The following is a 434,241-nucleotide window of genomic DNA, read 5'->3' on the forward strand; positions in this document are numbered from 1 at the left end:
TTCTGCTCTTCCTGCTCAGGCTCTTTGCTTTCGCCTTTGCGGTCGGTAATTCTGATCTCGCCGGCTTCTTTATCAAAGTCGACTACCATCACGTCACCATCTACCAGTTCACCTTTCAGGATTTCTTCGGCAATCGGGTCTTCGAGGTATTTCTGGATGGCACGTTTTAACGGACGCGCACCAAATTGCGAATCGTAACCTTTTTCGGCAATGAACTCTTTGGCTGCTTCGGTAAGCTCAATTTTGAAGCCTAAACCATTTACGCGGCTAAACAAGGCTGCCAGTTCGATATCGATGATCTTGAAGATCTCTTCTTTACCTAACGAGTTAAACACGATCACATCATCAATACGGTTCAGGAACTCAGGAGCGAAAGCGCGTTTCAAAGCGTTCTCGATCACACCGCGCGAGTGGCTTTCGGCCTGTAATGATTTGGCGCTGGTAGTGAAACCTACACCCTGACCGAAATCTTTCAACTGGCGGGCACCGATATTCGATGTCATGATGATGATGGTATTCCTGAAGTCAACTTTTCTACCTAATGAATCAGTCAGTTGACCTTCATCCAACACCTGTAACAGGATGTTGAACACATCAGGGTGAGCTTTCTCAATCTCATCCAGCAATACTACCGCGTATGGTTTTCTGCGAACCTTCTCAGTTAGCTGACCGCCTTCTTCGTAACCTACGTAGCCCGGAGGCGCACCAACTAAACGAGACACCGCGAATTTCTCCATGTACTCGCTCATATCAATCTGGATCAGCGCGTCTTCGGTATCAAACATAAAACGGGCAAGCTCTTTAGCCAACTCAGTTTTACCAACACCTGTAGGGCCTAAGAAAATGAATGAACCGATTGGTTTTTTAGGATCTTTCAAACCGGCACGGGTACGCTGAATAGCACGGGTTAGCTTTTTGATCGCATCATCCTGACCAATGATCTTGCCTGCCACGGTTTCAGTCATGTGTAACAGTTTCTGGCTGTCGGCCTGGCCTACACGCTGTACAGGGATGCCGGTCATCATTGATACTACTTCGGCAACATTATCTTCGGTTACGGTGTAACGTTTCGATTTTGTTTCGGCTTCCCAAACTGCTTTAGCCTGGTCAAGCTCAACCAAAAGGTTTTTCTCGGTATCGCGAAGCTGTGCTGCTTCTTCGTATTTCTGGCTGCGAACAACCTTGTTTTTCTCAATCTTAATCTGTTCGATCTTTTGCTCAATATCCAGAATGTTTTGAGGCACATGGATATTGGTTAAGTGAACACGTGAACCAGCTTCGTCAAGCGCGTCAATAGCTTTGTCAGGTAAAAACCTGTCGGTAATGTAACGGGTAGTTAAGTTAACGCAGGCGTTGATCGCTTCGGGAGTGTAGGTAACACCGTGGTGCTCTTCATATTTTTCCTTAATGCGGTTCAGGATCTCCACAGTTTCAGATGGACTGGCCGGTTCAACCATTACCTTTTGGAAACGACGATCAAGAGCGCCATCCTTCTCGATGTATTGGCGGTACTCATCTAAGGTAGTAGCGCCGATGCATTGTATCTCGCCCCTGGCCAAAGCCGGTTTAAACATGTTTGATGCATCAAGCGAACCTGAAGCGCCACCAGCGCCTACAATAGTATGGATCTCGTCGATAAATAAAATTACATCAGGTGATTTTTCCAGTTCGTTCATCACAGCCTTCATACGCTCTTCAAACTGGCCGCGGTATTTGGTACCGGCAACCAACGAGGCTAAATCAAGCGTAACAACACGCTTATTGAATAAAACACGTGATACTTTGCGCTGTACGATGCGTAAGGCAAGTCCTTCAGCTATGGCCGATTTACCTACACCCGGCTCACCGATCAGGATAGGGTTGTTCTTTTTACGGCGCGATAAAATTTGTGATACCCTTTCAATCTCCTTTTCACGACCAACAATCGGGTCAAGTTTGCCGTCTTCGGCGGCGCGGGTTAAATCGCGGCCAAAGTTATCAAGCACCGGTGTTTTTGATTTAATGTCGGATACTTTTTTAGGCTGGCTGAACGATTCCTCTTCTTTAAAATCGTCATCGCCGCCTGTAGGCGAACCCGGCATCTCATCAGTAACATCATTTTTGTGCGATTCAACTTCGCCTTTAAATACCTCGTAGTTTACATTAAACTGTACCAGGATCTGTGAGGCGATGTTGTCTTCATCGCGAAGTATCGACAGCAGCAGGTGCTCTGTACCAATCACATCGCTTTTAAATATTTTGGCTTCCAGATAAGTTATCTTCAATACCTTCTCGGCCTGTTTTGTTAGCGGGATGCTGCCGATATGTACGTTTGTTCCGATAGTTCCCTTTACTGCATCCTCAACGGCGCGGCGAAGTTTTGCGGTATCAACGTTCAATCCCTTGAGCAATTTAATTGCTACACCATCTCCATCGCGGATAAGCCCGAGTAACAGATGTTCAGTACCTATATAGTCATGCCCAAGACGTAAAGCCTCTTCCCTGCTATATTGAATAACATCTTTTACCCTTGGCGAAAATTTAGCTTCCATATATACCTTTCTTATTATTGAACGCCTTCGTTATTAATTGTAGATTTTAAAAACGTAAACGTCTGTTTAAACTGTCATCAACAATATTGCCAACATTTTGAGCTTTGCAGAAACAGACATTGTTATGATACGCAATGTATCAAAGTTTGGTATCAATCAATAGTTTTTATCTAAAAAGCACGCTAACAATCTATTTTTTTACAATATACGAACGAAAGACACCTGTTTGATATAAAAATGCTAAAAAAGTTTAAACATTTTTCGGATATTTTATAACATTTCCACCGTTTACGGCATTTCGTCATAAACATGACAATTAGGCACGGCGCCTGTAATTATCGTCATATAACTTATATACGTTAAAATATGCCGGATAGTTGTGTGGTTTTGTTTATTGGCCGTTTAAAGTAAATTAACATTATAACTCATTTCCTTTTAAAAAATTATTAACCTTTAAACATTGTGATAGTTGCGTTTTTCGGTTGCATAGATGAGAAATTTCCACACGAATTTTTACGAATTATCGAATTACACGAATTCTCAAAAATAGAAAAATAACCATTCGTGTAAATTAGATTAATTGTGTACAACCAGAAGGTAATTCGTGTAAAAATTTCTCCTCCAGATATCTTCAATCAGTTCTGATTATTTAATTTATACATCGCCAAACGATGGCTGTTCCAGCTATTTTATCCATATTTGAATTTCTATTTATTGATCAATTATAATGGCAGACGAAAAGATAATTTTTTCAATGGCCGGGGTTAGCAAGATTTATCCCCCGCAAAAAACAGTATTAAAAAACATCTACCTCTCGTTTTTTTACGGCGCTAAAATCGGGGTTATCGGTCTTAACGGTTCCGGTAAGTCATCGCTGTTGAAGATCATTGCAGGTATCGATAAAACTAATATAGGCGAGGTTGTTTTTTCGCCGGGCTATACCGTAGGTTACCTGAGCCAGGAGCCGGAGCTCGATCCAGAAAAAACAGTACGCGAAATAGTTGAGGAAGGCGTTGCCGAAACCACCGCTTTACTGAAAGAATACGAAGAGATCAACGAAAAATTCGGTCTACCTGAATATTACGAGGATGCCGACGCCATGGATAAACTGATGAACCGCCAGGGCGAATTGCAGGACAAAATTGACGCGGTAAACGCATGGGAGCTGGATAGCAAACTGGAACGCGCCATGGATGCCCTGCGCTGCCCTGAGCCGGATACCAAAATATCGGTACTATCGGGTGGTGAGCGCCGCCGTGTGGCCTTATGCCGTTTGTTGTTAAAAGAACCGGATGTATTGCTGTTAGATGAGCCTACCAACCACCTGGATGCCGAATCTATTGATTGGCTGGAGCAACACTTACAACAATATAAAGGTACCGTCATAGCCGTAACGCACGACAGGTACTTCCTTGACAATGTTGCAGGCTGGATCCTTGAACTTGACCGTGGAGAAGGTATCCCATGGAAAGGCAATTATTCTTCATGGCTGGATCAGAAAGCGAAGCGCTTAGCCCAGGAAGAGAAAAGCGAAAGCAAACGCCAGAAAACCCTGGAGCGCGAGCTGGAGTGGGTACGCATGGGCCCGAAAGGTCGTCACGCCAAATCAAAGGCCCGCTTAGGCAACTACGAAAAACTGGCATCCGAAGAAACCAAAGAACGTGAAGAAAAACTGGAACTGTTTATCCCGCCGGGCCCGCGTTTAGGCAATGTGGTGATCGAAGCCAACAACGTAAGCAAATCATACGGCGATAAACTATTGTTCGATAACCTGAGCTTTTCGTTACCTCCGGCAGGCATCGTGGGAATCATCGGCCCTAACGGCGCAGGTAAAACCACACTATTCCGCTTAATTACCGGGCAGGAGCAGCCAGATGCCGGAACTTTCCGCGTAGGTGAAACGGTTGCTTTAGGTTATGTTGACCAGATGCATGACGACCTTGACCCTAACAAATCTGTTTGGGAAAACGTTACCGGCGGTTTGGAAACCATTATGGTGGGCAACCGTCCGCTAAACTCAAGGGCCTATGTGTCTCGCTTTAACTTTAATGGTGCCGATCAGCAGAAAAAAGTTGGGGTGCTATCGGGCGGTGAACGTAACCGTGTACACTTATCCATAACGCTAAAAAAAGGATCGAACGTATTGCTGCTGGATGAGCCTACCAACGATATCGACGTAAACACCCTACGTGCCCTGGAAGAAGCTTTAGAAAACTTTGGCGGCTGCGCCGTAGTGATCAGCCACGACCGCTGGTTCCTCGACCGCATCTGCACCCACATCCTGGCCTTTGAAGGCAACTCGCAAGTTTACTTTTTTGAAGGAAACTACTCGGATTACGAAGAGAACAGGAAGAAACGCCTGGGCGATGTTGGGCCGAAAAGGATTAAGTATAAGAAGTTGACGGCGTAAGCTGTTTCCCTATTTATTGCAGCAAGTTGCTTTGGCAACTTGCTGCAATTCTTTGTTAAACTCAATTACCTAAACCTTGACAAAGATCAAAGAAATTTTAGAACGCCTCGGTATCACCGCTCAAAACACCCTTTTCACATTAGCTTTTTTTACGGGAACTATCTTCACTTATTTTGAGATTGACCTGTACAGACTGACTTTTATCCCTATTTACATTCCGCTTTTAATATGGACATTTTCAGGACTGGCTTTCACTCCTGTTTTTCGCAAAAAATTGCCTAAGTATCTAATCACTCATATTAAAAAAGGACACCTCTTTTATCAATTTATATTCAATACGTTGGCATGGGGCGGTATTGTGCTTTACCTGTTTATGTGGTTAAATTTTCATTTTGCTGGCAGGCAACAATTTAAAGCAGAATTAAGAAGCATTGAAGATGGCAACTATTGGGAAAGGCATGAGCGAGACCCATATCCATATAGGGTAGTTAATTATAAAGGCATTAACAAAACTCTGATATTCTCGCAGGATACTTTTGCGTATGAGCTATACACGGTAACCGTTGTACTACGTAAAGGCTTGTTCGGTTTTGATATTATTGAAAGTAAAACTCTATCTAAATAGCATGGAAGAACTTGAACACTTACTAACCAAGTATGAATTTAAGAAAAGAGTAACACCTTTAAAGGAGGGTATTATTGATTCCTTGCGGTTTCAATTACCTCAGGATTATAGATTTTACCTCGAAAACTACGAGCCGTTCGCAGAATTCATTAAGGTAAATTTTGTGCGGCTATGGCCAGGTGAAGAACTTGCAGAAGCAAATGATGGTTATGAATTTCCAGAATACAGACCTGGTATATTAGGCATTGGCACCAATGGTGGAGGCGAATTCATTGGCATCCAATTCAGAAAAGATGGAACTCATCGTATCATTCTTTCAGATTTTCTTAATGACAATAAAGAGTATTTTATTGAGATAGGAACTTCCTTTTTTGATATGCTTGTTCGGTTGGATAATGGCAGAGAATGGTTTGAATAAAATATTTAAATACAAAGCCCCCCTGTTTTGAGTGGCTTTGGTATAATATCAAACTACTTTATCCCGTAATGATCATTCATCAATTTCTCAAACAAGCCACCCGGCAAAATAGCTTTCAATGTTGGCACAATGGTTTGGCCTACCTGCCCAACCAGATAACGATGCTTAGGGCTTGACGAACCTACTATCGAAACCAGCTTATTAGCTAACGATTCCGGGCTTGGGGCGATGCTTTCGTCTTTTTCCATGGCGGCGACCGCGGCATTGTATTCGGCTTCCAGCTTATCGTTTTTGATTGGGAACTTTACTTTAGCGCGGTTCTGGCTAAAGTCTGATTTAAAGTCGCCGGGATTTAGCAGGGTCACCTTTACGCCCGTATTGCGCAGCTCCATCCTTAAGCTTTGCGAGTATCCTTCAATAGCATATTTGGATGCACTGTACATACCCTGGTAAGGCAGGCCGAACAAACCGGCCAGTGAACTGATGTTTACAATAAGTCCCTGACCTTTTTCGATCATACTAGGCAATACAGCCGAACTAACGCGGATCACACCAAAAAAGTTAACTTCAAACTGCTGTTTGGCGCTCTCAACCGGCATTGCATACGCCGGACCGGTTACCCCGTTACCGGCATTATTCACCAGCACATCAATTTTACCTTCGGCTTTAACAATGGTATCGATGGCGGCTTTTACCGAGGCATCGTCGGTAACATCAAGCTGAACAGGTTTAAATGCAACTGATGTCATGCGGCTTAAATCGCGCGATGAGCCGTAAACCGTGTGTCCGGCGGCGTGCAGGGCGTTGGCGCAGGCCAGGCCGATACCGGAAGATGCTCCTGTTACTAATATTACCTTTTTCATTGTTTGCAAGGGTGAGTTTGTTTAATTGTTTTGTTGGTTTAATTAAGCCGATTGGGGCAACGTAAAGATGTGAATTTATCATGCAGCAAAACAAGGGGATAGCTTAAAAATAATGCTGATTATATAAAAACTTAATGGAGTGCTAAGGGGTAAAATTTAAAATAAAAATTTCACATGGCACCTCGTCCCTACGCGAATCCGCCCTGCTCTATCAAATTGACACAAATTGTTTGGTAAGGCGTCCTCATTTACGCTTCCTTTACTTCGTCGGGAGCGTGGATCTGCTTCAACGTCAAGGGGATCAGCTTCTTAGTTTTAAGATAAGTGATCCCAACAATCAGCATGGTCATACTGCCGCCGAAAATTACCGACGGCACGGTGCCCAGCAGTTGCGCCGCCGTACCCGATTCAAAAGCGCCAATCTCGTTGGATGAACCAATAAACATCTGGTTTACTGCCGACACCCGGCCACGCATATGATCGGGGGTTAAAAATTGCATGAGGGTTCCGCGAATGATTACGCTAATGCTATCAAAAGCGCCTTCGGTAAAAATGAATACCAGCGAGAGATAGAAATTAGTTGATAAGCCAAAACATAAAATCGACAATCCAAAACCCGTTACCGCGATCAGCAAGTTTCGCCACGGTTTACCCATGGGCGAAAAGCGGGTCATGACCAGCATGGTGAGTACCGCCCCTAACGATGACATGGCTCTCATGATACCTAAGCCTTCGGCCCCCACTTTCAATATCTCGTTGGCGAACACCGGAAGCAAAGCTACCGCGCCGCCAAAAAACACCGAAAACAAGTCGAGACTCATCGCCCCGATCATCATCTTATTCCCAAACACAAAGCTAATCCCTTCCGAAAGGCTTTTCCAGATACTTTCTTTAGGAACATATTGCGCGGGATATTTACGGAGCATAAAAACGAGGAGTAACGACACAAGCAGCAGAAATAAAATGCAGCCGAAAACCGTCGTTATACCCGTTAAACCCGGAATCACCTTACCGGCATAGCCGTAAAGCAAACCACCAGCCGCCGGACCTAAAATAGAGGCCACCTGCCAACTGCTGCTGCTCCAGGTACTTCCGTTAGGATATAACTCTTTGGGAATACTGTTGGCATAGATAGTAAACGTAGCAGGGCCATAAAAAGCGCGGGCAATACCATTACAAAATATCATGGTATACATGATGGGTACTATCCAGGTTTTGTGTATAATGCCGCTCATACCTTTAAGCGTAACCGTAAACATCACTAATGAAGTCAGTAACACGCCGCTAAAAATGAGCAAAAGCATTTTCCGCTTTTCCGATTTATCAGCAATATAACCACCATACAGCGCGATACCGATGGCAGGAATAGCCTCGCAGAGGCCAATATAGCCAAGCGCTATTTTGCTATGGGTAATGCTGTAAATGTAAAAGCCGAGTACTACGGCCTGCATAGAATATGCAAAGGTGAAACAAAAACGCATGCCTACGTACGATCTGAAATCTTTATAGCGCAATGCGGCAAACGAATCTGCTTTTTGGGGTTTACTATCGCCTTCTCCGGTCACTATGGGTAGTTTTGATGATGTGCCGCAAAGGTAGCAAAAAGAAAAGAACCATGATTAATAAGCCGTCTGAATCAGAATTTACAGAATTTGAGAGTTAACAGAATAATCCATCAATTCTGAAAATTTTAAAATTCTGCAAATTCTGATTCAGACAACCTATGGCTTACAAGCCGTGCTGATCAATCAGGTAAATCAACGCCGCCATTCCCGCGGCACCTAACTCCAGTTCGCGCTTGTTTACATTTTCAAAAACATCTTTCGCGGTATGGTGCAGATCAAAATACCGCTGCGAATCCGGGCGGAAGCCAATCAATACTACGCCCGGTAAGGTTTCCTTCATGGGTTCAATATCAGTACCCGCACCGCCAATAGTTAACTTATCAACGTCATAGGGCTCTAAAACAGCTTTGTATTTATTGTTGATGCTTTTGATAAAATCCTCTGACACATCGGCAAAGCTAAAACCACGCGGGGTGAAACCACCTTCGTCAGTTTCAATAGCCGCAATATGCTGTTCTTTGTTTTGCGCGGCCAGTTCGGCATATTTAAGTCCGCCTTTGTGGCCGTTTTCTTCATTCATAAAAAATACGGCGCGTACCGAATTTTTGGGGTGATAACCCACCGCTTTGAAAATCCGCAGCACCTCGGCCGATTGCATTACGCCCGTGCCATCATCATGCGCGCCTTCGGCCAGATCCCACGAATCCAGGTGGCCGCCCACAGTGATAAATTTATTCGGATTTTCGGTACCGGTAAGCTCGCCTATTACATTGTACGATTTTACATCCGGCAGTAACCGGCAATTTTGTTTAAAGTAAAACTTAGCCGCCGGGAACTTACGCAGTTTTAACATGGCGCTTAATTTATTAGCCGCTTTGGTTGAGATAGCCGCTGCCGGGATCATTTTGCTGCCGGGGTCGGCCAATGTAGCGCCTGTATGCGGGTAATCGTCAATTATTTCGGTAAGCGAGCGCACAATCACACCGGCCGCGCCCAACTTGGCAGCCACGGCGGGCCCCATAAAGCGTTGATCGCCGGCGGTGCCGTAGGCCATCCCGGTTTCAATAAAACGCGGATCGAAGGCCCGGTTAAAGAACACTATTTTTCCTTTTACAACACTTTCTCCAAGGCTTTCCAGTTCTTTAATGCTTTGCACTTCAATAACATTGGCGGTAATGCCATTTTTCGGTGTAGCTATGCTCATCCCCAGGGCAACTATAGGCACCGGGATACGTGTTTGGCCATCAATAATAGCAGCTTCCTCTTTGGCCCCTCGTACCCAATGCGGCACCATTACCTCCTGCAGGTATACCTTGTCAAAGCCATAGCCCTCCATTAATTTTTTACTCCAATCCACAGCCTTCTGCGCGCCTTCCGATCCGCTGATCCGCTGACCTATATTTTTGCACAGGTAGTGCAAATTTTGGTAGCATTGGCCGTTCACAAGGGCTTCGTCGTATATTTTTCGGATTGTTAATGAGTCCTGTGCTTTAACTTGCGTGCACAGTAAAGCCGCAGAAAACAGGAGGGTAAATTTCTTCATGTGGATAACAAGATCAGTTTCACCAAATATAGTGTTTGGAAGGGAAAATACATCAAAAATAACGTCATCGGCACATACGAAGCAATCCCAAGCTAAACAGATGAATTTGCACAACATCTTTGCTTGCGTCCGATTGCTTCATACCTCAATGACCGGTGGTAAAAGCACGGAAGAATAAAAAATTGATTGACATCTTACGATATCTTATCCCAGCTCAAGCCCGTACCCTTCGTTTCAAAAGCATGGTGCAGCACCTGGTTTTCGGGATGGGCCAGTTGCGGGTCTTTTTCAAAAACGGTTTCTACAAACTTTCGCACTTTAAACAGTAACTCCTGGTCGGTTGCCAGGTTGGCGACTTTCAGGTCAACCACTCCGCTTTGTTGCGTGCCCTCAATATTGCCGGGGCCGCGTAATTGCAGGTCAATCTCCGAAATTTCGAAGCCATTATTGGTTTTCACCATTGTATCCAGCCTGATCTTACCATCGCGGCTTAACTTGTGGCTACTCATTAAAATACAGTATGATTGCTCGGCCCCGCGCCCTACCCTGCCCCGCAACTGGTGCAACTGCGACAGACCAAAACGCTCGGCATTTTCAATAATCATTACAGATGCATTAGGCACGTTAACCCCCACTTCAATTACGGTAGTGGCTACCATAATCTGTGTTTGCCCCTTAATAAAACGCTGCATCTCAAAATCCTTTTCGGCAGGTTTCATTTTGCCATGCACAATGCTCAAATTGTAATGGGGCGGCGGAAACTCACGTGACATGGCCTCAATACCATCCTGCAGATTTTTAAGGTCGAGTTTTTCACTTTCCTGTATCAGCGGATAAACCACATAAACCTGCCTGCCCAAAGCAATCTCCCGCTTCATAAAGCCAAACATGCGCAGCCGTTGACTTTCATAAAAATGCACGGTTTGAATTGGTTTACGTCCCGCGGGTAACTGATCAATTACCGATACATCCAGATCGCCATACAAGGTCATCGCCAGTGTTCGCGGTATAGGTGTAGCCGTCATTACCAATATGTGCGGGGGGATTATATTTTTGCGCCAAAGTTTGGCGCGTTGTTCAACACCGAAGCGGTGCTGCTCATCAATTACCACAAAACCAAGGTTTTTAAACTGTACCTTATCTTCAATAAGCGCATGGGTGCCTACCAGTATTTTCAGTTCGCCATCTTCCAGTTTCTGGTGCAATATGCGGCGGGCCTTCGCCGTGGTTGATCCGGTGAGCAGGGCCACCTCAATAAAATCATCCCCTACCAGGCTTTTAATGGTTTGATAATGCTGATTAGCCAAAATCTCCGTTGGCGCCATCATACAGGTTTGAAAACCATTGTCAACAGCAATCAGCATACTCATCAGCGCCACAACGGTTTTTCCGCTGCCTACATCGCCCTGCAGCAAACGGTTCATCTGGATGCCGCGCTGAGTATCCTGCCTGATCTCCTTCAACACCCGCTTCTGCGGATCGGTTAAAGTAAATGGCAGTTTATGATGATAAAATTCGTTAAAATAAGGCCCGACAGTGTTAAAAATATTACCCTTAAACTTTTGCGCATGCAACAACTTATTTTTAAGCAATTTGAGTTGCAAAAAAAACAACTCTTCAAACTTTAACCGGTAAAGGGCTTCATTAAGCAAAGTGGCATCGGCCGGGAAATGAATATTAAGGTAAGCATCGGCCCGGTTTAGCAGCTTGAATTGGTTGATGATATACAACGGCAGATTTTCGCGGATATCTTTAGCATGCAAACCGAGCAATACGCCCGTAAGTTTTTGAATACCTTTACTATCCAGTTGAAACTGCTTTAGCTTCTCTGTCGAATTATAAACAGGCTGCAAGGCCAGGTTACCCTGTTTTTGCGCACCCGGAACATACGGTTCCATTTCAGGGTGCGCCATTTGCGGCATCATGTTAAAAAAGCCTGGCTTGCCAAATAAAATATAAACATTGCCGGGGATAATGGTTTTCTCAATCCAGTTAATCCCCTTAAACCATACCAGTTCAATAACACCGGTATCATCCTTAGCTTTAATCACCAGGCGGCGGCTTTGCTTTTCGCCAATAATCTCCTTGCTTACTATCCTGGCCAACACCTGCACGTAGGGCAAATCTTCCTGTATTTCGCGCACCTTATAAAAGCGGGTACGGTCAATATACCTAAACGGAAAATGGCGCAGCAAATCCTCAAAGGTATGCAGTCCAAGCTCCTTCTTCAGCACTTCGGCCCTCGACTGGCCTACACCTTTTAAGTAAACAAGCGGTGTTTGAAAAGGATCCATGGGTGTATGAACCAGAATGTAAAGAATTTGGGATTACCAGAATGACGCCTGGCCGGAAATTAAAGGATTAACAGAATATTATCAGAACCGGAATTGAACGAATTAAGGAATTATCAGAATGCTTATCAAATTCAAAAAATTCTAACAATTCGTTTAATTACGGTTCAGACAAAATAAATCCAAAATCGAACATCCGAAGTCCGAAATCAAAAAATATTATTTAGCCGCTATAACCGAAATCTCCACATTTACCCCTTTAGGTAAACCTGCAACCTGTACGGTTTCGCGGGCCGGGAAATCGGCAGTAAAATAGGTACCGTACACCTCGTTAACTTGTGCAAAGTTTTGCATATCAGTTAAAAAAATGCTGGTTTTAACAATGTTATCAAAGCCTAAACCAGCTTCGGTTAAAATGGCCTTAAGGTTTTCCATTACCTGGGTAGCTTCGGCTTTAATATCGCTGCTGATAATTTCGCCGCTCAGCGGGTCCATCGGGATCTGGCCCGATACAAATAAAAATCCGCCGGCCAGGGTGGCCTGGTTATATGGCCCTATAGGGGCAGGTGCATTGTTAGTATTGATAATTGTTTTCATTTTTTTAGTATAAATGCCTGTACAAGCTTCCAGATAATGCCTGCTAAAAACATGATGATAGCCAGTGCATTAATAAAATGCATCACCCTCAAATTAAAATTATCGGGCCTGTTCGGGTCTTTCTTTCTGAAAAAATACATTATACAAACTTACATATTTTTTTTTGCCCCAAAACTGTGGCCATATATAAGGTATAGGTTTTAAATCAAAAAGCTTTAAAAATAAAGAAGGCTCCGGGTTATCCGGAGCCTTCGCAAATAATAATTAATTAGCTATTATTTCTTTTTGAATTGTACGCGACGGTTAAGTACACGACCTTCTTCAGTTGAGTTATCAGCAATTGGGTTAGTTTCACCGTAACCTTTTACTTTAACTTTTTTAGCATCAACACCAGAGTTAACCAAGTAAGTTTTTACTGAGTTAGCACGGTCTTTTGATAAAGATAAGTTGTGAGCAGCAGTACCTTCAGATGAAGCGTAACCGTCAACTTCTACAGCAGCACCAGTAGCACGCAAATCAGCAGAAGTAGCATCTAACACAGGGTAAGATGAAGTACGTAATACTGAACTGTCAAATTCAAACTGGATGTTTGAGTAAGCAGTACCTGTAACAACTGAATCAGCTTGTTTAGGGAATACAATAACACAACCAGAACCATCAACTACGCTACCTGCAGCAGTACCTGGGCATTTGTCAAACTGATCCGCAACACCGTCACCGTCAGAATCTTTTTTCAGGTCGTTAACAGCAGTTTCAACGTTAGCAACACGGCCTTTCAAAGCTTCAACTTCCTGACGTAAGGCTGCGTCATACAGCTCGTCATACATCATAGCTACCGGGTTTACCCACTCCAATACTGGTTTTGATTTTGAACCTAAAGTGAAGTCTAAACCAGCGTAACCGTATGAGTAGTGGTCTTTAGTTGGATAAGCTCTGTTGAAACCATCTAAGTTATCACCGTCGATGTAGTTTTGAGTGTAACCCAAATCTAAAGCAACAACGTCACTTAAGCGGAATTTAACACCTGCACCTACAGGGATTACCAATTCTTTCACGTAGTGAGAATCGCTGGTACCTGGGTTTTTGAAATGATCGGTAGTCATGGTACCACCTACGCTACGAGTGACAGTCGGATCATAGATAGCCAAACCACCACCTGCTTTGAAGTAGAAGTTAACAGCATTTTTACGACGGATGAAATCGATAGTAGCAACGTTAACAACCGCGCTTAAGCTTGCCTGCCAGAATTTGGTATCGTAGCTAACATAAGTATCACGGTAAGTACCTGCTGATGATACAGGGTTTTCACCTTTAATTTTACCGCCGTTCAGGTCTAACTGTAAAGCAAATGAGTGAGCTAACTGCTCTTTCATCGAAATACCATAACCAAGGCTCAATTTTTTGTTTTGGAAGTCGGTTGAACCACCGGTAGCCAACGATTGTGAGGTAACACCACCGTTAACACCAATGCTAAATTTCCTGTACTGACCTAAACCGCCAAACACTTTGGCTGTTGTGGTTTCAGATGACGTTGTAGTTGCTGTCTTGGTTGAATCCGACTGAGCCTGAGCCAGACCGGCAACCATTAAAGAAGCAAATGACAATGCGACTGTTTTCTTTAATGTAGAATAATTCATAGTTTTTAAGATTAAACGATTTTAATTGTGATTTTTTTCAAATTTAGTAATTATGTTTGAAACCATGACCAAACATTGTTCCAAAAATTGTAATAGTTACACAAATAACTAAAAAAAATTGATTTAAGAAAATAATCGAGTATAAAATATGAAATATCTTCCGATAAAAAATAGCTTATTTACAAATAATAGAAAAAATTTCGCCTCGCGAACAAAACCCAACTCAATTGCCATTTTTCATGCCAGTGACGAGTATCCGCGCAGTGGGGATCAGGCTTTTATGTTCAAGCAGAATTCCGACTTTTTTTACCTTACAGGTATCGACCAGGAGCAAAGCATCCTTGTTTTGTACCCCGATTGTCCTAATAAGACATACAGGGAAGTACTTTTTTTAAGACAAACCAACGAACACATTGCTATTTGGGAAGGACACAAGTACACCAAAGAGGAAGCAAGGGCGGCATCGGGTATTGAAAATATTTTCTGGCTGAGCGAATATGACAACATATTGCACAGCATCATCAACTACGCAGAAAACATTTATATCAATGCCAACGAGAACGACCGGTACGTACACACTGTACCCTACCGTGATTACCGGATGTACGAGGCGCTTAAATTAAAATACCCCCTGCATAATTATACCCGCTCGGCTCCCATTATGCGCGACCTGCGGGTTGTAAAATCAGACATCGAAATTGAGCTTACCCAAAAGGCATGCGATATTACCAACGATGCATTCAGGCGTGTTTTGCAGTTCACTAAGCCAGGCGTAACCGAGTACGAAATAGAAGCTGAAATCATCCATGAATTTATCCGCCAGCGGGCTACGGGGCATGCCTACAACCCAATTATCGCCTCTGGCGCCAACGCTATAGTGCTTCATTACAATGATAACAACCAGGTGTGCAGGGACGGCGATGTGATCCTGCTTGATTTTGGCGCTGAATATGGCAATTACAACGCCGATATGACACGCTCTATACCGGTAAACGGACGCTTCAGCGCCCGCCAACGCCAGGTTTACAATGCTGTTTTAACCGTAATGCGCGAAGCCACCAAACTGCTGGTTGACGGTACCGTATGGAATGACTATCATGACGAAGTTGGCAAAATAATGACCGGCCAATTGATTGACCTCGGGCTGCTTGACAGGCACGACGTTGAAAAACAGGATAAAAACGCGCCGTTATATAAAAAGTACTTTATGCACGGCACCTCGCATCACCTTGGCCTGGATGTGCACGATTATGCCAGCAGGTATAAGCCATTCGAGGTTGGCAATATACTAACCTGTGAGCCAGGCATATACATTCCGGAAGAAGGTTTAGGCGTCAGGCTTGAAAATAACATCCTGATAACAAAAGAAGGCAATATCGATTTAATGGCAGAGATCCCTGTTGAAGCTGACCACATCGAAGAGATCATGAACAGTTAAGAGCATATAAACAAAACGACCCAATATTTATTTTGTTTACATGATACCAATTAACTATACATAGGTATCTACAAAACTATACAGATTAAACTTTTCACTATACAAAGCTTCGGCAATATCCTGCCGAAGCTTTTTTTTATCAATACTTTTCATTTTTTTTTGCTGGATAAGCCTGTATGCTTTTTCGGTCATCAATAAGTTTCGCCGGATATTTTCTGTTAAACCTACTTCTTTTATTTCCGCGGCGAGCTCATGTATACCTTCGCTTTGCGCGGCACTGGTTTTTAACACCGGCGGGTGCGTACCGCTTTTAGCGCCTATCATCTTTTCGAGATTATTGGCGAAAGTACCGGCCCCCGGCCGATCAGCCTTGTTAACTACAAAAATATCGGCAATCTCCATCAGGCCCGATTTAAGGTGCTGAATCTCGTCGCCCGCTTCAGGAACCAATATTACCACGGTAACATCCGCCAGGCCGGCTATTTCCACTTCGCTTTGCCCAACGCCTACAGTTTCTATTAACACATAATCAAACCCGGCAGCCCGCAGCACATCCGTCATTTCGATGGTTTTGGCCGAGAGGCCGCCAAGCGCCCCACGCGTAGCCAGCGACCTGATAAAAACATCGGGATTATTAAAATGGGCGGCCATCCTGATCCTGTCGCCCAGCAATGAGCCAAAATTAAAAGGAGATGTAGGATCAATAGCCAATACGGCAACTTTCTTACCGTCGGTTAACAACTCATTAACGAGGGCGCTTACCAACGTGCTTTTACCGGCACCCGGCGGCCCGGTAATGCCAATAACGCGGCATTTATTATCAAACTCCATGCTTTTCAGCAGTTCTTCGCTTCCGCTTAGCTCATTTTCAACTAATGTCAGCGCGCGCGCAATTGAGCGAAAGTTTAAACTGGCTGAATTCAAATCCATTACGGTTAAAGTATTATTTATTATACGATATAAAGTTGTTTATATTTACCAACATTGGTAATGCCAGTAAAGAACCTATCTTATCTTTATGAAAAAAATCATTTTATTCGCATCCTGTATCTTCATCTTATTTGGATGTTACAAAAACAACAACACCGGCCTAAAATCAGAAACTGAGCAAACTAATTAAACAGCGTTGCTAAAAATACTGAATCGAAACCAGATAGCAGTACACATAAAACAGACAGCGCAACAAATGCCAAAAGATTGGCAGTACAAAATGTCTCATGCGCTTACTCAAAAACGTATTCCTCTCCTTTTACTTCAAGCTATTATACTGTAATTGCCCGTTTTCCTGCTGCTGGCGCAGCTTGCTGGTGATGGCGGTGTAAGCTTTGTTTACTAACAAGTTAGCGATCTAACAATAAAATAAATAAACTGGTATTATTATACAAAAAACGTATTGCCAAATATTTGGCAATACGTTTTTTTATGTGTTCAATAAAACATACAAAATTGCGTTAAGTGTTAAGCAGATTTAATCTTATCATTGCAAAAATGTGTGTAGCGTTTTATCAAGGCGTTACGTAATTATTTAATACAAATGCCCGATATCTACCAGATAAAAACACCCCGTATATTAATTAGCCGAGTGGATGCTATTGGCGATGTGGTACTTACACTGCCAATGGCAGCCTATATTAAACAATTGCTTCCCGATGCTAAAGTTTCGTTTTTAGGGCGCACTTATACCCAGCCGGTAATTGACACCATAGCTTCGGTAGATGAGTTTATTAATTATGATGAGTTAAAAAAACTATCCGGACCGGAGCAGATAAACTATCTGAAGCAACAACAGATAGATGCTATTATACATGTGTTGCCCAATAAACACATAGCCCAAATAGCAAGGCAGGCAGGCATAACGCTTCGCATCGGCACTACCAACAGGATATTCCATTGGTACACCTGCAATAAACTGGTAAAACTGAGCCGAAAAAAGTCTGATCTGCACGAGGCACAACTCAACATTATATTATTAAAACCTTTAGGCCTTACGCAGGTTCCTTCGTTACAGGATATCATCGCCCAAAATGATTTCGGCAATAAAACGGAGTTAACTCCATATTTAAACGCTGCGCTTATTAAAGATAAATTTAACCTTATCATCCATCCCAAATCGCATGGCAGTGGTATGGAATGGGGGCTGAAAAATTTTCAGGAACTTATCAACATACTTCCTGCCGATAAGTTCAACGTTATCATCACCGGTTCAGAAAAAGAAAAAGCGCTACTTGAAAACTGGATAAGCGATCTTCCGGAAACGGTAATTGACCTGACCGGAAAGATGGCCTTGAACCAGTTGATAGCATTTATCAGCAAATCAGATGGACTGATCGCGTCGGGCACCGGTCCGCTGCATGTAGCAGCTCTTACCGGGATAAACACACTTGGACTGTTTCCCTCATTACGGCCAATACACCCCGGCAGATGGGCGCCAATTGGACCGAAAGCTACTTATATAGAAAGCGGAACAAACAATTTAGATACAGTTACACCGTTAATGGTGGCAGAAAAAATTAAAACATGGCTTTGAAGAAACCTCATGTACTTGTAACCTTCGATTCGATGCAATATCCTAACACCGGCCTGTTTTATTTTGGCAGGAGCCTTGGCAAAGCATTAATCAAAGAAAATAAAACCTTCGATCTGAACTTCTTTTTATCCGATGTTACAACCGATTTTGATAATGATGATGTAAAACGCTCATATCGTAAAAAATACCACAAGCTTTTTTTTCTCAACACCAAAAATATTAAGCTATTTCACTTTACCGACCAGTTTGCGCGGCTGAAACCAAAAAAGGTAAGCGATAAGTATAAAAAGATCATGACCATTCATGATATAAACCAGATACATGAAAATATTGGCAAAGAAAAATTAAATCATCACTTACATAAACTGGCTGAGCGGATTAACAAATGCCACAGGATAGTGACCATTTCAAAATTCGCCGCAAATGATATCTTAACCCACTTTCCACAGGTAGCCAATAAGTTAACAGTAATTTATAATGGTGCCGATAAGCTTAATTTGCCCGAAGGCCATAAACCAGTTTACCAACCTGGCCAAGCATTTCTGTTTACTATCGGGATAGTTTCTGCTAAAAAGAACTTTCATGTTTTGCCTGCGCTTTTGGCGAATAATGATCTTGAACTTGTTATAGCGGGGATAAGAACTTCTTACGAAAAAGAAGTAATGACCGAGGCAAAAAAATATGGCGTTGAAAAAAGAGTGAAAATTATAGGAACAATAAGCGATGAAGACAAGGCATGGTATTATAAAAACTGCAAGGCATTTGTTTTTCCTTCAATAGCCGAGGGCTTTGGGTTACCCGTTATCGAGGCTATGCATTATGGCAAACCGGTGTTCGTATCAACCCGTACGTCGCTGCCTGAAATAGCAGGCGACTGCGCTTATTATTTCCAGACCTTTGAAGGAACCGAAATGCAAAAGGCTTTTAATGACGGCATGCAGCATTTTAATGAAACCAATCCGGTTGAGAAGATTAAAGCACATGCCCAAAAATACAATTGGGATGATACTGCAAGGCAGTATTTAAGGCTTTATCAGGAAGTGCTTGACGAAAAGTGACCTGTTACATAATTAATGGCGTTATCAAATTTTTGCAGCACTTTTTCCCACGTATAATTTTCGGCTACGTAGGCTTTTGCCTTTGCACTTAAAGCTTCGATATCCGTATCGGCGCTAAAAGCTTTTTCGATAGCGCTGTTGAAAGTTTCCTGATCGGTATATAAAAATCCCGCCCCACTTTTATCAATATGATCTCTAATAACGGCACACTGTTCATTGGCTATAACAGGAACACCGTAAGCCATACTTTCGAGCGTTACTAATGACAGGCTTTCTAACACAGAAGGTATAATTAATGCCCGGGCATTTTTTAATAAATTGAATTTGACATCTTCATCAACAAAACCTGTGTAAATTATTGATGGGTGTTGCGTAATAGGCATAAACGCCTGACCAACAAAAACAAGCTTAACGTTGTTGTTTGTATCTTTTTTAAACTTAACAAATCTTTGCATCAAATCGTCGCAGGCCTTGGCCACCTCAATACGGCCTATGTAAATAATAAAATTATCCGCCTGCTTTATCAACTCATCGGCAAAATTGTTGGGTATTAGCGGTGGCAGATCTATCCCTACACCTACAATGTCCGAATAAATACCGCTGTTATTAAAAAGCGAATTAACAAAACGCTTTTCGCTTTGGGTATTGTACAAGATTGCTTTAGGTTGAAGAAAAAACGATTTGAAAAAATTGAGATAAATAGGCGGCTCATCGTGAGCAGTAGGTATCAAGATTGATTTTTGAGGCGCAACCGAAATGCCTACAGCAGTAGGATAATATAAATAGGTAAAAAATATCAGCGCGTCGTATTTATCGTGATTGGTATTTAAAAAGCCGATAAGTTGTGGCAGATATGGGCCCTGTTCTTCTATCCAACTCATTTCGTTTTGCGCACGCGACGGTATCTTTGCCATTTTCTCGAAGTTTTCTAATTGTCCGAAAAAATGAAGCAACTTTTGGTGCAATTTGCGTTTTCTTTGGCGTAGGCGGCGTCCGGCCCGCTTAAAACGGTCCATGTCTCGTGGATGTTCAACTTCAAACCGCTTTACTTTAACGCCGTTTATTAATTCAGAACCGGGAGTATATGCGTTTGCCCACGACATATAATCTTGGGCGCATGATGTTAAAACTTCAACATCAAACAAGCCGTTCAACTTCTCTGCCACCACGCGGCAATGATACTCGGCCCCACCGTTTACTTCAACACCATACCGTTGAACGATAAAAGCTATTTTTTTCACTAAAGGTTTATAAATTAATCAGGACTGCAATGTATCATAAAAATTGTTCTGTTGCTCCTGTTTTTCAAGAGTTTTTATGTGCATTAAGCAATAGTTTTGATTTTTTCGTGGCAGATAATAGTTTTTTTCAAATCCATAAAGTTCTTCGTGCACTTTGTATTTCCACTTTATCTTTCCGTTTAGTTTAAGTATCCTAAATTGATAATCCGGAAAATTGACCCTATTCAATTCATCAACGGTCCATTTCCATTTTTGGATGTGCGCTTCTGTAAGTCCGTTAACTATATTAACTCTCGGCACCAAAAAACAATCATAATCACTTTTTTGATATAAGCGCTTTTTAATACGTTTAAGGAGGGATTTACAGGGCAACTCATCGGCATCTATCTGAAACAGATAGGCGCATGTCGCATTTTTTATCAGGTTATTTTTAAAAGTTGCAAAATCATTATTAAGCTTTGCCTTTATGTGTTTTACACGCTCTTTATACCTTTCAATTACTGCATTAGTTTTCGGATCATCTTTGGTAATATCCTGTAATAAAATTACTTCATCGTTTTGATCGATATACTTAAACAAATGCATAAGCAAATCATTTAACTCCTCGTGTTCATTACAAACCGTTATACCGTAAGAGATACTTACTTTATTTTTATAATAACTATAAAACATTATTTTCTTTTGATGAGTTGATGTTGATAAGTGACCAAATTGATAATCTTTATGGTGAAGATATTTTTTTTGTACCCCGTACGCTTCATCCCTAATAACTTATAAATGATACCTGGCCCTTTATTCACCTTATCGTTGATTATCGTTGCCAGGTTTTCTAAAATACCCAACGAGCACCCATTGAATTTGGTGCCATCAAAATAAACAAGGATGTCGTTTTCCTTTTTCTCATGATATCCTTTTATCCTGCTGGTTAAAATAAAAGTGGTATTTGGCTGTTCCTTTTCAATATATCCATTATAGCCATTATCGATATAAACAGTACTACAAAGTGGTTCAACTTTTTCAAGCAACTCGTTATTGCTATTTTTTATCACCAGGCCGATATTGTACTTAAACCTTACAGGTGATGAATTGCTGAAACCCCATTTCCGGAAAAAATTGCGGTTTGAGTTCCGTTCAATTTGTTGTGTACGGTACTGGTATTCGGCCGAGAACCTGGAAGTTTTACTCACAAAGTGATAACAAAGCGCATTGACGGTAACATAGCCTTTTAACCCTAAAAGCCCCAGCCTGATGATCATGTCATCGTCTTCGCAAAACATCGGGTTAAATAAAGGGTCAAAGCCGCCAATATCAACCAGCGTTTGCCTTAACATGCTGAAGAAAAACGTAGTGGCATTATTTTCGGCATCTGGCCGCTTTTCGTTTTGAACAGCAGAGCCGAAACTATAAAACCCCTCAATATTAAAATCAGCTATATCAGCACCAAAGTCTTTCACAATTTTTCCCGGTCTTTCATCATCGGCAAAAACAGGTGGCTCAACAGTTGTAAATTTAGTTACGTTTTGCGGCGATACACTTTGCTGCAGGTTTTCAATAAAACCGGGGGCGAGCACCACATCATTATGCAACAACGCTACGTATGGCTTAGTGGCTATCTCAATACATTTGTTATAGGTATCAGAAAAAGTTTTGGTATCAGCCGAATAGTAATATTTTACATTGTTATCATTTAAACTATCCAGCCATTGGTGGGTTCCATCCGTACTACCATAACTTACAAAAACAATTTCAACATCAGGATAAAGCGATCGGGTGGTGGAATAAAAGTGCTTACTGTAATCAATATTATTTTTTAACCCAACCAGTAACGAAATATTATTATCCATCATTTTACGTTGATATACCGGATACGCTAAAGCGTATGCTTTATAAGTTAGGGCAAAAGTAAACAGTTTTTTTTAGAGCGCTGTTATTCGTTACAGATACCGATAAAGTGATTTGGGTGCGCGTTACATTTTCCTCCCAATAAATTAGCTAATTACTATTAGCTTTGCACATTTATAAAATTATTTAATGAAGATCTATTTCAGGTTACTTTCATTTGCACGCCCTTTGGGCAAGTTTGCAGTTCCGTATGCCATTTGTACCATATTTACCGTAATATTCAGCACACTTAACCTGGCGCTGCTTGCGCCATTGCTTTCAACTTTATTTGATCAAAAAGCAGCAACAGCCGCGCTGGTAAAACCAGAGCACTTTTTAGACCTGAAAGCAAATTTTGATTATTACGCCATGCTTGCCAATCAAAATTACGGGCAAAACGGAGCGTTAAAATTTGTATGCGCTATTATAGTAACTTCAGTACTGCTAAGTAATATATTCAGGTATATCTCCCAGCGGATTATGGAAAATCTCCGTATCCATACTTTGTTAAATTTACGAAAAACGGTATTTAATAACGTAATGGACCTGCATACCGGCTATTTTAGCAATGAGCGCAAAGGCGATATCATAGCCAAAATATCTGCCGATGTACAGGTGGTACAATTTTCAGTTACCGGGACATTACAGGTAGTATTTAAAGAACCCTTGCAACTCATCGCCTACCTGGCAACCTTGTTCTGGATATCGTATAAACTTACCCTGTTTTCCATGCTGGTAATCCCGGTTTCCGCTTTTATCATATCCAGAATAGTTAAAAAACTGAAGGAACAAGCCATTGCCTCGCAAAAATCATACAGTAACATGATCAGTTATCTGGATGAGGCCCTATCAGGCGTAAAAATTGTAAAGGCTTTTAATGCTACCGATTTTATCAAGAAACGGTTCGATGACGAAAACGTAAATTACTCCAACATTACCAAGAGCATGGCGCGGCGCCAGCAACTGGCATCACCGGTATCTGAGTTTATGGGTGTACTCATGGTGGCTTGTATTGTTTTGTATGGCGGATCGCTCATCCTAAGTCATCAAAGTTCGTTAACAGCCGCTGCATTTGTGGGCTATATTGCCCTGTTTTCGCAGGTGATGCGCCCGGCTAAAGCTATTTCTGATTCGTTCAGCAACATCCACTCGGGTATTGCAGCCGGCGAAAGGGTGCTGAGCCTGATTGATGAAAAGCCGCTGATTGTTGACAAACCTAACGCTACCGAGCTTTCAGGCTTTAAAAACAAGATCAAGTTTGAGCATGTTTCTTTTGCTTATACCATTAAGCCCGATGCCAAAGAAGATACAGACCCGGACAAACCGCTGCCGCTGATTGAAAAATATGTACTGCACGATTTAAACCTTGAGATACCTAAAGGCAAAACCGTAGCCCTGGTTGGCCCCTCGGGTGGCGGTAAGTCAACCCTTATGGACCTGTTGCCGAGATTTATAGAGGCGCAACAGGGGGTAATTTCTATAGATGGACATAACATTCAAGATGTTACTTCAAATTCATTACGATCATTAATGGGCATTGTTAACCAGGAATCGATCTTGTTTAATGATACCATTTTTAACAACATCGCCTTTGGTAAAACCGGCGTAAGCCAGGCCGAGGTTGAAGCCGCGGCCCGCATAGCCAACGCCCATAACTTTATTATGGAAACACCTAACGGCTATCAAACCAATACCGGCGACAGGGGCACCAAGTTATCTGGCGGACAGCGCCAGCGCATCTGTATTGCGCGGGCTGTCTTGAACAACCCACCGATCATGCTGCTGGATGAGGCGACATCAGCGTTGGATACCGAATCGGAAAAACTGGTACAGGAAGCATTGAACAACTTGATGAAAAACCGCACATCGCTCATTATCGCACACCGTTTAAGCACTATTCAAAATGCCGATCTTATTATTGTACTGGAAAACGGAGGCGTAGTTGAACAAGGTTCACATGCACAACTTATGCAAAACAACGGCCTTTACAGAAAGCTGATTGATATGCAGGCGTTTAATAATGGAGAGGAAGAGTAAGAGGGAAGTTTTTAGTCTGTAGTTCGAAGTTTAAAGTCGTAAGTAATTAAAAGTTAAACTGAAGACATTGGACTTCAGACTTAATACTCCCCTACTGACAACATTACCAGCGTACAGGCATATTCGGTTTCAATACCCTGTTCATTAGCTTTGAGCCTCAGTTCGGTATTTTCGGTACCGGGATTAAAAATGATGCGTTTGGGATTGGTCTTCAAAATATAATCGTACAACGGCGGCTGATTTTGAGGGCCAATATACAGCGTTATGGTATCGATATCATGGTGAATGGTTTCCGGCTTTTCGATAGGTACGCCTGCCACTTCGCCGGTTTTAATACCAACGTTTACTATGGTGTGGCCGGCACCGGCAAGCCTGTGAGCTGCAAAGTTAGCATACCGGCTGGTATCGGGGGTAGCGCCTAATATGAGTGTTTTTTTATTAGCCATTGATCATCCTGTTTAATAACGCTATCTGGGCCGAATGGTAAATATAATGCTGTATCAACCCGGTTACCTGGTACTCATAAGTTTGGCCGGGGTCCTTACCTTCCACGGTTTCACCCCATTTTTCTTCGGGGAAATCCTGGATAAAACCTGCCAGGTTTACGTTAACCAGTTTAATGTCTTCAACAATCCATTTCCATTTTTGTTCGTCGGGAAGGCCAGGTTCGGGCCAGTCGCCGCGCACGGGTAACTGGGCTTTCATGCCGTTCATGCGGTCCATCACCTCTTCGGCCCAGCCTGTCATGTGCAGGATGATACCCGCGATGGAATGGACAGATCCGGCAGGCTTTTCATAAGCGGCCTCGAAGCTGATCCTGTCAAGAATGGTATAAACAGGGTCGCCGTACCATGGCTCGCCGTTTAAAACTTCCTGTAACTGGTTATACAATTTTTCGGATATGGTCATGAAAATATTTTTTTAACTGCTAAAGCACAATTAATGCCATCTATCGCTGCCGAGATTATTCCGCCCGCGTACCCGGCGCCCTCTCCGCAGGGAAACAAACCGGTAACCTGCGGGTGCTGCAAAGTTTCCTTATCACGCGGAACTTTTACGGGAGAAGAAGTACGCGATTCTACACCAACCAAAATAGCCTCGTTGGTATAGTACCCTTTCATTTTTTTGCCGAATACGGGTAATGCCTTGCGCAAACGTTCATTAACCCGATGCGGCAAAACATCTTTCAGTTCTACACTTTTGGTACCGGGAAGATAGGAGTTAACGGGCAAATCGGTTGATAACCTGTTCTGCACAAAATCAACCATTCGCTGGCCGGGCGCAACCAGATTACCCCCGCCCGCAGCAAATGCCGCACGTTCTATATCGCGCTGAAAATTGAGCATCTTAAAAGGATCGGTATCACTGCCTGGGATATCTTCCATATTGATTTGAACAACCGTACCTGAATTGGCGAAAGGATTGTTACGTTTAGACGGGCTCCAGCCATTCACTACAATTTCACCGGGTTCGGTAGCGCAGGGGGCAATAATACCGCCGGGACACATACAAAAGGAAAATACCCCACGATCATCAACCTGTTCAACCAGGCTGTAATACGATGGCGGCAGATACGGCCCACGAACATCGCAATGGTATTGGGCTTTATCAATGATTTCCTGCGGATGTTCAATCCGCACACCTAAAGCAAAAGGTTTAGCTTCTATCAGGATACTTTGCCGGTGCAGCATCTCAAACACATCCCGCGCCGAGTGCCCGGTAGCCAGGATCACGGCATCAGCCATTATTTTTTCGCCCGATGATTCTTTTATACCTTTTATCTTTCCAAAATCTACCAGCAGTTCGGTCACTTTGGTATCGAACAAGATCTCGCCGCCGGCGTTCAAAACCGTTTCGCGCATGGCGGTGATAATTTGAGGTAATTTATTGGTGCCTATATGCGGGCGGGCATCAACCAATATATCTTCATCAGCGCCATGGGCAACAAACACTTTAAGCACCTGGTTTACATCGCCGCGCTTGGTTGATCGCGTGTATAATTTACCGTCTGAATAAGTACCCGCCCCGCCCTCGCCAAAGCAATAGTTTGATTCGGGATTAACCAAGCCCTGTTTGTTGATATTGGCCAGATCGCGGCGGCGCTGTTTTACATCTTTACCACGCTCAATAACTATGGGTTTTAAACCCAGTTCAATACACTGCAACGCGGCAAACAAACCGGCCGGGCCCGCCCCTACAATAATCACCGGTCGGCCAAACTTTACATCGGGATAATTAACGGTGAATATTTCGGGTTGATAGGCTTCCTGCAAAAATACGCGCACCTGCATACGGTACAATACCTTACGCCCCCGCGCATCTATCGAGCGTTTTAATATTTTGAGCGCGGTTATGTTTTTTAAGGGAACTTTTAAGGCTGACGCCGCCAGCTGTTTTAAAACGGCTTCATCTTCGTGCTGCCCGGGCGGACAAACTATTTCGGTTTCTTTTGTCATAACGATGGCCGGGTTTTTATCCCGGATGGTGCAAAGGTAAAAAAAATGCGCCGCCCCCCAGCCTCCTGAATGGGGAGTTTTTAATTAGTATGTTTAACTGTTCGCCAATCCATCAAAACCGTCCGGCATTGCACAATGACCGTACGGTATCGAACAGTTTTAAAACCGATCAAAAAATACTTAACTCAAAATCAACAACTTACAAAATGGCATTGAGATTGGCATGGCCTTCATGTATTTAAACATTAAAACAATGACTACCGCCGACGAACGCTTACACACAATTTGGGATGGATGCCTGCAAAACGACAGAAAGTGCCAGGAGCAATTATATAGGCTATTAGCCCCGCGCATGCTGGCCGTTTGCATGCGTTACGCTACCGATAAAGACGAGGCACAAGATATACTACAGGAAGGTTTTATCAAAATGTTCCGCAATATGAACAACTACCGGGGCGAAGGCAGTTTGGAAGGATGGATTCGCCGCATTATGGTACATTGTGCCATATCGCGTTACCGTAAATTAAAACCAATGGTTTTGGTTGATGACTTTGCCGGCGAAGAAGCCGCCGCCATACCTGTAAATAAAGCCTATAATGATAATGGCCTTGAGGCTAAAGACCTGATGAAACTGGTGCAGAAATTGCCAAAAACCTATCGCTCGGTGTTTAACATGTACGCCATTGAAGGTTATTCGCACCAGGAAATCGGCTCATCATTAGGTATGAGCGAGCTGTTATCACGCACCACCCTGCACCGCGCCCGCGCTTTATTAAAAGATATGGTAGCCAAACTTACCATCCGCGAAGAACATTGCCTGGCAGGATAACCGGTACTGGCCAATCCAGGATTTCCTTATTACATCTACACTACAGCCCCCCATGGGGCTTTCTGCATTTATACCGATATTTTCATATCCCACGCCTCAAATGTCATATCTGCTTCTCCATCTCCATAAAAATCCGTACCTTGACACGTTGACATCATAACAGCCGTTTTGTAACAACGGTATGCTATTTGCACTCTAACGCTAAACATCACAAAAACAAAGAAAAACAAATGAAAAAGTTACTTTCGGTAATCTTAGTTATAGTAGCGGCCATGTCATTAAGTTCTTGCAGCTACAACAGCATGGTTAAGCTTGATGAAAATGTGAAAGCCAAATGGGGGGCCGTGCAAAGCGACTACCAACGCCGCAGCGATTTGATCCCAAACCTGGTGAATACCGTAAAAGGTGCCGCAAATTTTGAAAAAAGCACGTTAACCGCTGTGGTTGAGGCCCGCGCCAAAGCAACATCGGTACAGGTTGACCCAACCAAACTAACACCCGAATCCATCAAGGCCTTCCAGGCATCTCAGGGTGAGCTTTCCGCGGCATTGGGGAAACTGATCTCTATAACAGAAAATTATCCCGACCTCAAATCAAATTCAAATTTCCAAAACCTGCAGGTACAGTTGGAAGGTACAGAAAACAGAATCAATGTGTCACGTAAGGATTTTAACGACGCCGTACAGGAATATAACAGCAAAATACGCTCGTTCCCTGCCAATTTAACAGCCAAAATGTTCGGTTTCTCCGCCAAGGGATATTTTACCGCCGAACCAGGCTCAGATAAAGCACCTAAGGTAGAATTTAATTAGTGATTTATTGAGGCTTGAATTAGTGAATTACAAATGCAGATTCACTAATTCGGCTTTCTGATAAACTACCTTATTCACTAATTCAATAATTCAAATCTAAACAGATGGCTGTATTTAACGAAGAAGAACAGCAACGCATTCGCCGGGGTATTGAGCAGGCAGAGAGCCGCTCATCGGGCGAGATCAGGGTTTGTATCGAAAAACGCTGCAGCGAAAATGTTCTTGACCGCGCTGCCAAATATTTCCAGCAGCTTAATATGCATAAAACCCGGCTGCGCCATGGCGTGCTCATTTATGTAGCCACGGTTGACCGGAAATTTGCCATTATAGGTGATGCCGGTATCAATGCTGTTGTACCCGAAAACTTTTGGGATAGTACCCGCGACGAGATGCTGCAGCATTTTAAATACGGCGATATTGTTGAAGGCATTATTACCGGGCTAAACATTGCAGGCCTGCAGCTGCAAAAATATTTTCCACACCAAAACGGCGACCAAAACGAGCTGCCCGATGATATCGCTTTTATGGATGGCGACTAAAAATAAAAAACATGTTTAAAAAGATCATATTTTCCCTGGGATTGGTGCTATGCACTTTGCTGGCATTTGCCCAGGACTTCCCGGAACGATCAAACACGCTTGTTACCGATTATACCAATACGCTTAGCCCGGGCGATAAACAACAACTGGAAAGCAAACTAGTAGCGTATAATGATTCTACTTCTACCCAAATAGCGGTTGTGATCATGAAATCGACCGGTAATTATGATATTAATGATTATGCACAGCAACTGCTGCGTAAATGGGGTATCGGCCAGAAAGAAAAAAACAACGGTATCCTGGTGCTGGTAGCTCTTGCCGATCGTAAGGTATCCATCCAGACGGGTTACGGCGCCGAAGGCGCTGTTCCGGATATCCTTACTCAGCAAATTATACAAAACGATTTTAAGCCTCACTTTAAACAGGGCGATTATTACGGCGGGCTTGATGCCGGTACTACCAACCTCATGAAAGCCATGAAGGGAGAGTACAAAGCCGAGAAAAAAGCCCAAAAGGATAATAATGGCGGCGCGTCGGGCTTTATTTTCCTGATCATTATTGTGGTGGTACTTATTGTGGTATTCCGCAGTCGCGGCGGTGGTGGCGGCGGGCAGATTATTGGCCGCCGTGGCGGTGCGAGCCCGTTCTGGTGGTTTATGGCCGGCAATATGCTTGGAGGCGGTAATCGCGGCGGCGGAGACTGGGGCGGCTTTTCCGGCGGCGGCGGCGGTGGTGGTTTCGGCGGTTTTGGCGGCGGCAGTGGCGGTGGTGGCGGTTCAAGCGGCAGCTGGTAACCATTTGATCACTATTTGCTATTAACCTAAACCCATGCTTTATGCAAAAAGATTTTATCATAAACGAAGTTGAAAGGATCGCTTATGCCACAACCAGGCTTGCGGGCTTTAAAAACACGGTAAACCCTGAAGCATTTGATCGGTATGCAGATCAGATGCTTCAGGATGAACATGATATCACTCTTCCGGCCTTGCTTCAACTAAGCGATGACGAATTTGAGGATTTACTTAACCGCCGCAACTATTCGCCCGATAAACTGGATGCTCTCGCGCAATTGCTATATTTGTACTACCAGCCATTTGTGGTTACCAATGAAACATTAGCGGGTTTACGAAAGATCGTTGCTATCTTTAACCTGTTGGAGCAAAAGCACCATCGCGCCTCGTTAGAGAATATGAATAAACGCGATACCATCTATCAGTTCCTCAAAGAAAACTATGAATAAAGAACTCACCTGGAAATTACTTTCATCATCATACATACACAAAGGTCCCTGGGCTACCTTACGCATTGATAAATGCGAAATGCCGAGTGGTAAAATAGTTGAAGATTACTACGTATTAGAGTATCCAAACTGGGTTAACGCCGTAGCCATAACCGAAGACAATAAAGTACTGATGGTAAAACAATACCGCCACGCCGCAGGCGTGGTCTCGCTCGAAATTCCGGGCGGTGTTGTTGACCCAGGCGAAGACGCTGTACATGCCATCCGTCGCGAATTGCTGGAAGAGACCGGTTACCAGTTTGATGAATTTGAATTGATATGTACGGTGTATGGCAACCCTTCAACAGCCAACAACCAAACCTTTACCTACTTTACCAAAGGCGGCAAAAAAGTGCAGGGCCAGCACCTTGATGAACACGAAGAGCTGATTGTTGAAGAATATACCGTTGATGAGGTTAAGCAGTTATTACTTAACAATGAGATAAAGCAGGCCATGCACTGTGCAGGTTTGTTTTATGGGATGATAAAATTGGGGGCGTTGTAAACCACCCGCAAAACTGCATTGACTGGTTCTTGCATTTAAGTAAATATGAATATGCCACAGGTTGATTATAAAAAACTTATTGAGGTTGATGCCGAAGTGAGATTTGGAAAACCCGTAATTAAGGGTACGCGTATTACCGTGTATGATGTACTGCAATTACTTGCCCAGGGTGTTACACATGAGGAAATCATCAAAGACTTCCCGCAGTTAAATGAAGAACAAATATTAGCTTGCCTGGCCTATGCAGCTAATAAGAAAAGAATAATAAAGGTTGCATGATACGCTTAATTGCCGACGATAATATTTCGTACCGTTTAAAAGAAATGCTCCCGGCCTGGAAAGTGCTGCCCGTAAACGAAATTAAACATCGTGAGCGTTTAACCGATTTCAGGATCTGGCAATATGCCCGCGTAAATCAATACCTGATATTAACCTTAGATGAGGATTTTTGGGACCTCCAGAATTTAAACTCCTTTCCGCCTAAAATTATATGGTTACGAACAGTTAATACCAACACAGAAGCAATTGCCGGTTTGTTATTGAAATTTGAAGATTCGATTAAGCAATTTATTAGCGATGCCTCTACAGGGATACTTGAACTGTATTTATAATCTTCAAACAGGCAAGATGTACTCTAACTTATAAGAGTAAACCCATAGAGCGAATTATAATGTTCATTTATTAAGAGAATACGTAGATATCGCAACACATTGACGCTATCCGTTTTTTTAATTATTTTAGCATAAGATGAAAAACATTTTAGATATACCAAAAACGGCGATGGAGGTTTTCAATCTGCTTCCGGAGGGTACAAGGTGTGAAGTAATCAACAATACGCTTTACATGTCGCCCTCGCCTACTACCGATCACCAACGCATCTTATTTGACCTTGCTTATCAATTGAGATTTGCAATAAAAGACACTGATTTAGGAGAAGTATTTATAGCGCCCTGCGATGTTTACCTTGATGCGGCGCAAAGCGTTGTGCAACCGGATATTGTATTCGTAAAAAATAACCGCCGCAACATTGTTCAAAAAAAAGGAATCTACGGTTCACCGGATCTGGTAATCGAGATTCTTTCTTCCAATAAGAATTACGATAAAAAGAAAAAGTTTGAACTTTATGAGCGCAATGGCATTGAAGAATACATTATTGTAGATACCGACACCAAAGATGTACTGCATTACCTGTTGATTAACAGTAAATATGAGCTGCAAACAACATCAGCGGTCGGCAAATTAATAATCAGGCAGTTGGAGTTAGCAATTACCTTTTGATCATTCCGGGCAATTATCCTTACGCCTTGTATCAACTATATAAATAATCTTCCAGCCCTCTTTAGTTTTCATCAGTTGAAAAACATCCACGCCGCAGTGACTGTACTTGTCGTCTAAATAAAACTTATACGGCGCCCAAACGCTCGCCAGCGGACCATCAATTTTAATATCGCCGAAAGTTACCCGCTCATCGTAAACGCCTTTGTGCGGGCTACCCACCATTTTTACAAAATCATCCGCGTTTTTCAATTCCCAAAGCTGCGGAGCCATCTTTATTATTAGCGATACTATGAAAAGCTATGCCTTTGGCAAAGGTTGAGCGCAGCATAGTGCTATCGCCTTTGCGCATCGCCGTAAACATGGTATTGATGGTTTGCTTAATGGCGTCCTGGTCGGTTTGCTGTGCTAAGGATTTTAGGGATAGCAGAACGAGGGCGACAGCAATCAGTTTTTTCATGATTAAAGATAATTGGTTTATAATTAAAACCGATGTGTTATAATTTACTGGCCGGTGCCAGTTCATTAAATTTTTTGATTACAGATATCCAATCGTCGCCAAATTTTAGAGGTAACATTTTGCCGTCGGGCGATATAATTATTTTTGAGGGATAACCCGAAATAGCATACTGTTTTTCGATGTTTCCATCAGACATTAGCGCGGACAAATTAAAGTTATTGGCCGCGAAATACGATTTGACGTTGGTTTCGCTATCCCGGCAGGCTATGCTCATAAAAGCTATTCCCTGATGTTTACCATCGTTAATTTCCTGATTAAAGGTATTAATATCGGGCATTTCGGCACGGCAGGGGCCGCACCAGGTACCCCAAAAATCAATAACGAGCCATTTGTTTTTAAAATCGGCCAGGGAGTGGCTTTTACCGTCTATCCCTTTCAGGGTGAAAGCGGGCGCGGGTTGCCAGGCGGTAAGCACATCGGCTTTAAAAAAATCAGGGAAGCTTTTGCCGGGTACGTGCTGCTGGTAAATTTTTTGCATTTCGCTAAGGTTCACCGGTTCGGCGTTAATTTGCTCGGCAAAAACCTGTAAAGCCTGCTGCTCGTCGCCGCTGTTAAAAAGGCATTCCATAAATTCATCCCGGTATCCTTCTTTCGAGTGCAGGAACACCCTGTCATAAAAACTCGCGTAAGCTTTTTCCTTATTGTTACGGGGTGAGTAACGGGCTGCCTTTGCCAAGTAACGCAAAGCCTTTACAGAATCGGTTACTTTAGCCGCCTTGTAATGCAGGTAATAAGCATAAGCCAGTAAATTCTGATCGGCGAAGCGGTTGGCATTTAGTGTATCCGCAGTGTAACGCTCCAAATTGCCAATAATTTTTGAAAGCAAGGCATCGGCAGCTTTTTGTTTTTGAGCACTTATAAGCATTTTATAAGTTAACAACGCGTATCTGCCGCCATTCCCCTGTTTCATGTAAGCATCATCCATCCGCATAAAGGCCGTGGCTGCTTTGCCCAAAGCATCGAGATCGTTAACAGAATTTTTCGCATCAACCCACAAATAAAGCGCATTGATTTTTTGATGCATCAATTGGTCATGATCATTATGTAAAAATTCAAGGAGTTGCCTCGCCTTGCTTTTACTATCTCGCTGCTTTTCATTCTTTTCGGCAACCATCTTCTTCATATCCTCCAAACCAATATTTTTTTCCTTTACATAGTTTTTGAAATCATCTTCTTTCATCATATCCTCTATATCATAACTCAAAAAGCTTTGCGCGTATGAATGCTGAATCAATTCATTAAAATCGGGAGATTTATACATGTACCGAGCAACCTCGTAGGCCGAATCGGCAGATATTTCAATTAAACTGTTAAATTTATTATACAGGTGCGTATCGTTATCTTTTAAAAAGCGGGTTGGTGTTTTCAGCAACTGGTTGGTATATTCGATATACCTGCCCGAACCCTGTAACAACCCAAGTTTGGCAACAGCGTAATATGGATCGGCGGCAAAGGCAGCATCATGCGATTTAAAATAGGCCTTTGATTTCACCGAATCTACTTCCATATTTATCTTAAACGCTTTGCTGAACCCGGTATTCATTTTGATGGCCATATTAAACCAGGCGGTATCCGGTGAGTGTTTTTCCGTGCCATAACGTACGGTTTGCTTACGTTTAAATACGGGTACCATAAGTTTTTTGTTATTGCCTGCAATTTTAGTGGCATCTTCAATTTCAAACTCCTCGGCTAAACCTGTTACATCATTAAAAACAGCGCTACCTTTAATCCCATCCTTTGTTTTGTTATCAGGCGCGCTGCTGTTTGATAGGGTAACATATAACAAAGCACCATTTATAGCTATAACTTTATAATTCCTGCCGGTATTTACCCACTCGCTTTTATAAGCTATTCGCTGCGGCGGCAAAGGCAGAAACAAACTTTCAATAGCTTCTTTTGGAAAAGCTTTGCCGTTGTTTATTAACTGACCAGCAATATCATCTTTCAACTCCCAACGGGTTATGGCAGTTTGCAATGCCTCATCAAAACCTGTAATTGTCACAAGCTCGCCACGCGGCCCTATGGTAAGTTTTAGTGGCTGCTGCAACATGGCCAGGGGTAGCAATGCACCTGTAGAGTTAAAACGGCACTTGCGGATGCTATCGGTATTTAAATTGCTGTTAGCAAAGCTGTATTTGGTAAATCCTTCAAATGTAACGGCCTTAACCAGCATACAATCGAGCAGGGTATTAGCGCCTTCACGGCCGCTTACCTTAAACCTGAAAGTGTAATTATAGTCGTTTTGATTATCAGCGCTGTTTATTATGGTATGTGAATTTATTTCAAATTCCTTGCCCTTTTCAATTAAGACAGATTGCGCGTACGAATTGGAAAAACACAAAAACTGGAGCAGGAAAAATATAAGGTTTAGTTTTTTCATTTAAGGTTTAGTTGTATTGTGATTTTAAAGTTACAATTAAAACCTTTGATAAACAAAAAGGCCGATTGTTACAACCGGCCTTACAGGTATTTATCGCTGAGCTATATCTTAGCTCATCTTCAATTTTTTCTGAATATCGGCAACATACCCTTTAAATTTCTTATCAGTATCAATCAAATCCTCTACAGTCTGGCAGGCATAAATTACGGTTGAGTGATCGCGGCCGCCAAAGAAGTGGCCGATTGATTTGAGCGAACTTTTGGTATGCGCTTTAGCCAGGTACATCGAAATTTGACGGGCCTGCACAATTTCGCGTTTGCGGGTTTGTGATTTCACCATTTCAATAGGCACTTCAAAGTATTCGCAAACCAGGCTCTGGATGTATTCCATCGAAATTTCCTTCGACGAGTTTTTCACAAAGTTTTTCAACATTTGTTTGGCCAGGTTCAAATCTATCTCTTTACGGTTAAGGGTTGATTGCGCCAGCAGGGATACCATAGCACCTTCCAGTTCGCGTACGTTATTATCAATGTTGTGGGCTACGTATTCAACCACATCGTTTGATAGTTCGATACCGTCCTGGTAAATTTTGTTTTTCAGGATAGCCATACGGGTTTCCAGGTCAGGGATCTGCAAATCGGCAGAGAGGCCCCATTTAAACCTCGAAAGTAAGCGTTCCTCCAAACCGGCTAAATCCTTCGGCGCTTTATCTGATGTGATGATCAGCTGTTTGCCCGATTGGTGCAGATGGTTAAAGATGTGGAAGAAGAAATCCTGTGTTTTTTCCTTACCGGCAAAGTTATGCACATCATCCATAATCAGTACATCAATGGCCTGGTAAAAGTTCACAAAATCATTGATGTTATTATGCTTCAGGGCATCAACAAACTGCTGGGTAAACTTCTCGCACGATACATACAACACCAGCTTATCGGGCAGGGTGCGCTTAATTTCGTTACCTATAGCTTGCGCCAGGTGGGTTTTGCCTAATCCTACGCCCCCGTAAATCATCAGAGGGTTAAATGAGGTACCGCCCGGTTTTGCCGCCACCGCGTAACCGGCCGAACGGGCCAGGCGGTTACAATCACCCTCAACAAAATTTTCGAAGGTGTAATTACGGTTAAGCTGAGGATCAACGTTCAACTTTTTTAGCCCCGGTATCACAAAAGGATTTTTGATATCCTTATTAATAGAAATAGGTATTGGCATACTCTGATTTTTTGAATCAGCGCCGTTTCCGTTTGAAGGCATATTAGTAGTGTACGGTTTTGTTGATGATTGCTCAACAACTATATTATACTCTAAACGCCCTTCATCGCCCAATTGTTTCTTAATTGTTTTGCGCAGTAACCCTACATAGTGCTCTTCAAGCCACTCGTAAAAAAATAAACTTGGTACCTGTATGGTTAATACGCTTCCTTCCATCCTTAAAGCCTTAATAGGCTCGAACCAGGTTTTAAAACTCTGGGCCGGTATGTTGTCTTTAATGATCTGAAGGCAGCTATTCCAAACGTTCGTACAAGTTTTTTCCATATTAATAAAAGTAAAATATTGATTTCCAACCCCCAGCGAAACAACTTTTGGCCCTGCTACGGAACATCGAATATTGCCAAAAAAACCTTATAAAAAAATTAAATTTCAACTTTTTTAACATTTGGTTTTTTATCAACAATTTGGTTTTTTCGATGAAAAATCCGTATACGCGACTGCGACAGCATTAAAAAAAGCACAATGCAGTTACCCTGTAATTAAATTATTTTCCTTTTGAAATTTCCAAAAAAATCCGGCAAAAAATGATCGCATCAACGCTTATTTATACGCCAAAATGAGGCCAATTGTTGGGCCGCTGCGGGTACAAATCACAAACCAAAAAGTAACCCGTTGGTTTTATGATCTATAACTTTTTATTTGATTTTTTTCTGATTGGCAGCTCCTAACCCCGCAATGTTCCTGCCGCCACAACATGATGCTAATACTCCCCGAATACGTTGCGTAAAACGTCGGCAATTTCTCCTAAAGTAGCGTAGCTTTCTACCGAAGTTACAATAAAAGGCATTAAGTTTTCAGTGCCGGAGGCCGCTTTTTGCAAAAGATCCAAGTTATTTTTTACGACGAAATTATTGCGCTCTTTTTTCAATGTGGATATCTTTTCAGATTGTGAATAACGAATGGCATCGTTAACCCTGAATACATTTTGGGGGGAGCTCTCCTGCTGGGTAAATTTGTTAACACCTACAATCACTTTCTCGCCGGTTTCTATTTCCTGCTGATAGCGATAGGCAGAGGCCGCAATTTCCTGCTGTATGTAGTCCTGCTCAACAGCTTTTACCGCGCCTCCCATGGCATCTATCTTATCTATATACATCCATGCGGCAGCTTCCACCTCGTTGGTTAGGGCTTCTATAAAATACGAACCGGCCAGCGGATCAACCGTATCAGTAACACCACTTTCAAATGCGATGATCTGTTGTGTACGCAGGGCTATTTTAGCGGCAGCTTCGGTTGGCAATGAAAGCGCTTCATCATAACCGTTGGTATGTAACGATTGCGTACCGCCCAGCACGGCGGCCATAGCCTGGTTGCTAACACGTATAATATTATTGAGCGGTTGCTGCGCGGTTAGTGTTGAGCCGGCCGTTTGTGTATGGAAACGGAGCTTTTGCGCGCCCGTGTCTGTTGCGCCTAAATTTTGGGTGATATGCGCCCACATACGCCGCGCGGCCCTAAATTTGGCTATCTCTTCAAAAAAATTACTATGGCAGTTAAAAAAAAAGGAAATGCGCTTGGCAAATACGTTAATATCCAATCCTTTTTCCATCGCCGCCTTTAAATAGGCTTTGCCATTAGCCAGGGTAAAGGCCAGCTCCTGCACCGCGGTAGCGCCTGCCTCGCGGATATGGTAGCCGGAGACCGATATAGTGTTCCACTTAGGTACTTCTGCGCTGCAATACTCAAACACATCGGTAATAAGCCGCATAGACGGCGCGGGCGGATAAATATAAGTGCCGCGGGCAGCGTACTCCTTTAATATATCATTCTGGATAGTGCCGGAGAGCTGTTTAAGATCAGCACCCTGTTTTTTTGCCAACGCGATATACATCGCCAGCAAAATAGGCGCGGTAGCATTGATGGTCATGGAGGTGGTGATATCCTGAAGCCTGATCCCATCAAAAAGCGCCTCCATATCTTTTAATGAATCTATCGCCACGCCCACCTTACCTACTTCGCCCTCGGCCAGGGCATGGTCTGAGTCATAGCCTATTTGGGTTGGCAGATCAAAAGCCACCGAAAGGCCGTTGGTTCCCTGGCTTAACAGGTAATGATAGCGTTTATTGGATTCTTCGGCAGTTGAAAAGCCAGCATACTGGCGCATGGTCCACGGTTTGCCGCGGTACATATCCTTCTGAATTCCCCGGGTAAAGGGAAATTCGCCGGGCAACTCGTTCATATCGGATGGTTCGGTATAAACCTCCTTTATTTCGATGCCCGATGTGGTGCTGATCTTTTTACAGGCCATAGGCTTAATATAATTCTTCCATATCCCGCCTGATCAGGCTTAAAGCAACATCATAAGGGTTATCTTCCAGTTTGCTGAGGTGTACCAGGATAGTTTTACTTAAATCAAGCGCCGAGGTGCCGGGCGGCAAAGCCTGCACAGCGCCGTTGATCATGTTAATGGTATCGTCCTTTACCCTTTTAACAACAGCCCATACCTGCGCGCTTACATAAATTTGCTGCGTAATGTTATGTTGAAACTCATTACGCACCTCGTTAATAATGATAGCCTGCAATTCGGCAGCCGTATCGGCCGAGCCGTTTAACCTGATCAGCAAACTGGCCGGGTTTACCCGCTCAATAAAAAGCACCACCCTTTCATAGGCCTGCAGGCGCAAAGGAAGAGTTTGGTTACTGATTGTGCGCTTTAACTCCAATAACTGAATGCTTTCAGATTTATCGAGGTAGGGTTTAAAAAGGTAAAAAGCGATGTAAACTACACCTAAACCGGAAACGGTATATTTTAAAATATCAAATAAAAAAGGCAGAGCGGGCATATTATCAGTGTTATGCGGAGGTCATAAAATCATGACATTAACAAAAATCTGCATTTTACGTTATATTTGTGTAGAATAAATTAAAATAAGATGAGTATAGCTGTTGAAACTGCACCTGTTAGCTTTACCCCCGGAGCTGTAAAAGAACTTTTTAAATTACGCGACCAACAGGAAATAAGCGATGAATTTGGCTTACGCGTTGGTGTTGAAGGCGGTGGTTGTTCGGGCATGAACTATATTTTAGGCTTCGATATGAAAAAAGACGGCGACCAGGAATATTACATTGAAGGAATCAAAGTGTTTATGCATAAAGCACACGGCATGTACCTGGCCGGCATGCAAATTGACTACCAGGATGGATTAAACGCGCGTGGTTTTACTTTTAATAACCCTAACGCCGCGAGTACCTGTGGCTGTGGCTCTTCATTCTCGGTTTAAGCAGGTTTGCTTTTAAATATTAAAGCCGTGTCATTGTTGATAATGATACGGCTTTTTTTTCAACTCACTTCAAACCCTCATTGATAGTCTTCCGCATCCAATAGGGCGAGTTAGGGGCAAAGCCAACCGAATGAAAAGCCACTTTACCTTCCTTATCCAATATTACATTGGTTGGGTAAAGCCCAACCTTATAACCATCGGCTATATAGCGCCCGTTATCAATAATATCATAATTGAAAGCGGTTGTTTTCAGGAACTTTTTAATTTCCCAGCTATAGTCGAGCGCTATGGCCAAAAACACAACACTGGGATTGTTTTTATAATCATCAACCAGTTTGTTCAGCTCCGGAATTTCCTGCATACAAGCAGGGCAACCTATAAACCAAAAGTTAAGTACAACAACTTTGCCGCGTAGTTCCTTCAGTTTTATCTTATTGTTGTTAAGATCGCGCGTACTGAAAGGTTCAATTGTTTCGCCGGTGGTAAAATATGCCGACTCCCGCGGTTTTGGTAACGAAGCCAGGTATTGCTCCCTGATCTCTTCGGCCGATGGCTGCTTTTGCTGGGGGGCGGTCTCAGCCGCGGCAGGCTCCGTGGGTATGTAACGCACCTCTTTATAGCCTTTTTTTCTGACTACGAAAGAAGGGTTAGGGTCATCTAAATTTTCAGGAAATAATACATACTGCCTTGTACGCATCAATACATTCCATTCTTTAAACGTAAGCCTCTTGCCTGTCGAATCTTTCACCACCGAATTTTGATCGATACTAAAACTTCTCGTTTTGGTGACCGGCATTGAGGTATCCTGCGCGTAAACACTTAAACTAAGCGAAGCGAGCATAATCAAAATACAGATATATTTCATGATATCAGGTTAGATTAATTCAAATATAATATATGCAACGCATATTAAGCGTAACAAATAAGCAAGATAATTACCTGTAACTAAACCTTAACTACAAAAATTAAGTTAACCGGCGATGTAACAAACCCGCCCATAGCTTAGTCAAACCACCAAGTTTTTTATATTTATACCATGCCGGTAAAAACCTCCTACAAAGAAAACATTTCGATAGCCCTGCAATCTATAGCCGGAAACCGGCTGCGTACAGCGCTCACCGCACTGATCATAGCCATTGGTATTATGGCATTGGTAGGAATTTTAACGGCCATTGAAGGGATCAGACAGTTTACCAACGATGCCTTTTCAGATTTAGGCGCCAATACCTTCACCCTGCAAAACCGAGGCGAAGGCCTTAACTTTGGCAATGGCGGGCACCGTAAGGTTTACCCGGCTATTACTTACGACCAGGCAGTTCGCTTTAAAAATAACTTTAAACTGCCGGTAATTACAGCTATTAATTTGGATGTGGTTGGTAATACGGTGGCCAAGTACGGCAATCAGAAAACAAACCCCAATATCTCTATCACCGGTTCTAACGAAAACTACCTGGCCACAACGGGCAAAAAACTTTCTTTCGGGCGCAATTTCTCTGCTTCCGAACTGGAACACGGATCAAATGTGGTGATTATAGGCGACGAGATCAAAAAGAAATTATTTAAAACTGAAGACCCGATCAATAAACAAATTTACCTGGGCAGTAATAAATTCAGGATTGTTGGGGTACTGGCATCAAAAGGCTCAAGCTCATTTGGGGGCGATAAGTTTTGTGTGATTCCCGTGTTAAAGGCCAAACAAATTGACAGCACCAAAAACGCCTCATTTACCGTTACCATAAAGGTAACAAGCCCCGCTGCCCTGGATGCTACCATTGGCGAGGCTACCTCTCTTTTCAGGAATGTACGCGGATTAAATGTGGTTAACCAGGACAACTTTGAAATTAGCCGGAGCGACTCGATCCAGAAAGAACTGGCAGGCCAGCTTGCCGGGATCACTGTTGCCGGTTTTGCCATTGGTATTATTACCTTAATAGGCGCAGCCATCGGTTTAATGAATATTATGCTGGTATCAGTTACAGAGCGTACCCGCGAAATTGGCGTACGTAAAGCCATAGGCGCAACACCCGCTATCATCCGTAAGCAATTTTTAATTGAGGCCATAGTCATTTGCCTTATTGGCGGTGCGGCGGGTATGATACTGGGCATGGCGGTTGGCAACCTGATAGCCGTAAATATCAGCGGCGCTTTTGTAGTGCCATGGGGATGGCTGCTGTTTGCCGTGATCCTCTGTACTTTTATAGGATTGATTTCCGGATATTACCCGGCTAAGAAAGCAGCCAGGCTTGACCCGGTAGAGGCTTTAAGGTATGAATAAGGACTTCTGAAAAGACACACCACTATCAATAAACAGGGCGCTCCCCCCCTTGTTCCGATAAGAATAAACATAAAAGGCTGTATCACATTTTAATAATGATACAGCCTTTTATAATTTAATTTGTTCCCTTAAAAGAACATTTTATTTTTCAACGGATAATCGGTAAGTAAGCGCTCCATGTAGCTTGTATACAGGGCATCCTCAAAAGCTGCCGCGTGGCGCAGGTGGTGCATATCGCTCGATATATAATCGATCAAGTTATTATCGATCAGCAATTCGGCCATTTTTTTAATTTCCTTGCCGTAATAACCGGTAAGTGATATGGTATTGAGCTGAAAATCCATTCCCCAGCTATGCAGGTTTTTTAAATCTTCGATATCAAGATATTGGTAACGCTCGGGGTGGGCCAGGATAGGCTTATACCCTTTATCATTCAATTTCTGAACAACCGGGTAAACGTTAGGGGGCTTATTGATGAACGAAAATTCAAACAACACAAAGTTACCACCCATGGTCATGAGGGGCCCATTATCAACACGGGCTTCAAAAGTTTCATCAAAGTAGTGTTCGGCGGCAGCCTCTACAGGCACATCAATGCCTTGTTTATCCAGTTCGGCTTTAAGCAGGGTAAGCGCATTGCCTATGGTTTCGGGCGTATTACGATAATAATCAATCATAATGTGAGGCGTAGCAATAAACTTCTTTATCCCCACTCCCATCATTTTTTTGATTAACTCTACCGATTCTTCGGGCGTTTTGGCTCCGTCATCTATCCCTGGTAAAATATGCGAGTGCATATCAACCATGATGCCTTCATAGTTAAGCTTCGTATCCCTTACCTCTTTTTTCTTCTTTTTAAAAAGCCCGAACATTTTTATCTCCCGTTATACTGGTCGTTATAATATTGCTGGTAATGGCCCGATGTTACATCGTTCAGCCACTCCTCATTGGCCAGGTACCAGTCAACCGTTTTTTCCAGTCCCTCTTCAAAAGTAATGCCCGGCACCCAACCCAACTCGTTTTTAAGTTTGGTGGCATCGATAGCATATCTTAGATCATGACCGGCACGGTCTGTTACAAAAGTGATCAGTTTTGCCGATTCACCTTCCGCCCTGCCCAATTTTTTGTCCAATATACTGCAAAGCAATTTAATAAGGTCAATATTTTTCCATTCGTTATGCCCGCCGATATTATAGGTAGTTCCGGGCTTAGCCGTATGAAATATCACATCAATGGCGCGGGCATGATCTTCTACCCATAACCAATCGCGTATATTTTCGCCCTTACCATACACGGGCACGGGTTTGTTTTGTTTGATGTTATTGATAGCCAGGGGTATCAACTTTTCAGGAAAATGAAATGAGCCGTAATTGTTAGAACAGTTAGAAATAACAGTGTTCATGCCATAGGTATCCTGGTAAGCGCGTACAAAATGATCAGAACTTGCTTTAGAAGCCGAATAAGGCGAATGCGGATCGTAAGCCGTCTCCTCCGTAAACATACCATCTTCACCCAATGTACCATAAACCTCATCGGTTGATATATGATAAAACCGGGTTTCATCGTACTTGCCCTTCCAGTTCTGGCGGGCTGCATTCAGCAGGTTTACAGTGCCAACCACGTTGGTCATCACAAACTCAAGCGGGTTGGTGATCGAACGGTCAACATGCGATTCTGCAGCGAGGTGAATCACAGCGTCCGGGTTTTCTGCAGCAAAAAGTTCTTCGATAAAACCAATGTCAACAATATCACCTTTTACAAACTTGTAATTGGGCTCATGTTCAATATCTTTCAGGTTGGCCAGGTTGCCGGCGTAGGTCAGCTTATCTAAATTGATGATCGAATAATCGGGGTAGTTTTTTACAAACCTTCGTACCACGTGCGACCCGATAAAGCCCGCGCCGCCTGTTATGATGATCTTTTTCATTCCGTATCTGTACTGCTGGTATAATTAAAAAGGATTCGCTGCTATATATTTTTCCCATTCCCAGGCCGATGACATCATTTCGCCAATGCCCAGTTCGGCTTTCCAGCCCAGTTTGGTTGATGATTTGGTAACATCGCCCCAAACCTGCTCCACATCGCCTTCACGGCGCGGGCCAATTTCGTAGTTAACCTTTACGCCTGTTGAGCTTTCAAAAGCGTGGATCACTTCCAGCACCGATGTACCATTACCTGTACCCAGGTTAAATACATCATAACCTTCAAAACTATCCTGCTCGGCAAGTTTGAGTGCCGCTACGTGAGCTTTGGCCAGATCAACCACATGAATGTAATCGCGTACGCAGCTGCCATCAGGCGTATTGTAGTCATCGCCAAATACCGTGATCTTTTCGCGTTTGCCGATAGCGGTTTGCGTAATAAATGGCACGAGGTTTTGCGGCACGCCGATAGGCAGTTCGCCAATCAATGCTGATTCATGCGCCCCTACCGGGTTAAAATATCTTAATGAGATCACTTTATAGCTGCTACCCGAGTTCACCATATCAACCAAAATTTCTTCGGCAATTTGCTTGGTGTTGCCATAAGGCGATTGCGCAGGCTGTACCGGTGCGTTCTCAGTAACCGGCAAAACTTCCGGCTGACCGTAAACGGTGCAGCTTGAAGAGAACACGAAGTTTACCGGCTTACCGTTATAGGCTTCCAACAGGTTAATTAACGAATAAAAATTGTTGCGATAATATTTCATCGGCTTTTTAACCGATTCGCCTACTGCTTTAAATGCCGCGAAGTGAATAATACCGCCAACTTCGGGTTCGGCGGCGGCCAAAGCCAATACCGCGGCTTCATCGCAAAGATCAACTTTGCGGAAGGCTGGGGTAAAACCTAAAATTTTGGTCAGCTGATCCAGTATTTTAGGATCTGAGTTTGAAAGGTCGTCAACAATAATTGGGTCGTAGCCGGCATTTACCAGTTCAACAACGGTATGCGAACCTATAAAGCCCATGCCGCCTGTTACTAAAATTTTCATAGTGATAATGTGTGTATAAAGCAAATCCCCTTTTTGCAAAAAAAGGGGACAAGTGCTTATTTGTTATAATAAGTGAAATCTTTGTGGTTTATTTCTTTTTCGGGCAATGATTTAAAGTACTCGTAAGTGATCTTCAAACCCTCACTCCTTGATACCTTCGGCTCCCAGCCTAAAATGGCTTTAGCCTTGGTGATATCCGGTCGGCGCTGTTTCGGATCGTCGGTCGGTAAGGGCAGGCTGATCAGTTGCTGGTTGGTACCGGTTAGCTTGATAATCTCTTCGCCAAACTCCCGGATAGTGATCTCATCAGGGTTACCGATGTTTACAGGCTGCGCGTAATCGCTGTGCAACAGGCGGTAAATACCCTCTATCAAATCATCTACATAACAAAAAGACCGGGTTTGCGAGCCATCACCAAACATAGTAAGCGGCTCGCCCCTCAACGCCTGGCCTATAAATGCAGGCAATACACGGCCGTCATTTAGTCGCATCCTGGGGCCGTAAGTATTAAAGATCCTCACAATACGGGTTTCCAGACCGTGGAAGGTATGGTAAGCCATGGTAATGGCTTCCTGAAAACGCTTAGCCTCATCATACACCCCGCGCGGCCCAACCGGGTTCACATTGCCCCAATATTCTTCGGGCTGCGGGTTTATGTTAGGGTCACCATATACTTCAGATGTTGAAGCGATGAGCATCCTCGCTTTTTTGGCACGAGCCAAACCTAACAGGTTATGTGTACCTAATGATCCTACCTTAAGCGTTTGGATCGGAATCTTCAGATAATCAATCGGGCTTGCAGGCGATGCAAAATGCAAAATGTAATGCAGATCGCCCGGTACATGCACAAACTTCGAAACATCATGGTTGTAAAATTCAAAGTTTTCAAGTCGAAAAAGGTGCTCGATATTCCGCAGGTCGCCGGTTATCAGGTTATCCATACCAATAACGTGGTAATCCTCTTTAATAAACCTGTCGCAAAGATGCGAGCCTAAAAACCCGGCGGCTCCGGTTATTAATATTCTTTTACGTTCTGCCATTACTTAGCTAACTATTTTACGACCGATACTGTTGTAATAAAAGCCGTGTTCTTTCATCCTGTCGAGATCATAAAGGTTCCGGCCATCAAATATAACAGGCGTGTTCAATTTTTCCTTCATAAAATCAAAATCAGGTGTGCGAAATACCGGCCATTCGGTAACAATCAACAGTGCATCGGCGGCATCAAGCGCCGAATACCTGTCTTTAGCATAAGAAATTTTATCGCCCAACAGTTTTTTAACGTTTGGCATGCCTTCCGGGTCGTAAGCGGTTACGGTTGCCCCGGAAGCTAACAACTCATCAATAATGTATAAAGCAGGCGCTTCGCGGATATCGTCGGTCTCCGGTTTGAAGGCCAATCCCCAAAGGGCAAAGTGTTTGCCTTTGAGGCCGTCTGCACCGTAATACTCACGCATTTTAACTACTAAACGTTTCTTTTGAGTTTCATTAACTTCCATCACGGAGTTAAGAATCTTAAAGTCGTATTTATTTTCTTCTGCAGCCTTTGAAAGTGCCTGAACATCTTTAGGGAAACAGCTGCCACCGTACCCGACACCCGGAAACAGGAAGCGTTTACCGATACGGGCATCGGCGCCAACCCCTTTGCGCACCATATCCACATCGGCCCCAACCAGCTCGCACATATTAGCAATCTCGTTCATAAAGGTGATCTTGGTAGCGAGGAACGAATTGGCCGCGTATTTGGTAAGTTCTGATGAGCGCTCATCCATATACAAAATCGGGTTACCCTGGCGCACATATGGGGCATACAGATCACCCATAATAGCCCTTGCTTTCTCATCCATTGTACCAATAACCACCCTATCTGGTTTCATAAAGTCCTCGACAGCTACGCCCTCGCGTAAAAACTCGGGGTTTGATACTACAGCGAAAGGCACATCGGTGTTAGCTTTAAGCACGGCAGTAACCTTATCCGCAGTACCAACCGGCACTGTCGATTTGGTTACGATCACTTTATATTCTGTTATTAATTTGGCTATATCTTTAGCTGCTCCAAGCACATAGCTTAAATCGGCGGCGCCATCGGCTCCCGGAGGTGTTGGAAGGGCCAGGAAGATCACTTTTGCAGGCGCAATGGCCTCTGCAAGGTCCGTTGTAAAGGTTAATCGCTCTTGTTTAATATTACGGTGAAATAACTGATCAAGCCCCGGTTCATATATAGGCATTTCACCGTTACGCATTTTGTTAACCTTTTCTTCAACTATATCTACGCAGGTTACCTCGTTGCCAGTTTCGGCCAAACAAGTTCCGGTAACCAATCCAACATAGCCTGTACCAATTACAGCAATTTTCATAGTTTTAAGTATTTTAATTTAAAATCAAGCGATTTAAGTAAGATTAAGCATATTTATGATTACTGCGCCCGGAGAGTTGTTAAATTACAATTGTAATTATTGTTATTACTTTTATGCCCGGCTAAGGTAATCATTCATACAAATAAATTAATGTTATTATTATACAATATAGGTATCAAATTATATTCCCTTTTTGTGCTTGTTGCTTCATTATTTAACAATAAAGCAAAACTTTGGATTCAGGGACGTAAAAACATAGCTTTTATACGGGTTGATAGGGGTATTTGGTTTCACTTTGCTTCACTTGGCGAATTTGAGCAGGGCCGCCCTATACTGGAGGCGATGAGGAATTTACACCCCACAAAAAAAATAGTAGTTACCTTTTTTTCTCCCTCGGGATATGAGATCAGGAAAAATACCCCACTGGCCGATTATGTTTACTACCTGCCGTTAGATACTGCGGCGAACGCCCGGAAATTTATTGATGCTATAAATCCTGAAATAGCCGTTTTTACCAAGTATGAATACTGGTACCATTTTTTTAAAGAGGCACATAAGCGCCATATACCTTTGTACATTGTATCGGGCATTTTCAGGCCGGGGCAGGTATTTTTTAAATGGTACGGAGCATTTAACCGGAGGATTTTAAAGCTGGTATCACATTTTTTTGTGCAGGATGAGGCTTCAAAGCAGTTACTGCAGGGTATCGGGTTAACTAACGCCACTGTAAGCGGCGATACCCGTTTTGACCGCGTATGGGCCAACGCCCAAAACCCGAAGACGCTGCCATTAATTGAGGCTTTTAAAAACGGGCAAAAGCTGTTTATTGCCGGCAGCACCTGGCCGCAGGATGAAGCGCTGCTGACCAAACTGGTAACTGATTACCCGGACTGGAAATTTATTTTCGCCCCGCACGAAATTCCGGAAGAAAAGGTGAACGCTTTGGTGAATCTATTACCGGAAGGAACGGCTATCCGTTTTTCGGAGCTATCGGAGCTTTTGGAGGCAAAAGGCGAAAGGCAAAAGGCGAAAGGAGAGAAAGACCATGGACCATGGACCATAGACCATCGACAAAATTTACAATCTCTCATCATAGACAACATTGGCATGCTCTCATCCTTGTACGCCTATGGCGATATCGCTTACATAGGCGGCGGCTTTGGTGTTGGTATCCATAATACTTTAGAGGCGGCTGCCTTTGGATTACCGGTTATTTTCGGGCCTAATTATCACAAATTTAATGAGGCTAAGCAGTTGATAGCGCTCAAAGCGGGCTTTAGTATCAGTAGCGAAGCCGAATTAAAGGGCATTGTTGAAACGTTGGTTACTGATGAGGCGTTTTATAGCTTCACCCGAAAAAGGATATTGGCTTATGTGCAGGAAAACGTGGGCGCTACGGAAACTATTATGAAGTACATTGACCAATAAAGAATAAATCAGCCACACAACAGTCGCTCTACTCCAGCGGGGGAGATTGGGGATAAATAAAAAGTGCCCGTGAGGAAACGAGCACCAGGAAAAATATTTTAACCGCCAGAGAAACTCCCCCTTCAGGGGGCCGGGGGGCTAACCATTTTTGCCAAAGCCTCAATAAACTTAGGCGAATCATTCAAACTCTCCACCAACTGCACATGTTCGCCGCCTAAGGCTTTGAATTCATCGCCATACTCGGTGGTAACCTCATGAACGGTTTCCAGGCAGTCGGCAACAAAGGCCGGGCAAAATACCAGCAGGCGTTTTTTACCTTCGGCGGCCAGTTTAGCTATAATCTCGCTGGTATAAGGTTGTACCCATGGGTCGTTACCCAGGCGCGACTGGAAGCAAATGGTGTATCTCTCTTTAGGGATATTCAGTTTTTCGGCAATAAGTTTAGCCGTATGGTGCGATTGCGCCGAGTAACAAAACCTGTTGGCATCGGTAAGCGTTTCGCAGCAGCCTGACAATTTTAGGCAATGGTTATGGGTATGATCAGCTTTAACCAGCTGGCGTTGCGGTAAGCCGTGGAAACTGAACAATACGTGATCAAAACTCTCCGGATTATATTTCAGGGCGTTATCCGCGAAGGTTTCGATCATCAGCTCATTATCATGAAATGAATTGATAAAACTGATGTTCGGCGATGTTGGCCATTTACCAACCAGGTCCATAATTTTTTCATATACCGAACCGGTGCTTGCTGAGGCGTATTGCGGAAACATGGGAATTACCTGGATGTCTTCAACCAAAGCTGCTTTTAAACGCTCCAAAGCCGATTCGATAGATGGTTTCTGATAACGCATGGCCAGTTCAACCATGTACCCGTCGCCAAGGCGTTCCTGCAAACCTTTTTGTTGTAAAAGGCTGTAGTGCAAAAGCGGCGAGCCTGTTTTATCATCCCAAATGGCCTTGTACAATTTAGCTGATTTTGGCGCCCTGAACGGTACGATAATCCCTTTAACCAAAAGCGTTCGTGCTATCGGGTTGATATCAATAACCCGTGGGTCCATCAAAAATTCGTCGAGATAACGCTTAACATCTGCTGTCGAAGGGCTGTCAGGTGTGCCCAGGTTAACCAGTAAAATTCCTTTTTTAGCCATAACTGTCGGCAACAAAAGTAGTAAAAAACAGGTGGTGATTTGTAACAGCGGTCACAAATTACAAAAATGTGAATGAACTTTAGTTTGCCGGGTTGGGGAATTGTCTGAACCGGGATTTGGGGAATTTTTAGGATTAATGGGAGTTACTTTTAAAAATTTAACTTCTTGCGCTCATCTGTGATGAGTGCTTAACCTGGTTTAGCATCTGCGATGCATGACGCGCGATACAATCGCGCACCCACCTTAAGCACTCGTTTTGGAAACGAGCGCAAGAAGATTGCGATTCTTTGGTTCGCCTTGTATTCTGTTTATTCTCAAATTCTGTAAATTCTGATTCAGACATTTCGCTACTTCTTGCGCTCATCTGTGATGAGTGCTTAACCTGTTTTCGCATCTGTGATGCGTGACACGCGATACAATTGCGCACCCACCTTAAGCACTCGTTTTGGAAACGAGCGCAAAAAGAAAGACAAGCTAATTCAAACCTTTCTCCATAATTTCCACCAGGGCACACCCGGCGCGTCATGGTGTTCGTAATGATACCCAAAAAAATAGCAGCTCAAAAAAGCCACTAAATGATTGCGCTTTTGGCTCCGGGCAAAATGCCTGTTATCATGCTCGCCCTTATGGGGCTGATAGGTGCCGAAATAAAACAACTGCAAAGTGCTGAGCAGGGACGGAACCACCCAAAACATAATGAGGTTTTGCTGAGGTACCCAAAGTTTCAGGATATTGAATATAATAGCCATCGACACAATTTGCCATATGGAAAGATAATTGCGGATAAACTGCACATACCAGCGCCAAAACCCGCTATCGTGATAGTCAGGATCGTCGGCGGTATGCACATGGCTGTGGTGCAGGTGATGTTTGCTATATAATTGAGGATACCAGAACGACGCATACAGAAACGTACAAAGGTATCCAACAAAATTATTCAAACCTTTTACCGGCGATACGGTACCATGCATAGCATCGTGAGCGGTGATGAACAAACCTGTGTACAGGTGCATTTGCACCAACACCAGCAAATAAACCAGCGGATTGGTAAAACTGAATTGCCACCTCATTAATAAAATGATACTCGTAGCCCAACAGCCTATAACCAGCAGGGCCACTAAGAAACCGGTATGTGAGGGGCTTTTTTGCATCATGTTAGTTAAACAGCAAAAAGCGTGCTGTTAAAAATTTTCGAGGGCGGCTTTCACTTCCTGCATCAGCCACATAGGGGTAGAGGTAGCGCCGGCGATACCGACAGTATCATTGGGCGAAAACAGGTTTTTATCCAGTTCATCAACCGATGATATAAAGTAAGTATCCGGGTTATGTTTGCGGCAAACCTCGTACAGTACCTTGCCATTTGACGATTTTTTGCCCGATACAAAAACTATCTTATTAAAGCGGGTAGCAAATTTAGGCAGGTCTTTATCGCGGTTGCTTACCTGTCGGCAAATGGTATCGTTGGCTTTCAGGTCGTACCCGCGGGCAATCAGTTCATCCTTTACCGAGTAGAATTTCTCCATGCTCTTGGTAGTCTGGCTGTAGAGGGTGATATTGTGCGGAAGCTCAATATTATCCAATTCGGCGATATCCTGAAAAACAATAGCCTCGTTGTTGGTTTGTCCTTCCAGGCCTATTACCTCTGCATGGCCGTGCTTGCCGAAGATGAGTATATTCTCGTTGGCATCGTAGGATGTTTTGATACGGTTTTGCAGTTTCAGCACTACCGGGCAAGATGCATCAATCAGGGTGATGTTATTCTCTAAAGCGGTTCGGTAGGTATCCGGCGCTTCACCATGGGCGCGGATCAATACTTTTTCGTTGTGGAGATCTTTAAGGGCTGCATGCTCAATAATGCGAAGGCCTTTAGCCTTCAGTCGCTCAACTTCTTCGTCGTTATGAACAATATCGCCGAGGCAATACAGGTAGCCATCCTCTTCCAAAATCTCTTCGGCCATATCAATGGCATAAACCACCCCGAAGCAAAAGCCCGAATCCTGATCGATAGTAACCTTTAACTGATAATCTCCCATGGTGTCGCAAATTTACAGCATTTTAAATTGATGGTGATAATTTACAGGTTGATTTAATCAATTGAAATTAGCTTTTTTTAATAAATCCAGCAGGTGGTCGGTGTTTTCACCGTACCACATGATTTAGAAGTAGTCTCAATAATTGAAAAGGCATCTACAATCGTAAAAGTGGTACGGTGAAAACACCGATCCCAGGCTAAATCGTAAATAGTTGGATTGGATTTCTTCTGATCTACTATTACAGTTTTTATAAAATTATTCCCTGCGTTACTTTAAATAGGTATTCTATTTTTTCCTTCATGGCGAATTTCATACTCCCATCTTCAATGGCTTTCCAGGCATCATATTTAGCCCAATTATCAAGAGGGGCCTGTATTTTTTCATAAAAAGGCCACCATAAATTCGACCGCAAGGAATTATTCCTAATTAGCTGTAATTCTTCAATTAAATATAAAGGTATTGGTGTCATATTGGGGTCCTGTTTTGCAACTACACCGTATATGAAATCTCTATTCTTTGACCAAAATTGAAAACCGAAATTCACATGTTTCCATTCATCCTTCCAAAACCAAAAGCCAGTATAGTTTCCTTTGAAGTCGACGTTATTATCATAATTTAGTCCCAATTCTTTAGCGATAGTAATAAGTTCAGTATCCAATTTATCAATCAACTTTGTTAAGGATTGTTTAAGATTGTCCGCAATTATAAATGAGGACTCGAGGTTAGATACTAATAATGTATAGAGTTCTTCGGCCATGGTGTCATTAAGAGTTTGATTGGTTAGGTATTTTATCAAGTTTAAGTATTGAGTGATTGATTCCCTAATAATCGGGAGCATCACTACTTCCTTTCTACAGAGTTCAAGCCACTCTGCTATATGATAAGCATAAGAATAACATTTAAAATCGATATCAATATGCAACTCGTTTTTGCTTAGATCACTCGGTTCATTGCCTTCTAAGGTCAAATAAATCAAATCAGCCTTAGGCGAATATTTATGGTAACGATACAATTGGTTAGCCTGATCGCCCGCGTAGATTTTATTTTCAATTATTATTTGGTGATTGTATTTGTCTGTTATAACAATATCAATTCTACCACCTTCTGTACCATCTTCACTGATAAAGCCGGTGTGCTTTTCAATTTCTACCTTACAGCTTTCAGGATCTATAGTATTATTTTTGAAGCAAAAAGATTTTAAGAAAAGCTTTAAAAAAGTACCTTTTTGTCCATGGCTACCGTTAGGATTCAGCAATTCAGCCAAAAAAGCCGAGTGCATCCGTACTTCGGATGATTCGAGTTTAAGAATCCTGAAAACATTAAAATTTTCGCCGGTGAGTTCATTGATCTTTTTATATCGGTCATTCAGCGCTTTAACCTGATCAAGTAAATATTTGAGTTTAATTGTTTCCATTGTGATGGCTTGGGTAAGCAAGTAAGCCTAATTGGATGACAATTGCAATAGGTGTTTTAACCTATTATTATAGAAGGTAGCCATCAATACACCAAATTTAACACCGCGAAAAATACAAACTGCGTTATCAGCAAAACCGTAGCGACAATGCTTTGCCGCTTAAACTCAAATTTTTCAAAAACAAAAAGCAACACGCCGCTCACCAAAAACCAGCATACGTAGTTTTTGATCGGGATCATTCCACCCGCCCAATGCCAGTAATCAAAACGGATGGCGATGGGTTCTATCAAAACGTCGAGCAGGGTTAAAATAGCGGCTCCTGTTATCACCCTTAGATATTTATTGCCTATCCGGCTCCGTTTTAACGTAACCCCGGCCGAGTAAACCAGCAGGAACCAGTTTACACCTATCAGCAAGGGCACCTCAAACAGTTTCCAACCCAAAGTGCCGCCATAGTTATAATTACCGAACAACCAACCGGTATGCACACCAATCAATTCGGCAATAATTCCCGCACATGCCGTGATTAACGCGAATACAGCAAATTTTTTATTCAAGCTATCATGACTGTATATAACCACCGCCAGCATCAGCAACAAATGCCAGTGCACCAATGCCATAAACAGCACATTTAACGAAGGAAGAATAAAACCGATAAGCCCTACGAAATGAAACAACAGAATGATAGTAATACATAGCCACTTTTTATCCGATAGCATTACATTCATATTTTGCGCCCCTTCCAGGTGGTGGTTTTAGTAAGGTATTTTTGAACAGATACAACCGCAACCACCAGCAAGTTAAACATTTGAACAGGGTGCAGTACAATATTATACCCGGCTTTTTGCCCTGCCGAAAGCGAGATCATGATCCGCGTTAGCAAAATCAACCCCACAGTAAATAGGATCAGCGGCAGGTTAAGCGTTGTTAAAATAAACAACGGCCCGCCAATAATGAGGGTAATGTATATTAAAAAGCCTATAATACTGTAATTAAACGCGGCCAGGAAGTTTTTGCTGAAACCGTTGATGGCTTCGTTATACCCATGGTACATGCGGCAACTGATCATGCCATTGGCCAGCAGGGCCTCGCCGTTATAATTTTCGGCTTTGATGAGGCGCATGATTTCCACATCTTCAACAACTTTATTTTTAACTGCTTTGTGCCATTGCTGTTGATGATACACGTCGGCGTCAAACAGCATAAACTGCCCGCTGGCAGCCGCTACCGAGGCGTTTTTTACCAGGTATACCAAACGTAACGGCAGCAGGTTGAGCAGTATATAGTGCATGAGGGGTACTACGGCATTCTCACCTAAAGTTAACATGGTTTGGTTGGTAAACAGGCTCAGTAAGCTTAAGCTGTGCAGGTGCATGCGGTGTACCGCGCTGTTAATCAGTTTTACATACACCTGTTCGTCGGCATCCAGAAACAGCAGGTATTTGCCATCGGCCAGTTGGGCTAACTGGTGGCAGGCATGGTTTTTTCCTATCCAGCCTTCGGGTAGCGTGGTGCCTTTAATAACTTTAAACCGGGGGTGGGCTGCGGCGAAATCCGAGCAAACTTTATAGGTATCGTCGGTCGAGTCATCATCGTAAATAATTACCTCGTAGTTTTGATAATCCTGCTGATGGATGGACTGCAACAGCGGCAGGATATTGGCCGCTTCATTACGGGCCGGTATCAGGATAGATACTTTATCTGTATAATGTTTGCTGATATGCGGCAGTTTGGGGTTGGAGATATAATTGAACAGCGTAACTGCAAACCGCAGAATGATGAAAAACAGGGTTATTAAGATGGCTATTGTCACGCTTTATATATCAAATTCGGTTTGAAGTGCTTTTGATGTTTCAAAATGCTGCTGGTAAGCCTGTTGCAATGCGGTTACCTCCTTTCCCGAATAATATCCGGTGTCGTTTTTAAGATAAACTGTTGCCGTAGGCTTTTTTTGTTTAAAGTACTGAATAAAAGTTGAGGCGAAAAGCAATTGGAAATTTCCCTGCGCTTTTTCAATGATCCGCATAACGCCCTTTTCAAATTTTATGTTGGTAACAAAGTTAGCATATAACTTGCCTTGCGGAAACATCAAAACCAAATTTGCCGGCGCGGCAAGCAACTCCGCCGCGTAATCAAGCGATTGCAGGATGCTTTTTGAATCTTTCTTTACCGAAAACGCACCCACATATTTCAAAAAATTCTCTTTGCGGGCAGTTTCCTCAAGTATCATTACATGCAATTTTTTCTTCAGCAACAGGTCATTAACACAGTACAGGATCAATCCGTCCCAAAAGCTAAAGTGATTGGCAATGAGCAATATCGATTTGTCTTGATCAACCGTTATCTCATTAAACAACAGTTCATGAAACTCCTGTTTCACTATCCGTTTAATATAATAGTGAACTATGCGGTTCAGAAAGTAGTTGCTTTGATTACGGATCATATTTTGACACGAATGTATGGCATGGCTTTGGGAATTTAATCGAATTTCACGAATTAAAAAGCTTCATTTATTGGATTGAATCGGTGTCCATTCGATAGTTCGTCAAAAGTCGTGTGTGAAATGATTTTGACACGATTGTATTGCATGGCGACAAAAATTTATTCGAATTTCACGAATTAAATTGAGATCTATCGGATTGAATTCGCGCAAATTCGGCAATTCGCTAAAATTCGTGTAAAATTATCAGCTAAGCTTAGTGCTCCATATTGATCTGATTTTTCAAGGCCTGCTGATGGGCTGCGTTGATGTTCTCCTTTAGTTGATCAAAGGTAAGTTCATTAGCTATACCCAAATCAAACAAGTGTACGTATGCCCTCGGTTTCAAACTCTCAAAATAATCTATCAATATGCAATGATACACCACCTGGCAGGGCCCTTTAACCTGCTGCATCAGCTTGTACACGCCTTTTTCAACATGCACATGTGTTTCGTGGTTAGAAAACAGTTCGCCCTGCGGAAAGATCACGATCAGGTTATCCGGCTGATCCAGGATACGCGCCGAGTAGGTGAGCGAATCCAGCATCGCCCTTGATCCTTTTTGTATAGAATAAGCGCCTATATATCGCAGATAGCTCCGTTGATCGAACTGATCCTGCTGCATCATTACATAGTATTGCTTTTTGAGGTTGAAAACCGCCGTCCAGTTGGCGATAAAGCCGTCCCACCAGCTAAAATGGTTGCTCAGCAGCAATATCGAATGACCGGGGCGCGGTTCAAATGGCTGTACATTAACCTCTTTAAAATTGCGGCTGATCCACCACCGTACATAAGTGATATATAATTTACTCCAGAATTTCTTTTTACGCGACGGAACCATTTTTCTATTTAACTAAATACTCATCCAATGCCCGGGTAACCAGCCAGTGCCCGAGCGCTACCTCATGCACTTCAGCATCATCCAGCATCCTTAAAAAAGGCATCGCTGCTGATTTGGGGAACAACAAATCGTGTTTGCCAAATATCAGCATGCATTTTATTTTATGCCGATTAATTTGCTGCGCGATGTGCTTAACATCCGGTTTCAGCTGGCGGATCAAATTTAGGGTATAATAAGTATCCAACCGTTTTTGTTCGGTATCAATTTCATTATAGGCTATATGGTAAAGGCTTTCGTCAATAAAGCGCAGTTTTTTTAAACTTTTAATGATGAAAGGCGCCAGCCATTTACTTTTGGTTGCCGTACGGAATATTCCGCGGCCAAGCTTATTGTGCAGTATAAATTGGAAGCCTTTAAAAACAGCCAGGCCATCGGGCGCCATCAGGATCACTTCATCAATCAACTCTGCATATTCTTCAACCAAAATTAAAGCGATGTTGGCACCGATAGAATAACCCATTACCGAAAACCGCTGCCTGCCGTAAAGCTTAAACCATTCTTCTGTATAGCTGCGTACCATGGTTTTGGGCATACCTGCCAGGATCTGCTGCTCTGTCCAGCCGTCAAGTTTACTCTCTCCGTGAAAAAAATGATCGAAACCGTAAATATGGTATTGTGGGATGATAGATTGCTCAAGCACATGAAACTGCTTACCCGTCATTCCGTAACCATGAAAGGCCAGCATGGGTTTCTGTCCCGTACCATATTCATGAAAATGCGCTTTGCCCAGGCCGGGCAGATGTAAATAACCCATTAAGGCAATATTAATAATTTATGTTTGGTAGCAGCAATTAAATTATTGATGCTGATAATGGCTGCCCTACTGCATAAGAAAATATCGGTATCATCCAACCATTTCACTAACAATTTTCGCCGATAACAAGCAAAGCGGGATTCCCCCACCAGGGTGCACACTTCCCCCGCAAAAATATAAGCCTTTAATTTTTGATGATTTGTTGGCATGCCTCAAAAATGCCGCGAACTGATTATTTGAACTGGTGCCATAAAGCGAACCCTGGTACGATGAAGTGCGGCTTTCGATACTTCGCGGATCGAGGATGCTTTCGTCAACTATCAAACCACTAATATCTTCACCCAATAACCTGCTTAACTTAGCTAATATATTTTTTCGCGCGGTAGCTATCAATGCATCCCAATCCTGACCTATATTAGCCGGAACATTGATCATCACAAACCAGTTTTCACAACCTTTGGGGGCATCATCGTTTTGATACTTCGAACTGATGTTTAAATATACTGTAGGATCGTGATAGATACTCTTATCCTGCCAGATGGCATCAAACTCCGCCTTATAATCGGCACTAAAGAATATATTATGCAGATCGAGTTGCTTAAACTGTTTTTTGATCCCCCAATAAAATATCAACGCGGAACTACTTCGCTCCTGGCTCAATATTTTTTGGGGTTTTAGCTGAGGAGATTTTTTGAGCAGGTGATGATAAGTAAACCATACGTCCATGTTGGATATTACCATGTCGGTTTCAACCACCTCGTTTTTAATTTTGATACCTTTTACGGCTTTTTCATTCAATACTATTTCATCAACCCTGGTATCATAATGAAATTTCACACCTAACAATCCGGCCAGTTTCACTAAACTATCGGTGATACTATACATCCCTCCTTCGGGAAAATACGCGCCAAAATGCTGCTCCAGATGTGGGATCACATTTAAGGTAGCTGGTGCCTGATAAGGGTTAGAACCGTTATAGGTTGCATACCTGTCAAACAGCTGTACCATCCGGACATCCTTAAAATAGCTTTGATTAGCCTGGTGCATGGTACGGAACGGATCAATCTTGCCAAACCTCAGTATCGATTTAAAAGTATCCCAACGCAAATAGGTTTTGAGCAAATGAAGCGAGCGCTCCAAAAAAACATGATTGGTGATCTTATAAATTAAGGCGCTGTTTTTTAAATACCTTTCGACAGAGGTAGACAGTTCTTTAGTTTTTTCACTTACCTCGCTTGCAAACCTGTCGGCATCGGCGTAAGCCGTTAACCGGGTACCATCTTCATAAAAATAACGGCAAATCTCATCCAGTTTCTGGTACCTGAAATATTGCGACGGCTCTTTACCTGCCAGTTTAAAAAGTTCATCCACATATTGCGGCATGGTAAACAGGCTTGGTCCGGCATCAAAGCGGTAACCATCCTGGCTAAACTGGCTTAACTTCCCTCCGGGATAACTGTTGGCTTCGTAAACTTCAACCTGGTAACCCTTAACTGCCAGCCTGATGGCTGTCGCGATACCTGCTATTCCGGCGCCGATAATTAAAGCTTTTTTTTGTTGAGGCATGAGGTAAATATAAACCTTGATTTGTAGATTTAAGGATCACGGTTAAATATTAACATCAGGCAATCGTTAAACGCTACAAATCAAGGTACTTTATTATTCCTGATGTATGCCCTCACCTATCTCTTCAATAACTTTTTGGTTAAATGCTTCCAGATCATCCGGGCGGCGACTGGTTACCAGGCCATGATCAACTACAACTTCTTCATCTACCCAATCTGCCCCGGCATTCTTTAAATCGGTTTGCAGGGATGGGTATGAGGTTAAACGCTTGCCATCCAACAAACCGGTTTCTATTAACAGCTGCGGGCCATGACAAATAGCCGCTACGGGTTTACCATCTTCCAAAAACGAAGACGCGAACGCTACCGCTTCGGCATTTTGTCTTAATTTATCGGGGTTAAGAACGCCGCCTGGTAATACCAGCGCGTCGTAATCGTCGGCGCTTACATCGCTCAGGTTACGGTCTACCTCAACTTCAATTCCCCAGTCGGTGTTATTCCAGGCTTTGATGCGGCCGCTTTGGGGTGATATAATATGTACTGTGGCACCCGCCTTTTCCAAAGCCTCTTTAGGGCTTGTTAACTCTACCTGCTCAAACCCCTCTTCGGTAAGCATAGCCACCTTACGGTTACTTAAATTTGCCATAATTACATTATTTAATTAATGATTATTAAAGTTAATTACAATATAACTACAGGCAGAAATGGGGATAGTTTTTGGAATTTGAAAAAGAAATGGGAGATTATCGCTAAAGTTTCGCAGCGGCTGGCAATTTTTCGAGCCTCAATATTTCTACAAAAAATCCGTTGGTTTTCACGATTTGCCTGCCTAACTATCTCTACTTATCCACAAAAACCAGTATGTCTTCGCACAACCTACCTTCCGCTGATATGCTGTGCCGCGAAACTGATAAAATTGCTCGTCAACCCGTAATCCTCTGTACCTTTACGGCGAATGAAAAAGAAATCGCGTGTAATTTTAAGACCTTCAATAGGTACCTCAACCAGGTCGCCTTCGGCCAGTTGCCGGATGATGGATGGGCGCGGCATAAAGCCAAGGCATTGATCGGCCAGGAGGAAGTTTTTTAGCGCTTCTGTACCACCTAAACGAATTTTTACTGATAGATCCGCCGGTTTAATATGTAAAACGGATAGAGCTTTCAGTACAGCGTTCAAAGTACCTGAACCACGCTCGCGCACGGCCAGCGGTGTTTTAACAAGCTGTTTCAAGGTAAGTGATTTACCTGCCAGCGGGCTTTTGGCCGAACATACCGGGATCACCTCATCGCTCATAAATGGTGTGTACGATACCGTGGTAAGTTTATTATCAACCTCAATAATACCTATATCCACCTCGTGGTTAAGCAGCGCGTTTAAAATGTACTCGCTGTTACGGTTCACCAGCTGCACATCCACATTGGCATATTCACGCTGAAAGCCTGAAAGTATCGGCGGTAAAATATACAAAGCAATGGTAGTGCTGGCGCCCAAACGTAAATGCCCTGCAGCCTGCGAAAGGTTGCTCAACACCGAAAGGTCGTACTCTATTTTCCGCTCAATTTCGGTAGCTTGCTGCAGGTATTCGTTTAGTTTATTACCGGCTTCGGTAAGTAAAATGCTGTTGGCCTTACGCTCAAACAAGGGTACTTTGTATTGATCCTCTAAAGCTTTTACGTGCTTGCTGATGGCCGGCTGCGTAATAAAAAGCACCTGTGCGGCCTTGCTGAAACTCAGGTTGGCGGCAACTTCCATAAATACGCGATGGGCAAATGAGATCATGGGGCAAAGTTAATTTTTTACCCGTTCAAAATACTTACCGGTAAATTTATACACGATATAATCGCGGGTAACCTGTCGTTTCGCGTTAACTAAAGGACTGTGGATGGTTTGTGTTTTAGTATCGTAATAAATAGTGGGGATCACCTTCATATTCACCACCGAGAGGAAGTTATAATCAAAATAAATTTTACTGTGTAAACCCGTTGGGGTTTTAACGAGTAAAACCGCTCCGTTCAGTTTCCCGTTTTCTATTGCGAAAAACTGTACGCCCTGCGTTGCGTCTGTGCTTGACCGCACCGAATTATAAGCTGCAAGGTAGTAGGTTTTACTGCCTGCGTTCAGGGTGTAAATTTTCGAATACCAAAAAACCGGGTTGTGTTTCTTCCCCACCGAATCCATTTTGAGCGATGACAATACTTTACCGTTGGTTTTAAACTGCAGCACATTATCAAAATCATACCCGGCCGAACCTAACCTCGTATCCCACGAATAAGTACGGAACAAACCATCAGCAGATGTGGCTATAACCAATCGTTCTTTAACCAGTTCGGTAAATGGGTAATTAATAGTTTCGGGATATTTAGCGGTATAGTACTTAAGTTTAAAGCCGAAGATCTTGTTCATTTTCTCCAACGAATCAATCGCCTTCCACTCCTTTTTATGCGAGCCGTAGTAGTTTACCCGTTTAAAAATCCGGAGCAGATCGGCCTCGATTGCTTGCGGCGTTTGCGCAAACAAATTGGCTGAGTAAAAACAACAGCAGAAAACAATTATCAACTTAAAGGTTTTCATCGGTAAACAAGATACGCAAAAAAAACGGTTTAAGCAGATCTGTTGTGGCCCCAGTAGCCATTTGGCTGTTTTTTAGCTTTTTATTTTTTCAAAATACTGCCCGTTAAATTTGTAGTTGATCAGCTTTGAGGTTACCCGGCCTTTGTTATCAACCAAGGGGATGTGGATGGTTTGGGTAGCCTGATCTAAGGTTATGGTAGGGCGTTTTTCAATTGCGATATCTACTATCGATCCAAAATCACAATTGTAATAGATATGACAAAATCGGCATATCAAAATCAACCGGTGTAATCCACCAAAAATTATCCGCGTTTAAACTTCTCGGCCTTTACCCCGAACCTATTCAAAAAATCAACGCCTTCATCGCTTGGCAAGCCTTTATATTCAGCATACGATTTATCATAATAAACCTGGGTTATTCCTGCCGAGTAGATCAGCCTCGCACATGGAAGGCATGGCGAAAGTGTGGTATAAAGCGTGGCTCCTTCAAGCCTGGCCCCGTTTTTAACCGCGTACAATATGGCGTTTTCTTCGGCATGAAGCGCCAGCGAGCAACTGCCTTTCGAATCGCGTGCACAGCCGGTTTCCGGCCATTCTATATCACAGTTATGGGTATGCGCCGGCGGACCGTTATAGCCGATAGAAATAATCCGGGTATCGCGCGTAAGCACAGCCCCCACGTGGGCCTTAACACAATGCGACCGCTCGGCGAGATCTGTGGCCAGGTTCATAAAAATCTGATCGAAGCTGGGTTTGGTTGTCATTAGTGATTGGAGTTGATGATTATTGATTATTTCAATTTTCATTATAAAAGAAAAAAGGTTGGAGATAAAGGCCTAACCTTTAATCTCTAACCTCTAATCTCTGAAAAAAATATTAATGTCCGCCTGATACTTCTACGTGATCCATATCAATGCCCTGTTTGCGTAATATAGCGCCCGCTTTCCATGCAAAGAACGCCAGGTATGCAAATCCGATAACAGGCACAACGTATGATAAGTGGATACCACTGGTATCGGCCAGGATACCCTGTACCGGCGGAATAATTGAACCGCCCAAAATCATCATGATAAGAAAAGCTGAACCCTGGCTGGTGTATTTACCTAAACCGGTAACGGCCAGCGAAAAGATAGATGGCCACATTATTGAGCAGCACAAACCACCGCTGGTAAATGCAAATACAGCTACCATACCTGTTGTTAATAAACCGGCTACCATAAATATAATACCCAATATACCGAAAACAGCAAGTGTGCGTACCGGTTTTTGCTGCCCGTAAAGGAAACCAACAATAAGCACAACAATACATGGCGCGTAAGCATATAATTTGCTTACATCGGTACCACTTAAATGGTTAACCAACAATACTACACCAAACGCAACAAACGGAACTACTATGGTTAATAACGTTTTGGCTGTTTTTGATAACTTAAACGCGCCGATTGCACCTGTCCACCTTCCAATCATCAGGCTTCCCCAATACAATGAAATAAAAGGGGCAATGTTTGATGAATTATAACCGCCAAAATCCTTTGTCTCTAACAGGGCGCCCATATTACTTTGTATGGTTACCTCAACGCCAACGTAGGTAAATATGGCAAGCATGCCGTTTATCAATTGCGGGTATTGCATAGCGCCCCAGCCTGCTTTGTTTTTACCGCTTGCAGATACTGTTGAAATCAGCGTTAACAATATGATAAGCAGCGAAGTGTAAACAAAAATTGATTTGATAAAGTTAGCATGGCTTATAAAGTAGGTAAGCTGTTGCTTTAAATTATCATCCACCTGCAATTTGCTCACCTGCTCCAGAGTATTGCCGCCGTATTGTTTCAATACTTCCGGGCTTAGCACCACGCCGTTGTTTTTAGCCATAATACTTTCGATGTACATACTTGCCGGACCTGCAATCAGGATTAAAAGGAACGCGATGAATATGATGAACAACGGCATGTTGGCTTTGCTGCTCGCCTCTATTTTTTCGTCGCTGGTAACGCTTGGCAATTTTGATAACCAGAAGAAAATAGCTACGGCGATAAATAAGCCGGCCAGGATATAATAAAGATTATTTACCGATGAAATCTGCACATCTTCGGGCTTAATAAGTTTGCTTGCCGAGCCAAATAAAACAATACTTACAACTACGGGCCCCATAATACTGCCGAAATTGTTTACACCCCCGGGTAAAGTTTAAACGGTTGGAACCTGCTTCGGGAGGGCCAAGCGCTATAACAAACGGGTTTGCGGCTGTTTGCTGCAATGAAAAACCTAAGGCTATAATGAAAAAGGTAGCCAATATAAAGGCAAACGAACCTGAATTGATAGCCGGAACCATGATGAGGGCCCCAACAGCTGATATCAATAAGCCATAAATAATACCATTTTTATAACCGATTTTATTAAGGATATCTACCTTAGACGCGGCCGAAGCAAAGTATAATATCAACGATCCGATAAAGTATCCGCCATAAAAGGTAAAATCGATTAGTTGCGATTCAAATTGGGTTAAGCTGAAATGGGCTTTGCAAAACGGGATAAAGATACCGTTTGATGCAGCCAAAAAGCCCCAGAAGAAAAACACGGTTGCCAACGTATAAAGTGCCGACCCGTAATTTTTTTTGTCGTTTTGTTCCATTTTTAAATTAGGTTGTACAGATGATTTTTGAATTTCTAAACATAATTCAATTTTCGTAAAAGTTGCCACACTTTTTTAAATTAATTAAATCACAATTTTAACTTTGGTTGGTTATGTAATAAAATTGCATATTCGCAATGTTCAAAAAAGAACAAAGCTTAACTTAATGATAAAAGCCATCGTTTCGGGTGTCGGGTTTGGATTGGTGTTAACATTTATCACAGGCCCGGTTTTTTTTGCGCTCATCAAAACCAGTATTGAAAAAGGGTTCCATGCAGGGGTTTCACTCGCCTTAGGTGTGGTTTGCAGCGATGTTGTTTTTGTAGGCGCTATCCTTTTCGGTTCACAATATATTGATGTATCTGATCATACCAAGGTTATAGCCGGGGTTGTTGGCGCGGCCATTCTGTTTGCACTTGGCCTGTACTACATGTTTAAAAAAAGCGAGATCAATTACGAAAATAAAGTCCCCTCGGGTGCAGACCGATTTGGTTACGTGCTCAAAGGCTTCCTGATGTGCATATTTAACCCTACCCTCCTTTTCCATTGGACGGTGGTAATCGGCGCAGCCAGTACCACATTCATTGTGGGCACGCCGCACCGGTCATTACACATCGCCATCATGTTCCTCACCATATTGATTATTCAGTTTGGTATGGATACGCTTAAGGCTTTCTATGCCAATAAACTGCGGGATAAAATATCAGTCAAATTCATCCACCGGCTTAACGAAGTTGCCGGCATAGCGCTAATTATCGCGTCGCTTGTACTGATTGATAAACTGGTGACACATTTTGTGTTTTCAGCACCGGCGGGATCGTAAAATCGACACAATTCTCAGCTTACAGATCGTTATTCGAGGCTTACATTAAGAAGGCGATAACATGATTATTACCTTCCAAAACAAAAAAGGCGATGAAAAATTCATCGCCTTTTTATTTTGTTCCCCCTCAGGGGGTTAGGGAGCCTGGAATTACATGTAAGCCCTTTGGTTTTTACCTTCCATCCAGTTAACAAAGGCACGGTTAACTACCTTGTTACCACCAGGAGTTGGGTAGTCGCCGCTAAAGTACCAGTCGCCCAGGTTTTCAGGACAGGCAATGTGCAGGTTATCCAGGGTCTGGTAAATTACCTGTACCTCGCAGGTTACGTTTTTAGGGGTTATGATCTTAGCGATACGGTCGGAGATCTGCTGATCAGTGAACGGCGCGTAAATCGCTTTCACGTAATTCTCAACTTTCTCTTTAGGCAGTTTCTGGCTGTCTTTACATTTTTGATAAACCTCCAGGATGATATCTTCTTTGTTCTGCTCTTTTAACAGGCTGATTGCCGCCTCAAAAGCCACGAACTCGCCCATGCGCGACATATCGATACCGTAGCAATCCGGGTAACGGATTTGCGGAGCAGACGAAACCACAACCACCTTTTTGGGGCCGAGCCTGTCTAATATTTTAAGGATACTTTGCTTCAATGTGGTACCACGCACAATCGAGTCGTCCAAAACTACCAGCGTATCGGTGCCTTTTTTAATCAGGCCGTAAGTAGTATCATAAACGTGGGCTACCATTTCGCTACGGTCGGCATCCTGGGTAATAAAAGTGCGGAGCTTAACGTCTTTAATGGCTATCTTTTCAACACGTGGTGCTACCTGGAGTATTTCGGCTACCTTTTCTTCGGTAATATCGCTGCCAAGTTTCACCAGTTCTTCGTGCTGGTATTTCTTTACGTATTTATGCATCCCTTCAACCATGCCGTAAAAAGCAACTTCGGCGGTGTTAGGGATGTAAGAGAATACGGTGTTTTTTATATCGTGATCAACAAAATCCAAGATCTGCGGACAAAGCAGGCGGCCTAATTGTTTACGCTCGCGGTAAATAGCCGCATCGCTGCCGCGGGAAAAATAAATCCGCTCAAACGAGCAGGCTTTTCTTTCCTTAGGCTCACTGAACATGTCTTCAGTGATCTTGCCGTTCTTTTTAACGATTAAAGCATGGCCAGGGCGAATTTCCCTGATATTCTCCATCGGGATGTTAAAGGCAGTCTGGATAGCGGGGCGCTCTGAAGCCGCAACCACAATCTCATCGTTATAATAATAATAAGCAGGGCGGATACCAGCCGGGTCGCGCATAACAAAGGCGTCGCCATGGCCCAGAATCCCGGCAATGGTATAACCACCATCCCAGTTCTTGGCCGATTTGCGCAAAATCTTGGCCACATCCATATCATTGGCTATCAGCTTGCTGATTTCGCGGTTATCATCCAAACCTTCGCGTTTGTACTGATCAAACAGGCCCTGGTTTTCGGTATCGATAAAGTGGCCTATTTTTTCGAGCACGGTAACGGTATCGGCTTTTTCTTTAGGGTGCTGGCCCAGTGCATACAATTGCTCCAACAGTTCGTCAACATTGGTCATGTTGAAGTTACCGGCAATCACCAGGTTACGGGTCATCCAGTTGTTTTGCCTTAAAAAGGGGTGGCAGCTTTCAATGCTGTTTTTACCGTGAGTACCATAGCGCAGGTGGCCTAATAACACTTCGCCGGTAAAGCTAACATGTTCTTTAAGCCAGTCGGCATCAGCCAGTTTTTCGGGACTTTCTTTTTGAATTTCCGCGAATTTCTTCTGGATATATTCAAAAATATCAGCAACGGCGTTCGAGGCCATGGAACGGTGACGGCTGATGTACCTTTTGCCCGGTTCAATATCCAGTTTAATGGTAGCAACGCCGGCGCCGTCCTGGCCGCGGTTATGCTGTTTTTCCATTAAAAGGTAAAGTTTGTTCAGGCCGTACAGTGCAGTTCCGTACTTTTTCTGATAGTAGGATAGTGGCTTTAGTAAGCGGATAAATGCCACACCGCATTCATGTTTAATCTGATCGCTCATGATTCGGAATGAGGCTGCAAAGGTATCATTTTAAAATGAACTCACGGTATTATTAATTGTCATTAATTGGTAGTTTGTTTGTTGCAACGCCTAAACAGGTTAACCGGCGTAAAATGAACGCGTAACTTCAATATTTCCAACTATATGGTCGTTAAATTCTTCCAGTTCTTCGGCAGGCACCCATAGTTCATTGTGTAGAGCGCCACCCACATTTTGCACTTCAAATTTACTCAGGTAGCTCTCCGGAAGATTAAACTTAGTCACAAACCCTGAACCGGAGGCGGGCACATTCCAATCGCGCGCTATCTGGATGGCATATTCTTCGTTCATAACCGGGTAAAAAACAGGTTGCTCTGCCAGCCGCTTCGGGAACCGTTTAAAGCCCGATTCTTCAATCTTTTTAAGTTCCTTGGGGCCTACAGGCCGGTATAGTGTTATTAAGCCGTCTTTTTGCACAATACTAAGTTACTAAAAGAATCGTATCCCTTTGGCAAAATGTAACATAGTTAACCTATCAGCCTGAAAGTAATATTAATCCTCGGCCCCGGCTTTTTAGCTGTTTTGGGTACCTGGTGCAGCCAATGGTGTTGTGTTGCGCCCCGCATAATCAACAAATCACCGTTATGCAGTTCAACCGAAACTTTGGCATCCTTTTGTATTTTATGTTTAAACCGGAACACCCTCGACGCGCCGAATGAAACCGAAGCGATAACCGGGTTTGAGCCCAGCTCACTTTCATCATCGCTATGCCAGCCCATGCTATCGTTGCCATCCCGGTAGTAATTCAACAGGGCGGTGTTAAACCGGTACCCGCATTGTTGTTCGGCTGACTGTTTAATAGCATTCAATAAAGAACTAAACGGAACCGGCACATTTACAACGCCCGAGTATATATAAACTTCGTCGCTATCACCATACCATGCCGTCAACCTCGGAAACTCTACCTCTCTTCCGTAAATTTTCATTTTATCCTGTTTCCAGGGTGTTTCTTCAACCAGGCGCGCAAATACATCCTCCTTAAAAAAATAGGGATATATCAACGCTTCGCCGTCAAAAGGCAGCAGGTTTTTTCCCTGCCCAAACAGGTTCACCTCATCGTTATTGAACAAATCCATCGTTCAAATATCGGCAATATGGTCAAAACACAGGCTGATGTTCCAAACTATCAATCTGATAAAACCTATCATTTTGATAGTAAAATCTCGAATTGATAAATCATTTCTCAAATTGATAAATATTTATAAATCAATTAGTTTATGTAAATTACAATGCAGGCGGCATCATTTTTGACAAAGCGCTGTCATAATAATTTAATCAAAAAAACGATGATATCATTCAGGTTGTTGGCTGCCCGGTTTATTAAAACGGGTAAACTCATAGCACCAGCAACGAATCTTATCCCTTTCCCCCTTAATAACATATACAATTCATGAGTTCTCACAGTAAAAACCTCACTTTTGCAGGTATGATCGTTACGCTGGGTATCATTTTTGGCGATATCGGCACCTCTCCCCTCTACGTTTTCCAAACCCTGCTTGTTGAAGGCGGCAAGGTAAATCCCGATTTGGTTTTGGGCTCCATCTCCTGTATTTTCTGGACCCTTACCCTGCAAACCACTTTCAAATATATCGTTATCACCCTCCAGGCCGATAATAAAGGCGAGGGCGGTATTTTCTCGTTATTCGCGCTTGTAAGGCGCTATGGCAAATGGCTGGCTATTCCCGCTATTATAGGTGCAGGCACCTTACTGGCCGATGGTATTATTACCCCGCCCATATCAGTAACCTCGGCCATCGAAGGTTTGAACCTTGTACCGGCCTTTTCAAACATCATTGTGCCGGGTAATGACCTTATCCTGGGTATCGTAATCGGCATTATCCTGCTGCTGTTCTTTTTTCAGCAGTTTGGCACCAAGGTAGTAGGTTCGGCATTCGGCCCGATTATGCTGATGTGGTTTTTAATGCTGGGCGTGTTGGGCGCCATGCAGGTAGCACACTATCCTTCAATTTTTAAAGCCCTTAACCCTTACCATGGCATGCACCTGCTAATGACACACCCTAAAGGCTTCTGGCTGTTAGGCGCTGTGTTTTTGTGTACCACGGGTGCCGAAGCCTTATATTCAGACCTTGGCCATTGCGGCAGAAAAAACATCCAGGTAAGCTGGATATTTGTAAAAACCACCTTGATACTCAATTATCTTGGCCAGGGCGCGTGGGTATTATCGCAGGCACCGGGTAAAGATTTTACAGGTGTTAACCCTTTCTTTGAAATTGTTCCGCATAACTTGCTTTTACCGGCTGTTGCCCTGGCTACACTGGCTACCATTATTGCCAGCCAGGCCTTAATCAGCGGTTCGTTCACCTTAATCAGCGAGGCGGTGAGCATGAATTTCTGGCCAAGGATCACCATCAAATACCCATCAAACATCCGCGGACAAATATACATCCCGAGCATTAACTGGATGCTGTGTGCAGGCTGTATCCTGGTATCCATGTACTTCCGCACTTCGGCCGCCATGACTGCTGCCTATGGTTTCAGTATTACCATAGCCATGCTCAGCACCACCATTTTGATGTACTATTTTATGCGCTATGTAAAGCATTGGCCGGTATGGTTGGTTACCATTATTTTGTGCTTGTTTGTAACCGTAGAGTTTTCATTTTTTGTGGCCAATGCCGTTAAAATTTTAAAACGTTTGTTTTTTGTTGGATTTGAAGTTGGGTTGATCTTCACGATGTACACCTGGTTTAAGGCAAGAAAAATCAACAACCGCTTTCTTAATTTTATCGACATCAAAGAGAAACTCCCTTTGCTTAACGCTTTAAGTGCCGATACTACCGTAAACAAATATGCAACGCATCTTATCTATCTTACAAAAGCCAATAACAGCAAACAGATAGAAGAAAAGATCATCTACTCTATCATGAGCCGTCGCCCTAAACGTGCCGATACCTACTGGTTTGTACACATTGAACGTACCGACGAGCCTTATACCATGGAGTACAGCGTTGACCAGATAGAGCCGGGTAAGGTGATCCGCGTGGAGTTCCGTCTTGGTTTCAGGATCCAGCCACGGGTTAACGTTTTGTTCCGCAAGGTAGTGGAAGACATGGTGGGTCGCGGCGAGATCGACATCACCAGCAATTACCCTTCGTTAAAAGAATATGGTATGGCTGCCGATTTCAGGTTTGTAATTATGGAGAAATTCCTGTCGTACAATAATATTTTCAATGTATCTGAGGCATTTATCCTGAACAGCTATTTCGCCATTAAAAAACTGGCTCAGTCTGAAGCTAAAGCATTTGGTTTGGATACCAGCGAAACCCGGGTTGAAAAAATTCCGCTGGTGGTAAAACCGGTTAATAATATCCACATTAAGCGCATTGATGATCCGGCGGAAAGCCTGGTAGCCGAGTTGACAAAGTAAATATCAAAAAACAATCGCCGCTCGGCTCCAGCAGAGCGGCAATTACCACCAGGCCTCCGGCCTGTAACGACATGCACGATACAGCTACGGCGGCCAGAGGACACGAAGTAGTTGCCACTCGGCTGGAGCCTATAGCCGTTAACTAAAGCTGCTGTATGCAAATTTCCCAATGTGCCGTTAGGCGCTACCCGTTTGTAGGATAAAGATAAAAAGGCCCTTTGCCTGCATCTTCTACAAACAGGTATCTCCTACGGGGAATCTAAACACAGTAGGTCATTGGGAGTAAATCATACCTTTCTCCTTAACTTTTGGATGGCCTTTGTCCTTAAGTTAATGGCTATGGGCTCCTGCCGGGCGGCAACGGCGAAAAAATCATAAAACAAAAAATCCGGCCTTTTGGGCCGGAAATTTTCAGGTTAAGTTGATTGGTTTGAAAATACTATTACAATTTTTCGCCGTGCTGGCTTAAATCAAGACCTTGTTCCTCTTCCTCGGCCGATACCCGTAGCGGAGCGATCATGTCGGTGATCTTCAACAACAATAACGAACCGAAGAAGGCGAATATGGATACGCATACAAGCGCTACTAACTGAACAATAAACAAATGTGTTTCGCCAAAAAACAAACCGTTACCGGTACCATTGGCCGAATTTACGTGCTGGCTCGCAAAAACACCGGTTAACAGCATACCTACCATGCCGCCAACACCATGGCACGGAAAAACATCCAGCGTATCATCAATACTGGTGCGGGTGCGCCATTCAACCACAAGGTTACTCACTATAGCCGAAATAATGCCGATAGCCAGCGAGTGCGGCACTGAAACAAAACCCGCTGCAGGCGTAATGGCCACTAAACCTACTACCGCGCCGATACAGGTACCCATAGCCGATGGCTTGCGGCCAAGCAGCATATCAAAAAAGATCCAGGTAACACCCGCCGCTGCCGAAGCCGTTGTACTGGTTGCCAGGGCGGTAACCGCCAAAGCGTTAGCACCAAATGCCGACCCGGCATTAAAACCAAACCAGCCAAACCATAACAAACCGGTACCAATCATTACATAAGTAATACGGGCCGGGGAGTGGTTAGCTTCGTTACGGCGTTTTAAGTATAAGGCCGAAGCCAAAGCGGCCCATCCGGCCGACATGTGTACTACCGTACCGCCTGCAAAATCCAACACACCGTATTTGGCCAGGATGCCATCGGGATGCCAGGTGCAATGCGCCAGCGGTGAGAATATAAAAATGGAAAACAATACCAGGAAGATGATATAAGAGTTAAAACGGATGCGCTCGGCAAAGGCACCGGTAATCAGCGCCGGGGTAATGATAGCGAACTTTAACTGGTACATGGCAAAAAGTAACAGCGGTATAGTTGGCGCGGCCTTCCAGGTGGCGTTACCCAGCATGCCCTTCATCATAAAAAAGGTGGATGGATTGCCGATAATGCCGTGAAAACTTTCACCAAAAGCAAGGCTGAAGCCGAAGATACCCCACATCACCGTTATGATCACCATACAAACAATACTTTGCAGCATGGTTGAGATCACGTTCTTTTTATTAACCATACCGCCATAAAAAAACGCCAGACCAGGTGTCATGATCAAAACCAATGCCGTCGACATCAGCATCCACGCGATATCGCCGGTATTAAAGTTGGGATGCCCTTCGTTTTTAAAATCAACCGAAGGAAAAATAAAAGTAAGCGAAAGAATAACTAAGATCAGGAAAAAAGGGAAATACCTCTTCATGTATTACAAGAAAATATAATTTAAATCGTGTCGAAAGTTAACACTTTTCCCAAAAACAAAAGAAAATAAATGCTTTTTGTTTAAAAAAACGTCAGTAATAAAAAATTACAGATGTTTTATCAGCAAATCCGGGAATATTCCAAGCAAAACCAATAAAAAAACGATAATTATAGCCAAAACAAGCAGGTTATATGATTTTTGTTCGGCAACCTCAGCATTTTCTGTTCTTTTTAAAAACAAATACAAAGGTATTTTAAGATAATAAAAAAGCGATACAACGGTAGTTAAAGCACCTGTTATCATTAAAGCCAGCATCCAAACGCTGTGTGTTTGCTGATAAACGCTGTAAACTGCCGAAAACACGAATAATTTCCCGGTAAAGCCTGCCGTAACCGGTATCCCGGTTAAAGAAATAAGGATAATAACAAAACAAACGGATGCCAGGGGATATTTTAGGCCAAGCCCTGTATAACCTTCTACCGATTCGGCTTTAACAACATTACTGAAATATGATGCCAACGCCAACGCGCCGATATTGGCAAGCGCGTATACAGCGAGGTAATAGATGAGCGCGGATAAACCCTGGTTGCTAAAGGTTACAATAGCCATTAAGGCGAAGCCGGTATGCCCTATGCTGGAATAAGCCAGCATCCTCTTTACATTATTTTGCAGCACGGCCGCGAAGTTTCCGGCTACCATGGTGATGATGCCCACCGCCGATAAAACCTGGCCTATGTTTACACCTTTCCAGGTATTGGCAGATAAAAAGGGCGGCAGTATGTTGATCAGCAAGCCGAAAGCGGCAATTTTAGGTACGGTTGACAGGTAAGCGGTAACCGGTGTCGGCGCGCCTTCATATACGTCCGGCACCCAGAAATGCAGCGGGACGAATGATAATTTAAACCCGATGCCTATCAAAAGTAATAGCAGGGCCACCGAGGCGCTTGCCTCATTCACCCTGGATAATTGTAAAATACTGTTATCGAGCAACAGATCAAGCGAACCGCTGAAGCCATAGAGTAACGAGATACCATAAAGCATAATGGCCGACGAGGCCGCGCCGAACAGCACATACTTTAAACCGGCCTCAGAACTTAAGGCCGTTTCAGACCGGTAAGCTACCATCAGGTACGAAGCCAGCGACACCATTTCGATAGCCAGGTAAACCGATAATAAATTAATGGCCATGACCATTAAATGCAAACCCAGTACAGAGGCTATACTGATGGTATACAGATCAGACAAACCTTTAATATGGGCTTTCAGCTTATCATCCCAGGTAAAATACAGCAGCAAAACAAACGACAGCACATCTGTTATCAATTTGATATGCACAGATGCCCTGCTTAGCAGCAGCATGTTGCTAAACAGCGCGTAGGATGTACCCTGAACCACCGACAACTGCCCGATATCCTTTAGTATTACCACCAGCAAGCCGCCGCAAGCCAGTATTTTACAAAACTCGACCGAGCGTCGGCCTACGGCGAGGTCGGCAATCAGTACCGCCAAAAACAGCACGGTTAAATAAATTTCGGGCATAAAGTAAGGGATGCTGCCAAAAACATTATTTAACTGTGCTGGTATGTGGGGTAACAGATCGTGCATTTATGATGTTATTGTACTATTACTGATTGATCTTTAGGATACTTAACCTGGTATTTTAAACGCAGTTTTTTTCCTTCCTGCGAATTTAGCATGAAATTCCATGAAACCTTGCCCGTAGTTGCATCAACTTTACCTGCTGATACTTCCTGGGCCTCTACCTCAATATCCTTATTTTGCGATACGGGAAGCTGATCTTCCACCAATAAATTCACCTGCTGGTTTTTACGGTTTTTGATGTCGATCTGCCAGTCGCGGGTTTCCTTTTTGTTCGATCCGAACGATTGGCGCGCCGATAGTTCTTTAGCCAATGTTCGGGTTACAATGATATTTTTGTCCACGCCCAACGACAGGTTCAGGGTATCGGTAGTAGCATCGGTATTGATGAGCGATTTGCCGATATACGTTCCCTCAAAAAACAGACTTGCCTCCCCCGAAAGGAAACTATATTTATTCCAGTTGATGAGTTGCGCGGTTAGGAATACATCTGTACTCAGTTTAGGAGCAACATAGTATTGGTAGTTGGCCTCGATATCGTACTGGCTTATTTCTACCGCGTATTGTTTACCATCGCTTGGTACTGAATACGGGTTGGCAATGTTGAACTCGATGTTGGTTTGATTTTCGGCTTTAGTTACTTCGATAGGTTTGCTGGCCGTTCCCCGCAGTTTAATTCCTGATACAGCCCCTGTTAATTCTTTTCTCTCAGCAGTTCCGTAACCCACTACAACAACTTCATTCAATGCATTAGCAAATGGCTTCATGGAAACATTGATTAACGGCGTATTTGCAGATCTTTCGGCAGTTTCATACCCCACAAAACTGTAGCTTAAAACAGGATTACCACCCGGCACCTGGATACTATAATTTCCCGATACATCAGATACCGCACCTATTGAAGTTCCTTTTACTTTAACTGTTACACCAGGCAGTGGCGTACCGGCCTCATCAACAATAATACCGGCAACCCTGGTAATGGAAGCATCGCCGGCATAATACATATTACTGCCAACGTAATAAGGTGCAAGGGTTGGTTTGCTGCCGCTTACCGTAGGGTTACCAGTTGATAGGGTTAACTTCACGTTTTTCCAATCCTCACCGCTTTTTTGCGATACGTTGGCTTTGTAGGCGATAACGATAGGGCTGTTGGCATTTTTTGCGCGGATATCATAAGTTGGGAACCAGCTTGCGGTTTTAACTACATAATTAAGTGTAAATGTAGCCTGTAACGCTGTTTTTGATGATACGGTTACCAGGATATTACTGGTAGCATCCAGTCCGCGGTGCGATAGCGAAGCGATCTGTTTATCATATTTTGCCAATTCGGTATTCAGTTCCCTGATCTGGTTGTTGGCCGTTTGCTGGTTTAGTTTTATGGCTGTTAACCGCGCTGTTTGAAAATCAAGCGCCTGTTTGAGTTTAAGCACATCCAACCCGGTAGTTGAACTGCCAACCTGCTGATTTTTGCTTAGCATATCAGCTTCCTGCTGATAGATGCTGATCAAATCGGTTTGCAGGGCTATCTTGTCGCGCAGTTTGCGTTGCTGCTCGCGGATATCTTCAACCTGCTTTTGTTTCAGATCGTCTTTTAAAAAATCAAGTTCATGTTTTACCGAGAGGATGGTAAAATCGCCTGCGCCGTTAACCTGGATACTTTGCACATCAATATCGGGCGAGAGGCCATCAAATATTAACGTAGAGTTACCCGCGGCTACATTTACCTGCGCGGTGCGGTTTACCTGCGCGCCATTCAGAAACACGGTAACTTTTTGAACTTTCGAAGCCATCTTTTGTTCCTCATCGGCTTTGGCCAGTGGGGCTATAAAAAGCAGGATAGCTGTGGTTAGGGTTGTTAGTTTTTTCAACATCATTTTACGGGTTAGATACATGCTCGCTGTTTCCCGGCATTGTTCGCCCTGGGGCTGCCGGTAAACAAAAGATGCGGGAGCATGCTCTTTTCCATAAATTAATTTATGTTGAAACACTATTTATTTTATTTAGCCTGTAAAAATTGGATCAGCGCCAGTACCGAGTCATTGATTTTTCCAAACACCAGCGATGGCATCAGTCCCAAAGCCAATGCCGCTACAGCCAGCGGAACCAATGCCAGTTTTTCGCGGATGTTTATATCCGTCAATGCTATTTTCCAAACCTCGCCGCCTTTTAACGATACCTTACCGAAGAACATGCGCTGCAAAGTCCACAGGAAATAGGCTGCGCCGAGCAGTATCCCAACCGAGCCGCAAACGGCCATCCAATAAGGCAGCAAACCGTTTACCATTGGCGATTTAAATGTACCTGCAAGCGTAAAAGCTTCGGCTACAAATGCCGAAAAACCTGGTAAGCCCAACGAAGCGAAGAAAGCCACCATTACAAAGGCGGTGTATTGCGGCATCTGTGTACCCAGCCCGCGAAAATGATAAATATCCCTATCATGCACGCGGTTGTAAACCACACCCACCAAAAAGAATAACATCGACGATAAAAAGCCGTGGCTCACCATCTGCATCACGGAGCCGCTTACACCTTCGGCGGTTTGCGAGGCTATGCCCAACAGTACAAAACCCATGTGCGATACGGATGAGTAAGCAATCAAGCGTTTCAGATCGCGCTGGGCCAACGCGTTGCAGGCCCCGTATAAAATCGATACAACACCTATCAAACCAAGCCAGAAAGCGCCCGACGAGGCTATCTCCGGGAAAATACCTAAACAAATGCGAATGATGCCGTACCCGCCAATTTTAAGCAGCACACCAGCCAGGATGATTGATACCGGCGTAGGCGCCTCTACGTGTGCATCTGGCAGCCAGGTATGCAGGGGTACAACCGGTACTTTGATGGCAAAGGCAATAAACAATACCACGAAGCCAACAGTACGCGCGGGCATCCCCAAAATGGTTTGATGTGCAGCAGCAGAAAACACCGAGCCGGCGGTATAGTTGGCAGGGTTCATCATCTGGATAATATTGAACGTATGACTGCCGGTAGCAGGATCATTTACCGAAAGGTACAAGCCCACCATCACCAGCAACATAAATACCGAGCCGAACAAGGTGTAGAGGAAAAATTTGATGGCCGCGTATTCCCGGCGCACACCGCCCCACATACCTATCAAAAAGTATAGCGGCAACAGCATCAGCTCGTAAAAAAGGTAAAACAAAAAGAAATCAAGCGCACAGAAAACGCCCATCACAGCCATATCCAGCAACAGGAACAGCAGGAAAAAACCTTTAAGGTTACTTTTGATCTCCCACGAAGCAAGCGTAGCCACCACCATCACCAGCGCCGACATTACCAGCAGCGTTACCGAAATACCATCTATCCCCACAAAATAATCAATCTGCATTTTGCCCATATTGCCCAGGTCGAGCGCTATCCAGGGCAGTTTATGCACAAACTGAAACTGCCCTTCGTAGTTAATACCTGCCGATGCCGCCCCGGTTTTAAAGTTGAGATAAATATAAATGCTGATGCCTAACTGTATTAAAGTAGCCAGCAGGGTGATATATTTAAAGCTGCCCCGCCGCGATGATGGCAGCAGCACAATAACCAGCGCAAACAGTACGGGTATAAATATGAGCAGTGTTAACAAGTTCATTAAATTCAGATCAATATTTTTAAAACAAACAGTATCAATACTATCAGCAGCATACTGTACAGGTAATACTGTACTTTGCCGTTTTGAAATTTACGTGCAAAATTGCCAATGCTTTGCACCAACGCCGCTACCGCGTGCAAAAATCCATCAACGATATATTTATCGGTCCATGCGGTTAACGCCGCTATTTTACGGGTAATGTTATCCAAAAGATGAATAATACCATCGATGATGTTTCTATCAAACCAAAAACAAAACTTACCTAAACCAAGCACAGGTTTAATAACGGCATGTTTATAAAATTTATCCAGGTACCATTGGTTGTACGATAACCGGTATAAAAAGCCGGTTTGCGGAAATTGGAAAATTCTTTTTTCGGTATAGATAGCGTAGGCGAAATACATCACAAATACGCTCAGGATATTCACCCCTATCGGGATAATGCTGTGGTAGATATTTTCCCTCGCCAAAAAGTTGGCCGGTTTAAGGCTTTTGAACAACCAGGCATTTTCGTAAAAAAACGGATTAAGCGAAAACAGCGGGAACAGGCTGCAAACAGCCAGCAATATTAAGGGTACGCGGTATTGCCAACCGCCGTCACCAATGTGCATTTTAAGCTGGGGGTGATGTTTCAATAGCCTGAACTCACCAAAAAACACTTTGGCTATCAGCCTTGAAACATAAAAAGCGGTAAGCCAGCTGGTAAGCAAAGCGCCAACAGGTACCAGTTTAAGCCAGGCGCTCCGGCCATCGCTCCACTCGAAGGCCTGAATCAGGATACCGTCTTTAGAAAGATACCCGGAAGTTAACGGAATGCCGATCAGGGCCAGCGAACCCACGATAGCCGCAATAAAGGTAAGCGGCAGTTTTTTACGCAATCCACCCATTAACTGGATGTTCTGCGGATCGATATCGAGGTTATTTTCTTCCTTGATATGCTGCATTTCGTGGATCACTACACCGGCTACCAAAAACAGCAGGCATTTGAAAAAAGCATGGGTAACCAGGTGAAATAACGATGAGCCATAAGCGCCAACGCCCATAGCGAGGGTCATGTAACCTAACTGCGATATAGTTGAATAAGCCAGCACCTTTTTTAAATCGTTTTGGGTGAGGGCGATGCTTGCCGCCATAAAAGCGGTAAAACAACCTATAATAGCCAGTATGGTTAATTCGGCATCGGTAAAAAACGGATAAACCCTGCCCAATAAAAACACGCCTGCCGCAACCATGGTGGCCGCGTGAATGAGCGCGGAAACCGAAGTTGGACCTTCCATGGCGTCGGGCAACCAGGTGTGCAGCGGGAACTGGGCTGATTTGGCTGCTACCGCCATAAAAATACCTGCGCAGGCTACGTATTGCCAAATTACCGGCATTTGGTTAGCCTCGGAAATCCAAAGGCCATCTTTAATTATCGACTTAAACACCAACCCGCCATCGGCAAACAGCGTGGCTATATCAAATGTATGGAACTGCGCAAAAATGATGATGATAGCGCTAAGCAAACCAATATCCCCAATGCGGTTCATGATAAAGGCTTTTTTATTGGCCTGCACCGCTTTATCGCGCGTAAACCAGAAGCCGATAAGCAGGTAAGATGAAAAGCCTACCAGTTCCCAAAAAGCATAAAACAGCACCAGGCTATCAATAACCACTAAAGCCAGCATACTGAAACAGAAAAAGCTGAGGTAGGTAAAATAGCGGCCATACCTATCATCATGCTTCATATAAGCTGTCGAATAAATATGCACCGGCAAGGCAATGAGCGATACCAGCAGCAACATCAATACCGAAATATTATTGAGCAGGGTACCTGCGTATACCTTGGTCTGACCTATGGTAAACCAAAGGGTTTGCGTATGCAGGGGCTGTTGGTTCCATACTTTGGAGAAGACAATTGCCGATAGTACACAACCCATCACAATGGCCGCGGACGACACCCAGCCTGCAACTTTACTTTTTACAGGCAGGCAAAAGTTAATTAAAGCGGCAAGCAGCGGCAATGCTACAACTGCGAGGGTGTAGTTGATAATAGTTGAATCGGTATGTGGGAGCGCGACGTTCAATTATTTTAACTTATAGAAATTTAATCCCTTAAATTTTTAATCTCGTCCGGATCAATAGTTTTATACCTCCGGTAAACATTCAGGATAATGGCCAATGCTACCGCGGTAGTGGCGGCAGCCAATACAATAGCAAACAGCGCAAACACCTGCCCACTGTTTTTAAGCTTATCAAACCGGCCAAAGGCAACCAGGTTTAAAATGGCGGCGTTCAGCATCAACTCGATACCTATCAGCACCTGTATGGAGTTACGCTTGGATACGATCATGTATATACCGGTACTAAACAGCACCGCTCCCACCAGCAAAAAATCGGTTAGGGTGATCATGCGCTCCCCTCCTTCCTTGATAAATGCGCCGCGCCTACCAAAGCCATCAGCAATAAAATGGAAATAGCTTCAAACGGGAGCAGGTAGGTGGTCATGAGGTTAACACCAATGTTATCTATGGTTGATGATGTTGGTGTGATCACATTCTTCTGTGCGATAGCTTCTTTGATCCACGGCAGGTTATCGGCATCAGCTTTCAGTATCACGTTTACCAGCACCACTAAAAACAGTGCTGCCAAAATAAGGGCCGGTACTTTAGCCATGTTAATAAATGTACTTTTGCGTTGTTGAATTACATTTAAAGTTTCCCGCCGCGAAAGCATAAACGCGAACAGGATCAACACCAAAATACCGCCAACATAGATCACCACCTGCGTTACGGCCACAAAATCGGCCAGGGCCAGCACGTAAAGCCCCGCCAATGCGAACAGCGTTACAAAAAACACAAAAATACTGCGTACCAGGTTTTTGCTCAATGCGGCATATAAAGCCGAAGCTATAGCGATAAAGCTCATCACATAAAACATCAGGCGGATCATGCTCATGCCCCTCCCTCCTTTTGTTTCATGGCGGCTAATTTGGCCGCCTGTTTTTCGGCTTGTTGTTTATCAAATAAGGCGCGTTTTTCGGCGGCGTCTTCGGGCGACATATCCGAGAATTGGTAAACCAGGTCGCTTAACTGGAATACGGTTTTATCGTACTGGTTGGTCATGGTGATGCACTCGGTAGGGCACACAATAGTGCACAAGCCACAGTACATGCACTTAGCCATATCGATATCAAATTTGGCAGCATATAAACGTTTGGTAGTTCCGTCGGATGTTTGACCGATAGCCTCGGTAGCCTTGATCGATTCGATATCGATACAATTTACAGGGCAAACCTTGGCGCATAAGTCGCACACGATACAATCGTCCATCTCCACATCCAACTGGTAACGGCCAACCTCAGGCACAGGTAACTGCTGCTTTGGGTACTGAATGGTATTGGTACCTTTTTCCAGTTGCTTAAAATAATTGGTATCGCTCACGGTAAGCACCTCACGCTTTGTGTTACCCACAAAAAGGTGACGGATGGTAAGGCTTAAACCTTTCCATGCAGTTGTGAACGCCTTAATTACTTTCTGCACCATGATTTTTAGGATTTAGAATTGCCAGGATAAAGCCTGACAATGCACTAAGTATCCGATCATTTTTATTATGTCTTATCAATTATAAATCTCTATTCTTTTAATTCCGAAATCGAACATCCGAAATCCGAAATCAAAAATTCACATCAGCCACAAGCGCCACACGCCCGATATGAGCATGCAGGCAAAAGCCAGCGGGGTTAATACCTTCCAGCAGAGGTTCATCAGCTGGTCTACGCGCAAACGGGGCAGTGTCCACCTGATCCACATTTGTACGGCTACCAGGCCTAATGTTTTCAGTACTACCCAAAATATCCCCCAGGCTATGCCGGTTGTCCAGGTGGCCAGCTTTACGCTGCCTATGTTTGGCAGCGGGGTGTTCCAGGCACCTAAAAACAAAATCACCGCTATCATAGATACCAGGAACATCATCGAATATTCGGCCAAAAATACCAGGGCAAACCGGATCCCGGTAAACTCGGTATGAAAACCGGCTACCAACTCAGACTCAGCCTCCGGAATATCAAACGGGGCGCGGTTACTTTCGGCCAGCGATGCTATAAAATAGATCACAAAAGCGATCAGCAAATGCGGAGCACGGAATATATTCCAGCTCAACAAACCGCCAATATTGGTCACATCCCAAAACCCCGCGAATTTTATTTTTTCGGCAGCGAGGATACCCTGTTGATTAGAAATCACCTGCAGGTCCAACGTTTGGGCAATCATTACTACCGAGATAATGGCAAAGCCTGCCGGAATCTCATACGAGATGATCTGTGCTGCCGAACGCATGGCGCCCAGTATGGAGTATTTATTGTTCGATCCCCATCCTGCCATCAGGATCCCCAAAGTTTCGATAGAAATGATAGCGAAAATATAGTATAAGCCGATATTGGTTTTAGAAGGGATGAGCCCCGGAGCCCAGGGCAAAGCAGCGAAGCCCAGGTAAACCGCAATGAATATTACCGCCGGAGCCAGCATAAACAGCCATTTATCGGCAGCCGCAGGTACAATTAACTCCTTTTGCAGCATTTTTAAAATATCGGCAAAGGTTTGCAGCGTGCCGTACTTGCCGGTTTCGGTGGGGCCAAGCCTATCCTGTATAAAAGCCGATATTTTACGCTCGGCGTAAACACCGAATAATGCAAAAATGGCTGAGAAACTGAACAACCCGATTGCCGCGATAAAATATGTTATATAGTAGTTCAACAGGAATATTTACTTAAGGGTGCAAACTTAAGTAAATGTTACGTTATTTAGAATGATTGAATTATATATAAAGTTGATGGGGTTAGTTGGTTGTCTGAATCAGAATTTACAGAATTTTAGAATTAACAGAATAATTTACAAGCTATACTACGCATTTCGCGATGCGAAATGCGTAGTATTAGATAATAACTGCCGCGGGTTTAGCGCAGCGTAACCCGTGGTGTAAAACCACTTGAATCTCCGACTCAAGTAGAATTGCTATTAAAAAAAATATTCTGTTAATTCTAAAATTCTGTTAGTTCTGATTCAGACATAAACTACTCACTTACAGACAACCAAATCGTTAGCCGAAATAAAATTCGATTTTACCGGGGCCGAGAAAAACAGCGAGGCGTGGTGATCAAAGTCGGCAGTATCATCGGTGGTGGTATAAAATTTTGTGGTTCCGTTGCGGGTTATTTTCTGTTCTATCTCCGGGTGACGGTTCAAATAATCAACCAGGCTTTTAGCTACAATATCGCCCTGACCAATTACATTGATCCCTTCAGGTAAATGGGCCTTTATTTTATCCCGGATGATAGGGTAATGTGTACAGGCCAGTAAAATGGTATCGATATTTGCAGATTGCGACATAATCTGATCAAGGTATAACTGCACAAAAAAGTCGGCACCCGGTTTATCGTATTCACCGTTCTCTATCAGGGGTACCCAAAGCGGACAGGCCTGCTGGTAGACTTTAATATCCGGAAAAAAGTTATTGATCTCGAGCAGGTACGAACCGGATGTTACGGTGCCCTTGGTACCCAACACCCCGATCTCGCCGGTTTTAGAGTAATTGCCGATAACTTCTGCCGTTGGGCGGATCACACCTAATACCCTTTTTAACGGATCATCGATATGTTTCAGGTCCTGCTGCTGGATGGTTCGCAAAGCCTTTGCCGAAGCCGTGTTACAGGCCAGTATCACCAGCGGGCAACCCTGGCCAAACATCCATTGCACACACTCCCAGGTGTATTGATGTATGGTACTGAATGATCGGTTACCGTATGGCGCACGGGCGTTATCGCCTAAATAAATATAATCGTAGCCGGGCAGTTGCTCTATAATTGAACGAAACACGGTTAAGCCGCCAAAGCCCGAATCAAAAATACCGATAGGTTGGTTTAACATATACAAAAATAACAAAAGCGCCCCGCAGTACGGGGCGCTTTTGTATAAATTACTTAAAGGTGATTTTATTTTAAACCTAATTTCAATTTAACGGCAGCCATCATATCATCTCCCGGAGGCGATACAATTAAAGTCACCTGCGATGAATCAACCACGTAAGCGTAACCTTTTTCTTTAGCTACGGCCTGCACGGCAGCAGTTGCCTTATCAACAAGCGGTTTACCCAGCTCGTTCTTTTTAGCTTCTACCTGTTGCTGCGCGTTGTTCTGGTAATCATTCATACGTTTTTGTATGTCCTGCAGTTCAGCTTCTTTGGCAGTACGTACTGCATCGGTCATGGTTGCGCGGTTTTTTTGGTAATCTTCGCCTTTGGTTTGAAACTCGTTGTTCATGGTAGTGAGCTGATCAATAAATGTTTTTTGAAAAGCTTGCAATGATGCAGAAACAGTTTTGGTTTCGGGCATCTGGTCGATAACCTGGCTGAAGTTGATATAACCGATTTTGGTTTGTGCTTTAGCAAAGCTGGTGGCGAATAACATGCCCGCGGCAACTAAGGCAACTTTAAAAAACTTTTTCATTTTGTTTTGTCCTGTGTTTATTTGATGATCTTATTTTGTGTTATATCGGGAGCACTTCCCGCTGAAATTTAAGACTGCCTAAAGTTTGATGATGAACAGGAACATCCAAAACCTATAACCTATTTTAAGCAGCCATAAACGGTGCCCCGCAAACATAAAAAAAGCGTCCCGGATATACAGGGCGCTTTCTCATATTTTACATTTTGTTATTTTAAACCTAATTTTAATTTAGCAGCGGCCATCAAATCGTCGGCATCAGGCGCAACCAATAAGGTTATTTGTGAAGAATCCAGTACGTAAGCATAACCTTTTTCTTTTGCTATGGCCTGTACAGCTGCGGTAGCTTTATCAATAATCGGCTTACCTAATTCCTGCCTTTTGGCATCAACCTGCTGCTGGGCATTGTTTTGGTAATCGTTCATACGTTTCTGCATATCGGTCAGCTCGTTTTCCTTCGCAGTGCGTACAGCATCGGTCATGGTTGTTCTTTTATCGGTATACTCTTTAACCTTGGCCTGGTATTCATTGTTCATGGTGGTCATCTGATCAATGAATGTTTTTTGATATGCCTGTAATGAAGTAGAAACAGTTTTGGTTTCGGGCATCAAATCAATAAGCTGGTTAAAGTTAATATGACCAATTTTAGACTGTGCATTTGCAAAGCTGCCCACAAATAACATACCTACTGCAACTAAGGCAACTTTAAATAGTTTTTTCATTTGTCGTCTTGTTCTGAAATTAATAATAGTTCGAATTTATTTTTTTGTAATTACTTAGCAAATACTCCGGGTTTAAGGCCCAATTTTGTGATCACATCCGCGCTTTTATCATACCGCGGGTTTGCGTACAACATCATCACCTCGCTGTTTTTGTCAAATATCATATCCAGGTTATCGCCCTCGGCTACTGCTTGTACAGCTTTAGACACCCTATCCTGAATTGGTTTAATCAGCGCAGTGCTCTTTTGAGAAAGCTCACCGTCCGGGCCGAATTTCTGGCGTTGAAAATCCTTCGCGGCCTTTTCTTTTTCTACAATCTCGGCCTCACGGCGCTTCTTCATATCCGGGGTCATCAGCACCTGGTCGGCCTGGTAGGCCTTATAAAGGCGGTCAATTTCCTGGAAACGGCCGTCAACCTCTTTTTGCCATTGATCAGATAACGCGGCCAGTTGCTTTTGCGATGAAGCGTACTCGGGCATATGTTTTAATATATAGTCCGAATCTACATAAGCAAAACGCTGCGCGTACGCACCTGCAAAAGCAGTAAACGTTAAAAAAGCCAACAAAATTATCTTTTTCATATATCGTTACGCAAATTAATTAAATCCGCCGGATAAACTCTGAGAAATTGTAAAATGGAACTGGCCTTTGTTTGCATCAGGTTGTCCCGGTATTTTATCAAAGCCATAGCCATAATCCAAACCAAGTAAACCAAATATAGGTAAAAATATCCTTGCGCCAACACCTACCGAACGCCTTACGTTAAACGGATTAAACTGGCTGAACTGGTTCCAGGCATTACCACCCTCGGCAAAGGCCAGCAGGAATATGGTTGCCGACTGGCTGGCAATAACCGGGTGACGTAACTCTAAAGTGTACTTATTGTAAATAGCGCTACCGGTGTTGGTATTCTGCGTTTCGTTTGATCCTTCAGGTACGATAGAGAAGTTTTGGTAACCACGTAAGCCGATGATCTCGCTACCCTGTAAAAACTGGTAACTCTGCATACCGTCGCCACCTAATTTAAAGCGCTCGAACGGTGATGGGCCAACCTCATGGTTATACTGGCCAAGGAAACCGAACCTCACCTGCGACATCAATACAAACTTGCCAACCAGTTTCGAAAACCATTGCGCATCGTATTTAAACTTGTAGTACTCCACAAAATGATAACGATCTTCGGGTGTAGCGATTTTGTAGTTGATGTTGTTAAATAATGAATATGGCGGAGTAGCCTGGATAGTTAATTTGATGTTTGAGCCCGAAGTTGGGAAAATTGGCGCATCTATCGAGTTACGGCTTAGTTCCTGGGTTAACTTGATGTTGTATGAGGTACCGTTGGTGAACAGGTAACCGCCGTAGTTATCCAGGCTATAGTGGTCAAAGTTAAGCGAGTAGTTTAACTGGAAATAGTTATCAGGCCATTTTAAACGTTTACCCAAGGTAACACCGATACCGTTAATACGTAATTTATTATAACGAGGATCAGACTTAGCATAGTACTGGCCGGTTGAACTTCCCTGTGTATAAGCCGATAACGCAAAGTAGATAGGCTTTTTACCGCCTAACCATGGCTCGGAGAAAGTAAACGAGAAGTTTTGGTAAGTACGACCGCTTGACTGGCCGCGTAAGCTCAGTTTCTGGCCGTCACCTTTAGGCAACGGTTTGTAAGCTTTAAGGTTGAAAATATTTCTTAACGAGAAGTTGTTGAAAGTTAAGCCTAAAGTACCCACCAACTGGCCGCCGCCAAAACCACCTGAAAGTTCTATCTGGTCTGACGGTCTTTCAACCACGTTGTATACCAGGTCAACCGTACCATCCTGCGGATTGATATTGGTTGGCTTAGGCTCGGTTTTCTGCTCGTCGAAGTTACCTAACTGGCCAATTTCACGCGCGCTGCGGATCAGCAATTCCTTATTAAACTTTTGCCCCGGCTTGGTCTGGATCTCGCGCATTACTACTTTATCATTGGTAACATCGTTACCTTTAAGCATAACCCGGTTGATGGTATACTGCGGACCTTCATACACGCGGATGTCTACATCTACCGTATCATTATAAACACGGGTTTGTACCGGATCGGCGTTAAACGTAAGGTAACCATCATTTAAATACAGTGATGAAACATCGTCGTTGCCCGGAGTCGGGCCGCTCAAGCGCTTGGTTAACTCGTCTTCGCTAAACACATCCCCTTTTTTAATGTGGATGATCCTGTTCAATAAATCGGTGCTGTACTTGGCATTGCCAGACCATTTTACTTTACCAAAGTAATATTTAGGGCCTTCGTACACTTTAATTTTTACGTTTACAGTTTCGTCATCGTGCTTCCAAACCGAATCGCTCAGGATCTCGGCATCACGATAGCCCCTGCCCTGCATTTTTTCGATAAGGTTTTGTTTATCCTCTTCGTACTTATCCTGCTTAAATTTCTTCGAGCCAAAAATGTTATACCACTTACGTTTACGGGTTTTACTTAAAAAGCCACGCAAAGTACCTGTACTAAACGCCTTGTTACCTTCAAAAATAACATCGTTAATTTTAACCTTGGTCTTCTTATTAATAGCAACATCAAGTATTACGCTGTTTACATCGCCCTGGTCTTTACGTTGGGTTATGGTAACCGTAGTATTTAAGAAGCCTTTTTCGTTGAAATGTTTCTTGATGATAGCGGTGGTGGTACTGATGAGGTTTTCATTTACAATTTTACCAACCCGATCATTCAGTTTTTTCTGCACATCTTCAATTTCACCTTTGCGGATGCCGGTAATATGCATACGCGATAAACGGGGGCGCTCGGTAACCGCTATTTCAAGATAAACGGTATCCATATTTATTTTGGTGATGTTTAACTGCACATCATCAAACAAGCCCTGCGAATACAGGTTTTTCAACACCTCGGCGTTACGCTCGCCCGGCAGGTTGATCCTATCGCCTTTGGTTAATTTAGATAACTGTACTAAGATGTCTTTATCAAGGTATTTTGCGCCACTAACAGTAATACCACCAATGATATAATCTTTAGGATTAAGGTAACTTAAACTATCAGCCGGTATAGATTTTGACAGCGAAGGCCTCGGCCCATTGGATATCTGGGCGAATGCCGAAGTAGCCAAAACCGAGAAAAGAATAGCAAAAAGAAATTTATACATTCGAATATTTTAGTGGGCTAAAAATAATTTATACAGTTGTTAATTTTTGTTAAAAGTAAAAATTTAGTTCACCTGCTCGCTCGTCATCCCAAAGCGGCGTTCGCGTTTCTGGAAATCAAGCACGGCCTCATACAGGTCTTCCTTCCTGAAATCGGGCCACAGCTTGGTTGTAAAATACAACTCGGCATAAGCAATTTGCCACAATAAATAATTACTGATACGGTATTCTCCACTGGTTCGGATCAGCAGTTCGGGGTTCGGCATATCACCTGTAAACAGGTTTTGCTCAAAAACATCTTCATTGATATCGTTTACATCCAATTCGCCGTTTTTTACTTTAACAGCGATATTTTTAGCGGCCCGCACAATTTCGCGGCGCGAACTGTAGCTTAAAGCCAAGGTAAGTACCACACCGGTGTTACCTGCTGTGATCTCGATAGCGTTTTGCAGTTCATTGTAACATTTTTCGGGCAGCATATCCAAATCGCCAATGGCGTTCAGCTTAATGTTGTTTTTCATAAAGCCGGGCACTTCCTTATGGATAGTGCTCACCATAAGTTCCATGATAGCCATCACCTCCAGCTTGGGGCGGTTCCAGTTTTCGGACGAAAATGTATATAGTGTGATATATTTAATACCTAATTTATCGGCACCCTCAACAACATCCCTAACAGATGTTACCCCATTGTGATGCCCAAAGATCCTTAATTTGCCTTTGCCTTTAGCCCAACGCCCATTACCATCCATAATGATAGCTACGTGCTGTGGTATTTTCGACAAATTGATCTGATCCAAATAATCCATATTACTCATTATCAAAAGCCACCCGGCACAAGCACATTTGTGTAAAATTCCTCATCAATAATTAAACCTGTGATCTTCGGTTATTAGAAAAAGTTAATAAAATCAATCTCTTCCCGCCATTTTCAGCATCCAAATTGCCGGATTTTTCAGCGTACAAAGGTAAAACTTACTTTGTATTTTTTTAGTATCCCGCACTAAAAGAAAATGTTATTGCAAATAATGCATCAAAAACATTCAGTTAACTGTGTAAACCGCCATTTTTCATAATAATTGAATCAACTATAATAAAACAGAAAAGGCCTTGTGCAATCATTTATTGTTAAATGGTTGTACAAGGCTGGTAAAAAGCTGCCTGTAAATTACTTACAAAAGCGTTACATTATTATATACCTTTTTGTTTAAGGACTTCCACGTCGCCCGGTTCAATATTAACTATGGCATATTGCTGTATACCGGTAATAGCCATTTCGTCAAGCGTGCCCACCAAACTACTGTATTGCGATTTATCGCCGGGTTTAATAAGCACAATCATTGATTTGCCTGTTTTGTCGTGCACTTTTTTATTGGTTTCAATGATCGCTTTACGCAACCCATTGGCTGAAAAACCGGTTACCGATGGAGCAATAATTGGATTTTTGAGTTCGCCTAAAAAGTACATTGCCTGGTTATTTTTACCAAGCAAAACAGTGAGAGTGCGGCTGGCACCTACAAAATCATTTGGCCCATCAACCGGCATAGCCAGATCCATTGCTTTTGATTTAGCCAGCGTGGTGGTCATGATAAAAAAGGTAATGAGGAGAAATGCCAGATCAACCATTGCGGTCAAATCAACCCGGGTGCTCATTCGTTTACGTTTGTGTTTTCCGCCTGCGTTTGGAGATGAAGAATTTAATTCGGCCATGACTTTAAGGATTAAGGTTAAAATTTAAGCTCAGTACTTAATTACGATATTTAATAAATAAACAGAATTAAATACTGAATTATAATTTTATAACGAATTAAATTTTTAATTATTCTCCTAAGCGGCAGAATAATTTTGAACGAACGCAACTTAGCAGGTTCAGATTAACATTGTTTAATGTTTTAATAGTAACAGCGTGAGGTTACAAACGTAAAGGCGATGGTGAAATTGAGGAAAAAATAAGTATCGCGCGGTTTAAGATCACCACGTTGCGAACCCGCAGTACCGGTATAAATACCCGTTAATTCGCCCGATCTATCCGAAAGGGCTCTTGCTGTCGAATTGACAAATGAGTTTTTATCAGCATAAACCCCGCTTACATCATCAAGATAATCGGTAAAGGTATAACGGTATCCCATGTCGGCCATAATTGAAAACTTCCCCGAAAAATTATACTTAATGCCAACGCCATAAGGAATAACAAGAGTATTGTTACCATACGGCTTAGCCTGGCCTTCGGTTTTTAACTGGCGGAGACCAACCTCCCTCCCATCGAAATCCTGCGCCCGCGGCGCATAAGAGGTTATGCCTACACCAGCGAATATATAAGGTGTGTATTTATTAGGCCCTGCATCGGGTATATAGTTCATGAAGTTAAACTCCCCGATGATACTGGCTTCACGCAGCTGATCTTTAAAGTTGAGGTTACGTTCGCGAAATTGCGCGTTATCTGAACGGCTGTCATAGGCGGCGATATTACCTACAGCAAAATTTAATCTGGCCGAAAGATAACCGTTAAAGTTACGCTTGCCAAAGATACCGGCAGAAACCCCGCTTATCTTGACAGGGTTATTGGGATTAAGATCGCCGATATAGCCCGCCCCCCCTATCGAACCGCCAATTTCCCAGGTTTGCGCCTGTAACTGATAAGTGAAACAAAAAAAAGCTATGAAGAGTAAAATTTTAGACATCCGATAAATTTAGTAGTTACGGGCATCAAGGCCCCATAGCAATTTATTTCTTAACGTTGATAAGTAGCTTTCATTATTAAGGCGGATCAAATTAAGTTCGAAACCGGCCTTTTGTACATGAAACTTAACCGTTTGATCCAAAACCTCGGTGCGCGAATCGCAGGAAACAATATAGTTGGCGCTGCGGCTTTCCACCTCAAAGCAAAGCTTACTGGTATCAGGAATAACAATAGGTCGCACGTTAAGGTTATGGGGCGATACCGGCGTTACAACGATGGTGTTGGATTGCGGAAAAATGATCGGGCCGCCGCAGCTTAATGAATAGGCAGTTGATCCGGTTGAAGTGGAGATGATAATACCATCGCCCCAGTACGAGTTTAAAAACTCATCGTTTAAAAATACGTGGGTAATAATCATGGCCCCATCATCACGTTTATGGATAGTTACATCATTTAGCGCGAAGTTATTATCACCAAAAACATTATTGGGCGAATCAATCTTAAGCAGTTCGCGACAATCATAGGTAAACTGCCGGTTCACTACAGCATGAATGGCTGCGGTGATATCGTTTTTATTTACGCTGGCCAAAAAACCAAGACGCCCGAAGTTGATACCAATAACCGGAATGCCTGAATCGCGGATGACGGTTACCATATCAAGCAGGGTACCATCGCCGCCAAGGGTTATAAAAATATCAATAAAGCCTTTCAGGGTTTCGGCCGGGCGTAATACTTTATAATGTACCGTGCTGAGCTTATCCTGCAAATACTCGTGAAGTTGCTGATGAACGTAAATATCAACTCCATGATGGGCGAGGTTATCAAACACCTGCTGTATAAAAGGTAAAACAGACGGCTCGTTGAACGGCCTGCCGTAAACTGCTATTTTCATTTTTTAAAAAAGCGAATATCGAACTTTGAAAGTACATTAACGCAGCAATGCAAATAAATTAATATCCGCATAAGTTTAAAATCCCGATCGGCCTGAACCGGGCAAGCCTTGTCGCCAATCACTTGCATAAGCGCAATTCATCAATTAATGTTTGCATTTATTTTTAAAAAAACATCGTTTTGGTAACCAAAACAGTCAAATAACCTCAAGGTAAAATAATTAATTTTAACTATTTTTAGCTTCCTTACCCTTAAATCAGTTGCTTTTGTTTCATGGATCAGCATTTAGTACAAAAATTAAAACACATACAATTTATGGCCGATGAGCTTCCCGCGGCCCTGATCATTCATGAAGTTGAAAGCCTGCGAATAGTTTATATGAACCAACCGGGACTGGACATATTAGGCACTACGCTTGAAGAAATACAGGCTATAGGTTCAGAAACCTATCATGTAAAATATTTTAACGCCGAAGACAGCGACGAATATGTGCCTAAAATTCTGCACTTAATAAAAACCGGCGGGCGGCAGCAGGTATCATACTTTCAGCAGGTACGCGTTCCTGAAAAAACCGAATGGCAATTGTTTGTAAGCAACACCAAAGTTTTTGCCCGCAACGAGACCGGGGAGGTTACCCATCTGTTAACCATAGCCAGTATGCTTGATCCGACACACCACATTACCACCAAGGTAAACCGGCTGATGAACGAGGTGGCTTTTTTGCGCCAAAACAATCTTTTATTTTCAAGGCTCACCCGGCGCGAAAGGGAGATTTTGAAATATATAGCCATGGGCATGAGTTCGCCAGAGATAGCGGCCAAACTTTTTATCGCCGCGGCAACTGCCGAAACCCATCGAAAAAACATCAAAAACAAACTGGGTTTAAAAAACAATTACGACGCGGTGAAATTTGCGCAGGCGTATAATCTGGTGTGAGTTAAAGTTAGAAGTTCTAAGTCGAAAGTCTTAAGTTGTAAGTTCTAAGTCTTCAGTACTATATTATTTTAGGCCACGAATCAGGACTTGATACTTTAAACTCCGGACTTGCGACTACAAATTCAGGTAGTTCATCAGCGAATCATACCTGTCCCGCGCAGTATCATTAATATCGGTATGATTAAAAGAGGCTTTGATATCGTACTCGTAACGTAAAAAGCTGGCTATGATGGCCGAAATATCCTGTTTGTTTATCTTAAGGGTAACCTCCATCCGGGTGGAATCGGGATAGGCCTGCACATAAGAGCTCAGGATCTGGGCATTATCCGATTCAACAATCTGTGCCATATGCGCCAGCGAATTATTTTTATTACTGATCTCTAGTACAATAATGCCTCCGGGTTGCGATACTGAAGTAATCTTAGCGAAATATTCGGTAATAGCGTTTATGGATACCAGGCCGAGATAATTGTTTTTGGCATCAAGCACGGGCACCACCGTAAGCTGTTGTTCATAAAACAACCTGATCACATCATAAATATGCTGATCTTCCAACACATACGGATTTACCAGCGAAAGTGCCAGGGCGCCAATCTGCGTTTGATAGTTGCTTTCGGCAATCAGGTCGTCTTCGGCCAGCAAACCTAAAAACTGTTCTTCGTTTACAATAGGCAAATGCCTGAGGCGAAACTCAACCATACGGTCAAGCACTTTCTGTATGGTATCAGAAGTGTGTACCGGCGGTATCGAATCAGCTAACAGGTCGAGCGCTATCATTTATGCATTCACTTTGGCCTCTAATTTAGTTAAAAACTGTTTAAGCAAAGTATTAAATTCTTCCGGGTGCTCCATCATGGGGGCATGGCCGCATTTATCAATCCAGTGCAGTTCAGAATCGGGCAGCAGTTCGTTAAACTCTACCGCAACTTCGGGCGGGGTAATCTTATCATTACGGCCCCATATTAAAGATACCGGAAGGGTTAGCTTATGCAGTTCTTTTTTCATGTTATGCCTGATGGCCGATTTTGCCATGGCCAGCAACCTGATCACCTTGTGCCTGTCGTTAATAGTTTGATACACATCCTGTACAAGCTCATCTGTTGCTATTGCAGGATCGTAAAAAGTGAACTGTACTTTTTCGCGAACAAAATCAATACTCTCCCGGCGCGGAAACGAACCACCGAAAGCGTTTTCATATAAACCTGAGCTGCCGGTTAAAACAAGCGCCTTAACGTTTTCAGGATGCGCGGTTAAATAAACCAGTGCCACGTGCCCGCCAAGCGAATTACCCAGCATAATGATATTGCTCAGCTTTTTAAACTTGATAAACTTATGCACAAATTTGGAAAGGCTCTTAACGCCCGTGCTAATAAGAGGCATATCATAAATTGGCAGCATAGGTATAATTACCCTGTATTTTGATTTAAATTCGTTAACCACACCTTCCCAGTTGCTTAACGCGCCCATTAAACCATGCAGCAGTAACAGCACCTCACCTTCGCCCTCATCGATGTAACTAAAACCGTGTTCCTCTTTAAGCACGAGATCCATATAAACTATTAATAATAAAATGTTCAAATTAGCCTATACCAAAATCGCTTTCAGTATAAATTCCTGTTATTAAGGCGCAAAATTAGTTTATTGCAACCTACATTTAGCAAGTATAGCAATTATTTATCAATGTAATTATGTTAAGCTTTTATTAACAACAGTAACACTAACACAACATTGTTGTTTAAAAAGCTGTATGATAATTAAATGCCAAAAGCTTATCCCAATAGCTGCTTTACCACTTCTGATATGGTTTTACCATCGGCTTTGCCGGCAAGTTCTTTACTGGCCATACCCATTACACGGCCCATATCCTTTACCGATGTGGCGCCGATGCGGCCAATCAGATCTTCCAGGTAACCTTCAATTTCAAACCGGCTCATTTGCTGGGGCAAATACTCTTCAATAACCAGCATTTCGGCCATTTCAATCTGGTACAGATCGTCGCGGTTTTGGGTTTTATAAATATCGGCCGACTCCTTGCGTTGCTTCACCAGTTTTTGCAACACTTTAATTTCGGCGTCTTCGGTAAGTTCTTCAGCGGCGCCTTTTTCGGTTTTTGCTAAAAGCAGTGCCGATTTAATGGCTCGTAAGCCCTGCAAACGCCCGGCCTGCTTTGCCAGCATGGCCAGCTTAATATCCTGGTCTATTTGTGTTATTAATGACATGGTTTAATTTTAATTATTGAATTAGTGAGTTATTGAATTAGTGAATTTTGATGTGCAAAGTTCAGTTGTACAGATGTGCAAAATATCGCTCATCCCTATAAACATGCAACATGCTTTAAAAATCTGCACATCTGTAATCCGCACATCTGCACATCCAGCTTACCCCCTATATATCGTTCCGGCATTAGCCTGCGCAGTTGGCATAATCAGCAAATCGTTTATATTAACGTGTTTGGGGCGCGATGCTATAAACCATATAGTTTCGGCAATATCTTCGGCCCGTAAAGGTTCAAAACCTTCATACACCTTTTTGGCGCGCTCTTTATCACCTTTAAAACGCACTTCCGAAAATTCGGTTTCAACGGCACCGGGGTGTATGGCTGTAACCTTGATGCGATGCGGCAACAAATCGATCCGCATACCTTTATTTAAAGCATCTACCGCGTGTTTGGTAGCACAATATACGTTTCCGTTGGCGTAAACCTCTTTACCGGCTATCGAACCTAAATTAATAATATGGCCCGATCCGTTTTCAATCATCCAGTTGGATACCACGCGGCTTACATAAAGCAAACCTTTTACATTGGTATCAATCATGGTTTCCCAATCATCAATATTTCCTTTTTGTATCGGATCAAGCCCCTGGCTCAGGCCCGCGTTGTTTACCAGCACATCAACATTTTTCCAGTGTGCAGGCAGGCTTTCCAGGTTGCTGATGGTATCCTCACGGTTACGCACATCAAATGATGACACGGCTATTTCAACGCCATATTGTTCATTAAGCTGTGCGGCCAGTTTTTCCAAACGTTCCAAACGCCTGCCGGTTAAAATTAAATTGTATCCCTCGCGGGCAAAAACCTGCGCGCATGCCTCGCCAATGCCTGCGGTAGCCCCGGTAATTAAAGCGATCTTACTCATAGATTTTGTTTAAAGTAAGCAGCGAAATTAGGCTTTTTAGTTTAAAATATTGTCGGTTGTTGGTAAGGAGATGAATTTTAGCAGGCCTGTTGCGTTGCAAACGCAAACCCATGTTAAGCACTCATTATAAATGAGCGCATGGATTACGAGATTGGTGATTAGAGAACAGAGATTAGTTTTGAGCGTGCATGCTCAAAATTTTCTACACGCAATTGCTACTCAAAAATCAAGCTAAACATTAAAGTATGCAATCCTAACCTGCTGATGGGGCTTGAATAGGGCTGATTTTCGCGCAACAGAACATTATTAAAAGAATTGGAAATTTTAATCTCGGGCGAAAGCTTGAAAAATTCAAAATAGATATCGCAACCAATGCCTGCCTCGTACGATGCGAATCCACCCACGTTTTTTACCAGCTTTTCGGAAAGGTCAAGATTGGCATCCGTGTTTTTTTTTGAGCCGATGGCTTGGGTATATTTTACACCACCTATTACGTAAGCACGGAAGTCGCCCAACCTGTCTGATTTAAGTTTCAGCAACAGGGGTACATCTACCGATGTGGTTTGCACCTTTTTATCAACATCTTCTGTCGGATCAACATAGGAATAGTGCAAGGCGCGGTCGGCAAATATTAACGAAGGGGTGGTGCGTACCTCCAGGTGATCGGTAAGGCGGTAACGGGTTAAAAAGCCAACCCCAAAACCCGGCGTACTTTTGGAGCTGATACTGTTTAGCGGGCCTTTAACCCGTACACCATTACCATCAAAAAAGGCATCACGAAAGTTAGCCTGCTTATCAATTTTAAAATCGCTGGCAACATAACTGAAACTGAAGCCGAAACTCAGGTCCTGCTGATCGGCCCCGCCACCCCACGCGGGTACACGCTGCGCAAATAATGGCTTGCAACAAAATAACAGTACAAAAGCAACCAGGTAGCGGTTTATCATCAATTTATTTTATGCCAGTGTATATCGAACAGATACCAAACGCCAAAGGCCTGCATTTGGTATTTTTAAATCCTACTTTATCCATCAGGGCAACAAAATCCTTGCCATCCGGAAAAGCAGCCACTGATTCGGGCAGGTAACTGTAAGCCCTCGAATCTTTACTGAAAAGCTTACCTATACCCGGTGTAATATAATTAAAGTAAAAATTATACAATTGTTTTACCGGGAACCCTTTAGGTTTTGAAAACTCCAAAACCACCGCCTTACCCCCGGGTTTCAACACCCGGTTGATATCGGCCAGGCCCATTTCCAGGTTTTCGAAGTTGCGCACACCGTAAGCTACGGTTACAGCATCAAAGCCATTGGCTTCAAAAGGCAGTTTTTCCGAGTCGCCAAGTTTCACTTCAAACTTATCGCTCAAATGGCGTTTAATTATCTTTTGGTCTGCTATATCAAGCATGCCTCTTGAAATATCAACACCAATAATTTTTTCCGGTTTAAGGATTGAAAGCGCCTCGAAGGCAAAATCGCCGGTACCGGTAGCCACGTCCAATATCAGTTTAGGCTGATCCTTTTTCAACTCGTTAATCGCCTTTTTGCGCCAGATAATATCGATGCCCAGCGACATGAAATGATTCAGGAAATCGTATGTTTTGGAGATATTGTTAAACATATCGGCCACCTGCTCTTTTTTGGTAGCCTGCTCATTCTGGTACGGAGTTATGATTTTGCTCATTGCGGGGGCAAAGATAGTGATTGTAATTTTTAATGAGTTGTTACACCCATATTAAGTTGACATGATTATGTTAATTATTAACACAAATCTGTATTTTTAAAAACCAATCACAGCCGGCGTAAACCGGTAAATTACAAAACACCTTAGTTCAAGTATGAAAGAAGAACAACCATCCTCACGCCGTAGTTTTATTAAAAAACTAACAACAGCTACTGCGGCCGTTGCAGCCGGGTCAAGCCTTGTTGCTGCCGAAAGCCAGGCCAAATCATTCTCCATTATTAAACGCCTTGTTGGCAACAGCCCCAACGATCAGGTAAACATCGCCCTGATAGGTGCCGGCGGCATGGGTACGCAGGATACCATTACAGCCCTTCAAACACCCGGCATAAAACTGGTAGCCGCCTGCGATTTATATGACGGCCGCCTTAAAGATGCCAAAACCCGCTGGGGCGCCGACCTGTATACAACCCGCGTTTACAAAGAAATACTAAACCGTAAAGACATTGACGCCGTGATAGTTGGCACGCCCGATCACTGGCACCAGCAAATTTCGGTAGACGCTATGCATGCCGGCAAACACGTTTATTGCGAAAAGCCGATGGTACATGCCATAAGCGAAGGACCGGCAGTTATTAAAGCGCAAAAAGACACCGGCATGGTTTTCCAGGTAGGCAGCCAGGGCGTATCATCATTAGGTAATGAAAAAGCACACGAGTTGCTGAAAGCCGGGGCCATTGGCGAACTAAACTATGCCGAAGGCTTTTGGGCCCGCCGCAACCCGCTTGAGGTTTGGCAATACCCTATCCCGGAGGATGCCTCGCCCGAAACGGTGGATTGGGAAACTTATATCAGCAATACCAAAAAACGACCGTTCGATCAGAAACGTTTTTTCCGCTGGAGGAATTATACCGATTACGGTACGGGCATGGCAGGCGATTTATTTGTGCACCTGTTTTCGAGCCTGCATTTCATTACCGATTCGGTAGGGCCGAATAAAATTTACGCCTCGGGCGGGTTACGTTTCTGGAATGATGGCCGCGAAGTGCCTGATGTGCTGTTGGGCACTTTCGATTACCCTAAAACCCAGGCGCACCCGGCCTTCAACCTGTCGTTACGCTGCAACTTTGTGGATGGTACCAGCGGCACCACTTACCTTAAGCTGGTAGGCAGCGAAGGCTCGATGGATATTACCTGGGATAAAGTGACCCTGAAACGCAATAAAGTGATGGACTCTGACGATCCCTTCTACCTGGATAAACTTAAAAAAGCGGGAAGCGGCTACGCAGAACGTAAAAGAATGCTGCCGCCCGAAGAAATTACCTACGACGCCGAAAAAGGATACAAAGGCGGCCCTTACGATCATATGGTAAACTTTTTTACCGCCATCCGCAATAAAGGTAAAGTTACCGAAGATGCTGTTTTCGGCTATCGCGCGGCGGCCCCTGCCCTGCTATGTAACGATAGCTACTACAATAACAGCCCGATGTTTTGGGATCCTGAAAAAATGCAGCTGATTAAAAAATAGTAAACCGTCACACTGAATACGATAATGAAACAAAAATTAAAAAAGATAGGCCTGATCGTAATTGCAGCAGGCTTAACCTTAGGGCAAACCTCTGCCGCTCCAGTTCACAAACCCAAACCGGCTAAACAGGCCACCCCGGCAAAAGGTAAGTGGGTAAGCCTTTTTGATGGCAAAACTTTAAATGGCTGGCACGGCTTCAACAAAAAAGGCGAAGTTAAAAACTGGACCATAGTTGACGGTGCCCTTGTGTGCCTCGGCGCAGCACAGGGCGATACCGGCGGCGACATTGTAACCGATAAAGCCTACACCAACTTTGAGCTAAGCTGGGAATGGAAAATTGACAAAGGCAGCAACAGCGGTGTAATGTACCATGTAATTGAAGACCCCAAATACCACGCATCGTACGAAACAGGCCCGGAATACCAGATTATCGACGACCTGGGCTGGCCGGATAAACTGGAAGACTGGCAAAAAACCGGCTGCGATTATGCCATGTACCTGCCCAACTCACAGAAAAAGTTAGCCCCCGTTGGCACCTGGAACACCAGCAAAATTGTTTTCAATAACGGGCATGTAGAGCACTGGCTAAACGGCAAAAAAATATTAGCCTTCGAAGCCTGGACCGATGACTGGAAGCAAAAGAAAACTACCGGAAAATGGAAAGATTATCCTGATTACGGCACCGCCAAAACCGGTTTAATTGCCCTGCAGGATCATGGGCATAAAGCTTATTTCAGGGATATTAAGATTAAGGAGTTGTAGTCCGAACCGGGATTTGGGTAGATTGTTGGGATGAGCAGGATTTTGTCTGAACCGGAATTTTAAAGAATTTTGAAAATTTAGAAAATGCATAGCCTATTCTATAAATGCATTGATTCGATAAATTCTGGTTCAGACGAAAAAATTCGTCAAAACGCCCTCCACCAATCCCGGTTCTTACTCAACTGTAGCCAATAACCCTTCTAAATCCAGCCTCCGGGTAAACATGGTCAGTTTACCTTCATCATCTACGGGCCAGTCTTCTTTCGGCCTGTCACAGTACAGCTCAACGCCGTTACCATCAGGATCGTCCAGATAGATAGCTTCAGATACCCCATGGTCTGATGCACCTGTGATAGGGTATTTCGCCGCAATCAATCTTTTGAGCGCAACGGCCAGATCTTTCCTTTCGGGATACAAAATAGCGGTATGATATAAGCCCGGCGCATATTCAGGCGCTGGTGGCGCGCCTTTGCTATGCCAGGTATTTAAACCAATGTGATGATGGTACCCCCCTGCCGAAATAAAAGCGGCCTGACCACCATACATCAGCATTTTTTCAAAGCCAAGCAAACCACAGTAAAAATCGAGCGATTTCTGGAGGTCGCTCACTTTTAAGTGCACGTGGCCGATCCGGGTTTGGGCGGGTATTTTATATTCATTCATGTTTTTTGTTTGAATGTTGGAAAGTTGTAATGTTGTAAGGTTGAAAAGTTAGAAAGTTGTAAGGTTAAAAAGTTGAAATTATCAATATTTCAACTTTCTTTGCAAATAGTAACTATCACAAAGTTAAATGATTTAGAAGTCGAATTGTGTCCGGGCAAAGCAATAAATGTTTAAACATTTATTGCTTTGCTAATAACACTATCCTAAGTTCAACCTCACAATCTATTCAACTTTACAACATTACAACTTTCCAACCTTGCAACAACTCTCACACTTCAAAAACAAAACCCTACCTTTGCGGAATGATCGTAAAAACGGCCGAATTTATTTGCAGCAACAGCCAGGTAAGCAAGTTACCTCCACCGGTTAAAGCGGAATACGCGTTCATCGGGCGCTCAAATGTGGGTAAATCATCACTCATCAATACATTAACGGGCAAAAAGGGGTTGGCTAAAACGTCGCAAACGCCGGGCAAAACACAGCTCATTAACCATTTTTTGGTTAACGGCGATTGGTATATTGTAGATTTACCTGGCTATGGCTATGCCCGCGCATCAAAAACCGAAAAAGCCAAATGGGATAAGTTTATCCACACCTATCTGGATAAACGCGAAAGCCTGCAATGTGTAATGGTACTGATTGACAGCAGGCTGGAGCCTCAAAAAATCGACCTTGAATTTTGCAACTGGCTTGGCGAAAAAGGGCTTTCGTTTGTACTGGTATTTACCAAAGCCGATAAACAATCGAGCATTAAAACAGACCAAAGCATAGCCAAATTCAGAAAAGCCCTGATGACTACTTTTGAAGAAATGCCGCAGTATTTCATAACTTCATCTGAAACACAGCAAGGCAGGGAAGAGATACTGGAATTTATTGATGTAGTGAACCAAAATTTTGAGGTGCCAATTGTTCAAGCACCAGCTTTTCAAAGTTCCCCTCTTGAGAGGGGGCGCGAAGGATAGCGCGAGAGCAGGGGTGTGTTGTACGAGCGATAACCTCGCGCAGAATAACACACCCCTACACCCCTCTCAAGAGGGGAATCGCACAATCCACCGCTTTTAGTATTTTTTAGTAACTCACCATAAACAAATGCCTCGAACTATCATCCCCTATAATCCCCGGCTTAAAGAGTTGGCCCGAAGGTTAAGAAATGATAGCACATTAGGCGAAATATTGCTTTGGAAAGAGTTAAAAGGGAAGCAAGGTTATGGATATGATTTTCATCGCCAAAAGCCACTGTTAAATTATATTGTAGACTTTTATTGTTCCGAACTAAATTTGATAATTGAAATTGACGGTCAATATCACAATTATGAGGAAACTCATAAATTAGACCTGATACGGGAACAGGAACTTGAAAAATATAATTTAACAATTATTCGATTTACCGAATTAGAGGCAAGAAAAGATATGATCAATGTTTTACGAACGATTGAGCAACATATAGACAAGATTAATAAGAACAACGCAGAACACACCCCTTACCCCTCTAAAGAGGGGAGCTTAAGATCATGAAAAAATACTTATCCTTAGTAACCTTTGCCCATACTATTTTTGCCATGCCGTTTGCCTTTATCGGCTTCTTCCTGGCGGTAACCACGACACAATACCATTTCGACTGGCTTAAACTCGTATTGATGGTATTGTGTATGGTTTTTGCCCGTAACTCGGCCATGGCATTTAACCGTTACCTGGACAGGGATATCGATATTAAAAACCCGCGTACCAAACAGCGGGACATACCAGCCGGGCGCATCAGTCCGAAAGCGGCTTTAACGTTTGTTATCATTAACTGCTTGTTGTTTATCACTGCAACCTGGTTCATTAACAGGCTTTGCTTTTTCTTATCGCCGGTTGCCTTGTTTGTGGTGATGGGTTATAGCGCCACCAAACGCTTCACCGCGCTTTGCCATTTGGTTTTAGGGTTAGGTTTATCCCTCGCCCCTATTGGCGCTTACCTTGTTGTAACAGGCCAGTTTGCTATTACGCCTATATTTTTTTCATTAGCTGTGCTGTGCTGGGTAAGCGGTTTTGATATCATCTATGCCCTGCAGGACGAAGATTTTGACCGCAGCCAAAACCTGCATTCAATACCGGCTTATTTAGGTAAGGTGAACGCCTTAAGGTTATCAACCTTTTTACACGTTCTTTCGGCTATCTTTATCATCATGCCTGCTATTGAAACACATGTTGGCTTTTTGTACTACATCGGTATCGGGTTTTTCTGCGCTATGCTCATTTACCAGCATTTATTGGTAAAACCGAACGACCTGAGCCGGGTTAACTTCGCCTTTATGACAACCAATGGTATTGCCAGCGTAGTTTTCGCTGTTTTGTTTCTGTTAGACAGGTTATGGATTCACTAATCGCACTTAACAAGTTCAGGCAGTATTTTGAAAAGTTTGTTCCGCTTACTGACGGGGAATGGCACGCGCTATCGCAATATTTAACCGTCGATCATCTAAAAAAGAAAAAGTTTTATGTTGAAGCCGGAAAAATCTGCGACCAGATAGGTCTCGTAGTAAAAGGAGCCGTTAGATATTACCACGTTAAAGACGGAGAAGAAATTACCGGCTATTTCAGCTTTGAGAATGATATGTTAAGCTCCTATAAAAGCTTCCTCACCCTTACTCCCGCGGCAAATTATATCCAGGCACTGGAAGATTCGGTAATTGTTAATTTAAGCCATAAAAACCTGCAACAAGCCTGCCAGGAAGAACTGCTTGCCTTTAAAATGGAGCGATTTGGCAGGCTGATAGCCGAACATTACCTGATCTGTTATGATGATCGTGTAACATCCTTTATTACCCAATCGCCCGAAGAACGCTACAGTAAGCTCCTGGAAACCGGCGGCGAAGCTTTATACCGCATCCCCCAGCACTACATTGCCAATTTTTTAGGTATTACACCGGTATCGCTATCAAGGATCAGGAGGCGAATTATGAAGATCAGCGCCTGATTTGAGGTGAAGGGCGAAAGAAGGCGAAAAGCGAAAGGTGAAAGGCAAAAGGCGAAAGGTGAAAGGCAAAAGGTGAAATCTCCAACCGATCCAAAATCCCGCCAATCAAAATCGGTGTAATCAAAAACCAATAGGTGTAATCCCCAAAATAAATCCGAAATCGAACATCCGAAATCCGAATTCTCGCCGATTCCTTATCTTTTGTTAACGTTTTGATTTATAAAGGCCCTCTACCTTTGTAATACACAAAACAAGAAACACTATGCATACCATATTAGGAGCAGGCGGTCCGGTAGCGAACGTCCTCACCAATGAATTGATAGCCCACAACGAAACTATCCGCCTGGTTAGCCGCAAACCCGTTAACGTTGATTATGATAAAGCAACCTGGCAAAAAGCCGATCTGCTCAATTACAATGAAATATTGGCGGCCGCGCAAGGCTCAACCGTTATTTACCTCGTTGCAGGTTTGGTTTATGACAAAGATATCTGGCGCGCGCAATGGCCGGTAATTATGCAAAACGTGATTAACGTAACCAAAGCAACCGGTGCCCGTTTGATATTTTTTGACAACGTGTACATGTACGGGCTGGTAAACGGACCGATGACGGAAGATACGCCTTATCACCCCAGCAGCGTAAAAGGCGAAATTCGTGCGGGTATTGCCGAAATGCTGATGAACGAGGTTAAGGCCGGAAACATCCGGGCCACCATAGCCCGCGCCCCCGATTTTTATGGAACGCACTCCGCTAATAGTTTTATTGACATGATGGTGCTTAGCAACTACGCGAAAAAACAAAGCGCTAAATGGATTGGCAACCCGAACTGTAAGCACAACTTTATTTATGTGCCGGACGCAGGCAAAGCGGTGTTCATGCTGGGTCAGCACCCGGAAAGCGACAACCAGGTTTGGCACCTTCCTACCCCACCGGCAATTACGGGCAAGGAGTTTTTAAACATTGCAGCCCGGGTTTACCAGGTTGAACCGAAATATTCGCGAATCAATAAAGCTATGCTGTGGCTGGCGGGTTTGTTCAAAAAGGTGATTATGGGTACTGTTGAGATGTATTACCAGTACGATCATGATTATATTTTTGACAGCAGCAAGTTTGAAAAATCCTTCAACTTTAAACCGACGAGTTATGAGGATGGGATAACTGAAATCTTAAATTACATCCCGTAAGCGGCTGCTGTAGCCATTTTTGTGATGATTTGCGTAAGCAGCTACCATACAGTTTGAGTCCGAAATATACCTTAGCTTCAGGTATGGAGCGATGGTGCTGCGGTCATTGTCTGCCAGCCCAAGTATTAGGTCATATTTTAATTACAAACTTGAGAGGCTTATTCAGAGCGACTTTGACTATTGACTTTTAATGTTCAACTATCTATTCATTAAGCCGTACATTATTTAACAACTTCCAAAAGATCTATTACCCAAACAAGGCTTACGGAACCTTCTGGATAATCGGGCTGATTGCCGGCCAGCTCGGCCGGAAATACAAAGCAATATTTACTACCGGCATTCATCAGCCTGATGGCCTCCGCCAGTTTAGGTCCGATCTCAGACATATTGATTGTCTCCCCTTTATCATTGACCATCGCACCTTTGTATTGCTTACCCACAACAGTAGTTTTTCGGAAGTTGATCCTGACGTTATCCGTTGCAGAGGGCTTAGGTCCGCTACCAACCGACATTGCCTGGCATAATACCCCGCCGGGGGTGGTGAAAACGCCCGGACGTTTGGCAAAACCTGCCACAAACCTGGCTGCCTGCGCTTTCGCCTGCAACGGATCGTAAGGTGTCAGGTTCATCGCGAAATCCTTTTCTGTTACTTCATCTGTTGCTTCCGAACCCATGGAAGATGGCGTACCGGTGTTACGGGAAGGCTGGCTTACATTTGATGACGACCCGCCATTGTTGGTATTGTTTCTGGCCGGGTTCTGCACACCCAATATTTTCGCATAGGCATCAATCAACTTGTCGGTTGAAGAACGGTTATCTGTTTTTATACCCTTGCTGGTTTCGGGGTACACGTAGTTTGGATCGCCCGTTTTCAGGCGCGCAGCTTCCTCGGCATCATCTTCTGCCTTAGTGTAGATTTTGTAATTGGGGATACCATTATCGCACTTTCCAAAACTGGCATTGTCTGCCACGGCGATGGTGGTACATCTCGGTTGCCCATCCGGCCAAAACAGGAAACAAACCGCAAAAATCTGGATGTTTGGATTGCCCTCACCGAGCACTCCAAACGGGGAAGTGATTGATTCGCCAGGCTTCAGTATATAATGATATCCATAGGTATACTGATCCATAATTTCTTTGCGTTTTTCAGTAAGCGGGTTATAGGCCAGGTATTTGAATGAAACCTTTTTATTGTACTTGTTTTGAAACTCAATCATATAATTCCACTTATTGGTTGATTTATAAACGTTCAGTAGCTTTACTCTGAAGAAAAGCCCCTGATAACATTTTCCTTGCGTCCACGGCCCCCATTGGTAGTCTACTTGTGCGAAACAGAAGTTGATAGATAGTACAAATACGCCAAAGGCAATCAGCTTTTTCATTGCGAGGTTTTACAGTTGATAACCTAAGGTACAAACAATTACAAATAATATAAAGCTGATTTTCAAAACCGTTCTGCTACCAGCAACTGTCAGGCTGCTAACCGATGGAATTTTAACGGTGCAGCACTTTCAGGATCAAACAGGATTCTTACGGAGGAATAAAATTGCGGGAGAATAATCAAACTCAATTTTCCCGCAATTTTTATGCAAAAAAAATCCCCACTCGTCGGAGTGGGGATAAATTATTATTTTTCTGGCTCCTGAGGCTGGGCTCGAACCAGCGACCCTCTGATTAACAGTCAGATGCTCTAACCGGCTGAGCTACTCAGGAGTGTTTTCCGGTTTGGAGTGTGCAAAAGTATAACTTCCACCGATATTTCACAATTTTTATTCAAAAAAAATAAAGATATTTTAAATGCCTTTATTTTACCTTGATTATGTGCTATTTATGGTTTTATCATGCGTTCATGGTTGCTTAAATCTTTAACATAGCCCAACAAAACTGGTTTCCGGGTATTCTGAATTTTAAGAATCTTCTCCAATAAAGCCGCTTCCCTTAAAATTTGGATACCGAATTGAGCGCTGATGGCTATTAATCTGTTAATTTTCACAATATTTGCGCCTGAAAATATAAATATCTTTACATGAGTTTGTTAGTTATTGGCACTGTGGCCTTTGATGCCATTGAAACCCCTTTTGGAAAAACCGATAAAATAGTAGGCGGCTCAGCAACCTTCGCAAGTTTGGGAGCCTCTTACTTTTATGATAAAATAAAAATTGTTGCAGTAGTGGGCGATGATTTCCCTCAGCATGAAATTGAGGATCTCCAAAAACATCATGTAAACACCGAAGGGCTTCAAATAAAACAAGGGGAAAAATCTTTTTTCTGGAGTGGCCGTTATCACAACGACATGAACAGCCGCGATACCCTAGTAACCGAGCTTAACGTACTGGAAGCCTTCGATCCCATTATTCCTGATAGCTACCAGGATTGCGAATACCTGATGCTTGGCAACCTGTCGCCGCAGGTTCAGCAAACGGTTATAGCAAGGCTTAAAAACCGGCCTAAGCTGATTGTAATGGACACCATGAACTTTTGGATGGACATTGCCCTTGAGGAATTGATACAAACCATCAGCCTTGTGGATGTATTAACCATTAATGATGCAGAGGCGCGCCAGTTATCGGGCGAGTTTTCGCTGGTTAAGGCCGCTCGTAAAATCCTCACCATGGGCCCTAAATACCTGATCATCAAAAAAGGGGAGCATGGCGCATTACTGTTCCACGAAGATAAAATATTCAGCGCACCGGCACTTCCGCTTGCCGATGTATTTGATCCAACCGGCGCCGGCGACACCTTTGCCGGCGGTTTTATTGGCTACATGGCCAAAGTAGGTACTATTAGCTTCAATAATATGAAAAACGCCATCATCTTCGGTTCTGCGCTGGCTTCTTTCTGTGTAGAGAAGTTCGGGTCAGAAAAGTTAAGAAACCTGAGCCAGGAAGAAATTGCGGACCGTATACAGGAGTTTGTTGGCCTGGCTAAATTCGAGTTGTAAGCCTCACTCAACCCTCTCCTTCAAGAAAGGATCTTAAAATAAAGCCCCGGCGTAATCACTTTACGCGGGGCTTATTAGTTTTCCTATCTTTTTAAATTTTTCAAATACAGCTTCGGTATGCGGCGCATCGGCCAGTTCGGCGGTTAAATCCTGACCGGCCCAGTGTTCGTAGTGTTTGCCATTGCGCCACAGGCGGCTTTCGGTTACATCGTAAATATAGCCCTGGTAAGCCACCCAAATCAGGGGCTTATCCTGCCCGTTACGCAGGGCCAGTTGTGATTTGGTGTAAACCGGTAGTTCAGTCATCTGGCTAACTTCCTGCTTTTAAAATATTCAAAAAAACCAATATTCATCAGCAATAAAGCCATCATATAAAAATGGTCTTCTAAAGGGATGGTACCAACCCTGTGCCCAACGTTTTCAGCATTGTTATATAACACAACAGGTATTGAAGTAAGCAATCCGTTTACGGCATAAAACGGTATCAAGGCTACGGCATAAGCCATGTAAAACCGGTTAAGCCATTCGGTTTTAAAAACGTATTGAAGTAATAATACCAGCACCAGCAACAAACTGAATGTAACCGCTGTATACAGCCTGGCGTAAAAAAATATCAGCATCAGCAGGCTCAGTAACACCAGCATGCTGCTAATGATGCCGGTGAGCCGGTAAGGCATCAGCCACTTTACATAGTAATTTAAGCAGGCATAAATAAAAATACAGGCAAAAGGCACTGTTAAAAAAAATAATATTTCTTCAAGCGGTAACCCCAAAAAATTGATCCCGATAATGTACGCCGGGTTAAACGACCATACGCCTTTCAATGTAAATAACACATCCCAAAACAAAAAAACGAAACCGGTAACGGCCATGCCCGGCCATATAAATTTCCAGCTTTTATAAAATTGCACCCGCTTGTCAAAAGAAAGTACTACCGGAAAAAAAACCGTACACAGATTGATCAGGAGATAACTATATTTCACGTAAGTTCGGCTAAGTGTTTGTTTAATACTTCGTTTTGGGCAGGTGTACAGCGTTTGGAGTGGATAAGATATTTGATAATGGCGATAGCCATATCCTTATCGGCCGTGCCAAAGTTTTTTTTGTCCAACTGCGCTATAATATCTTCGCTATCGGCAACCAGCTCTTTATTAAAACCTAAAAACGAGGGTGCGCTATGCTCGATGGAGAAACGCATAAACCTCAGTTCGATATTGTGCGGATCAGCTGCTACGGCCTGCCTGAACAACTTTTCGGAATTTTTGATATATTTTAATTTGGAGTACGGGTTCCAGGCATGCTTGGCTTTAAGGGCCAGTAAGGCGGCAATGAAACCGTTTGTAATGCCGTTTTTTTCTTTAAGACTGTAAAGGCTTTTGTACAGCGAATCGGTGGTCTGGCTTTTTTCAACGGCAACCACCATTTGTTTGCGCAATATTTTTAAATCGGGCTGTTGTGCTTTAACCTGCGTACATAGTAAAGTAAAAGCCGCCATACCGGCAGCAACACATAATTTTCTGAACATTAAATAACATTTAATTTTTGCTGTAATACAGCCTTAACATACAAACTCATTTTACGCGCGTCAGATACCCTGATGCGTTTTTGCAGGATAACATTTGCCGGGGTATAGCTTATTTTTTTAAACAGCTGCAGGTAGTAAATATAAGCGATATAAACGCCCAGCCGCGTTCCTTTAGGCAGGCGCTTTATGCCTTCAAATGCATCGTCAAAATCGGCTTTTATTTCCGTTTCGATGTTTTTTTTATCCTGTTCGGTAAAGTTATTAAAATTCACACCCGGAAAATAGGTACGGCCACGTTCGGCATAATCAGCCTTGATATCCCTTAAAAAATTAATTTTTTGAAAGGCGGCGCCAAGGCTTCGTGCCTGCGGAAGCAAGGATTGGTATAAAGTGTCATCGCTGGTAAAAACCCGCAGGCACATCAAACCGATCACCTCGGCCGAGCCATAAATATAGGTTTTATACCCCTGATTATCATACACCTTGGTATCCAGGTCCATTTCCATTGATGTTAAAAAAGCCCTGATCAGTTCATGATCGATGCGATATTGGTTTACTACCTGCTGAAACGAGTGTATAACCGGGTTAGTGCTGATTCCCGTTGCGATAGCCTTGAAAGTTTCGTTACCAAAACTGGCTATAAGTTCCTGCTGGTTATAGTTATGAAAAGTATCAACAATTTCATCAGCATAACGCACAAAACCATAAATGGCGTATATGGGATAGCGGAAACTTTTATCAAAGGTTTTAATACCGAGACTAAATGACGTGCTATACTTCCGGGTTATCAGTTTACTGCATTCAAAACAGGCTTCGTCATATAGGTTAGTCATCGGCACAAGAAAAGGTGATTTCTCAAAAGTACAAATTCAAACCGGTATTGTTTTTTAATGTGTCCAAAACAATTTGCTTACCTTAGGCTCCACTTTAAACATGAGCAACACTAAGCATATCATCGTTATCGGTTCGGGCTTCGCTGGATTATCGGCGGCCTGTGTTTTGGCTAAAGAAGGCTACCAGGTTACCATACTGGAAAAAAACAACCAGACGGGTGGCCGCGCGCGGGTTTGGGAGCAGGACGGCTTCAGGTTTGATATGGGGCCGAGCTGGTACTGGATGCCCGACGTTTTTGAAAGCTTTTTCGCCTTATTTGGCAAAAAACCGGCTGATTATTACGAGCTAAAACGGCTGGATCCCGGCTACCGGATATATTATGGCAAAGATGATGTGCTTGATGTACCCGCCAATATGGCCCAACTGGAAGCCCTGTTTGAGCAGATTGAACCCGGCAGCAGCAAGGCGTTGAGAACGTTTATGAGCCAGGCCGAATATAAATACAAGGTTGGCATGGGCGAATACGTGTTTCGACCTTCGCATTCCATTACTGAATTTATTGATCTCAACCTGATAAGAAAAAGCTTCAGCATGCAATTGCTTACCAGCATGAGCAAACATGTGCGCGGGCTTTTTAAAAACCCTAAGCTGGTTAAATTGCTGGAGTTCCCGGTGCTGTTTTTAGGCGCCACGCCGCAAAACACCCCCGCCATGTACAGCATGATGAACTATGCCGACCTGGCTCTCGGTACCTGGTACCCCATGGGCGGCATGAACGAAATTATAAAAGCCATGGTAAGTGTTGCCACCGGGCTGGGCGTAACAATAAAGCTTGATACAGAAGTAACCAAAATTGAAGTACAAAATAAAAGCGCCACCACCATTCACACCAACAAAGGCAATTTTACGGGCGATGTAGTAATTGCAGGGGCCGATTATGAGCATGTTGACCAGCATTTACTTGATCAGCCGCACAGAAACTACAACGCTAAATATTGGGAGAGCAGAACCATGTCGCCCTCAAGCCTGTTATACTATATAGGCACCAACAAAAAAGTGGAGGGTATACAGCATCATAACTTATTTTTTGACGAGGATTTTGAATTGCATGCCAAAGAAATTTACACTTCGCCGCAATGGCCCAGCAACCCGCTGTTTTATGTTTGCTGCAGCTCAAAAACAGATGCTACCGTGGCGCCTGCAGATGGTGAAAACCTGTTTTTCCTGATGCCGATAGCTCCGGGACTGAACGACGATGAAAGCATTCGCGAAAAATATTTTGATTTAATGATGGATAGGTTCGCCCGGATTACCGGACAGGACATTCGTGATGCCATAGTTGTAAAACGGAGCTATGCGCTTAATGATTTTAAGGCCGACTATCACTCCTTCAAAGGGAATGCCTACGGCCTGGCAAATACGCTTGCTCAAACCGCCTTTTTTAAACCGGCCATGCGGGCAAAGCATGTTAATAACCTGCTGTATACGGGGCAGCTTACTGTACCCGGGCCGGGTGTGCCTCCGGCTATTATTTCGGGGCAGGTAGTTGCAGCCGAGGCGGTAAAGTTGTTGGCTAAACAGCTATAATTAGCCGGACATAAGCCATTGTCATAAATATGACGTAAACATGGCGGCAGGTTGTATCTTTATGGAGTTTTACTTTTGTTGAGCAAAATATAAAACTATGAAAACCTATAACCCCGGAAAAAAGATCAAGGAGTTGCGTACACGCAAAGGCTTAAGCTAGGAAGAATTAGCGGCGCAGGCCCTGCTAAGTTTACGAACCGTACAACGTATAGAGAATAACGAAACAGAGGCCAGGGGCGATACGCTTAAACGACTGGCAACCGCGCTGAGTGTAGATACCGAATTTTTGACGGAAATTCCGGAAGACCTGATTGAACAGATGCCTGATGATAACCGGAACTTTCTTACAACTATCACTTTATCAGCTCTGAGTTTTATCATATTTCCGCTGCTCGGCATCGTGATACCATTAGGTTTATGGCTATCAAACAGGCGAACGTTAAAGGGGATAGACAAGCCTTGTAAAAGGCTGATAAACTTTCAGATCTCGTGGTGCCTGTCTTTTATAATTTTTGTGGTTATGCTCTGCAATCATGAAATGTTCCATTTTCCTGCTGCTGTTTTGAATTTAGGCATGCCTGAATGGATACTATTAAGCATCCCGCTTTTTATGGCGTAAATATCATGTACATTATTTTCAACAGTATATTAGTGTACAACACCAGGAAGATATTTTATCAACCGGCTTTACCTTTTTTGAGATAGCCGTTGTCAACAATCCAATAAAAAACCCGCCTCAAAAGCGGGTTTTTAATTTTATAAAGGTATATGATGGAGTTTAATTATTCGTTTTCTGCATAAACGGGTTTGGCGATGCCGTTGTCGTAAGCTTTAAGGTTTTTCTTAAGCAGCTTACGCGCTACGTGGATGCGGGTTTTAACAGTACCGATCGGGATATCCAGGTGATCGGCAATTTCGTGGTATTTATGGCCTTCAAAATACATGGTAAAAGGCACATAATAATCTTCAGGCAGCCTGTCTAAAGCTTTTTTAATATCATCCATTACAAATTTAGCTTCACCCTGGTTTTTGGTTGAACTGAATACCAGGTTTGGTGATGAGATTTCATCGCTTTTGGTAACGAAGGTGCTCATTTTAACAAAACGGCGATAATTATTGATGAATGTATTTTTCATGATGGTGTATAACCACCCTTTTAAATTGGTGCCTTCCTTAAACTTGTTATAGTAAGTTATGGCCTTCAACATTGTATCCTGGACAAGGTCGTTAGCATCGTCTGCGTCGTGCGTAAAGTGTAAAGCGTATGATCTTAAAGAAGTCGCCTGACGTAGTACAAGGGTGTTAAACTCAATCTTTGTCATTTTGTTAAAGTTTTGTGTTAACAATTAGACAAGCATGATGCCACTAACCCAAAATGTTCGGCAAAAAGTTAGGTTTTCAATACAACCATAAAGCTCCACCACTGTGTACTTTTTACACTTACATTACAATAAAAACATTGAATAACACCTATTTAAAGCCAAAAAATGCAATATAAAACATTAAAACGACACCTGTATTTCCATTCAGATGTTTTTCAAGCCAAGCCAAAATTTACTTTAAATGAAAATTTTTAATTAATAATATTTACTTCACGTTGTAGTATAACGCCAAATTTAGTGTACACACTGTCTATGATTTGCGACGAAAAATCAAAAATCTCCTGACCGGTGGCACCGCCATGGTTCACCAGTACCAAAGCCTGGTTTTTCCAGGTGCCCGTATGGCCGATAGTTTTTCCCTTCCAGCCGCATTGCTCTATCAACCATCCCGCGGCAAGTTTTACACCGCCATCGGCAACCGGGTAATTTACAACTTCCGGAAAACCGGCTTGCAGCCTGTCAAATTCTTCGGCGCTAATCACCGGATTTTTGAAAAAGCTGCCCGCGTTACCAATGGTTGACGGATCGGGCAATTTAGATACCCGGATGTGCGCCACCACCTGCGATACATCTTTTATGGTAGGATTAGAAATCCCCCTGCTTTGCAGTTCCTGCGATATAGCCCCGTATCCGGTATTGATATTTGCCTTAAGCGATAATTGGAACTTAACCGATACTATAATATACTGTCCTTTCAATTCGGCTTTAAAAACACTTTCACGATAACCAAATTTACAATCCGCTTTACTAAACTCCCTGAAATTACCGCTTGCTATCTCAAAGGCCCGGCAGCTGTGAAATACATCTTTCAGTTCTACACCGTAAGCGCCTATATTTTGAATAGGAGAAGCGCCTACCGAACCGGGGATCAGGCTTAGGTTTTCCACGCCGGCATAACCATGATCAACGCAATAATTTACCAGGTCGTTCCATACTTCGCCTCCGCCCGCTTCCACATATACATCCTCATGACTGATGCGGTGCTCAATACCGCGAATGTTCATCCGTACAACCAATCCGTTAAAGTCATTAACCATCAGCATATTACTGCCGCCGCCGAGCACCAACAAGGGCAGCGCTTTCCACTGCGGATCAGCAAACAGTTCTTTAAGCTCCTCTTCGCGGGCTATTTCAACAAAATAGCGGGCAGTTACATCGATACCAAAAGTGTTAAAGTTTTTGAGGGATACGTTTTGTTGAATTTGAAGCATGGGTGTTGAGTTCGGATTTGAGATGTTCGATTTCGGATTTTTTTTGCAGAAACTCCTTGAAGACAAAAGTAACTAAAAGATGAGGATTGTCTGAACCGGGATTTGATGGGATTTTTGTCTGAACTCGAATTTATAGAATTAAGTGATTAACAGAATGTCAGGCATATTCGAAAAATTCCAATAATTCCGCCAAATTCGAGTTCAGACAACTCAATCAACCACTTACTCCCCCATAATCCGTTAAAATTTGTTAAAAAATTATAATCCTCTTGCAAATACGAAATCTGTCGTAGATATTTGTACGAAGAAATTCGTAATAGAGAAGACAGATGGAAATCAAACCAACAGAAAGCGAACTTGAAATTTTACAGGTAATTTGGAAAAAGGGCCAATGCACCGTACGTGAAGTTCATGATGAGCTTGCTAAAAACAAGGATGCCGGTTATACCACTACCTTAAAGTTAATGCAGATTATGCATGATAAGGGATTGGTTGAACGCGACACCACTTCAAAAACCCATGTTTACAAGGCTTTATTCACCATGGAGCAGGCACAAAGCAACGCTCTGGATAAAATCTTGTCTACTGTATTTAAAGGCTCCACTTCCAACTTGGTGATCCAGGCGCTTGGCCAGCACCGGGCATCAAAAGACGAGATTGACGCCATTAAAAACTTTTTGAACCAATTTGATCAGGACAAAAAATAAACGTGATGGAAAATTTATTCTATAATATAAGCCAGGTGCTGGGTATCACCGTTCTGCAATCGTTATGGCAGGGGTTGCTGGTATGGTTTGCCTTAAGGTTAGTGTTTATTTGCGCGCCGCGTTTATCGGCTATTAAAAAGCACAATTTGGCTATGGGCGCTATGCTGATGATCAGCGCCTGGTTTATATACACGTTTATCCATCAGTTCGGGCTGCATGAGTGGGTTAGTTATACATCTGCAAATGCGCCATCTTTATTACCACGTTTCTACCTGCCGCTGCGTGAAGTAGCCGCCCGCCCGCAAAACAATTATTACGAATACGTTATTAAAGGCTACCTGCCTTATATAACAGCCCTTTACCTTGCGGGCCTTGTGTTTAACCTGCTTAAGGTAAGCTTAAGCTGGCAGCGCATCAGCCTGATAAAACGGACCATGGTACCTGCCGACAGGCTGCAAACCTTTGCCGATGAGCTTTGCCAAAAGCTGGGCATCACCAAAAATGTGTGGGTAAACTTTAGCCGTATGGTTGATGCCCCCTGTATGATCGGCTTTTTTAGCCCGGTTATTCTACTGCCGATAACCCTTACTACTTATTTATCGGCAACCGAGGTTGAGGCCATTTTACTGCACGAATTATCGCACATTAAACGCAATGATTACCTGCTCAATTTATTGCAGCAATTTATTTCCATACTGTTATTCTTTAATCCCTTTGCCCAATTAATTAACAGAGTTATTAACCAGGAGCGCGAAAACAGTTGCGATGACCTGGTTGTGCATACTACGCAACAACCGCTCATTTACGCCCACGCGCTGCTTAAGCTGGAACAAACCAGGCAACAGCATTTACAGCTGGCCCTGGCTGCCAACGGCAAAAAATATCATTTATTAAACAGAATTGAACGCATCATGAAAACCAAGAAACCTATAGGCAATGTACGCCACCTGTTGGTGGCGCTTGCTATAACCGCTGCGGGCGTTAGCAGCGTAGCCTGGCTTAACCCAACTATTAAAGATGGTAAGCTAAGCGTTAAAAAAGTTACCGCACCCGCCGCTATACATAACTTATTTGTTGAGGATACCACCCGCAAAGCCGCGGCTAAAAACAAAAAGGCAATAGCAAAACACAAAGCCAATGTTATAAAAAACAAGCTGCGTCATGAGCATTTTGATTACAACGGTTTTAACGACGCCGAATTAGACAGGCTTACTGCCGAAGTAAGTAAACAGGGCGAGCTGATTGGCAAATACTACGCCAGCGAAGATTTTAAAAAGCAAACTGCGCTGTTGGAAGCTAAAAGCAAGGAGCTACAGGCTTACTACAATACCGATGCCATGGAAAAAATGAAGTTGCAAATGGAAAAAGCCGGCGAAGAATTTCAAAAGGAATACGGCGATAATTCCGAAGCGCAAAAACTGGGCGGCCAGATGGGCGAACTCGGTAATAAAATAGGAGCTTATTACAACAGCCCCGAATTTAAAAAGATGAACGAAGAGTTGGAAACCAAATACGGCATCCCGCACAATCGCGGCTATCATGGGTATAACGACGACAAAGACCCCAACTACAAAAAGTACCAGGATGAATTACAAAGCAAAATTCCGGCAGATGTAAAAGAGCAAACCGAGCAAATTAAAAAAATGGGCGAGAAAATGAAAGCTCGTTACCAATCGGCAGATTTTATTGCTAAACACGATAAAATGAAGGCTATGGGCGATAGCATGCGTATTGCCTACAATAATCCGGATATGAAAAACATTCAACGCGATATGCAGAAATTGGGCGAACAAATGCGCGCGTATCAAAACAGTCCGGAAATTAAAGCGGCCCAGGCACGCCTTAAACAAGCCACCAAAAAACTACAGGATTATATGAAAACGCCTGCCTTTAAACAAAAAATGAAGGAGTATCGGGATAAGATGGATGTGCAGCTTGATGATAAGTATGATACCAACGTTAAGGAAGCTTTAACTGATGCTGCCAGAGATTGAGGTGGAAGTCTTTAGTCGAAAGTTATAAGTTAAAAGTTTCAAACTCCGAACTTATGACTTTCGACTTAAGACTTAGAACTTCAGACTTGAGACTAAATATATTAGCATTAAAATTAACTACAAAAGAACCTTAATTTGTAATTTAGTGTCCTCAATAAAATGAGGACATTTTTTTATGCTTCAAAAGCTCACCATTAATAATTACGCGCTTATTGATAACCTGGAGATAGGTTTTGATAGCGGCCTGAACATATTAACCGGCGAAACCGGCGCGGGTAAATCAATCATACTGGGCGCCCTATCGCTCATTTTAGGGCAACGGGCCGAGAGCAGGTATTTTTTTAACCAGCAAAAAAAATGCGTTATCGAAGGCGTTTTCAAGATCAGCGGTTTTCACCTCGCCGATTTTTTTGAAGAGAACGACCTGGATTATGAAAGCGAAACGGTGTTGCGCCGGGAGATTTCGGCAGATGGCAAATCCCGCGCTTTTGTAAACGACACCCCGGTTAACCTCGCCGCGCTGAAACAACTGGGCGAAAAACTGATCGATATCCACTCGCAGCATGCCACTTTGGAGATTAACGATCCGGAATTTCAGCTGCTGGTGGTTGATTCGGTAGCCCGCCATGCCGATCTTTTGTTTGATTATCAAACGAAATTTAAAGCCTACAAAAAATCGTTAAGCAAGCTTAACCAGCTTATTGCCGAAAACGATAAAGCTAAGGCCGACCTGGATTATTTCCAGTTTCAGTTTGATGAACTGGAAAAGGGCAAGCTGGATGCCGATGAACAGGAACCTTTAGAGCAGGAACTTAACACGCTGAACAACGCCGAAGAAATAAAACGCGCGCTGCTTAATGCCAACTATCTTTTAAAGGATGGCGAAGCGGCCGTGCTTTTACAGCTAAAAGAAGCCGGCCAGGTATTAGGAGCTATTGAAAAATACAATCCCGCCATTGCCGAATTGCACCAACGCATCAACAGTACCATCATCGAACTGAAAGACGTTGCTGCCGAGGTTGACGGCATTGAACAGCATACTTTTGTGGATGAAGCCCGAGCCGGGGAAGTGAACAACCGCCTCAGCATGATTTATAACCTGCAAAAAAAACACCGGGTTAACACCAATGCCGAGCTATTGCAGATCCAGGAAGAACTATCTGAAAAAATTCAGCAAGCCCTGTTTGGCGATGAGGCCATCGAAAAGCTGCAAAAACAAATAGCTGCCGATAAAGCTGAGTTGGAAAAGCTGGCGGCTCAGCTCTCGGCCAACAGGCAAAAAGCTATCCCGGATATTGAGAAGCAGGTTTTAGAGACGCTGGCTGAAATGGGGATGGGGAATTCCATGTTGAAGATTGAACAAGTGCCCCCCCCGCCCCCTAAAGGGGGTGCTGATAGTCCTGCGGTTGTGCTTACGGCTACGGGGATTGATCATATTAAGTTTTTGTTTTCGGCCAATAAGGGGCATGCTTTGGCCGAAATGAGTAAGGTGGCTTCGGGTGGTGAGCTTTCGCGGTTGATGCTGAGCATTAAATCTATCGTGGCGCAGTATACAGCCTTGCCTACCATTATTTTTGATGAGATCGATACAGGTGTATCCGGCGAGGTAGCCAATAAAGTTGGGGTAATTATGGAGCGGTTGGCTAAAAACCTGCAGGTAATTACCATTACCCACCTACCTCAAATTGCCAGCAAAGGCCAAAGCCACTATTTTGTTTATAAGGATGATAGTGAGGCGGCTACTTTTACGCGCATAAAACAATTAAATAAAGATGAACGCGTTTTAGAAATTGCCAAGATGCTGAGTGGTGATAAGCCCGGTGAAAGCGCTTTACAAAACGCGAGGGAACTGCTGAGCCCCCTGACCCCCTGAAGGGGAAGTATGCTGACCATTCTTGAAAAATGTCATCGATAGAGCAGAGGGGGGAAAGAGTGGCGGAGCGAAAGAGAAATCCTGTACGCCATGCTAAACCACAATGCAATGCGTAATAGCAGGGCGTAGAATATTTCTCCTCACTCCACCACTCAGACCCTTCGCATGTACGTCGAAATGAAATCCGTTTTAATTAGCTATAAATACTAATCGTAGACTTATAACTCTATTTTCCTTAACTTTTAAATCACCAAAAACCCAAACTTATAAGCTAACTGATAAATCGTCAAATAATTATAACTTTGCTGCAATTATAAAAACTTAACAAATGGCTTATAATTTATTAAAAGGTAAAAAAGGCATCATTTTCGGTGCGCTAAATGAGCAATCAATAGCCTGGAAGGTAGCACAACGTGCCGTACAGGAAGGTGCTGAAATTGTATTATCAAACGCCCCTATCGCTTTGCGCATGGGCGAACTCAATAAACTGGCCGAAGAATGTAACGCGCCGGTTATTGGTGCCGATGTTACCAATGGCGATGACATCAACAACCTGTTCACCCAAACGCTTGAGCATTTTGGCGGCAAGGTTGATTTCATCCTGCACTCGATAGGTATGAGCGTTAACGTACGCAAAAATATCCCTTACTACGAAAATAACTACGAATTTACCCACAAAGGTTTCGATATATCCGCATTAAGCCTTCACCGCATTTTACAGGCGGCCATGAAACATGATGCCATAAATGAATGGGGGTCGGTAGTGGCTTTAAGCTATATTGCTGCCCAGCGTTACTTCCCCGGCTATAATGATATGGCAGATAACAAAGCTGTATTGGAAAGCATCGCCCGTAACTTTGGTTACGAGTATGGCATGGCTAAAAAAGTACGTGTTAACACCATTTCACAATCACCAACCCGCACTACGGCCGGTTCGGGCGTAAAAGGGTTTGACGGCTTTATTGAGTTTGCCGAAAAAATGAGCCCGCTGGGTAATGCCGATGCAGACCAGTGCGCTGATTATTGCGTAACCCTGTTCAGCGATCTGACTAAAATGGTTACCATGCAAAACCTGTTTCATGATGGCGGTTTCTCATTTACCGGCGTAACCCAGGCTGTTATTGACCAGATGGCTAAGTAATCATCTTAAAATATCTTTCAACAAAAAAGGAGCCTTGCAAATACAATGCTCCTTTTTTGTTTAAGGAAGATTGGATTACGGTACCAATACAATTTTAATTTTTAACGGAGGTGGAATGTTAGCACCAGTAGGTAAACTTCCATCGGCATTTTGAGCATCAATGTATAATTTACCTGTTTCATATGCAAAACGGTAACTAACACCGCCATAAACATTTGGTAATTGCTCAAGCGTACCATCGCTGTTATCTAAATACACCAAAACTGCACCATGATTATTGTAGTAATCAGTAAGTTCCGGCACATTCAAAGTTGTGGTATAACCGTGAATGCTTCCCTGACCATCCGCAAGCACAAACGCCGGCGTAGTATCAAAAATAGTGGTAGCGCTTGGAGCAGTAGTAACATACTCCTTTTTACATGATGTTGCAGCAAGTACTATAGTGCAGCAAATTAAAGTCAAGAATTTTTTCATAAAGTATTGCGTTAGTTATTATAACTGTTTGAACAAAGTTTTGTTCGAAGGTTTAAACGAAATTTTAATTATTTTAACGTGAGTTCGGATAAGAAAAAAACGATTCGGAAAGGATCTAAATATATAATCTATTGAATGTCAAAAAGTAAGCATAGATTTTTATATTTAAGTGTCGAATCTAAATGATAACAATCTATGCTTACTTCTGATAAAATTATTGAAATTTTCGTTAAAGTGGATGACTTCTGCAAAGAATCGACGAGTGCATGGTCAAACTCGATACACAAACCAAGGTCCCGTAACAAAGCTTGTCCGGTATTTGCTTAATCAAATACTTTGCATAGGGGCCACAAGCCGGGAGGCTTGTACTTGCAGCGGCCTGGACAGCCATTCAATTGCTTACCGAACGACACAACAACCGCTTACCTGCGGAACACCAACAAGGGAAGGGGTTATAGCGATTGCTGTAAGCTGGTTATTGTAGTTATTGCGGCCCAGATCGTTACAGAACTTTTTATCGGCACGGCCCTGCAGCGGCGTCCCGCAATCCAAACAAACTCTTTCCTGGTTCATGGTATAAAGGTAGGCAATAAATTATCCGTTTGCAAACGTTTACAAACGGATACTATCGACTATAAACGGTTAATAACCGGGTAATTTTTCCGCCCCACCCCACCTTTGTAGCGTTAACTCAAACGAATCAAAAAATATTTAAATAATAAAACGATGAACTCATTAAGAAACAGTGTACGCCTGGTAGGTAATTTAGGGATGGATCCTGAAGTAAAAGTTTACGACACCGATAAAAAAATGGTGCGCCTTTCCATAGCTACCAACGAAACTTATAAAAATGATAAAGGCGAAAAGGTTACCGATACCCAATGGCACAGTCTTGTTTTCTGGGGAATGCAGGCCAAACTTGCCGAAGACTTTTTAAAAAAAGGCGATGAGGTTGCTATTGAAGGAAAGCTGACTAACCGCAGCTATACTGATAAAGAAGGCATTAAGCGCTATGTATCTGAAGTGGTGGTAAATGAATTTTTGAAAATGGGTAGAAACTGAAGAACAGATGGGATGCAGCAAAAACCTGTTGGGCGATGGGGAGCCAAATCAATAAATAATGTTGGTATGGTTTCTCCAAAAGAGATGCCTCCAGCAACAGAAAATCAATAATATAACACAACATCGGTAACAGTGCAAACTATATACACGGCTTTGAACCTAAACCAGCTCTTATCACAAAGCTGTTGCCGGTGTTGTTGTTTAATCTTGTTATTAATTATCATTTGCAGAGACTAAACTTCATGGATTGTGCAAATAAAAAAAATGATAAATATTTATTGATAATCAATAAATATTTATCATTTTTGAACAAAATCACAAACATGAAAAACTTAGGAAAAAGATCTTTATCGGCAGTAATGGCTATTGCTGTTAATTTACTCTGGTGGGTAGAGTGGGTTGCTGGCGCTTTGGGTGCATTTATGGTATTGACGGCGGCACATATTCGTAAAGCATTTGCTTTGCAGGTGCCCATTACTTACACTCCCATGAGCATGGCACAGATTTATTCGGCGAAACAAAAGGGTGATTTCAGTATCCTCAATACAACTAACGGAACACTAAGCATTCATGTAGGCGCCGATTGGAAAACCATAGCAGCATTGCTTACAGGATACGGCGCAATTTTCGCCGCAATTGTGATCATTACCTACCAGGTAAAAAGAATTTTCGAGAGTTTTAAGCAAGACCAGCCATTTCAACAGGCGAATATATACAGGGTTAGAAACATCGCATTGGTACTGATAAGCTATTCGGTTGTACAGTGGTCGTCTGTAATTATGATCAATCAATTTTTGTTATCAAACTTTGTCTTCCATCATCTTGATCTCACTTATGAGTTCAATTACACTTGTTTGCTTATTGGGGTTGTGCTTTTGGCTGTAGAAGGAGTTTTCAAAACCGGCCTGGCTTTGGAAGAAGAAAAGCAACTAACAATTTAAGCTATGGCAATAATTATCAACCTTGATGTGATGATGGCCAGACGCAAAATGTCGCTCAATGTACTGTCGGAAAAAGTCGGCCTAACACTGGCTAACCTATCTATATTGAAACAAGGGAAGGCTAAAGCTATTCGGTTCAGCACCTTAGAAGCAATATGCCAGGCGCTCGATTGTCAGCCCGGAGATATTCTGGAATACCGGAATGACCATGTTGAAAGCTTTGTTATCGTGTAAACAATTCTTAGGCGAAATTATGTTTAAAAACAAAAAAAATAGAAAAGCCCTCTTTTTAAAAAAGGGCTTTTCTATTTTTATTCCGGTTCCTGCTGGCTCAGGCAGTGGAAACTGCCCAACCCCCAGATAATATCCGTGCTATCAATCCCCACAACCTTACGGTCAGGGAAGCATTTGGTTAGTATATCTAACGCCTTATCATCATTTTTTGAACGATAGGTAGGAACTATCACCGCCGAATTGGCGATATAAAAATTAGCATATGATGCGGGCAAACGGGTATCATCATAAATAACTGCGTCGGGCATGGGCAGTTCAACTACGTTTAACTGCTTGCCGTTCAATAGCCGCATAGTTTTCAGCGTATCGAGGTTTTCCTGCAACAGGTGATAGTTATCGTCATTCTTATCTTCCTCAACAACGGTAACCACAGTATCTTCGTTTACAAAACGGGTAATATCGTCAATATGGCCGTCGGTATCGTCGCCTACAATTCCATCACCCAGCCACAAAATTTGCTCCGCACCGTAATAGTTTTGCAGGTAACTTTCTATCTGCGCCTGGTTAAGGTGCGGGTTACGGTTTTTGTTAAGCAAACACGCTGTAGTAGTTAAAATGGTTCCTTTACCATTAAAATCAACCGAGCCGCCTTCCATTACAATACCCGGGTTAAATACCGGTAAGCCGAAATGGTTACCAATTTTGGTCGGGATGACATCATCCAGATCAAACGGCGGATATTTGCCTCCCCAGGCGTTGTAACCCCAGTCGACAATAGCCTTTTGTTTAGTGGTCTGATTGATCAAAAACGCCGGACCATGATCGCGGCACCACGCGTCGTTGGTAGGAAACTCGAAGATCTCGATCTTGTTCAAATCCACACCCGCGTTCTGTAATTGGAAAATTACCGATGCTTTCATATCGGCGTTGGCTACGTTGATGCGCACCAACTCGCCTTCGGTAACAACTTTTATAAATTCGATGTATGGTGCGTAGATCGTATCAATCTTACCTGGCCATGAAGCTTCTTTGTGAGGCCAGCTTAGCCATGTAGCCGTATGCTTTGCCCACTCTGCAGGGAAGGTGAAACCTTGCGCCAAAGGCGAGTCGGAAAGTCCGAAAGTCCGGAAGTCCGAAAGAGAACTATTTGATATATCTTTTGAGGACATTGATTTATTTTATTTAAGAGAGTTACGCAGTCCGTTCAACATTGCCAAAATCTCTTCACATTGTTGATATAATTTTGCAAAATTTTCGTCTGATATCAAATTTCGCTTTTGTGCTAAATACAAACACCCAACAACTTCAATATTTGATCTTAAAGCGTAGCCAACAAACTTATTGAATTCGGCGTTAGATTGTCCCGTTGATCCTTCAGCAATATTTAGCGAAATAGAATCGGCGGCCCGTTTTATTTGAGATGACAAAATAAACAATTCATCCTTTGGAAAAGTCCTAGTCAGATCATGAATATCCGATGATAGGTCGACTGCTTTTTTCCACACAACCAGCTTTTCAAACTTAAAACCCATATAACTGACTTTTTCTTTCGGACTTTCGGACTTCCCGACTTTCGGACTAAAATCAATCCTCGTCTAAAAGTCTTTTCGTTATCGGCTGATATGAGTCGATACGACGATCTCTCAGGAACGGCCAGTGGCTCCTATAGTAATCCGACTTATCTAAATCCAACTCCTGTACAATAACTTCTTCCTGATCGTGAGTGGTTTGATGGATAACAGCACCAAACGGATTGGCGAAGAATGAACCGCCCCAGAATTTCACACCTGCTTCTTCACCTACACGATTAACGCTTACCACGTGAATACCATTGGCAACTGCGTGCGAACGCTGGATAGTTTGCCATGCGTTGTATTGCTCAACGTTGGTAGCTTCGTCTTGTGTAGTAGCCCAGCCTATTGCGGTTGGGTAAAATAATATATCGGCACCCATCAACGCGGTGATACGGGCTGCTTCAGGATACCATTGATCCCAGCAGATCAGTACGCCGATGCGGGCATATTTGGTATTGAATACTTTGTAGCCAAGATCGCCGGGGGTGAAGTAAAATTTTTCGTAAAAGCCGGGATCATCGGGGATGTGCATTTTGCGGTATTTACCCAGGTAGCTGCCGTCGGCATCAAGTACTGCGGTAGTATTGTGATAAACACCTTGCGCACGCTTTTCAAATAATGAAGCGATGATTACCACGTTAAGTTCGGCGGCAACCTTCGATAGCTCGTCGGTTGATGGGCCGGGGATAGCTTCGGCCAGCTTAAAATTGTCGTAGTTTTCCTCATCGCAAAAATAAAGGGACGTAAAAAGTTCTTGTAAACAAACTACTTGCGCGCCTTTTTGGGCAGCTTCCCTTACTTTAACAATGGCTTTTTGCAGGTTCTGCTGTTTGTCAGCAGTACAGCTCATTTGCACTATACCAACTTTTACTTTACTCATCTCTTCAAAATTTGCGCAAAAGTAACACTTTGTTTGTTAGCATTTGGTCGATTTTATATTATCGTTTCACAGATTACCTTGCGATTACACTGTGTTAAAACCGGATTATTAAAAACCATCACTACAATAAACAATTGATTTACTGGTTTTAATGTTTGTGAAAACAAAATGAAGAATTTTTGTTAATTGACTATCGGGTACATCGAAATAAAAAAATAACATAGCTTTGCAGCCGAATGACACAAACAGACGATATTATTGACGAAGGTGCCGAACATAAAACCTGGAAAGGTAAACTTTGGGGCGTTGTAAAAGTAATCCTGATCATTGTAGTAACGGGCGGCCTCCTTTACTGGGTTTTTAGTAAAGTGCCTTTTGCTAAAATAAAATACCGCCTCGCCAATGCCGACAGGGCCTGGTTAACCGCCGCGATAGCCTGCTACATAGGCTCGATGTTTTTTTCATCATGGCGTTTATTAAGTTATTTTAAATCGATTGGCCTGCGGCTCGACTGGCGCTTTAACCTTCGCCTCTATTTTCTGGGGTTGTGCTATAATGTTTTATTGCCGGGCGGTATCGGCGGCGATGGTTACAAAATATACCTGTTGCATAAGCGCTACGGTTTACCTACCAAAAAAGTATTCTGGGCTATATTGTTTGACAGGTTGAGCGGCTTTTGGGCTATCGGCGCTATTGTGGTGGGGCTAATTATTTTAATACCCAATTTTCCATACCACCTGGCATGGCCGTTAAGCATAGTATCGGTTGGCACGGTGATTTATTATTTTGTAGCCCGTAAGTTTTTTAAAGATTATACCCACAACTTTGTTCAGGCACATTTAAAAGCCATAGGAGTGCAAAGCATGCAACTGCTTTGTATTGTTTGTTTACTGCTTGCGCAGGATTTTAACGGCAAATTTGCTCCTTACCTGCTGTCGTTCCTTTTCTCTTCCTTAGCGGCAATTATTCCGTTTAGTTTGGGCGGCGGCGGCATCCGCGATGCCCTTTTTCTTACACTTGCACGCCAGTTTAACCTGGCCGAAGATATGGCGGTTTACCTGAGCTTTGGGTTTTACCTCATCTCTATTATTGTGGCTTTATTCGGTGTATACTATGTACTTGCCCCTAAGCGCCTGGATGCGGGCATCAAAAAAGGCGAAGAACCAAAGTTGGAAAACCATCCGATAGAAGAATAATATTCGCCTAAAAAGCTTATTTCAGAATAATGATCTGAAACTTGCTTTGATGACAACCATCTGCTAAACTTGGCGTTATTATAGCATAAACCGCCAACAGCAATGAGCCATTTTAATGATTTTAATAATCCGCAGGTTGCGGCTTTGCCCGGTTATTTAAAGCAATTTATAGTCGACCAGCATTACGAACACTACACCCCTATCGATCATGCGGTATGGCGCTATGTGATGCGCCAAAACTATAGTTACCTGAAAGATGTAGCCTACTACCCATACATTCCCGGTTTGCAAAAAGCAGGCTTAACCATTGAACATATCCCTGATTTGCAGGAAATGAATGATGCCCTGGGCAAAATTGGCTGGGGGGCCGTTACGGTTGACGGCTTTATTCCGCCCGCTGCCTTTATGGAATACCAGGCTTACCGGGTGCTGGTTATTGCTGCAGATATCCGCCAGTTAAAGCATATCGAATACACCCCGGCTCCCGACATTATTCACGAATCGGCAGGACATGCGCCAATTATTGCGGATAAGGATTACCATGAGTATTTGAGCTATTTTGGGTCGATAGGCGCTAAAGCTATGTTTTCGGCACAGGATTTTGAACTGTATGAGGCTATCCGCGCATTATCTATATTGAAAGAAATGCCCGATGCCGATGAGGAGGCGATAATCAAAGCTGAAGCTTATGTTGAATATTGCCAGAACAACATGGGCCAACCATCAGAAATGGCCCTGTTAAGCCGCCTGCACTGGTGGACGGTAGAATATGGATTGATCGGCACCCTTGAGCAGCCCAAAATTTACGGGGCCGGACTGCTTTCATCTATCGGTGAAAGTTCAACCTGCATGCAAAAGGATGTAGAAAAACTTTGGTATACTATTGATGCCGTTAAATACCCGTACGATATTACGAAGCCCCAGCCACACCTGTTTGTAACGCCCGATTTCCAAAACCTGATTGATGTATTGGAGCAATTTGCAAATACGATGGCTTTCCGCAGGGGCGGCGCTTCGGGGTTGCAAAAAGCTGCCGACAGTAAAAATACCTGCACCGCAGTTTACAGTTCCGGATTACAGGTATCGGGCACTTTTACCGGTTTTGCGACTGATTTAGAGGGTGGGCCATACTTTATTAAAACTACCGGACCAACAGCGTTGGCCTTTGGCAATAAACAGCTAAAAGGGCACGGTAAAAGTTATCATAAAGATGGTTTCAGTTCGCCGGTAGGTAAACTCGGGGGTTTTACCAAAGCACTGGAAGATTTTTCGGGTGATGACTTGAAAGAGGCAGGTTTAGAAAAAGGCAAAATAACCCAACTGCGGTTTGAAAGCGGCATCAGCTTAACGGGAAGAGTAGTAAATATAATGGTTGAAGGCAATAAGATCATCCTGATCACTTTTGACGATGCAACCCTTACCGATAAAGATGGTTCCGTACTGTTTGACCCGGCCTGGGGAGTTTATGATATGGCTGTTGGCGCAGAGATCACCTCTGTATTTTGCGGCGCGGCCGATAAAGAATTATTTGATGAACTAATTTACAAATCGAAAACAGAAACCCATCACCCCGTTTACGATCAAAAAACCAAAGAGCTTCACAAGCTTTACCAACAGGTGCGCGATTGCCGCATCAATCGCGGCCCCTATGGCTTCCTGGGCAATGTATGGCACCAATTACAAAACAACCATCATGACGACTGGCTTTGCGCATTGGAGATCCTGGAAATACTTGTTCACGAAAACATCGAACCAACAATGGCAGATGAGATCCGCGCTTTCCTCGAACAGAAAACTGTGAACGAGCCGGAGTATAAAAAACTGATCAATGATGGTTTTTACCTGATCAGGCATCCGGTTGAGCAAAAATTGGTAGTTTAGCAATTCAAACACCTCGTCATTGCGGAGGAACGAAGCAATCCCCGATTAGCAGAGTAGCTATACAAGTCTCCCTGTAAAGTTCGCGATTGCTTCGTTCCTCGCAATGACGTGTGGTAATAAAATCCATTAACACAATCATTCCCCCTTTAGGGGGTTAGGGGGCTTATGAACATCATAATAACAGGCGCCAGCAGCGGCGTAGGTTTTGAAGCTGTAATTGAACTGATCCTATCGGGCAACCATAAAGTGATAGCCCTCGCCCGTTCGCAGGATAAACTGGAACGTTTGTTGGAAATTGCCCATGGCCTAAACCCCGATTGCCGGTTGTTTGCCCTTAAGTTTGATATTGTTCACGATGATTATGAAGGTCTGCAGCAGTTTATAACCGCCCAATTTGATAACCGGGTTGATATCCTGATCAACAACGCGGGCGTACTTATCAATAAGCCGTTTACACAACTTACCGAATCGGATTTTGTAGAAATGCTGCAGAGTAATTTCATCGGTCATGTGAGGGCCATTCAATCGCTACTTCCGCTAATGCCCTCGGGTTCCCACATTTTGAATATAGGCAGTATGGGCGGATTTCAGGGCAGCGCCAAATTTCCGGGGCTTGTGGCCTATTCGGCCAGCAAATCGGCATTACATACTTTAACAGAATGCCTGGCGCAGGAATTGGCAGAACAAAATATCAAAGTAAACTGCCTCGCCTTAGGTTCGGCACAAACCGAAATGCTGGAGCAGGCTTTTCCGGGCTATGAATCGCCTGTGATGGCTTTTGAGATGGGTAAATACATTGCTGATTTTGCCTTAACAGGCAGCAAATTCTTTAACGGAAAAATAATACCCGTAGCGGCTACAACACCGTAAAATATTTGCGTATTATCATAAACATATTTATAACTTAGTTATTATAAATATGTTAAGGTAACAGTGCATGGATAACCAGATCATATCACTATTTGCAAAGTCCAAAGATGTTTTCTTTGTAATGGATATGAATAATGTGGTGCTCCATACCAACGGCGCCTTCCGCGAAACCTTTAACTACACCGAGCAAGATCTTACCGGTTTAAATATCATCGATTTGCCACCCTGCTGATAAAGAACGTAATGAAGAAAACCTCATCACCCACCTTGATACCACTTCGCAGGAATTGGATGATGTGATACATTCTATAGTGGAGCGCACGGTTATATTAAGGCCAGTGGTACGGATGATTAAATCAGCCCTCCAGATTTTATGAATTTTATAACGAAAGAAAATCTGCAGCAACTCCTGGAGAAAACAAGTAATGCGCTACTTTCCATGGCACGGGATCATTGCTGGAATAAAATATCAGATAACAGTTTATATATAATTTCGGAAGACAGCGATACCGAGTTAAATTCGTTTGCGCGAAATAAGATCAGGAAATTAGTAAACGACAAAAAAACACCACAGCAATTATCGGCTTTAATGCCAAGACTAAATGATGTATATTCCGACACCTATGAGTTTAATCTTTACATTTACAAAGCCAAACGGGACAAAACAATAATTGAAATCACCTACCGTATTAAACGCTATTATGGTTACGATGCAGAATATAAGGAAATGATAAAAAACAGCCCTCCCTTACTCCATTGTAAAGTACCCATACCCTATTACGCACATATAATGCAAGGCAAGAATAAGCAATTCAATATCAATTGGGAGCTCTATCCTATCGACCATGTGTTAAGGCTGTTTTGGCATAGATTGAAATACAAATTTCATCGTTTTTTTTAACAAGCAATATATTCCGGGAAGTTAGTTACACATTATTTTTCTACATTATAATATTTTACCAACGCTAAAACTTATGCCGTCAAATCGCATGGCGTATACTTCAGGATCCTCTGTGAGAGCCCCAGAGGGGATGATTTCTTCCTCGCCCTTTCCTGCCTCCTGTATCTCATATTCCTGCCTCTCATCCCCTCCCCTCCTCTTTCACCGCCTTTATCCCCCACTTTACCGACATCTCCCCCAACATCGCCAACTATTGATTGACCGCCCTGTCCTGTTGCTGTAGTTTTGGGTAACATTAAAACTTAAAACAATGAACAACGATATAGCAACCCCTCAGGTAAATAACAAAAATGGCAAGGTCATGTTAGGGGTAATTTTATTAGCAGCAGGTGCTTTGTTACTGGTAGATCAGCTTGATGCTTTTCTTATTCCGGATTGGTTGTTCAGCTGGCCGATGTGGTTTATAGCCTGGGGTGCCATAATGGGCGCCAAACATAACTTCCGGAAACCATCATGGATTTTTATGATCCTGATAGGCATCATCTTTTTAATAAACGACAATGTTCATAATGCCGACAATATCACCTGGCCCATCGGTCTGATCGTGTTGGGTGCGTGGATAGCCCTGCGCCCCGCCAAACAAGCCGACCGCGATTTTTGGGAAAAGAACGAAAAAGCTAAACAGCATTTTGGCTTTGAAGAACCTAAAACCGAAGCATAAGCTCAACCAACCATCATATATATTGAAAAACCGGGGCATTTTTAAAAAGCCCCGTTTTTTTTTGCCTGATTACTAAATTTATCAGGTGTTCAATTTTTAAAAGTGTAAACAACTTCACATTATTTCAAAAAATCAAGTAACTAATAATCAATGAGTTAAATTTTAACAATTTCACTCTAAACAGCATCTTGAACACATATACATTGATAATCAACAGATTATAATTCAAGGTACAAAAAAGTTGAACACCCGTTTTTTAAAAATTGAACACCTGCTTTTTTAATAGCTAAACACCCTGTTTTTAGTTCTATCATATTTCGGTAACCCAATTTATCACCTTGAACCATCGTTACCGGCTAACAAAAAACCACTGCATTTTTAAAAGTCCAGGTTTTAAATTTACCTGCACAGTATCGCCAACTTTAACCTCGTTGTAAAGCGATTTATTAACCTCAACTTCTTCACTTTCGGCAGGCCCCCATTTGCTTAGGGTTAAGTTATACGAGGTATGTTTACCTGTTGATACCCTTTGATCAAGCACCCGGGCAGTGTAAGTTTTCGGCACGCCATAATCAAAATCACAATTAACCAGTACCGGCGCGGTAAAACCATATAACAAAACAAACAGCAACGCGCTAAGCCAGGTAGTTTTATTATTGCGTGCTTTTTCACGCGCGCTCAGCATTATAGCGGCAAAAATGGCGCTCAAAACAACTATCACAGTTGCCGCTGGCAAAAGTACATCAGTTAAGTGCATCAGCTTAAAATCAATAAAAACCCGTGCTAAAAGCGCGAAAGGCGGCAGAACGAGGGCCGTATTTAATGATGGGTATACAGCCTCTTTCTTTTTATCATTGGCGTTTAAAGTAACCACATCCCTTTTTAAATAAAATACAAATAATACCACCAATGGCCATATCAGGCCGGTTAAAATAACGTAATCGTAAGGCTGGGGATAGGCAAACATCCAGATACATATCGCTACGCCGACATAATTAAAATACGAGCAAAACTTTTTTAAACGCTTCAGCTCGGCCAGGCGCTCTTCACCGGTATAGCCATAGCTATCGTCATTTTGCACCTCTTCAATAGCCATTTGCTCCTGTTGGGCGTTAAGATCGGTGCAATAAAGGTTAAGCCAGGTTAATATTTCCCGGTAATCAGCATAATAAGTATAGTCGCCCAGGTGTATTCTTTTTTTCGATTTATCTATCGGGTCTATAAATAAAACATTGCGCTCCATACGGTAACCTTTAATATCACCAAGCAGCAGCTCCTTACTTCTGAAATAAGTAACGATTTTTATACCATCGCCCGAAATAATAATCCTGCCTACTTTTAGCTCGAGGTAAAGGTAAACGCCAAGCAACACCAGGCCCACGCCTAATAATGCCAGCCACAAGGTTTTATCGGTAATGGCCGCGTAAATGGAGTATGCGCCGCCAATAACCATGGCTGCTATCACGATGTAGAAAAATATTTTCCAACCGGTATGTAAGGTGTATTCCTTTTCAAACATCATGCCCCTGGCCGGGCCAAATTCCTGGTTCATTTTTTATATGATAAAGTTTAAGTACGTGGTTGTTTTACGATAAAAACCGTTGCAACTTACAAAATTTTATTTTTGCCGCATGTTAAATAATCCATCACAACTTTTTCACCGCTAAAATATCCCCACTCACCGAGAACTTGAAATATATCGCCAGTTTTTGTTTGGCTCAACTATAATGTTACCTTAGTTTTGGATATGATTTCAATTTGCAGATAATACAATGAACAACGATATAGAACATAAAGACCCTAACAAACGCAAAACCGTTGCAGGGATCATTTTACTTGCCGTAGGCGGCTTTTTGCTGCTGCAGCAATTCCGCATATTTTTCATACCCGATGGTCTTAAACTGTGGCCGGTATGGCTTCTTTTCTGGGGTTGGTATGTAGGTGCCAAACACAATTACAAAAAATCATCATGGATGTTACTGGTAGGCCTTGGCGTAGTGTTCCTGATAACCGAAAACATTCATGATTCGGGCAGGATCGTTGGTCCGCTGGCGGTGATTGGTTTTGGCATGTGGCTGATATTGAGGCGCAACAAACACTTTGATCCGCAAAACTGGAAAAACGAATTTAAAACAAACGATTGGGATAAATGGGGCAAAAAACAACCCTTCCAGTTTGACAAAAACGAGCCGGTAGTTGATTACACCGTAAAAGATGAAAACACCGATGTGCCCCCGGTTGATCCGTACACCCAAAAGCAGGACGACTTTAACTCCAAATACTCGGGCGATGATTATATCGATACCGTATCCATATTTGGCGGGGTTAACAAAGCCATCCTCTCTAAAAAATTCAGGGGCGGCGATATTGTAAACATTTTCGGTGGTGCCGAGCTCGATTTTACCCAGGCCGATATTAACGGCAGAGTAGTGATCGATATTACCCAGATTTTTGGCGGCACCAAAATAATTGTGCCATCAAACTGGCAGGTGGTATCAGATCTGGCGGCAGTTTTTGCCAGTGTAGACGATAAACGCATCCGCAGCACAGCCAGCGTAGGCAGCGAAAAGGTATTGGTACTTACAGGCGTATCCATATTTGCGGGGGTTGATATCCGCAGTTATTAATAAACTATTCAATACTACCTATTAACAATAACCAACATGAACTGGTACGTAGCAAAATTAGTTTTCAGGGTGATAAGCGGCAATGGAGACCACCAGGCGCAGTTTGATGAGCAATTGCGCCTGATCAGCGCCGATAGTGAACTGGTAGCATACGAGAAAGCTAACCGAATTGGCCATGCCAACCAGGATAGCTTTAAAAACATCGAGAAACAAACGGTAAAATGGCAGTTTATTGATGTTGCCGAGCTTAACCTGCTACCCGAATTGAAGGACGGCACCGAGCTGTATTATCACATCCACGAAACGCCCGATGCCGATCTTTATATTGCATGGGCACATCATAAATCGGCCTTGTTAGGCGTTAGGAACTAAACCTTAAACATTTATCAGTTTTGGAAATACCAAACATACAATCATCAAAACTATACGCGGCATTTGTTCTGTGCGGTTTGGCATGGGCTGCGTTGCAAACTTATATTATCCATAGTTTTGGGTTTGTTTGGTTTATTACCATAACCGATGGCTTACTTAGCGCCATATTATTATCGTGTGCCTGCTGGCTCATCAACAATAACCTGCGCTACTACCAACCGGGCAGGGGCAGTTACATTAACTTATTTATATGGTGTGTTGCCCTGGCGGGGATATGCGCAGCCGGCTGCCGTTACCTGTTGCCATTAATCAATACCGACCCGATCTATAACAACTTCCTGGCCCAATCATTAATGATCCGTTTCTTTACCGATTTTCTGGCCATAGGCTGGATGGCCATGATCAGTTTGTTATGGTACTCGCAACTGGATCAAAAAGAAACGTTGAAACGCAAAACCGAAGCCGAGCAGCTGGCCCGCGAAGCAGAGTTATATAACCTGAGGCAGCAATTGCAGCCCCACTTTCTATTCAACAGTCTTAATTCCATCAACGCCCTTATTGGTTTTAAACCGGATGAAGCGCGGCGGATGATTCACCAGTTATCTGACTTTTTACGCGGCACCCTGAAAAAAGACGACCAATTGCAGGTTACCCTAACCGAAGAACTGGCTCATCTTAACCTTTATCTTGATATCGAAAAAGTACGTTTTGGTCACCGGTTGCAAACCGAAATCAGCTGCGATGCTTTGTGCGGTACAGCAACTCTGCCATCCATGCTGTTACAGCCATTGGTTGAAAACGCCATTAAATTTGGCTTGTACGATACCGTTGGTGAAGTAACGGTAAGCATACGTGGCGAAATGGAAGATGGGTATTTAACGCTGATGGTTCAAAACCCGTACGATCCTCAAACATCAAAACCTAAAAAAGGTACAGGTTTTGGTTTGCGGGGTGTGCAACGGCGGTTATATTTGCTGTACGCGCGCAACGATTTGATGGAAACGCACGCGAGCGACGATCTGTACACAACCATTATAAAAATACCGCAACTATGAAGCGAGCTTTAATTATTGACGATGAACCTTTGGCCCGCATGGTAGTGAGGGAATACCTGCTTGATTTTAAAGAAGATATTGAACTGATACAGGAATGTAACGACGGCTTTGAAGGCCTCAAAGCTATTCAGCAACATCAGCCCGACCTGGTTTTCCTGGATATCCAGATGCCCAAAATTACCGGATTTGAAATGCTGGAGCTGGTTGAGCAACCGCCAGCCGTGATTTTTGCCACCGCCTTTGATGAGTACGCCATAAAAGCTTTTGAAGCCCACGCGGTTGATTACCTCTTAAAGCCCTTCAGCAAGGAACGCTTTAATAAAGCTGTAGAAAAGTTTTTGGCTACGGCCGCGCCGAAACCCGTAGCCAGGCAAACCGAAGAATTATTGGAAACTGCCGCCACACAATCGCCCGCACAACATGAACGCATAGTGGTAAAAACGGGTACCAAAGTAAAGATCATCCCTGTGGCCGATGTGGAGTACCTGCAGGCCGATGATGATTATGTAAGCGTGATCACCAAAGAAGGCTCATACCTTAAAAATAAAACCATGAGCTTTTTTGAGCAAACGCTCGATCCTAACCATTTTGTGCGCGTTCACCGCTCATATATTGTAGCGATACAACAAATTACCCGGATCGATCCGTATGAAAAAGATGCACATCTGGCCATATTGAAATCGGGAGCTAAAATCCCGGTGAGTAAAACGGGATACGTGAAGCTGAAACAGGTATTGGGGATATAAGCAGCCCCACCCAAACCCTCCCCGGAAGGGAGGGCTTTAGAATCACTAAATAAAAGTCTCCCCTTCCGGGGGAGATTTAGAGGGGGCTGGTTTATGCTTTTCCACTTCAAAGATCAATTTCCGCATCTGAGCACTTATTGGGACAAGTATCTCCCCCATCAAAAGCGCCTTGAAGTACCTGCAAAAACTATTTTACTGGAAGAAGGGAAAGTATCACAGCAATACATCTACATAGAAAAAGGTTGCGTGCGCGCGTTTTTTAATAATAACGGCGATGACAAAACCCTTCAGTTCTTTTTTGAAAACGAAGGGCTTACCTCCCTCCCAAGCTTTGTTAACGATACCCCGAGCGACATCACTATCGAAACTTTAGAGCCATCTGTAATTTACCTGCTCCCTAAAAAATACGTTAGCCAACTGATGGACGAGGTAAGCCACGAACCCGGCTTTTTGAAAATGATGCTGCAGATTTTCGCCCGCAGGCAAATGCATTACAGCAGCTTACTCATCTCCTTTATCCGCGATACACCAGAACAACGTTATCAAAACCTGCTTACCGAACGCCCGCATATTGTGCAGCGCATACCGCAGCATTACATCGCCTCCTACCTGGGTGTAAGCACTGTACACTTAAGCCGCATTAAAAGTAAACTGGCAAAAGGTAAACCCCATTTTTAAACTCGATAACATATGTTATCGTTACGCATAGCCGCCCCGCATAGTTTTGCTTCATCAAAAAAACAAATAAAACGATGAAAGCAGCAGTAATATATCAAAAAGGCGAAATGCCCCAATACACAGATTTTCCCGAGCCCGTTGTTGAAAACCCTGATGAAGTATTAGTAACCGTTAAAGCCGTAGCCATAAAACATTTTGATAAAGGCCGCGCGGCAGGCACACACTATTCAAGCGAAAAAAATCAAACAACCGGCCAGGTACCAGGCGGCGATGGCGTATGCCTGTTACCCGATGGTACACGCGTTTACGGCATGGGTGTAAGCGGCATGCTGGCCCAAAAAGCAACCATTAATAAAAACAGGATGGTTAAACTACCTGATGGGCTTAGCGACGCGGAGGCTGCCTCACTGCCCAACGCAATAATTGGCGCGGCCATGGGTTTAAGGTTTAAAGCCGAAATACAACCCGGCGATGTAGTATTAATAAACGGCGCGACAGGTTTTACCGGGCGGGTAGCGATACAAATTGCCAAACACTACGGTGCCGGCAAAGTGATTGCTACGGGCCGAAACCAGCAATCGCTTAATGAATTGTTAGCACTTGGCGCAGATGAGGTGATTTCCGTTTTACAGGATGATGAACAATTTACAACACAGATCAAAACCATCCACGCGCAAACCTCTATCGACATAGTAATTGATTATTTATGGGGGCATACCGCCGAAATGATATTAGCTTGTTTAAAGGGCGAGGGCTCATTCACCAACCGCACGAGGTATGTATCCGTTGGTAGTATGGGTGGTGATATTATCCAATTATCAGCCGCTAACCTGCGGAGTGTTGATTTGCAATTAAGCGGGTCCGGCCTTGGAGCTTGGTCAAAAAAACAAGTTGGTTTGGTTTTCAGTGAGATTTTGCCGGAGATGTTTCAGTTGGCTGTTGAGGGCAGGCTAAAGGTTGAGACAGTGAATGTTGAATTGGAAAACATAGCCGGATTATGGGATTTGGATGTGCCGGGAGGTAAGCGGTTGGTGGTGATGATATAGTACCTGCGCTTATAGTACCCTATGTCATTTCGACGAACGAGCGGGGAATTATGGGGTGGCGTGAGGAGAAATCTTGTACATCCTGCCTTAAAGTATGCAAAACCGCTGTGCAGGGAGTACAAGATTTCTCCATCGCCCCCATGCTCAACCCATTCCCGCTCAGTCAATGACATTTTTTTATTTTTACTGCTTACATAATCATTCCCCTGGTTTTCCGTTATCCATGGAAATCAATCACAATAAATGCCTAAACTCATTACCCTTCTGCTATCGTTACTGTTGATAGCGCCGCCTAAAACCGAAATTCCCGACAGCAAACGAGCCAGCGATGTACGCGAAAAAGTATGGCCCAAACTACAGCAGGAACTTAAAAACAAAGGTCTTGCAATTAACGGCGCGCCGGTTTATATCCGCATCATTAAAGATTTAAGCATCCTGGAACTTTGGGTAAAACAAGGTAACAGGTACAAGTTGTTTAAAACTTATGAGGTGTGTAGCTATTCAGGCGGCCTGGGCACCAAAACCCGCGATGGCGATGGTAAAAGCCCCGAAGGTTTTTATACCATCGAACCGAAACAACTTAACCCCGTAAGCAATTATTACCTCGCTATTAATGTTGGCTATCCTAATAAAGTGGAACAATTAAAGGGTTATACCGGCAGCGCCATTATGGTTCACGGACATTGTGAATCGATAGGCTGCTACGCCATGACCGATGCGCGGATTGAAGAAATTTACACCCTGGTTTATCAGGCCTTTGCTGGCGGACAGCAAAGAATAAGGGTTGATATTTTTCCTTTCCGTATGGAGGATGCACGGTTAAAAACCTATATCGCATACTACCCAAACCAGGTACCCTTTTGGCGAACTTTAAAACCCGGATATGATTTATTTGAAAAAAACAGGATTCCGGCCGATTATCACGTTAAGGGTAAAGATTACGCATTTTGACGGCTTACCATGAATACCATATTTGGGGCAACATTAACAACGATACTTTAATCGTATTAATACCTGAGTTTTTGAAAAACTAACAAATGAGAAAAGTGCTAACCGAGGCAGGAATATTTTTATTAAACCTTGCTACGATATTTATTTTCCAAATCTTATCTCCATTCGTAATATTCTTTTTGTACGGCGAAGGTGTTTCAGCAGATAAGCAGTACCAACGGTGGCCAATAATATTTGCGGCTATTCAAATATTGATTGTTGTTATCCTTTATGCAAATAAAGTCCTTTACAAAAGGAAACTCTCTTTAATTTTAAGCATAACAACTATCGTGGCCTTTTGCTTATACTTTATTTGTAATAGCATCTAACACGAGGTTTACTCTATCAGCAATACCATCAGTGCCTCTTCTACCTTATTAGCATCAAGCAATTGTTTGGCTTTTAAATGCAATTGTAACTCGCGGGTTTGGCTATCGCCAATGGTAGCATCCAGCACTTCTTTAATTTCGGGTGTAAGCGCAAAAGCTTCAACGGCTTCATCGGTAGGCATAAACTCCAGGTTACCCAATTGCCCCAGGTTATTACCGGTAAGCACCCTCGAGTTACGGATGGCGTAAGGCAGTGCATCAACACCGATACCTATTTTAATATTAGGTTTGGCTATCTTGAATAAACTCTCTGCAGTAACCCGGCAATACCAATCGCCGCCCAAACGGGCAACATGATCCATTTTGGTCTGATCTATTGTACCATCCGGATTCAAAACAGTATCGCTGATGTGGATCCGCTTAATTTCAGCAAGCACCAGGTTTCCGGCACCGGCATCTTCTCCCAAAGCAATCACTTCTTTCACCACGCATTCCAGTTGTACATAGGATTCGGCTACGCGCGGTGGTTTAACCAATTGGGACGGTACAGGTGTAAGGCCTGACTTTATAAACTCGTTCACCCCCTGCGCGTACTCCACGCTGGAAAGCGAGGTTTGCTGCACCATATCGTAATTAATAATATTGATCACGCATTCGGGTACTTCCCGGATATTTTCGAGGGTGTGCTTGGTGGTATTATCCCTTACCCTGCGCGATGGTGAGAAAATGCATATGGGTGGGTTTACGCTGAAAATATTAAAATAGCTAAAGGGGCTTAAGTTTACGTTGCCCGCCGTATCAATGGTAGATGCGAGGCAGATCGGTCGCGGGGCTACTATAAAGTTAAGATAACTTTGAAGCTGAATGGGTGATATATCGGATGGCGTGATGGTGGGCATGGGCTCTCTCTTAAAGACGTCATTGCGAGGCACGAAGCAATCGCAAACTTTACAGGGCGACCTGATTGGTTTCTCTGCCTATTGGCGATTGCTTCGTACCTCGCAATGACGATTGGTTGTATATCGTAAAGATTACTTTTTCAACTTCAATATCGAAAAATCACTATCAGCTTTTTTAATAATATTACCCAACATACCCAAACCGGTTACTTCCATTTCTACCAGATCGCCGGGCTGCAACCACTGTGGTTCGTAATCAGCATTATTAAGTACGCCGGTGCCGTTAAGCTCCAGGAAACAGCCGGTACCAACTGTGCCCGAGCCTATCACATCGCCGGGTAGCACATCGCAGCCATAGGCGGCGCGTTCAATAATTTCGGCGAAAGTCCAGTCCATATCGGCCATATTACCTGCCGATACCTGCTTGCCGTTTACTACGCATTTCATCTCTAAGTTATAGGCATTGCCTGTATGACCAGACTTTGCGGGCACTTTATATTGTTCCAGTTCATCGGGCGTTACCAGCCAGGGGCCAATCACTGTCGAAAAATCTTTACCCTTCGCCGGACCAAGATTCAGCAGCATTTCTTCCATTTGCAGGGTGCGGGCACTCATATCATTCATAATCATATACCCGGCAATAAAACTATCGGCTTCGGCAGCAGTAATGTTGCGCCCTTTTTTATTCAGTACAACCGCTACTTCCAGTTCAAAATCCAGCTTCTGAAAATGATCGGGCATACACTCAATTTCTCCCGGGCCTTGTATCGCGTTATGGTTGGTGAAATAAAATATAGGGTACCGGTCAAATTCGGGTATCATATCCAGCTTGCGGTTGCGGCGGGCTGAAGCCACGTGCTGACGGAAAGCGTATCCATCCCTGCACGATGTTGGGTGCGGTACCGGGGCCATCAACTCAAAAAACAACTCTTCTTTAGCTTCGATCTTTCCGGTTCGGATGTCTTCATTAACCCGCATAGCGTGATCCATCAGTTCGGCACCTCCCCATAAAAACTCGTTCATATTATCGGGAATCAGCTTATCGCAGGAATTGAGGTTGTAGATATGGCCATTAACAAAAACACCAAGGTGTTCACGGTCTTCAGTTTTATAGGATACTAATTTCATGAGGTCAGTTCATTGGTATGTGTCAAAGCTAATGAATTTGAGTGATTAGGTGAGTAGTTGTCTGAATCAGAATTTTCAGGATGTTAGAATGAAAGTGCACAATTTTAAATGAGTAAAGGCAATTATAATTTCAGATAGATCACCAATTATTGGTTTCTCTTGTTAGCTATCTCTTTACATATTATGGAAATTCTCACATTCTGAAAATTCTTGGTTATCCACTTGCTGCGGGCATCTGTTTTTTTTAAAGCGATTCATCAACGATGCTCCAGTCTTTTTCGATATAAATATTGGTCACTTTGTTTCGCTGATCCACATGATTAAGCGCCAGGGCGACATCGTCCTTGTTCATGCGGCATTTGTTCCGTGCGAGGTTACCAAAGCTGTGTTGTGCCCAATAATAAGTTATGCCGGATAATTCAGTATTCTTATTAACCATTTCCATTCCTGCCTTAATGGCCTGGTATAAAGCCTGTGGACGGCAAAAACGGGTATGAAGTTTGTTATGGTTAAGCGAACTTTTGCATGCGATGCCTACGGCTGAAAATTGGAATTTGGCCGATGTTTGAGTATTTCACCAGCCCCTAAAAGGTCGCAGGCATTTCGGCACGGCTACCTGGCACAACCTTGCTTTTTGTGGTGTTTGTGGATTTTAATACCTACAGTAGACGTAACATAATCTCTTTTGGCGAAAGAGGTAAAATAGTTTTGTGCACTATTTATGCCCTTTTTAGCGGGGTTAAACAAAAATTATGTAAAAGCTATCGGAACGGATCGTTCCTGAAAGTCGGCATTAGCCATTAGAATTGCCAAAATATATGAAAAAAGGCCATCTTCTTACTGAAGATGACCTTTTTCTTACTTGTGGTGGCTACTTTACAAATTTCGAACCATTTCCTATCTGATTTGCGTTTAATAGCCGATTTAGACTTAAATTGAAAAGGTTCAATAAAGAAAAATAGTTTGTTGTGTAAGTGTTTATCAAATCAAAACTTCAATATCTTTAAATAATCACAATCGATTATACTATCTTTAACATGCCGAAAAACCATATCCTTTTCTTATTTACATTAACAGTATTTCTTTGCGGATGTACGAATAATGCCAGAACCAACAGCGCAGTCACATCTCATATTGTTGTTAAAAATGTAGCAAAACCCGACAAGGTGAACGTTCTATTGACAGACAGCGCAAAACTATTAAAACATTTAGATAGCTTACCTAAGGCTACCTTTCCTCGTATTGTTTCTGATTGGAACAGAGGAGCGCCAAATATCAATCTCGCAGAATTCAAAACGAAAACCTTATTCAAATTATCATACAAACGCATTCCCAGAGCGATAGGTGGGGCAGGGATTGACGACGAAAGAATTGACTCTACCTTTAACCTTTGCGATACTAATTACAGAGCCAATTGGTTCTTAGTTGCTAAAACACCCAAATTCTTTGTTGTTGAGGTTGATGATAACTACTTATTATTAGTAACAATAGATTACAATTTAAACGTGATAGAGGCAATCCACATTGCTGCTGCTGATCCTTCAGGTAATAATCATTTCCACGGTGAACTTACTTCAACTATTTATAAAAACTTAAAAATTGTGTTGCATTATGCTTATTCACAGCAAGGTGGCGAAGAAGAGCATTACAGGACAGAAAATGAAGACGACATATGGCGGATTAATAAAAGTGGACACTTTAAGGCGATTAGGTATAGGCCCGATGGCGTAACAAACTTTTAATAGCCTACTGCAAAATAGCCTTGTTGAATAGCAGACGATAACATCACCTAATCATTCAGCGTGTGATATGTGTTTTTATCATCAAACAAAAAAGCCCTCAGAATTTAATCTGAAGGCTTATGAAACTTTTTGAATTAAAATCCCATATGGGATATTTTTGTGGTACCAACTGGGATCGAACCAGTGACACAAGGATTTTCAGTCCTTTCGACAATGTTTATATATTGTTGAATGTCAATTTGTTAGAAGTTTTCTTTGTCTCGCTGTAAAACATTTGTAAAACAAAGCACGGTCTCTCCAAACCGATGATCAAATATAACGAAATTTGGTTTCTTAAATTTAATATTGCGATAAATTGTCTGTTGGTTCGAGCCCAGTTAGGGAAGCAAGCTTATGGACCAATACCCATGTAGTATTTCTCCCTTTACTGGGCGGAATTCGAACAGTTTTTTAGATCAAATGCGTGTTTTAAACAATTAAGAACATTTTTCATGACCTCTAAGTCTATATTTTTCGAACCGTTCCTTTCAAGTTAGAGTACTGTCGGGTTTATTTATTAATTAGTCGTCCCTTAAAAAAGTATAATAATTTGATTATCAATAAATTATTAACAATAAACAGTATAGGTATTTGCAGGTTTTTGCTATATTAGTATCAAAAGCTTGCAGATATTTATGCTCAACAAACCTATAAATACTACTCAACTCAGTTTTTTGCAACCAGGCTTAAAGGAACAATTGTCGAACAAACATCCGCTGTACATTTTAGCAGATCATGTTAACTGGCAGCTGTTCGAGGATAGCTTTAAGAAGCATTATAAAGAGAACTTTGGCCGTCCGGCCAAACCGATCCGCCTGATGGTGGCACTTTTGATGCTCAAGCACATCCGTAACCTGAGTGACGAAAGCGTAGTAGAGCAATGGTCTGAGAATGCTTACTATCAATACTTTAGCGGAGAGCAGGTATTTACAGCCAAAGCTCCCTGTGAAGCATCTGAGTTGGTGCACTTCCGTAACCGGATCGGGGATGAAGGCGTAGAACTGATCCTGAAAGAGAGTATCCGTATCAATGGCAAAGGCGGCAAGGAAGATAAGGCCAGCATAGATACCACCGTCCAGGAGAAGAATATCACTTATCCTACCGATAGTAAGCTGCACCGGAAGATCATCAAAAAATGTATAGCGATAGCCGACAAAGAAGGCATAGAACTCCGGCAGCGTTATACCCGTACTTTGAAGAAGCCTGGTATCGAGCAGCGCTTCAGGAACCACCCTAAAAACGGGGCAAAAGCAAGGAAAGCCGATAAGAAAGTAAAAACGATAGCAGGCAGGCTGGTAAGGGAACTGCAAAGGAAATTACCGGCAGAAAGTTACAAAACCGATCTGGAGCTGTTTGTACGGGTGCTCCGTCAAAAACGGCAGGACAAGAACAAGGTTTATAGCCTTCATGAACCGGATGTAGCTTGCATCAGCAAAGGCAAAGAGCATAAAAAGTATGAGTTCGGCAGTAAAGTATCGATCACCGTCACCCAAAACAGTGGCGTGATTATCGGGGCATTGAACATCCCGGGGAACGATTACGACGGACATACGCTGGATGCAGCCCTGGAACAGCAGCAAAGGCTCACCGGACATAAACTCAAAGAAGCATTTGTTGACAGAGGCTACCGGGGAAGGAAAGAGGTACTGGGAACCACTATCCATACCCCAAAAACCTTCAGCAATAAACTAACGGCGTATCGAAAAAACAAATTAAAGGAAGGCTTCACCAAAAGAGCCGCCATCGAGCCTAAGATCGGCCATTTGAAAACAGATCACCGCCTGAGCCGTAACTTTTACAAAGGAATTAAAGGCGATAACATCAATGTGATGCTCGCCGCTGCTGCTATGAACTTCAAAAGAATGATGAATATCTGGAAAAACAATCTTTGGGCGCTTTTTTTTCACTTCGTTCAGATCTTCCAAAAAAATACACAACAACCAATTTATTATATCAATCCTCGATTATTGACTTTTTAAGGCTCGACTAATTACACGAGGTTTGTCTACATACAAAAAACTATTGGCGAGCATATAATTCAATTTTATATATTCGGGAAAGACACTGAACCACTAAAGACGATTGAAGCCATACTTATTCCATATCACCCTCTTTGACCTGGCTTTCCTGGTCGTGATCATCATTGGAATAAATTATGCCCTGCTTTTAGGATTTAGCAAGCACGTTAATATTCATCAACAAGATCGAATGACCTAACGGATAAGAAACAGACCATCATCAAGCAGGTCGAAATAGGCACCACGAGAATATTCTCAATATAAAATTAATTAAAACCTTCGTTGTAAACCTAAGGTCAGTTACCCTGACTGGTAGCTTTTACCACATTATAATACAATCTTTTTATCAACGGAACATTTTTGGTAATTACCAAAGCGGTAGCCTTTAAACCAGTCTTATATTGAATTTTTTGATTGAGATTTGTTTTTAGACTTTTTTCGAGTTGTACTGTAGCCAAATATCCGCTGTCTGTTGGAATATTTGATATATAATTTATGCTTCCTTTAAGGAAGCCAACTTCCTGATATGGATACGCGTCAAATCGGAGCTGTACTTCCATGCCGGTATCAACCTTTCCTAAATTCCTTTGTGGTAACACTAGTTGTGCGTAGAATTTACCATCATCAGGTTTTACGTAACCTAACAATTTACTCTGTTCGATATACTGATTTTGTTGCAGAGGTAAGGTAAAGAACAATGTGCCATCCATCGGTGCGGTTAAAATATAGCGTTTTTTCCAATCATCTACATTGCTTTTAAGTGTTTGAAGCGCTTGCTGGAAAAGAACCTTTTGCTGAGTCATATCATGTTCTAATTGCTCAAGTTCCCGTTTTTTGTGGAGTTGCTGATTTTCATTTGAGATAATATTCGAATTCATCTGTGGCATCCCCATTTGTTTATTAATAAGCCTGCTTTGTTGTTGCCGATACTCCTCCTTAGTAATCACATGTTGTTCATACAATTTTTCATTCATCTTATAGGTTTGATTAGCAACTTCATTATCTTTCTCAATTAACTGTTTTTGTTCATTCAACGCTTTGTCTGTATTTTCTATTGAAGCTACGTCATTTAAAATAAGCTTCTTTTGCTTTTCATAAAATCCATTTACAAGATAATCGTCGAACTTTTGAAGTTCTACTATATAAGTTTGATAATAAACTTGAATAGTACCGAGGTTTTGAAACTCTTCATGAAAAAGCATTGGCAATTTTTCTGATTTTCCAAGAGATAATAATTTGATACCGCTATCGAGTTGATGGGAAAGCTTCAGTACCTCATCAGGTCTTGCTGTACTCTCAATCCAACCTATCATATCATCCTGTCTCACTTTTTGCCCATTTTGAATGAATAGTTTAATAAGTCTTCCGGTTTGGATGGAGATAACCTCCTTGGGGGCATTATAGGCTGATAATGTTGCTTTCGTTTGAATTATATCCGGATATCTGATAAACCAGGTACCGGCAATCAAACAAAGTAATACAGCCAAAAAAATAACCAAAGCCCATTTTTCAAAAAAGGAAGGACGTCGATCGATGATTTCCTGAGCCAGGTCAGACCTGTTAGGAAGGTTATCAGGTAAGGTAGCTTTCTTTAAAAAAGTAGCATCTGCCTCCTGATGTACATTGCTTTCGTTATTTGACATGATTTTCAGGTGTAATTAATCTGTGATTAGCTTCCAAGTTCCAGTTGATTTTTTACAAGTTGGTAGTATTTACCTTTGGCAAAGGTGAGTTCTGCATGAGTACCTTCCTCTACTATTTCCCCCTTGTCCATAACAACAATTTTATCTGCATTCTTGACAGTACTTAGTCTGTGGGCAACCACAACTACTGTTTTTCCTTTGAAAAATGTTGATAGGTTTCCTACGATTTTACGTTCATTATTTGCGTCCAATGAATTCGTTGCTTCGTCAAAAAAAAGATACTCCGGATCCTTGTAAACCGCTCTGGCAATCAATAGCCTTTGTTTTTGTCCCTGGCTCAAACCTACACCTTCTGCCCCAAGTTGCGTATAAAAACCATTGGGGAGCGATTCGATGAACGAAAAAATATTTGACACCCGGCAGCTTTGGATTAAGCGTTCGTATACTATTTCTTCCTGGCCTACGGCAATGTTACGGGCGATCGTATCGTTAAATATATAGCCATCCTGCATAACCGCGCCACAAATACTTCGCCAGTAGGAATGACCAATATGATCAAATCTTAATCCCTCATTGTAATCATTTTCTGAGGCATCCTTTTGTTCTGCTCCGCCTATTCTTATAACACCGCTATATTGTTCATAAACCTTCAGCAGAATCTTGAGGAGCGTTGTCTTTCCGCTTCCGCTGGCACCAACAATGGCTGTGACCTTTCCTTCGGGTATGTGTAAAAAAAACCCCTTTAATACAGGCTCGTTCCCTGCCCCGGGATATGTGTAGGACAGATCGTTTATCGAAATGCTTTTTCCCGAAGAGAGTTTGGAGATATAAGACCTTTCAGGATTTTCCTCATCTGCTAACTGGTGTATCTCGTTCAAACGCTCCATACTGATCTTTGCATCCTGCAAGCCCTGAACAAGACTAACCCACTGGCTAATCGGGCCACTCAACTGGCCTATAATATATTGTATAGCCAACATTGCACCAAGCGTTAAACGTCCCTCTATAACAAGTTTAGCCACAAGATAACTGATTGCAATGTTCTGTACCTGATTAAACAGCGTGGCACCTGCAGATTGCAACTGATTGTAATTTAAAGATTTGAAGTTAAGCTTAAAAATGGATGCCTGTATATTTTCCCAATCCCAGCGTTTTTGTTTTTCCGCGTTGTTTAGCCTGATTTCCTGCATGCCCTGTATCAGTTCCAAAGTTGCGTTGTTTTCCTTTGCCGAGAGATGGAAAGTCTGGTAATTAACTTTCCGGCGCATGCGCATAAATAATTGCACCCATGAGAAATAAATTGCGCTTCCTATCATGAACACTAAAAATAATTCCAAATTATACATAACCAGTACAATCGCATAAGCCACGAAATTAAACGCGGAAAAAAGCGTATTCAAGGCCGTTCCTGTTAGAAAATCCTTAATAGTACTATGATCGTTTATGCGCTGGATAGTATCGCCGGTATGATGTACATCAAAATAAGCTACGGGGAGTTTGGTCAGCTTGATCCAAAAATCAGAAAGTATTTGCAGATTGAGAATATTTGAGATACGCAAAAGAAGGGTACTTCTTATAAACCCAACAACCGTTTGGCTAAATGTCAGCATAACTTGGGCAACAAGTATTATAACTACATATTGAAGGTTCTGCGTGTTAATGCCCGTGTCAACTATACTTTGCGTTAAAAATGGTACGATAAGTTGTAATAAAGATGTAATTACGAGCGCAATAAAAACCTGCAGGATTTGCAATTTGCTTTGTGCGAGATATCGAAACAATAAATGCCAGGTAATTTTATTTTCCCGTTCCCCTTCATTCTCAAAAAAACCAGGTGTGGGTTCCAATAAAAGCGCAATGCCGGTTTGCTGGTCATCCTGACTGGCTGAAGATAGCCAATGATCTAAAAACTCATCTTTTGAAAGGCTGGTCAAACCTCTCGCAGGATCAGCAATTTTTATTCTTTTTCTTGAAATATCCACAAGGACCACGAAGTGGTTCTGGTCCCAATGAAGGATCGCAGGCAATGTTACGGCCTCAAGCTGTTCAAACCTTATTTTAACACCCCTCGTTCTGAAACCTAATTTCTCTGCGGTTTCGCTTATACTTAATAACGAAACTCCCTGTTTGGCAAAACCGGTTTTCTGCCTGAGTGTATCAGCGTTATAGTGTCTGCCATAATGTTTAGCTACCATCCGTAAACACGTCGGTCCGCATTCCATAGCATTTAACTGTTTATAATAAGGAAAAGGCATTTGTATAAGCTAAATATAAAATTACGTGACGAAAGGTGAAAAATACTTATTTAACTCATTTTAAAAAATATCTTGATAAATAAAATCATTTTCTTTAATTTAGAAAAATAAGACGAAATAATCCGGTTTGTATTCTATTTAATAAGATTATAAAGCAATATCTCGCTTTGTTAATAAATAATATTACCTAAACTATGTTCTCATTACTATCAAACATACTTGAACCAAAAGCGAACGGACCAGAAGCAGCTTTTCTTTTAACTGAATTGCTTAAAGTAAATATATCAGAATCTACACTAAAAAAGGAAATTGAAGAACATCCCGATTATCCCAGTTTACTGAGCATAAGCGATGTGTTAAACAGTCACGGGATTGAGAACCTGGGTATAGATTTTATTCCCGGAAAACTTGGAGATATACCTTGCCCTTTCATCACTCAGATCAAAGGCGTTGAAAGTGATTTCGATTTTTTTACTGTTGTAAAAGAGGTCACCGATCAAACTGTTACCTATTTTGAACCTGTGAAACGCCGGTGGACGACATCTTCCCGGGAGTTTTTCCTGAAGTATTGCTCATGTGTGGCCTTATTAGCTGAAGCCGCAGACCATGCAGGCGAAAGAGAATATGCAACAAAGATCCGCCAGCAAAAAAGAAAATCCCTTTTTGAAAGTTTTGCTGTTTTATTCCTTCCGCTGATGACCCTTTTAGCGGGTGGATGCGCGTTTTTACAATACAAGAGCCTTATCTTTTTGCCCTTCACCTTCATGGTGTTAACGCTATGCGGTTGCATTATCGGAGCATTGCTGATCTGGTATGAGTTAGATCAGCATAATCCAATCTTGCAGCAAATATGTACATACGGACGGAAGGTCAATTGCGGTGCCATTTTACAATCAAAAGGCTCCAAGCTCGCCGGAATTAGCTGGAGCGCCATAGGTTTCAGCTATTTTACTGGAATTTTATTGTTGTTATTGTTTAACGGCTTAGCTAATTCAGGCATAATTCATTTAATCAGTTGGATTAGCAGTATTGCGTCTTTTTATATAGTATTCTCTATATATTACCAGTGGCGCGTAGCAAAACAATGGTGTGTTTTGTGCCTTTGCGTACAAGCTATTTTAGCGCTGCAAACAACTATTATTTTCACAAGCGGATGGCCGTTGCTGATGTCACTAAATACAATTACTCCTGAATTGATCATTCAAACAATTGTCGCGTTTATGATCCCTTTCCTGGCAACGCTTTTCCTGGTAAGCTGCCTTGAGAAAATGAAGGAAAGCAAATACATAAAAACGGAATTACAAAAACTGAAGCATGACCCTCTTATTTTCCAGGCATTATTGTCCAAACAAAAAAAAATCACAGAGAGCACCGAAGGGCTGGGGATTATAATAGGTAACCCGAAGGGTACACAGAAAATCCTTAAGGTATGTAATCCTTATTGTGGGCCTTGCGCCAGAGCTCATGTGCCCATGCATGCATTAATACAAAACAACTCTGATGTTCAAATACAGATCGTATTTCCTGTTTCGAAAGAAAAGAACGACGCCAGGACGCCCATCGTCAGGCACTTCCTGAGTATAGCAGAGACAGGAGATCACGAATTATTGGCTGATGCACTGGACGACTGGTATTTATCAGATAACAAGAATTACGAGGCTTTTGCCGAAAAATATCCTGTACCAAATAGTGAAACCGGATATGATGACCAAATGCTGAGGATGGCGAATTGGTGTGACAAAATGAATATCAAAGTTACGCCCACGTTTTTTGTGAACAACCATAAGTTGTCGAATATTTATACTGTAAATGATTTGAAGTATTTCCTGTTGCAGTAATAACTTTTAAGTTTTATAGTAAAAAATGCCTGCCTGATGAGAAGGGCGACATGGCATTAAAAAGGAATGATTTTTTTTACTAATAATAATTTATATCAAACAATTTTAAAATGAAAAAGCTAAAACTTCAAGCATTGAACCTGAGCAACAATGAGGTGCTTACAAGAACTCATCTGAAAAATGTGATTGGCGGCGGCGCGCTTTTCGCCACCACTTCTACAAAAAAAGTTAATTGTAGCAAATACGTTTGTTCTGGTGGGGAATTTTCAAGCTGCGGTCCTGACGACGGCTCATGCGGCTGTTCAACAACCGCTACCAGTGATAAATACGTTTGTTCTGCCGAGATGGGTTGATTCTTTGTGGAATAATACTTTAAAACTTTATTCCATTTATTCATCAGTTCCAACTCATTTAAACCAATCAGAACAAGATTGGTCATTTTCGAATACCTTTAGCCGTTTCATTTAAAAATAACGGCTATAGGTATTTTATAAGTTTTTTAGCCAATAACACTGTACTGAGAGGTAAGGGCTTATCAAAAACACTATTACATATAGGCTATAGATTATATTGCTACCAAGTTTAACTTCCAGCTATGACAAAACATCTGCTAACAATACTATTTCTCGTTAAAGCAGTTACCGTGTTTTCGCAAACAAAGTACACGGTTGTTGGAAAAACAGATTATATAACCGATGGCAAAGCAGTTTTAGCCCCAAATCCGTTAACACCATGGTTTTACCCACATGGACTCAAAAACGACACCGTTCCTGTACGAAACCATGTATTCTATTTTAAGGGCGTATTACATTCTCCGGCTTCCTTTAGTCTCATTTGTTTTGATGAACGCGAAAATTTTTTTCTAAGCGAACCCTTTTTTTTGGACTCTGGAAATCAAAAGTTAGTATTCGATTCAACAACCGTTAAAAATGATTTTTGGACTTCCGGCCAAGGTATTGCGGTTGAAGGCTCGAAAGCAAATGATGAATATACACGAAGCTTTTTGCCGCTGTATGATCATCTAAATGATGAAATCAGGTCTTACTTTATTGAATTGCGGCATTACAACCTGATGACTGATAAGTTGGCGCAAAGAGACAGTGCGGATAAAACGGAAGCGAAACGTATATCGATCAGAAAAGAGAGTGATAGTATACTCAATCGCTATGCGGCCAGATTTCCCAAATCACCTATTATATCCTGGTTAATTTACGATGCCGCATCCCGTCACAATTATTCCCATTTTTATTATAAAGCATTCGATAGGATAAAAACTTATCAGCGTCCTGAAGTCAGGTCTGGTTTAAAAGCATATCTTGATAAACAAAAAATAAAAGGAGAAGGCAGAAGATTTCCTTTACGTGATTTTATTCAGGCTAATATCAGCGCTGAAAGCAGGCACGCAAAATTTACGCTTGTTGATTTTTGGTTTAGCGCATGTGGCCCATGTATCTTTAACTTCAACAAATTAAAGAGCATCTACAACACATATCACGATAAAGGTTTTAACATTGTAGCAATATCGATTGACAAAAAGGAAGCAATTGCTGATTACGAGAGAACAATTAAAAAGTACCAGTATACCTGGGATCAGGTACTTGATTTAAATGGACTAAGAACAAAATCCCTAAATATCAACATCTTCCCAACTTCTTTCCTGCTTGATCAGAATGGAAAAATTATTAAAACCTTTATAAATCCTATTTTATTAAATACTTTTCTTGAGAGAAACCTGTGAATTACCACCATCAGCAATGTCAAAATGCGTAAGCAACCTGTTTAACATGTTGTGAACGGCTATAATTACCGGCTATCCCGATTTGTTGATTTGTATAATAATCCGGTCGTTTTGAAAAAATATTACAAACGGTATAAAACACGCAGCCATGCCAACAGTAATAACATGGAATTTAGTTTAGCGACTGCTGTTCACAAAATCCAGGCTTCATCCCACGATGTGTTTTGAAATCCGGACATGATCGTAATCTCGCTAAGTAACTTCATATTTCCATGCCCAATCATCTGCTGATGACTCCCCTTATACTCGCTATTTAAATGCAAGAGCTTGTACTCAATGTAAACATGATAAGGTTTTTGCAGATAAGACTTATCGCGGAGCAGGTAACGTGAAAATAAAGCTTTTGCATGATGCTCAATCCATATATCTCTGAGTTTCAAACCTACATTCCAGTACGTATAAATCAAGTAAAGAACATGCTCTGGCGTTGGCATGTCTGCTGTTTCATATTTTTCAAGCTCTGCTTTGAGGACATTAATACCGCTGCAAATTGACTTGGCTACCACTTCCAGGTTTATTTTGCAATCTCTAAGCTTACATAAAAACAGCAATGCCTGGCATATCGGTATCAATACATTGTAACACGAATTGTCTTTGGTAAGATCATCATCGCCCACACTTGCTAACGCTTCACTTGTTTCATCGGTGAGCAAAACCAGGCATTCTTCATTACATATCCTTCTATTCCTCGGTGTATCGGCATTTCTTGCGAACCACCTTTTATAAAAGTACATAGCCTTACCAATCGTGCCATCGTTTAATGACAAGCCTGATGATTTTTCATAAACTACCGTCTTATACAATTCGTCATCCAGATCACCCAGAATTTCGTCTGTATTTGCGGAAATAAACTCATTCTGAACTAACCATTCAACAGCCCATCCAATTCCCGCAAGCCCCTCTTCGAAACTTGAGCCATTTACTGCTGCCATACCATCGCTCAGCTCGTCGAGCAAGTGCTGTCCTCTGCCGGTATAGTAATCATTGTTTGTAATCTGTCCCATCAAAAAATAAGACAATGCCAAACCGGTTTTCCCATTATATAAGCCGTAAGAGTCTGTAAACTCCCGCTCAAGCATATTCAATTTCCTTTTTAACAATTCTTCACGCATATATCATACATAATTTATTGGGGCCATGTTTCTATGTATTCCACCAACTCGTTCCTTGTAAAGGAACATATCTTTAAATATTCCAGCATTGATGCATCATCAGCTTGTGGCGTATGGCCCTCTTTCGTGTTTGTTGATAGCCAATAAAGATTACCAGGGATACGCTTCAGATTAAAACCGAGGATTTGCATACGTTTGATGCGCTCCAATACCTGTGGGCCGGGAGAAACAATATTTTCATTATCGCCGCCCGAAAAAAGAAAATCTTCTTTTTTGACCATTATCATACCAGCGTATGATCTCCGCGATATCGTTTTCAACTTGTTGATATTTTCTTCCAGCAAGGCCAGGTCCTGACTATACATAAAGAGCATTTTTAGTAAAATATCTACATTTAAAAGATAACCCTCATAAGGAGAAACTATTGAAATATTTTCACTACGTAAAATCGATATCCCTTGCATTATCTGTTTATCTGGTAACAATGCACAGGCGTTATCGCAAAGAACAATAAACTCGGTATTGGCTCTAGCCACGGCCAGATTGTTGTACCTTGTCAGATGAAATTCGGGATTTTCATCATAAAAAAAGCGATAATCAATTTTTTCCGAAAAAGCTTCAGGAGAGATCATCTGTTTTTCATCTGCTTCTATTACAATCATATTCGTAATATAAGTTAAAGTCAGATGCTTGATAACCGTAAGTAAGTTTTCGAGGTGGACATCAGATTGGATCCTCGTTACAAATACGAAAGTAACGTCAGTTAAATCGCACCTCTTGTGCTGTTGTGCTTGGTTAAATTCTTCTATTAGTTTTATGAGAGGAAAACTGCAGTTTTGCTTGCTGATCCCACTAAAATCGTCATGAAACGGCGAGTAGCGTATATAATTATTCTTTCTGAAAATAGTTTTGTCGCCCTTTTCGGCCGAACCTGTGTAATGGAGAATTTTTTTACTCTGCCATTCGCGAATCGGGCTTCCCGCCCAGGAAAAATCCAACTCTTTGCTGATCTCGAAAGAGATGCCGAAAAAAATCGCATTCCACCAAATGGCCCACATGTCTGCACACCATGATTGTATCCTGTTATCATTCTGCCGGTTACAAAATCCTATCGAGTCATTGCTTCCCTCGAATATTGAAAAAATGTCAGCACAGTCCCTTTCAACCTTTTCCCAGAATAATACAGATACTTTTTTCATCAAATATTGCGCACCTCCCGCGTTATCATCATGAAATTCTATCATTGCCGGTGTCACTCCAACAGCGGCACAAGCATCACAAAATACCGCTATTCCAATGGTGCTTTTGATATATTCAGCGCTCAGGTACCCTCTTGTATCGGAGCAATACCATTTTTCATCCTCGTTGAGTGCGCGAAAATCCGGCAGGCTGCTAAAGAGGATGTCAGAGTCATGATAAAACAACGCTTCATGCTGCAACTCCGGAAAAGCCAAGAAATGTTTGGCAATGATATGTGGCCTGATAGACGGAATATACGCTTTAGATTTCCTGGTGTCGGAATAAGCATGGATGTTAACATCCGGATGCTCGTCTATTAACGCTTGAAAATCCTTTGAGAGTCCCCGTTTATGATCATATCCGATTAAGATGTGAATATTTTCTCTTGGTATTCCCAGTTGAACAAAATTAAAAAGCTGCAATTGCAATTGCCATATAAAGTAGTACTCGTCTGGCTGGGCGGAAAGGTAGATCATTTACCGGATGAATTTGGTTAAGGATGAAACTAGGAAAGTATCGGTTTAAAATTACCAGAAGGACATCGACATTTTTATAGGAAAAATCATTTTATTCACTTGCTAATTTGATTGTTTGTAAAGTAAAAACCAAAAAAAATAAACCTAAACCTGCTAATTTGATGTCAATTTTTATAATTTTCATGATAAATTTATCATTATGAAAATTACAGCTATAATGGCTACATGCGGCCGGCATTACTGTTGTGAGAGAAGCCTTTCACTTTTTTTAGAACAGGATTATGAAAACAAGCACTTGTTGATATACCAAAACTCTGAAATCCCCCAGCGTCTGAACAACTGCGTTAATCCGGATCTCGTTACATTGGTAAATAACAATATAGACAGGCAAACAGGCCAGCCCTATACCAGCCTCGGCGCTATTTACAATGATGCCATTCAATATATACCTGCCAATACGGATGTTATTACGTTTTGGGACGATGATGACCTGTTTTTTGATGACCATTTAACCGAGGGCGTAAGCGGACTCATAAGGGGAGGGAAAATTGCGTATAAACCAGCGTTCTCCTACTTCAGAACCCAAACAACACTATCAAAAAACCAAAACACTTTTGAACCTTCAATTTTTACCAAATCACAACATATTTTACAATATGGGTTCCACAACACAACCACCGATCAGCATTTTAAATGGTTAGAACCATTGCTTGCTAATGATGATATTTTTGTAGATGAAGCAGGTAAATCAACGTTAATTTACAACTGGATCGATGAAGTGATGATATATAAGACGAGCGGGCACAGCCATAAGCCTGATCACTTTAATGAATACAGAACCCTATCATACGATCATGGAGATGCGGTCATTACTCCAATTAGCGTATTCAATAGTTTTTGACAAATTAGCCTTAAAATTAGGCCCGTTTTTTAACGGGAACAACCGTTAAACGGCTGTTCTCCCCTATTATCACCGCCGTTTTAAGCAGCTAATTCCTGTAGGATATCCGTTTCGTTCTGTTTCGATAGCCCCGTTGGATGCCGACAACGGCCGGAAAATAAATTCAACCTCATTTCATCTTCAGGATATCATTGAGCCTGACCACCATTTCCTTCCCACGCATATCTTCCGCAACCACCGTTCCGTCCGGCGACAGTAAAAAATTTGTCGGGATACCGGTAATTTTGAATTGCTTTACAATATCTGATTTCCATCCTTTCTCATCCCGGACATGTATAAAATCACGGGTCCCATCCTCGTCAATTGCCTTCTCCCAAAATTGTTTATTGACATCGATAGAGACACTTAATATCACAAAATTTGCATTTTTAAACCGCCTGGATGCTTCTAAAAGATATGGACTTTCTATTCGGCAGGGAGCACACCAACTTGCCCAAAAATCAACAAGTACATATTTACCTTTCAAATCACTAAGTTTAATAATTGTGTCGTATCGATTAGGCAGTTGAAAATCCGGCAGGCGGGCATTGAGATCAATGCCATTGTTGCTGTTAAATGTTACGCCCCTCCCCTTAACGTTATGATGATCGATTTGCCACTGTATTGCCTTAATAGTATAAGCATCATCTTTAAACCGGTTAAGGAAAACGGACATTTCGGTAGGCGTGTAACTATAATCCCCAAACTCGGTACCCAATAAAGCCATCTGCAAAACGGATGCACTCCAGGTGTTCAGCCCCCTGTTACGGGAGTTAGTAGCTCTGAGCTTCCTGACTGAATCTCTGGAGACTAAAAGCCGATCAGTATCAGCCCTGCCTGCCATTTTCGAATCGAGGTATCGATCCTGAAATTTATTATACTGCCTGGATAGCTCATTTGTACTGAATAGGTAGTCATAAAGTTCCTGTGTGCGTAACGAACCTGAAAACTTATATTCTGTATGTTTCTCATCAGTTTGATCTGCAAGGATTACCAGGTTGTCGCCGGTCTGTAATACCGGGATAACGGCCATTCCTCGTTTTGAAAAGCGCAAGTTCAGTTTCTCTTCGTCTCCTTCAATACTGATCTTCTTCGAATAAACTTCTTCTTCCGCACCTTTAAAAGCCACAGAATCCAAAAGCTTTGGATTTCCGTTCCTGTAAACATATAATTTTAGTAGTTGAGGTGGAGAATGTTTGATTTTCAGCGTAAAGGTAGCCTCCCGATACTGTGCATAGCCGCCAAGAACAGAGAAATAAAAAATGATAAAAATGAATAATTTCCTCATGAAGAAAAGATAAACCCAGCTTTAAGAAGCTGGGTTGTTAGGATCAATTAATCGCACCAAACAGTATTCCAGCAATCATCGCCCCAAGTCCCCTGTTGGGTTAGCGTAGCTTGTACCTTTGATTCAGCATCACTGCTGCTGGTTGCACAAACTACACCACCCGTTGTAGCGCATTTACCTTCTTGCACGCAACTATACAATGTTTGACCAGATGCACAGTCTCCACCTGGCGGCGGCGGCGGAGGAGCGTAACCACCTAAAACATTTCTCATTTCTGCCCTCGAAAGGGTTAAAAAACCTGACATAATTTTTAATTAGAATATCTATATTTTGCCATAACCACGCCCTGGCAACCGGGCTGCATATATTATAAAGTCTATGCTTCTTTACTTTCGCGAAAAGTTTCTTACTCGGTCAACAGGTACCGGATATCCTGAAGCTGATAGTTGTCGGGCAAGCGGTGACCATCGACCAGAATAGTAGAGGTTGCTTTTATCTCGGCCATTTGACACCATTCATATTGTTTACTGATCTGCTCGGAAGCATTATCATTGAATATTGTTGGATAGGATTTAGCCCACTCCTTGTAGTTTTTATTATCCTGCAGATACCATGCATTTAAAGCATTTTCGACTACCTGTTTATCGGTGATATTATTAAGCATCATTAAATGTCTTGCTACAGGCATCCTCGGGTCTTGTTCATGGTTTAAGGCAGCAAAAACGATCCGCAACTGGAGGTTTGGATTTCGTTCTATCCAATCTTTTAACAGCGCGTGAATATTTGAACAGTGCGAACAATAAGGGTTCGTCACCATTTTCTTCATCTTTAACACTAAAACCAATGAGCCTTAATAGCTTAATGGTTTCCAAATCCGCATTCGTATTGTTTATAGAGTAGGACATGATAAGGTCGATGTTTTTACTAAAATATTATTTTAATATTTGCCCAGCAAGAAAAAAAATAAAAAGATTTTCTTCTTGCTGGGTAAATCAATAGTGCTTTCGCCATGGTTTAGCCAATAGCCATTTCTATTCAGCTATAAAACACCATCCCATTAGTTTTTTTGTTTCATGCATCGAGGCTACTAAGCTGTCATTCCAACGCGGCTATATGATATCGGTTATATATTTTTTACCTTTAAGGTAAAATAACAAACATTAAATATTGCTATTAATATATTATATATTTGAAAGTACTTTAAAATAAAGAAAATTCACAGCATGAAGTATAACTTCACCGAGACCATTTCCGGTCTCGATTCATTTGATTTATTTCAAGCTCAAAAAACCTGTAGCACGAGTCACAAAAATTTGGATATCCGAAGCCCTGAGGCTGGGCTCGAACAAGCACCCCTCCCGACAGCGTCGGACGCTTTAACCGAACGAGCATTCGAAAAAGACACAAAAAAAGCCCCACATTGATGTGAGGCTTTTTTTGCTCCCAGACTGGACATAATTCGAAGGATTAACTTCGACCGCCGCTTTGCATGCAGCTTTGTGTAACGGCTAAGCGCTTTTGGATTTTCGGACAGAATCTTTGTTTTAAGACCTTCAAGTAAATGCTTGTTCATAATACCCCCTTGCCGTCCATGTGGGACGACAAGAGGTTATCGCAAATCGTTTTCGGTACGATCATCCGGTAATTTCCGTTATGTTCATCAAAGCAGAACGGCTGTATCTGCACTAAATCTTTTATGCTGTGGGTAAAAATACTTTATTCGCTTTCGCTGCAACGAAAACAGGCAGATCAACCCTTACGCTTATTTACAACCTTTCGAGTCTCACTTCCACTGCTGCTTTCTTACTGCTCATCTGGCCGGTCTTTGTACTTTCCATGTGAATAGGTGCCCCTCCCGCCGATTGCTGAAAATCAGCTGTAAGCCTGAGCCGGAAAAGCAACAAAGAACCCGGCCGGGACCAGTGCCGGGGCTTTCAGCTTCAATGTCGGCGTCCTTTACTCTTACGATAATTTCCAGATCGGTGCTTTTATCGGTGCGGACTATATTCCCAGAAGCATGTGCAGGGATTGGAAGTACCAGGGCCGTCCGTGGGTAGGCCTGGCCATAGGGATCTCGCTGTTTTCCCGGAACGATACCCGTGCAGAGGCCGGTGAACAAGTGACCGCATTAGTACATTAATTCCTTTTTTAAAAAGGCAGGCATGGTTCCTCATGTCCTGCTTTTGTTTGTATTATCCTTGCCGGTTTACAGTTTTAAGCCGGTGATCTGGTCATAGCGGGTGACATCCTTCACCTCCCATGTTGGGCAAGGATGCCTCTTGGATGTTTTTGCACTGGGCATAATCCATGCCCTCCAGTGATGGTCGACATAGATCGCTTTCCAGCATGACTCAGGGATGTTGACGCCGGAGGGCAATGTGCCTATAGATCCGAAGTCACCGGCGATGACCCTGATCTCCTGAGTCGCCGACCATTCCTTTCCTGTGTTTCCAGCGTTTTCCAGTCCCCTGCATTGTATTGATCTTAATAACCTCAATGATGCCTGATAACCTTAACCAATGGAAGAAAGCTGGTTTTTATAGAAAGACCTTACAAACAAATTTTGACGAGTTTTTTATGGGATATTAGATTGCACAAACAAACCTGTAGTGCTTCATCTCAAAATAATTCAATAATACCATCGCCTAACGTCCCCTGACTGGGCGGAATTCGAACCATTTTTTGGAGCAAATACGCATTCTGAGCGAATTAAAGCACTTTTAACAATCCCTAACTGTGCGGATTTCGAACCGCCCGGTTTATGATTCGAGTCCTGCTCGGGCTACCATTTAAGTCAAAAGCCTCAAGTCGGAAGATTTGAAGCTTTTTCGCTTTATGTTAATAACAGAAACATTCGGGATCAAGCAGAAAATTCGTCTTAGTTGTAAAGTTCGGTTGGAGGAGTAGATAAGGCTTGATATTCCTAATCCTTCACTTTGATTTTGCCTGACTTTTATATAGCTTTAAAGTTTAATTTAATACCTATCACATGGCTCTAAGTTCAAATTCTCTTGTCCATCTCACCAATTTTAAACAATCTTTAATAGGAATTCTAAACGAAAGTTTTAAAGTAAAGTATTGTTTAGAAAACGTTATTACGCAAGTGGGAGTGCTTAAGTATGCGATTCCTATGGTTAGTTTTTGCGATATTCCTTTGTCGGAGCTAAAGGATCATATAACGAAGTGCCAAAGATAGAAGATACTCAGATGGTCTACAATGAAAATGCCTATATAAAGAGCAAGGACGAAATTAATCAAAAAGCTAGCGCTTTAACGCTTTCCTTTGAGCCCCAAGATATAAAGTACATCATTATTAAACATGACAGCGAAATAACGGAGTTTATAAATGTACTTAGAAGCGCAAAAGGGAAATTCAGCTATAACGAGGTTGATCGACTAACGACTAGAATTATAACAACTGAACAAATTTTATCGGATTTTTGATTTCCAGAAACAATTAATTATTCAATGTATATTATAGACATGTTTGATAAGATAAATTTGTCTTTATTGTTTTCAACGTTAACCGGAATTCTCGCAATTCTTACAGGTATAGTTGCATGGAATGACAAAAATAAAGACGACCAAAAGACTATTGAATTTCAGCAAAAGACTATTGAGCTTCAACGAAAAATTAATGAAGCGACAGATAAAAGTCTCAGAAAGACAGAAGAGCTCTCAATACAATATCAAAAAAATGCCGAGCTACAAAAAGAACTCAATAATTATGTGACTGGTGGTGATTCAAAGCCTACGATTATCATTCGATGCATTAAGAGGACTTTTGAATCAATAGGTGAAAGTTACCAGATAAACGTAGATATAGAAAATAGAGGAAAATACCCTTTACAAAGTGTATTTTGCACGGTTAATGATGTTAGTTGTGCTGAGACTCAAAAGTATGTTAGGCAAATTCGCACTTTAGGAGGGTGGATAGGAAATCGCGAGGCATTAAAAGAAGGAGAAATACCAGACGTTGAATTTAGCAGCAATATCGGCTCCCTCGCTCCAAAATCCCCCTATCCAATATTTACTGGCGTTTATAATGCCCATTATTCCAAGATGGATCCTGGGTTTAATATTAAGGTTCGTTGGAATAACGGAGATGTTGTTTATTATTTTCACGGAAAGATTGTTGACGAAAAACTGAAAGATGAAGGGACAAGCGAGATGGTCTTTAATGGAAATGTAATGCCTTTAGAAAACATTGTAATTGGCCAATAACAACATTCTTAATTATAAGCTATCATATTTTTCCAAGTGCTTTTAAATCTTGAAAAAGGTTCGATTTTAGTCCTGCTCCTGCTCCCGCTACCAACACACTCAGCCCCAACAGGACTAATGTCGAACCGCTTGATGGATTCGAAGTGTTCCTGCGTACTTTCTGATAAGCGGAACAGCAATATCAGGTATATTGATGCTCATAAACGCCTCATCCTCGCGACGTGTCATGGTTTTTTTTCTGTTGTATTCAAGGCGTTGCCTGCTTAAAAGAAACGATGCGGGTGGAAGTCGAAACAAATCTGCCGCGTTCATTCCACATAGATAAAAACTTAACATGGCCAAATCCCTTGCTAATTCCATTCTGGAATTTATCGGAACTTCACAATTCATAATTTTTCTGACCTGTTTTATATTAAGCTTGGGTTTGGTGTTCTTAGCCGGTTTCCCGATTTTATATTTAGAGAATGGATTGTGTTTAACGATGATAACTTCCATGTCTTCATCATTATAAAAATCACAAACATTATTGAATAAGATCCTGAGGTCCCGCATGTGATTATGCAGCCCTGCTTTTTGCAACCCTTTAACTTTACGGGTAATGGGCCTTTGGAATTGATCAAGTCTTATCATAGTTCTCGGTGACTTTAAGTAAGCTTCGTATTCCACCAGGAAAGCTGCCCGGATTCTTGTGATAGGAACCTGTTCCGTTTTAAAATAGTCGACCAAACTATTTACGACTCTTTTCATATCATTCGCGCTTGCGCCCCGATCCTGGTTTTCCAGGTGCTTGATCTGCTCCCTTCCAAACTCGACAATGTTGATGTCGTCCGCATTGATCTGGCCGCCGCTTTGTAAGTAATGTGCTAAAGTTTTGCAATTGTAGAACGATAGCTTTGTGCCCAACTCACTTATTTTATCACGATAGTCTTTAAGAATGGGGTGGAGCAGATCAAGTATAAAGTGATCCTTAATTTTGAAGTCCTTCCGGATCTGTTTTGAACCTACAAAATGCTGGGTGTCGATGTAGGTGCTTTTTCTGTTGTGGGTAACCCTGATCTTAACATTCCAGGTGCCATCTTCTTTTTTGTGGTGAGGCAATACCACTTCCCTTACGGTAGCCATCTTTAAAATTTAGTGGCCGAAATTTTACGTTGTAAAACATTTGTAAAACATTTTCGGCGAATTCAACAAAAAAACCTGTTAAACTGCTAAATCCCTTGATCAAGCAACATAGAAAAGTCGAAAGAGAAAATGTGCCTTTAAACGCAAAAAAGGCCATTTTCTTATCGAAAATGACCTTTTTTGAACTTGTGGTACCAACTGGGATCGAACCAGTGACACAAGGATTTTCAGTCCTTTGCTCTACCATCTGAGCTATGGTACCAAACCGTTCCCGTGATTGGGGAGTGCAAATGTAGTGTCTTTTTTTATGTTTGAAAATTTTTTTTGAAAAAAGATGTGATTATTTGCCGTTTTTGAAATAACTATTCAGGAAATCAGTTACTTAATTTTCAAATATTTTTTCAATCTCAAAACATTTCGGGCTTTGAACAATTCATTTAACTTTGAACAAGTTACTATGCACGCATAATGATTGCACAATTTATATTCATCATCGTACTTGCCGCAGCCGTTTACCTTTTTAGTAAAAACGTTGCTAAAATCCGGCGCAACATTCTGTTGGGCAGGGATGTAAACCGAAGTGATCAGCCCGCTTTACGGTGGAAAGTGATGGCAAAAGTTGCCCTGGGGCAAACAAAAATGACCAAACGCCCGGTAGCCGCCGTAATGCATTTCTTTATTTACGTAGGTTTTATTATCATCAACCTCGAGGTGCTCGAAATTATGATAGATGGCATTTTCGGCTCGCACCGCATCTTTTCAAATCCGCTGGGTGGGTTGTATGGTTTTTTAATCGGCGCTTTTGAGGTGTTGGCGGTATTGGTACTTGTAGCCTGTGTTGTTTTTTTGTGCAGACGTAATCTGATTCGTTTAAAAAGGTTTTCGGGTACCGAGATGACCCAATGGCCCAAATCCGACGCTAATTATATCCTCATTACCGAGGTACTGCTCATGACGGCCTTCCTCACCATGAATGCTGCCGACTATAAGCTGCAATTGCTGCATTTTGAGCATTATGTTAAAGCGGGAAGTTTCCCGGTTAGCTCGCTGCTTGCACCGGTGCTGCCAAATAATGCTTCGGCATTGGTAATTGTTGAGCGTGTTTGCTGGTGGTTCCATATTATCGGTATTTTGTGTTTTTTAAATTACCTGCCTTATTCCAAACACTTTCATATCCTGCTGGCATTTCCAAATACTTACTATTCCAACCTGAATCCTAAGGGTAAGTTAACCAATATGGCATCTGTAACCACCGAAGTTAAGGCAATGCTTGATCCTTCCTTCGTGCCCGAAACAACCGGCGAACCGGGCAGGTTTGGGGCAAAGGATGTAACCGACCTTACCTGGAAGAACCTGATGGAAGCTTATACCTGTACCGAGTGCGGCAGGTGTACTTCGGTTTGCCCGGCAAATATTACAGGCAAGCTGCTATCGCCCCGCAAAATTATGATGGATACCCGCGACAGGATCACCGAGGTAGGGAATAATATCGATAAACATGGTAAAGATTACCATGACGGTAAAGCGTTGCTTGGTGATTACATCAGCCGTGAAGAGATCTGGGCCTGCACTACCTGTAACGCCTGTACCGAGGCCTGCCCTGTAAATATTAACCCCCTGGAAATCATTACCGAATTGCGCCGATACGCGGTAATGGAAGAATCGCAGGCCCCGGCAAGCCTTAACAACATGTTTGGCAACATAGAGAACAACGGAGCGCCCTGGAAATATAGCCAGGCCGACAGGTTTAACTGGGCGAGCGAACAGTAAGTAGCGGCAGTGGCACTAATCAGTTGGCAGTTTGCTTTGTTTTTTAATTAAAAATCCGAAATGGAAAATCCGAAATCCGAAATAAAGATCCCTACCATGGCCGAAATGGCCGCCGAGGGCAAAGAACCCGAAATTTTGTTTTGGGTGGGATGTGCAGGCAGTTTTGACGAGCGGGCGCGAAAAATAACACGCGATATCTGTAAAATTCTGCATCATGTTGGCATCAGCTACGCGGTGCTGGGCACTGAAGAAGGTTGTACCGGCGATCCGGCTAAACGCGCCGGTAACGAATTTTTATTTCAGATGCAGGCCATGATGACCATCCAGCTGCTGGATGGTTACAATATCAAAAAGATTGTAACCGGCTGTCCGCATTGTTTCAATACCATCAAAAACGAGTATCCCGGTTTAGGCGGTAATTACGAAGTGATTCACCATACGCAGCTCATTCAGCAATTAATAAACGACGGCAAGCTTAAAGCCGAAGGTGGTGAAAGTTTTAAAGGCAAACGTATCACCTATCATGATCCATGCTATTTAGGCAGGGGAAATAACGTTTATGAGGCTCCACGCGCCGCGTTAGAATTTTTGGATACTGAACTAATAGAAATGAAGCGCTGCAAATCAAACGGTTTATGTTGTGGTGCCGGCGGGGCGCAGATGTTTAAAGAGCCCGAGCCAGGCAAAAAGGATATCAACATGGAACGGGTTGCCGATGTAATTGAGGCCAAAGCCCAAGTGGTTGCTGCCGCCTGCCCTTTTTGTATGACAATGCTTACCGATGGCATAAAGCACCAGGATAAACAGCAGGAAATACAGGTGCTGGATATTGCCGAGATCACGGTTAAAGCTAATGGCTTATAAGCCTTTCATTCTAAAATAATTAAAAGCGCTTTTCAGGCTGTCAAACCGGGCGGGGGGCATATTATGCACCGGTAAATTGAGCGAGGTAGCCATCGAATCGAGATCTCCCTCGGGGTCTTCATAGGTTTGTACAATGATATCGTCGGCGCGGGTATTTAATCTGATGGTGCCCAGCGTGTCACTGGGCAGGTATTCAATGCCGGTTAAACGGCCCAGATGGAGCGAAAAATATTCCTGTTTACCCTGTTGATAAGTTTTTCGGATACGGAGAAAATAATCGTTGGTCAGGGTGATCTCCCACTTTTTGAGGCTGAGATCAGTACCGGGCGTAAACGATGTGTTTAGACATTTATTGCTCCAGTTCAGCCATTCCTGTTCGCTCATTTCGGCTTTAAAACCGTAATTTAGCGCACTAAAAGCAATAATCGATGTGATGAACATGGTTTTCCCGGTGGCCGGAATAATTGATGTTTTCATGACAGCTTTCTTATAACCCGAAGTTAATAAATTCATATTTTTGAAAATGATTTTTTCTCCACAGTCAAGAGTTTGGATATACCAGTCGGACAGGAAGTTAACCGATGCCGAGGTAGCCGCCATACAACCCGAACTGGATAAGTTCACAGCCGGATGGACGGCACACAATAACCTGCTGAAGGCTAAAGGTGAAATACGTTACAATCGTTTTTTTGTTTTAATAGTTGATGAAAGCCAGGCCGGTGCCAGTGGCTGCTCTATTGATAAGTCGGTTCATTTTATGCAGCAGGTTCAGCAGCACCTGGGGATTAATTTGTTCGACAGGTTTAACCTGGCCTACCGCGAAGGCAATGAAGTACTCTCATTGCCGCGTGATGGGTTTGAAGAGCTGCTGAAAAATGGCAGTATCAATAAGGACACCATTGTGTACAATAACCTGGTGCAAAACCTTGCCGAACTGGAAAGCAAATGGGAAGTGCCTTTTAAGGATAGCTGGCATATCCAGCTGTTTAGGGATGTAGTAACAGCCTGAGCAGGAGGTTAAAGCACCGAAAGGGGAAATTACACAAATCCGTGGTATGGATAAGTGTAACTTGTGAAGATAGATATCCCCTGTGTTTCGGATACAAATCGTTTACTTCTTTTTTACCGGAGTAACAATAGGTTTTACAACATCTTTTTTGCCCGACTGGTAATCGGAAGGCGCTTTTTTACTGCCTTCTGCTGCTGGTTTCTTTTTCTCTTTGGTAGCATGTTTTTCTTTGCTCATGATTTTTAAATTATTGTTTGATTAAATTGAACATTAATGATATTTGCAGTAATCGGATAGGTAATAAGGGGTGTTTCGCCGGAGTTTTGTAATGCCGGGCTTTGAGCGGTTAAGCGGAGCCCTTAATTTAAAATGTGTACTTAGTACATATTATTAAGGGTTTTGGATAAATGTACGCTTTTTTAACCGGGCATCCTTATTAATACAAAATTTATATTCTATGCGTAATTAAAATAGGCTGGTTCCGGTCAAATTATTACCTTTGACACAATTTTTGATAAGAATTATTTATTACAGATACTTAATAACAATAAGCTAAAACATGAAAGGCTTCATTTCAACCAAAACTTACGGATTTTTAAACTACGTTGTAGCCCTGTTAATGATTTCATCGCTGTGGACTTTTGGTACACTGAAAGTTGGCGGCGCCGCTTTGTTCCTGCCTTTACTGATGGGCTGGCTGCAACTGATCCAGGCTATTTTCGCTAAAAACGAAATGGGCTTTATCAAACAATTCCCGATGGTAATGCACAACGTTGGTGATGTAATTATGGGCTCGTTCCTGTTTTGCTCGCCATGGGTTTATGGTTTCCATGATAAAATGGTTGCCCCGCAACTAATTTTCGGCGCATACCTGGTATTGGTAGGTTGCTTTACCAAAGGTTCGCCTTTTATCAATCCTCAACATGAAGAGGATTTTGGTGTAAGCCACAACGCTTAATTACCGGTAGTAAAATAAAACAGAAAGAGGCGCCCTGCACGGAGCGCCTCTTTCTGTTTACATCCCCTCTGCTTTCGCCTGCTCTTCTTCACGTTGGTTACGCATAATTTTGGTAAAACCACGATGGTTGTTCCCTTCGTCAAGCAACGGGAAAACAAGCCCGCTTCCCCAAAAGCGGCTTTTATTTTTCCTTACATGGTAGCGTTCATCAACCGCGCGGCCTTCGCTCAGCGCTTTTTTTAATTCAAGGTCAGGCTTGCCTTCTGCTATATCTTCGTCGGTAAAAAATATCCGTGCGTTTAAACCTAAAACTTCTGGTTCGGTATAGCCTAACAATTTTTGCGCGCCTGTATTCCAGCTGTTAATATCACCGTTTTTGTTGGTGGTTATCACCGCATAATCTTCCAGGCTATCCAGCACCTGCCTGAAAAACTCTTCACTCATCCTAAAATAGGTGTCATTAAAAATATCAGCTTCGGTTATGCTATGGTCAAACGTATGGTATTCGATATAAACATTGGCGCCGTCAACACCGCATGCAAGCTGCATTGGTTCGCGGGTAATGTGGTAAAACGTTTCAAAATTCGGCGGTAATTTATCCAGATCTGGCTTTTGTTTAACAGGTGTCAGGGTAATATCAACCGTATCGGCGGTTAATTGGTTTATGCCGGTATTAACCAGCATATAATTGTACCCCTTTTCAATAAGGTCGCCAAGCAGTTGAGAAGTTAGCGGTGTGCGCATAGGTATTATAGTTTGTAAGGTTAAATACCAATCAGCACAAAAATGACACCAGTTGTAAACACAGGCGAAAATCCGGGTTTAAAATACCTCATTTAAACCTAAAAAGAAACCGCTTGAGCCATAGGTTCCCCTGCCGTAGTCAATGCATAAATTTGATCGGGTGTATTTATTAAACAACAGCCGCAAGCCCGCACCTCCGCCCGGCTCCCAGTGCCTGAACAACTTAATGCGCTGTTGGTTGTTGGCTGTTTCGGCATTGATAAATGCCACCCCGCTAAGTAGTTTATTGGCAGTAAGCGGAAAACGGTATTCGGCCTCGTTGTAAACAAACGACATGCCTTTAAAACGCCCGATAATGAAAGCCCGGCCAATGCGCCCGTAAGCATCGCTGCCGGTTCCGGGAAGCTCGAGGTATGGGAGCGCGCCGCTGATCAGGTAGTTAGACCAGTGCCAAATGGCAAACACGTGTTCGGGGTTGGTTTTTGAAAGGCTCCAGTATTTTCTGAACTCTAACTTAACCTGCATGGCATCGCGGTTGCTGCCCAGCCAGGTTTGGTTGCTGCGGAAAACAATATCTGCATAAATGCCCCTAAATGCGCGGTTAGGCTGATCGCGGGTATTGAACTGGAAGTTAAACAGCAGGCCATTAGCCTGGTAAGATGTAATAGGGAAACCATTGCGGATGCTGTAACGGTAGTTATGCGTTTTACTAATGGGGATGTCTTTACGGTCGTCATCAATATGGCTATAGTAATTAAAGCTCAGCCCCGCGCCAACATAAATACTGTTGGCCAGTTTGCGGTAAATGCGTTCGTTGGCTTTAATGTATACATAGCGGATGGGAAAGGCATCGGGGTTGTTTTCGAAATGGGTATTGTTCATGAAAAAATTCCCTTCGCCAAAGCTGCGCTTGCCTGTGCCGAGGCCATTATCCATGGCAACGGTTTTACCTATCTGCACGGTGCCCTGCAGGTTCCATTTGTTTTGAGCAGAGAAAGCGTTTTGCTTAAACTCAAAGGTCGAAAGTCCGCCGGTTGACAAGTAAAACCCTGCATTGATAACCGATAGGGTGGTAGTTGCCGGATCGCCAAAATACTTACCCCCCGAAGAAATTACCCCGGCAGCGAAGCCCACACTTGGATTATAAGCCGCGGATGGCAATACCGACCAGAAAGTACGGTTTTGAACCGGCACGGAGGGGTTGGCGGGTTTACTGCTTTTACCGCTAAATATGGATGCAAGTATGGTGTTGGCATCTAATTGAGATTTCAGCGAATCGGCGGGATCGGCCAAGGTTTGGGCAAAGGCATTATAACCGCATAACGATGCGAACAAAAGGGAGATTATAAGCCGGTAAACAGCGGGAGCCAATCAGCAATAGTTTATAATGTTACAGCTAATATAGTATTATATCATCCGAATGTAAAAAATTTATTACAAAATAAAAGGTGCCACCCATATAGGCGCACCTTTATTAAAGAGCCTACTCAACGGCTCCCGCAGATGCAAACTATTTAATAGTATAGCTGATCAACTCCGATTTGGTAAGCTGTTTAGTTGGCGTTTTGGCATTGATAAGAATTACGCCGATGCCCTTGGCTATATAAAAATCCTGTACCAACTGGGTTTGATAATTAGCGCCTACTTTGATCTGCAGCTCGATAGTGCTGTGAATAACGTTATTGTAAGTTTTGCCCAGTACTACCTTCGAGATCCCTTTTTCGGCAATGGTGGTTTTTAGCCGGCCCTGTGCCGAGCTTTTGCCTTCGCCAATGGTGATATCTTTACTCCAGCTGGTTCCGGCGGCTACATTGTCATTCAGGTATTCAATTTCCATGGTTTCCCCGGTTTCGCCGTCTTCCTGCAGGCTGGTGTACAGGTGGTTTTCAAAAGCCAAATAGGCTTTATCGCTATCGCCGCTGTTAAGTGTATTGATCACATGATAAGTTTTAGCGCCTATTTTTTTGGTTTCGGCGCTCATGGTGTTGGTTGTCGTATCAATATCCTGCCCATCGGTAAACGTATTGGTGTTTTTGTATTTCCAGGTAGAATTGGCGGTGATAGGCTGGTAGGTATCTCCACCGTTATTGTTGGGTTTGTTATCTTCTTTTTTGCAGGCACCAAAAAATAAAGTAACAATTGTGGTTAAGGTTAAAAGTGATCTTTTCATTTCTGTAATAAAATTGTAAGGCCAATGCGGCTGGTTTTAAGGTAAATATTTAATGTATCGCAGCATCCGGGGCGCCTCCGCTTGCTGCATTTTGGAGACATTAACGAGTAAAAAATCTGTTACGTTACAATGAGTTGTGAATATTGTTTGGAAGGCTGAGAGATTTTGGTGTATTTATAAACTTAGTTTAAGAAGGCGATAGTGCACTTTTGCCAATAGTCATATTGCTGGCTTTTAGTTAATTGTAAAATAGGTGTTTTAACTTTTGATGTTTGCTGGTTTAAAAAGAAAAAGTAGCCGCAAAATTTTTCAAAAAAAGATGTTAAAAATAGGGAGTAGCTTAAAATAGCTATAAGTTGTGTTAGGGATAGGAGCGGATCCCGGCCCTGAGCTTAAGGCATGCAGGCGTATGAGCGTATAGCCAGGGCCGGAGGCAACACCATTATTCAGTTGGCAGTGTTGAGTGGGCAGTTTGCAGTTGATTTTTGCTTTTGGGGATTACACCGATTGGTTTTTGATTACACCGATTTTGAACCGTTGAGGTTTTTTGATTTAGTTAATTTCGCTGATTTTTTTGTTTGAACCGGGATTTGGGGAGATTAAGTGATTCGCAGGATTTTTTCAATCACAAGCTATGCAAAATGCAATCTCTTCTTAAGTTTCCAATTCTGAAAATTTTATAATTCTGTAAATTCTGATTCAGACAAAAGAGAGACGTAATGAAATCCCCCATCCCCCACCCCCAATCCCGGTTCAGACAAACAATCCCCCATCCCAAACCCCATCTCACAATTTCCTCAAAATCTATTTGCTAATAAGATAATTAACCCTATCTTTGCAGTCCCGAAAATACGGGGTATAATAAACGTTTAAACAATTTAATTTAAAGCAAGTGAATACGTTAAGTTACAAAACTGTCTCAGCCAACAAAAAAACCGTTAACAAACAATGGGTTGTTGTTGACGCGGAGGGCGAGATTTTGGGGCGCTTGTCTACAAAGATCGCAATGATCATTCGTGGAAAAAACAAGCCTGATTTTACCCCAAACGTAGACTGCGGTGATAACGTGATTGTTATCAATGCAGACAAGGTGAAACTGACCGGTAACAAACTGAGCGACAAGGTTTATGTTCGTTACACTGGTTATCCAGGCGGTCAGCGTTTTATTTCTCCTAAGGAGTTATTGGCGAAACATCCAACCCGCATCATCGAGAAAGCGGTACGTGGTATGTTACCTAAAAATCGTTTGGGTAAAGCATTATTCGGCAATTTGCATGTATATGCAGGTGCTGAGCATCCTCATGCAGCGCAAAACCCGACAGCCATTTAATTTTTAATTTTTAAGGAGAAAAAAAATGCCAACAACTAACACTTCAGGCAGAAGAAAAACAGCCGTTGCCCGCATCTACCTTACAGAAGGAAATGGCGCGATCATCGTTAACGGTAAAGATTACAAAGAGTATTTCCCTACTTTGCCATTACAATACATTGTTACCCAAAGCACAGAGGTATCTGGCAGCACCGGTAAATATGATGTTAAAGTAAATGTTGCAGGTGGTGGTGTAAAAGGACAGGCAGAAGCCGTTCGTTTAGCTATCGCTAAAGCTATTGTTGAACTTGATGCTGAAAAGAAACCGGCATTACGTGCCAAAGGCTTAATGACCCGCGACGACCGTATGGTTGAGCGTAAAAAACCAGGTCGCAGGAAAGCACGTAAGAGATTCCAATTCAGTAAACGTTAATCACAGGAGGACAACAAAATGGCAAGAACAACTTATCAGGATTTACTGGACGCTGGTGTACACTTTGGTCACCTTACCCGCAAATGGGATCCGAAAATGTCGCAGTACATTTTCATGGAACGTAACGGTATCCACATTATCGATTTAAATAAAACCTTAACCAAGGTTGAAGAAGCTGCTGCAGCTATAAAACAAATTGTAAAATCAGGCCGTAAGGTATTATTCGTAGCTACGAAGAAACAAGCGAAAGATATCGTTGCTGATTATGCAAAAAGCGTAAACATGCCATACATCACCGAGCGTTGGTTGGGTGGTATGTTAACCAACTTTACTACCGTACGTAAGTCGATCAAAAAGATGTCTAACATCGATAAACTGACTAAAGACGGTACTTACAGCAACCTTTCTAAAAAAGAGCGCCTGATGATTCAGCGTGAGCGTGTTAAATTGGAAACCCTTTTAGGTGGTATCTCTGATCTGAACCGTTTACCGGCTGCATTGTTCCTGATCGACGTTAAGAAAGAGCACATCGCGGTTTCTGAAGCATTGAAGCTGAATATCCCAACCTTTGCAATGGTTGATACCAACTCTGATCCTTCAAACATCGATTTCCCGATCCCTGCGAATGACGATGCTACCAAATCAATCTCTTTGATCACCAGTATCATCATCAAAGCTATCGAAGAAGGTTTAGATGAGCGCAAACGCGAGAAAGAAGACGAAGCTGAAAAAGAAGCAGTAGCTGCAAAAGCTAAAGCTGATGCTCCTGAAAGCAACGAAGGTGGCAAAAGAGCCCGTAAAGTTGCTGAAGTAAGCGCAGAAGCTGAAACAGAAGCTCCATCTGAAACAGAAGAATAATCCCCCTAACCCCCTGAAGGGGGAACAAGGAACAAATATTTAAAGCCTCCCTGATTCCATTAAAAGTATCAGGGAGGATTTTTAATATTAAAAATAGTTGCGGGTTAATAATAGCGTAACACGCTTGCGGTAACTTGTAACCCGATATAAAAAATCTTAAAACTCAAAAAAACATGTCTACAGTACAAATTTCTGCAGCCGACGTAAACAAACTGCGCCAGCAAACCGGTGCCGGTATGATGGATTGCAAAAAAGCATTAACCGAAACTAACGGTGATTTTGAAGCAGCTATCGATTTTTTAAGGAAAAAAGGTGCTAAAGTTGCAGCAAGCCGTCAGGACAGGGAATCAAACGAAGGCGTTGTTATTGCACGTACTTCGGCTGATTTTAAAACCGGTGTTGTAATTGAATTGAATTGCGAAACCGATTTCGTAGCTAAAAACGCTGAGTTCGTAGCTTTTGCCAACCAGATTGCTAATACTGCCGTTGAAGCTAAACCTGCTACAATTGAAGACCTTTTAGCGTTAGAGATCGACGTTGAAACCGGTCGTCAGAAAATATCTGAAGCTATCATCGAAAAAACCGGCAAAATCGGCGAAAAAATCGGTGTCTCTAAATATGAAGTAATTAACGGCGAAAAAGTTGTTGCTTACATCCACGGTAACTTCCGTTTAGGTGTATTGGTAGCACTAAGCACCGATGCTGCCGGCGCTGAAGAAGCAGGTAAAGACGTAGCTATGCAAATTGCAGCTATGAACCCTATCGCTTTAGATAAAGACGGTGTTGATGCTTCGGTAATTGAGCGTGAGCTTGAAATTGCTAAAGAGCAGATCCGTGCAGAAGGCAAACCAGAAGCAATGATTGAAAAAATTGCTGCCGGTAAACTGAACAAATTCTACAAAGACTCGACCCTGTTAAACCAGGAGTTTGTGAAAGATTCATCTAAGAGCGTTTCACAGTTCCTGAACGAGGTTGAAAAAGGCCTTACAGTAACCGCCTTTAAGCGGGTAGCTTTAGGAGCTTAATTATATGGAATCCCCCGATGAAAATCGGGGGATTTTTTTTACCCCACCCAACCGTCCCCGGTAGGGAGGGCTTTGTTATGAAAGTGGACTTTACAATGTAAAATAAATGTCTCCCCTCCCGGGGGAGATTTAGAGGGGGCTTATGATCGCATTACACAACCTCAAACTAATTTCCACCGGCACCATCGCCGAAGGCCAGGCCGTTTTAATCTCTAACGGAACCATCATTGATGTGATCAGCGAAGCCGCCATCCCGACGGATGCTGAAAAGAAAGATCTGAACGGCTCATACCTTGCACCGGGCCTTATCGATCTGCAGATTTATGGCAGCGGAGGTAAGCTATTTGCGGGCACGCCAACGGTAGATGCGCTCGAGCAACTGGAGAACGACCTGTTAAACCAGGGCACTACTGGTGTTTTTGCCACAATAGGTACCAATACCAACGATATTGTTGAAGCAGGTATAGAAGCTGCAAAAATATACCGTGAAAAAGCCAGAGGCGCTTTCTGGGGATTGCACCTGGAAGGGCCATATCTCAATCCTGCCAAAAAAGGCGCGCATCCGGAGAAGTTTATCAAAAAGGCTACGCTTGCCGAGGTGAAAGGTTGGGTTGAAAAGGCTGACGGCGTTATCAAGATGATCACCATTGCGCCGGAGTTACAGGACCAGGAGGTGATTGATTATTTATTTGGGCAGGGTATTATCCTATCATCAGGCCATAGCAATGCCACTTACGCCGAGGGGAAGGCATTTTTAAAGAAACCGGTACAGGCGGTTACCCATTTGTTTAACGCTATGCCGCAAATGCATCACCGTGAACCCGGCTATATCCCGGCTATTTTTGAAGAACGTCCGTATACCAGCATTGTGGCCGACGGCATCCATGTTGATTTTGCCATGATCCGCCTGGCCAAGCGCGAATTAGGCGATAAGCTGTTTTTGATTACCGACGCGGTGACCCAAACTAAAGAAGGCGCCTACCAGCATGAATTGCGGGGCGACAGGTACACCATGCCCGATGGTACATTATCCGGCTCAAACCTTACCATGCTTAAAGCGGTTGAAAACTGCGTTAAAAAGGTTGGAATAGGCCTGGCCGAAGCCGTAAATATGGCTTCATTGTACCCGGCAGAGCTGGCATCGCAAACCAAAAAAGGTGCGATTAAAAAAGGTTTTGATGCCGATATGATTGTGTTTAACACTGATTTTGAAGTGCTTGGAACTATACTTGCAGGCAATTTTTTAACAAAGACAACATAAAATTTTAACACTGAAATTTATTCGCTATTTTTGGCGAACTACTCCCTTATGAACAGAGCTTTGTCAATTCTTGATATAAACAAAAGCAGGTTTCATTCATTTCTATTTTTAACAAATCACACCAAATGAAATACAAAAGGATATTACTGAAACTTTCGGGCGAATCGCTGATGGGCGGCAGGCAATATGGTATTGATAACAACCAGGTATTGCAGTACGCTCACGACATTAAAAACGTTTATGACGCTGGTATTGAAATAGCGGTAGTTGTTGGGGGCGGTAATATATTCAGGGGCCTGAGCGCCGAAAAATCGGGCATGGAGCGTGCACAGGCCGACTATATGGGTATGCTTGCTACCGTAATCAATTGCATGGCCTTGCAAAACGCGCTGGAAAGCATTGGTGTGGAAACCCGCTTGCAATCGGCTATTAAAATGGAACAAATATGCGAACCTTACATCCGCCGCCGTGCTATGCACCATTTGGAAATGGGCAAAATCGTGATTTTTGGCGCAGGTACCGGTAACCCTTATTTTACTACCGATACTGCCGCTTCGTTACGCGCTATTGAAATCAAGGCCGATGTGGTATTAAAAGGTACCCGTGTTGACGGTATTTACACTGCTGATCCGGAGAAAGACCCAACCGCAACCCGCTATGACGAAATTACTTTCCAGGAAGTATATGACAAAGGACTTAACGTAATGGACATGACCGCCATTACCCTTTGCCAGGAAAATAAACTGCCTATCATTGTTTTCGATATGAACAAAGAAGGTAACTTTATGAAGATTGCCAAAGGCGAACACATTGGTACGCTGGTAAAGTAACGCATAACCCCACCCAAACCTCCCGCGGAGTGAGGGCTTTAAAAAAGGAAAATCATAAAAAAGTCTCCCCTTCCGGGGGAGATTTAGAGGGGGCTTAAATAATAGTCTTCTTTAGCACATAAAGCTTTAAGCTTTCGGGTTTATGCTTTCAGCTTAAAAAACATAACCCCGCCCTGCAAATTATTACTAAACAGAAAGGCCGCTCTGGTAACAGATACGGCCTTTCATGTTATATATGCTTAATTAATTATTTGGCGTCATTTACAGCTTTAATGGCTTCATCGGCAACTTTGGCCGAAGCATCGTCTTTCATGGCTGTACGGGCAGCTTTGATAGCTTCCAGCTGGGTAACAACAAATGGTGCAGCACCATATACTTTAAACCTGATACCGGCCTCTTTTAACTGACCAATACCTTGTTGCGCATATTCCGGCTTGTTAACTTTTGCAGTCATATCGGCAAAACCCCTTAAGTTGTTGAATTTTTCCTGGATGCCGGCATCAATAAAATGCTGGTAAACATAGGGCCATTCGGCATCATTACCGTTTGCGGTGTAAAGGTTCATAATAGCGGATGTAAGCGCGCCCCTGTTATCTTTCTCAAGGCCTTTTGCAAGGCTCATAGCTTTAGCCGGATCAAGCAGCGCGATTGCGTTTAAAGCAGCACCCTGCACAGCGTATGATTGGCTTGAAAGCGATTGCGTGAACAGGTTCATGTTGCCGCTTGCTTTCAATTTACCTAAAGCGCTTAAGGCAGCCGCGCGTACCAATGTATTATCATCAGTTTGCGCAAGCGAGGCGAGGATTGGCTGCGCCGGGTTACGGATATCATCTTTAGTGAGGTTCAGGGCTTTGATAGCCTTTATGCGTAGTCCGTAATATTTGTCTTTTAAAGCTGCTATCAGAATTTTTTGTGCTTCCTTGCGGGTTTGGTCAGATGCGGCGGCCTCTATAGCTTCGTAACGGTCGAGGTAATTCGGCGCGTTGAAGTACTGGAATGAAAACTCATCGATGGTTTTGTTATCGGTTTTCTTAGTTAACAGGATCTTGTCCGCGTCAACGTTAACCAGGTCGGGCTTGCCGGCCAGTTGATAGCTAACCGAATCAACTTTGTTATTCATCCAGGCTTTGTAACGCACTTTTTTACCGCCCTGGTACACATCGATAGCCATTGGTAACTTGAAGGTTTGGCCATCCTGGGTTTGTTTCAGGTAAACGGTTTCGGTTTTGGTAGCCTCATCCCATTTATAACTGATATTCAGTATCGGGTGACCGGCACCATAATACCATTGATTGAAGAACCAGTTCAGATCCTGTCCGCTGGCTTCTTCAAAAGCTAAACGCAGTTGCTGGGCTTCGCCGTTTTTAAAGGCGTTGGTTTTAAGGTAAATGTTAAGGCCTTTGTAAAACGCGGCGTTACCTAAATAGTTGCGCAGCATATTCAGGATGCGGCCGCCTTTTTGATAGGTAACGGCATCAAATACTTCCTCTTTATCTGCATAATAAAAACGTACCAGATTTTTGGTATTGGCACCCGGCGAGCGCAGGTACGACTGCATGTCGGTGTAGTTGTGGTCATCACCGGCATCTTTACCGTATTTATGCTCGGCCCAGATGGTTTCGCTGAAGTTGGCGAATGATTCGTTAACGGTTAAGTTGCTCCAGCTTTCGGCGGTTACATAATCGCCAAACCATTGGTGAAATAATTCGTGTACAATGGTGCTTTGGCCGCTGCTGAAATAAGCGTCTAACAGCTCGCGTTTGGTAGCTTGTACGTAATCGCCGTGCAGGGTAGCCGATGTATTTTCCATGGCGCCGCTTACATAATCACGAACAACAATCTGCGAGTATTTAACCCATGGATAATCAACACCTAAAGTTTTTGAATAAAAATCGATCACCTCCGGTGTAAATCCAAATATGTCTTTAGCGTAAGGGGCGTATTTAGGCTCGAGGTAATAGCTTACTTCTTTATCCTTCCATTTGTCTTTATAAATTTTAAAGTCGCCTACAGCCATCATAAACAAATATGGCGAGTGCGGCAGTTCCTGTTTCCAGGTATCGGTGCGGGTGCCATCAGCGTTGGTTTTTTGTGATACCAGTTTACCGTTGGATAGGGTTACGTACTTTGCAGGTACGGTCATGGTAATCTCTTCGGTGGTTTTCTGGCTTGGCTTATCGATGGTAGGGAACCAGCACGATGATGATTCAGTTTCGCCCTGTGTCCAGATCTGTACCGGTTTATCTTTTTCAGTACCGTCGGGGTTGATAAAATATAAACCTTTTGCATCATTAATGGCCGCGCTGCCTTTTACCTTAAGTTCGTTAGGTTTGGCAGTGTAATCAATGTAAATGGTATAATTTTCATTGTTTTGATAAACTTTATCCAGTTTAATAGCTACCGAAAGGCTATCATCATATTTAAATTTCAGCGGTATGTTTTTACCGTTTTTTACTACCGCGACACTTTTCAGGTCCATGCCTTTGGCATCAAGGCGGAGGCTGTCGGTTGGGTAAAAATGAGGTTTCAGCGTAACCCATTCTTTGCCGTACAGGTAACGTTTTTTGTAATCGAACCTAACATCAAGTTTGGTGTGGATCAGGTCGTTTACTTTAGTAGGTACCGCACGGTAAATTTTAAGTTCAGGGTTTTCGGGAGCCGGTGCCTGCTGGGCATAGGCCGTTGCCATTGCAGAAGTGAGCGCGCACGACAGCAAAAGTTTTTTGAGTAGTTTTCGATCAGTCATATATAATTTATAACAACAAGTTTTTCTTTTACAGGCTGTTAAGAATAGTTAATGTTCAAATATACTAATTAACAAGCAAAACGTATTGTGCGTAAATCACCTATGACGCTCGGGAACGGAATATGTTACGGGAATATGTGTTTTTTAATGGTGGTTATAATTTACTGCTGACGTTAGCTTGGTATCAACTGAAAACCAGGCTTTTCTATATCAACGGGAAAAGTATGAATTACTCAATAAACCGGATGCTGTTTAAAATCTCATTTAACAGTGCTGTTGCTTTTTCCTTTTGGTTTTCAGGGTAGTCTATTTCACCTGCTTGCGTAAGTGTTTTTGATTCGTTCTGGTAGTCAAATCTGTATTTCCCTATATGATTTATCGTGTAGCTGATTAATAAAAGCCGGTTTTTGCCAATGTTCTTAATTGCCGAGTTATAGGTGTCATTTCCATAGCTTTTTAAAAAATTGTAAACTTCATCTTGTGATAATTTTTTTCCCGGCAAATCATTGTTAATGAAATCTTTATTAACATTAAAAAGCCCTATGTATATATCGCCTATTTTGTAATTATATGGGATGTCATAAGATTGACTTAGTTTTTTGGATAATTTGATGCCTGGTAAAGCATCGACTTGTTGTTGGTTTAATTTATAAGTACCAGATGGTAGCGTTAATTTTACATTTTCATTAGAATGCATTAATTGGGCTTTGCAGGTTAATGCTCCGGTTGTAGATAATAAAAGTAGGACGAGTGATTTCTTCACGGTTGCTGTAAAGTTTATTTAAAGGCTCAATTTTACAGGATTTTACTTTTATAATGAAGATGCTAAGCGGCCTATTACTCAATAAACCGGATGCTGTTTAAAATCTCATTTAACAGTGCTGTTGCTTTTTCCTCGTCAGTTTTGGGATATTTTATTTCTCCTGCTTGACTGAGCGTTTTTGATTCATTTTGATAAAAGAAATGATAATATCCTGTATCGTGTACAGTATAGCTAATTAATAAAACCTGCTTTTTACCCAGGCTTTTTATTTCCGATTTATAGCTGTTATTACCGTATTTTTTTAAGAAAAGATAACCCTCATCCTGAAATCGCTTTTCTCTCGGCAAATCGTTGTTCATAGAATCTTTATTCACATTAAAAAGACCGATAACGATATCTCCTATTTTGTAATTATAAGGAAAGTAGTAAGGTTGATTTAATTTATTGAATAGTTTAATTCCTGATAAAGCATCAACTTGCTGTTTGGTTAATTTATAAGTTCCGTTGGGTAGAGTTAACTTCACATCTTCAGTACGATGGATTAACTGGGCCTTGCAGGTAATTGTTCCGGTTGTACTTAATAATATTATTACGAGTAATTTTTTCATCCCGTTATTAAAGTTTACAGAATTGCAAAAGCCGCACTGGCTTTGTGAGGCCGCGCTATGGTTAATTGTTTCTGTGGCAAAAAATTATTGCTTTATCCCTCATTCAATAAACTGGATGCTGTTTAAAATCTCATTTAACAGTGCTGTTGCTTTTTCCTTTTGGTTTTCAGGGTAGTCTATTTCACCTGCTTGCGTAAGTGTTTTTGATTCGTTCTGGTAGTCAAATTTATATTTTCCAATGTTATTTATAGTGTAGCTAATGAGCAAAACCCAGTTTTTCCCCATTCTTTTTATTTCCGAATTATAGCTGTTATTTCCGTTGCTTCTTAAAAAAATATACCTTTCATCATGCGAGCTTTTTTTTTCAGGTAAATTATTATTGATAGAATCTTTGTTCACATTAAAAAGGCCTATGTATATATCTCCTATTTTGTAATTATAAGGAAGATAGTAAGACTGGTTTAATTTACTGGATAATTTCATGCCAGGTAAAGCATCAACCTGTTGTTTACTTAATTTATAGGTGCCGTTTGGTAAAGTTAATTTTACATCTTCAGTACGATGGATTAATTGGGCCTTGCAGGTAAATGCTCCGGTTGTAGATAATAAAAGTATGATGAGTGATTTTTTCACGGTTGCTGTAAAGTTTATTTAAAGGCTCAATTTTACAGGATTTTACTTTTATAATAAAGGCGCTAAATTGCTTATTACTCAATAAATTGGATGCTGTTTAAAATTTCATTTAACAGTTTTGTTGCTTTTTCCTGTTGGTCTTTAGGATACTCTATTTCACCGGCCTGTGTAAGTGTTTTTGCTTCGTTCTGATAATTAAATTCATAGTAGCCTATATCATGTACCGTGTACTTAATTAGCAAGACACGATTTTTACCAATGTTTTTTATAATTGAATTATAGCTATTATTCCCATAATTTTTTAAGAAAATATACCTTTCATCATATGAATTTTTCTTTTCAGGTAGGTTATTATTGATAGAATCTTTATTAACTCTAAAAAGGCCTATATATATATCCCCAAATTTGTAATTATAAGGAAGTATATAAGATTGGTTTAATTTGCCGGATAGTTTCATGCCGGGTAAAGCGTCAACTTGCTGTTTGGTTAATTTATAAGTTCCGTTGGGTAGAGTTAACTTCACATCTTCAGTACGATGGATTAACTGGGCCTTGCAGGTAATTGTTCCGGTTGTACTTAAGAAAATTATTACTAGTAATTTTTTCATCCCGTTATTAAAGTTTACAGAATGGCAAAGCCACACTGATTTTGTGAGGTCGCGCTATCATTAATTGTTCCTATGGCAGAAAATTATTGCTTTATCCCTCATTCAATAAACTGGATGCTGTTTAAAATCTCATTTAACAAAGCAGTCGCTTTTTCTTTATCAGCTATGGGATACTCTATCTTTCCTGCCTGCGTAAACGTTTTTGCTTCATTTTGATAATTAAATCGATAGTAGCCTGTATCATTTATAGTATAGCTGATTAACAAAACATGATTTTTACCCATCCTTTTTATAACAGAGTTGTAGCTATTGTTTCCATTGCTTTGTAAGAAAAGATGACCCTCATCCTGGAAGCGTTTTTCCCTTGGTAAGTCGTTGTTCATGGAATCTTTATTCACATTAAAAAGTCCGATGTATAAGGAGCCTAATTGATAATTATAAGGCATTCCACCGGATTGATTTATTTTGTTTGATAGCTTAATGCCGGGTAAAGCGTCAACTTCCTGTTTGGTTAATTTATAAGTTCCTTTGGGTAGAATTAACTTCACATCTTCAGTACTATGGATTAACTGGGCTTTGCAGGTAAATGTTCCTATTGTACTCAGCAAAAGTATAACGAGTGTTTTCTTCATGATATTAATGTATTTTACTTATCAGGGCAGGTTGTTATTGTTAATTTGCCATTTTTATCTATGTCTGTTATGACGTAATTTGTTGAGTTCGAAGGAGACTTATATAAATTTATTGCGCCGCTAAAAATTTCCATTAGTGCTTTGTTGGTTGCTGAGGCTTCGTCTAAATTCATTTTATTCTTGTATTCCGTCGCCTTATTTTGAAATGCCTCTTCATACCCATTTCTATCCTGATTATAATCCAAAAACATTTGGGATAAAATAGCCCAGTTGCTAACGGTAACCGTATAGGTTGTAGTATTAGAAACTATGGTAGCGTACGCGTTATCCCGGTAAAATTTTATGCTACTTGCGCCGGAAGTAACCAGGTCTGGATTGGATAAATGATCTATCAATGAAAAAACATCATTTGGCGATGGCCCTGCCGATTGATGACGATGAACCGAACCAATACTAAAGCCATTAGTACTATTCCAGGTAAAATTAGGCATCCATGAGTTGGTACCATTGGTTGTTATCGGGGTATTCATATACGTATTAGCGCTAAGGCTTGTTAAATTTAAATTTGAGCCATACTCGTTAGTGCCCGGTTTAGCTAAAACGTCGGCATTTCGTTGGGTATTGAAAGCGGTCGCAAATTTTTGCTTGGCCTTTTTCAGCAGTTCACAAGGGTCGGGCGCCGATGGGCACGGCTGCCTTGGCGGATCTACAGAGCAAACCTGTGCTGTGGGCGGCGGCATACCCCCGTCGCCCGGTGGTGGCGGCGGCGGAACATAGTTGGTTTTTAACCGGTTGCCGCCTTCAACAGATTCAACAGCCAGCGGGATGCAGGGTGGGGTAACCGGCGGACCAACATGCATACCCGGAGGGCAGGGTGGTGGTGGCGGAGGGGTATTGCCACCGCTTCCGGATGGGTTGCCATCATCAACATTTACACAGGTAGTTGTTAAATATTCATCGCATTGGTAAACCCCGTCAACATAGTAAACAACATACCAATCGGTACATACCTGTTTTACGGTATTTGCTATCAACCTGCCGGTATTCACATTTTGTACACGTGGTGTTTTATTGGTATCAGTATCCTCCGTGCCGGATGCCATAAGTTGCCCGTTCCGATAGCCGTATCCTCCCAAATAACTTCCGCGTGGCGTAAAATAAAGTATAGTGCCGCTAAAATCGGGGTCATGCTTGCGGTAGGTATTATGATCCAACTTGCTCAGATCATTGTTAATATATGCCGAGTCGGCAATTATAGTTAGTATGTAGGCTTCACGCTTTTTGCCATCGGTCATTAATAAATAATAACTCCTGCTATAGGCCGGGTTACAACGCTTTTTATTAAGTTGATATGACGAACCGAATTTGGCCTCCGGGTCTACGGGCATCTCAATTACACTTTGACCATATCGGTTATACATAACCGGGTGCTGCCAATCTGGTTTTATCCATTGTGATAAGTCGCGGCTTTTACCCGCCGCCTGGTTTTGCAAGCTATTCCCGCTATTGGCAGGGTAAACACTTTCATACCATGATTTTGCATCATTTAACGGTGCCGGTAACCGGGCGGGCTCTTTATTCCCTTTACGGCAACTGTAAATAATTATTGAAAATAAGAGGATGAGAAAAAAAGGAATCTTTAAAATGCTTTTTTTGAAATTGAATTTCATCATGATAAGATATGGTTGTATGTAGTTAAACAAGTAACCGCTTGGTTATTAAATACTACACCTTCTGATTATTGCAATATATGAATATTTTTTATATAAAAATAAATATTAAAAATTAAGGGTCTCATATTAAAACGCGTCTTCGTAACCTGTATGCTAAGCTTACGCCTAAAACCGAACACCCGCTGTACGCTTCCGTACAGTATGAATTAAAAATAAATATTAATTTATTGATTGTTAGTTAATTATATAAGTGGCATTGCTTTTATTACCAAAACAATAGTGTACTGCCTTGATAAACTGAAAACCTTTGAAATATGGACTTAGATGAGCATGTTTGGAACCTGGTTTCGAAAAAGCTGGCCCGCGAAGCTTCGGAGAGCGAACTGCGCGAACTGGATGTTTTGCTGGCCCGAAATCCCGAACTGCATAGTCAGTTAAAGCTTATGTCGAAATGGTGGGATAAGGGAGAGGAAAACCCGGAAACAAACAGTTCCGCGCTCTTTGGCAGGATACAGGATAAAATAAAACAGAAAGAAGAAGCTGCAGCACTGCAACCTTTAAGCATGCGCGGCAGTCATAACAACAATAGTAAATTAAAGCAAACCAAATCGTTTTCAAACCATATAGCCATGCTCAAAAACTACCTCAAAATAGCCTTCAGGCAACTGAAAAAGCAAAAAATGTATACCGCTATCAAAATAGGTGGTTTTGCGTTTAGTATCGCGGCCTGTTTGTTGATTGCCCTTTATATACGCGATGAGTTGAGTTTTGACAAAAGTTACCCCAATGCCGCCAATGTTTACCGTTTGCTTGGGCATTACCATGATGGCACGATAGATGAAAAAGGTGTAGACTGGCCATCTGTAATGGCTAAGGTAATTAAACAGGATTATCCGGAGGTGGAGAGATCAGGCCGTTTAATGCCTAACTCGCTTTTTTGGGGAGCTGGCGCCAATGAGTTAAAACGCGCCGACCAGCCCGATAATACCCACGAAGAAGGTTTTGCCTATGCCGACCAGGGCCTGATTGATATTTTAAACCTTCCCATGGTTTACGGCGACGCCAAACACGCGCTTACCGAACCATTAACCATGGTAATTTCAAAAAGTAAGGCTGAAAAGTATTTTCCAGGCCAAAACCCGGTAGGCAAGGTGATGTACCTTAATAATAATAAAACCAGACCTTTTAAAATAGCCGCGGTGATGCAGGATCTCCCTGCAAATTCGCACCTGCACGATTTTAAGTTTTTCATCACCCTTGCAGGGGTCGAGTTTTGGAATGGTGAGCAGGCCACCTGGGACGCCAATAATTACCACATCTACATGGCGCTTAAGCCCGGCACCAACATAGCGCAGTTTAACAAAAAGGTTAACGAAGGCATCCTGAAAAATTACTTTATCCCCAACATGATACGTAACGGCGATAAGCGGGCGGGCAGCGTGATGAGTATGTTTAATTTAGTGGTTCAGAATGTACAGGATATTAATCTGCGCTCGTATGATGTGCATGATGGCATGTCGCACGGGGATATCCGTTTTGTATGGTTGTTTGGCGCGGTGGCAGGTTTTATTCTGGTGATTGCCTGCATTAATTTTGTTAATCTTTCTACAGCCAAATCGGCCAACAGGGCTAAAGAAGTAGGTTTGCGCAAAGTGGTCGGCTCGCAGCGCAGTGGTTTGATTCAACAGTTTCTCGCTGAATCATTATTATACAGCTTTTTCTCTTTCGTATTAGGCCTGATCCTGGCATGGGCGCTGTTACCATATTTCAATACGCTGGCATCCAAATCGCTTATTATGCCCTGGGCCGCCTGGTGGTTAGTGCCGGTAGTGCTGGTATCCGCGTTTTTAATTGGTATTGTGGCGGGTATCTATCCTGCATTTTATCTCTCGGGCTTTAAACCTGCCGAGGTGCTTAAAGGTAATTTGAGTACCGGAAGCAAAAGTTCAGGCTTGCGGAACGTGCTGGTTGTTTTTCAGTTCGCTACATCTATTATACTGATCATCAGCACGGTGGTAATTTACAACCAGATGCAATACCTGCTTAACAGAAAGGTTGGTTTTGAAAAAGACCAGGTAGTGATGATCCAGGGTACCAACACGCTCGATAACCAGGTGAAGCCCTTTAAAAACGAATTACTCAAACTATCCACCGTTCAAAGCGCGTCCATCAGCGATTTTCTCCCCGTATCAGGCACCAAGCGTAATGGCAACCAATTTTATATTGAGGGAAGGGAAAAAATCGACCCAACTGTTGGCGGCCAGTTTTGGGATGTGGATCATGATTATATTAAAACGCTGGGCATTAAACTGGTAGCGGGCCGCAATTTTATGCCCGATATGAAAACCGATTCGCAGGCAGTGATCATTAACCAGATGATGGCCAACAAACTCGGGCTTAAAAACCCGATAGGGAAGAAGATAGTTAACTATGGACCGGCTAAAACAATCATTGGCGTAGTACAGGATTTTAACTATAACTCGATGCGCGACGGGATTGAGCCGTTGGTGATGCACCTTAGCCCAAGCGAGTCGATAGTATCAGTAAAAATAAAAGCCGGCGATGTAAAAGCCGCGTTGGATCAAATCACTGCCACCTGGAAACAATTCGCGCCGAACCAACCCATCCGTTACACCTTTATGGACGAACGCTTTGCCAGCATGTATGCCGATGTACAACGCATGGGCCGGATTTTTACAAGTTTTGCGGTGCTGGCTATCATTATCGCCTGCCTTGGTTTGTTTGCCTTGGCCGCCTTTATGGCCGAACAGCGCAGCAAGGAAATAGGCATCCGCAAAGTACTTGGCGCAACTATCGGCAACATCACCGCCATGCTCTCCATGAATTTTGTAAAACTGGTATTCGTTGCCATTGTAATAGCCACGCCCATAGCATACTACGCCATGACCAGGTGGCTGCAGGACTTTACCTACCGGGTAACATTAAGCTGGTGGATGTTTGCACTGGCCGGAGCTGCCGCTATTGTGATTGCGCTGGTAACGGTAAGCTATCAAAGCATAAAAGCCGCGTTGATGAACCCGGTAAAGAGTTTGAAAGCGGAATAGTTCTGAATCAGAATTTACAGAATTTAAGAATTCACAGAATGGAAAAACAACGATAGCGACTAATTCTGAAAATCCTCAAATTCTGTAAATTCTGATTCAGACAATTAAAAATCATATAAATCAAATTTTTAATGCTTAAAAGTTATATAAAAACAGCATGGCGGTTTCTGCTGAAAAATAAAACATTCAGCCTTATTAATATCGTAGGATTGGCTACCGGTACATTGTGCTGCCTGTATATTTTGCTTTACGTGCAGGATCAGTATAGTTATGATAAACAGCATAAGGATGTTAAAGACCTGTACCGCATTACAACCACGCTTGAGTTAACCGGCGATAAACACGACGGCGCGGCAAGTTCGCCACCCATTGCTCCGGCTATGAAAAATGATTTTGGCGAAGTGCTACAGTACGCGCGGCTTGTAAATACAGATGGGTTTGGGGCTAAACAGCATTTATTGCGTTATAAGGAAAAGTCGTTTTACCAGCAAAACGCGGTTTATGTGGATTCGACATTTTTCGACATGTTTAACTTTCATTTTGTTAACGGAACGCCTAACAAAGTTTTGTCTGATCCTTATACCATTGTACTGTTAAAGCCGGTTGCTGATAAACTTTTTGGCGCCGAAGACCCTGTTGGTAAAATGATCTCGATAGATAATTCATTCGGGAAGCATAATTTCAAGGTAACCGGGGTTATTAACGAAAGTGCCGGTCAGTCGCATATAAAGGCCAGCCTGTTTATGGCGATGAACAGCGGTGGCCTTGGCGAGTATGTGCGGAAAAACACTGCCTGGGCAGGCAACAACTTTTTATACGCTTATGTAAAACTCCGTCCGGGTGCCAGTGCCGCTGCGCTGGAAAAAAAGCTGCCTGATTTTTTGAATAAATACGGTGCCGATCAATTAAAGGCCATCGGCATGAAAAAGGCCCTGCACCTGCAATCTGTAACCAGTGTACATACTACGCCCGGCCATGAGCATGAGCTTACCAAAACGCTCGATCCATCATTTTTATATATCATGATACTGGTTGCTGTGTTGATCCAGGTGGTTGCCTGTATTAATTTCATGAACCTCTCAACCGCGCGCGCTTCAAAACGCGCTAAGGAAGTAGGCGTGCGTAAAGTGATTGGCGCCGGTCAGGGTGATTTGATGAAGCAGTTCCTGGGCGAATCGTTCATGCTTACGCTGATGGGCGTAGCTATTGCGCTGCCGCTGTTGGTATTGCTGATGCCTTATTTAAACCGGGTAACTCATGCCGACATCAGCTTAACATTTTTCAGCAATTATAAGCTTTGGATAATGCTGGCAGGCATGGTGCTGGTTACCGGCTTAATTGCAGGTAGTTACCCGGCCTTTTATCTTTCGGCATTTAAAGCTATTAAAGTGATTAAAGGCAATTTTACCAATCATATTTCGGCAGGCGGGATCCGTAAATCATTAGTGGTATTCCAGTTCTGGCTATCCATTATATTGATATCCGGCGTTATTATTATATACAGCCAGCTCAACTTTGTAAAAAATAAGGACCTGGGTTTTGATCAGAATCAAAAACTGATCTTTAATTTTCATACGGCCACCACACAGGCTAAAATGAAAGATTTTGCCAATGATCTGAGAGCATTGGCCGAAGTGAAAACCGTAAGCAATGCCGATAACTACCTCAGCCAGTTTGTACCGCACGATCATGGCGTTTACACAGCCGGGGGCAATATGACTACTGCTACCGACGCGCAAAATATCAATACTGATGAGTTTTTTGCCAAAGCCAACGGAATTAAGATTATTGCCGGCCGCGATTTCAGGATAGGCGATAGCAGCCGCGTGCTCATCAACGAAACATTATGCAAACGTTTGGGCCTGAACCCGCAAACTGCGCCGGGAACAAGGCTGTACACCCAATACGCTCCCGACCCGGTATCCTTTGTTGAAGTGGCCGGCGTAATGCGGGATTTTAATTACAACTCGCTGCACATGCAGGTAAGACCCTTTATGCTGGTTTACCAAAAAAATCCTCAGTACTTTAATGTGATGGTGGTATCTGCAGATAGTAAAAACTATAAATCGCTGCTCGGCAAAATAGAAACCCTGTGGCAAAAAGATATAGCCGACACGCCATTTGAATACTCGTTTTTAGATACCGAGGTACAAAAACAGTACGAAACCGAGGTTACCCTGTCGCAGATTATCAATGCCTTTACGCTGATGGCGATAGTGATATCGTGCCTGGGCTTGTTTGGTTTGGCCGCATTCAGCGCCGAACAACGGAGTAAAGAGATTGGGGTACGCAAAGTGCTTGGAGCGAGTGTAACCGGGATAGTGCAGCTATTATCGAAAGATTTTGTAAAGCTTGTTTTGATAGCCCTGGTAATAGCTACGCCCATCGCATGGTGGGGCATGAGCAAATGGCTGCAGGCCTTTGAATACCGGATATCTATAAGCTGGTGGATGTTTGCGCTGGCCGGTACGCTCGCTATGATAATTGCCTTGGTAACAGTAAGCAGCCAGGCTGTTAAAGCAGCCCGGGCGAACCCGGTGAAAAGCCTTAAGGCAGAATAATATCTTAATCAGAATTTACAGAATTTGAAAATTGGCAGAATAAAAAGGCAACAGCAGCGAGTAATTCTGAAAATCTTAAAATTCTGATTCTGACAAATTACTTAATGAAACAATCATGATAAAGAATTACATTAAAATCGCGTTCCGCAATATGGTTAAAAATAAGGTGCATGCATTTATTAACATTGCGGGTTTATCGGTAGGGATGGCGGTAGCTATGCTTATCGGGTTATGGGTGTGGGATGAATTATCGTTTGATAAATACCACAGCAATTATAATCGTGTGGGGCAAATTATGGTGAGCCAGAAGGGTACGGAAGATGTGGTTACTTTTCCATCAACGGTTGTTCCGCTTAGTGCCGATTTACGCACCCGTTTTGCTGATGATTTTAAACGTATTTCGCTGATCTGGCGTAGCACGCATATCCTGGCCGTGAGCGATAAAAAGATCTCGCAAACCGGCAGTTGGGCCGAGGCGGATATGCCGGCCATGCTGGCGCTTAAAATGGTAAAAGGCAGTTATACCGATTTTAAAGATCCGTCGTCGATGATCATATCGCAATCGGTAGCCAGATCATTGTTTGGTGATGCCGATCCGATAAATAAAACTATTAAGGCTGATAATAAAACCAATCTGAAGGTGATTGGAGTTTATGAAGATTTGCCACGAAATACTACGTTTTACGAAACGAAGTTTTTTATGCCGTTTTTTAATAAAGACAATTGGTGGAGCACACAAACCGATAAATGGGATAACCACGGCTGCCAGATGTATGTTCAACTGGCCGATAACGCCGATTTTGATAAAGTCTCGGCAAAAATAGCACGGGTTACCGCGGCGCACTTCAAGTTTTACGACGAAACTATCCAGGTGCACCCCATGAGCAAATGGCACCTTTACAGCGATTTTAAAAACCGGAAACCTGTAGGCGGCCGTATTGAAATGGTGTGGTTGTTTGGTATCATCGGCGTATTCGTACTGCTGTTGGCCTGCATCAACTTCATGAACCTGAGCACTGCCCGCAGTGAGAAACGTGCTAAAGAAGTAGGTATCCGCAAATCTATCGGTTCGTTACGGTCGCAGTTGATTAAACAGTTTTTAAGCGAATCGGTATTGTTTGCCTGCCTGGCTTTGGTGGTTACCTTCGGGATAGTTTCAATAGCACTGCCTGGGTTTAATCAAATTGCTGATAAGCAGATAGCTATGCCTTTTACCAATACCTGGTTTTGGGCTATGGCCTTAGGCTTCACCTTATTCACCGGAATCATTGCGGGTAGTTACCCGGCTTTCTATCTATCATCTTTCCAACCGGTAAAAGTGCTGAAAGGTACTTTTAAAGTTGGTCGTTTGGCTTCGGTGCCGCGTAAGGTGTTGGTGGTGGTGCAGTTTACAGTTTCGATTGTGCTGATTATCGGTACCATCATTGTTTTCAGGCAGATTCAGTATGCCAAAAACCGCCCGGTTGGATATTCGCGCGCGGGTTTGCTCACCGTGGAAATGAATACCCCCGAAATTTACGGACACTACGAAGCCATGCGCAACGATCTGATCCAGACCGGGGCTATTGAAGACATGGCCGAATCCAACAGTACAACCAATGCCATCTGGGCCCGTAACGGCGGGTTCGACTGGGAAGGTAAATCACCAACCTTCGAGCCTACATTTGCATCCATTGCCGTAACCTATGATTTTGGCCACACCGTAGGCTGGAAAATAACCAGGGGCCGCGATTTTTCGAGAAGTTTCCCCACTGATACCGGCGCGTTTATCATGAACGAATCGGCAGTGAAACTAACCGGGCTTAAAAATCCGGTAGGTAAAATAGTGAAATGGGGAGGAGTGCCGCACAAAGTTGTTGGTGTGGTGAAAGATATGATTATGGAATCGCCTTATGAAAGGCCGGTAGCTTCGATGTTTATGATGTTACCGGGCTGGGTTAATTTCATTACCATAAGGGTTAAACCAACTATGGCCATGCAGGAGGCATTGAAAAAGATAGAACCCGTATTTAAAAAGTACAACCCCGGTAGCCCTTTCGATTTTAAGTTTAACGATGACGAATACGCGCACAAGTTTTCGGACGAGCAACGTATCGGCAACCTGGCTACCATCTTCGCGGTTCTGGCCATCTTCATCTCATGCCTTGGTTTATTTGGCCTGGCCTCGTTTATAGCCGAACAGCGGGTAAAAGAAATTGGAGTGCGCAAGGTGCTGGGAGCTTCTGTGGCCAACCTATGGCGCCTGCTTTCAACGGAGTTTGTGGTACTGGTTATCATATCGCTGCTGATAGCTATACCCATGGCCTATTATTATATGAACAGCTGGCTGCTAAGGTACGAATACCGATCAACCATAACCTGGTGGATTTTCGCCGCATCGGGCATAGGGGCGATAGTGATCACGTTGTTGACGGTTAGCTATCATGCTATCAAAGCTGCGTTGGCTAACCCGGTAAAGAGTTTGAAAGCGGAGTAGAGTGGTTGGAGGTTGGAAATTAGTGTCTATTGCGTAATTTGGGTTTAGTTAAAAAAGCATCAATATCTGACCTTTTTCCACTTTATCTCCAGGTTTTATAAATATCTGCCGGGGTAGCCCCATATCTGCCGGGGCTTTGATGATATTTTCCATTTTCATCGCTTCCAGTACCAAAAGGTTATCGCCTTTTTTCACCTCACATCCGGGGGTAACAAAAGATTTTAGTACCAAACCAGGCATAGGAGCTTTAATTTCACTCAATTTTACATGGTTCAACGCGCCGAGGCCAAGTTGATCAAGCAATAAATCAAACTGATCTTTAGCGGTTATGTGGTAGGTGTTATTGTTCACTATTATTTCAGCCGTCTTCTCCCCGGCGTTAAAACTTACTACCTCTACATTATATGAGCGGTTGTTGTAAATAATATGATAAACTCCTGCCGAAAGGGCTTTAATATCTGCTTCACATTTAATACCGTTTATATGCAATGCTCCTACTGTATTTTCGGTTTTAATGTCGTATCTGTTGTTTATCTTTTGCTGATGCATCGGCAGGTGATTATGTGAGTATATTAAACGCACCGGTATTAAACGTTCAATATACTCACAGATAACCGCAAAAACAAACATTAGCCAACATTGCATGCCTTGAGCGCAATCAGCCTGTACTGTGCTGTAAATGCTAACGTGTAAATGTATATTGAACCAGGTTAGCGCCCATTTTAAGCGCCTTTAGCCGCGCTTCCTGGGTATCGCCCGCGTAGGTGCCGAAATCTTCCCAACCGTTGCCCAAATCGCACTCATAGGTGTAAAAACAAACTAACCGCCCCTGGTAAATCAAACCAAAACCCTGCGCGCGTTTGCCATCATGCTCATGAATTTTGGGCAGACCATTGGGGAAATCATATTTTTGGTGATAGATGGGATGATTTAAAGGCAACTCAACAAAATCAAGTTCTGGGAACACTTTCTTCATTTGCGGACGGATAAATTGGTCGAGCCCGTAATTATCGTCGATATGCAAAAACCCGCCGCCGGTAAGGTATTTGCGCAGGTTACGCGCTTCCTGGTCGGAAAAAATAACGTTACCGTGCCCTGTCATAAAAGCGAACGGATAATTGAAAAGTGAGGCGCTGCCAACCTCAACCACTTCGTCATCATCATCAAAATTGGTTTTGAGGTTTTCGTTACAAAACTTAATCAGGTTAGGCAAAGCCGTACGGTCGCCGTACCAGTCTCCTCCCCCATTGTACTTAAGCCGGGCTATTTTGTAGGTGGGCGCATAAAAGCTGCTCATCGTCATTACAAGAGCCACGCAGGCTACCAATATCAATTTCGCTTTTATCATACACGGTTTAAAAAGTTAACCTCAAAACAAGCTTCCAGCGCGGCGGTTTCCGTACGCAGGCGACTTGTACCTAAAGTTATCGCTTTAAATCCGTTCTGCAAAGCCCTATCAATCTCGGCGGGACTAAAATCACCCTCCGGGCCTATTAAAATTAAGCTGCGGTTTTGCAAATGCAACACATCTTTCAATTCGTGCTTTTCTCCCGGCTCGCAATGGGCAATAAACTTTTGCCCGTCAAAGGGTTTATCAAGTAACTGGTTTAACGTTAATGGCTCGTTAAGCACAGGATGATAGGCTTTAAGCGATTGCTTGATGGCAGCAGTAATGATTTTGTTTAACCTGTCAACCCGGGCCTCCTTTCGCTCGGAACGCTGGGTAATCAACAGCGAGATTTCATCGATACCAATTTCGGTAGCCTTTTCTAAAAACCACTCCAAACGCTCAATATTTTTGGTTGGCGCTACCGCGATGTGCAAATAATGATTGCGTTTATCAAACCCGGTGACTACCGAGGTGATGTTAAGGATCGTACGCTTGGGGTGCGCATCGGCAATTAAAGCTTCATACAGTCCGCCCCGGCCGTCAATCAATTGTACCTTACTGTCAGTTTCGAGCCGCAAAACACGTATGGCATGCTTGCTTTCTTCTTCACTTAGAATATACTGTTTGTATGAGGGATCGATATCGGGGGTGTAAAAAAGATGCATGGTAAATAGCAGATTAATGTAAATCTATCGCATCTTCTTCATTGATCAGCAATTCAAGTTTAACCGACTCGATATTCTGATCGGATTTTTTCAATACAGTAATGTTGTAGCCGTTAGATTCGCGTTGTTCACCCACATCAGGGATTTTTCCGAAAATATCGCCAATCCAGCCTGATACCGTATCAAAGTCGCCATCTTCGGGCAAATCATGCGGTAAATGTTCATTTACATCGTAAATAGGCGCAAGGGCATTCACAATAAACTCGCGTTCATTCACTTTATCAACAATAGGCTTTTCCTCATCGTACTCGTCCTGTATATCGCCTACCAGCTCTTCAACAATGTCCTCAAGGGTCACCATGCCCGCAGTACCGCCAAACTCATCAAGCACAATCGCTATCTGGATGCGTTTCTGCTTCATCTCTGCCATCAGATCATTGATTTTCTTGGTTTCGGGGATAAAATATGGTTTACGGATGATATCCTTCAACACAATTTCGTCATTACGCGCCAGCAAAGGCAAAATGTCTTTAGCGTGCACAATGCCTACAATCTTGTCAATCACATCATCATAAACAGGCATACGCGAATAACCTTCGTTAATGATCATATCCAGCAACTCTTCTTTGGTTGCCGCCAGATCGATGCCCGAAATTTTGGTACGCGGCACCATGATATTTTTCACCACGCGCTCATTAAAATCAAACACGTTCTGGATCAGTTCATGTTCATTTGAGTCGATGGCGCCGGTTTCCTTGCCCTGCTCCAGCAGGTACTGCAGTTCTTCAGAACTATGGTGCGTTTCACCGCCTTCAACAGCGCTAAAGCCCAACAGCTTTAAAATAAAATTGGCGAAATTGTTCAGCACCCAAATAAACGGCCTGAAAACAACAAAGAAAAACCTTAGAGGTAAAGACACAGCCATTACTGTGCGTACAGATTTCTGGATAGCGAGCGATTTAGGCGCAAGTTCGCCAAAAACGATGTGCATAATGGTAATGACACTGAAAGCAAGTATATGGCTCGCGGTAATATATCCCTGCGAAAGTGTGATGCCCACTGCCAGAAACGCGCGGATCACGAGGTTGGTGGCTACCTCTTCGCCCACTACACCTAAAGCCAGCGAGGCTATGGTAATACCTAGCTGCGTGGCAGCCAGGTAACCATCCAAATTATGCAATATGCCCCGGGCTACTTTGGCTACGCCGCTGCCGCCCTTGGCTTTTATTTCAATTTGCGAACCCCGAACCCTTACCATGGCAAACTCGGCGGCTACAAAAAAACCGTTTAGTAATACCAGGAATATGGTAGCGAAAATGTAGAATAAACTGATCTCGTAATGTGCGGGGTCCATTTAAATTATGATTGATAAACAGGGAATGTACTTTTATACAATTCCAAACTTTCGGCTATTACTTTGTGCGCGTAACGTACGCCAAGCAAATGTTCGATGGTTACGTTTTTACCTTCCAGCTTTTTGTAATCCTTAAAGAAACGTACAATCTCGGTCATGGCGTGCGGAGGCAGTTCGTTCAAATCGTTAATGTAATTTACCGACATGTCGTTTTTTGCTACCGCGATGATCTTGTCATCCTGCTCACCGTTGTCAACCATGTGCATTACACCAACAACCTTAGCCTCGATGATCGACATCGGGAATACGTCTATCGAGCAAAGCACAAGGATATCCAAAGGATCTTTATCGTCGCAATAGGTTTGTGGTATAAAACCATAGTTGGCAGGGTACATCACTGATGAAAACAATACGCGATCTAACTTTAACAGGCCTGATTCCTTATCAATTTCATATTTAGCTTTCGAGCCTTTAGGGATTTCGATGATGGCATTAACCACCTCAGGAACGTTTTCACCTGGCGAAACCTGGTGCCATGGATGTAGAGTACTCATGTATTTTATAGATATAAAGTTTATTAATCTGTTTTGTTGTTTTTATCAAGAACTTTCTTTTTTACGAAAGCTATAACCAAAGGGATAGTTGTAATTAATATTAACCCGAGTATAATGTATTGCAGGTAATCTTTTAATTGAGGGAACCTCCGTCCTAAAAAGAACCCGCTTAAAGTGAACACGCTTACCCAGGTTATACTACCGATAAGGTTATAGAGGCTGAATTTTTTGATATCAACCTTAACAACTCCTGCAAATATAGGGGCAAATGTTCTAACAATCGGGAAAAATCTGCCTAAAATAAGTGCCATGCCACCGTATTTATTGTAAAACTCGCTGGCCATGGTTACATAGCGTTTTTTAAAAAACAGCGAATCGTTCTTATTAAAAAGAACAGGGCCCGTCCGGAAGCCGAACCAATAGCCGGTAAAGTTTCCTAATATACCCGCACCTATCAATGACAGCACCAATGTTGAAATGGATACGTCAATCTTACCCGCAGCACACAAAAGGCCCGCCATAAATAACAGGTAATCGCCCGGCAGGAAAAATCCGAAAAACAAACCGGTTTCGGCAAAAACAACAATAAGCAAGAGATAAAAACCACCCCTGCTTATTATGGATTGAGCGTCAGTTAAATTTTGAAGGTACTCCCAAAAACTTTCCATTCACTATATCTGTAAAACTACAAATATTATATCAATTTGCAGTTATCAATACTGATTAAATGAAGCGGGCAATTAAATCTGGGTAAACACCTATTAAGATAGTAACTATTGCAGATACTGCAAATACAACTTTATAGTAAACCGGAACAGCAACTTCATTGCGTTCGGCACTACGGAAGTACATGGCGATAATAACCCTGAAATAGTAGAAAATACTGATGATAGCGTTAATTACGGCAACAATAACCAGACCGATGTGGAAACGAGATACGGCACCGGTGAACATGAAAAATTTACCAATAAAACCGGCCGTAAGCGGGATACCGGCTAACGAGAGCATTGCTACAGTTAACACAAAAGCCAGGAAAGGGTTGCGTTTACCCAAACCATTAAAGCTTTCAAAATTGTCGCTGCCATTTTGCTGTTGTACCAGGATCAACGCGCCAAATGCTATTATCGAAGCAATGGAATAAGCGGTGGCATATACCAATACAGAGTTAGCCGAAGCCGAGCCAAGGGATACGATTGCAAACAACAGGTATCCTGCATGCGAGATACTTGAGAACGCCAGCATACGCTTAAAGCTTTGCTGGTACAACGCTGTGATATTACCAATAAATAGGGTAATGATGGTAATAACGATCAGGATTGGAGTCCAGAAATCAGATAGCGGCTGGAAGCAGGCCGAAAACAAGCGAAGGAAAGCGGCAAAACCGGCTGTCTTTACTACTGTAGACATGAATGCTGTGACCAGGGTTGGCGAACCTTCATACACATCTGGTGTCCAGAAGTGAAACGGTGCTGCACCAACCTTGAAGCAAAGGCCTACAATAATTAAAGCGATACCTGTGTAAAACATAGGATCGATATGCGGATGGTTAGCTACATAATCGCGGATAGCATCCATATTGAATGAACCGGCCGAACCGTAAAGCAGCGCCATACCAAATAACAGGAAACCTGTTGAGAAAGCTCCCATTAAAAAGTACTTCAGGGCAGCCTCGTTAGAAGCGAAATCACTTTTCTTTATCCCGGCAAGGATATATAAACTAACCGACATGATCTCGATACCGATAAACATCATCACCAGGTTGTTAAACGATACCATAACAATGATACCTGCTAACGAAAACAGGAAAATTGCATAATACTCGGCTATGTGCCTGCTGATCTTTTCAAAATAACCTTTTGAAAGCAACAGGATCAATATAGTTGATATGATGGTAACAGATGAAAATACAACAGAAAAGTTGTTGAACAGCAACATGCCGTGGTATTGGGTCTGGGCAGCGTCGTGCTGGTCCCATTGGTATACAGATGCACCTAATGCTACCAGTAAACCGATAACGGAAACAGGCAATAACGCCTTTTGAGCTTTATATAAACCTAAATACAGGAGCGCTATAGGTAAAACAGATATGATGATTATAGTATTCATTCTTTTCTTTAAAATCTTAAACCTACATTGTAAACTTTGCACTTATTTCATTCACCAGCTGTGTAACAGCAGCTTCGGAGATGTGTAGTATAGGCTGAGGATAAACCCCGATAACAATGATCAACGCGCAGATGATACCCAAGGTTAGCTGCTCAGATCCTTTAATATCGGCAAAGGTTGCGGTAAGGGCGTTGGTTTGGCCCTGCATTACATTTTTGTACATACGCAGCATGTAAACAGCGCCTAAAATAATAGTGCTTCCTGCAATAGCCGAGATAACCAGGTTACCAAAATGTGTAGCTCCGTAAGTGAATACGCCTTTTAACAACAGGAACTCGCCAATAAAACCATTGGTTAGCGGCAAACCAACTGTACCTAAAACAATGATAAGGAAAGCTATAGCGAATTTAGGCGCTACCTTGGCTATACCGCCAAGCTGATCGATATCCCTGGTACCCGTTCTGCGTATGATGATATCCCAGATAAAGAACATACCTACCACGTTAATACCGTGGTTAAGCATCTGGATCATGGCGCCTTGCACTCCCTGGATGTTCCAGGCTAAAATACCCGCGGCAATTAAACCAACGTGACCGATTGACGAATAAGCTACCAAACGTTTACCATCCTTTTGTTTAAAGGCGATGATGGATGCGTACACGATGCCAATAACAGCAAGGATAATTACCAACGTTTGAAAGTGAAAGAAACCCACCGGAGCGTTAGGAATCATCCAGCGGATAACACCATAAATACCCATTTTAAGCATAATACCAGATAACATCATGGTACCGCCCGAAGGTGCTTCGGTATAGGTATCCGGTTGCCAGGTATGCAAAGGGAACAAAGGCATCTTGATGGCGAAGGCCAGGAAGAAAGCCCAGAACACCCATGTTTGATGTTTTGCATCAAGAGACATGGTATAGAAATTATGCAGATCAAAAGTTCCGGCCGGCGACTGGAGATATAGGTAGATCAACGCTACCAGCATAAACAACGAACCGGCGAAAGTGTAAATGAAAAACTTGATAGTAACCCGGATCCTGTTCTCTCCGCCCCAAAGCGCACAGATAAAATAGATCGGAATCAAAGCAGCTTCCCATCCAACGTAAAATAAGAAACCATCAAGCGCGGTAAATACCACCAACAAGCCGGCCTGCATAAACAGGATCAGTCCGTAAAAAGCGCCTTCCCTGTTATATTCGTGCTGATACGTGGTTAAAATGATGATAGGTACAAGCAGGGTAGTCAATAAAACCAGGATCATGCTAATACCATCAATACCGGCGCTAAAGTAAATACCAAATTTCGGGATCCATGGTGCATCGATCCTGAACTGGGTTGAGGCATCGGGGATAAACTTGCTTAAAAATATAAGCGCTATTACCAGTTGGGCAACAGAGAAGAATAAAGCTGCATGCTTAGCAACCCCATTTTTAAGCAGGGCTACTATTACTGCGGCAACTATTGGCAAAAAGAGTAATATACTAACGGTCATGTTATGTTGCTAAACGCTTATCGTTTATATTTTAGTTAATCCAAATACGCTGTAAAAAAGCACCGCGATAATGCCGAGTACCATGATAAATATGTAAAACCCTACATTACCGGTTTGCAGTAAACGCAAACCTTTACTGGTTTCGATAGTGCCTTTACCTATGCCATTCACCAAACCGTCGATACCTAAACGCTCAACGATGTTATAAAAGAAGGTGGACAGCCAATCCAACGGTTTACGGATGATCAGATCATACAGCTCATCCAGGTAAAACTTGTGGTACGATATGCTTGTTAATGCCGGGCGCTCTTCGGTGTCCGCTACCGGTACGCTGCCGTTTTTTGCATATTTGATGTAAGCCCAACCCATAGCGGCCAAAGCTAACACTACGGAAGTACCCATCAAGGCGTATTCTAATGATTCAGACAAATGATGTTCGCCCAGTATCTCGTTCGATTTCTTGAACACCGGCTCAAGGAATGCAGCCAACTCGTGATGACCATGCAATACTTCCGGCACACCTATAAAACCACCTACGAAAGAGAGGATAGCCAATACGATAAGTGGAATAGTCATGGTTGGAGGCGACTCGTGCAAGTGATGCTCCTGCTCATGCGTACCCCGGAACTTACCGTAAAAAGTAAGGTACATCATCCTGAACATGTAAAATGAGGTTAACATAGCCGTGATCACACCAATTACCCAGAACACCGGATTGTGCGCATAAGCATGTGCCAGGATCTCATCTTTAGAGAAGAAACCTGCCAGCGGCGGAATACCGGCGATGGCCACAGTACCGATCATCATGGTGGTGAAAGTAGTTTTGATCTTACCTTTCAACCCGCCCATTTTGCGCATATCCTGCTCGCCGCTCATGGCGTGAATAACAGAACCAGCACCTAAGAACAATAAAGCTTTGAAAAACGCGTGGGTTAATACATGGAAGAAAGCGCCTGTGTAAGCGCCAACGCCTAAACCCAAAAACATATAACCTAATTGCGATACCGTTGAATAAGCCAGTACCTTTTTAATATCTGTTTGTGTAAGCGCTATCAAGGCTGCGATAAGCGCGGTGGCTAAACCAACATAAGCGATGATCTCGGTTGTGTCAGTAGCCAGTGTAAACAAAATGTTTGAGCGGGCAATCATGTAAATACCAGCCGTAACCATGGTAGCCGCGTGGATCAGGGCCGAAACCGGGGTCGGGCCGGCCATCGCATCCGGCAACCAGGTAAATAATGGCAACTGTGCCGATTTACCGCAGGCGCCTATGAATAAGCATATAGCGATAATTTCTACACCTTTTTTAGAGGTTGCGATAGCAGGCAATACTTCGGAAAATGAAAGACTGTTGTAGAAGTGGATAATGCAGAACATACCCAGCAAAAAGCCCAAATCACCGATACGGTTCATTACAAAGGCTTTTTTAGCAGCATCTGCATAATCAGGATTGGTATACCAGAAACCGATCAGCAGGTATGAGCACAAGCCTACACCTTCCCAACCAATGAACAGGATGAGGTAGTTTGAGCCTAAAACCAGTAACAACATGAAAAACACGAACAGGTTAAGGTAAGCGAAAAATTTACCAAAGCCTTCGTCATCATGCATATATCCTATCGAGTAGAGGTGGATCAGGAAACCAACACCCGTAATAATCAGCAGCATGATCGCGCTCAATTGATCGATCAGGAACGCGAAAGGGAATTTCAATGTACCAACGGCAAACCAGGTAAAGTAATTAACGTTAATAGGTACGCCGGTAGATTTTACCTGGAAAAAAGCAGCGATACTTAAACCAAATGATATCAATACCAGCAAACTGCCGGTAAAGCCAATTACACTTTTTGATAACGAATTACGGCCAAGTCCGTTAATAATAAAACCTGCTAAGGGTAATATTGGAATAAGCCAGATTAATTGATTCATAAGCCCCCTCTAAATCTCCCCCGGCAGGGGAGACTTTTTGTTTTAAGTTATTGTCTATTAATAAATCTATCCTGAATAAGGATATAAACTTCATTTTCTAAAAGCCCTCTCCCTCCGGGGAGGGTTGGGTGGGGCTTTACCATTTCAGCCTGTTCAGTACGTTGATGTCTATCGAGTTGGTGTTACGGTAAATCATTACGATGATAGCCAAACCAACTGCAACTTCGGCAGCAGCCAGCGCCATAATAAAGAATACGAAAACCTGCCCGGTTGCATCACCCCTGTATACCGAAAAAGCGGTAAGCAAAAGGTTAACCGAGTTAAGCATCAATTCAACCGACATGAAAATGACGATAGCGTTGCGGCGGATTAATACGCCCATTACGCCTATAGCAAAAATGATGGTGCTTAATAAAATGTAGTGATTAAGCGGCACGGCGTGCATAGTATTTGTTAAACTTTCCATTATGCTGCTTTAGGTTCTTTTTCTTTAGTTGCCAATAATACCGCCCCTACCATCGCAGATAGCAACAGCACAGAAGATACTTCGAAAGGCAGTAAAAACTCATCAAATAATACCTTACCCAAGTTTTTCACCAAACCCAGATCAGGGTTTTGTAATAAAACCGGGTTTGAAGTGCCTAAAAGTTTGAGTGATGATGCAATGGCAACAGCTAAAATCCCACCGCCAACTACGCCTGCCAGTTTCACCATAAAAGGCTTAACAGGTTCGCTGTCCTTATTAAGATTGATCAGCATCAGTGTGTAAAGGAACAGTACCAGAATGGCCCCCATGTATACAATGAAATTTACAATAGCCAAAAACTGTGCGTTAAGCAAAATGTAGTGAATGGTAAATGTAAAAAAGGTAAGGATCAGATAAAGGATACTATGTACCGGATTTTTGGCCGAGATTACCAATATCGAAAAGAATATGGACAAAAATGCGATGAAGTAAAATGTAATCATGTTTTTATTTACAAAACACCTTTACCCTGTTAGGCAGGGCAAAGGTATAAAACTTCTTTATTGATTTAAGGGTGCCTCTACTAATTTGTCTTTACCGTAAATGAAATCCTTACGCAGGTAATCAGCCGGAACAATATCTCCGTCAAGGTAAATGGCTTCTTTAGGGCAGGCCTCTTCGCATAAACCGCAGAAAATGCAACGCAGCATGTTTATTTCATAAACGGCGGCGTACTTCTCTTCCCGATATAAATGCTCTTCACCTTTCTGGCGCTCGGCCGCAGTCATGGTTATCGCTTCGGCAGGGCACGATAACGCGCATAAGCCACAGGCGGTGCAACGTTCACGGCCTTCCTCATCGCGTTTCAGCGAGTGCATACCACGGAAGTTCTCAGAAAACTCACGCTTTTCTTCCGGATAGCTGATAGTTACCGGCTTTTTGAAAAAGTGCTTCATGGTGGTTGACAAACCGCCCACAATAGCAGGCAGGTAAGCGCGCTCTAAAAAGTTGAGAGGCTTAACTTCCAGTACTTTTCTTTTATTGCTTAATGGTTCCATTTAATTAATATCCAAAGTGTGTAAGTAATGTACTGCCTACGCCTGTAAGCACAATGTTGGCAATAGCCAATGGTATTAATATCTTCCAGCCCAGGTCCATCAACTGGTCATAACGGAAACGCGGGATTGTCCAGCGTACCCACATGAAGAAGAATATAGAAAAGAATATTTTGGCGAACAATACCACAACACCTATAATAGGGGCAACAGTAGGGCCTGTGTGTGCGGCAACCCAATCCATACCCGGATAGTTATAACCGCCCCAATAAAGAGTAGCCATTACCGCCGATGAAATGAACATGTTGATATACTCGGCAAACAGGTAAAAACCTAACTTCATTGATGAGTACTCGGTATGGTAACCGCCTACAAGCTCGGTTTCGCACTCTGGCAAATCGAAGGGCGAACGGTTAGTTTCGGCAAAAGCACATACCAGAAATAGCAAAAAGCCAAGCGGTTGCCTTATTACATTCCAATGCCAGCTATGTTGCTGCTCGGCAATCTCCTTCAAACTTAATGTACCGGTGAGCATCAGCAGGGCAATAATGGATAATCCCATCGAAATTTCGTAGCTGATATTTTGCGATGCCGCACGGATAGCGCCTAACAACGAGTATTTATTGTTCGACGCCCAGCCACCAATCATGATGCCGTAAACACCTAATGAAACCACACCGAAAATATATAATATACCTACGTTGATATCGGTAACCTGTAAATCAAAAGTGTGACCGCCAATTTGAATAGCCGAGCCCCATGGAATAACGGCAGAACCTATACAAGCTGTTAAAATAGCCAGTGAAGGGCCTACAATGAACAGGAAACCTGTTGCATTGGTAGGGATGATCTCTTCTTTCAAAAACATCTTACCACCATCGGCCAAAGGCTGTAAAATACCCCATGGACCGGCACGGTTAGGGCCTATCCTATCCTGAAAAAACGCGGCAACCTTACGCTCGGCATAGGTTGAGTACATGGCTACAACCAGGCTGATCAGAAAGATCACTACGATCAATACAATGCTGAATATTAATTGTGGCGTTTCCATTATAAGCGGGTCTCCCTTTCAAATTGTTCTTTATTAGCTTCGATCAATACCGGGTTGGTTTTTACAACCGGCAGCGGTGTAAACTCATAGTGGTTAGCGCTGATTACCGAGTGATGAGATACCTTACGCGGACCTTCAATAACCCAATCGGCAGTTTTCTTTTTATCGAAACGGCAGGTATTACAGATAAACTCTTCCACCTCACCATAAACATCCTTACGGCCGGTTACCCTGATCACATCCTCGCCTTTATACCATAAGGTTACTTTACCACAGCATTTATCGCAATCGCGGTGTGCCTCAACAGGTTTGGTGAACCATACACGGTTTTTAAAGCGGAAAGTTTTATCAGTTAAGGCGCCTACCGGGCAAACATCAATCACGTTACCCGAAAAATCGTTGTCAACAGCCTTGCTGATATAGGTTGAGATTTCAGAATGATCGCCCCTGTTCAAGATGCCGTGTAAACGCGTATTGGTGATCTGGTCGGCAGTGAACACGCAACGGTAGCAAAGGATGCAACGGGTCATGTGTAACTGGATCTTATCACCGATATCAATTTTTTCGAATGTGCGACGGTCGAACTCGTAACGGGTTTTGGCAGCGCCGTGCTCAAAGCCCAAATCCTGCAGGTGGCACTCGCCTGCCTGATCGCACACCGGGCAGTCAAGCGGGTGGTTGATCAGCAGCATCTCCACAACGCCTTTACGGGCCTCAACAACCTCGGGCGAAGTGATATTTTGTACCTCCATACCATCCATAACACCGGTACGGCATGATGCCACCAGCTTAGGCATAGGACGGGGGTCTTTTTCAGATCCTTTGGTAACTTTCACCAGGCAGGTACGGCATTTACCACCGCTGCCCTGCAACTTGGAGTAATAGCACATAGCAGGCGGAACGATATCGCCACCTATCTGCCTTGCGGCATTCAGGATGCTTGTTCCGGGTTCTACATCAACGGTTATTCCGTCTATTGTTACTTTCATTGACATTTAATATTAATCGGCCCCACCCAACCCTCCCCGGAGGGGGAGGGCTTTTAATGAGGCGTTATACTTTTTTCAAAGTCTCCCCTACCGGGGGAGATTTAGAGGGGGCTCGTCTCCACAACTTTCAACGGATCGGCGTAATGTGCCAAACCATAGTTTCTTGAAGTTGCTTCGCTGGCGTTAGTTACGTGCCACTCAAATTCATCCCTGAAGTGGCGGATTGCACTGGCCACCGGCCAGGCCGCAGCGTCACCCAGCGGACAAATGGTATTTCCCTCTATCTTTTTCGATACATCAACCAGCAGGTCCATATCGCTCATTTTGCCATGGCCGTACTCTAAGCGATGTAATACTTTTTCCATCCATCCGGTACCCTCACGGCAAGGCGAACATTGTCCGCAGCTCTCGTGGTGATAAAAACGGGCGAAGTTCCAGGTATTCCTCACAATACAGGCGTCCTCATCATAAGCGATGAAACCACCCGAACCCAACATGGTACCACTCACGAAACCACCATCAGATAATGATTCGTAGCTCATCAAACGGGCTTCGTTATTAATGGTTTTCAGGATAAGGTTAGCAGGTAAAATAGGCACTGATGATCCGCCGGCCACAACCGCTTTTAAACGTTTGCCGTTGGCAATGCCGCCACAATACTCATCTGAGTAAATAAACTCTTCAACGGGTAAGCCCAACTCAATTTCGTAAACACCTGGCTTTTTCAGGTTACCACCAGCCGAGATCAGTTTAGTACCTGTACTCCTGCCGATCCCTATTTTAGCATACTCGTCGCCGCCTTCGTTAATGATAGGAACAACGGCTGCAATTGATTCAACGTTGTTAACCACCGTAGGGCAGCCATACAAACCGGCGATAGCCGGGAATGGCGGTTTGATACGCGGGTTACCACGCTTGCCTTCCAATGATTCTAATAAAGCGGTTTCTTCTCCGCAGATGTAAGCGCCACCGCCTGGTTGAACGTAAAGTTCCAGGTCGTAACCGGTGCCTAATATGTTTTTACCTAAAAAGCCTTTTGCTTTTGCTTCGGCAATGGCACGCTCCAGGATTCTCACCTGCGGCATCATCTCGCCGCGCAGGTAGATATATGATGTATTTGCACCAAGCGCGAAGCTTGATACGATCATCCCCTCAATTAATAAGTGAGGAATATGAGTCATCAAATAACGATCTTTAAAAGTGCCCGGTTCCGATTCGTCACCATTACAAACCAGGTAACGTGGTACGCCTTCCGGTTTAGCCAAAAAGCTCCATTTCATACCGGTTGGGAAGCCCGCGCCGCCACGGCCTCGTAAGCCCGACTTTTTAACTTCCTCAACAATCTCTTCAGGGGTCATTTTCAATGCTTTCTCAACAGAAGCATAGCCACCTTTTGAGCGGTAAACATCAAATGTATTGATGCCGGGTACGTTTATATGTTCTAAAAGTAATTTCCGTCCCATAGCTTAATTAACGTATGCTACCATTATTCAATCCTGTATTAATTGGATGATCTTGATTTGTAAAATGAGCCCTCAAATTTCTCTTAAATTGAGCCCTTTCCATTTGATGCAAAATCTGTTTGTCTTTTTGATTGCTTTTTCGGGTTGTGTTTCGTCTACGCTTATCACTTACCATAGATTTAAAACCAAATTTAACCCAAATAGCCTTATACTTACTATGTGCTTCTGCTCCTTCTTCAGATCGATAACCATAAACATCTTTAGAACTCAACTCCGGATATTTTTCAGGGTTGCGCAGTTTATGATAATCTTTATCCTTTTGAGAAGCCATAGCTTAATTCTTAGCTTTCGCCTTTAAATCACTGATCAGTTTATCTACCGACTCGTTGGTCAGGTTTTCATAAAAAGTGTACTCCGGGCCAATTTGCAATACCGGGCCAAAGCCGCAGGCTGCAAGGCACTCTACCCCTCTCCAGCTAAATAAGCCGTCGGGAGTAACTTCGCCTTCTTTTACACCAAGGGTTTTCTCAATATGATCCATGATCTTTTCGGCACCTACCAGGCAGCAGCCGCTTGTACGGCAAACTTCCAGTACGTACTTGCCTTGCGGGCGCAAAAAGTACATGGTGTAAAAAGTAGCTACCTCATATACCTCAATAGGTAAGATGCTTAAATATTCGGCAACCTTATCCATTGCAGGGGCGCTCACCCAGCCAAACTCGGCCTGTACCAGGTGAAGGATGGGCAACAAGCCCGATTTTTGTTTGCCTTGCGGATAACGGCTAACTATCTCATCAAATTTACTGATCAGTTCCGGCGAAAATTCAACCGGTTCCTGTGCTTCGTCAACTCTAAGCATCTAACTCTCCGGCTATAATGTTTAAACTACTCATGTTAATAATAGCATCTGATAATAACATACCGCGGCTCATTGGCGCATACATCTGGTAATTGATGAAGCTTGGCCTGCGGAAATGCAAACGGTACGGCGAACGGCCGCCATCATTAACCAGGTAAAAACCCAGCTCGCCGTTGGCTCCCTCAACCGAATGATAAACTTCGGTGGTAGGGGTCGGAATTTCACCCATCACAATTTTAAAGTGATAGATCAAAGCTTCCATGTTGTTATATACTTCCTCTTTTGGAGGCAGGTAAAATTCAGGAACATCGGCGTGGAAAACATCACCGGGTTCTTTATCAAGCTTGGCTAATGCCTGCTCAATGATCCTCAGGCTCTGCCACATTTCTTCGTTACGAACCAAAAAGCGGCTGTAAACGTCGCCGGTATCACCTACGGGTACTTCAAATTCAAAGTCTTCGTAAGATGAATATGGGTTCATGGCCCTCACGTCGTAATCAACACCCGCTGCACGCAAAAGCGGACCGCTCCAGCTGTAGCTCAATGCTGTTTCCGCACTTACTGCGGCTACGCCACGGGTGCGGTCAACAAAAATCCTGTTACGGTTAAACAGGGTTTCAAACTCCTTAAGGGTTTTAGGGAAGTTCTTTAAAAAGGCACGCAATTTATCAAAGGCACGGCTGTTAAAGTTACGTTCAAAACCGCCGATACGACCGATGTTGGTTGTAAGACGTGAACCGCAAACTTCTTCATAAATCTCATAAATAGCCTCACGATGCTCCATCATGTACAGGAAGCCGGTGAAAGCTCCGGTATCTACCCCCAACACACCGTTACACACAATATGATCGGCAATGCGGGCCAACTCCATCACAATTACGCGGAGGTAATCAACACGTTTTGGCGTCTGGATATTTAAAAGCTTTTCAACCGTCATGTGCCATCCCATATTATTGATGGGCGATGAACAATAGTTTAACCGGTCGGTAAGTGGGGTGATCTGGTAAAAAGGCCGGTGTTCGGCAATTTTTTCGAAAGCACGATGAATATAACCAATGGTCGATACACCGCTAACAATACGCTCACCATCCAGCTGGAGCACGTTTTGGAACACACCGTGAGTAGCAGGGTGCGTTGGGCCCAGGTTTAAGGTTGATAGTTCGCTTTGCGGATCGTTATCTGTATATACAGGATGATTTTGCATCAGTATTGTTAATTAGAGTCAGGAATTGTTAGAGTCAGGAACCAAGAGTTAAAGAGTCAGGTCGGGAAACTTGCCCCTCCTTCTTACTTTTATATTTCTTGATTCTTGTTTCTCATTCTCTTGTTTCTATAATAAATTATCTTCCGAAATAGAAGTCCTTCTTGTCGACACGGTTAGGGTCTTCCAACGGAAACTCTTTACGCATCGGGAAAGCGGTCATATCATCTACGTTCAAAATACGGCGCAGATCGGGGTGACCGTCAAAAATAACCCCAAATAAATCATACGTTTCACGCTCCATCCAGTTGGCGCCATCCCACAGTACCGTAGCGGTTGGGATATGCACGTCGGCTTCAGTCAAAAATACCTTTATCCTGATCCGGGTATTGGTAGTGAGGCTGTGGAGGTGATAAATAACCCCTATCTGCTTTTCCAGTTCAGGATAGTGGACAGCGGTAATATCTGTAAGGAAAATGAATTTTAATTCCGGGTCTGTTTTCAGGAAAGTCAATAAGTCGATGATCTGCTCGCGACCGGTTTCAACGGTTAGCAGTTCATATGGCTCGCCAATAACAGTTACCTGGTTATCAAATTTATCGGCAATCGCCTTAATCAATTGTTCGTTAGGGATCCTGGCCATTATTGAATTCCGTATTTAGCTAATAATGCCTGGTATTTAGGTTCGCTCCTTCTGCGCAGCGATTCCGTTTTTACCAGTTCCTGAATATTCATAAAACCATCAATAATAGCTTCGGGGCGCGGAGGGCAACCAGGCACGTAAACATCTACCGGAATTACCTCATCAATGCCCTGCAAAACCGAGTAGGTATCAAATATACCGCCGCTTGATGCACAGGCGCCTACAGCAATAACCCAACGGGGTTCGGCCATTTGCAGATAAACCTGGCGCAGTACAGGAGCCATCTTTTTCGAGATGGTACCCATTACCATCAACAAATCGGCCTGGCGGGGTGAAAAGCTTAACCTTTCGGCACCAAAACGCGCAAGATCATAATGGGAGGCCATAGTGGCCATAAATTCAATACCGCAGCATGAAGTGGCAAAAGGCAAGGGCCACAGTGAATTTGAGCGAGCTATACCTATTGCCTTATCAAGCGAGGTAGCAAAAAACCCGGCGCCTTCAACTCCGGCAGGGGCATCAACTAATTGAATATCACTCATTGAATTATATTGATAAACCATTATTCATAAAGCGAATAACGATAGCAAATTTACAATAATAACGCTGTAAAATGTACGCAACGGGCTTACAGGAGCTATATTTAGAATCGTTCTAAACTTAATCCCAATCCAGCGCGCCCTTCTTTATTACGTAGATAAAACCCAGTAAAAGCGTAGCCATGAAAATGAACATTTCAATAAGCCCGTTAGTACCTAAGGCCTTGAAGTTTACCGCCCATGGATACATGAAAATAACCTCCACATCAAACAACACGAAAAGGATAGCAACAAGGAAATATTTAATGGAGATTGGCGTACGGGCGTTACCTACAACTTCGATACCAGATTCGAAAGGTGTTAATTTATCTTTAGTTTTTCTTTTAGGGCCTATTTTGTGGGTAACAAACATGGTTGTTACAACAAAGCCTAAAGCCACCAACATTTGAAAAATAATTGGTAAATAATTAACCGGTAAACTGTGTGCTTCCATGGCGCAAATATACTAATGCATTGATAAAATAAAAGGGTGTTTTATGGGGTTGTTAATCATTTCTGTTATTCATTATTAATCTTAATAGGCGATTGTGCTGATTGGACAATTCTTACTACCCCCCGGGTTAAAACAGAAAAGGCCTCCCTTTTGGGGAGGCCTTTTCTGTTAGATGCCTAAAATACACCCAGTACTTTTGTTCATGATGATTTTGTCAGCATCCTTCTATTAGCTATCGTCGTTGCTCAAAATACACCTATGTTGATAACAATAACAGCCGCTTTACTTAGGAAGCTGTTAAATAAAAGCTGCAAAATAAATTAATTTATTTTGCAGCTTTTATTTAATTTTTAATTATTTACTTTTTCCTGCACCACCCTTACGTTGGAAGTAAGCGGCAGCACTTTTGTTTGTAGGATCTAATTCACGCGCTTTAGAGAAGTTTTCAGAAGCTTTAGCATCATCCTTCTCTTTATACAGGTAAATGTTACCCAAATAAGCATAAGCCTCAGCTAAGCTCTTCTTGGCTTTCTCATCTGGTGCGCCCTTAGCGTTAACTACTTCTATATATTTTTCATAGAACGGTTTCGCGTAACCCACAATATTGTTGCGGTCTTTTTCTTTTAATTCATTAACACGGGCACGATACAGGTAAGCATCGGCAAACGGTGCGGTAGCAGTTTTTTGGATAACGTAGCTAAATGCGCTATCTGCACGGGCTACCAATGTATCCGCTGTTGGCAATTTTTCATCATAACCGTAGTAGTAGCTGATCCCTTCATAAAAGTAATCGGTCAGTTTCACGCTATGGCCACCTTTAATAGTAACCTCCCTGTAAGCATCGCCGGCTTGCGCATATTTCTTTTGACGGAAGTATGATTTAGCGATCTCAGCATAAACGTCGGTCTGGCTGCTATCAAGCGTTAACGCTTTTTTCAGTGTTAAGATACCAAGCGAATCCTGGTTTGAAGCAATCTGCAACCTACCCAAATACAGGTAATCACGAGGGATCACACGTTTCGGATCAGCTTTCTGGAACCAGGTATTGATGGCAGTTAAGCCTGCAGGATAATCCTTATTCTCGTAAGCCGAATAAGCTATATAACGGTAAACCCTTGCGTTGGTGCTTGCAGATTTTGAAAGATCAGTTGCAACCTGCTGCAAGGTTTTATAATCACCGGCCAGGATCAGGAAGTCGGCATAACGCATTTGCGACTCGATAGACTGATCAGTAAGGCTCATATATTGCTTGTAATGATCAACAGCTTCCTTAATTTTAGCAGAAGCCATTTTAGGATCGGTTAACGACCAACGCAGATCGGTTTCAGCCCATTCGCGGTAAGCGGGGCCGTAGTTGGCGTTGATAGCCAAAGCATCTTTAAATTGCTGCTCAGAACCATCAAAGTTGTTGGCAAATTTGTACAATACCCCTGTAGCAACTTTAGCGGCAGGGTTTTTAGGGTCAAGCGACGAAGCGTCTGAATAGTTGGAATAAGCCTCATTGCTTTTCAATACCGAACGGTAAGCATCACCTAAAGCGATAAGCAGGTCAACATCTTTGGCATTGATGGCTTTGCCTTTAGTTAATACGGCTATAGCTGCATCAGCGTCGGCAGGGGCAACCTTTTTATCGGCGGTGGTTGGCAAAAGGTATGATAAGCCTACGTAGGTGTATGGCTTGGTATCTTTACCTGCCAGGGTAATTGCCTGGTTAAAATTAGTGGTAGCGCCTGCATTATCTTTATCTAAACGGGCTACTGCACCTAAGCCTGCATAGTTTAAAGCTGATTTTGGATTGACGGCTATACCTTTATTGAAAACAACTTTCGCTGAATCTGAATAGTCCTGTTTAATATACACCCAACCTAAATAGAAAAAGTTCTCGTCTTTAGTTGGTTGAGTAGTAGTTAGGGTTTTGAGCATCGACTCTGCTTTCTGATATTGTTCGGCGTCAATAGCTTTTTTGGCGTCGGCAAGACTCTGCGCAAAAACTGATGATGAACCTAAAAATACCAGTCCTAATGAAGCCGCGGCTACTTTACTGATTACTTTCATCTTTATTTAGTTATAGTTTACTTTTTTAAATTAATCTCTCTCGGCGGTATAGAATCAGGCAATAATCCCGATTTCAGTATAATCCGCTGCCCTACATCACTGGCAATAAATGTAGCGAAACCGGCTGCCAAACCAACTTTGCTCGAGCAATTGATCATATATAATCCCCTGCTCAACGGGTACTGTTTTAAGACCAATGATTCCTGCGAAGGTTTAAAATATCCGTTTGGATACTGCTTGCTGGCCTCATCTCTTACCCCAACAATTTTAACCTTGTTAACATAGGGTACCAAAGCATCTACCGGGTTATTTAACCAACTGAAACCGATAATCCCTAATGCATCCGGATGCCCGCCTACGTATTTAATAACATCGGTATTTGACTTAAGCGCGTAAATATTACTTTGTTTAAGCTCCTTATTACCGGAAAAGTTTTTCAAATACCTAACCAAACTCGAGTTTGGGTTATCAAACACAATAGGCTTGGTCAAATCTCCCTGCCCGTTCAGTCGCCTCTTTAACTCCGCTACCGTAATGGTAGTATCGCCGGACGCATTATTTACAATCAATGTAACCGCATCTACCGCGAAAGGAATAGTTTCAACGCTCAGTTTACGGCCTTTAATAACATTCTGCTCCGCAGTATCAAGTTCGCGCGATAAAATCGCTACCCTAACGCTATCATTTAACAACATATTCACCGCCTGGTTTTCTGTTTTATAAACAAAAACCGGGTTCGCCTCCGGATAACGGCTTTTATAAACATATTCTTCCTGCTCAATAATAGGCGAAAAAGATTCGTCGGCTACAAAAGTGGCTTTACCTGCATTAAAAGTATCTTGCGATACAGCCGCTTTCTGTTCTTTTTTACGATGACAAGCCTGCAATCCTGCTCCTAAAAGAGATAAGAATAAAATGAATTTTACGGTTTTACTGATCCTCATATTGATCTTTTCTGAATAGACGTGAAAAACGCAAAACCGCATAAATTATTATAAATGCACCGAAAAGTATGCGTTGGTATGGTTGTAACTGTAATGGGAGCTTTTCCCAAAACATGATCATCAGTCCTAAAACAACAAAACAGATGAATGCGGCTGTTCCTAAAATAAGCAAAAACCGCCTTTTGGGCGATTTTTGCTGTTTATTATTATAATTAAATGGCATTGATTATTCTTCAGAAGCTAATGTGAAGCTAATTGGAACACTGTACTGCACACGAACCGGACGACCGTTTTGTATACCAGGTTTCCATTTTGGTGAATTTTTCAATACACGAACTGCTTCCTCGTCGCAACCGCTACCAATACCCCTAACCACCTTAATGTCGGTTAGCGAACCGTCTTTCTCAACAACGAAGGTACAGATAACACGACCTTGTACGTTATTTTCGCGGGCTACAGCCGGATAACGGATGTTTTTTCCCAAATACTGACCAAACTTCTCTAAACCGCCGGCAAATTCAGGAACCTGCTCAACCGAAGTAAAGATCTGGTTAGGATCGGCTTCAACAACCTGTTTAACGTCTGAGTTACCTACCGGCTCATCAATCCTGATTTCGGCGTTAGGGTCACCCTTCTGGTCTTTCTGACCAGGGTCTGCCACTGCAAGTTCTTTTACAGTTGGCGGGTCTTTCTCCTTAACCTCGTTATCTGGTTTTACAACCGGAGGAGGGAAACGTACCTGGTCAACCTTTGGTTTTGGTGGCTCAGGTGGCGGCGGAGGTGGTTTTTTGGTTTGGTCAACCGGTGGCGGAGGTAACAGAACCACGTCTGTTATCTTCACTTTCTGCTCTTTTTCAGGAATCAGACCTTTGATCTTGTTGATGATAGTTGGCAAAGAAACTACGAACACGAAAAATACGATAGCGAAAATTAAAGCTTTGCTTGTATTCTTTGAGTTCTCTTTCCTCAGCTCGTAAGCGCCATAGGCTTTGTTACGATTACTAAAAACAACGTCGATCCATTCCTGCTTTAGTATGTCTAACTTTGATCCTAACATAGGTTAAGGCTTTAATGGAAGTTTATAACGTTATTTAATATTATTTATTATCGTTGTACAAGCCGTCTTTTTTCAACAACTCAATTTCCGGAGCTGAAATATCAACAATACCATAACTCTGGATATTGGCGATATTGATCTCATCAAGCGTACTCACCATATTTTTATATTTTGATTTATCGCTTGGTTTGATCACAACAAACATGAATTTGCCTGTTTTTTGCTGTACTTCTTTGCTTTTTTCAATCAACGTTTTACGCAGCCCGTTCGGACCAAAATTGTCAATTGTTGGCGCTGATTTTCCCGGCTCGCCGATATACCACTCCAATTTGTCATCGCTGCCCAATAAAATGGTCATCGAACGTGAAGCGGCAATATCCATCTGATCTTTGGTTTTCTCATCTTTATCAGGCATAGCCAAATCCATCGCTTTAGCTTTTGCAAGCGTGGTGGTCATGATGAAGAACGTGATCAGCAAGAACGCCAGGTCAACCATCGCGGTTAAATCTACACGGGTTGATTGCTTTTTACTGCGAACCTTCCCGCCTTTGTGTTTGCCTCCCCCGGAGGTATCTAATTCTGCCATGATCTTTTATTTTGCAGGAGTACCACCGGCACTACCTAAATCCGTAATTAAACTAAACTTGTTAACTTTTTGCTTTTGCAAAATATTGATAACATCTTTTATAACCGGGTATTCTTCCTTGCTATCACCTTTAATAGCCAAACGAAGCTCCTTGTTATGTAAAGCTTTGGTAGCTATACGGGCCTGACGGATCCAGTTGGTTAACTCGCCTGATACAGAATCGCGAGGGATACCTGGCTGTGCAAATTTCTTTTGCTGATCAGCAGTTAAAGCGATAAACTGCTTTAACTGATTCATTGGCACACCAAACGAGGTAATGGTTGAAAACCTTGTTTGCTCTTCAGGAGTAAAGGTCATGTGATAGATAGAACCCATCTGGTTCAATGTTTCCTTGCGGATATCAACACCTTCAACACCGAAGAATGCTTTTTGAGCGCCTACAGAAATTGTAGCAAAGTCAGACTCAGGTACCGGCTGCTGGATTGAAGATTTTGGTATATCAATAGGTACCGGATCTTCGGTTTTTACTTTTGCAGTTAATATAAAGAAAGTAAGCAACAGGAACGCCACGTCGCACATTGCGGTCATGTCGATTGCTGTACTCTTTCTTGGGACTTTTATCCTTGCCATGTTAAATTTCTTAAAAATATATAGTGTTCAGTATTATAACTTAATGTACCTCTAACTTATTGTGCATGAGAGGCATAAGCACTACAATATTTTTATCTGTTTTTATGCGAAGCTGCAAATGTTTGAACGATGCTGAAACCGGTTTCGTCGATAGCGTAAGTCAATTTATCAATTTTTGATGTAAACACGTTGTACATGATAATTGAGATAGCTGAAGTAGAGATACCGAATGCAGTGTTGATCAAGGCTTCAGAGATGTGTGAAGAAAGTTCAACCTGGTTAGGTACACCTGCAGTTGCTAATGAAGAGAACGCACCGATCATACCCACTACCGTACCTAACAGACCAGTTAATGTACCGATAGATACCAATGTAGCGATGATGGTTAAATTTTGCTCAAGCATCGGCATTTCCAAAGCTGTAGCTTCTTCAATGTCTTTTTGGATAGCCAAAGTTTTCTGATCAACGTCAAGGTTTGGCTCAGCTTCCATTTCACCATATTTTTTCAATGCTGATTTGATAACGTTAGCAACAGAACCTTTTTGTTTGTCGCACTCAGCAGAAGCGCCAGAGATGTTACCTGCATTTAAAAGAGCCTGAATTTTTCTTACGAAGCTATCAACGCTGCCAGTACCAGAAGCTTTACCGATAACTACGAAACGCTCGATAGAGAACACGATCACCATTAATAAAAATGACATGATCAAAGGCACGATTACACCACCTTTGTGGATAGTACCGAAGATATCAGAAGGATAACCGTTTTCTACGTCGCCGCCTTTAAAGTGGCTTGGATCACCAAGCACAAAAACGAATATACAAATAGCTACTGCCAGACAGATTGGAATAGTTAAAGAAGCAAACATGCCAGATGCACTTGAGCTTTCTTTCTTAACAGGAGTAGTTGGTTTTGTTGGTGCGTTTGCCATTACTTTTGAATTTTTAGTTTTTGTTTTTTGTTTATTTTATAAGTTAGTTAAAATGCGCTGTTGTTTGGGAATAACAAAAATAGAATTTTATTGAATTAAAAAAACCATTTATGTTATTCTTTACAATTTTTTAATACAGAATATCATTCTGTGTGATCCCGGTGTTTATTAACGCAACGTTACAAATTTATTGTGTGTTGCCAACACAATTATTTGCAATGAAAACCATTTTTTTTAAAAATAGCAAGTGATAACACATAAAATTTATGTTACCAAGCCAAATTAACGCCTTTTTTTAAAAAGTTGTTAATTTATTACAGCCCGATTTAACCAGACAGCAAGGTTTGTAACGCTTAGTTTTATTTTTTGTCAGAATCCGGGCTTAGCCATGCCTGCATTAAACAAAGGTTTATAAGTTTTATTAAAAAATATCAGCCTCCTGCCTTTTTTGCCTTGTAACCTTCGGCTTGCAACAAGGTTAGAATTTTGTCCCGGAAATCGCCCTGAATCAAAACTTCACCATCTTTTACAGATCCGCCTACGCCGCATTTGGTTTTTAATTTTTTTCCGAGGGCTTCCAGATCGCCGCCTGAACCTATATAGCCGCTGACACGGGTTACCAGTTTGCTCCCCCCTTTACGATCGAGGTATAATTTAAGGTTTTGCTGTTGTGGCTGGAGGGTTTGAGCCTCCCCTGCCCAATCGTCCTGGTATTGAAAATCGGGATCGGTTGAATAAACTACACCTGTAAAGTTTTTCTTAGCCATAGCTATCAGTTTTTATATTGTAAACCTACTATAACCTTTAACGAATGTGGTAATACTTTTATATCTACCCCAGTGCCTGCCATCTGCGGCTCACCATCAAGATGGATAGGCCCTGTTTGTTCTCTTTTTATCATGATATGCTTGCCGCGGATAATTTTAACATATTTTGAGCTTTCGGTAGCCTTCAATATCATGCGCATACTCATTTCCGGGAACCGCCATAACGGAAATGGTTTAATCACACATACATCAAGCAACCCATCCTGCAGGCTTGCTTTAGGTGAGATGTGTACATTATTACCATATTGCGACGAGTTGGCAATACTAAGCATAAAGGCTTCATAATCATACGCGTCACCGTCAATTTCAAGGTGATAGTTTTGTGGCCGGTAACCGATCACCTCCTTTATTGAGGATTTAATATAACTGATAAAGCCCCGCTTTTTTCCATGCGAAAAAACCTCGCTGATGTGGGCATCAAACCCCATACCCGCCATATTGAAAAAAGCCTGCCCGTTAATGCTTGCCGAGTCGATCATCTCCAGCCTGCCATGCGCGAGGTTTTTTATCGCCTGTGTTGTATCCATCGGGATCCCCAAAAACCTTGCGAGGCCGTTACCCGAGCCAAAAGGTACAATACCTAAAGCCGTATCGGTGCCCACAATGGCTGATGCTACTTCGTTTACCGTTCCGTCGCCGCCTACGGCCACTACTATATCAAATTTGCTAACTGCCTCGCGGGCTATAACTCGCGCATGGGCCACCCCATCGCTAAAAGCTATAACCGGTTCAAGCACGTTGGCATCAACAGTTTCATTAATCAGTTCAGGCACCCCGTCCTTCTTCTTCCCGCCCGAAATTGGGTTAATTATAAATAACGCTTTCCGTTTCAACTATATATTATTTCAATCTTCAAAAGTAAATGTATTTTCGGCTTTGTGAAATTTGTTTTATTTTTACCGCCCGAATGTGGACTGATTTAATGCCCGGCAGCGCCGGGACCGGATTGCAACCACGTAAAAAAGTGCTAAAACCATGCTTCTTTTTTCACCCGGTCTGCCCTTAAAGCCCTCCTCATCTAACTTAATATTACTTATTTAAATTTTATGTCATATTTATTTACTTCAGAGTCTGTATCAGAAGGCCACCCGGATAAAGTAGCTGATCAAATATCAGACGCGCTGATTGATCATTTTTTAGCATTTGATGCCGAATCGAAAGTTGCCTGCGAAACGCTGGTAACCACAGGCCAGGTAATTTTAGCCGGCGAAGTAAAATCAAAAGCCTACCTGGATGTACAAAAAATTGCCCGCGAGGTAATCAACAAAATCGGGTATACCAAAGGCGAATATATGTTTGACGGCAGCTCGTGCGGGGTTTTGTCGGCAATCCACGAGCAATCACCCGATATTAACCAGGGTGTTGACCGCACCGCTAAAGAAGAACAGGGTGCAGGCGACCAGGGCATGATGTTCGGTTACGCCACTGTTGAAACCGATAACTATATGCCGCTTGCCCTGGATATTGCCCATGCCCTATTAATTGAGCTGGCAACTATCCGCCGCGAAAACAACGAAATTAAATACCTGCGCCCCGATGCAAAATCGCAGGTTACATTAGAGTACAGCGATGATAACAAGCCACAACGCATCGATGCCATTGTGATCTCGACCCAGCATGACGACTTTGACGAAGAACAAGCTATGCTTGCCAAAATTAAAGCCGACATTATCAGCATCCTCATCCCCCGTGTTAAGGCTAAATATCCTAAATACGCCCACTTTTTTAACGACGATATCAAGTACCATATTAACCCTACCGGTAAATTTGTTATCGGCGGGCCGCATGGTGATACAGGCTTAACCGGCCGTAAAATTATTGTGGATACCTACGGCGGTAAAGGTGCGCACGGTGGCGGCGCTTTTTCAGGTAAAGACCCTTCAAAGGTTGATCGCTCGGCCGCTTACGCTACCCGCCACATTGCTAAAAACCTGGTGGCAGCCGGTTTATGTGATGAAGTGCTGGTACAGGTATCGTACGCTATTGGTGTTGCCCAGCCAATGGGTATTTATGTTAACACCTACGGCACCGCTAAGGTTGACCTGCACGACGGCGAGATTGCCAAAAAAGTTGAGGGTATTTTTAATATGACCCCTTATGCCATCGAAACCCGTTTTAAGCTGCGCAACCCTATTTACAGCGAAACCGCGGCTTATGGTCACTTCGGCAGGCCTAATGAAACTGTAACCAAAACTTTTGTTGGGCATGACGGCAGCAAGCTTGAACGCGAGGTTGAATTATTCACCTGGGAAAAACTGGATTATGTTGACCAGGTAAAAGCTGCTTTCGGATTATAATAGCTTATCCATATATTATATATGGCAATAGCGATAGGGACTCCTATCGCTATTGTTGTTTAACAACGTCTTTTTATTTTTATAGCCCGCCTTGTAGCAGATGATTTACAGGAAGATTTTCTAATTCAATTAATAATTATATACATTTATCACCTATTACTACCTTCACAATTTTCTGATGCACGCCAACACCCGTAATGCCATATTTGCCATTATTTACTTCGCTGTATCGGTGCTGGTTACGGCCTGGTTTATCGGGCAAAAGTTCGGGTACATGACCTCGCCGGGTACAATATTGCTTGCCAATGCGGTAGCCGTTTTTAAATGGATTGTAACGGTAACTGCTGCTATCATCCTGCTTAAAAACAATAAATGGTTTTTTATACGGCGGATTGCCTTCGCCAGCTTTACAGGCACCTTAATGTTCTTCTCTGTTTTTATCACCAGGCAACTGCCTATTGACAGCTGGCGGCAGTTCACCTATCCGGTGCTGCTTTCTTTCCTTGTAATGACTATCCTTTACTACAAAGCGGTGCGCGATGCAGGGCTATCCGTAAAATGGTTTGTTGGCTGGTTAATTTGCCTGGCTATAGGGCTTGTGTTGCAAATGCGCGTTGTGTTCGGGTTGCACCCTTCTTTGATGACTAACAACGTATATCAATTTCAAACGCAGTTTAAAAAAGGCAGAACATCCCTATGTTTCACCCCCGAGGTGTAAAATATTCGGTAACACACGCATTGCTTAAAACGAATAAACCTTCGGGCAACCTTACTATTTAGGCCGACCAAAGGTTTATAATTACCCTGAAAACGCTTATACCCTACAATTATATGTCAGAAAAAAATGTTAAGCCGCCGCAATAGCCCGTTTTAACGTAAAATAAAACGTGCTGCCTGATCCGATTTCGCTGTCGACACTTATTTTACCCGCCTGCGCTTCAATAAAATCTTTGGCAATGGCTAAACCAAGGCCGGTACCGCTTTGCTCGGAAGTAGCATTAGGTACTTTAAAGTAGCGTTCGAACAGGCGTGGCAAATATTGCTCCTCAATACCTTTACCATGGTCGGTTACAGAAAACTCGATCTCATCGTTCTTGTGCTTTTTCACGGTCAATTCTACGACGGATTTTTCGTGGCTGTATTTTATAGCATTCGATAACAGGTTAATGAGCACCCAGGTGGTTTTATCGAGGTCGGCATGTACTTTTGGCAGGCTTTCATCACATTTTACCTTAATTTCCACCTGTTTCTGATCAGCAATGAACTTGATGGCTTTTACGGCATAATCAACAATATTTTGTGGGTGGGTGCTGCCGAAGTTGAGTTGCAGCTTCCCGGTTTCAACCTGGGCCATATCCAATAACTCGCCGGTGATAAGCAACAGGCGGCGGGTATCATCATCAATATTACTGATCAGTTGGCGCTGCTCGGCATTTACATCACCAATACGCTCATCTTCCAGTAGTTTTAAGCTCATTTTAATAGATGAGATAGGCGTTTTCAGTTCGTGCGAAATGGTGGCGATAAAATTGGTTTTTGCCTCGTCAAGCTGCTGGTATTCGGTAACGTTTTTCAGGATAATTACTTTTCCGATCACCTTGTCTTTGTTATTTACCGATAACGATTCGCGCGAATAGAAGCCCTCGTGGTTGTCGGCAAAAATGCGCAGTTTGGTTTGGTCGTTCACCAGCAGCTTGCGCAAAAGGTCGTTTTCTAAAGCAATATCGGGTGCATATTTACCATTAAGCTGATCAGCTTTCATCCCGATCAGGTTGCAGGCTACCTGGTTGGCAAATATGATGATCTGCTTTTCATCCAAACCGATAATTGCATCCTGCATGGAGTTAATGATGGTTTCGATCCGTTTTTTTTCGAACAGGATACTGGCCAGGTTGCTGTTTTCAAATTCATCCAGCTTACGGGTCATGTTGTTAAAGGCCTGGCCCAGTTCGCCAAACTCATCATCGGCCGGAAAATGGATTTGCTGGTGATAGTTTTTGTTGGAAACTTCCCTGATGCGGGCCGTAAGTTCTTTAATAGGGTTAGCAATATACCCCGGAAAGTTAACGGCAAAACTAAACGCTACCAGAAATAAAAATGCGCCTAAAAAGGCAACCAGCCATGTGCCCCGCTTTGCGGTAGCATTGGCCACATCGTTTTTATAGGATATGGCATTCATATTCAGTTTCATAATACCGTACAGGTGCTGGTGCAGCCTGTTTCGCAGTTGCTTTTGCTCCGGCTCGGAAATACCGGTTTGTTTAAGCCTTTGGTAAGTGGCGCTGGCCGAATCTGTTAATTGCTGCTCGCCAACTTCGGTTACGTTGCGTTGTTGCAGCAGCATATTCCGGTCAATCAGCTTTATCTGCGCTGCATTAAAACCACCATCATGCGAATCGAGCGCGGTAAGCATATTTTGCACGTACTGCAGCGTTTTATAATTATCCTTCAGTATAACTCCGGCATCGGCCGAGAGGCGGTTTAAATAATATATGGATAATCCGCAGCAAATTAATGCCAGTGTAAACAGGAAACCGATACCTGTGCGGAGTTTGTTTTTTATAGTCATGGTTATGAAAGTATTACAAGGTCAATATCTGTTTTGGACATTTTGTTAAGCAACTGTGTAAACACAGCGGTTTTCATGATCAACTGGTAAAATTTAAACCGCGGCTTACCAATGCAAATCGTGGTAATATCATATTTTTCGGCCGTTTCCCAAATAGTACGGGCTACGTTATCGCTTTTTACTTTAAGTACCTCGCCACCCAGTTGGGTAGCCAGTTTCATGTTATTGATAAGGTGCCTTTGCGCCGCCAGGTTAATTTTATCACTGCTTTCGCGCTGGGTTTGCACGTAAAGTAAATACCACTTGGACCGATAATATGACGACAGCCTCGCCGTTTTACGAATGATGATTTTGGCTGATGCATCGTTGGTGCTGATGCACGCCAGAAATAGTTCGGGCCGCAGCTTGATGGTTTTGGGTACCTCTATATCTATCTTTCGCTCAACCTGGTGGGCTACCTCCCGTAACGCGAGCTCCCTTAGCTGCAATATCCGTTCAACCTGAAAAAAATTGCTGAGCGCTGTAGGGATCTTCTTTTCATCATAAATCTTACCTTCCTTGAGGCGCTCTATCAGTTCATCCGCTGTAAGGTCAATATTAACCACCTCATCTGCCAGTTGCAAAACCTTATCGGGTACACGTTCGTTAATAGTGGCCCCGGTTATCCGCTCAACCTCTTCGTTCAAACTTTCAATGTGCTGGATATTTACGGCGCTGATTACGTTGATACCTGCATTCAGTATTTCCAATACATCCTGCCAGCGCTTTTCATTACTGCTGCCCTCAATATTGGTATGGGCCAGTTCATCAACAATAACCACCTCCGGGCGCAGGCTGATCACTGCCTTCAGATCCATCTCCTCCAGTTCCTTTCCCTTATAAAATAATTTGCGGCGCGGAATTACCGGCAAACCGTGCAGCAGGGCATGAGTTTCTTTACGGTTATGGGTTTCGATATAACCGATTTTTACGTCGATACCATTCCGTAACAGGGTTTGTGCCTCCTGCAACATGCGATAAGTTTTGCCTACCCCGGCACTCATGCCAATGTATACCTTGAACTTGCCCCGGCGCGATTTTTTAATCAATTCCAGGAAATGCTCAACAGATTGCTCTTTGGTGTTTTCCATGACAAGCCCCCTCTAAATCTCCCCCGGTAGGGGAGACTTTAAAATTATCGATTTACTGTAGATAGCCATTAATGCTACTGTGCTTTTATTCTGTTAATTCTATAATTCTGATTCAGACAGCTACTTTGCGGCTACTTATTTTTAATTTGCAATTCAAAGTCCTCCCTTCCGGGGAGGATTTAGGTGGGGCTTATTTCAGCTCATCCAACGCCACATTCAACTTCAAAACATTAACCTTAGCCGGGCCAAACATGCCAAGCAACGGTTGTTCGGTATGTTCATCAACTAATTTATTCAAGGCATCTACCGATAAACCACGAGCCTTAGCTACACGCGCAACCTGCACCTTAGCACCGGCAGGCGATATGTCAGGATCCAGGCCGCTGCCAGATGCGGTAACCAGTTCGGCAGGGATCTGCGAGCGGGTTACACCTGGATTGTGTTTCATGAAATCATCAATACGGCCTTCTACCTGTTTCAAATAATCAGGGTTTGAAGGGCCTTTATTCGAACCTCCGGAACCGGCGGCATTATAATCAACAGCCGAAGGGCGGCCCCAGAAATATTCGTCTTTAGTAAATTTCTGACCGATGTTGGCGTAACCAACTACGCGGTCTTTGTAAGTGATGGTTTCACCGTCGCCCTTGCCGGGAGTAAATTTACCGATACCTGCAATGGCTAAAGGATATATGCCTGCTGTTAATACAATGAGTATTAGCGTAAGCTTGATGGATGGCAACAAATATGTTTTCATTGTTTTTTAGATTTGAGATATTAGATATGAGATTTGAGATGAGGAATATGAAATTTGAGATATTTTGAAAGGCGCACCAATGCGCAGTCTCATATCTCAAATCTCATATCTCACGTCTAAATAAAAATTGATACAGCTAAATCAATCAGTTTAATACCTATAAAAGGTACTATGATACCGCCCAAACCATAGATCAGCAGGTTGCGGCGTAACAGGGCACTTGCTCCTATAGGCTTGTATTCCACACCACGCAAGGCCAGTGGAATCAGCAACGGAATAATAATAGCGTTAAAGATTACTGCCGAAAGGATAGCCGACTGTGGGCTGTGCAGATCCATAATATTTAAGGCTTTCAATGCGGGCATCGATACCATAAACAGCGCCGGAACGATAGCAAAGTATTTAGCCACGTCGTTAGCTATGGAGAATGTAGTAAGCGTACCACGGGTCATTAATAACTGTTTGCCTATCTCCACAATCTCAATCAGTTTGGTTGGGTCGTTATCCAAATCAACCATGTTACCGGCTTCTTTGGCGGCCTGGGTACCGCTGTTCATGGCTACGCCAACATCGGCCTGGGCAAGGGCCGGGGCATCGTTTGTACCGTCGCCCATCATGGCTACCAGTTTACCGCCCTGTTGCTCCTTTTTTATGTAATTCATTTTATCCTCAGGCTTAGCTTCGGCAATAAAATCGTCTACACCGGCCTTTTCAGCAATAAATTTGGCGGTAAGCGGGTTGTCGCCGGTTACCATTACGGTTTTAACACCCATTTTGCGCAGGCGTTCAAAACGTTCGGCAATACCGGTTTTAATGATATCCTGCAGTTCAATCACACCCATAATCTTCTCGTTTTTGGCAACCACCAATGGCGTACCGCCATTAGATGAGATCTTTTTCACCTGTTCTTCTACATCGGCGGGGAAAGGGTTGCCGGCTTTTAAGGCCATATTACGGATAGAATCAAAAGCGCCCTTACGGATGCGCAAGCCGTCCGGGGTATCTAACCCGCTCGAGCGTGTTTCGGCAGTGAATTTTATAAACACCGAATCGGCTGGGGCATGCACTTTTAACTTATGTGTTCCTGTTTCGGCAAGTTCCACTATCGATTTACCTTCGGGGGTTTCATCAGCCAGCGAACTCAATACACAAGCCATTACAAACTCCTGTTCATCCACACCGCTGGCTGCCCAAAAGTTGGTGGCCTTACGGTTACCAATGGTAATGGTACCGGTTTTATCCAGCAATAACGTATCTAAGTCGCCCGCAGTTTCAACGGCTTTACCGCTTTTGGTGATCACGTTGGCACGGAGCGCCCTGTCCATCCCGGCAATACCGATGGCCGATAACAGGCCACCGATAGTGGTTGGGATCAGACAAACAAACAACGATATAAAGGCGGCTATAGTAATAGGGGTATTGGAGTAATCGCCAAATGGTTTCAGGGTAACACAAACAATCACGAAGATCAGCGTAAAACCGGCCAACAAAATAGTAAGGGCTATCTCGTTAGGGGTTTTCTGGCGGGATGCACCTTCTACCAGTGCAATCATTTTATCCAAAAAGCTCTCGCCGGGCTGGGTTGTTACCAGTACTTTAATCCTGTCGGATAGTACTTTGGTACCACCGGTAACTGATGATTTATCACCACCGGCTTCACGGATAACCGGGGCCGACTCACCGGTAATGGCCGATTCATCGATGGTAGCGATACCTTCAATAATTTCGCCATCGGTAGGAATGTTGTCACCGGTTTCGCAGATAAACACATCGCCTTTTTTTAGTTGGGACGACATTACCCTTTCTTCCTTGCCGTTAACCAGCAAACGTGCAGGGGTTTCTTCGCGGGTTTTACGGAGGCTTTCGGCCTGTGCTTTACCGCGTGCTTCGGCTATGGCTTCGGCAAAGTTGGCAAACAACACGGTTAACAACAGTATGATAAACACGGTAAAGTTGTAGGCAAAACTGCCCTGCCCTTTATTGCTAAGCGAAAACAAGCTTACAATAAGCATTACAACAGTACCAATCTCCACAGTGAACATCACCGGGTTACGGAACAGGGCGCGTGGGTTTAGCTTGATGAAGGATTGTTTAAAAGCCTCCTTCATCTGATCGCCCTGGAACAATGTATTTTGATTTGAGTTCATGATTATTATAGTTAAATGCCAGCCCCTCCCAAACCCTCCCCGGAAGGGAGGGCTTTAAAAAAGATGCTTTCTTTCTAAAAGTCTTCCCATCAGGGGGAGATTTAGAGGGGGCTTGACTTATTTCAATGAAAAATGTTCGGCAATTGGCCCTAATGCTAACGCCGGGAAGAATGATAGCGCCGCAATGATCACGATCACAGCGAAGATCATCACCCCAAAAGTTGAGGTATCGCTCTTTAATGTACCTGCCGATTCCGGGATATATTTTTTATTGGCCAACAACCCGGCAATTGCCAGCGGACCGATGATTGGCAGGAACCTTCCCAGGATCATCACAATACCGGTAGTGTAATTCCAGAAAATATTGCCATCGCCTAAACCTTCAAACCCTGAACCGTTATTGGCAGCCGATGAGGTGTACTCGTACAACATTTCAGAGAAACCGTGCGTACCGGGGTTATTTAACCAGGCCGATGGTTTAACTGCCCAATCGGCACCGGCTACGTTCACTACATAGTAGGATGATATGGCCAAACCCACCAGGATAATAAAAGGGTGCAGCAGGGCAATCAGCGAGGCGATCTTCATCTCGCGGGCTTCAATTTTACGGCCTAAAAACTCAGGCGTACGGCCTACCATCAGGCCGGATATAAATACCGCTACTATGATAAAGATGTAGAAGTTGAGGAAACCAACCCCACAGCCCCCGTAAAAGCAGTTAATCATCATACCGAGCATCATCATGGTGCCCGAAACCGGCATGGCGCTATCATGCATAGAGTTTACCGAACCGGTAGAAATAATGGTGGTCATGATGCTCCAGTAAGCTGAGTTAGCCGGGCCAAACCTTACCTCCTTGCCTTCCATGGCGCCGGTAGGCTGACTGATGCCCATTTTAGCAATGGCAGGGTTACCATTCAGTTCGGCATTCATGGTTGGAATGAGTAGCATGAGCATACCCAGTGTCATCACACCGAATATTACGTAAGAGAATTTCTTTTTATTGAGATAGAAACCTAAAGCAAACACAAGGGCGATTGGGATAGCAACCTGCGCAACCAGTTCAACCGTATTAGTTAAATAGTTAGGGTTTTCGATTGGATGGGCGGAGTTAGCGCCGAACCAGCCGCCACCGTTAGTACCTAAGTGTTTAATGGCTACCAAGGCAGCAACCGGCCCGCGGGATACGTGGACGGTATCGCCCTGCATGCTAATAAAGGTATCTTTACCGGCGTAGCTGGTGGTCATGCCGTTAAAGGCGAAGATCACGGCTATTACAAAGGAGAAAGGTAATAATATGCGGGTTATTGATTTTACAAAGTATTCCCAAAAGTTACCCAGCTTATCGGTAACCTTATCTTTCATGGCCCTGAACACCACTACCAGCGCGGCAATACCTGTAGCGGCTGATACAAAGTGCAGGAACATAAACACAAAGTGTTGTGTAAAATAGGTAGCGCCGCTTTCGCCCGAGTAGTGTTGCAGGTTACAGTTAACCAAAAAGCTAATGGCTGTATTAAAAGCGGTATCTGCCGATTGGCCGGGGTTACCATCGGGATTGAGTGGCAAATGGCCTTGTGCCATGAGGCATACAAAGGCGTAAATGAGCCATACACTATTAATAGTAAGCAAGGCCAGCAGGTGCTGCTTCCAGTTCATTTCGCGCTTTGGATCAATACCGCTGAAACGGAAAATAAGGCGATCAAGCGGGGCCATAAAATCGAGCCAGGTTTTCTCGCCCTTAAATACCTTAGCTATATAGCGGCCAAGGGGAATGGCGATAGCTAAGGTGAGCAGGTAGGTGAAAATTACACCCGTTAATTCAGTGTTCATAGTTTAATTTTAAAAATTTTCGGGTTTGAGGAGTACGTACACCATGTAAATGAACACGGCTATCGCTACGATGAATAATGCTGCCATGACGTTAAATTTTTTCGAAGTAGGTTACCGATTTAAAAAATATCCAGAATACCGCTACAAATGTGGCCAGGTAAGCGATTGTGAGTAAAGCATCCATTTTTTTTCGTGTTTTTGCAAAGGGCTTTGCGAAGGGGATGCCAAAAACGCCTGCTTTAATTTAACTATTTAAAAAACAGGGTTTTATATAGGATTTGATTTACAGATTTGTATTTCGGCAGCGTACCGGACTATCATTTTGATAGGTGATTATCAAAGTGGAACCGGTAATTGTCATTTTTTGATAGGATGTAAGTAGCCTATTTAAAATGATAATTTAAAATAGTTAAACTTATTCTTCCGGTAAACGCGGTATGCTGTATTTTTAAACCATGTATCACCCGGACCACAACCCCTGGAAAATAACTTCCGAAAAAAATATTTACGATAACCCCTGGATCAATGTTACCGAATACCAGGTAATCAACCCATCGGGCAATCCCGGTATTTATGGCAAAGTTCATTATAAAAACCTGGCCATAGGTATTTTACCGCTTGATGATGATTTGAACACCTACCTGGTAGGCCAGTTCAGGTTTCCCCTTAACCAATACAGCTGGGAAATGCCCGAAGGCGGAGGCCCGGAAGGTACCGATCCCTTAGCATCGGCCAGGCGTGAACTGCTGGAAGAAACGGGACTGAAAGCCTCGCGATGGACAGAGATCCAACGCCTTCACCTCAGTAATTCGGTAAGCGATGAGCTGAGCATTTTATACGTAGCCCGCGGCCTTGAACAGTTTGAGGCCGAACCCGAAGAAACGGAGCAACTCGTCATTAAAAAAGTGCCCTTCGCCGAGATGTACCGCATGGTTTGCGATGGAGAAATAACCGATGCCATGACCGTAGCCGCGGTTTTGAAAGTGCAGCTGTTGCTAACAGAAAACCGTTTGTAAACTATCGCTTTACTTAAAAAAACATAACTTTGCCGCCTGATGAAAAAGTTATTAGGCTATATCCTGTCGCCCTTTGCTATAATCGCGTTTTTTTTGGTGCTGATTGTTTTTCAGCCTATACAGTGGGTTAGTTTCCGTTTTTTTGGGTACGCCGCGCACAAACGGGTGGTTGATATATTAAACCTTTGCCTGTTCCGTACATTTTATATTACCGGCGATACGGTAACTTTTATCAATAATCAAAATCTCCCAACGGGCAGGCCCATGATATTTATAGCAAATCATCAAAGCCTGCTGGATATCCCGCCCCTGATTTATTACCTGCGTAAATACCATGCTAAATTTATCTCGAAGGTGGAGTTAACTAAAGGCATTCCTTCTATCAGCTATAACCTGAGGCATGGTGGTGGCGCCAATATCGACAGGAAAGATCCCCGGCAGTCGATGACTGAAATGATGAAACTTGGCGATCGGATGAAAGCCAATAACTGGTCGGCGGTGATATTTCCGGAAGGTACGCGGTCAAAAGATGGTGTTGTGCGTACATTCCAGTCGGCAGGGATAGCCATGCTGCTTAAAAAGTGTCCTGAAGCCTTACTGGTGCCTATCGCCATCGAAAACAGCTGGAAGGTTGTACGCTACGGCATTTACCCGCTTGATACCTTTGTGCCGATGAAATGGACTGTACTCGAACCGATTGAACCCGGAAAAACACCGGTTGCAGAGCTTGTGCTGGAGGCCGAAAACAGGATCAAAGCCGCGCTATCCTGATTTTCAGATTTCGAAAATAGGATAGCGGATTTTTGAACAGCAACTGCTTAACCTTTATAATCCTCCTCAGTAACCTGTTCCAACCAATCCACCGGCGATCCGTTTAATTTTTCCTGGATGGCGATATGGCTCATGGCTGTAGTATCAGTTGCGCCATGCCAGTGCTTTTCATCCGGCAAAAAATATACAACGTCGCCCTGGTAAATATTTTGTTTGGCATCGCCCTCCCGTTGCACCCAGCCGGCACCGGCAGTAACTATTAATGTTTGGCCAAAGGGATGCGTATGCCAGGCCGTGCGGGCTCCCGGCTCGAAGGTAACTAAGGCCATGGCCACACGCGATGGTTCTGGAGGGCTGATGAGTGGATCAATACGTACCTGGCCGGTAAAATATTCGGCAGGGCCTTTGGCCGATGGCTGCGAGCCGTTTCTTTTAATTTCCATATGTTTTGTGTATGCTATCTTATAAAGTCAAAATTAGTTAACCTGTTTTTATAGTTTTGATGATTTGGCCGTTATCTGTAAAAACGGCAAGCAAAACAGTAGTTTATATAACAATTATGTGAGTGAGTTTCGGGATATTTGATAGTGGATCAAATACAATGAACATGAAAACATTACTGTTAACCTTAACTGCATTTTTCATTATAATCATTTTACAACACAAGGCCTCGGTCCAAACCGGGCGGGTAGTACACATAGCTAAGTTAGAGATTGATCCGGCACAGTTGGATAGTTACACGGCCGCACTGAAAGAACATATCCAAACCGCCATTAAGGTTGAACCTGGTGTATTAACCCTGCATGCTGTTGCCGATAAAAATAACCCCGCGCACCTTACGGTTTTTGAAATTTATGCCGATACCGCGGCTTATAAGGCGCATCTGCAATCGCCCCATTTTAAAAAATATAAAACAGGAACCAGGGATATGGTGAAATCGCTTGAGTTAATTGATGTAGTACCGCTTGCCCTGGCAACCAAAGAAAAATTATAGCTACCATCGCAAAACTCCGATCGTCAATCTGTTAATAATCAGCTAAATGTTAACAAATAAATCACATGTTATTTACGTTAGTATGAATACTAATCGCTTATTTTTATAGACCCGTAAAAAAGGTCAATAAAAATTTACCTAAATAACTTTTATATGACCTGGAGAAAATTCAGTGGCGAAGTGATCCAATCGCCAATTATGGAGGAGGTTGAAAAGGCAATTGAACGTGAATCTCTTCTTGGTAACAAGCTTAAAGTATGTATCGGCACCGACTCGCAAGTGAAGGGCTCTGTAACTGATTTTGCTACAGTTATTGTTTTTCTGCGCGAAAAACGCGGCGCTTTCATGTTCATCCACCAGGAACGCACCTCGCAAAAAATGAGTATTAAAGAAAGGATGCTGAGCGAAGTGCAAAAATCAATAGACATTGCTTACAAGCTTTGCGATTTACTTGACCTGTACGATGTTGACCTGGAGGTGCATGCCGACATTAACACCAACCCGATGTTTAAAAGTAACGCGGCCCTGCACGAGGCTATGGGTTACATCCTGAGCATGGGCTTTGTGTTTAAAGCTAAACCGGAGGCCTTTGCAAGCTCCTACTGCGCCAACAAAATAGTGCAGTAAAATTACAGAAACTAACGGCACCGTATCTATATTTGGCATATCACATACCAGATATACCGATGTCGTCATTAATTGAAATCAACGATCCGGCTTTAGCCGCCAGGGATACCATTATTATTGATGCCCGTGCAGGGCAGGATTCATACCAGCGCTACCTGGCCGGTCACCTTAAAAACGCGATTTACGCCGACCTTGACCGGCACCTTACCACTAAACCGGAAAATCCCGCTTACGGCGGCCGTCACCCCTTGCCCAATATACAGGAGTTCGCTGTAACTTTAGGCAACTGGGGGATTAAGCCTACGAGTCGGGTGGTGGTTTATGATGATAAATCGGGAGCTTTCGCCGCCTCGCGTTTATGGTGGATGCTGCGGGCTATAGGGCACGAAAATGTGCAGGTACTAAATGGCGGACTTGCGGCTGCTAAAAATGCCGGGGTCGAGTTAAGCACCGAAACGTATACCGCTGCCCCGGCTGATCCCTACCCTGTAACGCATGAGTATGCAGGTACGGTTAACCTTGAGGAAGTAGGTGAAGCAGCCCGGGATCCGTTGCGGGTTGTGATAGATGTGCGCGAAACACCACGTTATTTAGGACACACGGAGCCGTTAGATTTGATAGCGGGCCACATCCCCGGCGCCATAAATTTACCTTATACCAACAACCTGGATGCAGAGGGTAAATATTTATCATCTGAAGAATTGCGCAAAGCTTATGATGCAGCCATTGGTGATGTAGCTCATAACCAGATAGTGGTTCATTGCGGTTCGGGTGTTACGGCCTGCCATACTTTGTTAGGGTTAGATTATGCGGGTATTACCGGGCCAAAACTTTATGTTGGGTCATGGAGCGAGTGGTCGAGAAGAGATTTGCCCATCGCGAAGGAAGAGCAATAAAAATATAGTATGCTTTGCCGCCGCCAATCCGGAACGCGTTAGTTATATTTATTTGTTGTTGTAACATTCACCTTTCATCCCTGTTAGCCCATCATGAAAACATATTTTTTAAAAACGGAACAAAATATTCCTATTACACTTAACGAGGCATGGGATTTTTTTTCATCTCCGTTAAACCTCGCTAAAATCACCCCGCAGGACATGCGCTTTGTGGTAACATCTGATTTTAACGCTAATACCAAGATGTACGCGGGCATGATCATCACCTACAAAATATCACCGTTACTGGGTATTAAGATGAACTGGATGACCGAGATCACCCATGTGGAAGATAAAAAGTACTTTGTTGATGAACAACGCTTCGGCCCATATGCGCTTTGGCACCACCAGCACCACTTTAAAGAAATTGAAGGAGGCGTACAGATGACCGATTTGCTGCATTACGCCATCCCTTACGGCCCATTTGGTCGGCTGGCAAATGCTTTTTTTGTTAAAGGTAAGGTTGACCAGATATTTGATTATCGCACCAAAGCCATAGAAAAGATGTTTGGGAAATTATAACGTCAGTTTCATTGAAAAAATAATAGCGGTTGTTAAAACTCAACCGCTATTACCAACTATATTTAAACCTACAGTTATACGCCACAAACAGTATAACCCGACATCGGGTTTACAACAGCACATTAGCTGTTAAGCCCGATAAACATGCTATCGGCATACTCTTTTACCGTGTATTTGTAAGTGTTTTGTTGGGAAACGATCATGCTAAACTCCCATACAAAAGCACCGGAAAGCGTTTTACCGGGCGCTTTAAGCTGCCACTCAGCCAACTGCTTTAAAGCGTTAGGCGGGCTTAGTTGCCCACCATCCTGGCTTGTACTGGAAATAGCTTCAAAACCCGCGACAACCGGAACGGGCTTGAATGCATTCGCCCACTGAACAGGATTGTTGCCGGTACCCCCGGCATAGCATTGCAGGTTAAGCCACGAAAGCTCTCCGTTGTTATCTGTTGTTACAAAGTCGCACCACTTTTGCCATGCACTTTGATTATTATAAGGTGCAGCGGTTAGCGCCAGGCTTGCTTTAATTGCAGCCATCGTAACTGTTTGAACAGCCGGGTCCATGGGGTTCAACCCGCCGGGCTGGCCCCAGTTTTCGCAATCCATATCAATACCCGCAATTCCGTTAGCTTTTAGCCAGGCCATAACGCCGGATAACCCCTCAGCCGACATAGCCGCAAGCGTACTGATAGCCGAATTGCTTAGCGATAAGTAAATTCTGTCAGAACCGATATTTGTATTACTTACTAATTCCGTAAGACTTTCCGGCCATGCAGTGTCGCCTACATAAACCCCATCTGAATTGAACATTACTAAAGGCGGATCATTATAAACAATTTCTCCCTGGTATCCGTTCGGGCCCGAAATAATTAATGTGTTTACTTCGGTTTCTGCGTAATCAGGTATACTCTGCAAAACGTTGAGCGATGGATAACAGTCCCTTGTATAAACGGCGATAATTGGATTTGTCATATTTCATCTTTTTGTCCTACTCGTATGGCTTTTCGGGTTTCGCCTCCGTTTTAACCTGCACGGCCAGGTCGTTTTTTTAAGCGCTTTCTGCTCCGCTAACAAAAGCTTTTGATGTAATAAAGTTGGGGTTTAATAAAGCATCCTGTAAGCGTATAAATACGCAATATTATAAACGGGTATTTATATCTGTTTTTGCGGAAAGCATAGTTACCGGGCAAAAAATGGAGCTGATATTACAGCGATTAGCTAACAAAATAAATATTGCCGACCAATATGACATCAGCCAATAAATAAATTTTCAAATTCCATTACATAAGATTTAAATAACAACATGGGCTCTGACTGAAAATACATTTACCGGTCCGCGGTCACCATTGTAGGCAGGATTTTGGATGAATTGGTAACCAAGCGATAATTTGAGGTATTTATTAACGTTCGCGCTATAGTAGGTTTCGAGGATGTTTTCGGTTTTATAATTGTTTAGCCTGCCGTCGCCGATCATGAAGCCATAACCTCCTATAGCAAGGTAGGCCCGATGTTCTGCAGAAATACCATTAATTACGGCAGCTATACCAAATGTATCATCAGGCCGGTGCCAGGAGCTACCGGCCAAACTCAGGCCAATGCTGCCGCTCCGGTCAATTTCAGTAAATGCCCATGTTGCCGTTTGCCCGTCGTTCCAACTGCCGCGAAAGAAAAAACCAAGATCATTGGTTAATTCCTGCTCGCCATTGATACTAAATCCGTATTTAACCCCGCCATATTTACGGCCATTGATAACGTCGAGCGAATCGGTATGGTTGATATAGCCGTTAATAACCTCCCTGTAATTTGCAGCCTTAGATACATTTCTGAACCCTAAAATCCGGAGTGTTCCTTTCCGTTTACCGAAAATAAAATTTTTTTGAATTTCTGCCACTTCACCATGGGCTTTGGTGTAGTTATAGTCAAAATCAGGCCCGTTAGCATATGTTGGCACCAATACAGTTCCAACCCTTAATGCCCAACCCGGAGTAATATATTCAAGCACTAAACCGTCGGTATATCCCCGGGTATTGGCGGGGTAATCCCAGGCGCCCGCACTCATCAGCGACCAGTTCATGAATTGTGTACGAGGGTCATGGCTAAAGCTATTATTGTCGAACAGATCAGCAATGGCAAATTTCCCCGCAGTGATCGTAATTCTTTTGCGGGGAACCAATTCCGTTATCTGGTTGGCATTATCTATAGCTGTGTCTGCTTCTTTACCCAGGGCAATATACTGCCGATAAAAAAGCCGGGCCAGGTACAAGGCCGGCGCCGAATTGCCAATACGGAAAGTTTCTCCGTTGGGAAAACCTGCTACGCCAACCGCGCTGCTAAAGCCTCTGCCGCCAGAAATCTCCGGGTTAAAGTAAACCGATGCTCCTTTCCATAATCTTGCACCCATAAACATAGTTGTAGTTAATGACAATGCTTGTTCAGCATCGGGTTGCAGACTATTTTTACCGCTATAGGGCGCATGAAAAGCCGGGTGGCTTTGATTAATAGCGGTAAGCTGAAAATGAAAGTTAAAACGATTGGTTAGCGTGTCTGCCTGCTGGGCAATAGTAACAGTAACCACAAATAATAATATTGCCAGTAATAGTGATAATTTTTTCATTTGTAAAAAATCGGGCAAAGCAAATCCATCATTCCTGTTTCAGAACTTGCTTTAGGTATTAAATAATCAGGTTAATTAATGGCGTGGCTTTACAAAAAAATGATCCATCAAAACATTCAGGAGGATAAGGATAATAAGCGCTAACAGCCACCTGCGCCATTTGAACTTCTTTACAACCATTGATGAAATTTGTTAATGAACCAGTTTTTAATTAGTTGAGTCAGTATACAATAGCTGAGTAAAATTCCGATCAGCCACGGGAAATAACCAAGCGGCAAAGGCGTTAATTTTAAAGCCGGTGCCAATGGTGAAAAAGGCAGTGCGATACCAATAATCATGATCAGGCTGGTTAATGCTACCACAGGTGTAGCGGCCCAGCTTTGGATGAACGGAATCTTGCGTGTCCGGATCATGTGCACGATGAGCGTTTGTGATAGCAAGCCTTCAATAAACCAGCCGCTTTGAAATAAACTTTGATGTGCCGGTGAATTGGCTTTAAAAAAGAAATACATCACAAAAAAAGTCGCATAATCAAAAACCGAACTGATCGGGCCTATGTACAGCATGAATTTGCTGATGCCGCGGGCATCCCACTTTTGCGGCCTTTCAATAAAATCCTCATCCATACTATCCCAGGGAATAGAGGTCTGCGACAGGTCATATAATAAATTTTGCACCAATAGTTGAATTGGCAGCATAGGCAAAAATGGTAAAAATGCACTTGCACCCAGCATACTGAACATGTTGCCATAGTTACTGCTTGCTGTCATTTTAATATATTTAATGATATTGCCGAATGTCCGGCGGCCGTAGATCACACCTTTCCGTAGCACCATCAGGTCTTTTTCCAGCAGGATGATATCCGCACTTTCCTTCGCTATATCTACTGCAGTATCAACAGAAATACCCACGTCGGCATCCCGCAAGGCAGCCGCGTCATTAATACCATCGCCCATAAAGCCAACGGTATGGCCTTTAGCCTGGAGCAGTTTAACCACGCGTGCCTTTTGTATTGGGCTAAGTTTGGCCAATATGCTGGTTTTTTTCAGTTGCGCGGCAAGCTCATGATCGTCCAGGTTTTCAATATCGTTACCTAACAGGATATTTTGTACAGGTATACCTACATCTCTGCAAATCTTGCCGGTAACAATTTCATTATCGCCGGTCAGCACTTTAATTTTCACCCCCAACTTATGCAGCCCTTCAATGGCTGGTTTGGCCGATGGCTTGGCAGGATCTAAAAAGCCTATAAATCCGGTTAATACCATATTGCTTTCATCGGCAACCGAATAGGTTAGCGGCCACTTATCATCTTCTTTAATAGCAATAAGCAGCACACGTAAACCTTCTTCGTTCAATTTTCGGGAGGTGTCTAAAACGGTTTTGCGCATGGCGGCATCCATCGGTACAATCCTGTCATTTTTAATCTGCAGTTGTTTGTCTTCTCCCGGGTCAAATGCATGCGAGCACAATTCCAGCATTTCTTCAACCGCGCCTTTACAGATCAGTAAATGTTTACCGTTTTTTTCTTCCAGGATCACGCTCATCCGCCTGCGCTGAAAATCGAACGGTATTTCATCTATCTTTTTAAAATGTTCATCAGCTTTTACACAGCTATGAATTTCAGCGTGTTCCAGAACAGCAATATCCAATAAATTTTTCAAGCCGGTTTGATGAAAGCTGTTGAGGTAAGCCCATTTCATCACTTCATCATCTTCATCGCCAAAAACATTCAGGTGCCTTTCCAACACAATCTTATCTATAGTGAGCGTTCCGGTTTTATCGGTGCACAAAATATCCATAGCCCCTATGTTTTGAATAGCGTTAAGGCGTTTTACAATCACCTTTCGCTTACTCATATTTTTTGCGCCTTTAGCCAGGTTGGCGGTAACTATCATAGGCAGCATTTCGGGTGTAAGGCCAACCGCTACCGAGATACCAAACAGCAGGGCCTCAAACCAATTGCCCTTGGTAAAGCCGTTGACCAGGAAAACCAAAGGCACCATCACCAGCATAAAGCGGATAAGCAGCCAGCTCACTTTGTTTACGCCTTTATCAAAACTGGTTTCCGCACGTTTGCCGGTAATAGCTTTGCCTATACTTCCAAAATAGGTAGAGTTGCCTGTGGCAACTACAATTGCCGTAGCCGTGCCGCTCACCACGTTAGTACCCATGAAACAAATATTTTCCAAATCAAGAGGCGATTTGCCGCCTGCATCTTTGATAGGCTGTTCCCTCTTTTCAAGCGGCAACGATTCGCCAGTTAGTATCGCCTGGCTAACAAAAAGATCTTTGGATTGCATCACCCTGCAATCTGCAGGTATCATATCACCGGCACTCAAATGAACAATATCACCCGGCACAAGCTGCTTAATATCGATTTCCTTTTTATCCCCATCTTTACGCAACACCGTGGCGGTGGTCTTCACCATACTTTTAAGCTCCTCCGCAGCTTTATTGCTGGTAAATTCCTGCCAGAAACGAAGCAATGAACTCAGGCTGATCATAACACAAACCACAATTACGGTTTTATAACTTTTATCTGCCGGTGCCGCGATCAGCACATCGGTTATAAACGATACAATGGCCAGAACGATTAAAACCGCAATGAAAGGATTTAAAAATGCCTGGAAGAGTTGAACATACCAGGCAGGCGCTTTTTCGTGCTCAATCTCGTTCAAACCGAAAAGCTTCCTTTTTTCCGTAACATTAGCGGCGGAGAGGCCTTGCTCGTGACTATCCAGCATAGCGAGGACGTAACCGGTATCGCCGCATGATGCATTTTGTAATTTGGCAACAGCCATTTGATCCTGATCATGGGCTGATTTACCGGTTATTTTTGGGGTAATATTTTTGATACTCATTATTTTTAAATTAATGATGGGCAGATTAAATAGTTGAGGCGGTGAAGTATATTAATCAACTTCCAATACATCTTTGCCGTGGCAGATGGGTATATTTAATGCAAAGCTTACACCACCCTGAATGCAGGCAGCCAGCGGACTATCGGTATTAGCGGATAAGTAAGTTTGAACTGTTTTAAGCTTTTTCGCCTTTACTTTAAAGCGGTATGCTTTTGTTAGTTTTTTTTCATTGTTGCGCATAACATTAGTTTTAACCCGGCACCGGGCTGCGCTACATGAGCGGTCCGGTATTAGCGGGAGTTAATAATATTGATTTTGAGTTTACTCGGACCTGTATCCATTTTGAATAAGCTTAAGTGCAATTTATCTGATTTGCGCTGCAAAGGTATTTACCGCCTTTTTTAAACACCGTTAGAGAGTTGTTATAAATAAATTAGAAATTCATTAGAGCCGATTATGTATCGATAAACTTGGCTAATTTTGAAATATGCTTCACCTTTTAATCATAGAAGACGATGAGCGGGTAGCCACTGTGATACGCCGGGGACTGTTAGAAGCCGGACACCAAGTAAGTGTGGCTTATGACGGACAAATGGGCTACAAACTTGCAATCCGGGAAAAACCCGATGTAATTATTATGGATATTATTATACCTAAGATTGGCGGCCTTGAGCTTTGTAAAATGATCAAAAACGAGCACCCGGAAATTCCGGTGATCATGCTGACCGCGCTGGGTACTACCGATGATAAGGTGGAGGGGTTTGATGCAGGAGCGGATGACTATCTGGTTAAACCATTTGATTTCAGGGAGCTGGAAGTACGGGTACGGGTATTGGCCAAAAGAAATAATATAGCTTTAAAGTCGGAAACGGGCAACCTCCTGCAAAAAGCCGACCTGGAAATGGACACTAAAACCAAAACTGTGCGCCGCGCCGGTTTAGAAATTAACCTTACACCCAAAGAATTTAAATTGCTCGAATACCTGATGCGCAACAGCGAACGCGTATTGTCGAGGTCGGAGATTAGTGAGGCCGTTTGGGAAACCACGTTTGATACAGGCACCAACTTTATAGACGTTTACATGAATTACCTCCGCAAAAAAATAGATCGTGATTTTACCATCAAGCTTATTCATACCAAACCGGGCATGGGGTTTATTTTCAAGGCAGAATCATGACCATACGCAAACGGCTTACCCTTTTATTCACTTCTATTATAGCCTTACTGCTTTTGGCCTTTGCGCTGGTCATTTATTTTTCACTTGCTCAGAACCGGGAAGAGGAGTACTATAATTTATTGCACCATACCGCTATAACCAAGGCTAACCTGTTATTAGATGCCAAAGTACAGCCATCTGTTTTACAGCTGATTTACCGCAATGCAGAAAATTCTTTGTTTCAGGAAGAAGTAGCCATTTATGATCCGTCTTTCCATTTACTTTACCACGATGCTGTAGACATAGATAAAGTAAAAGAAACCCGGAAGATGATTGATGAGATCGTTAGCAAAAAACAGATCAGGTTTTACCAGGGAAGTTTGCAGGTGGTAGGATTTTTATATCATCATCATCAAAAGGATTATATCATAACTGCCGCTGCCAATGATGAATCTGGTTACAGCAAACTCATTAATTTAAAGTATACGCTGATTATAAGCTTTTTTGTGGCCATCATATTCGTTTATATGGCCGGGCAATTTTTTGCCAGCAAGGCGCTCAAACCCGTGTCTGACCTGGTGGATGAAGTTGAAGAAATTACAGCGACTAACTTAGACCTCCGCATCAAAGAAGGGAACGGTAAGGACGAAATAGCTGAGTTGGCAATCACTTTTAATGCTATGTTAAACCGGCTTGAAAAGTCATTTGATGCGCAAAAAGAGTTTGTTTCTAATATATCGCATGAGTTGAGGACACCGCTTACAGCTATGCTAACCGAATTACAGGTAACCTTAGAAAAAGAACGAGACAATCAATTTTATAAAGACTCCATTACGCATGCCGTAAGTGATGCCCAGAAGTTGGTAAAACTTTCCAACAGTTTGCTGGACATGGCTAAAGCCAATTATGACCATACGGAGATTTCGTTTAAAGAAGTAAGGCTGGACGAACTATTGCTTGACGCAAGAAATGACGTTCTGCACAATCAACGCGATTTTAAGATCAATTTAACCTTTGAACAAGAAATAGAAGACGATGATCTTATTTCGGTGATGGGTAATGAATACCTGTTAAAGGTGGCCTTTATGAATCTGATTGAAAATGGCTGCAAGTTCTCTTCAGATCACGAGTGTTCGGTATCCATTAGGTACCTGCCTCAAAACATCATCCTCAGTTTTAAAAATAAAGGTGCAGGTATTAGTCAGGAAGAACTGCCCAAAATCTTTAAGGCATTTTACAGGGGCGAAAATCAAAAAGTTTCATTTGGAAACGGGATAGGCCTTTCGCTCACCAAAAAAATAATTGAATTGCACCATGGGACTATTAATGTTGATTCTGTATTAGGCCAAGGAGCTACATTTAGTGTTGAGATGCCTCATATATGTAGCGTTTGATTAAATTACTAACTGATTGAGGTGAATTACTAAAGGCCTATGGAGAAATAAAGAAGGGCAAGCGACCGATTTCTCGTGCTTGCCCTTTTGGCTCCTGAGGCTGGGCTCGAACCAGCGACCCTCTGATTAACAGTCAGATGCTCTAACCGGCTGAGCTACTCAGGAGTGTTTTCCGGTTTGTAGTGGGGCAAAAGTATAATTTCCGGCGATATTTCACAATTTTATTTAGCAAATAATTAACATATTCATCAATTAAAATAAAGGCTGAAATTCGTATAGCAACTAATTACCTGTTAATCACAAACATGCACCAGGTGACCGTCGGAATCTTCTATAATAAATTCCCTGCCGTATGATCGGCGGATAATTTGCTGGACTATAACCGCACCCTTGCCGGTTACTTCAGTATAAAAAGCCTCAATTTCCGGTACCCGCAAAATAAAATCGGGCATACCTTTTCGTATTGTATCATTACGATGAATTATATCACCATCACTTTTACCAAAATGCACCTGGTGACCATCCCTTTGAACAATGCCGTAAACCGGCGGTTCTTCAAAAAAATAGTCAACCAGCTCAAAACCCAAAACATTAATGTAGTACTCTGCTGTTTTTACCACGTTGGGCACAACGATCTGGGCCGCCGTTCCGGTTATTTGCGGATTATTATTCATTGACTGAAGTTTGAGTAACAAGGTATCCGATACAAGATTATAAAGATAGCAAAGGGATATCGGATTTAAAAGATTGCCCTACGAACGTTCAGAACAATCTTTTACTTAACTTTAACTGTTTATAAACCGGTTAATTAACACCGGCCGGTTTTTGCCAAAAAGTTTCGGGGTTATTGGTCGCGTATTCCATGCTCCCCCTCACCAAACGTTTAGCGGCATTAATACTATTATAACCAGTTGGGTATAAATTAATATATTCCGTTACTCCCTTATTGGGTTTATTAGTCTCTAAATCCCATTCGCTTCTTACCGGGCACTGCAGCCAGTATAGGTTTTTCGACATGTAGTAACCCAGGTAATAATCGCGGTTTTGTTTGTTTTGGTTATTCCAGTTGGCGTCATCGTTCAGCACAAGATCGGCAAGCTGGTTATTATATAATTTATTACGTACCTCCTCGATATTAAGCAGGGTTCCACTCTTATCGGTAACGTAGGCATTAAATGTAGGGTCCATCCAAACCCATTTATTTAACGTACGCGACCAAACAACGGTTATTACATGGCAATCGTTATCCAATGTGTCTTTAGGCAAACAGGTAACCATGCGTGCCTTAAAACCTTCGGCCTGGTAGGCATCTTTTAATATAGTGGCCATCATACGGCAGTTAATCCCACGGTTTTCCTTTTTGCAAACCTCTATCAAATCAATACCATTTTTTAAGGCCGGATTGTTCGAGTTGCCATCGTGCCTGACGGAGTTGTGTACCCATAGCAGCAAATTTTTTATTTTACTGATCTCATCTCCGTTTCCGGCTACCGAATCGAGTTTATATTTATTTTTAAAAGTGATCAAATCGGCAGCATCAGCGCTTTGGTAAGTAAACACAGGCAAATCTTTATCAACAACATGGTTGTAAGCGCCCGATTTACTTAATATATAACCCATGTCACCCCTTTCGCGGATCAACATTAAGGCATCCTGATAGCGTTTTTCTTTACGCAGGCTCTTCAGGTCGTCATCTACTTTGGTGGTAATATATCTGTTATAGCCTAAACTTGCACATTTTTCGAAGGCGGTTAGCGCCTCTGCTTTCCTGCCCAGCAAAGCTTCATAGCAGGCTATATTATAATACATTCCCGGTTCCCAACCTTTAAAATCAGCTTTAACACTATCGGGCAACGCGTCATATTTGCGTGTCCATTGTTTTAGCAGGGTATCGGCACGCAAATAATCACTTTTTTCAGATGCCGCGCGTCGGTTCTCTTCAAGCCTGGTACTATAATCTTTAAACGCCTGTGCCGGAGCAGATAGCTTTTTTGTTTGGCTGAATAAAAGCATTGCCGGCAGGCATAACAGGATAGTTAACAGATTTTTTTTCATGATATTGTTTAAATTGCTTATTAACCAAGATGATCAATACGGCAAAAACGTTGCAGGCTGAATATTTTTTTGATATCCAGTCCCACTAAAAACATCAGCTAAAACTCCGGTTCCTGCTTATCGTTTCCTGTTAATAAAATCCATTATCTTTTTGGATTGCGCGGGGTAAACCGCTATATGATGCGTACGCACCATGTAAAGCGGGTTATTATTACCGGCGGTATCATTTATTGAGATGGTATTGGAAGGTTTAAGCGGCATATGACAATCAATACAATTATTTTTCATCAGCGCGCCTAACTTTGGTGCCACCTTGCAAACATGATGACCGGCATCATTATTATGGCAGCTGATACATTTTTGCGAATATAATGCCAGGTTACCGCTGTTGTTAGCGTGTGTGTTATGACAGGTTGTACAATCCATATTGCTCATCATAAAACATTTACTTGCCATCAGCAAACCATTCTGATTACCGTGCACATCAAGCGAGGCATTGTTGGTTGTTGTATTTAAATAGTCCGGTTCTTTGAAACGGGCCAGTGTATCGCCCATTTTAAATTTAAAGGTTGATAGCTGAAATGACTGCTTACTGCTGGAATGGCAAACCCCGCAGGCATCCATTTTTTGGGCGCGGGTTAAAGAGGCAAAACGGGTGATGTATTTCGGTTGCTTTTCGTCGGGATAAGCTTCGTGATAGTTTACATGATTGGCCGCGGGGCCGTGGCAGCGCTCACAATCGATACCATAAATGATGGAAGCCGGTTCAAACTCAACTTTCCGGTTTTGCATATCACGGTTTTGCTGCGCTTGCTGCCTGATGAATGAACTGTGGCACTCAAAGCATCGCTGTAATATGGGTCTGCCAAAATCCGGGCGGTTACTATCGTATCCGGGGCTTTCAGCCCAACCGTGTACTTTATCGTAGTAGGATACCGGCAGTTCAAATAGTTGCGCCCCCTGCCAGTACATATAGGTTTGTGCCTTATTCACGCCGAAGGTGATATCCATGCGATGCGCATCCCTTTGTTTACCATCTGCATAAACAACCTGGTAAAGCCCGCCGTTTCTTTTTTCTATTTTAACAACGCTGCCATCCGCATAGCTAACGCTGTTGCTACCTGGCTTAAAGCTGCCATGTATATGAGCGGGCGAGGTTGGTTTGGAGGTTAGATAGTGCGCCGTATGGAGGTAGCTATCGTAGATGTTTTTATGGCATTTGATACAGCTTGCCGATCCGGCAAAAACCTCATCGCGCGGGTCATGCGGTTTATCGCTAAAGCATTGTACCAGCATAAAACTTAGCGGAACCAGCGACAATAAAGCCAAAAATAAATTGCGTTGCTTAAACATAACCAATGTTAAAAAGAAGCTATTCCTCCTCATAAAAAGCAAAAGGCTGCCATGTAACATGACAGCCTTCTGTTGTAAAATGTTTGGCTTATTAATAGCCCGGATTTTGTTTGAGCTTGGTACCGTTAAGCGTTTCATTTAACGGGATAGGCAATATTTCGTTAACGCCGGCTTTAAAACCTTTAAACGCAAGCACAGAAGGCGCCTGGCCCCAACGTACAAGGTCAAACCAGCGGTGACCTTCGGTAGCCAGTTCCAGCCTGCGCTCGTCGTAGATATTTTGCAGGGTGGCTGGTTTTGATGGTAGCCCCACACGGCTGCGCACCGCATCAAGCAGGGTTTGCGCACGGCTTACATCGCCGCCGCCGTTTAAGTCAGCTTCAGCTTCCATCAAATAAGTATCCGCAAGGCGGATCTCGATGTAATCGTTTGGCCAGTTAAGCTCGGTGGTTCCGGTTGTAACTTTGTTAGCCAGTACCGGGGCGTACTTTTGTATAAAGTAGCCTGTGTTTTGATAGCTTGGCGAATACGAGGTATTGGTTGCCTTGGTTAAACTATCAATATTAACAACCGTGTAACCATAACGCGGATCACCTTTAAGGGCGGTTGCCAATTGTGTTGTTACGGGATTAAAACCATAACCGCCGCTAAAATAAACCGGACCGGTGTAGCTACGTGGACCGATCATTTGGGTGTACACGTTTGATTTAAACTGGTTCCAGTTGTCCCAGGTGTAGCTTTGCGAACCTGAGTGCACCAGTTCAAATATGGATTCGCTGTTGAACTTGTTCTTAGGGCTAAAAATATCGCCGTAATTTGGCAGCAGCGAATAGCCGTAATTGGTATTCACATCTTTCAGCATCGCGGCAGCATCGGCCCATTTCTTTTCATACAGGTAAACTTTACCTAACAGAGCCTTGGCAGCGCCCTGGGTTACACGGCCTCCCTGGGTGGCAGGTACTGTGGCCGGTAAACCGCTGATCGCGTCTTTAAGATCGGCTTCAATCTGGGCGTAAACAGCTTCGGGTGTAGCCTGCGGCTGATCATACACGTTGGTAAGATTCAGGGTATTTAAAATGAGCGGAACATTTTTGAATAGGCGTACCAGGTCAAAATAATAATGGGCACGTAAAAATTTACCTTCCGAGGTATAGCGCTTCAACAGGTCGGCGCTTAAACCCGGTACTTTAGGCAAATTTTCGAGCAAAACATCGGTACGGTTAACACCCTGAAAGTTGATTGCCCAAAACTCATTGTGCGGCCCTAAAGCCGGGGTTAGGGTGTAATTGTTAATTGCCTGCCAGGTAGGCATATCCGACGAGCTGCCGCCACCCGCATAACAATCATCAGATGCCGAGTTGAGCGCACCAAGCGGATTAGAATACGTGTTATCAATACCACCGGTTTCGGTAACCAGTGGATCGTAAGCGGCAATAACCGCGGCAAAAGCCTCATCAGGAGTAGAATAATAGTTCGATTCCAGGAATTGCCCTTTAGGATTGAGCTCAAGGAATGATTTTTTACATGATACCATGGTTCCCATTCCCATCAAAGCCAGGCCGGTATATATAATATATTTAGATTTCATGATCATTGTAATTTATTGTTATAAAGTGATATCCAGGCCGGCCATAAATGTGCGTGCCTGCGGATAAAGGCCCATATCAATACCGCCGCTAATTTCAGGGTCGAAACCTTTGTAACCTGTAATGGTTACCAGGTTGTTGCTGCTCAGGAAGAACCTCACCCGTTTTATATCAGCCGATTTTAACCAGTTTTGCGGTAAACTGTAACCCAACTGCAATGTTTTAATACGGAAATATGCTCCGTTTTGCAGGTAAAAGTTTGATGGGTTTTTGAAGTTATTGTTAGGATCACTGTCGGTTAAACGCGGGTAGTTGCTTCCGGAGTTGGTTGGAGTCCAGGCGTTAAGCGCATCTAACGGATAGTTAGCTGCCGGGATATCTAACCTGCGGTAAGCCTGGTAAATTTTGTTTCCCCAAACGCCTTGCCCAAACAGTTTAAAATCAAAGTTTTTATAATTGGCACTCAGGTTAACGCCGTAGGTAAAGGTTGGCAGCGGGTTGCCTAAAAACTGGCGGTCGGCCTCGGTTATTTTACCATCACCATTGGTATCCTGCCACTTAAAGTCGCCCGGTTTGGCGTTAGGTTGTATCAGCTGCCCGTTTTTGGTATAAGCATCAATATCGGCTTGCGAGTGGAATACGCCCAGTTCTTTAAAGCCATAAAACTCATTCATCGGCTGGCCTGGCGTGATCCGGCCAATTTCATAATTGGTACTTTGTACGGTACCGCTTACAAAATGGTCAATCTGGTTACCTAAGCTTAATACGGTGTTTTTGTTATAGGAGATATTGCCACCAACACTATAGCTTAAATCGCCCATCTTATTGTTATAGTTTAAGCTTAGCTCCACACCTTTGTTTTGCATATCGCCAACGTTATCAAACGGTTGTCCGGCAAAACCGGCGTACGATGGCAATTGCACCTGTTGCAACATACCTTTGGTAAGCTTTTTATAAACATCAAAGGTTACACTGAGGTTGTTGAATAAAGTAGCATCGAAACCAATATCGGTAGTGTGGGTTTCTTCCCATTTCAGGTTAGGATTGGCAGGAGCGTTAGGGCTATAGCCAATATACAACTGATCGCCAAATACGGCATTACGCCCGCTGCCTATAGTAGCGGCGTACCTGAACGGACCTAAAGCCATCTCGTTACCAACCACACCGTATGATGCACGAAGTTTCAGGAAATCAACAAATGTATTTTTAGGGAACCAGTCTTCGCGGGTGATTACGTAACCAACCTGGCCAGAAGGGAAAGTACCATAAACATTATTGGAACCAAATTTTGACGAACCGTCACGACGGATGATACCGGAGAAAAGGTATTTCTGATCGTAATCATAAGTTACCCTTGCAAAATAAGATGCAAGCGTATGTGGCTGAACGTCGTCAAGCCCGAGCGCGCTTACTGCAACCCTGTTGGCTGCAGGTAAAGCAAAGTTGATCGAAGCATCATCGAAAGAGTTGATCGGCTCGCCGCTGAATGTACCCTGCAAACCTGAAGCGGTTGTTTTTTGGGCACTTGTACCTACCAGGGCCGTTAAGTTATGCTTACCAAACGACCTGTTGTAGGTAATTGTATTATCCCAGTTCCACGACAGGTTTCTGTTATAAGCCTGTACCTGCCTGGTTGTAGTGTTGGCGGTGCTTGAGTTAAGGTAATAAAGCGGCGCAAAGCTATCTGAACCATAATAGGCTTGTTTAGCGCTGATTTGAGAACGAACCTTTAAACCTGCTATCGGTTCAACCTCAACAAACGCGCTACCCAAAAGATTAGTTGCATCGCTGTAATTGCCCATTACCGTTTGCGCGTAAGCCAAAGGGTTGGTAATTTCCTGGCCAACATAGTGCGAAATACCGAAAGGCTGCCCCTGGCTGTTACGCACAATGTTAGCGTTGCTGTAGTCGCCCGGATAAGGTACGCTGTTAATATCGCTAACCGTAGTAGGCGTAATAGGATCCAGGTTCAGCGCCGAACTCAGCGGACCGCCAAACACGCTGTTGGTATTGCCAAACGCCTTGTTCTTAGTGTATGCGTAAGTAAAGTTTTCGCCCACGGTTAACCATTTTTTCAATTTGTACGATGTATTAACCGTAAAAGTGAATTTTTTATATCCCGAGATATCAGGCATAACCACCCCCTGCTGATCCAGGTAACCGAATGATGTATAATAATTGGCTTTATCAGTAGCTCCGCTTATATTAAGGTTATGGTTATGGATAAGCGCGTTGCTGTCAAATATCTGGTCCTGCCAGTTAGTGCCGGTGCCATATTGCGAAGGGTTCGGAAAAATAGCCGCGCCGCCATCGTTGGTTGACGCCTGGTTTCTTAATGTGGCATATTGCGTGGCGTTGGTAAGTTTAGCTTTGCTTACCGGCGATTGTACACCTACATAACCGTTGTACGAGATCTGCGCATCTCCTTTTTTTCCCTTTTTTGTGGTTACGATAATTACACCGTTTGATGAACGTGAACCATAAATAGCTGCTGAGGCATCTTTCAATACATCTATGCTTTCTATGTCATTAGGGTTAACGTTATCCAAACCACCGTTATCAACAACGATACCGTCAATCACATAAAGCGGATCGCTGTTAAGCCTCGATGTAACACCCCTCACCCTGATTTGCGGGGCCGCGCCCGGCGAACCTGAACTTTGCACCACAGTTACACCGGTAACACGCCCCCTTAAGGCATCATCAACACGGGTAACCTGCTGGTCCTGCAAATCTGTTGCCTTAACGCTGCTGATGGCACCGGTAACGGTAGTGCGTTTTTGAGTACCATAACCCACAACCACAACCTCATTAATGGTTTTAACATCCTCTGTTAAAGTTACATTGATCACTGTCTGGTCGCCTACAACAACCTCTTTTCTGGCAAAACCAATAAATTGAACAACAATAACAGATTGCGGACCGGCAACCGAAAGTTTGAAACCGCCATCGGCACCGGTAGTGATGCCATTGGTGGTACCTTTTTCGGTAACGGTTGCTCCCGGAACGGGCTGGCCTGTGTTATCAACCACCTTACCGGTAATGGTAACATTAGCCGGTGTTTCGGCAGCGGCAACAATTTCAACCGGTGGGTTTACAGCGTCTGTACCGGCGGCTGATTTTTCAAGCACCACCCTATCGTTCATTACATCGTAGTTAATGCCGTTGTTTTTAAATACCTGGTCAAGTACTTTTTTTAACGGTTGATTATTGATGTTTAACGAAAAGCGCTTATCGGCGTTAAGCGAGCCGGAACTGTAAATAAACTTTACGTTGTTGTTTTTTTGCAGGTATTGTAAAGCTTCGAGCATGGTAGTGTTGCTCAGCGTCACATTTACCTTTTTATTTAATATTCCCTGCGCTTTAATCGGGCTTGCATAAGTAATGCTGCTTACCATTATTGCTATCAGGATCTGGCTAAAAGTAATCTTCATGATTTTACCCCATGGGATAGGCCTTCGTAAACGAAATTTCATATATTTGTTATGTTTCTTTGTTAAAAATGAGACAATTAATAGCCCGCACACCTCCCCGAGGTGTTCTTAGCGGAACGGGCTTTTGATCCTTAAAACTTAGGGGTGCTCGCAACACTTCTAAGTTTTTTTATGCAGATCATTTTCGGGTTGGTACTTCTTTAAGTTGGTTGTTTTTTATACATCTTATAATTTTTGAAAGGTTAGTGTAGTTGGTTATTTAAGTTCTATATGGTTGTTTACAATTGTATAATCAACATTAAGCGATTTCCTGATTGCGTCAAGCACATCCGGCAGGTTAAAGCCTTCAAAATCGGCGTTAAGGATATAATGGCTGAGCTTTTCATTACTGATCCGGATATTTACGTTAAAAGCGGAATCGAGCACGGGGATAATATCGCGTAAAGGTTTATTTTCAAACACGAGATTTACACGGCGATATTGCTTAACAGCGGATGTTGTTTCAACCTGTTGCGATGTTAAAGAGTGCTTATCGCTTAAGTAAACCGCTTTTTGATGCGGATAAACCATCACCTCGCCTTCGGCAAGCCGGGTAGATATCGCACTGTTTTTACCTGCCGGCTTAACACTTACAGAAACTTTACCAGTAAGTACCGATACGTCGGCCATATTACCGTGCTCATTATCCCTTACCAAAAAGCTGGTACCCCAAACCTTGGTAACTATTGATCTGCTGCTGATGATGAAAGGTCGTTGGGGGTTTTTGGTCACCTCAAAAAAACACTCGCCCGATATGGTAACCTGGCGGGAGTTTGACGCGAACACATCGGGGTAACTGATTTTTGCCGAAGGGTGCAGCCAAACCACACTGCTATCGGGCAGGGTAACTTTATAAATATGGGGTGTGCTGTTGGTTACCTTAAACAGGTGTACATCACCCGCCGGCGAAACTGCCAGTTGCTGTGGAGTTGTGTTTTTTGTGGAGATCAGCGCCAAAACTGATAGCGCGATAACCACAACAGCAGCCGCGGCTATGGTGTACCACCTGCGGATTGGCGCAACTTTGGTTTGCATTTGGGCAGGGGCCTGCTGATTTGCCAGATCAAGTTTGCTGATGATATTGAAATAAATACGCTCTTCCAGTCCTTTTTCATCGGCAGTTGAAAGGGCCGACACATGATCATCCTCCTGCTCAAAACTGAGGTACCATTGTTTAACCAATGCTATCTCAACTTCGGTGCAATCGCCTTTAATGTATTTCTCAAGCAGATCAATGCGTACAGGTTCTTTCATGAAAAAGAATATAATCCGGTTTATGAATGTGATGACGTATGCGGAATGGCGTACCCCCTACACCTACACGATATTTTTTAAAAAAATTTAGGCAACAAGGCAGCCAGTATTAGGAGCAGGTGGTGGCTTAAACTCATCCTTAGCCTTTTGATGGCTTTAGTGATCTGGTTTTCAACCGTTTTTTCAGATATACCGAGTAATTGGGCTATCTCCTTATTGCTCTTATATTGTTTCCGGCTCAGTTCAAAAACCGAACGGCATTTATCGGGCAGGTGACTAATTTCGGTTTCGAGCGTTTGGGTCAGATCACGAAGTATAATGGCATCTTCTGTACCGTTATCGGCTTCGGTGCTTAATAATTTAAAGGCTTCAGTATGTTTTGCGCGGATGGTTTGCTTGCGGTACTGGTCAACCACCTGGTTTAAAACAGCCAGGTGCAGGTAACCGGCAATGGTAGTATTCACTTGCAGTGTGTGCCGTTTATGCCAAAGGTTTGAAAATATTTCCTGAACAACCTCCTCGCACAACTCTTTATTTTTCAACCGTTTATAGGCATCGCCATACAACTTTTTCCAATAACGCCGGTATATCTCTTTAAACGCGCTAAGCTTATCCTGCTGCAGCAACACCAACAAATCATCCTCAGTCAGCCCGGTAAAGTCGTTCATTTGTTAAATAACGCGGCAATTAATGTTAAATGATTAGCAAAACTCCAGATAATTACAGCAAGTAACAAGATTCGAATTGTAATAGTTTTAACACAAAAACAATTAGCGATTAGCCCCTATAGAACAAAAGAGAAGAAACAGGTATCTACAAAACACCGCCTGCAATTGAACTATAGCGGTTGCCTTAACCGCGGTAAATACATATCGCTATTTTAAGCTATAGCGCACCAACGTAGTATTTGGTAGTGGTGTTTAGCATAGCTTGATATTGTTACGATCTGATTTTAATGTTAAAAACGTCTTTCAATGCCCTTTTGGCCGAATGATAACCGCACATGCCATGCACCCCGCCCCCCGGCGGTGTTGACGACGAGCAGATATAAATTCCTTTTGCCGATGTACGGTAAGGTGAACGCCGCAATACCGGGCGGGTAAACAACTGGCCGATATCAATAACGCCGCCGTTAATATCCCCCCCGATATAATTGGGGTTATAATCTTCCAGTTGCCGGGTATTAAAAGTATGCCTGCCGATGATGCGTTCGCGGAAACCCGGCGCAAAACGCTCTATTTGTTTTTCGATGATCTCGGTCATGTCCTTACCTGATCCATTGGGTACGTGGCAGTAAGCCCAGCCTGTATGTTTACCTTCAGGCGCCCTGCTGCTATCAAAAACACTTTGCTGCGCCACCAGTACAAAAGGCTTTTCGGGGTGCAGGCCATTCCAGATCTGCTGCTCGCCCAAAGCTATTTCACTTAAGGTGCCTCCAAGGTGAACTGTGCCGGCCTGCCTCGCCGCTTCCGCTTTGAAAGGAATAGCTTCGTCAAGCGCCCAGTCAACCTTAAAAACACCCATCCCATAACGGTACCTTTCTAACTGCCACCTGTATAACGATGAAAACTTATGCCCGGCAATTTGAAGTAATTGTTTCGGGGTGATATCAAACAGCATGGCCTTTGCCGATGGCAGTTGATTAAAAGAGGAGATGTAAGTATTAGTCTCTATTTTACCGCCTATCGATACAAAATATGCCGCCAGTGCCTCCGCAATTTTCACCGAACCGCCCCTGGGTACAGGCCAGCCTTTTAAATGCCCGCTGGCCATCAACACCAGGGCAATGGCAGATGTTGTTAAATTGGTTAGCGGCTGTATGCTGTGCGCGGCCATTCCGGCCAACAGGCCTTTGGCTTCTTCGGTTTTAAAACGTTTGGCCAGGTGCGTTGACGAGGTAAGGGCATCTAAACCAAATGCAGCCAGATCAAGCGGGTGTTTCGGAAAAGTAAGCGGGCCTAACACATCTGCTGCCAAACCCGGCCACGTTTTTACCAGGTGCGCCATTAATTTAATGTAGGCATCGCGATCTGTTCCCAGGAGAGCGGCAGTTTCAGTGACCGATTTTTTGAGGACGGCAGCGTTGCCGTTATCAAAAGGATGTGCCGCGGCAAAATCCGGGTAAATATATTCCAAACCGAATTGCTCCAGTGGCAGCGTTTCAAAAAATGGCGCCCCCACTGCCAGCGGGTGAATGGCCGAACAAATATCGTGCTTAAAGCCGGGCAGGGTAAGCTCTTCGGTTCGCAGGCCGCCCCCTATCTTATCCTTGCCTTCCAGCAATAAAACCGTAAGCCCCTGCTGCTGCAACAATATGGCTGCCGCAAGGCCGTTTGGCCCCGAGCCTACTATCACCGCATCAAAATCATATCTTTCCGGTTTCATAGGTATGTTTTAGTATTTGCGCCAACCAATTTACTATCTAAGCGCGTTTTGTCGGTTTACGCTGTCGGGTACAATATACACATCATTTTTGTTGCCGACTTTAACGTATGTCAAGGCTTCATTTCAGCGCAATATCGGATTGTATACTCCAGATAACAACTTAACCCTGTTTAAGTTAGCCCGCAACCCAACGTTTCGCAACAGTAAAATAACGAGAGCTTAACAGCGCATCAACTTAAAGCAAAAATCGAGGTATTTTAATTAAAAATGTAATTCTTACATTTTACGACACCATCTTACTCTTAACAGCACATTATCTTAACTAAAATTAAGGATTTCACCATACAGGAACCGCAGCTTTTTTGCCAAAAATTCTACCATCTAATGCTTTTATTATCATTTTGTTAACAGCTATCGGTTGTTGTTATTTAATTTAGTAAAAATTTAATATTTTTTACATACCACTTGGTAAAACGTTTTTGTTAATTATATTTGTTAAAACCAGTTATAAAAATAAGCTCTTACTAAACCGTTTAAGCTGCCCGACGTACTTGTTTCGAGATTACGTAATTTTAATATATACAACCAATATCACCGACATGAAAAACCTGATTTACCTGTACCTCGTCTTTCAGAAACAGACTATCTGACAAGATTGCGCCGTGAGAAATCTCTTTTAGAAATTTCAGGCGCATCAAGCGTTTTATTAATTAACCTAATCACCAAAGGTGAAAAGAACACCCGGTATAGTCATTTTTTGTGGCTACCCGGGGGTGCATAATCATGCCCTGCTGTCATAGAAAATCACTGCGGATTAGCTATAGCTTCGTGTTCTTTTTTCCTGTAAATCAACACTATGAAAAGAAAACTACATTCTGCTTAATGTAAAGCGCGCGTTACCTGAAAATCCGTTTTGCAGGCCCATCAATACCTGCGCGTAAAATCAAAAAAAATTATTTCACAAACTAAAAGATCCATTCATGATGCGATACTTATGGCTGTGCTTTGTGGTTTTGGCAGCGATAACCACCAATGCACTTAAAGGCTTTGCAAAGGTTTATGAGGGTAAAAAAAGCAAAATAAAACATACTGCTTTCTTTGGTAAATCCTCCTGTAACTACCGGGATACAACAGCTAAAGATACCTTATTAAAAGATAGTATGAATATTATTATCAGGCGTAACCTGTATAATAAACTATCTGGCAGCGTTACCAAAAAGCCCTGGGAATTATCAAAGTTTCCGGCTGTATCCCTGCAGCAACTTTTAAAGGGACAGTTCGCGGGGCTTTATATCCAGGAACCTTCCGGCGAACCAGGCACCGTTCAAAATATGTTTATGCGGGGCGCGCCCATGCCGCTCCTTTCTCAGCGGGACGTATACCAGTCACAGCCGCTGGTTGTGCTGGATGGCATTCCCCTGGTAACCGAACACCCGTTTGCGTACGATATACAGCTGTATGATTATAACAGGCTGGGAACGGCTACCAACCCGTTTGCTGCCATTGATATGAATAATATCGCCTCGGTTGAGGTATTGAAAGACCTCTCGGCCACGGCGGTTTACGGGCCGCGGGCAGTTAATGGCGTTATCGTTTTAACTTCAAAAACCCCGGTCTCCGCCAAAAAAATCACTTTTGATTCCTATATAGGTTTGGCGCAGCGCCCCCATGTAACCACTATAAACGGCAGGTATGAAAACGCGTTCAGGCAGCGCTTTTATGATCTTTATACCACCAATGGCAGGTATTCGGATGATGAAAATTACCCCATATACCTCAGCGATTCACTAAATAATGTTTACAGCGGAAAATCGGACTGGAGCGACCTTTACTACCGCAACGCCGTTGTTTACGGTATAAACTTTGGTATTTCGGGAGGGACTGATCGTGCCAACTTCCGTTTTTCGCTGGGCGATCTGAAAAACAACGGCGTTGCGGATGGAACCGTGCTAAACCGTTACAGCGCCATGTTCAATATCAACATGAAACCCATTAGATGGTTGCTGTTTTCGGCAATGGTGAACGCCAACCGCATGGACCGGCAACGGAATAAATACCTGCGCGACAGGTTTGCCCAGATCAATTACTTCCCCGACCTGAGCGCACCGCTGCCGCCCAACAAGGATTTTTACGCCGATTACCTGGCGCAATACAAAAAAGGCTTTGATAACAACAAAATAAACATTGTTGATGGCTATGCCAAAATAGGCCTCGACCTGGGGAAATTTAAATTTACCACCACCTTTAACGTAGATTACAATGAAGGCTACCGCGATGTGTTTTACGCACGCACCCTTTTGCAGGGCAACAGTTACGCGTCTAACTATTTTGGATACAGCCAGCGCATCATGGCCGACAATAAGGCCAGCTACGACCTGACCGTAAACAAGGTAAATGATTTTCATTTCGAACTCGGACAATCAACCCAGTGGGATACTTATAAATATAGCAACGCCTATGCCTACAAGGGTGTAAACGATTATATCAAGATAGACCTGCTGGACTCAAACCCCAAAAATCCCGACGGATCGGACAACCCTAATTACCTTAACCCTACCGCTTTTCCGCGCGAGTTAACCTTCCGGTTTTTAGATAAGATCAGGCATAACCTGGTTTCGTTTTATGCCAAAACAGATTACTCCTTCAAAGAGAAATATTTTATCTCGGCAACGGTTCGTGCCGATGGCTCATCAAATGCCCAGCCAACCAGCAGGTGGTTTTATTCGCCGGTGTTATCAGCCGCCTGGAGTATTAAAAAGGAGTTATTAGATAACAGCACAATCATAAACGATTTGATTTTAAGGGCCAGCGCAGGCAGGTTAGGCAGGCTTAACGCTTTTGATAACTATGCCCAGGGGCCGCAATACACTGCATCTGTTGGCTATACCGGCAATTTAACGGTGCCGGGGTACAATGCCTTCGGTGTGCTTACCCGACCCTACGCTACCGGTTGGGTGGGATATGGCATCCCATGGTCATACTCAAACCAGTTAAATATCGGTACCGACGCCGGTTTACTTAATAACCGCCTGCACCTATCGGTTGATTGGTACCTGAAACAGGAAAAAAACCTGTTGATTGGCATTCCGGCTTTTGCCGAGTACGGCTATAAACAATCCATTGAAAGTGGTATGGCTGTAAACAATACCGGTATAGATGTTTCAATATCCGCGGATATCGTCCGTAATACCAATTTTGGCTGGACATCATCCTTAAACCTTAACCATAACAGCAATAAGCTAAAGGCCTTGCCAAGGGGCTTAAACCAGATTATTGTTAATAACAGGCTGTTGAAAGTTGGCAGCCCGGTTGATCAGTATTGGTTACTGATCAATGATGGCATTTATAAATCAGAAAGCGAAGTACCTGTTGTAAACGGGCAGCCGCTTAAATACAATGGTATTGCCCTGCATGCCGGTGACCCAAAGTGGCGCGATATTAACGGTGATCATGTAATCGATAATAATGATAAGGTTTTAAAAGGCCATTCGTTACCAACGCTTTCAGGCGGATACGACAATAACTTCAGGTATGGTAACTGGAATTTAAACATCAACCTTTACTTTAACCTGGGCCGAGACCTGATACATCAGGAAATGGCCAACCGCTTTGATTTTATTAACCGCGAAGGTAACAGCGATGTAAATTCAGTTAAAGAGATCACCTTCTGGGAAAAACGCGGCGACTATAACAAATATCCTTTGTATAACCCGTGGAGCACGGTTATCCCCTACCGTGTTGACCAGGACCTTTTTCTTGAAAACGCTTCATTTCTGAAATTAAGAACCGTTTCTATCGGCTATGACCTTACCAAAGCCATGCGGGCAAAAAAAATAAAGCTAACCAGGTTTTATGTATACGCCACGGCAAACAACCTGTTTACCATAACCCCATACACCGGCCAGGATCCCGAACTGGTAAGCTATGATGGCTACGATACAGGTTACGGCCTGCCAATACCAAGAACATACACCCTTGGGGTAAAAATGGAATTATGATATGAAGAACGATCACCAAAATCATGTTGTAAAAATGAAAAAGACATTATGTATCGTCCTGATGGCGCTTACTGCAGCCATAACCGGCTGCAATAAAACGCTGGATATCGACTCGACAAGGGTTGTGGGCGAAAAAAACATGTGGAATAAGCTTGAAGATGCACGTGCCGGCATATTGGGCGTATATGCGCTTACCCGTGCCGCCTTATCTGATAACGATGGACACTGGCTTTATGGCGATGTACGCACCGGCGAATTTATCAGCCCCAACCGGCAGGACCTGAAAGCGATTTCGGGCAACCAGCTCAACGCATCCTATCCCACGGTAGATGCATTATCCGACTGGACAAGGTTTTACGCCATCATTAACGCTGCCAACATTTTTCTTGAACGCGTGGGCGATGTAAAAGCGGCCGATAAGCGGTATACCGAAAATAATATGATTGTAGATGTTGCCCAGGCACGTTTCCTGCGGGCGTTTACCTATTTCTACATTGTAAGGATCTGGGGAGACGTACCATTTATCACCGCCTCGCACGATGGTAAATTTGAAAACCAGCCCCGGGAAAGCAGCGGCAAAATATTGATATGGGCACAGCAGGAAATGCTCAAAGCCGCGGCCGATCTGCCCTTCAGCTACAGTAATAACGATGTTCAGCAACCCGGTAATTATTATAACGAAAACTCCACCCGCTGGGGTGGCGCCTTAGCCACTAAAAACACAGCTTACGCTGTTTTAGCTCATTTGGCAGCATGGCAGGGAAACTATACCGAAGTAGCCACCTATACCAAATTTGTGGAAGACAACTATGGTAAAAGCGGCATCAGCTTTCAAAGTACGGAAGACCTTACCAAATCAAACGGCTTCTTTTTAAATAAGAACACCAGCCAGATGTTTGGCTTTAACTCGGATTGGGGCCATGTTGAAGGATCGGTAGCCGGTCACCTGGAAGAGTTAACCCTGGCCGAACCTGTAGTAAATAAAAAGGTGCCTGACATCTACATGCCTAAGGATACTATCCTTAAAATATTCGATATGCCCAAAGATGAGCGCTTCAGTATCGATACGCTCGGCCAGCCACGCAGCGAAAGGTACTTCACCAACATTAACGGCAAATACCCCATTTTCAGCAAAATAAAGGTAATTCAGGGGGGCGTTTCCGATCCCAGCTTCAGGTACTTTACCAGCGCGCTCATCTTTACCAGGATAGAGGATATCGTGTTACTGCGCGCCGAGGCGCTGGCTGTTTTAGGAGATTTGAACGGCGCTTATAATGAGGTATCGTCTATCATGATCAGGCGCGGTATAACAGATCTTACCTTCGATAGCAACCAGGACATTATTGACCTGATATTTAAAGAGCGCCATCGCGAACTGATGGGGGAAGGGCACCGCTGGTACGACCTGGTTCGGTACAACAAGATCAAACAAAACAACCCTGCCTTTCTCAAACTCATCAATTTGCAGGGGATATACTGGCCAATATCGCGCAGGCTCATCGCGCAAAATAACCTGTTAACTCAAAATCCATTTTGGAAATAAACTGACCAGATATGAAAAAGTTGATAAAATATAGGAGTGCTTTAATGCCGGTGTTTGCTGCAGTGCTGCTGCAAGCTGCCTGCACAAAGGATGGCGGTTATCATAACGCTGCAGACACCAACTCAAAATTTGCAGGCAACACCTACGAATATCTGAAAAGCAAACCGGGTGTATTTGATTCATTACTGGCTGTAGTAAACAGAATGGGCCTGCAAAAAACCCTTATGGATAGTAATGTTACCCTGTTTGCGGTTACCAATCCGAGTTTTCAGCTGGCAATTAACAACCTGAATACCTTAAGGAGGCAAGGCGATAAAGACCCGCTGTTTTTGGCCAACGTTGATGGCGTACAGCTGGATACCATGGTTTCTTATTACATCATCAGGGGCAAACGCACAACCGATTCATTGCTGCTGCAGGACGGGATTGATCTCCCGAGTGTACGTTTTGGGTACCCTATGCATGGCAAGGTTGCCAAGATTTCGGCCTCAGGGCTTACCGGCGGCGGACCGGATGTAATTGAATTTAGCAATACCAAACGGAGCAAGTTTGTAAGAAACTGGGCTACCACTACAACCGGCTCTAATAACATCACCACCAAAAACGGCATTGTACATGTGGTTAGCCCCGATCATATTTTTGGTTTTGATGAATTTGTATCGCGCTTAACTTTTGTTCCGCCACCACCAAACCTCATGACGCTGATAGGTGGTAAGCTTACCGTTTTGCGGGATAACAACGGCGGCCCTGATAATGGCGAAGGCTCTAAAAAAGTAATTGACGGTGACGACCATACCAAATTCCTGACTGACCTGAACGGAAGGTTGTGGATACAGTTTGAGTTAAATGAACCTGCCGTATCGGGCGTGTACACACTTACATCCGCCAACGATGCGCCCGAACGCGATCCCCGGGCCTGGACCTACGAAGGATCTAATGATGGCAAGAACTGGACGGAGTTAGACCGCCGGAGTAATTTCTTCTTCGAGGAACGGTACCAAACCAAGGTGTTCAGGTGCGCCAACACCACGGCTTATAAATTTTACCGGATAGATATTACCGAACTGCGCGACGGAGGCCTTTTCCAACTCGCGGAGTGGACCATCAACAAAGTGAAATAAGTATGGCAGAGCAAAATATTAACGCGATAAAAAAACGAAAAGAGATGCGAGCATTTATAAAAACGGGATCGATAGCCCTGCTGTTTGCTGCAGCCGCGCTGAGTAGTTGTAAAAAGATGTACGGAATTCCGGATGAAAAGGATTACCTGAGCAACAACGTAAACTACAGCAATAAAATATTTGAGCCGATTTTAGGGCGCACCACTTTAATGGGTGGTTTTAACGGCGATAATTCAACCCAGCCCCTAAAGTTTGAGATCATTAACGCCCGCTTTGGTGATGGCCGCCCGGTTACAGACCTGTTTCAAAAAAAACCTACTTATGTATGGACAGCCCCCTACAACGGCTTCGAAAAAAGCCTTGCCGAGATTGAGGCCAAACGCAAGCTGGAAGAACACCCGCTGTTTGAAGTACGTTCATCTGGCGAGTTCATTATGTGGGGCTCATCTACCAACGCGCTGATCACGCCGCGGTCGGCCGATAGCACCAATTTCCCGCAGGATACACGGTTTTTTGATGTAAAAATAACTAATACAGGCGGCAGCACCGTGATTCGCGATTTACAGGTGCGCCCGTTTCGCGAGCGCCCTTATGAGCCGTCGGATGATTTTAACATTTACTCGGGAGGGCCGGCACCACACCCTAAAACACCTTATAACCCGGCCAGCCGTAACTATATCAGGCCGTTTTTAAATGGCGTGATAGGGCAGCAAACTGATATCCCGCTACAAAGTAACGATGATAAAAAGGATGTAGTGGTTTATATCCGGCCGTTTACCGGCGGCACCGGCAATTCGTTGAGGTTTAAATTCCTGAATAAAGATTCGGTAGCAATAAACCCTGCTTTATTTAACGAAACAACCTGGGATAAAATAGTACATGGGTTTAACATGCAAAAAACCGCAACCTATGTGCAATACGATGTAGCCTACCCTATCCCCCTGGTAGAGATCCAGACGGTTTACACGCCGGGAGGAACCAGGGACCATGCCGAATTTAAATATTCACGCATTGGCTTTGGCGGCACACGGGTGGTGGCAAGCTTCGGGATAGATTTCGCTATATATAAAAAGGGCGATTGGGAAATCGTATTCCACTTTTTGAAAGACAATCCAAAGTTTGAGGACGAATAGGCGAATTAAAACTTATCACGATGAAAAAACACATACTATTTTATATAGTGCTTGCCGTTTGCATAAGCCTGTTTTGTACAGGGCTTCATGCACAGGCACAAAACATAACGGTAACGGGCACAGTGGTTGAAAAAGCCGGCAACAAGATTTTGCCCGGCGTAAATATTTACCTCGGGAACAAAGGCTTAACGCAAACCGACTATAAAGGAAAGTTTACCGTTAGCGTACCCGTTAACAGCACACTTACTTTTACCTTTATCGGTTTCATTTCAGAAAAAGTAAAAATTGAGCCGGGACAGAAAAACATCACGGTAACACTAACCGAAGATAAAAAGGGCCTTAATGAGGTAATTATTGTAGCCTACCAAAACAGGAATAAGGAATCATCTCCGGGTGCTTCCGTTACCATAACAGCCAAGGATATTCAGGATGTACCGACATCAAACGTTGAAAACCTGCTACAAGGTAAAGTAGCTGGTTTGAACGTTCAAAACAATACAGGAGCCCCCGGTTTCAGGGGTTCGGTACAGGTGCGTGGCCTATCAACACTGAGCGTATCGGGCAGCGGCAGCGAGTCATTTTTGCAACCCACCTCTCCCCTCTACATTATTGATGGTGTGCCGTTGGATGCCGACAAAGCCGCCGAATTTGGTTTCCAAACCCAGGGGCCGGGTGTAAGCCCGCTATCATTGATCCCGGTAGAGGACATCCAGAGCATCCAGGTAATGAAGGATGCCCAGGCTACTTCTATGTACGGCTCGAGGGGCGCCTACGGTGTAATTATCATCACCACCAAACGCGGAAACTCAAAAGTGCCAAGAGTGCGGTATACCGGCAACTTCTTTGTTAACGCAACCCCGCAACTGCGTGCAACCATAGGTGGTAATGCTGAGCGCCAGGCAAAAATCCAGCAAATCTTATCCAACGCTACCATTATTGATGAGCTGCGAAGGTTGGGCCAAACCGGTTTCCTGGCCGATAGCTTAAATGCGTATTGGAATAACTCAACCAACTGGCAATCCATTTTTTACGGCACAACCCATAACCAAAGCCACAACGTTGCCCTTGATGGTGGTAACGACCGCTTTAACTATAAAGCCAACATGGGCTTTTATTCAGAAAAAGGGGTAATCAAAAACACCGGTTTCGACAGGTATAACCTGAACATGAATATGGAATTTAAACCGAATGATAAATTCAGGTTCTTCGGCTCATTATTCGGTTCATTAGGCAGCCAGGCAAAAGGTAACGGTGTTGGCTTACTGCAGCAAGGCGTGGCCGCCAACGGCCAGGCATCAACCCTGTTGCCACCGCCGTCCTTTTATTTGTCGCCCGATGGTGTTACCTCGGCGCTGCAAACACAGAACAGCAACAGCACTAGGAATATCCGCACCAATGTGGATGGGCGCTATGAATTTATCAAGGGCCTGGCATTATCCTCCAGCATCAGTTATGATTATACATCGGATGCGGAATCGACGTTTACGCCAGCCGCCGCCAATGCCCAGTTTGCGCAAATTTATGATTATGCCGGTCGTAATTATACTTTATACAACCGTAACGCCATTACATACGCCCAAACATTTGGCGCCGATCACACTATCTTCATTAATACCTTTAATGAGATCTATAAAAAAGGCGGCCAAAGCGGTATCATCAGGCAAACCCGGATCCCTAACGATCAGTTGCAGGGCCCTGTAGGTTCCGACTCTTACAATTCACGTGGTGGTGGTGTATTATCCAACTACCGAAACGCCACTATCGCATCATTTGCGGGTTCCTTTAACTACGATTATAAAAAGAAGTATGTATTGGAGCTATCCTACCGCCTGGATGGTACATCCTCAAACGGTTTGGAAAATCCTTATTCAAAAAACCCTGCAGCAGGTTTCAGATGGAATTACTACAAGGAAAACTGGTTTAAAAACTGGGACTGGCTTACCTCAGGCGGCTTAAGGTTATCCTGGGGCCAAAACATTGAGCCAACCGGTACCTTACAAAGTATTTATGGTTTATACAACCTGAATGGCAATTTCAACAATAATCCAACCATCGGTATTAACTATGAATTTATTCCTAACCCGGCTTTAAAGCCAATCACTACCACCCAATATAACCTTGGGTTTGATATGACGATTTTGCAGGGTAAAGTTGACCTCACGTTTGATACCTATTACAAAAAAGTTGACAATTTATTGTTCGACAGGTTTTTGGCTAACAGCACAGGCTTTCAGAAAAAATCAAGCAACGACGTATCCATTGCCGACTACGGGTACGAACTGATGGTAACCGTAAGGCCGCTAACTGCCAAAGATTTTAACTGGACGGTATCATTTAACGGCGCTATTAACCGCGATTACTTACTGAGATTACCTGCCGAATATAATGGACAATATATCAAATTCGATTATAACAACCGCCAGCACATCGTTTTCAGGGTGGGTAAAAACACCTTATCAAACTATCTGCTAACAAACCAGGGCGTTTATTCAACCGATGGCGATGTACCTGTTGACCCTGTTACCGGTAAGAAATATCAAACCGGCGGCCTGGCTTTTAAAGGCGGCGACCCGAGGTTTAAAGATGTTAACGGCGACTATATCCTTGACGACCGCGATTATGAAATAACCGGCAACTCGCAGCCTTTAATTACCGGCGGTATGTCTACCAATATCAACTATAAAAACTTTGGGTTGAATATCTACGCCACCTATACGGCCAAGAGAACGATATTGAATAACGCCTTATCCGACAGGTTATCCATCATGCGCGATCCGTATGCCCTGCTGGCTGCGGTTCCGCTGGATGACCTGGATATATGGCGAAAACCGGGCGATCAATCCAAATACCCTAACCCTTACGCGTTTTCGAGGTTTAACCAAATCCAGCCGCTCCGTTCCGATCAGAGCTTGTGGCAGGAAGAAGGTTCATACCTCAAAATCAACACGGTTACGCTGTCTTATATGTTCGACAGGAAGTTTGTGCGGCGGTTCGGGTTCAATAACGTTAGGCTTTATTTTTCAACCAATAACCTGATCACATTTTCAGGATATAACGGCCCTAACCCCGAGAACGTGACTTCCCTGGGCCGGGATATATCAAGCGGCTACCCGGTACCACGTACCTATAATTTAGGCTTAAATATCGAACTCAATACAAGTAAATAAAACTCAAGATCATGAAAAAAAGTGTGATATACATTTTAGCGGCGGCGGCAAGCTTGTGTTTACCATCCTGTAAAAAGTTTCTGAATGTACAACCCATCGATAAATTAACAGGTAATAACTTTTACCAGTCGAGAGAGGATGTGGTGGCCAATATTTATGATATGTCAAGAGCGTTTTTTGGCAAGATCAACGAAACGCATTTTATTGGCGCCACGGGCGAATACCGTTCGGGTGAGGTACTATCCGAGCCTCAGTCAGATAACGGACCATCGCGAGCATATGTAGAAGTGTTAGGCCGGAACGACCTGATCAGGCTTCTGGCGGGTAACCAGCCCTGGAATTACTACAACTTTGATCGTATTACCGACTGGACCGGCTACTACCAGGTAATTCAAAGCGCCAACATCCTTATCTCGAAACTTGAAACGGGGGTACCGGGCGTATCAGAAACTGAAAAGAAGCAATTTGAAGGCGAAGCAGCATTTATAAGAAACCTTGCCTACTTCTTTATGGTGAGGCTTTATGGTGATGTACCTTATTTTACCGATGCTTTCCACTCAACAGCCTTACCGCGCGAAAACATGGTATCGGTTTTAAACAAATGCATAGCCGATCTTAAAAAATATAAAGATGGTTTACCGTGGACCTATTCCGATCCTGCCTTAAAAGGTGTGAGGGCGAGCCGGGGCAGCGCAATAGCGCTGATCATGAACATGAACATGTGGAATGCCGGCTTTGATAAACCTAACGCAAATAAATACTACCAGGAAACCGCTGATTACGGGCAGGAACTGATTAAAAGCAACGCCTACAGGTTGCTACCTATAGCCGAATGGGCTACGGTTATCAAAGGACGCTCGGACGAGAGTTTGTTTGAGTTTTACCGCAGTATAAACTATGGCGATCAAAATACCAATGTAGCCCCTATTGGCGATATGTTTTTGCATTACCCCTATAAACGTCCGGAATATACGCACCGCATCAGCTTTGCCTATTTCAGGGCCGAGTATATGCAAAAACTATATCCAGGAACATCCGATAAACGTGCCACTACCTGGTTTAATTCAGACATCTATGCCGACAACGGAAAATTCATGATGCTGAAGTTTGCTCAAAACGCGTTTGCAACCGGCGAGGAAGATGCCAACCCTGACAATACCTTCATGATTTTCAGGTATGCCGGTGAAATACTACTCTGTGCGGAAGCGCTGGCCGAACTTGGGCAGGACGACCAGGCCATCGCCCTGGTGAACAAGGTAAGGGACAGGGCCGAGGCATCGCGCTATGCAGGCGGCGGCGGGCAGGATCTTAAAGACTTTATATTCCTGGAAAGATCGAGGGAATTGATGGGCGAAGGGCACCATTATTTTGACCTGGTGCGCACCCGGAGGATTATGAGCAGCCAATGGAGCTACAATGTGTTAACGCTGGATAAGTTTAACCGGGGCGCCTGGACATGGCCTATTAACAGTAACGCGCTTGTTTATAACCCTTTTATGTCGTTAAACATGTACTGGGTAAACGGGGGTAATTAACCAATCCTAAAAAAGAAATGAAAAGCAATATGAAAAATATCATTATGGCGTTGGCCGGGCTTTTACTGGTGCTTACCGGCTGTAAACGCGATGAGTACTATAAAGACGGGGGCAAAGCCACAGCCGACTATCCGGGCGATATGCTGCAATATTTACAGGACAAGCCCGTGCCCTTTGATACCATTGCCCAGATTGTAAAACTGGCCGGTATGGAAGACACATTCCGTAAAACTGATTTTACCTTTTTCGCACCAGACGATGACGTTATTAAAAGAACCATCGGCAACAACAAAACAAGGGGCTCATTAAATAAATTTTTGTTTGATGCAGGGCGCGATACGGTGAAAAAGCTTTCGGATATCGATTCGGCCATATGGAAAAAGTACCTGCAACGCTACATGTTTAAGGGCGTTAACCGGCTTAAAGATTACCCGCAAATTGATATCGACCTGCAAAACCAGTACCCGGGGGCCCTTTACTATGCCTACAGCGGCGATGTAGTGAACATCGGCGTGCTTTATGCCGATGCCAATAACATTAAATATATCGGTCCGCGTACATTGATGATCAGTTATATCTACGACATCAACAACGCGCAGAACGCGGTTTTTCGGAATAAGGTATCCTCGTCGGATATCAAGCCCCAAAACGGGGTGGTGCATACCCTGCAATATAATGAGGCTTACTTTGGTTTTAGCCAGGACGACTTTTACCAGGAGATTTACTTTGCGGGGCTTCACCATTCCGATTAAACATGATCAACAATATTTTTTCAATGGCAATTAATTGAAATATGAGAAGACTTAGCTACATCATCATGCTTATCCTGCTTGCGCTTGGTATGGGGGCATGTAAAAAGGATAAAACAGTTTACTCCGACCCTTACGGGGACGGGAAGCCACCATTAGGCGTTAACCTTAACCGCGACGCGGTACCTGTACCATCAGTTGGCGCAGTAGGTACCGAAGTGACATTTAAAGCCACCGGCCTAATGGCTTATAAGGACAAAATAAAATTCATGTTTAACGGCGAACCCGGCCAGGTTACCGAAGTAACAGCATCAACCATTAAAGTGAAGGTGCCGCCGTTTGGCAGCACCGGTATTACCTCGATAGCGATTGATGACCAATTGGTATTAGGGCCGCTGTTTAAGGTAACAGGATTAATTAATATCGATCCTTCTTTCAGGGCTACGGCCGGAGCAAACGGAGGCGTACACCAGGTTTATCCGCTTGCTGACGGCCGTAACCTGGTGCTTGGCTGGTTTACCAATTATGACAACAAGGGTATTATTACACCGCTTAACCGTATTGTCAGAACATCGGCCGATGGCGAGTTCGATCGTACATTCCGTACGGGCAAGGCTGCTAATGGTGAACTATCAAGGGTTATTGAACTTGGTGGAAAATATGTTATTGCAGGTGGCTTTAGCGGTTATAACCAGCGTACCGAAAACATCAGCAACATCACCACTTTAAATGTTGATGGCAGCATTGATACCATGGGTGTAAAAACCTATAGACGACCGTCGCAAACAGATACCACCAAATACTTTCCGAAGTTTAACGGTGGTGCCAATGAGTACATCTCAAAAATATACAAGCATCAAAACAAAATACTGGCAACCGGCAGTTTCAGGTACTATGTAAAGCGGGTTTATACCGAGCATAATCGTGATTTTACGCGCGATACGGTGATCCTGGATAGTACGGAGATTAGGCAGGTGGCCCGTTTTAATCCTGACGGTTCGCTTGATAAAACATACCGCTTTAACGTAGCAACCAATAAAGGCCTGCCGTCGGCAAACGGCCCCATCGATTCGTATATGCATACCGATGCCGATCAGCTGGAAAAGCTGGTGCTGTTTGGAAGCTTTACCACGTTTGATCAAAAAACTGCCGGCCGCCTGGTGCGCTTAACCGCTGCAGGCACTATCGATGATTCGTTTAAAACAGGTACAGGTACCGATAACAGTATCTCATCATTAACCTACAACCCGGTAACCAAAAAATACCTCATCACCGGTATATTCAGGAACTATGACGGCAAACCTGCCATCAGTATGGCGCTGGTTAACCTCGATGGCACACTCGATCAAACTTTTGCGGCAAAAACTTTTGAAGGGGGCTACCCTGGTTTCGCGCGGCAGCTTAACGATGGATTAATTGTAGTTAGCGGCAGCTTCAAAAAGTATAATAATGTTACCCGTAACGGTTTCATGGTATTAAATGCCAAAGGTGAACTTGCTCCTGGCTATAATAGCACCGGGCCTTTCTCGGGTTCTTTATACGATATTATTGAAACCAAATCGACCGATGGCAAACGGGCGTTATTGCTGATAGGCTATTTCGACCGGTTTGATAATACCCAGGTTAGCAACATTATACGCGTAACCATCGAGTAAATTTTATGACAACCATTAATTTATAAAGAAATGCAGAACAGGAAAAAATATAAAGAGATCATTTTTTCAATTATCTGTGCATTGGCTGTTGTTGCAATATCCTGCAATAAAGATTTTGTGCGTACCCTGCCCAATAAGGATTATACGGATACGGCTAAAGCATCCTTTGGCCAGCGGAAGGTTCTATACCTGATTGTTGACGGCGCAAGGGGAGCGTCGGTAAATAGTGCCAATGTGCCCAATATAAAGGCATTGCTACCCAATTCCATTTACAGTTGGGTCGCCCTGAGCGATCCGGATTCGACACGGGACGTAAGCAACTGGGCCAATATGTTAACCGGTGTAAAAAAAGAGAAACATAAAGTTTTGTCGGAGGATTTTACAGGCAACAACCTGGCAACTTATCCTGTATTTTTTGAAAGGATAAAAGAAGAAAAACCGAACGCAAAAATTGTTTCATTCGCTTCATCGGCCACATTTAAAAACAAACTGACACAGGGGGTTACAACAAGCGACCTCTTCGGCACCGATGAACAGGTTAAAACCGCTGTGGTTAATAACCTGAATACCGATACGGCGCAATTGATAGTCGGCCAGTTTAATGACATCAGAGAGGCCGGTGCCAAATACGGATATGATAATTCATATCCGCAGTATAAAGCCGCTATCGAAAAGTTTGATGGCTATGTAGGCGAGATGATAGATGCCCTCAAAAAAAGGAAAGATTACGCTAACGAGGACTGGCTGGTAGTTATAGCATCAAGCGGCGGCGGAAAATTCAACATCCCGCCTAATCAGAATGACAATACCGTTTTCAGTAATACCGCCGCCAACACCTTTACTATTTATTACAATCCGAAATATAAACAACGGGTAATAGGCAAGCCATTTACCGGTAACAGGTACCTGGGGCGTACGGTGCGTTTAAGGGATACCGGCATAAGGGCCGAAATAGACACCGCAGATATTTTTAACATTGATGATACTACCAAATTTACCATCGAACTGAAGGTTAAAAAGAATGAAGATAAATTCTTTTGGCCAAGCATTTTGGGTAAAAGGCCCGAATGGTCATCCGGGCACCCGGGCGTTGGCTGGGTAATTTACCTTGAAGACGCTTATTGGTACTTTGAATACAGGGGCACCAAAGATGGTGACTACCACCAATGCCGCGGCGGCGACCTGCAAAAAGGCCAATGGCAAAATCTTTCGGTTAAATGCGAAATACGTGCAGGCAGACGGTACATCCGAACGTACACCAACGGAGTATTTGATAATGAGATTGATGTAACCGAATCGGGAAGCTTTGCCAATAACAGTAAGCTAAAGCTGGGTTATCTGAATGGCAACGGCCATGGTACGCCGGATGTTTATGTAACCGACATCAGGTTTTTTAAAGTTGACGTACCCGATGCTGTGATTGGAAATTACGCCTGCGAAACCTCTATCAGCGAAGGCCATCCCTACTACACCTTCTTGGCGGCATACTGGCCGGGTACAGATGGCCAGGGCGACAGGATCAGGGATGTAGGTCCGCAGGCCCGCGATTTTAAACTAAAGGGTAATTATCAATGGGAGGACTTTAACGACCTGATCTGCCCGCCGCCTGCGGATGCACTTGCGCAGTTTGTTCCGCAAACGGCAGATATCCCGGCGCAGATCATCAACTGGTTCAGGATCCCTAACAGGCAGGCCTGGGGGCTTGATGGCCGCGTTTGGCTTGATCAATAGATATTAACCATTAAAAACATTAATGATGAAAAAATACAGCTATGTTTTGCTTATCGGATTAATGATCCTGATAGCGGCAGCCTGCAAAAACAACGCGCTTGATGATCTGAAACCGATTCAAAATACCAATAGGGATATCTCCGGCGCAGGTGCAGATATTGGTGGCGCGCTTGCAGGAAACGAAATAGTTAAAGTGCCGTTTAAAATATCCTTATCGGGGCCTGCAACCAAAGCGTTCCAGGTAGGTATCACGTTCAACAATGATACCGTAGCCACCCTTATAGCCAACGGCACCCTAAAAAATACGGTGATACTGCCGCCAGGCGCTATTGATTATAACAGCGTTATCAACGTATCATTCGGTTCGGATACGGCAACTTCGGTAGCAAGTGTCAGGCTATCGGCCATAGAAGCCAATTATGGCAAAAATGTGGCCTTCGCGTTTAAACTCACCGACCCGGGTAAGGGCAACCAGATTAAAGGGGGCCAATCAAACATCCTGGTATTGCTTGATACCAAAAAGCTGATCAAGGAAACCGATATCCATTATCTGTCGCTTTTAAATGGTGGCGGCATTATGGATGTCGACTATCAGAAAAATTACACTACCTCGCCGGCCGGCATCACTGTTCCGTTAACTATAAACCTGGCAGGCGTACCGGCCGGAGCGTTTAACGTTCATGTAAAATTGAACGCCGATACTATAGCCGACCTGGTAAGTAAAAAGGTATTACCGGCCAACACTATAGCACTAAAGAGCGATCAGTTTAGTATAGACACATTGGTTAGGGTAAACTCCAACAGCAGCACAGCGGTAATCCGCCTGTCAATCGGCTGGCCGGTTTTTGATGCCAATATAGTTGCCAATAAGCGCTTTGGCTTTGTGGTGAGCTTGTCCAATCCATCAAAACACATCCTCCACCCAACAAACAGCAAGTTAATAGTTTTGGTACAACCGGAAGTTAACCTGGATAATAACTCTTACATCACCGGCAATGGAACAGGTTTAAAGGCAGAATACTTCTCCAACAATCAACTACTGGATTTTGACGGCAGAAAACCCGATCTTGTACGGATAGAACCCACTATTGACTGGCCTAACGATGGCGTTTGGCAGGCCGCGGTACCAACCATCAGTCATGATAATTTCTCCACCCGGTGGACCGGCGAGTTCCTGGCGCCTGTTAGGGGCGAGTATGTTTTCTGGCAAAATGAATGGGACGACGGATCGAGATTATATATTGACGGCAAGGCTATTATCAATGATTTCACCACCGAGTGGGATAAAGACAGCCGCAATGCCAAAATATTTTTGGAACGCGGTAAACGCTACAAAATAGAAGCCGATCATCGTGAAAATGTGGGCGGTCAGCGTGCCCGTTTAACTTTTGAAGTACCGTCGGCGGGCATCAATGGCAGAAGGATCGTACCGCAAAGCCAGTTATTCCCGGCGCCTTAAGCTACCAACAGTTCACAGAAAAACTAAACAACATGAAAAAAGTATTGCACATGATATCGGTATTTTCAACAGCGGCCCTGTTGTTTACCGGGTGTAAAAAAGACAAACCCGCGCCCGCGCCTGTACCGGATGAACCCAGACCCATAGTAGGCTTTACAGCAGCACGGACAGATAGTGTTGATTTTTTAAGCTACCAGTTTACCAGTACGGCCACCAATTATAAAGATATACTATGGCAATTTGGCGACGACAGCACATCGACAGAAAAAGCGCCTAAGCACCGTTATGCGTTTGATGGTTTATATCACGTAGTATTAACAGCCAGGAATTCGCAGGGGTTTTCGGCCGCCCGCGAAATCATATTGAACGTTGCCGACCCTAACTTTGACCGTACAAAGGTTGGCGAAAGTTATTTTAGAACCATCGGCGGTACGCTTACCGTATCGCGCGACAACGGCGGCGGACCGAATGCAAACGAGGGCTCGCTGAAGGTGGTTGACGGCGATCCGAATACCAAATTTTTTCAATCGGGTTTCTCCGGCGACCTGGTATTGAAATATGAACTTAATACACCAGCTGTTGCAGGTGCCTACACCATAACTTCGGCAAATGACTCGCCAGATCGCGACCCCAAAGGATGGACACTTCAGGGATCGGAAGATGGGATTCGCTGGATAAACCTGCACAGTAAAAGCAACGAGGTTTTTGCCAAACGCTTCCAACGGATCATCTATCATTTTAACAACAATGTAGCTTACAAATTTTACAGGTTGAACATCAAGGTTAATAATGGCGCCCGTGATTTCCAGATGGCTGAGTGGACAGTGAATAAAAAGCAGCCATAATGGTTGCTTTTTATTACGAAACACCAAACAATAATAATCGCGGGTTAATACCTAAAATGCTGGCCGAATTAATGGCCCGCATTGGTTACATCTGAATGTTCTTTGATATAGTGGATTTTTTAATAAACAGCTTGTAACCGAGCTACAGAAGGTTCAGGGATATGTACTTTATACCTGTATATTTGAGTACTAAATCTTATGCTTTGTAGCTTATGAAAAAAATAATTCCGCTACTGTTACTACTGGCACCGGTTGCAGCGCTGGCGCAAGCGCCATTTACTGTTAAAGGCACCGGTGAAGGTTTTAAAAACGGAGATAAAATATATCTTACTTATAAGGTTGATGGCAAACCGCAATTAGATTCGGCAGTAGTAAATAATCACACCTTCGGCTTTAAAGGGACTATTAACGGTATAACGCCGGCCAGCCTTTATCAAAACGAAAACCCGATGCAAATAGAGGTGGCCTATAACTCCATCGGGTTTTATATAGAGCCGGGAGATATTTTATTTACTGCTAACGATTCTCTTAAACATGCAACCATTTCGGGCACGCAAACCAACAGGGATTTGATGAAAATTTCGGCGGAGCTAAAAACTTTGCAAAGTAAGTATCTTAAATTAACGCTTGATTTTGAAGCACTGAAACCAGAGCAGCAAAAAGACATTAATGAAGTTGCTGTTTTTAGAAAGAAAAGACAAACCATCCTTACCGAGATGGAGCCTGTTAAGTTCGGATTTATTAGTACTCACCCAGGTTCATACATCAGCCTGGTTACCGTATTAGACTTAATGCGCAGCGCAGCGCCGATACAACAGGTAGCTGCCGCTTATGCCAGCTTAACGCCGGATTTGAAAGCTTCACCCTTAGGTAAAAAAACAGCAGCCAATATAACCGGTCAGTTAAGATCAGCTGTCGACGTGATGGCTCCCAACTTCACCCTTCCTGATACGAAAGGCAAGCTGATAAAATTGAGCGACTATAAAGGGAAATATGTTCTGGTTGATTTTTGGGCGTCATGGTGCCTCCCCTGCCGTGCCGAAAATCCTAACATTAAGCTGGCTTATAGTCAATTTAAGGATAAAGGCTTTACCGTGTTAGGCATTTCATTAGACGACAAGCAAACCGAAAAAGCCTGGACCAAAGCCATTAAAGATGACGGTTTGGCCTGGACACAGGTTTCAGACCTGAAAGGCTGGAAAAATGAAGCCGCAATACTATACGGCATAACCTCTATCCCGGCTAATGTGCTGGTTGATCCCACAGGCAAAATCATCGCGCGCGATGTTAAAGACAGGGTTTTGATGGATAAGCTTAGCGAGCTTCTTAAATGAATTGGCAAGTTAAACTAATGATAAACCTATACGAACGAATGAAAATTGATTACATCCTTGTCAACCTAACAATATCAGATTTTGGAACAATGTACTTTAAATCATGCGTATAAATTCTGCTTTACAGCTTATTATTTATTTCCCGTCAGTTTTAATTCATTTTCTATTTCTTCAATAGTTGGTAAACTTGAGCGCAGGTTTTTAGGTAGTGATCTGGTTAATTCAAATTCTGAAATCCCAATGGGCTTATTCATATCTCTTAATGCATATTCAGCTATAACCTTATTTTTCGTTTGGCAAAGAATAAGACCAATAGTTGGATTATCGGTTGGATGTTTCATAAGGTCATCCACAGCAGAACAATAAAAGTTCATTTTACCTGCATATTCTGGCTTAAAGTCACCTCTCTTTAAATCAACAACAACAAAACATCTCATTTTAAGATGATAGAACAAAAGGTCTAAATAGAAGTCCTGATCACTAACAACCAATTTGTATTGCCTGCCAAGAAAGCAAAGCCAGCTCCCAATTCTAATAAAAACTTTTCTACATGTTTTACCAGTTCCGTTTCCAATTCTCTTTCGGTAAAAGGCTGTGCAATTGTAATAAAATCAAATATGTATGGATCTTTTAGTGTTTCCTTTACCAAATCAGATTGAGGATCGGGTAACGTTCTGGAAAAGTTATTAATTGCTGCTCCATGTCGAAGATGAAGATTACTCTTTATCATTAAAGAGAGAATATCCCTGCTCCAGCCGTTTAAAAGAGTTTGCTGTACATACCAAAAACGTATTTGCTTATTTTTTATCTTTTGCATTAACAAAATATTATGCCCCCAGGGAATTTGGGAAACGGCCTGTTTCATAGATTCAGTATTTATCTGACTTACGCTTTCTAATTGGGAAACATGCTGTTTCCCAATTAGAAAATCCGAATCATATTCCTTATAAAACTGAACCATAAACTTTAAATTTCTTTCAGAAAAGCCTTTTATTTCTGGCAGTTCATTCTTGATATCATTTGCTAATCGTGCAGTGACAGTAGCACCCCAACCTTGTTCATTTTGAATCCGGTTTATGGTTTTACCAATATCCCAATAAAGCATAGTCATTTCGGCATTTACTGCAAGAGCCGCTTTAGTTTGTGCATTGCGAATTCTTGCTTTGATGTCTGTAAGCAAAGATTGATAATCTTTAATATCCATAATAACCCGATAACGATTTCATGATAAGCAAAACGCTAAATTTAGTAGTAGAAGTTCAAGATAAAATTTATAATAGTCAGACTACAAAAGGTATTTTCAACAATCAAACCTTAGTACAATCTGAATAAAATGTACAAATATTGCCGAGTTTACTATTTAGGTTATCCCGTTTGTATATAGCCGTCCCTAACAATAGTATCTTTAATTCCCTCAAATAAAAATGCTTCATCATTATCTGGATATCTAACTAAAAAATCATCAATGGCAGAGATTGTCTTATTGCCCGATATATATTGGTCAAAATGAATATAAAGCCAGAACAATCTATTTCGTTCATCAAGCTCAAGATTTTCTGCCAAAGCCAACTCGTAAACAATATCTTGAATACCTCTTACTTCTTTTAACACTAAAAAAACCAAATAAGAAAATGAACCTTTTACAATCCCGTCTTTTAAAAAGCATAATGATGCTCTTACGGTTTCGGCAGTAAATAATTGATTTATATACTCTTTTACTTTAACCCCAATGGTGGATAATTGATAATGCGAATAATCTTTAGCTTTCCAAAGCACTGTTGGGTTGTCTAAGTAATTGCTTAACATTCCAAGAATATTCCCAAGAATAGCTTTTTCTTTAATATTAGCTATATTTAATACAATGTAATACCAAGATGCCTGCCTCTCTCTGTGATTTGCAAACAATGATTTTAGCCCCTTATAACAAATATCAGGATTTGCCACTTCTGAAAACGCTTCCAGACTTCTTCCAAAATTCTCGTAATTTTTATACTCCAGGCTGTACACAATGAAATGTTCCTTGAAATAAGAAAATGTTTCAGCCGAAAATTCGTTGCATTTATCGATTCGTATGTTATGCGATTTGTTTAAAAGAACTTGCGGATTAACTTTTAAATATTCGGTTATGTTAACCCAATAAGCCTTATTAAATTCTAAATCGTAAACAATACCTACAATTGGTAAAATGTGATTGATCCAATATTGAAGATGATCGGAGTCGGCAGGTATCTTATATCCGGATTTATCTTTATAAGTTTTCCCGCTTTTTATCTGAGCAAATACACAAAAGCTCGTGGCAATATTATTGTCGATGAATTCTATAAAACAATCATTTCCTTGATCATTTTCTAGATCTATAGCTTGAAAAATACAGTTATGTTCCTCCACAACTGACTGTATATATTTTAAGCCCAACTTTTCTGTGGCTTTATTCTGACTTCTCTTAGTGGACATTAGCTATAGTCGGATTATCACCAAACCACTAATTTAAGCAAAATCCAAGTGCAAAAAGAATCAAGAGAACAAATTAAATACTACTACCACGCTTAAAACAAGCCAAAAGTATCGCGCATCCAATGCCCTTCCTGCGTTACGTAGTCTATCGGTACCTCATGGCCCAGATCTTTAAACACCATGATCTTTTTATTTTTTGCCGGGATATTATTGTAAAACGCGAACTCGTTATTTGGCGGGGCTAAATGATCCAGCAGGCCTATACCAACCAGTATAGGTGTTTTAATATTAGGGGCGAAGTTTTTAATATCATAATAATCAAGGTTATCCAGTATTTTTTCAAAACTTAAACCCGGTTTTTGTGAAGCGTACTTTTTAAAATCATAAACAGGCCATTCTGCAGCGCCAACCAAATTGCGGATATCACACAGAATAGGGTTCTGCGCCGATGCTATGTTAACCCGGTTATCTAAACCAGCCAGCGCGGCAACCAGGTAGCCCCCCATACTGCCGCCTGATATTTCAATGCGGTTATGATCCAGTTCGGGGCGCGAATAAATAAAATCAATCACCCTTACGCAATCCATAATAACACCGCGCATTACGTATTTATTTTTATCCTCAACGTTAAGGGTAATATAATCTTCACGCCTGGTGTGAATCACATCGCGGCTGTTGCCCTGCCCGCGCACGTTAAGGGTGATAACCGCAATATCCTCATCCGGCCCAAACATCGGCATTAAATTAACCTGGTAACCGGGCAGGCCAACCAGTACAGAAAATTTACGTCCCTTAGGTCCGGCTTTAGGAATGGTAAGCCAACCACGGATCACGATATTATCCAGCGATCGCATTTCGATAAGATAGGCCCTGCGGTTATCCTGCTCCATTTCGGGCTTTTCTGTCATCTTAAAATCGGGCTTTACGGCAGCCAGCTGGTCTTTAGCGGTTTGCCAGAACGCATCAAAATCGGCAGGACGGTTGTGAACAGACCGGATCTCCTGCGGCCGGATCCCAAATACCCGGCGGGTGGTGTCATCATAATCGCTCACATTGATCATGAAGTTTATTTTGTAAAAACCGGGCTTCATGGCCGGGATATTGAAGTTATAGCTATTGGCGCCGCGGGCGGCTATTTTAACATGTACCGAATCTTTAGCTACCAATACCCCCGTTGGCGTGGTAACCCGGTAAGATACCTTACCCTCCTGTACGGTGTTATAAGTACTTTTAACCTCAAAAGTATAGGAGGCATTGTTGCTGAAAAGCGCGTCTTTACTTTTTGGGATAAGTGTTGTACTTACCTCTTCATCATTAGCAACTTTGTGGGTATTGGGTTTAGCTAACGCATGTACCATGCCCGTACCCAACAAAACAGCGCCAATTAAGATGGCAATGGAGAATTTTAAAATATTCACAATTAACAGCGGGTGATAAGATGAACGTTATGGAAACTACCTGGTATCAATACGGTAATTAAATGAGGCAGAAACACTTGAGCCTGCTCCGGTATTTCTGCCGGTAATGAAATGCCCTCCCGTTAAAAACAGCGAAAAGTTTTTGCTGAACGAATGGCCGTAACTTAACGATACCTGGTTGAAAGCGAAATTTTTACCGGCGCTGGGGTTAGCGCTAAAATCTTTATTGATACTGCTTGCATAAAAACCGCCAAAGCTTAGCGAAATTTGCTCCTTAAACTTTTTATCCAGCGTTAAACCGTAAGTAGCGTTATACCGGTCCTGGAAAACACTCTCGTAGCCAAAGTATTCGCGTACGCCATTCTCCAAAATAAAAAACGAGTTTTTACCAAACAGGTGCCCGCTGCCCGCGAAGGCCAGCTTTAGCTCGCCCCCTTTTTGGTTATAGCCTAAGGCGGTATTGGTATACATAGGTACAATAGCGGTGGCTTTTAAACTGAAGTAATATTTATAATTGATATTGGCAAGATAATACCTGATGCCCACCTCCAGGTCCTGTAAACCGGAACTTTTAAATGTTCCCTGGTCGCTGCTAAAATTGTTCATTACATAGGGCGCCAATACCGATAAAGTAAACTTGCGACTTATGCCATATTCGGCATAAAGCGAATAACTCCAGGAGTTGAATTTGCCGTTATCATCAAACGGGCCCTTACGGCTGTTGGCATCCCAGGCCTTGTTGGCAAAAAAGTAAGTGGCCGATGGCGATAATGAAATACGTCCTGGTCTCACCGGGAAGCCGTCGGCAAAGCTCCTGTTCGCAAAAAGCAGGCATAGCAAGGCCGGGGAAAGTATGCATTTTAATATCGTATTTTTCAAAATCATATGGGGTATGAGTTTAATATAGTACTAAAATAATCCAAAGGTATCGCGCATCCAGCGGCCTTCATAATCTTTATAAACCTGGCTTACCTCGTGTCCGAGGTTTTTAAACACCATCAGGCGCTTATCAGCATTCAAGGAATTATATACCGCGTAGCCATTGCCCGGCGGCACATAAGGATCGAGTAAACCTAAGCCCATAATTGTTGGGCATTGAATAGTTGCAGCAAAGTTTTTGGTATCGTAATAATCAAGGTTGTTCAGCACCTGATCGAAGGTTACGCCGGGGTTACCGAGCACATATTTTTTGATATCGTTGATGGGCCACTCAACCGAGCCAACCAGGTTACGGATATCGCTCATAATAGGGTTTTGGGCCGAGCAAAGTGTTACCCGGTGGTCTAATCCGGCAAGGGCCAGGGCTAAATATCCGCCCATACTGCCGCCGGTAGCTAAAATCTGATCATGCCTTAAATTGGGCTGGGCATAAATAAAATCAACCGCGCGTACACAATCCATAATTACTCCGCGCATCACATATTTATTTTTATCCTCAATCCGGTATGATATAAAAGCATCGCGTTCGGTATGGATCACATCGCGGCTGGTACCCTGCCCGCGGGTATTGAGCGTGATGATCACCAGATCAGGATCCAGCCCTACAATGGGATATAACTTAACCTGGTAACCGGGCAAGCCCAGCAATACCGAAAATTTCTTCCCTTTATTTTTGCTGATAGGCACCGTCATATAACCGCGGATGGTGAGGTTATCCAACGATTTCATTTCAATTTCGTACACCTTGCGGTTATTGGTGTTCATGGACGGCAGCTCGGTAACCTTATAATTAGGCTTTACCCTGGCCAGTTCATCCTTTGCGTTTTGCCAAAACTGGTCAAAATCTGCCGGGCGGGCATATTGCGATTTAATTTCTTCGGGCCTGATGCCAAAAGCGCGACGGGTGGTATCGTCATAGTCGCTGACGTTGATCATCATGTTAAGCTTATAAAAACCCATTTTTAAGCCCGGAACCTCAAAATCATATTTCGAAGTACTTTTTTTGCCCAGGTTTACCGGCCTGGAGAGGGTTTTAACCGTTTGTCCTTTATCGGTTGTAATGATGTACGAGATAGTGCCTTCCTGGTTGGTATCGTAGTTGTTTTTGACCTCGAAACTAAAGGATGCCGTTGAGCCAAAAGATCCGTCCTTGCTGTTAATGTTGAGTACTGTTGAAACTTCATCCTCACCAGCAGCCTTCCCACCGGCACCTGCCGAACCGCCGTTTTCTTCCTGGCTGTGCTGCGCCATTACGGGGGGTACAGCAAATAACAACACCATACAAAAGGTTATTAACAGTATCTTATTAAAGTTTTTCACCATCAAAAATATAATTAAGCCTTAATATTTGCCGAACCGTTTTCAGCACTGCGCGCCTTATTCCTGATCAGGAAATCAGATTTACGGATATAATGATTAAGCGGCTCCTCAATCAGTTTAAACAACGTAACTGAAATAATATTTAAAACGACGAACGCGTATAAAAGGTTTAAACTATCGTACTCAAACGGCGAGTGCCAGTCTACCCCCCACTTATCATACAACTCAAAAACATAATCGTTAAGGCTGTTCATGCCGCCGTGTATAAAATTATAGATGTACCCTAAATGGATGAGGTAAAATATATACGAGCTTTTGCCCAGTAACTCAATAAAAGGGTGCGCCAAAAACTTTTTAAGCAGGGTGGTTTCGGTAAGCAGGCCGTAAAAAAATACGGTTATAGAAATAGCTAATAAATAATTGTTGGTTACAATGCCCAGGGGATTATGCAGCCCGGCTTCGTAACCCGGCGGAATTGGAAGCGTGGACATGATCCATACACAAAAGAAGATGAGCCCGAAACCGAGGTAAGTGAACTTCTTTTTACTGGTTGCGCCCGCCGTTTGTTTACGTACGATCAGCGCCAGCTGTATACCCGCGAAAAATTCAAAACACCGGCCTAAAAAGGTATACAGCATCATGAAAGTAAAATTGCCGAAAAAGCCAAACCAGTTTACATGGCTAAAAATCAACACCAATAAAACGCCCAAACCGGTAACGGCTACAGGCTGAATATAAAACTTTTTGTATTTGGTGGCGATAAGAAAAATAAACGGCGCGGAAAAGTAAAAGCATTCTTCAACCGTGAGCGACCAGCCCTGGGCTACCCCGGTAAACTTAAACTGATCAAAAAAACCACGAAGAAAAACGATATTGAGGCCAAACATTACCGCAGGGTTCTGTCCTGCTGTAACCGTTTGGTTTTGGGTAAAATGATAGGCAATGAACGCGCCTGTGGTAAGTATGGCATACATAGGATAGATGCGGGCCACACGATTTTTAAGATACTGCTTAAACCAATCTTTAGTAAGTTTAAAACTGTCAAAATACCTGAACGCGATCAGGAAGCCCGAAAGCACGAAGAAAATAGTTACCCCGATATGAAACTCATTGAAAAAGCGTTGCACAGAGTGGGGAAATTTTTCATCAAATACATAAGCGAAATGCGATATAAAAACCAGGTAAGCCGCCATTGCCCTAACACCAGTTAAAGCCGGAATGTAATTGGATTGCGCTCGTTGTGACAAAACAGACTTATTTTAACTTTTAGATCAATTTATTATACGAAGATAAAGGCAAAACAGATACCAAAAGCCTCACCCGAATCCGCTACGGGCGCGAGACTTAAAAGCTTATTAAATAAAAGTTAAAAATTAGAGTATTTAAACCCTCTCCTCCGGAGAGGGCAGGGTGAGGCTACTCCCCTGCACCACTCCCCTGCTCAAAATACGCTGATCGATATAATATTGGATCTCGGATTTTTTAAGTCCCCAGTTGGGGGCGATGAGCAGTTCGCGGTCGCTGAGGCCGAATAAGCGCTGGATCACGATATCCGGGCGAACAAGCGGCAGCAGTTCGCACAAAAAGTCGGCGTATTCATCAATACTGAACAGGTGGAACGGTTCGCGTTTATATTTCACGCCCATTACCGAACCTTCAACAATATGCAGGTGGTGAAATTTTACAAATTTTATCTGCGGAAAGCGGTTGATCTCGTCGGCATATTTCAGCATCATCTCTTTGGTTTCCCAGGGGAAGCCGAAAATGGTGTGTACGCAAATATCCAGCTTAGAATTTTCGACCAGTTTAAGCGCTTTAACCAATTCTTCGTGGCTACAGCCGCGGTTAATCTGGTTTAGGGTATCATTGTAGATGCTTTCCATGCCCATCTCCAGGTCAACATCAAAGCGGTCGGTATAACTTTCCAACAGGGCTATTTTTTCAGCATCGATACAATCGGGGCGGGTACCTACCGATAGGCCTACAATATCTTCGGTACCGTAGCTTAGCGCTTCATCGTACAGCATTTTAAGGTAATGCGCCGGGGCGTAGGTATTGGTATTGGGCTGAAAGTAAATGATAAACTTATCGGCCTTATTCCCTTTGCGGGCGCGTTCCATACCTTCCATCACCTGCTGGCGCACGGTAGGCGCGTTACGGCTAACGGAAGGCGTAAACGAATCAACATTGCAATAAGTACAACCACCGTAACCCTTTGATCCATCGCGGTTAGGGCAGGTAAAGCCGCCATCAACAATTACTTTAAACACGCGCTGCCCTTTATACTTATCGCGCAGCCACGGCCCATAATTGTTATAGCCTTTTTCCCAGGTTGTTGTTAGTTGTTGCTCCACTTTGTTTTAATTACACCAATCAGGGTGCAAAGATAGTGTTTTTTGAGGAAGCGAAATTGGTATGGAGTTGAGTCATATGGCACACGCGGCACGCGTGCGCCAACACAAGTTTTTTTTAAGGAAGCGAAACTGGCATGAAGTTGAGCCGAGCATATGTGCGAAAGCTGGTGCACGCGTGCCGCGTGTACACCCCACGGACAGGCACATACGCTCAATAAGCGCAAGATGGTTACAAAAGCTCAACGTCAATCAGCCAAAGCTGGTGCACGCGTGCCGCGTTTACCCCACAAAACAAGTATATACGCTCGATAAGCACAAAATGATTACAAAAACTCAATGTCAATCAACCCCTTGCCACCTGCATAATCAATAGCGCTTGAATATTGCCAGTGATGAGCTTCCACAACAAAGCCCGCTTCAACAGGGTTATTGTGGATATAATCTGCCTTTTGTTCAATTACATGTGCACTCCAAAGTTCAATTGGCCTGTTATCATGCTGCCAAAATTGGCGACCACTAACATTGCTACTTTTTGAAGCAGCCCGTTCAAACATCCATAGCATCCATTCTTTTCTTGATTCCTGAATGTTTGATACAATTTCGGCGACCACTTTTTTGGATGTGTATTCTTTAAATCTGCCTACTATAACTTCTGGGTTATTATTCTTTGCACCATAGATTAAATGGACATGGCTTGGCATAATACACCAGCAATAGATATCCATGCCTAAGTTCTTTTGACAATAAATTAGGCTATCAATAATGATCTGTGTATAAATGGGCCTGATAAATACATCAATCCAATAAACCGTAGCAAAGCTTACAAAGTATAAACCTTCTTTGTTTAGAAATTTATATTTCCGGCTCATTTATTTTCACTGTGTCTGTGAATTTACAATAATAATTTATTTAAACGGATTAAATATCTGCTTGAAATCTTTATAATACATGCAAGGGGGGCTCAATAAGGGCACACGCGGCACGCGTGCGCCAGCTAAAGGAAGGTCTTCAAAAAAAATCCGAAATCGAAATTCCGAAATCCGAAATCAACACTACTCCAGGTTATACTCCTTCAACTTACGGTAAAGCGTAGCCACACCAATATTCAACAGGTGTGCTGCCTCGGCCCGGTTGCCATGCGTATGGTTTAGCACCCGCTGGATATGCAGCCGCTCCACCGAAGATAGATCGAAAGCAGATACCGGCGAACCGCTTTTTATTTGCTGCTGCTGAACCTCATAAGGCAGCAGACTATCGTCAAGCACATTGCTGTCGGCCAGGATCACGGCCCGTTCCACCACATTTTTTAGCTCGCGGATATTACCGGGCCAGGAATATGCTTCCAGCTTTTCTATAAACTCGTTGGTTAACGTATTAACCTGCTTTTTTACCTTAAGGGCAAAGTGCTGCATAAAGTACTCCGCCAGCAGCCTGATATCTTTTTTTCGCTCGCGCAGGGCGGGCAATGTAATCTGGAATACGGATAGGCGATAGTACAGATCTGAACGAAAATGACCTTCGTTGCTTTCGTTCAATAAATTACGGTTGGTAGCGGCAAGGATGCGTACATTAACCTGGGTAGGTTTGGTATCCCCTATTTTAATAAATTGCTGCGATTCAAGTACCCGCAACAGTTTGGCCTGCAAATCATGGTCGAGCTCGCCTATCTCATCCAAAAATATGGTACCGCCATTGGCTTCTTCAAACAAGCCTTTTTTATCTTTTATAGCCCCGGTAAACGAGCCTGCCTTATGCCCAAACAGCTCGCTTTCCAATAATTCTTTAGTAAAAGCGCTGCAATTTACCGCCACGAACGATTTTGCGCTGCGGCCGCTGGCCTGGTGAATGGCCTCGGCAAAAATTTCCTTTCCGGTACCGGTTTCGCCCAGTAATAAAACGGTGGTATCGGTAAGGGCTACTTTTTGCGCCAGTTTAATCACATCAGTAATAGCGTTCGATTTGCCGATCAGCCTGTCGAAACCGAAGCGGGTATTCAACTTACTTTGCAAATCCATTACCTGCTGCTGCAGCAGGGCCTTATCCATAGCCTTGCTTACCAACGGGATGATCTTTTCATTATCATCGCCCTTGGTTATATAATCAAAAGCTCCGGCTTTAATGGCTTTTACACCATCATTAATGGTGCCGTAAGCGGTAAGTACAATAATTTCGGTAGCAGGGTAGTTTTTTTTGATGGTTTCAGAAAGGGTAATACCATCAACGTCGGGCAGTTTAACGTCGCTCAAAACAACCTGTACACTTTCCTGCTGTAGCTTTTTCAAACCTTCTTTGGCCGTACCTGCGGTAATAACCTCATGGCCCTCCAACTGTAAAATACGCGCCAGCAGGTTGCGCAGGCGTTCTTCGTCGTCAATAATTAATAATTTACCTTTCTGCATTAAGGCAAATATGGTGAATTAGGTTGATTAGTTGATTCGGTTGCATTAAGTTGATTGCGTTTTTACGGCAAAACACTCATCTACCAACCATTCACTACTTACCACCCGGCCCTGCGTGTTGCGCGCATCAGTTGCCGGTGGCGTTTGGCATCGTAGTAGTCGCTCGTTACCAGGATAGCATGAATAACTCCGGGAATCCAGAAAAACAGGGTTAAAAATATATTCAATATAAAGGCGCCAATCCTGCCGGTGGTTAATATGGCAAGCGGGGGCAGTATAAAACAAAGAAAATATCGCATGGCTGTGGTTTTAATGTTCAATTAACATTTAGACCATGCCTACTCTAATTTGTTACTGCTTAATTTCTTCGCCCAGGTTAGGGGGCAGTTGATCGCCAAAAAACAAGGCCTTCAGTTCGGTTGCGTCATTGGGATTCATTTTTCCGCCCAATATCAGCCTCAGCTGGCGGCGGCGAAGCGCACCCTCGTATAATGATTGTTCTTTTTCCGTTTGGGGAATGAGTTCGGCGACAGCGGTTTTCTGTCCGTCTTTATCCAACGCTACAAAGGTGTAATAAGCTTCATTACTTTTCACTTTGGTGCCAGATGGAATATTTTGCGCCCAAACGTCCATCCTTACCTCTACCGAGGTAGTGAACGCCCTGGTTACCTTGGCCTCGATGCTTACCACATCACCCAGTTTTATTGGCGCTTTAAAGGATACATTATCTACCGATGCTGTTACCACTATCCGGTTGCAATGTTTCTGCGCGCAAATGGCTGCTGCAATATCCATCCAATGCAACAGGCGCCCCCCCATCAGGTTATTTAAAGTATTGGTATCGTTGGGTAATACCAACTCGTTCATGATGGTATAGGAGTCTTGCGGCGATTTTGCAGTCATGGTAAATTGTTTAAGGGCAAAGATAAGAAGCCCCCTCTAAATCTCCCCCCGGAGGGGGAGACTTTTATTATCAGGCGGAGGGTATTTTATATTTTTAAAGCCCTCCCTACCGGGGAGGGTTTGGGTGGGGCCGACCTTTTACCTCTTCGTCACCAACTCCCTAAAGCCAACAAGTTCGTCCCAACGTGCTGCCGGCGGGCGATAGTAAGTAAGCATCTGGTACTCATTTTCAGTTTCAAAATGGCTGCCCTCTAATGGCACATCGTCGGCTTTGCCGGTTTGGGCATCCAACCAAACATACTCGTAATCATACACACCTTGTTTCATTAACATGTTTACGGTGTAACGCCCATTATCAAGCGGGTGCAGTTTGTTACTTTCGTCAAGGCGGTAATTGTTAAACTGTCCTACCACGTATGGTGCACCTTCTTTAGGGTCTTTATTGGTGGAGAGCGTGAAATACACCCGGGCATAATCGGCATCGGTAGCCGGGTTGTTGCCATCGTTATTCAGGATGTAGAATTTACCATCGTTATCGTATTGAAAAATATAGCCGGACTGATCGCGCACCTGATCGCCCAATAATACGACTACATTTGTTGAATCTTTATAAATTTTAGATACCCTTTGCGAATTGAGTTTAAGGGTACGGGTATCAAACAACCTGAACTCATTACGACCCGGAAAATCATTAATAGCCACATCATTGTAAAGCATTTGCGTACCGCGGATATAGGTAGGCTGCCCGTTAAGCACCGCTGTTTCGGCACGTGCATTTTGCATGATGAAAGTACGTAACGCATACGACGGATTTTGCACTACGAGCCCCGAAAAATCGACTGTAAAATTCACCTTTTGGTTGGTTTGCCGGGTGGCGGTATTGGCAGATGGCACCAGGTCGGCCATTACCGACACACGCTTGCCCAACACATAAAGCCTGCGGGTAAGTACCATTTTGTTTTGATCGCCATCTTCATAAACCTTCAGCACATAATTGCCCGATATTTTGGGGGCAATATTATTGTTGGGTAACGAAAGTTCGTAATGAGTGTATTTCTGCATGGTACCTGTTGAGTAACTGTAGTTGTACAGGCGATCATCCATAAAATTTTGCAGATACTCGGCAGGCGAAAGGTTTGATGAGTTCCAGTTGGCATCACAATGCTCGATGGTATAATAATAATTGCGGCTTCCGCCCCGCAGATCATCAAATGCAAGCAATACCTTTTCGTCTGATCCTAAATTAATGAGCGGGAATGAGCCTTGTTTGCCCGTATTGTAAAACTCAACACTTTTGATGGCCGATGAGTAAACCTTGTTGATATAAGCTGATTGCGCGAAAGTATTTAAGGACAGGAGGAAAAAGAGGATGATGTTAAGCTTTTTCATTGATGCAAATTTGTTAATCAGCCCTCCATTTTAATCTCCCCTACCGGGGAGACTAAATTTTTTTTTAAAAGCCCTCCCTACCGGGGAGGGTTTGGGTGGGGTTTATTCCAACTCCAAAATCTGCTCGGCCAATGCTTCCCATTTGTCTTTAAGCTGTTTAAGTTCGGCTTGTTTGGTGCTGTAGGCAGCGTTGGTTTGTTTTAGTTTAGCGTTATCACTGTATATTTTCTCGTCACCCAGTTGGGCTTCAAGTTGCTTAACTTCTTTTTCAAGATCGGCAATTTGCTGTTCCATTTTGCTCAGGTCCTGGTTCAGTTTTTTAAGCTGCTGATGCTTGTTTTCACCCTGTGGCTGTTTAACGGGTTCGGGCTTTTTTTCTTCCTTTTTAGGCTGCGGTGCAGGCGCAGCGGCTTTAGGCTCCAGCTTACGTTTGGCGTACCATTCGTCAAACTCGGCGTACGTACCCGGGTAAATTTTGATCTTCTGATCTTCAATAAACCAGATTTTGTTGGCTACATTATCCAGGAAATACCTGTCGTGCGATACTACGATGAAAGTACCTTCGTACTGTTCCAACGCCTGGATCAGGATGTTAACCGATTGCATATCCAGGTGGTTGGTAGGCTCATCCAGTACCAGGAAATTTGCATCGGCTGTAAGTGCCTTGGCCAAAGCCACACGCGATTTCTCGCCGCCCGATAACACCTTGATTTTCTTAAACACATCATCGCCTGTAAACAAAAACGAACCTAAAATGGTACGCAATTCGGTATCGGTATGTTTAGGGGCGAATGCCTGAAGTTCCTGTAGTATCTGGTTTTCGAGGTGTAACGACTCTAACTGGTGCTGGGCGAAGAACGTAGTGGTTACGTTGTGCCCGGTGGTCATGGAACCTGTAAAATCTTTATCAGCTCCCGCAATGATGCGCAGCAAGGTTGATTTACCTTTACCATTAGCACCGATCAGGGCAATTTTATCACCTTTTTCAATTACGGCCTCGCCGCCGTTTAAGATATCAATGGCAGGATATTTTTTTACGATATTCTCTAAGGTAACCACGTGCCTGCCCGATTGCTTGCTGAAACGGAACGCAAAGTTAACCGTCGGGTTATCGTCATCCACATCATCAATCCGCTCCATCCTGTCCAGCATCTTGATCCGCGATTGCGCCATTTTGGCCTTAGAGGCCTTGGCACGGAAACGCTCGATCAAACGTTCTTCCTGTTTAATTTTTGATTGCTGGTTTTTGAACTCGCCACGTTGAATTTCTTCACGCAGAGCTTTTTCTTCGAGATAGAAAGAGTAATTACCCGCGTAAACAGTAAGTTTCCCCTTGCGCGATTCAACCGTACGGTTAATCACCTTATCCAGGAACCACCTGTCGTGCGATACGATGATGATAGCACCGGTAAAAGCTTTCAGGTAATCTTCCAGCCATTGGATAGATGGTAAGTCGAGGTGGTTGGTAGGCTCATCCAGCAAAAGGATATCCGGTGCCTGCAACAGTATCTTGGCCAGCATTACACGCATGCGCCAGCCACCCGAAAAGGTGCTTAACTTACGTTTGCAATCGTCATCGCTAAAACCCAAACCAGCTAAAATTTCGTGGGCCTTATATTCGATATTATAACCGTCAAGCAGTTCAAATTCATGCTGCTTGTCGCTCAGTTTATTTAAAAGGTCTTCGCTATAATCCGTTTCCAGCTTTTTAAGCAGGTTCTCAATTTCATCGTGCAGCTGGTTTTGGCGCTCAAAGGCTTCCATGGCCACGTGAACGATGTTTTTATCAGATGAATATGAAAGCAGATCCTGGTTCAGGTACCCCATGGTGAGGTCTTTCGCCATGGAAACTGTTCCGGAAGTAGGCTTATAATCGCCTACAATAATTTTAAGGAGGGTAGTTTTTCCTGTACCGTTGGCACCAATTAAACCAATTTTTTCACCGGGTTTAATATGCCAGTTAGCTTCATCATATAGGGCCCGCGCACCAATCTCGAACGTAAGGTTATTTATAGCAATCATTTACGCGCAAAGATACGTTTTTTGTTTTAAGGCGAAAGGTGAAAGGATAAAGGCGAAAGGTTTTGGGGAAGGAGAAAGGATAAAGGTTAAAGGTTAAAAAAACAGCCACGCAAGCCACTTGCAAAGCTGCAGCTACCTTTCGCCTTTAACCTTTATCCTTTTACCCTTACTAAGCTCCAACGGCTTTCAGCCATGTTTGCGCCATCAGGGCTTCGCCGGCTACGCTGGGGTGTACACCGTCGAGGTTCCAGTAAGCCGCCGGGGCGGTTTGCTCGGCTTTATCAAAGGCCGATTGGTAAGGAACAAATATGGCGTCGAACTCGGCCGCTATATCTTTGGCCGCTTTGCGGAACAGATCAAATGTAGGGTACCATTTCTCATCAACCGCCTTTACATTTTTTTCGGCAAAGGGTTCGCAAATTACCAGTTTAATATCCGGCAAGGCTTGTTTTGTGCGGTTAAGCAGCTTTTTATAATCGGTAATGTAGGTATCAACAGTGCCTTTATAACCGCCGGTAAGGGTATGCCAAAAATCATTTACACCGATATGAATGCTAAGCACGTTAGGTTTAAGGGCCAAACAATCGGTATCCCAGCGCTCGGCCAGTTGGTAAACTTTATTGCCACTGATGCCTTTGTTGTATATTTTCAATCCTTTATCGGCATGCTTAAGCAACAGTTGCGAGGCCGTAAGCAGCGCATAGCCCGAGCCTAAGGCACTGGTAGTATTGGGTTCTGTCGCGTTATGGTCGCGCCCCCAGTCGGTGATCGAATCGCCTTGAAAAAGCACCACATCACCCTGGTTAAATGTTATTTTTTTTGCCGGTTTTTCATTAGCAAAGGCCGACGACACAATGGATGGTATACCCATTGAGGCGATGGTACCCAAAGCGGCGGTTTTTAGAAAATTGCGGCGGTAATTTTGTTCAGTATTTTTCATTTGAGGATTTAAACTGGTATTTGCCGAATTTACAGATTTGCCGCTATTATTAAAACTTTGTTATGTTTTGTAAAGGCGTTTGTGAAAGGAATATTACAAAGCGCCTGTGGCTGGCTGCATTTTGTTACTGCAGATTTTTCATTTATCCGCCACAAAATTCACCGGCTTTTCCGGATCAAAAGTTACATAAAGCCTTTTCCATGGCTCATCATCAACCAGTTTCCACTTATGGGCGGTGCCGGTAGTATCCTGAGCAATCAAGATTTCGCCGGGTTTCAGGATAAACTTTTCGCCCGGATAGGTTTCAAATTCAAGTGTACCGCTCAGGGTTATCACATACTGCTCTGCCGGGGCGTTATGCCAATCATAAAAAGCATGCGGTTCTGATTCCTGGAACCTGATGACCAGCGCTTCGTTAAGCTGGCCCAATTCAACTTTACCTGTTTCAATATGCGAATGACCATCATCGCCCGTGTATAACCTGTATGCTTTTATCATACCGGCTAAACTAACATTTAGCATGCAAAACTGGTATAGCCTGCGGCGTTTATTGCATATTAGTGGTATTACTAACAATTAACAGCTATAATGCTTATTTTTGATATCCAAACAAGCGGTAAAATTTATCGTTAATTAACGGTTAAACACATACAATATGCCTGTATCTACAAAGCGCTTTCAACTTGTGCCCTATCTCGTCAGCCTGCTCATGGTATTTGCCATTGGTATAACAGCCTCGTTAGTTACCAGGCCCGAAATTGCAGGATGGTACAGCACCCTCAAAAAGCCGCCGTTTAACCCACCGCCCTGGTTATTTGCACCGGTATGGTCGGCAATTTATTTGATGATAGCTACCGCAGCTTACCTGGTTTGGAAACACCGGAGCCATAAACCGGCATACATCATTGCGCGCGCTGTTTATTTTTTACAGTTGATACTCAATTTTTCATGGTCATTAGTGTTTTTTGGCATGCACCAGATTTTTGGGGCGCTTGTTGTGATCATTTTGTTGTGGCTTAGTATCGCTGTTAACATTAACTGGTTTGGCAAATTCAGCAAAGCCGCGGCGTGGCTGCTGGCGCCCTACCTGGCCTGGGTTAGCTTTGCTACAGTGCTTAACGCCAGTATATATTTCCTTAACCGATAGCTGATAAAAAACACTATTTTTATTGCAGATATTTATAGCACAGATAAAGATCTTTTTATCATACCCATGAAAAAACTTCTGCTTATTTTTTGTTTGATAGCGGCGGCCCACAGTTTTGCCTTCGCGGATAAAGTGGCCATTAATCATTTCGTAATTAAAGAAAACCCTTTTGCTGTGGACGAGGTAGCCGTAGTAGCTACAGACACCGCGGGGGTGATCCAGGAAAACGTAAACGGGGTATTTACCTTTGTAATGAACGGCTTTACCGAAGAATTAAAATTTGATAAGGGCACGGCGTTTTATCGACACAAGCTTGACCGCTCAAGCTTTTTGTATGCCAAACACATGAACGATAGCGGCACACATGCCATATTATACTACATTTATAAACACGATAGCAAACTCAGCCCCTTACATATCAGTTGGGTATTGCTGGTAGCCATCCCCCTGCTGCTGGTGTTGCTGGCCTACATGTTTAAGCGGTTTATCATTATAGCTGTAGTTATATTCTGTATCTTCCTGTATTTCAACTATCATAACGGTTTAAGCATTCCAACATTCTTCGAGAGCATTATTGATGGTTTGAAGAATATGTTTTAGAGTAGAGCAGAAAGCTTTTTAAGGTTAAAGCTGAAAGGCAAAAGGTTAAAGGTAGCTGCAATCTTTATAAATGAATAAACCCTTCAATATTCTCCCATGCAATGCTGGAAATATCTTTTGCCTTTATCCTTTCACCAATAAATTAAAACGGCATTCCAATACCAAAGTTCAACTGCATAAAGTTGTAATCTTCGCCATTGGTTGCTTTGTAATTGGCTTTAAATGTGCCTGTCCTAAATAGTTCGCCGGCGTGGTTAAGTAGTACCCATTGATCACTGCCACTAAATTGCGGATCCTTAAATTTAAATGCTGCATCCAGCCTGAAAACGAAGAAACTAAGATCGAACCTTAAACCAGTACCAATACCCATGGCGGTAGATTGCCAAAGGTTGTTCAGCTTAAATTCGCCGTTGGGGTTATCGGCCTGCTTGTGTAAGCGCCATACGTTACCTGCATCTAAAAAGAAGGCTCCTTTCAGCTTTGCGCCAAAAAAGTTATCAGCTACTTTATAGCGGTACTCAGCGTTGGTCACAAATTTCACCTCTCCAAACTGATCAAGGTATTTTAGGCGGTTACGGGTATTAAAATCACTCCCATAGTAAGCGGCTCTGTTAAACTGCCCTGGCCCAAGCGTACGCGGGAGCCATGCCCGGATATCATTTGCCCCACCGGTATAAAAGTTTTTTTCAAATATTAATTGGTTACTGTTACCATAAGGTACCCCTAAACCAGGATTAAACCGTAAAATAAACTGGCGTTCGTTACCAAAGTTTCGATAAAAGCGCAAATCAAGTTCTACTTTGGTGTATTGCGAAAATGTGTAGCCAAAAAGCTTTCGCTGCCCTAACGAATCCTTAGGCGCGTTAGTCATGTTGGCGAGCAGGTTAAGAAAATTACCTCCTATATCCAGGCTACTTCGAAAATAAGTAAAGTCTTCGTATCCGCTCAACTTGGCCGCATTAACTTGAAATGTGTACTGGCTGCCTGTTGTAAACGTGGTACGGCCGATTAGATAAACGTACGAATAACGATTTTTAGCAAGAAGGGTATCTCTTGCTATAGGATCAATTACACCCCGCGAAAATTCGATACTGATAGGGGTAATAATGTGCGTTTTTTTGGTTGTTTCTGAAAAATCGTAAGTAAGCGAATTAATAAAACTCTCGCGTTTAACCAAATCTTTCTGATAAAACAATGAATAGTTTGATGAGAAGGTAGTGTGCGGTACAGCAAATTTACCTAACAACGGAAACTTAAACGGGAGCAGCAAACGCGGGTAAGTAAGCTGTGCGCCGAGCCTTAGCTCCTGGTTCTGGATACTGCTATGATCAGTGCCAACATTATTACCATTGTCAAAAAGGATACTCCAGTTTGCCTTTAACTGTAGTATGGCAGCCTGCTTGAAAAGATTTCTGTCGGTAAAAGTGTTGCCGACATTATAACCGAAACGCCCGCCGCTAAATAACACCTCTCCCTCTACACGGTCGCTCATACGTTTTAGAGGCACTATATCTATCCTCGAATTTAGCCGGTCTGAACTGTCGCTTACTTTTTGATAAGTGGGGTTAGGCACGTTCCTGAAAACATTCAACTCGGATAGGCGCGCGGTTGTAGTAGTTTGCAGATCGATATTATAACGCTGATTTTTTTTCTGAAACACAAAATCGGTAACCACCCGCGGCGAAAATCGTTTGGAGTAATCAACAAACTTAAACTGCGAATCGGCCTGTATCGTATCAACCTTACCGGTGGTACGGCCATAACTGTTAGCGATGGTAATGAGCGTATTATTTATATAATAAACGGTATGATGATTTTTCCCCGGAGGATTATCAATAATCATTTTCACATCAACCACACTATTGTTAAAAGTAGAATCATAAGTAAAATTGATGTATTGACGGTAAAAGTCAAAAAAACCATCTCGTTTGGCAAGCACATAAAACTCATCCCTGTCATGCGCCAGGCTATCCGTATCAAAACGTCCGCCCGGTTGAATATGAGTCATCCTGTTTCGGTGGAGGTTATATAAACTTCTCAGGTTATCGTCGGCAATGCTGTCGGTAAATTTGCGGATGCGGAACATAGGCCCTTCCCGGGCAATGAAAATCAACTCAGCCTTTTGCTTTTTTATAACAACGCTATCTGTAACCTTAGCTTTAAGATAGCCCTTGCTCTGGATATATTTTTCTATCTGAAAACGCGAATATTCAACCAGGCCGCTATCTAAAATGGCCGGGGCTTCGCCAATATCACGCTTACCTTTTTTGCTAAACATGTAATAAAGCTGCAGGTTAAGCTTATTGTTGGGCTGTTGTTCTTTATCTACATAATTTACAGCGGCTTCGGCAAATTCCTTATCAATACCTTTGATGGTGATTTTGCGTACAAGCGCCTGGTCTTTACGGATGCCGCGCGTTATGCTGCAACCCGAACCTATTATCACCAGTAAAATACTTAATATTGTAAGGCGGTAAACAACAGGCTTGGTATATGCTTTCAAAATCACAGATCAGTTTATTAAAATCCTTACAACATAAAAAATTTCGCAAAGAGCATGGCTTGTTCCTGGTTGAAGGCTACAAATCGGTTGTCGAGTTTGTAAACACTGCCTACCAGGTGGATACCATTTATCATACCCCTGCAATTGCTCCAAAAATGCTGAATTTATCCCGAAAAATAAACTTTCAGGAGATTTCATTGACCGACCTTGAAAAGATCAGCAGTTTGAAAACCCCGCAGGAGGTAATTGGTTTGGTAAAAATGCCGGTTTGGCCCGCTTTAAATTATAATACGCTAAAAAACAGATTTTCGCTGGTGCTTGACGGTGTGCAGGACCCCGGCAATATGGGCACTATTATCCGTACAGCCGACTGGTTTGGCATAACAAACATCATTTGCTCGGAGGATACCGTTGACGTTTACAACCCTAAGGTTGTGCAGGCCACCATGGGTTCGCTGGCCAGGGTAAATGTGCACTATACTGATCTGGCTACTACCCTTCCCAAAATAAACCTTCCTGTTTACGGGGCTATGCTTGATGGCGAAAACATGTATGCCACAAATTTTGGCAGCGAGGGCCTGCTGGTTATGGGCAATGAGGGCAACGGTTTAAGACCCAAGATACAGGCGCTTATCAGTAAAAAAGTAACCATTCCGCGCGTTGGCCATGCCGAATCATTAAATGTTGCGATAGCTACGGCCATACTTTGTTCAGAAATTAAGCGAAATTCATTGAAATAAATTTGCTGGCTGAAAATAATTACTATCTTTGCAGTCCTTAAAAAGAGGGTCGGATGGCCGAGTGGCTAGGCAGAGGTCTGCAAAACCTTTTACAGCGGTTCGAATCCGCTTCCGACCTCAGGGTTAAAAAAATTAAAATAAAAGACAATGGGCGTTACTCGTTTAAAAAGAAAAGATAGGAGAAACAAAACTTTCTCACGTTTAGAAGTTCAGTTCCTGAAACTGGCTACTAACCTTGAATACGGAAGCCGTTCTGCTGAGAAAAAAAACAGCCAGATCGCTAAAAACAATGCAGCTTTAGAAATCGCATTGGGTAAATAATCTCCCTTCTTTCAAGAAGAAAAAATTGAGGTCCTGCCGGTTTCCGGCAGGACTTTTTATTGGATAAAATCGGGCTACACAGTTCGCCGCGAGGCACAAAGCAATCTCACGAAAACGGGGAAAGTACACAGTTCCGATCCTTTATGTTATTGCTTCTCGCCTGGTAATGAAGCAATAACGTAAAATATTTATTTAGACAATAACGCCTTATTGATCCGGCCTATCAACCCCGGCCCTTCATAAATAAACCCGGTATACAACTGCACCAGCGAAGCGCCGGCTTCCAACTTCTCCAAAGCATCTTCTGCCGAATGGATTCCGCCCACCCCAACAATCGGGAACGATCCGTTTGATTTTTGATGCAGGTAACGAATTACTTCGGTTGAACGTTTGGTTACCGGCTTACCGCTCAACCCGCCCATCTCATCTTTTAATTTTGACGGAGACGCAAGGTTGTCGCGGCTGATGGTGGTGTTGGTTGCTATAACTCCGGCAATTTTCGTTTCCTGTACAATTTCCACAATATCATCCAGTTGTGAATCGGTTAAGTCAGGAGCTATTTTCAGGAGGATCGGCCTGCTGATGCCATTTTTATTATTGCGTTGCTGCAGGGTGTTCAGGATCTCCATCAGCGGGCCTTTCTCTTGTAATGCGCGTAAACCGGGCGTATTTGGCGAGCTTACATTTACCACAAAATAATCAACCACATCAAACAAACGGTCAAAGCATTTAATGTAATCGCTTACGGCATCCTCATTGGGGGTTATTTTATTCTTGCCGATGTTACCACCGATGATCAGGTTTTTATTGGCGTTTTTCGGGTCGCGCCTGAAAGCAGCAATCCGCCCGGCAGCCACATCAACGCCAAAATTATTGAACCCCATCCTGTTAATCAGCGCGCTATCCTGCGGCAGGCGAAACATGCGGGGTTTATCATTACCGGGTTGCGGCAGTGGCGTAACGGTACCGATCTCCACAAAACCAAACCCCAGGTTAGCCATCTCGCCCATCATCTCGGCATTTTTATCAAAACCCGCGGCCAGGCCTACCGGGTTCCTGAACTTAAGGCCGAAAACCTCACGCTCCAGCTTAGGGCTTTCCACATCCCATATCGCCTTGCTCAAAGCTTTACCACCCGGAAAACGATTAAAACGCTTGAGGTTTCGGGTAACAAAGTAGTGTACATTTTCGGGATCGAATTTAAACAGGATGGGTTTGATGAGCTTATACATGCCGCGAAGTTAGCACATTTTTACGATGGTGGATAACGCGCAAAGCACAGGATAAGCCGGTATCAAACATTATTTAAATACGATATCGTAATCAGCTTAAATGCGTTCAAAAATTACCAACATTGCTTTAAAACCTGTACACCTCAGTTCAAAACAATCCGTTTGCCAACAGGTTATCTTACTAAATTTGCCCTTAAAAAATCAACTTATGAAATTACCTAACCGTGTTTTTGTATTATCAATCGTTTGTTTGTTCAGCTACGGTTCGGCCAATGCACAATCAGCTCCCGGCAACCAGGGCGTTACCGCCAATCCGCTGCAAATTAACCGGACAAAAATTGATTCTATTGATAAAAAACTTATCGCACTGCTGGGCGAACGCGAAAGCGTGGTGAAAGAAATAGGCCTTTACAAAGCAAAAAACAATATACCGGCACTGCAGGCCGACCGTTTTAAACAGGTTTTGGAAAAAGCAATTGAAGCCGGAAAACAGGAAGGGCTTTCGGCTACTTTTATCACCGAACTCATGAACGCCATACACAAAGAAAGCTTGCGAATTGAGGACGGGATCAAGGCCCAAAAACAATAAATGGGGTGTAATAAATACACTATTATTTTCATTGCGATTCGGCGTATCAAAACAAAGGTAAAAACAATCAGGAATTTTGAAATAAATTACTGAAAATCAAAATATTAATAAACTATAAAAGTTTGGTATCGAAGCGTATCGTTTTGCTAAAAGGCGCAATTAGGCCGGTAATTAATGTGATGCTTTTTGCTTTTTTTTAATTAAGTTTAATAAATTTGAAAACTCCGGTTAGCCATAGTCAAGGCTGAAACCAAACCGGAAAGCCTATTTATTTAAACCATGCAAAAAAAGTATTTAATTGCCTGTTTAGTTGCAGGCGGATTATTGAGGGCGGGCTTTGCCTGCGCGCAAAGCAAAGCACCTTATTCAGTAGCCAACAAATCTGTTAAGGTGATTGTATCCGAGCAAAACGCCGGTTATAAGTTCAAAGAAACAGAAACTTTGAAGTTTGCCTCCAAACCACAACCTGCCGAAACGGAAGTGGCCATTTTTGTTGATCCGGCAAAAACGTTCCAAACCATGATCGGTATAGGCGGCGCGCTAACCGATGCTTCGGCCGAAACCTTTGCCAAACTATCAAAGGATAAGCAAAAGGAATTTTTAACCGCTTATTATGATAAAACTAAAGGTATCGGCTATGCTTTCGGTCGTACCCCTATCCAAAGCTGCGATTTTTCGAGCGAAAGCTACAGTTATGTAAAACCAGGTGATAAGGACTTAAAAACCTTCGACATCAGCCACGATAAAACCTATCGCATCCCTTTTATCAAAGCAGCAACCGCGGCAGCAGGCGGTAAGCTAACCCTTTTTGTATCCCCATGGAGCCCTCCGGCTTTCATGAAAGATAACAATGATGTACTGCATGGCGGCAAGCTTAAAAAAGAGTTTGACCAAAGCTGGGCAAACTTTTATGTAAAATTCATTAAAGCCTACGAAAAAGAAGGCGTACCTATCTGGGGCCTTTCGGTTCAAAACGAACCTATGGCTAAACAAAGCTGGGAATCGTGTATGTACACTGCCGAAGAAGAGCGCGATTTTGTAAAAAACTTTTTAGGCCCAACCCTGCAAAAGCAAGGCTTAGCCAGCAAAAAACTGATTGTTTGGGACCATAACCGCGATTTGCTTTACCAGCGCGCCAGCACCATTCTGGAAGATCCGGCTGCTGCCAAATACATCTGGGGTATCGGTTTCCACTGGTATGAAACATGGACCGGTGCAGGCCAGAATTTTGAGGCTACCAGACGCACCCACGAATCATTCCCGGCTAAAAACCTAATATTTACCGAGGGCTGTATTGAAAAATTCGATTTTAATAAAATCAACGATTGGTCGCTTGGCGAACGTTACGGCTTATCGATGATCAATGATTTTAACGCCGGTACAGTAGCCTGGACCGACTGGAACGTTTTGCTTGATGAAAAAGGCGGACCGAACCATGTGGGTAACTTCTGCTTTGCGCCCATACATGCCGATTTGCGCAACGGCAACCTGATCTATACCAGTTCCTACTATTACATAGGTCATTTTTCTAAATATATTCATCCCGGCGCCAAACGCATCAGCGCCGTGGCCAGCCGCGATAAACTGTTAACCACAGCTTATCAAAACCCTGATGGCTCGGTTGCTGTGGTGGTAATGAACAAAACCGACGAGAAGATAGATTACAGCCTTTGGATAAAAGGAAAAGCTGCCAACACCACCGCGCTGCCGCATTCAATTGCAACACTTATTGTGCAGTGAGCGTACAACAATCTTTAGTTAATCAATCAACTAAATCTCTGGTATGGTGGGTCAGGTTTCTGATCCACCATTATCATTGATGGAGAAATAAACCGGCTTACTCAAATACCACCGTTTTATTTTTGTGCACAAACACCCTGTCTTCAAAAACAAGTTTCATTGCTTTGGCCAGCACAGCGGTTTCTACTTCCTGGCCGGCCTTCACCATATCTTTCCAGCTATACGAGTGATTTACCGGTACAATTTGCTGCGCGATGATGGGGCCTTCGTCCAACTCGTCGGATACATAATGCGCGGTAGCGCCGATCAGCTTTACTCCCCGCTCAAAGGCCTGCTTATAGGGGTTTGCTCCTATAAACGCGGGTAAAAAAGAATGATGGATATTGATGATCTTCATCGGGAATTCGGCCACAAACCGCGGCGACAGGATACGCATATATTTAGCCAGCACTACGTAGTCGGGCGTGTATTTTTTTATGGTTCCGATGATATTTTCCTCAAACGCGGCTTTATCCGCACTTTCGTGGCTGATGCAAAAGAACGGTATATCAAAGCGCTCACAGATGTTTTGCAGTTTATCATGATTGGCAATTACACACTGCACACTGGCCCCCAGGGTGCCGAAGTGGTTCCTGATCAAAATATCGCTTAAACAATGATACTCTTTAGTAGCCAGCACCACTACCTTTTTTACGGGCTCAGGATTTACAGCGATGTAGGCCCCCTCAGGCAGGATTTTACGTAACGATTCCTCAACACCGGCAATATCACCATCCCCCACATCCAGGCGGGTAAAAAAAATATTTTCGTTATGATCAACATGCTCGCGCATGGAAACTATATTAAGCAGGTGCTTGGCCAATGTAGATGAAATGGCAGCCACGAGCCCAACCTTATCCTGGCATTGTATTACAATAATCATGCTTTAATGATACAAAGAAATTTGCTGAACATCAAAGCGCCCCGGGTTAAATAATTTTATAACCCGCTGTATCAAAGCGGCGTTCCGTATCGTAAAGCATAATATAAACCGATCATTATGAAAAGAATAACTTTAATCCTCATCTCGGCATTATCGTGCGCCATCGGTGCATGTACCAAAAATAATAACCCGGGCCCCGGTAACCCAAACATTATTGGTAGCTGGCGCTGGGTAAAATCAGTAGGAGGTATTGGCGGCACTACTGTTACACCCGAGAGTAGCGGATATATCTACCGTTTTGAATTTGGGGCCGATAGCGTATTTAAAGATTACCGGAATGGTAAACTGCTTAAACAAGCAAAGTATCATATTAACAAAAATTATAAATATACACCAACGCAGACGGTTGATTTGCTTAAAATAGATAGCAACTTGTCGCCGGTGGCTTATGTGGTTAGGCATGATAGCCTTTTTTTTGATGATATTTTTATAGCCGATGGTTTTAGCAGCGTTTATGTACGGGTGAAATAAGCAGTTTTATAACCGCTATGTTTACCGCAGCCATTGTGTCAGGTTGTATATAAAATTCCCGGTAGCTATCTGAGGTCTTTAACATCGGACAGCTACCGGGAGCTTTACGACTATTTTACTTATTACTATGCCCCGCCTTCATCATATCCCTCACCGCCAGGGCTAAGGATAGTTTTTCAGCATTATCCAGATCAGTATGCTTTTCGCCGCCGTTAAACCGGTAGGCAACTTTGCCGGCCTCGTCGCTTTCGGCCTCAATTTCCAGATCGCCGTTTTTATAGCTCATCATTCCGTTGGGCGAAATCCTGGCGACCGCCGTACTATCCGGCGTAAAATAAGCGTGACCGTGGTATTCTATTCTTCGCTCCTTACCGTTGTTATTTTCAACTATTACGGTATGCCTTCCGCCTATGTGGCAACCATCTAACAAGGCAATAATGCCAATTAATACCAGTACATATCCTAACGTTTTCATGGTGTTTATTTTTTTGATAATTATTTTAACCTTTGATAGAAACAAAGGTAATATTAAACACAGTACTATACAATACATAGTACTATAAAAAATAAAATTATTCCACAAAAAATAAAAAGCCCCACCGATTGGGCGGGGCTGAGCTTTAATTAGATAGATCTTACTTATTCAACTCATAAATCCTCAGTAATTCGTTTACGTCTACTCCATTAATTTTCATTCCCGTCAAATTACAATCTGAAATTTCAACATCAACCAGGTTACAATTGGTTATGGTGCTGCCTGCCAGGTAGCAGTTTTCAAATTTAAGCGGACGCTGTTTCACATCGGGGTCATAAGCAGGATGCCCCTCGGGCGGCATGCCGATATCATGAATGTATGCCCCGCCAAGCTGGGCATATTGTATTTCGAGGTCGCTAAGATTAGCATCTTCAATTTTCAGGTTGGTCATACACACATCCCGGAAACTGGCATTGTTCATCATTACCTGCTCAAGGGTTGTTCCGTTGATAACAGCGCATTTTACCTCAAGTACTTTTTGAGTTTCCTTTATGGTGACAACTCCGGTGTTGCCGGTTGAATTTTCCATGGTTTGATTGTTGGCTTTGGATCAAATTTCATCAAAATACAGCACAAGCAGAAGTTTAGTAAGCGACAAACAGGAGGTGTATTTGCGACAATCTGATCAGTAATGATTATTAAGCTTTAAACACTTTGCAGTTTAGTATTTTTTTGAACCCATCATTAACAGGTGCTTTTCATAACTTTTAAATTAAGGATCACTGTTCAGTCAATATCTCCCAACTCGTAATTTTGTGATCTTTTTGCTATTATTACAACCGATATGAAAACCCTATACCCTAACACAATCAAACTATTGAGCGGCTTTTTATTGGCCGCTGCATTACAAAGCTGCGTTAAACAATCAGGCTCATGGCGTAATGACCAGATTCCGGGTGGTAAACGTGACGACTTCCACAAATTGAATGAACAATTACTTCACGACCTGAAGAGCAATAATACCGACGACATCAGCAACCTTGAATCAAAGGATATGCTGGATGACCGCTCCAACCTGCGCCGGATTGAAATAGTTGGCAATACAGCCAAAACTGCCGATTATGAACTTTACGACGAATTTTATGTAATTAACAGGCATCGCACTTCTGATACGGTGGAAAATACTTCAGCTGGTATAAACAGCTACCGCCTTATTTATAACGGTATTGAACACGAAATGTATTTCGCGTTGTTTTTACCTAAAGATAAAAATTTACCAAACCAGGAGATGGTCACCGCCATGTATGCCAAATACAACTACGGCTGGAAATTAGCTTCATTAAATAGCAACACTTACAAAATAAACGGAAAAACAGCACCCGAACTTTACACTGTTGCCAGACAGAAGTTCGACAAAACGCAGTACGCCGATGCCCGTCTGGCGGCCGAGCTCTCGCTGCAATGCAACGCCCCGAACGATTACTGGCAATACACACACGATGCCGACGCGGGCAAAATCTTTCAGGAAGCAGCCGAAGCTACGGCTACGCATTATCGTTTCCCGCTTACTATTGATGATGTGGCCAGCCAGCCAAAGATTTTCAGGATAGGCAACCAAAAAAACAGCCACGGTTGGTTCCCGGTAGTTTACTACACAACTAAAGTGAGCATTGCCGATACTAATGCCGTAAAAGCCGAAAATATGAAGATCAGGAAGGTGATTAACAAACTGCTGCCCGGTATTGATGCGGATAAGGATTATATGTTTTATTCGGCATGCAGCAAGCTACCTTTGGGTGCAGGCAGGGTTGACCATTTTGATATGACGGTGAAGTTGAGGTAGCAACTACACATGATATGTTTCAAAGCACGTTGTCATCCTGAGTGATAGCGAAGGATCTTCTGCGATGTGCATGGCGGCTATACAGGGCGAAGAAGATCCTTCGTTCCTCAGGATGACAAAATGGCGATGTCATATCTTATTACCGGTCGAAGTTTAGCGGCAGCGTAATTTCGTCCTAATCTATTGGAAGCATTCTGCTTCCGTGGTCTTGCTTGCTATAACTTGCTATAAAGTTAAGCTGAAAGTTAACACAGTATAGGTCGAAGTTACGCTATCGCTAAACTTCAACCAGTCAGTCTATAAAACATAAAAGGGAACAGCAAGCCGTTCCCTTTTATGTTTTATAAAGCTTTAATTAAATAGCTTCCAACTGCAATACAACACTGGTATGGGAGGCGTTGGTTTTCGGATTAATACCAACGTTCATCAGGAAATCGCCGGTAAACGTCTGATCATCATTACCCAATACAGAACCCCTGCCCGGGAAAATATTGATCTCTTTTACACGGTATTTTTTATTCGGATCCAGGCCTTTTAAACGCACCGGAACTTTGGTACCCGAACCATAGCGGTTATTCACCAAGTAATTAAACATTACCGCTTTTGATTTATCGGTGTTTACATACATGATAGATGCCACGTCGTTATCCCATGGTGAGGCTAAGCGGTACTGGTCGCCGTGCCAGATAGCGTCCTTCAAACCATCATAGTTTTTTAGGGCCGATTGGCAGAAGGCCAGTTCATCTTCGCTTAGTTTACCGATCACGATATCGAAGCCCAATTTACCCATCATCGCCACATCCACACGGTATTTGATAGGTTGTTTGCCCCAATCGGTTACGTGGTTTGAACTGGTGATAGCCGGGTAAAAGAACGAATATTCCCACTGGATAAACACACGCTCCAACGGATCGGTATTGTCACTTGGCCAGTACTCGGTAAAGTACTGCAGTGCGCCATAATCAACACGGCCGCCACCGCCCGAGCAAAGCATTAACGGCACCTTGGGGTATTTGGCTCGTACGCGTTTCAGTACATTATATAAACCATTCACATAATCAACGTAGATGTGCGACTGGTCTTTTTTCAGGTAAGCCGAGTAAGCGTTATAAATTACCGCGTTACAATCCCACTTAATATAAGCAAGGTCGGGATTTTTGGTGAACAGGTTATCAACCACACCGAATACAAAATCCTGCACTTTAGGGTTGGCCAAATCAAGCACCAACTGGTTACGGAAGTATTTTTCGGGGCGGTTTGGCTGTTTGATCACCCAATCAGGATGGGCTTTATACAGATCGCTGGCCGGATTAACCATTTCCGGCTCAATCCAGATCCCGAATTTTACACCGTTGGCCTGCGCTTCTTTTACCAGGGAGCTGATCCCGTTTGGCAGCTTTTGTTTGTTCTCCTGCCAATCGCCCAAACCGGCGTTATCGCCGTTGCGCGGGTGATTGTTACCAAACCAGCCGTCATCCAACAAAAACAGATCGACCCCTAATTTCTTGGTATCTTTTAACAAACCGGCAAGCTTGCTCTCGTTAAAATCAAAATAGGTAGATTCCCAGTTGTTGAGTAGCGTAAGCCTTGAACCGTTACCATCAACAATTTTATACTGACGCGCCCAGCTTTGCAGTTTACGACTGGCATCGCCTTTACCATGATCCGAATAAGTGTACAGGAAAGCAGGCGTAGTAAACTCAACACCCGGCTTTAAATGATACTCGGAAGCCGCGTTATTGATACCGGCAATAATTTTGAGGTTGTTAGCCACGTCCAGCTCAAAGTCGACCCTGAAATTACCCGACCATTCCAACGCGCCGTAAAGCACCTTACCTTCATCTTCAGTAGCAGGTTTATCCATTGATATGGCAAACATTGAATGTTCGTACAGGTTGGCACGGGTGCCCAGTTTGCTATCGATAGTTTTAATACCATGCGTTAAACGGGCTTCTTCGGGCTGTACTTCCATAGCCCAGTTGCCATGGTACTGTTTCAGCCAAAAACCGCCCGGAGTGTTGCCCTTCAGGTTTAAATTGGCTGATGCGTATTTGTTCAGGGTAACAACACCCTTTTCGTTATGCTTAATTACCGACCATTGCTCGGTAACATCCTCCTTATAATAGGTTTTATAATAAAGCTTTACCTCAAAATCATACACCGGATCTTTCATCGTAACCACCAGTAATGAAACATCATCGCTCACCTTGCTTACGGTATGGTTTACATAAACCAAGTTCAGCGATTTATTGCCATCGGCATGGGTAACGGTAATAGCAGGCTCGCCAAGGCTCGCAGAGCCTGATGGGGTATAAACATCATTCTGCACGCCCGAATCATCGGCCTGTCTGTACATTTTGGAGATACGGGCATACTCGGCGCTGTTGGCCAGTTTAGTGCCCAGGTACACCATGTTCAGGTGCTTTTCGGCATCTGTTTGCAGTACAATGGCGTTGTGTTGTGTTTCTACAGGGATGGTTACATCCTGCGCTGCCGCCCTACCGGCAAACAGCATGGAGCCTGCAAAAAGCAGGACCAGTGGTAAAGTTTTGTTTTGAGTAGTTCTCACGTGTAAGTTTTGGTTTAACCGGCTACTTCGGTAATTTGGTTTATCATGTTTTGATGTATTCTCGCTCCAAAATGCCCGGCATCAAGTTTCAACACTTCGGCAAAGGCTTTTTGCGCACGTTCCGTATCATGCAGGCCAAGGTATCCAAGGCCTTGTAAAAAGTGGCAATGCACCTGGTTCCTTACCTTCAGGTCGTCCTCAAAAATGAGCAGATTTGGCAGCGAGACGGCAAAGTAATCAATTTTTACGTTATCATCCATGTGCTCTATACCATATTTAAGCAGTTTTTTGAAGATCCGCTCTGCCGATGTACTGTCACCAAGACATTTTTTAGCCAAACCCTGGTAAAAGATCTTATCCGGCTGCTGATCGTTGTAAAAAACAGCCGCGGTTGGGTCTTCCAAACCGGTACTTGCCTTGTCAAAATACAAGGCAGCCTTCTCCCTTTCCTGCAGGCCTTCATAAGCTTTTCCCAACCAGTAAAAAATGTCATTTTCCTGCGTGCCGAACAGTTTGCCCTCGCCTAAATTATGCGGGTAAGTCTGGGCCTGGGTTAGTTTATCAATAGCCTCGTGATATTTGCCGTCATTAATATTTTGCTTAGCTAATTCAACCAAAGCGGCAACATATTGACCTGAAGCTTTACCTTCGCCGCCCTCCCAGGGGTGGAAAGTGTGTTGCATGATCTGATCAAAAGCAGTTTGGTGTTCACCTATAAAATTGTACAGGGTGGCCCGCTCTAAATAAACGTCATCGCGCAGTTTGGCTGTTTCCAGGTTAGCCTCAATGAACGCCAAACGGGCTTCGGCAGTATAATTCAGTTTTTTATAAAGCTGATCAAGCTCCATCAATACCCGGGCATCGGTTTTATCCAGTTCAAAAGCTTTTTCAAAGCAGATTAAGGCTTTGGCCGGATCGTTACGTTTGTTGTAGTAAGCGATACCCAAATTCCTGAACAGGGTTGGGAATTGATCATCCAGTTGTGCCGATGTTTCCCAGGCGGCAATAGCGTCATCGTATTGCAGTTTATCATAAAACAGGTTGCCTAAATAGTATGGCGCTTTGGCATCGGCGGGATTTAAGGTTGATGCCAGTTTCAACACACTGATATCCTCCAAACGATCAGGGAAACACAGGTAGGAGTCGGCTGCCGGGGCGAGTTTAAAGTATTGCAGGGCCTGCCCATTATTGCCAAACTTGCAAGCAAAATAGCCAAGATAATAGTATACCATCGGGCTGGTGGTATCGCCTGTAACAGCATTGCTTAGTAAGCTTGAAGCTTCATCAAATAAACCAGCATTGGCATAATCCAAGGCGTACTCGATGTAGTTTTGATAATAGCCACGTGATAGGGTTACCAATTGCTCAAAGCTTGAGGCAGCTTTCTCATCCTGACCTAAGGCTTTATAAGCCAGGCTAAGTTCGAACAAAGCACCTAAATTGAAAGGATCGCGTTTTACGGCCGATGCAGCTACTTCAACAGCCTCTTCGTTCCTGTTCAGTTTGCGGAAGGCCGCCGAACGCAAAACGTAGGCTTTACTGTTATTGGCATTCCTGTCTAATGATGATAGCGCGTGGTCAAGCGCCAGTTCGTAATCGCCGTTTTCAAGATCGATTTGTGCTACCGAGAAGTAACCGCTGTCTTTCCAGGCGTTGCTCCACGTGGCTTTGTAAAAGGCTTTATAGGCTTCCTCTTTTTTGCCCTGGAATTTGAGGGCCAAACCTAAATTATAATAGCACTCGCTATCGTAAGGGTTCGGGTTGCGCTGGGTAATTGTTTCAACCGCCCGGCGGAAGTAAGGCTCGCTTTTGGCAAACTGGCCGCGGCGTAAATACCATAAACCTAAAGCATTGTTATTGCGGATATCTTTCGGGTCGCGGCGGATCGCTTCTTCGTAATAAGGTACCGGGCTGTAGGTTGCATGTCGATATTGCTCCAGGTGCTGGCCGGTTAAAAACAATTGCTCGTTATTTTCAGTATCACCAGGCGATAAAGCCGGTTTGGCAGCTTCGGGGATGTTATTGAGCTTGTTACCGGCAGCATCGTATTTAATCAGCTCTTTGCCCGTTTCTGAATTTACGGTAAGCAGTAAAAGGTTTTCATCGATATTCTTAACCGCAATCTCCCTTTCAAAAACCTTTTCAGGAACAATGCAAACTTTTTCGCTCAGCAATACCTTGCCGTCGTGCTGCAGTTTGATGTTGAGGTTGTTTTGCTCGCCGGTTACGTAAACTTTCAGCAGCAGCTTGCCATCGGTATAATCTAAGGCCAGCAAAATATCTTTGGTTGCATTTTTAATTACGCCAAGCTCGCGGTATGGCATAAAGTATTGCGTAAAATGCTTTTCCTCGTGCGGCATCAACCAGGTAAAATCGGGCTGGTTATCGGTAAACATACCGGTCATGAGTTCGATGTATGGGCCATCCTCGTCGGTCAGGTTCCTGTCCCAGGCCAGGCCGAAATCGCTGTGGCCCCAGGTCCATTGCTTTTTTCCGGGGGATACGTGGTGGTTGGCTACGTGCAGTAAACCTGCCTGGCTATCATGCTCATATCCGCCTACAAAATCATAGTTAGAATTGATGGCCATGTACGATGTTGGCACCGGGATATTTTTATATCTTGAGATATCAGTACCCGGCGAGTAATCAACTTTATAATACGTACCGGTGGCTATCGGGAATGTAGATACATCGCGCTTACCATGATCAAACACGGCGTTCACATCGGGCGGAAAAACCGATTGGTAATCGTCATTTACCTTTACGGCCGGGTTTGCCCACCATAAAAAGGTTTGCGGCAGGGCCGAACGGTTGTATAGTTTGGCTTTTATTTCAATGTAAGCCTTATCCGGGTGCAGGGTAAAACCGGCCATACCTTTGGTGTGGAACATACGCTCAACCTCGTTCACCAATACGGTTTTGCTGCCGTCGGCATTTTCTTCAATTTTATAATCTACCGGCTCGAAAGTACTTGGGCGGTGGTGCTGCGGCCAGTTAAACTCGATACCGCCCGAGATCCACGGACCGGTCAGGCCTACCAGCGCGGGTTTAATTACCTGGTTGTAGTAAATAAAATGGCGTTGCTTGATCTTGTCATAAGCCATCTGGATGCGGCCACCCAGTTCGGGCAGGATCAGTACCTTCAGGTATTTGTTCTCGAGGTACAGGCCGGTGTATTCTTTATCTTCTTTTTCGTCGTAAATTTTTTCGATAACAGGGTTAGGATAAACCTTGCCGCTGCTGCCCTGGTAAACGCGCTTTTCAAAAAACATGGGATTTTTATCGGGCTTACCTATGCCGTAAGTTGGGATAGTTACTTTTTCTTCCCAAACGTTTACATACAAATCGTTCATTTTAGCTAATGGTTATTATTAATGTCTTATTAAATTGTCTTCTAACTCTTCGAGGGTTTGACCTTTGGTTTCCTTCACTTTTTTCAGCACGAACAAAAAGCCGAGGAAACAGATGCCCGCATACATGTAAAACGGCCCGTACGTACCCAGTACTTTAGCCAGGATGGGGAAGGTAAATACCAACACAAAGTATGCACCCCAAAGTGATACAATGGCTACAGTTGACGCCGCGCTGCGGATCTTGTTCGGGAAAATTTCGGCAATTAAAACCCAGGTTATCGGGGCTAAGGATAGCGCGTAGGTGCTGATGGCCAGCAACACAAATATGGATACCAGTTTAGCTGAGAGCTGATTTTGCAACAGGTAAGCCAGTACAATGTACAGTATTGATAATCCTAACGAACCGATCAGCATCAAAGGCTTGCGACCCAATTTATCCACCTGCCACATCGCCAGCAGGGTAAACACCAGGTTAACGATACCGATAGAAACGGTTTCAAAAAGCTGCTGGTTTAAACTCGAACCCACCGAGGCAAATATGGTTGATGTATAATTGAACACCACATTGATACCGCAAAACTGTTGGAACACCGCAAGCGTAATACCCACTAATACGGCAGGACGAACGGCTTTTTCAAATACCGCCCGATACGATTCTTTGCCTGCACTGCCCTTTAATGATTTTTCGATAGCCTCCTGCGTTGAAGTAACAAAACCTTCCGAACCGATTTTGTGAAGCACCTTTTCAGCCTCATCAGCGCGACCGGCCTTGATCAGCCAGCGGGGGCTTTCGGGCAAAGCAATTACACCCAAAAGGAAAACCGCCGCAGGTACCGTACCCAAACCAAACATCCATCGCCAGGCATTATCACCGGTGTCGGCTAAAAAGTAGTTGCACAGATTGGTGATCAGTATGCCCAATACCACCGTAAGCTGGTTAATGGCCACATTACGGCCACGCACCTGCGCCGGCGAGATCTCGGCAATGTACATGGGGCACAGCATTGAGGCCATTCCTACCCCTATCCCCGCCGCGAAACGCAATACGAGGAAATAAGTAAGCCCGGTTGAAAATGCGATACCGATAGACGATACCGCGAAAATGAAAGCCGCCACCATCAATCCCGGTTTGCGGCCATATTTTTCGGCGATGCGACCGGCGATGATACAGCCCACAATACAACCCAGGGCCAGCGAACCGGTCAGGAAACCTTCCCAAACAGGATCGAGCGCGAACTCTTTACGAAGGAATGGCAGCGCGCCCGATATCACGGCAAAATCAAAGCCGAACAGGTAGCCCCCCAGCGCCGATATAAAGGAAATGCCTATGATATAGCCGCTGTTAAACTTTACTTCTTGTTTTAAATCAGTGATCATTTTATAATGGTTAGCTTCTTCTCTTATAAATCTACTTTAAATTAGCTTCACCCCAACCCTCTCCAAAGGAGAGGGAGTTCCTTTTTTCTTAAAAGCCTCTCCTTTAGAGAGGATTTAGGTGAGGCTATATATATTATTAAAAACGGGTTCCGCCTTCGGCTTTCACTTCCGCACCTTTTGCCTTTAACCTTTTGCCTTTCACCTCTTTCTCAGGTGTACTACCGCACCACCACCGGGCGCCAGTTTCAAATTCAGTTGGGTTGAACGGTTTACGATGATGGTTTTATGTTCATATTTCCCGGCGTTTTTATCGGCATCGGCGGCATCGGTGTACAGGTCGGCGGTGTAGGTTGCACCGACTGGTAAAAAGGAGAAATCAACGTTAATATCCCTTGCATCCCAGTTGGTCATGGCACCTATGTACCAGTCGTTACCTTTTCTTTTTGCTAACGCGATGTATTCGCCAAGTTTGGCAGCAAGCGGTTTGGTTTCATCAAACACCGTCGGTATAGCCGATAGGTATTGTTCGATAACCGGATACTTTTCGTACTCCGTAGGCGAATCGCAGAACACGGCCAGGGGCTGATCGAATATTACAAACATGGCCAGTTCATGACACCGGGTGCCTTGCGTAGATGGCAAACCTTCGGCTATCGGTTTAAAAGTTTCTTTCGATTTATTGCGCATCGATCCGGGCGTATAATCCAGCGGACCGCCCAACATCCTGATAAAAGGGAAAGTGGTATGATGTACCGGGTTGGCAGTCAAATCCCATTTCGAACATTCCTGCCCGCGTACCGCCTCGTAGTTAACAATGTTGGGATAAGTACGCTGCAAGCCTGTTGGCTTGGAACAGCCATGAAAATCAACCATCAAGTGCCGTTTGGCTGCGCCTTCGGCAATGGTTTGCAGCTGTTTAATAGCCAGTTGATCGTCCCTGTCAAAAAAATCAACTTTAATGCCAACCGCGCCGATCTCTTTCAGGTAATCCAGGTTAGCATCCAGATCTTTTAATAACGGCGCGGCAACACACCAAACAAAAACGCCCACATGCTTTTCATTGGCATGCTGAATTACGGCGCGGATATCGGTGCGTTTAAGCGGTTTCTTCACATCATAATTATCACTCCAGCCGGCATCAATCATCATGTACTCCAAATGATTTTTGGCGGCGAAATCGGTGTAAAAATTATACAACTGCGTACTTCGGTTTTGCATACCCGAGGGGATCGGCGCGCCCGGCAAAATGGCGTCGTGCCACCACTCCCAGGCTGCTTTGCCCGGTTTTATCCATGAAGTATTTTCCAATACCGACGGCTTGGACAGTTTGTAAATCAGCTGGTTGTTCAGTAAAGTCTTATCATCATCCGTAGCAATGATCACGCGCCAGGGATATTCCTTTGTTCCGGGTTCTTTGGCAATGTAGTTTTCGCGCGAGGTTACTACCGATACAAAATTGCCCCAGCTGCCCATTTTGGTCGTCGCCGGGTAAGCTGCCCACTCGCCTATCATGTTGCCGCCTTTTTTCTTTATGTACATGCCGGGATAATCAAACAGATCGGCCTCGGCAATTACCAGTTTTACACCATTTTTGTAGCTGTACAAGGCCGGGGTAATGGCGTGCTTATCTGCCTTAATTTCGTCAATTGATTTATATTGATGATAAGCCAGTTCCCAGGCCGTGTAATTATCGGTTTCGGCTATGGTCGCGCCGGGATCTCCTTTCAGGTTAAAACCGGCCTGTTCGCTCATTACTTTTACTGAATCTTTCAGGCCGGTCACAAAGCGGTAAGCTACACCTTCATTATAAGCACGAAGCAATAATTTATAATTACCCGTAAAACTGATAGCCAGTTCGTTATAATTATCAGTTAACACAGCATCCTTGCCATATAATGGGCGGATGATTTTATTTACAGTAGATGGTTTAGCGCTTAAAACCTTAGCACCTGCACCAATAGCGGCATTATCAAGCTTTAGGCCGATAACGGACGGCGAAATTAGCTGGGTATTTTTATAGCTAACGGCATAGGTAATACTATCCTTTACATTCAGCACCAGCCTCAGATTATGATCCGGCGATTTTACCGTATAGGTTTGCGCCGAAGCGCTTAGCGCGAAAACCGATAGTACCGAAAAGATCAGGGTATACTTTTTCATATCGTGCCGAACTGGTATAAAATACGCTGGTGATAAACATCGCCCGGCCGTAAAATGGCCTGTGGAAAATTGGAATGGTTAATACTATCCGGGTAATGCTGGCACTCCAGGCAAAGCGCATCAAACGGCCCGGCGCCCCTGCCGGTATGCGTTGATTTGGTACTGCTCAGATAATCGCCGGTGTACAGGAATACACCGGGGTAATCGGTGTAAACCTTTAAGGTACGACCAGAGGTTTCATCGGTTAATAAAGCGGCATAGGCCAGCGCGTTTTCCCCTGCCTCGGTATCGATAATGTAAAACAGGTTAAGGCCTTCTATCTGGGTCTCATCTATTTTAAATTTCTCACTTAAGCGATTGTTGTTAAACGCCTTTTCTTTTGCAGGAACGATAGCGCCGCTCGGGGTATAATCCTGGTGAGCATCTACTATATATCCAGATAATATCCTAAGCCGGTGATTATAGATCTTGCTTTTAAAAGCCGATAAATTAAAATAAGCGTGGTTGGTAAAGTTGGCTATCGTTGTTTTATCAGTATTGGCTTGATAGGTTATCAGTAATTCGTTATCAGCGTTCCAGGTATAGGTTACACTCAACCCGAGTTTACCGGGGTAGCCGCCGTCGCCATCGGGGCTGGTGAGGGTCATCACTACACCGTTATCTATCGTTTCGGATTCAAATGCCCGGTAATTAAAACCACTTTTGCCGCCATGGTTGGTGTTCCTGCCATCATTGGCATCAAGCTGATAAACTTCTCCATCCAAACTGAATTTTGCCCCGCTGATGCGATTGGCATAACGCCCTATGGTTGAACCGATATAACAGGTATCGGCCAGGTAACCTTTTAATTCGGGAAAGCCAACTACCACGTTTTCCATTTGCTGCTGGCTGTCGGGCACAACAACTGATACAATGGCCGCGCCGTAATTGGTTAGTTCAACGTACGCTCCTGTTTCGTTTTCAATTTTGAAAAGATAAACATCCAGCCCGTTATGTTGCCCCCACAAGCGCGATTTAACAGCCATATGCCTTAAGATATTTAAATGGTTTGTTCATTGATCAGCTTCATTTGAAACACGGAACGACGCGATAACCTGTTCCGGCGTTTAATTGGTTTTAGCAAACCTACTATGAAACCGTTGTTTAAAAAATGGATAAATTTTAAAAAATAATGGATAATACTATCATTAATTAAAATAACTCAAGACTTGCTTCCGGCAAAAAAACAGATACCTTTAAGCGCCGGTTAATTCACGAAGCAATAAGCATGACAGCCGAACCTAAAAAGAAGATCAAAGAGGGCTTTATCGGTCAAAAAATGATCGTATTGCCCCCAAACATCAAAAAACAGATCACCAATAACGCCCTGATCAACGGTTTTTACCTGACGGCTATCGGCTATTACCCCAAAGCCGCTTACCACGACCGTGAGCGCCGCTCGGGCAGCAGCGAATACATCCTGCTTTATTGCATTGATGGAGAAGGTTATGTTTATCTGAACGATGAAAACCATATTTTAAAGCCCAATACCTTTTTTATTATACCCCGTAACATAGCGCACCGTTACAAAAGCTCCGAAACTAACCCCTGGAGTATTTACTGGGTGCATTTCAGCGGCTTAAATTCGCAATTGATCTATGAGCGTTCCCTGGATAATGGACAACCGGTAGTGCAATCCGTACCTTATGACAGCAACCGCATTAAACTTTATGAGCAGATGTACGCCGTTCTGGAACACAGTTATCACGAAAAGGAAATGGAGATCGTGAACATTAACCTGCTCAGTTTTATCTCCTCACTGGTATATTATAAGCAAACTAACCCGGTTGACTATGACAATGATTTTGTGAGCAACTCCATAGCCTATATGAAAAAACACCTCGACAAAAAATTTGAGGTAATGCATTTGGCCAGACAGCAAGGCATATCGGCCTCGCATTATTTGCGCTTGTTTAAGCAGAAAACCGGCTCCTCACCCATCAATTATTTTAATTTGCTGAAGATCCAGTCTTCGTGCCAGTATTTATATTTTACTGATAGAAGCATCAAGGAGATCTGCTCCGACCTGGGTTTTGATGACCCTTATTATTTTTCGAGGTTGTTTACCAAACTCATCGGTATGTCGCCATCCCGGTACAGGAAAACGCATAAACGGTAGTTTTTGCAGAAACGCATCAATCCCTCTCTCAGGACAAGCCTCCACGCTCAATCACATACCGCAACGTAATTTGCATGCGAAAGCCACATGTGATGCGGCTCTACAGGAAAAGCATAGATTTGAACATGCATTCATCCCACCCCAAACTCTTCCATATCAGCGAACAACCCGGCATCAGTATATTCAATCCCCACCCCTCGCCATCATACTTTGACAACATTACCGGTGATGTTGTTTTCGCTATCAGCGAAGATTTGCTGCATAACTATTTGCTGCCGAGGGATTGCCCGCGGGTTACGTTTTATGCCGGACCGGAAACAAGCGATGAAGACAGGCAACGGTTTTTAGGAGGCAATAAAGCCCGTCATGTAATTATAACTGAAAGCGGATGGTATGAACGCATTAAACAAACTATACTTTACTGTTATGAATTCGCATCGGACGATTTTGTATTGATAGATAAATGCGCGGGATATTATATTTCTTACAAGCCGGTTGTGCCGTTAGCTGTTATGGTAATTGATAACATCATGGAGACGCTTTTAAACCGGGATGTAGAGTTTCGGTTTACACCTTCTTTAGCTGCAATAGCGGATATCGTTAAAAATTCAACATTACAATTTTCATTGATCAGGATGCGGAACGCAAAATAACGGCAAACGGCAATATTTTCGCTAATTTAGATCAACACTTCTAAAAAACTCTTTCAACATTATTACCGCTGGTAAAAGGCGAAAACTTAACCACTTTAACAACCTTAAACCATGGCTAAAAACACCAACAAAACCACCGAAACCGAAGCAAGCGTAGCCAATTTTATTTACACAATTGCCGATGAAACACAGCGTGCCGATAGTTTTACGCTTATTGAGCTGATGCAGGAAGCAAGCGGCCTACCGGCCAAAATGTGGGGACCAGCCATTGTGGGTTTTGGCAGCTACCATTATAAATACGAAAGCGGCCGCGAAGGTGACGCCCCACTGATCGCTTTTTCGCCCCGTAAAAGTTCACTTACACTTTACCTTACGGGCTTTGATAACAAGGAACAGATATTACAAAAGCTTGGCAGGCACAAGCAAAGCGGTGGGTGTACGCATATTGTTAAATTGGCTAACGTGGATATCGCGGTGTTAAAGCAATTGATTGGCGAGGCCTATCAGCATGCTAAAGCAATGCACAATGTATAATAAGCAAGGATACCACTTAGCTAAGTAACGTGCAGCATGCATTAACCAACCCATTAAATTGAACAGTTGTAAGAAAACACCTAATCCACTACCTTTAAACCAAAATAGTTTTGAATGAAATACCTTACCCTACTTGTCCTGCTCTTAATCATTAATGGCGGCAGTTACGCCCAAAATCACAAAGCCCAGATAGCCGAATTCCGTAAAGGCTATATGGACGATTTTTTGAAAGACCCGCATTCTCCTTTAAAACAGGAAGATTTAAAATACCTTCGTTTTTATGATGCCGACAGCACTTACCGTGTAACCGCTAAAGCCGAATTGCTGACCAATCAAACCCCGTTTGTCATTCCTGCTTTTGATGGTTCGGCTCAACAATATGTGCGTTATGCCCTGCTTTCGTTTACTTTAAAAGATAAACCCTTGCAGCTAACCTTATATAAGAGCATAGCCCTATCGGCAAACCCGGCATTCGGCAATTACCTGTTTTTGCCTTTTAACGATGATACCAACGGCAAAGAAACTTACGGTGGCGGCCGCTACATCGACCTCACTACCAAAGACATTAAATACGGCACTATTGTGATTGATTTTAATAAGGCTTACAACCCATACTGCGCCTTTGCTACCGGCTACTCATGCCCTAAACCGCCCGACGAAAATAATCTGGATGTGGCAATTTTTGCCGGAGAAAAGATTTTTGGAAAGGCCCACTGATAAAGGTTCAATTTTTTTACGCCGGTATGGGATGCAGTATTGATTGCTAAAGAAGATTTAAACAGCAACGGCCCCTAATAGGGGCCGTTGCTGTTTATTAAATTCATTACTACTTTGCCTCGGGCAGTAACTGCATGCGGATAAAGTTTTTACCGCTCAGGTATTTTTGGGCGGTTGCTTTTACGCTTTCAATGGTTACGCTGTTTAGCTCTTTAGTATAGTTATCCAGTTGGTGTAGATCTTCCTTATCGTTGATCTGCCCGCTGATGTAACCTAACCAGAAACCGTTGGTACGTACGCTGGTTTCGCGGGTGCGGATGCTTTCCGCGCGCCATTTGTCAATGTTCACCTGCGTAGGACCATTGGTTTTCAGCTTATTGATCTCATCTAAAGTGGAGACCACCAGTTTATCTGCATTTTTAGGGTCGCAGCCAAAATACACAAACATCGAGTATCGCGATGTAGGGAATTTACTGCTATTGGCGAAGGCTCCAGGCGAGTATACGCCGCTCTCGTCTTCCCTTAAACGTTCAATCAGGCGAATCTCCAGGCACTCTTTTAAAGCATCAAGTTGGATCTTTTCCGCTGCGCTGTATTCAAACGGGCCGGACCAGATCATGTCAACGGTAGCTTTCGGTTCCGAACCTTTGTAAACATTTTTGGTGATTTGTCCTTCAGGGATGTGGATCCCTAAATCTTTAGCCTGTTCGCCAAGGTTTTTGGATGGCAGCGAAGCGATATATTTTTCGATCAGCGGCTTAATTTTTTCGACATCAATATTACCTACAAAAGTAAATGTCATACCCGACGCATCGGCGAAACGCTCTTTATAGATGGCATACTCCCTATCCAAATTGATCTGCTCGATTTTGGCGATGCTTGGCCCCGTGCGGCGGATGTTGTGGTTACCCAAAACCGCGCTCAAAGTATCCTGAAATACCGCGTTAGGATCATTACCCCTATTGGCCAAACTCGCTTTTGAGCGGGTAATGATGCCCTGGAACAGGTCGGCATCTTTACGGGGCTCGGTTAAATAACCATAAATCAGTTCAAAAGCGGTCTCAAGGTCTTTAGGCGTCGAATTACCGCCTACACCTTGCGTACGCTCGCTGATAAACGGGCTCACGCTCAATTGTTTGCCTGATAAATATTTTTCCAGTTGTGTAGGATTATAATTACCCACCCCAAATGATTCGATCATGCCTGAAGCATTGGCTGCCGACTGGTAATCAGCATCGCTATAAAGCGAAGTGCCGCCTGGAGCAGAAGCGCTGAACAGGATTTCGTTGTCCTTAAAATCGGTTGGTTTCAACACCACTTTTACACCGTTGCTTAAGGTAAGCGTAGTGATGCCCAAAGCGGCATCTTTAGTTTCGGCGGTTATTTTGCCTGCAACCGGCGCGTTCGCCAACAACGGTTGTTTACTCACCTCATCATTATAAGGCTTCAGGTCCTCGCCTTCAACCGCTTTGATCCAGCCATTAACGGTAGCCTCTGATGGCAGGGTAGCTTTATCTTTTTCAGGAGCAAGCAGCAGCACATCGCGGTTGGTGTTTTTGATGGATGATTTACTTACGGCATTTACCTCGGCAAGGGTTACGCCTGGCAGGTCGTTTTTAACAAGTTCATACTCATAACTGATGCCCGGAGCCGCTGTTCCTTTTAAAAAGTATTGCAGGTACTCGTTCACATAACTATCCGAGTTGGTTTTGTTCTTTTCTTTCAGCGATGCTTCCATATCGCTCAGGTAAGCCTGTTTGGCACGGTCAAGTTCGGTTTGGGTAAACCCGAAACGCCTGATCCTTTCAGTTTCGCGCCACGCGGCTTTGAAGCCGTTTTCCAGTTCGCCGGGTTTGGCTACCGCATAAAGGCCATAGTTATCCAGCCCGCCTAAAAAATCGCTCACTTCGGCGCCGCCCTGTAAGTATGGCGGGTTAGCCTGGCGCATGATCTCGGCGTAACGGGCGCCTGTCATCCGGTTAAATAAGCCCCGAACAATATTATCGCGGTAATCGGCAGCGGTATGCAGTTTAGCGGCCGGTTGCTTCATCATTACCTGTGCCACGGTTACCGTCATTTCCTTATCAGTAACGGCTAAAAACTGGTTCTGGCCAAGCAAAGGCACGGTGTATTTGGTGCGCGGTTTTTCGCCCACAGGGTTTTTCAGGTCGCTGAATTTGGCTTTGATGGTTTTCTCCATCTGGTTTACGTCAATATCGCCTACCACAATTAAAGCCTGCAGATCGGGGCGGTACCAGTCGTGGTAAAACTTCCTGATGGTTTCCGGTTTAAAATTATTCAACACTTCATCGGTACCGATAGGTAAACGCAGCGAATAACGTGAATGGTTTAATATGGTAGGCAAATATTGGCGCTGCATACGCTCCTGCGCGCCTTTACCCAAACGTTTTTCTTCCAATACAACACCCCGTTCTTTATTAATCTCCGTAACATCCAGGGTAGCATCCTGAGCCCAGTCGCGCATAATCTGGATGCCGTTTTTCAGGATATCCGGGTTGTCGGATGGTAAGGGCAACTGGTATACGGTTTCGTCAAAAGAGGTATAGGCATTTAAATCGGCCCCAAAACGTACGCCCGATTTCTGCAGGTAGTTCACCAGCTCGTTTTTGGGGAAGTTTTTGGTGCCGTTAAAGCTCATGTGCTCCATAAAGTGGGCAAGGCCACGCTGGGTATCATCTTCCAGCACCGAACCAACTTTATTGGCCAGGTAAAAGGTAACACGCTTTTTAGGTTCTTCGTTATGCCTGATGTAATAAGTAAAACCGTTAGGCAATTTACCGGTGCGCACAGCCGGATCAAGCGGCAAATTCTTTTCGGCCGCCGCAGTTTTTACAACTTTCGGTTTAGCTACCTGTGCCCAGATAGGCGCAGCGGTAAACGACCAGCTAAGCGCAATACCTACGCTGGCCAGTAAAATAGTACTTTTTATGTGTTTCATTTTTTGTTTATCGGGTTAGGATTGCGCTAATTTAAAAAAGAGCCGGTGTTAAACCGGCCCTTCAAGCAAATTAAACTAATTAAACTGAAAATATTGCCCCAACGAGCTTCTTTGTAATAGGTGATAATCACCTTATTTAGTAAAGGTCTTCCTCAAATAATCATCTATACTTCGGGCTTCAGGATTTATCAAAATCAATTTACCCTCATTATCCAGCAAAATTGCAAATGGTACCGACTGGATACCTAACAAGTTCATCATTACCGATGCATCCTGCCCTGCTTCGTACTTATCAATGGTCTGCTGCCAGGGCATAGCTTCCTTCAACATGGCGTTTTTCCAGGCTTTGCTGTTTTGATAGATAGAGACACTGAGTATTTCAAAACCGCTTTGATGATATTGACTGTAAAGGTCTTTCAGGTGCGGAATGGCTGCACGACAGGGCACACACCACGACGCCCAAAAATCAATAAGCACTACCCTGCCCTTTATTGCTGAAGATTTAACCGACCTGCCGTCAGCACCTCGTAAGGTAAAAGCAGGCAATGCTTTCCCTACAATCAGGTTTGGGTTGGTCTGTACGGTATCAATCTGCTTAGGTATCAGCGCGAGCGCATGTTGCCCTTTTACCACCAACACCGCTAAAATAAGAAGCATTAAAAACGTTTTTTTCATGTCGATTACCTATAAAATCTGTAATTCAACCATTTTCCGCTTTGGCGGAAAGCATTTGTTGTTATCGCATACCTGGTAGTAAAGCCCGCATTTAATAACCATACCTTTCTTGAGCGATTTCGCATTGATCTCGGTTTTAAATGTGGCTTTATCTTCCCATACAAACATGCCCTCGCCACCTGTAAACGGCACACCGGCCGAGCTTTTCCATGCGGTATTTTTAACGCCTTTAGGCAATTCGATAACCGGTTCGGTAACAATAAAGGGGCTGTCTTTAGGCACATAAGCGTAAATATGCCAGCCCTGCAAAATATCGGCGTTAACAACCACCTGCTTTTTTCCACCGCCCAAATCCACCAGATTAGCCGTAACCATAACCGGATCGGCGCGGGTGGGTACCGTCAACGTGTTTGCGGTTTTAATATTCCCGGCTGAAGCCGGAGCTACAGCTGCCGTTTCGGTTTTATAGGTGTTCACCATAAACTTAAAACCGCCGGCTTCGGTGTAGTACAGGTTCGGTTTGTTTTTGGTTAGCCAATCGCGCCACTCCTTAGCCGAGGTAAATTTGTCGATAGTATAACGTTCCAAAACCCTTTGGGCTAAGGCTGCATCCTCCCCTTTTTCGAGCAGGAAGATACACTTTTCAAGCAGTTCGACTTTACGGTTAGAGATGCCGAGCTTTTTCGCATCCTCATCAACCTGCAGTGAATAAGCATCTACCGGGTAAAAATATTCAAGGTTATCCTTGTAGTACTTATGGTAAGCCTCCACATCGGTACCAAACCTGTTGTACATATCAGTGCCGGTCCAGCCTTTCAGGTAGTCATCAAAACTTTGCGTGGCATCGGTTACAGGCATCATTAAAAAGGCCTCGTTAGCTTTGCCAATGTCTTCACCTTTAGCTTTACGGTCTTTCAGTTCCTGCTGCATTTTTAGCAGGCGGGCGTTGCCCTCCTTGCGGGCTATCAGCGTTTTCTCGTACAAGGCTCTATCACTCCGATAGATCATTTCGTTCACCCATTCACGGTTTTCTATCTGTACCTTTTTCATGATCGGCCGCTGGTGGTCGAACTTTTTGATGTAGCAAATAGTGTTTACAAATACATTGTTGGCCTCGTCCGTCATGTGATTGGGCGAACCCGAAAATCCCCACATAAAATAGTTACCGTGCCTGCCCATCGCTACCGCCTCAGCATTCTTTAAACAAACACCGCCGCTGATGGCTTCGGCATCCGGCGAATCGTTAAAACCTTCGCCGTGGGCCACCATGCCTATAATGTATTTGTTTTTTGCAGATGGTTCTTCCTTAATCACTTTCCACATCGGCATCTCTTTGGGTGTGGTTGCCGCCTGGTAGCCGTTAAAAAAGGATTGGGGGGTGGGCCTGTTAACCAACGTCAGGTTAACTTTTATAGGTGTATTGAATATCGGGTGACCGGTTTTGATGTTCAGCGCGTCATCCTCCAGGCACTGGCAATACCAATCAAACTTCAACCCGATGGGTAAACCTACATCCGGCGCCAGCTGATGCAGTAAAACAATTGGCCTGTCAAAATTGGCAGGCAGGTTGATCGGCCCGGCATCGGCAATAGTTACATCTACCTTATCAGACATGGCCGCGTTGTAATCCCGCACATCAACCACCTCTACCTTATCAAACCGGGTTTCTAAAAACGCCTTAAAATCAGCCATTCGGGTTTTCCAGGCCTCATCTACCGCACCTGCCGCTGTGCTGTAATAGGTAATCTTTTCGGGTTTGGGCTTTGCGGGATCATAGCCTACATACAAAACTTTGAGGGCTATCTTACCGCCTGCACTAACCTTTCCAAAAACCGCTACGCTAAAAGCGAGGCAAAGCAATAAGGCCGAAACTATTTTCTTCATATCCGCTTAATTAAAAATCTCGGCCAGTTTGGCGTTCAAAGTTTCATCACGCAGGGTATTGCCAATGATCTTGCCGTCTTTATCCAGCAAAAAGCTTTGCGGCACCGCCCTTACACCGTATAAACGCCCCACAGCATTGTTCCAGCCTTTCAAATCGGATACCTGGATCCAGGGCAGGCCGTCTTTAGCAATGGCGTCTACCCATTTATCTTTTACATTATCCAACGAAACCGAAATGATCTCAAAGCCTTTGTCCTTATACAATTTATATTGCTTTACCAGGTTCGGGTTACCCGCGCGGCAGGGGGCGCACCAACTGGCCCAAAACTCAACCAGTACATATTTACCCTTTAAATCGGCCAGCGAAACCGGCTTGCCATTCACGTCGTTTTGGGTAAACGCGGGTGCCTGTTTACCTATGGCCGTAATACCGCCCGCCGCTATGCGCTGCTCCAGTTCTTTGCCCATATCGGTAGCGCGTAAGGAAGGGTTTAATGCCTTAAATACAGGGTTAATCTTATCCACATCAACATGGGTACCCGCCGACTCGGACAAGGCTACCAGCGCGAAGTACGAGTTTGGGTTATTTTTGGCAAACTGAAACTGTTTTTCGTTACGGGCGGCTATGCTTTTACGGTAACGCGCATCAACCGCCTTTACGAAAGCAGTATCTTTTTGCTGCTCGGGGGTGGCCGCGTTAAACTCGGCGTTAACCGCTTTGGTTAACGCCATAATGGTGCCGCCAATCTGCTTGTTGTAAGCCTCAAACTCATCATAAACCTTTGATCCGGTAACTTTAGCGTTCACCAGCGAATCGGCCGAGGTGTACACCATGTTCTCTTTACCAAAGTAAATATAAACCACATCAGCATTGGGCGCATATATGGCGTGCTGCTTGCCCTTGCCTGTATGGTCAAAAGCCATGCGGCTGGTGGTGATGCCTGCCACAGTGCCGGTTATTTTGAACTCGCCGTTTACCACCGCGCTCGAATCTTCGTGACTGGTGCCGTTGTCCATATAATCGATGTAAACTTTGGCGGGTTTATCCAGCTTGCCGATATGACCGGTGATACTGAAGTTTGTTTTCTGGGCCGATGCCGCTATGGGCAACAAGGCAGCCAGCGCTGCTAATTTTAATTTCATTATTATGAGTTTTTTAATGGTAGTGATGCTTGTATATTGCTGTGCATCATTTCGCGGAACCAATGGCAACACCCCTACTCGCAAAAGGATGCTGCCGGTTCCGCATATTTTCATCTTAGTTGTATGCCGGGCGTTACGACTTTTTAGCGCCGGGTTTATTTCTTCTCAATATGGCAATAAACCGGGCTGTAAAAGTTAAATTGATAATCCGGGCGTATATTTTGTTATTTATGTTGATAAAGATTTTTCTTTGGATTCATCTGCTGGAAATAAGCCGGCTTGATAAAGACTAAACCTGCACGCGGGAGATGTGATTACGCGTCTCCCGCATGCGCAACTCTTTAATACTTCACGTTAGGAAAATCCTCCTTAGCGTTTTTAAGTTGTTGTTCCCATTCCATTGTCCAGCCAAAAGCAATTGTTGCCTGTGCCTTCAAATCAACACCGGCCGCACCGCTCCAGAAATGGATAAATTCGCCCATGTTCATACTGCGGGTAAACTCATCGTAACCATTGCTGTTTTTTGCTTTGGGGAAGTTATCCGCAAGCAGTTTAAAGTATTTTACAAGCATGGCCGTTTTGCCATGTTGAGTATAAATGGGTATCCACCAGTTTTTGAACCACTGTGTGCCGGGACGCGGGTATTTTACCACATCGGCCTGGTACTGATCATACCACGCGGCGGCTTCCTTATCCATTTTCAGGCCCAGGAAAACATCATAAATAAAAATATCCTGCCACTTGCTGTCCCCCCAGGTATTAAACGATGGCGAACCCTGCACCCTGTCTGATGAACCTTCAACAATGTGCCCTATCTCGTGAGTCATTACCGCTATCATAATCGGGTCGTTCCAGTTGGCCGCATCAATTTCAATTACGTTTTTGTGGCCGGCCACCGGATCGGTATAGCCCACCGGCTGCCCCATAAAATAGCCGCCCGGGATGTATTGTGTACCATGTACTGCTATATTAAGCTGTTTAAACTCGCCAAAGTAACCATAGTTTTCCTTAGTGTATTTCCACACCTTGTTCATAGTAGGCCGCCACCATTTAACGGTCGAATCCGCATCGTCGGCAACGTAAACCGCTATCTCGTCATCGTAAAAAGTACGCGTAAGTACATTGTTCCTGTCCAACCATCTTTCTTTCATGGTTGCCGGAGGGGTGCCATCGGCTTTTACCGGCGTGGTGTCTTTCGTATCCTTTTTACAGGCGCTGAATAATGCCAGTATTGCCATGCTCAATACCCCTATTGTATGTTTTAAATTCTTCATGCTATCAATTATCAAATAATTAAAAATGAACCAATCAACAAACACCCTGATTATTTCAAGGCAAAGCGGCGGCTAAACAACAGTATTAAAACTATTGATAACCATCGCTTTATCCAATCAGTTAATCAGTATATCTCACGTTGGGAAAATCAATCCGGGCCTGTTTAAACTGCTGCTCGCATTCATCCGTCCAGCCCCAGGCTTTTGTGGCCAATGGTTTAAGGTTAACACCTGCAGCGCCACTCCAAAAATGTACAAACTCGCCCAGGTTCATCCGGCGATCATACTCTTTCCATTTTAAAAGCGTGTGTGTAGGGAAGTTTTTTGACAGCTCTACAAAAAACCTGTTCAGCACCGCGCTTTCGCCGTATTTGTTGTAGATGGGTAGCCACCAGTCCCTGAACCAATAGGTGCCTTTGCGCGGATAGTCAACCTGGTTGGTGATGTACCAATTGTACCAGGCATCCACCTTATCTTTCATACCAAGGGCGCGATAAACATCATAGATAAAAATATCCTGCCATTTGCTGTCGCCCCAGATCTCAAAAGCGGGCGACCCCTTTATGCCATTGGTTACACTTTCAACTACGTGGCACGTTTCGTGGATCAGTGCCGGCTCCGGGAAAATGAAGTTGTTCCAATCGGTTGTGCTTAGGTCAACTATGTTACGGTGATCGCCATCGGTATCAAAATAATAAACCGGCTGACCAATCATCCCAAAGGCTCCACCATGCAGCACGACATACAAACGGGGATCATCGCCCATTTGTCCGTAAGTTTTTTTCGAGTACTTCCACGTGTCTGACATGAGTTTGTAAGGCCAGGTGATATTGGCGTCGATGGCATCGTCTTTATAAACAGCAACCTCCTGGTCGTAATAAGCTAATGTTAGGTTCATGCTGTGGTCAAGCCAGTGTTCTTTTTGCTCGGTTGCAGGCTTCGGCCCCTTATCGGTATCCGTGCCCTCATCCTTTTTTGATTTTTTACATGATAAGGCCGAGGCTATCACAAATACCCCCAGCAAACAAGTTATATGCTTCAATAATTTCATGATAATTTCTTTATTAGTTTTTCCGGGTCACTATATCAACCGGCGAGCCGGGGATGCCTGTGATTACTTTAGTGATATTGCCATTTTTACCCACGCTTACATCAAGCAACATCAGGCTGCCATCTACACCGGCGGTAAGCACATCACCCTCGGTAGTTGTACTCAGCTTTATCATGGTTACCTTTTTGCCGCCAAAGTCGGCATCCAATGCGCGTAGCTCTTCGTTAACCGGGTTGTATCGGTAAATTTTATCGTTTGATGTAAAGTAGAATACATCCACCGCCGATTTTTGCCATTTAGTATCAGGCTTAATCAATGAGCTGCCTTTAAATACGCGTTTGTAGATGGCTTTTACGGTGCGGTTTTGGTAGTCCATCATATCAACACTAAATGACAATTCGTAAATGTTGTTATCGCCCTCAGCGCCTTCAAAAAACGCGTACGAAATACTTGGCACCGCCTGCATAAACAGCAGGTTACCCAGGTTAATTTTTGTAGGATTAAATCCTACGCCTGATACCTTGTAATCGCTGCCCATATAGTTACCGCCGCTATCAAACGAAATAAACGCTTTGGCAACCGGATCGTACCCAAAGAAAAATGCCGGTGTACGTATGAAAAACGGAGACAAGGTATACTGTCCGGGCTGCGAGTTTGAAAACTTGCCAAAATCGGGTGCGAATGGCGCAGTTGATACAATACTCAGATAAAGTTTACCATTAATAACACCGGTTGGAGTACCGGCCGATGCCTCAAAATAATCGGTGCTGATGGTTGCAGGGGCGTTAAAAAACTGATCCTGAAAATATTTTTTTCGTAGCATGGTGCTGCCATCAATAATTACACTATTCTTTTTAGGATCGTGGCAAATAACCCAGTAATCTTCAACCGAACCGGCATTATAAGTAACAGGCTTGGGGAATAACTGTACCGGATTTTCGGGCAGGTTTTCTTTATGCAAGGCGTAATAAAGGTCACTTAGTACGGTTTTGTTGTCGGCTTTTACAAACGAGAGTTTAGTAATGCCGTCCTGTACGCTCAACACAGCAGTACCCGCCGAAAATTGTGTACCGCCCTGTATCTTGAATGAATAAAAATACTTGATCTGGTTACGGTTATCGGTTATGGTAAGCTTGGCTGTCCGCAATTTAGGTGCAAGGTTGTAAACTATTTTTAGCGGGTAACCGGTGTAATGATCTGCACGGGCTTCTTCGTCTACAAAAATATCCCAGTCAAACGTAAGGTCTTTTGCAGGGTTGGCTCCCTGGAGGTACACGTATGGGCGCACTGTAAGCGTATCGCCCACCAGCGCATCAACGGTTGAGCCGTCAAAGCCATCGAGAACAGGCTCGGAGGGGGCATTGTATTTATAGTTGCCGAGGTCCTTTTTGCAGGAGCAGATAAGCAGGGCAAACAGTATGTATAATAAAGCTGATCTTAATTTCATGATTTTAGTTTTACTGTAATTTATACCTGGATCTGGTTCCCGCTCTCGTCAATAAATACATACCTGCCTGCACTTTTGAAGTATTTGAGGTAATACTTTTTGCCGGGCGAACTGGTATTGTAAAAATCATAATCGCCTGTACCATCATTGCGGGGGGCCAGTACATATCCTTTAGCCGGGTTGTTTTTCACCCAATCAAAGGGATAGGTTAAAAACTCGCGCATGTTGGCTACATAGTATAGCGTACGCGGAATTTGCAGGTAAGCATCCGGCTTGGTAGGGTCGATGAGTTCGGTAGCACCCGATGAGATCAGGAACAACTGGTGTTTGGTACGGCTATACTGCCCCAGCCAGAAATGCCACCAATAGGGCTCTTCAAGCCTGTTGGAAAAAATGATCCTCTTGGTGCGGATATTCGTTGGCAAATTGCTGGCAAAATCTTCGCCGCCCGATACCCTTACGGTTAACGTTACGGATTTATTTACCAGCCCGGTATCGATATTTTTGATAATAACCGGCACGTGCGTAGTGCCCGAATCGGCAGGCATAATATAGGATGATTTAAGCGGCTCATAGTGGATAATACGGGTGGCCGTAGTGTTTGCATCAACCACATTAAGCGCAAACTTCCTGTCGTGGCTGGCGGTTTTACCCGATATGATTACCGGGATCCAAACGGTATCCTTATCGATAGCCGGGTTATAGGCAAAGGAAAAAACCAAACTATCCGGACCGAAGTTATCGGCGTTACCATAGTTCATGTAGATGTTATCCTTTTCGCTGCTGTAATACATCTTATCAACCTTTTTGCAACCGAATATCACGGTGCAAACAAGAATTACTACTAATAGATCTCTTTTCATTACACGTTATATTAACTGCCCTGGTAAGCCTGCTCATCAACAGGAATAGGGAATACAAAAATTTGATTTGAAGGCGCTTTGGTTTGCGTTGCCGATACGGTAACCGCGTGGTTAAGGCGCTTATACATAAAAAACACCTGGCTTTCACCATAAAACTCCTTGCGGGCATCTTTCAGCAGCAGGTCAAGCAGTTCGTCTTTACTGGCAACGGCGTTTACTGCGCTGCCTATACCGCGGTGCAGGCGTATGGTATTGAAATAAGTAAGCGCCTGGGCCGGGTTGGTATCATAACTTGCTTCTGATGCGATGTAATACATCTCGCTTAGGCGGATGGCCGGAGCAACCAGCGGGTGCAGGTTGGTTACCGGATCTAAATTTTTAATGTATTTCTGCAGTACGGCAATATCCTGCCCGCCCAATGGATTGGTTGTAGCTAAAAACCACTGTTTTAGCCTCCAATCTTCAGCGCCGGCCTGCCCTTTTTCGTAAATATCATTAACCTGGTCAACCGTACCCCGGTATTGCGGATTGGTGCTATAAAAAAGTGATTTAAGGCTGGCATTGTTGTCCTTGTTGTCAATAAACCATGCGGCTATCAACTCCGGATAAAATATGCGGTCTTTTTTACTAACATCGGTCTGAAAAAAATCTTCTTGTTTGGTAAAGGGAAATTTGTTTGTTTTAATTACCTCCTCTGCATTGGCCAGCGCATTCACGTTATCGTTTTTGTACAGGTATACACGTGCAAGCTCACCGCAAACGGCATAGTAATTAAGCCTGTGGCGCCTGTTTTGTAAAAAGATATCTGCATTGGTGGTTTCGGTAGCGCCAACTGTTGTGGGGTAACCAATCACATAGCCCGACGATATAATAGGATCGCTGGTTTTAAGCAGTGTTTTAGCCGTATTCAAATCAGCAAGCAAACTGTCAATTACCACCGAAACAGTTGAAAACGGGGTACTCTTTGTATCAACCCTGGTTATAAAAGGGATGCCTTTTAATTTCGGCCCATTTTTGTACGATGGGGCAAACATCCGCAATGCGTCAAAATGCAGGTACGCCCTTAAGGCCAGTGTTTCGCCCTTAATCAGTTTATAATTATTATCGGTAAAAACACTTTTTTGTTTATCAATAGCAGCCAGGATATAGTTACAGTTGGCTATACCGCGATAGCATGATGCCCATATATCATTGATATTGTTAACGGTGGAGAGTTGGGTATAGTCGAAATTGGCTACGCTTTGCGCTATCGGATCGGTGAACGTATAGTTCTGGGCCAGTATGTCAAGCTTGCCAAAAGTAAGGTTACCTCCATATAATGATGAACTTGCGCAATAAGTATACACCCCGTTAAGGGCTTCCCGGAAACCCTGCTCAGTTTTAAAAAGCTCTTCTTTATCAATCTGCGACTGCGGCTTTACATCCAGAAACTTATTACACGATGTAAAGGCGAGCAGTGTGATTATTGTATATATATATTTCTTCATTTCAGTAATTGTTAAAATGTTGCCTGTAACGAAAGGGTTAAACTGCGGGCGTATGGATATTCAATCCCTCTTTCAACCTCGATGGTTGATGCCCTGAAAATATCGTTGGCCGTTAGCGCCGCGCGTAATGACTGGAAACCTATTTTCCTAGCTACAGCTCTTTTTAAATCGTACGAGAGATAAAGTGATTGCAATTCGATGAGATTTTCCTTCTGTATAAAGCGCGAGGTAGCGTATGATTGCCCCAGGTCGGCTATATTTTTATAAAAAGTAACATCGCCCGGTTTTATCCAGCGTTGCTCCAGCGCGCGCCGGTCAACATTAAAGCGGGGATCGGCATTTTCAACCCTGTCAACCAAAGTTTGGTTATAGGTTTGGCCGCCAAACTTATAGTGAAAGCTAAAGCTGAACAAAAATTGCTTATAAGTAACACTACTGCCAAAAAAGCCTTCCGCTTTAGGGGTAGCATCGCCAATGGGTTGGGTATCGTTAATATCATACACATAAGTTAGCGTACCATCTTTTTTAACATAGATCTCCTTACCGTTTTGCGGATCAATACCTAACGATTTTACTCCCCACCAGGTATTTAACGATAAGCCTTCTTTATACCTCAGCAGCGGTGTACCACCAAGTTTATTTTTGGCATTAGCCTGTGTGGTATCAACCCTGTAATTATAACTTTTCAGGGCGTCAGAAATTTTCACAACGGTGTTGCGGTTATGGGCAAGGTTAGCGTTAATGTTGATATTAAGATCTTTTGATTTGTAAGCGTTAACGGTTACAAACAATTCGTAACCTTTGTTACTCATGTTGCCCAGGTTTTCTTTGTAAGTAGTAAAACCGGTTGAAGGTGCAAGGTTGATATCGCTAACCAAGCCCTTTGTTAGCTTGTAATAATAGCGCGGGTTAAATAATACCCGGTCATTAAACAAACCAATATCCAGGCCCAGATCATAGTTGGTTGTTTTTTGCCATTTAAGATTTTCGTTACCATAATTACGTACCAGTGCGCCTATCCCGGTTGAATACCAGTTGGAAGTTTGGTAAGTGTAAATGGTGTTTGCCAGGTCTGTCGGAAAATCAACCGATCCGGTTAAACCTGTAGTAGCGGTAACTTTAAACCTCGAAATGGCCGGAAACTGCCTTTTCACAAACTCTTCGCGGTGAACGTTCCAACCTAAACCTCCCGACCAAAACGGCGCGAAACGCTGGTTTTTACCAAATGCCGATGAACCATCTAAACGGAAGGTGGCATCAACCAGATACCTGTCTTTATAGGCATAATTACCTGTAAAAAACGATCCTAACAGGCGCGAGTTAGTTACATCCCCCGTTGGTGCAGCGTTAGGAGTATAGGTACGGGCGAACCCGATGTTGGTAAACCTGTCATTCGAAAAACCACGCGCCTGGAAACCTTTTGAATCTGTTTTGCTTGATGTGATGTTTGAACCCAAAACCGCATTGATTGAGTTATTACCCAATTGCTTATTGTAAACGAGCCTTAAGTTACCGTCAAGGGCAAGCGAACTAACCTGGGTATAATCATAGCTGCCCCTGTTATTGGCTTCAACCGTGGGATCGTAGTAAAAAACGTTACTAAATGGAGACACAAACTTATCAAAGGAGGTTTTATTATCATTTAAACTGATAAGACTGATGAGCCTTAACGAGGGTGCAATTTTCCAATCGATTGAAAAGTTATCCAAAACCTCGAGGTAGGCATTTTTATCAAAATTACCCAGGCTGGCCTCGTAAAGCGGATTAAGTACCGGCTCATTACGGAACTGCCCACCCGATCCCTCTTCATTTTGATGGGTATCAACCTTCCAGTTGGCTACCTCGCGGATATAATTACCGTTGGCATCGCGGATAGGATAATACGGGTTCATGGCAACATAGTTGTAAAAATCACCATATTTAGAGTTAACGCCATCAACCTGGGTTATGGTGAGCTCGTTTCTGAATACGATGTTACGGGTTGGGCTATAATTAAATGTAACGCCGCCGCTGTAACGGTTACGGGTTGAACCCTTCATTACCCCCGGTTGGGTTTGGTAACGCCCGGCTATACCGTACCTGAAGGTAGAGTCGCCACCTTCTGCATACAACGAGTGCTTATGACCAAATGCATTGCGCAAGGGTTGTGACAGCCAATAGGTGTCAATACCGCTTACCACATTTTTTAGCTTGCTGTAATATTGTTGATCGAGCTGATCCTGGTTGTAGGCTGCGGTGTTCGCGGCATTATATAAACCAGCGAGTTTTTCGTATTCCAGTTTTTGGGCTGCATTTAACACGTGGTAATCTGTAAGGTCGGGCGCTGTGGCCGTCAGTTCATAATTGTATGTTAATTGCAGTTTACCGGGTTGCGGGGCTTTGGTGGTGATAACAATAACGCCGTTTGCCGCCCTCGAACCGTAGACAGCCGTTGCCGCAGCATCCTTCAATATGGTGACACTGGCTATCCGGTTGATATCAAGGTCAGTGACTTTTTGCAGCGATACAGCGAAACCGTCCAGCATGAAAACCGGCAGGTTATAAGTGCTTGAAAGGTTATTACGATCTATAAGGTCGCCGTTGATGGATGGTAAGGAGGTTGATCCCCTTACATTTATTTTTGGTAGGGCGTTAGGGTCGGAGCCTAAAATGTTGTTCGGATCAATGCGGAAAGAAGGATCGAATGTAGCCAAACTTTGTACCAGGTTGTTAGGGTTAACACGTTTCAAATCTTCGCCTTTTACCACTACGGCACTACCGGTGTAGTTGTCCTTTTTAATTACCTGGTAGCCTGTAACAACCACATCATTAATATTATTTGTTTTTTGACCAAGCCTGATGTATAACGGCTTGCCATCGGTAATTTTTACCTCTTTACTGTTATAGCCTATATAGCTGAATACAATCACATCGCCTTCATCAACAGTGATCCTGAAAGCGCCTTCGCCATTGGTTTGACCCAAAAAGGTTTTATTCTTTTTTAGTGTGATACTTACACCGGGAAGGGTATTTTTAGCGTTTACCGAGTCGGCCACGGTGCCGCTTACTTCTATCTTTTTTGCACCTGGCTGTGCCGGCCCCTCCTCAGGCACTTTATTGCGTATTACTATGGTTTTATTTACTATGGTGTAGGTAAGTTCATAGTTTTTAAGGCACGAGTTGAGAGCATCGGCAAGTGATACATTTTTCAGGTCGATATCCTGAGTTTTGCCTGTTACATTTATTTTTTCGCTGTAAAAAAATAAAAAACCGGTTTGCTGTTTGATATCCTTGAAAATGGCTTCGAGGGTTGCATTTTTTCTCGAAATGGTAACAGTTTGTGAATAACTCGCTGCCGATAAATGCATTACACCAACAAGCAGCAAAAAAGTGGTGAGTTTCAATACTAATAAGCATTTGTACTTTACTCTCCGTATTGCGCATACGGCGTTGTAAAGAAAAGTTAATTTCATACTTTTGAATAAGATTGGGTTAATAAAATGCAGCCCAGGCCTTTAACTTCTTGCGCTGCGCGACCTTTTTGCAACCGGAAGCGGTGAGAGGCTTCCGGTTATTTTTTGTCGCTTTTTAATTAGGGTTGGTTTTGAGATTTAGTGTATTTGTTTCTCCATGTAGTTTTCTTTAAGTGCCCGCAATTAGTTAATTAGTTTTTGTTTTGTTTTTATGTTTAAAGTTTAGGGATAATATTTTCAATCAGTGTGTTACTTGCTGCAGGATACTTTTACCGTTTTCCCATCCACCTCGAACCTGATATTGTTTAGCTCCAGTATTTTGAAAATTTCGTTAAGGTTGCTGCTGCGCGAGATCTCGCCAAAAAACTTCTCATCCGGAATTTTTCCGGCGTAAACCACATCTATATCATACCACCGGCTAATTTGCCTCATCACGGTACGCAGGTCCTCATCTGCAAATGAGAACACGCCGTTTTTCCAGGCCACTTCCTTTTCGGTATCCACCTCCTGCAAATGAACGCCGTTACTACTTAGCTGTGCCTGCTGCCCCGGCACAATTACCGCCGTGCCAGCCTGCGAACTCACTTTAACCGAACCTTCCAGCAAGGTGGTTTTAACCGCGGCTTCGTCGGCATAAGCGTTGATATTGAAATGGGTTCCCAAAACTTCTACAGTTTGCCCGGACGAACGTACCCTGAAAGGTATTGCCTTGTTTTTTGCAACCTCAAAATAACCTTCTCCGGTAAGGGTAACCAATCTTTCGGCACCTTTAAAAACAGTTGGATAGGTTAATGATGATGCCGCGTTAAGCCAAACGTTGGTACCATCGGGCAAAATCACCTTGTATTGCCCCCCCTTGGGTGTGCTGATTGTATTTTGAAGTACATCGCCTGACGATTGGGCGGCCTGGTATACAATTTCGCCGTTGCCCGTTTTGGAGATCAGCACACCGGCTTGCTGCGCAATTTGCCCGCTGTTTGTATTATCAAGCACAATGGTTTTACCATTACCAAGGGTTAGCGTAGCTTTGTTGCCGCCGGGTTTAATGCCGTTATAGTTATTGGCAATAATGTTACCGGGTTTGTGGCCGTTACGGAAAAAATAGATAGCGCCAACCGAAATAAATAACAGTATTGAGGCTGCCATCGCGTACTTTGCCCAGCTACGTTTTGACGAGATAGGGACGGGCTTTTTTCCGTATCGCGCTATCTCCTCATCAATGTTCGCCTTCATGGCTTCTTTCAAAGGCAAATAACCGGGTTCGTTCTCTTCGGTAATAAGGTCTTCTGTCAGGTCGAACAGATTATAATATGCCTCCAGGAACTTAATTTCTTCACCAGATGCTTCTCCTACCCTGTATTTAGCTAATAGTATCTTAAAATATGCCTTACTTGCCTCGTCCATTTACATCTTTTATATATACATGAGTCGGCAAAAAGAAAATAGCCCACGTCAGTTTAAAATATTTTTACATTTTTTTAATAAAAATATATTCCCGAAAGCTTACGGATAAAAATCCGGCAACATAATAGCTTAAAGAATGAAAATATTCAATTTAAATGAATGAAAAAACGTTTTATCAAATTTTTTGATAAAAATAAAGGAGGATATGAAGTAAAAAAAGTGATTTGCGAAGGGTAGCGAGCGCTTTACCCATCTGGTTACGTACTGTTTTTGGCGAAATTTGCAATTGATCTGCAATTTCCTGGCTCGAAAGGCCTTCATTGAAGCGCAAATTGAATATAAGTCGCTGTTGCGGGGGGAGTGTTTCAATCAGATCATTAAACGCTTTTAAAAATTCATCGTGCAGTACATTAGCGTCTGCCCGGCCAAGCGGGCTTTCAATTTCATGGGCTGCTTCAGGCAGCTCGGCATACCTCGATTCCTTTTCAATGTATTTAAACACCCCGTTGCGTGCGGCCACCAACAGGTAGGCCGGAAGATTATTGATGGGCGATTTTGATCCCCTTGTCCAAAGCTGTACAAAAACATCCTGTGTGATATCCCTGGCACGCCCGGTATCGTTAAGCCTTTTGTAGGCCGCATTATAAACCTGTTTCCAGTACTTGTTATACAAGGCATCAAAAGCAGACTTGTTGCCATCGCTTAAAAGCAATAACAGTTCGGCATCGTTAGCGATGTGTAGTTGTTCGGGGGCCATGGTGTTATTCCGGTTGATACTGCACAATTACTTATACAAACATCATGGTGGCTTAATGTTTAGTTTAAATCTGTTAAACCCAAATATAGGCTTTTATCAGCATGCATAACAACACAGTGTTATTTTGATGATCAGATTTATATAAATTCAAGGGATGCTTTAAATGACGAATCAATTCTCTGTTTAATCAGGCAAAGGGACGATGATTACCAAATCATTCTTGTACTGAATTATAAATGCCTTATGTAAATGTTATCGAAGCTACATCAATTGCATTTAGGTAGCCGCGCTTGCAAAGGTTTGCACACATGCGGCAGCTACGGCATGAGCCTTTAAAACAAGGCTCATGTCATAACAAGCCAGCACAATTAAAAATGATAAGGTTTAGGTTGTAAAGGGCCATAATAGCTGCTATTTAAAACTTTTCTTTTTCAGCTCCTTACAATACAAAAGTAGCCTTAACCCTTATCCCCCGCAATACTGAAAAAGTGGTATATTAAAATGCCCTGAATTTGTTGATGGCTTCAACTTTATTTTGTACCTGTAGTTTGATATAGGTATTACGGATATGTTTTTTTACTGTGCCTGTTGTAATTGCAAGCCTATCTGCAATTTCTTTATACTGCAGGCCCCGGGCCAGGTAGTTAAGCACCTCCACCTCCCGTTCGGTCAAATTTCCGGAGGCTGTGGTAGCGGTTGGTTTCACCGCGGCGTTTTCATTAAACGAGGCGATCACCCGTCGCGAAATGTAGGCGCTCATCGGCGATCCGCCCGCCGCGATTTCAATGATCGCGTTTTTAATCTCATCAGCCGATGATTCTTTGAGCACATAGCCGGTGGCGCCGCTTTTTAACGATTCAAAAATGTTGGTATTGTCATCATTAATGGTACACATCAAAAACTCGGTACCAGGCAGCAAGGGTTTGGCCCGGCGTACAAACTCAATGCCCGTCATCCCTTCAAGGTTTATATCAACTATAAAAACATCGGGTTTAAACTGGTTTATTTTTTTTAAAGCGGCCTCGGCATTACTGTACGATGCGATCAAACTTACACCACTCATATCATGAATAATTTGTTCCAGACCTCGCCTGAAATGTAAGTTATCCTCTATTAAAGCTATCCGGAGCATATTCTCTGATCAATAAAGCTCGCTAATATCCTAAATTATCATGGCTTCCGTTATACCTATTAAGTGGTATTAAACGTGTAATTTAAGGCTGATAAATGTTCCTTCTCCGGGGCCGGTATCAATTTTCAGATCAGCATTTAAGCGCCTGGCACGCGCATAAATATTACGGATACCCATGGTTTCAAGTTTCCGGGAATCCAGGTCAAAACCCCTGCCATCATCCCCAATAGTAACATACAGCTTTTTCTTGTTCAGGCTGATGGTTAAAAAGGCGTTTTGAGCGTTTGAATGTTTAATAATGTTATTTAACCCTTCCTTAACAAGTAAATAAATCTGCCTTCTCTTCTCCCCGCTAATGGTGATGTTATCTTCTTCAACCGGCGGCAGGCTTTCATGCAGGCGGATATCGCTATATTCAAAAAGCCTGACTGCCTGCTTATGAATAAAATTAACAAGATTGCTCACGTCGTCGTTTTCCGGATCAAGGCTCCATATAATCAGCCTCATTTGGGTTGATATATCCGTTATGGCCTCATGAATAGCGTCAATCTCTTTAGAAGCTGGCTGATCGGCCACTCTTTTACTTAACAATTCGGTTCGGAGCTTAATACCCGAAATACTCGCACCCAGGTCATCATGTACCTCGCTGCTGATGCGCTGGCGTTCGCGTTGCAGAGCGAGGGCGTTCTCGTAGTCTTTTTTCTGCAAACCGATAATAGACAGGTAATACTTGCGTACCACCAGGAAAACCACAATTATCGAAGCAAAAACTGCCATAACCTGTAACCATAATTGCTGGTACCACAAAGGCATCACATCAAACCGGAAAACAAGCGTTCGGCTCAATTGATTAAACCTGTCGGCAGCAACCGCTTCCAGTTCATAATGCCCCGGTGGTAACAAATCAAACCGTTTTTCGCCGGAGGGCGCCACGCTCCAGTTTTTATCAACTCCCTTTAGCCGGAAACGATATTGTATTTTCCCCATGCTTTTGTATGACAGCGCCACACAATTAAATATAATGGGCTTGCCATACATAAAGCTACTTTCTTGGTTGGCTGACCTGTCATCAATTATTACCGGCTTGGGCAAATTGGTGTTGCCTAAATTTTGCGTAACTGCTATTCCCTGATCTGTTGCTATATAATAATCATGATCATACCGAGCAACATCGGCTACGTTATCCGACGGAAGGCCATTACTGGTATTAAGCAAACTAACCCTGTAATTTCGATAATTATTACCAAAGCTGATAACACTTACACCTTTAGCCGTACAAGCCCATAACGTATTATCGTCTGTCCATACCAATTTGCGGATATCACCAGAAGAAATAGCAGGTGCATTAAATTGAATAACCTTTTTATCAGTCATCAAAAAAACGCCTTGAGACTCGGTACCTATAGCGCAGGCCGCTTCATTTGATGCAAGGCATTTAACGACGTTCACACCCTCTTTACTCAGTATTTTTACATAGGGTTCACTATTTGAATTGGGCGTAAGCCTGTACAGTCCGTAAAGCGATCCTACCAGGATGTCATTTTTATAACAGGTAATTGATGTGAGACGCAAATTTTCAAATGCATATCCCTGCGAATTTTCAAATGAATATCCTTGCCCGCGTTCAAATCGGTTTGCCATTGTAAGCACCGAGTTTTGTGATATAAAACACAAATTTTCCGGTTGCCAGGCAATTCCTTTTATGGGGCCAAAAAAATACTTTTCGGGATGCCACGAAGCTGGATTATTATTGGAAACATCCAATCCGAATATCCCGTTATCAGTGCCAACCATTAGCCTGTTACCCGGAATGGCAACAAGGCTGGTAATGCGGTTAAAATCAGACCTATCCTGCTTTATAGTCAAACTACCTATCGGCTGCCTTGATTTTGTACCAAGCTTCATGTAATTAATTACACTTAAAACGTGCCCCGTAAAAAGGTAACCGCCCGCTATACCAAGTTTCAGAACGTCCTCATTGGCCAAGCCGCTTTCGTTGTTAATAACACTTACTTCGGGATTGGTACTTAAAAAAAAGCCTCTATCGTAACTGCCAAACCAAATGTTATTTTCCCTGTCGATTACAGTAGCGGTGGTAATGTTATTCCTGAGATAATTTCTACGTTCGCCGGTAAGATAGTTAATGATGTATGTTCCCTGTTTTACAGTTGTAACGGCAACAATATCTTTACCGGTTGGATAAACAGAAGTAACGTTACCTTCAAAGCGGACTTTGTTTAACGGAATGATGCCACTTCTGTTTACCTGGTAAGCCTGCACCCACTCTTTGGTTATCAATAGTAAATGATCTTGCTGCAAAGCTAACCTGTAGGGTTTGATATTATTTTTTGCAGTAGAATAATTTAACTCTCCATCCGAAAGGTCTTTTTCGAGCATATCGAGGTCGTTTTGAGATAACTGAAACTCTTCTCCACCGGCACCGTAAATATTTCCAACTAAATTTTTTATGACATGCGGTGTTGATTTCAACTGTGCAAAATGATAAACTTTTGTACTAAGCGCATAATTTACACAAAGCTCATTGTAACGGTTAAAAAAGAAATTGCCAAAAGGTAATACCCATATTTTTTGCTGTGGATCAAGTTTGTGGATTACCCCATTTTCGTAATAGCAAAAACGGTAGTTATTACAGTAAAAAAAAATGCGGTGGTATTTGTCTTCAGCTATCCGGAAACATTCGTTACTTTCCAACCCATCAGCCGAAGTGAAATTTTTGAAATGCTGCCCATCAAATCTGCTTACACCCTTATCCGTCGCAATCCAGATAAAGCCCTTGCTATCCTGCATCATGTAATGAACACGCGAACTAAGCAAACCATCCGGCGCGCTGTAGTTTTTCAGATAAACCACCTCGTAAGGAATATCAGCATAAGCTCCCGTAAAGGGTAATAGCGTAAATATTAAAAGTTTTAAAAAAAAGCTTTTTAACCGCATTTGATTATTTGCTCCAATTTACGTTGCTGCTTTGTATGATAATATATTGCACAATAATACAAAGCCTGCACCTCTTGTTGTATCATCCATCAAAAATTAAACAAAATAATTTGTAATTAAAACCTGTGGCTGTAAATCCTGATGAGATATTGTTAGAATTAAGCCCTCCCCGGCATATGAAGCCATAGCAGCAATATAAAAAGCCCCGATGGCAAGGCGTGGTTAGCAATGCCGATTATATCAGGTGCGGCAAAAACTTAACTTATTTATAACGAATGGAACTCCTTGTAAATCCCAAAGGTGTTATTTGTTGGTTACCTTGATGTTGACATCTGCTTTCCAAAAACGCTGGCAGTAATTTTCAAAAAGCGATAAATTATCACTTGAACCCAATACCGTTAGTGCTTCAATAAAATATCGGCCGTTATCCCAAGTAACAATGCAACCAGCATAAATATAATTGAACCCAGTAGATATGCGGCAAGCGCTTTAAGGTAGTTTATCCATTTGCGCCCGTCAAAAAAAAGGGCGATAGCCCACACACAGTAGCATAGCCCGATCACTCCGCCGGTTGCTATTAAATTAAACTTAAACGCGCCGTAAGCAAAAGCGAAAACGGTATAGATCAGCATGCCCATCCCTATTACAAAACATAGCAAAATCAGGATCTCGAAAAAGTTGTAATTGTATTTTCTGAAAAACAGCTTCAGGGTGAAAGCTATAAAAACGCCCATTATAATATTTGAATAACCGTAATGCCCCTGTATCCATGCAAATATCGTGTCGGTTGCTGCACTCTCGGTTGATTTATAGGTGATATACTCCTCCTCTACATGAAAAATATGGTTTATTATTGAGTAGATGAGCGAAGTGATGGTAATAAACAACACAGGTTTTACCATGCGGCTCCGGTTATCAGCTAAAAACTCCCTTACATTTTGTCCCGGCCTGATCAGGAGTTCGCGGATGGTATAAAAAATACCTTTTTCAAAATGCAGTACATGCTGTATCTCGTGCAAAAGATAATGGCCATCCACCCGTTTTATAATCGCCGGATGGCCGCAGCTACTACAAAAATTACCGTCTACAGTACTGTCGCAGTTTTTACAATTGATGGTAGCCTTTATCATGGTTTAGGTAGTTTTAAGGTATTTATTCTTTTTCATTGCAGGGCTTGTATAATGCAAAAGTCAAAACAACAAAGTTTTTAAAGGCTACACTTTAGTGTAAATTTGCCGATAGGGCTATTAAAATGAATAATAATATCAATTCGGGTTTGCTAACCCGTAACAAAGTAGAAGTAACAGCGGATGAGAAAAAACTGCAGGAAAACAATTACCTGGAAGCGGTGAAAGCTTTTGCCCGGCTTACCTACGAAAGCGTTTATATCATTGATTATACCAACATGTCGTTTGAGTACGTATCAGAAAATCCTCTGTTTTTATGCGGTTATACACCGGCCGAAGTGTTACAGATGGGCTATGACTTCTATTTTAAAAATGTCCCCCCGGAAGATTTAGAATTGCTTACCCGCATAAACGAAGCAGGTTTTGACTTTTATGAAAAGCAGGCAGGTAAAAACAAAAAACTATACAGCATCACCTATGATTTTCACCTTATAAACCGCGACGGCAAACGTGTACTCATCAACCATAAACTTACCCCGCTGTTTTTAACCAACGAGCAAAAAATGTGGAAGGCTATGTGCGTTGTATCGATCTCCAACCATCAAAACGCGGGCAATGTATATATCCACAAACAAGGTGCAAACGAGATATGGCAGTTAGATACCACCAACAATACCTGGCACAAATTGCAAAAGCCCAGGCTTAATAAACGCGAAACGGAAGTTTTACGTTTGCATGCCCAGGGGCTAACCATCAACCAGATAGCCGAACGCTTATTTGTGGTGCCCGACACTGTAAAGTACTACAGGCGGCAAATTTTTGAGCGCCTTGAAGTAAGCAACATGACAGAAGCCCTGTCCGTTGCCGTTAATAGGCAGATCATTTAACGTAAGTATGGTCATGTAAAGTAAAAATGCCTCCCCATTACCGGGGAAGCATTTATGTTATCAGCTTAAATATGAATTGAGCAGCGTTTCCCAATCCTTTGCCTGTTTTTCAATCTGTTTGATTTTCATCTCGTTATCTTCAAACTGGCGATAAAAGGTTATGCTATCAATCACTTTGTTTTGCGCATCGGCTATCTGTAATGCGATCGAACCTACGGATGTACCATTCATAGTTTTCCGTACATAGGTTTTTGTTGCTTTTGCCAGGTTGTAAACTATAGTTTCAGATTGGTTAAGATCTGCAAGTAACAACAACCTACCCGGTTTGGCCCAACCTATAATTCTGTCGCTAACCTGTTCGTAACGTGTAAGATCAAGACTTAATGCCGAGGCTTTGTTAAACAACTTGTTCCTTAATAAAGCAAGTTGCTTTTGTTTTGAACGTTTAATGATGATATAAAGGGGCACGCCAAAAAGCGCCATCACCCCTCCTGCAATCAGGGAGCTTTCTAAAATATGAGTCATGGTAAGATTTTCTAAATAAGTTTAAAAGAAGCGGCAAAGCTTCGTTAATTGGGCAGAAAACTTAGTAATCATTACCAAAAAACATGGAAAGGGAACAGGATCAGCAATAACTTTCGGGGTACCTGGTCATTGCGCGAAGTAATGATATGCTGCGAAATTCTATCACCGCCTCTTGCCTGGCCAACCGGTATTACCGTTAAAAATGCAGCGTGAACGGTTACCTGCTGCTTACATAGCAGCTGGCTGTTTAAAACAGATGCCAATGAATTTTCCTCTGCAAAAATTTCGGCATGCAAACACTGCCTTACAGTCAGCCTCGCCTCATGCATTATAGTAACAGGCTTTTTAGCCTTTGCAGCAGAAGCAAGGCATAAAAGGCCGGATAATACAATAAGCTTAGTTAATCTGTAAAACATACTCAAACGTTAATTTCTCCGGGTCCTGGCTTCTTCCAGATCAAGCTCGCGCTCACGGGCGCGGATCAGGTGATCTGCAAACTCTTTGTTCCGGTGCATTTTTTTTAGTTCGTTTCGGCGCACATCAATAATATCCAGCAGCATCTGGCGATAATTATGAATAAAAGCAGGTGTTTGCTCATCACCGTCCAGTTGCTTCCCGGCAATCTCGGCCATACGCTCGTACTTCTCTTTTACGCGCCTAAACAAGGGCTTTTCTTCTATATCCAGGCCGCAATTATCGTCCAGGTAAGCGATAACCGCTGTGGCCAGCCGGTGCCTGATCTGCTGCTCCTGGCTCCTGTCATCATCCACAACCTTCAAATTAAGCATCCGCAGTATAAAAGGAAGACTTAACCCCTGCAATACAAGCGTAAACAGTATCACCACAAAAGTGATAAACAGGATGAGGTTACGGTGCGGGAAAGCCGTTCCATCTGCAAGCGTTAGCGGAATGGCAAGCGCCGATGCAAGCGAAACCACGCCCCGCATACCGCTCCAGCCTATCACAAAAACCGGTCGCCAGTTGAGCGGCCCCTCCCGTTTTGCTATGCGGCGGCTGAATAGACGCGGAAGATAGGCAGACGGAAAAACCCAGATCAGCCTTACAATGATCGATAGTAAACTTATCGCCACCGCGAACACGATACAATCAGACAGGGAGTAATGCCCTATACCCGCAACGATATCAGGTAATTGCAGCCCTATCATGATAAACACTACGCCATTCAATAAAAAGATGGCTACATTCCATACGTTGAGTATTTGCAGCCGCGAATCGTACGAAAAAATATCCGACGAGCGGAAAGACAAAAATAACCCGCCGCTAACAACCGCCAGCACACCCGAAAAATGAAAATGCTCGGCAGTAAGGTACATCAGGTATGGCGCAATCAATGTAAGTGACGTATCGATGCCAGGCGTGGTTGGCAAAAAGCGGTGGATGGCATAAACCACATGCGCTATGGCAAGGCCTATCAATACCCCCATAATCACTACCGAAAAGAAACTGCCCGTTGCCTGCCAAAACGTAAACTGCCCGGTAGAAATAGCCAGCAGCGCAAATCTGAAAACTATAAGGCTGGATGCATCATTAACCAGGCTTTCACCTTCCAGTATGGCTACTATCCGGGCGGGTACTTTCAAATCCTTAAATACCGATGCCGCGGCAACCGCATCGGGCGGCGAAATTACGCCGCCCAGCAAAAAGCCCAACGCTAACGAGCAATCCGGAATAAGCCAATGGGCAAAAAATGCGACGGTAGTAGCCGTAAAAATCACCAGGCCGAAGGCCAATAAGGAGATCGGCCTGCGCAAACGCCAAAACTCGGCCCACGAAGTATTCCAGGCGGCGGAGTATAACAATGGAGGCAGAAAAACCACGAATATGATTTCCGGATCCATTTTTATAACCGGCACGCCCGGAATAAAGCTGATCACCAACCCCGACAGCACCAATAATATAGGGTACGATACGTTTATTTTATTGCTGAGCAAAGCCAGCATAGATGTTGTGAACAGCAGAGCCAGCACAACAAGCAAATTATCCTGAATCATTATTGTTCGGTTAAAGGTTTGTCAACTTCAATATCCGATAAAGATACGAAACGCACCACGCCCCTGTAATTAATCCAAATACCTGTCCAGCTATTGCTATCATAACCAAGAAATACGGCTTGAGGCACCTGTGGGTCAAACCCTTCAAATAGTTTTCCGGTATAACGCAGCCGTGTGCCAACGGCTAAATTTTCATTATTCATCAATATTGTTTTTAATAAGTAAAAGGAAGCAAAACCAAACTCAGGCCACAGGCCTCCAGATTTTGAATACGTTTTCATAGCGGCTGCCGCCATCCCTTATCAATAAGGCGATATCATCCTGCCTTTCAGGAAAATATTTTTCTACCAGTTGTTGGATGCGTAAAAGAATTGCTCCCATTCCCGACTCGATAGTAACCAGCGGAATCTTTATTTTAATGATCATATCCTGGAAATGGACCTCGGCCTCTTCCCTGAATTCTTTGGCCAGCATAACCGCTACCTGCGAATGAAACTTTTTCTTTGCATTTCTTTTCATAACTCCATGTTAACGAGATAATCATTTTTCAATTAACTGCCATTAATGGTTATCGCCTGTTCATGAAAAACAAACGTTATCAATACAAAAAAAATATCAGTTACTACCAGAAGGCATGAAAAGGATACAGGAGAAACCTGTAATACAAATGCTTATATATAAATAAAATTTGGGGCGTTTGTACCAGAACCGGGAAACGAAGGTCTGCCGACTGCGAGGTGGCAGCCTCTGCATGCAAATCAGGCGAATAATTGGGTTGCTGCCGGAATCTGATAACTGTTTTAAGCAAATCATCCTGCAGATTTGCGGCTAATTGACCGGCTTTTTTTAAACGGTTAACCGACTTTAGGGTTGACGGGGATCCGTTTGCAACTGCCGAGGCATACGAAACCTGCGTTAGTGCTGAAAAGCACAACACCGCAAACATTCCGAACAATAACCTCAAGCGTTTTGCCATAATAGCAAATATAAAAATTTAGATAAGATACGGGTATCGCGATTGAAGTAATTTATCAGGTAATGCGTTAAAGGATAGTTATGTTTTTTAAAAGCTCCAAATCAATCAAAAACCATAACCTCCATCCTGGGATGCAGAAAGCGCACTACATTGATGCTTTAGGCAGCAATTGATATTGAACAAATCCCCCGCCCCTACTGCAATTTCTTAATCAACCCCGTCCCTATCGCATCAGTACTCTCCGCCGAGTTTGATAATATTACCACAGCAAGTTTCTTCTCTGCGTTAAACGCCAGGAAACTGCTACTGCCATAAGTGCCGCCGTTATGGAAAATATAGTCCGCTCCATCTACCACAATAATATGCCAGCCAAGGCCAATCTTGGTATCCTTGCTGTAAGTAACTTCATGCGTTTGTGCTAAAGCTTTCCCGAGCCTGTCGGCACCGTTGTTCATGTTAGTCCTGGCATACACCAACAAATCATTTACGGTTGAACGCAGTGCCCCGCAGGCAGCGAGGGCGCTAAAATCCCAGGGTACGGTTGGGTCGCCGTATTGGCTGTATACTTTGGTAAAGGCGGTTTGCTGCAGGGCACTCAGGTGCTGTACTGTATTTTTCATGCCAAGCGGGGCGCAGATAATTTCCTGTACCATTTGGTCGAACGTTTTGCCGCTTACCTGTGATAGAACGGTACCTAACAGCCCTACGCCTAAATTGGAGTAAGCATATTGCTCGCCCGGCCTACTGTTCAGTTTACAGGTTTTGAGATAGGCGAATAACAGCTTCTTAGTATAGTTTTTGTAAGGATTTGCCGCTCCGGCCGAATCAAACTGCAAATTTTCAGGGATGCGTGCCAGGCCGGAGGTGTGGTTACTGAGTTGCAACAGGGTTATACCGTTGAGTGCCGGATTAGCTTTTACAGAATCGGGCAGGTATTTAGTTACAGGATCTGTTAGCTTCACCTTACCTTCGTTTGCATACCAGGACAGTAAGGTGGCCGTAAAGGTTTTGGTGACAGAGCCGATTTCGAATATGGTATTGGCCGTTGGTAATTGTTTGTTACCCCGGGCCGTTTCGCCGTAGTTATACGTGCTGATCTGCCCGTTTTTTAATATGCCGATACTTAAGCCAACGGTGTTGAGCTTTTGAATATAGGGTCCGGCAATTTCATCAACCTGTTTGTCCATATCGCTAAGCATTTTATTTGATGTTGGCACCTTGCCGGTTTTATCGGCGGTAACTTCTTTATACGGCTGAAAAAGGAACAGCTCAATCTTATTACCCGCGTCCAAACTCATCAGTAACTGCAGTGTAGCGGTTTGGAACACCAATTTATAGGTACTTACCTTGTTATTTACAAAACTGATCACACTTGAACCCTTGATATCGTTAAGCGGAAATAATTGCTGCTCCATCAAACTGCGAAACTGTCCGCCGCCAACCGAATGCCTGAAGTTGGTACCGGTAAGATTGTAAATAGAATCGGCTTGCTTAGCGTTAAAAAAGGTTTTCACCAATGCGAATACCGAATCGGTTTTAAACTGCTGATGGCTTTGGGCAAAGGTAATACCCGATTTAAACAGCAATAACGCTAAGCAAAGTTTCAACTTCATAAATTGAATTTAAAGATCTCTAAAATCCGCTGCGAAATAGTTACCGGCCAAAGGATCGGTCAGGTTTACAAACTTACGTTCATTATATATCCAAACCCTGCGGAAAATGATAACGCCGATAACAGCACCTAAAATATAATTATAGCCAATAAAACTAAACATGCCACCAAAAACATCCATTCCGTCCCTTATATTTTTACCTGTACAGATCAGCATAAGGGTACTTGTTGCTATTGATATTGCCAAACCATACAAAAAGCCGCCGTTAATGATGCAATAATCCCACATCCCCCGCTTACGGGCGTTTTCCCATTGCTTAACAAAGCGGATATTCTCTACATCCTGTGTAGTGAGCCCTTTGGCTTTTAAACGAGTCAGTTCTTCCCGGCTATATTGATAGCGGTAATGCCCCGAGATGAGAAAAATCGGGAAATAAATTAATGAAAGCAGGCCGCATCCTGCCAAAATAAACAGCAGGGCAACAACCGTTAGTAAAACAAACCACTTATAATTGACTTTCAGATATGATGTTAATTGACCGAATTGCATATCTGCTTGTCCGTTTTAAATAGTTGGAGTTTGTCCCGCTAACAGGTAAAGTACAGCCATACGTATGGCTACGCCGTTTTCAACCTGGTCGAGTATGATGGATTGCTTACTATCGGCCACATCGCTGGTAATCTCTACACCGCGGTTTATCGGGCCGGGATGCATTACGGTGATCTCTTTATCCAACGAATCCAATATGGTTTTATTGAGGCCGAAGAGCATGGTGTATTCTCTTAACGACGGGAAATATTTAATATCCTGGCGCTCCAGTTGAATACGGAGCATATTGGCTACATCGCACCAGTTAAGCGCTTTAATCAGGTTGTGCTCAACCTTAACACCTAATGAGCCAATATATTTAGGGATCAGTGTAGTAGGTCCGCAAACCATTACCTCAGCGCCCAGCTGTTTCAGGCAAAGGATATTGGATAGCGCGACACGCGAGTGCAGGATATCGCCTACAATCACCACTTTTTTACCGGCCACATCGCCATATTTTTCGCGGATGGAAAAAGCATCCAGCAAAGCCTGGGTAGGGTGCTCGTGCGCGCCGTCGCCGGCGTTTACAATATGGGCTTTTACGTGTTTTGACAGAAAGATCCCTGCGCCGACGTAAGGGTGGCGCATTACCACCATATCCACCTTCATGGCCAGGATGTTGTTTACGGTATCAATCAGCGTTTCGCCTTTGCTTACCGATGATGACGAAGCAGCGAAGTTTACAACATCAGCCGAAAGTCTCCTTTCGGCCAGTTCGAATGATAAACGGGTACGGGTTGAGTTTTCGAAAAAAATATTGGCGATAGTAACATCACGCAACGAGGGCACTTTTTTGATAGGCCTGTTTAAAACAGATTTAAAAGTATCGGCAGTTTCAAATATCAGTTCAATATCTGCGCGGTTCAAATCTTTAATACCTAATAAGTGTCGTGTGCTCAGTCCTGCCATGTTATTTTGATTTCGGATTTCGGATGTTCGATTTCGGATTTTTGTATTTCGGATTTCGGACGTTCGATTTCGGAATTATTTATTTTTTATTATTTAATTTTTGATTTTCTTTCGCCGTTTTACCTATTGCGGTAAAGATTGCCGTGAGCTCGTTAGCCTCTTTTTTCAAGCCAGGCAAAGTGGATGAATTAACTAAACCCGACTCCTCAATCAATTCTAACCAATAAATTGATTCATCAGCTTCTTCTTCTACTATCACTATTTTGTTTATAAAATCAGCCGTCGATTTTCCTCTACATGCTGATCGATAATTTGCACCTACAGAAGTTGAGCTTCTTAGTAATTGATGAGTTAAGATGTCAATTGAACGGAAACGAGGCAACTCTTCAACAAACCTAATAATATCTGTTGCGAATTTCTTAGTCCTCTTTTTTAATTCAACCTTATCCATTTCAAATAAAATTTCTTAAAATCAGTAAATTCAAAATCAAAATAATTCCGAAATCGAACATCCGAAATCCGAAATTACTCAGAAACAAGTACAATCTTGTCTTCGCCATCAGTATCTCTCCAACTTACTACCACTTTTTGTGATGCGATAGAATCTACTTCAATACCCACATAATCCGCAGCTACCGGAATGTGGCGCGAATACCTTCTATCTACCAAAGCTAAAAGCTCAACTTTTTCCGGGCGACCGAAGGCTTGTAACGCATCCATCGCAGCGCGGATGGTACGACCCGTCCACAGCACATCATCCATCATGATCACTTTTTTACCTTCAATAATAAAATCTATCCTGGTTTGATTAGGTACCAGCTGCGATTCGCGGCGGCGGAAATCATCGCGGTAAAAGGTAATGTCCAGATCGCCCTGTAGTATATTTTTTCCGGGTAATATAGCCCTTAGCTCTTCAGCAACACGCTTGGCCAGGTAAATGCCCCGGGGCTGGATGCCTATTAATACCGTATTTGAAAAATCGTTATGATTTTCAATTAACTGGCGACATAAACGTTGTATGGTAATTTGAAACTTTTGTCCGTCGAGCAGTGTCAGATTTTGCATCGTATGGGTGGATTTGGGCAAAAATAATAATTTGTTTTCAAAAGCCACCTCTAAATCTCCCCCGAAAGGGGAGACTTTTTAAACATGAACTATTATATACAAATCGCGCTCGTTTGCAACGAGTGCGTAACATGGGTTTGCGTTTGTAACGCAAGCCGCGCGATACAATCCAACTCGCGCTCGTTTGCAACGAGTGCGTAACATGGGTTTGCGTTTGTAACGCAAGCTGCGCGATACAACCGCGAAACCATTTTAAGCGCTCCTTACAAACGAGCGCAAGAATCAATCATTATAAACGAGCGCAAGAATCTCGCAAAATCAGATGGGCAAAAAAAAGCCCCCCGATGTTATCGGGGGGCTTATATAAAAGCGGTTAAGCTATTAATTATGCTTCTTCTTCAGAGCCGGTTTTACGTGCTTTGTTTTCGGCACCTTCCATTTGCTCTTTCAATTGTGCTAATACGCTCAAATCACCCAAAGTTGATTTTTCAACCGAATCTTTCACTTTTTTCACCGCGTTGGTAGCTGCTTTAGCTTCTTTTTTGCGGGCTTCAAACTCTTGTACACGAGCGTCGGCACGGGCTTCTTCCCAAATACGTGAGTGTGAAATAACGATACGTTTGTTCTCTTTGTTAAATTCGATGATTTTGAATTCAGCAGCTTCTTCAGCTTTTAAAGCTTTGCCGTCTTCTTTAACCAGGTGTTTGGTTGGCGCGAAGCCTTCAACACCATAAGGTAAAGCTACGATAGCACCTTTATCAGTTACTTTGATCACAGTACCTTCGTGAATCGAATCGATAGTGAAGATAGTTTCAAATGTATCCCAAGGGTTTTCTTCAAGCTGTTTGTGGCCTAAGCTCAGTTTGCGGTTCTCTACATCAAGTTCAAGTACAACCACGTTCAGTTTTTCACCAACTTTAGTGAATTCGTTAGGGTGGTTAACTTTTTTAGACCATGAAAGGTCAGAGATGTGGATCAAACCATCGATACCGTCTTCCAGTTCAACAAACACACCAAAGTTGGTCATGTTTTTAACTGTAGCTACGTGTTGTGTACCTACTGCATACCTTTCGGCAGCATTTTGCCAAGGATCAGGGGTTAATTGTTTAATACCTAACGACATTTTGCGCTCTTCGCGGTCTAATGTAAGTACCTGAGCTTCGATCTCGTCGCCAACTTTCAGGAATTCCTGAGGGTTGCGCAGGTTTTGCGACCATGACATTTCTGATACGTGGATCAAACCTTCAACACCAGGGATGATTTCAAGGAATGCGCCGTAATCAGCAACGGTAACAATTTTACCTTTAACTTTAGATCCAACCTGAATTTCTTCAGAAAGACTTTGCCAAGGATGCGGGGTTAATTGTTTCAAGCCCAGAGCGATACGTTTTTTCTCGTCATCAAAGTCAAGCACAACAACGTTGATTTTTTGATCCAATGCAAGAATTTCGCGTGGGTGCTCGATACGGCCCCATGAAATATCTGTAATGTGCAGTAAGCCGTCAACACCGCCAAGATCGATGAATACACCAAAGTCGGTAATGTTTTTAACGGTACCTTCCAATACCTGACCTTTTTCAAGGCGCGCAACAATTTCAGTTTTTTGGTTTTCCAGATCGTCTTCGATAAGCACTTTGTGCGATACCACAACGTTCTTGAATTCGTGGTTGATTTTAACAACTTTGAATTCCATAGTTTTACCTACATACACATCGTAATCCCTGATAGGTTTGATATCGATCTGTGAGCCAGGTAAGAAGGCTTCAACACCCATGATGTCAACAATTAAACCACCTTTGGTGCGGCTCTTCACAAAGCCGGTGATGATTTCATCGTTATCAAGGGCCGAATTAATGCGCTCCCATGATTTTTGAGTTTTTGCGCGTTTGCGTGAAAGCACTAACTGACCGTTAGCATCTTCCTGCGATTCAACAAAAACGTCAACTTTATCGCCGATCTTCAGATCAGGCGTGTCACGGAATTCTGATACTGATACTAAACCGTCTGATTTGAAACCTACGTTAAGTACAACATCTTTGTTATTAACGTTAACAACGGTACCGGTGATGATTTCGCCTTTGGTGATAGAGCTGAAAGTTCCATCATACAATTTTTCAAATTTCTCACGGTCGTCATCGCTGTAGTTACCAAATTTTTTATCGTCGGCATCCCAGTCGAAATCTTCGCTTGGTGTTAAGGCGATCTTTGATTTGATCTCTTCGATAGATATTGAATCAGCTTCTGATTCAACAGTTTCTTTTTCGCCAGACGCGTTCACTGTACCCAGCTCAGCTTCTTTCGCTTTTAATTCTTTTTCTGCTTCTTGTTTTTTTGCCATTAAATAATTTTTCTCCTTTTCCCAATTTGTTAATTGGGACTGCAAAGGTACGGATATATTTTATTGAAAAAAGAAATTTTTAATGTTAATTGCTTATTTTCAAGCCATTTTGATTACAAATGCGCACATTTTTTCCACAACCTGCTTATCGGGGCTGTAAAACAGCGCGTCGCAAACGAAGATAAAGCACAATCAACACTTCAAACAGCGGTTAATTTCCGGGCTATCTCATTAAAAATCAGCATAAAATCATTCAACATTTCCTCACGGTAGTTGCTTAATATCTCATCCATCATTACTTCCTGTTCGGGCGTGAATGGATTTTTCCAGATACGCATACAAATCCTTTTCAGCGCGTAGGCTACCTGGTGGGTTTCGGCGTAAGTATGCAGGTATTGGCTTTTCTTAAAACCATCGTAAAATTTAAAGAAAACGGCAGTATCTTCTAATCCGGCAAACTTTAAAAACGCGTTTATCTTCTCGTCGTGGCAGCCGCTTAAATGGTTGTAAAATTCGGCCACACTTATTTTGCCGGTCGTGAGCAGCAAATTATCTATAATTAACTCTAAAGCGATGTGGCCTAAAAAAAATGGTTTTACCGGCGACCCTTCGAGGGCGGGCAACAACATTTTTTTCAACGCATGTGAACGGGTGGTAAAGAAATCCGACGAGTGAAAATAACGGTCAACCTCAAGATGCTTGTTCCATCCGGCTATGATGGAATTGATCTCGTTATCAGCATGGTGCAATTTCTCGGGGTGGAGAATGATATTTTTATCGGCATTTTTCAGCAGGTCGGGCAGTACCGTTCCCAGCACGTGGTAACAGTTGGTGGTATCCCTGTCGAAATAAAAATGCGATAAAAAATTCATAAGCCTTGGTTTGCAAAATACCCGGTTTTGCTCAAGATACAAAATATAAGTAATTATTTGAAACTGGGTTTACCTATAGTTAACTGTCAATCAAAGTAATAAATGACATAACAAACTGACATTACGGCATAAAAACACATTGATCTTGTGGATTTAACTAACATTTAAGAAGAATTATTTAAAAGTCACAACACAACGTCAGGTTGTCACTTGAGATTGAAATGAGATTGTTTGGTGCAATTATTGAAAAAGCAACAGCGGTTTAGATTGAATGGATTATCACTCTTAACCGCCAATTGCTTTATATCAAAATTTCGCGATTCAAATATAGATCTTTCCGGCAAACTGTCAATAATCCGAGTTACCGAGCTTTTCGGGGACACAAATTTAGTAAAATGACAAAAGGTTACTTGGTTGTTGGAATCATATTAAAAGATGGTTCGAAACATGAGCACATTACCTATTTAGTTTGCTGGAATCCTTCTACCAAAGCAACTAATGCTGTTTCGGTGAATTATGTTATCTCGGATATCAAAAGTGGTTCCTACTATTTTACCCACTATAACAATACAACTGCAAATGTTGATGTTAGTAGTCGTAATGGAGTAGAGTATGTGAAAACAGATCCAGATGGATCGATTAATGATAACTTATTAAAGTTACCTGTTTATTCGTTAGCATCTTAAAAAAAGCCCCCCATCGGGGGCTTTCCATTCATAATATACAATTTCATAGCTTTTTCATATTTCAAGAAAACGACATATATTCTATTATATTTGCACCTTTTTGAAATACAACCCGATATGAACTTTGTTGAAGAATTACGCTGGCGCGGCATGTTGCATACCGAAATGCCCGGAACCGAGGATATGTTAAATAAAGGTATGGCTTCGGGGTATATCGGCTTTGATCCTACTGCCGATTCATTGCATGTTGGCCACCTTACCCAGATCATGACGCTGATCCATTTTCAACGCGCGGGCCATAAACCTTACGCATTGGTAGGCGGCGCTACCGGCATGGTGGGCGATCCGTCGGGCAAATCGGCCGAGCGTAATTTATTATCGGAGGATGTGTTGCAGCACAACCTCGAATCGGTAAAAAAACAACTTACCCGTTTCCTTGATTTTAACACCGGCGCCAACAGCGCCGAAATGGTAAACAACTACGATTGGTTTAAAGATTTCACCTTCCTCGATTTTATCCGCGATGTAGGCAAGCACATCACTGTAAACTACATGATGGCTAAAGATTCGGTTAAAAAACGCCTGGAAGGCGACACCGGTATGTCGTTCACCGAATTTACTTACCAGTTGGTACAGGGCTACGATTTTTACTACCTCTGGAAACACCATAACTGCTCGTTACAAATGGGTGGCAGCGACCAGTGGGGCAACATTGTTACAGGCACGGAGTTGATCCGCCGTAAGGATAGCGGCGAGGCTTTTGCCTTAACCACCAACCTGATTAAAAAAGCCGATGGCACCAAATTTGGCAAAACCGAAAGCGGCGCGGTTTGGCTGGATGCCGAGCGTACATCGCCATACCAGTTTTACCAGTTTTGGTTAAACACAACTGATGTTGATGCTAAATCATACATCCGCATTTTTACCCTGCTTGATCGTGAGGTTATTGAAGCGATGGAGGTTGAGCATGATGCAGCCCCGCATACCCGTGTTTTGCAAAAAGCATTGGCTAAGGATATTACCATTAGGGTACATGGCGAGGCCGAGTACGAGAAAGCCATCAAATCGTCGGAGTTTTTATTTGGTAATGTTGGTATTGAGTTTTTGAATGAACTAAGCGGGAACGAAGTACTCGATCTGTTTGCAGGTGTACCTAATTATACAGTTTCATTAAGCGAGCTTGAAGAAGGCATTAATGCTGCCGATCTTTTAGCAGCTAAATCAGCCGTATTCACCTCAAAGGGCGAAGCCAAAAAAATGATCCAGGGTGGTGGTGTTGCCATCAATAAAGTTAAGATAGCCACCGCAGACGATATTTATAATGCAGAGGCTTTAATTGGCGGCAAATTCATCGTAGTTCAAAAAGGTAAAAAGAACTACTTTTTGATTATAGCCGAATAAAAAATCATTGCCGCTGGCTTTAATAAAGGCCTTTAGCCAAAGTTCCCCGGGAGGAATTTGACTAAAGGCCTTTTTGCTTTTTACTAAACAGTGGGTTAGAGCCAGTAGCATTGCATAAGGAGGTTCGCGTTACAAACGCAAACCCACGTTAAGAACTCATTATAAATGAGCGCAAGTTTAGCATTGTATCAGGCGGTTTGCGTTAAAAACAGCACTCATTATAAATGAGTGCAAGGTAGCATTGCATAGGGAGGTTCGCGTTACAAACGCAAACCCATGTTAAGCGCTCATTATAAATGAGCGCAATAGTATGTTTATGTATTTTACCTGGTAATCGTTTTATTCTTCAAAACAATAATAGGTTCATACAAATCCCAATCGGGCTTATAGTCTTTTTGGTTCATTAAGCCTTGCGCGCCTACCGAAAAATTACCCAAAACAATATCCGTATCTCCATCGCCGTCAATATCGTTGACATCCATCGAAATCCATCTGCCTAACTTATTAACCGGTACCTCGTGTACTTTGAACTTGCCGGGGGCTACCTGCTCATGATAGGTAAAACCTTCAGTAGGGTGATATTTATAATCGGGGAAGAACGCTATCACCGCCAGGTCAAGGTCGCCGTCCTTATCAAAATCTGTGGCGATGGCTTTTGAGCAGCCATTGATATGGTAAAAATAAGTTTGTTTAAACTTCCAGTTTCCCTGATTGGTGAAAATATAAACCCCATGATAGGGTTTAAATACCGGCGAGTAATCATTATTATCGCCACAGGTGTACAAAATATCCGGCTTGCCGTCGTGGTTAAAATCAACCAGCTGAAAACTGCTCGAGCCGTACACCGGCGGAAAGCGCATGATGTTTTTAGTAATAAAGCCGCCCTTTTTATCATTCAGAAAAAGCCAGATCCCTTCATCAGCCTGGGCAAACATGCAAACTATGTCGGGCCATCCGTCCCCGTTGTAATCGCCCGTATATACTATTTCGGGGCCGGGTATGGCACGGATTATTTTCTTTTTAAACCGATGATCGGGCTGCTGTTCAATCAAAAACAGCCCTCCCCTTTCGCGCCCGAAACCGCAGGTTACATAGTCTATCAGCCCATCTTTGTTAAAATCGGCAACTGCGGTCTTCACCGGTCGCGGCAGGCTATCTTTTAAAAGTACCGTATCCTTTGAGCTCTTGCTTAGGTTAATATGCAATAACGATCCCTTTAATTCATCATTAGGCGGCAAGATGCCGATACAGGTAATTACCGCGCTGTTAGGTTCTGTTGCCGACTGATAAAAAGATGCGTCTGTTACGGGCGAATGAAAAGTTTTAATTAGCGTTGAGCTCAGGTCGCTGTTCCATCGGTAAAGTTTATTACCGGCGTCGCCGGTATAAAAATGTTTATCAATGGGGTTAAAAGCCACCATGGTGGTCATGGCTTCGCCATGTTTCCGGTCTACCTGTACCGGTCGGCTAACCGTAAATATCGCGGAATCGAGCACGGCATCAGGCTTTGGGATTTTAAGTTTTTTAGGCGATGCGTACCGGTAATAAACCAATATTTTAGTCCAATCGGCCAATGATAACGCCGCATCCGGCCCGGCTATGTATTGATCCATAAAAGGCCTCATCCCCAGCTTTTGGCCCATAGTCGGCAGGATATGTTTATCCCAGGTAGCGCTATCCAGTAATGAGGCATCGGGCGCTTCGTGGCATCGGCCGCAATAATTTACGGCCACCTTTTTAGCTCCGGCCAACAATTCTTCGTCCGTTGGTTCATGATCGCCGCAACCCGAAAAAATGGCACCCAAAGTGAAAATAAACCCAGCTATCCATAAACAGCAATCCCTTCTCTTTATCCCCTTCACCGCCAGTCCATTTGTCATTTAATGCAGTTTAGCTATTTTGTTGTATGATTTTCAAGCACAATAAGTGGTAGATGCTTATCCCAATCAGGTTTAAAACCATCCTGAAACATGAAGCCATCGGCATAATTACCTAAAACCAAATCAGGTTTTCCATCATTGTTCAGATCGGTTTTTTCCATGCACATCCAGTGCCCATACTGGCTTACCGGTATTGCATGAGGTTTAAAACTGAAAGGCTTATCCTGTTCAAAATAAATAAACTCCTCGGCCGGGGTGTTCTTCATATCGGCAAAAAAGGCTATCGTAGCGATGTCCAGGTCGCCATCGCCGTCAAAATCAGCAGCTATCGCCTTAGTGCATCCGTTTACAGGGTAAAACCAGCGCTGCTTAAAATTCCAATCGCCGGTATTGGTAAAAATGTATAAACCATGATAGGGTTTAAGGATCCGCGAATCGCGATAATTATAGCCACAGGTCAGGATCAGATCGGGTTTACCATCATGATCCATATCTGTTAACTGAAAGCTGCTGCAGCCATACACCGGCGGAAAATGAAGCAGATTCCGGGTTGTAAAACCGCCCTTCTGGTTGTTAAGTAGTAACCACAAACCTTCGTCGCCGCTTCCGGTCAGCAGCATCACATCCGGCCATCCGTCCTTATTAAAATCACCAACTTCGGTTTGTACCGATCCTGCTTTATCATAAATGGTTTGTTGCTGATAGGTATGATCTTTATTTTGTTTGAGCAGGTACACGCCGCCTTTAAATTTACCCTGTCCGCATACTACCACATCAGCCAGGCCGTCTTTATCAAAATCGGCAGTTGTGGTGTTTACAGGCCTTGGTAAATCCGAAGCGATGTAAGTTTGATCCTGGTTAACATGCGCGGCATCAAGGTTTACCTTTACAACCTTCCCGTTCGGAAAATCAATAGGCGCCATGCGGCCAATACAGGCAAAAAATCCTACATTATGCCCGGCACTATCAGTACCAAAACTAACTCCCACAGCGGCAGAAGGTAATTTGGCCAGCGAATCCATTTTCAGGTTACTATCCCAGGTGTTCAGCTTTTCGTCCACAGCGTCGGCACTGTAAAGGCGATGCGTGGCAGGGTTAGTGGCCACCATTGTGGTAAAAGCCTTATAGTTAACAGACTGAGGCTTTTTCAACGTAAAACCGGCCCAGTCGTTCACCAGCGCGACAGGCTTTTTGGCGGGTAACAAGGTATCGGGCGCTGCCTTTTTGTAATATTCAATAATGGTATTCCACTCGTTGATGGTTGCCCCGGTAGTATCAAGCGGATTATTTTTAAAATAAGAGTTACCGCCATAGGTTGAAATATGCAGCAAAGGGGCCATATTAACCAGCGTATGGTTTATCCATACATTTTTCGGCAAGGCATCAACAGGAACAAGCGCGTGGCAGCGGGTACATTTTAATTGCACCAGGGCTTTACCGTCAACCATTACGTTGCCGGTAAACTTATAAGGTTGATAGGCCGGTTTAGATTTGCAGCTATTGAATAAGGTTAAACCGGCTGTTATGGCAGAAAATAAAAAAAGGGATGATATGGTTAAAACGCCTTTTTTAAATCTCATATAGATAGTTGGGGTGTTAGTTTTTTAGTTTTAGCTTTTTCCAGATATATTCTCCTACCTGGCGGCCCTGTACCGCGCCCTGGTCTACGCTGTTTTTAAAATGGATACCGCCGTAAAACCTGCTGATAGATGTTTCGTCGGCAGCTTTTAAAAACGAATCAAAATGGCGCTGCATGCCTATGTACCGCAAATCGCTGGTATCCTGGTAAGCAAAGTTATCGCCAAAAAGGTGTGTAAGAACCACTGCTGATGCTCCGCTGATATCGCTATGCCCGCTCGGATATTCAGGGAAAGGCGGCGTTTGCAGCATAGGTAGCCAGTCGTGATCAATTTTATCATTAATGATGGTAACCGGCCTTATATAGTTGGTTTCGTATTTCACCTGCCAGCCGCAAATAAAGGCATCAAACAAAGCTATCGAAGTAAGAGCGTAGGCCTGGGCCGTTTTCAAGGCATCGGCATGGGTTTGCTTACAGGCTATGGCGGTAATCCCGATCCAGTGACCGCCCGGCGTAATTTTTTTGTTGGCAAACATCATGTGCCCTTTATGCTCTATCACAAAAGGGTTATCATCCCAAAACTTCGCGATGGTTTTCTGTTCGGCGGTAAGGTTTTTGCTCTGATTGTAAACTTCCTGTGTTTGTTTAAAGTACTGGCTGTTTTTATCTTCACTGAAAGCCGGCGGCGGCGGCAACGGGAACATGGTTGAAGTATCAACCGCGAAGGTGTGCATGGTGCCCCAGCAAAACTCAACACCATCCAGGTAATCGGGTGGGGTTGGGTGCCAGTTGCCGGGATTGTCATTTCCTAAAAACCTCGGCTTGCCGCGGGTTTGCGGGTAATTATCAACCGCGGCCCTTTTCAGCACATATTTCCCGATTTTTTCGCCAAAAGCCATAGAGCGGGCATAGGTCGAATCATCAAGGTTATCCTTGTACATAGCGTAAACCTTAGCCTCATATTTTTTTAACGAATCGATAGAAAAGGTAACCTTATGGGCCACGGTAAAAAATGCCGATGTAGCAGCCAGTGTGTAATTATATTTCAGCCCTTTTTGGGGCGCAGGCGGCGTACCAAAAGCTTTAAGCTGCGCGGTTATGGAATTGTATTCGGGATGCTCGTAACGTAGCGCCTCATAGGCTGCCAAGGTGGTATATCCGTAAATGCGGCTGGCAACCGGCGGCGTAAATACGTCGTAAATAATAACCTGAGTAAGCTCATCAACATTATTGTGTATCACGTCGGCATCCTTTAGCAACGTGATCTTTTTTGGCTTATCGCCACACCCCAATAAAAAGGCAAAACCGGCAAGGGCTATTAAAATCCTAAAACATTTCATTTATAACAGTTTAATTAATTGGAACGGCTCGTTGATGACCAAAGCTATCGGTTACGGTTACCGAAGCCATATTACTTTCAATATTAAAAAATCTGCCTGACTGCGACAAGAATGAATTACCATTATAAAACTCCTGTTTTGCGGTTTTTCCATTCTTATACCTGATAGTGGCAAATACATCAAAGGGCTGTAAACTAATTGTTTTTACAGGCCTTTTAAGCTCAAATAACTTCATTGCGCCCCTGTTTTGGGTGGCGGCCAGCAGGTAATTGCCATTAACGCCCCTTAACTTCACCAAAGCTTTGCCATCGCCGGGAATATAGATACCGCTGTTTAAAATAGTTTGCGGTTTAAAGCCGCCTTTACCATCACCCTTAAGCAATAAGCCGTTAAAGGCATCATAACGGCCTGTTGCCACCTCGGTGCCGTAATCATTGCCGTTTAGCGCTACATCAAGATTTCCGTCGCCATCAAAGTCATCTACGGTTATACCGCATAGCTCAGACATCTGGGCCTCAACCGGCAATGGCAGCGCCGTAAATTTGCCCCCGCCATCGTTACGCAGGTAAACAGATTGCAGGTAATTAACTTTCAACCTAAGTGCTCCTTCACGCATTTTAGGCGTTATCACCGAATCCATGGTAGCTACCGCGAACGACCGGTAATTTTGAAACCTGGTGCGCATACTGATCATCTGTTTAACCACATCATCCCTGCCATAAGCCGGGAACTCCTGCATTTTGCCCTCCTGATCTTTCAAAAACACGGATGGGAAGGCATCATAACTGCCGTTGTTATCAAAATCTTTAGCGGTGATGTAAATAGGGTATTGATCTGAAGCCTTGTAAAAAGTGTTTAGCCCGGTATTGCCCACTATATAATCGGTATCGCCATCGTGGTCAAAATCACCGGCTGCTATGGTGTTCCACCAGCCCAATTTGTTTTCAACCCCTGTAGCCGCGGTAACATTTTTAAAGGAGCCGTGGTCATTTTTCAGGAAGGTAATCGGCATCCATTCGCCGGTCAGGATCAGGTCGGGCCAGCCGTCGTTATTAAAATCGGTAAAAGTTGCGTCGCAAACCAGGCCAATATTATTCAGTTCTTTTGCCACCGAAGCAGAAATGTCGGTAAACTTGATTACCCCGTTTTTACTATCGTTACGCAAAATAAAACTCGACACCGGTTTAGGATAGTTCCATGGGTCAACCCGGCCCGATACAAACAGGTCAATCTTGCCGTCACGGTTAATATCGGCTGCTTTTACACACAACTTGCTGGTAAGATTTTTGGGTAAAGCATCCGGCTGCAATTTAAAATTGCCTTTGCCGTCGTTTACATACAGCCTGTCCTGGTAATTGGCAGATCCTGGTTCACTTTCATTGCCTCCGCTGGCTACATATAAATCAAGATCGCCGTCGCCGTCGGCGTCAAACAACAGCATGCCCTCATCCTTCACCTGTACCGGCGAAACCATATGCGCCATATCTGTAGTATTCGCAGCCTGTATTACCTTAGGTCGGGGCACCAGGTCGCGCTGGGTAAATTTGCCGTTGGCTTGCTGCAATAATAGCTGCGCGGGGTATTTGGTTGTGCCGCCAACCACCATATCATCAAAACCATTGCCGTCAACATCGCCTACCGCAACCGCGGGGGTATATTCAGACAGTTTGTGCGGGATCATTTTCTGAACGTTGAAATCAATATAATCCTGCTCCTGGTGCCTGTAGGTAATTCCGGCCGATTGGGTTACATCTTTAAACAGTGAGGCATGATCTACAGCCGGGTGATGATTGCTGTAATCAAGCCTGGCATCAGCTATTTTAACCTGCAGGGTTTGATTGGTTTTTACGTTGGTAAGCACCTGCTTTTTGCCGTTATCCCAACGGATTACCACCGAATCAAGCTCACCTATATTTCCCAAACCAAAGTGGGCTATATTTTGAATGGTTGACAAATACCCGCGGTAAGGCGTATTTTCATAATACTGATGCTTGCCGTGATCGTAATAAATATCGGCAAAAGCGCCGAGGCCGTTGAGGTTTTTGGGGCCACCGTGAAACTGTATATGTAGGTAATTACTACTGTTGAGATCTTTTTTACGGGCCGTATTTTTATAAATAAAGGCTTCATCATCAATGTTATTGATCACCATATCCATGCTGCCGTCGTTATCCAGATCGGCATATGCGCAACCGTTTGAAAATGAAGGAACGCCGAGCCCCCAGCTTTTGGTAACATCTTCAAAGCTGAGCCCATTGGTATTTTTGAAAGCGTAATTCGGGATCTTTACAATGGGGATTTGCTCCAGAACCTGCTTTGTTGAAGCCACAGAATAGGCCATCTGCCTGAAAGTGATAAAATCATGGTCGGTTACATCCCGCGGGTAGCCGTTGGTTATGATAATATCACGGTAACCATCGTTATCAAAATCAGTAATCATGGGGCCCCAGCTCCAGTCAGTCTGCCCAACGCCGCTTAAAAAGGCAACATCGCTGAATGATGGGTCGCCTATGGAATCATTGCCGCCCAGCCGCGGACCGTTATTGATTTGCAAAGTATTGCGGGTGTACTGGTACTGGTATTTATAGCGATCGAAATTTTGAAAAATCTGGTAGTTGTTAGGCGGCATGAACATTTTTTTGCGGTAGTTATCTTCCGGGTTCATGTCTACCTCAAAAACATCGGCAAGGCCGTCGTTATTCACATCCTCAATATCCTGCCCCATTGAGCTGAATGCAGTATGCTTAAAATACTCCTGCACCTTATCCGTAAAGGTGCCGTTCCCGTTGTTAATGTATAATATGTTATCCGTTAAAAAATCGTTGGTAACATAAATGTCTTTCCAGCCGTCGCGGTTAATATCCACAATGGTGGCGGCGTGGCCGTACCCTTCGGTACCTATGCCTGCCTGTTTTGATACATTGGTATAAACCGGGTGGTTTAATTTGGCATCCCAATCGCAACGGTAAAGTTGCCCGGTACTGCGGTGGCTGCCGTTGGTAATTATTGGCCTGAACGTACTTTGGTTATCGCCCGCAACCGCTTCGTTAACGGTGAGGTACATATCCAGGTCGCCGTCGTTATCATAATCAAAAAACGAGGCCATGGTTGAGTGGAGCTTCACATTCAGCCCGTACTCCTTAGCCATTTCTTTAAAGCGCGGCACACCATCTTTACCAATCCCCTGGTTTACATACAACAAGTTGGTGCGTTTAACCGAATCATCAAGCAAAGTATAGCATACGTAAATATCCATCAGGCCATCGTTATTGATATCAACAACGGCTACGCCCCTGCCCCAGCCACCGCTGCCGCGTACGCCTGCCGCATCGGTAACATCGTCAAACTTCATATCGCCTTTATTCAGGTATAGCTTATTTGATGTGGTATTGGCTACAAAATATATATCCTGTAATCCATCATTATTAAAATCGCCTATCCCTACGCCGCCGCCATTATACAGGTTAAGCTTGGTGAGCGGGTTGATGGTATCATTTTCAACAATAGTATTATTAAAAGTAATACCCGAATGCGAAGAGGGAACCTGTTCAAACAGCGTATTTTTTTTACATCCGGTTACAGCAAATGCCAGCAGCAATACAAAGGGGATAAAATACTTCATTATGGATATCAGGCTATAAAAAAGGTGGAGACAAACATCTCCACCTAAAGTTAGAATATTTAAAAACCAAAGGTTAATTAATAACCAGGATTTTGTTTAAGTTTTGAAGCACCGGTCGAACCTGAAAGATCAATCTGACTTTGTGGTATTGCATAATACTCATTTTTACCTTTGGTAAAGTGAGCTCCGTTAAGCTGTGAGTTAATGTTAACATCATAAGCAAAAAACGCGTTGATCTCATTAGCCATGCTGCCTGTACCGTTATCCCAGCGCTGTAAATCGAAGAAACGCTGACCTTCCATCGCTAACTCCAGTTTACGCTCAAAGTGGATGGCTGTGCGGGCATAGTTTTTATCAGCAAAAGCACCTGCCGGGTAAAGACCAACAAAATAGTTATCGGCTTTGGTAGTTTTTATCACATACTCAGATTTAGAAGGATCATAAGGCGAATCTTTATAAACCCACCAAACTGTATTTTGTGCCCGTGCGCGAACCTGATTAACTAAGGTTAAAGCTGTATTGACATCGCCTGCTTCAACTTCGGCTTCGGCAGCCATTAATAATACATCGCTCCAACGCATTAAGTTCACATTATTTGAAGTAACCTCATTAGCGGCCCAATAGTTTTCAGTACTTGAGTTGGTGCCTTTTTCGGCAGACGAATAAACGTTTTTACGTGGATTGAAAACACCGTTTGTTGTAGGGTCACGAATCCAGCTTGCCGGAGGGTTGCCCCAATCAAGGTAAGGAATATTTGGACGGCCCATGGTGATATCGATACGAGGATCAATAGTACCGGTATACGGGTCAGTTTTGCCGCTTACCTTTTTACCATCGTTAAATGTAGTAAATAAAGGTAAACCTGTAACTGCGTCGGTTTTAAATGAATTACCTAACGATTGTGAAGGATTAAACCAACCGCAGCATGCACCCGGGCCGCTGTTGTAAGGGAAGTTTAGCTCATCACCAGTGTTACCGTTGTTACCGCCAGAATTATCGTTAACCGAAGCCTGGGCAGCGAAAACAGATTCAACACTGTTTTTCTGACCAGCCTGCGGGCTAAAGTTTTGCTGAAAGTTGGCATTCAATGCAAACTTATCGCCGCTTGGTTTAGTACCGTTAGCAATCAGGTCGCGGAATAAAGGTAATGCTTCAGTATATTTATGCTGGAACATTTTTGCTTTAGCAAGATAAGCCTGGGCTATCCATTTATTGGCACGGCCTTTTTGAGCCTGCAATGCAGGAATGTTATCTATACCTGCCTGCAAATCCTTTTCAATATCAGGCCAGATGTCTTTATCGTTTGGCTGGTTAGCGTCTGTTACCGTTTCATCAACATAAGGGATCATGTTGTACATCTTCTTTAATTCGAAGTAATAATACCCCCTCAAAAACCTGGCTTCACCGGTAATTCTTTTTACGTCAGCGGCAGAGATATCTTTAGCTAAAGCCAAAGCACGCAGTACGTCGTTAGCGCGGTTAACCCCATTAAACAATAACGTGTATTTATCCCTGATGTAAGGATTAGAAGTGGTATAAGTAAAGTTACCCACCGGTAAAGCATCATTACCACCATCTGATGGTTCAGACCCTTTGTAAGCATCGCCGGCTGCAACGCTACCGAATAACCAATTTGAACCGGCCGCATTGATACCGCCGCCAATACCACCAACGCCATCGAGCAAGGAATAAGCACCTATCAATAAACTTTCAACACCGGTTTTATTGGCTACAATTTCCGGGCTTAAACTTTGAAGGATGGGCCTGTTAAGCATATCCTTACGGCACGCATACACCAGGCACACCAATAGTGATGCTATGGGTATGATTAGTTTTATCTGGAATTTTTTCATGACTTTTAAATTAAATATTTTCACACATTAAAAAGAGGCGTTAACACCAATGTTATAGATCTTTTGACCGGCTGGATAGTTACCAAAATCGATACCGAAGCTGGTATTATCTGTTAAGTTTGAAGGCTGAAGTTCAGGATCCAAACCTGTGTACTTGGTAATGGTGAATAAGTTGTTAGCTAACAAATAAAATCTAAGCCTTTTAATACCCAGCGCTTTGATTTTGGAGTTTGGAATAGTATAACCTAAAGTTAATGATTTTAACCTTACATACGTACCGCTTTCCACATACCATGAGTTTGGTTCGCCGGTGTTGTCGGCATTAGCTGTCCTGGTTAATACCGGGATAGTTGCCTGGCTGTTATCAGCGCCTGGTTTCCAAACTTTAGGGCCCAATATATCGGCGCTTACGTTACCTGTAAATACTTGTGGGAAATAAGTCCAGTATTTAATGTAGTTAAAGATTTTGCCACCGAACGAACCGTAAAGGAACGCGTTCAGATCAAAGTTTTTGTAGCTTAGGTTCATGGTGAAACCACCTGTAAATTTAGGGTTTGGGTTCCCAATGAAGGTTTTGTCATTCACATCGATCTTACCATCGCCGTTTACGTCGGCATATTTAAACAAACCCGGCTTCGCGTTGCCGTCAGTTGGTGAAGCTGCAATATCGGCGGCATCACGGTATAAACCAATAACTTTATAGCCATAAAACTCGCCCACCGGCTGGCCTGGCTGCAACCTTACAAAGTTTTGGATACGGGTTGAACCGGCGCTGTTTTTATCAAGGTATTTCTGCCCATTCAAATCTGTTACTTTATTTGAATAATGGCTCAGGTTCAAGCTCAGATCAAATTTCAAATCAGAACCAACATTACCGTGATAGCTTGTTACGATTTCAAAACCTTTATTTTTGATGTTACCACCGTTAATATAAGGTCTTTTTTCAACATCAAGCGGTGCAAGCGAATATTTAGGATCTCCTGATAGGAATAATAAACCTGTAACTGATTTCTCGAAATACTCAAAACTGAAATCTAATTTGTTATTCAGCAAAGTAGCATCAAAACCTATGTTTTTAATTTTATCAGTTTCCCATGATGTAGCTGGGTTGCCTAATTGTTTGCGATAGATGCCGGGAACGGTTTTGTTACCTGTACCTGTGATATCGTAATTTGAGTTACCATATGATTGCGCAAAGAGGGTATAAGCATTGCTCAGTTGCGTTTCAACACCGGCAAGTGAACCTAAACTACCGTAGCTGGCACGAATTTTCATATCATTTAACCAGCTGATATTTTTCATGAACGATTCTTTTGAGATCCTCCAACCTGCAGTTACAGCAGGGAAGGTACCCCATTGCTGGCCGGGAGCAAAATATGATGAACCATCGCGACGAACGGTTGCACCTAAGATATACTTTTCATCAAACTGGTAATCCAATTTAGCGAAATATGAAAGCAGGCCTGCATCAAATAACTGATCTACAGCAACACTTGGCGGGTTCGCGCCATTGGCTACAGTTACATAGTTAGGATCGAACGAAATATTGTAATTACCACCGCCTGCCTGGATACCGCGACGATAAGTAGTTATAGCTTCAGAACCAGCTAAAAAATTGATGCTGTGTTTACCAAACTGTTGTTTGTAGTTTAACGTGTTGGTCCAGGTGTACTGGCTGTTATAACCGGCAACTTCGGTAAAACCATTGGTTGCAGTGTTACCTTCCGAGTTTTCGTAAGCCGGAACTGTAAAATAGTAGTAGTAGTAGTTATCAACAGTACCGCCAAACTGGGTGCGGATGGTGAAGTGTTTCAGGAAATCAACTTCGGCAAAAAGGTTACCTGTAATATCCCAGTTGTTATTACGGTCGTTCGCTTTACGCATCTGAACAGCAACCGGGTTGCTTGAGTTACCCAGGCTACCTGAACGTGTACCGGCAAAATTGCCTTTGATGTCATAAACCGGAATTATAGGTGGTTCGCGGTAAATGTATGATATCGCGTTACCCTCGTTTTGGTTATTGCTCAGGTTAGGGCTTCTTTTATAAAATATATAAGCATTTTCACCCACACGAATGTGCGGACCAATTGCAAATTGAGTATTTGCCCTTACCGAATAGCGTTTAAAATAAGTATTTAATAAAGTACCTTGTTGATTAAGGTAGTTAACAGACATTAAGTAGGTTGATTTATCGCTACCACCGCTGGCCGTAATGTTGTGACTTTGTACCGGAGCCGGTTTAAACACCTCATGAAACCAGTCGGTACCTTGTTTATTGGCACGGGTTATCTGGTTATCAGTAACAGAAGGGTTTAAAAGGTAAGTTGAAGGGTTGGTATTAGGGTCGCCTTCTTTAGCGCCCGCAGGTGTGATATAATCAGGGATAGTCCAGGTACCTGTTTTTCCGGGGTCGTACTGCGGGTTACCATCTGCCAATGGGCTTGTGCCATCATCTTTAGGGCTGTTTTTATAAGATTCATAAATTGCCTCTACATAGGTTTTGGTATCGGCAAGTTTAAAACCATCTTTTAAAGGCCTTTGGGTACCGTAGTAAGCATCATAGGTAATAGTAGCTGCACCGCTTTTACCTTTTTTGGTTGTAACCACAACTACACCGTTTGAACCACGAACACCATAAATTGAAGCCTGGCCATCTTTCAATACCTGCATCGATTCAATATCGTTAGGGTTAACGTCGTTCAGAGAGCCCTGAACACCATCGATAACGATAAGCGGTGTTGTATTGAAGATAGAACCCACACCACGCACGTTTACAGTTGTGTTGGCGCCGGGATTACCCGAGTTTACTACTGTAACACCCGCAGCAGTACCTTGAAGTAAGCTTGCTGTGTTTGATGCCGGTACCGTTTTCATGGTAGCCACGTTAACTACCGATACCGAACCGGTGATATCCTTTTTACGTTGGGCGGTGTAACCTGTTACCACAACCTCGTTCAGCGTACTGTTGCCCGATTGAAGTGTGATGCGAATGAATAAATCGGTACCAACCTTAACCTCGGTACTTTGATAGCCGATGTATGATACCACCAGGGTATTGCCCGGGCTTAGGGTTAAGGTGAATTCACCGTTAACATCAGTTACAGTACCGGTACTTGTACCTTTAACGCGTACGGACGCGCCAACCACGGGAAGCTTATCGTCGCTGCCGATAACCTTTCCTTTGTACTTTGTTTGTGCTGTAACTACCAATGAAGACACCAGGCAGCATAGCAGCAAACCCAGGAACCTTCCTTTGAGGAGTAAACTTTTAAACATGAGATTGAGATTTAGTTGATTAATATATTTGATTTAAGTTTTTTGGTCGTATTTGAAGGCTTATGTTTTGAGATAGACATGAATATTCCTGCGTGCAGGCCTGTTATAAAGGGCAATTGTGAGATGAGGCCCGTTTAACAAACTGCTGTGAGATGAAATGCAGGAAGTAAAAAAATGTAAAGGTTTTATCATATAATCTTCTCTCGCGTAATTTTTTAAACTTTTAGCGTATTATCACCGTTTTTTCATGCTTCTCTTTAGGAGAAAAGCACTTAGGTTAACATGTTATAATAATATCAGATTCGGTACATTTTCTGCCGTTGCAGAAATTTATATTGGCTATGGAACTAATGTAAACAGAGTGTATTGTTTACACAAGTAAAAAAAGCAGATTTACAAATTAATTATTTATAACAACATTTATGCGCAAAAATCACAAAATGAAAAGTATTTGTTAATACATTATTAACGTATAGCTTATTTTTTTAAAAATATCGTATTGTTAAATTGTTGCTATAATCAAATAATAGCTCTCCGAAAGGTTAACAAAACAATAAATATAATTGCTCATGTACCTTTCATCCTCATTTTTAATCCCATTTTAATAAATGTAAAGCCGGTGTCAATATTTCATCAAAGTGTTAAAATATCATCATGCCTAAAAATACTGTCATGTTTACATTTATCATAATTAACCAATAATAAATGTAAAAAATACATTTCCCAAAACATTGCTCTACCCGCAATAAATGTTTAAATAACATTTATTGCAATCGATTTCACAGCACTAAATCAGCGGATCATTTATTTTTAGCAAAACAAAAAAGCACCGGAAAGTAATATCCGGTGCTTCTGGGAATATTTTTTTATATCGAAAAATATCCCGGCAGTTTTTAACAAGGTGCTAAAAATGTATTATACCATTTTGCCGTTATTTAGCCCACCACACCGAAGCGTTGCGGGTGTTTGCAGAGTTTGTTCCGATCTGGATTATAAATTCGCCCGGCTCCCAATCGTACTTTAGCTGGCTATTGTAAAACTTCAATTGCTCGGGCGTAATTTTAAAGCTAACCTGTTTTGATTCGCCCGGCTGCAGGTTTACTTTCTGATAGTTTTTTAACTCCTTTACCGAGCGGCTGATGCTGGCTACCGGATCGCTGATGTACAATTGTACCACCTCTTCACCTGCATACTTACCTGTATTGGTTAAAGTAACAGTTGCCGTTAAGGTTTCGTTACCTTTCAATTTGGTTTTGCTTAAATTAACATCACTGTAGCTAAAAGTGGTATAACTTAAGCCGTAACCAAAAGGATAAAGCGGATCGTTAGAGATATCCAGGTAATTCGACCTGAATTTTGACGGCCCGCCGGTATATGGCCTGCCGGTATTTTTGTGGTTATAATAAATCGGGATCTGGCCTACACTTCGCGGGAAGGTAGCCGTCAGTTTACCGGCAGGGTTATAATCGCCAAATAACACATCGGCAATAGCGTTACCGGCTTCGGTACCCGGCGCCCAAACGTCGAGTATAGCGCTGGCATGCTGATCTTCCCAGGTTAAGGTAAGCGGGCGGCCGTTAAATAACACGATAACCATTGGCTTGCCCAGTTTTGAAAGTTCTTTCAGCATGTTTTTCTGGCTTTCCGGAATATCGATATCCGAGCGGCTCGATGATTCGCCCGACATGCTTTGCGATTCGCCTACCACCGCTACAATCACATCAGATTTTTTGGCAACGTCAACAGCTTCCTGTAAAAGCTGAGCGGCCGGTTTGGCATCAACCGAAACCATACCCGGGCCAAAGTTAAGCCGTTGAATAAACAGGCTGTCCTCGGTAATATTAGCGCCTTTGGCATAGTTAACGGCAACGTTATTACCCACTACGTTTTTAATGCCCTCCATTACGCTTACCGATTTTTGCCATTCGCCGGCAATAACCCAGGTACCCAGCATATCGCGGTGGTTATCGGCCAGCGGGCCAACCAAAGCTATACTACCCGATTTTTTTAACGGCAGGGTCTGGTTATTATTTTTTAATAACACAAACGAGTGCTTGGTGATCTCCCTGGCGGCAGCGCGGTTGGCTGCTGATAATTCTTCTTTAGCCTCCTTATCCGCATCCATCGATTTATAGGGGTTTTCGAACAAACCTAATTTGTACTTCGCCTCTAAAACACGCTGACAGGCCAAATCAATTTCCTGCTGGGTGATCTTTTTCTGCTTCAATGAGCTTTTTAAAGTTTTCAAGAAGCCCTCGCCCACCATATCCATATCCAAACCGGCTTTAAGCGCAAGTGCCGATACCGTTTGCAAATCGCCAAGGCCGTGGGCTGTCATTTCATTCACCGCGGTATAATCAGATACCACAAAGCCTTTAAAACCCCATTGTTTCCTTAACAAATCGGTAAGTAACCATTGGTTACCTGTTGCAGGCACGCCATCTACGGTGTTAAACGAACTCATGAAACTACCAGCACCTGCATCAACAGCTGCTTTATAGGGCGGCAGGTAATCCTGGTACATTTTAATGCGGCTCATATCAACGGTGTTATATTCGCGACCGGCCTCGGCACCGCCATATAACGCGAAGTGTTTTACGCAGGCCATTACCGCGTCGGCATTTTTCATGCTGGCGCCCTGGTAACCCTGTACCATGGCTTTAGCCACCTGCGAGCCATACCAGGGGTCTTCGCCCGAACCTTCGGAAATACGGCCCCAACGCGGATCGCGGGCGATATCAACCATTGGCGAAAATACCCAGTTCAGGCCTTCGCCCGTTGCTTCCTTAGCTGCGATTTGTGCCGATTGTTTGATCAGGTTCATATCCCAGGTAGCCGACATGCCCAATGGAATAGGGAAGATAGTACGATGACCGTGGATCACATCCAAACCAAAAATAAGCGGGATGTGCAGCCTGGAGTTTTTTACAGCGATATCCTGGATCTGGCGGGTTTGCGCAGTACCCCAAACACCAAATACACCGCCAATAGCGCCCTTTTTTATGTTCTCTTCAACACCTTTATTTACTACCGAACCTGTTGTGGCTGCACCGATGGTTACCAGGTTTAGCTGGCCTATCTTTTCATCGAGTGTCATTTTGCTCATCAGGCTTTTTACATAGGCGTTCATTTTGGCATCCTCGGTTTTGTTTTGTGCCGATACCTTGTTAAAAGGCAACAGCGCCACACAAAGCGGCATCATGGCGACGGCCATCCGGCTTGAAAAATACTTTTTCATTTTTTAAGTTTATGGGTAGTAAATAATTGGTTAACAAATATGACTAATAATCAGCGCGTTTCAGCGCGCTGTTGAATATTTCAGGTAAATTTTAAATGTCGAATTCACAGCTTTTATCATAGTGTATTAAGTACACAATTGTAATTATTATAATTAAAAAATCAAACTTTATTTGTACAATAGCGCAAATGTTAAGTAAACAGCAACTTATTGAGTACAGCGATGATGCCCGTAAAAATTACGTGAACCACATCTCTATTGATTGTGTGGTATTTGGTTTTCACGAGGGGCAAATGAAAGTGCTGCTATTAAAAACCCACAATGAAGAAAAATGGTACCTGCCCGGTGGATTTGTACTAAAAGAGGAACCTATTGATACAGCTGCAAACAGGATTTTACAGCAGCGAACAGGCCTTGATAAGGTATTTTTACAGCAGTTCAGGGTGTTTGGCGATCCTGACCGCTCAAAAGTACATAATGATATGTACGCGGATATGATACCTAAAGAGCAAAACTGGTTTTCAGGCCGTTTTATATCGATAGGGTATTATGCGCTGGTTGATTTTTCGGGGGCGATACCCCATCCCGACCAGTTTTCGGAGCTTTGCGCCTGGCGCGACCTGGACGATATTCCTGAATTGCAGCTCGATCATCAAAAAATATATCAGAGCGCGTTGGATACCTTAAGGCTGCAGCTTAACTACCAGCCCATCGGCTATAACCTGATGCCCAAAGAATTTACCATGCCCGAGCTGCAAAAACTTTACGAAACCATTTTGGGCAAAAAGCTGGACAGGCGCAATTTTCAACGCCGCATCCTCGGTTTCGGCATCCTTACCCGATCTGAAGAACCGCGTAAAGGAGGCGCGCACAAAGCACCGTATTTATACTCTTTTGATCTGGAAAATTATCAGCATGCTTTGACGGAAGGGTTTAAAGGAGGGTGGTAATTATCCTTTTTTGCACAGCCTTCAGGGAGCCGGTGGTGTATATTCCAACTTTACCTGCACATTCAGGTCTTCGTGCATACTGCCAAATTGCTTCGGGTTACGCGTAAAATCCGGATCGGTATCCATATAAATATTGGTAACACGCACCATTTCAGGATGCTTATCAGTACCTATATTATAGGATAGGCCTTCGCTGCTTTCCATTTGCTGTTTAAGCGCGAGGTATTGCTTACCCGTTATGATGATCATTTTTTCGGCAGTCATAGGTATAAATTTTACGCTATTAATAAAGTCTCGGCTTAAGCACGCTTTCGGCCGGGTTTGTTATATTTACTTCAAATATACTTTTATACATCCGCATAAATGATCAGGATAAAAAAATTACTGCCGGTATTTTTATTATTGGGCAGCACCGCGGCCTTAGCCCAGCAAACATTACCCATAGCGGTAAACCTGCAAAAAACCTACACCAAAGGTACCCGTACCCAGGCTGGGGCGCCCGGCAAAAACTATTGGCAAAACACAGCCAGTTATGCTATCAAAGTAAATTTCGACCCAAAAACACGCCTCTTAAGCGGCTCCGTAGGTATTGATTACTTTAATAACAGCCCCGATAGCTTAAAAAGGGTACAATTTAAGCTATATCCTAACTTATATCAAAAAGGGGTAGCCCGGCAATCAACCATCTCGCCTGCCGATTTAACCGACGGGGTCCACATTACCAGCTTCAGCGTAAACAGCCAGCCGCTCGATAGTACCCATCGCCGTATTAACGGCACTAATATGACCCTGCGTGTGACACCAATAGCGCCCAAACAGCAGGTACACTTTGATATTTCGTACTCGTATACATTAAATAAAGGCTCACACATCCGCACCGGGCAAATTGATACCGGCGCGTTTTTCGTGGCGTATTTCTTTCCGCGGGTAGCTGTTTATGATGATATTGACGGGTGGAATGATTATCCCTACACCGGTTCGCAGGAGTTTTACAATGATTTCTGTCATTTCAGCGCAGAGATCACCGTACCCGGCGATTATAAGGTCTGGGCAACCGGCGACCTCAAAAATGCTGACGATGTTTTTGACCCGCGTATTGTAAAACGGATAGCCGGGGCCGGCCAAAGCGATAACATAACTGACATTATTAGCGAAGCCGATATTAAAGCCGGCGATATTACCAAAAAGGCGCCGACACATACCTGGAAATTTGAGGCCGACAGTGTTACCGATTTTGTTTTCGCTACCAGTAACCATTATTTATGGAAAGCATCCAGCCTGGTTGTAGATCCGAAAACAGGCAGGCGTACCCGCGTTGATGCAGTATTTAACCCCAGCCATAAAGACTACTACGATGTGGTTGATTACGCCCGTAAAACGGTTGAGGTGATGAGCTATAAATTCCCGAAATGGCCCTTCCCCTACCAGCACGAAACCGTTTTTGACGGGTTGGACCAGATGGAGTACCCGATGATGGTGAACGATAACCCGCTGGAGGATAAAACGGATGCCATTACCCTTACCGACCATGAAATTTTCCATACCATGTTCCCGTTTTATATGGGCATTAACGAAACCAAATACGGCTGGATGGACGAGGGCTGGGCTACCATTGGCGAATGGCTGGTAAGCCCCGAGATAGACCACTCGATTGTTGACCCGTATGGTGTAGCCGCGGTTGAACAAACCGCCGGTCAGGAGGTAGATATGCCCGTGATGACGCTTACACCCGCCCTTATAGGCGCAGCGGGTTTTACCGATAGTTATCCGAAACCCGCTATGGCCTATTTATACGTTAAGGATATGCTGGGCGATGACTTATTTAATAAAGCCCTGCATTATTATATAGCGCAATGGCATGGCAAACACCCTATGCCTTACGATTTTTTTAACTGCATGAATACCGGAGCGGGAATTAACATGAACTGGTTTTGGAAAGCCTGGTTTTTTGATAATGGTGTTACCGACCTGGGGATTGGTAAAGTTAGCGCCACCGGTAATAGCTATAGTGTAATAATCAATAAGGTTGGCAGTAAACCAATACCTGTTAACTTAACCGTTTATTACGCCGACGGCAGCACACAGCTTGTACATAAAAGCATAGCCGTATGGCAGGGCGGCAATACCAGCGCAAAAGTTGATTTTGCGGCGAAGAAAGCGGTGAAGAAATTAGTATTAGGCACAACCTACGATCCGGATAGTAATAAGAAAGACAATATTTGGACAAACGCCGCTAATCATTAACAAAAACACTTATCTGCCCGGGAATGAATATACATCCCCGGGAGTAAGTTTTGTTATAGTGGAAACACGATTGTCCTGGAGGCAAAAAAAGGGGTGCTTTTCGCTCCCCTTTTTTTGCCTTTACATCAACCGAACCCTTCACGGCAAAATATTTCAGAAAAAAAACCAATATGTACATACATAATTACAATCTTTTTCTAAATTTGATTTCAATATAAACCAATTTAACTTGAAATTTAAGTTATGGACTTTTTAAAGGCTATCTATGATCATATAACCGGATTTTTCGGTTTAGGAAACCTGTACAACATTGTTAAAGCAGGCGATTACAGCAAGTTTTTATCCTGGGATGGCGTAACAGCCGTTTTAGGACCGATGCTGCCGGTGTTGCTTGTGGTTGAAATTATTCGCGGCGCCTTTTATAAAAAGTTTAAGGTGATCAACTACAAAATCTCATTCTGGACATACGTGCTAAATGCATTTATTGGCACTGTATTATCTATAGCTATGGTAACGCTTTGCATAGGTTTCTTTTCGAGGTTCGCTCTTTTTAAAACTACGTTTACCTGGTACTGGTTTATTTACGGATACATAGTGTGGGAGTTCGCGCACTTTTGGTATCATTACCTTGCGCATAAAGTACGGATACTATGGTGCCTCCACTCCACCCACCATGCGCCCGAAAGCATGAATCTTTCTGTAACCTTCGCTCACTTCTTTTTAGAAGGCCCTTATGCCGACCTGATCCGCACCAGTATCTGCATTTTACTGGGTGTAAACCCACCTATGCTGTTTGTAATTATGTTTATTGACGGCTTTTGGGGATCAATGATCCATATTGGCGAAAGCCTTATTGAAGACGGGCGACTGGGTATTTTAAATAAGATTATACTTACACCATCACATCACCGGGTACATCATGCGCGTAACCCACTGTACATGGATACCAACTTTTGTAACCTGCTGCCGATATGGGATAAAGTTTTTGGCACTTATCAAAACGAAGACCGGAAAATCCCGATAGAGTATGGCATCAGCCGCCCCATGATCAAAAACAGCTTTCTGGATGCTTATTTTGGCGAAATTGTGGCTTTGGCAAAGGATGTTTATAAAGCCCCCGGCATTAAAAATAAATTCCTGTACATCATTATGCCGCCAGGTTGGAGCCATACCGGCGATCATAAAATGACAACGGTGGTGAAAAAGGCTTACTTTGAGAGTTTGGCAAAAACTGAGGGTGAACAGAGAATGGATGTCAGGCAAGGTAAAGAAGCAGAAACTATCTACTAACCCCGTACGAAATGCTGAGAAGAGCACGATCGTTTGATCTCTTTAAAATTACCCCAATATTTCAGCTATCTCGTCAAAGCCTTTTTCGCGGGCCAGGTCGGCCGGGAGTTTGCCGCCTTCCATGCGGGTATAAACTTCGGCACCATTTTCAAGCAGCAGGATAATCAGATCGAGGTTACCGTTTTGCGCCGCCGAATGCAGCGGCGTTGCCCCCGCCTGTTGCACAACATTTACCTGGGCGCCGTTTTCAATGAGCATCCTGGCTATTTCAGTATAACTGCCAGCAGCTGCGGAGTGAATAGGAAACACATTGAAACCGTTATTGGATGGCAGGTTAACGTTGGCGCCGTTCATTACCAGGTACCGGGCCACATCAAAACGGCCAAAGTAACAGGCCAGCCCAAGGGCAGTAAAACCATCGTCGGCATAGTTATCAACGGCACCGGGGTTGGCAGCTAATAATCGGGCAACATCATCGGGCTTACCTGCAGCCGCGGCTTCAAACAGGGTAAGATCGCTAACATAATTAAGTAATAAACCGGTTACCGATGCCTGCTTATAATAACACGACAGCATTAGCGGCGATACGTTAAGACTCGTTTTCTGTTTAGCTAACATAGGGTCGCGGCCCAGCAGGGTGTTGATTGCATCTAAATTGGCGGCGGCAATATATTCTTCCAGTCGTTCTATACTCATTAGCTTTAATCAGGCACTTTAGTTTAACGCAACTATTTTTATATTAACTATATTTTTCGGCTACAGGCAGATGGTGTTTTCAATTATACTGAAAATTTAAAATTATTCCCTAAAACTTATTTAATCCGTTAACTTTATCATAAACCGGTCTGTAATTTTTTAACAGGTTACCGGTCTTATATGATAAAACACCGCCTGTTACGGCCGCAAGGTTTACACAGGCGAAATTTTATGTAAGTTTGCAATAACGATTGTTACATTCAGGATGCCGGCAAAAGGAAATCAGTTCAGATCAAATAGTTTTAAGGGAGAAAATCAGCCACGCCAGGGCGTAAAAGCTGATAATGAAAGGGCTACGGGCAAAAGATCATTCAAACTGCCGCGATTTGACCTCGACATGGAAAACAGCCGTGCCGTTAAAATAGCGGGCCTGTTTTCGCTGTTGCTTTCGGTATTTTTCCTTATCGCGTTTACATCGTACCTGTTTACCTGGCAGGAAGACCAAAGCTATATCTCCAAAACTAACGGCGGCTGGCATAACCTTTCAACAGGTACCACCATACACGAAATTTCAGACATTAACGATCCGGGAATCAAAGCCCAGAACTGGCTGGGCAAACTTGGCGCCCTGCTCTCCAACCAGTTTATATACGAGTGGTTTGGCGTGGCTTCGTTCCTTTTTATTTTTATATTTTTTGTAATAGGCTACCGCCTGTTGTTTAAAGCCCGGCTGTTCTCTATCCGCAAAACCCTGGCTTATTCCGTTTTCAGCATTGTGTTTATTTCGGTAACTATAGCCTATGTTCACTCCTTTGTGATTGAGTACCCGCATTTCCTGGAGGGTGGTTTCGGTTTTTGGAGTAACCGCTTACTCGCGGCCCAGATTGGCCCGGCGGGTACAGGCGGCTTGCTGGTATTTCTGGCGCTCACCATGCTGGTGATTGCCTATAATATCGACTTTAAAATCCCCAAACGTAAAAACCGCCCGGTAGCGACTGTGCCGGTTGATGAGATAGCGCCGGAACCGGTTGAGTTGATTGATGACGAACTAATTGCACCTTTAGAGTGGCCGCGAGGAAACAATAATATTCGCGAAACACCTGTTAACATTATTGAGCCCGAGCCTGTGGTACACGAACGGTTACAACAGGAACCTTTCAGACCCGACCCGCTGAGGCGCCCACCAATGGAACAAACCCCGGTATTTAACGAACCTGTGGTTTTACGCCCCGAAAACACCATTAAACACGAGCCGGAAGAAGAGGACGAAATACCGCTTACTATTGATACCAACCGGCCATTACCCGAATTGAGCGTTGAGCAGAGCGATAACGCAAAACAGGACGAGTTGCTAAGCAAATTCGGCGTTTACGATCATAAAATGGATTTGCCTGGTTATAAACTACCCAGTATAGATCTGTTGGAAAACCACGGTTCAAACAAAATTTCGGTCAAGCCGGAGGAACTGGAGGCCAACAAAAACAAAATTGTTGAAACGCTGAACCATTACAATATCGAGATTGACAAGATCAAGGCGACTATTGGCCCTACCGTTACCTTGTACGAGATTATCCCGGCACCCGGTGTCAGGATCAGCAAAATCAAAAACCTTGAGGATGATATCGCGCTAAGTCTTGCCGCCTTGGGTATCCGTATTATTGCGCCTATGCCGGGTAAGGGTACCATAGGTATCGAAGTGCCCAATCAGCACCCCGAAATGGTTTCCATGCGTTCAATCCTCGAAACTGAAAAATACCAGAACACCACGATGGACCTGCCCATTGCCATGGGCAAAACCATATCCAACGAAGTATTTATTGCCGATTTGGCAAAGATGCCGCACTTACTGGTGGCAGGTGCGACCGGACAAGGTAAATCGGTCGGGATCAATACTATCCTGGTGTCGCTGCTCTACAAAAAGCACCCTGCCGAGCTGAAATTTGTATTGGTAGACCCCAAAAAGGTTGAGTTAACATTGTTCCGCAAAATTGAAAGGCACTTTTTGGCTAAACTTCCCGATGATGGCGATGCCATTATTACCGATACTAAAAAAGTGGTTAATACCCTTAACTCGCTTTGTATTGAGATGGACCAGCGTTACGACCTGCTGAAGGACGCACAGGTACGTAACCTGAAAGAATACAACGCCAAATTTGTTAACCGCAAAATAAGCGACCCGGAAAAACACCGCTACCTGCCGTTTATTGTACTGGTGATAGATGAGTTTGCCGATTTGATGATGACTGCCGGTAAAGAAGTGGAAATGCCCATTGCCCGTATAGCGCAGCTGGCCCGTGCGGTAGGTATCCACCTGGTTATTGCAACCCAGCGCCCATCGGTTAATATCATTACCGGTACTATTAAAGCCAACTTCCCGTCGAGGCTTGCGTTCAGGGTGCTTTCTAAAATAGATTCGCGTACTATCCTGGACGCGGGCGGTGCCGATCAACTGATTGGCCGCGGTGATATGCTGTTCTCGACCGGCAGCGACCTCATCCGTTTGCAGTGCGCCTTTGTGGATACGCCGGAAGTGGAGGCGATCTCTGATTTTATCGGCAACCAAAAAGGCTTCCCATCGGCCATGTACCTGCCCGAATACGTAGGTGAAGGCGAGGCCAGCAGCACCAAGGAATATGACCCGGACGACCGCGACCCGATGTTTGAAGAGGCGGCCCGCCTGATTGTGATCCACCAGCAGGGTTCAACCTCGCTTATTCAGCGTAAAATGAAGCTGGGCTACAACCGTGCCGGTCGTATTATCGATCAACTGGAAGCTGCAGGTATTGTTGGTCCGTTTGAGGGCAGCAAAGCACGTGATGTGCTCTACCCCGATGAGTATAGCCTTGAACGCTACCTCGAAACACTCCAAAAACCCGAATAAATTAAACCAAAACACATTTAATTACTCTAATCAGTAACTATTAACGCTGATAGTTGTTGATGAATAAAAACGAATGAAAAAGATCATTTTATATACCCTTACAGCAATAAGTACAATAAGTACCTACAGCACCGCTTTTGCACAAAAAGACAGCCAGGCAAAAGCTATACTGAGCCAGGTAAGCCAGAAATACAAATCGTACGATGTTATCAAAACCGATTTTACCTTTAGTTTAAACAACCAGCAGGCTGGTATTAAGGAAACACAAACCGGTACACTGATCTCGAAGGCCAAGAGCGGCAAATACCGGGTTAGCCTTTATAATTCGGCAGCAAAGCCCGAAGTTGATAAAGAGATCATGAGCGATGGCAAAACCCAGTGGACCTACTTAAAAAAAGATAAAGAAGTACAGGTTGGTGATGTAGATAAAGGCGGCGATGGCATGGGCAACCCTGCCCAGATTTTCACCATGTACGAAAAAGGCTTTAAATACCTGTACACCGGCGAGCAGAAAATAGGCGGCAAGGTTTATCAAAACATCGAACTTACACCCGAAGACGAAAAAAAATCGATATTCAAGGTAAAACTAACTATCGATAAGGTAAAAAAACAAATTTACAGTGCCCTGCTGTTTGATAAAAACGGCAACCGCTATACCTATACTGTGCGAAGCTTTACGCCAAATGTACCAGCGCCTGATGCTACTTTTGCCTGGGATGCCAAAGGCCACCCCGGTGTTGAAGTGGTGGATTTGAGATAGGTTTTGTTTAGATGTGAGATTTGAGATGTGAGATATTGTGAGCCGGGAATTTTCCCGGCTTTTTATTGCTCTTTATGTAACTACCGCCACCGCTCGCCTCCTGGCGAGTGGCAGTTATTTCCCGGCCTCTGGCCGCCGTAGCCCAAAAACCACAGAACTGGTCGAAGTTTAGCGACAGCGTAACTTCGTCCTAAACTTGGTTAAGCTTTCAGCTTAACTTTACAGGCATAACGGTTATTTGCACCCGGAAGCAGAATGCTTCCTACAGCTTAGGTCGAAGTTACGCTATCGCTAAACTTCAACCAGGGCTTTTATTTATTTTCTAAACTTTCAATCTTCCTCATCACAGCCTCTACCCTTTCTTCAACCGTGGTATCACCCTCAATAACTAATACGGGCGTTTTCAAATTACTGATCCAGTTACGGTGCGCATGCAAGCTGCGGCTGTTAGTAATCAGTTCATCATAACCACGGGCCCAGTCAATAAACTCTTTATAAAGCCGGTTACGTTCGTTATCGGTGTGGATGATCTCGCCATAACGCTTGTACTCCCTATCACGTAAACGCTGCAACCTGATCTCCTGCGGGATATATAAAAACACCGACAAGTCAAATTGCCAGTTGTTATTCCAGTTGATAATGGACCCGCCCAGTAGCCAACTATCCAAACCAGCCATAGCTTCGTTAATTAACCGGTTACGAACCCCGGGATCGCGCCGTACTGTAAATGGCGGGTTTGATTGCTCCCAGAAATAATAATCGCTGTCGAAATAAGGATAGCCAAGTTTTTCGGATAGCGTCTTGCCCAAAGTTGTAACTCCTGCACCGGAGGCACCAAAAATGTTGATATGCATTGCACAGTTATCTTGAGGCGGCAAATAAACAAAAATAAATTACTCAATACGTTGAGTAAAATTACTCAGTGTATTGAGTAATTTAAAACACGCCTTTGTTTTTAATGCTGGTGTCCCTCAGCTAAGCTCGATTCAGCAAAGTCAATAACATCCTTATCTTTTAATTCCTGCAAGCGGGCTTGAACTAACCTGTAGTCTATCAGGGCTGGTATATCCATAGCAAAATATTTATTATTCAAACCCTCCCAGTTACATCCTAACTCTTCAAATATTTTACCCACATTTTTTATGTCGGTCGTCTCATCCATTAAAATTACGTGAACGGTTGAATGACCTGAATACTCTATCGTTTCACGATAAGTTAGCATTTGCTCATCCTCGTCATATTCGGCAAATACAATATCGTTCGCGGCTAAAAGCGGGAGGTAAAATGGGATATTTTCAAGTTTGTACAAGCCCTCTGCTTCGTTAACTACGGTAGCCCACATCGTTTCTACAGTTATCTCTTCAAGGATTGTACTGTGTAACCTGAATAATATTTTCGTATAGTTGTCATCTGTCATACACAAATCTACTCATTTTGCATCTTCAACCTCCGCTCCATCACCTCCCGCCAGGTAGTTAAAATAAAGCCCTTCTGTTTCAGGTAAGCTTTAAACCGCGGATCAGTCATGGCCAACAAATCGCCTTTGCGTTTCCGGCCTTCGTTACAGATATTTTTAAATTGTGCTGATGCATTGGTGCAATGCATCAGCACCATGGTTAAGCCGGGCGAAAAGCGTTCAAAATTTTCAATGTAATGATCGGTGTACCATTTCTGCAGCTCTTTATCGTTTGCCTTTTCAATGCCAGGCATCACCCAATCATAGCTTGAATTGTCAAGATCGTCCAGTACGGGCAATCCGCCTTTCCAGGCCAGTTCGCCCATTTCTTTAGCTTTAGCCAGCTCCGGAGGATCGGCAATGGTCATACCATCGGCGTATTTACCCTCTTTTTTTAGCCGGGTAATGGCGGCGTTTTTTGCTTCCTCCTTATAAAACAGGTCTTCACCGCCCGGAATCATTACGGGAATCTTTTTCTCGATGTCGAGGGTAATATATTTTTCGAGGTACGAAGGCTTGGCAAACAGTGTGCCCATGTGCGAGTCGAGGTGGGTAGGCGTAAAACCCATGCTTATTGCACGGTCAAGCTGGGCGCGGATCTCCCGATCAACTTCATCAGTGGTAGCCCTGAAATATACGGCGGCTACTGTTGGCCATAAAGCGCCCTCCTTATCCGTTAGTCCGGGCACGGCAGCTTTACCTGCCAGCGGCCCCCACCTGTAGCCTTCCCATTCAGATGTAAGCGTTAAATGCAGCCCCGCATCCATACCCGCGTGTTGATCCATGTAATGCTTAAAATCGGCCACCCAGGGGCAGGGCATCATTACGCTGGTTGAGGTAGCCACACCATTGCCGATAGCCATTTCGGCCCCTTCATTACTTTCGTACGACATGCCTGCGTCATCAACATGAATAATAATTACCCGGGCTCCTTTTGGCCAGCCAAGCTTCTCGGCATAAGTTTTAGTTTGCCGGGCTTTGAGGGTTAAGCTTAAAATCACACCGACGGCGGCAATCAGTAAATACTTCATCATTAAAACTTTAGGTTATAAAAGGTTATTAAAAGTAATTATTTAATAACCAAATGTGACACGCAAATGCCAATTTCGGCCCTTAAATAGCCGTGTTTTTACTACTTTTGATGTTGATGTTACCCGCAACCAACCATACGCTCGAAAAACTGGAAATGCTGCTCAAAACAGCCGGGTACAAAGTGCGTTATGAAAAAGGTAATTTTAAAACAGGCGCCTGCCTGCTGTTAAGCAGTAAAATGATTGTGGTGAACCGTTTTTCGAACCTTGAAAGCAAAATTCTGGCATTGGTTGAGTTGCTGCGCGATCTTGACGTTGATTACAAACTGCTGGATGACAAGCAAATTTCATTTTTACAAGAAATTAAACAAACCAAACTGCAGTTGTGACCATAACATTTTTAGGAACCGGAACATCGCAGGGCGTACCTGTTATTGCCTGCAATTGCGAGGTATGTTTATCGGCCGACAGGCGCGATAAAAGGCTCCGCAGTTCGGTTTTGGTGGAGACCGGAGATAAAATCATTGCTATTGATTCGGGTCCCGATTTCAGGTACCAGATGTTGCGGGCACATGTGCAGCACCTGGATGCCATAGTTTTCACCCATGAACATAAAGATCATATTGCCGGCATGGACGATATCCGCGCGTTTAACTACAAACAAAACACGCCTATGGATATTTATGCAGACGAACGGGTGCAAAAAGCGCTGGTACGCGAATTCCCTTATGTTTTTGACGGTACCGGCTATCCCGGTGTGCCGCAGGTAAATATGCATACCGTTGGCTTTGAGCCCTTTTATATCGGCAGCGTAAAACTAACCCCCATCGAGGTTTTTCACTATCGCCTGCCTGTAAAAGCTTACAGGATCAAAGATTTTACTTATATAACAGACGCCAAAACCATAGCGCCTGCCGAAATAGAAAAAATAAGGGGCAGCCGCATCCTGGTGATTAACGCCCTGCAAAAAGAAACCCACATTTCGCATTTTACCCTTGATGAAGCTGTGGCCTTTGCCAATGAAATAGGCGCCGAAACAACTTATTTTACGCACATAAGCCATAAGCTGGGCAAACATGCTGACATTTCCAGGGAGTTACCCGCAGGCATCGAACTGGCCTACGACAGCCTCAGGCTTGAAATTTAACAGTAAGGGTATTTTCTCAATTCTTCGTATCTTAAGCTGAATTAAAACGCCGCCGAATGGAATATCTTGTTTACGTAAGCACTGCTAACAACATGATGACCGATGAAGAGCTATTGGAGCTGCTTACCCAGGCCCGCGAAAAAAATGCTACATATGGGATCACCGGGATGTTGCTTTACGGTGCAGGCACATTTATGCAGGTTATTGAAGGCGAAAAAGATCATCTTGCTAAAATATTTGCCGCGATTAAACAAGACCCAAGGCACCGCAATGTTATAGAACTGATAAACGGAAAAATAGCTGAACGTATTTTTCCTTACTGGGCAATGGCCTTCGCATCGGTAGACGCTGAAACCCTCGAAACGATAGATGGCTATCTAAACCCTGCCAACAAAAATTTTATCGGCGGCCGTAACCACGCCAGCGTTACCATGCTTAAAACATTTGTTGAAACCAACAAGATTTCTGTTTCTTTTTAAACGTAATTATTTATCGCAACCTACGGATCTGAAAAAGGTAAAAGGAGTGATGTGTAAACAGCTACCAGGAAACTTATTGTAAAAATTTGATGTCGCGGGCAGATTCGAACTGCCGTATAGGGTAATGCGGACCCCCACCTATCCTCTCGGTCACGCGACTTGAAAACTGTAAGATCACTTAATCAAATCAGTTGTGGGGGCAGATATTAATTATCTCTCTCCCGTTTTGCACAGGAGCAGGAATTAGCACCTTATGCATTTTGCTGATGCACAGGTTGCTAAGACGTCTATGGGCCTTTCCCTCAGTCTTTCTTGATAAGTCAATACAAAGAACGCTTTGTCGTTATTGACAATGCAAATATATACACAAATTATATAATTCCTATAGTTTTTGTAGTTTTTATTCAATGAAATTTGTTTTTTATTGATTTTGAGGGAGATAAAGTTAATTTTTCCAGACTTTATTGACTTAATATTTTCACGGAACCTGCCTGACGGGAAGCTCGAAATCCCCCCTGCTTCTTTTCACACTTAAAAATCGCCAACTATTCAAACTGAAAATTCTTTGCGCCTCCGCGGCTTCACGTGCTTAAAATCTTAAACTATTCAACCTGGAAAATTTTGTGTGCTTATTCTGCTCGGCACTTTGAAAAAACTGAAACTGTCACCATTTAATCTGAAGTAGTCACCATAAATTTCAACACCAACTATCGCAACTTTGTGTTGTTAAAAAAACACATATCATCATGAAAACAAATAAAATTGCATTAGTTACCGGTGGCAGCCGCGGCCTTGGCAAAAACGCCGCCATGCATATTGCCCAAAAAGGGTTCGACGTGATAATTACTTACCGTAGTAAAAAAGAGGAGGCTGAAGCTGTAGTAGCCGAAATTGAATCAGCCGGACAAAAGGCGGCCGCATTACAATTAGATACCGGCATCGTCTCAACTTTCGACACATTTATCGATAACTTGAAAGCAACCCTGAAAGAAAAATTTGATGCCGATACCTTCGATTTCCTGGTGAACAATGCCGGTATCGACGCGGCATCACCTTTTGCGCAAACAACCGAAGAAGATTTTGATAACCTGTTTAATATCCACTTTAAAGGTGTTTATTTTTTAACCCAGAAAAGCCTGCCGGTGATAGCCGATGGCGGACGGATCATCAACCTGTCGAGCGGCCTGGCCCGTTTCTCAACCCCGGGTTACGCGGCCTATGCATCTATGAAAGGCGCGATTGAAGTATTCACCAGATACCTGGCTAAAGAATTGGGCGGCCGTGGCATAGCGGCCAATGTAGTAGCGCCGGGCATTATCCATACAGATTTTACCAAATCGGCATTCGAAGCACATCCTGGCTTAGATGAGATGCTCTCCAAATCAACAGCCTTAGGCAGGATAGGCTTGCCCGACGATATTGGCGGCGTGATCGCTTTCTTATGCACCGAGGATGCCCGCTGGATCACCGCGCAGCGTATTGAGGCTTCAGGCGGGATGTTTTTGTAAGTTCGGGTGTCTGAATCAGAATTTACAGAATTGGAAAAATTCTCAGAATACAGAGTACCACATCAAATGCATTCCGTTAATCCTAAAATTCCGTAAATTCTGATTCAGACATTTTCCTATCTTTCAGCCAAAATAACCATTATGGAATTTGGCCGCGTTACCAATGAAGAATTAGCAGGTATTGATTTTACCCTGCCGCCCGATCTGCAAATTACAACCGATACCCTTGCTGTTGCCAAAGGCAAAGTGCCGCTGCAGGTACACGTAGGTTGCGCCAAATGGGGCCGTAAGGAATGGGTTGGAAAAATTTATCCGCCCAAAACCAAAGACGCTAATTTTTTGGATGAATACGTAAAGCACTTTGATTGCATTGAGCTTAACGCCACTTTTTATAACGTTTACGGGCCGGATACCATTGCCAAATGGAAAGCAAAAGCCGATAGCAATCCCGCATTTAGGTTTTGCCCCAAATTTTCGCAGAGTATCAGCCACATCCGCAGGTTAAAAAACGCCGGGGAGATTACTACGGCTTACTATGAAGGAATTTTGGCTTTTGGCGATAAGCTCGGTCCGCTGTTTTTACAGTTGAGCGATAATTACACGCCGAAAAGTTTTCCGGAATTAAAAGCCTACCTGGAGCAGTTGCCGAAAGATATACCGGTATTTGTGGAACTGCGCCACAAAGAATGGTTTTCTGTTACCGAAAACCGCGATAAAGTGTTTAATCTTCTACACGATTTAAATATCGGGTCGGTTATAACCGATGCCAGCGGCAGGCGGGATGTGGTACACATGGCCCTGCCAACGCCCCATGCCTTTATCCGCTTTGTGGGCAATAGTTTGCACCCAACAGACTACGCCCGAGTAGATGAATGGGTGGAGCGCATAGCCGCCTGGAAAAAACAGGGACTGCAATCGGTATGGTTTTTTATGCACCAGCACGATGAACGCTACTCGCCCGAACTGGCCGATTATGTTGCCGAAAAACTGAACAATGCTTTGGGCACACAACTAATGCGCCCTAAGTTTATTGACCGCGATAAACCAGGCAACCAAATGGCTATGCTATTGTAAAGGCTCGGTAGTTGCAGGCGGTATTTTTAGCGCCGGGTTAAAATTAGGGATCAATTGCTGCACCTTATCGGCGGTAGAGTTGTTCATATCCAAAAACGACCATTTTTTGCCGCCGTCACCGCTTACGGCCAGCAGGTGACTGTGCATGGCCATACGGCCTTTGGGGCTGCTCATCACCAGGTTTTCGGGCAGCAGGCAGTGAATTTCGTTACCTGCTTTGTAAAACTTACCCGGCTCCCCAACCGTAACGCTTTCAAAACTGATGCCTGCCTTTTTCATCTGTTGCACCCCGGTGGCTATCAGGTTAATCATTTTTTCTTTGCCGCCGGCCAGTTGTACGGCTTTGGGGTAAGTGTAATTAATAAGCGTTTTGTAATCGCCTTTAACCATGCTTTGGGCCATCATTGTGGCCTGTTGTTTCACTACAACAGGATTTTGGGCATGCAGTAGCAAGGGAAGTAAGGCTGTTAACAGTAAGGCGGATATTTTTTTCATAGCTGTTTTTTTTTCGCGCAACACTTCATCGGCCAGTTGATCTGTGCCATTGGTTTTGCCGCTATATTTAACCCTAATATGCGGTTTACTAAATTAAAAACGGCAACATTTTAAAAGAAAAGATGCGAGCCGTACTGAGGATACATGTACATCAATTAACGGTTTTATAAATACTACCCACTCGGCTTAAACCATAATTTGTGCGCCTATGTTAATAGCCTTATTCATCAGCTACCTGGTACGTACCGGGAAATTAGCAGCCCTTAAAAATTTACTTGCTACAAGATTACCGGGCAAACCCATGGCATAAGCCGTTACTGCTGCCTATGCTTTTTGAAATAGATGTACGAGTAACCAACCGGGACCAGCACCATAATACCAACGCCAACCAAAAAAACTACCGTACTTACCCCGGCAGGCAGAAACAATACCAGGGCGGTAAGCGAAATGCCCGCCGTAAACCACAGTTTACCCGCAAGGCGGTGGGTTGCGCGCCAGATATCGTCGTCTTCCAGTGTCCAGGGTGTACGGATGCCTGCGAAATAGTTTGGTTTGATACTGTGCATCATGTTGCCGATAAACGCAAACAATAACCCGATAATAGGGAGTATCAGTTTATCAATCTTAAAAGCTTCGTTTTGCGTAGCAAAAGCTATGGCAATGCCTAATGCCGCCAAAAAAACAACCATGCCAAAAGCGAGTTTCTGAAAGGTGGCCTCGCCGTATTTCACATATTTTTTGGGGTCGATAGCAGGCAAAAACTTCATTAACAGGTAAGTAAAAGCCGACGCGCCCATCAGGATCGCCTCACCCCCAATAAATTCCAATCGGCTGCCATAACGGTCGGGCCGCCCATCTGCCCCGAAATGCACCGGCACCGAAGCCGGCAGAGATGAATAAATATAAGCGATGTAAGCTACCGGCAATAACCAGATTATCAGCGCGGCGGCATCAACCCATGTAAACTTTTTCATTTTATTTATTTTTTTGTGATGATTTAAATTGCATGATCCACTTCAGCATTTCGTCCATTACCGTAGTGTTGATGGAGTAATAAATAAACTGCCCCTCTTTTACCGAAACCACCAAACCGGCCTGGCGCAGCAGGTCGAGGTGATGCGAGATACTTGGCTTGGAGATAGAGAACTTGTCGGCTATGTCACCGGCTGTCATATCTTTATCTTTTAGCAGCTCAAGTATCTCGCGGCGGGTTGGGTCGTTAAGGGCTTTGAATAGTGCGTTCAATTTTGTTTAGTCTATTTATATATTTAGACAAATATCTAAATATATTGTTACAAAAAAACAATCATTTAAAATGATCGTCATTTATCTGGAGGCTTTAGTTAAGCATACCATAAAAAAAAAGCAGTAAAGGCCCGGCTGTAGCCGTGCCTTTAACACAAATCTGCTAATCGGTATACAGGGAAAGCTTTAAAAAAAACAGATGCCCGCTTCAAGTGGATAACTAAGAAATTTCCACACAATTTTTTGCGAATTATCGAATTACATGAATTTTTATTAGAGTAAAATTTGAAATTTGTGTAATTTGAATAATTGTGGACTGTTTGAAAATCAATTCGTGTGAAAATTTCCTACCGCAATTTTTATTTAAATAGCTGCAATTGCCTCAAAAGCGATTGCTCTGAATCGGTATATTATTTACCTGCCGGTAAGCTTTTTAATTAAATTGGTCTCTTCAGGGATATACGCCGTACCATCTTTGCGGAAGATATCATGAAACCATAATTTCGGCTCGCTGCCATCAGGCATCGGGGTATCCCAGGCATAAATGGTATTGGTTTTCCCGCTTACAAAGCCCCAGTTTATTGCGCCTACATTTTCCTTTTTAAGCATAGGCAGCACGGTGCTGAACAGGCTATTGCGCGGACGCGCCATATACTCGGTACAAATTAACGGGCGACCGTTCATTTTCAGGAACTGCACCGTTTTCAGGTGCTCATTTTCAGGGGTATAATCATGATAAGTAACAATATCCGAGTTAGCGATCTGGAATTTATTCAACTCTTCCAGATCCCAGCGCCAAACGCCTGCGCTTATCGGCTGAATGGGGTTTACCTGCCTTGCCCACTTAAATACGCTTTTAAGTAAGGGTAACGAACGGTTTCCCTTATCTGAATTACCTGGCTCGTTATATAAATCCCAAAGTAAAACCCGCTGATCATTGGCAAAGCGTTTCAATACATCCTTCACATATTTTTCAAGTACCGGCGAGTTGGCCGCGTTATCCGAAGCCGGCTGACCAGGATCCTGCATCCAGCCCGAATTATGGATGCCTGGCTTTGGCTCAGGTTGTTTGCCTGTTTTAGGTACTTTGTTCCAGCAATCATCAAAAAACACAAACATGGTTTTTATACCGTGTTTGCTTGAGATAGCCAGGTATTGATCCATACGTTTTTTGAAACCTTCGGGGTCCTGCTCCCAGGCTAAGTGGTGTAAAAAAACACGCATCACATTCATGCCTATACGCTGGGCGTAGCCTAATTCCCGATCAATAGTTTGGGGATCGAAGGTATCGGCCTGCCACATTTCCAGCTGGTTAATGGCGGTGCTGGGTATAAAATCGGATCCTACCAGCCATTGTTGCTTTGCGTACCAGGTTTTAGCTTTTTGCTGCGACCATACCTGCGCCGCTGCCGGTGTTTTTTGCTGCGCCGTTACCCTCATCGCCAACGGCATCGCTAAAGCCAGGGCCAGTATTTTTAGTTTTGTTTGCATGTATTTGTGTTTAATAGTTTAATTCAAATTTTACAATCTAATACAGCCGAGTGGCTGCTAATACGTTTTATTTTAGGCAAGTATTAAAACCATTGCCGGTGCCGCTTTTACAACTGACATAATTGCCCACGGCTAAGGTTTTGGCCTATGCGGTTGCTAACGGCATCGTGCAGCCCCGGAACCATCACCGGGGCAAACACGCCCATTAACCAAATGAATACCTGCCGCATAACCAATTATAGTTTATTTTTTCATCTGCATGATATGCCTTACCTGTTGAAAAGCTTTAGCAACCCGTGTTTATTATTCAGCAACCGGGAAAGCCGAAATTCGTAACCTGGCGCCGCCCATGGGTACTAAGGTCAGTTCTTTAACGGGCTCGTTGGTTTTTACCGGGCTTTGCGGTAGCACACCGCATAAACCGGTTTCATCAACCTTCCAACCCGGAATTTGCCTGCCTTTGGCCTTTAGCTCGATAGGCGCGGTGGCATTGGTGAACGGGTTGTTATCCTTTGGCCATGCGCGGCGAACAACTTCTAATGATTTTTCTGGGTGTTGTTCATCAATCAGCAAACCATAATTCCATGGCGATGCCGCGTAGATATTGAACGATGGCCATTTTGAAGGATCGGCAGTTGGCTGCCAGTGCGAATCGCCCTGGGCATCTTTCAGGTTATCGCCTTTGCTATACTCCTCTTTAATTTTAAGGGAGTAAGTAAGCGGACCATAGCTAACGCTTACGCTGTTTTTGTTTTTGGCCCACTCCTTTACTTTTAATTGCATTGGCAGTTGCAGGGTTACTTTATCGCCGTTTTTCCAGTTTTTAGCTAAGCGGATGTAATCGCCGGTTGAAGTGTTTACATCAACAGCAACACCATTCACCTTAACCGAAGCGCCTTTGCACCAGGCCGGGATCCGCAGGTAAAGCGGAAAATTAACCGCTTTTGCTGTATTTACTGTAAAACTGATCTGATCCTGGAATGGGTAGTGGCTGGTTTCGGTAATGCTTACCGCTGTGCCTTTGCCTACCTTAGCGTTAACCTGCCCTTCGGTGTAAAGCAGGGCGGCTATGCCGTTATCAGGTGTAGCCATCCAGCTGTTCTCTACATAATAAACCCAGCCTGCCGAGTGGTTATGCTGGCAGCAGCGGCTGCCAAATGGGTTCATCATTAAAAACGGCCCCTCATTGGCAATACCCGGATGGTGGTTTTTACCGTCGCTCACTATCATGTTAGGCGCGGTTAAATAACGTAGCGCCCGGTAATCTGGCATAAAAGCGGCGGGGAAGGTATTGAAGGCCACATCTTCGCAGTTTTCGGCCCAGAAGCGGTCGCCGGTTGCGCCTAACAGCATCTGGTCGGATGTCATTTGCTCAACAAGACCGCAGGTTTCAACAGCCTGGCGTGGGTCATCATAACCTTTACGGGCGTTTTCATCGGCGCCAAACATGCCGCCCGGAACCTGACCGTAAATATCGCGGATCAGTTTAAAGTCGTTATATGTAGCGTCAAGGTCTTTTTTGTCGTGGCTTTGCAGATAATAGGTTGCAGGCTCGCGAAAACATTGAGCCACGTTCACGTTGTGCCAGTTGGGCAGGTTATTGGCCTGGCGCCAGTTCGCTGTGTTTTTATCTAATTTGGTAGCCAGGTCGAGTAAAAACTTGTAGCCTGTTCGGTTATAAAGCCAGTAAACACTCAGCATATTATCACCGCCGCGGCTGTTTTCCCAGTAATCTTCCAAAAATTTGTTATCGGGTGTGGCTAACTCGTATTTAAAATATTTGGTCATAAAGGGAATCACGCGCGGGTCTTTGCTGTACTCGTAATATGATTGCAGGCACCAAAGCATCGGCATGTTGGTCCACAAATCGCGGTTACCATTGTGCTCAACCGCCGGACCGAAATCACCATTATCGCGTTGGTTGTTCAGCACCGCGTCTATCCAGAATTTGGTTTCCGCTATCATCTTTTTATCGCCTAAGGTATAAGCGATATCGGCATAACCTTTCAGCCAGTAAGGTAGTTCCTCCCAGCCGTATTCGCCTTTGCCTTCTTTATTTAACCAGGCATTGTTGGTTTTTGAAAGCCACACGCTGATCTCGCCCAGGTTACCGGTTAAACCATCACGTTGCAGCTCCAGCATTTTCTTCATCCAGCCACCTGCTTTGATACTGCCGGTAGGTAATTTGGTAAAATATTGCTTTTGCAGCGGGGCACGGTTACTTACGTATAATGAATTTTGAACTGTATTATTAACTGTGGTAACGGTGGTTGCCTTCACGCCCTGGGCGCTTGCCGTGGCAAAGCCTGCAAAAACCATCGCTACAGAAAGGTAAACTTCCCGTCGCATCAATTTTACACTGTTTTTAATCGTCATGTAGTAAATATATTATTTAACCAGGGCCTCGTTATATAGTTTGCTGTTAGCCTTTTGTAACAATTCTACAGGCATTTTAATCATCTTCCTGTCGTAGGTCATGAAGCCGTTCACCTCACCTTCCACATCGGTGGTTTGGGTGTATACCGCTGCCGATAAGCCGACTTTGATCAACTCCTCCAACCTATCGGTAAAGGATGAGTAACGTTTAAACAAATCATCACCATTTTTAAAGGTTTGATAGCCCCAGTTTTTATTATTCTGCCAGTTATGGCCTTCCACCGGCCAGCCCAGGCCACCAAACTCGCCTAAAACAACCGCTTTGGTTTTGCCAAAAATCTCGGGGCGAGGCATCGCCGGCTGCGGGTAGTTATGCAGATCCACCATATCACCGGTATCGTAATAGTTACCGCCGCTGGCGCTGTTCACCAAACGCGACGGATCTTTTTTCTTGGTCCATTCGGTGATCTCCACCGTTTTAAACTGTCCCCAGGCTTCATTGAACGGAGTCCACACTACAATACATGGGTAATTATAAAGTGAGTTGATAATAGCGTTCCATTCTTTGCGGTAATAGCCTTCAGATTCAGGAGTACGCTGCTGATCAGTTGCGCGATCCAGTACACCCGGGCGGTTTTCCCAGTGGTTACCCAGGTCGCCGCTTGGCATATCCTGCCATAACAGCATACCTGTTTTATCGCAATAAGTATAATAACGGGCAGGCTCCACTTTAATGTGCTTACGGATCATGTTAAAGCCCATCGCTTTCAGCTTATCAATGTCATAGCTCATGGCCTCATAGGTTGGCGGGGTGTACAAGCCATCAGGCCACCAGCCCTGATCAAGCGGGCCATATTGAAATACAAATTTATTGTTCAACAACATACGCTGAATGCCATTGGCATCGGCACCAAGCGAAATTTTACGCATGGCGAAATAGCTGCCAATTTCATCCACAGCCTTACCGCCGCGAACGATGGCCACCTTCAGGTCGTATAAAAAAGGATCGGTGGTTGACCATAAGTGCTGGTCTTTAATATCCAGAACGGCGGTTTCACCGGCGTCGATTGTTTTTTGAGCTACAAGGGTTTTGCCGTTCCAGGCGCTGATCTTCAGCTTGTCGCCCGGCTGGCTATTGCTAACTTCGGCCGAAACCGATAGTGTGTGATTGTCAATATCAGGGGTTTGTTTGGTAGCGTCGATATGGGTTTTGGCAACGCCTTCCAGCCAAACGGTTTGCCAGATACCGGTAACCGGGGTGTACCAGATACCTTCGGGCTTTTTAACTTGCTTACCACGCGGCTGCGGCCCGTCATCTGTAGGGTCCCACACGCTCACGGTAATTTCCTGTTTTGCACCGCCTTTTAAATAAGGTGTGATGTTAAACGTAAACGGATCAAAGCCACCTTCATGAATACCGGCACTTTTACCATTTACAAACACTTCGGTACGCCAGTCTGCCGCGCCAAAGTGCAGCAGTACTTCTTTACCTTTTAATGTTTTATTAAGGCTGATGGTGGTTTTATACCACAGCATGCTGTCCTTACCCACCGTTTTACCCACACCAGATAATGCCGACTCGACCGCGAAAGGCACCAAGATCTTTCCATCATATTTAGCCGGACCGGTAGTTGCTTTTGGTACAATAGCGTAGTTCCATAAACCGTTAAGGTTTTGCCAGTTGCCGCGTACCATTTGCGGGCGGGGATATTCGGGAAGAGGTGCTTTTGGGTCAACTTTTTCGGCCCATGGTGTGGTGATCCTGTCTTTGATCAGGTGCCAGTCGCCTTGCTGCGCATTGGCGGAGAGAAAGGCTGACATCAAGAAGGACAGAAGTAGCGGCGTTTTTTTCATTTGCTTGTTTAGAAGATAGCAGGATATACAGAAGAAAAAAGGGGCATGCCGGCTGGCATGCCCTTCCTAATTACTAATTTAAAAAGATACTTTAACTATCGGCGAATAAATCCGGTCTTCTACACCGGCAATTTTTATCCCCAAACGGGCAAACACATAATTTTGCGTTGGCACTAAGGTTGGAATATTGACACTCATCGCAATATTGTTCATACTGGTTATCGCCGAACCGGCAAGTTCAGTTTTAGCTTTATTCTGATCGCCGTTTTCTGAAACAAACGCGGTTTTACCAATATAAAGCGTTACTGCCTCAATATCTTTCGCGTTAGCATCGTTAACAACTTTCTCGATATTAAAGGTGGCGTTAACCTTACCCCCCGCCGTAGTGAATTGCGGGTTGCGCAGCATGTAAAACGGCGTTACTTCGATATCTAAGGTTTGCGGACCGCTTAAGTTGATATTCAGCGTATCGCGTTTACTGCCGCCAAGTTCCTTCCATAAAAAAGGCCCCTGGTTGGCAGGCATGGTAAACTTATAACTGCCGTTAAATAACAATAACGAGTATGCGCCGTCCTGGTCAAAATATCCCCTGATTGATCCTGTTTTACCAAAACCAGGCTGGTAAACATCAAAAGGAACCTGGTTAGCCTCCACGTTGATATTCTCACCCTTGTAGGTAAGGTGCCCTTTCAGCGTTACCGATGGCGCCTTATAATTATCCTTCTTACAACCTGAAGCCGTAATCAAGAGGGCTATGATGATATGATGAAATTTTATTTTCATGATTTTATTTTAAATAATACCTATTGATTGGGTTGCTTAACAATTTTAGGGTTCCTGGAAATGATATCATCCGAAATTTGCGAATAATAGTTACCCATCTGGAACCTGTTTGAACCTGTAACCGGCGCCGGTTTAACCTCTTTAAAGATCCACTTGCCGCTATTAGCGTTACCGGGGTTATAGTATTTATATGGCCACAAACCAAAAGGCTGCGTATTACGCTTTTTAGCGCTACCAATATTAGTTACCAGTTCGGAAGCAGTCATCGGGTTGCCATCCCAAACAATGTGGGCAATTCTCCAGCGTTTCATATCGAAAAGAATGTGTCCTTCAAACGCCAGTTCAACGCGGCGCTCGTGTACAATCCTGTCAAAATAATTGGCGGCTGTTAACACCAGCGGCGTAGTTAAACCCGCACGGCTGCGCACCTGGTTAATATAAGTTGATGCTGTAGCATAATCACCCAACTCGGCTGCGGCTTCAGCAGCGTTCAATAATACCTCGGCATAACGGTAACGGATAAAGTTAACATCGCTACCACGGCCACGGCGACCGGAACCTACCGTTGGATCAAGGTACTTGCGAATGTAAAAACCTGTTTGTGTACGCAACTCCAAACCGCTAACCGGGCCATCCTGACCAACAACCTGCACACGGCCTAAACCGGGTACATCCTGTGGCTGGCTGGCATCACTACTGCTGATGATGTTACCGTTGCCTAACTGGTAACCAGCCATTACATCGGTACGTTTACCTTTAAACAGGCCGTTTGGCAATAATACCGTACCGGCGAGCCTGGCATCCCTGCCTGCAAAAATATCCAGCTGGTTGGAGTAATAGATGGGGTTACCCAGCTCGTCTTTAGTTGCTAACGGCGCATAGGTATTATCCAGCTTTTCAAACGCTTCAACCAGGTTTAATGACGGATCCAGCCTACCCGCGTCACCGCCTTCGTCCGAAATAGAATACGGCTGATCATTAGTGGTGAAAGCATGTGTTTTACCGGCGTTGGCTTTAAAATCCTCAACAAATATTGATTCTGAACTGCCTTTATCGAGGAAGATGTTGGCAAAGTTATCGCTCAGGTCTGGAAGCTGTTTATACAACGAATAGGTACCCGAAGCAATGATGGCCTTGGCGGCGGTAAGCGCCTTGTTATAGTAGCCGGTTGCCATACTTGCCGGTATACCTACTTCGCCGCCAGGCAGGGTAACTACCGGAGTGGTAACGCCATACTTGGCAATGGAGCCTGCATATAAAGCAGCCCTTGCTTCCATAGCCAGGATAGCGCCTTTTGAAGCCCTTGATTTGTCGCTGGTGTTGGTTGCCAGGTCTTTAATAGCTTCAGCCTCGCTGATTACAAAATCATAAATATCTGATTCTTTGGCGCGAGGTATTTGTAGCGAAGAAACGTTGCCCGAGAAATCGTAATCAAGTGATTTGGTGATTAATGGTACGCCCCCCATCCTTTTTACCATCTCAAAGTAAAAGTTGGCGCGCAAAAACCTGCCTTCGGCAATAAAACCGTTTTTTTCAGATTCGGTAAGCGCGGTCGATGCGGTTACGCGCTCGATGAACAGGTTAAGATCGCGTACATAGGTGTAATCATACAAACCCCATTCGCCAAATCCCCAGCCTGTACGCTGTACAAAGAAATAGCTGCCGTTCTCTGAAGGGAACGACTCGCTAAAGTCGGCAAATGATGCCCAGCCGTTATCCAGGCCCGAAAAATCAACCTGCCGGTTATATAAATCACCCAGTATAGAAAGTACCAGCGCCGGGTCGGTAAACGCCACATCAGAAGCGATGATGGACTTCGGCGGCACATCCAAAAATTCACTGTCCTTTTTGCAGGCCCCGGTAATTAACAGGGCTGCAAACATCGTTGTTATAGTTATTTTTTTCATTGATTTTAAACTTAAGGGATTAATTAAAAGGTTAAATTAACACCGAAGTTAAGTACCTTACTTTGCGGGAACTGGAGCCCGTTATCGTCGGTGGTTTCCGGGTCAACACCGTATTGCTTCAGGTTATCCCACGAAAACATATTGTAGGCGTTAACATAAAACCTTGCTCTCTTTATCTTCACTCGCTTCAATAAATCGGTTGGTAATGAGTAACCCAGTTCAAGCGTTCTGGCACGCAGATATTTTACATTATGCAGCCAATAGGTTGAATTGCGCTGGCCGTTTAATTCATAATCTGAATGGCTGAAGCCCGGATTATACCTGTTTGCAGGATATTTACCCGGAATCCAGGGGCTGTTGATGTCAAACGGATCGGCACGATGGTACCTGTCGGTAAAAATGGTATTTAAGTTACCATTGTTTTGGAAGGCCCACCGGGTTTCATAATTCTGGAACCAGGTGTAGCCGGCGCCGCCCGAGAAATCGGCATGAAAATCAAAACCTTTGTAAGCAACACCCAACTGGAAGCCGAAGTTAATGTTTGGCTGCGTTCCGTAACCAAAACCTATCGGGCGTTCGTCGTACTGGTCAATCCGGCCATCGCCGTTTTGATCTTTATATATCAGGTCGCCCGGAAGCAAGCTGGTGTTACCCTTACCATCGTTATTGATCTTGTAGTTATTGATCTGTTCCTGCGACGTAAACTGGCCTACAACCTGGTAGCCCCAATCGATATGTGAGTACCTGTTAGCCGCCGAGTTTCTGTACTGATCGAGCGAGTTGTTAAAGATAGGCTTGTATTGCGACAGATCTTTTGAACGCGAATACGAAAAGTTACCGCCAATGGTATAGCTTACTTTACCAATGGTGTTGTTATAGTTCAGGGAAATCTCCTCGCCAAATTGCGCGTCGCTGTTCAGGTTTTCCTGCGGAAGGTCGAAACCTACTTCGGTAGGTAAAATCACGTCATATTTACGGGCTAATAAGCCTGTACGTTTACGGTAGAAATAATCTATTGTACCGTTCAGGTGGCTGTTCAGTAAGCTGAAATCAAAACCGGCATCAAATATTTTACTTTTTAACCATGATACGTTGGTGGTCACGATACCTTTATCCCTTGATGTAACCAAAGGGTTGCCTCCAATGATAGCAGTACCGGCGTTGTAGTTATAACCAGGAATGTAAGAGTATGGGCTGATGAGGTTCCTGTCGTCGCCCAGTAAACCGTACGAAGCCCTTAATTTTAAATCGTTCAAAACAGAGGATTCGCCTAACAGTTTCTTTACAAAACTTTCCTGGGTAATTCTCCAGCCGATAGATCCGCCGGGGAAGTAACCTACACGTTTATCGGGCGCGAAAAGATAGGATGCATCGCGCCTTGCCGAAGCTTCCAAATAATATTTATTATCGTAATTGTAGTTTAAGCGACCGATATAACCGGTACGCGCTTCCTTATCGTCGCTGTCCTGGTATTGATCTGCTGTTGGAAAGTAGATCAGCGGCAGGTTGTTTGATACCGGCGAAGCGTGGATCCAGTTACGCAGGTGCTGCAATTCGATACGTTCAGATACAAACGTGGCGCCGATGGTGTGTTTGCCAAAAGTGTTGTTGTAATTAATTTGCCATTGGTAGGTTTTGGCGAACTCTTTACGTTGCTCACGCTCGCGCCATGGGTTAGTACTGCCTCCTGTTACTTCGTAAGTATCATTTTCCGGATGATAAGTATACGCTTTGTAGGTGTACTCCTGGTTATTAAGCAAATAATCAGCAATATAGTACGAATACAAACCTTTAACTACTAAACCTTTAACACCTGGCACCTGGTATTCGGCGCCAAAGTTGGTTTGTAATACCCTCCAGTCGCTATGGTACAAACCTGATAATTTTGAGTTAAGGAACGCGTAGTTTGATTCGGTGTTGTTGATCTTATTCAGGTAGTTAGGATTATCATTAGCATAAGGGCGCTCAAGCGGGGTATTCCGTAGTACCGCGAAACGGGCAAGGAAATAATCATCACCGCCCGGTACACCCGGGTTTTCGCGGGTTTCAATACGGCCGTTAATGTCTAAACTCACTTTAAGGCCGTTAGCTACTTTTAATGATACGTTCGACTGGATATTTGAACGATTAAATTTATACTCCTTACCTATCTGCGAGTTTTGGAACAGGTTAGTTGCCGATACGTAATAGTTCAGCTTATCGGTACCGCCCGTAAAGTTAACGTTGGCCGAGTTTTGAGGCGCGTTATTGTTGCTTTTCAAAACGTAGTCGCGCCAGTTAAAGCTTTGGTAACCTTTTTCGGTGCCAGCCTTGTATTTATCAAGCTCGGCCTGGGTAATGCTTGTTGAACCGTTGCTGTTTACCTGCGCGTCGGCCAGGTAACGCATATAATCGTAAGAGTTGGTTAACACGTTAGGAAAACGGTACCAATTCTGGAAGCCCATGTAAGCATCCACGTTCACGCGCGATTCGCCGTTACCTTTTTTGGTGGTTACCACCACAACACCGTTGGCCGCACGTACACCGTAAATAGCCGCCGAAGCGTCTTTCAGCACGGCGATACTCTCAACGTCGTTAGGGGCAAGGTTATTAAACTGGCCTTCATCCTGCTGGATACCGTCAATTACGTACAGCGGCGAACCCATGTTACGGATCTGGATGCTGGCACTGGAACCCGGGCGGCCTTCTGATTGCCTGAACGTTACGCCCGGAATTTTACCGGCAAGCGTTGTACTTACCGTTGAACCGGCGTGTACACGGTCGATATCCTTACTGGTTACGCTGGAGATAGCGCCTGTAATAGAGGCTTTTTTCTGAGTGCCGTAACCGGTAACTACCACTTCCTGCAGCGCCGAATTGGTTTCGCGCAAACGAACCTTAATGCTGGTGCGGCCGTTGAGCGGAACTTCCTGCATCACATAGCCGATATAGGTGAACACCAAAGTGCTGTTGGCATCAGGTACGTTAAGCGAAAAGGCACCTGAAGCATCAGTAGTGGTACCGCCCTGCGTGCCCTGCACCCTTACAGCCACACCGGTAAGCGCCTGGCCGGTGGTATCTGTCACCATGCCTGTTACCTTCAGCTTATTTTGTGCCGATGCACTCAATGAAAACAGGAAACCGGTCATGATGAAAAAAGCGATTAACATTACTTTTGGGCCCCATTTGCTGGGCGGCCACTGTACATGAGGGTGCGCCCCATGCCTGAGTAGTAAAAATTTTCTCATAAATGATCTATTAATTGGTTAAGCATTGATTTAAAAATGTAGAATTGACATATCTAAAATCAACGCTTCAAAGAAAAAGGATTTTAAGCCCGTCGATTAACCAAATAATCTCAATACTTAGTCGAAAAGTCTCATTTTTTGAGAGCGGCGAAACGCCCGGACAGATTGGCTATATTTGCTTTAAGCTAATTATTTTGAAACCGCTATACACACTATTATTACTATTAATGGTATTCTGTGGCATTTGCAATGCCCAGCCTTACTATTTCAGGCACTACCAGGTTGAGCAGGGGTTATCGCACAATACGGTTTACTGCGTTTTGCAGGACAAGCGCGGTTTTTTATGGTTCGGCACTAAAGATGGGCTTAACTGTTTTGACGGTTACAGTTTTAAGATCTTCAGGCATAACCCTACTGATACCAGTTCTATTGCCAACAATATGGTTCATACCTTACACATTGACAAACAGGGAACCTTGTGGGTTGGTACCGACGAGGGGCTGGACCGGTACAATGAATTAACCGAAACTTTTATACACATCAATAAGGCCAATATTAATGGCGTGAGGAGCATAACCAGCGACGAGCGAGACAATTGCTGGTTTGTTGCCGGCCGCTCGCTGATCAAATACGACCCAAAAACCGGTAAAAAAACCGACTATGGGTTTTACCAAAACTTCGACGCCACATCCGTAGCTGTTGTAAATAACAAGGTTTGGGTATCAACCACCGTGGGCACCATCAATTGTTTAAACCAGGCGGCAAATACCTTTGAAAGCTATAATGTATTTCAGAACACCAAAAAGGTAACTACAAAATATATTGAGAAGGTTTACACGCCCGGCAACGGCAAAATATTTATCGGCACCAACGCGCAGGGCTTTAAACTGTTTGATGTTAACGATCATTCATGTAAAGACATCCTCTCCAACAACCCGGATGGTACGGCCATATTTGTGCGTGATTTTGTGAAATACAGCGATGATGAATACTGGGTGGCCACAGAATCGGGCGTATTTATTTACAATACCAGGAAAGGCACCTTTGTAAATCTGCGTAAACACTACAACGACCCATATTCCATTTCTGATAACGCAGTTTACTCGGTATGGAAAGATTTTGAAGGCGGCGTTTGGGCGGGCACCTACTTCGGCGGGGTTAACTACTATCCGAGGCAATACACCACCTTTAACAAATTTTACCCCGGGCCTGACGCCAACTCACTTAAAGGCAATGTGGTACGCGAAATTTGTAAGGATATGTACGGCAACCTTTGGCTGGGCACCGAGGATAACGGGCTGAACAAACTATCGCCAGATAAAAAGACCTGGACACATTATTATCCTGGCGGCGAATCCACCATCTCCAATACCAACATCCATGGTTTACTTGCCGTGGGCAACGAATTGTTTATAGGCACCTTTGAACGCGGCCTGGACATTATGAACATTAAAACCGGCAAAGTTGAGCGCGTTTACCTGGCCGGCAACGGGGCGAATGATTTAAAAAGTAACTTCATTATCTGCTTTTGCAAAACCCGCCAGGGGCTGATCCTGATAGGTACTACCCGGGGCGTTTATCGTTATAACATGGCCAGCCGCGACTTTACGCTGATAGACCGGCTGCCCCCATATGATTTTGTTTATTCGATAATTGAAGATCATAATGGTAAAATATGGGTGGGCACTATACGCGATGGCGTTTATTGTTACGACCCTGTAAACAATACAAGTTACCAATTAGCTTACCGCCATCCTATAAAAAACGCGTTAAACACAACCACCGTTAACGGTATTTTTGAAGATAGCAATAATATGCTGTGGTTTGCCACCGAAGGTTTGGGCCTATGGCGGTACGATCCGGGTAAAAACACTTACAAGTTTTATGACCTGAACACGGGCTTCCCGAGTAACTATATTTTCAGGTTAATGGAGGACAATGCCAAAAACCTGTGGATCAGTACTACCCGTGGTTTGGTGAGCCTTAACCTGAATAACGGGTTACAAAAAACGTATACCAAAGCCAACGGGTTGCTGAGCGACCAGTTTAACTACAATTCATCATTTAAAGATGATGACGGCACCATGTATTTTGGCTGTGTAAAAGGGATGATCAGCTTCAATCCGGCAAGTTTTAAACAAAACCATTTTTCGGCGCCGGTGTATATTACCGGCTTCCAGGTGCATAACCGCGAAATAGCGGTTAAAGGGGCCGATTCGCTGCTGAGCCAGTCCATCATCAGCACCAAAAAAATAAACCTTGATTATAACCAGTCATCATTCAGTATTGATTTCGCGGCGCTGAGTTTCCCCTCGCCCGAAATGACAAGGTATAAATACACCATGAAAGGCCTGGATAAGGGCTGGACCGATTTAAAGCGTAACCGCAAGGTATACTTTACGCAACTGCAGCCCGGCCACTACACCTTTGTTGTAAAAGCCGCCGATAATAACGGAAACTGGACACCCTACGAAACTGCCTTAGAAATAAATATAGCGCCGCCATTCTGGCAAAGCGTATGGGCCTATATTGCCTACGGCCTGCTGTTTCTGTATACGGGATATTACCTGTTAAGAAGCTACCACCGCCGCACCCGCGAAAAAAACAAGCGCATTATCGAAATATTGGAGAATGATAAGGAAAAGCAGATCTACAATGCCAAGATCGAATTTTTCACCAATGTAGCGCACGAGATCCGCACGCCCTTAACCCTCATTAAAGGCCCAATGGAAAAGGTGATCAAAAAAGCGGAGCATGTTCCGGAAATCCAGAACAACCTCAGGATCATGGAAAAAAATACCAATCGCCTGCTCGATCTCACCAACCAGCTGCTTGATTTCCGCAAAACCGAAACCAATGGCTTTAGCCTCAGTTTTGTTAAAACCGATATTACTGAACTGGTTGCCGATACCTTTATAAGGTTTAAACCCATGGCCGAGCAGAAGAACCTGCATTACACCTTTATCCATTCGGCCAAAAGCGTTTATGCTTACGTAGATATAGAAGCGTTCACTAAAATTGTGAGTAACCTGATTAACAATGCCATTAAATACGGAAACACCGAGGTTGAGATTGAGCTTGAAGAACAAAAAGAAAGCGACGTAACCTTTACCATCGAGATCAGGAACAACGGCCACCTTATCCCCTATGAAATGCGAGAAAAGATTTTCGAGCCATTTTTCAGGATGAAAGAATCGGAAAAACAAATTGGCACAGGGATTGGGTTATCGCTATCACGTTCGCTGGCCGAATTACACAAAGGATTGTTGGTGTTGAATAAATCAATGAACGGTTTTAATATTTTTAACCTTACTTTGCCCATTCACCAGGAAAAAGAGTTCGACCTGCAAAACACACCCGATGAGTACGAACAACCAGGCCTAAGTAACAGAGAGGAGAATATTGATTTTATGAAACCGGTTATACTTTTAGTGGATGACAATCCTGAGATATTGGACTTTATTTCGGACGATCTGAGCGATAAGTACTCGGTGCTTAAAGCCCATAACGGCCAGGAAGCACTGGATATGATCGATATCGAAAACATCCAGTTAATCATCAGTGATGTGATGATGCCCGGCATTGACGGCTTTGAGCTTTGCAAAATAGTGAAAACCAATTTTGATCACAGCCATGTGCCCATCATCCTGCTTACGGCAAAAAATACCCTGCAAAGCAAAATCGAAGGTTTGGAAGTTGGAGCCGATGCCTATATCGAAAAACCTTTCTCGCCTGAGCACCTTCAGGTACAGATAGCCAACCTGCTTATTAACCGCAATAAGATCAGGGAGCATTTCGCAAGTTCACCGCTGGCCCACATCAAATCGATGGCCTATTCAAAACCTGATGAAAGCTTTTTGGATAAGCTGAACGGGGTGATTTATAAAAACATTCAAAACGCTGATCTGGACGTGGAGCAAATAGCCAATTTGATGAATATGAGCAAACCTACACTTTACCGCAAAGTGAAAGCTATATCAAACCTAACTATTAATGAACTGATCAACATCACCCGCTTAAAAGCCGCCGCGCAATTGCTGGAAGAGGGTGATTATAAGATATACGAAGTGGCCAACATGGTGGGCTATAGTTCGCAATCGCACCTGGGGCGTAACTTTTTAAAGCAGTTCGGCACCACGCCAACCGAATATCAGCAGGCTAAACGGAATAAAATCAGGCAGGTTTGATTTTGATTAAATGACGGCTTTACTTACAATATCCCGGAAGGGCGTGGCCTCACGCCCGATTACCTATCTTGCAACAAGAATAACATGACACGAAACTCGCTGTTCGATTTCTCTGACTTCGAATCAGCTATGCCTGGAGTTTGCAACTCCAGGATGTATTAAATTATAGTTTGTATAAATATGGAGTTGCAAACTCCACGCATAGTCGTCCGAAGTTGGAAACTCGGACAGCTAACGGCAGATTATATCAAGAGGAAATCTATTTCCTTGTATGCAGCTTTGTCAACGCAAACTGCCCAATCCGCTCTCCTTCATCAACGCCGTTGGTTATAGAAGGCATGTAATGGATGCCTCCGTAAAACCTGCTCATGGCAGCTTCCTTTGCAGCGGCCCTAAACGAATCAAACTTCCTTACCGGGATAGAAAACTCTAACTCCGTCGAATCTGCAAAAGAGAAGTTCTCGCCAAATAATTTACTCAATACCACTGCCGAAGCCGTTGAAACCACGCTATGCCCGCTGGTATATTCGGGGAAAGGCGGGGTTTGCAGTAATGGCGTCCAGCTTTGCTCAATGTATTGATTGATGTAGGTTTCGGGGCGGATCACTTTGCTGCGGTATTTTTCGTCCCAGCAATTAATAAAACTATCGGCAATAACCACCGCTACACTGGCGTAAGCCTCGGCGCTACGGATGTAGTCGGCCCGGGCTTTACGGCAGGCCAGTGCGGAGATATTGATCCAATGCCCTCCCGGTGAAATCTTCTTGGTGGCAAACATGGTATGCCCGTTAATATTTACTTTAAAAGGGTTATCATCCCAGAAGGTAGCGACGGTGTTTTGATCCTCAGTTAAGTTTTTACCTGCGTCCCGTACTGCCATTGCCAGCTTATAAAAATTACTGCCGGGTATAGTGGAGAAAGTAAAAGGATGCAAAGGTTTAAACTGTTGTGCCGAATCGAGCAGGAACGGGCGAATCTCGTTCCAGTGCGGTTCAACCCCTTTCATGTAAGCCGGTGGCGTTGGTTTCCAACTGGCATCATCGGTTTGCACATCGTATCTGGATAACGAGCGGGTGTGTTTATAGTTATCCTTACCTGCCCATTTGATAATCCTGTCAGCTATCAGTTTTCCATATGCTATCGAGTTCTGATAAACACTATCGGGCATGCCGGTGTCTTTAAACTCCTGCATCAGCTTATCATGAAAACCCTCAATGCGGCCCTCGCTCATCACCAGGATTTTTCCAACGGTCAGTACCGCGTGCGATGCCGAGAGGGCAAAGCAATAATGTTTGCCGGGAACAGGTTTTGGTACAGAATCAAGGCCTTTCAATTGCCCTTCGAGCGACAGGTATCTGGAGTCGCCGTTGCGTGCTGCCTCATAAGCGGCTACGCTGATATAGGCATAAATACGACTGGCCACAGGTGGCGAATAAATATCATGCCTCACCACATCGGTAACATCTTTTATGGAACGGTGAATGAAATCAGGGTTTTCGGCAGCTTTTTTCCAGCTTTTATTGCCGCATGACGAACAAGCTATAATGAATGCAATTACAGTTGCCAGGTAAAAACGCTTCATGTTGATGAGCAGAACGGGATTAATCAGTTTAAAATGGTTGCCGCAAGTGGCTGTGCTTCAAAGCTAACAGTTAATGCCGATGTAAGGATGAACCGATACTATTTAACTAACTTTTGATACAATTTGCAGAAACTAAAACAGCAAAATCCATTTTCTTTACCGGAGCTTATTGCGTTGTGCCCAATAAGTTAACGCTTAACCAAAGCATAAACCATCAACTAATTATTAACTATTGCTGCATGATTAAAAGTTTACCCCTAAAGCTTAAACTACCTGCCTTTTTATTGCTTATTTTTTGCCTTGGCTGCTCAAAAAAGCAATCTGGCCCTACACTTTTTAAATTGCTTGATGCCTCGCAAACAGGCATTGATTTTAAAAATACCATTACCGAAAGCGATAGCATCAACATCCTCAACCATCCTTACCTGTATAACGGCGCGGGTGTTGGCATTGGCGATTTTAACCATGATGGCCTGCCCGATGTTTACTTTGCGGGTAACATGGTTGCCAACAAGTTATACATTAACAAGGGCTCCTTAACTTTTAAAGATGCCACCGAAGCCGCGGGCGTAGCCGGTAATGGCGATTGGTATACCGGTGTATCGGTAGTGGATATTAATAACGATGGCTGGCAGGATATTTATGTTTGCTCATCTTTTAAAAATGACCCTAACCACCGTAAAAACCTTCTTTACATAAACCAGGGAACAAACAAAGATGGTATCCCTGCCTTTAAAGAATCGGCAGCGGCTTACGGCCTGCAGGATACCGGCTACAGCACCCAGGCCGTATTTTTTGATTACGACCATGACGGCGACCTGGATCTGTACCTGCTCACCAACTTTTTAGGCAAGGAAACCCCGGTGGCCTATCGCCCCAAATTAACAGACGGCAGCGCTACCAATAACGACCGTCTGTACCGCAACAACGGCAACAACACGTTTACCAATGTAACCAAAGCGGCCGGTATTTTAATAGAAGGCTTCGGGAACTCGGTAGCTGTTTGCGATGTAAATAATGATGGCTGGCCTGATGTATATGTGGGTAACGATTTTATATCCAACGATGTACTTTGGGTAAACAACAAAAACGGCACGTTCACTAACCGTGCGGGCGAGTATTTTAAACACACGGGCTGGTCGGTTATGGGATCGGATATGGTGGATATCAACAACGATGGCAAAGCCGACCTTATATCCCTTGAAATGCTACCTGAAGAAAACGTACGCAAAAAAACCATGCTGGTTGGCGATAACTATATCACCTACATCAACAATAAAAAATTCAATTACGAACACCAGTACATCCGCAATGTATTGCAGTTAAACCAGGGGCAAACACCTACAGGTCACCCACAGTACAGTGAGATAGCCTACCAGGCAGGCGTTTACCAGACCGACTGGAGCTGGACACCGCTGGTTGCCGATTTTGATAACGATGGCTACCGCGATATGATGATCACTAATGGCTATCCGCGCGATGTAACTGACCTTGACCATGCCCTTTACAGTAACGACCAGGGCCGTACGGTTAAAGAAAATACAACATTAGCTGCTGCCGATTCGTTCCCGGTAGTAAAAACATCAAGCTACGCCTTCAAAAACAAGGGTGGTTATTTGTTTAAAGATCAATCAAAAGCCTGGGGCATCGTAAAACCAACCTTTTCCACCGGAGGCGTTTATGCCGACCTGGATAACGATGGCGACCTTGACCTCGTTATCAACAATATTGACGATAATGCTTTTATTTATGAAAACACCTCCAACACTAAAACACAGGTAGCCAAAGATCATCACTATCTTAATGTAGCCTTACAAGGCGATACCAAAAACGTAGGCGGCATTGGCGCTACTATCCGCATTTATTACAAAGGCAACCAGCAATTTTATGATCAGCAGCCTTGCCGCGGCTATATGAGTACGGATGATGCCCGCGGGCATTTTGGTATCGGTTCGGCTTCGATAGTCGATTCATTGCGGATTAGATGGCCTGACGGTAAAACGCAGTTACTTACCCATGTAAAAGCAAACCAAACGCTTAACCTGCAATATAAAAACGCAACGGGATATTATCCGCCTGATGCACCCGGAAAAATCACGCCGGTATTTCAGCCTGCAAATAACGCCGCGGGCATTAAATATGTACACCAGGAAAAAGACGCCATCGACTATAATATTCAGCCTACCCTCCCCCATAAATTAAGCCAGTACGGCCCGTGTATTGCCGTTGGCGATGTGGACGGCAATGGTTACGATGACCTTTTTGTTGGAGGTGCGGCAGGCAGCAAAGGCGTATTCTTTATGCAGGATGCCAATGGTCATTTCACTTTGGATAATAACCGTTTTATCCACGAGGATTTTAAAGAAGAAGAAGATATGGGCGCGTTGTTGTTTGACGCGAATGGCGATGGCTTCCCCGATCTGTACATAGCCAGCGGCAGCTACGAGTTTCCGAAAGGGCACACCACCGCCCAGGACAGGCTATACATCAACGATAAAAAAGGCCATTTTACCCGGGATATTGCCGCGGTACCGGTTGAATACGATAACGGCTCATGCGTTCGCGCCGCCGATTTTGACGGCGACGGTGACCTGGATCTGTTTGTCGGCTCACGCTCTGTCTCCGGGTCTTATCCCTCATCGCCGGTTAGTCATTTGTTCAGGAATGATGGCGGTAAGTTTACCGATGTAACCGCCAGGCTGTGCCCTGATTTAGAACGCGGCGGTATGGTCACCGATGCGCTATGGTCTGATTTTGACAAGGATGGTAAAGCCGACCTGGTGATAGTTGGCGAATGGATGCCTGTAACCTTCTACAAAAATAACGGCCATGGCTTCAGCAAAATCAAATCGGGCATTGACGATCATGTGGGCTGGTGGAACAGCATCGTATCCGGCGATTTTAATAACGATGGCAACATCGATTATGTAGCCGGTAACCTGGGCCAAAACTCCAACTATAAAGCATCGTTCGACAGGCCCATGACTATCATGGGTAAAGACCTTGACGGCAACGGATCATTCGATGCCATGATATTTTGCTTTATGAAGGATGAAGACGGCTCACAAAAACCCTTCCCGATGCATACCCGCGATGATTTGATCAGCCAGTTGATCTCTATCCGCAAAAAATATCCGAGTTACCGCGGTTTCGGCCACGCCACCATGGATGATCTCTGGCCCGAAAAAGATAAAGAAGGCGCTGTGGTATTAAAAGCTACCGACATGAGCACCAGCCTCATTACCGGCAAAGGCAACGGAACCTTCAGCATCAGCGCGTTGCCACAGGATGCACAGATGGCCCCGGTTTACGGCATGGTAGCCAAGGATGTTGACCACGATGGTAACCTTGATTTGGTAATGGTTGGTAATGATTTTGGCATGGAGCCGTTCACCGGCCGCCATGATGCCTTTATGGGTTTATATATGAAAGGCAACGGTAAAGGCGGCTTTACAGGCTTAACCGTTGCCAATAGCGGTATTTATGTTGCCGGCGATGGTAAAGGTTTGGCCTGCGTACAATCAGCCAAAGGCGAACTTTTGGTAGCTACGCAAAACCAGGATAGCGTTAAAGTTTTTCGTAGTACGGCTGTTATTCCGGGTAAACGTTATGTCAAGCTAAAACCTGACGATTTTTATGCAGATATCACATTGAAAAATGGTGGTAAGAAACATGTGGAGTTTTATTATGGATCTACTTATTTGTCGCAATCATCAAGGGTATTGGAATTGGATAGCAGTGTTGCCGATGTAGCGATAACGAGTTATAATGGCAGGAAACGTAAGGGTTAAGGCTCTCTGAATTAACCAACTAAGCTAAGCAATTCTGGGCGAAGCAATCCTGGTGGAAGTTTAGCGACAGCGTAACTTCGACCTAAACTGTGTTTAAGCTTTCAACTTAACTTTATAACATTTCATTTAGCGAGTTCCAATGCCGGACCTCGCAAGCAGAATGCTTTCAATACTTTGGGTCGAAGTTACGCTATCGCCAAACTTCAACCAGTGCTTGGGCTAAGCTTCAACCAGAGTTCGATCAAAAAGAAACGCCGGGCAGTGTACCCCGGCGTTTCTCTTAACATCAAAGCTAATATTACTGCTTATTTTTACTCAACACCGAAATCCCGGCATCAATATACTGCCCGCCTACGGTTTGGTTACAATGAATAGCGATCACGTTTTTGCCGTTCAACCTCAATGCGGCTTTACTTTCGGGCGTCATTTGCACAATGGCATAGCCTGATGTGTAGCCTTCTTTTATGGCAGCTTTAACACCGTTGATATAAACCTCGCAGGCATCATCATGATGTAATGACAGCACCAGTTCATCTTTATTGATGTTGGATACATTCAGGGTAAACTCCTGCCTCATCCAGATATCCTTACCATCCCAAACAGTTTTAACAACCGCTCCGGGAGTTTCTTTCGTTCCGAAACCGGCCTCTCCCTGTTTCCATGCCGCATCGTTAAATTTCTCGCCAAACCAGCCGTAAGCAGGTTTATCAAAGGTATATTTCCAGGTGCGGGCGTTGTTTTTTGATGATGGCAACACCTCGCGGATATAAGCCTCGCCGTGAATGATCTTATCGTTTGATGCCTTGATGGTTTCTACAGGGGCTTTTACAATTTCACGGTCGTAGGTCATTAAGCCGTTCAATTCCACTTCTACGTCGGTTGTTTCGGTGTATACCGCCGCACTCAGTCCTTCGTTGGTTTTGTAGATCACCAGGTCGTTGGCAAACTCATCATACAGATCGGTATAAGCTTTCTGGTTATCCATCATGATGTAAGTCGGACCGGTTTTCCAGGTATGGTTCGGGATGATATAACCGATACCGCCATACTCACCACAAGCCAAAATCTGTGTTTTGCCTGATGGCGCGGCAGGTGGCGGATAGCTGTGGATGTCCAGGAAATCGCCCACACCAAAATGGCTGCCACCGCTGGCCTGGTTAATCAAGCGCGAGTTGTCCAGCTTACGCACCAGGTTAACAAGCCCCGGGGTATTATGCTGGCCCTGCGATTCGTTAAACACTACCCAGGTTACGATAGAAGGTGAGTTCCAGTGTGTTTTGATCATGCGGATAAGTTCCGAAGCATAGGCGGCAGTATCAACCGGCGGGGTATGCTCGGTGTACGAGTTAGCCGATGGCATATCCTGCCAGATCAGCAACCCGAGTTTATCTGCCCAGTAATACCAGCGGTAAGGCTCAACTTTTATATGCTTGCGCACCATGTTGTAACCAAAATTTTTGATCATTTGCAGATCGTTTTTGATAGCCGCGTCGGTTGGCGCGGTATAAATACCATCCGGCCAGAAACCCTGATCCAACGGACCGATCTGGAACAAAAATTTATTGTTCAGAAAAAGTTTTTTATAGCCATCCTGCTCGCCCATCGAAATCTTGCGCATACCGGCATAACTGCTTATGGCATCAACCTTTTTGCCGTCTTTTTCTAAAGTAATCCCGAGATCATATAAAAACGGGGAATCAGGCGACCATAATTTGGCGTTTGGCACGGCTATTTCAAAATCGGCATTGGGCTGGCCTGAAGCTGTACTTACTACATGGCCGCCATCTTTAACTTTTACATTAACCGTGTAACCGGCTGCTGCTGCCGCTGTGACATTTAATTTAATTACTGATTTATCAATATCAGGAGTGATGCGGATATCATTAATGCTCACAGCAGGTACAGGCTCCAGCCAAACCGTTTGCCAGATCCCGGTAGTTGAGGTGTACATAATGCCCTGCGGATGCAAGGTTTGCTTGCCGCGTGGTAAACCTGCATCGTCGGTGGGGTCATAAACCCTTACGGTAAGCTCCTGCTCACCTGCACCTTTTATAGCCGATGTAATATCAAAGCTAAACGGATCATATCCGCCTTTATGTACGCCCAAACTTTTACCGTTTACAAATACTTCGGCTTCATAATCTACAGCGCCAAAGTGCAACAGGATGTGTTCACCTTTCCATGATGCGGGAACCGTGAATTTACGGCGGTACCAAATGCGGTCATGTTGTTCCATCACGCCTGATAAAGCCGACTCAACCGGGAAAGGTACGAGGATAGTTTGCGATAACTTACCTTGCGGAACGGCTTCGCCGGGAGTGCCCGGCTGGTATTGCCAAAGGCCGTTGAGGTTCATCCATTTTTCGCGCGCCAGCTGCGGGCGCGGATAATCGGGCAATACGTTCTTAGGGTCAACATCTTTGGCAAAGCGTGTCATCAAAACCGCTTTTTTAGGGTGCCATTCCTGCGCCTGCACAAAATACGGCAAGGCGGCAACGGCAAGTACAATAAATTTTTTAATGCTCATAATTGCAGGTAATAAAGTAGGATAACAGTTTTATTCAAACTATTTAAACCGGCCAAATTGGCTTTTGAATTAATTATTTCGCATTAAAAATAGGTGATAATCCGGCCTAATTTTAACGTTTGCTGATGTTTGATTGGTTTTGAAGAAAAGTTGATACAATTTGTTGCGATATCCGGCAGCTGATAAAAAGCAGGAGAAGGTATCCCGCCTTTCCAGCTTTTTTAAAACCGGGTAATAATTTTTACTTAGCCGGTTTCACGCCTTCGCTGGTCATGAACACCCGCTTGATGCTGCCATCTTTGTTATAATACAGGTAATCGATACAAACCGAGCGGTGAAAACTCCCCGCATCGGGTACCAAAGCGCCGTTATGATAAATAAAATATGATTTGCCCTTAAAATCAATGATAGCCTGGTGGTTGGTGTATTTTATTTATCCCGGTTGCCCGTGTCTCCACGGGCAACACTCCAATCATTTTCCCACAACCGGCCAACCGTCAACCCATTCCAACCTTTCCACCCTCAACTTCGATATCCCCCGATCAGCCGCGTCATAGCCATGGAAAACAATATAATCCACACCATCAAATGTGCTTACACCGTTATGCCCTACGCCATACCAGTTCTGATCGCCAGCCAGCAGGATACTGCCGCCGCCTTTATCCATAGTGGTGCCATCCTTGTCTACATAAGGCCCCTTGATTTTTTTTGAGCGGCCGATGATCATCTTATAGGTGCTTTTCGGCCCCTTACAGCAATAATCTATCGAAGCAAACAGGTAAAAATATTTGCCGTGTTTAAATATAAAAGGCGCTTCAATGGCGTTACCGCCTGCATCAACCGGGTTGCCGTCTACAGCAGGTAAATTCTCTGAAACAGCTTTTCTGCGGGTAGCTATGGTTGGGATTTTATCGATGTTCTCCGCAACGCTTAACCTGTCCTTGCTCAGCTTTACCAATTTCAAGCCATCCCAAAACGAACCGAAAACCAGGTACGGCGTATCATCCTTATCGGTAATTAAATTAGGGTCGATAGCGTTCCAGTTGGTTTTGCCGGGGAAGGATTGGATCACCCTGCCATGATCAACCCAACGATAAGCCGGGTCATCGGTATGCAGCGTAGTATTGGTAGCCACGCCAACGGCCGAAGTATTTTTGCCAAAGGCCGATACCGAATAAAAAAGGTAATACAAGCCATTGTAAAAAGAGATGTCCGGTGCCCAGATATGGCCTTTAAAACCGGGTATGGCATCAACAGCCCATTGCGGGGCATTAGCGAATACCGGCTTTTCTGCTTTCCAATGCAGCCTGTCATTTGATGACCACATGGCGATGCCGTTGCCTGTGCAGAAGATATAGTAAATACTATCCTGCCGGGTCATCACCGGGTCATGTACTGATATATCGGTATGAAGTTGCTGCGCGTTGGTGATAACGCGCAGCAACAACAGGGGTATGATAACAACCAGCTTTTTCAAGCTTATTTATTTTTGAGCCTTACTATTTTGAAGGTATATGGCTCAACATCCAGCTTTAAAGTAGTACCCGAAACAGTGAGGTTGCTACTTACCGGGCTAATAGCTGTAGGCGTTTCCAGCGAATTAACCGCATCTTTATCATCACTGCGCAACGTGATTACACGGGCTGTTTTCTGATAACCTTTTGAACCGGTAATTTTAAAGCTTGTACTTTTTGCCGAGGCCGTACTGTTCACAAACTTAATAACCAGTTCGTTGGTGTTTTTGTCAAGGCTGGCGGTAGCATAGCAGCCATCCTGCCCGGCCACGGCCTGATCATTCAATAACAGCGGCACAACATCGGTTCCTTTATTTAAGGAGAATAACTGCTGCACATAATAATTGGGCGACCCGTACGAATTGAGGTTGTCAAACCAGATCAAATCGGGTGTCCATTGCCAGCCTTCCACATGGGCAAACAGCGGCGCGTATGAGGCCATGCGCACTACATCGGCATTGCGCTCCAGGCCTGTCATGAATGCGGCTTCAGCCAAAGCACATTCCCAGGTGTTTTTGTTTTTAGGGCTGCCGGTAACTACGTTTTGAGCAGCATATTCACCCGCGAAGATCTTAGGGCCTTTACGGTCATAATTATCATAGCGTTTGGCATGCTCCAAAAACCATTTTGGCGAAGCGTAATAATGCTCATCCAAAATATCGGCACCTAAAGCGCGGAAAGTTTTATTGAGCAGATCGAACTCCTTGCCGCCGGGAAAAGGGCCAACTGCCGATACAATTTTAACATCAGGATATTTGCCCTTGATGGCTTTGGTGAAGGCTTTCCAGCGCTCGATGTATTGCGGGCCCCATTGCTCATTACCCACGCCCAGCATTTTTAAATGAAAAGGCGCCGGGTGACCGAGCTCGGTACGCAGCTTACCCCATTTGGTAGTGGCATCGCCATTGGCAAACTCAATCAGATCCAGCGCGTCCTGGATGTAGGGATCCAGTTTATCCATCGGCACCAGTTCGGCGGTATTAAACTCGCAGGCCATACCGCAGTTCAGGATAGGAAGGGGCGATGCGCCGATATCTTCGGCAGTCATGAAATACTCCATAAAACCTAAACCAAAGGTTTGGTAATAATCGGGCGTTAAACGGTGACTGAACTCGGTATTCCAGCGGTTGATGATATTGGTACGCTCGTCAATCGCGCCGATTGTTTTTTTCCATTGATAGCGCGTATTCAACTCCCGGCCCTCAACTATACAGCCGCCGGGGAAACGCAGGAAACCCGGCTTCATATCGGCCAGTTTCTGTACCAGGTCGGCACGCAAACCTCCGGGACGGTTTTTCCAGGTATGTTCAGGGAAAAGGGAAACCATATCCAGATCGATAATGCCTTTGCCGCTCATCCAAACATACAGCTGCGCTTTTTGCACCGTTGCCGATGCATTAAATTTTACGCTGTAACGGTTCCACTCCTTATCGGTGGGGGTAAGTTCGGCTTTACCAATAATGGCGTTTTTATCGTCATGTAATTCAATGTTCAGCTTCACATTTTGATCGCCTTCCTGTTTAGCCATCACCGAAAAGCTGTATTCTTCGCCTGCTTTAATACCCATGCCGCGGAAGCCTTCGTTTGATAAACCGAACGATCCGGTGGCCGAATCAATATAAACCTTGATAAAATGCGCGTTTTCGGGGCGTTCGGTAGCGCGGTTAATTACCTCCACACGACCATCGCCGCCATCTTTTTTTTGCTCATCCCAACCCATCAAAGGCATATTAAACTCAAACGACCGGTTTTTCACCAATTCGGCATAAACACCGCCGTCGGCAGCGAGGTTAATATCCTCAAAAAATATCCCGTACATATTGGGCGAGATCTGCGCCTTTACCTTATCGGCATTAATGGTGTATTGCGCCTTCGCGCTGTTGGCACTCAATGCACCCGCGGCGCATAGCATCAAAAAAGCTTTCCTCAGCATCTTTTATTTTTATCTATTTAGAAAATTTGTAAATGGTAACGGTATGGTATGTTTGTCCGGGCTTTAACACTGTAGAAGCAAAAGCAGGTTGATTGGGAGCATCAGGGAAATGCTGTGTTTCCAGGCAAAAGGCCGAGCGGTGCGGATAAGCCTTACCGCCTTTGCCGTCTTTAGTTTCGCCGGTTAAAAAGTTGCCCGAATAAAATTGCAAACCAGGCTCTTCGGTAAACACCTCCATGGTAATGCCGGTAACGGTGCTTTTAACCGTAGCAACAGGTGTGGTCAGGTCATGCTTGTTTAAAACAAAGTAATGGTCGTAACCTTTTCCGTTTGTTAACTGTTCATCGGCCACATCAATGTCTTTACCAATAGGTTTTGAGGTGGTAAAATCAAAGGGGGTACCTTTAACCGGTTGCAACTTACCTGTCGGGATAAGCGTTTTATCCACCGGTAAAAACGCGTCGGCATTTATCTGCAATACGTTATCGGTAATGGTTTCATTGCCCGCGCCGTTCAGGTTGAAATAAGCGTGGTTGGTAAGGTTAACGATGGTGTTTTTATCGGTAGTGGCTTTATATTCAATTTTCAGCGAGTTATCATCCCCCAGGGTATACACTACGGTTGATGATAAATTACCCGGGTAACCGCCTTCGCCATCTTTAGAAACATAGGTTAACTCCAGTTGCGACGCGTTTAATTGCTTTGCGGTAAACACTTTGCCGTAAAAGCCGTTAAAGCCCCCGTGCAGCGTGTTTACGCCATCATTAATATCCAATTGATAAGCCTTGCCATCCAAAGTAAATTTACCTTTGGCTATACGGTTACCGTAACGGCCAATAATGGCACCAAAATAAGGCTCGCCTTTTTTCTGGTAGCTTTTTAATGAATCGTACCCCAAAACCACATCAACCGGCTTGCCATCTTTATCGGGCACCAGCAGGCTTACCAACCGGCCGCCATAGTTAGTGATGGCTGCCGTAGCGCCACTCTTATTTTTAAGGGTAAACAATTGTACTTTTTGCCCCAGCACATCGGCATTAAAGTTTGCCGAATCCGGGATTTGTTGCGTAGTTGCCGCGGTTGAATCTTTCACGGTAGAGTCAGTTTTTTTCGGGTTGCCGTTGCATGCCGCGAAAAACACAGCCGAACAGCCTAATAGCATTAATAAATTCCTGTTGCTTTTCATAATTTTAAGGTTACGGGCTAAGCTCTTTTTAAGCTTTACAGCCGCTTCATTATTGATAATTGGGTTTAACTGATCGGTTAGCCATCAGCATGACCAATGTATAAAAAATAAATTTATAATTGTTAAAAAAACACTTAAAATAATTAACAAAAAAAAGCCCCGCCTCGCGCGGGACTTTTCTTATTCAAAAATCAAATTTATTCACCCCCTTACCAAAACTTAACGTAAAGCATGGTAAGTAGTATCAACGTCACCACAATCAGCGCCATTGTCGATTTTTCGACCTTGAACATGCTGCGTGGTATCTCAAGTGCTTTAGGATTAACTTTCGGTCCGGCCAGGCTGATACCGATAGTCACAATCATCGTGAAGAGGAACGATAAGCCCATACAGATCAGGAAAGGGATTTCGTATCCGCCCTTGCCATTCGGGAAAGCTGTGTACAGGAAGGTTTCGTGACCAAACAGCTTAGGCGCGTAGTTATTAAACAGCACCGACATGCCAAAGCTTGTCAGGATGCCCGCGATGGCCGCCGCACTGGTAGTCCGTTTCCAGAAGAAACCCAAAATAAAAATGGCAAAGATACCCGGGCTTATAAAGCCGGTATACTTTTGGATAAAGGTAAAACCGCCTTCGCCGCCTATACCCAACAGATCCTTCCAGGTAAGGATAATGGAAAACAGCAAAGCCGCAACAATGGTCAATCTGCCAAATACCACCATGCTTTTTTCGCTGGCTTCTTTGTTAATGTGTTTTTTGTAGATATCCAATGTAAAAATGGTACTGATACTGTTAGCCTTACCAGCCAGCGAAGCTACGATAGCCGCGGTTAAAGCCGCTACTGACAGGCCTTTGAGGCCGGTTGGCAAAAAGCCGAGAATAGCCGAATAGGCGTTATCAATTTTAAAGTGACCGCCGGTAGCCATCTCCTGCTGCAACGCGCCGTTTTTGTACAACACGTAAGCCGCGATACCCGGCAACACCACAATTACCGGCATGGCCAGTTTCATTAAGCCGGCAAAAAGGATACCGGTACGGGCCGTTTTCAAATCGGCACCCAAAGCACGCTGGGTAATGTACTGGTTACAACCCCAGTAGTTAAGGTTCACAATCCACTGACCGGCAAAATACATAGCGATACCCGGCAGGGCGAGGTATTTGTTGATCTCTTCCTGCGGCGCACCCGGTTTAGGCTTGGCCATCATCATTTTAAAGTGATCCGGTGCATCGCTCACCATTTTATTTAAACCGGCTAATGCATCTTTACCTAAACCAAAATGATCGCTCACCAGGGTTAGGGCAATATAGGTAGTTGCCAAACCGCCAATCACCAGCACCAATACCTGGATCACATCGGTAAAGCCAATCACCTTCATGCCGCCAAGGGTGATAAACAGGGCGAAAATGGATAACGCGATGATGATCTCGTGCAGATAACCGCCGCCCATCAGGTTATTGATAGCCAAGGCACCTAAATAAAGTATCGAAGTAAGGTTCACCAGTACATACAACAGCAACCAGAAAATGGCCATAATAAAGCTCACCGTTTCGTTATAACGGTTATGCAAAAACTGCGGCATGGTGAAGATCTTGTTCTTGAGGAAGATAGGGATGAACCACACGGCCACGATGATGAGCGCGATAGCGGCAACCCATTCGTAGGCGGCAACCGCAAGCCCCACCTCAAAACCCTGTCCGCTGGTACCGATAAACTGCTCGGCCGAAATATTCGACGCGATTAGTGAAGCACCAATAGCCCACCAGGTAAGCGAACCCTCGGCCAGGAAAAAATCATGACTATCAGATACGCCCTTCACCTTTTTGCGGCTGTACACCCAGTACCCGTAGCCCGTAACTACAATAAAATAGATTACGAAGATGACGTAATCAATAGTTGCAAATTTGTTCATTATTAGGTTTTAATTTGGCCTCACCCAACCCTCCCGGGGGGAGAGGGCTTTGCTAAGCATTTGGTTTAGTTTGTTTATATTCTTCTCAATTTTTTTGTCTGAACTCGAATTTGGGGGAATTAAGGAATTTTACAGAATGCCTGGCAAATTCCTTAATTTCTCAATTTGTTTAATTCGGGTTCAGAAAGAACCGAATTAACAATTCGCCGCCGCCGCCCGGCTCCATCCAACTGGCTGTTATTCCCCAGGCCTTTGGCCTGCTACTCTATAAGGTAGGCCAGAGGCCGAGAAATAGTTGCCACCCGGCTGGAGCCGGGCGGCTGATTTTCTTTTTTTTTTAAGTCTCCCCTCCGGGGGAGATTTAGAGGGGGTTAATACGCCGAGTCATTCCACCTGATCTCGTTCCTGAACTGATCAAGCTTAGTATCCTTGCCAATGCGTAAAAACTCAATACCCGCCATATCCGCGAAATCATTGATCAGCTCTGCAGACAGGTTTTGGCTATAAGCTGTGTGGTGCGCGCCACCGGCATAGATCCAGGCCGCGCAACCGGTTTTCATATCGGGCAGTGGTTTCCAAAGTACCCTTGCTACCGGCAGGTTTGGCAGGTCTTCAACCGGCTCAATCGCTTCTACCTCGTTAACAATTAAACGGAAACGGTTGCCCATATCCACAATCGAAGCGTTCAGCGCAGCGCCGCCGGCAACATTAAATACCAAACGTGCAGGATCGGCTTTGCCACCAATACCCAGCGGGTGAACTTCTAAAGATGCCTTGCCATTAGCCAGGCTGCTATCCACCTCTAACATGTGCGAGCCTAAAACCAACGCATTGTTCGGGTCGAAGTGGTAGGTGTAATCTTCCATAAACGCGTTACCGCCCGGCAGGCCTGCGCCCATTACTTTAAAGGCACGTACCAGGGCCGCGGTTTTCCAGTCGCCTTCACCGGCAAAACCGTAACCGTCTGCCATCAGGCGTTGTGATGCGATGCCCGGCAACTGGATCATGCCGTGCAGGTCTTCAAACGTATCGCTGAAACCTTTGTAACCGCCATCCTGTAAAAACTTGCGTAAGCCAAGTTCAATTTTGGCAGCATCATAAACTGACTGGTACCTTGCACCACCTTGTTTCAGGTCGTCGGCCATGTTGTAGGTAGCTTCGTATTCGTCGATCAGGGTTTTAACCTCGGCATCGCTGATGCTGTTAACCACCGCTACCAGGTCGCCCACACCGTGGGTATTTACGGCGAAACCGAATTTAAGTTCAGCCTCTACTTTATCGCCATCGGTAACGGCCACAAAGCGCATGTTATCGCCAAAACGCACAAATTTTGCGCCTTGCCAGTCGTACCAGCCTGCAGCTGCACGGCTCCAGCTTTCAATATCTTTCAGCACTTCGCTATCCTGCCAGTGCCCAACAACTACCTTGCGGTTCATGCGCATGCGCGATACCATAAAACCGAACTCCCTGTCGCCGTGGGCGCTTTGGTTCAGGTTCATGAAATCCATATCAATCGAGCTCCATGGAATATCGCGGTTGTATTGGGTATGCAGGTGCAGCATAGGTTTTTTCAGGATGCTTAACCCGCGGATCCACATTTTGGCCGGAGAAAAAGTATGCATCCATGCAATAATACCGATACAGTTTTCGGCAACGTTGGCCTGTTGCAGGGTCTGATAAATTTCTTCGGTAGATTTTACCACCGGTTTGTATACCACGCGTACGGGGATATTGGCAGCGGCATCAATACCTTTGGCAATTTCCTGCGAGTGCTCGGCAACTTTTTTAAGCGTTTCTTCTCCGTATAAATTCTGGCTCCCGGTAATGAACCATACTTCAAATGTTTTTAAATCGATCATATATGTCAGTTAGTGATTTATTGAGTTAGTGAATTAGTGATTTGGTTTTAGTTTTTGGGCGAGAGCTTGAATAGTGCTGCTCCGTGTTTGTTTACTTTTTGCTTGTAGCTTCCACTGTATTGGCCAACGTCCTGTTTCTTCCAAAGGTCGCGTACGGTTATTTTGCCCTTCAGGCCAAGATCTTTAAAGTTTAAGGCTACGGCTTTGTCGTTATCCCCAATGTTGAAGAAAGCGGCATAAATGTCCTTACTGCCGGGAATTTGAGAGTACCAGATCATTGCGCCATCTTTTTTGTACAACTGCTTCGGGTTTGCGCCTTTCTGGTTTACGGCTATCACTTCATCGTTGGTGAACAGTTTCAGCTCAAAGTCGTGGTTTTCGGGCAGGTTACTGCCCAGCATCAGGGGCGATTGGAAAATACTCCAGAAAGTCATGTGGGTATACTCTTCATCCTGCGTGAAACGGCTGTAGCGCTCTTCGCCTACGGGTCCGCGTTTGCTAAGCTTACCGATCTGGATCATATCACAATCCGGCCAATGGCCGGGGCCGCCTACGCCTTCCCAGCTTTTGGCGTAATCAAACATGTGCAGTATCTCTTTCCAGTTATCCCAAAAATCATCAGCCATGCGCCACATATTGGCATATTTGGCAGCGTGGGCAGCTTGTGCAACAGGGGTTTCGCCAGGCGAAAGGCTTAAAACCACAGGCCTGCCGCACTGCTGGATAGCCTTTTGATAACCTTCCACCTCGGCATTGCTGTACGGGCGCGAAAGGTCATCAACCTTAATAAAATCAACTCCCCACGAGGCGTAAAGCTCCAGCAGCGAGTTCAGGTATTCCTGCGCGCCGGGCTTTTTCATATCCAGGCCGTACATGTGGTTCATCCAGGGGCATTTTGAATTGGTATCGGCCACCATATCGGCAGTGATGCTGTTGGTACCCTTAACCGGCGACTTAGACCAAACGGCCTGGCGTGGGATGCCACGCATAACGTGGATGCCGAATTTTAAACCTTTACTGTGGATATAGTCGCCCAGCGGTTTAAAGCCATTACCCCCAAAAGCCGACGGGAATTTAGTGGGCTGCGGCGTTAACCTGCCCCATTTATCCATGGTTAACCATGGCACGTACGATCCATCCTGTAAACGCAACTGGAACGGGTTGCCGATATTGCTGCCCGGTGGGTTATCATACGACCATAAAAAATCAACCACCACATACTGCCAGCCGTATTGCTTCAGGTGTTCGGCCATATAATCGGCGTTGGCTTTTACTTCATCTTCATGCACCGCCGAACCGAAACAGTTATAACTGTTCCAGCCCATGGGCGGCGTGGCTGCTATTTGTTGGGCTGATGAATGGTTAACCAATGCAAAACCCATCAGCACAAAAAACGCCATTTTTAAAAAGCGGGGACTGCGCGATTCCCCTCTTGAGAGGGGAGTTGAGAATGTCGATATTCTTTTCATGCTTATTGTCCGTAATAGGAATCAGGTCCGTGTTTACGCTCGTAGTGCTTTTTGATCAGGGCATCTTTTAAGCGTGGGGCATTATTATTTATTTGCTCAGTAAGCAATGCCATTTGGGCAACTGTTTCCAATACGGCACTGTTGTAAACCGCTTTTTCGGCGGTTTTACCCCAGGTAAAAGGGGCGTGATTTCCCACCAATACCATCTCTACCTCTTTATAGTCAAGGCCCTGCTCCTTAAAATAATCCATGATCTGGAAACCGGTTTCATACTCGTAATTTCCTTTAATCATTTCATCGCTCATAGGCGGGGCGCAGGGGATATCAACCGTTAAGTGGTCGGCATGTGTAGTACCAAAAATAGGGATGCTACGCTGTGATTGCGCCCAGGCCGTAGCGTAGGTGGAATGCGTATGCACAATACCGCTAATGTCTTCCCAATGCTTATAAAGCACCGCGTGGGTTTTGGTATCGCTTGACGGGCGGAGACCGCCTTCGATGGTATTGCCATCAAAATCAACAATTACCATTTTTTCGGGCGACAGGTCTTCATAAGGCACGCCGCTTGGTTTAATGGCGAACACGCCCAGTTCCCTGTCGGCCGCACTTACGTTGCCAAAGGTAAACAACACCAGGCCCAGTTTGGGCAGCTGCATGTTGGCATTATAGGCGCTTAGCCTGATATGATCATATTTACTCATTGCAGTTTTAGGCGTTTTGCAGTTCGGGATTATTTTTCAGGGCAACTTCATGGGCTATAAACCTGCCCAGTGTACTGTATTGGTTATAGCGTTGCTGGTAAACTTCTTTCAGGGCGATGTTGGGTTCATAAACCACATCAAAGCCGCGCCCCATGGCTGTCATGGCTTCCTCGATAGTTGGATAAATGCCTGCAACAACCGCCGCGAACATGGCCGCGCCCAAAGCGCAGGTATGCTTAAACTGGTGGATGCGGATTGGCATATCCAACACATCGGCCATCATCTGCATTACAAAAGGCGATTTTTTAGCTACACCGCCAATACCTATGATACCTTTAACCGGGATCCCTTCGCTGATAAACCTGTCGACAATACTTTTTGCGCCGAAGCAGGTAGCTTCGGCCAGCGCACGGAAAACCCTTGGCGCATCGCTGCCCAGTCCTAAGCCGGTGATAGCGCCTTTCAATTCCTGGTTGGCATCCGGTGTACGGCGGCCATTAAACCAGTCGATTGCCAGTTCATTATCCTCATCTATCGGCAACAAAGCAGCTTGCCTGCTTAATTCCGGTATGATCATTTCTGAAATTTCTTCTTTCAATGCCTCCGCGGTTGCGGCATCAATTACCTGCGATTGCGACAGCAGGTTGTTTAACGGCCAGGCCAGGATATTTTTAAACCAGGCATAAGTATCGCCAAAAGCCGACTGGCCCGCCTCTAAACCCGCCATCCCCGGAATCACCGAACCATTAACCTGTCCGCAAATACCGCGCACCAGTTTGCCTTCCATTTCGGCAGTTGGCGCCACCAGGATATCGCAGGTTGAAGTGCCCATTACCTTACTTAGGTGATAAGGCTCAATCTGGCCGCCAACCGCGCCCATGTGCGCGTCAAAAGCGCCGGTACCTACAATCACATCGGTTGAGAGTCCCAATATCTCCGCCCACTCCGCGCTGAGGTTGCCGGCTGCTTCATCGGCAGTGTATGTATCATGATATAGTTTATCCCTGAAACCGGCCAGAAGCGGGTCGAGGGAAACAAAAAATTCTTCGGGGGGCAGGCCGTCAAACTCCTCGGCCCAAAGGGCTTTATGCCCGGCCGAGCAACGACCGCGTTTAATGTCCTTAACATCCGTACCGCCGGTTAACAGGAAGGGGATCCAATCGCAATGCTCCACCCATGAGGCAGCCGCGTCGCGCACCTGGCCATCAACCCTTAACACATGCAGCAGCTTGGCCCAAAACCATTCCGACGAGTAAATACCGCCTACGTATTTCAAATAATTGATATCAAATTTTGCAGCATGCTCATTGATCTGCGCCGCTTCTTTAACCGAGGTATGATCTTTCCAAAGCACAAACATGGCGTTGGGGTTAGTTTCAAAACCGGGGGTTAAGGCAAGCGGGGTACCGGTAGCGTCGACCGCTACTGGGGTTGAGCCGGTAGTATCAACCGAGATGCCTTTTATATTTTTAGCGATAGCCTCGCCGCCGGCCTGCGCTATACAATCTTTAATGGTAGCTTTTAACCCGTCGATATAATCCTGCGGGTGCTGACGGAACTGGTTTTCGGACGGTACGCAATATTTACCATCGCGCCAGCGGGGATAATTAAATACGGATGATGCAATTTCTTCGCCGTTGGCGGCATTCACGATCACTGAGCGCACGGAATCTGAACCGTAATCCACACCGATCACTAACTGGGTATTACTCATATAAAGATTTATAATTATTGTCGAAATAACACTTAATTATTGAAAAAGAGAAATTTTATTTTAATTTTATTGAGGGAAAATGGAAGAAAAAGTTGGCTTAGGAAGATATTGAGGTAAAAAAGTTATTACACAGCGAAACAGGCGTTAAACGGCAAAAGAAATAAAAAAACAAGAGCAGATTAATTATTGTTAATTTAACAATTTAAACGGTACGGTTGGGGCTTGATTGAAACGAGAGAAGCAATTTGATTTTGTCTGAACTCGAATTTATGGAATTAAGAAATTACCAGAATGTAAAATGAATACAAAAATTTAATACTCTCCAAATCCCTTAATCATGCTAATTCCGGTTCAGGCAAAATCAAAAAAACAGGGATGTTCCCCCGGATAAAATCAACATAATCATTAAAAGATCGCATTGATCACTCATGATAATGGCGCAAGCTTTTTAGCCACTAACAACAGGGGGGTGAAACCCGGCTTTACAATCAGATGGTTCACCCCCCTTGCCTGCCAACTACCTTTTATAATAAACCATTAACGATGCTTTTGCCAACAATTGCTTTCCTAACATATACCCCGTAAGCGCAGCGGTTGAGGCTTGCGTTGTGCCTAAATGAGCCGTTTTTAAAGCGTACACGGTGATCAGGTAACGATGGTCGCCTTCACCAGCGCCGGGGCAGGGCCCCTGGTAACCCGGTACACCAACATCATTGATACTTTGCAGACTGCCTTGCGGGGCAATGTTGCTTTTAAAATCACCTGCTCCTTGTTTCAATTCATGAACGTTTGCCGGGATATCCACAACAACCCAATGCCAAAACCCGCTTCCGGTTGGGGCATCGGCATCGTACATGGTGATGGCAAAACTTTGGGTACCTTCGGGCGCATTAACCCAGCTTAATTGCGGTGATTTGTTGGCTCCATTACAGCCAAAATTACCGGCAACAAATTCATTACTGAACTGCCCACCCAAATCGGCGCTTTTTAATGTAAAGGTTTGTGAGCACGCGGTACCGGCCACAAAGAGGCCGATAAACAAAGAGAAGATTATTTTCATGATAACAGTATTTAATTGCTACAAAATTGGCTTTGCTGCCATTTGCACTGTTATTGCAAACCGTTCAAATAGTAGTGCGTACGGCTCAAACAGCAATCTGCTGCCCGTAAGTTGCGGGGGTTACACCGAAGCGCTTCTTGAAAGCGGTGTTAAAATTAGAGAGGTTCCCGTATCCGTAGGTATGATAAAGTTCACTGGCTTTGCGGCCCTTTTTTAATTCGGCACAAGCAGCCTCGAGTTTTCTGTCGCGGATATATTTTTGCGGCGACAAGCCGTACGTCCGCTCAAAATCACGTTTGAAGGACGATAGGCTTCGGTTGGAAAGGAAAGCCAGTTCATCCAACGTGAGGTTGTTGAAAAGGTTATTTTCTATCAGCTTTTGCAAGGATAAATCCGCATCCGCTTTACCCGGATCAAACAATGCTGTTAATAATGTTGGATAAAGCTCATAAATGATCAGCAGCAACTCCTCCAGTTTATGCAATGCTAAGGCATACGATAAGTTGTGCCCATCATCAACCAATGCCCTAACTCCCTTCAGATATTCGTTTACATAAACGGTGTTTGCAAAAAGGATGTAAGGCGGCGTATCCGCTACCGTATTTTTTGCATTAATAGCGTGTTTAACAAAGAAATCAGCCACGAGGCTCTCCGGAAAAAAAACAATAAAACTGCTGTACAACTCATCCGCCGAAGTTCCGTGAACCACGTGTTCGGCAATAAGCGTATTCCCCTGCGGAATCACCATTCCCTGCCCCGGCCGGATAATGGTGCAATCGGCATGTCGGTAAATTTCCTTTTGCCCGTTAAGCACAAAGCTGATGGCGCACCGATTAAAAATCACCTGGTTTCTAAATATATTACCCCGCTCTTGATAATACACGAAAGAGATTTCACCGGCTTTAATTTGCGGTTTATCTTTAACAGCTTCGGGTACAATTATCGCTTCCATGGATAATTGGTAAAACTAATCATTATCCATCAAGTGCGGGAATTTTTTGGATTAACAACTACTACCCTAACTACTCCCTCGCCATCGCCACAATATCGTTCCCGTCCAATATCCACCTGCCTGCGCCACGGTTTACGGTGTTGATCATGGCTTTGCCAACTTCCTCCAACGTAACGAAACCTTTGGGATAAATGAGCCTGCCCAACGGGTACATCCAGCCAATATACTTGTAAAACGACAGGGTGTTTTTAGCGCCCTTAAAGCTCTTCATAAATCCGGGGCGAAAGTTGAACACTTGTTTAAAAGGCAGCTTCATTAAATCGTTCTCGGTTTTGCCTTTTACGCGCGCCCACATAACGCGGCCTTTTTCACTATTATCTGTACCTGCCCCGGATACATAACAAAAGGTCATATCGGGGTTTATGCGGCTCAATATCTCGGCTACATGCAGGGTGAGCAAATAAGTTACTTTATAATAGGCCTCTTCGCTCATGCCTACTGACGATACGCCCGCGCAAAAGAAGCAGGCATTGTAACCGGTCAGTTGGTCTTCGATTGGCCTAAGGTTAAAAAAGTCAGCATGAATAATTTCTTTTAGCTTGGGATGGGTAAAGCCGCCGGGTTTGCGGTTAATGATCAGCACGGCTTCTACCTTATCGCTTAACAGGCATTGGTATAATACGCCCTCGCCTACCATGCCTGTAGCACCCGTTATAATAGCCCTTATTTTGTTGCTTGTTTCCATATGTTAATCATGTAGCCGATCATCAGCCAAAAATATTGTAGCGCTGTGGCATTTTTATTGTGTATATTCCTTTATCGAGTGTTAATTATATGTTACAAAACAAACAATTGTACCTGCACAACACTTTAACAGTAAAATAGTTAAAATGCCCAAATGGTTAAAAGTCGTCCTGAAAGTTGCAGCCGCGCTTACCGGGATCATCATCATATTGTTTATAGCGCTTGCTGTTTATATTAATTATAACAAGCAGAAGGTTTTAACTATGATTACTGCCGAATTGAACAAAAACCTAAACGGCACGCTTACAATCGGCTCCATCGATCCTACACTGTTCAAAGGTTTCCCCGGTGTTTCTGTTGAACTGAAAGATGTGACCCTGAAGGATAGCCGTTGGGCCGAACACCGCCATACCCTGCTTAGCGCCAAAGATTTTGAGGTATCGGTGAATGCTGTAGCCCTGGTAAAAGGCGAAGTAGTGATCAATAAAATTGATGTTGGCAATGCCGATATCAACCTTTTTACCGATAGCACCGGCTACAGCAATACATCCGTATTTAAAGCTAAACCCAAGGTTGAAAAAGACCCTAAGGAAAAGCAAACCAGCTCGTCAACCCAAATAAAAAACTTTAGCCTGAACCAGGTGAACTTTGTGGTTGATGACCGGCATGCTTATAAATTGTTCAAGTTTGCCATCAATAATTTATCCGGCCGGATGGAATACCCCAACAAGGGCTGGAATGCTGATATCGACCTGAATACCATGGTAAACAGCTTTTCCTTTAACACCCAAAAAGGCAGCTTTATGAAAAACAAGCTGCTTAAGGGGCACTTTGATGTGAGCTACGATTACAATTCGCAGGTGATCCATATGGCGCCCAACAAACTGAGCATCGGCGATGACGACTTTAATGTTGCCGCGCAGTTCAACCTCCAATCGCCCCAAACGCCCTTTACCATTAACCTGAAGGTTAATGATATTTTATGGACGAGCGCAGCCAACTTATTGGCTGCAAACATCACCAAAAGCTTAAAAATGTTCGACCTGAAAAAGCCCATTGATGTTACCTGCGATTTAAAAGGCTCATTTGGCGGCGGCGGCGACCCTTCTATTTATGTTACCGCCCGGGTAAAAGATAATACCCTAACCACCCAGGGTGGCACTATTGAAAATTGCAGTTTTAACGGTGTATTCAGTAACAATTACATCAACGGCAAAGGTTTAACTGATGAAAACTCGGTTATTAAGCTGTATCATTTCAACGGCACCTATAAGGATATCCCTTTTACTATCGATACCGCGTTGATTAACAACCTCAATACGCCTATTGCCACCGGCATTTTCCGGTCGCGGTTCCCGGTTACGAAACTTAACCCGGTTATAGGCGAGGAAAGCCTGAGGTTTACCAAAGGCCTTGTGGACTTAAAGCTGGCCTATAAGGCCGACATTGTAAACTTTAAGTTTACCAAGCCTTATGTAACAGGTAACGTGGATATTAAAAATGCCGATGTAACTTACCTGCCCCGTAACCTGGTATTCAAAAATAATTCCATAGCCTTAAAATTTACGGATAAGGATCTTTATATCAATAACATCCGCCTGCAAAATGGAAGCAGTATAGTTAATATGCAAGGCAAGGTGAGCAACTTCCTTAACCTTTATTATACCGACCCGGAAAAGATCGTGATTGTATGGCAAATCACCAGTCCGGAAATTCATCTGGGCGAATTCCTCGGCTTCCTGAACAGCCGCGGCGGACGGGAAAGCGGCAAAAGCAGCGGCCGGGGTAAAAAAGTATCAGGCGCTCAAATTACCCATCAGCTTAATACTGCTTTTGATAAAGGGCAGGCCGAGCTACACCTGCGTGTGGCCAAAGTGTATTATAAGAAGTTTTTGGCTACCGATGCCACGGCTGATATTTTACTGGCCGACAACGCAATGAAGGTACGTAACGTGAGCCTTAAAAGCGCCGGAGGCTCGTTAAATTTAAGCGGGTTAATTTTACAGGGACCCGTGAACAATTTTGCCGTGAGCGCCAACGTTAAACATGTAAACACAAGCGCGTTTTTCGCATCGTTTAGCAATTTTGGATTGAAAGACTTTACAAGTAACAACCTGCAGGGCTTTCTTTCGGCAAGGGCAGATATTAAAGGAGGGATAAAAAACACGGGGGATTTGGTGCCAAAATCAATAAAGGGCTTCGCGCAGGTTGACTTTACAGAAGGGGCGCTCATTAAATTCGCGCCGATAAAAAGCGTGGGCAAATTCGCGTTTCCATTTCGCGATCTGGACAACATCACCTTTGGTGATTTAAAAGCGCGCTTTGATATTAACGGCGATAAGATCAACATCGCCCCGATGAAAATCAATTCGAGCGTACTGAATATGGACGTGGAGGGTGTTTATTCGCTATCCTCCGGTACAAACATAGCATTGGATATTCCTTTGCGTAACCCCAAGAACGACAGTAAAATAACTAATGATGCCGAACGTGAAAAGAAGCGGATGCGCGGCATAGTACTGCATATTTTAGCCACCGACGGCGATAACGGCAAAATAAAAATTAAATGGAACAAAAATCATAAAAAAACCGACGGGAGTGATAGTGACAAGAAGGAGGATGACAATGATAAAAAAGCCGGGAAGGAGCAGCAGAGCAGCAGCGGCACAAATGGCAGTAACTGGTAAAGATATATAAATTCATGATATCTTCAGGCCAACCGTTGAACGTTGTGTTTAAATGACACTAAAATAGCAATTAAATGTTTACCTTTGTGCTGTTCAATGTAGGATAATATGTTGATTAAACACTTAATTGGTTAGCACATTATTTAAAACTTTTAAATCGCTCGTTCCTTACAGCAATATATCAGATTCAACCCTCGTTTTAATACTATCCCGGGTTAAGAAAAAAGAAGGAAGCAAAGTTTAATGTAATCTGTTTTTCCCGGTTGTTTAACCTGGCAAAATATCTTTTTGAACAGTTTGTATAGCTTGAATAAAATCTGTATTTAAAAAAATGAGACAACTAAAAATATCCCAATCCATCACCAACCGCGAATCAGCCTCGCTCGAAAAATACCTGCACGATATAGGCAAGGTAGATTTGATCTCGGCTGAGGAAGAGGTGATCCTGGCACAAAAAATCCGCGAGGGCGACCAGGTAGCGTTAGAACGTTTGACCAAAACAAACCTGCGCTTTGTGGTATCGGTTGCTAAGCAATACCAAAACCAGGGCTTAACCCTTGGCGACTTAATAAACGAAGGTAACTTAGGTTTAATAAAAGCGGCTAAACGTTTTGACGAAACCAAAGGCTTTAAATTTATATCATACGCCGTATGGTGGATCCGTCAATCCATCCTGTCGGCTATTGCCGAGCAATCGCGTATTGTGCGTTTGCCATTGAACCAGATTGGTTCATTAAGCAAAATTCATAAGGCAGCTTCAAAACTGGAGCAGGAATTTGAGCGTCAGCCAACTCCTGAGGAGCTTGCTGATAACCTTGAAATTTCGGTTGATAAAATTGCCGATTCGATGAACAATGCCGGCCGTCAGATTTCGATGGACGCACCGTTTATCCAGGGCGAAGAAAACACCTTACTTGATGTATTGGCCAGCACCGATGCTGCAACCGATACCGAAGTTATGGCCGATTCTTTATCACAGGAAATTAAACGTTCATTAGGCATACTTGCCGAACGCGACCGTGAAGTATTGATGTTGTTTTTCGGTTTAGGCGGAAATGCCCCACACTCGTTAGAGGAAATCGGCGAAAAATTCGACCTTACCCGCGAGCGTGTACGCCAGCTAAAAGATAAAGCGTTGATGCGTTTACGTCACAACTCTAAATCAAACCTGTTACAATCCTACTTAAACTAATTCAGGCCAATCCTCCTGATTCCAGTATATCAAAAACGCGGATGAGATGATCATTCGCGTTTTTTTTGTGCCTAACCTTCTTTATGATATTTATAACACAGTAGATTGTTCAATCGTAGCCGTTACCGTCAGCAGGAAAGCTTCGGGCGAAAGCGGGCAGAACAATGGTGGCCCTGAGTGCAAGAAGGGGCATGGCTACTTTTTGCAGAAGCGAGGGCCTCCGAGCGAACGCAGTGGGGCAAAATTTAGCAGCCCGTATAAGCCCCACCCAACCCTCCCCGGAAGGGAGGGCTTTAAAGTCTCCCCTTCCGGGGAGATTTAGAGGGGGCCAAAGCCTCCCCGGTGACTTGATTTATTCGTTATTTTATTTGTTTTTAACAGGTACCCATGAGCTCGTTTCTCTCGGTTTTTGTTCTTTTATCAGGAAAAGAACAAAGCCTACCCGCGGTGATTGAGCGGGTAGGCTTTGTTGGATAAAAGGAAGCTGTTAGAACAATATAACCGCCATACAAATATCGCAATGTAAAAGGCTTTCGTTATTCGCGTTAGTTAACGGGCTTTGGGTCAATACAACCAACATTGGCCGCTCATTTGCCGCGGAGGCTGTTACTTTTGGCTTGGCCCAAAAGTAACCAAAAACCCAAGACAGAAAAAAGCTTCCCCCCCTCAGGCCAAACGCCCGGCCCGCTTTTCTGTCAGGCCACCGCGCATTTTTGAAAGTTGGGGCGTACTGCTCAAAGTCGCCTAAAAAAATAAATACATGAAATCAAAAGAATCACCAAAATCGTCTAAAGAAAAATCGGTGTAATCAAACCATCATCGGTGTAATCCCAAAAACAAAAAAGCATCTGCCCATTGCTGAACAGATGCTTGTACGATTTTTATATAATTAATAGTTTAACCTACTTTTACATTCACCGCGTTAAGGCCTTTTTTGCCTTGCTCAACGTCGTAAGTAACACTGTCGTTTTCACGAACGGTGTCAATCAGACCTGATACGTGTACAAAAACTTCAGCACCGCCATTTGAAGGTGTAATGAATCCGAAGCCTTTTGTTTCATTGAAGAATTTTACTGTTCCTTGCATTATATTTTTATTTAATTACATCAAAGGTACGGTTAATAATTAACAATTATTTAAAAACAAGGCATTTATGTAATTTATTTTTATTGTCGCTGTAAACAACAATAAAAATGAACTATAAACAAGCCTACTCAAAACGTACCGGGAGGCCTTATAACTAAGGTTTTATTAATTATTGTGCCAAAGCCACATTGCTGTAAACATGATATTCACCGGGGGCTAATGTTATTGAAAATGGAATTGAGGTGACATTAATACTGTTGCCGCTAATGTTATCATACCATGTACCGGTTGATGGGAAGCCGATGCTTCCGGTTTGTGCTACCACATCAAAATTACCTATCACCTCTACATTGGCGCTTGCATCTTTAAGCTGTATGGTTTTTATAGCGCCGCCAAGGTCATAGCTGTAATTGGTGCCGGCGAATACGGCGTTCTTTTCCTTCATTTTAATCATTTTGGCATAAACGTTATACAGCAGCCTGCGGTTAGGGTCGGTATTGTAATTCCAATAAATGGGCTTATTGCTGGTGCGACCGCCCTGGTTGATGCTTACATCATAACCCAACTCACCAAACTGCCACAACATTTTAGGTCCCGGAACCGAGAACAGGAAAGCGGCTGCCATTTCTTCGCGGGCCAGGCCTGTGTTTCTGTCTTTTACATTATAGCCATTGTAACTGTTTCCATAGTTTTCATTTTTAAACTGCAGGCGCTCCTCATCATGGCTTTCAAAATAGCTTACCAGGTTATAAGGCTGGGTAAAGGTATGCTGATCATAAAACAAGCCCTGGAAGTTAGAGTTGCCTAACCAGCCCATGGTAGCCTCGTTGGCGTTATAGTTCAGGTTGTTCCAAAGCATCATACCTTCGCCTGCCAGTTCCTTTTCTTCCTGATTGGCAGCAAAATGCTCCAAAATCACGTAAAAGTTATTGTTATCAATGCTCTTGATATAGTTGTTATAGTCCTTCCAGATGGAAACGCGGCTGGCATCGTACTGGCTCCAGGCATTTACATTGGCATCGGCAGTACCGTAGTTAACTTGTGTAAAACCTTTGGAAAGGTCAAAGCGGAAACCATCGATCTTATACTCTGTCATCCAGAATTTGAGCACGTTTTTTACAAAATATTTGGTATCGGCGCTTTCATGGTTAAACTGGTACCCTACGTTATAAGGATGGGTTGGGTCCACATTATACCAGGGGTTATCGGCCGAGGGCTTACCGGCAGCACTGTTAAAGTACATTTGCACCATTGGCGATTGGCCAAATGAATGGTTAAGCACCATATCCTGGATCACGGCTATCCCGCGCGAGTGGCACTCGTCGATAAAAGCTTTTAAGGCATTTTTGGTGCCGTAATATTTATCGGGCGCAAAGTAAAACGAAGGGTTATAGCCCCAGGAAAGGTTACCTTCAAACTCATTAATCGGCATCAGCTCAATGGCGTTAACACCCAGGTTTGAAAGGTATTTCAGCGTATCTTTTAAAGTTTGATAATTGTGGGCGTCAACAAAATCGCGTACCAGCAACTCGTAAACTACCAGGTTCTTTTTATCCGGCCGGGTAAAGCTGCCGGTTTTCCAGCTGTATGATGGCTGGTTAGCCTGGAACACACTTACGTTACCGGTGGTTTTACCGTTAGGGTATGCTTTTAGTCCCGGATAGGTATCTGCCGAAATGTAAGAGTCGTTATCAGGGTCGAGCACTTTCTCGGTATAAGGGTCGGCTACCTTTAACGATTTATCGATGTAAAACTGGTAGCCATATTCGGTTGCCGGATCGATGTTATCGATCTGTACCCACCAGCGCTTGCCGTCCGGGGTATTATTCATTACACCTTTGGAATCGTTAATATTCCATCCGTTAAAATCGCCGATAACGGAAACTGATTTTTTACCGGGCGCATACAGGTTAAAAATTACCGATTTACCTGAGTTGATAAACGTTACGCCATCCTTCGCTCCTGCCGGCAATGGCTTGCCGGTAGTCACTACCGTATCTCCGGGAACGTTCCCGGTATTGCCCGGCAAAACGTCTTTCTTCTTGCATGAAGTAAATCCGGCTAACAGCAAGCCGGCCATAATTAGGTAAAAATTCCTGATAGTCATATTTGGTTACAATTGGGTTTTAACTAAATGATTGATATTTTGCAGGTTTGCGACAGGTAACAATCAGCGATGCAATATGTAAAAAATAATTGGCAAAATTCAGTTTCCTTAAAATTATGTATTTATCATTTAAGGATAGCACATCGTTTGGTTACTTGTAAAGTAATTGTATATCAAATGTGCATTTTTTTGTAAATGAGCGGTGGCCTGACAGAAAAGCGGGCCGGGCGTATGGCCTGCGGGGGGAAGCTTTTTTCTGTCTTGACTTTTTGGTTACTTGTATCAAGACAAAAGTAACAGCCTCCGCGGCAAATGAGCGGCCAATGTTTGTTTGATAGGATATGGCCTTTGTGAACCTCAGGAGCCGCTGAAAAAGAATAATGTAGGCGTTGCCTGCGGCCCGGGCTATACGCTGCAAATCCTCGCCTTCCTGCAACACAAGGCCCTTACACGCTCCGGGCTTTACGCTCCTATCCCTAACGCGGCCCGCGCACAAGCCCTTAAAAGTCAACACATTCCGGTCGAAGTTTAGCGATAGCAGAACTTCGTCCTAAACTGCGACCAGGATGTTATAAATTTAGCCGCGGCAAATTACTTATACCTACTTTTTATACTCCGGCAATTCATACCAGGCCCTGGCAGGCCTGTCGGCCGGGAAACCATGTTCCGCACGGTAAGCTTTTCGCTCGGCGGTAAAATTCCACCACTTTTTACCGGTTTCTCCATGCTTAATATAATGGACCAATAACCTGTACGAATCCTCAACACAGGGATCGGCCCAGGCCCCAACGTGCTTTTCAAAAGCATCAAATAAATCTATCGCATCCTTACCGGCCAGCTGCTTCAGCGAATAGTACCCCTGCCCTATCAGCTCGGTAGCGAAGTTAATGCCTAATGAAGGAATGCTTTGAAACTCGATCAGCGCGTTAATTTCTTTTGCCCGTTGGGGTGATGCTTTCAGTATAGATGCAATTTCATCAGGAGCAAAACGGATCAATTCAGAAATTTTGATCTTCCGCTCCCGCAGCTTTACTTTTTCATCATCTGAAAGCAGCAGATTGACAGATTTTTTCATAAGCGGGGCGGGTTTTCGCTAAATTAAAAGGGTTTGCTCAAATAAAAAAAGCCTTTCCGTTCAGAAAGGCTTTTTCCTATATTACCTGCACATTTATCATCTGCACAGCTGGACTCTAATCTTATTTCATCAAACTGATAAAATCATCAAACAGGTACCTTGAATCGTGCGGACCAGGCGATGATTCCGGGTGATATTGCACCGAAAACGCTTTTTTGCCTTTAACACGGATACCTTCGATAGATTGATCGTTTAGGTTAACGTGGGTGATCTCCACTTTTTCGGAAGCGCGAACGGCTTCAGGCACTACGCCAAAACCGTGATTTTGCGACGTAACCTCGCAATGATCCTTAATAATATTTTTTACCGGGTGGTTTAAGCCACGGTGACCGTTAAACATTTTTTTGGTTGGGATATCATTAGCCAAAGCCAGTAACTGGTGACCAAGGCAAATCCCGAACATCGGTTTATCAGCAGCAAGGATCTCTTTCACAGTCTCCACAGCGTAAGGCATGGCCGAAGGATCGCCGGGGCCGTTGGATATAAAGTAGCCGTTAGGCGCAAAATCCTGTTCCATTTCGGCATAAGTGGTTTTAGCCGGGAATACTTTGGCATACACCTCGCGCGAATCGAAGTTGCGCAGGATGTTTTTCTTTACCCCCAGGTCAAGCACCGCCACGCGGTAAGGCGCTGTTTCGTTACCAAAAGTATAAGTTTCGGTAGTTGATACCTGCGATGAAAGCTCGAGGCCGTCCATTGATGGCACTTTATCCAGCATGGCTTTTAATTCATCCAGGTCAAGGATCTCTGATGAAATGATAGCGTTCATAGCCCCTTTATCGCGGATGTGGCGAACCAGCTGGCGGGTATCGATATCAGAGATACCTACGATGTTTTGCTCCTGGAAATAATCCTGGATAGATTCATCAGCCTGTTTGCGGCTGTAGGCAATGTTATAGTTTTTGCAAACCAAACCGGCAATCTGGATCCGGCCCGATTCAACCTCTTCGTTTCTGATACCATAATTACCTATGTGCGCGTTGGTGGTTACCATAATCTGCCCAAAGTATGATGGATCGGTAAAAATTTCCTGATAGCCGGTCATGCCGGTGTTAAAACAGATTTCGCCGGTGGTAGTACCCATTTTACCTGCCGATTTGCCGTAAAAAACGGTACCATCAGCAAGCAGCAGTACAGCCGGTAATTTGGTGAAATAGTTCATCGCTTAAAAAAATTGAAAGGGTTAAATGATCGGATTGCCTGGTTCAAAGCCCCGTGAAAACTGATAGAAATAATGAAGTAAGGAACTTCCGGATTCACGGCGCAAAAGTAGGGATTTATTTCGGATTTCGGATGTGCGATTTCGGATTTATTTTTTATTTCGGATTTCGGA

At 43.6% G+C, this 434,241-nt stretch carries 370 protein-coding genes, 4 tRNA genes, 2 pseudogenes and 1 riboswitch (1 of these 377 only partly in view); of the genes and pseudogenes, 127 read left to right on the top strand and 249 right to left on the bottom strand.

The genetic code is table 11. From position 1 onward, the window contains the following. Positions 1-2,531: the 5' portion of an ATP-dependent Clp protease ATP-binding subunit gene (locus LX99_RS03260; protein WP_109606327.1), read on the bottom strand. It extends 4 nt beyond the left edge of the window; only the first 2,531 of its 2,535 coding nucleotides appear in the window; its start codon is at positions 2,529-2,531; the stop codon falls past the left edge of the window. A 727-nt stretch (positions 2,532-3,258) separates the two neighbouring features. Between LX99_RS03260 and ettA the strand changes: the two genes are divergently transcribed. The 3 genes from ettA to LX99_RS03275 all read left to right on the top strand — a co-directional run bounded on the left by ettA (position 3,259) and on the right by LX99_RS03275 (position 5,984). Continuing rightward, the gene (gene ettA / locus LX99_RS03265; protein ID WP_109606330.1) at positions 3,259-4,941 is read left to right on the top strand and encodes an energy-dependent translational throttle protein EttA; all 1,683 of its coding nucleotides are present in this window, start codon (positions 3,259-3,261) and stop codon (positions 4,939-4,941) included. Positions 4,942-5,017: 76 nt separating this feature from the next. After that, positions 5,018-5,566: a hypothetical protein gene (locus LX99_RS03270; protein ID WP_022832005.1), complete on the top strand. Its 549-nt coding sequence runs from the start codon at positions 5,018-5,020 to the stop codon at positions 5,564-5,566. 1 nt (position 5,567) lies between these two features. Then, entirely contained in the window at positions 5,568-5,984 is a 417-nt protein-coding gene (locus LX99_RS03275; RefSeq protein ID WP_109606332.1) for an SMI1/KNR4 family protein, read from the top strand. A gap of 53 nt (positions 5,985-6,037) precedes the next feature. Here the strand turns inward: LX99_RS03275 and LX99_RS03280 are convergent, their stop codons facing one another. The 7 genes from LX99_RS03280 to LX99_RS03305 all read right to left on the bottom strand — a co-directional run bounded on the left by LX99_RS03280 (position 6,038) and on the right by LX99_RS03305 (position 14,480). Next, entirely contained in the window at positions 6,038-6,847 is an 810-nt protein-coding gene (locus LX99_RS03280) for an SDR family oxidoreductase (protein WP_109606334.1), read from the bottom strand. Between the two features lie 248 nt (positions 6,848-7,095). Continuing rightward, entirely contained in the window at positions 7,096-8,412 is a 1,317-nt protein-coding gene (locus LX99_RS03285) for an MFS transporter (protein ID WP_245927834.1), read from the bottom strand. Positions 8,413-8,575: 163 nt separating this feature from the next. Beyond that, on the bottom strand, positions 8,576-9,955 hold the full coding sequence (locus LX99_RS03290) for a M20/M25/M40 family metallo-hydrolase (RefSeq protein ID WP_109606336.1): 1,380 nt from the start codon (positions 9,953-9,955) through the stop codon (positions 8,576-8,578). Between the two features lie 194 nt (positions 9,956-10,149). Further along, complete coding sequence (gene recG, locus LX99_RS03295) at positions 10,150-12,249, bottom strand: ATP-dependent DNA helicase RecG (protein WP_109606338.1); 2,100 nt, start codon at positions 12,247-12,249, stop codon at positions 10,150-10,152. Positions 12,250-12,465: 216 nt separating this feature from the next. Further along, a complete protein-coding gene (locus tag LX99_RS03300; protein ID WP_109606340.1) occupies positions 12,466-12,843 on the bottom strand; it encodes a RidA family protein in 378 nt (125 codons plus the stop codon). After that, complete coding sequence (locus LX99_RS25530; RefSeq protein ID WP_170122621.1) at positions 12,840-12,983, bottom strand: DUF6728 family protein; 144 nt, start codon at positions 12,981-12,983, stop codon at positions 12,840-12,842. Before LX99_RS25530 ends, LX99_RS03300 begins: the two co-directional genes overlap by 4 nt. A 135-nt stretch (positions 12,984-13,118) precedes the next feature. After that, the gene (locus tag LX99_RS03305; protein ID WP_109606342.1) at positions 13,119-14,480 is read right to left on the bottom strand and encodes an OmpA family protein; all 1,362 of its coding nucleotides are present in this window, start codon (positions 14,478-14,480) and stop codon (positions 13,119-13,121) included. A 148-nt stretch (positions 14,481-14,628) separates the two neighbouring features. On the opposite strand from LX99_RS03305, the gene LX99_RS03310 reads away from it, so the two are divergent. Continuing rightward, positions 14,629-15,918 (top strand): aminopeptidase P N-terminal domain-containing protein, encoded by a 1,290-nt coding sequence (locus tag LX99_RS03310; protein WP_109606344.1) that lies wholly within the window; start codon positions 14,629-14,631, stop codon positions 15,916-15,918. A gap of 54 nt (positions 15,919-15,972) precedes the next feature. On the opposite strand, the gene meaB is transcribed toward LX99_RS03310, so the two are convergent. Beyond that, positions 15,973-16,848: a methylmalonyl Co-A mutase-associated GTPase MeaB gene (gene meaB, locus LX99_RS03315; RefSeq protein WP_109606346.1), complete on the bottom strand. Its 876-nt coding sequence runs from the start codon at positions 16,846-16,848 to the stop codon at positions 15,973-15,975. Between the two features lie 604 nt (positions 16,849-17,452). Here meaB and LX99_RS03320 point away from each other — a divergent pair. Together LX99_RS03320 and LX99_RS03325 are read left to right on the top strand one after the other, a co-directional pair. Continuing rightward, on the top strand, positions 17,453-18,445 hold the full coding sequence (locus LX99_RS03320) for a glycosyltransferase family 9 protein (protein ID WP_109606349.1): 993 nt from the start codon (positions 17,453-17,455) through the stop codon (positions 18,443-18,445). Next, positions 18,436-19,503: a glycosyltransferase family 4 protein gene (locus LX99_RS03325; protein WP_109606351.1), complete on the top strand. Its 1,068-nt coding sequence runs from the start codon at positions 18,436-18,438 to the stop codon at positions 19,501-19,503. The genes LX99_RS03320 and LX99_RS03325 overlap by 10 nt, the downstream gene beginning before the upstream one ends. Here LX99_RS03325 and LX99_RS03330 read toward each other — a convergent pair. From LX99_RS03330 to LX99_RS03340, 3 genes are read right to left on the bottom strand one after another with little or no spacing between them, the layout of a single operon-like run. Continuing rightward, on the bottom strand, positions 19,479-20,744 hold the full coding sequence (locus tag LX99_RS03330) for a glycosyltransferase family 4 protein (RefSeq protein ID WP_109606353.1): 1,266 nt from the start codon (positions 20,742-20,744) through the stop codon (positions 19,479-19,481). The two genes, LX99_RS03325 and LX99_RS03330, sit on opposite strands and share 25 nt — an antisense overlap. Positions 20,745-20,762: 18 nt before the next feature. Next, a complete protein-coding gene (locus LX99_RS03335; protein ID WP_109606355.1) occupies positions 20,763-21,416 on the bottom strand; it encodes a glycosyltransferase in 654 nt (217 codons plus the stop codon). Continuing rightward, entirely contained in the window at positions 21,416-22,591 is a 1,176-nt protein-coding gene (locus tag LX99_RS03340) for a glycosyltransferase family 2 protein (RefSeq protein WP_109606357.1), read from the bottom strand. Before LX99_RS03340 ends, LX99_RS03335 begins: the two co-directional genes overlap by 1 nt. A 184-nt stretch (positions 22,592-22,775) precedes the next feature. On the opposite strand from LX99_RS03340, the gene LX99_RS03345 reads away from it, so the two are divergent. Continuing rightward, a complete protein-coding gene (locus tag LX99_RS03345; protein ID WP_109606358.1) occupies positions 22,776-24,662 on the top strand; it encodes an ABC transporter ATP-binding protein in 1,887 nt (628 codons plus the stop codon). A gap of 80 nt (positions 24,663-24,742) precedes the next feature. Here the strand turns inward: LX99_RS03345 and LX99_RS03350 are convergent, their stop codons facing one another. The 3 genes from LX99_RS03350 to LX99_RS03360 are packed head-to-tail and all read right to left on the bottom strand — an operon-like array spanning position 24,743 to position 27,118. After that, positions 24,743-25,108, bottom strand: coding sequence for a CoA-binding protein (locus LX99_RS03350; RefSeq protein ID WP_109606360.1), 366 nt, complete (start codon positions 25,106-25,108; stop codon positions 24,743-24,745). Then, a complete protein-coding gene (locus LX99_RS03355) occupies positions 25,101-25,571 on the bottom strand; it encodes a DinB family protein (protein WP_109606362.1) in 471 nt (156 codons plus the stop codon). Before LX99_RS03355 ends, LX99_RS03350 begins: the two co-directional genes overlap by 8 nt. Beyond that, positions 25,568-27,118 carry an NAD(P)/FAD-dependent oxidoreductase gene (locus tag LX99_RS03360; protein WP_109606364.1) on the bottom strand — a complete coding sequence of 517 codons (1,551 nt, stop codon included), beginning with the start codon at positions 27,116-27,118 and terminating at the stop codon, positions 25,568-25,570. The genes LX99_RS03355 and LX99_RS03360 overlap by 4 nt, the downstream gene beginning before the upstream one ends. A gap of 253 nt (positions 27,119-27,371) precedes the next feature. On the opposite strand from LX99_RS03360, the gene LX99_RS03365 reads away from it, so the two are divergent. The 9 genes from LX99_RS03365 to LX99_RS03405 all read left to right on the top strand — a co-directional run bounded on the left by LX99_RS03365 (position 27,372) and on the right by LX99_RS03405 (position 32,360). Further along, entirely contained in the window at positions 27,372-27,947 is a 576-nt protein-coding gene (locus LX99_RS03365) for an RNA polymerase sigma factor (protein WP_049975469.1), read from the top strand. Positions 27,948-28,177: 230 nt separating this feature from the next. Further along, positions 28,178-28,759, top strand: a complete 582-nt coding sequence (locus LX99_RS03370) for a LemA family protein (protein WP_031267646.1) — start codon at positions 28,178-28,180, stop codon at positions 28,757-28,759. Between the two features lie 104 nt (positions 28,760-28,863). Continuing rightward, the gene (locus LX99_RS03375) at positions 28,864-29,298 is read left to right on the top strand and encodes a TPM domain-containing protein (protein ID WP_022833901.1); all 435 of its coding nucleotides are present in this window, start codon (positions 28,864-28,866) and stop codon (positions 29,296-29,298) included. 11 nt (positions 29,299-29,309) lie between these two features. Continuing rightward, the gene (locus tag LX99_RS03380) at positions 29,310-30,092 is read left to right on the top strand and encodes a TPM domain-containing protein (protein ID WP_022833902.1); all 783 of its coding nucleotides are present in this window, start codon (positions 29,310-29,312) and stop codon (positions 30,090-30,092) included. Positions 30,093-30,133: 41 nt separating this feature from the next. Further along, positions 30,134-30,538: a hypothetical protein gene (locus tag LX99_RS03385; RefSeq protein ID WP_109606366.1), complete on the top strand. Its 405-nt coding sequence runs from the start codon at positions 30,134-30,136 to the stop codon at positions 30,536-30,538. Beyond that, complete coding sequence (locus LX99_RS03390) at positions 30,531-31,082, top strand: NUDIX hydrolase (protein WP_109606368.1); 552 nt, start codon at positions 30,531-30,533, stop codon at positions 31,080-31,082. The genes LX99_RS03385 and LX99_RS03390 overlap by 8 nt, the downstream gene beginning before the upstream one ends. A gap of 51 nt (positions 31,083-31,133) precedes the next feature. After that, positions 31,134-31,361 (top strand): DUF433 domain-containing protein, encoded by a 228-nt coding sequence (locus tag LX99_RS03395; RefSeq protein ID WP_109606948.1) that lies wholly within the window; start codon positions 31,134-31,136, stop codon positions 31,359-31,361. Then, positions 31,358-31,693 carry a DUF5615 family PIN-like protein gene (locus LX99_RS03400; RefSeq protein WP_109606370.1) on the top strand — a complete coding sequence of 112 codons (336 nt, stop codon included), beginning with the start codon at positions 31,358-31,360 and terminating at the stop codon, positions 31,691-31,693. The genes LX99_RS03395 and LX99_RS03400 overlap by 4 nt, the downstream gene beginning before the upstream one ends. Positions 31,694-31,829: 136 nt before the next feature. Next, positions 31,830-32,360 carry a Uma2 family endonuclease gene (locus LX99_RS03405; RefSeq protein WP_109606372.1) on the top strand — a complete coding sequence of 177 codons (531 nt, stop codon included), beginning with the start codon at positions 31,830-31,832 and terminating at the stop codon, positions 32,358-32,360. Here LX99_RS03405 and LX99_RS25870 read toward each other — a convergent pair whose 3' ends face one another. From LX99_RS25870 to LX99_RS03435, 6 genes are all read right to left on the bottom strand, one after another. Next, positions 32,361-32,630, bottom strand: coding sequence for a hypothetical protein (locus LX99_RS25870; RefSeq protein WP_211318940.1), 270 nt, complete (start codon positions 32,628-32,630; stop codon positions 32,361-32,363). Further along, a complete protein-coding gene (locus LX99_RS25875; RefSeq protein ID WP_211318941.1) occupies positions 32,593-32,817 on the bottom strand; it encodes a hypothetical protein in 225 nt (74 codons plus the stop codon). The genes LX99_RS25870 and LX99_RS25875 overlap by 38 nt, the downstream gene beginning before the upstream one ends. A gap of 37 nt (positions 32,818-32,854) precedes the next feature. Then, a complete protein-coding gene (locus tag LX99_RS26015; RefSeq protein WP_109606378.1) occupies positions 32,855-35,257 on the bottom strand; it encodes a TlpA family protein disulfide reductase in 2,403 nt (800 codons plus the stop codon). Between the two features lie 108 nt (positions 35,258-35,365). Continuing rightward, complete coding sequence (gene dnaA / locus LX99_RS03425) at positions 35,366-36,790, bottom strand: chromosomal replication initiator protein DnaA (protein ID WP_109606380.1); 1,425 nt, start codon at positions 36,788-36,790, stop codon at positions 35,366-35,368. Between the two features lie 436 nt (positions 36,791-37,226). Next, positions 37,227-38,774 (bottom strand): acyl-CoA mutase large subunit family protein, encoded by a 1,548-nt coding sequence (locus tag LX99_RS03430; RefSeq protein ID WP_109606382.1) that lies wholly within the window; start codon positions 38,772-38,774, stop codon positions 37,227-37,229. Positions 38,775-38,778: 4 nt separating this feature from the next. Next, a complete protein-coding gene (locus LX99_RS03435) occupies positions 38,779-39,309 on the bottom strand; it encodes a DUF7935 family protein (protein WP_109606383.1) in 531 nt (176 codons plus the stop codon). Positions 39,310-39,399: 90 nt separating this feature from the next. On the opposite strand from LX99_RS03435, the gene LX99_RS03440 reads away from it, so the two are divergent. Then, entirely contained in the window at positions 39,400-39,747 is a 348-nt protein-coding gene (locus tag LX99_RS03440; RefSeq protein WP_109606385.1) for a HesB/IscA family protein, read from the top strand. A gap of 64 nt (positions 39,748-39,811) precedes the next feature. On the opposite strand, the gene LX99_RS03445 is transcribed toward LX99_RS03440, so the two are convergent. Next, positions 39,812-40,612 (bottom strand): peroxiredoxin family protein, encoded by an 801-nt coding sequence (locus LX99_RS03445; protein ID WP_109606388.1) that lies wholly within the window; start codon positions 40,610-40,612, stop codon positions 39,812-39,814. Positions 40,613-40,783: 171 nt separating this feature from the next. Here LX99_RS03445 and LX99_RS03450 point away from each other — a divergent pair, with 171 nt between their 5' ends. Beyond that, the gene (locus tag LX99_RS03450) at positions 40,784-42,022 is read left to right on the top strand and encodes an ABC transporter permease (RefSeq protein ID WP_109606390.1); all 1,239 of its coding nucleotides are present in this window, start codon (positions 40,784-40,786) and stop codon (positions 42,020-42,022) included. A gap of 128 nt (positions 42,023-42,150) precedes the next feature. Here the strand turns inward: LX99_RS03450 and LX99_RS03455 are convergent, their stop codons facing one another. Genes LX99_RS03455 through LX99_RS03475 form a run of 5 tightly spaced genes read right to left on the bottom strand, consistent with a single transcriptional unit; the run spans position 42,151 to position 47,350 of the window. Continuing rightward, on the bottom strand, positions 42,151-42,894 hold the full coding sequence (locus LX99_RS03455) for a tyrosine-protein phosphatase (protein ID WP_109606392.1): 744 nt from the start codon (positions 42,892-42,894) through the stop codon (positions 42,151-42,153). 2 nt (positions 42,895-42,896) lie between these two features. Continuing rightward, on the bottom strand, positions 42,897-43,949 hold the full coding sequence (gene rfbB, locus LX99_RS03460) for a dTDP-glucose 4,6-dehydratase (protein WP_109606394.1): 1,053 nt from the start codon (positions 43,947-43,949) through the stop codon (positions 42,897-42,899). Positions 43,950-43,973: 24 nt separating this feature from the next. Continuing rightward, the gene (gene galE, locus LX99_RS03465; protein WP_109606396.1) at positions 43,974-44,993 is read right to left on the bottom strand and encodes a UDP-glucose 4-epimerase GalE; all 1,020 of its coding nucleotides are present in this window, start codon (positions 44,991-44,993) and stop codon (positions 43,974-43,976) included. Positions 44,994-45,049: 56 nt separating this feature from the next. After that, positions 45,050-46,033, bottom strand: a complete 984-nt coding sequence (locus LX99_RS03470) for a UDP-glucuronic acid decarboxylase family protein (RefSeq protein WP_109606398.1) — start codon at positions 46,031-46,033, stop codon at positions 45,050-45,052. 3 nt (positions 46,034-46,036) lie between these two features. After that, positions 46,037-47,350, bottom strand: a complete 1,314-nt coding sequence (locus LX99_RS03475; protein WP_109606400.1) for a UDP-glucose dehydrogenase family protein — start codon at positions 47,348-47,350, stop codon at positions 46,037-46,039. 150 nt (positions 47,351-47,500) lie between these two features. On the opposite strand from LX99_RS03475, the gene LX99_RS03480 reads away from it, so the two are divergent. Next, complete coding sequence (locus tag LX99_RS03480; protein ID WP_109606949.1) at positions 47,501-48,778, top strand: 3-deoxy-D-manno-octulosonic acid transferase; 1,278 nt, start codon at positions 47,501-47,503, stop codon at positions 48,776-48,778. A 122-nt stretch (positions 48,779-48,900) separates the two neighbouring features. On the opposite strand, the gene hemH is transcribed toward LX99_RS03480, so the two are convergent. The 17 genes from hemH to LX99_RS25885 form a co-directional block, all read right to left on the bottom strand. Continuing rightward, positions 48,901-49,926 carry a ferrochelatase gene (hemH, locus tag LX99_RS03485; protein WP_109606402.1) on the bottom strand — a complete coding sequence of 342 codons (1,026 nt, stop codon included), beginning with the start codon at positions 49,924-49,926 and terminating at the stop codon, positions 48,901-48,903. A gap of 479 nt (positions 49,927-50,405) precedes the next feature. Further along, positions 50,406-50,996: a fatty acid desaturase gene (locus tag LX99_RS03490; RefSeq protein ID WP_245927835.1), complete on the bottom strand. Its 591-nt coding sequence runs from the start codon at positions 50,994-50,996 to the stop codon at positions 50,406-50,408. A 111-nt stretch (positions 50,997-51,107) separates the two neighbouring features. Then, positions 51,108-51,959 carry a 4-hydroxy-3-methylbut-2-enyl diphosphate reductase gene (locus tag LX99_RS03495; protein ID WP_109606407.1) on the bottom strand — a complete coding sequence of 284 codons (852 nt, stop codon included), beginning with the start codon at positions 51,957-51,959 and terminating at the stop codon, positions 51,108-51,110. 247 nt (positions 51,960-52,206) lie between these two features. Continuing rightward, entirely contained in the window at positions 52,207-53,373 is a 1,167-nt protein-coding gene (locus LX99_RS03500) for a PDDEXK-like family protein (protein WP_146203049.1), read from the bottom strand. An 83-nt stretch (positions 53,374-53,456) separates the two neighbouring features. Beyond that, positions 53,457-54,092: a carotenoid biosynthesis protein gene (locus LX99_RS03505; RefSeq protein ID WP_170122622.1), complete on the bottom strand. Its 636-nt coding sequence runs from the start codon at positions 54,090-54,092 to the stop codon at positions 53,457-53,459. Between the two features lie 5 nt (positions 54,093-54,097). Continuing rightward, a complete protein-coding gene (locus LX99_RS03510; RefSeq protein ID WP_109606413.1) occupies positions 54,098-55,186 on the bottom strand; it encodes a glycosyltransferase in 1,089 nt (362 codons plus the stop codon). A gap of 3 nt (positions 55,187-55,189) precedes the next feature. Then, a complete protein-coding gene (locus tag LX99_RS03515) occupies positions 55,190-55,816 on the bottom strand; it encodes a 1-acyl-sn-glycerol-3-phosphate acyltransferase (RefSeq protein ID WP_109606415.1) in 627 nt (208 codons plus the stop codon). A 253-nt stretch (positions 55,817-56,069) separates the two neighbouring features. After that, the gene (locus LX99_RS03520; RefSeq protein WP_109606417.1) at positions 56,070-56,693 is read right to left on the bottom strand and encodes a lysophospholipid acyltransferase family protein; all 624 of its coding nucleotides are present in this window, start codon (positions 56,691-56,693) and stop codon (positions 56,070-56,072) included. Between the two features lie 4 nt (positions 56,694-56,697). Then, positions 56,698-57,507 (bottom strand): alpha/beta fold hydrolase, encoded by an 810-nt coding sequence (locus tag LX99_RS03525; protein ID WP_109606419.1) that lies wholly within the window; start codon positions 57,505-57,507, stop codon positions 56,698-56,700. A gap of 90 nt (positions 57,508-57,597) precedes the next feature. Next, a complete protein-coding gene (gene crtD, locus LX99_RS03530) occupies positions 57,598-59,073 on the bottom strand; it encodes a 1-hydroxycarotenoid 3,4-desaturase CrtD (protein ID WP_109606421.1) in 1,476 nt (491 codons plus the stop codon). 93 nt (positions 59,074-59,166) lie between these two features. Continuing rightward, complete coding sequence (locus LX99_RS03535; RefSeq protein WP_109606424.1) at positions 59,167-59,718, bottom strand: type 1 glutamine amidotransferase domain-containing protein; 552 nt, start codon at positions 59,716-59,718, stop codon at positions 59,167-59,169. 230 nt (positions 59,719-59,948) lie between these two features. After that, positions 59,949-60,851: a LysR family transcriptional regulator gene (locus tag LX99_RS03540; RefSeq protein WP_109606426.1), complete on the bottom strand. Its 903-nt coding sequence runs from the start codon at positions 60,849-60,851 to the stop codon at positions 59,949-59,951. Between the two features lie 9 nt (positions 60,852-60,860). After that, positions 60,861-61,643: a hypothetical protein gene (locus LX99_RS03545; protein WP_109606428.1), complete on the bottom strand. Its 783-nt coding sequence runs from the start codon at positions 61,641-61,643 to the stop codon at positions 60,861-60,863. A gap of 72 nt (positions 61,644-61,715) precedes the next feature. After that, positions 61,716-61,919 carry a hypothetical protein gene (locus LX99_RS03550; protein ID WP_146203050.1) on the bottom strand — a complete coding sequence of 68 codons (204 nt, stop codon included), beginning with the start codon at positions 61,917-61,919 and terminating at the stop codon, positions 61,716-61,718. Positions 61,920-61,945: 26 nt separating this feature from the next. Continuing rightward, complete coding sequence (locus LX99_RS03555; RefSeq protein ID WP_109606432.1) at positions 61,946-62,407, bottom strand: deoxycytidylate deaminase; 462 nt, start codon at positions 62,405-62,407, stop codon at positions 61,946-61,948. Positions 62,408-62,519: 112 nt separating this feature from the next. Further along, on the bottom strand, positions 62,520-63,794 hold the full coding sequence (locus LX99_RS26020) for an MFS transporter (protein WP_245927836.1): 1,275 nt from the start codon (positions 63,792-63,794) through the stop codon (positions 62,520-62,522). Then, the gene (locus LX99_RS25885; RefSeq protein ID WP_245927837.1) at positions 63,739-64,275 is read right to left on the bottom strand and encodes an MFS transporter; all 537 of its coding nucleotides are present in this window, start codon (positions 64,273-64,275) and stop codon (positions 63,739-63,741) included. The genes LX99_RS26020 and LX99_RS25885 overlap by 56 nt, the downstream gene beginning before the upstream one ends. A 166-nt stretch (positions 64,276-64,441) precedes the next feature. On the opposite strand from LX99_RS25885, the gene LX99_RS03565 reads away from it, so the two are divergent. After that, a complete protein-coding gene (locus LX99_RS03565; RefSeq protein ID WP_109606950.1) occupies positions 64,442-65,098 on the top strand; it encodes a LysE family translocator in 657 nt (218 codons plus the stop codon). 150 nt (positions 65,099-65,248) lie between these two features. Here LX99_RS03565 and LX99_RS03570 read toward each other — a convergent pair whose 3' ends face one another. The 3 genes from LX99_RS03570 to LX99_RS03580 all read right to left on the bottom strand — a co-directional run bounded on the left by LX99_RS03570 (position 65,249) and on the right by LX99_RS03580 (position 68,271). Further along, entirely contained in the window at positions 65,249-67,156 is a 1,908-nt protein-coding gene (locus tag LX99_RS03570) for an amidophosphoribosyltransferase (protein WP_109606435.1), read from the bottom strand. 99 nt (positions 67,157-67,255) lie between these two features. Then, complete coding sequence (locus tag LX99_RS03575; protein ID WP_109606437.1) at positions 67,256-67,612, bottom strand: hypothetical protein; 357 nt, start codon at positions 67,610-67,612, stop codon at positions 67,256-67,258. Positions 67,613-67,662: 50 nt separating this feature from the next. Then, on the bottom strand, positions 67,663-68,271 hold the full coding sequence (locus tag LX99_RS03580) for an alpha-ketoglutarate-dependent dioxygenase AlkB family protein (protein WP_109606439.1): 609 nt from the start codon (positions 68,269-68,271) through the stop codon (positions 67,663-67,665). A gap of 314 nt (positions 68,272-68,585) precedes the next feature. Here LX99_RS03580 and LX99_RS03585 point away from each other — a divergent pair, with 314 nt between their 5' ends. Beyond that, positions 68,586-70,583: a KUP/HAK/KT family potassium transporter gene (locus tag LX99_RS03585; protein WP_109606441.1), complete on the top strand. Its 1,998-nt coding sequence runs from the start codon at positions 68,586-68,588 to the stop codon at positions 70,581-70,583. 442 nt (positions 70,584-71,025) lie between these two features. Here the strand turns inward: LX99_RS03585 and LX99_RS03590 are convergent, their stop codons facing one another. From LX99_RS03590 to LX99_RS03675, 18 genes are all read right to left on the bottom strand, one after another. Then, positions 71,026-72,333 carry an ammonium transporter gene (locus LX99_RS03590; RefSeq protein WP_022833584.1) on the bottom strand — a complete coding sequence of 436 codons (1,308 nt, stop codon included), beginning with the start codon at positions 72,331-72,333 and terminating at the stop codon, positions 71,026-71,028. A 105-nt stretch (positions 72,334-72,438) separates the two neighbouring features. Next, positions 72,439-73,938 carry an NADH-quinone oxidoreductase subunit N gene (locus LX99_RS03595; RefSeq protein WP_109606444.1) on the bottom strand — a complete coding sequence of 500 codons (1,500 nt, stop codon included), beginning with the start codon at positions 73,936-73,938 and terminating at the stop codon, positions 72,439-72,441. Between the two features lie 8 nt (positions 73,939-73,946). Further along, a complete protein-coding gene (locus LX99_RS03600; RefSeq protein WP_109606446.1) occupies positions 73,947-75,920 on the bottom strand; it encodes a mucoidy inhibitor MuiA family protein in 1,974 nt (657 codons plus the stop codon). A gap of 8 nt (positions 75,921-75,928) precedes the next feature. Beyond that, positions 75,929-77,533 (bottom strand): complex I subunit 4 family protein, encoded by a 1,605-nt coding sequence (locus LX99_RS03605; protein WP_109606449.1) that lies wholly within the window; start codon positions 77,531-77,533, stop codon positions 75,929-75,931. Between the two features lie 5 nt (positions 77,534-77,538). Then, complete coding sequence (nuoL, locus tag LX99_RS03610; RefSeq protein ID WP_245927838.1) at positions 77,539-79,599, bottom strand: NADH-quinone oxidoreductase subunit L; 2,061 nt, start codon at positions 79,597-79,599, stop codon at positions 77,539-77,541. Positions 79,600-79,619: 20 nt separating this feature from the next. Next, positions 79,620-79,925 carry an NADH-quinone oxidoreductase subunit NuoK gene (gene nuoK, locus LX99_RS03615; RefSeq protein ID WP_109606451.1) on the bottom strand — a complete coding sequence of 102 codons (306 nt, stop codon included), beginning with the start codon at positions 79,923-79,925 and terminating at the stop codon, positions 79,620-79,622. Continuing rightward, complete coding sequence (locus tag LX99_RS03620; protein WP_109606453.1) at positions 79,922-80,470, bottom strand: NADH-quinone oxidoreductase subunit J family protein; 549 nt, start codon at positions 80,468-80,470, stop codon at positions 79,922-79,924. Before LX99_RS03620 ends, nuoK (LX99_RS03615) begins: the two co-directional genes overlap by 4 nt. Further along, positions 80,467-81,057, bottom strand: a complete 591-nt coding sequence (locus tag LX99_RS03625; protein ID WP_109606455.1) for a 4Fe-4S binding protein — start codon at positions 81,055-81,057, stop codon at positions 80,467-80,469. The genes LX99_RS03620 and LX99_RS03625 overlap by 4 nt, the downstream gene beginning before the upstream one ends. A 138-nt stretch (positions 81,058-81,195) precedes the next feature. Further along, a complete protein-coding gene (nuoH, locus tag LX99_RS03630; RefSeq protein ID WP_109606457.1) occupies positions 81,196-82,266 on the bottom strand; it encodes an NADH-quinone oxidoreductase subunit NuoH in 1,071 nt (356 codons plus the stop codon). A 321-nt stretch (positions 82,267-82,587) separates the two neighbouring features. Continuing rightward, positions 82,588-83,436, bottom strand: a complete 849-nt coding sequence (gene murI, locus LX99_RS03635) for a glutamate racemase (RefSeq protein ID WP_109606459.1) — start codon at positions 83,434-83,436, stop codon at positions 82,588-82,590. 65 nt (positions 83,437-83,501) lie between these two features. Beyond that, on the bottom strand, positions 83,502-84,014 hold the full coding sequence (locus tag LX99_RS03640; RefSeq protein WP_022830610.1) for an OmpH family outer membrane protein: 513 nt from the start codon (positions 84,012-84,014) through the stop codon (positions 83,502-83,504). A gap of 206 nt (positions 84,015-84,220) precedes the next feature. Further along, on the bottom strand, positions 84,221-84,733 hold the full coding sequence (locus LX99_RS03645; RefSeq protein ID WP_109606461.1) for an OmpH family outer membrane protein: 513 nt from the start codon (positions 84,731-84,733) through the stop codon (positions 84,221-84,223). 50 nt (positions 84,734-84,783) lie between these two features. After that, on the bottom strand, positions 84,784-85,314 hold the full coding sequence (locus tag LX99_RS03650) for an OmpH family outer membrane protein (RefSeq protein ID WP_022833984.1): 531 nt from the start codon (positions 85,312-85,314) through the stop codon (positions 84,784-84,786). A 15-nt stretch (positions 85,315-85,329) separates the two neighbouring features. Then, positions 85,330-87,882, bottom strand: a complete 2,553-nt coding sequence (gene bamA / locus LX99_RS03655; RefSeq protein WP_109606464.1) for an outer membrane protein assembly factor BamA — start codon at positions 87,880-87,882, stop codon at positions 85,330-85,332. 63 nt (positions 87,883-87,945) lie between these two features. Further along, on the bottom strand, positions 87,946-88,686 hold the full coding sequence (locus LX99_RS03660) for an isoprenyl transferase (RefSeq protein ID WP_109606952.1): 741 nt from the start codon (positions 88,684-88,686) through the stop codon (positions 87,946-87,948). 382 nt (positions 88,687-89,068) lie between these two features. Next, positions 89,069-89,587, bottom strand: a complete 519-nt coding sequence (locus LX99_RS03665) for an ExbD/TolR family protein (protein ID WP_109606466.1) — start codon at positions 89,585-89,587, stop codon at positions 89,069-89,071. A 182-nt stretch (positions 89,588-89,769) separates the two neighbouring features. Continuing rightward, positions 89,770-90,558, bottom strand: a complete 789-nt coding sequence (gene porG, locus LX99_RS03670) for a type IX secretion system protein PorG (RefSeq protein ID WP_109606469.1) — start codon at positions 90,556-90,558, stop codon at positions 89,770-89,772. Positions 90,559-90,567: 9 nt separating this feature from the next. Next, a complete protein-coding gene (locus LX99_RS03675) occupies positions 90,568-91,449 on the bottom strand; it encodes an NAD kinase (protein ID WP_109606471.1) in 882 nt (293 codons plus the stop codon). A gap of 272 nt (positions 91,450-91,721) precedes the next feature. On the opposite strand from LX99_RS03675, the gene LX99_RS26215 reads away from it, so the two are divergent. Beyond that, positions 91,722-92,384 carry a response regulator transcription factor gene (locus LX99_RS26215; protein WP_109606473.1) on the top strand — a complete coding sequence of 221 codons (663 nt, stop codon included), beginning with the start codon at positions 91,722-91,724 and terminating at the stop codon, positions 92,382-92,384. Positions 92,385-92,498: 114 nt separating this feature from the next. Here LX99_RS26215 and LX99_RS03685 read toward each other — a convergent pair whose 3' ends face one another. The 6 genes from LX99_RS03685 to ubiE all read right to left on the bottom strand — a co-directional run bounded on the left by LX99_RS03685 (position 92,499) and on the right by ubiE (position 97,204). Beyond that, positions 92,499-93,161, bottom strand: coding sequence for a CBS domain-containing protein (locus LX99_RS03685; protein ID WP_109606475.1), 663 nt, complete (start codon positions 93,159-93,161; stop codon positions 92,499-92,501). Continuing rightward, entirely contained in the window at positions 93,162-93,935 is a 774-nt protein-coding gene (locus LX99_RS03690) for an alpha/beta fold hydrolase (RefSeq protein ID WP_022831267.1), read from the bottom strand. Positions 93,936-94,153: 218 nt separating this feature from the next. Then, positions 94,154-94,603 carry a GatB/YqeY domain-containing protein gene (locus tag LX99_RS03695; RefSeq protein ID WP_109606477.1) on the bottom strand — a complete coding sequence of 150 codons (450 nt, stop codon included), beginning with the start codon at positions 94,601-94,603 and terminating at the stop codon, positions 94,154-94,156. Between the two features lie 159 nt (positions 94,604-94,762). Beyond that, complete coding sequence (locus LX99_RS03700) at positions 94,763-95,521, bottom strand: SDR family oxidoreductase (protein WP_109606479.1); 759 nt, start codon at positions 95,519-95,521, stop codon at positions 94,763-94,765. A 215-nt stretch (positions 95,522-95,736) separates the two neighbouring features. Next, positions 95,737-96,468 (bottom strand): type IX secretion/gliding motility protein PorT/SprT, encoded by a 732-nt coding sequence (gene porT, locus LX99_RS03705; protein ID WP_109606481.1) that lies wholly within the window; start codon positions 96,466-96,468, stop codon positions 95,737-95,739. Between the two features lie 4 nt (positions 96,469-96,472). Continuing rightward, positions 96,473-97,204, bottom strand: a complete 732-nt coding sequence (ubiE, locus tag LX99_RS03710; protein ID WP_022831263.1) for a bifunctional demethylmenaquinone methyltransferase/2-methoxy-6-polyprenyl-1,4-benzoquinol methylase UbiE — start codon at positions 97,202-97,204, stop codon at positions 96,473-96,475. A gap of 154 nt (positions 97,205-97,358) precedes the next feature. Between ubiE and LX99_RS03715 the strand changes: the two genes are divergently transcribed. Continuing rightward, the gene (locus LX99_RS03715) at positions 97,359-98,729 is read left to right on the top strand and encodes a Gfo/Idh/MocA family protein (RefSeq protein ID WP_109606484.1); all 1,371 of its coding nucleotides are present in this window, start codon (positions 97,359-97,361) and stop codon (positions 98,727-98,729) included. Positions 98,730-98,753: 24 nt separating this feature from the next. After that, the gene (locus tag LX99_RS03720) at positions 98,754-99,491 is read left to right on the top strand and encodes a 3-keto-disaccharide hydrolase (RefSeq protein WP_109606486.1); all 738 of its coding nucleotides are present in this window, start codon (positions 98,754-98,756) and stop codon (positions 99,489-99,491) included. A gap of 174 nt (positions 99,492-99,665) precedes the next feature. Here the strand turns inward: LX99_RS03720 and LX99_RS03725 are convergent, their stop codons facing one another. Next, positions 99,666-100,154: a VOC family protein gene (locus tag LX99_RS03725; RefSeq protein WP_109606488.1), complete on the bottom strand. Its 489-nt coding sequence runs from the start codon at positions 100,152-100,154 to the stop codon at positions 99,666-99,668. A 302-nt stretch (positions 100,155-100,456) separates the two neighbouring features. Here LX99_RS03725 and yihA point away from each other — a divergent pair, with 302 nt between their 5' ends. The 5 genes from yihA (at position 100,457) to LX99_RS03755 (ending at position 104,296) form a co-directional block, all read left to right on the top strand. Continuing rightward, a complete protein-coding gene (yihA, locus tag LX99_RS03730) occupies positions 100,457-101,116 on the top strand; it encodes a ribosome biogenesis GTP-binding protein YihA/YsxC (RefSeq protein WP_109606491.1) in 660 nt (219 codons plus the stop codon). Between the two features lie 127 nt (positions 101,117-101,243). Next, the gene (locus tag LX99_RS03735; protein ID WP_109606493.1) at positions 101,244-101,669 is read left to right on the top strand and encodes an endonuclease domain-containing protein; all 426 of its coding nucleotides are present in this window, start codon (positions 101,244-101,246) and stop codon (positions 101,667-101,669) included. Then, positions 101,666-102,520: a UbiA-like polyprenyltransferase gene (locus LX99_RS03740; protein WP_109606495.1), complete on the top strand. Its 855-nt coding sequence runs from the start codon at positions 101,666-101,668 to the stop codon at positions 102,518-102,520. The genes LX99_RS03735 and LX99_RS03740 overlap by 4 nt, the downstream gene beginning before the upstream one ends. Further along, positions 102,508-103,113, top strand: a complete 606-nt coding sequence (locus LX99_RS03745; RefSeq protein WP_109606497.1) for a Crp/Fnr family transcriptional regulator — start codon at positions 102,508-102,510, stop codon at positions 103,111-103,113. The genes LX99_RS03740 and LX99_RS03745 overlap by 13 nt, the downstream gene beginning before the upstream one ends. A gap of 262 nt (positions 103,114-103,375) precedes the next feature. Further along, positions 103,376-104,296, top strand: coding sequence for an NAD-dependent epimerase/dehydratase family protein (locus tag LX99_RS03755; RefSeq protein WP_109606501.1), 921 nt, complete (start codon positions 103,376-103,378; stop codon positions 104,294-104,296). A gap of 221 nt (positions 104,297-104,517) precedes the next feature. Here the strand turns inward: LX99_RS03755 and LX99_RS03760 are convergent, their stop codons facing one another. Further along, on the bottom strand, positions 104,518-105,678 hold the full coding sequence (locus tag LX99_RS03760) for an FKBP-type peptidyl-prolyl cis-trans isomerase (RefSeq protein ID WP_109606503.1): 1,161 nt from the start codon (positions 105,676-105,678) through the stop codon (positions 104,518-104,520). Positions 105,679-105,932: 254 nt separating this feature from the next. Continuing rightward, a tRNA-Asn gene (locus LX99_RS03765) sits at positions 105,933-106,009 on the bottom strand. Positions 106,010-106,322: 313 nt separating this feature from the next. On the opposite strand from LX99_RS03765, the gene LX99_RS03770 reads away from it, so the two are divergent. Next, positions 106,323-107,237, top strand: coding sequence for a PfkB family carbohydrate kinase (locus tag LX99_RS03770; protein ID WP_109606505.1), 915 nt, complete (start codon positions 106,323-106,325; stop codon positions 107,235-107,237). A 60-nt stretch (positions 107,238-107,297) separates the two neighbouring features. On the opposite strand, the gene LX99_RS03775 is transcribed toward LX99_RS03770, so the two are convergent. Genes LX99_RS03775 through LX99_RS03790 form a run of 4 tightly spaced genes read right to left on the bottom strand, consistent with a single transcriptional unit; the run spans position 107,298 to position 109,595 of the window. Continuing rightward, the gene (locus LX99_RS03775) at positions 107,298-107,543 is read right to left on the bottom strand and encodes a cytochrome b5 domain-containing protein (protein WP_109606507.1); all 246 of its coding nucleotides are present in this window, start codon (positions 107,541-107,543) and stop codon (positions 107,298-107,300) included. Continuing rightward, positions 107,540-108,220: a lycopene cyclase domain-containing protein gene (locus tag LX99_RS03780; protein ID WP_109606510.1), complete on the bottom strand. Its 681-nt coding sequence runs from the start codon at positions 108,218-108,220 to the stop codon at positions 107,540-107,542. The genes LX99_RS03775 and LX99_RS03780 overlap by 4 nt, the downstream gene beginning before the upstream one ends. Continuing rightward, positions 108,217-108,762, bottom strand: a complete 546-nt coding sequence (locus tag LX99_RS03785; protein WP_022833593.1) for a hypothetical protein — start codon at positions 108,760-108,762, stop codon at positions 108,217-108,219. The genes LX99_RS03780 and LX99_RS03785 overlap by 4 nt, the downstream gene beginning before the upstream one ends. Further along, positions 108,762-109,595, bottom strand: coding sequence for a phytoene/squalene synthase family protein (locus tag LX99_RS03790; protein ID WP_109606512.1), 834 nt, complete (start codon positions 109,593-109,595; stop codon positions 108,762-108,764). Before LX99_RS03790 ends, LX99_RS03785 begins: the two co-directional genes overlap by 1 nt. Positions 109,596-109,695: 100 nt before the next feature. On the opposite strand from LX99_RS03790, the gene LX99_RS03795 reads away from it, so the two are divergent. The 3 genes and pseudogenes from LX99_RS03795 (at position 109,696) to LX99_RS03800 (ending at position 111,802) form a co-directional block, all read left to right on the top strand. After that, positions 109,696-111,183, top strand: coding sequence for a phytoene desaturase family protein (locus LX99_RS03795; RefSeq protein WP_109606514.1), 1,488 nt, complete (start codon positions 109,696-109,698; stop codon positions 111,181-111,183). A gap of 172 nt (positions 111,184-111,355) precedes the next feature. After that, positions 111,356-111,460, top strand: a pseudogene (locus LX99_RS26435) (helix-turn-helix domain-containing protein); the annotation flags it as partial. A gap of 9 nt (positions 111,461-111,469) precedes the next feature. After that, positions 111,470-111,802, top strand: coding sequence for a DUF4870 domain-containing protein (locus LX99_RS03800; RefSeq protein ID WP_109606516.1), 333 nt, complete (start codon positions 111,470-111,472; stop codon positions 111,800-111,802). Positions 111,803-111,965: 163 nt separating this feature from the next. Here the strand turns inward: LX99_RS03800 and LX99_RS03805 are convergent, their stop codons facing one another. Next, a complete protein-coding gene (locus LX99_RS03805) occupies positions 111,966-112,505 on the bottom strand; it encodes an RNA polymerase sigma factor (protein WP_022833598.1) in 540 nt (179 codons plus the stop codon). A gap of 251 nt (positions 112,506-112,756) precedes the next feature. Further along, a complete protein-coding gene (gene murB / locus LX99_RS03810; protein ID WP_109606519.1) occupies positions 112,757-113,776 on the bottom strand; it encodes a UDP-N-acetylmuramate dehydrogenase in 1,020 nt (339 codons plus the stop codon). 329 nt (positions 113,777-114,105) lie between these two features. Here murB and LX99_RS03815 point away from each other — a divergent pair, with 329 nt between their 5' ends. From LX99_RS03815 to LX99_RS03830, 4 genes are all read left to right on the top strand, one after another. Next, positions 114,106-114,483 (top strand): BlaI/MecI/CopY family transcriptional regulator, encoded by a 378-nt coding sequence (locus LX99_RS03815; protein ID WP_022833601.1) that lies wholly within the window; start codon positions 114,106-114,108, stop codon positions 114,481-114,483. Positions 114,484-114,488: 5 nt separating this feature from the next. After that, positions 114,489-116,477, top strand: coding sequence for a M56 family metallopeptidase (locus LX99_RS03820; RefSeq protein WP_109606521.1), 1,989 nt, complete (start codon positions 114,489-114,491; stop codon positions 116,475-116,477). Between the two features lie 175 nt (positions 116,478-116,652). Beyond that, a complete protein-coding gene (gene recN, locus LX99_RS03825) occupies positions 116,653-118,350 on the top strand; it encodes a DNA repair protein RecN (RefSeq protein WP_109606523.1) in 1,698 nt (565 codons plus the stop codon). Positions 118,351-118,678: 328 nt separating this feature from the next. Further along, entirely contained in the window at positions 118,679-119,491 is an 813-nt protein-coding gene (locus LX99_RS03830) for an enoyl-ACP reductase FabI (protein WP_022832010.1), read from the top strand. A 75-nt stretch (positions 119,492-119,566) separates the two neighbouring features. On the opposite strand, the gene LX99_RS03835 is transcribed toward LX99_RS03830, so the two are convergent. Further along, positions 119,567-119,965, bottom strand: coding sequence for a hypothetical protein (locus LX99_RS03835; RefSeq protein ID WP_109606525.1), 399 nt, complete (start codon positions 119,963-119,965; stop codon positions 119,567-119,569). 399 nt (positions 119,966-120,364) lie between these two features. After that, on the bottom strand, positions 120,365-120,538 hold the full coding sequence (locus tag LX99_RS25535) for a hypothetical protein (protein WP_170122572.1): 174 nt from the start codon (positions 120,536-120,538) through the stop codon (positions 120,365-120,367). Positions 120,539-120,691: 153 nt separating this feature from the next. On the opposite strand from LX99_RS25535, the gene LX99_RS03840 reads away from it, so the two are divergent. From LX99_RS03840 to LX99_RS03850, 3 genes are all read left to right on the top strand, one after another. Then, entirely contained in the window at positions 120,692-121,027 is a 336-nt protein-coding gene (locus tag LX99_RS03840; protein ID WP_109606527.1) for a single-stranded DNA-binding protein, read from the top strand. A gap of 323 nt (positions 121,028-121,350) precedes the next feature. Further along, positions 121,351-121,968 (top strand): DUF2975 domain-containing protein, encoded by a 618-nt coding sequence (locus LX99_RS03845; protein WP_170122623.1) that lies wholly within the window; start codon positions 121,351-121,353, stop codon positions 121,966-121,968. Between the two features lie 3 nt (positions 121,969-121,971). Then, positions 121,972-122,202: a helix-turn-helix domain-containing protein gene (locus tag LX99_RS03850; RefSeq protein WP_109606531.1), complete on the top strand. Its 231-nt coding sequence runs from the start codon at positions 121,972-121,974 to the stop codon at positions 122,200-122,202. A 77-nt stretch (positions 122,203-122,279) separates the two neighbouring features. On the opposite strand, the gene LX99_RS03855 is transcribed toward LX99_RS03850, so the two are convergent. From LX99_RS03855 to LX99_RS03865, 3 genes are read right to left on the bottom strand one after another with little or no spacing between them, the layout of a single operon-like run. Then, a complete protein-coding gene (locus LX99_RS03855; protein WP_109606533.1) occupies positions 122,280-123,371 on the bottom strand; it encodes an agmatine deiminase family protein in 1,092 nt (363 codons plus the stop codon). A gap of 9 nt (positions 123,372-123,380) precedes the next feature. Then, positions 123,381-123,734 carry a four helix bundle protein gene (locus LX99_RS03860; RefSeq protein WP_022833688.1) on the bottom strand — a complete coding sequence of 118 codons (354 nt, stop codon included), beginning with the start codon at positions 123,732-123,734 and terminating at the stop codon, positions 123,381-123,383. 52 nt (positions 123,735-123,786) lie between these two features. After that, the gene (locus tag LX99_RS03865; RefSeq protein WP_109606535.1) at positions 123,787-124,656 is read right to left on the bottom strand and encodes a carbon-nitrogen hydrolase; all 870 of its coding nucleotides are present in this window, start codon (positions 124,654-124,656) and stop codon (positions 123,787-123,789) included. A 236-nt stretch (positions 124,657-124,892) separates the two neighbouring features. On the opposite strand from LX99_RS03865, the gene LX99_RS03870 reads away from it, so the two are divergent. The 6 genes from LX99_RS03870 (at position 124,893) to LX99_RS03900 (ending at position 130,225) form a co-directional block, all read left to right on the top strand. Then, entirely contained in the window at positions 124,893-125,852 is a 960-nt protein-coding gene (locus tag LX99_RS03870) for a lysylphosphatidylglycerol synthase transmembrane domain-containing protein (RefSeq protein ID WP_109606537.1), read from the top strand. Positions 125,853-125,954: 102 nt separating this feature from the next. Next, the gene (locus LX99_RS03875; RefSeq protein WP_109606540.1) at positions 125,955-127,733 is read left to right on the top strand and encodes an aromatic amino acid hydroxylase; all 1,779 of its coding nucleotides are present in this window, start codon (positions 125,955-125,957) and stop codon (positions 127,731-127,733) included. A 165-nt stretch (positions 127,734-127,898) separates the two neighbouring features. Next, entirely contained in the window at positions 127,899-128,603 is a 705-nt protein-coding gene (locus tag LX99_RS03880) for an SDR family NAD(P)-dependent oxidoreductase (protein ID WP_109606542.1), read from the top strand. Positions 128,604-128,670: 67 nt separating this feature from the next. After that, positions 128,671-128,835 carry a PAS domain S-box protein gene (locus LX99_RS03885; protein WP_109606544.1) on the top strand — a complete coding sequence of 55 codons (165 nt, stop codon included), beginning with the start codon at positions 128,671-128,673 and terminating at the stop codon, positions 128,833-128,835. A gap of 141 nt (positions 128,836-128,976) precedes the next feature. Further along, a complete protein-coding gene (locus LX99_RS03890; protein WP_109606545.1) occupies positions 128,977-129,504 on the top strand; it encodes a hypothetical protein in 528 nt (175 codons plus the stop codon). A 310-nt stretch (positions 129,505-129,814) separates the two neighbouring features. Then, positions 129,815-130,225 (top strand): LiaF transmembrane domain-containing protein, encoded by a 411-nt coding sequence (locus LX99_RS03900; protein ID WP_109606550.1) that lies wholly within the window; start codon positions 129,815-129,817, stop codon positions 130,223-130,225. A gap of 349 nt (positions 130,226-130,574) precedes the next feature. Here LX99_RS03900 and LX99_RS03905 read toward each other — a convergent pair whose 3' ends face one another. Continuing rightward, positions 130,575-131,777 (bottom strand): hypothetical protein, encoded by a 1,203-nt coding sequence (locus tag LX99_RS03905; protein WP_109606552.1) that lies wholly within the window; start codon positions 131,775-131,777, stop codon positions 130,575-130,577. Between the two features lie 220 nt (positions 131,778-131,997). Here LX99_RS03905 and LX99_RS03910 point away from each other — a divergent pair, with 220 nt between their 5' ends. The 7 genes from LX99_RS03910 (at position 131,998) to LX99_RS03940 (ending at position 137,700) form a co-directional block, all read left to right on the top strand. Beyond that, positions 131,998-132,852 carry a LiaF transmembrane domain-containing protein gene (locus LX99_RS03910; protein ID WP_109606554.1) on the top strand — a complete coding sequence of 285 codons (855 nt, stop codon included), beginning with the start codon at positions 131,998-132,000 and terminating at the stop codon, positions 132,850-132,852. 36 nt (positions 132,853-132,888) lie between these two features. Further along, a complete protein-coding gene (locus LX99_RS03915) occupies positions 132,889-133,224 on the top strand; it encodes a DUF4288 domain-containing protein (RefSeq protein WP_109606556.1) in 336 nt (111 codons plus the stop codon). A 20-nt stretch (positions 133,225-133,244) separates the two neighbouring features. Continuing rightward, positions 133,245-134,279 carry a sensor histidine kinase gene (locus LX99_RS03920; RefSeq protein ID WP_022833580.1) on the top strand — a complete coding sequence of 345 codons (1,035 nt, stop codon included), beginning with the start codon at positions 133,245-133,247 and terminating at the stop codon, positions 134,277-134,279. Further along, the gene (locus tag LX99_RS03925) at positions 134,276-135,025 is read left to right on the top strand and encodes a LytR/AlgR family response regulator transcription factor (protein ID WP_109606558.1); all 750 of its coding nucleotides are present in this window, start codon (positions 134,276-134,278) and stop codon (positions 135,023-135,025) included. The genes LX99_RS03920 and LX99_RS03925 overlap by 4 nt, the downstream gene beginning before the upstream one ends. Before the next feature lie 93 nt (positions 135,026-135,118). After that, entirely contained in the window at positions 135,119-135,703 is a 585-nt protein-coding gene (locus LX99_RS03930) for a Crp/Fnr family transcriptional regulator (RefSeq protein ID WP_022833582.1), read from the top strand. Positions 135,704-135,777: 74 nt separating this feature from the next. Further along, on the top strand, positions 135,778-136,749 hold the full coding sequence (locus LX99_RS03935) for a quinone oxidoreductase family protein (protein WP_109606560.1): 972 nt from the start codon (positions 135,778-135,780) through the stop codon (positions 136,747-136,749). A gap of 243 nt (positions 136,750-136,992) precedes the next feature. Continuing rightward, the gene (locus LX99_RS03940) at positions 136,993-137,700 is read left to right on the top strand and encodes a L,D-transpeptidase family protein (protein WP_109606562.1); all 708 of its coding nucleotides are present in this window, start codon (positions 136,993-136,995) and stop codon (positions 137,698-137,700) included. Between the two features lie 376 nt (positions 137,701-138,076). Here LX99_RS03940 and LX99_RS03950 read toward each other — a convergent pair whose 3' ends face one another. The 3 genes from LX99_RS03950 to LX99_RS03960 form a co-directional block, all read right to left on the bottom strand. After that, the gene (locus LX99_RS03950) at positions 138,077-138,967 is read right to left on the bottom strand and encodes a flavin reductase family protein (protein ID WP_109606566.1); all 891 of its coding nucleotides are present in this window, start codon (positions 138,965-138,967) and stop codon (positions 138,077-138,079) included. A gap of 132 nt (positions 138,968-139,099) precedes the next feature. After that, positions 139,100-140,095: a fumarylacetoacetate hydrolase family protein gene (locus tag LX99_RS03955; protein ID WP_109606568.1), complete on the bottom strand. Its 996-nt coding sequence runs from the start codon at positions 140,093-140,095 to the stop codon at positions 139,100-139,102. Positions 140,096-140,339: 244 nt separating this feature from the next. Further along, positions 140,340-140,534, bottom strand: a complete 195-nt coding sequence (locus tag LX99_RS03960) for a hypothetical protein (protein ID WP_211318942.1) — start codon at positions 140,532-140,534, stop codon at positions 140,340-140,342. Positions 140,535-141,132: 598 nt separating this feature from the next. Here LX99_RS03960 and LX99_RS03965 point away from each other — a divergent pair. Continuing rightward, positions 141,133-141,837, top strand: coding sequence for a hypothetical protein (locus tag LX99_RS03965; RefSeq protein WP_109606570.1), 705 nt, complete (start codon positions 141,133-141,135; stop codon positions 141,835-141,837). 674 nt (positions 141,838-142,511) lie between these two features. Continuing rightward, on the top strand, positions 142,512-143,855 hold the full coding sequence (locus LX99_RS03970) for an IS5 family transposase (RefSeq protein WP_109606572.1): 1,344 nt from the start codon (positions 142,512-142,514) through the stop codon (positions 143,853-143,855). A 335-nt stretch (positions 143,856-144,190) separates the two neighbouring features. Here LX99_RS03970 and LX99_RS03975 read toward each other — a convergent pair whose 3' ends face one another. Continuing rightward, positions 144,191-145,537, bottom strand: a complete 1,347-nt coding sequence (locus LX99_RS03975; RefSeq protein WP_109606574.1) for an HlyD family secretion protein — start codon at positions 145,535-145,537, stop codon at positions 144,191-144,193. Positions 145,538-145,563: 26 nt separating this feature from the next. Next, the gene (locus LX99_RS03980; RefSeq protein ID WP_109606576.1) at positions 145,564-147,792 is read right to left on the bottom strand and encodes a peptidase domain-containing ABC transporter; all 2,229 of its coding nucleotides are present in this window, start codon (positions 147,790-147,792) and stop codon (positions 145,564-145,566) included. 194 nt (positions 147,793-147,986) lie between these two features. Between LX99_RS03980 and LX99_RS03985 the strand changes: the two genes are divergently transcribed. Beyond that, positions 147,987-149,630 (top strand): vitamin K epoxide reductase family protein, encoded by a 1,644-nt coding sequence (locus tag LX99_RS03985; protein WP_109606578.1) that lies wholly within the window; start codon positions 147,987-147,989, stop codon positions 149,628-149,630. 169 nt (positions 149,631-149,799) lie between these two features. On the opposite strand, the gene LX99_RS25540 is transcribed toward LX99_RS03985, so the two are convergent. Beyond that, on the bottom strand, positions 149,800-150,069 hold the full coding sequence (locus LX99_RS25540; protein ID WP_109606580.1) for a hypothetical protein: 270 nt from the start codon (positions 150,067-150,069) through the stop codon (positions 149,800-149,802). 156 nt (positions 150,070-150,225) lie between these two features. Between LX99_RS25540 and LX99_RS03995 the strand changes: the two genes are divergently transcribed. Beyond that, positions 150,226-151,368: a TlpA disulfide reductase family protein gene (locus tag LX99_RS03995; protein WP_109606582.1), complete on the top strand. Its 1,143-nt coding sequence runs from the start codon at positions 150,226-150,228 to the stop codon at positions 151,366-151,368. Positions 151,369-151,559: 191 nt separating this feature from the next. Here the strand turns inward: LX99_RS03995 and LX99_RS04000 are convergent, their stop codons facing one another. After that, positions 151,560-152,540 (bottom strand): lanthionine synthetase LanC family protein, encoded by a 981-nt coding sequence (locus tag LX99_RS04000; protein ID WP_109606584.1) that lies wholly within the window; start codon positions 152,538-152,540, stop codon positions 151,560-151,562. A 14-nt stretch (positions 152,541-152,554) separates the two neighbouring features. Further along, a complete protein-coding gene (locus LX99_RS04005; RefSeq protein WP_109606586.1) occupies positions 152,555-154,255 on the bottom strand; it encodes a hypothetical protein in 1,701 nt (566 codons plus the stop codon). Between the two features lie 364 nt (positions 154,256-154,619). Here LX99_RS04005 and LX99_RS04010 point away from each other — a divergent pair, with 364 nt between their 5' ends. Then, positions 154,620-155,156 carry a hypothetical protein gene (locus tag LX99_RS04010; RefSeq protein ID WP_146203053.1) on the top strand — a complete coding sequence of 179 codons (537 nt, stop codon included), beginning with the start codon at positions 154,620-154,622 and terminating at the stop codon, positions 155,154-155,156. A 169-nt stretch (positions 155,157-155,325) separates the two neighbouring features. On the opposite strand, the gene LX99_RS04015 is transcribed toward LX99_RS04010, so the two are convergent. After that, positions 155,326-156,483 (bottom strand): TlpA family protein disulfide reductase, encoded by a 1,158-nt coding sequence (locus LX99_RS04015; RefSeq protein ID WP_109606591.1) that lies wholly within the window; start codon positions 156,481-156,483, stop codon positions 155,326-155,328. Between the two features lie 406 nt (positions 156,484-156,889). After that, positions 156,890-157,300 carry a DsbA family protein gene (locus LX99_RS25545; RefSeq protein WP_170122624.1) on the bottom strand — a complete coding sequence of 137 codons (411 nt, stop codon included), beginning with the start codon at positions 157,298-157,300 and terminating at the stop codon, positions 156,890-156,892. Between the two features lie 1,200 nt (positions 157,301-158,500). Here LX99_RS25545 and LX99_RS26220 point away from each other — a divergent pair. The 4 genes from LX99_RS26220 to LX99_RS04040 all read left to right on the top strand — a co-directional run bounded on the left by LX99_RS26220 (position 158,501) and on the right by LX99_RS04040 (position 160,707). Next, the gene (locus LX99_RS26220) at positions 158,501-158,623 is read left to right on the top strand and encodes a hypothetical protein (protein WP_281270912.1); all 123 of its coding nucleotides are present in this window, start codon (positions 158,501-158,503) and stop codon (positions 158,621-158,623) included. An 849-nt stretch (positions 158,624-159,472) separates the two neighbouring features. Then, the gene (locus tag LX99_RS26440; protein WP_109606597.1) at positions 159,473-159,679 is read left to right on the top strand and encodes an abortive infection system antitoxin AbiGi family protein; all 207 of its coding nucleotides are present in this window, start codon (positions 159,473-159,475) and stop codon (positions 159,677-159,679) included. Continuing rightward, positions 159,667-159,927, top strand: a complete 261-nt coding sequence (locus tag LX99_RS04035) for a hypothetical protein (RefSeq protein WP_109606599.1) — start codon at positions 159,667-159,669, stop codon at positions 159,925-159,927. Before LX99_RS26440 ends, LX99_RS04035 begins: the two co-directional genes overlap by 13 nt. A 39-nt stretch (positions 159,928-159,966) precedes the next feature. Then, positions 159,967-160,707 (top strand): hypothetical protein, encoded by a 741-nt coding sequence (locus LX99_RS04040; RefSeq protein ID WP_146203055.1) that lies wholly within the window; start codon positions 159,967-159,969, stop codon positions 160,705-160,707. Positions 160,708-160,821: 114 nt separating this feature from the next. On the opposite strand, the gene LX99_RS04045 is transcribed toward LX99_RS04040, so the two are convergent. Both LX99_RS04045 and LX99_RS04050 read right to left on the bottom strand, forming a co-directional pair. Then, positions 160,822-161,829 (bottom strand): phage integrase SAM-like domain-containing protein, encoded by a 1,008-nt coding sequence (locus tag LX99_RS04045; protein ID WP_109606603.1) that lies wholly within the window; start codon positions 161,827-161,829, stop codon positions 160,822-160,824. 189 nt (positions 161,830-162,018) lie between these two features. Further along, positions 162,019-162,091 (bottom strand) — tRNA-Phe (locus LX99_RS04050). A 206-nt stretch (positions 162,092-162,297) separates the two neighbouring features. Here LX99_RS04050 and LX99_RS04055 point away from each other — a divergent pair. Both LX99_RS04055 and LX99_RS04060 read left to right on the top strand, forming a co-directional pair. Next, positions 162,298-163,599 carry a 4Fe-4S dicluster domain-containing protein gene (locus LX99_RS04055; protein ID WP_109606605.1) on the top strand — a complete coding sequence of 434 codons (1,302 nt, stop codon included), beginning with the start codon at positions 162,298-162,300 and terminating at the stop codon, positions 163,597-163,599. Between the two features lie 60 nt (positions 163,600-163,659). After that, the gene (locus LX99_RS04060) at positions 163,660-164,463 is read left to right on the top strand and encodes a (Fe-S)-binding protein (protein ID WP_109606607.1); all 804 of its coding nucleotides are present in this window, start codon (positions 163,660-163,662) and stop codon (positions 164,461-164,463) included. On the opposite strand, the gene LX99_RS04065 is transcribed toward LX99_RS04060, so the two are convergent. Beyond that, a complete protein-coding gene (locus tag LX99_RS04065) occupies positions 164,458-164,940 on the bottom strand; it encodes a hypothetical protein (protein WP_109606610.1) in 483 nt (160 codons plus the stop codon). The two genes, LX99_RS04060 and LX99_RS04065, sit on opposite strands and share 6 nt — an antisense overlap. 46 nt (positions 164,941-164,986) lie before the next feature. Here LX99_RS04065 and LX99_RS04070 point away from each other — a divergent pair, with 46 nt between their 5' ends. Next, positions 164,987-165,472, top strand: coding sequence for an ABC transporter ATPase (locus LX99_RS04070; RefSeq protein ID WP_109606613.1), 486 nt, complete (start codon positions 164,987-164,989; stop codon positions 165,470-165,472). A gap of 102 nt (positions 165,473-165,574) precedes the next feature. Here the strand turns inward: LX99_RS04070 and LX99_RS26225 are convergent, their stop codons facing one another. Next, the gene (locus LX99_RS26225) at positions 165,575-165,709 is read right to left on the bottom strand and encodes a hypothetical protein (protein ID WP_281270913.1); all 135 of its coding nucleotides are present in this window, start codon (positions 165,707-165,709) and stop codon (positions 165,575-165,577) included. Positions 165,710-166,031: 322 nt separating this feature from the next. On the opposite strand from LX99_RS26225, the gene LX99_RS04075 reads away from it, so the two are divergent. Beyond that, positions 166,032-166,430, top strand: coding sequence for an SPW repeat domain-containing protein (locus LX99_RS04075; RefSeq protein ID WP_109606615.1), 399 nt, complete (start codon positions 166,032-166,034; stop codon positions 166,428-166,430). A 57-nt stretch (positions 166,431-166,487) separates the two neighbouring features. Here LX99_RS04075 and LX99_RS04080 read toward each other — a convergent pair whose 3' ends face one another. From LX99_RS04080 to LX99_RS04090, 3 genes are all read right to left on the bottom strand, one after another. Continuing rightward, complete coding sequence (locus LX99_RS04080; RefSeq protein WP_109606617.1) at positions 166,488-167,174, bottom strand: PAS domain-containing protein; 687 nt, start codon at positions 167,172-167,174, stop codon at positions 166,488-166,490. A 78-nt stretch (positions 167,175-167,252) separates the two neighbouring features. Next, positions 167,253-168,509, bottom strand: a complete 1,257-nt coding sequence (locus LX99_RS04085) for a BamA/TamA family outer membrane protein (RefSeq protein ID WP_146203056.1) — start codon at positions 168,507-168,509, stop codon at positions 167,253-167,255. A 175-nt stretch (positions 168,510-168,684) separates the two neighbouring features. Further along, the gene (locus LX99_RS04090) at positions 168,685-169,344 is read right to left on the bottom strand and encodes a hypothetical protein (protein WP_109606621.1); all 660 of its coding nucleotides are present in this window, start codon (positions 169,342-169,344) and stop codon (positions 168,685-168,687) included. 892 nt (positions 169,345-170,236) lie between these two features. Between LX99_RS04090 and rplM the strand changes: the two genes are divergently transcribed. From rplM to pyrH, 6 genes are all read left to right on the top strand, one after another. Beyond that, positions 170,237-170,674, top strand: coding sequence for a 50S ribosomal protein L13 (rplM, locus tag LX99_RS04100; protein ID WP_022830282.1), 438 nt, complete (start codon positions 170,237-170,239; stop codon positions 170,672-170,674). A gap of 25 nt (positions 170,675-170,699) precedes the next feature. Next, the gene (gene rpsI / locus LX99_RS04105; RefSeq protein WP_109606625.1) at positions 170,700-171,086 is read left to right on the top strand and encodes a 30S ribosomal protein S9; all 387 of its coding nucleotides are present in this window, start codon (positions 170,700-170,702) and stop codon (positions 171,084-171,086) included. A gap of 18 nt (positions 171,087-171,104) precedes the next feature. Beyond that, positions 171,105-171,944 (top strand): 30S ribosomal protein S2, encoded by an 840-nt coding sequence (rpsB, locus tag LX99_RS04110; protein ID WP_109606627.1) that lies wholly within the window; start codon positions 171,105-171,107, stop codon positions 171,942-171,944. 173 nt (positions 171,945-172,117) lie between these two features. Further along, positions 172,118-172,969, top strand: a complete 852-nt coding sequence (tsf, locus tag LX99_RS04115; protein ID WP_109606629.1) for a translation elongation factor Ts — start codon at positions 172,118-172,120, stop codon at positions 172,967-172,969. Positions 172,970-173,111: 142 nt separating this feature from the next. Further along, the gene (nagA, locus tag LX99_RS04120) at positions 173,112-174,230 is read left to right on the top strand and encodes an N-acetylglucosamine-6-phosphate deacetylase (RefSeq protein WP_109606630.1); all 1,119 of its coding nucleotides are present in this window, start codon (positions 173,112-173,114) and stop codon (positions 174,228-174,230) included. Positions 174,231-174,355: 125 nt separating this feature from the next. Beyond that, positions 174,356-175,060 carry a UMP kinase gene (gene pyrH / locus LX99_RS04125; protein ID WP_022830635.1) on the top strand — a complete coding sequence of 235 codons (705 nt, stop codon included), beginning with the start codon at positions 174,356-174,358 and terminating at the stop codon, positions 175,058-175,060. A gap of 247 nt (positions 175,061-175,307) precedes the next feature. Here pyrH and LX99_RS04130 read toward each other — a convergent pair whose 3' ends face one another. The 7 genes from LX99_RS04130 to LX99_RS04160 all read right to left on the bottom strand — a co-directional run bounded on the left by LX99_RS04130 (position 175,308) and on the right by LX99_RS04160 (position 182,723). Beyond that, positions 175,308-177,806: a M1 family metallopeptidase gene (locus LX99_RS04130; protein WP_211318943.1), complete on the bottom strand. Its 2,499-nt coding sequence runs from the start codon at positions 177,804-177,806 to the stop codon at positions 175,308-175,310. A 229-nt stretch (positions 177,807-178,035) separates the two neighbouring features. Next, on the bottom strand, positions 178,036-178,569 hold the full coding sequence (locus LX99_RS04135) for a hypothetical protein (protein WP_146203057.1): 534 nt from the start codon (positions 178,567-178,569) through the stop codon (positions 178,036-178,038). A 74-nt stretch (positions 178,570-178,643) separates the two neighbouring features. Beyond that, positions 178,644-179,177: a hypothetical protein gene (locus tag LX99_RS04140; protein WP_109606636.1), complete on the bottom strand. Its 534-nt coding sequence runs from the start codon at positions 179,175-179,177 to the stop codon at positions 178,644-178,646. Between the two features lie 99 nt (positions 179,178-179,276). After that, on the bottom strand, positions 179,277-179,810 hold the full coding sequence (locus tag LX99_RS04145; RefSeq protein ID WP_109606638.1) for a hypothetical protein: 534 nt from the start codon (positions 179,808-179,810) through the stop codon (positions 179,277-179,279). Positions 179,811-179,884: 74 nt separating this feature from the next. Beyond that, positions 179,885-180,418 (bottom strand): hypothetical protein, encoded by a 534-nt coding sequence (locus LX99_RS04150; protein ID WP_109606640.1) that lies wholly within the window; start codon positions 180,416-180,418, stop codon positions 179,885-179,887. 98 nt (positions 180,419-180,516) lie between these two features. Beyond that, positions 180,517-181,050 carry a hypothetical protein gene (locus tag LX99_RS04155; RefSeq protein WP_109606642.1) on the bottom strand — a complete coding sequence of 178 codons (534 nt, stop codon included), beginning with the start codon at positions 181,048-181,050 and terminating at the stop codon, positions 180,517-180,519. 14 nt (positions 181,051-181,064) lie between these two features. Beyond that, a complete protein-coding gene (locus LX99_RS04160) occupies positions 181,065-182,723 on the bottom strand; it encodes a hypothetical protein (RefSeq protein ID WP_146203058.1) in 1,659 nt (552 codons plus the stop codon). Positions 182,724-183,037: 314 nt separating this feature from the next. Between LX99_RS04160 and LX99_RS04165 the strand changes: the two genes are divergently transcribed. The 3 genes from LX99_RS04165 to LX99_RS04175 all read left to right on the top strand — a co-directional run bounded on the left by LX99_RS04165 (position 183,038) and on the right by LX99_RS04175 (position 190,825). After that, positions 183,038-185,788, top strand: a complete 2,751-nt coding sequence (locus LX99_RS04165; protein WP_245927839.1) for an ABC transporter permease — start codon at positions 183,038-183,040, stop codon at positions 185,786-185,788. A 131-nt stretch (positions 185,789-185,919) separates the two neighbouring features. Then, positions 185,920-188,349: an ABC transporter permease gene (locus LX99_RS04170; protein WP_109606646.1), complete on the top strand. Its 2,430-nt coding sequence runs from the start codon at positions 185,920-185,922 to the stop codon at positions 188,347-188,349. 115 nt (positions 188,350-188,464) lie between these two features. Continuing rightward, positions 188,465-190,825 (top strand): ABC transporter permease, encoded by a 2,361-nt coding sequence (locus LX99_RS04175; protein ID WP_109606648.1) that lies wholly within the window; start codon positions 188,465-188,467, stop codon positions 190,823-190,825. 48 nt (positions 190,826-190,873) lie between these two features. Here LX99_RS04175 and LX99_RS04180 read toward each other — a convergent pair whose 3' ends face one another. The 29 genes from LX99_RS04180 to LX99_RS04325 all read right to left on the bottom strand — a co-directional run bounded on the left by LX99_RS04180 (position 190,874) and on the right by LX99_RS04325 (position 216,941). After that, positions 190,874-191,374, bottom strand: coding sequence for a biotin/lipoyl-containing protein (locus tag LX99_RS04180; protein WP_109606954.1), 501 nt, complete (start codon positions 191,372-191,374; stop codon positions 190,874-190,876). A gap of 133 nt (positions 191,375-191,507) precedes the next feature. Further along, on the bottom strand, positions 191,508-192,173 hold the full coding sequence (locus LX99_RS04185) for a DUF4159 domain-containing protein (RefSeq protein WP_109606650.1): 666 nt from the start codon (positions 192,171-192,173) through the stop codon (positions 191,508-191,510). Beyond that, positions 192,170-192,880, bottom strand: a complete 711-nt coding sequence (locus tag LX99_RS04190; RefSeq protein ID WP_109606652.1) for a 16S rRNA (uracil(1498)-N(3))-methyltransferase — start codon at positions 192,878-192,880, stop codon at positions 192,170-192,172. The genes LX99_RS04185 and LX99_RS04190 overlap by 4 nt, the downstream gene beginning before the upstream one ends. A 13-nt stretch (positions 192,881-192,893) precedes the next feature. Beyond that, positions 192,894-194,234, bottom strand: coding sequence for a hemolysin family protein (locus LX99_RS04195; protein WP_109606654.1), 1,341 nt, complete (start codon positions 194,232-194,234; stop codon positions 192,894-192,896). Positions 194,235-194,239: 5 nt separating this feature from the next. Beyond that, positions 194,240-194,788, bottom strand: a complete 549-nt coding sequence (locus LX99_RS04200; RefSeq protein ID WP_022831572.1) for an inorganic diphosphatase — start codon at positions 194,786-194,788, stop codon at positions 194,240-194,242. Positions 194,789-194,811: 23 nt separating this feature from the next. Beyond that, positions 194,812-195,456, bottom strand: coding sequence for a DedA family protein (locus LX99_RS04205; RefSeq protein WP_109606656.1), 645 nt, complete (start codon positions 195,454-195,456; stop codon positions 194,812-194,814). Positions 195,457-195,511: 55 nt separating this feature from the next. Beyond that, on the bottom strand, positions 195,512-196,894 hold the full coding sequence (locus tag LX99_RS04210) for an NADH-quinone oxidoreductase subunit N (protein ID WP_109606658.1): 1,383 nt from the start codon (positions 196,892-196,894) through the stop codon (positions 195,512-195,514). A gap of 22 nt (positions 196,895-196,916) precedes the next feature. Next, a complete protein-coding gene (locus tag LX99_RS04215) occupies positions 196,917-198,392 on the bottom strand; it encodes a complex I subunit 4 family protein (protein WP_109606660.1) in 1,476 nt (491 codons plus the stop codon). A 24-nt stretch (positions 198,393-198,416) separates the two neighbouring features. Beyond that, positions 198,417-200,321 carry an NADH-quinone oxidoreductase subunit L gene (gene nuoL / locus LX99_RS04220; RefSeq protein ID WP_109606662.1) on the bottom strand — a complete coding sequence of 635 codons (1,905 nt, stop codon included), beginning with the start codon at positions 200,319-200,321 and terminating at the stop codon, positions 198,417-198,419. Between the two features lie 136 nt (positions 200,322-200,457). After that, a complete protein-coding gene (gene nuoK / locus LX99_RS04225; RefSeq protein WP_090533902.1) occupies positions 200,458-200,787 on the bottom strand; it encodes an NADH-quinone oxidoreductase subunit NuoK in 330 nt (109 codons plus the stop codon). After that, positions 200,787-201,290 carry an NADH-quinone oxidoreductase subunit J family protein gene (locus LX99_RS04230; protein WP_109606664.1) on the bottom strand — a complete coding sequence of 168 codons (504 nt, stop codon included), beginning with the start codon at positions 201,288-201,290 and terminating at the stop codon, positions 200,787-200,789. The genes nuoK (LX99_RS04225) and LX99_RS04230 overlap by 1 nt, the downstream gene beginning before the upstream one ends. A gap of 57 nt (positions 201,291-201,347) precedes the next feature. Beyond that, positions 201,348-201,845, bottom strand: coding sequence for a NuoI/complex I 23 kDa subunit family protein (locus LX99_RS04235; RefSeq protein WP_109606666.1), 498 nt, complete (start codon positions 201,843-201,845; stop codon positions 201,348-201,350). Positions 201,846-201,849: 4 nt separating this feature from the next. Continuing rightward, complete coding sequence (gene nuoH, locus LX99_RS04240) at positions 201,850-202,893, bottom strand: NADH-quinone oxidoreductase subunit NuoH (RefSeq protein WP_109606668.1); 1,044 nt, start codon at positions 202,891-202,893, stop codon at positions 201,850-201,852. Continuing rightward, entirely contained in the window at positions 202,893-203,882 is a 990-nt protein-coding gene (locus tag LX99_RS04245; RefSeq protein WP_407937400.1) for a 2Fe-2S iron-sulfur cluster-binding protein, read from the bottom strand. The genes nuoH (LX99_RS04240) and LX99_RS04245 overlap by 1 nt, the downstream gene beginning before the upstream one ends. Positions 203,883-203,983: 101 nt before the next feature. Next, entirely contained in the window at positions 203,984-205,345 is a 1,362-nt protein-coding gene (nuoF, locus tag LX99_RS04250) for an NADH-quinone oxidoreductase subunit NuoF (RefSeq protein ID WP_109606672.1), read from the bottom strand. 7 nt (positions 205,346-205,352) lie between these two features. Next, positions 205,353-205,676: a hypothetical protein gene (locus tag LX99_RS04255; protein WP_109606674.1), complete on the bottom strand. Its 324-nt coding sequence runs from the start codon at positions 205,674-205,676 to the stop codon at positions 205,353-205,355. A 3-nt stretch (positions 205,677-205,679) separates the two neighbouring features. Then, positions 205,680-206,204: an NADH-quinone oxidoreductase subunit NuoE family protein gene (locus tag LX99_RS04260; protein ID WP_022831331.1), complete on the bottom strand. Its 525-nt coding sequence runs from the start codon at positions 206,202-206,204 to the stop codon at positions 205,680-205,682. After that, positions 206,197-207,408, bottom strand: a complete 1,212-nt coding sequence (locus LX99_RS04265; protein ID WP_211318944.1) for an NADH-quinone oxidoreductase subunit D — start codon at positions 207,406-207,408, stop codon at positions 206,197-206,199. The genes LX99_RS04260 and LX99_RS04265 overlap by 8 nt, the downstream gene beginning before the upstream one ends. 136 nt (positions 207,409-207,544) lie before the next feature. Continuing rightward, the gene (locus LX99_RS04270) at positions 207,545-208,048 is read right to left on the bottom strand and encodes an NADH-quinone oxidoreductase subunit C (protein WP_109606678.1); all 504 of its coding nucleotides are present in this window, start codon (positions 208,046-208,048) and stop codon (positions 207,545-207,547) included. Further along, entirely contained in the window at positions 208,048-208,590 is a 543-nt protein-coding gene (locus LX99_RS04275; RefSeq protein ID WP_109606955.1) for an NADH-quinone oxidoreductase subunit B, read from the bottom strand. Before LX99_RS04275 ends, LX99_RS04270 begins: the two co-directional genes overlap by 1 nt. A 118-nt stretch (positions 208,591-208,708) precedes the next feature. Further along, positions 208,709-209,080 (bottom strand): NADH-quinone oxidoreductase subunit A, encoded by a 372-nt coding sequence (locus tag LX99_RS04280; protein WP_022831329.1) that lies wholly within the window; start codon positions 209,078-209,080, stop codon positions 208,709-208,711. 354 nt (positions 209,081-209,434) lie between these two features. Then, positions 209,435-211,135 carry a tetratricopeptide repeat protein gene (locus tag LX99_RS04285; protein ID WP_109606680.1) on the bottom strand — a complete coding sequence of 567 codons (1,701 nt, stop codon included), beginning with the start codon at positions 211,133-211,135 and terminating at the stop codon, positions 209,435-209,437. A 17-nt stretch (positions 211,136-211,152) separates the two neighbouring features. Further along, on the bottom strand, positions 211,153-212,079 hold the full coding sequence (locus LX99_RS04290; protein WP_170122625.1) for a PstS family phosphate ABC transporter substrate-binding protein: 927 nt from the start codon (positions 212,077-212,079) through the stop codon (positions 211,153-211,155). A 226-nt stretch (positions 212,080-212,305) separates the two neighbouring features. Next, complete coding sequence (locus LX99_RS04300; protein WP_109606684.1) at positions 212,306-213,136, bottom strand: energy transducer TonB; 831 nt, start codon at positions 213,134-213,136, stop codon at positions 212,306-212,308. 40 nt (positions 213,137-213,176) lie between these two features. Then, positions 213,177-213,722, bottom strand: a complete 546-nt coding sequence (locus LX99_RS04305) for an ExbD/TolR family protein (protein ID WP_022831324.1) — start codon at positions 213,720-213,722, stop codon at positions 213,177-213,179. Between the two features lie 6 nt (positions 213,723-213,728). Then, the gene (locus LX99_RS04310; protein WP_109606686.1) at positions 213,729-214,352 is read right to left on the bottom strand and encodes an ExbD/TolR family protein; all 624 of its coding nucleotides are present in this window, start codon (positions 214,350-214,352) and stop codon (positions 213,729-213,731) included. A gap of 92 nt (positions 214,353-214,444) precedes the next feature. After that, on the bottom strand, positions 214,445-215,281 hold the full coding sequence (locus LX99_RS04315; RefSeq protein WP_109606688.1) for a MotA/TolQ/ExbB proton channel family protein: 837 nt from the start codon (positions 215,279-215,281) through the stop codon (positions 214,445-214,447). 431 nt (positions 215,282-215,712) lie between these two features. Further along, positions 215,713-216,048: a translation initiation factor gene (locus tag LX99_RS04320; protein WP_109606690.1), complete on the bottom strand. Its 336-nt coding sequence runs from the start codon at positions 216,046-216,048 to the stop codon at positions 215,713-215,715. Between the two features lie 5 nt (positions 216,049-216,053). Continuing rightward, on the bottom strand, positions 216,054-216,941 hold the full coding sequence (locus tag LX99_RS04325; RefSeq protein WP_109606692.1) for a diacylglycerol/lipid kinase family protein: 888 nt from the start codon (positions 216,939-216,941) through the stop codon (positions 216,054-216,056). Positions 216,942-217,154: 213 nt separating this feature from the next. Between LX99_RS04325 and metK the strand changes: the two genes are divergently transcribed. Together metK and LX99_RS04335 are read left to right on the top strand one after the other, a co-directional pair. Then, positions 217,155-218,405 carry a methionine adenosyltransferase gene (metK, locus tag LX99_RS04330; protein ID WP_109606694.1) on the top strand — a complete coding sequence of 417 codons (1,251 nt, stop codon included), beginning with the start codon at positions 217,155-217,157 and terminating at the stop codon, positions 218,403-218,405. A gap of 178 nt (positions 218,406-218,583) precedes the next feature. Continuing rightward, complete coding sequence (locus tag LX99_RS04335; RefSeq protein ID WP_109606696.1) at positions 218,584-219,123, top strand: hypothetical protein; 540 nt, start codon at positions 218,584-218,586, stop codon at positions 219,121-219,123. A 129-nt stretch (positions 219,124-219,252) separates the two neighbouring features. On the opposite strand, the gene LX99_RS04340 is transcribed toward LX99_RS04335, so the two are convergent. From LX99_RS04340 to LX99_RS26445, 6 genes are all read right to left on the bottom strand, one after another. Next, entirely contained in the window at positions 219,253-220,974 is a 1,722-nt protein-coding gene (locus tag LX99_RS04340; protein WP_109606697.1) for a HAMP domain-containing sensor histidine kinase, read from the bottom strand. Between the two features lie 2 nt (positions 220,975-220,976). Further along, entirely contained in the window at positions 220,977-222,104 is a 1,128-nt protein-coding gene (locus LX99_RS04345) for a histidine kinase (RefSeq protein ID WP_109606699.1), read from the bottom strand. 190 nt (positions 222,105-222,294) lie between these two features. Then, on the bottom strand, positions 222,295-222,858 hold the full coding sequence (locus LX99_RS04350; protein ID WP_109606701.1) for a K(+)-transporting ATPase subunit C: 564 nt from the start codon (positions 222,856-222,858) through the stop codon (positions 222,295-222,297). Between the two features lie 116 nt (positions 222,859-222,974). Then, on the bottom strand, positions 222,975-225,005 hold the full coding sequence (gene kdpB / locus LX99_RS04355) for a potassium-transporting ATPase subunit KdpB (RefSeq protein WP_109606703.1): 2,031 nt from the start codon (positions 225,003-225,005) through the stop codon (positions 222,975-222,977). Between the two features lie 117 nt (positions 225,006-225,122). Continuing rightward, on the bottom strand, positions 225,123-226,838 hold the full coding sequence (gene kdpA, locus LX99_RS04360) for a potassium-transporting ATPase subunit KdpA (protein WP_109606705.1): 1,716 nt from the start codon (positions 226,836-226,838) through the stop codon (positions 225,123-225,125). 9 nt (positions 226,839-226,847) lie between these two features. After that, on the bottom strand, positions 226,848-226,925 hold the full coding sequence (locus LX99_RS26445; RefSeq protein ID WP_109606956.1) for a potassium-transporting ATPase subunit F: 78 nt from the start codon (positions 226,923-226,925) through the stop codon (positions 226,848-226,850). Positions 226,926-227,293: 368 nt separating this feature from the next. On the opposite strand from LX99_RS26445, the gene LX99_RS04370 reads away from it, so the two are divergent. Then, complete coding sequence (locus LX99_RS04370; RefSeq protein ID WP_109606707.1) at positions 227,294-227,854, top strand: NUDIX domain-containing protein; 561 nt, start codon at positions 227,294-227,296, stop codon at positions 227,852-227,854. 39 nt (positions 227,855-227,893) lie between these two features. Beyond that, complete coding sequence (locus tag LX99_RS04375) at positions 227,894-228,625, top strand: lysophospholipid acyltransferase family protein (RefSeq protein WP_109606709.1); 732 nt, start codon at positions 227,894-227,896, stop codon at positions 228,623-228,625. A gap of 47 nt (positions 228,626-228,672) precedes the next feature. Here the strand turns inward: LX99_RS04375 and LX99_RS04380 are convergent, their stop codons facing one another. Continuing rightward, positions 228,673-229,068: a (R)-mandelonitrile lyase gene (locus tag LX99_RS04380; RefSeq protein WP_109606711.1), complete on the bottom strand. Its 396-nt coding sequence runs from the start codon at positions 229,066-229,068 to the stop codon at positions 228,673-228,675. A 164-nt stretch (positions 229,069-229,232) separates the two neighbouring features. Here LX99_RS04380 and LX99_RS04385 point away from each other — a divergent pair, with 164 nt between their 5' ends. From LX99_RS04385 to LX99_RS04400, 4 genes are all read left to right on the top strand, one after another. Then, entirely contained in the window at positions 229,233-229,619 is a 387-nt protein-coding gene (locus LX99_RS04385; protein WP_211318945.1) for a putative quinol monooxygenase, read from the top strand. Positions 229,620-229,772: 153 nt separating this feature from the next. Then, a complete protein-coding gene (locus LX99_RS04390; protein ID WP_022834144.1) occupies positions 229,773-230,246 on the top strand; it encodes a ribonuclease H-like YkuK family protein in 474 nt (157 codons plus the stop codon). A gap of 59 nt (positions 230,247-230,305) precedes the next feature. Next, positions 230,306-231,142, top strand: coding sequence for a sulfurtransferase (locus LX99_RS04395; protein ID WP_109606715.1), 837 nt, complete (start codon positions 230,306-230,308; stop codon positions 231,140-231,142). Between the two features lie 93 nt (positions 231,143-231,235). Beyond that, positions 231,236-231,703: an SRPBCC family protein gene (locus tag LX99_RS04400; protein ID WP_109606717.1), complete on the top strand. Its 468-nt coding sequence runs from the start codon at positions 231,236-231,238 to the stop codon at positions 231,701-231,703. 122 nt (positions 231,704-231,825) lie between these two features. On the opposite strand, the gene LX99_RS04405 is transcribed toward LX99_RS04400, so the two are convergent. From LX99_RS04405 to LX99_RS04420, 4 genes are all read right to left on the bottom strand, one after another. Beyond that, positions 231,826-232,674, bottom strand: coding sequence for a hypothetical protein (locus LX99_RS04405; protein WP_146203059.1), 849 nt, complete (start codon positions 232,672-232,674; stop codon positions 231,826-231,828). Between the two features lie 319 nt (positions 232,675-232,993). Continuing rightward, positions 232,994-234,316 (bottom strand): carbohydrate porin, encoded by a 1,323-nt coding sequence (locus LX99_RS04410; RefSeq protein WP_109606721.1) that lies wholly within the window; start codon positions 234,314-234,316, stop codon positions 232,994-232,996. 170 nt (positions 234,317-234,486) lie between these two features. After that, positions 234,487-237,180 (bottom strand): magnesium-translocating P-type ATPase, encoded by a 2,694-nt coding sequence (gene mgtA, locus LX99_RS04415; protein WP_109606723.1) that lies wholly within the window; start codon positions 237,178-237,180, stop codon positions 234,487-234,489. Positions 237,181-237,231: 51 nt separating this feature from the next. Further along, positions 237,232-237,420 carry a hypothetical protein gene (locus LX99_RS04420; protein ID WP_109606725.1) on the bottom strand — a complete coding sequence of 63 codons (189 nt, stop codon included), beginning with the start codon at positions 237,418-237,420 and terminating at the stop codon, positions 237,232-237,234. 247 nt (positions 237,421-237,667) lie between these two features. Between LX99_RS04420 and LX99_RS04425 the strand changes: the two genes are divergently transcribed. Then, complete coding sequence (locus tag LX99_RS04425) at positions 237,668-238,357, top strand: response regulator transcription factor (RefSeq protein WP_109606727.1); 690 nt, start codon at positions 237,668-237,670, stop codon at positions 238,355-238,357. Continuing rightward, entirely contained in the window at positions 238,354-239,730 is a 1,377-nt protein-coding gene (locus LX99_RS04430) for a sensor histidine kinase (RefSeq protein ID WP_109606729.1), read from the top strand. The genes LX99_RS04425 and LX99_RS04430 overlap by 4 nt, the downstream gene beginning before the upstream one ends. 88 nt (positions 239,731-239,818) lie before the next feature. Here the strand turns inward: LX99_RS04430 and LX99_RS04435 are convergent. The 9 genes from LX99_RS04435 to LX99_RS04475 form a co-directional block, all read right to left on the bottom strand. Next, positions 239,819-239,895 (bottom strand) — tRNA-Asn (locus tag LX99_RS04435). Positions 239,896-240,023: 128 nt separating this feature from the next. Continuing rightward, on the bottom strand, positions 240,024-240,404 hold the full coding sequence (locus LX99_RS04440) for a VOC family protein (RefSeq protein ID WP_109606731.1): 381 nt from the start codon (positions 240,402-240,404) through the stop codon (positions 240,024-240,026). A gap of 130 nt (positions 240,405-240,534) precedes the next feature. Then, complete coding sequence (locus tag LX99_RS04445) at positions 240,535-241,785, bottom strand: TPR end-of-group domain-containing protein (protein ID WP_109606734.1); 1,251 nt, start codon at positions 241,783-241,785, stop codon at positions 240,535-240,537. A 117-nt stretch (positions 241,786-241,902) separates the two neighbouring features. Further along, entirely contained in the window at positions 241,903-243,138 is a 1,236-nt protein-coding gene (locus LX99_RS04450; protein WP_157446456.1) for a multiheme c-type cytochrome, read from the bottom strand. Between the two features lie 91 nt (positions 243,139-243,229). Next, positions 243,230-244,726 carry a RagB/SusD family nutrient uptake outer membrane protein gene (locus LX99_RS04455; RefSeq protein WP_031267772.1) on the bottom strand — a complete coding sequence of 499 codons (1,497 nt, stop codon included), beginning with the start codon at positions 244,724-244,726 and terminating at the stop codon, positions 243,230-243,232. Positions 244,727-244,744: 18 nt separating this feature from the next. After that, positions 244,745-248,158, bottom strand: a complete 3,414-nt coding sequence (locus LX99_RS04460) for a TonB-dependent receptor (protein WP_170122626.1) — start codon at positions 248,156-248,158, stop codon at positions 244,745-244,747. Positions 248,159-248,413: 255 nt separating this feature from the next. Then, positions 248,414-249,451 carry a FecR family protein gene (locus tag LX99_RS04465; RefSeq protein WP_109606737.1) on the bottom strand — a complete coding sequence of 346 codons (1,038 nt, stop codon included), beginning with the start codon at positions 249,449-249,451 and terminating at the stop codon, positions 248,414-248,416. Between the two features lie 77 nt (positions 249,452-249,528). Further along, positions 249,529-250,119 carry an RNA polymerase sigma-70 factor gene (locus LX99_RS04470; protein ID WP_022834131.1) on the bottom strand — a complete coding sequence of 197 codons (591 nt, stop codon included), beginning with the start codon at positions 250,117-250,119 and terminating at the stop codon, positions 249,529-249,531. A 271-nt stretch (positions 250,120-250,390) separates the two neighbouring features. Next, positions 250,391-251,836 (bottom strand): phytoene desaturase family protein, encoded by a 1,446-nt coding sequence (locus LX99_RS04475; protein WP_109606739.1) that lies wholly within the window; start codon positions 251,834-251,836, stop codon positions 250,391-250,393. Between the two features lie 980 nt (positions 251,837-252,816). Here LX99_RS04475 and LX99_RS04480 point away from each other — a divergent pair. The 12 genes from LX99_RS04480 to LX99_RS04535 all read left to right on the top strand — a co-directional run bounded on the left by LX99_RS04480 (position 252,817) and on the right by LX99_RS04535 (position 272,106). After that, complete coding sequence (locus LX99_RS04480; protein WP_245927840.1) at positions 252,817-255,834, top strand: SusC/RagA family TonB-linked outer membrane protein; 3,018 nt, start codon at positions 252,817-252,819, stop codon at positions 255,832-255,834. Between the two features lie 34 nt (positions 255,835-255,868). Next, the gene (locus tag LX99_RS04485; protein ID WP_109606959.1) at positions 255,869-257,377 is read left to right on the top strand and encodes a RagB/SusD family nutrient uptake outer membrane protein; all 1,509 of its coding nucleotides are present in this window, start codon (positions 255,869-255,871) and stop codon (positions 257,375-257,377) included. An 11-nt stretch (positions 257,378-257,388) separates the two neighbouring features. After that, positions 257,389-258,498, top strand: coding sequence for a discoidin domain-containing protein (locus tag LX99_RS04490; protein WP_109606741.1), 1,110 nt, complete (start codon positions 257,389-257,391; stop codon positions 258,496-258,498). A gap of 44 nt (positions 258,499-258,542) precedes the next feature. Beyond that, complete coding sequence (locus LX99_RS04495) at positions 258,543-259,631, top strand: DUF5007 domain-containing protein (RefSeq protein ID WP_109606960.1); 1,089 nt, start codon at positions 258,543-258,545, stop codon at positions 259,629-259,631. A gap of 20 nt (positions 259,632-259,651) precedes the next feature. Then, positions 259,652-262,798 (top strand): SusC/RagA family TonB-linked outer membrane protein, encoded by a 3,147-nt coding sequence (locus LX99_RS04500; protein ID WP_109606743.1) that lies wholly within the window; start codon positions 259,652-259,654, stop codon positions 262,796-262,798. 11 nt (positions 262,799-262,809) lie between these two features. Continuing rightward, positions 262,810-264,333, top strand: a complete 1,524-nt coding sequence (locus LX99_RS04505) for a RagB/SusD family nutrient uptake outer membrane protein (RefSeq protein ID WP_109606745.1) — start codon at positions 262,810-262,812, stop codon at positions 264,331-264,333. Between the two features lie 17 nt (positions 264,334-264,350). Continuing rightward, positions 264,351-265,085: a fasciclin domain-containing protein gene (locus tag LX99_RS04510; RefSeq protein ID WP_109606747.1), complete on the top strand. Its 735-nt coding sequence runs from the start codon at positions 264,351-264,353 to the stop codon at positions 265,083-265,085. A gap of 65 nt (positions 265,086-265,150) precedes the next feature. After that, positions 265,151-266,737: a DUF5008 domain-containing protein gene (locus LX99_RS04515; RefSeq protein WP_170122627.1), complete on the top strand. Its 1,587-nt coding sequence runs from the start codon at positions 265,151-265,153 to the stop codon at positions 266,735-266,737. A gap of 30 nt (positions 266,738-266,767) precedes the next feature. Then, the gene (locus LX99_RS04520) at positions 266,768-268,468 is read left to right on the top strand and encodes an alkaline phosphatase family protein (protein ID WP_109606751.1); all 1,701 of its coding nucleotides are present in this window, start codon (positions 266,768-266,770) and stop codon (positions 268,466-268,468) included. Between the two features lie 22 nt (positions 268,469-268,490). Continuing rightward, positions 268,491-269,927: a PA14 domain-containing protein gene (locus tag LX99_RS04525; protein WP_109606752.1), complete on the top strand. Its 1,437-nt coding sequence runs from the start codon at positions 268,491-268,493 to the stop codon at positions 269,925-269,927. Positions 269,928-269,959: 32 nt separating this feature from the next. Continuing rightward, positions 269,960-270,772: a PKD domain-containing protein gene (locus LX99_RS04530; RefSeq protein ID WP_022830089.1), complete on the top strand. Its 813-nt coding sequence runs from the start codon at positions 269,960-269,962 to the stop codon at positions 270,770-270,772. A 212-nt stretch (positions 270,773-270,984) separates the two neighbouring features. Next, complete coding sequence (locus tag LX99_RS04535; protein WP_109606753.1) at positions 270,985-272,106, top strand: TlpA disulfide reductase family protein; 1,122 nt, start codon at positions 270,985-270,987, stop codon at positions 272,104-272,106. 131 nt (positions 272,107-272,237) lie between these two features. Here the strand turns inward: LX99_RS04535 and LX99_RS04540 are convergent. From LX99_RS04540 to LX99_RS04610, 15 genes and pseudogenes are all read right to left on the bottom strand, one after another. Further along, positions 272,238-273,310 (bottom strand): annotated as a pseudogene (locus LX99_RS04540) (PDDEXK nuclease domain-containing protein). 161 nt (positions 273,311-273,471) lie between these two features. After that, on the bottom strand, positions 273,472-274,560 hold the full coding sequence (locus LX99_RS04545; RefSeq protein WP_109606754.1) for a DUF4365 domain-containing protein: 1,089 nt from the start codon (positions 274,558-274,560) through the stop codon (positions 273,472-273,474). A 92-nt stretch (positions 274,561-274,652) separates the two neighbouring features. After that, positions 274,653-275,978, bottom strand: a complete 1,326-nt coding sequence (locus tag LX99_RS04550; RefSeq protein ID WP_022830092.1) for an acetylxylan esterase — start codon at positions 275,976-275,978, stop codon at positions 274,653-274,655. Positions 275,979-276,014: 36 nt separating this feature from the next. Beyond that, complete coding sequence (locus tag LX99_RS04555; protein WP_109606756.1) at positions 276,015-276,863, bottom strand: hypothetical protein; 849 nt, start codon at positions 276,861-276,863, stop codon at positions 276,015-276,017. Between the two features lie 24 nt (positions 276,864-276,887). Next, complete coding sequence (locus tag LX99_RS04560; protein ID WP_170122628.1) at positions 276,888-278,198, bottom strand: acetylxylan esterase; 1,311 nt, start codon at positions 278,196-278,198, stop codon at positions 276,888-276,890. A 53-nt stretch (positions 278,199-278,251) separates the two neighbouring features. Further along, a complete protein-coding gene (locus tag LX99_RS04565; RefSeq protein WP_146203060.1) occupies positions 278,252-279,484 on the bottom strand; it encodes an acyltransferase family protein in 1,233 nt (410 codons plus the stop codon). A gap of 135 nt (positions 279,485-279,619) precedes the next feature. Beyond that, entirely contained in the window at positions 279,620-280,591 is a 972-nt protein-coding gene (locus LX99_RS04570; RefSeq protein ID WP_109606759.1) for a TIGR01212 family radical SAM protein, read from the bottom strand. Between the two features lie 323 nt (positions 280,592-280,914). Next, a complete protein-coding gene (locus LX99_RS04575; protein WP_109606760.1) occupies positions 280,915-281,460 on the bottom strand; it encodes an REP-associated tyrosine transposase in 546 nt (181 codons plus the stop codon). A 183-nt stretch (positions 281,461-281,643) separates the two neighbouring features. Next, positions 281,644-282,990: a sigma-54-dependent transcriptional regulator gene (locus LX99_RS04580; RefSeq protein WP_109606761.1), complete on the bottom strand. Its 1,347-nt coding sequence runs from the start codon at positions 282,988-282,990 to the stop codon at positions 281,644-281,646. Positions 282,991-283,088: 98 nt separating this feature from the next. Beyond that, positions 283,089-283,289, bottom strand: a complete 201-nt coding sequence (locus LX99_RS26450) for a YqaE/Pmp3 family membrane protein (RefSeq protein WP_109606961.1) — start codon at positions 283,287-283,289, stop codon at positions 283,089-283,091. A 52-nt stretch (positions 283,290-283,341) separates the two neighbouring features. Then, entirely contained in the window at positions 283,342-283,893 is a 552-nt protein-coding gene (locus tag LX99_RS04590; RefSeq protein ID WP_109606762.1) for an acyl-CoA thioesterase, read from the bottom strand. A gap of 138 nt (positions 283,894-284,031) precedes the next feature. Then, positions 284,032-285,282 (bottom strand): type IX secretion system plug protein, encoded by a 1,251-nt coding sequence (locus LX99_RS04595; RefSeq protein ID WP_109606763.1) that lies wholly within the window; start codon positions 285,280-285,282, stop codon positions 284,032-284,034. A 102-nt stretch (positions 285,283-285,384) separates the two neighbouring features. Further along, positions 285,385-287,304: an ABC-F family ATP-binding cassette domain-containing protein gene (locus LX99_RS04600; RefSeq protein ID WP_109606764.1), complete on the bottom strand. Its 1,920-nt coding sequence runs from the start codon at positions 287,302-287,304 to the stop codon at positions 285,385-285,387. 169 nt (positions 287,305-287,473) lie between these two features. Continuing rightward, complete coding sequence (locus LX99_RS04605) at positions 287,474-288,244, bottom strand: SGNH/GDSL hydrolase family protein (protein WP_109606765.1); 771 nt, start codon at positions 288,242-288,244, stop codon at positions 287,474-287,476. Positions 288,245-288,382: 138 nt separating this feature from the next. Continuing rightward, positions 288,383-288,742: a cupin domain-containing protein gene (locus tag LX99_RS04610; protein WP_109606766.1), complete on the bottom strand. Its 360-nt coding sequence runs from the start codon at positions 288,740-288,742 to the stop codon at positions 288,383-288,385. A 157-nt stretch (positions 288,743-288,899) separates the two neighbouring features. Here LX99_RS04610 and LX99_RS04615 point away from each other — a divergent pair, with 157 nt between their 5' ends. Further along, positions 288,900-289,391: a TspO/MBR family protein gene (locus LX99_RS04615; protein WP_109606767.1), complete on the top strand. Its 492-nt coding sequence runs from the start codon at positions 288,900-288,902 to the stop codon at positions 289,389-289,391. A gap of 66 nt (positions 289,392-289,457) precedes the next feature. Next, positions 289,458-289,991: a hypothetical protein gene (locus tag LX99_RS04620; RefSeq protein WP_022830107.1), complete on the top strand. Its 534-nt coding sequence runs from the start codon at positions 289,458-289,460 to the stop codon at positions 289,989-289,991. Between the two features lie 142 nt (positions 289,992-290,133). Here the strand turns inward: LX99_RS04620 and tamL are convergent, their stop codons facing one another. Next, complete coding sequence (gene tamL, locus LX99_RS04625; RefSeq protein ID WP_109606768.1) at positions 290,134-292,494, bottom strand: translocation and assembly module lipoprotein TamL; 2,361 nt, start codon at positions 292,492-292,494, stop codon at positions 290,134-290,136. On the opposite strand from tamL, the gene LX99_RS04630 reads away from it, so the two are divergent. The 3 genes from LX99_RS04630 to LX99_RS04640 all read left to right on the top strand — a co-directional run bounded on the left by LX99_RS04630 (position 292,485) and on the right by LX99_RS04640 (position 293,555). After that, the gene (locus tag LX99_RS04630) at positions 292,485-293,234 is read left to right on the top strand and encodes a TrmH family RNA methyltransferase (RefSeq protein WP_109606769.1); all 750 of its coding nucleotides are present in this window, start codon (positions 292,485-292,487) and stop codon (positions 293,232-293,234) included. The genes tamL and LX99_RS04630 overlap by 10 nt on opposite strands. Before the next feature lie 47 nt (positions 293,235-293,281). Further along, positions 293,282-293,352, top strand: a tRNA-Cys gene (locus LX99_RS04635). Positions 293,353-293,381: 29 nt separating this feature from the next. Then, the gene (locus tag LX99_RS04640) at positions 293,382-293,555 is read left to right on the top strand and encodes a hypothetical protein (RefSeq protein WP_022831935.1); all 174 of its coding nucleotides are present in this window, start codon (positions 293,382-293,384) and stop codon (positions 293,553-293,555) included. A gap of 188 nt (positions 293,556-293,743) precedes the next feature. On the opposite strand, the gene LX99_RS04645 is transcribed toward LX99_RS04640, so the two are convergent. Then, positions 293,744-294,787 carry a quinone-dependent dihydroorotate dehydrogenase gene (locus tag LX99_RS04645; protein ID WP_109606770.1) on the bottom strand — a complete coding sequence of 348 codons (1,044 nt, stop codon included), beginning with the start codon at positions 294,785-294,787 and terminating at the stop codon, positions 293,744-293,746. Between the two features lie 208 nt (positions 294,788-294,995). Between LX99_RS04645 and LX99_RS04650 the strand changes: the two genes are divergently transcribed. Further along, on the top strand, positions 294,996-295,376 hold the full coding sequence (locus LX99_RS04650; RefSeq protein ID WP_170122629.1) for a chorismate mutase: 381 nt from the start codon (positions 294,996-294,998) through the stop codon (positions 295,374-295,376). A gap of 279 nt (positions 295,377-295,655) precedes the next feature. After that, entirely contained in the window at positions 295,656-297,116 is a 1,461-nt protein-coding gene (locus tag LX99_RS04655; RefSeq protein WP_109606772.1) for a glycoside hydrolase family 30 protein, read from the top strand. A 97-nt stretch (positions 297,117-297,213) separates the two neighbouring features. On the opposite strand, the gene purU is transcribed toward LX99_RS04655, so the two are convergent. Further along, positions 297,214-298,038 carry a formyltetrahydrofolate deformylase gene (gene purU / locus LX99_RS04660; RefSeq protein WP_022831940.1) on the bottom strand — a complete coding sequence of 275 codons (825 nt, stop codon included), beginning with the start codon at positions 298,036-298,038 and terminating at the stop codon, positions 297,214-297,216. 117 nt (positions 298,039-298,155) lie between these two features. Between purU and LX99_RS04665 the strand changes: the two genes are divergently transcribed. Continuing rightward, on the top strand, positions 298,156-298,569 hold the full coding sequence (locus LX99_RS04665) for a hypothetical protein (RefSeq protein ID WP_109606773.1): 414 nt from the start codon (positions 298,156-298,158) through the stop codon (positions 298,567-298,569). A gap of 115 nt (positions 298,570-298,684) precedes the next feature. Here the strand turns inward: LX99_RS04665 and LX99_RS04670 are convergent, their stop codons facing one another. Together LX99_RS04670 and LX99_RS04675 are read right to left on the bottom strand one after the other, a co-directional pair. Beyond that, entirely contained in the window at positions 298,685-299,044 is a 360-nt protein-coding gene (locus tag LX99_RS04670) for a hypothetical protein (RefSeq protein ID WP_146203061.1), read from the bottom strand. 160 nt (positions 299,045-299,204) lie between these two features. Continuing rightward, positions 299,205-299,633: a pentapeptide repeat-containing protein gene (locus tag LX99_RS04675; protein ID WP_109606775.1), complete on the bottom strand. Its 429-nt coding sequence runs from the start codon at positions 299,631-299,633 to the stop codon at positions 299,205-299,207. 255 nt (positions 299,634-299,888) lie between these two features. Between LX99_RS04675 and LX99_RS04680 the strand changes: the two genes are divergently transcribed. Continuing rightward, positions 299,889-300,887, top strand: a complete 999-nt coding sequence (locus LX99_RS04680) for a hypothetical protein (RefSeq protein WP_109606776.1) — start codon at positions 299,889-299,891, stop codon at positions 300,885-300,887. 355 nt (positions 300,888-301,242) lie between these two features. Here LX99_RS04680 and LX99_RS04685 read toward each other — a convergent pair whose 3' ends face one another. The 5 genes from LX99_RS04685 to LX99_RS04705 form a co-directional block, all read right to left on the bottom strand. Next, the gene (locus LX99_RS04685; protein WP_245927842.1) at positions 301,243-303,456 is read right to left on the bottom strand and encodes an alpha-galactosidase; all 2,214 of its coding nucleotides are present in this window, start codon (positions 303,454-303,456) and stop codon (positions 301,243-301,245) included. 14 nt (positions 303,457-303,470) lie between these two features. After that, on the bottom strand, positions 303,471-306,809 hold the full coding sequence (locus tag LX99_RS04690; protein ID WP_109606778.1) for a DUF5107 domain-containing protein: 3,339 nt from the start codon (positions 306,807-306,809) through the stop codon (positions 303,471-303,473). 18 nt (positions 306,810-306,827) lie between these two features. Then, entirely contained in the window at positions 306,828-308,186 is a 1,359-nt protein-coding gene (locus LX99_RS04695; protein WP_109606779.1) for a sugar porter family MFS transporter, read from the bottom strand. A gap of 198 nt (positions 308,187-308,384) precedes the next feature. After that, positions 308,385-310,346, bottom strand: coding sequence for a glycoside hydrolase family 97 protein (locus tag LX99_RS04700; protein WP_109606780.1), 1,962 nt, complete (start codon positions 310,344-310,346; stop codon positions 308,385-308,387). Next, positions 310,343-311,371 carry an aldose epimerase family protein gene (locus tag LX99_RS04705; protein WP_109606781.1) on the bottom strand — a complete coding sequence of 343 codons (1,029 nt, stop codon included), beginning with the start codon at positions 311,369-311,371 and terminating at the stop codon, positions 310,343-310,345. The genes LX99_RS04700 and LX99_RS04705 overlap by 4 nt, the downstream gene beginning before the upstream one ends. A 242-nt stretch (positions 311,372-311,613) precedes the next feature. Here LX99_RS04705 and LX99_RS04710 point away from each other — a divergent pair, with 242 nt between their 5' ends. From LX99_RS04710 to LX99_RS04725, 4 genes are all read left to right on the top strand, one after another. Then, entirely contained in the window at positions 311,614-312,504 is an 891-nt protein-coding gene (locus LX99_RS04710) for an AraC family transcriptional regulator (RefSeq protein ID WP_109606782.1), read from the top strand. A 125-nt stretch (positions 312,505-312,629) separates the two neighbouring features. Then, positions 312,630-313,157, top strand: coding sequence for a DUF6886 family protein (locus LX99_RS04715; protein WP_146203062.1), 528 nt, complete (start codon positions 312,630-312,632; stop codon positions 313,155-313,157). Between the two features lie 111 nt (positions 313,158-313,268). Continuing rightward, positions 313,269-313,691: a DUF1801 domain-containing protein gene (locus LX99_RS04720; RefSeq protein ID WP_109606784.1), complete on the top strand. Its 423-nt coding sequence runs from the start codon at positions 313,269-313,271 to the stop codon at positions 313,689-313,691. 114 nt (positions 313,692-313,805) lie between these two features. Then, complete coding sequence (locus tag LX99_RS04725; RefSeq protein ID WP_109606785.1) at positions 313,806-314,408, top strand: DUF1684 domain-containing protein; 603 nt, start codon at positions 313,806-313,808, stop codon at positions 314,406-314,408. A 109-nt stretch (positions 314,409-314,517) separates the two neighbouring features. Here LX99_RS04725 and LX99_RS04730 read toward each other — a convergent pair whose 3' ends face one another. The 15 genes from LX99_RS04730 to LX99_RS04800 form a co-directional block, all read right to left on the bottom strand. Next, on the bottom strand, positions 314,518-317,367 hold the full coding sequence (locus LX99_RS04730) for a M16 family metallopeptidase (protein WP_109606786.1): 2,850 nt from the start codon (positions 317,365-317,367) through the stop codon (positions 314,518-314,520). A 132-nt stretch (positions 317,368-317,499) separates the two neighbouring features. Further along, positions 317,500-318,042, bottom strand: coding sequence for a TlpA family protein disulfide reductase (locus LX99_RS04735; protein WP_109606787.1), 543 nt, complete (start codon positions 318,040-318,042; stop codon positions 317,500-317,502). A gap of 9 nt (positions 318,043-318,051) precedes the next feature. Then, positions 318,052-319,926 carry a protein-disulfide reductase DsbD domain-containing protein gene (locus LX99_RS04740; protein WP_109606788.1) on the bottom strand — a complete coding sequence of 625 codons (1,875 nt, stop codon included), beginning with the start codon at positions 319,924-319,926 and terminating at the stop codon, positions 318,052-318,054. Positions 319,927-319,932: 6 nt separating this feature from the next. After that, entirely contained in the window at positions 319,933-321,069 is a 1,137-nt protein-coding gene (locus LX99_RS04745; protein WP_109606962.1) for a TlpA disulfide reductase family protein, read from the bottom strand. A gap of 341 nt (positions 321,070-321,410) precedes the next feature. Further along, positions 321,411-322,343, bottom strand: coding sequence for a hypothetical protein (locus LX99_RS04750; protein WP_146203063.1), 933 nt, complete (start codon positions 322,341-322,343; stop codon positions 321,411-321,413). Between the two features lie 121 nt (positions 322,344-322,464). Further along, positions 322,465-323,394, bottom strand: a complete 930-nt coding sequence (locus LX99_RS04755) for a hypothetical protein (protein ID WP_109606790.1) — start codon at positions 323,392-323,394, stop codon at positions 322,465-322,467. A gap of 13 nt (positions 323,395-323,407) precedes the next feature. Beyond that, on the bottom strand, positions 323,408-324,841 hold the full coding sequence (locus LX99_RS04760) for a PKD-like family lipoprotein (protein WP_109606791.1): 1,434 nt from the start codon (positions 324,839-324,841) through the stop codon (positions 323,408-323,410). Positions 324,842-324,861: 20 nt separating this feature from the next. Continuing rightward, positions 324,862-325,704, bottom strand: coding sequence for a DUF4843 domain-containing protein (locus LX99_RS04765; RefSeq protein ID WP_109606792.1), 843 nt, complete (start codon positions 325,702-325,704; stop codon positions 324,862-324,864). Between the two features lie 11 nt (positions 325,705-325,715). Beyond that, complete coding sequence (locus LX99_RS04770; protein WP_109606793.1) at positions 325,716-327,191, bottom strand: RagB/SusD family nutrient uptake outer membrane protein; 1,476 nt, start codon at positions 327,189-327,191, stop codon at positions 325,716-325,718. A gap of 11 nt (positions 327,192-327,202) precedes the next feature. Next, positions 327,203-330,643: a SusC/RagA family TonB-linked outer membrane protein gene (locus LX99_RS04775; protein WP_109606794.1), complete on the bottom strand. Its 3,441-nt coding sequence runs from the start codon at positions 330,641-330,643 to the stop codon at positions 327,203-327,205. Positions 330,644-330,892: 249 nt separating this feature from the next. After that, positions 330,893-332,047 (bottom strand): FecR family protein, encoded by a 1,155-nt coding sequence (locus LX99_RS04780; protein ID WP_109606795.1) that lies wholly within the window; start codon positions 332,045-332,047, stop codon positions 330,893-330,895. A 175-nt stretch (positions 332,048-332,222) separates the two neighbouring features. Then, the gene (locus tag LX99_RS04785; RefSeq protein ID WP_109606796.1) at positions 332,223-332,804 is read right to left on the bottom strand and encodes an RNA polymerase sigma factor; all 582 of its coding nucleotides are present in this window, start codon (positions 332,802-332,804) and stop codon (positions 332,223-332,225) included. 496 nt (positions 332,805-333,300) lie between these two features. Further along, positions 333,301-333,936, bottom strand: a complete 636-nt coding sequence (locus tag LX99_RS04790; RefSeq protein WP_109606797.1) for a response regulator — start codon at positions 333,934-333,936, stop codon at positions 333,301-333,303. Positions 333,937-334,005: 69 nt separating this feature from the next. After that, positions 334,006-336,891, bottom strand: a complete 2,886-nt coding sequence (locus LX99_RS04795) for a sensor histidine kinase (protein WP_109606798.1) — start codon at positions 336,889-336,891, stop codon at positions 334,006-334,008. 398 nt (positions 336,892-337,289) lie between these two features. Further along, positions 337,290-338,021, bottom strand: a complete 732-nt coding sequence (locus LX99_RS04800) for a DUF3667 domain-containing protein (protein WP_109606799.1) — start codon at positions 338,019-338,021, stop codon at positions 337,290-337,292. A gap of 122 nt (positions 338,022-338,143) precedes the next feature. Between LX99_RS04800 and LX99_RS04805 the strand changes: the two genes are divergently transcribed. After that, positions 338,144-338,905, top strand: coding sequence for a LuxR C-terminal-related transcriptional regulator (locus tag LX99_RS04805; RefSeq protein ID WP_109606800.1), 762 nt, complete (start codon positions 338,144-338,146; stop codon positions 338,903-338,905). A 60-nt stretch (positions 338,906-338,965) separates the two neighbouring features. On the opposite strand, the gene LX99_RS04810 is transcribed toward LX99_RS04805, so the two are convergent. The 12 genes from LX99_RS04810 to LX99_RS04870 form a co-directional block, all read right to left on the bottom strand. Continuing rightward, complete coding sequence (locus tag LX99_RS04810) at positions 338,966-339,430, bottom strand: hypothetical protein (RefSeq protein WP_109606801.1); 465 nt, start codon at positions 339,428-339,430, stop codon at positions 338,966-338,968. Positions 339,431-339,501: 71 nt separating this feature from the next. After that, a complete protein-coding gene (locus LX99_RS04815; protein WP_109606802.1) occupies positions 339,502-339,846 on the bottom strand; it encodes a hypothetical protein in 345 nt (114 codons plus the stop codon). A 9-nt stretch (positions 339,847-339,855) separates the two neighbouring features. Further along, positions 339,856-341,442 carry a Na+/H+ antiporter gene (locus tag LX99_RS04820; protein WP_109606803.1) on the bottom strand — a complete coding sequence of 529 codons (1,587 nt, stop codon included), beginning with the start codon at positions 341,440-341,442 and terminating at the stop codon, positions 339,856-339,858. Next, positions 341,442-341,738 carry a hypothetical protein gene (locus LX99_RS04825; RefSeq protein WP_170122630.1) on the bottom strand — a complete coding sequence of 99 codons (297 nt, stop codon included), beginning with the start codon at positions 341,736-341,738 and terminating at the stop codon, positions 341,442-341,444. The genes LX99_RS04820 and LX99_RS04825 overlap by 1 nt, the downstream gene beginning before the upstream one ends. Further along, on the bottom strand, positions 341,686-341,961 hold the full coding sequence (locus LX99_RS04830; RefSeq protein ID WP_022829711.1) for a hypothetical protein: 276 nt from the start codon (positions 341,959-341,961) through the stop codon (positions 341,686-341,688). Before LX99_RS04830 ends, LX99_RS04825 begins: the two co-directional genes overlap by 53 nt. 651 nt (positions 341,962-342,612) lie before the next feature. Next, complete coding sequence (locus LX99_RS04840; protein ID WP_109606806.1) at positions 342,613-344,031, bottom strand: serine hydrolase domain-containing protein; 1,419 nt, start codon at positions 344,029-344,031, stop codon at positions 342,613-342,615. A gap of 9 nt (positions 344,032-344,040) precedes the next feature. Next, positions 344,041-344,580 (bottom strand): LptM family lipoprotein, encoded by a 540-nt coding sequence (locus tag LX99_RS04845; protein ID WP_109606807.1) that lies wholly within the window; start codon positions 344,578-344,580, stop codon positions 344,041-344,043. Positions 344,581-344,595: 15 nt separating this feature from the next. Further along, positions 344,596-345,528, bottom strand: coding sequence for an aspartate carbamoyltransferase catalytic subunit (locus LX99_RS04850; RefSeq protein ID WP_109606808.1), 933 nt, complete (start codon positions 345,526-345,528; stop codon positions 344,596-344,598). A 79-nt stretch (positions 345,529-345,607) separates the two neighbouring features. After that, positions 345,608-345,979 carry a four helix bundle protein gene (locus LX99_RS04855; RefSeq protein ID WP_109606809.1) on the bottom strand — a complete coding sequence of 124 codons (372 nt, stop codon included), beginning with the start codon at positions 345,977-345,979 and terminating at the stop codon, positions 345,608-345,610. Positions 345,980-346,053: 74 nt separating this feature from the next. Continuing rightward, positions 346,054-346,593 (bottom strand): bifunctional pyr operon transcriptional regulator/uracil phosphoribosyltransferase PyrR, encoded by a 540-nt coding sequence (pyrR, locus tag LX99_RS04860; protein WP_109606810.1) that lies wholly within the window; start codon positions 346,591-346,593, stop codon positions 346,054-346,056. A gap of 385 nt (positions 346,594-346,978) precedes the next feature. Continuing rightward, positions 346,979-348,931 carry a 30S ribosomal protein S1 gene (rpsA, locus tag LX99_RS04865; protein WP_109606811.1) on the bottom strand — a complete coding sequence of 651 codons (1,953 nt, stop codon included), beginning with the start codon at positions 348,929-348,931 and terminating at the stop codon, positions 346,979-346,981. A 200-nt stretch (positions 348,932-349,131) separates the two neighbouring features. Beyond that, positions 349,132-349,803 (bottom strand): hypothetical protein, encoded by a 672-nt coding sequence (locus LX99_RS04870; protein ID WP_109606812.1) that lies wholly within the window; start codon positions 349,801-349,803, stop codon positions 349,132-349,134. A 395-nt stretch (positions 349,804-350,198) separates the two neighbouring features. On the opposite strand from LX99_RS04870, the gene LX99_RS04875 reads away from it, so the two are divergent. Together LX99_RS04875 and tyrS are read left to right on the top strand one after the other, a co-directional pair. After that, positions 350,199-350,489 carry a DUF3892 domain-containing protein gene (locus tag LX99_RS04875; RefSeq protein ID WP_109606813.1) on the top strand — a complete coding sequence of 97 codons (291 nt, stop codon included), beginning with the start codon at positions 350,199-350,201 and terminating at the stop codon, positions 350,487-350,489. A gap of 117 nt (positions 350,490-350,606) precedes the next feature. After that, positions 350,607-351,890 carry a tyrosine--tRNA ligase gene (tyrS, locus tag LX99_RS04880; RefSeq protein ID WP_109606814.1) on the top strand — a complete coding sequence of 428 codons (1,284 nt, stop codon included), beginning with the start codon at positions 350,607-350,609 and terminating at the stop codon, positions 351,888-351,890. 323 nt (positions 351,891-352,213) lie between these two features. On the opposite strand, the gene LX99_RS04885 is transcribed toward tyrS, so the two are convergent. The 7 genes from LX99_RS04885 to bglX all read right to left on the bottom strand — a co-directional run bounded on the left by LX99_RS04885 (position 352,214) and on the right by bglX (position 368,678). Beyond that, positions 352,214-353,770, bottom strand: coding sequence for an FG-GAP repeat domain-containing protein (locus LX99_RS04885; RefSeq protein ID WP_109606815.1), 1,557 nt, complete (start codon positions 353,768-353,770; stop codon positions 352,214-352,216). Between the two features lie 14 nt (positions 353,771-353,784). Beyond that, the gene (locus tag LX99_RS04890) at positions 353,785-355,350 is read right to left on the bottom strand and encodes an FG-GAP repeat domain-containing protein (protein ID WP_109606816.1); all 1,566 of its coding nucleotides are present in this window, start codon (positions 355,348-355,350) and stop codon (positions 353,785-353,787) included. A gap of 16 nt (positions 355,351-355,366) precedes the next feature. Continuing rightward, positions 355,367-356,689: a vanadium-dependent haloperoxidase gene (locus tag LX99_RS04895; protein WP_109606817.1), complete on the bottom strand. Its 1,323-nt coding sequence runs from the start codon at positions 356,687-356,689 to the stop codon at positions 355,367-355,369. A 10-nt stretch (positions 356,690-356,699) separates the two neighbouring features. Continuing rightward, a complete protein-coding gene (locus LX99_RS04900) occupies positions 356,700-360,311 on the bottom strand; it encodes a VCBS repeat-containing protein (protein WP_109606818.1) in 3,612 nt (1,203 codons plus the stop codon). Between the two features lie 77 nt (positions 360,312-360,388). Then, the gene (locus LX99_RS04905) at positions 360,389-362,164 is read right to left on the bottom strand and encodes a RagB/SusD family nutrient uptake outer membrane protein (RefSeq protein WP_022833537.1); all 1,776 of its coding nucleotides are present in this window, start codon (positions 362,162-362,164) and stop codon (positions 360,389-360,391) included. A gap of 27 nt (positions 362,165-362,191) precedes the next feature. Beyond that, positions 362,192-365,440: a SusC/RagA family TonB-linked outer membrane protein gene (locus tag LX99_RS04910; RefSeq protein ID WP_109606819.1), complete on the bottom strand. Its 3,249-nt coding sequence runs from the start codon at positions 365,438-365,440 to the stop codon at positions 362,192-362,194. A 931-nt stretch (positions 365,441-366,371) separates the two neighbouring features. After that, entirely contained in the window at positions 366,372-368,678 is a 2,307-nt protein-coding gene (gene bglX / locus LX99_RS04915; RefSeq protein WP_281270916.1) for a beta-glucosidase BglX, read from the bottom strand. Between the two features lie 188 nt (positions 368,679-368,866). Between bglX and LX99_RS04920 the strand changes: the two genes are divergently transcribed. After that, positions 368,867-369,628 carry an NUDIX hydrolase gene (locus tag LX99_RS04920; RefSeq protein WP_109606820.1) on the top strand — a complete coding sequence of 254 codons (762 nt, stop codon included), beginning with the start codon at positions 368,867-368,869 and terminating at the stop codon, positions 369,626-369,628. A gap of 21 nt (positions 369,629-369,649) precedes the next feature. Here the strand turns inward: LX99_RS04920 and LX99_RS04925 are convergent, their stop codons facing one another. Then, the gene (locus tag LX99_RS04925) at positions 369,650-369,892 is read right to left on the bottom strand and encodes a hypothetical protein (protein WP_109606821.1); all 243 of its coding nucleotides are present in this window, start codon (positions 369,890-369,892) and stop codon (positions 369,650-369,652) included. A gap of 99 nt (positions 369,893-369,991) precedes the next feature. On the opposite strand from LX99_RS04925, the gene LX99_RS04930 reads away from it, so the two are divergent. Both LX99_RS04930 and LX99_RS04940 read left to right on the top strand, forming a co-directional pair. Further along, the gene (locus LX99_RS04930) at positions 369,992-371,872 is read left to right on the top strand and encodes a M1 family metallopeptidase (protein WP_109606822.1); all 1,881 of its coding nucleotides are present in this window, start codon (positions 369,992-369,994) and stop codon (positions 371,870-371,872) included. Positions 371,873-372,115: 243 nt separating this feature from the next. Beyond that, positions 372,116-373,162 (top strand): sterol desaturase family protein, encoded by a 1,047-nt coding sequence (locus tag LX99_RS04940; protein ID WP_109606824.1) that lies wholly within the window; start codon positions 372,116-372,118, stop codon positions 373,160-373,162. A gap of 48 nt (positions 373,163-373,210) precedes the next feature. Here LX99_RS04940 and LX99_RS04945 read toward each other — a convergent pair whose 3' ends face one another. Next, a complete protein-coding gene (locus LX99_RS04945; RefSeq protein ID WP_109606825.1) occupies positions 373,211-373,858 on the bottom strand; it encodes an ankyrin repeat domain-containing protein in 648 nt (215 codons plus the stop codon). A 265-nt stretch (positions 373,859-374,123) separates the two neighbouring features. Between LX99_RS04945 and LX99_RS04950 the strand changes: the two genes are divergently transcribed. After that, complete coding sequence (locus LX99_RS04950; RefSeq protein WP_109606826.1) at positions 374,124-376,739, top strand: FtsK/SpoIIIE family DNA translocase; 2,616 nt, start codon at positions 374,124-374,126, stop codon at positions 376,737-376,739. A 73-nt stretch (positions 376,740-376,812) separates the two neighbouring features. After that, positions 376,813-377,499, top strand: coding sequence for a LolA family protein (locus LX99_RS04955; RefSeq protein WP_109606827.1), 687 nt, complete (start codon positions 376,813-376,815; stop codon positions 377,497-377,499). 311 nt (positions 377,500-377,810) lie between these two features. Here LX99_RS04955 and LX99_RS04960 read toward each other — a convergent pair whose 3' ends face one another. The 3 genes from LX99_RS04960 to LX99_RS04970 all read right to left on the bottom strand — a co-directional run bounded on the left by LX99_RS04960 (position 377,811) and on the right by LX99_RS04970 (position 379,989). Beyond that, positions 377,811-378,353 carry an AAA family ATPase gene (locus LX99_RS04960; RefSeq protein ID WP_109606828.1) on the bottom strand — a complete coding sequence of 181 codons (543 nt, stop codon included), beginning with the start codon at positions 378,351-378,353 and terminating at the stop codon, positions 377,811-377,813. 101 nt (positions 378,354-378,454) lie between these two features. Then, on the bottom strand, positions 378,455-378,841 hold the full coding sequence (locus tag LX99_RS04965) for a DUF4265 domain-containing protein (protein ID WP_211318946.1): 387 nt from the start codon (positions 378,839-378,841) through the stop codon (positions 378,455-378,457). A gap of 83 nt (positions 378,842-378,924) precedes the next feature. Beyond that, entirely contained in the window at positions 378,925-379,989 is a 1,065-nt protein-coding gene (locus tag LX99_RS04970) for a polysaccharide deacetylase family protein (protein ID WP_211318947.1), read from the bottom strand. A gap of 113 nt (positions 379,990-380,102) precedes the next feature. Here LX99_RS04970 and LX99_RS04975 point away from each other — a divergent pair, with 113 nt between their 5' ends. The 5 genes from LX99_RS04975 (at position 380,103) to LX99_RS04995 (ending at position 384,194) form a co-directional block, all read left to right on the top strand. Then, positions 380,103-380,375: a hypothetical protein gene (locus LX99_RS04975; protein ID WP_031266011.1), complete on the top strand. Its 273-nt coding sequence runs from the start codon at positions 380,103-380,105 to the stop codon at positions 380,373-380,375. Further along, a complete protein-coding gene (locus LX99_RS04980) occupies positions 380,372-381,133 on the top strand; it encodes an MBL fold metallo-hydrolase (protein WP_109606831.1) in 762 nt (253 codons plus the stop codon). The genes LX99_RS04975 and LX99_RS04980 overlap by 4 nt, the downstream gene beginning before the upstream one ends. A gap of 56 nt (positions 381,134-381,189) precedes the next feature. Beyond that, positions 381,190-381,612 (top strand): BLUF domain-containing protein, encoded by a 423-nt coding sequence (locus LX99_RS04985; RefSeq protein ID WP_022830361.1) that lies wholly within the window; start codon positions 381,190-381,192, stop codon positions 381,610-381,612. Positions 381,613-381,819: 207 nt separating this feature from the next. Next, positions 381,820-381,934: riboswitch (SAM riboswitch) on the bottom strand. Positions 381,935-382,358: 424 nt separating this feature from the next. Further along, on the top strand, positions 382,359-383,120 hold the full coding sequence (locus LX99_RS04990) for an SDR family oxidoreductase (RefSeq protein WP_109606832.1): 762 nt from the start codon (positions 382,359-382,361) through the stop codon (positions 383,118-383,120). Positions 383,121-383,261: 141 nt separating this feature from the next. Then, positions 383,262-384,194, top strand: a complete 933-nt coding sequence (locus tag LX99_RS04995) for a DUF72 domain-containing protein (protein WP_109606833.1) — start codon at positions 383,262-383,264, stop codon at positions 384,192-384,194. Here LX99_RS04995 and LX99_RS05000 read toward each other — a convergent pair. The 9 genes from LX99_RS05000 to LX99_RS05040 all read right to left on the bottom strand — a co-directional run bounded on the left by LX99_RS05000 (position 384,186) and on the right by LX99_RS05040 (position 397,572). Beyond that, a complete protein-coding gene (locus tag LX99_RS05000) occupies positions 384,186-384,689 on the bottom strand; it encodes a hypothetical protein (protein WP_022830025.1) in 504 nt (167 codons plus the stop codon). The genes LX99_RS04995 and LX99_RS05000 overlap by 9 nt on opposite strands. 314 nt (positions 384,690-385,003) lie before the next feature. After that, positions 385,004-385,663, bottom strand: coding sequence for an SdpI family protein (locus LX99_RS05005; protein ID WP_109606834.1), 660 nt, complete (start codon positions 385,661-385,663; stop codon positions 385,004-385,006). A 1-nt stretch (position 385,664) separates the two neighbouring features. Next, positions 385,665-385,934: an autorepressor SdpR family transcription factor gene (locus LX99_RS05010; RefSeq protein WP_109606835.1), complete on the bottom strand. Its 270-nt coding sequence runs from the start codon at positions 385,932-385,934 to the stop codon at positions 385,665-385,667. 414 nt (positions 385,935-386,348) lie between these two features. Continuing rightward, positions 386,349-387,425 (bottom strand): cellulase family glycosylhydrolase, encoded by a 1,077-nt coding sequence (locus LX99_RS05015; RefSeq protein ID WP_109606836.1) that lies wholly within the window; start codon positions 387,423-387,425, stop codon positions 386,349-386,351. Positions 387,426-387,728: 303 nt separating this feature from the next. Then, a complete protein-coding gene (locus LX99_RS05020) occupies positions 387,729-389,801 on the bottom strand; it encodes a beta-L-arabinofuranosidase domain-containing protein (RefSeq protein WP_211318948.1) in 2,073 nt (690 codons plus the stop codon). Between the two features lie 12 nt (positions 389,802-389,813). After that, positions 389,814-391,655 carry a glycoside hydrolase family 2 protein gene (locus tag LX99_RS05025; RefSeq protein ID WP_109606837.1) on the bottom strand — a complete coding sequence of 614 codons (1,842 nt, stop codon included), beginning with the start codon at positions 391,653-391,655 and terminating at the stop codon, positions 389,814-389,816. 78 nt (positions 391,656-391,733) lie between these two features. Then, positions 391,734-392,438 carry a DUF3823 domain-containing protein gene (locus LX99_RS05030; RefSeq protein WP_109606838.1) on the bottom strand — a complete coding sequence of 235 codons (705 nt, stop codon included), beginning with the start codon at positions 392,436-392,438 and terminating at the stop codon, positions 391,734-391,736. A gap of 20 nt (positions 392,439-392,458) precedes the next feature. Beyond that, entirely contained in the window at positions 392,459-394,345 is a 1,887-nt protein-coding gene (locus LX99_RS05035) for a RagB/SusD family nutrient uptake outer membrane protein (RefSeq protein ID WP_109606839.1), read from the bottom strand. 23 nt (positions 394,346-394,368) lie between these two features. Continuing rightward, positions 394,369-397,572 (bottom strand): SusC/RagA family TonB-linked outer membrane protein, encoded by a 3,204-nt coding sequence (locus tag LX99_RS05040; RefSeq protein ID WP_170122631.1) that lies wholly within the window; start codon positions 397,570-397,572, stop codon positions 394,369-394,371. Between the two features lie 227 nt (positions 397,573-397,799). Here LX99_RS05040 and LX99_RS05045 point away from each other — a divergent pair, with 227 nt between their 5' ends. Next, positions 397,800-401,759 (top strand): hybrid sensor histidine kinase/response regulator transcription factor, encoded by a 3,960-nt coding sequence (locus LX99_RS05045; protein WP_109606840.1) that lies wholly within the window; start codon positions 397,800-397,802, stop codon positions 401,757-401,759. A gap of 259 nt (positions 401,760-402,018) precedes the next feature. On the opposite strand, the gene LX99_RS05050 is transcribed toward LX99_RS05045, so the two are convergent. Beyond that, the gene (locus LX99_RS05050; RefSeq protein WP_109606841.1) at positions 402,019-403,341 is read right to left on the bottom strand and encodes a vanadium-dependent haloperoxidase; all 1,323 of its coding nucleotides are present in this window, start codon (positions 403,339-403,341) and stop codon (positions 402,019-402,021) included. A gap of 239 nt (positions 403,342-403,580) precedes the next feature. On the opposite strand from LX99_RS05050, the gene LX99_RS05055 reads away from it, so the two are divergent. Beyond that, positions 403,581-407,132: a VCBS repeat-containing protein gene (locus LX99_RS05055; protein WP_146203065.1), complete on the top strand. Its 3,552-nt coding sequence runs from the start codon at positions 403,581-403,583 to the stop codon at positions 407,130-407,132. 298 nt (positions 407,133-407,430) lie between these two features. On the opposite strand, the gene LX99_RS05060 is transcribed toward LX99_RS05055, so the two are convergent. The 12 genes from LX99_RS05060 to LX99_RS05120 form a co-directional block, all read right to left on the bottom strand. After that, entirely contained in the window at positions 407,431-409,659 is a 2,229-nt protein-coding gene (locus tag LX99_RS05060; RefSeq protein ID WP_109606843.1) for a glycoside hydrolase family 2 protein, read from the bottom strand. A gap of 472 nt (positions 409,660-410,131) precedes the next feature. Next, positions 410,132-411,136, bottom strand: coding sequence for a family 43 glycosylhydrolase (locus LX99_RS05070; RefSeq protein ID WP_211318949.1), 1,005 nt, complete (start codon positions 411,134-411,136; stop codon positions 410,132-410,134). 2 nt (positions 411,137-411,138) lie between these two features. Further along, complete coding sequence (locus LX99_RS05075) at positions 411,139-413,106, bottom strand: alpha-L-arabinofuranosidase C-terminal domain-containing protein (protein ID WP_109606845.1); 1,968 nt, start codon at positions 413,104-413,106, stop codon at positions 411,139-411,141. A gap of 13 nt (positions 413,107-413,119) precedes the next feature. Next, positions 413,120-414,292, bottom strand: a complete 1,173-nt coding sequence (locus LX99_RS05080; RefSeq protein ID WP_109606846.1) for an aldose epimerase family protein — start codon at positions 414,290-414,292, stop codon at positions 413,120-413,122. A gap of 209 nt (positions 414,293-414,501) precedes the next feature. Further along, positions 414,502-416,202: a sodium:solute symporter family transporter gene (locus LX99_RS05085; RefSeq protein ID WP_109606847.1), complete on the bottom strand. Its 1,701-nt coding sequence runs from the start codon at positions 416,200-416,202 to the stop codon at positions 414,502-414,504. 371 nt (positions 416,203-416,573) lie between these two features. Beyond that, a complete protein-coding gene (gene araA, locus LX99_RS05090) occupies positions 416,574-418,061 on the bottom strand; it encodes an L-arabinose isomerase (RefSeq protein WP_109606848.1) in 1,488 nt (495 codons plus the stop codon). 47 nt (positions 418,062-418,108) lie between these two features. Beyond that, the gene (locus LX99_RS05095) at positions 418,109-419,530 is read right to left on the bottom strand and encodes a glycoside hydrolase family 27 protein (RefSeq protein WP_211318950.1); all 1,422 of its coding nucleotides are present in this window, start codon (positions 419,528-419,530) and stop codon (positions 418,109-418,111) included. 2 nt (positions 419,531-419,532) lie between these two features. Beyond that, positions 419,533-420,231, bottom strand: a complete 699-nt coding sequence (locus LX99_RS05100; RefSeq protein WP_109606849.1) for an L-ribulose-5-phosphate 4-epimerase — start codon at positions 420,229-420,231, stop codon at positions 419,533-419,535. A gap of 7 nt (positions 420,232-420,238) precedes the next feature. Beyond that, positions 420,239-421,945 (bottom strand): ribulokinase, encoded by a 1,707-nt coding sequence (locus LX99_RS05105; protein WP_109606850.1) that lies wholly within the window; start codon positions 421,943-421,945, stop codon positions 420,239-420,241. Between the two features lie 517 nt (positions 421,946-422,462). Next, positions 422,463-423,005, bottom strand: a complete 543-nt coding sequence (locus LX99_RS05110) for a YbhB/YbcL family Raf kinase inhibitor-like protein (RefSeq protein ID WP_109606851.1) — start codon at positions 423,003-423,005, stop codon at positions 422,463-422,465. A gap of 85 nt (positions 423,006-423,090) precedes the next feature. Beyond that, positions 423,091-423,957: a helix-turn-helix domain-containing protein gene (locus LX99_RS05115; protein WP_109606852.1), complete on the bottom strand. Its 867-nt coding sequence runs from the start codon at positions 423,955-423,957 to the stop codon at positions 423,091-423,093. Positions 423,958-424,027: 70 nt separating this feature from the next. Next, on the bottom strand, positions 424,028-424,702 hold the full coding sequence (locus tag LX99_RS05120) for an NAD-dependent epimerase/dehydratase family protein (RefSeq protein WP_109606853.1): 675 nt from the start codon (positions 424,700-424,702) through the stop codon (positions 424,028-424,030). A 145-nt stretch (positions 424,703-424,847) separates the two neighbouring features. On the opposite strand from LX99_RS05120, the gene LX99_RS05125 reads away from it, so the two are divergent. Together LX99_RS05125 and LX99_RS05130 are read left to right on the top strand one after the other, a co-directional pair. Further along, positions 424,848-427,388 (top strand): AsmA-like C-terminal region-containing protein, encoded by a 2,541-nt coding sequence (locus LX99_RS05125; protein ID WP_109606854.1) that lies wholly within the window; start codon positions 424,848-424,850, stop codon positions 427,386-427,388. Positions 427,389-427,719: 331 nt separating this feature from the next. Then, positions 427,720-428,580, top strand: coding sequence for a sigma-70 family RNA polymerase sigma factor (locus LX99_RS05130; protein WP_109606855.1), 861 nt, complete (start codon positions 427,720-427,722; stop codon positions 428,578-428,580). A gap of 897 nt (positions 428,581-429,477) precedes the next feature. Here LX99_RS05130 and LX99_RS05135 read toward each other — a convergent pair. The 4 genes from LX99_RS05135 to carA form a co-directional block, all read right to left on the bottom strand. Then, positions 429,478-429,669 carry a cold-shock protein gene (locus LX99_RS05135; protein WP_031266454.1) on the bottom strand — a complete coding sequence of 64 codons (192 nt, stop codon included), beginning with the start codon at positions 429,667-429,669 and terminating at the stop codon, positions 429,478-429,480. A 166-nt stretch (positions 429,670-429,835) separates the two neighbouring features. Further along, on the bottom strand, positions 429,836-431,773 hold the full coding sequence (locus tag LX99_RS05140; protein ID WP_245927843.1) for an alpha-amylase family glycosyl hydrolase: 1,938 nt from the start codon (positions 431,771-431,773) through the stop codon (positions 429,836-429,838). 601 nt (positions 431,774-432,374) lie between these two features. Beyond that, positions 432,375-432,848, bottom strand: a complete 474-nt coding sequence (locus LX99_RS05150) for a helix-hairpin-helix domain-containing protein (RefSeq protein ID WP_109606858.1) — start codon at positions 432,846-432,848, stop codon at positions 432,375-432,377. A 121-nt stretch (positions 432,849-432,969) separates the two neighbouring features. Beyond that, on the bottom strand, positions 432,970-434,070 hold the full coding sequence (gene carA, locus LX99_RS05155) for a glutamine-hydrolyzing carbamoyl-phosphate synthase small subunit (protein ID WP_109606859.1): 1,101 nt from the start codon (positions 434,068-434,070) through the stop codon (positions 432,970-432,972). Positions 434,071-434,241: the final 171 nt, after the last annotated feature.

This window comes from Mucilaginibacter oryzae (genome assembly GCF_003148845.1).
Classification (GTDB): Bacteria; Bacteroidota; Bacteroidia; order Sphingobacteriales; family Sphingobacteriaceae; genus Mucilaginibacter; species Mucilaginibacter oryzae.

Excerpts from the sequence above, each read along its gene's own strand:
- LX99_RS04760 (WP_109606791.1), bottom strand. The coding sequence starts at position 324,841 with ATGAAATTAAGATCAGCTTTATTATACATACTGTTTGCCCTGCTTATC.
- LX99_RS03755 (WP_109606501.1), top strand. The coding sequence starts at position 103,376 with ATGCATACCATATTAGGAGCAGGCGGTCCGGTAGCGAACGTCCTCACC.
- LX99_RS04460 (WP_170122626.1), bottom strand. The coding sequence starts at position 248,158 with ATGAAGATTACTTTTAGCCAGATCCTGATAGCAATAATGGTAAGCAGC.
- LX99_RS03325 (WP_109606351.1), top strand. The coding sequence starts at position 18,436 with ATGGCTTTGAAGAAACCTCATGTACTTGTAACCTTCGATTCGATGCAA.
- LX99_RS03405 (WP_109606372.1), top strand. The coding sequence starts at position 31,830 with ATGAAAAACATTTTAGATATACCAAAAACGGCGATGGAGGTTTTCAAT.
- LX99_RS03745 (WP_109606497.1), top strand. The coding sequence starts at position 102,508 with ATGGATTCACTAATCGCACTTAACAAGTTCAGGCAGTATTTTGAAAAG.
- LX99_RS04850 (WP_109606808.1), bottom strand. The coding sequence starts at position 345,528 with ATGGCAGGACTGAGCACACGACACTTATTAGGTATTAAAGATTTGAAC.
- LX99_RS03455 (WP_109606392.1), bottom strand. The coding sequence starts at position 42,894 with ATGTTCGGGCTTTTTAAAAAGAAGAAAAAAGAGGTAAGGGATACGAAG.
- pyrR (WP_109606810.1), bottom strand. The coding sequence starts at position 346,593 with ATGCAAAATCTGACACTGCTCGACGGACAAAAGTTTCAAATTACCATA.
- LX99_RS03385 (WP_109606366.1), top strand. The coding sequence starts at position 30,134 with ATGCAAAAAGATTTTATCATAAACGAAGTTGAAAGGATCGCTTATGCC.
- LX99_RS04320 (WP_109606690.1), bottom strand. The coding sequence starts at position 216,048 with ATGGCTAAGAAAAACTTTACAGGTGTAGTTTATTCAACCGATCCCGAT.
- LX99_RS04430 (WP_109606729.1), top strand. The coding sequence starts at position 238,354 with ATGACCATACGCAAACGGCTTACCCTTTTATTCACTTCTATTATAGCC.
- LX99_RS04160 (WP_146203058.1), bottom strand. The coding sequence starts at position 182,723 with ATGATGAAATTCAATTTCAAAAAAAGCATTTTAAAGATTCCTTTTTTT.
- LX99_RS04420 (WP_109606725.1), bottom strand. The coding sequence starts at position 237,420 with ATGCGCAACAATGAAAAAAAACTAACAAAAGCATACCGCTTTAAAGTA.
- LX99_RS04265 (WP_211318944.1), bottom strand. The coding sequence starts at position 207,408 with ATGCAAAATCATCCTGTATATACAGATAACGATCCGCAAAGCGAACTA.
- kdpB (WP_109606703.1), bottom strand. The coding sequence starts at position 225,005 with ATGAACTCAAATCAAAATACATTGTTCCAGGGCGATCAGATGAAGGAG.
- LX99_RS25530 (WP_170122621.1), bottom strand. The coding sequence starts at position 12,983 with ATGTATTTTTTCAGAAAGAAAGACCCGAACAGGCCCGATAATTTTAAT.
- porG (WP_109606469.1), bottom strand. The coding sequence starts at position 90,558 with ATGTCTAAAATTTTACTCTTCATAGCTTTTTTTTGTTTCACTTATCAG.
- LX99_RS04785 (WP_109606796.1), bottom strand. The coding sequence starts at position 332,804 with ATGGCCCCCGAACAACTACACATCGCTAACGATGCCGAACTGTTATTG.
- hemH (WP_109606402.1), bottom strand. The coding sequence starts at position 49,926 with ATGGCTAAAAAAGGAATTTTACTGGTTAACCTGGGCACACCTGACAGC.
- LX99_RS04840 (WP_109606806.1), bottom strand. The coding sequence starts at position 344,031 with ATGAAGTTGAAACTTTGCTTAGCGTTATTGCTGTTTAAATCGGGTATT.
- LX99_RS04300 (WP_109606684.1), bottom strand. The coding sequence starts at position 213,136 with ATGTTAGGATCAAAGTTAGACATACTAAAGCAGGAATGGATCGACGTT.
- LX99_RS03545 (WP_109606428.1), bottom strand. The coding sequence starts at position 61,643 with ATGAAAACCTTTAAGTTGATAATTGTTTTCTGCTGTTGTTTTTACTCA.
- LX99_RS03565 (WP_109606950.1), top strand. The coding sequence starts at position 64,442 with ATGATAAAAGCCATCGTTTCGGGTGTCGGGTTTGGATTGGTGTTAACA.
- LX99_RS05060 (WP_109606843.1), bottom strand. The coding sequence starts at position 409,659 with ATGAGCATTAAAAAATTTATTGTACTTGCCGTTGCCGCCTTGCCGTAT.
- LX99_RS04745 (WP_109606962.1), bottom strand. The coding sequence starts at position 321,069 with ATGAAATTAAAATTAGCAGCGCTGGCTGCCTTGTTGCCCATAGCGGCA.
- LX99_RS04500 (WP_109606743.1), top strand. The coding sequence starts at position 259,652 with ATGAAAAAACACATACTATTTTATATAGTGCTTGCCGTTTGCATAAGC.
- LX99_RS03715 (WP_109606484.1), top strand. The coding sequence starts at position 97,359 with ATGAAAGAAGAACAACCATCCTCACGCCGTAGTTTTATTAAAAAACTA.
- LX99_RS04520 (WP_109606751.1), top strand. The coding sequence starts at position 266,768 with ATGCAGAACAGGAAAAAATATAAAGAGATCATTTTTTCAATTATCTGT.
- LX99_RS04755 (WP_109606790.1), bottom strand. The coding sequence starts at position 323,394 with ATGAAATTATTGAAGCATATAACTTGTTTGCTGGGGGTATTTGTGATA.
- LX99_RS04515 (WP_170122627.1), top strand. The coding sequence starts at position 265,151 with ATGCTTATCCTGCTTGCGCTTGGTATGGGGGCATGTAAAAAGGATAAA.
- LX99_RS03520 (WP_109606417.1), bottom strand. The coding sequence starts at position 56,693 with ATGGTTCCGTCGCGTAAAAAGAAATTCTGGAGTAAATTATATATCACT.
- LX99_RS04090 (WP_109606621.1), bottom strand. The coding sequence starts at position 169,344 with ATGAAAAGATCACTTTTAACCTTAACCACAATTGTTACTTTATTTTTT.
- LX99_RS04425 (WP_109606727.1), top strand. The coding sequence starts at position 237,668 with ATGCTTCACCTTTTAATCATAGAAGACGATGAGCGGGTAGCCACTGTG.
- LX99_RS04830 (WP_022829711.1), bottom strand. The coding sequence starts at position 341,961 with ATGAAAAGAAATGCAAAGAAAAAGTTTCATTCGCAGGTAGCGGTTATG.
- LX99_RS03925 (WP_109606558.1), top strand. The coding sequence starts at position 134,276 with ATGAAGCGAGCTTTAATTATTGACGATGAACCTTTGGCCCGCATGGTA.
- rpsA (WP_109606811.1), bottom strand. The coding sequence starts at position 348,931 with ATGGCAAAAAAACAAGAAGCAGAAAAAGAATTAAAAGCGAAAGAAGCT.
- LX99_RS03495 (WP_109606407.1), bottom strand. The coding sequence starts at position 51,959 with ATGGGAGATTATCAGTTAAAGGTTACTATCGATCAGGATTCGGGCTTT.
- LX99_RS04640 (WP_022831935.1), top strand. The coding sequence starts at position 293,382 with ATGGGCGTTACTCGTTTAAAAAGAAAAGATAGGAGAAACAAAACTTTC.
- LX99_RS03440 (WP_109606385.1), top strand. The coding sequence starts at position 39,400 with ATGAGTATAGCTGTTGAAACTGCACCTGTTAGCTTTACCCCCGGAGCT.
- purU (WP_022831940.1), bottom strand. The coding sequence starts at position 298,038 with ATGATTATTGTAATACAATGCCAGGATAAGGTTGGGCTCGTGGCTGCC.
- LX99_RS04185 (WP_109606650.1), bottom strand. The coding sequence starts at position 192,173 with ATGATAAAAGCGAAATTGATATTGGTAGCCTGCGTGGCTCTTGTAATG.
- LX99_RS03980 (WP_109606576.1), bottom strand. The coding sequence starts at position 147,792 with ATGCCTTTTCCTTATTATAAACAGTTAAATGCTATGGAATGCGGACCG.
- kdpA (WP_109606705.1), bottom strand. The coding sequence starts at position 226,838 with ATGAACACTGAATTAACGGGTGTAATTTTCACCTACCTGCTCACCTTA.
- LX99_RS04485 (WP_109606959.1), top strand. The coding sequence starts at position 255,869 with ATGAAAAAGACATTATGTATCGTCCTGATGGCGCTTACTGCAGCCATA.
- LX99_RS03625 (WP_109606455.1), bottom strand. The coding sequence starts at position 81,057 with ATGGTGCAGAAAGTAATTAAGGCGTTCACAACTGCATGGAAAGGTTTA.
- LX99_RS04205 (WP_109606656.1), bottom strand. The coding sequence starts at position 195,456 with ATGGAAAGTTTTTGGGAGTACCTTCAAAATTTAACTGACGCTCAATCC.
- LX99_RS04495 (WP_109606960.1), top strand. The coding sequence starts at position 258,543 with ATGCGAGCATTTATAAAAACGGGATCGATAGCCCTGCTGTTTGCTGCA.
- LX99_RS04590 (WP_109606762.1), bottom strand. The coding sequence starts at position 283,893 with ATGACTGCAAAATCGCCGCAAGACTCCTATACCATCATGAACGAGTTG.
- LX99_RS03940 (WP_109606562.1), top strand. The coding sequence starts at position 136,993 with ATGCCTAAACTCATTACCCTTCTGCTATCGTTACTGTTGATAGCGCCG.
- LX99_RS04070 (WP_109606613.1), top strand. The coding sequence starts at position 164,987 with ATGATTTTTTCTCCACAGTCAAGAGTTTGGATATACCAGTCGGACAGG.
- LX99_RS03535 (WP_109606424.1), bottom strand. The coding sequence starts at position 59,718 with ATGGCAAATTTAAGTAACCGTAAGGTGGCTATGCTTACCGAAGAGGGG.
- LX99_RS04340 (WP_109606697.1), bottom strand. The coding sequence starts at position 220,974 with ATGACTATAAAAAACAAACTCCGCACAGGTATCGGTTTCCTGTTTACA.
- LX99_RS05125 (WP_109606854.1), top strand. The coding sequence starts at position 424,848 with ATGCCCAAATGGTTAAAAGTCGTCCTGAAAGTTGCAGCCGCGCTTACC.
- LX99_RS03850 (WP_109606531.1), top strand. The coding sequence starts at position 121,972 with ATGGCAATAATTATCAACCTTGATGTGATGATGGCCAGACGCAAAATG.
- LX99_RS03845 (WP_170122623.1), top strand. The coding sequence starts at position 121,351 with ATGAAAAACTTAGGAAAAAGATCTTTATCGGCAGTAATGGCTATTGCT.
- LX99_RS03785 (WP_022833593.1), bottom strand. The coding sequence starts at position 108,762 with ATGTTCAGAAAATTATGTGTTGCTGCCGGTATGGCGGCTTTTACTTTA.
- pyrH (WP_022830635.1), top strand. The coding sequence starts at position 174,356 with ATGAAATACAAAAGGATATTACTGAAACTTTCGGGCGAATCGCTGATG.
- LX99_RS04675 (WP_109606775.1), bottom strand. The coding sequence starts at position 299,633 with ATGGAAAATTCAACCGGCAACACCGGAGTTGTCACCATAAAGGAAACT.
- LX99_RS05140 (WP_245927843.1), bottom strand. The coding sequence starts at position 431,773 with ATGACTATCAGGAATTTTTACCTAATTATGGCCGGCTTGCTGTTAGCC.
- LX99_RS04595 (WP_109606763.1), bottom strand. The coding sequence starts at position 285,282 with ATGAAAAAGCTTAACATCATCCTCTTTTTCCTCCTGTCCTTAAATACT.
- LX99_RS04705 (WP_109606781.1), bottom strand. The coding sequence starts at position 311,371 with ATGGCTGTTAAATCGCGCTTGTGGGGGCAACATAACGGGCTGGATGTT.
- LX99_RS03395 (WP_109606948.1), top strand. The coding sequence starts at position 31,134 with ATGCCACAGGTTGATTATAAAAAACTTATTGAGGTTGATGCCGAAGTG.
- LX99_RS04825 (WP_170122630.1), bottom strand. The coding sequence starts at position 341,738 with ATGGCGGCAGCCGCTATGAAAACGTATTCAAAATCTGGAGGCCTGTGG.
- LX99_RS04470 (WP_022834131.1), bottom strand. The coding sequence starts at position 250,119 with ATGAACGACTTTACCGGGCTGACTGAGGATGATTTGTTGGTGTTGCTG.
- LX99_RS03965 (WP_109606570.1), top strand. The coding sequence starts at position 141,133 with ATGCCGAAAAACCATATCCTTTTCTTATTTACATTAACAGTATTTCTT.
- LX99_RS03370 (WP_031267646.1), top strand. The coding sequence starts at position 28,178 with ATGAAAAAGTTACTTTCGGTAATCTTAGTTATAGTAGCGGCCATGTCA.
- LX99_RS04750 (WP_146203063.1), bottom strand. The coding sequence starts at position 322,343 with ATGAAGAATTTAAAACATACAATAGGGGTATTGAGCATGGCAATACTG.
- LX99_RS04875 (WP_109606813.1), top strand. The coding sequence starts at position 350,199 with ATGACAAAAGGTTACTTGGTTGTTGGAATCATATTAAAAGATGGTTCG.
- LX99_RS04620 (WP_022830107.1), top strand. The coding sequence starts at position 289,458 with ATGAAAAAACTTCTGCTTATTTTTTGTTTGATAGCGGCGGCCCACAGT.
- LX99_RS03885 (WP_109606544.1), top strand. The coding sequence starts at position 128,671 with ATGGATAACCAGATCATATCACTATTTGCAAAGTCCAAAGATGTTTTC.
- LX99_RS04390 (WP_022834144.1), top strand. The coding sequence starts at position 229,773 with ATGACCTGGAGAAAATTCAGTGGCGAAGTGATCCAATCGCCAATTATG.
- LX99_RS04970 (WP_211318947.1), bottom strand. The coding sequence starts at position 379,989 with ATGATGAAGTATTTACTGATTGCCGCCGTCGGTGTGATTTTAAGCTTA.
- LX99_RS03660 (WP_109606952.1), bottom strand. The coding sequence starts at position 88,686 with ATGGATTATTTGGATCAGATCAATTTGTCGAAAATACCACAGCACGTA.
- porT (WP_109606481.1), bottom strand. The coding sequence starts at position 96,468 with ATGATAAACCGCTACCTGGTTGCTTTTGTACTGTTATTTTGTTGCAAG.
- LX99_RS03640 (WP_022830610.1), bottom strand. The coding sequence starts at position 84,014 with ATGAAAAAGTTTTTTAAAGTTGCCTTAGTTGCCGCGGGCATGTTATTC.
- LX99_RS03700 (WP_109606479.1), bottom strand. The coding sequence starts at position 95,521 with ATGAGTAAGATCGCTTTAATTACCGGGGCTACCGCAGGCATTGGCGAG.
- LX99_RS04080 (WP_109606617.1), bottom strand. The coding sequence starts at position 167,174 with ATGCGCACACCGCTAACTTCTCAACTGCTTGGCGACCTTATTGAAAAG.
- LX99_RS03815 (WP_022833601.1), top strand. The coding sequence starts at position 114,106 with ATGGAAATCAAACCAACAGAAAGCGAACTTGAAATTTTACAGGTAATT.
- LX99_RS25545 (WP_170122624.1), bottom strand. The coding sequence starts at position 157,300 with ATGGTGACGAACCCTTATTGTTCGCACTGTTCAAATATTCACGCGCTG.
- LX99_RS03335 (WP_109606355.1), bottom strand. The coding sequence starts at position 21,416 with ATGTTTTATAGTTATTATAAAAATAAAGTAAGTATCTCTTACGGTATA.
- LX99_RS05020 (WP_211318948.1), bottom strand. The coding sequence starts at position 389,801 with ATGACGATTAAAAACAGTGTAAAATTGATGCGACGGGAAGTTTACCTT.
- LX99_RS04455 (WP_031267772.1), bottom strand. The coding sequence starts at position 244,726 with ATGAAATCTAAATATATTATATATACCGGCCTGGCTTTGATGGGAATG.
- LX99_RS03860 (WP_022833688.1), bottom strand. The coding sequence starts at position 123,734 with ATGGGTTTTAAGTTTGAAAAGCTGGTTGTGTGGAAAAAAGCAGTCGAC.
- LX99_RS04650 (WP_170122629.1), top strand. The coding sequence starts at position 294,996 with ATGAAATTACCTAACCGTGTTTTTGTATTATCAATCGTTTGTTTGTTC.
- LX99_RS04735 (WP_109606787.1), bottom strand. The coding sequence starts at position 318,042 with ATGAAAAAAACGTTTTTAATGCTTCTTATTTTAGCGGTGTTGGTGGTA.
- LX99_RS04170 (WP_109606646.1), top strand. The coding sequence starts at position 185,920 with ATGCTTAAAAGTTATATAAAAACAGCATGGCGGTTTCTGCTGAAAAAT.
- LX99_RS04985 (WP_022830361.1), top strand. The coding sequence starts at position 381,190 with ATGGAATATCTTGTTTACGTAAGCACTGCTAACAACATGATGACCGAT.
- LX99_RS03795 (WP_109606514.1), top strand. The coding sequence starts at position 109,696 with ATGAGCAACACTAAGCATATCATCGTTATCGGTTCGGGCTTCGCTGGA.
- LX99_RS04600 (WP_109606764.1), bottom strand. The coding sequence starts at position 287,304 with ATGATTGCTATAAATAACCTTACGTTCGAGATTGGTGCGCGGGCCCTA.
- LX99_RS03355 (WP_109606362.1), bottom strand. The coding sequence starts at position 25,571 with ATGACCATATCCGAAAAATTGTATAACCAGTTACAGGAAGTTTTAAAC.
- LX99_RS04215 (WP_109606660.1), bottom strand. The coding sequence starts at position 198,392 with ATGACCGTTAGTATATTACTCTTTTTGCCAATAGTTGCCGCAGTAATA.
- rpsB (WP_109606627.1), top strand. The coding sequence starts at position 171,105 with ATGGCAAGAACAACTTATCAGGATTTACTGGACGCTGGTGTACACTTT.
- LX99_RS03300 (WP_109606340.1), bottom strand. The coding sequence starts at position 12,843 with ATGAAAACAATTATCAATACTAACAATGCACCTGCCCCTATAGGGCCA.
- LX99_RS03950 (WP_109606566.1), bottom strand. The coding sequence starts at position 138,967 with ATGCCCACCATCACGCCATCCGATATATCACCCATTCAGCTTCAAAGT.
- LX99_RS04580 (WP_109606761.1), bottom strand. The coding sequence starts at position 282,990 with ATGCAGAAAGGTAAATTATTAATTATTGACGACGAAGAACGCCTGCGC.
- LX99_RS03590 (WP_022833584.1), bottom strand. The coding sequence starts at position 72,333 with ATGAAGAGGTATTTCCCTTTTTTCCTGATCTTAGTTATTCTTTCGCTT.
- LX99_RS04270 (WP_109606678.1), bottom strand. The coding sequence starts at position 208,048 with ATGGCCAGGATCCCTAACGAACAATTGATTAAGGCGATTGCCGATAAA.
- LX99_RS03720 (WP_109606486.1), top strand. The coding sequence starts at position 98,754 with ATGAAACAAAAATTAAAAAAGATAGGCCTGATCGTAATTGCAGCAGGC.
- LX99_RS03935 (WP_109606560.1), top strand. The coding sequence starts at position 135,778 with ATGAAAGCAGCAGTAATATATCAAAAAGGCGAAATGCCCCAATACACA.
- LX99_RS03470 (WP_109606398.1), bottom strand. The coding sequence starts at position 46,033 with ATGGCAGAACGTAAAAGAATATTAATAACCGGAGCCGCCGGGTTTTTA.
- LX99_RS04385 (WP_211318945.1), top strand. The coding sequence starts at position 229,233 with ATGAAAACATTACTGTTAACCTTAACTGCATTTTTCATTATAATCATT.
- LX99_RS04715 (WP_146203062.1), top strand. The coding sequence starts at position 312,630 with ATGCATTCATCCCACCCCAAACTCTTCCATATCAGCGAACAACCCGGC.
- LX99_RS04260 (WP_022831331.1), bottom strand. The coding sequence starts at position 206,204 with ATGCTTAGAGTTGACGAAGCACAGGAACCGGTTGAATTTTCGCCGGAA.
- LX99_RS03390 (WP_109606368.1), top strand. The coding sequence starts at position 30,531 with ATGAATAAAGAACTCACCTGGAAATTACTTTCATCATCATACATACAC.
- LX99_RS03350 (WP_109606360.1), bottom strand. The coding sequence starts at position 25,108 with ATGGCTAATAAAAAAACACTCATATTAGGCGCTACCCCCGATACCAGC.
- LX99_RS04965 (WP_211318946.1), bottom strand. The coding sequence starts at position 378,841 with ATGTGGGCTACCGTAGTTAACGAAGCAGAGGGCTTGTACAAACTTGAA.
- LX99_RS04315 (WP_109606688.1), bottom strand. The coding sequence starts at position 215,281 with ATGGCAAACGCACCAACAAAACCAACTACTCCTGTTAAGAAAGAAAGC.
- LX99_RS04890 (WP_109606816.1), bottom strand. The coding sequence starts at position 355,350 with ATGAGATTTAAAAAAGGCGTTTTAACCATATCATCCCTTTTTTTATTT.
- LX99_RS25870 (WP_211318940.1), bottom strand. The coding sequence starts at position 32,630 with ATGGCTCCGCAGCTTTGGGAATTGAAAAACGCGGATGATTTTGTAAAA.
- LX99_RS04480 (WP_245927840.1), top strand. The coding sequence starts at position 252,817 with ATGATGCGATACTTATGGCTGTGCTTTGTGGTTTTGGCAGCGATAACC.
- LX99_RS03685 (WP_109606475.1), bottom strand. The coding sequence starts at position 93,161 with ATGATAGCGCTCGACCTGTTAGCTGATTCGATACCGCCGGTACACACT.
- LX99_RS04210 (WP_109606658.1), bottom strand. The coding sequence starts at position 196,894 with ATGAATACTATAATCATCATATCTGTTTTACCTATAGCGCTCCTGTAT.
- LX99_RS03975 (WP_109606574.1), bottom strand. The coding sequence starts at position 145,537 with ATGTCAAATAACGAAAGCAATGTACATCAGGAGGCAGATGCTACTTTT.
- LX99_RS03475 (WP_109606400.1), bottom strand. The coding sequence starts at position 47,350 with ATGAAAATTGCTGTAATTGGTACAGGCTATGTTGGATTGGTTACCGGA.
- LX99_RS04700 (WP_109606780.1), bottom strand. The coding sequence starts at position 310,346 with ATGAAAAAGTATACCCTGATCTTTTCGGTACTATCGGTTTTCGCGCTA.
- LX99_RS04165 (WP_245927839.1), top strand. The coding sequence starts at position 183,038 with ATGGACTTAGATGAGCATGTTTGGAACCTGGTTTCGAAAAAGCTGGCC.
- LX99_RS03525 (WP_109606419.1), bottom strand. The coding sequence starts at position 57,507 with ATGGGTTATTTACATCTGCCCGGCCTGGGCAAAGCGCATTTTCATGAA.
- LX99_RS03360 (WP_109606364.1), bottom strand. The coding sequence starts at position 27,118 with ATGACAAAAGAAACCGAAATAGTTTGTCCGCCCGGGCAGCACGAAGAT.
- LX99_RS04015 (WP_109606591.1), bottom strand. The coding sequence starts at position 156,483 with ATGAGGAAATTATTCATTTTTATCATTTTTTATTTCTCTGTTCTTGGC.
- LX99_RS25540 (WP_109606580.1), bottom strand. The coding sequence starts at position 150,069 with ATGACCAATCTTGTTCTGATTGGTTTAAATGAGTTGGAACTGATGAAT.
- dnaA (WP_109606380.1), bottom strand. The coding sequence starts at position 36,790 with ATGGAAAAAACTTGTACGAACGTTTGGAATAGCTGCCTTCAGATCATT.
- LX99_RS03820 (WP_109606521.1), top strand. The coding sequence starts at position 114,489 with ATGGAAAATTTATTCTATAATATAAGCCAGGTGCTGGGTATCACCGTT.
- ubiE (WP_022831263.1), bottom strand. The coding sequence starts at position 97,204 with ATGAGCAAAATCATAACTCCGTACCAGAATGAGCAGGCTACCAAAAAA.
- LX99_RS04410 (WP_109606721.1), bottom strand. The coding sequence starts at position 234,316 with ATGAAAAAATTATCACTATTACTGGCAATATTATTATTTGTGGTTACT.
- LX99_RS03890 (WP_109606545.1), top strand. The coding sequence starts at position 128,977 with ATGAATTTTATAACGAAAGAAAATCTGCAGCAACTCCTGGAGAAAACA.
- rfbB (WP_109606394.1), bottom strand. The coding sequence starts at position 43,949 with ATGAAAAAGATCATCATAACAGGCGGCGCGGGCTTTATCGGGTCGCAC.
- LX99_RS04790 (WP_109606797.1), bottom strand. The coding sequence starts at position 333,936 with ATGCTCCGGATAGCTTTAATAGAGGATAACTTACATTTCAGGCGAGGT.
- LX99_RS04855 (WP_109606809.1), bottom strand. The coding sequence starts at position 345,979 with ATGGATAAGGTTGAATTAAAAAAGAGGACTAAGAAATTCGCAACAGAT.
- LX99_RS05040 (WP_170122631.1), bottom strand. The coding sequence starts at position 397,572 with ATGAGAAAATTTTTACTACTCAGGCATGGGGCGCACCCTCATGTACAG.
- LX99_RS04560 (WP_170122628.1), bottom strand. The coding sequence starts at position 278,198 with ATGGTGTTGTTATTTGCTGTACCCCCCGTAATGGCGCAGCACAGCCAG.
- LX99_RS03835 (WP_109606525.1), bottom strand. The coding sequence starts at position 119,965 with ATGAAAAAATTCTTGACTTTAATTTGCTGCACTATAGTACTTGCTGCA.
- LX99_RS04290 (WP_170122625.1), bottom strand. The coding sequence starts at position 212,079 with ATGAGGATCAGTAAAACCGTAAAATTCATTTTATTCTTATCTCTTTTA.
- LX99_RS04810 (WP_109606801.1), bottom strand. The coding sequence starts at position 339,430 with ATGACTCATATTTTAGAAAGCTCCCTGATTGCAGGAGGGGTGATGGCG.
- LX99_RS03490 (WP_245927835.1), bottom strand. The coding sequence starts at position 50,996 with ATGAGGTGGCAATTCAGTTTTACCAATCCGCTGGTTTATTTGCTGGTG.
- LX99_RS04200 (WP_022831572.1), bottom strand. The coding sequence starts at position 194,788 with ATGAGTACTCTACATCCATGGCACCAGGTTTCGCCAGGTGAAAACGTT.
- nuoK (WP_109606451.1), bottom strand. The coding sequence starts at position 79,925 with ATGATCACCCTAACCGATTTTTTGCTGGTGGGAGCGGTGCTGTTTAGT.
- tyrS (WP_109606814.1), top strand. The coding sequence starts at position 350,607 with ATGAACTTTGTTGAAGAATTACGCTGGCGCGGCATGTTGCATACCGAA.
- LX99_RS04005 (WP_109606586.1), bottom strand. The coding sequence starts at position 154,255 with ATGATCTACCTTTCCGCCCAGCCAGACGAGTACTACTTTATATGGCAA.
- LX99_RS04040 (WP_146203055.1), top strand. The coding sequence starts at position 159,967 with ATGTTTGATAAGATAAATTTGTCTTTATTGTTTTCAACGTTAACCGGA.
- LX99_RS04375 (WP_109606709.1), top strand. The coding sequence starts at position 227,894 with ATGAAAAAGTTATTAGGCTATATCCTGTCGCCCTTTGCTATAATCGCG.
- LX99_RS05150 (WP_109606858.1), bottom strand. The coding sequence starts at position 432,848 with ATGAAAAAATCTGTCAATCTGCTGCTTTCAGATGATGAAAAAGTAAAG.
- LX99_RS04995 (WP_109606833.1), top strand. The coding sequence starts at position 383,262 with ATGGAATTTGGCCGCGTTACCAATGAAGAATTAGCAGGTATTGATTTT.
- LX99_RS03505 (WP_170122622.1), bottom strand. The coding sequence starts at position 54,092 with ATGCTATCGGATAAAAAGTGGCTATGTATTACTATCATTCTGTTGTTT.
- LX99_RS04895 (WP_109606817.1), bottom strand. The coding sequence starts at position 356,689 with ATGAAATGTTTTAGGATTTTAATAGCCCTTGCCGGTTTTGCCTTTTTA.
- LX99_RS26450 (WP_109606961.1), bottom strand. The coding sequence starts at position 283,289 with ATGCGATATTTTCTTTGTTTTATACTGCCCCCGCTTGCCATATTAACC.
- LX99_RS05110 (WP_109606851.1), bottom strand. The coding sequence starts at position 423,005 with ATGAAAATAATCTTCTCTTTGTTTATCGGCCTCTTTGTGGCCGGTACC.
- LX99_RS03690 (WP_022831267.1), bottom strand. The coding sequence starts at position 93,935 with ATGGATCTCGTGCTTAAAGAGGAACACGGTTTTAGTTACATCGATGAG.
- LX99_RS05005 (WP_109606834.1), bottom strand. The coding sequence starts at position 385,663 with ATGAAAAAGTTTACATGGGTTGATGCCGCCGCGCTGATAATCTGGTTA.
- LX99_RS03955 (WP_109606568.1), bottom strand. The coding sequence starts at position 140,095 with ATGAAATTAGTATCCTATAAAACTGAAGACCGTGAACACCTTGGTGTT.
- LX99_RS04555 (WP_109606756.1), bottom strand. The coding sequence starts at position 276,863 with ATGATTTTGAAAAATACGATATTAAAATGCATACTTTCCCCGGCCTTG.
- LX99_RS03500 (WP_146203049.1), bottom strand. The coding sequence starts at position 53,373 with ATGGAAACAATTAAACTCAAATATTTACTTGATCAGGTTAAAGCGCTG.
- LX99_RS03930 (WP_022833582.1), top strand. The coding sequence starts at position 135,119 with ATGCTTTTCCACTTCAAAGATCAATTTCCGCATCTGAGCACTTATTGG.
- LX99_RS04885 (WP_109606815.1), bottom strand. The coding sequence starts at position 353,770 with ATGACAAATGGACTGGCGGTGAAGGGGATAAAGAGAAGGGATTGCTGT.
- carA (WP_109606859.1), bottom strand. The coding sequence starts at position 434,070 with ATGAACTATTTCACCAAATTACCGGCTGTACTGCTGCTTGCTGATGGT.
- LX99_RS04405 (WP_146203059.1), bottom strand. The coding sequence starts at position 232,674 with ATGACAAATCCAATTATCGCCGTTTATACAAGGGACTGTTATCCATCG.
- LX99_RS04610 (WP_109606766.1), bottom strand. The coding sequence starts at position 288,742 with ATGATAAAAGCATACAGGTTATACACGGGCGATGATGGTCATTCGCAT.
- LX99_RS03375 (WP_022833901.1), top strand. The coding sequence starts at position 28,864 with ATGGCTGTATTTAACGAAGAAGAACAGCAACGCATTCGCCGGGGTATT.
- LX99_RS03595 (WP_109606444.1), bottom strand. The coding sequence starts at position 73,938 with ATGCACGATCTGTTACCCCACATACCAGCACAGTTAAATAATGTTTTT.
- nuoF (WP_109606672.1), bottom strand. The coding sequence starts at position 205,345 with ATGGGACGGAAATTACTTTTAGAACATATAAACGTACCCGGCATCAAT.
- LX99_RS03775 (WP_109606507.1), bottom strand. The coding sequence starts at position 107,543 with ATGACTGAACTACCGGTTTACACCAAATCACAACTGGCCCTGCGTAAC.
- LX99_RS03790 (WP_109606512.1), bottom strand. The coding sequence starts at position 109,595 with ATGACTAACCTATATGACGAAGCCTGTTTTGAATGCAGTAAACTGATA.
- LX99_RS04055 (WP_109606605.1), top strand. The coding sequence starts at position 162,298 with ATGATTGCACAATTTATATTCATCATCGTACTTGCCGCAGCCGTTTAC.
- LX99_RS03340 (WP_109606357.1), bottom strand. The coding sequence starts at position 22,591 with ATGATGGATAATAATATTTCGTTACTGGTTGGGTTAAAAAATAATATT.
- LX99_RS03430 (WP_109606382.1), bottom strand. The coding sequence starts at position 38,774 with ATGGCCTGTAAAAAGATCAGCACCACATCGGGCATCGAAATAAAGGAG.
- LX99_RS03380 (WP_022833902.1), top strand. The coding sequence starts at position 29,310 with ATGTTTAAAAAGATCATATTTTCCCTGGGATTGGTGCTATGCACTTTG.
- LX99_RS04350 (WP_109606701.1), bottom strand. The coding sequence starts at position 222,858 with ATGAAAACATATTTGTTGCCATCCATCAAGCTTACGCTAATACTCATT.
- bglX (WP_281270916.1), bottom strand. The coding sequence starts at position 368,678 with ATGAAAAAGTATTTTTCAAGCCGGATGGCCGTCGCCATGATGCCGCTT.
- LX99_RS04065 (WP_109606610.1), bottom strand. The coding sequence starts at position 164,940 with ATGAAAACATCAATTATTCCGGCCACCGGGAAAACCATGTTCATCACA.
- LX99_RS04490 (WP_109606741.1), top strand. The coding sequence starts at position 257,389 with ATGAAAAAGTTGATAAAATATAGGAGTGCTTTAATGCCGGTGTTTGCT.
- recN (WP_109606523.1), top strand. The coding sequence starts at position 116,653 with ATGCTTCAAAAGCTCACCATTAATAATTACGCGCTTATTGATAACCTG.
- LX99_RS05055 (WP_146203065.1), top strand. The coding sequence starts at position 403,581 with ATGATTAAAAGTTTACCCCTAAAGCTTAAACTACCTGCCTTTTTATTG.
- LX99_RS03555 (WP_109606432.1), bottom strand. The coding sequence starts at position 62,407 with ATGACAACCAAACCCAGCTTCGATCAGATTTTTATGAACCTGGCCACA.
- LX99_RS04345 (WP_109606699.1), bottom strand. The coding sequence starts at position 222,104 with ATGGAAAACACCAAAGAGCAATCTGTTGAGCATTTCCTGGAATTGATT.
- LX99_RS04045 (WP_109606603.1), bottom strand. The coding sequence starts at position 161,829 with ATGGCTACCGTAAGGGAAGTGGTATTGCCTCACCACAAAAAAGAAGAT.
- tsf (WP_109606629.1), top strand. The coding sequence starts at position 172,118 with ATGTCTACAGTACAAATTTCTGCAGCCGACGTAAACAAACTGCGCCAG.
- LX99_RS03915 (WP_109606556.1), top strand. The coding sequence starts at position 132,889 with ATGAACTGGTACGTAGCAAAATTAGTTTTCAGGGTGATAAGCGGCAAT.
- LX99_RS04930 (WP_109606822.1), top strand. The coding sequence starts at position 369,992 with ATGATCAGGATAAAAAAATTACTGCCGGTATTTTTATTATTGGGCAGC.
- LX99_RS03910 (WP_109606554.1), top strand. The coding sequence starts at position 131,998 with ATGAACAACGATATAGAACATAAAGACCCTAACAAACGCAAAACCGTT.
- LX99_RS04575 (WP_109606760.1), bottom strand. The coding sequence starts at position 281,460 with ATGAGCCGGAAATATAAATTTCTAAACAAAGAAGGTTTATACTTTGTA.
- LX99_RS03875 (WP_109606540.1), top strand. The coding sequence starts at position 125,955 with ATGAGCCATTTTAATGATTTTAATAATCCGCAGGTTGCGGCTTTGCCC.
- LX99_RS04955 (WP_109606827.1), top strand. The coding sequence starts at position 376,813 with ATGAAAAAGATCATTTTATATACCCTTACAGCAATAAGTACAATAAGT.
- LX99_RS04510 (WP_109606747.1), top strand. The coding sequence starts at position 264,351 with ATGAAAAGCAATATGAAAAATATCATTATGGCGTTGGCCGGGCTTTTA.
- LX99_RS04505 (WP_109606745.1), top strand. The coding sequence starts at position 262,810 with ATGAAAAAAAGTGTGATATACATTTTAGCGGCGGCGGCAAGCTTGTGT.
- LX99_RS04940 (WP_109606824.1), top strand. The coding sequence starts at position 372,116 with ATGGACTTTTTAAAGGCTATCTATGATCATATAACCGGATTTTTCGGT.
- araA (WP_109606848.1), bottom strand. The coding sequence starts at position 418,061 with ATGATCGATTTAAAAACATTTGAAGTATGGTTCATTACCGGGAGCCAG.
- LX99_RS25885 (WP_245927837.1), bottom strand. The coding sequence starts at position 64,275 with ATGGAACAAAACGACAAAAAAAATTACGGGTCGGCACTTTATACGTTG.
- nuoK (WP_090533902.1), bottom strand. The coding sequence starts at position 200,787 with ATGGAAAGTTTAACAAATACTATGCACGCCGTGCCGCTTAATCACTAC.
- LX99_RS04815 (WP_109606802.1), bottom strand. The coding sequence starts at position 339,846 with ATGTTTTACAGATTAACTAAGCTTATTGTATTATCCGGCCTTTTATGC.
- LX99_RS05085 (WP_109606847.1), bottom strand. The coding sequence starts at position 416,202 with ATGAACAAATTTGCAACTATTGATTACGTCATCTTCGTAATCTATTTT.
- LX99_RS04150 (WP_109606640.1), bottom strand. The coding sequence starts at position 180,418 with ATGAAAAAATTACTAGTAATAATTTTCTTAAGTACAACCGGAACAATT.
- LX99_RS03585 (WP_109606441.1), top strand. The coding sequence starts at position 68,586 with ATGAGTTCTCACAGTAAAAACCTCACTTTTGCAGGTATGATCGTTACG.
- LX99_RS03735 (WP_109606493.1), top strand. The coding sequence starts at position 101,244 with ATGCCTCGAACTATCATCCCCTATAATCCCCGGCTTAAAGAGTTGGCC.
- LX99_RS05045 (WP_109606840.1), top strand. The coding sequence starts at position 397,800 with ATGGTATTCTGTGGCATTTGCAATGCCCAGCCTTACTATTTCAGGCAC.
- LX99_RS03320 (WP_109606349.1), top strand. The coding sequence starts at position 17,453 with ATGCCCGATATCTACCAGATAAAAACACCCCGTATATTAATTAGCCGA.
- LX99_RS03725 (WP_109606488.1), bottom strand. The coding sequence starts at position 100,154 with ATGAATGAATATAAAATACCCGCCCAAACCCGGATCGGCCACGTGCAC.
- LX99_RS04235 (WP_109606666.1), bottom strand. The coding sequence starts at position 201,845 with ATGGAACCATTAAGCAATAAAAGAAAAGTACTGGAAGTTAAGCCTCTC.
- rpsI (WP_109606625.1), top strand. The coding sequence starts at position 170,700 with ATGCCAACAACTAACACTTCAGGCAGAAGAAAAACAGCCGTTGCCCGC.
- LX99_RS03905 (WP_109606552.1), bottom strand. The coding sequence starts at position 131,777 with ATGAACCAGGAATTTGGCCCGGCCAGGGGCATGATGTTTGAAAAGGAA.
- LX99_RS04180 (WP_109606954.1), bottom strand. The coding sequence starts at position 191,374 with ATGCATCAGCAAAAGATAAACAACAGATACGACATTAAAACCGAAAAT.
- LX99_RS03855 (WP_109606533.1), bottom strand. The coding sequence starts at position 123,371 with ATGTCCTCAAAAGATATATCAAATAGTTCTCTTTCGGACTTCCGGACT.
- LX99_RS04335 (WP_109606696.1), top strand. The coding sequence starts at position 218,584 with ATGCACGCCAACACCCGTAATGCCATATTTGCCATTATTTACTTCGCT.
- LX99_RS04465 (WP_109606737.1), bottom strand. The coding sequence starts at position 249,451 with ATGAAAGAACCTGTACGCATTGATCTGCTTGAGAAATACATTAAAGGC.
- LX99_RS25535 (WP_170122572.1), bottom strand. The coding sequence starts at position 120,538 with ATGAACCAGGAAAGAGTTTGTTTGGATTGCGGGACGCCGCTGCAGGGC.
- LX99_RS04800 (WP_109606799.1), bottom strand. The coding sequence starts at position 338,021 with ATGATAAAGGCTACCATCAATTGTAAAAACTGCGACAGTACTGTAGAC.
- LX99_RS04900 (WP_109606818.1), bottom strand. The coding sequence starts at position 360,311 with ATGAAGTATTTTATCCCCTTTGTATTGCTGCTGGCATTTGCTGTAACC.
- LX99_RS03515 (WP_109606415.1), bottom strand. The coding sequence starts at position 55,816 with ATGATCCGTAATCAAAGCAACTACTTTCTGAACCGCATAGTTCACTAT.
- LX99_RS04845 (WP_109606807.1), bottom strand. The coding sequence starts at position 344,580 with ATGCAATTCGGTCAATTAACATCATATCTGAAAGTCAATTATAAGTGG.
- LX99_RS04770 (WP_109606793.1), bottom strand. The coding sequence starts at position 327,191 with ATGAAGAAATATATATATACAATAATCACACTGCTCGCCTTTACATCG.
- LX99_RS03570 (WP_109606435.1), bottom strand. The coding sequence starts at position 67,156 with ATGAGCGATCAGATTAAACATGAATGCGGTGTGGCATTTATCCGCTTA.
- LX99_RS04765 (WP_109606792.1), bottom strand. The coding sequence starts at position 325,704 with ATGAAAAGAGATCTATTAGTAGTAATTCTTGTTTGCACCGTGATATTC.
- LX99_RS26445 (WP_109606956.1), bottom strand. The coding sequence starts at position 226,925 with ATGGCAGCATTATTCATCGTAGCGATAGCCGTGTTCATTTACATGGTG.
- LX99_RS05115 (WP_109606852.1), bottom strand. The coding sequence starts at position 423,957 with ATGGAAGCGATAATTGTACCCGAAGCTGTTAAAGATAAACCGCAAATT.
- nagA (WP_109606630.1), top strand. The coding sequence starts at position 173,112 with ATGATCGCATTACACAACCTCAAACTAATTTCCACCGGCACCATCGCC.
- murI (WP_109606459.1), bottom strand. The coding sequence starts at position 83,436 with ATGTTAAACCAACCTATCGGTATTTTTGATTCGGGCTTTGGCGGCTTA.
- LX99_RS04740 (WP_109606788.1), bottom strand. The coding sequence starts at position 319,926 with ATGAAGAAAATAGTTTCGGCCTTATTGCTTTGCCTCGCTTTTAGCGTA.
- LX99_RS04945 (WP_109606825.1), bottom strand. The coding sequence starts at position 373,858 with ATGAGTATAGAACGACTGGAAGAATATATTGCCGCCGCCAATTTAGAT.
- crtD (WP_109606421.1), bottom strand. The coding sequence starts at position 59,073 with ATGCCTCAACAAAAAAAAGCTTTAATTATCGGCGCCGGAATAGCAGGT.
- murB (WP_109606519.1), bottom strand. The coding sequence starts at position 113,776 with ATGCTTCAAATTCAACAAAACGTATCCCTCAAAAACTTTAACACTTTT.
- LX99_RS05120 (WP_109606853.1), bottom strand. The coding sequence starts at position 424,702 with ATGGAAACAAGCAACAAAATAAGGGCTATTATAACGGGTGCTACAGGC.
- LX99_RS03740 (WP_109606495.1), top strand. The coding sequence starts at position 101,666 with ATGAAAAAATACTTATCCTTAGTAACCTTTGCCCATACTATTTTTGCC.
- LX99_RS03445 (WP_109606388.1), bottom strand. The coding sequence starts at position 40,612 with ATGAAATATATCTGTATTTTGATTATGCTCGCTTCGCTTAGTTTAAGT.
- LX99_RS04690 (WP_109606778.1), bottom strand. The coding sequence starts at position 306,809 with ATGAACGATTTGTATGTAAACGTTTGGGAAGAAAAAGTAACTATCCCA.
- bamA (WP_109606464.1), bottom strand. The coding sequence starts at position 87,882 with ATGTATAAATTTCTTTTTGCTATTCTTTTCTCGGTTTTGGCTACTTCG.
- LX99_RS04230 (WP_109606664.1), bottom strand. The coding sequence starts at position 201,290 with ATGATTACATTTTACTTCATCGCATTTTTGTCCATATTCTTTTCGATA.
- LX99_RS04255 (WP_109606674.1), bottom strand. The coding sequence starts at position 205,676 with ATGGCTTCTCAAAAGGATAAAGATTATCATAAACTGCGCAACCCTGAA.
- LX99_RS03695 (WP_109606477.1), bottom strand. The coding sequence starts at position 94,603 with ATGTCATTAATAACACAAATAGACCAGGATATTAAGCTGGCCATGCTG.
- yihA (WP_109606491.1), top strand. The coding sequence starts at position 100,457 with ATGATCGTAAAAACGGCCGAATTTATTTGCAGCAACAGCCAGGTAAGC.
- LX99_RS03645 (WP_109606461.1), bottom strand. The coding sequence starts at position 84,733 with ATGAAAAAACTATTTAAAGTTGCCTTAGTTGCAGTAGGTATGTTATTT.
- LX99_RS04445 (WP_109606734.1), bottom strand. The coding sequence starts at position 241,785 with ATGAAAAAAAATCTGTTAACTATCCTGTTATGCCTGCCGGCAATGCTT.
- LX99_RS05030 (WP_109606838.1), bottom strand. The coding sequence starts at position 392,438 with ATGAAAATAAAATTTCATCATATCATCATAGCCCTCTTGATTACGGCT.
- LX99_RS03290 (WP_109606336.1), bottom strand. The coding sequence starts at position 9,955 with ATGAAGAAATTTACCCTCCTGTTTTCTGCGGCTTTACTGTGCACGCAA.
- LX99_RS03280 (WP_109606334.1), bottom strand. The coding sequence starts at position 6,847 with ATGAAAAAGGTAATATTAGTAACAGGAGCATCTTCCGGTATCGGCCTG.
- LX99_RS04140 (WP_109606636.1), bottom strand. The coding sequence starts at position 179,177 with ATGAAAAAATTACTCGTAATAATATTATTAAGTACAACCGGAACAATT.
- LX99_RS05015 (WP_109606836.1), bottom strand. The coding sequence starts at position 387,425 with ATGCAAACAAAACTAAAAATACTGGCCCTGGCTTTAGCGATGCCGTTG.
- LX99_RS04285 (WP_109606680.1), bottom strand. The coding sequence starts at position 211,135 with ATGAAAGTAATCAGTAAAGTAGCCGCGGCTTCATTAGGACTGGTATTT.
- LX99_RS04525 (WP_109606752.1), top strand. The coding sequence starts at position 268,491 with ATGATGAAAAAATACAGCTATGTTTTGCTTATCGGATTAATGATCCTG.
- LX99_RS04950 (WP_109606826.1), top strand. The coding sequence starts at position 374,124 with ATGCCGGCAAAAGGAAATCAGTTCAGATCAAATAGTTTTAAGGGAGAA.
- recG (WP_109606338.1), bottom strand. The coding sequence starts at position 12,249 with ATGGATCCTTTTCAAACACCGCTTGTTTACTTAAAAGGTGTAGGCCAG.
- LX99_RS04440 (WP_109606731.1), bottom strand. The coding sequence starts at position 240,404 with ATGAATAATAATCCGCAAATAACCGGAACGGCGGCCCAGATCGTTGTG.
- LX99_RS03865 (WP_109606535.1), bottom strand. The coding sequence starts at position 124,656 with ATGAGTAAAGTAAAAGTTGGTATAGTGCAAATGAGCTGTACTGCTGAC.
- LX99_RS03580 (WP_109606439.1), bottom strand. The coding sequence starts at position 68,271 with ATGGATTTGTTCAATAACGATGAGGTGAACCTGTTTGGGCAGGGAAAA.
- LX99_RS04000 (WP_109606584.1), bottom strand. The coding sequence starts at position 152,540 with ATGCGTGAAGAATTGTTAAAAAGGAAATTGAATATGCTTGAGCGGGAG.
- LX99_RS04380 (WP_109606711.1), bottom strand. The coding sequence starts at position 229,068 with ATGGAAATTAAAAGAAACGGCTCGCAGCCATCGGCCAAAGGCCCTGCC.
- LX99_RS04910 (WP_109606819.1), bottom strand. The coding sequence starts at position 365,440 with ATGTTTAAAAGTTTACTCCTCAAAGGAAGGTTCCTGGGTTTGCTGCTA.
- LX99_RS04665 (WP_109606773.1), top strand. The coding sequence starts at position 298,156 with ATGAAAAGAATAACTTTAATCCTCATCTCGGCATTATCGTGCGCCATC.
- LX99_RS03275 (WP_109606332.1), top strand. The coding sequence starts at position 5,568 with ATGGAAGAACTTGAACACTTACTAACCAAGTATGAATTTAAGAAAAGA.
- LX99_RS26220 (WP_281270912.1), top strand. The coding sequence starts at position 158,501 with ATGTGCAGGGATTGGAAGTACCAGGGCCGTCCGTGGGTAGGCCTGGCC.
- LX99_RS03605 (WP_109606449.1), bottom strand. The coding sequence starts at position 77,533 with ATGAACTTGTTAACACTGCTCATATTTATACCCGTACTGTTTGCGCTG.
- LX99_RS05000 (WP_022830025.1), bottom strand. The coding sequence starts at position 384,689 with ATGAAAAAAATATCCGCCTTACTGTTAACAGCCTTACTTCCCTTGCTA.
- LX99_RS03770 (WP_109606505.1), top strand. The coding sequence starts at position 106,323 with ATGAGTTTGTTAGTTATTGGCACTGTGGCCTTTGATGCCATTGAAACC.
- LX99_RS04535 (WP_109606753.1), top strand. The coding sequence starts at position 270,985 with ATGAAAAAAATAATTCCGCTACTGTTACTACTGGCACCGGTTGCAGCG.
- metK (WP_109606694.1), top strand. The coding sequence starts at position 217,155 with ATGTCATATTTATTTACTTCAGAGTCTGTATCAGAAGGCCACCCGGAT.
- LX99_RS04155 (WP_109606642.1), bottom strand. The coding sequence starts at position 181,050 with ATGAAGAAAACACTCGTTATACTTTTGCTGAGTACAATAGGAACATTT.
- LX99_RS03995 (WP_109606582.1), top strand. The coding sequence starts at position 150,226 with ATGACAAAACATCTGCTAACAATACTATTTCTCGTTAAAGCAGTTACC.
- LX99_RS26440 (WP_109606597.1), top strand. The coding sequence starts at position 159,473 with ATGGCTCTAAGTTCAAATTCTCTTGTCCATCTCACCAATTTTAAACAA.
- LX99_RS05080 (WP_109606846.1), bottom strand. The coding sequence starts at position 414,292 with ATGAAAAGCAACAGGAATTTATTAATGCTATTAGGCTGTTCGGCTGTG.
- nuoL (WP_109606662.1), bottom strand. The coding sequence starts at position 200,321 with ATGAATCAATTAATCTGGCTTATTCCAATATTACCCTTAGCAGGTTTT.
- LX99_RS04275 (WP_109606955.1), bottom strand. The coding sequence starts at position 208,590 with ATGAGTGATATTCAATTAGTTGATGCCCCTGCCGGAGTTGAAGGCGCC.
- LX99_RS04780 (WP_109606795.1), bottom strand. The coding sequence starts at position 332,047 with ATGGACGAGGCAAGTAAGGCATATTTTAAGATACTATTAGCTAAATAC.
- LX99_RS04310 (WP_109606686.1), bottom strand. The coding sequence starts at position 214,352 with ATGGCAAGGATAAAAGTCCCAAGAAAGAGTACAGCAATCGACATGACC.
- LX99_RS05095 (WP_211318950.1), bottom strand. The coding sequence starts at position 419,530 with ATGAAAAGAATATCGACATTCTCAACTCCCCTCTCAAGAGGGGAATCG.
- LX99_RS04630 (WP_109606769.1), top strand. The coding sequence starts at position 292,485 with ATGCTTTCAAAATCACAGATCAGTTTATTAAAATCCTTACAACATAAA.
- LX99_RS03960 (WP_211318942.1), bottom strand. The coding sequence starts at position 140,534 with ATGGTTAATAAGAATACTGAATTATCCGGCATAACTTATTATTGGGCA.
- LX99_RS04975 (WP_031266011.1), top strand. The coding sequence starts at position 380,103 with ATGTTACCCGCAACCAACCATACGCTCGAAAAACTGGAAATGCTGCTC.
- LX99_RS04645 (WP_109606770.1), bottom strand. The coding sequence starts at position 294,787 with ATGTATAAGCTCATCAAACCCATCCTGTTTAAATTCGATCCCGAAAAT.
- mgtA (WP_109606723.1), bottom strand. The coding sequence starts at position 237,180 with ATGAGTATCAAAAATATTACCCCAAAAATAACCGGTAAATCAGCCCAT.
- LX99_RS04605 (WP_109606765.1), bottom strand. The coding sequence starts at position 288,244 with ATGAAAAATACTGAACAAAATTACCGCCGCAATTTTCTAAAAACCGCC.
- LX99_RS03870 (WP_109606537.1), top strand. The coding sequence starts at position 124,893 with ATGACACAAACAGACGATATTATTGACGAAGGTGCCGAACATAAAACC.
- LX99_RS04130 (WP_211318943.1), bottom strand. The coding sequence starts at position 177,806 with ATGACTGATCGAAAACTACTCAAAAAACTTTTGCTGTCGTGCGCGCTC.
- LX99_RS03310 (WP_109606344.1), top strand. The coding sequence starts at position 14,629 with ATGAAATATCTTCCGATAAAAAATAGCTTATTTACAAATAATAGAAAA.
- LX99_RS03805 (WP_022833598.1), bottom strand. The coding sequence starts at position 112,505 with ATGACAAAGATTGAGTTTAACACCCTTGTACTACGTCAGGCGACTTCT.
- LX99_RS03675 (WP_109606471.1), bottom strand. The coding sequence starts at position 91,449 with ATGAAAATAGCAGTTTACGGCAGGCCGTTCAACGAGCCGTCTGTTTTA.
- LX99_RS04615 (WP_109606767.1), top strand. The coding sequence starts at position 288,900 with ATGCCTGTATCTACAAAGCGCTTTCAACTTGTGCCCTATCTCGTCAGC.
- ettA (WP_109606330.1), top strand. The coding sequence starts at position 3,259 with ATGGCAGACGAAAAGATAATTTTTTCAATGGCCGGGGTTAGCAAGATT.
- LX99_RS26215 (WP_109606473.1), top strand. The coding sequence starts at position 91,722 with ATGGATCAGCATTTAGTACAAAAATTAAAACACATACAATTTATGGCC.
- LX99_RS04245 (WP_407937400.1), bottom strand. The coding sequence starts at position 203,882 with ATGAAAGTAACAATAGACGGAATAACCGTTGATGTAGAACCCGGAACA.
- LX99_RS04475 (WP_109606739.1), bottom strand. The coding sequence starts at position 251,836 with ATGAAACCGGAAAGATATGATTTTGATGCGGTGATAGTAGGCTCGGGG.
- LX99_RS03345 (WP_109606358.1), top strand. The coding sequence starts at position 22,776 with ATGAAGATCTATTTCAGGTTACTTTCATTTGCACGCCCTTTGGGCAAG.
- LX99_RS04795 (WP_109606798.1), bottom strand. The coding sequence starts at position 336,891 with ATGCGGTTAAAAAGCTTTTTTTTAAAACTTTTAATATTTACGCTATTA.
- LX99_RS04960 (WP_109606828.1), bottom strand. The coding sequence starts at position 378,353 with ATGCATATCAACATTTTTGGTGCCTCCGGTGCAGGAGTTACAACTTTG.
- LX99_RS04725 (WP_109606785.1), top strand. The coding sequence starts at position 313,806 with ATGAAATACCTTACCCTACTTGTCCTGCTCTTAATCATTAATGGCGGC.
- LX99_RS03760 (WP_109606503.1), bottom strand. The coding sequence starts at position 105,678 with ATGAAAAAGCTGATTGCCTTTGGCGTATTTGTACTATCTATCAACTTC.
- LX99_RS04655 (WP_109606772.1), top strand. The coding sequence starts at position 295,656 with ATGCAAAAAAAGTATTTAATTGCCTGTTTAGTTGCAGGCGGATTATTG.
- LX99_RS03900 (WP_109606550.1), top strand. The coding sequence starts at position 129,815 with ATGAACAACGATATAGCAACCCCTCAGGTAAATAACAAAAATGGCAAG.
- LX99_RS04990 (WP_109606832.1), top strand. The coding sequence starts at position 382,359 with ATGAAAACAAATAAAATTGCATTAGTTACCGGTGGCAGCCGCGGCCTT.
- LX99_RS25875 (WP_211318941.1), bottom strand. The coding sequence starts at position 32,817 with ATGAAAAAACTGATTGCTGTCGCCCTCGTTCTGCTATCCCTAAAATCC.
- LX99_RS04905 (WP_022833537.1), bottom strand. The coding sequence starts at position 362,164 with ATGAAAAAATTCCAGATAAAACTAATCATACCCATAGCATCACTATTG.
- LX99_RS03305 (WP_109606342.1), bottom strand. The coding sequence starts at position 14,480 with ATGAATTATTCTACATTAAAGAAAACAGTCGCATTGTCATTTGCTTCT.
- LX99_RS04395 (WP_109606715.1), top strand. The coding sequence starts at position 230,306 with ATGTCGTCATTAATTGAAATCAACGATCCGGCTTTAGCCGCCAGGGAT.
- LX99_RS05025 (WP_109606837.1), bottom strand. The coding sequence starts at position 391,655 with ATGAAAAAAACGCCGCTACTTCTGTCCTTCTTGATGTCAGCCTTTCTC.
- LX99_RS04710 (WP_109606782.1), top strand. The coding sequence starts at position 311,614 with ATGACAGCCGAACCTAAAAAGAAGATCAAAGAGGGCTTTATCGGTCAA.
- LX99_RS05050 (WP_109606841.1), bottom strand. The coding sequence starts at position 403,341 with ATGAAGCGTTTTTACCTGGCAACTGTAATTGCATTCATTATAGCTTGT.
- LX99_RS04545 (WP_109606754.1), bottom strand. The coding sequence starts at position 274,560 with ATGTCCACTAAGAGAAGTCAGAATAAAGCCACAGAAAAGTTGGGCTTA.
- LX99_RS04695 (WP_109606779.1), bottom strand. The coding sequence starts at position 308,186 with ATGATCACTGATTTAAAACAAGAAGTAAAGTTTAACAGCGGCTATATC.
- LX99_RS04370 (WP_109606707.1), top strand. The coding sequence starts at position 227,294 with ATGTATCACCCGGACCACAACCCCTGGAAAATAACTTCCGAAAAAAAT.
- LX99_RS04195 (WP_109606654.1), bottom strand. The coding sequence starts at position 194,234 with ATGGACCCCGCACATTACGAGATCAGTTTATTCTACATTTTCGCTACC.
- LX99_RS04820 (WP_109606803.1), bottom strand. The coding sequence starts at position 341,442 with ATGATTCAGGATAATTTGCTTGTTGTGCTGGCTCTGCTGTTCACAACA.
- LX99_RS04775 (WP_109606794.1), bottom strand. The coding sequence starts at position 330,643 with ATGAAATTAACTTTTCTTTACAACGCCGTATGCGCAATACGGAGAGTA.
- LX99_RS05105 (WP_109606850.1), bottom strand. The coding sequence starts at position 421,945 with ATGAGTAATACCCAGTTAGTGATCGGTGTGGATTACGGTTCAGATTCC.
- LX99_RS03400 (WP_109606370.1), top strand. The coding sequence starts at position 31,358 with ATGATACGCTTAATTGCCGACGATAATATTTCGTACCGTTTAAAAGAA.
- LX99_RS04530 (WP_022830089.1), top strand. The coding sequence starts at position 269,960 with ATGAAAAAAGTATTGCACATGATATCGGTATTTTCAACAGCGGCCCTG.
- LX99_RS04450 (WP_157446456.1), bottom strand. The coding sequence starts at position 243,138 with ATGTTTAAGCAACGCAATTTATTTTTGGCTTTATTGTCGCTGGTTCCG.
- LX99_RS04175 (WP_109606648.1), top strand. The coding sequence starts at position 188,465 with ATGATAAAGAATTACATTAAAATCGCGTTCCGCAATATGGTTAAAAAT.
- LX99_RS04305 (WP_022831324.1), bottom strand. The coding sequence starts at position 213,722 with ATGGCAGAATTAGATACCTCCGGGGGAGGCAAACACAAAGGCGGGAAG.
- LX99_RS03970 (WP_109606572.1), top strand. The coding sequence starts at position 142,512 with ATGCTCAACAAACCTATAAATACTACTCAACTCAGTTTTTTGCAACCA.
- meaB (WP_109606346.1), bottom strand. The coding sequence starts at position 16,848 with ATGGATTTGAATTCAGCCAGTTTAAACTTTCGCTCAATTGCGCGCGCG.
- galE (WP_109606396.1), bottom strand. The coding sequence starts at position 44,993 with ATGAAAATTTTAGTAACAGGCGGCATGGGCTTTATAGGTTCGCATACC.
- LX99_RS03665 (WP_109606466.1), bottom strand. The coding sequence starts at position 89,587 with ATGGCCGAATTAAATTCTTCATCTCCAAACGCAGGCGGAAAACACAAA.
- LX99_RS04920 (WP_109606820.1), top strand. The coding sequence starts at position 368,867 with ATGTTAAGTAAACAGCAACTTATTGAGTACAGCGATGATGCCCGTAAA.
- LX99_RS04805 (WP_109606800.1), top strand. The coding sequence starts at position 338,144 with ATGAATAATAATATCAATTCGGGTTTGCTAACCCGTAACAAAGTAGAA.
- LX99_RS05075 (WP_109606845.1), bottom strand. The coding sequence starts at position 413,106 with ATGCTGAGGAAAGCTTTTTTGATGCTATGCGCCGCGGGTGCATTGAGT.
- LX99_RS04075 (WP_109606615.1), top strand. The coding sequence starts at position 166,032 with ATGAAAGGCTTCATTTCAACCAAAACTTACGGATTTTTAAACTACGTT.
- LX99_RS04190 (WP_109606652.1), bottom strand. The coding sequence starts at position 192,880 with ATGCATCTTTTTTACACCCCCGATATCGATCCCTCATACAAACAGTAT.
- LX99_RS04400 (WP_109606717.1), top strand. The coding sequence starts at position 231,236 with ATGAAAACATATTTTTTAAAAACGGAACAAAATATTCCTATTACACTT.
- LX99_RS04060 (WP_109606607.1), top strand. The coding sequence starts at position 163,660 with ATGGAAAATCCGAAATCCGAAATAAAGATCCCTACCATGGCCGAAATG.
- LX99_RS03365 (WP_049975469.1), top strand. The coding sequence starts at position 27,372 with ATGACTACCGCCGACGAACGCTTACACACAATTTGGGATGGATGCCTG.
- LX99_RS04680 (WP_109606776.1), top strand. The coding sequence starts at position 299,889 with ATGAAAACCCTATACCCTAACACAATCAAACTATTGAGCGGCTTTTTA.
- LX99_RS03435 (WP_109606383.1), bottom strand. The coding sequence starts at position 39,309 with ATGCCCGCTCTGCCTTTTTTATTTGATATTTTAAAATATACCGTTTCC.
- LX99_RS03480 (WP_109606949.1), top strand. The coding sequence starts at position 47,501 with ATGTTATTATTATACAATATAGGTATCAAATTATATTCCCTTTTTGTG.
- LX99_RS03830 (WP_022832010.1), top strand. The coding sequence starts at position 118,679 with ATGGCTTATAATTTATTAAAAGGTAAAAAAGGCATCATTTTCGGTGCG.
- LX99_RS04720 (WP_109606784.1), top strand. The coding sequence starts at position 313,269 with ATGGCTAAAAACACCAACAAAACCACCGAAACCGAAGCAAGCGTAGCC.
- LX99_RS03450 (WP_109606390.1), top strand. The coding sequence starts at position 40,784 with ATGCCGGTAAAAACCTCCTACAAAGAAAACATTTCGATAGCCCTGCAA.
- LX99_RS04870 (WP_109606812.1), bottom strand. The coding sequence starts at position 349,803 with ATGAATTTTTTATCGCATTTTTATTTCGACAGGGATACCACCAACTGT.
- LX99_RS04925 (WP_109606821.1), bottom strand. The coding sequence starts at position 369,892 with ATGACTGCCGAAAAAATGATCATCATAACGGGTAAGCAATACCTCGCG.
- LX99_RS03620 (WP_109606453.1), bottom strand. The coding sequence starts at position 80,470 with ATGAGCATGATCCGCCTGATGTTTTATGTGATGAGCTTTATCGCTATA.
- LX99_RS26015 (WP_109606378.1), bottom strand. The coding sequence starts at position 35,257 with ATGAAAAAACTAAACCTTATATTTTTCCTGCTCCAGTTTTTGTGTTTT.
- LX99_RS05035 (WP_109606839.1), bottom strand. The coding sequence starts at position 394,345 with ATGAAAAAAATAACTATAACAACGATGTTTGCAGCCCTGTTAATTACC.
- LX99_RS04280 (WP_022831329.1), bottom strand. The coding sequence starts at position 209,080 with ATGGAAGCACACAGTTTACCGGTTAATTATTTACCAATTATTTTTCAA.
- LX99_RS05130 (WP_109606855.1), top strand. The coding sequence starts at position 427,720 with ATGAGACAACTAAAAATATCCCAATCCATCACCAACCGCGAATCAGCC.
- LX99_RS05100 (WP_109606849.1), bottom strand. The coding sequence starts at position 420,231 with ATGAGTAAATATGATCATATCAGGCTAAGCGCCTATAATGCCAACATG.
- LX99_RS26020 (WP_245927836.1), bottom strand. The coding sequence starts at position 63,794 with ATGGGGCCCGTAGTTGTAAGTATTGTTTTATTTGGCTCGGCAAGCAAA.
- LX99_RS04730 (WP_109606786.1), bottom strand. The coding sequence starts at position 317,367 with ATGAAACACATAAAAAGTACTATTTTACTGGCCAGCGTAGGTATTGCG.
- LX99_RS26225 (WP_281270913.1), bottom strand. The coding sequence starts at position 165,709 with ATGAGCAAAGAAAAACATGCTACCAAAGAGAAAAAGAAACCAGCAGCA.
- nuoH (WP_109606668.1), bottom strand. The coding sequence starts at position 202,893 with ATGGAAACGCCACAATTAATATTCAGCATTGTATTGATCGTAGTGATC.
- LX99_RS03985 (WP_109606578.1), top strand. The coding sequence starts at position 147,987 with ATGTTCTCATTACTATCAAACATACTTGAACCAAAAGCGAACGGACCA.
- LX99_RS03540 (WP_109606426.1), bottom strand. The coding sequence starts at position 60,851 with ATGATCTCATTTGCCCATCGCGTATTTATGGAAGTTGCCGCCAACCTG.
- LX99_RS04670 (WP_146203061.1), bottom strand. The coding sequence starts at position 299,044 with ATGAAAACGTTAGGATATGTACTGGTATTAATTGGCATTATTGCCTTG.
- LX99_RS03650 (WP_022833984.1), bottom strand. The coding sequence starts at position 85,314 with ATGAAAAAGATAATTTTGTTGGCTTTTTTAACGTTTACTGCTTTTGCA.
- LX99_RS03840 (WP_109606527.1), top strand. The coding sequence starts at position 120,692 with ATGAACTCATTAAGAAACAGTGTACGCCTGGTAGGTAATTTAGGGATG.
- LX99_RS03880 (WP_109606542.1), top strand. The coding sequence starts at position 127,899 with ATGAACATCATAATAACAGGCGCCAGCAGCGGCGTAGGTTTTGAAGCT.